The sequence below is a fragment of the Nocardia bhagyanarayanae genome (assembly GCF_006716565.1).
GTDB classification, from domain to species: Bacteria; Actinomycetota; Actinomycetes; order Mycobacteriales; family Mycobacteriaceae; genus Nocardia; species Nocardia bhagyanarayanae.
Genome location: NZ_VFPG01000001.1, coordinates 4,192,652 through 4,654,024, shown reverse-complemented (window position 1 = coordinate 4,654,024; position 461,373 = coordinate 4,192,652). Strand labels below are relative to the sequence as shown.

At 69.1% G+C, this 461,373-nt stretch carries 429 protein-coding genes and 2 pseudogenes (2 of these 431 only partly in view); 219 read left to right on the top strand and 212 right to left on the bottom strand.

Features of this window, described 5'->3' with window-relative positions; genetic code table 11:
• The 3 genes in view from FB390_RS20080 to FB390_RS20070 are tightly spaced (at most 57 nt apart) and all read right to left on the bottom strand, a layout consistent with a single transcriptional unit that may run on beyond the window.
• Positions 1-778, bottom strand: the 5' portion of a protein-coding gene (locus tag FB390_RS20080) for a helix-turn-helix domain-containing protein (protein ID WP_141810316.1). The gene continues 89 nt to the left of window position 1, outside the view; the window shows 778 of its 867 coding nt (coding positions 1-778); the start codon lies at positions 776-778; its stop codon lies beyond the left edge, outside the window.
• 57 nt (positions 779-835) lie between these two features.
• Positions 836-2,542: an aldehyde dehydrogenase family protein gene (locus FB390_RS20075; RefSeq protein ID WP_141810315.1), complete on the bottom strand. Its 1,707-nt coding sequence runs from the start codon at positions 2,540-2,542 to the stop codon at positions 836-838.
• The gene (locus FB390_RS20070) at positions 2,539-4,107 is read right to left on the bottom strand and encodes a GMC family oxidoreductase (RefSeq protein ID WP_141810314.1); all 1,569 of its coding nucleotides are present in this window, start codon (positions 4,105-4,107) and stop codon (positions 2,539-2,541) included. The genes FB390_RS20075 and FB390_RS20070 overlap by 4 nt, the downstream gene beginning before the upstream one ends.
• Positions 4,108-4,285: 178 nt before the next feature.
• Here FB390_RS20070 and FB390_RS20065 point away from each other — a divergent pair, with 178 nt between their 5' ends.
• Entirely contained in the window at positions 4,286-5,485 is a 1,200-nt protein-coding gene (locus tag FB390_RS20065) for a PucR family transcriptional regulator (RefSeq protein ID WP_141810313.1), read from the top strand.
• On the opposite strand, the gene FB390_RS20060 is transcribed toward FB390_RS20065, so the two are convergent.
• From FB390_RS20060 to FB390_RS20040, 5 genes are all read right to left on the bottom strand, one after another.
• Positions 5,482-6,192: an alpha/beta fold hydrolase gene (locus tag FB390_RS20060; RefSeq protein ID WP_185757098.1), complete on the bottom strand. Its 711-nt coding sequence runs from the start codon at positions 6,190-6,192 to the stop codon at positions 5,482-5,484. The genes FB390_RS20065 and FB390_RS20060 overlap by 4 nt on opposite strands.
• Before the next feature lie 124 nt (positions 6,193-6,316).
• Positions 6,317-7,132: an SGNH/GDSL hydrolase family protein gene (locus FB390_RS20055; protein ID WP_141810312.1), complete on the bottom strand. Its 816-nt coding sequence runs from the start codon at positions 7,130-7,132 to the stop codon at positions 6,317-6,319.
• A gap of 55 nt (positions 7,133-7,187) precedes the next feature.
• Entirely contained in the window at positions 7,188-8,324 is a 1,137-nt protein-coding gene (locus tag FB390_RS20050; RefSeq protein WP_141810311.1) for a 2Fe-2S iron-sulfur cluster-binding protein, read from the bottom strand.
• A gap of 13 nt (positions 8,325-8,337) precedes the next feature.
• Positions 8,338-9,825: a phytoene desaturase family protein gene (locus FB390_RS20045; protein WP_141810310.1), complete on the bottom strand. Its 1,488-nt coding sequence runs from the start codon at positions 9,823-9,825 to the stop codon at positions 8,338-8,340.
• Positions 9,822-10,238 (bottom strand): nuclear transport factor 2 family protein, encoded by a 417-nt coding sequence (locus tag FB390_RS20040; RefSeq protein WP_141810309.1) that lies wholly within the window; start codon positions 10,236-10,238, stop codon positions 9,822-9,824. Before FB390_RS20040 ends, FB390_RS20045 begins: the two co-directional genes overlap by 4 nt.
• A 125-nt stretch (positions 10,239-10,363) precedes the next feature.
• On the opposite strand from FB390_RS20040, the gene FB390_RS20035 reads away from it, so the two are divergent.
• From FB390_RS20035 to FB390_RS20010, 6 genes are all read left to right on the top strand, one after another.
• The gene (locus tag FB390_RS20035) at positions 10,364-10,927 is read left to right on the top strand and encodes a PadR family transcriptional regulator (protein WP_141810308.1); all 564 of its coding nucleotides are present in this window, start codon (positions 10,364-10,366) and stop codon (positions 10,925-10,927) included.
• Positions 10,928-11,015: 88 nt separating this feature from the next.
• Positions 11,016-11,954: a GlxA family transcriptional regulator gene (locus FB390_RS20030; RefSeq protein WP_221639319.1), complete on the top strand. Its 939-nt coding sequence runs from the start codon at positions 11,016-11,018 to the stop codon at positions 11,952-11,954.
• Between the two features lie 83 nt (positions 11,955-12,037).
• Positions 12,038-13,144, top strand: coding sequence for a DJ-1/PfpI family protein (locus FB390_RS20025; protein ID WP_185757097.1), 1,107 nt, complete (start codon positions 12,038-12,040; stop codon positions 13,142-13,144).
• A 48-nt stretch (positions 13,145-13,192) separates the two neighbouring features.
• Positions 13,193-13,663, top strand: a complete 471-nt coding sequence (locus tag FB390_RS20020) for a GNAT family N-acetyltransferase (RefSeq protein ID WP_246124114.1) — start codon at positions 13,193-13,195, stop codon at positions 13,661-13,663.
• A 120-nt stretch (positions 13,664-13,783) separates the two neighbouring features.
• On the top strand, positions 13,784-15,049 hold the full coding sequence (locus tag FB390_RS20015) for a hypothetical protein (protein WP_141810306.1): 1,266 nt from the start codon (positions 13,784-13,786) through the stop codon (positions 15,047-15,049).
• A 31-nt stretch (positions 15,050-15,080) separates the two neighbouring features.
• A complete protein-coding gene (locus tag FB390_RS20010; protein ID WP_141810305.1) occupies positions 15,081-15,851 on the top strand; it encodes an ATP-grasp domain-containing protein in 771 nt (256 codons plus the stop codon).
• A 218-nt stretch (positions 15,852-16,069) separates the two neighbouring features.
• Here FB390_RS20010 and FB390_RS20005 read toward each other — a convergent pair whose 3' ends face one another.
• Positions 16,070-16,408, bottom strand: coding sequence for a histone-like nucleoid-structuring protein Lsr2 (locus FB390_RS20005; protein ID WP_141810304.1), 339 nt, complete (start codon positions 16,406-16,408; stop codon positions 16,070-16,072).
• 295 nt (positions 16,409-16,703) lie between these two features.
• Between FB390_RS20005 and FB390_RS20000 the strand changes: the two genes are divergently transcribed.
• Entirely contained in the window at positions 16,704-17,687 is a 984-nt protein-coding gene (locus tag FB390_RS20000) for a GlxA family transcriptional regulator (protein WP_141810303.1), read from the top strand.
• 48 nt (positions 17,688-17,735) lie between these two features.
• Positions 17,736-18,341: a cysteine hydrolase family protein gene (locus FB390_RS19995; protein WP_141810302.1), complete on the top strand. Its 606-nt coding sequence runs from the start codon at positions 17,736-17,738 to the stop codon at positions 18,339-18,341.
• 56 nt (positions 18,342-18,397) lie between these two features.
• Here FB390_RS19995 and FB390_RS19990 read toward each other — a convergent pair whose 3' ends face one another.
• From FB390_RS19990 to FB390_RS19980, 3 genes are read right to left on the bottom strand one after another with little or no spacing between them, the layout of a single operon-like run.
• On the bottom strand, positions 18,398-19,336 hold the full coding sequence (locus tag FB390_RS19990; RefSeq protein ID WP_141810301.1) for an SMP-30/gluconolactonase/LRE family protein: 939 nt from the start codon (positions 19,334-19,336) through the stop codon (positions 18,398-18,400).
• Between the two features lie 14 nt (positions 19,337-19,350).
• Positions 19,351-19,983 carry an NAD(P)-dependent oxidoreductase gene (locus FB390_RS19985; RefSeq protein ID WP_141810300.1) on the bottom strand — a complete coding sequence of 211 codons (633 nt, stop codon included), beginning with the start codon at positions 19,981-19,983 and terminating at the stop codon, positions 19,351-19,353.
• Positions 19,980-20,897 carry an EamA family transporter gene (locus FB390_RS19980; protein ID WP_246124113.1) on the bottom strand — a complete coding sequence of 306 codons (918 nt, stop codon included), beginning with the start codon at positions 20,895-20,897 and terminating at the stop codon, positions 19,980-19,982. Before FB390_RS19980 ends, FB390_RS19985 begins: the two co-directional genes overlap by 4 nt.
• Positions 20,898-20,976: 79 nt before the next feature.
• On the opposite strand from FB390_RS19980, the gene FB390_RS19975 reads away from it, so the two are divergent.
• Both FB390_RS19975 and FB390_RS19970 read left to right on the top strand, forming a co-directional pair.
• Complete coding sequence (locus FB390_RS19975; protein ID WP_141810299.1) at positions 20,977-21,852, top strand: LysR family transcriptional regulator; 876 nt, start codon at positions 20,977-20,979, stop codon at positions 21,850-21,852.
• A gap of 432 nt (positions 21,853-22,284) precedes the next feature.
• Positions 22,285-22,638 (top strand): nucleotidyltransferase domain-containing protein, encoded by a 354-nt coding sequence (locus FB390_RS19970; RefSeq protein ID WP_221639313.1) that lies wholly within the window; start codon positions 22,285-22,287, stop codon positions 22,636-22,638.
• Here the strand turns inward: FB390_RS19970 and FB390_RS19965 are convergent.
• Positions 22,625-24,040: an MFS transporter gene (locus tag FB390_RS19965; RefSeq protein ID WP_141810298.1), complete on the bottom strand. Its 1,416-nt coding sequence runs from the start codon at positions 24,038-24,040 to the stop codon at positions 22,625-22,627. The genes FB390_RS19970 and FB390_RS19965 overlap by 14 nt on opposite strands.
• Before the next feature lie 121 nt (positions 24,041-24,161).
• Here FB390_RS19965 and FB390_RS19960 point away from each other — a divergent pair, with 121 nt between their 5' ends.
• Together FB390_RS19960 and FB390_RS19955 are read left to right on the top strand one after the other, a co-directional pair.
• Complete coding sequence (locus FB390_RS19960; protein WP_141810297.1) at positions 24,162-25,061, top strand: LysR family transcriptional regulator; 900 nt, start codon at positions 24,162-24,164, stop codon at positions 25,059-25,061.
• A gap of 76 nt (positions 25,062-25,137) precedes the next feature.
• Positions 25,138-25,737, top strand: a complete 600-nt coding sequence (locus tag FB390_RS19955; RefSeq protein ID WP_246124112.1) for a hypothetical protein — start codon at positions 25,138-25,140, stop codon at positions 25,735-25,737.
• A gap of 62 nt (positions 25,738-25,799) precedes the next feature.
• Here the strand turns inward: FB390_RS19955 and FB390_RS19950 are convergent.
• Positions 25,800-26,370: pseudogene (locus tag FB390_RS19950) on the bottom strand (TetR/AcrR family transcriptional regulator).
• Positions 26,371-26,436: 66 nt separating this feature from the next.
• Between FB390_RS19950 and FB390_RS19945 the strand changes: the two are divergent.
• Positions 26,437-26,886, top strand: coding sequence for a DUF6463 family protein (locus FB390_RS19945; protein ID WP_141810294.1), 450 nt, complete (start codon positions 26,437-26,439; stop codon positions 26,884-26,886).
• A gap of 46 nt (positions 26,887-26,932) precedes the next feature.
• Entirely contained in the window at positions 26,933-27,667 is a 735-nt protein-coding gene (locus tag FB390_RS19940; protein WP_221639311.1) for a hypothetical protein, read from the top strand.
• 17 nt (positions 27,668-27,684) lie between these two features.
• Here the strand turns inward: FB390_RS19940 and FB390_RS19935 are convergent, their stop codons facing one another.
• Positions 27,685-29,061, bottom strand: coding sequence for an aminotransferase-like domain-containing protein (locus FB390_RS19935; protein WP_246124111.1), 1,377 nt, complete (start codon positions 29,059-29,061; stop codon positions 27,685-27,687).
• Positions 29,062-29,166: 105 nt separating this feature from the next.
• Between FB390_RS19935 and FB390_RS19930 the strand changes: the two genes are divergently transcribed.
• The 13 genes from FB390_RS19930 to FB390_RS19870 all read left to right on the top strand — a co-directional run bounded on the left by FB390_RS19930 (position 29,167) and on the right by FB390_RS19870 (position 43,448).
• Entirely contained in the window at positions 29,167-30,015 is an 849-nt protein-coding gene (locus FB390_RS19930; RefSeq protein WP_141810292.1) for a nitrilase-related carbon-nitrogen hydrolase, read from the top strand.
• 13 nt (positions 30,016-30,028) lie between these two features.
• Positions 30,029-31,450, top strand: coding sequence for a dihydropyrimidinase (gene hydA, locus FB390_RS19925; RefSeq protein WP_141810291.1), 1,422 nt, complete (start codon positions 30,029-30,031; stop codon positions 31,448-31,450).
• A 9-nt stretch (positions 31,451-31,459) separates the two neighbouring features.
• Positions 31,460-32,485 (top strand): TIGR03842 family LLM class F420-dependent oxidoreductase, encoded by a 1,026-nt coding sequence (locus FB390_RS19920; RefSeq protein WP_141810290.1) that lies wholly within the window; start codon positions 31,460-31,462, stop codon positions 32,483-32,485.
• A complete protein-coding gene (locus FB390_RS19915) occupies positions 32,482-33,810 on the top strand; it encodes an aspartate aminotransferase family protein (protein ID WP_141810289.1) in 1,329 nt (442 codons plus the stop codon). Before FB390_RS19920 ends, FB390_RS19915 begins: the two co-directional genes overlap by 4 nt.
• Entirely contained in the window at positions 33,807-35,315 is a 1,509-nt protein-coding gene (locus tag FB390_RS19910; RefSeq protein WP_141810288.1) for a CoA-acylating methylmalonate-semialdehyde dehydrogenase, read from the top strand. Before FB390_RS19915 ends, FB390_RS19910 begins: the two co-directional genes overlap by 4 nt.
• Before the next feature lie 26 nt (positions 35,316-35,341).
• Positions 35,342-36,805: an NCS1 family nucleobase:cation symporter-1 gene (locus FB390_RS19905; protein ID WP_141810287.1), complete on the top strand. Its 1,464-nt coding sequence runs from the start codon at positions 35,342-35,344 to the stop codon at positions 36,803-36,805.
• Between the two features lie 178 nt (positions 36,806-36,983).
• Complete coding sequence (locus FB390_RS19900) at positions 36,984-37,490, top strand: GNAT family N-acetyltransferase (protein ID WP_141810286.1); 507 nt, start codon at positions 36,984-36,986, stop codon at positions 37,488-37,490.
• 86 nt (positions 37,491-37,576) lie between these two features.
• On the top strand, positions 37,577-38,539 hold the full coding sequence (locus FB390_RS19895) for an alpha/beta hydrolase (RefSeq protein ID WP_141810285.1): 963 nt from the start codon (positions 37,577-37,579) through the stop codon (positions 38,537-38,539).
• A gap of 206 nt (positions 38,540-38,745) precedes the next feature.
• Positions 38,746-39,852 (top strand): alpha/beta hydrolase, encoded by a 1,107-nt coding sequence (locus FB390_RS19890; protein WP_221639310.1) that lies wholly within the window; start codon positions 38,746-38,748, stop codon positions 39,850-39,852.
• 33 nt (positions 39,853-39,885) lie between these two features.
• Positions 39,886-40,536, top strand: a complete 651-nt coding sequence (locus FB390_RS19885; protein ID WP_141810284.1) for an ABC transporter permease — start codon at positions 39,886-39,888, stop codon at positions 40,534-40,536.
• A complete protein-coding gene (locus FB390_RS19880) occupies positions 40,529-41,716 on the top strand; it encodes an ABC transporter ATP-binding protein (protein ID WP_141810283.1) in 1,188 nt (395 codons plus the stop codon). Before FB390_RS19885 ends, FB390_RS19880 begins: the two co-directional genes overlap by 8 nt.
• Positions 41,713-42,486: an ABC transporter permease gene (locus FB390_RS19875; protein WP_141810282.1), complete on the top strand. Its 774-nt coding sequence runs from the start codon at positions 41,713-41,715 to the stop codon at positions 42,484-42,486. The genes FB390_RS19880 and FB390_RS19875 overlap by 4 nt, the downstream gene beginning before the upstream one ends.
• Complete coding sequence (locus FB390_RS19870) at positions 42,483-43,448, top strand: glycine betaine ABC transporter substrate-binding protein (RefSeq protein ID WP_141810281.1); 966 nt, start codon at positions 42,483-42,485, stop codon at positions 43,446-43,448. The genes FB390_RS19875 and FB390_RS19870 overlap by 4 nt, the downstream gene beginning before the upstream one ends.
• Positions 43,449-43,519: 71 nt before the next feature.
• On the opposite strand, the gene FB390_RS19865 is transcribed toward FB390_RS19870, so the two are convergent.
• Positions 43,520-44,086 (bottom strand): DUF6968 family protein, encoded by a 567-nt coding sequence (locus tag FB390_RS19865; RefSeq protein WP_141810280.1) that lies wholly within the window; start codon positions 44,084-44,086, stop codon positions 43,520-43,522.
• Between the two features lie 186 nt (positions 44,087-44,272).
• On the opposite strand from FB390_RS19865, the gene FB390_RS19860 reads away from it, so the two are divergent.
• The gene (locus tag FB390_RS19860) at positions 44,273-44,491 is read left to right on the top strand and encodes a hypothetical protein (RefSeq protein WP_141810279.1); all 219 of its coding nucleotides are present in this window, start codon (positions 44,273-44,275) and stop codon (positions 44,489-44,491) included.
• 646 nt (positions 44,492-45,137) lie between these two features.
• Here the strand turns inward: FB390_RS19860 and FB390_RS19855 are convergent.
• From FB390_RS19855 to FB390_RS19845, 3 genes are all read right to left on the bottom strand, one after another.
• On the bottom strand, positions 45,138-45,782 hold the full coding sequence (locus FB390_RS19855) for a DJ-1/PfpI family protein (RefSeq protein WP_246124110.1): 645 nt from the start codon (positions 45,780-45,782) through the stop codon (positions 45,138-45,140).
• Between the two features lie 488 nt (positions 45,783-46,270).
• A complete protein-coding gene (locus tag FB390_RS19850; protein ID WP_246124109.1) occupies positions 46,271-47,431 on the bottom strand; it encodes an alkane 1-monooxygenase in 1,161 nt (386 codons plus the stop codon).
• Between the two features lie 674 nt (positions 47,432-48,105).
• A complete protein-coding gene (locus FB390_RS19845) occupies positions 48,106-49,416 on the bottom strand; it encodes a lipase family protein (protein ID WP_185757095.1) in 1,311 nt (436 codons plus the stop codon).
• Between the two features lie 274 nt (positions 49,417-49,690).
• Here FB390_RS19845 and FB390_RS19840 point away from each other — a divergent pair, with 274 nt between their 5' ends.
• Positions 49,691-50,296, top strand: a complete 606-nt coding sequence (locus FB390_RS19840; protein ID WP_141810276.1) for a ClpP family protease — start codon at positions 49,691-49,693, stop codon at positions 50,294-50,296.
• On the top strand, positions 50,293-50,886 hold the full coding sequence (locus FB390_RS19835; RefSeq protein WP_141810275.1) for a ClpP family protease: 594 nt from the start codon (positions 50,293-50,295) through the stop codon (positions 50,884-50,886). Before FB390_RS19840 ends, FB390_RS19835 begins: the two co-directional genes overlap by 4 nt.
• Positions 50,887-50,891: 5 nt before the next feature.
• Here FB390_RS19835 and FB390_RS19830 read toward each other — a convergent pair whose 3' ends face one another.
• Positions 50,892-51,260 carry a helix-turn-helix domain-containing protein gene (locus FB390_RS19830; protein WP_141810274.1) on the bottom strand — a complete coding sequence of 123 codons (369 nt, stop codon included), beginning with the start codon at positions 51,258-51,260 and terminating at the stop codon, positions 50,892-50,894.
• 130 nt (positions 51,261-51,390) lie between these two features.
• Between FB390_RS19830 and FB390_RS19825 the strand changes: the two genes are divergently transcribed.
• The gene (locus FB390_RS19825; protein WP_141810273.1) at positions 51,391-52,050 is read left to right on the top strand and encodes a class I SAM-dependent methyltransferase; all 660 of its coding nucleotides are present in this window, start codon (positions 51,391-51,393) and stop codon (positions 52,048-52,050) included.
• Between the two features lie 3 nt (positions 52,051-52,053).
• On the opposite strand, the gene FB390_RS19820 is transcribed toward FB390_RS19825, so the two are convergent.
• Entirely contained in the window at positions 52,054-53,154 is a 1,101-nt protein-coding gene (locus FB390_RS19820) for an epoxyqueuosine reductase (protein WP_141810272.1), read from the bottom strand.
• A gap of 206 nt (positions 53,155-53,360) precedes the next feature.
• On the opposite strand from FB390_RS19820, the gene FB390_RS19815 reads away from it, so the two are divergent.
• Positions 53,361-56,693: a serine/threonine-protein kinase gene (locus FB390_RS19815; RefSeq protein ID WP_141810271.1), complete on the top strand. Its 3,333-nt coding sequence runs from the start codon at positions 53,361-53,363 to the stop codon at positions 56,691-56,693.
• Positions 56,694-56,706: 13 nt separating this feature from the next.
• On the opposite strand, the gene FB390_RS19810 is transcribed toward FB390_RS19815, so the two are convergent.
• Both FB390_RS19810 and FB390_RS19805 read right to left on the bottom strand, forming a co-directional pair.
• On the bottom strand, positions 56,707-57,291 hold the full coding sequence (locus tag FB390_RS19810; RefSeq protein WP_141810270.1) for an HdeD family acid-resistance protein: 585 nt from the start codon (positions 57,289-57,291) through the stop codon (positions 56,707-56,709).
• 57 nt (positions 57,292-57,348) lie between these two features.
• Entirely contained in the window at positions 57,349-57,762 is a 414-nt protein-coding gene (locus FB390_RS19805; protein ID WP_141810269.1) for a VOC family protein, read from the bottom strand.
• A gap of 196 nt (positions 57,763-57,958) precedes the next feature.
• Here FB390_RS19805 and FB390_RS19800 point away from each other — a divergent pair, with 196 nt between their 5' ends.
• A complete protein-coding gene (locus FB390_RS19800; RefSeq protein ID WP_141810268.1) occupies positions 57,959-58,933 on the top strand; it encodes a glycosyltransferase family 9 protein in 975 nt (324 codons plus the stop codon).
• 4 nt (positions 58,934-58,937) lie between these two features.
• On the opposite strand, the gene FB390_RS19795 is transcribed toward FB390_RS19800, so the two are convergent.
• A complete protein-coding gene (locus FB390_RS19795) occupies positions 58,938-59,255 on the bottom strand; it encodes an ArsR/SmtB family transcription factor (protein ID WP_141810267.1) in 318 nt (105 codons plus the stop codon).
• 183 nt (positions 59,256-59,438) lie between these two features.
• Here FB390_RS19795 and FB390_RS19790 point away from each other — a divergent pair, with 183 nt between their 5' ends.
• Both FB390_RS19790 and FB390_RS19785 read left to right on the top strand, forming a co-directional pair.
• The gene (locus FB390_RS19790; protein ID WP_141810266.1) at positions 59,439-60,146 is read left to right on the top strand and encodes a M23 family metallopeptidase; all 708 of its coding nucleotides are present in this window, start codon (positions 59,439-59,441) and stop codon (positions 60,144-60,146) included.
• 220 nt (positions 60,147-60,366) lie between these two features.
• Complete coding sequence (locus FB390_RS19785) at positions 60,367-61,383, top strand: hypothetical protein (RefSeq protein ID WP_221639308.1); 1,017 nt, start codon at positions 60,367-60,369, stop codon at positions 61,381-61,383.
• Positions 61,384-61,471: 88 nt separating this feature from the next.
• Here FB390_RS19785 and FB390_RS19780 read toward each other — a convergent pair whose 3' ends face one another.
• Positions 61,472-61,795: a hypothetical protein gene (locus tag FB390_RS19780; protein ID WP_141810265.1), complete on the bottom strand. Its 324-nt coding sequence runs from the start codon at positions 61,793-61,795 to the stop codon at positions 61,472-61,474.
• 262 nt (positions 61,796-62,057) lie between these two features.
• On the opposite strand from FB390_RS19780, the gene FB390_RS19775 reads away from it, so the two are divergent.
• Complete coding sequence (locus FB390_RS19775; RefSeq protein WP_067791875.1) at positions 62,058-62,393, top strand: RNA polymerase-binding protein RbpA; 336 nt, start codon at positions 62,058-62,060, stop codon at positions 62,391-62,393.
• A gap of 57 nt (positions 62,394-62,450) precedes the next feature.
• Here the strand turns inward: FB390_RS19775 and FB390_RS19770 are convergent, their stop codons facing one another.
• From FB390_RS19770 to FB390_RS19740, 7 genes are all read right to left on the bottom strand, one after another.
• Entirely contained in the window at positions 62,451-63,233 is a 783-nt protein-coding gene (locus FB390_RS19770; RefSeq protein WP_141811901.1) for an ABC transporter permease, read from the bottom strand.
• Positions 63,234-63,405: 172 nt separating this feature from the next.
• The gene (locus FB390_RS19765) at positions 63,406-64,398 is read right to left on the bottom strand and encodes an ATP-binding cassette domain-containing protein (protein WP_141810264.1); all 993 of its coding nucleotides are present in this window, start codon (positions 64,396-64,398) and stop codon (positions 63,406-63,408) included.
• Between the two features lie 13 nt (positions 64,399-64,411).
• Positions 64,412-78,064 (bottom strand): non-ribosomal peptide synthetase, encoded by a 13,653-nt coding sequence (locus FB390_RS19760; RefSeq protein WP_141810263.1) that lies wholly within the window; start codon positions 78,062-78,064, stop codon positions 64,412-64,414.
• 377 nt (positions 78,065-78,441) lie between these two features.
• Positions 78,442-80,172 (bottom strand): apolipoprotein N-acyltransferase, encoded by a 1,731-nt coding sequence (gene lnt, locus FB390_RS19755; protein ID WP_141810262.1) that lies wholly within the window; start codon positions 80,170-80,172, stop codon positions 78,442-78,444.
• Positions 80,169-81,767, bottom strand: a complete 1,599-nt coding sequence (locus FB390_RS19750; protein WP_185757094.1) for an amidohydrolase — start codon at positions 81,765-81,767, stop codon at positions 80,169-80,171. Before FB390_RS19750 ends, lnt begins: the two co-directional genes overlap by 4 nt.
• Before the next feature lie 53 nt (positions 81,768-81,820).
• Positions 81,821-82,303: an FxsA family protein gene (locus tag FB390_RS19745; RefSeq protein WP_141810261.1), complete on the bottom strand. Its 483-nt coding sequence runs from the start codon at positions 82,301-82,303 to the stop codon at positions 81,821-81,823.
• A gap of 83 nt (positions 82,304-82,386) precedes the next feature.
• Positions 82,387-83,046 (bottom strand): response regulator, encoded by a 660-nt coding sequence (locus tag FB390_RS19740; protein ID WP_067791887.1) that lies wholly within the window; start codon positions 83,044-83,046, stop codon positions 82,387-82,389.
• 118 nt (positions 83,047-83,164) lie between these two features.
• On the opposite strand from FB390_RS19740, the gene FB390_RS19735 reads away from it, so the two are divergent.
• Positions 83,165-83,866: a DUF4132 domain-containing protein gene (locus FB390_RS19735; protein WP_141810260.1), complete on the top strand. Its 702-nt coding sequence runs from the start codon at positions 83,165-83,167 to the stop codon at positions 83,864-83,866.
• Positions 83,867-83,878: 12 nt separating this feature from the next.
• Here FB390_RS19735 and FB390_RS19730 read toward each other — a convergent pair whose 3' ends face one another.
• Positions 83,879-85,057: a sensor histidine kinase gene (locus tag FB390_RS19730; protein WP_141810259.1), complete on the bottom strand. Its 1,179-nt coding sequence runs from the start codon at positions 85,055-85,057 to the stop codon at positions 83,879-83,881.
• 122 nt (positions 85,058-85,179) lie between these two features.
• Here FB390_RS19730 and FB390_RS19725 point away from each other — a divergent pair, with 122 nt between their 5' ends.
• Positions 85,180-85,947 carry a TSUP family transporter gene (locus tag FB390_RS19725; RefSeq protein WP_141810258.1) on the top strand — a complete coding sequence of 256 codons (768 nt, stop codon included), beginning with the start codon at positions 85,180-85,182 and terminating at the stop codon, positions 85,945-85,947.
• A gap of 7 nt (positions 85,948-85,954) precedes the next feature.
• On the opposite strand, the gene FB390_RS19720 is transcribed toward FB390_RS19725, so the two are convergent.
• A complete protein-coding gene (locus tag FB390_RS19720) occupies positions 85,955-86,611 on the bottom strand; it encodes a TetR/AcrR family transcriptional regulator (protein WP_246124107.1) in 657 nt (218 codons plus the stop codon).
• A gap of 187 nt (positions 86,612-86,798) precedes the next feature.
• Here FB390_RS19720 and FB390_RS19715 point away from each other — a divergent pair, with 187 nt between their 5' ends.
• Positions 86,799-88,343 carry a TldD/PmbA family protein gene (locus tag FB390_RS19715; RefSeq protein ID WP_141810257.1) on the top strand — a complete coding sequence of 515 codons (1,545 nt, stop codon included), beginning with the start codon at positions 86,799-86,801 and terminating at the stop codon, positions 88,341-88,343.
• Between the two features lie 95 nt (positions 88,344-88,438).
• Positions 88,439-89,755 (top strand): metallopeptidase TldD-related protein, encoded by a 1,317-nt coding sequence (locus FB390_RS19710; protein ID WP_185757263.1) that lies wholly within the window; start codon positions 88,439-88,441, stop codon positions 89,753-89,755.
• Between the two features lie 69 nt (positions 89,756-89,824).
• On the opposite strand, the gene FB390_RS19705 is transcribed toward FB390_RS19710, so the two are convergent.
• The 3 genes from FB390_RS19705 to FB390_RS19695 all read right to left on the bottom strand — a co-directional run bounded on the left by FB390_RS19705 (position 89,825) and on the right by FB390_RS19695 (position 91,450).
• Complete coding sequence (locus tag FB390_RS19705) at positions 89,825-90,325, bottom strand: DUF4333 domain-containing protein (RefSeq protein WP_141810256.1); 501 nt, start codon at positions 90,323-90,325, stop codon at positions 89,825-89,827.
• Between the two features lie 165 nt (positions 90,326-90,490).
• On the bottom strand, positions 90,491-90,877 hold the full coding sequence (locus FB390_RS19700; RefSeq protein WP_141810255.1) for a PPOX class F420-dependent oxidoreductase: 387 nt from the start codon (positions 90,875-90,877) through the stop codon (positions 90,491-90,493).
• A gap of 24 nt (positions 90,878-90,901) precedes the next feature.
• Positions 90,902-91,450, bottom strand: coding sequence for a PadR family transcriptional regulator (locus FB390_RS19695; RefSeq protein ID WP_141810254.1), 549 nt, complete (start codon positions 91,448-91,450; stop codon positions 90,902-90,904).
• A 123-nt stretch (positions 91,451-91,573) separates the two neighbouring features.
• Between FB390_RS19695 and FB390_RS19690 the strand changes: the two genes are divergently transcribed.
• Positions 91,574-92,293 (top strand): VOC family protein, encoded by a 720-nt coding sequence (locus FB390_RS19690; RefSeq protein ID WP_141810253.1) that lies wholly within the window; start codon positions 91,574-91,576, stop codon positions 92,291-92,293.
• A 16-nt stretch (positions 92,294-92,309) separates the two neighbouring features.
• Here the strand turns inward: FB390_RS19690 and map are convergent, their stop codons facing one another.
• Together map and FB390_RS33590 are read right to left on the bottom strand one after the other, a co-directional pair.
• Complete coding sequence (gene map, locus FB390_RS19685) at positions 92,310-93,077, bottom strand: type I methionyl aminopeptidase (RefSeq protein WP_141810252.1); 768 nt, start codon at positions 93,075-93,077, stop codon at positions 92,310-92,312.
• A 181-nt stretch (positions 93,078-93,258) separates the two neighbouring features.
• The gene (locus FB390_RS33590; RefSeq protein ID WP_185757093.1) at positions 93,259-93,405 is read right to left on the bottom strand and encodes a hypothetical protein; all 147 of its coding nucleotides are present in this window, start codon (positions 93,403-93,405) and stop codon (positions 93,259-93,261) included.
• Positions 93,406-93,842: 437 nt separating this feature from the next.
• On the opposite strand from FB390_RS33590, the gene FB390_RS19680 reads away from it, so the two are divergent.
• From FB390_RS19680 to FB390_RS19645, 8 genes are read left to right on the top strand one after another with little or no spacing between them, the layout of a single operon-like run.
• Entirely contained in the window at positions 93,843-95,618 is a 1,776-nt protein-coding gene (locus tag FB390_RS19680; protein ID WP_246124323.1) for a hypothetical protein, read from the top strand.
• Complete coding sequence (locus tag FB390_RS19675; protein ID WP_141810250.1) at positions 95,615-95,806, top strand: hypothetical protein; 192 nt, start codon at positions 95,615-95,617, stop codon at positions 95,804-95,806. Before FB390_RS19680 ends, FB390_RS19675 begins: the two co-directional genes overlap by 4 nt.
• Complete coding sequence (locus tag FB390_RS19670; RefSeq protein ID WP_141810249.1) at positions 95,803-96,192, top strand: hypothetical protein; 390 nt, start codon at positions 95,803-95,805, stop codon at positions 96,190-96,192. Before FB390_RS19675 ends, FB390_RS19670 begins: the two co-directional genes overlap by 4 nt.
• Positions 96,189-97,526, top strand: coding sequence for a hypothetical protein (locus FB390_RS19665; RefSeq protein WP_141810248.1), 1,338 nt, complete (start codon positions 96,189-96,191; stop codon positions 97,524-97,526). The genes FB390_RS19670 and FB390_RS19665 overlap by 4 nt, the downstream gene beginning before the upstream one ends.
• 44 nt (positions 97,527-97,570) lie before the next feature.
• Positions 97,571-97,834 (top strand): helix-turn-helix transcriptional regulator, encoded by a 264-nt coding sequence (locus FB390_RS19660; protein WP_141810247.1) that lies wholly within the window; start codon positions 97,571-97,573, stop codon positions 97,832-97,834.
• 50 nt (positions 97,835-97,884) lie between these two features.
• A complete protein-coding gene (locus FB390_RS19655) occupies positions 97,885-98,283 on the top strand; it encodes a TOBE domain-containing protein (RefSeq protein ID WP_141810246.1) in 399 nt (132 codons plus the stop codon).
• Positions 98,280-99,092, top strand: a complete 813-nt coding sequence (gene modB, locus FB390_RS19650; protein WP_141810245.1) for a molybdate ABC transporter permease subunit — start codon at positions 98,280-98,282, stop codon at positions 99,090-99,092. The genes FB390_RS19655 and modB overlap by 4 nt, the downstream gene beginning before the upstream one ends.
• Positions 99,089-100,138 carry an ABC transporter ATP-binding protein gene (locus FB390_RS19645; RefSeq protein ID WP_141810244.1) on the top strand — a complete coding sequence of 350 codons (1,050 nt, stop codon included), beginning with the start codon at positions 99,089-99,091 and terminating at the stop codon, positions 100,136-100,138. Before modB ends, FB390_RS19645 begins: the two co-directional genes overlap by 4 nt.
• Before the next feature lie 142 nt (positions 100,139-100,280).
• On the opposite strand, the gene FB390_RS19640 is transcribed toward FB390_RS19645, so the two are convergent.
• Positions 100,281-100,727: a nitroreductase/quinone reductase family protein gene (locus FB390_RS19640; RefSeq protein WP_141810243.1), complete on the bottom strand. Its 447-nt coding sequence runs from the start codon at positions 100,725-100,727 to the stop codon at positions 100,281-100,283.
• Between the two features lie 195 nt (positions 100,728-100,922).
• Here FB390_RS19640 and FB390_RS19635 point away from each other — a divergent pair, with 195 nt between their 5' ends.
• Genes FB390_RS19635 through FB390_RS19625 form a run of 3 tightly spaced genes read left to right on the top strand, consistent with a single transcriptional unit; the run spans position 100,923 to position 102,835 of the window.
• Positions 100,923-101,297: an ArsR/SmtB family transcription factor gene (locus FB390_RS19635; protein ID WP_141810242.1), complete on the top strand. Its 375-nt coding sequence runs from the start codon at positions 100,923-100,925 to the stop codon at positions 101,295-101,297.
• Complete coding sequence (gene arsB / locus FB390_RS19630; protein WP_141810241.1) at positions 101,294-102,382, top strand: ACR3 family arsenite efflux transporter; 1,089 nt, start codon at positions 101,294-101,296, stop codon at positions 102,380-102,382. Before FB390_RS19635 ends, arsB begins: the two co-directional genes overlap by 4 nt.
• Positions 102,383-102,415: 33 nt before the next feature.
• Positions 102,416-102,835, top strand: a complete 420-nt coding sequence (locus tag FB390_RS19625) for an arsenate reductase ArsC (protein WP_141810240.1) — start codon at positions 102,416-102,418, stop codon at positions 102,833-102,835.
• A 34-nt stretch (positions 102,836-102,869) separates the two neighbouring features.
• Here the strand turns inward: FB390_RS19625 and FB390_RS19620 are convergent, their stop codons facing one another.
• The 9 genes from FB390_RS19620 to FB390_RS19580 all read right to left on the bottom strand — a co-directional run bounded on the left by FB390_RS19620 (position 102,870) and on the right by FB390_RS19580 (position 111,193).
• Positions 102,870-103,496 carry a P-loop nucleotide/nucleoside kinase family protein gene (locus FB390_RS19620; RefSeq protein ID WP_141810239.1) on the bottom strand — a complete coding sequence of 209 codons (627 nt, stop codon included), beginning with the start codon at positions 103,494-103,496 and terminating at the stop codon, positions 102,870-102,872.
• An 88-nt stretch (positions 103,497-103,584) separates the two neighbouring features.
• A complete protein-coding gene (locus FB390_RS19615) occupies positions 103,585-104,529 on the bottom strand; it encodes an ABC transporter substrate-binding protein (protein WP_141810238.1) in 945 nt (314 codons plus the stop codon).
• Positions 104,530-104,553: 24 nt separating this feature from the next.
• Positions 104,554-105,261 carry a class II aldolase/adducin family protein gene (locus tag FB390_RS19610; RefSeq protein WP_141810237.1) on the bottom strand — a complete coding sequence of 236 codons (708 nt, stop codon included), beginning with the start codon at positions 105,259-105,261 and terminating at the stop codon, positions 104,554-104,556.
• Between the two features lie 13 nt (positions 105,262-105,274).
• A complete protein-coding gene (locus FB390_RS19605) occupies positions 105,275-106,444 on the bottom strand; it encodes an LLM class flavin-dependent oxidoreductase (protein WP_141810236.1) in 1,170 nt (389 codons plus the stop codon).
• Positions 106,441-107,541, bottom strand: a complete 1,101-nt coding sequence (locus FB390_RS19600; RefSeq protein ID WP_141810235.1) for an LLM class flavin-dependent oxidoreductase — start codon at positions 107,539-107,541, stop codon at positions 106,441-106,443. The genes FB390_RS19605 and FB390_RS19600 overlap by 4 nt, the downstream gene beginning before the upstream one ends.
• Complete coding sequence (locus FB390_RS19595) at positions 107,538-108,563, bottom strand: ABC transporter substrate-binding protein (protein ID WP_141810234.1); 1,026 nt, start codon at positions 108,561-108,563, stop codon at positions 107,538-107,540. Before FB390_RS19595 ends, FB390_RS19600 begins: the two co-directional genes overlap by 4 nt.
• Positions 108,560-109,309: an ABC transporter ATP-binding protein gene (locus FB390_RS19590; RefSeq protein WP_141810233.1), complete on the bottom strand. Its 750-nt coding sequence runs from the start codon at positions 109,307-109,309 to the stop codon at positions 108,560-108,562. Before FB390_RS19590 ends, FB390_RS19595 begins: the two co-directional genes overlap by 4 nt.
• Positions 109,306-110,154, bottom strand: a complete 849-nt coding sequence (locus tag FB390_RS19585; RefSeq protein ID WP_141810232.1) for an ABC transporter permease — start codon at positions 110,152-110,154, stop codon at positions 109,306-109,308. The genes FB390_RS19590 and FB390_RS19585 overlap by 4 nt, the downstream gene beginning before the upstream one ends.
• Before the next feature lies 1 nt (position 110,155).
• A complete protein-coding gene (locus tag FB390_RS19580; protein ID WP_141811897.1) occupies positions 110,156-111,193 on the bottom strand; it encodes an NrtA/SsuA/CpmA family ABC transporter substrate-binding protein in 1,038 nt (345 codons plus the stop codon).
• Positions 111,194-111,449: 256 nt separating this feature from the next.
• On the opposite strand from FB390_RS19580, the gene FB390_RS19575 reads away from it, so the two are divergent.
• Complete coding sequence (locus tag FB390_RS19575; RefSeq protein WP_141810231.1) at positions 111,450-112,196, top strand: IclR family transcriptional regulator; 747 nt, start codon at positions 111,450-111,452, stop codon at positions 112,194-112,196.
• Positions 112,197-112,235: 39 nt separating this feature from the next.
• Here FB390_RS19575 and FB390_RS19570 read toward each other — a convergent pair whose 3' ends face one another.
• Positions 112,236-112,637, bottom strand: coding sequence for a Dabb family protein (locus FB390_RS19570; RefSeq protein ID WP_141810230.1), 402 nt, complete (start codon positions 112,635-112,637; stop codon positions 112,236-112,238).
• Positions 112,638-112,744: 107 nt separating this feature from the next.
• Here FB390_RS19570 and FB390_RS19565 point away from each other — a divergent pair, with 107 nt between their 5' ends.
• Together FB390_RS19565 and FB390_RS19560 are read left to right on the top strand one after the other, a co-directional pair.
• Positions 112,745-113,395 carry a TetR/AcrR family transcriptional regulator gene (locus tag FB390_RS19565; RefSeq protein WP_141810229.1) on the top strand — a complete coding sequence of 217 codons (651 nt, stop codon included), beginning with the start codon at positions 112,745-112,747 and terminating at the stop codon, positions 113,393-113,395.
• A gap of 29 nt (positions 113,396-113,424) precedes the next feature.
• A complete protein-coding gene (locus FB390_RS19560) occupies positions 113,425-113,874 on the top strand; it encodes an SgcJ/EcaC family oxidoreductase (RefSeq protein WP_141810228.1) in 450 nt (149 codons plus the stop codon).
• A 563-nt stretch (positions 113,875-114,437) separates the two neighbouring features.
• On the opposite strand, the gene FB390_RS19555 is transcribed toward FB390_RS19560, so the two are convergent.
• The 3 genes from FB390_RS19555 to FB390_RS19545 form a co-directional block, all read right to left on the bottom strand.
• The gene (locus tag FB390_RS19555; RefSeq protein ID WP_246124106.1) at positions 114,438-114,947 is read right to left on the bottom strand and encodes a DUF8020 domain-containing protein; all 510 of its coding nucleotides are present in this window, start codon (positions 114,945-114,947) and stop codon (positions 114,438-114,440) included.
• Positions 114,948-115,270: 323 nt separating this feature from the next.
• A complete protein-coding gene (gene cobN / locus FB390_RS19550; protein ID WP_141810226.1) occupies positions 115,271-118,927 on the bottom strand; it encodes a cobaltochelatase subunit CobN in 3,657 nt (1,218 codons plus the stop codon).
• A 162-nt stretch (positions 118,928-119,089) separates the two neighbouring features.
• On the bottom strand, positions 119,090-119,527 hold the full coding sequence (locus tag FB390_RS19545) for a nuclear transport factor 2 family protein (RefSeq protein ID WP_141810225.1): 438 nt from the start codon (positions 119,525-119,527) through the stop codon (positions 119,090-119,092).
• Between the two features lie 98 nt (positions 119,528-119,625).
• Here FB390_RS19545 and cobG point away from each other — a divergent pair, with 98 nt between their 5' ends.
• Positions 119,626-120,801 (top strand): precorrin-3B synthase, encoded by a 1,176-nt coding sequence (cobG, locus tag FB390_RS19540; protein ID WP_141810224.1) that lies wholly within the window; start codon positions 119,626-119,628, stop codon positions 120,799-120,801.
• A gap of 28 nt (positions 120,802-120,829) precedes the next feature.
• On the opposite strand, the gene ddaH is transcribed toward cobG, so the two are convergent.
• Positions 120,830-121,672, bottom strand: a complete 843-nt coding sequence (ddaH, locus tag FB390_RS19535; RefSeq protein ID WP_185757092.1) for a dimethylargininase — start codon at positions 121,670-121,672, stop codon at positions 120,830-120,832.
• 136 nt (positions 121,673-121,808) lie between these two features.
• Between ddaH and FB390_RS19530 the strand changes: the two genes are divergently transcribed.
• The 5 genes from FB390_RS19530 to FB390_RS19510 all read left to right on the top strand — a co-directional run bounded on the left by FB390_RS19530 (position 121,809) and on the right by FB390_RS19510 (position 125,788).
• Positions 121,809-122,246 (top strand): Lrp/AsnC family transcriptional regulator, encoded by a 438-nt coding sequence (locus tag FB390_RS19530; RefSeq protein WP_141810223.1) that lies wholly within the window; start codon positions 121,809-121,811, stop codon positions 122,244-122,246.
• A 63-nt stretch (positions 122,247-122,309) separates the two neighbouring features.
• The gene (locus tag FB390_RS19525; protein WP_141810222.1) at positions 122,310-122,945 is read left to right on the top strand and encodes a precorrin-8X methylmutase; all 636 of its coding nucleotides are present in this window, start codon (positions 122,310-122,312) and stop codon (positions 122,943-122,945) included.
• On the top strand, positions 122,942-124,654 hold the full coding sequence (locus FB390_RS19520) for a precorrin-2 C(20)-methyltransferase (protein ID WP_141810221.1): 1,713 nt from the start codon (positions 122,942-122,944) through the stop codon (positions 124,652-124,654). The genes FB390_RS19525 and FB390_RS19520 overlap by 4 nt, the downstream gene beginning before the upstream one ends.
• Positions 124,655-124,776: 122 nt before the next feature.
• Positions 124,777-125,193 (top strand): hypothetical protein, encoded by a 417-nt coding sequence (locus tag FB390_RS19515; RefSeq protein ID WP_141810220.1) that lies wholly within the window; start codon positions 124,777-124,779, stop codon positions 125,191-125,193.
• Positions 125,194-125,263: 70 nt separating this feature from the next.
• A complete protein-coding gene (locus tag FB390_RS19510) occupies positions 125,264-125,788 on the top strand; it encodes a PadR family transcriptional regulator (RefSeq protein ID WP_141810219.1) in 525 nt (174 codons plus the stop codon).
• Here FB390_RS19510 and FB390_RS19505 read toward each other — a convergent pair whose 3' ends face one another.
• From FB390_RS19505 to dprE2, 4 genes are all read right to left on the bottom strand, one after another.
• Positions 125,789-126,538, bottom strand: coding sequence for a cobalt-precorrin-6A reductase (locus FB390_RS19505; protein WP_141811895.1), 750 nt, complete (start codon positions 126,536-126,538; stop codon positions 125,789-125,791).
• Positions 126,535-127,140 (bottom strand): DUF8020 domain-containing protein, encoded by a 606-nt coding sequence (locus FB390_RS19500; protein WP_141810218.1) that lies wholly within the window; start codon positions 127,138-127,140, stop codon positions 126,535-126,537. The genes FB390_RS19505 and FB390_RS19500 overlap by 4 nt, the downstream gene beginning before the upstream one ends.
• 96 nt (positions 127,141-127,236) lie before the next feature.
• Complete coding sequence (gene cbiE / locus FB390_RS19495) at positions 127,237-128,484, bottom strand: precorrin-6y C5,15-methyltransferase (decarboxylating) subunit CbiE (RefSeq protein WP_141810217.1); 1,248 nt, start codon at positions 128,482-128,484, stop codon at positions 127,237-127,239.
• Between the two features lie 7 nt (positions 128,485-128,491).
• Positions 128,492-129,247 carry a decaprenylphospho-beta-D-erythro-pentofuranosid-2-ulose 2-reductase gene (dprE2, locus tag FB390_RS19490; RefSeq protein WP_141810216.1) on the bottom strand — a complete coding sequence of 252 codons (756 nt, stop codon included), beginning with the start codon at positions 129,245-129,247 and terminating at the stop codon, positions 128,492-128,494.
• Between the two features lie 105 nt (positions 129,248-129,352).
• On the opposite strand from dprE2, the gene FB390_RS19485 reads away from it, so the two are divergent.
• On the top strand, positions 129,353-129,751 hold the full coding sequence (locus FB390_RS19485; protein ID WP_141810215.1) for a PPOX class F420-dependent oxidoreductase: 399 nt from the start codon (positions 129,353-129,355) through the stop codon (positions 129,749-129,751).
• A gap of 16 nt (positions 129,752-129,767) precedes the next feature.
• Here FB390_RS19485 and FB390_RS19480 read toward each other — a convergent pair whose 3' ends face one another.
• A complete protein-coding gene (locus tag FB390_RS19480) occupies positions 129,768-130,895 on the bottom strand; it encodes a M24 family metallopeptidase (protein ID WP_141810214.1) in 1,128 nt (375 codons plus the stop codon).
• Positions 130,896-131,006: 111 nt separating this feature from the next.
• Between FB390_RS19480 and FB390_RS19475 the strand changes: the two genes are divergently transcribed.
• Positions 131,007-131,972, top strand: a complete 966-nt coding sequence (locus tag FB390_RS19475; RefSeq protein ID WP_141810213.1) for a 5'-3' exonuclease — start codon at positions 131,007-131,009, stop codon at positions 131,970-131,972.
• A 220-nt stretch (positions 131,973-132,192) separates the two neighbouring features.
• Here FB390_RS19475 and FB390_RS19470 read toward each other — a convergent pair whose 3' ends face one another.
• The 7 genes from FB390_RS19470 to FB390_RS19440 form a co-directional block, all read right to left on the bottom strand.
• On the bottom strand, positions 132,193-132,909 hold the full coding sequence (locus FB390_RS19470) for a DUF4333 domain-containing protein (protein ID WP_141810212.1): 717 nt from the start codon (positions 132,907-132,909) through the stop codon (positions 132,193-132,195).
• A gap of 154 nt (positions 132,910-133,063) precedes the next feature.
• Positions 133,064-135,763, bottom strand: a complete 2,700-nt coding sequence (locus FB390_RS19465; RefSeq protein ID WP_141810211.1) for a DEAD/DEAH box helicase — start codon at positions 135,761-135,763, stop codon at positions 133,064-133,066.
• 3 nt (positions 135,764-135,766) lie between these two features.
• Positions 135,767-136,714, bottom strand: coding sequence for a twin-arginine translocase subunit TatC (tatC, locus tag FB390_RS19460; protein ID WP_141810210.1), 948 nt, complete (start codon positions 136,712-136,714; stop codon positions 135,767-135,769).
• A 147-nt stretch (positions 136,715-136,861) separates the two neighbouring features.
• The gene (tatA, locus tag FB390_RS19455) at positions 136,862-137,122 is read right to left on the bottom strand and encodes a Sec-independent protein translocase subunit TatA (RefSeq protein ID WP_141810209.1); all 261 of its coding nucleotides are present in this window, start codon (positions 137,120-137,122) and stop codon (positions 136,862-136,864) included.
• 102 nt (positions 137,123-137,224) lie between these two features.
• Positions 137,225-138,256, bottom strand: a complete 1,032-nt coding sequence (locus FB390_RS19450) for a 2-dehydropantoate 2-reductase (protein ID WP_141811894.1) — start codon at positions 138,254-138,256, stop codon at positions 137,225-137,227.
• 19 nt (positions 138,257-138,275) lie between these two features.
• Positions 138,276-139,211 (bottom strand): helix-turn-helix transcriptional regulator, encoded by a 936-nt coding sequence (locus tag FB390_RS19445; protein ID WP_141811893.1) that lies wholly within the window; start codon positions 139,209-139,211, stop codon positions 138,276-138,278.
• Between the two features lie 41 nt (positions 139,212-139,252).
• Complete coding sequence (locus FB390_RS19440; RefSeq protein WP_185757091.1) at positions 139,253-140,248, bottom strand: helix-turn-helix transcriptional regulator; 996 nt, start codon at positions 140,246-140,248, stop codon at positions 139,253-139,255.
• Positions 140,249-140,370: 122 nt separating this feature from the next.
• On the opposite strand from FB390_RS19440, the gene FB390_RS19435 reads away from it, so the two are divergent.
• Positions 140,371-140,667 carry an MTH1187 family thiamine-binding protein gene (locus FB390_RS19435; protein ID WP_067781213.1) on the top strand — a complete coding sequence of 99 codons (297 nt, stop codon included), beginning with the start codon at positions 140,371-140,373 and terminating at the stop codon, positions 140,665-140,667.
• Between the two features lie 36 nt (positions 140,668-140,703).
• Here FB390_RS19435 and FB390_RS19430 read toward each other — a convergent pair whose 3' ends face one another.
• The 6 genes from FB390_RS19430 to dop form a co-directional block, all read right to left on the bottom strand.
• Complete coding sequence (locus FB390_RS19430; RefSeq protein ID WP_141810208.1) at positions 140,704-141,084, bottom strand: nuclear transport factor 2 family protein; 381 nt, start codon at positions 141,082-141,084, stop codon at positions 140,704-140,706.
• A gap of 76 nt (positions 141,085-141,160) precedes the next feature.
• Positions 141,161-142,519 (bottom strand): Pup--protein ligase, encoded by a 1,359-nt coding sequence (gene pafA, locus FB390_RS19425; protein ID WP_185757090.1) that lies wholly within the window; start codon positions 142,517-142,519, stop codon positions 141,161-141,163.
• 337 nt (positions 142,520-142,856) lie between these two features.
• Positions 142,857-143,627, bottom strand: a complete 771-nt coding sequence (gene prcA, locus FB390_RS19420; RefSeq protein WP_141810207.1) for a proteasome subunit alpha — start codon at positions 143,625-143,627, stop codon at positions 142,857-142,859.
• On the bottom strand, positions 143,624-144,472 hold the full coding sequence (prcB, locus tag FB390_RS19415; RefSeq protein ID WP_141810206.1) for a proteasome subunit beta: 849 nt from the start codon (positions 144,470-144,472) through the stop codon (positions 143,624-143,626). The genes prcA and prcB overlap by 4 nt, the downstream gene beginning before the upstream one ends.
• A gap of 14 nt (positions 144,473-144,486) precedes the next feature.
• Positions 144,487-144,681, bottom strand: a complete 195-nt coding sequence (locus FB390_RS19410) for a ubiquitin-like protein Pup (RefSeq protein ID WP_067781199.1) — start codon at positions 144,679-144,681, stop codon at positions 144,487-144,489.
• 175 nt (positions 144,682-144,856) lie between these two features.
• A complete protein-coding gene (gene dop / locus FB390_RS19405; protein ID WP_141810205.1) occupies positions 144,857-146,356 on the bottom strand; it encodes a depupylase/deamidase Dop in 1,500 nt (499 codons plus the stop codon).
• A gap of 92 nt (positions 146,357-146,448) precedes the next feature.
• Between dop and FB390_RS19400 the strand changes: the two genes are divergently transcribed.
• From FB390_RS19400 to yidC, 9 genes are all read left to right on the top strand, one after another.
• A complete protein-coding gene (locus tag FB390_RS19400; RefSeq protein WP_141810204.1) occupies positions 146,449-147,651 on the top strand; it encodes a DUF418 domain-containing protein in 1,203 nt (400 codons plus the stop codon).
• Positions 147,652-147,787: 136 nt separating this feature from the next.
• Complete coding sequence (locus FB390_RS19395) at positions 147,788-148,501, top strand: hypothetical protein (protein ID WP_141810203.1); 714 nt, start codon at positions 147,788-147,790, stop codon at positions 148,499-148,501.
• A complete protein-coding gene (locus FB390_RS19390; RefSeq protein ID WP_221639305.1) occupies positions 148,498-149,034 on the top strand; it encodes an NUDIX domain-containing protein in 537 nt (178 codons plus the stop codon). The genes FB390_RS19395 and FB390_RS19390 overlap by 4 nt, the downstream gene beginning before the upstream one ends.
• 225 nt (positions 149,035-149,259) lie before the next feature.
• A complete protein-coding gene (locus FB390_RS19385) occupies positions 149,260-151,074 on the top strand; it encodes an AMP-dependent synthetase/ligase (protein ID WP_141810202.1) in 1,815 nt (604 codons plus the stop codon).
• A gap of 40 nt (positions 151,075-151,114) precedes the next feature.
• Positions 151,115-152,281, top strand: coding sequence for a PucR family transcriptional regulator (locus tag FB390_RS19380; protein ID WP_185757089.1), 1,167 nt, complete (start codon positions 151,115-151,117; stop codon positions 152,279-152,281).
• A 150-nt stretch (positions 152,282-152,431) separates the two neighbouring features.
• Complete coding sequence (locus FB390_RS19375; protein WP_141810200.1) at positions 152,432-154,489, top strand: CocE/NonD family hydrolase; 2,058 nt, start codon at positions 152,432-152,434, stop codon at positions 154,487-154,489.
• Positions 154,490-154,621: 132 nt separating this feature from the next.
• The gene (locus FB390_RS19370; protein ID WP_141810199.1) at positions 154,622-155,437 is read left to right on the top strand and encodes a helix-turn-helix transcriptional regulator; all 816 of its coding nucleotides are present in this window, start codon (positions 154,622-154,624) and stop codon (positions 155,435-155,437) included.
• 28 nt (positions 155,438-155,465) lie between these two features.
• On the top strand, positions 155,466-155,762 hold the full coding sequence (locus FB390_RS19365; protein WP_141810198.1) for a DUF6412 domain-containing protein: 297 nt from the start codon (positions 155,466-155,468) through the stop codon (positions 155,760-155,762).
• 100 nt (positions 155,763-155,862) lie between these two features.
• A complete protein-coding gene (gene yidC, locus FB390_RS19360) occupies positions 155,863-156,744 on the top strand; it encodes a membrane protein insertase YidC (RefSeq protein WP_141810197.1) in 882 nt (293 codons plus the stop codon).
• Between the two features lie 6 nt (positions 156,745-156,750).
• On the opposite strand, the gene FB390_RS19355 is transcribed toward yidC, so the two are convergent.
• On the bottom strand, positions 156,751-157,131 hold the full coding sequence (locus FB390_RS19355) for a nitroreductase family deazaflavin-dependent oxidoreductase (RefSeq protein ID WP_141810196.1): 381 nt from the start codon (positions 157,129-157,131) through the stop codon (positions 156,751-156,753).
• Between the two features lie 72 nt (positions 157,132-157,203).
• On the opposite strand from FB390_RS19355, the gene FB390_RS19350 reads away from it, so the two are divergent.
• Positions 157,204-157,713 (top strand): NUDIX hydrolase, encoded by a 510-nt coding sequence (locus FB390_RS19350; protein ID WP_141811890.1) that lies wholly within the window; start codon positions 157,204-157,206, stop codon positions 157,711-157,713.
• Between the two features lie 201 nt (positions 157,714-157,914).
• Here FB390_RS19350 and FB390_RS19345 read toward each other — a convergent pair whose 3' ends face one another.
• The 5 genes from FB390_RS19345 to FB390_RS19325 form a co-directional block, all read right to left on the bottom strand.
• Positions 157,915-158,595: a TIGR00266 family protein gene (locus tag FB390_RS19345; RefSeq protein ID WP_067847657.1), complete on the bottom strand. Its 681-nt coding sequence runs from the start codon at positions 158,593-158,595 to the stop codon at positions 157,915-157,917.
• Positions 158,596-158,673: 78 nt separating this feature from the next.
• Positions 158,674-159,042, bottom strand: a complete 369-nt coding sequence (locus FB390_RS19340; RefSeq protein WP_141810195.1) for an arsenate reductase family protein — start codon at positions 159,040-159,042, stop codon at positions 158,674-158,676.
• A gap of 22 nt (positions 159,043-159,064) precedes the next feature.
• Complete coding sequence (locus FB390_RS19335) at positions 159,065-160,600, bottom strand: glycosyltransferase family 39 protein (protein ID WP_141810194.1); 1,536 nt, start codon at positions 160,598-160,600, stop codon at positions 159,065-159,067.
• Between the two features lie 160 nt (positions 160,601-160,760).
• Positions 160,761-161,639: a bile acid:sodium symporter family protein gene (locus FB390_RS19330; RefSeq protein ID WP_141810193.1), complete on the bottom strand. Its 879-nt coding sequence runs from the start codon at positions 161,637-161,639 to the stop codon at positions 160,761-160,763.
• A gap of 84 nt (positions 161,640-161,723) precedes the next feature.
• On the bottom strand, positions 161,724-162,866 hold the full coding sequence (locus FB390_RS19325; RefSeq protein ID WP_141810192.1) for a PucR family transcriptional regulator: 1,143 nt from the start codon (positions 162,864-162,866) through the stop codon (positions 161,724-161,726).
• 142 nt (positions 162,867-163,008) lie between these two features.
• Here FB390_RS19325 and FB390_RS19320 point away from each other — a divergent pair, with 142 nt between their 5' ends.
• The gene (locus FB390_RS19320; RefSeq protein WP_141810191.1) at positions 163,009-164,553 is read left to right on the top strand and encodes an acyl-CoA synthetase; all 1,545 of its coding nucleotides are present in this window, start codon (positions 163,009-163,011) and stop codon (positions 164,551-164,553) included.
• 9 nt (positions 164,554-164,562) lie between these two features.
• Here the strand turns inward: FB390_RS19320 and FB390_RS19315 are convergent, their stop codons facing one another.
• From FB390_RS19315 to arc, 7 genes are all read right to left on the bottom strand, one after another.
• Positions 164,563-166,095: a serine/threonine-protein kinase gene (locus tag FB390_RS19315; protein ID WP_141810190.1), complete on the bottom strand. Its 1,533-nt coding sequence runs from the start codon at positions 166,093-166,095 to the stop codon at positions 164,563-164,565.
• Between the two features lie 4 nt (positions 166,096-166,099).
• On the bottom strand, positions 166,100-167,320 hold the full coding sequence (locus FB390_RS19310; protein WP_141810189.1) for a DUF7373 family lipoprotein: 1,221 nt from the start codon (positions 167,318-167,320) through the stop codon (positions 166,100-166,102).
• Between the two features lie 16 nt (positions 167,321-167,336).
• On the bottom strand, positions 167,337-168,482 hold the full coding sequence (locus FB390_RS19305; RefSeq protein WP_141810188.1) for a protein kinase family protein: 1,146 nt from the start codon (positions 168,480-168,482) through the stop codon (positions 167,337-167,339).
• A 15-nt stretch (positions 168,483-168,497) separates the two neighbouring features.
• Positions 168,498-170,009 (bottom strand): serine/threonine-protein kinase, encoded by a 1,512-nt coding sequence (locus FB390_RS19300; protein ID WP_141810187.1) that lies wholly within the window; start codon positions 170,007-170,009, stop codon positions 168,498-168,500.
• A 3-nt stretch (positions 170,010-170,012) separates the two neighbouring features.
• Complete coding sequence (locus FB390_RS19295) at positions 170,013-171,323, bottom strand: DUF7373 family lipoprotein (RefSeq protein WP_141810186.1); 1,311 nt, start codon at positions 171,321-171,323, stop codon at positions 170,013-170,015.
• Complete coding sequence (locus tag FB390_RS19290) at positions 171,310-172,794, bottom strand: serine/threonine-protein kinase (protein ID WP_246124105.1); 1,485 nt, start codon at positions 172,792-172,794, stop codon at positions 171,310-171,312. The genes FB390_RS19295 and FB390_RS19290 overlap by 14 nt, the downstream gene beginning before the upstream one ends.
• 818 nt (positions 172,795-173,612) lie before the next feature.
• The gene (gene arc / locus FB390_RS19285) at positions 173,613-175,373 is read right to left on the bottom strand and encodes a proteasome ATPase (protein WP_067781312.1); all 1,761 of its coding nucleotides are present in this window, start codon (positions 175,371-175,373) and stop codon (positions 173,613-173,615) included.
• Between the two features lie 181 nt (positions 175,374-175,554).
• Between arc and FB390_RS19280 the strand changes: the two genes are divergently transcribed.
• Positions 175,555-176,085, top strand: a complete 531-nt coding sequence (locus tag FB390_RS19280; protein WP_141810185.1) for a WKL family lipoprotein — start codon at positions 175,555-175,557, stop codon at positions 176,083-176,085.
• A 182-nt stretch (positions 176,086-176,267) separates the two neighbouring features.
• On the opposite strand, the gene FB390_RS19275 is transcribed toward FB390_RS19280, so the two are convergent.
• Positions 176,268-177,101, bottom strand: coding sequence for a tRNA (adenine-N1)-methyltransferase (locus FB390_RS19275; RefSeq protein ID WP_141810184.1), 834 nt, complete (start codon positions 177,099-177,101; stop codon positions 176,268-176,270).
• Between the two features lie 82 nt (positions 177,102-177,183).
• Between FB390_RS19275 and FB390_RS19270 the strand changes: the two genes are divergently transcribed.
• Entirely contained in the window at positions 177,184-178,092 is a 909-nt protein-coding gene (locus FB390_RS19270; RefSeq protein ID WP_141810183.1) for a RecB family exonuclease, read from the top strand.
• A 66-nt stretch (positions 178,093-178,158) separates the two neighbouring features.
• On the opposite strand, the gene FB390_RS19265 is transcribed toward FB390_RS19270, so the two are convergent.
• The 10 genes from FB390_RS19265 to metH form a co-directional block, all read right to left on the bottom strand.
• Positions 178,159-179,325, bottom strand: a complete 1,167-nt coding sequence (locus FB390_RS19265; protein ID WP_141810182.1) for a YeiH family protein — start codon at positions 179,323-179,325, stop codon at positions 178,159-178,161.
• On the bottom strand, positions 179,325-179,459 hold the full coding sequence (locus FB390_RS34645) for a hypothetical protein (RefSeq protein ID WP_281292372.1): 135 nt from the start codon (positions 179,457-179,459) through the stop codon (positions 179,325-179,327). The genes FB390_RS19265 and FB390_RS34645 overlap by 1 nt, the downstream gene beginning before the upstream one ends.
• Positions 179,460-179,607: 148 nt before the next feature.
• A complete protein-coding gene (gene hisG / locus FB390_RS19260; RefSeq protein ID WP_141810181.1) occupies positions 179,608-180,459 on the bottom strand; it encodes an ATP phosphoribosyltransferase in 852 nt (283 codons plus the stop codon).
• Positions 180,460-180,584: 125 nt separating this feature from the next.
• Complete coding sequence (locus FB390_RS19255) at positions 180,585-180,848, bottom strand: phosphoribosyl-ATP diphosphatase (RefSeq protein ID WP_067781149.1); 264 nt, start codon at positions 180,846-180,848, stop codon at positions 180,585-180,587.
• Positions 180,849-180,965: 117 nt separating this feature from the next.
• Positions 180,966-182,783, bottom strand: a complete 1,818-nt coding sequence (locus FB390_RS19250; RefSeq protein WP_141810180.1) for a choline/carnitine O-acyltransferase — start codon at positions 182,781-182,783, stop codon at positions 180,966-180,968.
• Positions 182,784-182,935: 152 nt separating this feature from the next.
• Positions 182,936-183,757, bottom strand: coding sequence for a class I SAM-dependent methyltransferase (locus FB390_RS19245; RefSeq protein WP_141810179.1), 822 nt, complete (start codon positions 183,755-183,757; stop codon positions 182,936-182,938).
• A gap of 29 nt (positions 183,758-183,786) precedes the next feature.
• Complete coding sequence (locus FB390_RS19240) at positions 183,787-184,647, bottom strand: HalD/BesD family halogenase (protein WP_141810178.1); 861 nt, start codon at positions 184,645-184,647, stop codon at positions 183,787-183,789.
• A 423-nt stretch (positions 184,648-185,070) separates the two neighbouring features.
• Entirely contained in the window at positions 185,071-185,736 is a 666-nt protein-coding gene (locus FB390_RS19235) for an HAD family hydrolase (RefSeq protein ID WP_281292369.1), read from the bottom strand.
• A gap of 11 nt (positions 185,737-185,747) precedes the next feature.
• Positions 185,748-187,439 carry a serine/threonine-protein kinase gene (locus tag FB390_RS19230; protein ID WP_141810176.1) on the bottom strand — a complete coding sequence of 564 codons (1,692 nt, stop codon included), beginning with the start codon at positions 187,437-187,439 and terminating at the stop codon, positions 185,748-185,750.
• Positions 187,440-187,908: 469 nt separating this feature from the next.
• On the bottom strand, positions 187,909-191,505 hold the full coding sequence (metH, locus tag FB390_RS19225; RefSeq protein ID WP_141810175.1) for a methionine synthase: 3,597 nt from the start codon (positions 191,503-191,505) through the stop codon (positions 187,909-187,911).
• Positions 191,506-191,868: 363 nt separating this feature from the next.
• Between metH and FB390_RS19220 the strand changes: the two genes are divergently transcribed.
• Positions 191,869-192,753, top strand: coding sequence for a PAC2 family protein (locus FB390_RS19220; protein WP_067781127.1), 885 nt, complete (start codon positions 191,869-191,871; stop codon positions 192,751-192,753).
• A 156-nt stretch (positions 192,754-192,909) separates the two neighbouring features.
• Here the strand turns inward: FB390_RS19220 and FB390_RS19215 are convergent, their stop codons facing one another.
• Positions 192,910-193,257, bottom strand: a complete 348-nt coding sequence (locus tag FB390_RS19215) for a hypothetical protein (protein ID WP_067781124.1) — start codon at positions 193,255-193,257, stop codon at positions 192,910-192,912.
• 324 nt (positions 193,258-193,581) lie between these two features.
• Here FB390_RS19215 and FB390_RS19210 point away from each other — a divergent pair, with 324 nt between their 5' ends.
• From FB390_RS19210 to FB390_RS19185, 6 genes are all read left to right on the top strand, one after another.
• Entirely contained in the window at positions 193,582-194,721 is a 1,140-nt protein-coding gene (locus tag FB390_RS19210; protein ID WP_141810174.1) for an NsdA family TPR-like regulatory protein, read from the top strand.
• 256 nt (positions 194,722-194,977) lie between these two features.
• The gene (locus tag FB390_RS19205; RefSeq protein ID WP_141811888.1) at positions 194,978-196,603 is read left to right on the top strand and encodes a TIGR02677 family protein; all 1,626 of its coding nucleotides are present in this window, start codon (positions 194,978-194,980) and stop codon (positions 196,601-196,603) included.
• Positions 196,603-198,000 carry a TIGR02678 family protein gene (locus FB390_RS19200; protein ID WP_141811887.1) on the top strand — a complete coding sequence of 466 codons (1,398 nt, stop codon included), beginning with the start codon at positions 196,603-196,605 and terminating at the stop codon, positions 197,998-198,000. Before FB390_RS19205 ends, FB390_RS19200 begins: the two co-directional genes overlap by 1 nt.
• A gap of 2 nt (positions 198,001-198,002) precedes the next feature.
• Positions 198,003-202,214: a TIGR02680 family protein gene (locus tag FB390_RS19195; RefSeq protein WP_141810173.1), complete on the top strand. Its 4,212-nt coding sequence runs from the start codon at positions 198,003-198,005 to the stop codon at positions 202,212-202,214.
• Positions 202,215-202,225: 11 nt separating this feature from the next.
• Complete coding sequence (locus tag FB390_RS19190) at positions 202,226-203,578, top strand: MFS transporter (RefSeq protein WP_281292365.1); 1,353 nt, start codon at positions 202,226-202,228, stop codon at positions 203,576-203,578.
• 50 nt (positions 203,579-203,628) lie between these two features.
• Complete coding sequence (locus FB390_RS19185) at positions 203,629-203,901, top strand: DUF2283 domain-containing protein (RefSeq protein ID WP_221639301.1); 273 nt, start codon at positions 203,629-203,631, stop codon at positions 203,899-203,901.
• Positions 203,902-204,143: 242 nt separating this feature from the next.
• On the opposite strand, the gene FB390_RS19180 is transcribed toward FB390_RS19185, so the two are convergent.
• From FB390_RS19180 to FB390_RS19170, 3 genes are all read right to left on the bottom strand, one after another.
• Entirely contained in the window at positions 204,144-204,656 is a 513-nt protein-coding gene (locus FB390_RS19180; protein WP_141810172.1) for a M15 family metallopeptidase, read from the bottom strand.
• Positions 204,657-205,454: 798 nt separating this feature from the next.
• On the bottom strand, positions 205,455-205,850 hold the full coding sequence (locus FB390_RS19175) for a hypothetical protein (RefSeq protein ID WP_141810171.1): 396 nt from the start codon (positions 205,848-205,850) through the stop codon (positions 205,455-205,457).
• 175 nt (positions 205,851-206,025) lie between these two features.
• Entirely contained in the window at positions 206,026-207,702 is a 1,677-nt protein-coding gene (locus FB390_RS19170; RefSeq protein ID WP_141810170.1) for a fumarate hydratase, read from the bottom strand.
• 326 nt (positions 207,703-208,028) lie between these two features.
• On the opposite strand from FB390_RS19170, the gene FB390_RS19165 reads away from it, so the two are divergent.
• On the top strand, positions 208,029-208,496 hold the full coding sequence (locus tag FB390_RS19165; RefSeq protein WP_141810169.1) for a MarR family winged helix-turn-helix transcriptional regulator: 468 nt from the start codon (positions 208,029-208,031) through the stop codon (positions 208,494-208,496).
• Between the two features lie 6 nt (positions 208,497-208,502).
• Here FB390_RS19165 and mftD read toward each other — a convergent pair whose 3' ends face one another.
• Both mftD and mftE read right to left on the bottom strand, forming a co-directional pair.
• A complete protein-coding gene (gene mftD, locus FB390_RS19160; protein WP_141810168.1) occupies positions 208,503-209,711 on the bottom strand; it encodes a pre-mycofactocin synthase MftD in 1,209 nt (402 codons plus the stop codon).
• Positions 209,708-210,415: a mycofactocin biosynthesis peptidyl-dipeptidase MftE gene (gene mftE, locus FB390_RS19155; RefSeq protein ID WP_141810167.1), complete on the bottom strand. Its 708-nt coding sequence runs from the start codon at positions 210,413-210,415 to the stop codon at positions 209,708-209,710. The genes mftD and mftE overlap by 4 nt, the downstream gene beginning before the upstream one ends.
• Before the next feature lie 86 nt (positions 210,416-210,501).
• Between mftE and mftR the strand changes: the two genes are divergently transcribed.
• The 6 genes from mftR (at position 210,502) to FB390_RS19125 (ending at position 215,902) form a co-directional block, all read left to right on the top strand.
• Complete coding sequence (gene mftR / locus FB390_RS19150) at positions 210,502-211,095, top strand: mycofactocin system transcriptional regulator (RefSeq protein ID WP_246124104.1); 594 nt, start codon at positions 210,502-210,504, stop codon at positions 211,093-211,095.
• 124 nt (positions 211,096-211,219) lie between these two features.
• Positions 211,220-212,125: an STAS domain-containing protein gene (locus FB390_RS19145; RefSeq protein ID WP_141810165.1), complete on the top strand. Its 906-nt coding sequence runs from the start codon at positions 211,220-211,222 to the stop codon at positions 212,123-212,125.
• Between the two features lie 12 nt (positions 212,126-212,137).
• Complete coding sequence (locus FB390_RS19140; protein ID WP_067781095.1) at positions 212,138-212,527, top strand: STAS domain-containing protein; 390 nt, start codon at positions 212,138-212,140, stop codon at positions 212,525-212,527.
• Entirely contained in the window at positions 212,517-212,930 is a 414-nt protein-coding gene (locus FB390_RS19135) for an anti-sigma regulatory factor (protein ID WP_141811885.1), read from the top strand. Before FB390_RS19140 ends, FB390_RS19135 begins: the two co-directional genes overlap by 11 nt.
• Positions 212,923-213,558, top strand: a complete 636-nt coding sequence (locus tag FB390_RS19130; RefSeq protein ID WP_141810164.1) for a SpoIIE family protein phosphatase — start codon at positions 212,923-212,925, stop codon at positions 213,556-213,558. The genes FB390_RS19135 and FB390_RS19130 overlap by 8 nt, the downstream gene beginning before the upstream one ends.
• 49 nt (positions 213,559-213,607) lie before the next feature.
• Positions 213,608-215,902: a SpoIIE family protein phosphatase gene (locus FB390_RS19125; protein ID WP_141810163.1), complete on the top strand. Its 2,295-nt coding sequence runs from the start codon at positions 213,608-213,610 to the stop codon at positions 215,900-215,902.
• A gap of 36 nt (positions 215,903-215,938) precedes the next feature.
• Here the strand turns inward: FB390_RS19125 and FB390_RS19120 are convergent, their stop codons facing one another.
• The gene (locus FB390_RS19120) at positions 215,939-217,264 is read right to left on the bottom strand and encodes a PucR family transcriptional regulator (RefSeq protein WP_141810162.1); all 1,326 of its coding nucleotides are present in this window, start codon (positions 217,262-217,264) and stop codon (positions 215,939-215,941) included.
• Between the two features lie 176 nt (positions 217,265-217,440).
• On the opposite strand from FB390_RS19120, the gene FB390_RS19115 reads away from it, so the two are divergent.
• From FB390_RS19115 to FB390_RS19100, 4 genes are all read left to right on the top strand, one after another.
• Positions 217,441-218,898 carry a class I adenylate-forming enzyme family protein gene (locus FB390_RS19115; protein WP_141810161.1) on the top strand — a complete coding sequence of 486 codons (1,458 nt, stop codon included), beginning with the start codon at positions 217,441-217,443 and terminating at the stop codon, positions 218,896-218,898.
• Positions 218,899-219,013: 115 nt separating this feature from the next.
• Entirely contained in the window at positions 219,014-220,834 is a 1,821-nt protein-coding gene (locus tag FB390_RS19110; RefSeq protein WP_141810160.1) for a DUF3556 domain-containing protein, read from the top strand.
• Positions 220,835-220,862: 28 nt separating this feature from the next.
• Positions 220,863-222,275, top strand: coding sequence for a phytoene desaturase family protein (locus FB390_RS19105; protein WP_141810159.1), 1,413 nt, complete (start codon positions 220,863-220,865; stop codon positions 222,273-222,275).
• Between the two features lie 151 nt (positions 222,276-222,426).
• Positions 222,427-223,260 carry an RNA polymerase sigma factor SigF gene (locus tag FB390_RS19100; protein ID WP_141810158.1) on the top strand — a complete coding sequence of 278 codons (834 nt, stop codon included), beginning with the start codon at positions 222,427-222,429 and terminating at the stop codon, positions 223,258-223,260.
• Positions 223,261-223,286: 26 nt separating this feature from the next.
• Here FB390_RS19100 and FB390_RS19095 read toward each other — a convergent pair whose 3' ends face one another.
• Positions 223,287-223,766: a GNAT family N-acetyltransferase gene (locus FB390_RS19095; protein ID WP_141810157.1), complete on the bottom strand. Its 480-nt coding sequence runs from the start codon at positions 223,764-223,766 to the stop codon at positions 223,287-223,289.
• Positions 223,767-223,953: 187 nt separating this feature from the next.
• Between FB390_RS19095 and FB390_RS19090 the strand changes: the two genes are divergently transcribed.
• The 5 genes from FB390_RS19090 (at position 223,954) to FB390_RS19070 (ending at position 227,252) form a co-directional block, all read left to right on the top strand.
• Positions 223,954-224,340 carry a hypothetical protein gene (locus FB390_RS19090; RefSeq protein WP_141810156.1) on the top strand — a complete coding sequence of 129 codons (387 nt, stop codon included), beginning with the start codon at positions 223,954-223,956 and terminating at the stop codon, positions 224,338-224,340.
• A 128-nt stretch (positions 224,341-224,468) separates the two neighbouring features.
• Positions 224,469-225,410 (top strand): LysR family transcriptional regulator, encoded by a 942-nt coding sequence (locus FB390_RS19085; RefSeq protein WP_221639300.1) that lies wholly within the window; start codon positions 224,469-224,471, stop codon positions 225,408-225,410.
• Between the two features lie 33 nt (positions 225,411-225,443).
• Positions 225,444-225,740 carry a DUF6506 family protein gene (locus tag FB390_RS19080; protein ID WP_141810155.1) on the top strand — a complete coding sequence of 99 codons (297 nt, stop codon included), beginning with the start codon at positions 225,444-225,446 and terminating at the stop codon, positions 225,738-225,740.
• A 108-nt stretch (positions 225,741-225,848) separates the two neighbouring features.
• On the top strand, positions 225,849-226,358 hold the full coding sequence (locus FB390_RS19075; RefSeq protein WP_141810154.1) for a metallophosphoesterase family protein: 510 nt from the start codon (positions 225,849-225,851) through the stop codon (positions 226,356-226,358).
• A 99-nt stretch (positions 226,359-226,457) separates the two neighbouring features.
• Complete coding sequence (locus FB390_RS19070; protein WP_141810153.1) at positions 226,458-227,252, top strand: aminoglycoside adenylyltransferase domain-containing protein; 795 nt, start codon at positions 226,458-226,460, stop codon at positions 227,250-227,252.
• Between the two features lie 22 nt (positions 227,253-227,274).
• Here FB390_RS19070 and FB390_RS19065 read toward each other — a convergent pair whose 3' ends face one another.
• Positions 227,275-228,294 carry a cytochrome d ubiquinol oxidase subunit II gene (locus FB390_RS19065; protein WP_141810152.1) on the bottom strand — a complete coding sequence of 340 codons (1,020 nt, stop codon included), beginning with the start codon at positions 228,292-228,294 and terminating at the stop codon, positions 227,275-227,277.
• Positions 228,295-228,297: 3 nt separating this feature from the next.
• On the bottom strand, positions 228,298-229,716 hold the full coding sequence (locus tag FB390_RS19060) for a cytochrome ubiquinol oxidase subunit I (protein ID WP_141810151.1): 1,419 nt from the start codon (positions 229,714-229,716) through the stop codon (positions 228,298-228,300).
• A 281-nt stretch (positions 229,717-229,997) separates the two neighbouring features.
• On the opposite strand from FB390_RS19060, the gene FB390_RS19055 reads away from it, so the two are divergent.
• Both FB390_RS19055 and FB390_RS19050 read left to right on the top strand, forming a co-directional pair.
• Positions 229,998-231,227 (top strand): NAD(P)/FAD-dependent oxidoreductase, encoded by a 1,230-nt coding sequence (locus FB390_RS19055; RefSeq protein WP_141810150.1) that lies wholly within the window; start codon positions 229,998-230,000, stop codon positions 231,225-231,227.
• A gap of 25 nt (positions 231,228-231,252) precedes the next feature.
• Positions 231,253-232,254, top strand: a complete 1,002-nt coding sequence (locus FB390_RS19050; RefSeq protein ID WP_141810149.1) for a dipeptidase — start codon at positions 231,253-231,255, stop codon at positions 232,252-232,254.
• Positions 232,255-232,292: 38 nt separating this feature from the next.
• Here the strand turns inward: FB390_RS19050 and helR are convergent, their stop codons facing one another.
• The gene (gene helR, locus FB390_RS19045; protein ID WP_185757259.1) at positions 232,293-234,488 is read right to left on the bottom strand and encodes an RNA polymerase recycling motor ATPase HelR; all 2,196 of its coding nucleotides are present in this window, start codon (positions 234,486-234,488) and stop codon (positions 232,293-232,295) included.
• 216 nt (positions 234,489-234,704) lie between these two features.
• Positions 234,705-235,349 carry a dihydrofolate reductase family protein gene (locus tag FB390_RS19040; RefSeq protein ID WP_141810148.1) on the bottom strand — a complete coding sequence of 215 codons (645 nt, stop codon included), beginning with the start codon at positions 235,347-235,349 and terminating at the stop codon, positions 234,705-234,707.
• 59 nt (positions 235,350-235,408) lie between these two features.
• On the opposite strand from FB390_RS19040, the gene FB390_RS19035 reads away from it, so the two are divergent.
• Positions 235,409-235,933, top strand: a complete 525-nt coding sequence (locus tag FB390_RS19035) for a winged helix-turn-helix transcriptional regulator (protein ID WP_246124103.1) — start codon at positions 235,409-235,411, stop codon at positions 235,931-235,933.
• Between the two features lie 270 nt (positions 235,934-236,203).
• On the opposite strand, the gene FB390_RS19030 is transcribed toward FB390_RS19035, so the two are convergent.
• From FB390_RS19030 to FB390_RS18990, 9 genes are all read right to left on the bottom strand, one after another.
• Entirely contained in the window at positions 236,204-236,938 is a 735-nt protein-coding gene (locus tag FB390_RS19030) for a hypothetical protein (RefSeq protein WP_185757088.1), read from the bottom strand.
• 171 nt (positions 236,939-237,109) lie between these two features.
• Positions 237,110-238,021: a WXG100 family type VII secretion target gene (locus FB390_RS19025; RefSeq protein WP_141810146.1), complete on the bottom strand. Its 912-nt coding sequence runs from the start codon at positions 238,019-238,021 to the stop codon at positions 237,110-237,112.
• Positions 238,022-238,033: 12 nt separating this feature from the next.
• Positions 238,034-238,360: a type VII secretion target gene (locus FB390_RS19020; RefSeq protein WP_141810145.1), complete on the bottom strand. Its 327-nt coding sequence runs from the start codon at positions 238,358-238,360 to the stop codon at positions 238,034-238,036.
• 252 nt (positions 238,361-238,612) lie between these two features.
• The gene (locus tag FB390_RS19015) at positions 238,613-239,908 is read right to left on the bottom strand and encodes an ABC1 kinase family protein (RefSeq protein ID WP_185757087.1); all 1,296 of its coding nucleotides are present in this window, start codon (positions 239,906-239,908) and stop codon (positions 238,613-238,615) included.
• A 19-nt stretch (positions 239,909-239,927) separates the two neighbouring features.
• The gene (locus FB390_RS19010; RefSeq protein WP_141810143.1) at positions 239,928-242,432 is read right to left on the bottom strand and encodes an ABC transporter permease; all 2,505 of its coding nucleotides are present in this window, start codon (positions 242,430-242,432) and stop codon (positions 239,928-239,930) included.
• The gene (locus FB390_RS19005; protein WP_246124102.1) at positions 242,429-243,133 is read right to left on the bottom strand and encodes an ABC transporter ATP-binding protein; all 705 of its coding nucleotides are present in this window, start codon (positions 243,131-243,133) and stop codon (positions 242,429-242,431) included. The genes FB390_RS19010 and FB390_RS19005 overlap by 4 nt, the downstream gene beginning before the upstream one ends.
• Positions 243,134-243,218: 85 nt before the next feature.
• Complete coding sequence (locus tag FB390_RS19000; RefSeq protein WP_141810142.1) at positions 243,219-244,130, bottom strand: hypothetical protein; 912 nt, start codon at positions 244,128-244,130, stop codon at positions 243,219-243,221.
• Entirely contained in the window at positions 244,127-244,540 is a 414-nt protein-coding gene (locus FB390_RS18995) for a hypothetical protein (protein ID WP_141810141.1), read from the bottom strand. The genes FB390_RS19000 and FB390_RS18995 overlap by 4 nt, the downstream gene beginning before the upstream one ends.
• Positions 244,537-247,644 (bottom strand): CHAT domain-containing protein, encoded by a 3,108-nt coding sequence (locus FB390_RS18990; protein WP_141810140.1) that lies wholly within the window; start codon positions 247,642-247,644, stop codon positions 244,537-244,539. Before FB390_RS18990 ends, FB390_RS18995 begins: the two co-directional genes overlap by 4 nt.
• A 247-nt stretch (positions 247,645-247,891) precedes the next feature.
• Here FB390_RS18990 and FB390_RS18985 point away from each other — a divergent pair, with 247 nt between their 5' ends.
• Together FB390_RS18985 and FB390_RS18980 are read left to right on the top strand one after the other, a co-directional pair.
• Complete coding sequence (locus FB390_RS18985) at positions 247,892-248,755, top strand: TolB family protein (RefSeq protein WP_141810139.1); 864 nt, start codon at positions 247,892-247,894, stop codon at positions 248,753-248,755.
• Positions 248,756-248,882: 127 nt separating this feature from the next.
• Positions 248,883-249,557: a hypothetical protein gene (locus FB390_RS18980; protein WP_141810138.1), complete on the top strand. Its 675-nt coding sequence runs from the start codon at positions 248,883-248,885 to the stop codon at positions 249,555-249,557.
• A 51-nt stretch (positions 249,558-249,608) separates the two neighbouring features.
• Here FB390_RS18980 and FB390_RS18975 read toward each other — a convergent pair whose 3' ends face one another.
• From FB390_RS18975 to FB390_RS18965, 3 genes are all read right to left on the bottom strand, one after another.
• Positions 249,609-249,932, bottom strand: a complete 324-nt coding sequence (locus FB390_RS18975; RefSeq protein ID WP_141810137.1) for a GYD domain-containing protein — start codon at positions 249,930-249,932, stop codon at positions 249,609-249,611.
• A gap of 152 nt (positions 249,933-250,084) precedes the next feature.
• Positions 250,085-251,164, bottom strand: coding sequence for an NAD(P)/FAD-dependent oxidoreductase (locus FB390_RS18970; RefSeq protein WP_141810136.1), 1,080 nt, complete (start codon positions 251,162-251,164; stop codon positions 250,085-250,087).
• A gap of 125 nt (positions 251,165-251,289) precedes the next feature.
• On the bottom strand, positions 251,290-251,796 hold the full coding sequence (locus FB390_RS18965; protein ID WP_141810135.1) for a DUF2231 domain-containing protein: 507 nt from the start codon (positions 251,794-251,796) through the stop codon (positions 251,290-251,292).
• 507 nt (positions 251,797-252,303) lie between these two features.
• Between FB390_RS18965 and FB390_RS18960 the strand changes: the two genes are divergently transcribed.
• The gene (locus FB390_RS18960; RefSeq protein WP_141810134.1) at positions 252,304-252,669 is read left to right on the top strand and encodes a cupin domain-containing protein; all 366 of its coding nucleotides are present in this window, start codon (positions 252,304-252,306) and stop codon (positions 252,667-252,669) included.
• A 15-nt stretch (positions 252,670-252,684) separates the two neighbouring features.
• Here FB390_RS18960 and FB390_RS34745 read toward each other — a convergent pair whose 3' ends face one another.
• Positions 252,685-253,338: a VldE C-terminal domain-containing protein gene (locus tag FB390_RS34745; protein WP_342780416.1), complete on the bottom strand. Its 654-nt coding sequence runs from the start codon at positions 253,336-253,338 to the stop codon at positions 252,685-252,687.
• Between the two features lie 301 nt (positions 253,339-253,639).
• Here FB390_RS34745 and FB390_RS18950 point away from each other — a divergent pair, with 301 nt between their 5' ends.
• Complete coding sequence (locus tag FB390_RS18950) at positions 253,640-253,978, top strand: STAS domain-containing protein (protein WP_141811879.1); 339 nt, start codon at positions 253,640-253,642, stop codon at positions 253,976-253,978.
• A gap of 82 nt (positions 253,979-254,060) precedes the next feature.
• Here FB390_RS18950 and FB390_RS18945 read toward each other — a convergent pair whose 3' ends face one another.
• Positions 254,061-255,098, bottom strand: coding sequence for an LLM class F420-dependent oxidoreductase (locus tag FB390_RS18945; RefSeq protein ID WP_141810133.1), 1,038 nt, complete (start codon positions 255,096-255,098; stop codon positions 254,061-254,063).
• A gap of 132 nt (positions 255,099-255,230) precedes the next feature.
• Here FB390_RS18945 and FB390_RS18940 point away from each other — a divergent pair, with 132 nt between their 5' ends.
• From FB390_RS18940 to FB390_RS18925, 4 genes are all read left to right on the top strand, one after another.
• Complete coding sequence (locus tag FB390_RS18940) at positions 255,231-255,890, top strand: cyclodeaminase/cyclohydrolase family protein (RefSeq protein WP_141810132.1); 660 nt, start codon at positions 255,231-255,233, stop codon at positions 255,888-255,890.
• Between the two features lie 145 nt (positions 255,891-256,035).
• Entirely contained in the window at positions 256,036-256,944 is a 909-nt protein-coding gene (locus FB390_RS18935; RefSeq protein WP_141810131.1) for a hypothetical protein, read from the top strand.
• A gap of 184 nt (positions 256,945-257,128) precedes the next feature.
• Complete coding sequence (locus FB390_RS18930) at positions 257,129-257,881, top strand: L,D-transpeptidase (RefSeq protein ID WP_141810130.1); 753 nt, start codon at positions 257,129-257,131, stop codon at positions 257,879-257,881.
• A 153-nt stretch (positions 257,882-258,034) separates the two neighbouring features.
• The gene (locus FB390_RS18925; protein WP_141810129.1) at positions 258,035-258,811 is read left to right on the top strand and encodes a DUF8176 domain-containing protein; all 777 of its coding nucleotides are present in this window, start codon (positions 258,035-258,037) and stop codon (positions 258,809-258,811) included.
• Between the two features lie 159 nt (positions 258,812-258,970).
• Here the strand turns inward: FB390_RS18925 and FB390_RS18920 are convergent, their stop codons facing one another.
• Positions 258,971-260,614, bottom strand: coding sequence for an AIPR family protein (locus FB390_RS18920; RefSeq protein ID WP_141810128.1), 1,644 nt, complete (start codon positions 260,612-260,614; stop codon positions 258,971-258,973).
• A gap of 309 nt (positions 260,615-260,923) precedes the next feature.
• Complete coding sequence (locus FB390_RS18915; protein WP_141810127.1) at positions 260,924-261,775, bottom strand: bifunctional 5,10-methylenetetrahydrofolate dehydrogenase/5,10-methenyltetrahydrofolate cyclohydrolase; 852 nt, start codon at positions 261,773-261,775, stop codon at positions 260,924-260,926.
• Between the two features lie 230 nt (positions 261,776-262,005).
• On the opposite strand from FB390_RS18915, the gene FB390_RS18910 reads away from it, so the two are divergent.
• Together FB390_RS18910 and FB390_RS18905 are read left to right on the top strand one after the other, a co-directional pair.
• Positions 262,006-262,878 (top strand): YdcF family protein, encoded by an 873-nt coding sequence (locus FB390_RS18910; RefSeq protein WP_141810126.1) that lies wholly within the window; start codon positions 262,006-262,008, stop codon positions 262,876-262,878.
• A 237-nt stretch (positions 262,879-263,115) separates the two neighbouring features.
• Positions 263,116-263,949 carry a putative protein N(5)-glutamine methyltransferase gene (locus FB390_RS18905; protein ID WP_246124101.1) on the top strand — a complete coding sequence of 278 codons (834 nt, stop codon included), beginning with the start codon at positions 263,116-263,118 and terminating at the stop codon, positions 263,947-263,949.
• Here the strand turns inward: FB390_RS18905 and FB390_RS18900 are convergent.
• On the bottom strand, positions 263,930-264,760 hold the full coding sequence (locus FB390_RS18900; RefSeq protein ID WP_141810124.1) for an SDR family oxidoreductase: 831 nt from the start codon (positions 264,758-264,760) through the stop codon (positions 263,930-263,932). The two genes, FB390_RS18905 and FB390_RS18900, sit on opposite strands and share 20 nt — an antisense overlap.
• Before the next feature lie 67 nt (positions 264,761-264,827).
• Positions 264,828-266,399, bottom strand: coding sequence for a succinic semialdehyde dehydrogenase (locus FB390_RS18895; RefSeq protein WP_141810123.1), 1,572 nt, complete (start codon positions 266,397-266,399; stop codon positions 264,828-264,830).
• Between the two features lie 149 nt (positions 266,400-266,548).
• On the opposite strand from FB390_RS18895, the gene FB390_RS18890 reads away from it, so the two are divergent.
• Both FB390_RS18890 and FB390_RS18885 read left to right on the top strand, forming a co-directional pair.
• Complete coding sequence (locus FB390_RS18890) at positions 266,549-267,238, top strand: TetR/AcrR family transcriptional regulator (protein WP_141810122.1); 690 nt, start codon at positions 266,549-266,551, stop codon at positions 267,236-267,238.
• A 61-nt stretch (positions 267,239-267,299) separates the two neighbouring features.
• The gene (locus FB390_RS18885; protein WP_141810121.1) at positions 267,300-267,956 is read left to right on the top strand and encodes a TetR/AcrR family transcriptional regulator; all 657 of its coding nucleotides are present in this window, start codon (positions 267,300-267,302) and stop codon (positions 267,954-267,956) included.
• Between the two features lie 294 nt (positions 267,957-268,250).
• Here the strand turns inward: FB390_RS18885 and FB390_RS18880 are convergent, their stop codons facing one another.
• On the bottom strand, positions 268,251-269,741 hold the full coding sequence (locus FB390_RS18880; protein WP_141810120.1) for a flavin-containing monooxygenase: 1,491 nt from the start codon (positions 269,739-269,741) through the stop codon (positions 268,251-268,253).
• 499 nt (positions 269,742-270,240) lie between these two features.
• On the opposite strand from FB390_RS18880, the gene FB390_RS18875 reads away from it, so the two are divergent.
• From FB390_RS18875 to FB390_RS18835, 9 genes are all read left to right on the top strand, one after another.
• Positions 270,241-271,290: a 3-oxoacyl-ACP synthase III family protein gene (locus FB390_RS18875; protein ID WP_141810119.1), complete on the top strand. Its 1,050-nt coding sequence runs from the start codon at positions 270,241-270,243 to the stop codon at positions 271,288-271,290.
• A gap of 9 nt (positions 271,291-271,299) precedes the next feature.
• A complete protein-coding gene (locus FB390_RS18870) occupies positions 271,300-272,214 on the top strand; it encodes a beta-ketoacyl-[acyl-carrier-protein] synthase family protein (protein ID WP_141810118.1) in 915 nt (304 codons plus the stop codon).
• A complete protein-coding gene (locus tag FB390_RS18865; RefSeq protein WP_141810117.1) occupies positions 272,211-273,890 on the top strand; it encodes a fatty acid CoA ligase family protein in 1,680 nt (559 codons plus the stop codon). The genes FB390_RS18870 and FB390_RS18865 overlap by 4 nt, the downstream gene beginning before the upstream one ends.
• The gene (locus FB390_RS18860; RefSeq protein ID WP_246124100.1) at positions 273,887-274,201 is read left to right on the top strand and encodes a hypothetical protein; all 315 of its coding nucleotides are present in this window, start codon (positions 273,887-273,889) and stop codon (positions 274,199-274,201) included. The genes FB390_RS18865 and FB390_RS18860 overlap by 4 nt, the downstream gene beginning before the upstream one ends.
• On the top strand, positions 274,198-275,241 hold the full coding sequence (locus tag FB390_RS18855) for an NAD-dependent epimerase/dehydratase family protein (RefSeq protein ID WP_141810116.1): 1,044 nt from the start codon (positions 274,198-274,200) through the stop codon (positions 275,239-275,241). Before FB390_RS18860 ends, FB390_RS18855 begins: the two co-directional genes overlap by 4 nt.
• A 21-nt stretch (positions 275,242-275,262) precedes the next feature.
• A complete protein-coding gene (locus FB390_RS18850; protein ID WP_141810115.1) occupies positions 275,263-276,456 on the top strand; it encodes a peptide synthetase in 1,194 nt (397 codons plus the stop codon).
• Between the two features lie 86 nt (positions 276,457-276,542).
• Positions 276,543-278,669 carry an MMPL family transporter gene (locus FB390_RS18845; RefSeq protein WP_141810114.1) on the top strand — a complete coding sequence of 709 codons (2,127 nt, stop codon included), beginning with the start codon at positions 276,543-276,545 and terminating at the stop codon, positions 278,667-278,669.
• A gap of 116 nt (positions 278,670-278,785) precedes the next feature.
• Entirely contained in the window at positions 278,786-279,670 is an 885-nt protein-coding gene (locus FB390_RS18840; RefSeq protein ID WP_141810113.1) for a universal stress protein, read from the top strand.
• A 105-nt stretch (positions 279,671-279,775) separates the two neighbouring features.
• The gene (locus FB390_RS18835; protein WP_141810112.1) at positions 279,776-280,165 is read left to right on the top strand and encodes a hypothetical protein; all 390 of its coding nucleotides are present in this window, start codon (positions 279,776-279,778) and stop codon (positions 280,163-280,165) included.
• Between the two features lie 350 nt (positions 280,166-280,515).
• On the opposite strand, the gene FB390_RS18825 is transcribed toward FB390_RS18835, so the two are convergent.
• The gene (locus FB390_RS18825) at positions 280,516-281,157 is read right to left on the bottom strand and encodes an NAD(P)-dependent oxidoreductase (RefSeq protein ID WP_141810111.1); all 642 of its coding nucleotides are present in this window, start codon (positions 281,155-281,157) and stop codon (positions 280,516-280,518) included.
• 259 nt (positions 281,158-281,416) lie between these two features.
• On the opposite strand from FB390_RS18825, the gene FB390_RS18820 reads away from it, so the two are divergent.
• The gene (locus FB390_RS18820) at positions 281,417-282,259 is read left to right on the top strand and encodes an MspA family porin (protein WP_185757086.1); all 843 of its coding nucleotides are present in this window, start codon (positions 281,417-281,419) and stop codon (positions 282,257-282,259) included.
• A 23-nt stretch (positions 282,260-282,282) separates the two neighbouring features.
• On the opposite strand, the gene msrA is transcribed toward FB390_RS18820, so the two are convergent.
• Positions 282,283-282,819, bottom strand: a complete 537-nt coding sequence (gene msrA / locus FB390_RS18815) for a peptide-methionine (S)-S-oxide reductase MsrA (RefSeq protein WP_141810109.1) — start codon at positions 282,817-282,819, stop codon at positions 282,283-282,285.
• A gap of 174 nt (positions 282,820-282,993) precedes the next feature.
• On the opposite strand from msrA, the gene FB390_RS18810 reads away from it, so the two are divergent.
• Positions 282,994-283,533: an AAA family ATPase gene (locus FB390_RS18810; protein ID WP_141810108.1), complete on the top strand. Its 540-nt coding sequence runs from the start codon at positions 282,994-282,996 to the stop codon at positions 283,531-283,533.
• Between the two features lie 70 nt (positions 283,534-283,603).
• Here FB390_RS18810 and FB390_RS18805 read toward each other — a convergent pair whose 3' ends face one another.
• The gene (locus FB390_RS18805; RefSeq protein WP_246124099.1) at positions 283,604-284,374 is read right to left on the bottom strand and encodes a hypothetical protein; all 771 of its coding nucleotides are present in this window, start codon (positions 284,372-284,374) and stop codon (positions 283,604-283,606) included.
• A gap of 295 nt (positions 284,375-284,669) precedes the next feature.
• Here FB390_RS18805 and FB390_RS18800 point away from each other — a divergent pair, with 295 nt between their 5' ends.
• Together FB390_RS18800 and FB390_RS18795 are read left to right on the top strand one after the other, a co-directional pair.
• A complete protein-coding gene (locus FB390_RS18800) occupies positions 284,670-285,611 on the top strand; it encodes an acyl-ACP desaturase (protein WP_141810106.1) in 942 nt (313 codons plus the stop codon).
• A 357-nt stretch (positions 285,612-285,968) separates the two neighbouring features.
• A complete protein-coding gene (locus tag FB390_RS18795) occupies positions 285,969-286,616 on the top strand; it encodes a hypothetical protein (protein WP_141810105.1) in 648 nt (215 codons plus the stop codon).
• Between the two features lie 40 nt (positions 286,617-286,656).
• Here the strand turns inward: FB390_RS18795 and meaB are convergent, their stop codons facing one another.
• From meaB to FB390_RS18780, 3 genes are read right to left on the bottom strand one after another with little or no spacing between them, the layout of a single operon-like run.
• Positions 286,657-287,706, bottom strand: a complete 1,050-nt coding sequence (gene meaB / locus FB390_RS18790) for a methylmalonyl Co-A mutase-associated GTPase MeaB (RefSeq protein ID WP_141810104.1) — start codon at positions 287,704-287,706, stop codon at positions 286,657-286,659.
• Positions 287,703-289,979, bottom strand: coding sequence for a methylmalonyl-CoA mutase (gene scpA / locus FB390_RS18785; RefSeq protein ID WP_141810103.1), 2,277 nt, complete (start codon positions 289,977-289,979; stop codon positions 287,703-287,705). The genes meaB and scpA overlap by 4 nt, the downstream gene beginning before the upstream one ends.
• Positions 289,979-291,868: a methylmalonyl-CoA mutase family protein gene (locus FB390_RS18780; RefSeq protein ID WP_141810102.1), complete on the bottom strand. Its 1,890-nt coding sequence runs from the start codon at positions 291,866-291,868 to the stop codon at positions 289,979-289,981. Before FB390_RS18780 ends, scpA begins: the two co-directional genes overlap by 1 nt.
• A gap of 182 nt (positions 291,869-292,050) precedes the next feature.
• On the opposite strand from FB390_RS18780, the gene FB390_RS18775 reads away from it, so the two are divergent.
• Positions 292,051-292,743 (top strand): TVP38/TMEM64 family protein, encoded by a 693-nt coding sequence (locus FB390_RS18775; protein ID WP_185757084.1) that lies wholly within the window; start codon positions 292,051-292,053, stop codon positions 292,741-292,743.
• Between the two features lie 3 nt (positions 292,744-292,746).
• On the opposite strand, the gene FB390_RS18770 is transcribed toward FB390_RS18775, so the two are convergent.
• Together FB390_RS18770 and FB390_RS18765 are read right to left on the bottom strand one after the other, a co-directional pair.
• Complete coding sequence (locus FB390_RS18770; protein WP_185757258.1) at positions 292,747-293,649, bottom strand: S1C family serine protease; 903 nt, start codon at positions 293,647-293,649, stop codon at positions 292,747-292,749.
• 239 nt (positions 293,650-293,888) lie between these two features.
• Positions 293,889-294,710, bottom strand: a complete 822-nt coding sequence (locus tag FB390_RS18765; protein ID WP_141810101.1) for a CorA family divalent cation transporter — start codon at positions 294,708-294,710, stop codon at positions 293,889-293,891.
• 261 nt (positions 294,711-294,971) lie between these two features.
• Here FB390_RS18765 and FB390_RS18760 point away from each other — a divergent pair, with 261 nt between their 5' ends.
• Entirely contained in the window at positions 294,972-295,931 is a 960-nt protein-coding gene (locus tag FB390_RS18760; RefSeq protein WP_141810100.1) for an AsnC family transcriptional regulator, read from the top strand.
• Here the strand turns inward: FB390_RS18760 and FB390_RS18755 are convergent.
• The 7 genes from FB390_RS18755 to FB390_RS18725 all read right to left on the bottom strand — a co-directional run bounded on the left by FB390_RS18755 (position 295,918) and on the right by FB390_RS18725 (position 304,192).
• Positions 295,918-296,793, bottom strand: coding sequence for a VOC family protein (locus FB390_RS18755; protein ID WP_141810099.1), 876 nt, complete (start codon positions 296,791-296,793; stop codon positions 295,918-295,920). The two genes, FB390_RS18760 and FB390_RS18755, sit on opposite strands and share 14 nt — an antisense overlap.
• A gap of 118 nt (positions 296,794-296,911) precedes the next feature.
• Positions 296,912-297,205: a hypothetical protein gene (locus tag FB390_RS18750; RefSeq protein ID WP_246124098.1), complete on the bottom strand. Its 294-nt coding sequence runs from the start codon at positions 297,203-297,205 to the stop codon at positions 296,912-296,914.
• Positions 297,206-297,562: 357 nt separating this feature from the next.
• Positions 297,563-299,227: a tetratricopeptide repeat protein gene (locus tag FB390_RS18745; RefSeq protein ID WP_141810098.1), complete on the bottom strand. Its 1,665-nt coding sequence runs from the start codon at positions 299,225-299,227 to the stop codon at positions 297,563-297,565.
• On the bottom strand, positions 299,224-301,029 hold the full coding sequence (locus FB390_RS18740; protein ID WP_141810097.1) for an ABC transporter permease family protein: 1,806 nt from the start codon (positions 301,027-301,029) through the stop codon (positions 299,224-299,226). The genes FB390_RS18745 and FB390_RS18740 overlap by 4 nt, the downstream gene beginning before the upstream one ends.
• A gap of 4 nt (positions 301,030-301,033) precedes the next feature.
• Positions 301,034-302,365 carry an ABC transporter substrate-binding protein gene (locus FB390_RS18735; RefSeq protein ID WP_246124097.1) on the bottom strand — a complete coding sequence of 444 codons (1,332 nt, stop codon included), beginning with the start codon at positions 302,363-302,365 and terminating at the stop codon, positions 301,034-301,036.
• A 133-nt stretch (positions 302,366-302,498) separates the two neighbouring features.
• Positions 302,499-303,761 (bottom strand): SPFH domain-containing protein, encoded by a 1,263-nt coding sequence (locus FB390_RS18730; RefSeq protein ID WP_141810096.1) that lies wholly within the window; start codon positions 303,759-303,761, stop codon positions 302,499-302,501.
• Positions 303,761-304,192, bottom strand: coding sequence for an NfeD family protein (locus FB390_RS18725; RefSeq protein WP_141810095.1), 432 nt, complete (start codon positions 304,190-304,192; stop codon positions 303,761-303,763). The genes FB390_RS18730 and FB390_RS18725 overlap by 1 nt, the downstream gene beginning before the upstream one ends.
• A 51-nt stretch (positions 304,193-304,243) precedes the next feature.
• Between FB390_RS18725 and FB390_RS18720 the strand changes: the two genes are divergently transcribed.
• From FB390_RS18720 to FB390_RS18705, 4 genes are all read left to right on the top strand, one after another.
• Positions 304,244-305,068 carry a DUF3097 domain-containing protein gene (locus tag FB390_RS18720; protein ID WP_141810094.1) on the top strand — a complete coding sequence of 275 codons (825 nt, stop codon included), beginning with the start codon at positions 304,244-304,246 and terminating at the stop codon, positions 305,066-305,068.
• Between the two features lie 129 nt (positions 305,069-305,197).
• Positions 305,198-306,013 (top strand): hypothetical protein, encoded by an 816-nt coding sequence (locus FB390_RS18715; RefSeq protein ID WP_141810093.1) that lies wholly within the window; start codon positions 305,198-305,200, stop codon positions 306,011-306,013.
• A 339-nt stretch (positions 306,014-306,352) separates the two neighbouring features.
• Positions 306,353-307,627 (top strand): cytochrome P450, encoded by a 1,275-nt coding sequence (locus FB390_RS18710; RefSeq protein ID WP_141810092.1) that lies wholly within the window; start codon positions 306,353-306,355, stop codon positions 307,625-307,627.
• 10 nt (positions 307,628-307,637) lie between these two features.
• Positions 307,638-308,864: a cytochrome P450 family protein gene (locus FB390_RS18705; protein ID WP_141810091.1), complete on the top strand. Its 1,227-nt coding sequence runs from the start codon at positions 307,638-307,640 to the stop codon at positions 308,862-308,864.
• A 59-nt stretch (positions 308,865-308,923) separates the two neighbouring features.
• Here FB390_RS18705 and FB390_RS33585 read toward each other — a convergent pair whose 3' ends face one another.
• From FB390_RS33585 to FB390_RS18660, 9 genes are all read right to left on the bottom strand, one after another.
• On the bottom strand, positions 308,924-309,364 hold the full coding sequence (locus FB390_RS33585; protein ID WP_185757083.1) for a hypothetical protein: 441 nt from the start codon (positions 309,362-309,364) through the stop codon (positions 308,924-308,926).
• 161 nt (positions 309,365-309,525) lie between these two features.
• On the bottom strand, positions 309,526-310,590 hold the full coding sequence (locus FB390_RS18695) for a ferrochelatase (RefSeq protein WP_141810090.1): 1,065 nt from the start codon (positions 310,588-310,590) through the stop codon (positions 309,526-309,528).
• A gap of 21 nt (positions 310,591-310,611) precedes the next feature.
• Entirely contained in the window at positions 310,612-311,448 is an 837-nt protein-coding gene (inhA, locus tag FB390_RS18690) for an NADH-dependent enoyl-ACP reductase InhA (protein WP_141810089.1), read from the bottom strand.
• Positions 311,449-311,562: 114 nt separating this feature from the next.
• A complete protein-coding gene (gene fabG1 / locus FB390_RS18685) occupies positions 311,563-312,285 on the bottom strand; it encodes a 3-oxoacyl-ACP reductase FabG1 (protein ID WP_141810088.1) in 723 nt (240 codons plus the stop codon).
• Between the two features lie 80 nt (positions 312,286-312,365).
• Positions 312,366-313,370 carry a VWA domain-containing protein gene (locus FB390_RS18680; RefSeq protein ID WP_097244339.1) on the bottom strand — a complete coding sequence of 335 codons (1,005 nt, stop codon included), beginning with the start codon at positions 313,368-313,370 and terminating at the stop codon, positions 312,366-312,368.
• A complete protein-coding gene (locus FB390_RS18675; protein WP_097244340.1) occupies positions 313,367-314,323 on the bottom strand; it encodes a DUF58 domain-containing protein in 957 nt (318 codons plus the stop codon). The genes FB390_RS18680 and FB390_RS18675 overlap by 4 nt, the downstream gene beginning before the upstream one ends.
• Positions 314,324-314,355: 32 nt before the next feature.
• Entirely contained in the window at positions 314,356-315,525 is a 1,170-nt protein-coding gene (locus tag FB390_RS18670; RefSeq protein WP_185757082.1) for an AAA family ATPase, read from the bottom strand.
• Positions 315,526-315,640: 115 nt separating this feature from the next.
• Positions 315,641-317,059: an NlpC/P60 family protein gene (locus FB390_RS18665; RefSeq protein WP_141810087.1), complete on the bottom strand. Its 1,419-nt coding sequence runs from the start codon at positions 317,057-317,059 to the stop codon at positions 315,641-315,643.
• 266 nt (positions 317,060-317,325) lie between these two features.
• Positions 317,326-317,901, bottom strand: a complete 576-nt coding sequence (locus FB390_RS18660; protein WP_141810086.1) for an Rv1476 family membrane protein — start codon at positions 317,899-317,901, stop codon at positions 317,326-317,328.
• Positions 317,902-318,191: 290 nt separating this feature from the next.
• Here FB390_RS18660 and FB390_RS18655 point away from each other — a divergent pair, with 290 nt between their 5' ends.
• Complete coding sequence (locus FB390_RS18655; RefSeq protein WP_141810085.1) at positions 318,192-320,993, top strand: aconitate hydratase; 2,802 nt, start codon at positions 318,192-318,194, stop codon at positions 320,991-320,993.
• A 209-nt stretch (positions 320,994-321,202) separates the two neighbouring features.
• The gene (locus FB390_RS18650; protein WP_011210017.1) at positions 321,203-321,769 is read left to right on the top strand and encodes a TetR/AcrR family transcriptional regulator; all 567 of its coding nucleotides are present in this window, start codon (positions 321,203-321,205) and stop codon (positions 321,767-321,769) included.
• 6 nt (positions 321,770-321,775) lie between these two features.
• Here the strand turns inward: FB390_RS18650 and FB390_RS18645 are convergent, their stop codons facing one another.
• Both FB390_RS18645 and FB390_RS18640 read right to left on the bottom strand, forming a co-directional pair.
• Entirely contained in the window at positions 321,776-322,567 is a 792-nt protein-coding gene (locus tag FB390_RS18645) for a hypothetical protein (RefSeq protein ID WP_141810084.1), read from the bottom strand.
• 126 nt (positions 322,568-322,693) lie between these two features.
• The gene (locus FB390_RS18640) at positions 322,694-323,200 is read right to left on the bottom strand and encodes a MarR family winged helix-turn-helix transcriptional regulator (RefSeq protein WP_141810083.1); all 507 of its coding nucleotides are present in this window, start codon (positions 323,198-323,200) and stop codon (positions 322,694-322,696) included.
• Positions 323,201-323,269: 69 nt separating this feature from the next.
• Here FB390_RS18640 and FB390_RS18635 point away from each other — a divergent pair, with 69 nt between their 5' ends.
• The 4 genes from FB390_RS18635 (at position 323,270) to FB390_RS18620 (ending at position 325,958) form a co-directional block, all read left to right on the top strand.
• Positions 323,270-323,773 carry a cupin domain-containing protein gene (locus FB390_RS18635; protein WP_141810082.1) on the top strand — a complete coding sequence of 168 codons (504 nt, stop codon included), beginning with the start codon at positions 323,270-323,272 and terminating at the stop codon, positions 323,771-323,773.
• A gap of 78 nt (positions 323,774-323,851) precedes the next feature.
• Positions 323,852-324,268, top strand: coding sequence for an acyl-CoA thioesterase (locus FB390_RS18630; RefSeq protein WP_141810081.1), 417 nt, complete (start codon positions 323,852-323,854; stop codon positions 324,266-324,268).
• Positions 324,269-324,527: 259 nt separating this feature from the next.
• On the top strand, positions 324,528-324,983 hold the full coding sequence (locus FB390_RS18625; RefSeq protein ID WP_141810080.1) for a hypothetical protein: 456 nt from the start codon (positions 324,528-324,530) through the stop codon (positions 324,981-324,983).
• Positions 324,984-325,028: 45 nt separating this feature from the next.
• Positions 325,029-325,958 carry an MvdC/MvdD family ATP grasp protein gene (locus tag FB390_RS18620; protein WP_246124096.1) on the top strand — a complete coding sequence of 310 codons (930 nt, stop codon included), beginning with the start codon at positions 325,029-325,031 and terminating at the stop codon, positions 325,956-325,958.
• 132 nt (positions 325,959-326,090) lie between these two features.
• Here FB390_RS18620 and FB390_RS18615 read toward each other — a convergent pair whose 3' ends face one another.
• Together FB390_RS18615 and FB390_RS18610 are read right to left on the bottom strand one after the other, a co-directional pair.
• Positions 326,091-326,330, bottom strand: a complete 240-nt coding sequence (locus FB390_RS18615) for a helix-turn-helix domain-containing protein (protein ID WP_067780848.1) — start codon at positions 326,328-326,330, stop codon at positions 326,091-326,093.
• An 83-nt stretch (positions 326,331-326,413) separates the two neighbouring features.
• Positions 326,414-328,045 (bottom strand): ABC-F family ATP-binding cassette domain-containing protein, encoded by a 1,632-nt coding sequence (locus FB390_RS18610; RefSeq protein ID WP_141810078.1) that lies wholly within the window; start codon positions 328,043-328,045, stop codon positions 326,414-326,416.
• Positions 328,046-328,231: 186 nt separating this feature from the next.
• On the opposite strand from FB390_RS18610, the gene FB390_RS18605 reads away from it, so the two are divergent.
• From FB390_RS18605 to FB390_RS18565, 9 genes are all read left to right on the top strand, one after another.
• Positions 328,232-328,996, top strand: coding sequence for an SDR family oxidoreductase (locus FB390_RS18605; protein ID WP_141810077.1), 765 nt, complete (start codon positions 328,232-328,234; stop codon positions 328,994-328,996).
• Positions 328,997-329,177: 181 nt separating this feature from the next.
• Entirely contained in the window at positions 329,178-330,284 is a 1,107-nt protein-coding gene (locus FB390_RS18600; RefSeq protein ID WP_246124095.1) for a lycopene cyclase family protein, read from the top strand.
• Positions 330,284-331,216, top strand: a complete 933-nt coding sequence (ku, locus tag FB390_RS18595) for a non-homologous end joining protein Ku (protein ID WP_141810076.1) — start codon at positions 330,284-330,286, stop codon at positions 331,214-331,216. The genes FB390_RS18600 and ku overlap by 1 nt, the downstream gene beginning before the upstream one ends.
• A gap of 121 nt (positions 331,217-331,337) precedes the next feature.
• Positions 331,338-331,757, top strand: coding sequence for a DUF4247 domain-containing protein (locus tag FB390_RS18590; RefSeq protein ID WP_141810075.1), 420 nt, complete (start codon positions 331,338-331,340; stop codon positions 331,755-331,757).
• A gap of 12 nt (positions 331,758-331,769) precedes the next feature.
• The gene (locus FB390_RS18585; protein ID WP_141810074.1) at positions 331,770-332,195 is read left to right on the top strand and encodes a DUF350 domain-containing protein; all 426 of its coding nucleotides are present in this window, start codon (positions 331,770-331,772) and stop codon (positions 332,193-332,195) included.
• 2 nt (positions 332,196-332,197) lie between these two features.
• The gene (locus FB390_RS18580) at positions 332,198-333,766 is read left to right on the top strand and encodes a polyamine aminopropyltransferase (RefSeq protein WP_141810073.1); all 1,569 of its coding nucleotides are present in this window, start codon (positions 332,198-332,200) and stop codon (positions 333,764-333,766) included.
• Positions 333,767-333,813: 47 nt separating this feature from the next.
• A complete protein-coding gene (locus tag FB390_RS18575; RefSeq protein ID WP_141810072.1) occupies positions 333,814-334,368 on the top strand; it encodes a GNAT family N-acetyltransferase in 555 nt (184 codons plus the stop codon).
• Positions 334,369-334,732: 364 nt separating this feature from the next.
• A complete protein-coding gene (locus tag FB390_RS18570) occupies positions 334,733-335,530 on the top strand; it encodes a response regulator transcription factor (protein ID WP_141810071.1) in 798 nt (265 codons plus the stop codon).
• A 160-nt stretch (positions 335,531-335,690) separates the two neighbouring features.
• Complete coding sequence (locus tag FB390_RS18565; RefSeq protein ID WP_141810070.1) at positions 335,691-336,329, top strand: MerR family transcriptional regulator; 639 nt, start codon at positions 335,691-335,693, stop codon at positions 336,327-336,329.
• Here the strand turns inward: FB390_RS18565 and FB390_RS18560 are convergent.
• Positions 336,299-336,973 carry an HAD family hydrolase gene (locus tag FB390_RS18560; protein ID WP_141810069.1) on the bottom strand — a complete coding sequence of 225 codons (675 nt, stop codon included), beginning with the start codon at positions 336,971-336,973 and terminating at the stop codon, positions 336,299-336,301. The two genes, FB390_RS18565 and FB390_RS18560, sit on opposite strands and share 31 nt — an antisense overlap.
• A 269-nt stretch (positions 336,974-337,242) precedes the next feature.
• Between FB390_RS18560 and FB390_RS18555 the strand changes: the two genes are divergently transcribed.
• The 11 genes from FB390_RS18555 to FB390_RS18505 all read left to right on the top strand — a co-directional run bounded on the left by FB390_RS18555 (position 337,243) and on the right by FB390_RS18505 (position 357,389).
• The gene (locus FB390_RS18555) at positions 337,243-338,970 is read left to right on the top strand and encodes a fatty acyl-AMP ligase (protein ID WP_141810068.1); all 1,728 of its coding nucleotides are present in this window, start codon (positions 337,243-337,245) and stop codon (positions 338,968-338,970) included.
• The gene (locus FB390_RS18550) at positions 338,967-344,570 is read left to right on the top strand and encodes a type I polyketide synthase (protein ID WP_141810067.1); all 5,604 of its coding nucleotides are present in this window, start codon (positions 338,967-338,969) and stop codon (positions 344,568-344,570) included. Before FB390_RS18555 ends, FB390_RS18550 begins: the two co-directional genes overlap by 4 nt.
• The gene (locus tag FB390_RS18545) at positions 344,567-347,635 is read left to right on the top strand and encodes a type I polyketide synthase (RefSeq protein WP_141810066.1); all 3,069 of its coding nucleotides are present in this window, start codon (positions 344,567-344,569) and stop codon (positions 347,633-347,635) included. The genes FB390_RS18550 and FB390_RS18545 overlap by 4 nt, the downstream gene beginning before the upstream one ends.
• Positions 347,632-348,411, top strand: coding sequence for a thioesterase II family protein (locus tag FB390_RS18540; RefSeq protein ID WP_342780415.1), 780 nt, complete (start codon positions 347,632-347,634; stop codon positions 348,409-348,411). The genes FB390_RS18545 and FB390_RS18540 overlap by 4 nt, the downstream gene beginning before the upstream one ends.
• Positions 348,408-349,421, top strand: a complete 1,014-nt coding sequence (locus FB390_RS18535) for an AfsA-related hotdog domain-containing protein (protein WP_185757080.1) — start codon at positions 348,408-348,410, stop codon at positions 349,419-349,421. Before FB390_RS18540 ends, FB390_RS18535 begins: the two co-directional genes overlap by 4 nt.
• Positions 349,418-351,064: an FAD-dependent monooxygenase gene (locus FB390_RS18530; RefSeq protein WP_185757079.1), complete on the top strand. Its 1,647-nt coding sequence runs from the start codon at positions 349,418-349,420 to the stop codon at positions 351,062-351,064. The genes FB390_RS18535 and FB390_RS18530 overlap by 4 nt, the downstream gene beginning before the upstream one ends.
• A 1-nt stretch (position 351,065) precedes the next feature.
• Entirely contained in the window at positions 351,066-352,265 is a 1,200-nt protein-coding gene (locus FB390_RS18525) for a cyclase family protein (RefSeq protein ID WP_141810062.1), read from the top strand.
• 98 nt (positions 352,266-352,363) lie between these two features.
• Positions 352,364-354,604, top strand: a complete 2,241-nt coding sequence (locus tag FB390_RS18520) for an MMPL family transporter (protein ID WP_221639296.1) — start codon at positions 352,364-352,366, stop codon at positions 354,602-354,604.
• Positions 354,605-354,672: 68 nt separating this feature from the next.
• Entirely contained in the window at positions 354,673-355,119 is a 447-nt protein-coding gene (locus FB390_RS18515) for a nitroreductase family deazaflavin-dependent oxidoreductase (protein WP_141810060.1), read from the top strand.
• Positions 355,116-356,690, top strand: a complete 1,575-nt coding sequence (locus FB390_RS18510) for an MFS transporter (protein WP_141810059.1) — start codon at positions 355,116-355,118, stop codon at positions 356,688-356,690. The genes FB390_RS18515 and FB390_RS18510 overlap by 4 nt, the downstream gene beginning before the upstream one ends.
• Positions 356,691-356,717: 27 nt before the next feature.
• Positions 356,718-357,389: an MspA family porin gene (locus FB390_RS18505; protein ID WP_141810058.1), complete on the top strand. Its 672-nt coding sequence runs from the start codon at positions 356,718-356,720 to the stop codon at positions 357,387-357,389.
• 188 nt (positions 357,390-357,577) lie between these two features.
• Here FB390_RS18505 and FB390_RS18500 read toward each other — a convergent pair whose 3' ends face one another.
• The gene (locus FB390_RS18500; RefSeq protein ID WP_141810057.1) at positions 357,578-358,759 is read right to left on the bottom strand and encodes a serine hydrolase domain-containing protein; all 1,182 of its coding nucleotides are present in this window, start codon (positions 358,757-358,759) and stop codon (positions 357,578-357,580) included.
• Positions 358,760-358,931: 172 nt separating this feature from the next.
• Positions 358,932-359,366, bottom strand: a complete 435-nt coding sequence (locus tag FB390_RS18495; protein WP_141810056.1) for a hypothetical protein — start codon at positions 359,364-359,366, stop codon at positions 358,932-358,934.
• 163 nt (positions 359,367-359,529) lie between these two features.
• Here FB390_RS18495 and FB390_RS18490 point away from each other — a divergent pair, with 163 nt between their 5' ends.
• The 7 genes from FB390_RS18490 (at position 359,530) to FB390_RS18460 (ending at position 366,961) form a co-directional block, all read left to right on the top strand.
• A complete protein-coding gene (locus FB390_RS18490; protein ID WP_185757078.1) occupies positions 359,530-359,880 on the top strand; it encodes a hypothetical protein in 351 nt (116 codons plus the stop codon).
• Between the two features lie 172 nt (positions 359,881-360,052).
• Positions 360,053-360,484 (top strand): DoxX family protein, encoded by a 432-nt coding sequence (locus FB390_RS18485; protein WP_141810055.1) that lies wholly within the window; start codon positions 360,053-360,055, stop codon positions 360,482-360,484.
• A 159-nt stretch (positions 360,485-360,643) separates the two neighbouring features.
• The gene (locus FB390_RS18480; RefSeq protein WP_246124094.1) at positions 360,644-361,588 is read left to right on the top strand and encodes a LysR family transcriptional regulator; all 945 of its coding nucleotides are present in this window, start codon (positions 360,644-360,646) and stop codon (positions 361,586-361,588) included.
• Between the two features lie 345 nt (positions 361,589-361,933).
• Positions 361,934-362,335 carry a hypothetical protein gene (locus FB390_RS18475; RefSeq protein ID WP_141810053.1) on the top strand — a complete coding sequence of 134 codons (402 nt, stop codon included), beginning with the start codon at positions 361,934-361,936 and terminating at the stop codon, positions 362,333-362,335.
• 38 nt (positions 362,336-362,373) lie between these two features.
• A complete protein-coding gene (locus FB390_RS18470; RefSeq protein ID WP_185757077.1) occupies positions 362,374-364,944 on the top strand; it encodes a tetratricopeptide repeat protein in 2,571 nt (856 codons plus the stop codon).
• Positions 364,926-366,173 (top strand): glycosyltransferase family 4 protein, encoded by a 1,248-nt coding sequence (locus FB390_RS18465; protein ID WP_141810051.1) that lies wholly within the window; start codon positions 364,926-364,928, stop codon positions 366,171-366,173. Before FB390_RS18470 ends, FB390_RS18465 begins: the two co-directional genes overlap by 19 nt.
• Positions 366,173-366,961 (top strand): class I SAM-dependent methyltransferase, encoded by a 789-nt coding sequence (locus tag FB390_RS18460; RefSeq protein WP_141810050.1) that lies wholly within the window; start codon positions 366,173-366,175, stop codon positions 366,959-366,961. The genes FB390_RS18465 and FB390_RS18460 overlap by 1 nt, the downstream gene beginning before the upstream one ends.
• Before the next feature lie 171 nt (positions 366,962-367,132).
• Here the strand turns inward: FB390_RS18460 and FB390_RS18455 are convergent, their stop codons facing one another.
• Complete coding sequence (locus FB390_RS18455) at positions 367,133-367,858, bottom strand: SDR family oxidoreductase (protein ID WP_141810049.1); 726 nt, start codon at positions 367,856-367,858, stop codon at positions 367,133-367,135.
• A 105-nt stretch (positions 367,859-367,963) separates the two neighbouring features.
• Here FB390_RS18455 and FB390_RS18450 point away from each other — a divergent pair, with 105 nt between their 5' ends.
• The gene (locus FB390_RS18450) at positions 367,964-368,803 is read left to right on the top strand and encodes a LysR family transcriptional regulator (protein WP_141810048.1); all 840 of its coding nucleotides are present in this window, start codon (positions 367,964-367,966) and stop codon (positions 368,801-368,803) included.
• A gap of 172 nt (positions 368,804-368,975) precedes the next feature.
• On the opposite strand, the gene FB390_RS18445 is transcribed toward FB390_RS18450, so the two are convergent.
• Together FB390_RS18445 and FB390_RS18440 are read right to left on the bottom strand one after the other, a co-directional pair.
• Positions 368,976-369,425 carry a TY-Chap domain-containing protein gene (locus FB390_RS18445; protein WP_141810047.1) on the bottom strand — a complete coding sequence of 150 codons (450 nt, stop codon included), beginning with the start codon at positions 369,423-369,425 and terminating at the stop codon, positions 368,976-368,978.
• Positions 369,426-369,442: 17 nt separating this feature from the next.
• The gene (locus FB390_RS18440) at positions 369,443-369,937 is read right to left on the bottom strand and encodes a DUF6301 family protein (protein ID WP_141810046.1); all 495 of its coding nucleotides are present in this window, start codon (positions 369,935-369,937) and stop codon (positions 369,443-369,445) included.
• 755 nt (positions 369,938-370,692) lie between these two features.
• On the opposite strand from FB390_RS18440, the gene FB390_RS18435 reads away from it, so the two are divergent.
• The 6 genes and pseudogenes from FB390_RS18435 (at position 370,693) to FB390_RS18410 (ending at position 377,915) form a co-directional block, all read left to right on the top strand.
• The gene (locus FB390_RS18435) at positions 370,693-371,532 is read left to right on the top strand and encodes an SDR family oxidoreductase (protein ID WP_141810045.1); all 840 of its coding nucleotides are present in this window, start codon (positions 370,693-370,695) and stop codon (positions 371,530-371,532) included.
• A gap of 11 nt (positions 371,533-371,543) precedes the next feature.
• A pseudogene (locus FB390_RS18430) lies at positions 371,544-372,164 on the top strand (carboxymuconolactone decarboxylase family protein); the annotation flags it as partial.
• Positions 372,055-372,864, top strand: coding sequence for an alpha/beta hydrolase (locus tag FB390_RS18425; RefSeq protein ID WP_281292339.1), 810 nt, complete (start codon positions 372,055-372,057; stop codon positions 372,862-372,864). The pseudogene FB390_RS18430 and the gene FB390_RS18425, both read left to right, overlap by 110 nt.
• A 269-nt stretch (positions 372,865-373,133) precedes the next feature.
• A complete protein-coding gene (locus FB390_RS18420) occupies positions 373,134-373,946 on the top strand; it encodes an alpha/beta fold hydrolase (RefSeq protein ID WP_221639293.1) in 813 nt (270 codons plus the stop codon).
• Between the two features lie 459 nt (positions 373,947-374,405).
• Positions 374,406-377,126, top strand: coding sequence for a helix-turn-helix transcriptional regulator (locus tag FB390_RS18415; RefSeq protein ID WP_141810041.1), 2,721 nt, complete (start codon positions 374,406-374,408; stop codon positions 377,124-377,126).
• 72 nt (positions 377,127-377,198) lie between these two features.
• Positions 377,199-377,915, top strand: coding sequence for a hypothetical protein (locus FB390_RS18410; protein ID WP_141810040.1), 717 nt, complete (start codon positions 377,199-377,201; stop codon positions 377,913-377,915).
• A gap of 174 nt (positions 377,916-378,089) precedes the next feature.
• Here FB390_RS18410 and FB390_RS18405 read toward each other — a convergent pair whose 3' ends face one another.
• The 4 genes from FB390_RS18405 to FB390_RS18395 form a co-directional block, all read right to left on the bottom strand.
• Positions 378,090-378,335 carry a hypothetical protein gene (locus FB390_RS18405; RefSeq protein ID WP_141810039.1) on the bottom strand — a complete coding sequence of 82 codons (246 nt, stop codon included), beginning with the start codon at positions 378,333-378,335 and terminating at the stop codon, positions 378,090-378,092.
• A 246-nt stretch (positions 378,336-378,581) separates the two neighbouring features.
• Complete coding sequence (locus FB390_RS33580) at positions 378,582-378,749, bottom strand: hypothetical protein (RefSeq protein WP_185757075.1); 168 nt, start codon at positions 378,747-378,749, stop codon at positions 378,582-378,584.
• On the bottom strand, positions 378,743-379,213 hold the full coding sequence (locus tag FB390_RS18400; RefSeq protein ID WP_141810038.1) for a hypothetical protein: 471 nt from the start codon (positions 379,211-379,213) through the stop codon (positions 378,743-378,745). Before FB390_RS18400 ends, FB390_RS33580 begins: the two co-directional genes overlap by 7 nt.
• 1,611 nt (positions 379,214-380,824) lie before the next feature.
• Complete coding sequence (locus FB390_RS18395; protein WP_221639401.1) at positions 380,825-381,262, bottom strand: winged helix-turn-helix transcriptional regulator; 438 nt, start codon at positions 381,260-381,262, stop codon at positions 380,825-380,827.
• Positions 381,263-381,394: 132 nt separating this feature from the next.
• Here FB390_RS18395 and FB390_RS18390 point away from each other — a divergent pair, with 132 nt between their 5' ends.
• A complete protein-coding gene (locus FB390_RS18390; protein WP_141810037.1) occupies positions 381,395-382,267 on the top strand; it encodes an aldo/keto reductase family oxidoreductase in 873 nt (290 codons plus the stop codon).
• Positions 382,268-382,514: 247 nt separating this feature from the next.
• Here the strand turns inward: FB390_RS18390 and FB390_RS18385 are convergent, their stop codons facing one another.
• Both FB390_RS18385 and FB390_RS18380 read right to left on the bottom strand, forming a co-directional pair.
• Positions 382,515-383,303: a GNAT family N-acetyltransferase gene (locus FB390_RS18385; RefSeq protein WP_141810036.1), complete on the bottom strand. Its 789-nt coding sequence runs from the start codon at positions 383,301-383,303 to the stop codon at positions 382,515-382,517.
• Positions 383,304-383,453: 150 nt separating this feature from the next.
• Positions 383,454-383,852, bottom strand: coding sequence for a VOC family protein (locus tag FB390_RS18380; protein ID WP_141811870.1), 399 nt, complete (start codon positions 383,850-383,852; stop codon positions 383,454-383,456).
• Between the two features lie 103 nt (positions 383,853-383,955).
• On the opposite strand from FB390_RS18380, the gene FB390_RS34315 reads away from it, so the two are divergent.
• Entirely contained in the window at positions 383,956-384,579 is a 624-nt protein-coding gene (locus tag FB390_RS34315; RefSeq protein WP_246124093.1) for a helix-turn-helix transcriptional regulator, read from the top strand.
• A 328-nt stretch (positions 384,580-384,907) separates the two neighbouring features.
• Here FB390_RS34315 and FB390_RS18370 read toward each other — a convergent pair whose 3' ends face one another.
• Positions 384,908-385,771, bottom strand: coding sequence for a sigma-70 family RNA polymerase sigma factor (locus FB390_RS18370; RefSeq protein ID WP_141810035.1), 864 nt, complete (start codon positions 385,769-385,771; stop codon positions 384,908-384,910).
• A 75-nt stretch (positions 385,772-385,846) separates the two neighbouring features.
• Here FB390_RS18370 and FB390_RS18365 point away from each other — a divergent pair, with 75 nt between their 5' ends.
• From FB390_RS18365 to FB390_RS18350, 5 genes are all read left to right on the top strand, one after another.
• Positions 385,847-386,227 (top strand): DoxX family protein, encoded by a 381-nt coding sequence (locus FB390_RS18365; RefSeq protein ID WP_141810034.1) that lies wholly within the window; start codon positions 385,847-385,849, stop codon positions 386,225-386,227.
• A 40-nt stretch (positions 386,228-386,267) separates the two neighbouring features.
• Positions 386,268-386,789 carry an SDR family NAD(P)-dependent oxidoreductase gene (locus FB390_RS34310; protein ID WP_246124092.1) on the top strand — a complete coding sequence of 174 codons (522 nt, stop codon included), beginning with the start codon at positions 386,268-386,270 and terminating at the stop codon, positions 386,787-386,789.
• Positions 386,790-386,791: 2 nt separating this feature from the next.
• Positions 386,792-387,049, top strand: coding sequence for a hypothetical protein (locus tag FB390_RS34305; RefSeq protein ID WP_246124091.1), 258 nt, complete (start codon positions 386,792-386,794; stop codon positions 387,047-387,049).
• 271 nt (positions 387,050-387,320) lie between these two features.
• Positions 387,321-387,665, top strand: a complete 345-nt coding sequence (locus FB390_RS34870) for an EndoU domain-containing protein (protein WP_141811869.1) — start codon at positions 387,321-387,323, stop codon at positions 387,663-387,665.
• Between the two features lie 16 nt (positions 387,666-387,681).
• Positions 387,682-388,041, top strand: a complete 360-nt coding sequence (locus tag FB390_RS18350; RefSeq protein WP_141810033.1) for a MafI family immunity protein — start codon at positions 387,682-387,684, stop codon at positions 388,039-388,041.
• Here FB390_RS18350 and FB390_RS33955 read toward each other — a convergent pair.
• From FB390_RS33955 to FB390_RS18335, 3 genes are all read right to left on the bottom strand, one after another.
• Positions 387,965-388,453, bottom strand: coding sequence for a helix-turn-helix domain-containing protein (locus tag FB390_RS33955; RefSeq protein ID WP_342780446.1), 489 nt, complete (start codon positions 388,451-388,453; stop codon positions 387,965-387,967). The genes FB390_RS18350 and FB390_RS33955 overlap by 77 nt on opposite strands.
• A gap of 532 nt (positions 388,454-388,985) precedes the next feature.
• Positions 388,986-389,498: a DUF4240 domain-containing protein gene (locus tag FB390_RS18340; RefSeq protein ID WP_141810032.1), complete on the bottom strand. Its 513-nt coding sequence runs from the start codon at positions 389,496-389,498 to the stop codon at positions 388,986-388,988.
• A gap of 204 nt (positions 389,499-389,702) precedes the next feature.
• Positions 389,703-390,176, bottom strand: coding sequence for a hypothetical protein (locus FB390_RS18335; protein WP_141810031.1), 474 nt, complete (start codon positions 390,174-390,176; stop codon positions 389,703-389,705).
• Positions 390,177-391,564: 1,388 nt separating this feature from the next.
• Between FB390_RS18335 and FB390_RS33570 the strand changes: the two genes are divergently transcribed.
• From FB390_RS33570 to FB390_RS18320, 3 genes are all read left to right on the top strand, one after another.
• Positions 391,565-391,783: an MmyB family transcriptional regulator gene (locus FB390_RS33570; RefSeq protein WP_425465912.1), complete on the top strand. Its 219-nt coding sequence runs from the start codon at positions 391,565-391,567 to the stop codon at positions 391,781-391,783.
• 216 nt (positions 391,784-391,999) lie between these two features.
• Complete coding sequence (locus FB390_RS33565) at positions 392,000-392,182, top strand: hypothetical protein (protein ID WP_185757074.1); 183 nt, start codon at positions 392,000-392,002, stop codon at positions 392,180-392,182.
• A gap of 64 nt (positions 392,183-392,246) precedes the next feature.
• Positions 392,247-392,723 carry a nucleoside deaminase gene (locus tag FB390_RS18320; protein WP_185757257.1) on the top strand — a complete coding sequence of 159 codons (477 nt, stop codon included), beginning with the start codon at positions 392,247-392,249 and terminating at the stop codon, positions 392,721-392,723.
• A gap of 16 nt (positions 392,724-392,739) precedes the next feature.
• On the opposite strand, the gene FB390_RS18315 is transcribed toward FB390_RS18320, so the two are convergent.
• Positions 392,740-393,498 carry a DUF1460 domain-containing protein gene (locus FB390_RS18315; protein WP_141811868.1) on the bottom strand — a complete coding sequence of 253 codons (759 nt, stop codon included), beginning with the start codon at positions 393,496-393,498 and terminating at the stop codon, positions 392,740-392,742.
• Between the two features lie 202 nt (positions 393,499-393,700).
• Between FB390_RS18315 and FB390_RS18310 the strand changes: the two genes are divergently transcribed.
• The 5 genes from FB390_RS18310 to FB390_RS18290 all read left to right on the top strand — a co-directional run bounded on the left by FB390_RS18310 (position 393,701) and on the right by FB390_RS18290 (position 399,236).
• Complete coding sequence (locus FB390_RS18310) at positions 393,701-394,198, top strand: MarR family winged helix-turn-helix transcriptional regulator (RefSeq protein ID WP_141810029.1); 498 nt, start codon at positions 393,701-393,703, stop codon at positions 394,196-394,198.
• Positions 394,191-395,822: an MDR family MFS transporter gene (locus tag FB390_RS18305; protein WP_246124089.1), complete on the top strand. Its 1,632-nt coding sequence runs from the start codon at positions 394,191-394,193 to the stop codon at positions 395,820-395,822. The genes FB390_RS18310 and FB390_RS18305 overlap by 8 nt, the downstream gene beginning before the upstream one ends.
• A 253-nt stretch (positions 395,823-396,075) precedes the next feature.
• The gene (locus FB390_RS18300) at positions 396,076-397,233 is read left to right on the top strand and encodes a hypothetical protein (RefSeq protein ID WP_141810028.1); all 1,158 of its coding nucleotides are present in this window, start codon (positions 396,076-396,078) and stop codon (positions 397,231-397,233) included.
• A 141-nt stretch (positions 397,234-397,374) separates the two neighbouring features.
• Positions 397,375-397,890 (top strand): OsmC family protein, encoded by a 516-nt coding sequence (locus tag FB390_RS18295; protein WP_141810027.1) that lies wholly within the window; start codon positions 397,375-397,377, stop codon positions 397,888-397,890.
• Positions 397,891-397,931: 41 nt separating this feature from the next.
• Positions 397,932-399,236, top strand: a complete 1,305-nt coding sequence (locus tag FB390_RS18290) for a bifunctional o-acetylhomoserine/o-acetylserine sulfhydrylase (protein WP_141810026.1) — start codon at positions 397,932-397,934, stop codon at positions 399,234-399,236.
• A gap of 151 nt (positions 399,237-399,387) precedes the next feature.
• Here the strand turns inward: FB390_RS18290 and FB390_RS18285 are convergent, their stop codons facing one another.
• Positions 399,388-399,774 carry a hypothetical protein gene (locus tag FB390_RS18285; protein WP_141810025.1) on the bottom strand — a complete coding sequence of 129 codons (387 nt, stop codon included), beginning with the start codon at positions 399,772-399,774 and terminating at the stop codon, positions 399,388-399,390.
• A gap of 222 nt (positions 399,775-399,996) precedes the next feature.
• Here FB390_RS18285 and FB390_RS18280 point away from each other — a divergent pair, with 222 nt between their 5' ends.
• Positions 399,997-400,938 (top strand): formylglycine-generating enzyme family protein, encoded by a 942-nt coding sequence (locus tag FB390_RS18280; RefSeq protein WP_141810024.1) that lies wholly within the window; start codon positions 399,997-399,999, stop codon positions 400,936-400,938.
• A gap of 18 nt (positions 400,939-400,956) precedes the next feature.
• Here FB390_RS18280 and FB390_RS18275 read toward each other — a convergent pair whose 3' ends face one another.
• Entirely contained in the window at positions 400,957-402,102 is a 1,146-nt protein-coding gene (locus FB390_RS18275) for an AI-2E family transporter (protein ID WP_141810023.1), read from the bottom strand.
• A gap of 166 nt (positions 402,103-402,268) precedes the next feature.
• Here FB390_RS18275 and FB390_RS18270 point away from each other — a divergent pair, with 166 nt between their 5' ends.
• Both FB390_RS18270 and FB390_RS18265 read left to right on the top strand, forming a co-directional pair.
• Positions 402,269-403,069: an LLM class flavin-dependent oxidoreductase gene (locus FB390_RS18270; protein ID WP_141810022.1), complete on the top strand. Its 801-nt coding sequence runs from the start codon at positions 402,269-402,271 to the stop codon at positions 403,067-403,069.
• A gap of 83 nt (positions 403,070-403,152) precedes the next feature.
• The gene (locus FB390_RS18265; RefSeq protein ID WP_185757073.1) at positions 403,153-404,445 is read left to right on the top strand and encodes an NtaA/DmoA family FMN-dependent monooxygenase; all 1,293 of its coding nucleotides are present in this window, start codon (positions 403,153-403,155) and stop codon (positions 404,443-404,445) included.
• A gap of 14 nt (positions 404,446-404,459) precedes the next feature.
• Here the strand turns inward: FB390_RS18265 and FB390_RS18260 are convergent, their stop codons facing one another.
• Together FB390_RS18260 and FB390_RS18255 are read right to left on the bottom strand one after the other, a co-directional pair.
• On the bottom strand, positions 404,460-405,737 hold the full coding sequence (locus FB390_RS18260) for an RNA polymerase sigma factor (protein ID WP_141810021.1): 1,278 nt from the start codon (positions 405,735-405,737) through the stop codon (positions 404,460-404,462).
• 15 nt (positions 405,738-405,752) lie between these two features.
• The gene (locus FB390_RS18255; protein ID WP_141810020.1) at positions 405,753-406,172 is read right to left on the bottom strand and encodes a YciI family protein; all 420 of its coding nucleotides are present in this window, start codon (positions 406,170-406,172) and stop codon (positions 405,753-405,755) included.
• On the opposite strand from FB390_RS18255, the gene FB390_RS18250 reads away from it, so the two are divergent.
• A complete protein-coding gene (locus tag FB390_RS18250; protein WP_141810019.1) occupies positions 406,153-406,659 on the top strand; it encodes a hypothetical protein in 507 nt (168 codons plus the stop codon). The two genes, FB390_RS18255 and FB390_RS18250, sit on opposite strands and share 20 nt — an antisense overlap.
• Here the strand turns inward: FB390_RS18250 and FB390_RS18245 are convergent.
• A complete protein-coding gene (locus tag FB390_RS18245) occupies positions 406,588-406,938 on the bottom strand; it encodes a hypothetical protein (protein ID WP_141810018.1) in 351 nt (116 codons plus the stop codon). The two genes, FB390_RS18250 and FB390_RS18245, sit on opposite strands and share 72 nt — an antisense overlap.
• A 335-nt stretch (positions 406,939-407,273) precedes the next feature.
• Here FB390_RS18245 and FB390_RS18240 point away from each other — a divergent pair, with 335 nt between their 5' ends.
• Genes FB390_RS18240 through FB390_RS18220 form a run of 5 tightly spaced genes read left to right on the top strand, consistent with a single transcriptional unit; the run spans position 407,274 to position 412,529 of the window.
• Entirely contained in the window at positions 407,274-408,620 is a 1,347-nt protein-coding gene (locus tag FB390_RS18240) for a cytochrome P450 (RefSeq protein WP_141810017.1), read from the top strand.
• Positions 408,617-409,525 (top strand): alpha/beta fold hydrolase, encoded by a 909-nt coding sequence (locus tag FB390_RS18235; RefSeq protein WP_141810016.1) that lies wholly within the window; start codon positions 408,617-408,619, stop codon positions 409,523-409,525. The genes FB390_RS18240 and FB390_RS18235 overlap by 4 nt, the downstream gene beginning before the upstream one ends.
• On the top strand, positions 409,509-410,393 hold the full coding sequence (locus FB390_RS18230; protein ID WP_141810015.1) for an SDR family NAD(P)-dependent oxidoreductase: 885 nt from the start codon (positions 409,509-409,511) through the stop codon (positions 410,391-410,393). Before FB390_RS18235 ends, FB390_RS18230 begins: the two co-directional genes overlap by 17 nt.
• Positions 410,390-411,883 carry a flavin-containing monooxygenase gene (locus FB390_RS18225; protein WP_141810014.1) on the top strand — a complete coding sequence of 498 codons (1,494 nt, stop codon included), beginning with the start codon at positions 410,390-410,392 and terminating at the stop codon, positions 411,881-411,883. Before FB390_RS18230 ends, FB390_RS18225 begins: the two co-directional genes overlap by 4 nt.
• A gap of 10 nt (positions 411,884-411,893) precedes the next feature.
• Entirely contained in the window at positions 411,894-412,529 is a 636-nt protein-coding gene (locus FB390_RS18220) for a TetR/AcrR family transcriptional regulator (RefSeq protein WP_246124087.1), read from the top strand.
• 247 nt (positions 412,530-412,776) lie between these two features.
• On the opposite strand, the gene FB390_RS18215 is transcribed toward FB390_RS18220, so the two are convergent.
• Both FB390_RS18215 and FB390_RS18210 read right to left on the bottom strand, forming a co-directional pair.
• The gene (locus FB390_RS18215; RefSeq protein ID WP_141810013.1) at positions 412,777-413,370 is read right to left on the bottom strand and encodes a hypothetical protein; all 594 of its coding nucleotides are present in this window, start codon (positions 413,368-413,370) and stop codon (positions 412,777-412,779) included.
• Between the two features lie 81 nt (positions 413,371-413,451).
• On the bottom strand, positions 413,452-414,597 hold the full coding sequence (locus FB390_RS18210; protein ID WP_141810012.1) for a pentapeptide repeat-containing protein: 1,146 nt from the start codon (positions 414,595-414,597) through the stop codon (positions 413,452-413,454).
• 259 nt (positions 414,598-414,856) lie between these two features.
• Here FB390_RS18210 and FB390_RS18205 point away from each other — a divergent pair, with 259 nt between their 5' ends.
• Together FB390_RS18205 and FB390_RS18200 are read left to right on the top strand one after the other, a co-directional pair.
• Positions 414,857-415,798 carry an alpha/beta hydrolase gene (locus FB390_RS18205; protein WP_246124086.1) on the top strand — a complete coding sequence of 314 codons (942 nt, stop codon included), beginning with the start codon at positions 414,857-414,859 and terminating at the stop codon, positions 415,796-415,798.
• Between the two features lie 96 nt (positions 415,799-415,894).
• On the top strand, positions 415,895-416,668 hold the full coding sequence (locus FB390_RS18200) for an SDR family NAD(P)-dependent oxidoreductase (RefSeq protein ID WP_141810010.1): 774 nt from the start codon (positions 415,895-415,897) through the stop codon (positions 416,666-416,668).
• A 64-nt stretch (positions 416,669-416,732) separates the two neighbouring features.
• Here FB390_RS18200 and FB390_RS18195 read toward each other — a convergent pair whose 3' ends face one another.
• The 6 genes from FB390_RS18195 to FB390_RS18170 form a co-directional block, all read right to left on the bottom strand.
• Entirely contained in the window at positions 416,733-417,581 is an 849-nt protein-coding gene (locus tag FB390_RS18195) for an LLM class flavin-dependent oxidoreductase (RefSeq protein ID WP_141810009.1), read from the bottom strand.
• Positions 417,582-417,740: 159 nt separating this feature from the next.
• Positions 417,741-418,307 carry a hypothetical protein gene (locus tag FB390_RS18190; protein ID WP_141810008.1) on the bottom strand — a complete coding sequence of 189 codons (567 nt, stop codon included), beginning with the start codon at positions 418,305-418,307 and terminating at the stop codon, positions 417,741-417,743.
• Between the two features lie 33 nt (positions 418,308-418,340).
• A complete protein-coding gene (locus FB390_RS18185) occupies positions 418,341-419,063 on the bottom strand; it encodes an esterase/lipase family protein (RefSeq protein WP_141810007.1) in 723 nt (240 codons plus the stop codon).
• 138 nt (positions 419,064-419,201) lie between these two features.
• The gene (locus tag FB390_RS18180; RefSeq protein ID WP_141810006.1) at positions 419,202-419,672 is read right to left on the bottom strand and encodes a DUF1360 domain-containing protein; all 471 of its coding nucleotides are present in this window, start codon (positions 419,670-419,672) and stop codon (positions 419,202-419,204) included.
• A 108-nt stretch (positions 419,673-419,780) separates the two neighbouring features.
• Positions 419,781-420,374, bottom strand: coding sequence for a GTP cyclohydrolase I FolE (gene folE / locus FB390_RS18175; RefSeq protein WP_141810005.1), 594 nt, complete (start codon positions 420,372-420,374; stop codon positions 419,781-419,783).
• A gap of 2 nt (positions 420,375-420,376) precedes the next feature.
• Positions 420,377-420,796 (bottom strand): hypothetical protein, encoded by a 420-nt coding sequence (locus FB390_RS18170; protein WP_141810004.1) that lies wholly within the window; start codon positions 420,794-420,796, stop codon positions 420,377-420,379.
• Between the two features lie 197 nt (positions 420,797-420,993).
• Between FB390_RS18170 and FB390_RS18165 the strand changes: the two genes are divergently transcribed.
• Complete coding sequence (locus FB390_RS18165; protein WP_141810003.1) at positions 420,994-421,689, top strand: helix-turn-helix transcriptional regulator; 696 nt, start codon at positions 420,994-420,996, stop codon at positions 421,687-421,689.
• A 329-nt stretch (positions 421,690-422,018) separates the two neighbouring features.
• Here FB390_RS18165 and FB390_RS18160 read toward each other — a convergent pair whose 3' ends face one another.
• The 4 genes from FB390_RS18160 to FB390_RS34865 form a co-directional block, all read right to left on the bottom strand.
• Positions 422,019-422,603: a TetR/AcrR family transcriptional regulator gene (locus FB390_RS18160; protein WP_141810002.1), complete on the bottom strand. Its 585-nt coding sequence runs from the start codon at positions 422,601-422,603 to the stop codon at positions 422,019-422,021.
• Between the two features lie 185 nt (positions 422,604-422,788).
• The gene (locus FB390_RS18155) at positions 422,789-423,103 is read right to left on the bottom strand and encodes a hypothetical protein (RefSeq protein WP_141810001.1); all 315 of its coding nucleotides are present in this window, start codon (positions 423,101-423,103) and stop codon (positions 422,789-422,791) included.
• A 99-nt stretch (positions 423,104-423,202) separates the two neighbouring features.
• Positions 423,203-423,748, bottom strand: a complete 546-nt coding sequence (locus tag FB390_RS18150) for a hypothetical protein (protein WP_221639291.1) — start codon at positions 423,746-423,748, stop codon at positions 423,203-423,205.
• Between the two features lie 163 nt (positions 423,749-423,911).
• Positions 423,912-424,421 carry a GlcG/HbpS family heme-binding protein gene (locus FB390_RS34865; RefSeq protein WP_141810000.1) on the bottom strand — a complete coding sequence of 170 codons (510 nt, stop codon included), beginning with the start codon at positions 424,419-424,421 and terminating at the stop codon, positions 423,912-423,914.
• Positions 424,422-424,513: 92 nt separating this feature from the next.
• Between FB390_RS34865 and FB390_RS34640 the strand changes: the two genes are divergently transcribed.
• The 3 genes from FB390_RS34640 to FB390_RS18130 all read left to right on the top strand — a co-directional run bounded on the left by FB390_RS34640 (position 424,514) and on the right by FB390_RS18130 (position 425,971).
• Complete coding sequence (locus FB390_RS34640; RefSeq protein ID WP_141809999.1) at positions 424,514-424,945, top strand: MarR family winged helix-turn-helix transcriptional regulator; 432 nt, start codon at positions 424,514-424,516, stop codon at positions 424,943-424,945.
• 163 nt (positions 424,946-425,108) lie between these two features.
• Positions 425,109-425,444 carry an ArsR/SmtB family transcription factor gene (locus tag FB390_RS18135; RefSeq protein WP_185757072.1) on the top strand — a complete coding sequence of 112 codons (336 nt, stop codon included), beginning with the start codon at positions 425,109-425,111 and terminating at the stop codon, positions 425,442-425,444.
• Positions 425,441-425,971 (top strand): SRPBCC family protein, encoded by a 531-nt coding sequence (locus FB390_RS18130; RefSeq protein WP_141809997.1) that lies wholly within the window; start codon positions 425,441-425,443, stop codon positions 425,969-425,971. Before FB390_RS18135 ends, FB390_RS18130 begins: the two co-directional genes overlap by 4 nt.
• Before the next feature lie 115 nt (positions 425,972-426,086).
• On the opposite strand, the gene FB390_RS18125 is transcribed toward FB390_RS18130, so the two are convergent.
• The 5 genes from FB390_RS18125 to FB390_RS18105 all read right to left on the bottom strand — a co-directional run bounded on the left by FB390_RS18125 (position 426,087) and on the right by FB390_RS18105 (position 432,693).
• Positions 426,087-428,033, bottom strand: a complete 1,947-nt coding sequence (locus FB390_RS18125; RefSeq protein WP_141809996.1) for an acyl-CoA dehydrogenase family protein — start codon at positions 428,031-428,033, stop codon at positions 426,087-426,089.
• Positions 428,034-428,076: 43 nt separating this feature from the next.
• Positions 428,077-429,426 carry a cytochrome P450 family protein gene (locus tag FB390_RS18120; protein ID WP_246124084.1) on the bottom strand — a complete coding sequence of 450 codons (1,350 nt, stop codon included), beginning with the start codon at positions 429,424-429,426 and terminating at the stop codon, positions 428,077-428,079.
• Entirely contained in the window at positions 429,348-430,514 is a 1,167-nt protein-coding gene (locus FB390_RS18115; RefSeq protein ID WP_141809995.1) for a cytochrome P450 family protein, read from the bottom strand. Before FB390_RS18115 ends, FB390_RS18120 begins: the two co-directional genes overlap by 79 nt.
• A gap of 519 nt (positions 430,515-431,033) precedes the next feature.
• Positions 431,034-432,275: an RNA polymerase sigma factor gene (locus tag FB390_RS18110; RefSeq protein ID WP_141809994.1), complete on the bottom strand. Its 1,242-nt coding sequence runs from the start codon at positions 432,273-432,275 to the stop codon at positions 431,034-431,036.
• A gap of 4 nt (positions 432,276-432,279) precedes the next feature.
• A complete protein-coding gene (locus FB390_RS18105) occupies positions 432,280-432,693 on the bottom strand; it encodes a YciI family protein (protein WP_141809993.1) in 414 nt (137 codons plus the stop codon).
• Positions 432,694-432,907: 214 nt separating this feature from the next.
• Between FB390_RS18105 and FB390_RS18100 the strand changes: the two genes are divergently transcribed.
• The 3 genes from FB390_RS18100 to FB390_RS18090 all read left to right on the top strand — a co-directional run bounded on the left by FB390_RS18100 (position 432,908) and on the right by FB390_RS18090 (position 435,311).
• On the top strand, positions 432,908-434,029 hold the full coding sequence (locus FB390_RS18100; RefSeq protein WP_141809992.1) for an NAD-dependent epimerase/dehydratase family protein: 1,122 nt from the start codon (positions 432,908-432,910) through the stop codon (positions 434,027-434,029).
• Between the two features lie 157 nt (positions 434,030-434,186).
• Positions 434,187-434,432: a hypothetical protein gene (locus FB390_RS18095; protein ID WP_141809991.1), complete on the top strand. Its 246-nt coding sequence runs from the start codon at positions 434,187-434,189 to the stop codon at positions 434,430-434,432.
• Between the two features lie 216 nt (positions 434,433-434,648).
• A complete protein-coding gene (locus FB390_RS18090; protein ID WP_141809990.1) occupies positions 434,649-435,311 on the top strand; it encodes a chymotrypsin family serine protease in 663 nt (220 codons plus the stop codon).
• A 72-nt stretch (positions 435,312-435,383) separates the two neighbouring features.
• On the opposite strand, the gene FB390_RS18085 is transcribed toward FB390_RS18090, so the two are convergent.
• The 3 genes from FB390_RS18085 to FB390_RS18075 form a co-directional block, all read right to left on the bottom strand.
• The gene (locus FB390_RS18085) at positions 435,384-436,073 is read right to left on the bottom strand and encodes an FHA domain-containing protein (protein ID WP_141809989.1); all 690 of its coding nucleotides are present in this window, start codon (positions 436,071-436,073) and stop codon (positions 435,384-435,386) included.
• A gap of 194 nt (positions 436,074-436,267) precedes the next feature.
• Positions 436,268-437,437: a zinc-dependent alcohol dehydrogenase gene (locus tag FB390_RS18080; protein ID WP_141809988.1), complete on the bottom strand. Its 1,170-nt coding sequence runs from the start codon at positions 437,435-437,437 to the stop codon at positions 436,268-436,270.
• Positions 437,438-437,450: 13 nt separating this feature from the next.
• Positions 437,451-437,960, bottom strand: a complete 510-nt coding sequence (locus tag FB390_RS18075; protein WP_141809987.1) for an SRPBCC family protein — start codon at positions 437,958-437,960, stop codon at positions 437,451-437,453.
• A 355-nt stretch (positions 437,961-438,315) separates the two neighbouring features.
• On the opposite strand from FB390_RS18075, the gene FB390_RS18070 reads away from it, so the two are divergent.
• The 3 genes from FB390_RS18070 to FB390_RS18060 are packed head-to-tail and all read left to right on the top strand — an operon-like array spanning position 438,316 to position 440,880.
• Positions 438,316-439,188, top strand: coding sequence for a MetQ/NlpA family ABC transporter substrate-binding protein (locus FB390_RS18070; RefSeq protein ID WP_141809986.1), 873 nt, complete (start codon positions 438,316-438,318; stop codon positions 439,186-439,188).
• Positions 439,185-440,210 carry a methionine ABC transporter ATP-binding protein gene (locus FB390_RS18065; RefSeq protein WP_141809985.1) on the top strand — a complete coding sequence of 342 codons (1,026 nt, stop codon included), beginning with the start codon at positions 439,185-439,187 and terminating at the stop codon, positions 440,208-440,210. The genes FB390_RS18070 and FB390_RS18065 overlap by 4 nt, the downstream gene beginning before the upstream one ends.
• Before the next feature lie 7 nt (positions 440,211-440,217).
• A complete protein-coding gene (locus tag FB390_RS18060) occupies positions 440,218-440,880 on the top strand; it encodes a methionine ABC transporter permease (protein ID WP_141809984.1) in 663 nt (220 codons plus the stop codon).
• Between the two features lie 5 nt (positions 440,881-440,885).
• On the opposite strand, the gene FB390_RS18055 is transcribed toward FB390_RS18060, so the two are convergent.
• The 11 genes from FB390_RS18055 to FB390_RS18005 all read right to left on the bottom strand — a co-directional run bounded on the left by FB390_RS18055 (position 440,886) and on the right by FB390_RS18005 (position 449,570).
• Positions 440,886-441,392: a GNAT family N-acetyltransferase gene (locus tag FB390_RS18055; RefSeq protein WP_246124083.1), complete on the bottom strand. Its 507-nt coding sequence runs from the start codon at positions 441,390-441,392 to the stop codon at positions 440,886-440,888.
• Positions 441,393-441,469: 77 nt separating this feature from the next.
• Positions 441,470-441,913, bottom strand: coding sequence for a DUF4189 domain-containing protein (locus FB390_RS18050; protein WP_141809983.1), 444 nt, complete (start codon positions 441,911-441,913; stop codon positions 441,470-441,472).
• A 175-nt stretch (positions 441,914-442,088) separates the two neighbouring features.
• Complete coding sequence (locus FB390_RS18045) at positions 442,089-442,508, bottom strand: DUF4189 domain-containing protein (RefSeq protein WP_246124082.1); 420 nt, start codon at positions 442,506-442,508, stop codon at positions 442,089-442,091.
• Positions 442,509-442,647: 139 nt separating this feature from the next.
• Complete coding sequence (locus tag FB390_RS18040) at positions 442,648-443,073, bottom strand: DUF4189 domain-containing protein (RefSeq protein ID WP_141809981.1); 426 nt, start codon at positions 443,071-443,073, stop codon at positions 442,648-442,650.
• Positions 443,074-443,220: 147 nt separating this feature from the next.
• Positions 443,221-443,592 (bottom strand): metal-sulfur cluster assembly factor, encoded by a 372-nt coding sequence (locus FB390_RS18035; protein WP_141809980.1) that lies wholly within the window; start codon positions 443,590-443,592, stop codon positions 443,221-443,223.
• Positions 443,585-444,082 (bottom strand): Fe-S cluster assembly sulfur transfer protein SufU, encoded by a 498-nt coding sequence (gene sufU, locus FB390_RS18030; protein ID WP_141809979.1) that lies wholly within the window; start codon positions 444,080-444,082, stop codon positions 443,585-443,587. The genes FB390_RS18035 and sufU overlap by 8 nt, the downstream gene beginning before the upstream one ends.
• Positions 444,083-444,085: 3 nt before the next feature.
• Entirely contained in the window at positions 444,086-445,339 is a 1,254-nt protein-coding gene (locus FB390_RS18025; protein ID WP_141809978.1) for a cysteine desulfurase, read from the bottom strand.
• A gap of 1 nt (position 445,340) precedes the next feature.
• A complete protein-coding gene (gene sufC, locus FB390_RS18020) occupies positions 445,341-446,117 on the bottom strand; it encodes a Fe-S cluster assembly ATPase SufC (protein ID WP_141809977.1) in 777 nt (258 codons plus the stop codon).
• 32 nt (positions 446,118-446,149) lie between these two features.
• Positions 446,150-447,328 (bottom strand): Fe-S cluster assembly protein SufD, encoded by a 1,179-nt coding sequence (sufD, locus tag FB390_RS18015; RefSeq protein ID WP_141809976.1) that lies wholly within the window; start codon positions 447,326-447,328, stop codon positions 446,150-446,152.
• Entirely contained in the window at positions 447,328-448,764 is a 1,437-nt protein-coding gene (gene sufB / locus FB390_RS18010) for a Fe-S cluster assembly protein SufB (protein WP_141809975.1), read from the bottom strand. The genes sufD and sufB overlap by 1 nt, the downstream gene beginning before the upstream one ends.
• Complete coding sequence (locus tag FB390_RS18005; RefSeq protein ID WP_141809974.1) at positions 448,761-449,570, bottom strand: helix-turn-helix transcriptional regulator; 810 nt, start codon at positions 449,568-449,570, stop codon at positions 448,761-448,763. The genes sufB and FB390_RS18005 overlap by 4 nt, the downstream gene beginning before the upstream one ends.
• A 487-nt stretch (positions 449,571-450,057) precedes the next feature.
• Here FB390_RS18005 and mptB point away from each other — a divergent pair, with 487 nt between their 5' ends.
• The 4 genes from mptB (at position 450,058) to FB390_RS17985 (ending at position 454,503) form a co-directional block, all read left to right on the top strand.
• Complete coding sequence (gene mptB / locus FB390_RS18000; RefSeq protein ID WP_141809973.1) at positions 450,058-451,740, top strand: polyprenol phosphomannose-dependent alpha 1,6 mannosyltransferase MptB; 1,683 nt, start codon at positions 450,058-450,060, stop codon at positions 451,738-451,740.
• Positions 451,737-452,669 carry an ABC transporter ATP-binding protein gene (locus FB390_RS17995; protein WP_097244418.1) on the top strand — a complete coding sequence of 311 codons (933 nt, stop codon included), beginning with the start codon at positions 451,737-451,739 and terminating at the stop codon, positions 452,667-452,669. The genes mptB and FB390_RS17995 overlap by 4 nt, the downstream gene beginning before the upstream one ends.
• Positions 452,666-453,457, top strand: coding sequence for an ABC transporter permease (locus FB390_RS17990; protein WP_141809972.1), 792 nt, complete (start codon positions 452,666-452,668; stop codon positions 453,455-453,457). The genes FB390_RS17995 and FB390_RS17990 overlap by 4 nt, the downstream gene beginning before the upstream one ends.
• A 71-nt stretch (positions 453,458-453,528) precedes the next feature.
• Entirely contained in the window at positions 453,529-454,503 is a 975-nt protein-coding gene (locus FB390_RS17985) for a COX15/CtaA family protein (protein ID WP_141809971.1), read from the top strand.
• A 45-nt stretch (positions 454,504-454,548) separates the two neighbouring features.
• Here FB390_RS17985 and FB390_RS17980 read toward each other — a convergent pair whose 3' ends face one another.
• On the bottom strand, positions 454,549-455,298 hold the full coding sequence (locus FB390_RS17980; protein ID WP_141809970.1) for a hypothetical protein: 750 nt from the start codon (positions 455,296-455,298) through the stop codon (positions 454,549-454,551).
• Between the two features lie 189 nt (positions 455,299-455,487).
• Between FB390_RS17980 and FB390_RS17975 the strand changes: the two genes are divergently transcribed.
• A complete protein-coding gene (locus FB390_RS17975) occupies positions 455,488-456,375 on the top strand; it encodes a universal stress protein (protein WP_141809969.1) in 888 nt (295 codons plus the stop codon).
• Between the two features lie 19 nt (positions 456,376-456,394).
• Here FB390_RS17975 and FB390_RS17970 read toward each other — a convergent pair whose 3' ends face one another.
• Positions 456,395-456,745, bottom strand: coding sequence for a hypothetical protein (locus FB390_RS17970; protein ID WP_141809968.1), 351 nt, complete (start codon positions 456,743-456,745; stop codon positions 456,395-456,397).
• A 62-nt stretch (positions 456,746-456,807) separates the two neighbouring features.
• Here FB390_RS17970 and FB390_RS17965 point away from each other — a divergent pair, with 62 nt between their 5' ends.
• Positions 456,808-457,773: a quinone oxidoreductase family protein gene (locus FB390_RS17965; protein ID WP_141809967.1), complete on the top strand. Its 966-nt coding sequence runs from the start codon at positions 456,808-456,810 to the stop codon at positions 457,771-457,773.
• Between the two features lie 23 nt (positions 457,774-457,796).
• Here FB390_RS17965 and FB390_RS17960 read toward each other — a convergent pair whose 3' ends face one another.
• Positions 457,797-458,399 carry a TetR/AcrR family transcriptional regulator gene (locus FB390_RS17960; RefSeq protein WP_141809966.1) on the bottom strand — a complete coding sequence of 201 codons (603 nt, stop codon included), beginning with the start codon at positions 458,397-458,399 and terminating at the stop codon, positions 457,797-457,799.
• A gap of 84 nt (positions 458,400-458,483) precedes the next feature.
• Here FB390_RS17960 and FB390_RS17955 point away from each other — a divergent pair, with 84 nt between their 5' ends.
• Positions 458,484-459,908, top strand: a complete 1,425-nt coding sequence (locus FB390_RS17955) for an FAD-dependent monooxygenase (protein WP_246124081.1) — start codon at positions 458,484-458,486, stop codon at positions 459,906-459,908.
• Between the two features lie 18 nt (positions 459,909-459,926).
• Here FB390_RS17955 and FB390_RS17950 read toward each other — a convergent pair whose 3' ends face one another.
• Positions 459,927-460,919 carry a heme o synthase gene (locus tag FB390_RS17950; protein WP_425465870.1) on the bottom strand — a complete coding sequence of 331 codons (993 nt, stop codon included), beginning with the start codon at positions 460,917-460,919 and terminating at the stop codon, positions 459,927-459,929.
• A 420-nt stretch (positions 460,920-461,339) separates the two neighbouring features.
• On the opposite strand from FB390_RS17950, the gene tkt reads away from it, so the two are divergent.
• On the top strand, positions 461,340-461,373 hold the 5' portion of the coding sequence (tkt, locus tag FB390_RS17945) for a transketolase (RefSeq protein WP_141809964.1). The gene runs 2,108 nt beyond the window's last position; the window shows 34 of its 2,142 coding nt (coding positions 1-34); it begins with the start codon at positions 461,340-461,342; its stop codon lies off the right edge, out of view.

The following is a 461,373-nucleotide window of genomic DNA, read 5'->3' as shown; positions in this document are numbered from 1 at the left end:
CGGCGGTGGGCGTCACCCCGGTGAAGGCCACGACGTCCCGGTGGAGGTGGGACTGGTCGACGTAACCGCTTTCCGCCGCCACCAGCGCGGCGCTGTGTCCCGCGGCGAGGCGGTGCACCGCGTGATCGAAGCGAACCAGCTGAGCGGCGCGCTTGGGCGTGAGACCGACCTGGGATCGGAACCGCGACCACAACCGCTTACGGCTCCATCCGATCTCGTCCGCCAGCCGCTCGACCCGAACCCCGCCTCGGCTCGATCGCATTTGCCGCCAGGCGAATTCGACCTGCGGGTCGACCGCCCGGCCCAGCCCGTGGCGCCGTCGGAGCGCGGCCTCCGCGATCGCGAACCGCTCGTCCCACGACCCGGCGGCGTGCAGTTGCTCCAGGATTCGTCCCGCGTCGGGGCCCCAGACCTCTTCGAGGCCGACCACCGTCCCGCTCAACTCCGACGTCGCGCCGAGCACCGCGTGCGCGACCGAAGGCGACAGCCGGATCTGGAGGCAGTCGATATCGCGCCCGCCCACTCGGACACTGCCGGGCGCGAGGCCGGTGACGATACCGCCGCGGAACCGACGGCCGCTGCCCTCGTCGACGAGCAGGCCGTCACCGAAGTCGATGGCCACGGTGAGCGACGGGTATGGGACCACCTGCATGTCGACAGGGCTCGTCGTCCGGCCCCGAAACCCGGCCATGCTGACCCCGGCGATGCGCCCGGGCCGTGCCGGAACCGCGATGTCCCACAAATCCGCGGCGCGGGGAACCGGATCGACAGGGCGCATGCCGCCATGTTACGAGGGCGGCGGGACGAGACCCGCTGGAACCTCCGGTCGGTCGCGTCAACCGCGCAACGCGGAAGCGAAGATGCCGGGCAGGGCGGAAACGCGGGGGTTTCTGGCGAAATCGGTCAACCGGCGCAGCGTCGTGGCGCCGGTGCGGTTCGTCACGAACCACGGTGGCTTCGGTGACAGCGTGAACTCACCGCGCAGCACCGAGCGCGGCGACGGCCGGAACGGTCCGCGGACCACCGTGCGTTCCGGGTCGGCGATGAGCAACGCGTTGTGCACCACGCCGATTCCGCTCTGCACGTCGTGGATGCTGTGCCCGGGGAAGGCGCCCCAGCTCGCGCGGGCCGTGAGATAGCCGAGGCCGGTCCAGGCGTTGATCGCCACGGTGCCGTAGCGCAGCGTCGCGACGGCGGTGTCGAAGTCGGCGCCCAACGACTTCATCGTCCGAGGATGGGCGATGATGTTGGCACCGAGCGTCCCCTCGAACTCGTCGTTGCACACCCGTACCGCCTCGGCGAGGAATTCCGCCGCGGCTCCGGGGATCTCGATGACGCCGAGTACGGGTGCGAAGTACTCGGTGTGCAGCGCGGGCTCCGATTTGATCGGCGCGAGACCCGTGACGAGCGTGCGCTCACCGTGCGCGCCGAGCTTTTGCGCTTCCGGGTATTCCGCCCGCGCCGCGGCCACCCGTTGCGCCGATCCGGGATAGTAGGCCGTGCGCGCGGGCGCCCGGTTCATGGCGGCTCGCAGTTCGTCGAGGAACTGCTGCTTCTGCGGCCAGTCCCCGCTGATGACCGCTACCTGGGCGGCTACGCAGTTGTAGCCGTTGTTGTGCAGCCGCTGGGTCGCCAGGTGCTCGGCCTGGAACCGCAGATCGGCGCGCGACCATCGGCCCGGCACCACGATGGACGGCGAGACGCCGCCGAGCTCGCTGGTGATGGGCTTGTCCAGCAACGGCTTTCGCGCGGCCTTGCGCCGGGCGCCGTCCGCCCCCGCGCCGAAGACGATCGCGTCGTGGGTCAGCGCGCTGCCGGTCATGTGCACCGACTCGACGTCGGGGTGGTGCACCAGTGCGGTGCCGATGTCGGCGCCGCCGGTGACGATCCGCACGAAGCCGCGGGCGATGGCCGGAGCGAAGATCTTCTCGAAGACGGGAAGCAAGGGGTCGGTGATCGGGTTCAGCTTGAGCACCACGACCCTGTTGTCCGCGTAGAGCTGGTACAGCACGTCCAGCGGCGCGATGGAGAAGATGTTGCCCGCGCCGAGAACCACCGCGATGCCGTCGGTCCGTTCGGGTGTGCGCTGCCCCAGCCCGGCGCGCGCCCGCACGGTGGCGGCGTCCACACCCGGCTTCGACCAGACCTGAGCGCTGAAACCGTTGAGCAGCAACCGGTCGAAGCCGCTCGCGGGGAAGACGTCGACCGCGGTGCGGTTACCGGGCGCCTCGCGCATCCGGTATCCGTCGACCGGACTGCCGCCGCCTTCGAGAGCGGCCAGCGATTCCGCCAGGGCCGCGGCGCCGGTCAGCAGCGAGTACGGGCCGCTGACCCATTCCTCACCGAGCAGCGGGGAGTCCGCGTCCAGGCCCTTGATCGCGGCGGCGGTCTCCACCCATTCCCGCGCGCATTCCGCTGTGGCGGTGTGGATCTGCTCCAGCAGCTCCCGGCGGCCGCGCAACGGTGTCCTGCTCCACTCGATCTCGCCGAGTCGCAGGGCCGCGATCGCCGAGTCGATCTCTTGTGCTGTCGTCGCCGTCATCGCACGGTTCCTTCCGATTCGAGTTCCTCGGCGATCATCGCGGCGGCCTTCTCGCCGATCATGATCGTCGGGGCGTTGGTGTTGCCGCGTACCACGCTGGGCATCACCGAGGCGTCGGCGACCCGCAGGCCGCGCAGGCCGAACACGCGCAGCCGTGGATCGACCACCGCCCCGATCGCGCAAGTCGAGGTCGGGTGGTAGAGCGTCTGTGCGGTGCGGCGGGCGAAGTCGAGCAGGTCGGCGTCGGAATCCGAGGCGGGAATGCTGAATTCGCCGGTGATGACCTCGCGCAGGGCGGGCTGGGCCGCCATCTCTAGGACGATCCGTAGACCGGCGACCATGCTGGCGCGGTCCTCTTCGGTGGTCAGATAGTTGTGCACGATCCGCGGCGCGCTGCCCGGCGAGGCCGAGCGCAGCGAAAGGCGCCCGCGACTGGTCGGTTTGATCACGCAGGCGCCCATGGCGAAGCCGTGCGTGACGGGCGCGCCCAAGCCCTCCTCGTGGAAGAGCACCGGCGCCTGGTGGAACTGCACGTCGGGGCCGGCCAAGCCGGCGCGAGTCTGGATGAATCCACCGGCCTCCCCCACGTTCGACGTCAACGGCCCGCGCCCGTGCTCTTGCAGCAGCGCGACGTTCTCGCCGGTGAGCGCGGTCATCAGGGATTCCCGGTCGGTGCGATAGTTGAGGAACACCGACGGGTGATCCTGCAGGTGTTCGCCAACGGGGAGGTCGCGGACCACGTCGATGCCGAACGCCGAAAGTTGTTCGGCGGGACCGACTCCCGACAGCAGCAACAGGTGCGCCGACCCATAGGCGCCCGCCGCGAGCACCACCTCGCGTCGCGCGTCGATCACGCGCTGCTCGCCGTCCTGGACGATCGCGACGCCGGTCGCCCGGTCGCCGTCGAACAGCACGCGCTGGGCGACGGCGCCGGTGATCACCGTGAGGTTCGGCCGTTCCAGCGCGGGATGCAGGAAGGCCACGGCCGTGCTACAGCGCATCCCGTTGCGCTGGGTCAGCTGGTAGCGGCCGACGCCCAGCTGGGTCACGCCGTTGAAGTCCTCGTTGCGCGAGTATCCGGCCTGCTCGGCGGCCGCGAGGTAGGCGTCGCACAGCGGGTGCAGGGAACGCCCGTCGCTCACCGACAGCGGACCGCCGACGCCGTGGTAGGCGTCCTTGCCGCGCTCGTTGTCCTCCGACTTCAAGAAGTACGGCAGCACCTCGTCGTAGCTCCACCCGTCCGCGCCGGCCGCCGCCCACTCGTCGTAGTCGGCCTTGGCGCCGCGGATGTAGATCATGGCGTTCATCGAGCTGGAGCCGCCGAGCACGCGCCCGCGGGGCAGGTAGGCGCGTCGACCGCCGAGCCCCGGCTCCGGCTCGCTGTCGAGATCCCAGTCGAGCGGACCCTTGAACAGCGCCGGGAACGCCACCGGGATATGGATCTCCTCGGCGGTGTCCCTCGGGCCCGCCTCGATCAACGCGACCTGGACGGCCGGGTCCTCGGACAGCCGCGCTGCCAGCGCGGATCCGGCGGACCCCGCGCCTACGACGACGTAGTCGTACACGATCGGCACCTCTCTCGATTCACCATCGACCCGGCCCGCGTATGGCCCAGGTCACTTCTCGAGGTCGATCCTGCAAGCGGTGCGAGGCGGTGCACCATGGGCCGCGGCCACCGATTCCGGACCGTCCGATGTGCTGCAGCACATCCACGGCGCTCAGGGCGGTACGTATCATCGGTGCATGACGACGGTGATCGGATCGGCGCCCGAGGGGTCCGAGCTACTCGCCCGCGATCTGCTCGATCAGCTCGACCACCTCACCGACGATCTGGTCGACCGGATCCGCGTCGGTGACCAGATCTATGCGGAATCGACATTGCTGACCGATCAGCAGCTGCGCGGCACGGTCCACGACAATCTCGCCGCGCTCCTCGGTCAGCTGTCCGGCACCGCGGCGCGGCGCCTGCATCCGGCGATCGACGCGGGCCGGATGAAAGCCGAGCTCGGCATACCGCTCGCGGCGGTGCTGCACGCGTACCGGCTCGCCGGCCGGCTGGTCTGGGAGCGCTCGTTGCGCGGCGCCGCGCCGAGCATGCAGGACTGTCTGCCCGCGCTGGGCTCGGAGATCTGGCGGCTCGTCGACGACTACTCCAGCGCTGCCGCCGACTCCTACGAGCACTACCTCGCCGACCGCGTGCACCGCGACAACCAACGGCGCAGGACCATGCTGCGCACTCTGCTCACGGGCACGGCCGACAACGCGACGCTGTGGGGTATCGGCCGTGCCCTGCACCTTCCGCAGTCCGGGTCCTTCGTCGTCGTGCACGCCGAAAGCGCCCCCGCCACGGAGGTACTGCCCGCCATCGAGGATCGGCTGCGCGCCGCATTCGTCAATTCGTTCTGGATCACCGAGCCCGACAAGCGGATCGGCCTGTTGAGCCTCGTCACGCCGCGCGGCCTGGATCAGGCGCTCCGGCTGCTGACCCTCGGCGCGACGACTCGCGTCGGAGTCAGCCGGCTGTTCACCCGTCCCATCGACGCCGCCGCGGCGCTGCGCGAGGCCGAGATCGCTTGTCGCTGTACGTCTCCGGGCGTGCCCGCCGTGACCAGCTATGGCGTCGAGCCCATTCCGCTGCTGCTGGCGCACGCGCCGCAGCCGAGCGGCGAGCTCGCCACCGAGATCCTCGGCCCGATCCTCGAACTGCCCGCCGCCGACCGGGACGAACTACTCGACACGCTCGACTTGTGGTTCGAATGCGCGGGCTCGAATCTCGAGGTCGCCCGCCGGCTCCACTTCCATCGCAACACGATTCACAACCGCCTGCGCCGCATCGAGAATCTCACCAACCGCCGCTGCGCCGACCCCAAGGCGGCCGCCGAGCTGTACATCGCCCTGCGCGCGGCCCGCCTCATGGACGCCGATCACACCGCGACCCCCTAGCGGAGAACCTGAGCGCCGCAGACTCTCGTGACGGCGTCGACCCACACGTGCGGATCGGTCGACCACAGGTTGTGCGCGACACCGGGCAGTTCCTCGAATCTGCCGCGCGGAACCAAGGCGGCGAGCTGCCGCAGCGGCCACGACGGTCGAATGTCGTGCTGCGCGGCGAGGAACGTCATGGCGACATCGGAGTCGGCCAGCCGGCGCAGCACATCGGGTTCGTGGATCCACTCCACGAACGACGCGCCCAACGCGGCGTGAACCTCTGGATTCCAGTCGATTTCGATGTCGGATTCCAGGTGCCGCGAGGACTCGTACACCTGAGACCACGTGCGGTCCTTGTGCAACCCGTGCCCCGCGACGCCGACCACGGCTCGAACCCGCTCGGGATGATCCAGCGCGTAACGCACCGCCAGATCCGAGCCCCACGAATGGCCCAGCACCACCCACCTGTCGACACCCGCGTCCCGCCGCACCGCTTCGATATCGGCGACCGCCTGAGCGAGATCGTGTGGACCGCCCTCGGAACGCCCAACGCCCCGGGGTTCCGGATACCACGCCCGCATCCCGCGCGGCGCCAGCGCGTCGTCCTCGAGGTAATGAACGCAACCCGGCCCACCGGACAGCACCACGACATCCGGCCCGTGTCCCGTGACACCGACATGCAGCAAGGCCCCGTCATCACCCGGCACGCTGATCGATCGCATCCCACCCCCTGCCAAAGGCATTGATCTCACCGCCTCGACCTTATCCCCCGGACTGGCCTCCGCTCCCGCGAAGCAGCGCCCGAACCTCGCCCAGTAGCGCTGATCGACCCGCCCCGGTTCCCGGTCACGGTCCGCCGGCCGCCCTTTCCGCGCCCGCGGTGTCCGCGCGGTCGCGAAGCGGCAGCAGGTCGGGCCGTTTGGCGGTGCGCCCCGCACCGGAGGACCGTCCAGTCAGCCGTCGCCCCAACCATGGACCGAGAAATGTTGTTGCCCAGCGTATTTCGCCGACCACGGTGGACAGCGCGCCGCGTGCGGGCAGCGGCGGTCGCAGGTCTTCGGTCCAACGATCGTCGGCGCCGGGCAGTCGCAAGGCGTGGGCGAGGGCATCGGCGATGCGCTGATGTCCGATCGGGCCCGCGTGCAGCCGGTCCGGACTCCAGAGGCGAGGATCGGTGACGACGGCGTAGTGGACCGTGTCGGCGACTATGACACCATGCCGCTGCGCGGCGCCGCGGATGCGCTGATTGAGCGCGGTGACCCGTCCGCTGATCGGACGCGCGAGCGGGGTGATGCGCGCGACGTCGGGGAAGGTCAGCGTGGCGACGACCGCGCCGCTGCCGGTGAGCGCCGCGAACATCATGTCCAGGTGTCCGGCGACCTCGTCGGCGTCGAATCCGGGCCGAAGCAGGTCGTTGAACCCGGCGACCACGGTGACCAGGTCGGGCCGCAGCGCCAATGCGGCCGTGAGCTGTTCGGCGTGCACCTCACTCGCGAGTTTGCCGCGTACGGCGAGGTTGGCGTACCGCAGGTCCGGTTCGATCGCGGCGAGCCGTTCGGCGAGACGGTCGGCCAGACCGCGCAATCCGATCCGGTCGTCGCCGTCGCCGACGCCCTCGGTCTGACTGTCACCCAGCGCGACATAGCGCGAATAGACGGTCATCAGAAGGCGTCCTCGCCGACATGCGGTAGTGATCCCCGACCGGGGTTGCTCGAGGTCACAGGTCGAGCTCTACATCGCTGATGGGATAGGCGACGCAGGAGTGGGTGTAGTCGAACTGCGCGTCGGACAGGCGGAGTTTGGCCTCCTCCGCGGTGTGCACCCGGCCTTTCACCACGCGCACCCGGCACAGACTGCATTCGCCCGAACGGCACGCCGCCTCGGGACGAAGGTCGTTGTCCTCCAATGCGTCCAGCAGCGGCCGGTTGCGGGGCGTACGGAAGGACACATCCCCGACGGTGACGGTGACCTCGCCTGTCGGATCCACCTCGGCGGGCCAATGCGGTTGCTCGGTGGGGTCGTTGGGAGCGCCGTTGGCCTCGAAACGGATGCGCTTGCGCGGCTGACCGAGCGCGGTCAGCTGGGTGAGGGCATACGGGTAGAGGGCTTGCGGGCCGCACACATAGACCATGCGGTTGTCGAGTGCGCCGGCGAGAGAGCGGATGGTGTCCGCGGTGAGAAACCCGGTGGCCCCGGTCCATTCGGCGTCGGGCTCGGCGATGACGTGGTCGACGTCGACACCGGGGTGCCCGGCGGCGAGCGCGTCGAGTTCGTCGCGGAAGATCACGTCGGCGGCATCACGAGAGCCGTAGATCAGGTGAAAGGTGCGGTCCAGGCCGAGTTCGACGATCTCTCGGATCATGCTCATGGCGGGCGCGACACCCGAACCGCCCGCGAGGAACACGACGTCCTCACCGTGGAAGAGCGGGTTGTGATGGAAGGTGCCCATCGGCCCGGTGGTGGTCAGCACCTGCCCGACCACCACGGCGTCGATGAGCAGATTGCTGACGCGGCCGCCGGGCACACGGCGCACGGTGAGGTCGTAGTGATCCAGTCGGGTGGGGCTGGAGGAGATGGCGTAGGGGCGGCTGGTGCCGTCGAAGAAGACGTTGACGTATTGACCGGCCAGGAACGGCGGCAGCGGGGCCTGATCGAGGCTCGCCAGCCGGAAGGTCTTGGTGGTCGGGGTCTCGTCGATGATCTCGGTGACCGCCAGCCGGAGCCGCTTAGGGTGATAGGCGTCGACGGTGGCGCGGGTTTCGGCGAGGTGATCGCGGGTGTCGGCGATGCGGGAGTCGATCTCGGCGAGAATCTCGCTCGCACCGTCGAATCGTTCGGCCAAGGGGTATGTCACGAGGATGCTCCGTTCAGGCGGCTTTGGTGCGCAGCAGGCGGCGGGCGACGCGGGCGCCTGCCTCGAGTGTGGGTTGGAAACCGCCGATACCGGCCCAGGAGCCGGCCAAATGCAGTCCGGGGACGTGGGTTCGGCGTTCGCTGTCGCGGAACAGCCAGCCTTCGGTGGCGTCCTGGTCGTAGCCGTAGATCGCGCCGCCTGGGTGGCCGAGGTAGCGCATCATCGTCAACGGCGTCGCGACGTCGACCTCCTCGATGGCGTCGCGGATGCCGGGGGTGACGGTCTCGCACAGGTCGAGCAGCGTCTCGGCGTAGGCGAACTTGGTGCGCGCGTACTCCGATGGGGCGACGTTCTTCCAGATGTCGGCGTATTGCAGCGTCATCAGGCTGACGTGGGTGGCGCCGGAGGGCGCGAAGCCGATCGGTGCGACATCGTAAGAGCTGACACAGATTCCACGCGCGGGTTCGAAGGACTTCCACGAGTCGTAGGTGCGGTCGTCGTCGCTGTCGCGGTTGACGAAGGTGGTGCTGGTGGTGAACCCGAGCTCGGCGGGTGTGGCGTCCAAGCCCATGTGCAGTACGAACCCGGAGACGCCGATTCGCCTGGTGGCCAGATCATCTCGCACGGCCGCGGGTACCTCGAGGCCCTCGAGCATTCCGTACGTGGTGGGCAGCGAGGCATTGGAGACCACATCCGGTGCGGTGACCTCGGTTCCGTCTTCCAGCCGGACACCCAAGACCCGGCCGCCCTCGGTGAGGATGGCCTCGACCCCGGTGTTGAACCGGACCTCCCCGCCCGCCTGCAGGAACGCGTCGAGGATGGCGGTGGACATGGCCTGGGAGCCGCCGCGCACGTGCCATGGCTTGAACTCGAAGTAGGCGAACAGCGTCAGCGCCAAGTCCTGGAAGCGCAGCTTCGACGGCGGCTGGCCGAGGTAGGTCCAGTACATGCCGAGCGCGACCTTGATGCGCTCGTCGTCGAAGTATTCGTCGAGCACGTCCTTCAGCGGACGCAGGCCGTAGGTGAACAGTGTCGGATCGATCTGCTCGACCGGCATGCCGCGCATGGCGGCTATCTGCCAGAAGGTCACCTGTTTGAGCAGTTCGAAGAACTTCGCCGCACGATCGCGATTGCCGGGGAACTCGGCCTCGATGGCGTCGATGGCGGCGTCCCAGTCGGCGGGCAGGGTCAGATCCAGCTGCCCTGGAATCACCGCTCGGTAGAGGTCGTGCTCCTGGACGAACTCCAGCTTGCCGGCGATGCCGAGTTGCTGGAACAGCCCCTCGCGCAACGAGATCGGCTGTCCCTCGACGCCGACGCCGGACAGCTGGTGCAGCGCCACCTCGAACTCGAACCGGCCGCGGCGGAACGAGGTGCCACACCCGCCGGGGATGTTGTGGCGTTCCAGCAGCAGGGTGCGCGCGCCCGCGCGTTGCAGCGTCGCCGCCGCGGTCAGGCCGGCATTGCCCGCGCCGATGACGATGGCGTCGTAGTCGGTCATGCGCCGGTCGCCTCTCGCTGGAGTTGCGCGGTGGCCTCGGCCTCGATGCGTTCGAACTGCTCCCCCATGCGCTTGGCCAGGGCCTGCGCGGCGGAGAGCGGGCGCACCATGACCATGAAGTCGTCGATCTTCCCGTCCTCGTCGAAGTGCAGGAAGTCGCAGCCGGTCAGCTGCTTGCCGTCGACCGTGGCCTCGAACACGAAGGCGTGGTCGCGTCCGTCGGCGTCGGCGATCTCGCGGACGTAGCGGAAGTCCTCGAAGACCCGGATCACCGCGCGCAGGATGGCCGCGGTGATCGCCTTGCCCGGGTACGGCTTGAACGCCACCGGACTGGTGAACACGACATCGTCGGCAAGCAGTGCCTCGATGGCGGCCTCGTCGCGGGCCTCCACGGCTGCCCGGAAGGGATGCATGTCCCCGCCTTTCATATGCAACTAATTGAGTAGTACCTCCATGGACAATAGTGCGATCGAGGAGGTCTGTCCATAGGGCAATAGTGAACTAGTTGCTTATTCATGTGTGCTGGTATCTTGGGCGCATGGCGCTACGAAACGCGGTACTCGCGGCCCTGCTGGAAGGCGAGGCCTCCGGCTACGACCTGGCCAAGGGCTTCGACGCCTCGGTGGCCAACTTCTGGATGGCGACGCCGCAGCAGCTGTACAAGGAACTCGAGCGCATGGCGGCCGACGGCCTCATCGAAACCCGGGTCGTGCAGCAGGAACGCCGTCCCAACAAGCGGCTGCACGCCATCACCCCCGCCGGACGAGCGGTCCTGCACGAGTTCATCGAGGCGCCCGCCAAACCCACCGCCATTCGCGACGAGATGATGGTGAAGGTACAGGGCATGGACGTCGAGGACGCCCCTGCCGTGCGCGCCGCGGTCCTGGACAAGCTGGAGTGGTCGAAAGCCAAGCTGGCCCGCTACGAGCGGCTGCGCACCCGCCTGCTGGCCGGCCGCAGCGAGCAGGCCTACCTCGAGGAGGCCGAGCGGGTCGGTCCCTATCTGACGCTGATGCGCGGAATCTCCTTCGAACAGGAGAACATTCGCTGGGGCGAGTTCGCGCTCTCCGTGATCGACAAGAGGATCGCCGCGCACGCGTGAGCGCGACCAGCCCGCGACTGCCCGATCCGTCCGCCGTTCGGCCGTCGCAGCCCTCGTCGTCGCAGGTCTTCTTGCTTACGTTGGGCCGGTGAGTGCAGCGCGCAGAGTGGTCGTCCTCGTCCTCCCCCAGGTGAATCTGCTCGACCTCGCCGGTCCGGTGCAGGTCTTCGACGCCGCGACGGCGCTGGGCGGCGCCTACCGGATCGAACACGTCGGTCTCGAATCGAACGTGCGATCCGCCCAGGATTTGATGCTGTCGGACCTCGCGCCGCTACCGACAACCGCGGCGGGCGATCTCGTTCTCGTTCCGGGGCCTCGTCTTCGAGGCGACCACCCGCGGGTGCGCCGCGAGGTGACCGACTGGTTGCGTGCGCAGGCCGAGCGCGGCGCGCGGTTCGCCTCGGTGTGCAGCGGCGCGATCGCGCTGGGCGACGCCGGACTGCTGAACGGGCGGCGGTGTACGACCCACTGGGAGCTGCTGGACGCGATGCGCGCGCGGTATCCCGCTGCGCGCGTGGCCGATTCGGTGCTCTACGTACACGACGGGCCGGTGAGCACGAGCGCCGGAATCGCTTCCGGGATCGATCTGGCACTGTCCCTGGTCGAACGTGATCACGGCTCGGCGCTGGCGGCCGCCGTGGCGCGCCAACTGGTGGTCTATCTCCGGCGCGACGGCCACCATGCCCAGCTCAGTCCGTTTCTGCGGGATCGGGCCCACCTGAACGAGGCGGTACACCGGGTACAGGATCATCTGGCCCAAAATCTCGACTCCAGCCACACCCTCGCCGAACTCGCTGCTATCGCGCATCTTTCGCCACGCGGGCTCAGCCGCGCGTTCAAGTCCACGATCGGGATCACGCCGTTGGAATATCGGCAGCGGCTGCGCCTGGAACTGGCCGCGAACCTGCTCGAGCAGACGGACCTGACGGTGCAAGCCGTTGCCGCGCGGTGCGGGTTCGGCGACGCGCGACACCTGCGTCGGTTGTATTCGGCCCGGTTCGGCACGACTCCGGCGGCGCGGCGATGAGGAAGGGGCTGATAGCAGCGCTCGGAATCGTACTCGCCGCAGCGACATTCGCAGGCGCGTGCGCTGTAGGCGTCTGGATCTCGATGTCCCGCAACTACACGATCGCTCCCGGTCGGATTCCACCGCCGCGTCCGCTCCCCGAGGGGCGGATCAACGTCGCGGTCGTTCTCGGACACCGCGGTTCCGTCGCGGCCGACGCGCTGGCGCCGTTCGAGGTGTTCGCGCGGTCTGCGGGGTTCGCCGTGTTCACCGTGGCGGCGCGGCGCACGCCGGTCGCGCTGTCCGGCGGGCTGACGATCGTGGCCGACCGGACATTCGACGACGCACCGCCTGCCGATGTCGTCGTCGTGCCCGCTGTCGTGGACCCCGAGGAAACCGCGGCGCGCCATTACATTTCGAGCCGATCCGGTCACGGCGCGCTGGTGTTGAGCGTCTGCGCGGGCGCGAAGCTCGCCGCCGCGAGCGGGGTGCTGCGCGATCGCACCGCGACCTCGTTCTGGGACGCGATCGACGGCCTCGCCGACGCGTACCCCGACACTCGGTGGGTGGCGGGGAAACGCTATGTCGAGGACGCGAACATCATCAGCACCGCGGGCGTCACCTCCGGCGTCGTCGGCGCGCTGAAGGTCGTCGAACGCCTCGCGGGCCGTCCGGAGGCCGCTCGGATCGGCGCCGAGGTGGCCTTTCCCGGCTGGACACCGGAGGGGACGACCGATATTCCGGCGCACGGCAGGCGACTGTCCGATCTGCCCTATCTCCTCGATGTGGCGTTCCCGTACTTCCAGCCGCGGATCGGGGTCCGGCTCGGCGACGGTGTCGGCGAACTGGACCTGGCGGCGGTGGTGGAGGTCTACGCGGGCAGCTCCTTCGCCGCGCACCTCGTCCCGGTGGGCGATACTTCGTACATCACCTCGCGCCACGGTCTCACCCTCTTCGCGCACACCGCCGCCCGGGTCGAGCGGGAGATCCGCCCAGGAAAGGATCGCCGCCCGGGCGAGTTCGCCTTCGACCCGCCGCTGCGGGATCTCGCGGCGCACACCGATCGCGCCACCGCTCGGGTCGCCGCGAAGTTCGCCGAGTATCCCGACGATCACCTACGGCTCGACGGCGCCGCATGGCCTTGGCGCCCAACTATCCTGGCGGCTCTGACGCTGACGGTCGCGATCGCTGTCGGCTTCGCGCCCGGGTGATACGCAAATTCCGTTGAACCCGCGTGCGTGGTCGGGTACGAAGAGCGGGTGAGCCCATCAGCCGTCGCCGAGCAAACCGTGGAACTGCGCAAAATCACCGCGGAGACCGTGTACGAAGTGTGCAAGCTCAGCGAGACACTCTCGCCGGAGCAACGGAAGATGGTGGCCGACAACGGCATATCGATCGCCGAGGCACACTTCGCGGATGCCGCATGGTTTCGCGGTATCTACTCCGGCGACGAGCCGGTCGGCTTCCTCATGCTCGACCTCGGTATGGACCCCGACGAACCCGGCGTATCCCTGTGGCGCTTCATGATCGCGGGCCCGCACCAGGGCAAAGGGTACGGCCGCCGTGCGATCGAGAGTCTGGTGGCGCACCTGAAAGCGCGTGGCACCAACACGCTCTACACCAGTTACGGACGCGGCCCCGGCAGCCCGGAAGGCTTCTACCGATCGCTCGGCTTCGAACCCACCGGCGAGTTGGTCGACGACGAGACCGAGGCCGTCCTGCGCTGGTGAACGCGATACCGGTGCGGGGCTGAATCACCGCTCCCCCGGCTTCGAATTCCCCTACTCGATTGCGACGCCGTTTGTCGGTGCGGGGCGGTAGCTTCTCTCCTGACTTTCGTGGGAGGAACAGTGGGATTCAAGGTCAACTGGGTCGCGGTGCGGGGACGGGACTCGGACGCGGTGTGCCGCGATATGGGGTTACGGCGCAGCGGCATTCGTTCGGACACACCGAAGCCGCAGTACTCGGGGGCCGAGCTTTCGGAAGATTGTTTTCTCCTCGTCGAGGACACTGCCGACGAGCTGGTGGAGGACACCTGGGACTTGGCTCGAATCTCGCGGGGATGCGAGGTGATCGGGTTCTCGGTGATCGAGAGTGTCGGGCACAGCGAGGTGGTCGGATGGCGCGACGGTCGGCGAGTGTGGGGTGTGGTGTGTGTGCCGGACGACGATCCCTGCCTGCTGGTTGAGGGTGAACTGCCGGTCGAGTTGCACCCCGCCCTCGCGGAATTGCGGGCGTACGAAGCGTCGGCCGACGATCCGGAAGACATCGACTATCAGTCGTTCCCGACCTACCTGGCCGAGCTGTTGGTGGGATACCGCTACGACCGGATACTCGGTGAGCGGGGCGAGGAACGCTTCGAGGTGCTCGACACAGAGGACACCGCGGAACAGCTGCCCCGGGTGTCCACCGGGATCGTGAACGCACTGGCGGAGATCGGATTTCGGCCACGCGTGCGGCCAGACGACTACGGTATGGCGTTCTCCGCCGCCGGTCCCGCGCCCGGCACGACTCGAACGGTAGTGGCATATATCGAGCGAGGACGTCACGGTGGTGTGCGAGTGTCCGGCCGGGCGCGGTTGACTTCGACGGTCGTCGACGAAGTGCTCGCGGCGATGCCGAAAGATGCGTGGCCGACTTCGGACAAGGAAGGTGACACTCGGGAATATGCCTTGGACAGCGTCGATTTCGGCGCCTTCGAGCAGTCGTTCTACATGACGCTGACGTACGGGGTCCGTGCGCAGGATGGCTCCGACGGGGTGAAGTGGTTCATGGACCGCCTCCGCGGCCCGGTCACCGACTGGTACGACCGCCGCGGCACCCTGGCCAAGATCGCCGAGCTCGCGAAGCAGCCGAACAAATGGGGCGCGGTGCTTCCGCACAAGGTCCGGACGGCCGTCGCCCTGGCCGCGGCGTGCGGCGACGCCGCGGCCGCCGCCGATCTCATGACCTGGTACCTCGACCGAGACGACTACGCACCGAAGGGCGCGTTCGGCGGCACCGATTCCCGCGAACGCGCAACAGCATTCGACCGCGCCCTCGCAGCCCGCTTCCCCGACTACGCCCGCCACCGCCCCCAACCCAACGACGTCGAATCAGTGCAATCGACACACTGAGGAACCAGCGCTGATCGAAGGCGGTCGAAAGATGACGTTCAGTGTCGCATTCCTGCAGTACGCCGGATCGGGCCCGATGCGGCACGAGGAGGAGCTGCTCGAGAAAGGGCTACGTCGGCGCGGTATCCCGATCCGGTACTACAGCGTCAAACGCATTCACCGCAGACAGTTGCCGTTGGGGCCGGAGACGTTCATCGCGGGCGATATGGACGCGATGCACGGCGCCATGAAGCAGCTGCGCATCCCGGTCCCGCAACCCGACGACTACCCGGAGAGCTTGCGGGAGTTTCTGCGCCGCAGGGTGTGGACGTCGACACTGGGCGAGATCGAGCACGCGGTCGAGAATGGGTCCGCCCCAGCGGTATTCGTGAAGCCGTCGGAGCGAAGAAAGAGCTTCACCGGAGCCTTGTGCTACTCCGAGCGAGACTTCGCCGCCTTCGGGAATGTCAGCCGACGGCAGCGGGTGTGGTGTTCCGAGGTCGTCACCTGGGTCGCGGAATACCGCGTCTACGTGATCGATGGCCGTGTCATCGGCGTGGACCGATACGACGGCGACGGATCGGTGCCACTGGACATGGACGTGGTCGAGTCCGCGATCGCGACATACCACCGTTCCGGGACGGCACCGAGCGCGTACGGCATCGACTTCGGCGTGCTGACCAACGGTGAGACGGCTCTTGTCGAGGCCAACGACGGCTACGCGCTCGGCGCGTACGACATTGCCGCGGACCAGTACACCGAGCTGGTGCTACGGCGGTGGCGCGAATTGGTCGACGGCGCGCGTCCGGGATCTACCGCGTGAACGGTTTGGTCATCCGTTGAGCGAGTTGGCTTGCGCTGTCCACCGTTACGCTCCTGTCGCGGTCATGGGAGCGGGCGTGGCCTCGGCCGTGATCGAGGACGACGACGGAGACGAAAACCTCGAGCCGGAGCCGGGCCCGATCATCGAGAATCGGCTGACGCGCCGTTGACGGGACCCGCCCTCCGCGACGAACCGCGGAGGGCGGACTCGCCTACGCGCTACGAAGCGGCCTTCTCGTACGCCGCGACGACCTCCGAGGGGACCCGGCCACGGCTGGGAACCTCGAAACCGTTCGCCCGGGCCCACTTCCGGACCACGCCCGCCTCCGGCTTGCGCGCACCGCTCGGCTCGACGGGCTTGCTGCGGCGACGTCCGACCCGGCCGACTTGCCTGCCGAACGGCGTCCACTCCGCGAACACCTCCCGCAAGCGGGCCGCGTTCTCCTCGGACAGGTCGATTTCGTAACCGACACCGTCCATACCGAACGACACCGTCTCCACCGCGGGCGAGCGACCGTCGTAATCATCGACAACCGTGACTACCACTTTGCGTGCCACCGAACATCCACTCCCAACTCATTGAACCGACCGACCGTCCCCTGACGAATCGGGAAAGCAACGCAAACCAGACAGGACGAAACCGCCGCTGTTCCGGAACCCCTCATCCAGACGCAGGATGGTACGCGCGTACTTGCGCTCGGCAGAATCGAGGCCGCATGTAGCGGTCGTCGTACCCGCGCGGAGACGAACCTCGGCGGGCGCGACCACGCCGTCGGCGACGTATCGAGCAATGGCCGGATCTGACAGAGATACGTCATTGCGGTCATCGTCGCGCACCCCGACGATAGGTGGCATGAACTCGAGCCACCGCGTCGTCGTCGCCGCTTTCCCCGATGTCGACTTGCTCGATGTCGCGGGACCCGCGGAGGTGTTCGCGCTGGCGAACCGCGAAGGCGGCGGGCGGGCGCGGTACGAGGTGCGGCTGGCGAGCCCGATCCGGGGCGAGGTGCGCACCTCCGCAGGCGTGCGCGTAGTCACCGATCTCGGTTTCGACGATGTCGGTAGCGCGATCGACACGTTGATCGTCCCGGGCGCCGTGGACACCCCGCCCGGCGGACCGGTCGCGCGGATCGATCGGGACGTGGTGGCGTGGATCGAGTCCGTCGCGCCGCACACGCGGCGGATCGCCTCGGTGTGTGTCGGCGCGCATTTGCTCGCGGCCGCGGGCTTGCTGGACGGCAAGATCGCCACCACCCATTGGTCGACCGCCGACCAACTCGCGGCGGATCACCCGCACGTCGTCGTGGATCCCGATCCGATCTTCATTCGCTCCGGGCGGATTTGGACCGGCGCCGGCATCAGCGCTTGCCTGGACCTGTCGCTGGCCTTGGTGGCCGAGGATCACGGCGAGGAGCTGGCACTGCGGGTCGCGCGACAGCTGGTGGTGTACCTCAAACGCCAAGGCGGACAGAGCCAATTCAGTGTGCCGCTGAGCCGTCCCGCGACGGCCCGCCGTGACATCGACGAATTGCGTTCGTTCATCACCGGGAATCTGGACGGCGATCTGTCCACCGCGGCACTCGCGGCCCGAATGCGCCTCAGCGAACGGCACTTCACGCGCGTCTTCCAGCAGGAAACCGGCACGAGCGCCGCGGTCTATGTCGAGGCGTGCCGGGTCGAAGCGGCGCGCCGCCTGCTGGAAACCACCGACCAGCCCCTCGAGCGGGTCGCCGCGACCGTCGGACTCGGATCGGTCGAAACCTTGCACCGCGCGTTTCGCAGGCAACTCTCCACCACCCCCGGCGACTACCGGAAGCGTTTCCGAATCGCTACGTGAACCAGCTCGAATATCCATTCCCTCCAGAGAAAGACGAAACGAATGTCGATGACCGCTGCCTCGAGCACCCTCCGAAACGTGATCGGCCTGGACGATCGGCTACCGCGACTGACGGACGCCACACTGATCATGATCGATTTCCAGAACACCTACCGCCGCGGAGTCATGGCCGTGGACGGCGCCGAGCAGGCACTCGCCGCCGGATCCCGATTGCTCGGAGCCGCAAGGGAATCGGGTCGACCGGTGGTGCATGTCGTCAACGACGGCGGCCCCGGCACGCCGTACGACATTCGCGCCGAAATCGGCGCGATCAGCGATTCGGTCGCACCACTCCCCGGCGAACCGGTGGTGATCAAGCGGTTTCCGAACGCGTTCCACGACACCGATCTCGAGCCGACTCTCCGCGAGCTCGGCGCGGGGCAGGAATTGGTGCTCGCCGGGTTCATGACCCACATGTGCGTGAGCTACACCGCACAGGGCGCGTTCAACCTCGGTTATACCCCGACCGTCGTCGCCGAAGCCACCGCGACCCGGTCTCTGCCCAGCCCGCTGGGTGACACCGTGCCCGCCGCCGCGCTGCAGGCCGCGGCCTTGACCACCATCGCCGACCTGTTCGGCGTCGTGGCCGCGACCGTCGACGACCTCGTGCGCTGATCGAAGCCACCGCGACGAATTGGTCTGCCCATCAGCGCATTCGAACGAACCGGCATTCATCGGGGTCGTTCGACGGCGACGGCGTTGTAGGGCGTGGCGGGGGAAGGCGGTGTCGTGAAGCGGGCGTTCGGCAGGTAGAGACGCCCGCCGTACGCCGCGACGGTGGTGGGTACGTCGAAGCGCGGGTCGGTGAGGCGCCGCTCGACGGCGCCCGTCGCGCTCGCGGGGTCGAGCGCGACGACCGCGATCGTGTGGAGCCGGTTCTGCACGACCACCAATGTGCTGCCGTGCAGCAGGAGTCCGTCACCGTTCGGCACCGCTTCGCCGCCGAGATCGATCTGCCGCGTCGCGCCGGTCGCCGGGTCGACGCGGAAGAGCTTGCCGGTCGCCGACTGCACGATGATCAACCCCGTACCGTCCGGGGTGCGCACGATGCCGTTGGCGTTGATCGCTCCAGGTACCTGAACGATGTCGCCGGTCAGCGGGCGGCGCAGCACGGCGGCGGGCGGCGGCAACGCGCCGTCGTCGCCGACGGGCAGGTGGTAGAGCACGGGCGCGCGCGAGTCGGTGAACCAAGCGCCGGTGGGCGTGAGGACCACGTCGTTGACGAACGTGTCCGGCGGTGTCGCGAGCCGGTAGCCGGCAAGCAGCGCGCCCGTGCGGGTGTCGATGACGCGGGCGTCGCCCGCGGTGCCGCCCGCGACGAACAGCCGCCCGCGGTCGTCCACCTCGAGCCCCAGCGACGGCGTCCCCGGGCCGGGGCTCAGGATGGCGCCCCGGCCACTCACCAAGCTCGCGGCGTAGATGGAACCGTCTGCGCGAGAACCGAAATAGGCCACCGGCAGCGACCCGATCGCGATGCCCTCCGGCTGGAATCCGGCGGGCAGGTCGATCGTGACGGGAAACGCCGGACCGCGGTCCGCCCGGTCCGCGGGTACCAGCACCGTCACGCCGAAACACGCCAGCGCGATCGAGATACCGAGCGCTCGCCTCATCGCACCATTTCCTCCTAGTAGCCGACGGTGAAATGTTCTTCGCCGACCGGGTTCTCGAGCTCGTCGAGGACGGCCACGGCGAAGTCCTCGGCCGAGATCCGGGATGTGCCGTCGGCGCCGACGAGGAGCGTCGTGGTGCCGCGCCGGTATTTCCCGGTGCGAGAACCGGGTTCGAGGAGACCGGGCGGACTGAGGTAGACCCAGTCGGCCGGGTGCGCTCGGCAGGCTTCCAGTTGCGCGACGCTCGCGGCCGCGATGGGGCGAATCGCTTCCGGTACGTACTCCGGACTGTCGATGACGAGCCGATCGGGGTGCTGTGGGAGGCGCAACGGGGCGGCGCCGCCCACGAAGAGGATCCGGGTCCCAGCTGTCGCGGCCGCGTCGAGAAGCGCGGTCGCGGTCTTCGCCGCGGTGTGCTCGTGTCCCTCGGCGGGACGGGTAGCGGCGACGATCGCGTCGGCGCCGTGGAACAGTCCGCTCATGCGGTCGGGGTCGTTCGCGTCGCCCTCGACGGCGATCACTCTCGGCGGCAAGGCGGTTGGCCGGCGGGACCGGAATACCGCGATCAGGTCGTGGCCCCGGCGGGCGGCTTCGTCGATGACGCGCGAGCCGACCATGCCGGTGGCTCCCACTACGGCGATCTTCATTCGGTTTTCCTTTCGGTGGTGGGTTCGGGCAGTTGTCCCGCGACGATCGCGGCGAGCGCGAGGCCGAATCCCACGAGCTGGATGGGGCCGAGCGTCTGGCCGAGCAGGATCGCGCCGAGCACCGCCGCGACCAGCGGCGAGAGCAGGACGAGAACCGCGACCGAGGTGACGGGCAAGGCGCCGAGGCCGCGGAACCACAGCACGTAGGCGATCAGACCGCCGACCAGACCCAGCCAGAGGTAGCCGAGCGCGGCGGTCGGGCCGATCGCCGGAGGCGGGCCCTCGACGAGAAAAGTGACGGGGAGCAGGAAAAGGCCCCCCGCGGCGAGTTGCCACCCGGCGAACGCGGTGGCGCCGACCTCGGCGGGGCGTCCCCAGCGCTTGGTGAGGGTCAGCCCGAACGCCATCGAGGCCGCGCTGCCCAGGCCCGCCACGACTCCGGTGAAGTCGAGCGCCGCGCTCGGACCGAGCACCACCAAACCGACGCCGAGGACGCCGGTCACTCCCCACGCGAGGCGCCAAACGGACGGGCGCTCGTGCAGCACGGCCACGGCCAGGACGGCGACGACCAGCGGCTGGGCCGCGGCCAAGGTGGCGGCAACGCCGCCAGGCAGGCGTTCGGCCGAGACGAACAGCAGCGCGTTGAGCAGGCCGATGTTCAGCACGCCGAGTACCGCGGCTTTCCACCACCACGTCCCACGCGGCAGCGTGCGGGTGATGGCCAGCGCGATCAGACCGGCGGGCAACGCGCGAAGGAGACCCGCGAACAGCGGATGTCCCGGTGGAAGAAGCTCGGTGGTGACGACGTACGTCGTGCCCCATGCCGCGGGGGCGAGCGCCGTCAGGGCGGTGCGCCGTAGATTCCCCGGTGGCGAACCGCCGAGGGAAACCTCCTGTACTGCTGGACTTTTCACGTTCGCAGTCTCGCCCGGCGGCGATCGATGAGTCCAACACATGTTTGTCACTTCATCGATCGTGATTCACGATTGATCCATGGAGCTTCAGCAGATGCGCTACGTGATCGCCGTCGCCGAGACGAGCAGCTTCACCCGCGCCGCCGAACGGTGCCTTGTCGTCCAGTCCGCGCTCAGTCACCAAATCGCCCGTCTGGAGCGGGAACTCGGCGCGCGGCTGTTCGAGCGCACCAGCCGCCGCGTGCGACTGACACCGGCGGGCGCCGCGTTCCTCCCGGCCGCGCGTCAGTGTCTCGACGCCGCCGAACGCGCGGCCGCCGAAGTCGCCGCCGCCGTCGGCGAGGTGCGCGGACGACTGGCCGTGGGACTGATACCCACCATCGCCGCGGTCGACATCCCCGCGGCGCTCCGTGAGTTCCGCGGGCGGTACCCGCACGTGCGGATCAGCCTGCGGGTGGGTGCGAGCGAGGAGCTGACCGAGCAGGTCGAGCGGGGCGCCATCGACGTGGCCTTCCTCGGGCTGCCGACGACGGCGCGACCGCGCGGCGTCGCCGCCCACGAGCTCGCCCGCGACCGCCTCGTCGCCGTGGTCGCGCCGGACCATCCGCTCGCCGGCGAACCGTCGGTCGACCTGCGCAGGCTGTCGTCCGAAGTGTTCGTCGATCTTCCGGCCGGGACAGCCGGACGCGCCCAATCCGACCAAGCCTTCGCCGCGGCCGGTCTCAGCCGCGACGTCGCCTTCGAAGTGAGCACCGCGGACTCGCTGATGTCGCGACTCGTCGAGCAGGGGCTCGGCATCGCCATGCTCGCCGCCTCCTACGCGCCACGACTCACCGGCGTCGTCACCCTCGAGATCACCGACGCCCCCGCCCGCGTCGAGTACGCCATCTGGGGCCAGACCACCCGCACCCCGGCGGCAACCGCGTTCCTCTCGGTTCTCGACATCCCACTCTGAGCCCGTCGGCCTGGCGCGCGAACCCGCCGATTGGCCAGCCGCGCCGCCCGACGCAAGGCAGGAGCGCTCTCGCGAGCGAGGCTCGGTCGTTCGGGGCGGCGTCGGCAGTAGATGCAATCGGGATCGCCACAGACACTTTCACGCCACTGGTCGCACACCGCGCACAGTGCCGCGTCGTATCGGTCGCAGTAATCGATTCGGGCGCCACACCGCGGGCACGATCCGTCGCCCGGACGGAGGGCGGAGGGCCGCCTACGAGGCATCCTCCTCTTCGAGGCTCAACATCTGCGCGACCACCATGGCGATTTCACGCTGCGTGCGGGCCGAGATCCCACAGACTGTCTGCCTGCTGCGCCCCGAGTGAGGCTTCCGCGGTCGGTTCACGCGGACCTGGCCTGGCCGTTTACGCGGCATAGGCCTTTCGTCGGTTCGATGTCACGAGCGTTATCCTCGCAGAAGACGTTGAGCCACGGCAATACTCGAAGCAACGGTGAGAAGGGGCCCGAAGTGATCGGACGTCCGCTCTCGGCCGAGGAGGCCGCCGGGCTGTGGGCGGCGTGGACTCCCGCCGAAGTCGCGGAGCGCATGGCGGGCGTCTCGGCGCCGTGGTACGTCGCGGCCGGGTGGGCGCTCGATCTGTTCACCGGAGGCGATGCCCGCGAACACAGCGATCTCGAAATCGGTATTCCGCGAGAGCGATTCGACGAGGTGGCCGCCGCTTTCCCCGGCTTCGAGTGGGATGTCGTCCCCGGGCACCCGTGGCTCGAACGAATCAGCGCGACATAGTCCGTGGCCTCCGCAGCACGAGAACCAATACCAGACCGGCACCGACCAGCAGCGCCGCGACCGCGAAAGTCCACTGCGTCCCCCGCGCTATCTCCGCCGGGGCACCCGTCGTGATATCCCCCGCGGCGCGCGCGAAGACCGCGCCCATGACCGACGCGCCGGTCATCAACCCGAGGTTGCGGGAGAGGTTCAGCATCCCGGAGACCAAGCCACGCTGGTGTGCGGCAACGTCTTTCATGACCGCGGTGTTGTTGGCCGCTTGAAATGTCGCATAGCTCGCGGTGCAGACGACCAACGGCAGCACGTAACCGAGAACGCCCGCCGCCACGGGCATCAACGACAGGGTCAGCGCGGCCGCGATGATGCCGACGAGCCCGACGATCACCATGGTTCCCGATCCGAAGCGGTCGGTGGCGCGCCCGGCAGGGACACCGGTGAGCGCCGACACCGCCGGGCCCGCCGACATCACGAGCCCCACCGCGGCGGTGCCGAGACCGAGCGCACCGCCCAGGTGGAACGGACCGACGACCAGGGTCGTCATCATGACGGCCGAGACCAGGGTGCTCGTCGTCAGCCCGACGGCGAGCACCGGATCGCGCAACATGCCGAGATCCAACAGCGGGAACGAGATCTTGCGCTCGGCGACGACGAACACTACGAGACCCGCACCGGCGACGCCGAGCAAGCCGAGGAAGAGCGGCCCGAAGGAGCCGACGGTCACGGCGAGCGCGTAAGCCCCCAGCGTCACGGCCAGCAGTACGGTGCCCAATGTGTCGAAACGCCGTGCCGAGGTTCCGCCCGCGGCGTCGGCAGGCAACCGGAGCGTGAGCGCCAGTGCCAGCATCCCAACCGGCACGACAGCCAAAAATATTGCTCGCCAATCGAATACATCGATCAACAGACCGCCTAGCGACGGCCCGAGCGCCGTACCGACGGCCGACATCGTGCCCAGCAACCCCATCGCGCTACCCGTGCGATGTTCGGGCACCACCGCGCCGACCGAGGCCATCGTCAGCGCCATCATGCACGCCGCGCCGACCCCTTGCAGCGCCCGCGCGGCGATCAGGAGCACCAGATTCGGGGCCAGACCGCACAGCAGCGTCGCGACCGTGAACACCGCGATGCCGAGCACCAGCAACCGACGGCGGCCGACCAGGTCGCCGAGCCGGCCGACGCCGACGATCAGCGTCGTGATGGCCAGCAGGTAGGCGATCACGATCCACTGTGCCGCGTGGAAGGACGCGCCCAGCGCCACCGCCATCGACGGCAGGCCCACGTTGGCGATGCTGATGCTCAGCGAGGGCAGCAGCATCGACAACGAGAGTGCGGTGAGCACCTCGGTCGAGGCGCGACGGCCCGCCGGCTCGTGCCCGAGAGCGGGAGGCGTTGCTGATCTGGACATGAAGGTCTTCCTCCTGGCTTCGACGGTGTCCCTCGAACGTAAGTTCCGTCCGGACCTGGCGGAAGACGCAAAGAAGTAAAGGCACCTGTGCACTGAACGCCAGGTGTGCGATCCTGTCCACATGGCACGGCCCGACCTGAACTTGCTCGTCACCCTGGACGTCCTGCTCGAGGAGGGCAGCGTGACGCGGGCGGGCGAACGGCTCGCGCTGAGTCCGTCCGCGATGAGTCGCGCGCTCGCCCGGCTCCGGCGCGCCACCGGTGACCCGCTGCTGGTGCGCGCGGGACGCGGCCTGGTCCCCACGCCCCGTGCCGTGGAATTGCGCGAACGTGTGCGCGGGCTCGTCCAGGAAGCGGAAGCGGTGTTGCGACCGGTCGAAAGTCTCGATTTGGCGACGCTGCAAAGGACTTTCGCGCTGCGCGGCAGCGATGGGTTCGTGGAGAGATTCGGGCCCGCGCTGGTGGCCGAGGTCGCCGAGGCGGCGCCGGGCGTGCGCTTGCGGTTCCTCCAGAAGACGAAGAAGGACCCAGCCCCCTTGCGCGAGGGCATCGTCGACCTGGAAACGGGCGTCGTCGAGAACACCTTGCCACCGGACGTGCTCAGCAAACCGCTGTTCACCGACCGCTTCATCGGAGTCGTCCGCGCCGAACACGCACTCGGCGCCGGGAAGGTGACCGCCGCACGGTACGCCGCCGCGCGCCACGTGCACGTCTCCCGTCGCGGACTGACCGCCGGACTCGTGGACGAGGCGCTGGAACCGACCGGCCACCGCCGCGACGTCGTCACCGTCGTGGACGGCTTCGGCGCGGCACTGGCGCTCGCGCGAGCCACCGACCTCGTCGCCACGGTGCCGCGGCGGCACACGGCGAACCTGCGTCAGGGACTGCGCTCCTTCGAATTGCCTTTCCGCGCTCCGGAAGTGACGGTCTCGCTGCTGTGGCACGTCCGGCTCGACGCGGACCCGGCGCACCGGTGGTTGCGTGGCCGCGTCTCCGCGGTGTGCCACTTCGAGGACGACTGACGCACCGATGTCGGCGCGACCTGCTACCTTCCGCGACATGGTGATCGACGGAAGCTCCGCGCACGGAGCGCCTCTGGTGGAGCGTGTGATCGAGGCGGTGCGGCGAGACCCGGGAGCTTCCGCGCTTCCCTACCAACACGTGCCGTGGGTGACGGGAGATCCGCGACCGATGGCGGCGGATGTGTTGGCCGAGAAGGTCTTTCCCTCCGGGCGCCCATTGCCGCCGAGCCTGCGTGCGTGGCTCGCCTTCGACGTCGGCCTGCTGGAGCGCTACGGCTGGTTCGGACCGGACGGCGGCTTCGCGGCCCGGCGACTCGACGAGCTGGTACGCGACGAGCTCGGTGAGCCATGGGCCGAGTGTTACGCCCCGCTCGCCGAGCGTTTCGAGGAGTGCTTCCTCCTCCCGGGCGGCTCGGATTCGCGCCGGATCCTCACCGTCGGCGCACCGGATTCGGAGGGGGAATATCCCGTCCTCGCCCTGGACGTCGACGACCTACCGTTCGTCGGTCTGATGTATCCCGGCTTCGATGTCTACCTGGCCGACACTGCGGGACTGATCCGTACCGAATTTCCCACCTACACAGCACTCTTCGATCACGCTGTCTACAGCAGGCGGATGCGTCAGCACGCCCGCTCGTGGTTCGCGGGAGAAGCCTACGCCGAGTTTCCGTTCTGAGTACGAAGCCCATGCCGGGCGGGGTGTGCCGTAGCGGCGCGGGCCCGGCCGGAACAGCGCCGCTACGGACGCAAAATGTACTCTCCGGCAAGCTGAATCGCCTCGAGCTTGGTGTACCCGGGATGGTCGGCGACGATGAAGTGACGGCCGATGGCCAGCGCGAAGGTCAGCATACACCGCGCCTCGATCTCGTCGGGATCGTCGAGGAAGGCGCCGAACATCTTGCGCAGGAATTCCATTCGCTGGTTGTCGATGCGCCGCAGCCGTGCGGCGACGGACTCGTCGCGATGGGCCCAAGCCCGGATCGCGAGATCGATCCGGTGCAGGTCCTCGGAGAAGGTCAACTGGCCGACGCGCCGGATGCGGTCGGCGGCATCGCCGCCCTCGGCGTCGGCCTGGGCGATGACCTCCGTGGTGCAGCGGCGTTCCCACTCGTCGAGCATCTCCGCCAGGAACGCGGCGCGGCCGTCGAAGTGCCCGTAGAAGCCGCCCTTCGTCACTCCGAGTGCGGCGGCGAGCGTTTCGACCCGGACCGCGTCGGGCCCTCCCTGGGCGAGCGCGTCGAGACCCGCCGTAATCCAGCGGGCGCGGGTAGTGCGGGCCACAGCGGGAATCGGGGTCACCTCCATTGATCGCTTCTCGTTTATACGGTACCGTACAAACGAACTGTACGGGGACGTATAAACGAGAGGCGAACCGATGACCGCCGGAAAGTCGTTGCTGCGCTGGGCGAGCGGGATCATGATCGTCCTCGGCGCCGGCCATCTCCTTCTGTTGGCGCTCTTCGCGTGGAGCGACATCACCGGCTGGGTGGATCGCGGAGTGTGGGCGGCCGTCCCGCTCGGGCTCACCGCCGAGGAGGAGACCGTCGCGTCCGCGCAGAACGCGGCGACCTTCTGGGCCGGTCCCGGCAGCTTCGCCGTGCCGTTGATCCTGTTGGGTTGCCTCACTTGGCATCTCGCGCGGCGCGGCGTGGCCGTGCCCGCCTGGGTCGGCTGGAGTCTGGCGGCGTGGTGCGTGGTGGGCGGCGTACTTCTCGTGCCCTCCCCGTACTTCGCCGGGACGGTCGCCGGAGCGCTGGTCGTCTTGGCGGCGCGACAGGGAGATCGGTCGGCCGCACAGCGAGAGCGGGCTATGGACCCGGCCTGACGTCACCCGGTAGCGTCACCGCTGGGGCGGTGGCGAGGAGGACCGGATGTCGATGCACCTGATCGAGGATCTCGTCGAAGGGTCGATACGGGTGTTGCACGACCACGCGCCGGTCGGCGATCGGCGCGTCCGGGACTGGATCGCGGCGCTGTACCGCTTCCACGACACCTACGACTGCTCGTTCACCCATTTCCGGGTGATGGACATCCTGCTGGAACGCGGGTATACCTTCCGCTTCCCGATCGACGAGCATCCCGAGTACGTCGAACGGCGCGAATTCTTCGACGGCCTGGCCGATTTCACCGCGTTGACGGACGGATCGGACGACCCGCCGGATTCCGAGGACCGGGACGATCTCGACGACTGGCTCGACCGAGGGTTTGTCGACCCGCCGTTCCTCTACTGCGACGCGGGTACGGCCTTGTGGCGACAGATGATCGAACTCGGGAAGCTCACCGGCGAGCACGCCGAACCCCTCGGCAACCCGCACTTGGCCGAAGTCGTCCACGAGGTGGTCGTCGCCGCCGAGGAAGCCGGAGACATCGAGCTGATCGCGCTGTGGCACGCGCTGGGCTTGCACTCCCTCCTGGGCGCCGCCTACATCGATGATCCGCGGGACATGCCCACCGTCCGCGCCATCCGCGCCATCGCCCTGCGGACCGACGCGATCAGCTTCGACCTCCCCGACGGCTACCGTCCACCACCGGACGCGTTCGAGGACGATCCGATCCAAACATGGTGGGCGGGCATGGATTCGGAAGAGGACAGCCTTCTGCGCTGACGGACCGACAGCGCCCGCTACCGACCGTCTCGCGATCCCGGATCGAGCGAGAAGTACTCCGACTGCCGCGGGCGGGCGGCCAAGGCCAGGGCACCGGCGACCTCATCGATGCCGCCCGACAACGGCGCGATGGTCACGCGCACCGCTTCCGGGTGACCACGATCGGCGACGAAGAACGGTCCGCCGGGTGCGACGCGGATTCCGTTGGCCGCCAAGTGGATCAGGGCGGTGCGCTCGTCGGCGACCGGCAACCAGGCGTTGAGGCCCTGCCCTTCGGCGAGCTGTGCGCCATGGTGCCGCAGTGCGTCGGCGAGGGCGCGGCGGCGGAGCTGATATTGCTCACGCGCGTGTTCGACGGTGCGGGTGACGGTGTCGTCGCGAAGCATCTCGTGCAGCAGGCGCTGCAGGATGCGCGGCGTCCAGCCAGGACCGAGGACGCGGGTGGCGACGATGCGGTCGATGATCTCCTCCGGGCCGGACAGCGCCGCGATCCGCAGGTCGGGACCGTGCGACTTGGAGTAGCTGCGCACGTGCAGCACGCGGTCGGGCAGCCAGCGGCCGAGGCTGATGTCGTCGGCGGGGACGACGGCGCCGGAGTGATCGTCCTCGATGATCATGCAGCGGTGCTCACCCCGGCGGAGGATCGCGACGAGTTCCTCCGCGCGCTCGATGCTCATCGACGCGCCGGTGGGGTTCTGCGCGCGCGGTTGCAAGACCGCCGCGGTCGCGCCGGTGGCCACCGCCCGCGCGAATTCGTCCGGCAGCACGCCTTCCGCGTCCATGCGCACCGGAACCAACTGCGCGCCAATGGATTCCAGATAGTCGAGGATGTGCGGGAAGGTGGGGTCCTCGACGATAACCCGATCACCGAATCGGACGACGGCCTGGAGGCTGCGGGCGACCGCGTCCATGGCGCCGTCGACGACGGTCAGCGCGCCGGAGCCGGTGGGCCAGTCCGCCTGCAACAAGCGCCCGAGTTCGGGAACCACCGGCGCCTGGTGGTAGTCGGTGGTCTCGGCGTTGAGGGCCAGCCGGGACAGGATCGACCCGATCTCGGGAAGCAGCGCCGGATCGGGCGTGCCGAGCGAGAGGTCCAGCCGGGCGGAGCTCGCGCCGCGGGTCATGCTGTCGGTCCGGGAGGACGCGGGCCTTGCCCCACCGTCGGCGACGAACGTCCCGCTCCGACCGCGGGACACCACCAGCCCGGCCTGCGCGAGCGCCCGCCAGCCGTGACTCACGGTCGCGGGACTGACCCCGAGGCGGCTCGACAGCTCCCGCACCGTGGGCAGCCGGTCACCGACGCGCAGCTCGCCGCTCGTGATCAGACGGGCGATGGCGCCCGCGATACCCGCGGGAGTCGGGTCATCGATCTGGATTCGGTCGTTCGTTTCCACGCCTCGATCACCTCGTGAGATTTACACTTTCGGCACCGACTGAAATATTCAGGAAATGTTTACCTTCGAAGATAACATAACCAACTTCGGTAGGGAGATCGACAGGTGACGACAATCAAGGCCGCCATCACCCAGGCGACGTGGACCGGCGACAAGAAGTCGATGCTGGCCAAGCACGAGGGTTTCGTCGAGCAGGCCGCCGCCGCGGGCGTGCAGATCATCTGCTTCCAAGAACTGTTCTACGGACCGTATTTCGGCAACGTGCAGGACAAGAAGTACTACGAGTACGCCGAATCCGTGCCGGGGCCGACGACGGAACGGTTCGCGGAGCTGGCCAAGGAGCACCGGATGGTGATCGTGCTTCCGTTGTACGAGGAAGACCAGCCCGGCGTGCTCTACAACACCGCCGCGGTGATCGACGCCGACGGCAGCTACCTGGGCAAATACCGCAAGCACCACATTCCGCAGCTGTCCGGCTTCTGGGAGAAGTTCTATTTCCGGCCGGGCAACCTCGGCTACCCCGTATTCGACACCGCCGTGGGCAGGGTCGGTGTCTACATCTGCTACGACCGCCACTTCCCGGAGGGCTGGCGCGCCTACGGATTGGCAGGCGCCGAACTCGTCTTCAACCCGTCGGCCACCAAACCTGGCCTGTCCGAACGTCTCTGGGAGCTGGAGCAGCCCGCCGCGGCGGCGGCGAACCAGTACTTCATCGGCGCGAACAACCGCATCGGTACGGAGACCGAGGAGTTCGGCGACGCCGCCGTGACCTTCTACGGCACTTCGTATTTCGTCGATCCGCGCGGCTGCTACGTCGGAGAGCGGGCCTCCGCCGACACCGACGAACTGGTGGTCCGCGAGCTCGATCTGGACCTGGTGCGCGAAGTCCGCGGCGACTGGCAGTTCTATCGCGACCGGCGACCGGATTCCTACGACGCCATCGTGGCGCCCTGAACCAGGAGGGAGCATGGGTACCACACTGATCACCGGAGGAACGGTCGTCTCGGCGACCGGACGCGGCGCGGCCGACATCCTGGTCGACGGCGAACGCATCGTCGCACTGCTGGAGCCGGGCACGACCGTGCTCGGCGCGAACCTGGCCGAAACGGTGGACACCGTTGTCGACGCGACCGGCAAGTACGTCATCCCTGGCGGCATCGACGCGCACACCCACATGTCGATGCCCTTCGGCGGCACAACGGCTTCCGACGATTTCGAGAGCGGCACCAGGGCCGCCGCGTGGGGCGGCACCACCACGATCATCGACTTCGCGGTCCAGAAGTTCGGTGAGCGCGTCCAGGATTCCTTGGACACCTGGCACAAGATGGCGTCGGGCCAGTGCGCGATCGACTACTCGTTCCACCAGATCATCGGCGACGTCAACGACGAATCGCTGACCGCGCTGCGCAGGCTGCCGGACGAGGGGATCACGAGCTTCAAGCTCTTCATGGCCTATCCGGGCGTCTTCTACAGCGATGACGCGCAGATCCTGCGCGCCATGCAGATCGGCGCGAACACCGGGCTGCTCACCATGATGCACGCCGAGAACGGCCCAGCCATCGACGTTCTCGTCGAGCAACTGCTCGCCGAGGGCAAGACCGATCCCTACTACCACGGCATCGCGCGCGCCTGGCAGCTGGAGGAGGAAGCGACGCACCGCGCGATCATGCTCGCCGATCTCACCGGCGCACCGCTGTACGTGGTGCACGTGTCGGCGAAACAGGCCGTCGCCCAGTTGGCCGCGGCCAGAGACCGGGGCCGCAACGTCTTCGGCGAGACCTGCCCGCAGTACCTGTACCTGTCCCTGGAGGACAACCTCGGCGCGCCCGGATTCGAAGGCGCGAAGTGGGTCTGCTCGACGCCGCTGCGCTCCCGGCGCGAAGAGCATCAGGCTCAGGTCTGGCAGGCGTTGCGCACCAACGATCTTCAAATGGTGTCCACCGACCACTGCCCCTTCTGCATGAAGGGACAGAAGGACATGGGGATCGGCGATTTCTCCAAGATTCCCAACGGCGTCGGCACGGTCGAGCACCGCATGGACCTGATGTACCAGGGCGTCGTCGAGGGCCGCATCACCCTGGAGCGCTGGGTGGAGATCACCTCGACCACCCCGGCCCGCATGTTCGGCCTCTACGGGCGCAAGGGCGTGCTCGCCCCGGGCGCGGACGCCGACATCGTGGTCTACGACCCGGACGGCCACACCTCCATCGGCCTCGGCAAGACCCACCACATGAACATGGACCACTCGGCGTGGGAGGGCTACGAGATCGACGGCCGCGTCGACACCGTGCTCTCGCGCGGCAAGGTCGTGGTCGCGGACGGCGAGTATCGCGGCCGCAAGGGTGACGGGCAGTTCGTGCGCCGTGATCCGTGCCAGTACTTGATCTGAGGAGACGCCATGCAATTCGGAGCGGTACTACAGTGCGATCCCCCGGCGGCGCGCACCGTTCAATTGGCGAAACTGGCCGAGGCGCACGGGTTCAGCCACCTGTGGACCTTCGACTCGCACCTGCTGTGGCAGGAGCCGTACGTGCTCTACAGCCAGATCCTGCACGAGACCAAGCGAATCATGGTCGGACCCATGGTGACCAACCCGGCGACCAGGGATTGGACGGTCACGGCGTCGCTGTACGCCACGCTCAACGAGGCGTACGGCAACCGGACCATCTGCGGTATCGGGCGCGGTGATTCGGCGGTGCGCGTCGGCGGCGGCAAACCGACCACGCTGCGCACACTGCGCGAATCGATCCACGTGATCAGGGAACTGGCCAACTCGCGGCCCGTCGAATACGGCGGGAGCACCGTGCAATTCCCGTGGAGCGTCGGCTCGAAGCTGGACGTCTGGGTGGCCGCCTACGGACCGAAGGCGCTGGCGCTGACCGGCGAGGTGGCCGACGGCTACATCCTGCAGCTCGCCGACCTCGACATCGCCGAGTGGATGATCGGCGCGGTGCGGAAGTCGGCGGAGGCGGCGGGCCGCGACCCGGCCTCGCTGAAGATCTGCGTGGCCGCACCGATGTACATCGGCACCGACCGCAAGCACATGCGCGACCAGTGCCGCTGGTTCGGCGGGATGGTGGGCAACCACGTCGCCGACATCGTCGCGCGCTACGGCGCCAGCGGTGCGGTGCCCGCCGCGTTCACCGAATACATCGCGGACCGAACGGGTTACGACTACAACCAGCACGGCCGGGCGGGAAACGTGCACGCCGACTTCGTCTCCGACGACATCGTCGAACGGTTCTGCGTGCTCGGCACCGCCGACGAGCACATCGCCAAACTGCGGCGGCTCGCCGACCTCGGCGTCGATCAGTTCGCGGGCTACCTGCAACACGACAACAAAGAGGAAACCATGCGCGTCTACGGTGAGACCGTCATTCCGCAACTGCGGCAGACCATTACGGCGACGAAGGTGACGGCATGACCGCCGTGCGCGTCGACTTGGACGCGCGCGCCTACGAACTCGACCGCAGCCATGTGTTCCACTCCTGGTCGGCGCAAGCCGCGCTGCACCCGGTGGTGCTGGCGGGCGGTCGCGGCTGCCGGGTATGGGACCACGCGGGCCGCGAATATCTGGATTTCGCCAGCCAGATGGTCAATGTGAACATCGGCCACCAGCATCCGGTGGTCACGGCCGCGATCGCCGACCAGGCCGCGCGCCTGGCCACCATCGGACCGGCCACGGCGAATCTGCAACGGGGCGAGGCGGCCCAGCGAATCACGGCGCTCGCGCCGGACGGCATGGACAAGGTGTTCTTCACCAACGGCGGCGCGGACGCCAACGAGAACGCCATCCGGATGGCGCGCCTGCACACCGGCCGCGACAAGGTGCTCTCCACCTACCGCTCCTACCACGGCAACACCGGCGCCGCCGTCGTCGCGACCGGCGACTGGCGGCGGATGCCGAACGAATACGCCCGCGGTCACGTGCATTTCTTCGGCCCCTACCTGTATCGCAGCGAGTTCTGGGCGAGCAGCCCCGAGGAGGAGAGCGAACGCGCGCTGCGGCACCTGGAGCGGGTCGTGCAGTGCGAGGGACCCTCGACCATCGCCGCGATCCTGCTGGAGACCGTGCCGGGCACCGCGGGCATCCTGGTGCCGCCGCCCGGCTACCTCGCGGGCGTCCGCGCCATCGCCGACCGGTACGGCATCGTGCTGATCCTCGACGAGGTGATGTGCGGATTCGGCCGCACCGGACGGTGGTTCGCGTTCGACGGCTACGACGTGCGGCCCGATCTGATCACCTTCGCCAAGGGCGTCAACTCCGGCTACGTCCCCGTGGGCGGCGTCGTCATCTCCGACGCGATCGCCCGCACCTTCGACGACACCGTCTTCCCCGGCGGCCTCACCTACAGCGGTCATCCGCTGGCCGCGGCGTCGATCGTGGCCGCCCTCGATGTGATGGCCGACGAAGGCATCGTCGCCCATGCCGAACGTATCGGCCGCACCGCGCTCGGCCCGGCGCTCGCGGAACTGGCCGGCGACTGCCCGGTGATCGGCGAGGTGCGCGGCGAAGGCGTGTTCTGGGCCGTCGAACTCGTCGCCGATCGCGCCACCCGTGAACCCGTGTCGGCGGCCACCATGGCGCGGGTGAAATCCGACCTGATCGCCCGGGGCTACCTGCCGTTCCTGGCCGACAACCGAATTCACGTCGCGCCGCCTTGCGTGGTCACCGAGGCGGAGGTCGCCGAGGGCGCCGCCATCCTGCGTGACGTACTGACCGCCCTGTCAGCCGAGGAGATCCGATGACGAATCCCGCGAGCACCGACATCGTCGACCACTGGGTCGACGGCAAGCCCTGGACCGGCGAATCCGACCGCACCGCACCGGTTTTCGATCCGGCGCTCGGCGTCGCGCAGCGCAGCGTCCGGATGGCCACCGCCGACGACGTCGGCGTCGCGGTCGCGGCCGCGGCGGCGGCGCTGCCCGGCTGGTCCGACTCCTCCATCGCCACCCGGCACCGGTTCCTGCTGAACTTCCGCGAACTGCTCAACGCACGCAAGGACGAACTGGCGAGCATCCTCACCGGCGAGCACGGCAAGGTGCTCGCCGACGCGGCGGGCGAGGTCGCCCGCGGGCTCGAAGTCGTCGAGTTCGCGCTGTCGATGCCGCACCTGCTCAAGGGCGAGTTCAGCCAGAACGCCTCGACCGGGATCGACGTGTACTCGGTGCGCGAACCGGTCGGCGTCGTCGGCATCATCAGCCCGTTCAACTTCCCGGCCATGGTGCCGCTGTGGTTCTTCCCGATCGCGATCGCCGCGGGAAACACGGTGGTGCTCAAGCCGAGCGAGAAGGATCCGTCGGCGGCGAACTGGCTCGCCGAACTCGCTGCCGACGCCGGTCTGCCCGCGGGCGTGCTCAATGTCGTGCACGGCGACAAGGAGGCGGTGGACGCGCTGCTCACCCATCCGCGAGTCGCGGCGATCTCGTTCGTCGGCTCCACCCCGATCGCCGACTACGTCTACCGGACGGCGAGCGCGCACGGCAAACGGGTCCAGGCGCTCGGCGGCGCCAAGAACCACATGCTCGTCCTGCCCGACGCCGACTTGGACCTGGCCGCCGACGCGGCGGTCAACGCGGGCTTCGGATCGGCGGGCGAACGGTGCATGGCGGTGAGCGTGGTGCTCGCGGTCGACACCATCGCCGACGACCTGGTGGCGCGTGTCGCGGCGCGGATGACCGGCCTGCGCACCGGTGACGGCCGCCGCGGCTGCGACATGGGGCCGCTGATCACCCGCGAGCACCGCGACCGCGTCGCCGCCTACCTCGACACCGCCGTCACCGATCAGGCGCGGGTGGTGGTCGACGGCCGCGACAGCGCCATCGACGGCGACCCCAACGGGTTCTGGCTCGGGCCGAGCCTGATCGACCGGGTGCCGGTGACCTCGGCGGTCTATCGCGACGAGATCTTCGGGCCCGTGCTCTCGGTGGTGCGGGTCGAGGGCTTCGAGCAGGGCGTCGAGATCGTCAACGCCTCGCCCTACGGCAACGGCGTCGCGATCTTCACCAACGACGGCGGCGCCGCGCGGCGCTTCCAGCGGCAGGTGAACGTCGGCATGATCGGGGTGAACGTGCCGATCCCGGTCCCGGTGGCCTACCACAGTTTCGGCGGCTGGAAGGCGTCGCTGTTCGGCGATGCGAAAGCCTACGGCCCCAACGGATTCGCGTTCTTCACCCGGGAGAAGGCGATCACCTCCCGCTGGCTCGACCCCAGCCACGGCGGCATAGACCTCGGTTTTCCGCGGAACAGTTAGCATCACCGAAGCACGAAGGACATCCGATGACAGACACTCGGGTACGGCCGCTGAACGGCGCGCCGGGCAGTTCCACGCTGGTCAACGACGACTTGGCCCCCACGACCGAGGCGACGGCGACCTGGCGTACCTGGGACATCTTCTGTCTCTGGATGACCTCGGCGCACAGCATCGCCAGCTACGGGTTCGCCGTCGGCATGCTCGCGCTCGGCATGACCGGGTGGCAGACCATGCTCGCCCTGTTCACCGGCGTGCTCGTGCTCTGGTTGGGCAGCAATCTCGTCGGCGTCGCGGGTCAGAAGGTCGGGGTCCCGTTCCCGGTCTTCGCCCGCGCCGCGTTCGGCGTGTTCGGCGCCAACGTCCCCGCGCTGCTGCGGGCGATCGTCGCGGTGTTCTGGTACGGCATCCAGACCTATCTGGCGTCGACCGCGCTGATGGTGCTGCTCCTGCGAGTGTCGCCGGGTTTGGCGTCGTGGACCGAATCCAGCTTCGTCGGCCTGTCCACGCTGGGCTGGATCGCGTTCCTCGTGCTGTGGACGGTGCAGCTGGCGATCATCAACTACGGCATGGAGGTCGTGCGCAAGGCCTCGGACTTCGCGGGTCCCGCGGTGTGGATCGGCATGATCGCGCTGGCGATCTGGATTCTCGGAAAGGCCGAGTGGAGCATCGACTTCAACGCCCGTGCCGGTGCGCCGCTGTCGGGCGGTGCGACGGTGGCCGCGTTCGTCGGCGTCGCCTTCCTGATGGTGTCGTTCATGGCGGGTCCGCTCGTCAACTACGCCGACTTCGCGCGGTTCTCGCCCAGTAGGAAGGCGGTGCTGCGCGGCAACGCGTGGGGCATTCCGTTCAACGAGACGGCGTTCGTGGTCCTGTCGATCGTCATCTCGCTGGCCACGCTGAAGGTGTACGGGAAGGTGCTGACCGACCCGGTGCAGCTGGTCGCCGACATCGACAGCGACGTCGTGGTTGTCGTGGCCGCGGTGCTGTTCGCGACGGCGACCGTCGGCATCAACGTGGTCCTCAACTTCGTGTCCCCCGCCTACGACATCTCCAATGCCGCACCGAGATACATCTCCTTCCGCACCGGCGGCATCATCACCGCCGTGCTGTCCATCCTGGTGATGCCGTGGAAGCTCTGGGAGAACCAGGATTTCATCATCTACTTCCTCGGTGGCGTCGGCGCGCTGATGGGCCCGGTGTTCGGCATCCTGATCGTCGACTACTACCTGGTGCGCAGGCAACGCACGGCGGTCGCCGAGCTGTACTCCGACACCGCGGAGGGCCGCTACTACTTCTCCCGCGGGTTCAACCCGAAAGCTCTGACGGCGCTGGCCATTTCGGGAACCATTGCCGTGATCGTCGCCCTGGCTCCGGATTCACAAGAGGTGACAGCGCTGTCGTGGCCCGTCGGCGCGGCCCTGGGCGCGGTGCTGATGTACGCGTTCGACGTCCTTCGCCCGTCCGTTCCCGCGGATGCGCACGGGGACTGATCACCTCCGCCAGATCTGCCGCGTTATGGCGACGAGGTTGTGCTTCGGGCAGTTTCCGAACCACGATGACGTCGGTTCGCTGCCCTCGCGGGTCGGTACGGCAGCGCAACCCGATGAGTGCGGCGGGTACGGCCGGAAACGACGTGACAGAGCGGGTGGCGTCGAGGATGCTGGCGGCATGTTGATCAGGAGCGGCGGCGCCGGGGACGCGGAGGCGATCGCGGAGCTGCACGCCGCGAGCTGGCGCTCGGCCTATGCGGGCATCATGCCGGACGACTACCTGAGTGGGCCGCTCGAGGCGGATCGGGCCGCGCTTTGGCGCGAACGGCTGACCGGTGCTGTGACGCCCGGATTGTTCGTCGCGGAGGATGCCGCGACGTTGCTCGGCTTCGTCTATCTCGTTCCCACGGCAGACGGCCGGGTGCTGCTGGACAACCTGCACGCCCGGCCCGAGCGTCGTGGGAACGGGATCGGCGGAAGCCTACTCGAGCGCGGTCTGGGGTGGGCGGCGGCCGAAATTCCCGGCCGCCCGGTCTATCTGGAGGTGTTGCGCGACAACACCGCCGCGATCAGCTTCTACGAGCGGCGCGGTGGGCGACGAACGGATGCGCGGATCGGACAGTTCGAGGCCGGGTTCGAGCTGCCGGAGTACGAGTACACCTGGGATCCGGCCGCCTCGGCGTGAAGATCCAGATCGACCGACGAACATCCACGCTGGCATACACTCCAACCCGAAGGTTAGCCGAAACATAGCTGAGTGAGGAGTTGGCCATGAGCGAGCGTCCGCGGTGGTATCGCGATCAACAGGCGTGGCGCGACCTACAGCAGTTCCTGCCCCAACGCCTCCGGCTGACCGGCGACACCGAGCCCGCCGAGGAGTACTGGGACTGGCGTGGCCATCACGTGCATCTCGACCGGTATCCCCTCCCCGGCGCTCCCGCCAAGATCGTGCTGCACCACGGGGTCGGCACCAACGGCAGGCAGATGAGCCTGGTCGCGGGCGCGACGCTGGCTCAGCGCGGCTTCGAGACCGTCGCTCTCGACAACCTCGGCTACGGCCTGACCCAGGTGGCCGACGGCACCGCCCCCGGCTACCACGACTGGATCCAGCTCACCACGGACTTCCTCGCGTACGAAAGCACCCGCGACGACCGTCCGATCGTGCTCTACGGCCTCAGCGCGGGCGGCATGCTCACCTACCACGTGGCGGCGCACGCACCGCGCGGCACGCTGCGCGGCATCATCGGCACGACCTTCCTCGACCCGCGCGACAAGACCGTCTGGCGGGCGGTCTCCCACGACCCCTTCCACGCCACCTTCGGCACCGCGGTGTTCAACTTCCTGGCCCGCACTCCGCTGCGCGGGGTCCGCTACCCGATGTCGGCGGCATCGAAGATGAGCGCGTTGTGCAACAACCCGGACGCGATGAAAGTCTTTCTGCGGGACAACACTTCGGCGGGCAGCTGGGTCTCGGCCAGGTTCTTCAGCGAGTTCGGAGCTTACGCACCCGATATCGAGCCCGCCGATTTCGACGTGTGCCCGGTCCTGCACACCCAGCCCGCCGAAGACCACTGGACTCCGCTCGAGCTCAGCAAGCCGGTGACCGGCGCGATCACCAAGGTGCCGGTCACCACCGTCGTGCTCGACAACGCCGGTCACTACCCGCTCGAAGAACCCGGTCTGACCCAAATGCACGACGCCATTACAGAATTCGTCACCAAGGACACGCGATGAACGATAGTGTTGGCCGGGCGGCGTAACACGCCGGCGTGATGCGGGACGGTCGCCGCACGCGGCGCGATTCACGGGCAATCGCCACCGTTCCGCGTTCCGAGTGGCAGCATCGATGAGGCAGGTCCTGAACCCTCGGGTCGACCAGCACCGGACCGCCGCGACGAGCCTGGCGCCCCGGACCAGAACCATGCGAAAGAGGTATCCCCGTGCCGGTCGATCCCGTCAACCCGGTACCCGCCGCGCCGCCAACCACGCGGATGGCCGCGGCGGCGGTCCGCGGCTTGCTCCGATTGCCGCACCGGACCAAGCGTGCGCTCGCCGGTCCGGCGATTCACCGCGACGGCAACGAACTCGACCTCGACGCGCAACTGCTCCTGCGGATCACCCGGACACTGCCGAGGCCCGAGCCCAAACCGGCGACCCTGCGGATCCAAGCGCGGCGGATGGCGGCGATCGGTGCGGGGCAGCGGGCGCCCGTCCGCGTCGACGACAGCACCGTCACGGGCGCCGCGGGACCGCTGCGGGCGCGGCTGTACGACCCCGGCGCGGCGGACGCCCTGCTCGCCTACTTCCACGGCGGCGGTTGGGTCATCGGCGATCTCGACACCCACGACGCGTTGTGCCGGACATTGGCGCACACGGCCGGAATACGAGTCCTCGCGGTCGATTACCGGCTGGCGCCCGAACATCCCTATCCCGCGGCGATCGACGACGCGGTAGCCGCGTTCCGCGACATCGTCGGCCGCGCAGAGGAATTCGGCGTCGCACCGCAACGCGTCGCGGTGGGCGGCGACAGCGCGGGCGGCCATCTGGCGGCGGTGCTGTGCCAACGGACGCGCCGTGACGGTGGGCCCGCTCCCCTGCTCCAGCTGCTGATCTACCCGCCCACCGACCTGACAGGAAAGGCCGAGTCCCGCAGGACATTCGCCGAAGGCTTCGCGCTCACCCGCACCGACATCGACTTCTTCGACCGCTGCTTCCTGCCACCCGACATCGACCGCACCCAACCGGATGTGTCACCCCTGCGCGCCGAAACCGCGGCCGGACTTCCCCGCGCCGTCGTGATCACGGCGGGTTTCGATCCGCTGCGCGACGAGGGCGAAGCGTACGCGGACCTACTGAGGACCGACGGTGTGCCCGTCGCACTGCGCCGATTCGACGGCTACATGCACGGTTTCGTCAACAACGCGCTCGCTTTCGGCCCCGCGGTGCACGAGATCGCCGCTCTTCTCGCCGACGCCCTTCCGGCGGCACGCGAGTCTTCGACCGATCCGGGAGCGGACAGCGGACGGAACCGGGCGGCCACGAGATAGACTCCGGCACAACGCTGCACGGGAGGTTCGGCCCTGGACGCACTGTGGACGTTCGTCGTCGATCGGCGACACCAGCTGCTTGTCGACTCGTATCTGCATGTCTCGGCGGTGCTTCAGTCGCTGCTCATCGCGGCGCTGATCGCCGTGATCGTCGGTGTGCTCGTCTACCGCAGCCCGTTCGGTTCGGCAGCGGCGACGGCCGCGGCGAGCGCGATCCTCACGGTGCCCTCGTTCGCGCTGCTCGGCTTGCTGATCCCGATTCTCGGGCTCGGCGTCGGTCCGACGGTCACCGCGCTCGTGCTCTACGCGCTGCTGCCCATCCTCCGCAACACCATCGTCGGCTTGGCCGCGGTGGATCCGTCGGTGGTCGACGCGGCACGTGGTGTCGGGATGAACCGGATGCGCGTTCTCGCCGCCATCGAACTACCGCTGGCCTGGCCTTCCATCCTGACCGGAATGCGGGTCAGCACGCAGCTGATCATGGGCATCCTCGCGCTCGCCGCGTACGCCAAAGGGCCCGGGCTCGGCAATCTGATCTTCTCCGGGCTGTCCCGGCTCGGCAGTCCCAACGCCGTGCCGCAGGCGTTGACCGGCACGGTGCTCATCGTCGTGCTCGCGCTGCTGCTGGACGGCCTCTTCGTCCTCGTGGGACGACTGACCACCTCGAGGGGGGTTCGTGACTGACACCGAGACCGGGGACACCGCGGTGTCCGGCGTGCAGATCGTGCTCGACGCGGTCACCAAACAGTATCCGGGACAACGTGATCCGGCCGTAGACGCGGTCTCGCTGACCATACCGGCCGGTGAGATCGTCGTCCTCGTCGGACCGTCGGGCTGCGGCAAGACCACGACCATGCGGATGATCAACCGGCTGATCGAACCGACCTCCGGCACCATCACCATCGGCGGACGCGACGCCGCGAAGATGAATCCCGATCAGCTGCGCCGCGGCATCGGGTACTCGATCCAACAAGCCGGGCTCTTCCCGCACATGACCGTGGCCAAGAACATCGCGACCGTGCCCGGGCTGCTCGGCTGGGACCGTGCGCGGATCGCCGCGCGAGTCGACGCGATGCTCGACCTGGTCGGCCTGGAGCCGGACACCTTCCGCGGGCGCTACCCCCGCCAGCTCTCCGGCGGGCAGCAACAGCGCGTCGGGGTGGCGCGCGCACTGGCCGCCGACCCGCCGGTGCTGCTCATGGACGAACCGTTCGGCGCGGTCGACCCGATCACCCGCGGGCTGCTGCAGGACGAATTGCTGCGTCTGCAGGCGGAACTCGGCAAGACCATCGTCTTCGTCACCCACGATTTCACCGAGGCGGTGAAGCTGGGCGACCGGATCGCGGTGCTCGGCGACCGGTCCCGGATTCTCCAGTACGACACCCCTGCCGCGATCCTCGCCGATCCCGCGGACGAGACCGTGGCGGGATTCGTCGGCGCCGACGCCTCGCTCAAGCAGTTGACCTTGACCCGGGTCGGCGACGTGGAACTGGGCGACTGCCCGACGGCCGGGCCGGACGAACCGGTCGAGACATTGCGCGCGGCACTGGCTGGTCGGGAGTGGCCGTGGGCGCTGATTCTCGACGGGCGCCGACGACCCGTGCGCTGGGTGTCGGCCGAGCAGCTGACGAACGCGCGGACGCTGGGCGAGGCAGGCAGCCCGATCGGTCAGGCGCTGTCGCTCCGATCGACCCTGCAGGAGGCGCTGGAGGCCCTGCTCGCCGAACAGACCGCGACCGCCGTGGTCACCGATGCGCGCGGCGAGTACGCGGGACTGATCACGATCGACACGCTGGTCGGGCACCTGTCCGCCCTGCGAGCGCGCCACAGCGGAGACCGGTCGGCGGCCGAGGCGACGCCGTGACCGCGACCCGCACCGCCGCGTCCACCCCCGCCACCGCACGCCGAGCCGAGCGGCTGCGCCTGCTCGTGCAGCCGGTGCTGGTCCTGGCGCTCACCGTCGGCGTGTTGGTGTGGGCGTTCCGCCGTGACCTCACCGCCACCCAGCGCGCGAGCATCAACGCGAGCAACATCGCCACCGTCACCTGGCAGCACGTGCTGCTCACCGCGACGGTGGTGCTGATCGTGGTAGTGGTAGCGGTGCCGCTCGGCACGCTGCTCACCCGGCCCGGATATCGCCTTCTCGCACCGGTTTTCGTCGGCATCGCCAACGTCGGCGCGGCGGCGCCCGCCATCGGGCTGATCGTGCTGTGCTATCTGGTGACGCGCACCACCGGATTCTGGATCGGGGTCGCGCCGATCGCCTTTTACACACTGCTTCCGGTGCTGCGCAACACGATCCTCGGCTATCAGCAGGTGGATCGGACGCTCGTCGACGCGGGACGCGGTCAGGGGATGTCGGCGGTGACGGTGTTGCGGCGCATCGAGTTTCCGTTGGCGGTGCCGTACATCCTTGCCGGGCTGCGCACTTCGCTCGTGTTGGCGGTCGGCACCGTCACGCTGTCGTTCTTGGTCAGCGCGGGCGGGTTGGGGATTCTGATCGACACCGGGTACAAGTTGCGCGACAACGTCACCCTGGTGGTCGGCGCGGTGCTCGCCGTGGCGTTGGCCCTGCTCGTCGACTGGCTCGGCGCGTTGGCCGAACGCTTTCTCGGACCGAGGGGCCTGCGATGAGGTGGCTGAGCGTGCTGGCGGTGGCGGTGCTGACGCTGGCCGGGTGCGGACTGGAGTCGGGTGGCGCCGTGCCGCTGCGCGTCGGGCCCGGCAGCATCCATCCGGTGCCGGAACTCGACGGGGTCACCATCACCGTCGGCTCCAAGGACTTCACCGAGCAGAACATCCTCGGCTATCTCATCGAATTCGCCATGACGGCGGCCGGCGCCAACGTGCGCGACCTGACCAATATCCAAGGCTCCAACAGCCTGCGCGACGCGCAATTGCACGGCCAAGTCGACGTGGCCTACGACTACACCGGCACCGGTTGGATCAATTACCTCGGTAACGAGACCCCGGTGCCGAGCGAACTCGGGCAGTTCGAGGCGGTCCGCGACGCCGACCGCGCGGAACACGGGATGGTGTGGACGGCGATGGCGCCGATGAACAACACCTACGCCCTGGTGACGAGCAGTCGCACCGCCGAGCAGACCGGAGTCCGGACGCTGTCGGACTACGCGCGGCTGATCGATGCCGATCCCGCCGCGGCCGCCACCTGCGTCGGCACCGAATTCAACGTCCGGCAGGACGGTTATCCGGGAATGGCGCGCAAATACGACATCGATGTCGGCAAGGTGCGCAAGAAGATCATGCAGGACGCCCTCGTCTACCAGGCCACGGCCGACGCGGGGCAGTGCCGCTTCGGCTCGGTCGCCGCGACGGACGGACGCATACCCGCGCTGAACCTCGTTCTCCTGCAAGATGATCGGGCGTTCTTTCCGAAGTACAACGCGGCGTTGGTGCTGCGCGCCGACTTCCACGAAGCGCATCCGCGGATCGCCGAGATCATGACTCCGATCTCCGCGTTGCTCACCAACGAGGTGATCACCGAGCTGAACCGGCAGGTCGACGTGGACGGTCGCGAACCGGCGGAAGTCGCTCGCGACTGGCTGGTCGGTCAGGGTTTCGTCACCGCCGAGTAGACGTTCGTATCGACGTGGATTTCGATGTGAAAGACGATGGCAAATCGCTGAGTCCGCGCGCCATCCGCGCGCTACAAGAGCCGGCTGATCGGCCAGTCGCCGGGTAGGTCGAGCCAGGCGGCGATCATACGGATCGCCGTGAGCAGCGCCTGGATTTCGTCGAGGCCGGAAGCTACGGCGTGGCGGCTGCCGTCGATGCGGAAGGGGCACACGTAGAACTGGCTGTCGGAGGAGGAGACCGGGCGGCCGATGGTGATGGTGTGCGGGCCGCCGGCGGCGATCAAGGTGCGGATCGCGAGCAAATCACCGAGCTCGTATTCCATTCCGGGGTCGTGCGCGATGTCGTCGCGGGTGGGTGGGGCGGGGAAGCCGAGCTCGGCGGGTCCCGCGACGGTGAATTGGGCGCCTGCCTCGTTCGCTTGCGTCAGCTGCGCGCCGATTTCCACCAGCGCGCGATACAACGCCGCCAACGCATCCACCCCGGTTGCCCTCGACTCGCCCCAACCCTGAATTCGGAAGCCGCACACGTCACCTCCGGCGCCCGCCGCCGGTCGCGGCCTGCCGACTTCGATCAGGACCGACCGATCCCCGTCGGCGACCATTCGTTTGGCAATCACCTCACCCAGGCGATCGATCACCGGTATACCTCCCGCCTTCCGGCCGATCCGCCGGACATGTTGCGCCCGTTCGTTCCACAGCGACGGTCCTCGTGATACCCACCCACCAGCGGGCTTAACCGGTCGCCACCCTTGTGATACCGAACTAGAAGCGCCAGTCACGTTTTGGTCACAGGCAGGACGGGTACCACAACCGGCATGACTCCGATGAACGATCGACCTGCACAGATCGTCGGCATCGAACGCGGAACCGCCGTGCTCGGCGGCATCATCGCGCTGGCTCTCGGCTGCGGAGTAGCGGTCATGACCGGGTCCCTATCCGCCGCCCTCGGCGCCTTCGCCGCCGTCTGCATCGGCATGATCGTGCTGGTGCCCCCCATCGGCCGCCCACCCCGCCGACCAACCAACCCGCTTCGCGTTTCGTAACTTTCGCCCGAGGTGCTGCGAGTTCCCGAAACTCCGCGGCCCACACCTCCACCTGACGGCACACACCGTCGCACCCCCGGCCGAAGCCGCGGCACGAAACCGAACCCGAACCCCCAACCACCATTTGACTACCGTCGATAGAGAAATGGATTCGACGGTAGTCAAATGGTGGTCCCGAGCACCCCAACAACCACCATTTCTCTCCCGTCGATTTCCGACCTACTCCATCCCGGGCCAACGCAACTCAGCCAATCCGGCTCGGCTGCCCCGGGCCCGCCCCGGCGCGGCGCAGCGAGCCCAAGCCCCACCCGGCCCGGCTTTGCTCGCCCGCGCCATCCCAGCACAGCTCGGCGCGGCTCGGTCCACCACCGTCGACACAACTCAGCCCGCCCAGGCCCACCCAACTCGCCTCGGCGCAACTCGCACCACCGTCAGCGCGATCATCCGATTTTCATTTGCCCCGACACGGTTTGCTTCCCCGAACCAGGACACTGCCCGTCCTAACCAAGCGCCGCGTAATCCGACCGAGTGTGCGCACGTCACAGAGCAGTTCATGACCGCCTGCGCGGGCGGCGACCCAACGCCCTCGAACCAGCTCCGGCTGAACCGATCCGGCATCAATCGAAGGCACCCTGCCGGTGATCGGTCATGCTAAGGAGCCTGGGCCAACCGCAGTGGAAGTCCATTCCGTACCAGCAGGAGGTTCTGGATCGTATTGAACGATCCGGCGGACCTGCCGCGCGCGTTCCGTCCCGGCCAGCCGCTGGACGAGTCGCAGTGACATATCGAGGCCAGCGGAAACCCCTGCGGCGGTGATGATATCGCCATCGTCGACGTAGCGATCGCCGGGACGGACCTCGATCGTCGGATCCACCGAAGCAAGTCGGTCGATTGAACGCCAATGGGTGGTCGCCGGCCGACCGGCGAGCAGCCCGGCGGCGGCGAGCACCAAGGCACCGGTACACACGCTGGCGATCAGCGGCGTAGTTGCGCGTTGTGCTCGCACCCAAGCCAGATGGTCGGAGTCCTGCATCATCGGGCGAGTGCCGCGCCCTCCGGGATAGACGAGCACATCCCGGGCGGGAGCGGCGGCAAGGCTGTGATGCGGAATGATGGTCATTCCCTTGGCGCACTCGACCGAGTCGCCGCGATCGGTGAAAGTGAAGACCTCGTACCCGTCGCCCGGAAAGTACTCGGTCCAGCACGACAAAATCTCCCACGGACCTATCGCGTCGAGCTCCTCGACGCCGGGAAACAGCAGAATCCCGATCCTCTTCAGTCGCTCGGTCACGAGTCGCACCCCCTGTCGACCAGGCAGGCCCCGCCTGCCGCCATCGAACAGCATCACATCAAGCCAGCACGCCAAGGTCAACGTTCAGCGATGTCACATGGGCAGGCCTCGAAGATGTCGCGCGACTCGGCACTGTCGGCGCGGCCAGCTCTCTCGGCTCGGCCGCGTCCGGCGACCAAGGTCCACTCGGCTAGGCACTGCTTGGGAGCGGCAGACCCGCCGACTCCTGGGGTCGACACCACCCGGACTGCACGCCGCCGACGGCCATTCAGAATCGGCGTCGTCCGACCCGGAAGCCCGCCCGGCTCCGCAGCGACCCGGTGCGGCGGACCCGCTCGGCTCCGCACCGTCCGGCGCGGGCCGCTCGGTGGTTCTTCGGCTCGGCGCCGCATCTCATCGCATGCGCCGGTCGAAAGCCCCGGGCTCGGTACGGGTTTGCACGGCATGCCCGGGTGAGGCCCGGTACGGCCCCCGACCGGGCCCCGCGGTCAGCGGGTGGCGTAGCCGCGGGGGCCCGGGGTGGGGGTGCGTTTGGGCGGGCGTTTGTGGTTGATGAGGGTCATGTCGCCGTTGTAGTGGGCGATGACGCGGTGGTCCATGACGGCGCGCCAGAGTGGGGGGATGGCGGCCAGGACGACCATGGTGGCGTAGCCAGCAGGTAGCTGGGGGGCCTGTTGCGAACTGCGCAGGGTTTGATAGCGGCGGCCCGGGTTCGCGTGGTGGTCGCTATGGCGCTGCAGGTGGAACAGGAAGATATTGGTGACCAGGCGGTCGCTGTTCCAGCTGTCGCGCGGCGAGCAACGCACGTAGTTGCCGTTCGGGCGGCGAGCGCGCAGGAGACCGTAGTGCTCGACGTAGTTCACCGTCTCCAGCAAGCCGGCGCCGATCAGCGCCTGCAGCGCGAGGAAGGGAATGACCTTCGGGCCGAAGAGCACGATCATCGAGCCGAAGAGCGCGATGCTCATCGCCCACGCCTGCAGCAGATGGTTCTCCAGGGTGAACCAGCGCTTGCCCTTGCGAGAGAGGCGTTCCCGCTCCAAGGCCAGCGCCGAGCGGAACCCGCCGAGCATGCTGCGCGGCAGGAACTCCCACAGTGTCTCGCCGAACCGGCCGCTCGCCGGGTCCTCCGGCGTCGCGACGCGCACGTGGTGGCCGCGGTTGTGCTCGACGAAGAAATGGCCGTAACCGGATTGCGCGAGCGCGATTTTCGCCAGCCACCGTTCCAGGTGCTCGACCCGGTGACCGAGCTCGTGCGCGGCGTTGATGCCGATACCGGACACCACGCCGAGGGTCACGGCGAGCCCGAGCTTGTCCGCGAGGCTCAATTCCGTTCTGGACCACAGATATCCCGCGATCATCAGACCGATGAACTGCATCGGCAGGAAAAGGAATGTGCACCAACGATAATAACGATCGTTGGACAATGCCTCGTAGTCCTCGTCACGTGGATTGCTACCGTCGTCACCCACCGCCCAGTCGAGCAGCGGAATGGCCACGAACACGATGATCGGACCGATCCACCAAAACAGTTCCAGCCCAGTATGAGCCACCAGTTGTGAGGGGAGTAGTGCGCACCCCGGTGCGATCAATCCGAATACCCAGAGGTACCGCTTGGGGTCGCGTGCTTGCGTATTTTTGAAGACCGTCATAGCCATCCCGCTGGTTGCAACAGAACAACACCCGTCTGAGTGTGCCGTCGATAACGGTTACGCTAGAACTCGTTGCTCTAGGATAACTGTTTGCTGGCAGTAATCCAGCAAACCGAGAAAATAGCCTCCTGACCGGGTGACTTCGCCCCGCGATATCGCACACCGGCGACCGGTCGACGCGGACGGACCGAACATAGGTGGGCCGGACGAAATCTCGCCCGCGAACCGCGTGAAGTGGTGCAATGCCCCTGTATACGGGCACCTCACCGCGAACGGGACCGGCGAGTTCACCATGAGCTCGAGCCTCCGTCCATGGCCACCGGCAGATGCCTACCGCGCGCGATTGTCGCGATATCGCAACGAAATGAACAATTCCCGTAGTACGCGATGTCCGTCTCCGCTCGAAAGTCTGGCAATCATGCCGCGAATGATTCTTCGCCCCGAACACTCACCCACGGCAGCCGGCTGGGCGGGGCCTTCATCGCCGGACTGCGACCCCCACGCCCCCAACAGGGTTCGAAAACGACCCGACCAACTCGGCGTCCGCGCCGAAGCACGACGTCCTCCAGCCGAGCGCCCCGGACAGCCCCATCACGAACGAATGCGCGGCACAATCGGGACATCGTCCACCCCACAGGGATACGCCCGACGCCCGAATGTGCCGCGCATCCGCGCTACGGCAGCGCCCCGCAGTTGGTCGGCGCAGGAACATCCGAGAGCCGATCCATCATCCACTGCTGGGAGGCGATCAGGGCCGGGAAGAACGCCAGCACGTGGGTGCCGATGATCCCCGCCATGCTGGGAATCTGACTGTTCGCGTCCAGCTGAACCGGCACGCCGCGGCTGCACCAGCTGGCCGCCATGGCGTGGATGGGCGGGAAGGGCGCGCCCTCGTCGTTGGCCGCCGAGGCGATCAGCACGGGCACCTCCGGGGTGAGTCCGCCGAGCCGCTGCTCGTCGAAGGCCTCCTTCAACGCCGGGGACTGGTCGATCACGGCCGTCAGCGGCTGCCCGCTCACGGTCCACTGGGACGTGTGCGCGTGCAGCTGGGCCAGGCCCATCGGGACGGCGCACTTGCCGAGCGATTCGTTCAGGATCGCCTTGCCGGTGTCGTTGAGTTCGGCGTCGAGCACCGGACGGACCGACGGGTAGTTGGCGGCCATGCCGTTGAGGATCCAGGCGTAGGTGGGCGCGATGTTGGACCGGCCGTCGTTGTGCCCGATGAAGTACTGGTCGTCCACGACAGGGCCGCCGACGTAGGCGCCGCGGACGTTCAGATCAGGCGCGTAGCTCGACAGCAGTTCGGCCGCGCCCGCGGAGGCCATGCCGCCCTGGGAGTATCCATAGAGGATGACCGGCGCGTTCGGGCCGAGGCCGCTGCCCGGCAGCTGCAGCGCCGCCCGCGCGGCGTCCAGCAAGGAGTGCGCTTGCGCCTTGCGGTTGAGGTAGTCGTGCACCGCGGGCGTGCCGAGGCCGTGGTAATCGGTGATCATCACCGACATGCCGCGCGACAGCAGCGAGCTGATCGCGAGCAGGTCGTATTCGAAGATCAAGTCGCCGGGCGGCTGATAGGAGACGACCTGCGACATCAGCTTCGAGGGCGCGCACTGATCGCCCTGGCCCTTGGTGCCGCCCGCGTACGCGACCAGCGGACGCTCGCCAGGACCGAGCCACGGCACGGCGGGCTCCAGATACGTGCCGACCACGGCGGTCGGCGCGTCTTGGGCATCGTTGCTGACGTACATCACTCGGGTCGCGCGCGCCGGGACCATTCCGGGTTGCCCGGGAGCCGACAGCGCCACCACCGACGGTTCCGCGCGCAGGATGTTGCCCGGCGCACCGCCGATCGGCGGCGGAACGTAGAAATCGGCGACGGCTTCCGTCGCCGGATCCGTCCATGTTGGTGCTGCGGAAACCGCCCCGCTGCCGACCACGGTGAGGGTTCCCGTCAAAACTGCGGCCAAGCTGAGTAATCGACTCCTCACGATTCGATCCTTCCTTCGATTGGGAAGAGCCATGGCAACTAGAATCGGATATCGAGATTATCCGGATTGCCGACATTAGGCAGCACAACGCGCACCGTATTTCCGGGAAAGGCGCTTCGGAGCGCCAATTTCCCCGCCTCTACAGCGACAATCCCGCCGAGAACACATGTTTGGCGGCGTCGTGCGAATACTCCGGCCGCCGCGCTGCTGTGAGCAGATCTGCCCAGGGCAGCATCGGCCCATTTCCCCGGTCCGGCTGCGGCACGGTGAAGGCATGGCTCACGACGACAAGACCCCGCTGTTCAGCTGGCGCGCCAGGGAGCAACTGCTCGGCCGCCGCGTCCTGGTGCTCGACGGACCCCTCGACGACGACAACGGGACGCTGCTTGCTACACAGTTGCTGACCCTCGCCGCCGAGAACGACGAAGCCGGCATCTCGCTCTGGATCCACTCGCCGGGCGGTTCGGTTCCCGCCATGCTCGCGATCCGCGACGTCATGCGGCTCGTACCGTGCGAGGTGTCCACGCTCGCTCTCGGATTGGCGTGTAGTGCAGGTCAATTCCTGCTCTCGGCGGGCAGCAGAGGCAAACGCTTCGCGCTGCCGCACGCCAGGATCCTGATGCACCAGGGTTCGGCGGGGATCGCGGGCACAGCCGTCGACGTGGAGGTCCAGGCCGACGACCTGCGCCACACCGTGGAAACCGTCCTCGGCCTCATCTCCGCCGACACCGGCCAGCCCTTCGAACGGATTTACGAGGACTCCCTGCACGACCGGTGGTTCACCGCGAAGCAGGCCAAGGAGTACGGATTCATCGACCACATCGTCGACAGCTTCGGACAGGTCGTCCCCCAACGCCAGCGAATCGGGATCTCGGCATGAGTACCTACACCATCCCCAACGTCATCGCTCAGCATCCGCGCGGCGGCGAGCGCATCACCGACATCTACTCGCACCTGCTCGCGGAACGCATCGTCTATCTGGGCACGCCGATCGACTCCGGCGTCGCCAACGCGCTGATCGCCCAGCTGCTGCACCTGGAATCGGAGAGTCCCGAACAGGAGATCCAGTTCTACATCAACTGCGAGGGCGGCGATCTGACCTCCATGCTCGCGATCTACGACACCATCCAGCACATCGGCGCGCCCGTGCACACCACGTGCGTCGGCCAGGCTATCGCCGTCGGGGCGGTGCTGCTCGCGGGCGGTGCGCCGGGGCACCGCGCGATGCTTCCGCACGCCAGGGTGGTGCTGCATCAACCCGCGGCGCGCGGCCAGGGCGCGATTCCGGACCTGATCCTGCAGGCCGACGAGCTCGTGCGGATGCGCGCGGAGATCGAGTCGATTCTGGCCCGGCACACCGGGCAGTCGGTGGAGCGGCTGCGCCACGACACCGACCGGGACCGCGTCTTCACCGCGCAGGCGGCCATCGACTACGGACTGGTCGACACCGTGCTGCAGCCGCGGGGCTGACCGGCTCAGGCCGCGCGGAGCAGCATGGTCGGCGCGGCCTTGGACCGCCGCTGGTAGGCGTGCCGCCGCCCGCGCAACTCCTCGGCGACCTGCTCGGTCAGCCCGCCGAGGGTGGTGCCGAGCGCACCGGCCAACGCCGCGATCATCTCGCTGGACGGCTCCTTGCGCCCGCGTTCGACCTCCGAGAGGTACTGCGGCGAGATGCCGGCCCGGCCCGCGGTTTCCACGAGCGTCTCGCGCTGTTCCTGCCGCAGCGCGCGCAACCGTTCGCCGAGCGCCTCGCGCCACAGCGGTTCCGGAGCGGACGGCTCGGGTCGCCGAGTTCGGTCGTCGCGGCCACCGGGGATCGAGTGCAGTCTCGGATGCTCGGTCATGGAGGAAGCGTACGTTCGGACCCACGGTGTTCGGCTAGTCATTACGCTGTGGGCGTACGGGACCGGCGCGGTAGCCGCCACCGCACCGGATCCTTGACCTGAACCCCGGTTGAGGGTGCACGCTGGAGCCATGACTCAGGCTCCGGAATTCTGGAACACCGTCTACGACAACGACACCGCCCCCTGGGTGATCGGGGAACCGCAACCGGCGATCCTCGCGCTCGAACGGGACGGCTGGATCAGCGGCCGGGTGCTCGATCCCGGCACGGGCGCGGGTGAGCACACCATCGCGCTGACGAAACTGGGCTACGACGTGCTCGGCGTGGATCTGTCTCCGAGCGCGGTCGCCTACGCCCGGCGCAACGCCGCGGACAAAGGTGTCCCGAATGCCCGGTTCGAGGTGGTCGACGTGCTCACGCTCGCCGACGCGGACGACGACCGGCTCGGCGTCTTCGACACCGTGGTCGACAGCGCCCTCTTCCATGTCTTCGGCACCGAACCCGAGGCGCGTGCCGCCTATGTGCGCGGGTTGTTCCGTGTGTGCAAGCCCGGCGGACTCGTGCACGTCCTCGCACTCTCGGACATCGAGGAAGGTTTCGGTCCGCGGATCAGCGATTCGCTGATCCGCGAATCGTTCGCGGGCGAGGGCTGGGAACTCGAAGAACTCGTTCCCTCCACCTATCGCGGGCGGGTCACCGAAGTGGTGGCCGAGGACGCGGCCCGCCACAACCTGCCCACCGAGGGCCCGGTCGACGTGGTCGCCTGGCTGGCGCGTATCCGGCGGATCTGAGCGTCAGTCCGGCGCGGTGCGCGGCCGTGGTCGCGGGCCGATCTGGTCGAGCAGATCGTTGACCTCGTCCGGGAATCCGTTGGTGACCGGCTTCGGTGTCTTGTTCGGGAACCGCCGCGTGACATGCTCCTCGGCGGCGGATCCCGGCAACACGTACACGGGTTCCTCCTTGTTCTGCAACGGACGGACGACCTCGTCGAGGTGGCCCTTCCGGTTGTCGAGGAAGCCGCCGATCACATCCTCACCCGCCGGGCAGACGGCCATGCAGTAGCCGGCCTTGTAGTTGGGTTTGAACGACAGGCTCTGCCACATCGAGAAGGACTCGCCGGTGGTCACCCGCTCGCGGTACTCGTCGCGGTCGGCGCTGTCGGCGACGGTTTCGGCCCAATCGGTGAAGCCGCCCATGAACTCTCGATAGTTGTGCGTGTAGCAGGCCTGGAAGTCGAAACCACCGTCGGTGGTGATGGCGCCGACCGGGCACGCGGACACGCACAGCTTGCACTCGAGGCACGGGTTGAATGCCAGCGGTGGCGTCGGCTCATCGATCACCGCGTCGGTGACCACCGTGCCGAGCAGGACGAAGTTGCCGAACTTCGGGTGAATGATGTTGCGGTGTATGCCCATAACGCCCAGACCGGCGGCCTCGGCCACCACCTTGTGCGCGATGACCCAGATCCGCCCGGGAAACCGATCGACCTCCATCGGATATCCCGGCGCGGGATAGACGGCGCGATAGCCGGCGTCCTGGAGTGCCCTGGTGATGCGACGTGATACCTCGTTGGTCTCGTCGTCGGCGTGGTTGAACTCGGTGTTGGCGAGGCTGCGCATCGGGCTGCGCAAGTTGTCTCGGTTCATTCGCACGCAGAAGGACACGAAAGTCTTTGCCGTGGGTAGGATTCCGCGCGCGTGCTCCAATTCCACGGCCACCCTCGGATCGTCCACCGAGACGAAGCCGACATCGTCGGCGCCTGCGGCCGAACAGATCTCGCGAAGGCGCGCGGTGTCGAGTACCGGATCGGGCGTCGTCCGCCCCCGCTCGGCGATCCGCTGCACGGTCGGATGCTCGGCCAGCCGCCCCGTTGGTTCCTGGTCTTGTGTCGACATCGGGCCCTCCTAACCCTCGGCGAGACCGACGCGGCCTCCTGAGGGTAGACGTGCCGGAGCGGCGAAACTCATCGCTCTTTCCCGCTCATGGGCGCATCGAGAGTTGCGGAGCCGTTGCCGAGCCCTCGATCGGAGTTATCCTCGGGAAGCAGGAACCGACCCGCAGGGCCGGGTCACCACGAGCACGCCTGGAATCGAGGCCGACGATGGCCGACATGCAGCCGACACAGCGCAGTCCGTCCTCCGGGGTCGTCGCGGATTTGAACGCCGAAGGGTTCGAGGAGGCGGAAGAGATCGGACGCGGCGGCTTCGGCGTCGTGTACCGCTGCAAGCAACCCGACCTGGACCGGATCGTGGCCGTCAAGGTGCTGACCTCGGATCTCGACGCGGAGAGCATGCAGCGGTTCATCCGGGAGCAGCAGGCCATGGGACGGCTGTCCGGACATCCGCACATCGCGGCCGTCTTCCAGGTCGGCACCACCAGCAGCGGGCACCCGTATCTGGTCATGCCGTACCACGCGCGCGGCTCGCTGGAGCAGCGGATCAGGAACTTCGGCCCGCTCGACTGGACCGCGACGCTACGGCTCGGCGTCAAGATGGCCGGGGCGCTGGAGGCCGCGCACCGGGTCGGCACCCTGCATCGCGACGTGAAACCCGGCAACATCCTGATCACCGACTACGGCGAACCGCAACTGACCGACTTCGGCATCGCCCGCACCGCGGGCGGTTTTCGGACGACAACCGGAATCATCACGGGCTCACCGGCTTTCACCGCGCCCGAGGTACTGCGTGGTGAGCCGTCGACGCCCGCGTCCGATGTATACGGCCTCGGTGCGACGCTGTTCTGCGCGCTCACCGGGCACGTCGCGTACGAGCGCCACACCGGCGAACAGGTGCTCGCCCACTTCCTCCGGGTCGCCGCGCAGCCGATCCCCGATCTGCGCGCGGAGGGCATGCCCGACGATGTCTGCACCGCCATCGAGCACGCCATGGCGGGCGACTCCGCGCAGCGGCCTGAGTCGGCGCTCGCCCTCGGCGAGGAGCTGCGCGCGGTGCAGGAGCACCGCGGGGTCCCGGTCGATGTCATGGTGTTGCCGATCGCGCCCGGCCCGCGGAAGCCCCCGCCCGCCGCGACGGTTCGCCGCCGCGAACGACCCACCGCTCCCCCGACCCCGGCGACGAAGTACCGTCCGCCGACTCCGGCGCGGACGCCCATCACCAGAAAGCGCCTGCTCGATCTGCTTCGCTCGGGCTCACGCAAGCGGTTGACGTTCATCCACGCGCCGAGCGGGTTCGGCAAGACCACCCTCGCGGCCCAATGGCGCGACGAGCTCGCGAACGCGGGCACGCCGGTCGCCTGGCTGACCGTCGACGAGGACGACAACAACGTCGCCTGGTTCCTCGCGCACCTGGTGGAGGCCATTCGCGGCCCGCGCCCCAACCTCGCCGACGAACTGGATCGCGTTCTGGAGGTCCATCCCGACGATGCCGAGCGGTACGTGCTCACCGCGCTGATCGACGATCTGCACTCGCACGACGACCGGGTCACCGTCGTGCTGGACGACTGGCAGCGGGTGACCGACGAATCCTCGCTGGCGGCAGTCCGTTTCCTGCTCGAGCACGGCTGCCACCACCTGCCGATCATCGTGACGAGCACGTCCCGCTCGGGACTTCCGCTGAGCCGGCTGCGCATCGACGGCGAGCTGGAGGAAATCGATTCGAGCGCGTTGCGTTTCGACGTCGACGAGGTGCGGCACTTCCTGGCGGAGGCGGGCGGGCTGCACTTGTCGGACGCCGATGTCGAAGCACTGACCGAGACCACGGACGGCTGGGCCGCGGCGCTGCAATTGGCGGTGTTGTCGTTGCGCGCGGGCGACGATCCGGCACACCTGGTCGACAGCCTGTCCGCACATGCCGACATCGGTGAGTTCCTCGCCGAGAACGTGCTGGACGCGCTGGAACCGGACATGCTCGAATTCCTCACGAAGACTTCGATATGCGGGCGAATCTGCGGTGCGCTCGCGTCCGCCGTCACGGGTGACGAGCATGCGCGCGCGATGTTGGAGGACATCGAGGACCGCGGGTTGTTCCTGCAACGCATCGACCCGAATCGCGAATGGTTCCGGTATCACCAGCTTTTCGCGGGATATCTGCGCCGCCGCCTGGAGCGGGACCGTTCCGAGGAGATCGAGGCGCTGCACTATCGGGCATCGGAGTGGTTCGCGCGGCACGAACTGCTCAATGACGCGGTCGATCACGCGTTGGCCGCCGGAAACCCCGACCGCGCGGTCGATCTCATCGAGCAAGGCGGCGGGTACCTGCTGGAGCGGTCCAAGATGACGACACTGGTGGGCATCGTGGCCAAGCTGCCCCCACAGTCGATCCAGTCGCGACCCCGTATCCAACTGTTCCTCTCCTGGGTGTACCTCGTCCTGCGCAGGCCGGAACCCGCCGCCGCGGCGCTCGCCCGCTTCACGGCCGCGCTCGACCAGGCCGAGCTGACGGACGCCGAACGCGCGGACCTCCGCGCCGAGGCCGATGTGCTCGCGGGCACCAGGGAGATGTTCGCCGATCGAATCGAGCAGGGAGACCGGCTGATTCGCGCCGTACTGTCGCGTCTCGACGACTTCTCCCCGCGGGTGGCGGGCGTGGCGGTCAACATCGCCGCGATCGCCGCGATCCATCGCTTCGATTTCGACGCCGCGCGCCGATGGCAGCAGCGGGCCGTGCCGTATCACGATGCGACGGGTCCCTTCCTTCGGGTGTACGGCCGCTGCTTCGCGGGCATCGCCGAGCGGGAGCAACTCCTGATCCCGGCGGCCGACGAGGCGTTCCGCGACGCGGTGGAGTTCGCGACGACGACCATGGGCCCGCACTCGCACGCGGCGCGGCTCGCGAGCGCGCTGCTCGGCGAATTGCGTTACGAGACAGGCGATGTGGACACCGCAGCGGAACTCCTCTTGGAGAGCCTGGGATTGGCGGAGGAAGGCGGCGGCGGCGTCGATTTCATGATCGCCACCTATGCGACGGGAGCGCGGGTCGAGGCCGTCAGGGGCGATCTCCGTGCGGCCGCGAAGCGGTTGAACGACGGCATGGCGAGTGCCGAACGGATGGCGCTGCCACGGCTCGCGGCCCGGTTGCGCAACGAGCGAATCCGGTTGGGTCTCGGTCTCGCACCCGACGAGATCGAGCGCCTCGTCGGTCGGCGAGAACTCCGGCACGACGACGGGATCGCCACGCTCATCGCCGAACTCGACGAAGACTCCGCGATCCGGCTGCTGCTCACGGCGTACCCGCCGGACCGGCACGACGAGGCATGCGAGCGGGCGCGCGCCCTGCTGACGAGCATCGAGTCCGCACCTCGCCCGCTGGCCGCCGTACGCGCCCGGCTGCTGCTCGGCACCGCTCTGCGCCGCGCGGGCCGGGCGGAGGACGCGGCGCGGGAGCTGGCTGCCGCGGTGGCGACGTGCGACGAGGCGGGACTGGTCCGTCTGCCGATCGATGCGATGCGTGACCTGCCCGGCCCCGACGCTCGCTGACTCGCCGAAGCGATCAGGCGACGGCTTCGGTCAGACGCCGGAAGTCCTTGCGGACGCCGAAGGCGGTGATGATCTCCATGATGCCGAGCACGATCAGCCAGATGCCCGCGACGAGGGTCAGGGTGGCCACGGAGCTGACCGGCCAGATGATCAGTACGACACCGGCGATCGCGGTGATCACGCCGAAGAAGCCTTGCCAGCCGCGTCCGGGCAGGTCGGGATCAGAGGCGGCAGCCACCAGCACGGCCACGCCGCGGAACAGCCAGCCGATACCGATCCACAGCCCGAGCAGCAGGATCGAGGCGAGCTCGTCGCGGAAGCAGAACACGCCGATGATGATCGACAGCACGCCGCTGAGGAAGTACAGCACCCGCATGCCCGCGCTCTTGGTCGCGCCGAACGCGGCCACCAGCTGCAGCACACCGGCGATCACCAGGTAGATGCCGAAGAGGATGCCCGCGACCAACAGGGTCTTGTCCGGCCACACCAGAATCACCACACCGAGGATCACCGAGAGGACACCGGTGACCAGAACGGTTTGCCAGGCGCTCTTCGCGAGCGCCTGAGCAGGTCCATCGACCACACTGTTTGTCGTCATGACCAGATGTTATGCCGGGCGGCGCTGGTTTTCTGGACATTTGCTACACGGCGCGGGTCAGCCCTCCGGCGAGACGATGTTGACCATCCAGGCGATGCCGAACTTGTCGCGGCACATCCCGAACTCGTCGCCCCACATCTGCTTCTCCAGCGGAACGGTGACCACGCCGCCCGCGCTCAGCTTGTCCCAGTAGCCGCGCAGTTCCTCGGCGTCGTCGCCGCTGAGGCTGATCGAGATGCTGCTGCCCGGCTGGTACTCCATGCCGGGCGGGGTGTCCGACGCCATCAGCGTGAACCCGCTCGGCGTCTCCAGTTGACCGTGCATGACCAGTTCGGCGCCGGGCGATTCCTTGTCGCCGAACTCGCCGAAGGTGTTCACGGCCAGGGTGCCGCCGAACACGTCGCGATAGAACTCGAGGGCCGGGCGCGCGTTGTCGCCGAAGCCGAGGTACGGGTTGAGCTTGGAGACCATGGAATGCTCCTTAGCTGTAGTTGCCGCCACGTGCGAGGGTACTGCCGCGCTGCGGAGAGTGGCGTGGATAACGCTCGACGGGCTCCACGTTTACCGCCGGAGCGCCATGGGAAGTCATCCGTAAGTGGCTCTCGTCGTTGAACACCTGCGGGGTGGGGGTCGCATTTCGTGAGTCTCGGGTTGCTAGGAGAAGAGGGTGGCGGTTGTACTCGTGCTACAGGCACGCGGACTCGGTGATCTGCTCACCGCGGTCCCGGCGCTCCGTGCGCTGCGACGAGCCAAGCCGAGCGACCAGATCGTCCTCGCCGCGCCGCACCGGCTCAAGCCGATCGTCGACCTGATCACCTCGGTGGACACCATGGTCCCCACCGCCGACGTGAGCGCGCTGCGCTGGGACGGACCGTCGCCGCAGCTGGCGGTGAATCTGCACGGGCCGAGCGCCGAGAGCGTCGTCGAGCTGGTCAAGACCGACCCGGCACGGATCCTGACCTACCGTAATCCGGCCTTCCCCGAGCTGCGGGGCCCGATCTGGCAACCGGATATGCACGAGGTGGAGCGGTGGTGTCACCTGCTCGAATCCGACGGCATCGTGGCCGACCGCCGCAACCTGGGCCTGGTGCCTCCCGTGTCCACCAACAGCCGCCGCGACTGCGTCGTCGTGCACGTCGGGGCGGGCGCTCCCGCGCGGCGCTGGCCGCCGGACCGGTTCGCCGCGGTCGTGCGGCACCTGCTGGTGCTCGGCCGCGAGGTGGTGCTCACCGGTGACGAGTTCGAGCGGGACATCGCGCTGAACGTCGCCGCGCGGGCCGGACTTCCCCAGGCGAACGTGCTCGCCGGCGACCAGAACCTCATCGACCTCGCCGCCACCGTCGCCGAGGCGGCGCTGGTGATCAGCGGCGATACGGGCGTCGCGCGGCTGGCCACGGCCTTCGGCACCCGCACCGTCCTGTTGTTCGGCCCGACGCCGCCGCGCTGGGGCGGACCGCCCCCGCATCTGCTCGCCAGGCACATCGTGCTGTGGGCGGGTCAGACGGGTGATCGATATGCCGATACGCCCGATCCCGGCCTGCTGCGCATCGGGGTCGGCGAGGTCGTCAGCGCGGTCGAGAAGCAACTGAACCAGCGCAACTCCGCCGCGGCGCGGCGCCCGGCCTACCGCAGGGTGGGCTGATTCCTCATCGCTCGGCGCGCGCCTCACTCAGCGCGGCCGCGTAGGCCGCCAGCGCGCTCGGCCAGAACTGTTCGAGGTAGTCGCGCGCGTCGCCGAGGCCGCGCGGATCGAGCGTGTACACCCGCCGAGTGCCTTCCGGACGCACCATGACCAGCCGCGCCGCCCGCAGCACCTTCAGGTGCTGGGAGACCGCCGAGCTGCTGACGCCGACCAGGTCGGCCAACTCCCCCACCGACTTCGGCGCGTGCGGCAGCGCCTCGAAAATCGCCCGCCTGGTCGGCTCGGCCAGCGCCTCCAGTGCCCGAACTCCGTTAGTCGCCACTTAAACATTGTGATCAACTAGCAATTAGCTGGTCAAGATCGCCTATTACCCAATTTCCCCAGGTCGGTAACACGGACCCGCTCTTCCGTTATCTCTTCGTGACACTCGAGCTGGGCTTTTACCGATCTGTGACTGTAGCCACAAGATAACAATTCGACTATCACGGTCCGTTAGCTTCGAGTCATGCCCGTGACCGATCTGTTATCTGCTCTTCGGCCCGGCGCGACTCGCTCTCGCCGGCACCGTGTCGCCACCCGTGCGGTGGCCGTCTCCGCCGCCGTAGGCGCCTCCCTCGGCGTCCTCGCTTTCGCCAACCCCGAGAACCCGGCTCCCGCACCCGCGGCCGCCGAAACCGCCACGAACTCGAGCGCCATCCAGTACGCCGCGTTCGACCCGGCTCCCCCCGCTCCCGAGGCCTGGGACCAGCACCGCGCAGCTCAGGAAGCCGCCCCGGCCCCCGCCCCGGAACCCGTCGCGGCGCCCGCCCGTCCGCATACCGTCCGTCCCGTCGCGGGCCGACTCACCTCCAACTTCGGCTCCCGCTGGGGCGCCATGCACAACGGCCTCGACTTCGGCGACCCGATCGGCGCCCCCATCTTCGCCGTCACCGACGGCGTCGTGATCGAGGCAGGCCCCGCCTCCGGCTTCGGCCTGTGGGTGCGCGTCCAGCAGGACGACGGCACCGTCGGAGTCTACGGACACGTCAACGACATCCTCGCGGAGGTCGGCCAGCCGGTCCTCGCGGGCGACGTGATCGCCACCGTCGGCAACCGTGGCCAGTCCACCGGACCGCACCTGCACTACGAAGTGCACGATCCCGCTCTCGGCCCGATCGACCCGATGCCGTGGCTCGCCGCCCGAGGCGTCCACGTGGGCTTCGCCGAGGAGTGATCCTCTCGGGTTCGCGAGCCCGATGAGGGGCTCGCGAATCCCCGCCGGTCGTCACTCCCGGCAGCCATGCCCGCGAACAGCGCCGTTCGCGGGCATGTGCGATCTCCCGCCGCTCCCCCGCCCCGGGGTGAGCGGCGGAGTCGTCCGATACTCCGGTACGAGACCCGAATAGCGCTGCGGCGGGACGTGTTCCGGCGTCCCTGATTCCTACGTTCGGGACATGTCGACGACCGAACTCGCCGCCGTCAGCGGAACCGATCAACCCGATCTCGCGCGAGATGCCCCGCGCCTGCACCGTCCTCTGCTCTGGTCGTCGGCCGCCATGGTCGCGCTCGTCGTGTTCTCGCTCGGCGGGATGATCGTCGACGACCGCACGCTGCTCGGGGAGTCCGTGTGGTTGAAGACCTTCAAGTTCGGGTTGGCGTTCGCGGTTTACGAGATCACGCTCGCCTGGCTGTTGTCCTTGCCGCACAAGGGATCTCGCGCGACCTGGTGGCTCGGCACGGTGTTCGCGGTGACCGGGGTGCTCGACGTGGGGTTCATCGTGCTCCAGGCCGCGCGCGGCACCTTCAGTCATTTCAACTCCTCCGACGACCCGGTCAACTCCATCGGCCAAATGGTGTTCGCCTCCGGCGTGCCGGGCCTGTTCTTCGCCAATCTGCTCATCGTGCTGGTCCTGTCCTGGCAGCGGCTGGTCGACAGGCCCACCGCCCGGGCCATCCACGCCGGACTGGCGCTGGCCGTGGCGGGCATGGCGCTGGGGTATCTGATGGGGTTCACCGGGGAACAGCTCGTCCGTGACGCGAACGGACAGGTCGTAGAGCTGGTCGCCGGACACACCGTGCTGCGGGAAGACTCGCCCGCCGCCGAACTCGCGATCCGCGACACCGCCGCGGGCATGCCGCTCACCCACTGGAGCACCATCGGCGGCGACCTCCGCGTCCCCCACTTCGTCGGCCTGCACGGCATCCAGATCCTGCTCCTGGCCGCCTTCCTGCTCACCCACCTGGCCCGCCGTCACCGCTGGCTCCGCGCCGAACCCACCCGCGCCGCCCTGATGGCCGTCCTCGCCCTCACCTACACCGGCGTGCTCGCCATCACTTTCTGGCAAGCCATGCGCGCCCAATCCCTCGTCCACCCCGACCCCCGGACCCTCACGGCCTACGCCTGCCTCCTCACCACCGCCACAGCCGCCACCCTCGTCCTCTACTACCGCGCCCGCCGTCTCGCGGAATAGGTAGCGCCGCACCGTCCGGTGCTGGAACTACGGGCGGCGCTCTGGGCCGCTACGAAGTGGGCGCCGCCGAGGCGGGTCGGAGTCGGCGTCAGCGCAGGCGTTCGGCTTCGCGGGCCAAGGTGACGAGGGTGGCGCTGAGGGAGGCGAGTTCGGCGGTGTCGGCGCCTTCGCCGATCGCGGTGGCGATGTCCTCGGCGGCGCAGCGGGCCGCGAACCAGCGGTCCGCGAGGTCGGCGGCCTCCTGGGCGCTGAGCACCACGGAGTCTTCCGGAATACCGGTGCCTTTGAGGCTGTTGCGGTGTTCGTAGGCCCGTTGGCGGCAGGACTGGCGGCAGTACCGGCGACGACGTCCGGCCTCCGACTCCACGATCTCCCGCCCACACCACAGGCAGGACAGCAAGCGGCGCGACATGAGGCAGAACACTAGTGTGTCGCCCGGCGAGTTCGCCCGCAGACCCCCCGCCGTCGCCGGACCGCAACACAAGAAACCGCAGGACGCCCGCGTCGCGAGGGACGGCATCGCCACCGACTACAATGGAACGGTTCACCGTCGCCGTGTCGGGAACTATTGACGCAGGCCCGTTCGTTGCACTAGAGGTCCAGCGAGCGCAGGACGCGTTCGCCGGGCACGGTCGCAGCGCAACAAGACTCGAGCACACAGGGAGAGGCACACCATGGCAGATCGCGTACTCCGGGGCAGTCGGCTCGGAGCGGTGAGCTACGAGACCGATCGCGACCACGACCTGGCCCCGCGTCGGATCGCCCGGTACCGCACCGACAACGGCGAAGAGTTCGACGTGCCCTTCGCCGACGACGCCGAGATCCCCCCGACCTGGCTGTGCCGCAACGGCCAGGAGGGCATCCTGGTCGAGGGCACCACGCAGGAGACCAAGAAGGTCAAGCCGCCGCGCACCCACTGGGACATGCTGCTGGAGCGCCGCAGCAAGGAAGAGCTCGAGGAGCTGCTCAAGGAGCGCCTCGAACTGCTCAAGACCCGCCGCCGCGCCTGACGCAGTCGACTGAAAAGGCCGCCTCCCGATCGGGAGGCGGCCTTTTGTCATGCCGGCTCAGTGGCTGGCGACCTTGCGGTAGCGCAGCAGCGCCAACGGCATCGCCACGACCAGGATCGCCACCGAGCAGATGATGGCGTACTCGATGCAGTGATCGGCCGCCCAGCCCGAGGGCGGCACGAACGAGGGCGGGGAATCGTTCTCGAACAACTTGCGCCCCGACGCCGAGACCGCGGTGATCGGATTCCACTCCGCGATGGTGCGCAGCGGCCCCGGCAGCGTCTCGGCGGAGATGAAGGCCGACGAGATGAAGCTGAGCGGGAACAACCAGATCAGGCCCGCGGACTGGGCGACCTCGACGGTCGGCGAGAACAGGCCGGTGACCGCGCCGACCCACGACATGGCGAACGCGAACAACAGGATGATCCCGAAGGCCAAGGCGGCGTCGGCGATTCCGCCGTTGATCCGCCAGCCGACGATGTAGCCGCAGACCACCATGACCACCAAGCTAAGGACGTTCACGGCCAGGTCCGAGAGCGTACGGCCCATGAGCACCGCGAGCCGCGACATCGGCAGCGTGCGCATCCGATCGATGATGCCCTTGTGCAGGTCGCCCGCCAGGCCGACGGTGGTGAACGCGGCATTGAAGGCGACCGTCTGGGCGAAGATTCCGGCCAGCAGGAACTCGCGGTACTGGCTGCCGCCCAGCGAGGCGCCGAAGATGTAGGCGAAGAGGAACACGAACATCAATGGCTGGATGGTCGCGGTGACCAGCAGCGTCGGTACCCGGAGAATGGTCAGCAGATTGCGGTAGGCGACGATCGCGCTGTCCCGGAAGATCCGCAGCTTCGGTTGCGTGATCTCTTGGGGCACTGGCTCTTTCGGTTTCGTATGCGCGGTCCCTTCGGTCTTGTCGAGCTCGTCGCGCACCGCGGTGGAGGCACTTGTCACCGGGCCACCTCGCTCACGCGGGACGGTGCCGCTGTAGTGGTCGTCGGTTCGCGTCGCTGACTCACGACATGATCTCCTCGGGTACGTCGTCGGTTTCCGATTCGGCGCTCGGCGTCGGCGCCGATGTGCCGGTGAGGGACAGGAATACGTCGTCGAGACTCGGCCTGTGCACGCTCGCGTCCACCACGCACACCCCGGCGTCGTCGAGCCTGCGCAACGCCTCGACCATGGTGCGCGAGCCGTCGCCGACCACCACCGTCACCTCATCGGTGCCGGTCTCGTGGCTCGGCTCGCCGACGCCGATCTGGGCGAGTACTGTCATCGCGGGCTTGGCTTCCTGGCCCGGCGCCAGGGTGACCGTGAGCCGGTCGCCGCCGATGGAGGTCTTCAGCTCGTCGGCCGAACCGCGCGCGATGACCCGCCCGCGATCGATGACGGTGATGCGGTCGGCGAGCAGATCGGCCTCTTCCAGGTACTGGGTGGTGAGCAGCACGGTGGTGCCGTCGTCGACGAGATCGCCGATGACCCGCCACATGTCGAGCCTGCCGCGGGGGTCCAGACCGGTGGTCGGCTCGTCGAGCACCACCACCGCGGGCCGGGCGACGAGCGCGCCCGCCAAGTCGAGGCGGCGCGCCATGCCGCCCGAGTAGGTGCCCGCGCGGCGGTGCGCGGCATGGTCGAGACCGAGCGCGCCGAGCAGTTCGGCGGCTCGGTTGGTGGCTTGGCGCGGTGTCATTCCGTAGAGCCGGGCCACCATGCGTAGGTTCTCGTAGCCCGAGAGGTTGGCGTCGACGGCCGCGTACTGACCGGAAAGGCCGATCCGCCGTCGCGCGTCCGCCGGGTCGCGGAGCACGTCGATTCCGGCCACCCGTACCGAGCCGGCGCACGGCTTCAGCAGGGTCGTGACGATCCGGACGGTGGTGGTCTTGCCCGCTCCGTTGGGCCCGAGCAGTCCCATCACCGTGCCCGCCGGAATCTCCAGGTCGATATCGTCGAGCACCCGGATTTTGCCGTAGTTCTTGACGAGACCGCGCACCTCCACCGCGAGAGTCATGACCGCACCTCACTCACTGGGCATCCTCCTTCGTTGTGCCCGCGCCGCCGTCGAGCTGCCGGTTCAGCACCGGTCCGATCACGGCGAGCGACTCGGGTGCGGTCATGGCCGAATGGCGGCAGAGCAGTTCGTGGTCGTGGACGGTGCCGGTGACGAACGGCTCCCATGCCGCCGCGCACCGGGCCGGGTCGGCCTGGTTGATCTCGTCGGCCGCGGCGGTGAAGAACAGCAGGTCGCCGTCGAAGGTGCGCGGCTGGAAGCCGTGCGCCAGCTCCGTTCCGTTGGTGTAGCCCGTGTACAGCCGCTCCAGGTGCTCGACGGTGAGCGCCGCGAACGCGCCGGGACGCGAGCGCAGCAGTTCCGCCGCGTCCAGCAGGCTCATCGCGGGATCGAGTTCGTCGTCGCCCAGGTCGCTGCCGAACTCGGCGATGATGTCGGCGACGCCCGGGATGGCGTGTTCGAGCAGTTCGTCGGAGAGCTGGTAGCTGTCCATCATCGCCAGCAGCGCCACCTCGTCGCCGGACTCCTGCAGCCGCACCGCGATCTCGTGCGCGATCAGACCGCCGAGCGACCAGCCGAGCAGGTGGTACGGACCTTCGGCCTGCACCGACTTGATGTGCGCCACGTAGTAATCCGCGGCCTCGCCGATGGTGGAGAAGCCCTCCTCCCCCGCGACGTGCGGTGATTGCAGCCCGTACAGCGGCCGGTCCGGCGAGAGGTGCGCGAGCAGACCCGAGTAGCACCAGGACAGCCCGATCGCCGGGTGGACACAGAACAGCGGAGCCTGGCGTCCTGGAGCGGTCGGCCGGATCGGCAGCACCGCACCGAGCGCACCGGCCATGGCGGACGCCGCGCCGTCGGAACCGGCCAGCCGCGCGGCGATGGCGGCGGGTGTGGCCTCGCCGAACATCACCTGCACCGGCAGGTCGATGCCCTCGGCCCGCACCTGCGCGACGACCTTCGTTGCCAGCAGCGAGTTGCCGCCGAGCTCGAAGAAGGCGTCGTCGGCGCCGACCCTTTCCGCCCCGAGCACCGACTCGAAGGCCGCGCACAGCACCGCCTCGACCGGGTTGCTCGGCGCCCGGTAGCCGCCGGACGCGCTGAACACCGGTTCCGGCAGCGCCTCGCGGTCGAGCTTGCCGACCGGGCTCAGCGGCACCTCATCGATGAGCATGATCGATTGCGGCACCATGTAATTCGGCACCAGCCCGGCCACGTGCTCGGTCAGCTCGGCGGCGCTGACCTCGGTTCCGTTGCGCGGCTTCACATACGACACCAGCGCCGTGCTGCCCGCGGGCGTGCGGTAGCCGATGGTGGTGGCGAACTCGACCGCGCGGTGGCGGGCCAGGGCGACGTCGATCTCGCCGAGTTCGATGCGGAAGCCGCGGATCTTGACCTGGTGGTCGGTGCGGCCCACGTACTCGATCTCGTGTTCGCCCTCCGCCGCGCCGGACCACCAGCGCACCAGGTCGCCGGTGCGGTACATGCGCTCGCCCGGCTTGCCGTACGGGTTCGCGACGAACCGCTGCGCGGTCAGTCCGGGCCGGCCCAGGTAGCCGCGGGCCAGCGCGCTGCCCGCCAAGTGCAGCTCCCCGGTGACGCCGACCGGCGCCGGATGCAGCCTGGCGTCCAGCACGGTGGCGGCGACGCCGCGGATCGGACCGCCGATGGTGATCGGGCCGCCGGGTTCCATGGGCTGGGAGATCACCGTGACGATGGTGGTCTCGGTGGGCCCGTACACGTTGTACAGGTTGCGACCCGGCGCCCACCGGGTGACCAGATCGGGCGGCAGCGCCTCGCCGCCGACCAGCACGTGCGCCAGATCGGTGACACCGGTCGGGTCGACCGTGCCCAGCGCGGAGGTCGTGATGAACGCGTGGGTGATCCGTTCCTCGATGAACACCTGCGCCAGCTCCGCGCCGCCGACCACTCCGGACGGGGTGATCACCAGCGTCGCCGCGCCGCCCAGCGCGAACAGCAGGTCCAGCATCGCGGCGTCGAAGCTCGGCGTCGCGAAATGCAGGACGCGGCAACCGGGATGGACGTCGAAGCGTTCCGCGGTCTCGGCGGCGAAGTTGGACAAGCCGCCGTGGGTGACCATCACGCCCTTCGGGGTGCCGGTCGAACCAGAGGTGTAGATCACGTACGCCGGGTTGTCGACCCGCAGCGGACGCACCCGCTCCCTTTGCATGATCGCCTTGTCCGACGCCGCGAGCACGCCCGCCCGGAACTCCGGATCGTCCAGCACGATCCACTCGATGCCGTCGGGCAGCTCGTCGCGGTACTCGGCGAGCGTGATACCCAGCGCCGCGCCGGAATCGCTCAGCATGTGGGAGATACGCCCGGCCGGGTACAGCGGGTCGACCGGCACGAACGCCGCGCCGGCCTTGGCGACAGCGAGCACCGAGGCGACCGACTCGACCGAACGCGGAATGCCCAGCGCCACCAGGGTTTCCGGGCCGACGCCGTGTCCGATGAGCACGCGGGCCAGCCGGTTGGTCCAGCGATCCAGCGCGTCGTAGGTCACGTGGGTGCCGTCCGAGGACAGCGCCACCGCGGTGCGGTCGACGTTCGCCGCGGCCTCGAACACCTCGGGGAAGACGATCGGGCGGTCGGCTTCGATGCCGCGCACCGGCGCCAGCCCGGTCCACTCGTCGGGGTCGAGCAGTTCCAGATCGCCGACGGCGGCGGTCGGCGTGGCCGCGATCGCGCCGAGCAGCCGCACCAGGCGCTTGCCGAGTCCGTACGCGGTCCGCTCGTCGAACAGATCGCTCGCGTAGTTCACCGCCAGGGAGATGCCGCCGGGCTCGCGCTGCGCGGTCTGTTCCTCGGTGAGGGTGAACTGCAGGTCGAACTTGGCGATGCCGGTGTCGCCGTCCTCGGCCTCGATGTGCAGACCCGGCAGTTCCAGGCTCCGCAGCGGCCGGTTCCGCACCGAGAGCATCACCTGGAACAGTGGGTGGTGCGCCTGCGAGCGGGCCGGGTTGAGCACCTCGACGAGGCGTTCGAACGGCAGGTCGGCGTGCGCGAACGCGTCCAGATCGGTGTCGCGCACGCTGTGCAGCAGGTCGGTGAACCGCGCGTCCGGATCGAGCCGGGTGCGCAGTACCAGCGTGTTGACGAACATGCCGATCATGCGGTCCAGCGCCGGGTGGCCGCGGCCTGCGATCGCCGTGCCGACCGCGATGTCGTCGGTGGCGGTCATCCGGTGCAGCAGCACCGCGAGCGCGGCGTGCAGCACCATGAACATGCTGACGTTGTTGGTGGTGGCCACCGCCTGCAGTTCCCGGTGGGTGACCGCGTCGATCGCGCATTCCACCGTGCCGCCACGATAGGAGGGCACCGGCGGCCGCGGCCGGTCCGCGGGCACGTTCAGCAGTTCGGGAACACCGTCGAGGGTCGTTCGCCAGTAGTCGAGCTGGTGGCGCAGCACCGAGTCGGGATCGTCCTCGGTGCCGAGCGTATCCCGCTGCCACAGTGTGTAATCCGCGTACTGCAGGGTCAGCTCGTCCCATTCCGGCTGCTGTCCGGCGCAGGCGGCGCGGTAGGCCACGGCCACGTCGGCGGCCAGCGGCTCCAGCGACCAACCGTCCATGGCGATGTGGTGCACCACGAGCACCAGGACGTTGTCGGTCGACGCGGCGGGCGGTGCCGTTCCGTCCGGATCGGGTTCGTCCGACACGGTGATCAGCGCCGCGCGCAGCGGCACGGACTCGCCGAGGTCGAAGCCGGGCGCGGCGAAACTGCGGACCGCGTCGTCGACGCCGTCGGGGGTGACCGTCGCGACGAACAGCGTCACCGCCGCGTCGTCGGGCTCCAGGACGACCTGGGCCGGTTCGCCGTCCACCTCCGGGAACACCGTGCGCAGCGACTCGTGCCTGGCCTGCACCTCGTGCAGCGCCCGCACTAGCGCGTCGACATCCAGCTCGCCTCGCATCCGCAGCACGACCGGGATGTTGTAAGCGCCCGCGCTGCGGTCCGGCGCGTCGGCGGCCGGGCCGACTTCGTTGAACCGGTTGAGGAACCACAGCCGCTGCTGCGCCGCGGACAGCGGAATCCGGTCGGGCCGCTCGCGGCGCACCGGTTCGGGGCGCGCGTCCGCGCGGGACGGTCCGGACTGGAGCATGGCGGCGAGCTCGGCGACGGTCGGCGCGGCGAACACGCTGCGCACCTCGAGCCGGGTGTTGGTCGCCGCCTCCAGTCGCGCGACGAGCTGGGTGGCCAGCAGCGAGTTTCCGCCGATGTCGAAGAAGCTGTCACCAGCGCCGACCGTCTCCGCGCCGACCAGCTCGGCCATCACGGAGGCGACCAGCTTCTCCAGCGCGGTCTCCGGCGCGCGACCGGCGGACACGGCGGCGAACTGCGGCTCGGGCAGCGCCGCGGTGTCCAGCTTGCCCACGGGGGTGAGCGGGATCCGGTCCAGCACCGTGATGCTCACCGGAACCATGTGCGCCGGAAGCTGTTCCGCGACATGCGCGCGCAAGGCCTCGGTATCCACGCCCGCGTGCGCATCGATCGGCTGGACGAAGGCGACGATCCGATCGGCGCCCGCGATGTGGCGGACATCGGTGTGCGCGAACCGCACGCTCGGGTGCCCGCCGAGCGCGGCGGTGATCTCGCCGAGCTCGATCCGGAACCCGCGCACCTTCACCTGGTGGTCGCTGCGGCCGAGGTAGACCAGCTCGTTCGCGGCGTTCCAGCGCACCACGTCGCCCGTGCGGTACATGCGGGCGCCCGCCGGTCCGAACGGGTCGGCGACGAACCGCGCGGCGGTCAGTCCGAGGCGGTCGAAATAGCCTCGCGCGACGCCGAATCCGCCGAGATACAGATCGCCGGGCACGCCGACGGGCACCGGCCGCAGCCGGTCGTCGAGCACCATGGCCCGCGCGCCGCGCACCAGCGTGCCTATGGTGATCGGCGCGCCGACGGTCACCTCGGCGGCCGTGGCGACGACGGTGGTCTCGGTCGGACCGTACCCGTTGAACATCAGTCGTCCCGGCGCCCAGCGGGCAGCCAGTTCCGGCCCCCACGCCTCGCCGCCGATCATGAGCGAACGCAGGTGCGGCAGCGGCCAGCGTTCGTTGTCGATGGTGGACAGCGCCGCGGGCGTCATGAACGTGTGGGTGACCCGCTCACGATCCATCAGCGCGGCCAGCTCGTCACCGCCGTAGATGTCCGGCGGGCAGATCACCATGGTTCCGCCCGAACCCACCGCGAGCAGCAGGTCGAACACGGCGGCGTCGAAGCTCGGCGAGGAGAAGTGCAGCGTCCGCGCGTCCGCGTCGACCCGCATCCGGTCGCGGATCTCGTCGGCGAAGTTGGACAGCCCGCTGTGGGTGACCGCGACGCCCTTCGGCTTACCGGTCGAGCCCGAGGTGTAGATGATGTAGGCCAGGTCGGCCAGCCGCACGGGCCGCGAGAGTTCCGCGTCCTCGATCGGCCCGTCGGCCAGCCCCTCCAGTTCGGCCACCATGGCCGAGTCGTCAAGTAGCAGCCAGTCGGTGGACGCTTCGTCGCCCGCCGAGCGCAGCCGCCCGGCGTATTCGGACACGGTGACGCCGAGCAGGCAGCCGGAGTCGGTGAGCATGTGCCGGACGCGATCGGCCGGGTAGTTCGGGTCGACCGGCACGAAGGCCGCGCCCGACTTGGCGACCGCGAGCACGGTGAGCACCGAGTCGATGGATCGGGTCAGGCCGAGCGCGACCCGGTCGCCGACACCGATACCGCGCCCGACGAGGGCACGGGCCAGGCGGTTCGAGCGCCGGTCGAGTTCGGCGTAGGTCATCGAGATGTCGGCGGACCGCACCGCGTCGCGTCGCGCGTTCCGCCGTGCCGTGGCGGTGAAGTACGCCGCCAAGGTGAGCTGCGGTGTGGTCTGCCCGCCCGTCGCCGGGCTGAGCAGCCTGCGCTCCTTCTCCGTGCGGGCGTCGATCTCGCGGACCAGCGCACCCGGATCGGCGGTGACCGCGGCCAGCACACGCAGGAACCGATCGGCCAGGGTCTCGACCGTCGCGGCGTCGAAAAGCTCCGCCGCGTAGACGAATTCGAAGTCACGGGCGCCGGTGTCGCGGGCCGCGACCCGCAGTTCCAGGTCGAACTTGGCGCGCGCGATGTCGAGTTCCTCGGCGCTCAGCGCCAGTTCCGGCAGCTCCAGGGCCGGCGTGGGGCCGTCCTGAACGGTCAGCGCCACCTGGAACAGCGGTCGGTTCGCCCCGACGCCCATGATCCGGCCCAGCTCCTCGACGACGCGCTCGAACGGCACGTCGGCGTTGGCCATGGCCGTCAGCTCGGTGTCGCGGTCGGCGCGCAACTGGGCGGTGAACGGTCGGTCCGGATCTACGTCGGAGCGCAGCATCATGGTGTTCACGAACATGCCGACCAGTTCGTCGAGCTTGGTGTCGGTGCGACCCGCGATCGGCGTACCGATCACGATGTCGCGCCCGCCGGTGACGAACCGCAGCAGCACCGCGAGCGCCGAGCGCAGCACCATGAACAGACTGACGCCCTGCTCGCGCGCGAGTTCGGCGAGCGCGCGCTGGACCGGCTCCGGCACGGCGAACCGCACGGTGCCCGCCCGCTGGGTCGGATCGAGCGGCCGCGGGCGGTCGTACGGCAGCGGCAGCTCGGCTGGCAGGTCGGCCAGCTCGGTGCGCCAGTAGGCCAGCTGCGCGCCTGCGACGCTGTTCGGATCGCTCTCGTCGCCGAGGCAGGCTCGCTGCCACAGCCCGAAGTCGGCGTACTGCACCGGAAGTGGCGTCCACACCGGCGCGCGGCCCTCGCGGCGCGCCGTGTAGGCCATCGCGAGGTCGCGGGTCAGCGGGCCGAGCGACCAGCCGTCGGCCGCGATGTGGTGCAGCACGATGCCGAGCTGGTATCGCTGAGAACCGGTCCGCAGCAACGCGATTCGCAGCGGGGTGTCCCTGGTCAGATCGAAGCCGCCGCGCGCGAGCACGCGCAGTGCGTCCTTCGCGCCCGCCTCGTCGATCGTGATCGGCTCCACCGAGGGCAGCGCCCGGCCGATCGGCAGCACCAGCTGCTGGGCGCCCGCGCTGTCCTCCGGGTACACGGTGCGAAGCACCTCGTGCCGCTCCACCAGATCGGTGAGCGCGGCGCGCAGCGCGGGCACATCCAGATCGCCGTCGATTCGAATGACGAAAGCGATGTTGTAGGCGCTGGATTCGGGCGAGAATCGATTGAGGAACCACAGTCGCTGCTGGGGCAGCGACAGCGGGATGCGTCCCGGACGCGGGTTGTGAACAGCCAGCGCCACCCGTTGCGTCCGGGGCGCTTCCGCCAACCGCTTGGCGACGGCGGCGACCGTCGGCTCCTCGAACAGCGTCCGCACCGGCAGATCCACGCCGAACTCGGCATGCAGCGCGGCCGCCAACCGGGTGGCGAGCAGCGAGGTGCCGCCGATGTCGAAGAAGCTGTCCTCGGCGCCCTCGACGGGATGTCCGAGCACGGCGCCGAACACGCCCGCCACCCGGATCTCGGTCTCGGTGCGCGGCGCGCGCGACGGACCGGCGGCCGCGAACACCGGTTGCGGCAAGGCCTTTCGGTCCAGCTTGCCGGACGGGGCGACGGGCAGCCGATCGAGCATCATCACCGAGGCGGGCACCATGTAGCCGGGCAGCCGCTGTCGCGCCGTCTCCAGGATCGCGGCGGGCGTCGGGGCCTCCGCGCCCTGTTCCGCCGTCACATACGACACCAGCCTCGGGTCGCCGTGATCGCCGCTGTGCACGATCGTCAGCGCGAAGCTCACGCCGGGGTGCGCGCGCAGCGCGTGGTCGATCTCGCTGAGCTCGACGCGGAAGCCGCGGATCTTGATCTGGTCGTCGGCCCTGCCGAGGAAGCGCAACCGCCCGGCCGGATCGGCGACCACCAGATCGCCGGTGCGGTACATCCTTTCGCCGCGCCTGCCGTGCGGATTCGCCGGGAAGCGTTGCGCCGTCAGGCTGTAACGACCGAGGTAGCCGCGGGCCAGGCCGGGGCCGGACAGGTACAGCTCGCCGGGCGTGCCGGGCGGCACCGGGTGCAGGCGCCGATCGAGGACGAACAGGCGCATGCCGCGCACCGGCATGCCGAGCGGCACCGGTTGTCCGGCCGCCATCGGTCCCGACGCCGTCGCGGCGACGGTGGCCTCGGACGGCCCGTACATGTTGTGCATGCGGTGCCGCGCCGACCAGGTCGCCACGAGCTCCTCGGAGCACGCCTCGCCGCCGACGATCACGGCCTCGAGATCGTCGAGACCCTCGTCCGGAACGGTGGCCAGCGCGGCGGGGGTGATGAACGCGTGCGTGACGTGTTCGGTGCGCAGCAGATCCGCGAGTTCCGTGCCGCCGTACATCCCGGCCGGAGCGATCACGATGGTCGCGCCCGCCGCGAAGCCGAGCAGCAGCTCGAGCACCGACGCGTCGAAGCTCGGCGACGAGAAGTGCAGCGTGCGTGCGGAGTCCGTGACGCCGAACTTGTGCATCTGCTCGCTTGCCAGCGACGCGATACCGGCGTGGGTCACCACGACGGCCTTCGGAATTCCGGTCGATCCCGAGGTATAGATCAGGTAGGCCGGGTGGCTGGTCCGCAGCGGGTAGTGCCGGTCGGCGTCGGTGACCGGCGCGATGGAGTGGTAATCGCATTCGGCGGCCAGTTCGGTCGACCCGAGCACCAGCCAGTCCACGTAGGACTTGCGGTGCCGCCCGCGAGGGGCGGGCCATTCGGGCATGGCGGCCAAGCACTCCGGAATGGTCAGGCCGAGAAACGCGCCGGAGTCGGCGATCATGTGGCTGATCCGCTCGGCCGGGTAGCCGGGATCGATCGGCACATACGCCGCACCGGTTTTCGCGACCGCCCAGACCGCGGCGATCGAGTCGAGGCTGCGCGGCAGCGCGATGGCTACCACGACCTCGGGCCCCGCGCCGTGCTCGATCAGTACGCGCGCCAAGCGGTTCGACATCTCGTCGAGCTCGCGGTAGGTGGTGTCCTGTCCGAGGTAGCGCACGGCGACGGCGTCGGGCAGCCGCTCGGCGGTGGCGCTGAGCAGGCGGGCCAGCGAGACCGACGGCTCGGCCGGCGCGGCCGCGATGGGCACCAGGTTCGCCGCTTCCTTGCGGTCGAGGATATCGATGTCGCCGACCGGCACCTCCGGCGCCGCGACCGCCGCGGTGAGCAGGGCGACGAAACGGCGCGCGAACGACTCGACGGTTCGCTCGTCGAAAACGTCCTCGGCGTAGCCGAATTCGGCGGTGAGCGGACCGTCGCCGAAGTTGTCGTGCACGTCGAGTTGCAGATCGAACTTGGCCACGTCGGCCGCGAGCGGCAACACCTGCGCCGTCACGTTCGGCAGCTCGACGCCGAGCTCCGGCGCGCGGTCGTAGGACAGCATCACCTGGAACAGCGGGTGCCTGGCGGCCGACCGCTCCGGGTTGACCGCCTCGACCAGCCGCTCGAACGGCACGTCGGCGTTGGCGAACGCGTTCAGGTCGGTTTCGCGGGCCACGTCGAGCATCCGGTCGAAGCCTGCCGCCGCGTCGACCTCGGTACGCAGCACCAGAGTATTGACGAACATGCCGACCAGGTCGTCGAGAGCCGGATCGGAGCGCCCGGCGATCGGGGTGCCGACCGCGATATCGGCGCTCGCGCACAGCCGGGCCAGCAGCGTGGCCAGTGCCGCGTGCAGCACCATGAACATGCTGACACCGCGGCTGGCGGCGAGTTCGGCTGCGGCACGGCGAGTTTCGGCCGAGATCGTGAACGGGACCCGGCCGCCGGAGGTGGAGCGGCGCATCGGGCGCGGGCGATCCAACGGCAGGTCGAGCTGATCGGGCAGGCCGGTCAGCGCCGTACGCCAGTAGGTCAGCTGGCGGCTCAGCGCGCTGGCCGGATCGTTCTCGTCGCCGAGCAGTTCGCGCTGCCAGAGGGCGAAGTCGGCGTACTGCACGGGCAGCGGCGTCCACTGCGGTGCGACACCCTCCGCCCGCGCGGCGACGGCCGTCATCAGATCCTTGGCCAGCGGCGTCACCGACCAGCCGTCACCGCAGATGTGGTGCAGCACGATCAGGAACACGTGCTGCTGCGGGCCGGTCTTCCACAGGGCGACCCGGATCGGCGCCTGACTGCGCAGATCGAAGCCGTACCCGGCGAACTCGGTGGCCAGCGCGGCGACGTCGGCGCCGACGGCGTCGATCGGATCCAGGGTCAGCGGGATCTCGGTGGCCGGGTGGATCAGCTGGTAGGGACCGTCGGCGGCCTCCGGGAAGGTGGTGCGCAGGCTCTCGTGACGATCGATCACGTCGACGAGACCGGCGCGCAACGCCGCGTGGTCGAGCGGTCCGTCGAGACGGACGGCCAGCGGCATGTTGTACGCGGCGGCGTGCTCGGCGAAACGGTTCAGGATCCACAACCGCTGCTGGGCCAGCGACAGCGGAATCCGTTCCGGCCGTTCGGCGGGCAGCAGCCGCGGCGAGGTGGTGTCGGGGGTGTGCGAGGCGAAGCGCTGGGTGAGGGCGGCCACCGTGGAGGCCTCGAACAGGTCTCGGATGGTCAGCGCGGTGCCCAGCGCGACGTTGATTCGCGCGACGGCGCGGGCGGCGATCAGCGAGTTGCCGCCGAGATCGAAGAAGCCGTCCTCGAGCCCGATCGCGTCGATGCCGAGCACCTCGCTGAAGATCGCCGCGAGCGCGTGCTCCACCTCGGTGCGCGGCGCGGCGGTCACCGGCATCGTCCTGGCGACCACCGTCGGCACCGGCAGGGCCTTGCGGTCGATCTTGCCGTTGGCGCTGAGCGGTAGTTCGTCGAGTTCGATGAGCGCCGAGGGGACCATGTAGGCGGGCAACGTCCGGCGCAGCGCGGCCAGCAGGGTCTGGGTGTCCATGCGCTCGCCGTCCGCGCCCGGTGCGGCGACCACGTAGGCCACCAGTTCGTCGCCGGTGCGTCCGGTGTGCGCCACGCAGACCGCCCTGGCGACGCGATCGTCGTCGAGCAGCGCGGCCTCGATCTCGCCGAGCTCGATGCGCAGGCCGCGGATCTTCACCTGGAAGTCGGTGCGGCCCAGGTATTCCAGCACGCCGCGGCCCTCGGCCGTCGGCTCGAGCTGCCAGCGGGCGAGATCGCCTGTGCGGTACATGCGCGCGCCGGGAGTGAACGGGTTGGCCACGAATCGGTCGGCGGTCAGCCGCGGCTGGCCGAGGTAGCCGCGGGCCAGCTGCACACCGGCCAGGTACAGCTCGCCCACGACGCCGGGCGGCACCGGGCGCAGCTGCTCGTCGAGCACGTAGGTCTGGGTGTTCCAGACCGGCGAGCCGATCGGCACGGTCTCCGGCGCGCTCGGGCACGGCCAGTAGGTGACGTCGACGGCCGCCTCGGTGGGCCCGTACAGGTTGTGCAGCTCGGTCCCGCGCAGCACCGCGTGGAAGTCGCGGACGGTGGCGGCAGGCAGCGCCTCACCGCTGCAGAAGACCCGGCGCAGGCCGACGCATCCGCGGACATCGGTGGCGGTGACGAACACCGACAGCATGGACGGCACGAAATGCGCCGTGGTGACGCGCTTCTCGGCGATGACGCGCGCGAGGTAGGCGGGATCGCGGTGGCCGTCGGGCGCCGCGACCACCAGCCGTGCGCCGATCTGCAAGGGCCAGAAGAACTCCCAGACCGAGACGTCGAAGGTGGCCGGGGTCTTCTGCAGGACCGCGTCGGTGTGGTCGAGCGGATACTCGTGCTGCATCCAGTGCAGCCGGTTCACGATGGCCTCGTGGGATACGCTCACACCCTTGGGTTTTCCGGTGGAGCCCGAGGTGAAGATGACGTAGGCGAGGTGCTCGGGACGCAGCGGCGCCCGCCGGTCGGCGTCGGTGATCGGCCCCGCGTCGTAGCCGGACGTATCCAAGGTGTCGAGCATCAGCACCGGGGTGCGCACCGGAAGCGCGAGCCCGTCGCGCTCGGCGCCGAGCAGGCACACCGGCGCGGCCTGGCCGAGGATGCCGTCGATGCGGTCGGCCGGGTGGTCGGGATCCAGCGGCAGGTAGGCCGCGCCCGCCTTGACGATCGCGTACATGCCGACGACCAGTTCGACGCTGCGCCGCAGGCAGAGGCCGACGACCGTGTCCGGGCCCGCGCCGCGCGCGATGAGCAGTCGCGCCAATCGGTTGGCCCGCTCGTCGAGCTCGCGGTAGGTCAGCGTGCGTCCCTCGAACTCGAGGGCGGTCGCCTCCGGGGACATCGCGACACGGTCGGCGAACAGCTCCGCCAGCGTGCCTTCCTGGACGGGGGCCTCGGTGGCGTTCCATTCGCGCAGCACCAAGTCACGCTCGGCGTCGGTGATCGCGCAGAGCGACTCCGCGGCGGTCTCCGGCTCGGACTCCAGGAACTTGCCGAGGAAGTCGAGGAAGCGGCCGTGGTGCGTGGCGACCTCGCGGTCGGCGTACAGCCTCGGGTTGGCCTCGAAGTCGACGTGGATGCGGTCCGCTTCGCCGTTGTAGAGGTTGATCGAGAGGTCTTCGACCGGTCCGGTCGCGAGCACGTGCAGCGAGCCGGTCAGGTCGCCGAACTTCAGCTCGTTGTGGAACAGCATGATGTTGACCATCGGCCCGAAGAACCCGCGCGCGTCCCTGGAGTAACCGCAGTCCCGCCGGATGTCGTCGTGCCGGTAGCGCTGGTGCCGCAGCGCGCCGGTGATCTGCAGTTCCGTCGAGCGCACCACGTCACCGACGGTGGTGTCGGCGTCGAAGCGAAGGCGAATCGGCACCACGTTCGACAGCACGCCCGCCGAACGGCGCAGCGCGACGGTGGTCCGCGCCGCGACGGGCAGGCTCAGCACCACGTCCGAGTCGCCGGTCACCGAGCGCACATAGCAGGCCAGAGCCGCCACGAACAGCGTCGAGTTGTTCGTGTCGAACGCCGCCATCGCCGCGGTCATGGCGGCGTCGGCGCGGTCGTCGAGCGTGCCCTTGGCCAGGTGCCTGCCCGGATCCGGGGTCGAGGAGGTGACCGCGACGGAGGACAGGCTGAGCGGCCCGCCCGCGCCCGAGAGCTGCTCGAGCCAGTACTCACGGTCGGTGCGGAACCGGCTGGTCTCGCGGTAGGCCGACTCGTCGGCATAGATCTGCGCGAGCCCGGTCGCGCGCGAGACCGACGGCTCCGTGTGGTTCTGCACCGCGGTGTAGATCTCGGCCGTGCGGGTCAGCGCGTTCATCGCGCCGTAGCCGTCGATCACGATGTGATGGCCGCGGGAGTACCAGAAGTATTCGGATTCGCCGACGCGCAGCACCACGTTGGTTGTGAGCGGATCACGTTCCAGATCGATGGGAGAGCTGGCGTGCTCGTTCATCCAGCGCAGAGCGGCGCCGCGCGGATCGGGTTCGGCGCGAAGGTCGATGCGGCCCCAGCCGGGGCGGCGGGACCAGTCGATCATCTGATGCGGAACACCGTCGATCTCCGCCATTCGGACGTGCCCGACCTCGGTCTCGCCACCGAAACGCTCGATCGCGTAGAGCAGGCACCCCACGTCGAGATCTCCGTGGATCTCGACGTATTGGGCGATCGTCAAGGGTACGTCGGGCCGAATCCGCTGGGCGTACCACAGGGCCGTCTGCGCTGGGGAGAGAGCGAACGGTTGTGCCGAAAATTCACCCGAAGTGCATTGGTCGACGCGATCGGTGGCCAATGAACTCATTCATCACTCCGTTCTGCCGCAACTGACGCAACTCCCCGACCCCCCTACGGCGGCCACGCACGCGCGAGCCGTAGGACGTGTGATCCACGCCCTATGATTCGGAGCACCCCAGATGCCGGATGGCCGACGTATTGGATTTGTTTCACATCGAACGACGTTGGCAGAACGCCCTTTTGGCCAGCTACATTTCCGCAAACTTTCGCGCCGAGCGGCATCTCGGACCGCAAACACCGAGGTCCGACGGCGGACGCCGCGGACGGGATCGACCTCGTGGCCCGCGTCAGCAAACAGCTGGCAACATCACGAAAAGGCTACGAAGGCCTCGCCCGTCCCGGAAGAGACCGGATGTTCGGTTGTCGAGGAGATCGTTATTCAGGTCAGCCGACCGATTGGTCGACCGAAAAGCCCTGGCCGGTCGCGCGAACAGATTGCGACCTCCGCCGGTGGGACAACGCAACGACGACGGCGGCAGCGGTCAGGATAGCCGAGACCCACTCGGGTGCGGCGCCAATTCGAGTAGCCAAAGTGATGCTGGTGCGCAACGGCAGGTCCGCGACGAGGGCCGCCGGCACGAACAGCTCGCTCTGCTGCGACACCGCTCCGTCGGCGGTGACGATCGCGCTGACACCCGAGGTGGCCGCCACGACCAGCGCCCTGCCGTGCTCCACCGCGCGCACCCGGGACATCGCCAGTTGCTGATAGGTCATCTCGCTGTCGCCGAAGGTCGCGTTGTTGGTCGGCACGGTGAGCAACTGCGCGCCGGCCCGCAGCGAATCGCGAAAAGCCCGGTCGAACGCGACCTCGTAACAGGTCGCCACACCGATGTCGACGCCGGCGGCGCGCACCGTGCCGTCGCCGTCGCCCGGCACGAAATAGCCTGCGCGGTCGGCGTATTCGGAGAAGAGCCGGAAGAAGGAACGCATCGGCAGGTATTCGCCGAACGGCTGGATGATCTTCTTGTCGTGCCGGTCCGCAGGCCCTTCCGCGCCGTTCCACACCATCACCGAATTGGTCGTGGTGCGATCGCCGTTCACCAGGACGGCGCCCACCAGGATCGGCGCCTGGATCGCCTCGGAGGCCCGCGTGATCAGCGCCGCCGCGTCGGCGTTGCGCAGCGGATCGATGTCGGAGGAATTCTCGGGCCAGATCACCACATCCGGCTTGGGCGCCCGGCCCGCGGCGACATCCTCGGCCAGCTGCTCGGTGCGGCGGACGTGGTTGTCCAGCACGGCGCGTCGCTGCGCGTTGAAGTCGAGACCGAGGCGCGGCACGCTGCCCTGAATCGCGGCGACAGTGATCGTCCGGTCACCCTCCTCCGGGGCGGGCAGCGCGGACCGGAGTATCACTCCGGCGATCGGCATGACAGCCAGAGTCGCTGCCGCGGTGACGATTCCGGCCCGCGACGCCGCGCCGACCCGAGGTTTCGCCGCGACCGCCGGGCCGCTCCCGGACAGCGCGTCCGCCGGGTTCGGCGTGCCCGCGGCGTCCGTCGACTCGTGGTCGGCTACGACGCCTCCCGGCGCGGCGGTCGCGCGCAGTATCGCCAGTCGTTCGATCAACGCCGCGAGGCCGGTGCCCGTCAACGCCACCGCGAACCCGATCAGCGGCGCGCCGCCCACCGCGGCCAGCGACAGGAACCAACCGTCCGCTTGGCCGAAAGCCAGTCGCCCCCAGGGGAAGCCGCCGAACGGGAAGCTCGACCGAAACCATTCGGTGGTCACCCAGGCCAACGCCACCCACAGCGGCCACCCGGGCAGCCGTCCGATCAGGTTGGCCAGCAGGCCGAACAGCCCGAGGTAGAGCGCGCACGTGGTGGAGAGCGCCAACCAGGGCAGCGGCCCCACGTAGATTCCGGTCCACGGCAGCAGCGGCACGAAAAAGCCCAGTCCCGCCAGCATTCCGTAGCCGAAGCCGCCGCGCAGGCCGCCCGCGCCGCGCACTGTCGCGGTGAGCACGGCGATGCCGACCGGCGCGAGGAACCAGAACGGCCGCGGCGGAAAGCTGCCGAACAGAAGCAGTCCCGCGACCAGCGCGGCCACCGAACGCGCCGCGACGCCGCGCAGCCGCTCCGGTGCGCGGGAGGTGCGCGCCGAGCCGGGCACCGTCATGCCTCGAACAGGGTGACGCCGCGGTGCACGGTGCGCAGGCACCGCGGCGGCGCCGAATCCGGTTCCAGCGGTGGCAGCCCCGGCACGCGGGACCGCGGATCGGTGGACCAGCGCTGTACCGAGTCGGCGGCCGCCGCGACGACGAGATCGCCTGCCTCCCATACGGCGTACGAGGCAGGCGCGCCGGGCACGAGGGTGCCCGCGATGCCGTCGCGCACGCCGCCCGCGCGCCAGGCCCCGCGCGTGGCGGCCGCGAACGCCGCGCGCGGTGAGATGCCGTGGCCCGGCGTCCGGTGATTCGCCGCGGCGCGCACGGCCAGCCACGGATTCAGTTCAGTGACCGGTGCGTCCGAGCCGATGGCCAGCGACACACCCGCGGCGGCCATGGCCGCGAACGGATTCAGCGCGGCGGCCCGCTCGGCGCCGAGCCGGGCGGCGTACATGCCGTCCGCGCCACCCCATGTCGCGTCGAAAACCGGTTGCACACTGGCGATCACGCCCCAGGCGGCGAGCTTGCCGATCTGCTCGGCGTCGAGCATCTCGGCGTGCTCGACGCGGTGTCCGCGGGCCGCGACGGCCGGACCGCCGAGCTCGTCGACGACCCGCTGGAAGCCCGCGACCACCGCGTCCATGGCGGCGTCGCCGATCACGTGGAAGCCGGCCTGGATGCCCGCCGCGGTGCACGCCCGCAGGTGCGCGGCGATGGCCTCGGCGTCCAGATATCCGTTTCCCGTCCCGGGCGTGTCGGCATAGGGTTCGCGCAGCCACGCGGTGTGCGAACCGAGCGAGCCGTCCACGAACAGGTCGCCGCCGAGTGCGTGCACACCGAGTTCGGCGACCAGGGCCTTGGCTTCTTCCGCGCTCGTCACGGCCTCGCCCCAGTAGGCGCGGACCTCGACGCCGTGTTCGAATTCCAGCAGTTCGCGCACGTCGTCGCGGCCCGCGATGTCGGGTCCCGAGCATTCGTGGACGGCCACGATGCCGTGGGCGGCGGCCGCGTCCAGTGCGGCGCGGCGCGCGTCGTCGCGCCTGGCGCGGTCCAGGCCGCCGAGCACCGCCGAACGCACGAGGTGGTGCGCCGCGGCGCGCAGCGGCTCTCCCCTGGTGAACCCCGCGGTCGAGGTCACCTCGGGTACGGCGTCGAGCAGCGCCGAGGACACCGCGGCCGAATGCGCGTCGACGCGGACCAGGTACACCTGACGGCCGGGGCCCGCCGCGGCGTCGATCTCCTCGACCGTCGGCGGGCGGCCCTCCGGCCAGCGCGTCTCGTCCCAGCCGTCGCCGAGGATCGCGCCCTGCGGCTGGGCCGCGGCGTGGTCGCGCAGCGCCGCGAGGCATTCGGCGAGCGAGCGGGTTCCGGACAGGTCGAGTCCGGTGAGCTTCAGGCCGAGCGCCGTCACGTGCACGTGCGGCTCGACGAAAGCGGGCGCAACGAACGCGCCGTCCAGGTCGATGATCTCGGCGTCCGGATGCAGCGCCCGGCCGGGTTGTTCGGCGCCGAGCCACACCACCGTGCCGTCGGTGACCGCCATCGCGGTCGCGTCCGGTGAACTAGAGCTGTAGAAGCGACCGCCGAGCAGCAACTGGGTACCCACGGGTCACCAGTCTGCCGTATCCCGGATCCGGTCGATCACCGTGGACGGGCCCGTCAGGCCTGGCCGACCGCGCGACGTGCGTTGCCCTGGCCGTCGTCGTACCACTGCTGAACGACCACGCCGTCGATCACCTCGTCGCCGTCGATGACGACGCCGCGGTACGGCGCGCTGCGCACCAGGCGGCCGAAGCGGCGCGCGGCCAGCGCGGTGACGACCGGACGCACCAGCGTCCTGGTCGGCGGCAACAGCAACAGCAGGCCGAACAGCGAGGTCACCAGGCCGGGCACGAACATGAGGACGCCGCCGGTCGCGACCAGCGCGCCGTCGGCGACGGCGGTGCCTGGCGCGATCTCACCGCGTCCGGCGCGACGGAACTGTTCGAACACCCGCCGCCCCTGCGAGCCGATCATCAGCATGCCCGCGGCGGAGCCCGCGATGAGCAGCAGGATGGTCGGCGCGACGCCGATCAGCTGACCGACGGCGAACAGCGCGGCGATCTCGACGACCACGTAGAGCACGAACAGCAGGGCGGGCATGGCGTTCCTTCCGGACGATCTACCCCTACCAACGCCCGCCCGCGGTGTTTTTCTCCCACGCGCGGCTGATAGCTCGCTGAGATTCAGCCGCCGGGCCGCACCAGTCCGGTCTCGTAGGCGAGCACCACGGCCTGCACCCGGTCGCGCAGACCGAGTTTGGTGAGCACCCGGCCGACGTGCGTCTTCACGGTGGCTTCGGAGAGGTAGAGCTGCTCGGCGATCTCGGCGTTGGAGCGGCCGGCGGCGATCTGCTCGAGCACCTCGCGCTCGCGCGCGGTGAGCACATCGAGCACCGAGGGGTCGCGCATGCCCGCGGGATCGTCGGCGATGAGCCGGTCGAGCAGCCGTTTGGTGACCTTCGGCGAGACCACCGCGTCGCCCGCTGCCACGCTGCGGATGGCCGAGACCAGGTCTTCGGGCGGGGTGTCCTTGAGCAGGAATCCGCTGGCGCCCGCGCGCAGGGCGCCGAGTGCGTGTTCGTCGAGATCGAAGGTGGTCATCACCAGGACGCGGCAGCCGTCGCCCGCCTCCACGATGCGGCCGGTCGCCGTGACGCCGTCGACGACGGGCATCCGGACGTCCATCAGCACCACGTCGGGGCGCAGTTCCTTGGCCTTGCCGACGGCGGCGGCTCCGTTCTCGGCTTCGCCGATCACCTCGATGTCGGGGTGCGCGCCGAGCACCATCTTCAGGCCCATGCGCATCAATTCTTGGTCGTCGACTACGAGAACGGTGATCGGCACCGCTCCAATCTAGCGGTGCACGGCGACGATTCGGTTACCCTCCCGCGCGTCTCACGGGATTGTCGGCGCGCGTCGTTATTCTCTTGCGTTCCCTGTAATCGACTCTCGTGGTGGAGAGATGTGCGAACAGATTCGGCTTCTGGAGAACGCGATGATCCAGCAGCGCACGTGGACCGGCGGCCAGCATCGGGTCGCGGTCCTGGACCATCCGTTTCTGCGCCACCTGGCGCAACGGCTGGTGTGGCTGGGCTTCGACGAGCGGGCCAACCCGGAGATTTCCTTTCGGGTCGGGGCGGACGGCACCGCCACCGACCGTGACGGGCGAACGATCGGCGTCGACTCGGCGCGCATCGCCGTCGCCCATCCGCTACAGCTCGCCGAGGAGCTACCGCGCTGGGTCAGCCAGTTCACCGATCACGAACTGCGCCAACCCTTTCCGCAACTCGCCAGGGAGGTGCACGCACTGACCGAGCGGGAGCGGACGGCGACCTCGCTGGAACGCTTCGCGCACCGCATGGTGCCCACGCACGCGCTGCTGCGGCTGGAGAGCTTCGGCTGGCGCCGCGGCGCTCCGGTCGAAGGTGTCCACGATCACTTCTACCGGCCGGTCGAGGGCGATCTCCAGGTGCTGCTGCACCTGGACGACGGCATCGCCGTCGAGGATCCCGCGCCGGAGGGCGAGCGGGTCATCGAGGCGGTCGAGCTGAGTTCGCCGCCCGTGTCGCCGTGGTGGCGTCGGTGCGGGGACACGGCCTTCGGCGCGCTGGACCCGATCACCGCGAGCGAGGTGCTTCGCGAGCTCGCGGCGGTCTTCGACTGACTCGGGCGTGGGTCAGCAGTCCGCCCCCTCGGGCTCGAGCGGGATGGTCGCGCGTACCCGCCAGGCGCCGTCGGCGGCGCGCCCGACGTCCAGGGTCCCGCCGAGCACCGCGATGCGTTCGCGCATGCCGACCAGCCCGAGGCCGCTGCCCTTGATGGGGTTGGCCTCGGGCCCGTGCACCGGGACGCCGCCGGAATCGGTGACCTCGACCAGGACGTCGGTGTCCCGGCGCTGCACCCGCACCCATGCCTTCGGGTGGGCGCCCGCGTGGCGCAGCGTGTTCGTCAGCGACTCCTGCACGATGCGGTGCACGCCGAGGCTCACCTCGGGGGCGACGTCGTCGATGTCGCCGGTCAGCTCGAGCTCGACGGCCAGGCCGGTGCCGCGCATCATCTCGACCACCTTGGCGATACCCGCGGTGCCGTGCTGCGGCAGCTGGTCCGGCGCGTGCTCGGTGCGCAGCAACGCGACGGTGCGCCGCAGCTCGCGCAGCGCTTCGCGGCCGGTGCCCGCGATGGTGGTGATGGCCTGTTCGGCGCTGTCCGGGTCACGGCGCAGCGCGTACTTCGCGCCGTCGGCCTGCACGATGATGACGCTGACCGCGTGCGCGACCACATCGTGCAGTTCGCGGGCGATGCGGGTGCGTTCCAGCGCGACCGCCTCGTGGGTGCGCCGCTCTCTGTCGTAGTCGGCGACCGCGAGCCGGGCCGCGACCTCGGCGTCGTAGGCGTGCCGCGCGCCGTTGAACTCCGCAAGCGTCCAGCACAGCGCGTAGTACAGCGCGATGAACGCGATCGTCGACCAGACCGGCTGATCGAGCAGCAGGGTGGACAGCGCGGTGTCGAGCACCAGACCGGCGAGCAGCAGCATGCCCTCGCGCCTGCCGACGTAGGCGACCAAGGTGTACAGCATGATCCCGAGTGCGAGCAGCGCCGGGTGCACGGCCTTGTCGTCGAGCACATAGCTCAGCAGGGTGGTGCCAAGGGCGAAGCCGAGCTGGGTGGCGGCCATGGCCCTCGGGTAGACCCGGCGGAACGCGACGGGGATCGGCAGCAGCCCGCCGACCACGAGGTACACGGCCTTCTGATCGGTGTCGCCGATGGCCGTGAGGTCCAGCAGGAGCAGCCCGAACGCCAGGATCGAATCCGCAACGAGGGGCTTGCCGCGAAGCCACAGACTGAACCGGCGCATGACGGCCAGACTAAGGCGTACCTCGCATTCGCCGCGGCCACGCGGGTGCCGGCGACTTCGTCGGGCTGTTCCGCACCGTCCCAGGCAGCGGGGAAACATGGGACGTCTGGTTGTCTTGCAGCGTGGATCTCGCAGATTGGGCGGCGCTGGTGGCGGCCGCGACCGCCGCCGGATGGGTCGACGCCGTGGTCGGTGGCGGCGGCCTGATCATCCTTCCGACGCTGTTCCTCGTGGCGCCGGGCATCGCGCCGCAGACCGCGCTGGGCACCAACAAGCTGGCGGCGGTCGCGGGGACCACCGCGTCGGTGCTGACGTTCGCCAAGAAGGTGCCGATGCAGTGGCGGGTGCTGCTGCCCGCGGCCTGCATCGCCGCCGTGGCCGCGGCGGTCGGCGCCGCGGCCGTCTCGCTGATCGACCGCGACCTGTTCATCCCGATCGTCATGGTGGTGCTGGTGTCGGTCGCGATCTTCGTGACGCTGCGCCCGTCCATCGGCGTCACCATGGCGACCCATCCGCCGAGCCGTCGCAAGGTGGTGCTGGTGGTGGCGCTGGCCGCCGGGCTGATCGGGCTCTACGACGGGTTGCTGGGTCCGGGTACCGGCACCTTCCTGATCATCACCTTCGCCACCCTGCTCGGCACCGAGTTCGTGCGGGCCGCCGCGATGGCGAAGGTGATCAACTGCGGATCCAACGTCGGCGCGCTGCTCTTCTTCGGCCTCACCGGGCACATCCTGTTCGCGCTCGGGGCGACCATGGCGGTGGCCAACGTCGCGGGCGCGATCGCGGGATCGCGGATGGCGCTGAGCCGCGGCGCGGAATTCGTCCGCATCGTCCTGCTCGTCGTCGTGGTGGCGATGGTGATTCGCCTGGGCTGGCAGCAGTTCGGCTGAACGGCGCTCAGCCGACCGGTTCAGCGTGGGCCGTGCAGGTCGAGGCGAGCCAGGGCCGCAAGACCTTGGAGGTGGTCTCGTGGATCTGCCGGTGCAGCCGCTCGCCGTCCTCGGGCCCCGAATGCGGCTGCTGGAACAGCACGGTGAGCGCGCCGGAGACCGCGCCGACCACCGCGCCGACCAGGGCCGCGGCGCCGACCTCGTCGAGTTCGTCCGGGAACGCGGCGTGCAGCTGCCTGCCGATCTCGCGCTGCGCCACCAGCTGGGCGTGCGCCGCGCGTCCGCTCACCGCGGGCACGGTCCGCGAGACCTGGGCGCGAACCGCGGCGATGCGGGCGCCGAGATCGTCGACGAGATGCTCGCCCGGGTTGTCGCCCGCCGCCCGCAGCGCGCGCAGCAGCACCTCGACCGGACGCTCGCCGACGCGGCGGCTGGCGATCGCGGCCACCGCGAGCCGGACCCGCTCGTCCGGCTCGGGGAAGAGCAGTTCTTCCTTGCTGGCGAAGTAGTTGAAGAAGGTGCGCGTGCCCACCTCCGCCGCGGCGGCGATGTCGGCCACCGTGGTGTCGTCGTAGCCTCTGGTCTCGAAGAGCTCGACGGCGGCCTCGAGCAGAGCGCGGCGGGTACGTTCACGTTTGCGGTCACGGAGGGCGGATGGCGGCACGCGGGCACAGTACGGCATTCCGCGGCGCCGATGCGGTAACCCGGGTCTCGCGCGTGCCGCGATCGCGCACGTCAGGCCGGGCATCGGACGGGATCTTCGCTGTGCCGCTGGGTATTTCGCGAGAGATCGCGCACCGCCGCGGAACGGCGCGCGGACCGCTCGGCGAGTACCCGGTAGCGTTGCCGTGGTGAGCATCGCGACTTCCGAGGACGCGTCGGGTTCGGCGATCGACGCCGAATTCCGTGCGCTACCACTGTCCGCGCTGACCGACGCCGCGCTCGCCGCGGCCACCGCGGCGGGCGCCGAACACGCCGACCTACGAGTGCACCGTTTGGTCACCCAGTCGATCCGGCTGCGCGACGGGCGGGTCGAGGCGATCAGCAACGCCACCGATCTCGGCTTCGCCGTCCGCGTGATCGTCGACGGCACCTGGGGTTTCGCCTCGCATGCCGCGCTCACCGCCGACACCGCCGCCGAGGTGGCGCGCCGCGCGGTCACCGTGGCCAAGGCGTTGCGCGAGCTGAACCGGGAGCGCGTCGAGCTGGCCGACGAGCCGGTCTACGCGGGCGCGCACTGGGTCTCGGCCTACGATCTCGACCCGTTCGCCGTGCCGACCGCCGAGAAGGTCGCGCTGCTGCAAGACTATTCGGGCAGGCTGGCCGCCGCCGACGGCGTCGACCACGTCACCGCCTCGGTGTTGCAGGTCAAGGAGCAGACGTACTACGCCGACACCGCGGGCTCGTCGATCACCCAGCAGCGGGTCCGGCTGCACCCGCAACTGGAGGCGATCACCGTCGACTCGGCCGCGGGCGTCTTCGAGACCATGCGCACCCTCGCCGCGCCGGCGGGGCGCGGCTGGGAGTACGTCACCGGCGCGGACGGAATCTGGGACTGGGACGACGAACTCGCACGGATCCCCGGCTGGCTCGCCGAGAAGGTGAAGGCGCCCAGCGTCACCGCGGGCCCGACCGATCTGGTCATCGATCCCAGCAATCTGTGGCTGACCATCCACGAATCCATCGGGCACGCCACCGAATACGATCGCGCCATCGGCTACGAATCCGCTTACGCGGGCACCTCGTTCGCGACACCGGACAAGCTCGGCACGTTGCGCTACGGCACGCCGATCATGCACGTCACCGGCGACCGCACCGAGCGCCACGGCTTGGCCACCGTCGGCTTCGACGACGAGGGCGTGGCCGGGCAGCGCTGGGATCTGGTGCGCGACGGCGTCCTCGTCGGCTACCAGCTGGACCGGGCATTCGCGCCGCGGCTCGGGTTGGCGCGCTCCAACGGCTGTTCCTACGCCGATTCCGCGCACCACGTGCCGATCCAGCGAATGGCCAACGTCTCGCTGCGTCCCGATCCGGACCGCGACACCAGCACCGAGGAGCTGATCTCGCGGGTCGAGGACGGGCTGTACATCGTCGGCGACAAATCGTGGTCGATCGACATGCAGCGCTACAACTTCCAGTTCACCGGGCAGCGCTTCTTCCGCATCCGCAACGGCGCGCTGGACGGTCAGGTGCGCGACGTCGCCTACCAGGCCACCACCACCGACTTCTGGGGCGCGATGGAGGCGGTCGGCGGCCCCTCGACCTGGCAGCTGGGCGGCGCGTTCAACTGCGGTAAGGCACAGCCCGGCCAGGTGGCCGCGGTCAGCCACGGCTGTCCGTCGATCCTGGTGCGCGGCATCAACGTTCTCAACACCAGGACGGAGGCGGGCCAGTGAGCGAGCCGGGCATCGACACGGTGAGCGCGCGCGGTGTGGCGCCCGCGGGCGAGGTCGTCGAGCGGGCGCTCGCGCTCTCCCGCGCCGACGAGGCGATGGTGATCGTCACCGACGCGCACGAGGCCTCGCTGCGCTGGGCGGGCAATTCGATGACCACGAACGGCTCCTCGGTGTCGCGGGACTGGGCCGTGATCTCGATCTTCCGCGACGGACCGCACGCGGCCCGGGTCGGCAGCGTCAGCTCGACCAGCGTCGACTCGTCCGAGATCGAGGCGATCGTGCGGGCCAGCGAGGCGGCGGCGCGCACCGCCGAACCCGCGAAAGACGCCATGCCACTGCTGGAATCGGACGCGCTCGCTCCGGACTGGGCGGACGCGCCCGGCAGCACGGGCATCGAGGTGTTCGCGGATCTGGCGCGTGACCTGTCGGCCGGTTTCGACGGCGCCGACCAGCTCTACGGCTTCGCCCACCACCAGATGCACACCACCTGGCTCGGCACCTCCACCGGCATCCGCCGCCGCTTCGTGCAGCCGACCGGTTCGGTGGAGATCAACGGCAAACGCGGCGCGGGCGCGGAGGTGGCCAGCGCGTGGGTCGGTGTCGGCACCGCGGATTTCACCGATGTCGACACACCGGGTCTGCTCGCCGAGCTGAATCGCCGTCTGGACTGGGCGGGCCGCCGCGTCGAGTTGCCCGCGGGCCGCTACGAGACGCTGCTGCCGCCCTCGGCGGTCGCCGACCTCATGATCTACCTGGCCTGGTCGATGGAGGGCCGCGGCGCGCAGGAAGGACACAATGCCTTCGCCCGCGCGGGCGGTACCCGAATCGGCGAGCGGCTCACCGACATTCCGCTCACGCTGTACTCCGATCCCACCGCCGCGGGTCTGGAGTATCGGCCCTTCGTCGCGACGCCCGCTTCGTCGGAGACGCTGTCGGTCTTCGACAACGGCCTGTCCGCCGAGCGGGTGGACTGGTTGCGCGAGGGCGTCGTGGAATCGCTCGTCTATCCGCGCGCCACGGCGGCGGAGTTCGACGTCCCCGCGACCGTGCCCGGCGAGAATCTTTTGCTCACCGGCGGTTCCGGCGCGAGCCTGGACGAGATGATCGCGCGCACCGAACGCGGTCTGCTGCTCACGACGCTCTGGTACATCCGCGAGGTGGATCCGGCCAGCCTGCTGCTGACCGGTCTCACCAGAGATGGCGTGTATCTGGTGGAGAACGGAGCGGTCACCGCGGCGGTGAACAACTTCCGTTTCAACGAGAGCCCGATCGATCTGTTGCGCAGGACCACCGAGGCGGGCGCGACGCAGACCGCGCTGCCCAGGGAGTGGAAGGACTGGTTCACCCGAACCGCCATGCCGCCGTTGCGGATTCCGGACTTCCACATGTCCTCGGTCAGCCAGGCCACCTGACACACGACGCCGGGCCGCCCGCGTTCTCGCGGCGGCCCGTGCGGGGTGGGATCGTTGCGGCGACCGGCCTCAGTGCGGGCGGCCGACCTCGTAGGTGCCGTCGGTGTCGGTGATGGTGACCGACACGGACTTCTGTGTGCTGCCGATCTTCACGAGGCAGTCGAAGCTCGCGTCGACCGTGACGGTCTGGCCCGCGGGGCAGCGGACGTCGCGGACGTCGTCCATGCCGTAGGAGTCGATGAGGACCAGTTGCACGCCGCGCTGGAGGTCCACCTGGTCCAACAGCTGGGGCGCGGGGTCGACGGCGCGAACCGGCGCGACGGGTGCCGGGGACTGTGCCATCGGCGCCGATGCGGCCGGTGTCCGCACGGGGTTGTCGGCCACCGCGCTCTCGCGGATGTTGACCACCACCAGTCCGGCGATGACACCGGCGATCGCGATGGCGACGGCGCCGATCAGGGCGGCGACGAGCACGGGAAGCCAGCCGCTGTCGGTGAATTCGCCGGTGTCCGGATGTTCGGCGACCGGGTAGGGCTGCGAGGCCCGCGGCGGCCGAGTCGGTGCTGTCATGAACGATCCCTCCCCCCGGGGCAGGGTCGAGACATCGTGTCCGCCTGGGGACTACCCCGGTATGCCCGACGAACAATAGCCGAGCCGCGATCGCCGCACCGCCGGTCCCCCGGAAACTCCGTGTCCGCCTTGCCTATTCCGGACTTTCCGGGCGTTCGGCCCGGGTTAGGCCTCCGGGGTGAACTCGATGCCGATCGTGCCCGCTTTGCCCCTGCGCAGGTTGCTGCCGAGGATGACGAGCGGCCCGAGCAGCCAGTACTTCTTGCGCAGCAATTTGCGCACGCGCTCGGTACCTTCGGCGTCCAGCACCCGGCCCGTGCCCGCGACGACGGCCCCGTGCAGCCGCTTGCCGCTGTAGTCACATGCCTGCACGGTGCACGCGGGATTCCGGCGCAGCCGCTTGACTTTCCAGCTGTCGGTGACCGTCCAGACATACAGCTTGCCGCCGTCGGCGACCGCCCACACCGGCGTGGCGACGGGCGTGCCGTCCTTGCGGTAGGTGGTCAGCTGCACATAGTCGGCGGAGCCTGCCGCACCGAGCGAGTTCGTCATGATCGCAGCGTATCCGCAACGCGGTCACTCGGGCATGTGGTACTCGCCCGACTCGAGCCGCTCCAGCAGACCGTCGGTCCACCGAGTCAAGTTGTCGAAGACGCCGCTCCAGAGCTCCAGCAGATCGGGCATGTGCGGCGCCTCGTAGCGGCCGGGAAAGGTCGGGATCATCGCGATCAGGTCGTCGCGAACGGCGGCCGCGTTGCGCCGCTGCTCCCCCAGTTTCGCGATGACGTGCGCGCGCGGCAGCGCGTCCATGAACGCGATGGCGGCGCCGAGCTCTTCCATGTCGATGCTGACCAGCGCGGCGTCCATGAGCCTGCGGAACTCGGCCTCGCCCGCCTCGGTGAGCTCGAACAGCGTCCGGCCGGGTCCTTGATCGCTGCTCTCGGTGCCGAGCGCGCGCAGTTTCCCTTCCTGCGCCAGCTGTTTGAGCGCGTGATAGATCGAGCCGGGCTTGACGTTCGTCCAGGTTTCGGCGCGCCAGGACAGCAACTCGCGCCGCACCGCGTAACCGTGGGCGGGTTGCCGCGTGCGGATGACCCCCAGGACGAGCAGACGGACGGCCGCCACGCGTTGCTCCCTTCTCCGTGCCGCGACGAACGACCCATGCTACTCAAATTTGACTTCCACCAGCGAACAGCCCTAGCCTGGCGGTACTCAAACTTGACTAGTGCGGTTGCGGAGGAACGACTCATGGACGACTTCCCGGTTCCGGTGCTGTGGACCGCGTCGCCGGCCACCACCCTCGACTTCTACCGGGCCATCGGCTACACGGTGACCCACGAACAGACCCGCCCCTACGTCTATCTCGCGCTCGAATTACACGGCTGCCCAGTACATTTCAACTCGCCGCCCAAGGACTTCGAGATACCGGCCGAGCGGGTCGGCTGCCTGGTGATGGTCGACGACGTGGCCGCCCGCCACCGCGAGTTCACCGCCGCATTGCGCGCCGCCTTCGGCAAGGTGGCCGCCAAGGGCCGTCCGCGCATCACCCGATTCCGTCCGGGACAGAGCCGGTTCACCCTCGTCGACCCCGACGGCAACACCCTGCTGTTCATCCAGCGCGACGAACCACGGAAGCTCGAGTACGGCGGTTCGCCCGAGCTGGCCGATCTGGCGAAGGTTCTCGACAACGCGCGGATCCTGCGCGATTTCAAGAACGACGACAGGGCAGCGGCGCGGGTGCTCGAGGTCGGGCTGGGCCGCTTCGCGGACACGGCCGCGCCGGTGGAAAGAGCGCGGGCGCTGGCCATGCTCGCCGAGATCGCCGTCGCCGCGGAAGATCCCGAGCGCGCCGCCCGGTACCGCGACGAGGTGCGCGCGCTGAATCTTTCGGCCGAGGATCGCGCCGCGGTGGCCGCCGAACTCGGCGCGAGCTCCGATCTGGAGCGGTGGCTGACCGAGACGCGGTGAGCCGGAACGCTCGTCGTCAGGCGGCTCGGGTGAGCACCTGCGGTCCGTCGGCGGTGATGGCGACGGTGTGCTCGGAGTGCGCGGTGCGCGAGCCGTCGGCGGAGCGGATGGTCCAGCCGTCGGCGTCGGTGTAGATGCGGTCGGTGGTGCGGGCGAACCACGGCTCGATGGCGAGGGTGAGCCCGGGCCGCAGCCGATACCCGCGACCGGCCCGGCCCGCGTTCGGCACGTGCGGGTCCTCGTGCATGGTGCGCCCGAGGCCGTGCCCGCCGAACTCGGTGTTGACCGGGAAGCCGTAGGAGCGGGCAACGTCCTCGATGGCCGCGGAGAGATCGCCGATGCGGTTGCCGGGCAGCGCGACCGCGATGGCGGCGGCGAGCGCTTCCTCGGTGGCGCGCACCAGCTTCCGGTCCGCCTCCGCCGCCGTGCCGACGATCACCGTGATGGCCGAATCGGCCACCCACCCGTCGACGCCGACCGCCAGGTCGATGCTCAGCACATCACCGTCGCGCAAGGCGTAGTCGAACGGAAGACCGTGCAGCACGGCGTCGTTCACCGAAAGGCACACCGTGTTGCGGAACGGGCCGCGCCCGAAGGACGGCGCGTAATCCCAATAGCACGACACCGCACCGCGTTCCTTGATGCGTTCGCGCACATAGGCTTCCAGGTCCAGCAGGTTGACCCCGACGCACGCCCTGGTGCGCAACTCGGTGAGCACGTCCGCGACGAACTCCCCTGCCACTCGCATCCGAGCGATCTCCGCGGGCGACTTCAACTCCACCATTCCCGACCTCCACTGCGCCGAATCCCACCGGCGAGCACCCACCCGACCGGTATTTTTATACCAGCCTAGCGTCGGCGGTATTTAAATACCAATCACGCGCGAGAACGCGCCGCGCCCGGCTTTCTCCGGACGCGGCGGCACTCGGAAGACACACACGCGCCGGATCGCTCCGGCGGCGGCGCTACTCCGCGTCGTCCTCGCCCTGCTCCTTGGCGCGCAGAGCCTCCGCCAGCTCGGCGCGCAGCCGCTCGGCCGCCTGGCGATCGTTGCAGTCCTCGGCCGTGGTGATGTCCTGACGAAGCTGGGCGATCGTGTCGCGGGAAACCATGAATCCTCCCTCTCGCTCTCGCGGCGTTGTCATTCCACTCGGGGGGTGTCCGGTTTCCCCGCGGGGAAACCCCGCCCCGCACGCGAGATTTCGGGGCACGACCGGGTAATCGACCCGTGAGCGGCGCCACACAGAATCGGTGAACAGTCGTACTCTGACAGTGGATGGACGGCGTCGCGCGCGGCACCCTCCCCACGCGCGCGACGCCCCGCTCCCGCACCGCCGGAATGGGCCCCGAGCTGCACACCGTCGAGGTATCGGCGCAAGCACACCACACCGTGGACAGTGTGTGCTACTTTACGTAACATTAATAGGCGACGAGTGTAAACTCAGCGGACTTGGAGGTTTTCGTGTCCGGCACGATCCACGAAGCGATAGGGCAAATCGCCGCGCAGGGCACCGAGGGCGGCGGCGCGGCACTCGACCAGGTGGCGATCATGACGGGCTCCGCGGGCCTGATCGCGTTGGCGCTGATGTGGGTCGGTTATCTGCACCGGACGCGGCGCATCACCTGGCTCGGCGCCACGGCCGACCGGATCGGCGCCGTCTTCAACCGGCCCGGCTGGGTGGCACTGCCCATCGTGATGTTCCTGGCCACCATCCTCACCGCGCTGCTCGGCTTCATCTGGGACGTCAGCCTGCACGTCGGCAACGGCCGCGACGAAGGCCCGCTCGCCAACCCGGCGCACTACTTCATCCTCGCCGGGCTGTTCTTCTTGTTCACGGCCGGAATGCTGGCGATCGTGCTGCCTTTGGACGACAAGCCGGGCGAGGCCGCGGTGCGCATCACCCGCAGCTGGTACGCGCCCGTCGGCGGCATCCTCATCGCCGGCGCGGGCCTCTACGCGCTCATCGGCTTTCCGCTCGACGACATCTGGCACCGGATGTTCGGCCAGGACGTCACGCTCTGGGGACCCACGCACCTGATGCTCATCGGCGGCGCGGGACTGTCCCTGGTCGGCGTGCTGCTGCTGGAATTCGAGGGCAGCCGCAATCGGCCCGATCCCGATCGGGCGGACGGCAGGTTGATCTGGACGCTGCGCGCGTTCGCGTTCGGCGGTCTGATCATCGGCCTCTCGGTGTTCCAGGTCGAGTTCGATTTCGGCGTCGAGCAGTTCCGGCTGGTCCTGCAACCGATGCTGATCGTCGCGGCGGCCACCGTCACGCTGGTCGCCGCGCGCGCGACGCTGGGCGCGTTCAGCACCTTCGTCGTGGTCGGGTTCGCGACGGTGGTGCGCGGTGTGGTGGCGTTCCTGGTCGGCGGCCCGCTCATCGACGCGCCGCGCAACGTCTTCCCGCTCTACCTCGGCGCCGCCGTGGTCGTCGAACTGCTGGCCCTGCTTCCGTTGGCGCGTAAGCCGCTGTGGTGGGGTGCGGTGGCCGGCTTCGCGGTGGCGACCGTCGGCGTCTGGCTCGAATCCCTCTGGGTCGAGGCGATGTTCGTCGATCCGTGGCCCTCGGGAATGTGGCCGGAGCTGCTGGCGATGACGGTGCCGACCGGCATCGCGGGCGGTGTCGTCGGCGCGCTGCTCGGCATGGTGCTGCGCGGGGAGCCGCTGCCGCGCCCGCCGGTGCGGCGGGCCATTGTCGTCGCCGCGGTGCTCGTCGTCGCCGCCACCACCGCCAACGGCCTGCTCATCCGCGTCCCGGACGAGGCGAGCGCGACCGTCGCGCTGCGCGATGCCGAGCCTGTCGATGGCGGCCGCATGGTGACCGCCGACGTGCGGCTCGAACCGGCCGATCTGGTCGGCTCCGATCCCGAATGGGTGCAGATCCTGGCCTGGCAGGGCGGCGTCGGGTCGGACAGCCCGGGTCGCGGCCTGGTCGTCGACCAGCTGCGGCGCGTCGGCGACGGCCACTACATCTCGACGAAACCCGTTCCGGCGCACGGCACCTGGAAGACCGTGCTGCGCCTGCAGGACGGCCGCATGCAGACCGCGCTGCCGATCTTCATGCCCGACGATCCCGGCATCGGCGCCGCTGAGGTCGCCGCGCCACCCGAGTTCACCCGCCCGTTCGTCGCCGAGATCACGGTGCTGCAGCGGGAGCGGTCGTTCGACCATCCGGCTTGGCTGTTCGGCGCGGCCTCACTGGTCGTGCTGGTGTGCAGCCTGATCCTGATCGGCGCCCTGTCCTGGGGCGCGGCGCGGATCAACGACCGCTACCCCACCACAGCGCGGACGGACGCGATCGAGCCCGTCGCGGCCGGATGACCGGCGGCGCCGACGGCGTGGACCTGCTGGCGGACCATTCCGTTCTGCTGGCGATCCCCGCCTTCCTTCCCGCGTTCGCCGTGGTGGGCATCATCGTGCTCATCGCGGTGCGCGACCGCCGCGCCGAGCGGCGCGAGAGCGAGCAGAGCGACCGATCCCCTTCGAACAGCGACGAGGAGACCCGATGACCCGCACCTGGCGCTGCGCCGCGCTCGTCTGCGCGGTGGCGGCCGCCGCGCTGGGTTGCGCCACCGAGGACGCCCCCAGCACGCCGCGGCCCGGCGCGAGTTCGCCCGCCGAAGCCGACGCCGTCGTCGTGCGGTTCCGCATCGCGAACGGGTCGGTGAGCCCCGTGAACGAGCGCAGGGAGGCCAAGATCGGGCAGCCGATCGAGCTGGTGGTCGACAGCGACGCCGAGGACGAGCTGCACGTGCACGCCACGCCGGAGCAGACCTTCGCGGTCCGCCCCGAGGCCGGTCAGCGCTTCCAGTTCACGGTGGCGGTGCCGGGACGGGTCGAGATCGAACTGCACCGCGTCCACAAGACCGTCGCCACGGTGGTCGTGCGCCCGTGACGGAGGTTCTCGCGCATGGGATCTCCGGTGCGACCGATCTGCCGATTCCGTTGTCCTACGCGCTGATCGGCGCCGCATGGGCCCTGACGTTCTCCTTCGCCGTGCTGGCCTTCGCGTGGCGCGAGCCGCGACTCGATCCGGACTCGCCGGGCGTCGCACTGCCCGCGTTCGCGCGCGCCGTGATCGATTCCACGGCGGTGCGGACGGTGCTCGCGGCGCTCGGGCTGCTCGGGGCGATCGCGGTCCTCGCGGTCGGCTTCTTCGGCGCGACCGAGCCTGCGGACAATCCGGTGCCGGGGATCGTCTACATCTATCTGTGGGTCGGGGTGATGGTGGCCTCGCTCGTGCTGGGGCCGGTGTGGAAGATCGTCTCCCCGGTGCGCGCGCTGCACCGTCTCGGCTGCCGGATCGCGGGGCGTGCGCCGGAGTGCGGGCTGCTGCCCTATCCGGAATCGTGGGGTTACCTACCCGCGGCGCTGGGGCTGTTCTCGTTCGTGTGGCTGGAATTGGCGTATCCCGAACCGGGTTCGGTGCTCGCGGTGACGCTGTGGTTTCTCGGCTATCTGGTCGTCAGTACGGTCGGGCTGGTGGTTTTCGGTACGGCGTGGGCCGAACACGGCGACCCCTTGGAGGTGTACAGCAGTCTGCTGGCACGTCTGAGTCCGTACGCGCGGCGCGATACCGGGATCCCGGTGCTGCGATGGCCGCTCGACAATCTCGCGGGCACGCCCGCGCTCGTCGGCTCGGTCGCGGTGGCGGCGACGCTGCTGGGATCGACTGCGTTCGACAGCTTTTCGATGTTCGCCAGTTGGCGTGACTTCCTCGACCGCGCGGGCGGTGACTCCACCCCGCTGGCCACCCTGCTGCGCACCGCGGGGTTGCTCGGCTTTATCGCCATTGTCGGCGGTGTCTTCCGGCTGGCCGCCCGCGCGACCGGCGGCGTCACCGAGGCGGAGCGTGCGCTGCTGCCGATCCGGCTCGCGCACAGCCTCACCCCGATCGTGGCCGGCTACCTGATCGCGCACTACCTCAGCTTCTTGGTCGAGAAGGGGCAGGCGACGCTGATCCTGTGCGCCGACCCGTTCCAGCGCGGCTGGAACATCCTGTGGCTGGCCGACTTCGACGTGCACTACATCCTGTCCACCCATCCCGCCGTGCTGGCCGGCCTCAAGGTCCTGGCCGTCCTCACCGGTCACATCCTCGGCGTCACCGCCGCACACGACCGCTGCCTACGCCTCCTCCCGCCCGCGCACCGGCTGACCGGCCAGTTGGCGCTGATGCTGACCATGGTCGGCTACACCTTCACCGGGCTGTACCTGTTGTTCGAGGCCTGACCGATGATTTGCGGTATTTAAATACCGACCCTACCCTGGGTCGCATGGTCCGCCTGCCGCTGACACCCGCCCAGATCGAGGCGGGTCGCCGCCTGGGCGCTCGACTGCGCGCGGCGCGTGGCGAGCGCGAACTCACCGAGGTCGCCACCGCCGCCGGGATCTCGCCGGAGACGCTGCGCAAGATCGAGACCGGCCGCCTGCCGTCGCCCGCCTTCGGCACGGTCGTGGCACTGAGCCAGGCGCTCGGCCTCCCGCTCCAGGAACTGGCCGACACCTGGCGCTCCGCCGGGCTCGCCGAATCCGCCTGACGCTACCGCCCGGGTTTCCTTCCCGCGGATACGTCAATAAACTCCAATTCGTGACGAATCTGCGGATCAGTGAAGCGGCCGCCCTGATGGGTGTCAGCGACGACACCGTGCGGCGGTGGATCGATCAGGGCAGGCTGCCCGCGATCCAGCTCGACAACGGCCGCAAGGGCGTCGACGGACGCGATCTGGCGCAGTTCCTGCGCGCCAACGCCGAGGCGCCCGCGCCGGGCGTGACGGTGGCGGCGTCCGCGCGCAACCGCATGCGCGGCATCGTGACGCGCATCGTCAAGGACACGGTGATGGCTCAGGTCGAGATGCAGGCCGGACCGTTCCGGCTGGTGTCGCTGCTGAGCCGCGAATCGGTGGACGAGCTCGGGCTCGAGGTCGGCAGTGTCGCCGTCGCGTCGGTGAAGTCCACGCACGTCGTCGTGGAAATTCCGGAAACGTGATCATCGCCGCGCGGCGACGGGCGGTGCGCGGGCGGCGACCGTTGATCCTCGTGCTGCCCGCGGTGTGCGGGTTGGTCTTCCTGGTCGCGCCGTTGGTCGGGCTCGCGGTGCGGGCGCCGTGGGCGACCATGCCGGAACGCCTGTTCAGCGCGGAAGTCGCCGAGGCGCTTCGCCTTTCGCTGGTGTGCGCGAGCCTGGCCACTCTGGTCTGCCTGGCGCTCGGCATTCCGCTGGCCTGGCTGCTGGCGCGCGGCGACGTGCCAGGCCGCGGCCTGATGCGGGCGCTGGTCACCGTGCCGCTGGTGTTGCCGCCGGTGGTCGGCGGTGTCGCGCTGCTACTGGTGCTGGGTCGGCGTGGGCTGGTCGGTCAGTACCTGTACGACTGGTTCGGCGTCTCGTTGCCGTTCACCACGGCGGGTGTGGTGGTGGCCGAGGCCTTCGTGGCGATGCCGTTCCTGGTCATCTCGGTGGAAGGCGCGCTGCGGGCCGCGGATCCGCGGTTCGAGGAGGCCGCCGCCACCCTCGGGGCCTCCCGCTGGTACGCCTTCCGCCGCGTCACCCTGCCGTCCGTGCTGCCCGGCGTCGTCGCGGGCGCGGTGCTCTGCTGGGCCCGCGCGCTCGGCGAGTTCGGAGCGACCATCACGTTCGCGGGCAACTTCCCCGGCGAGACCACCACCATGCCGCTAGCGGTGTATCTGGCGCTGGAGACGGATCCGGACGCCGCGATCGTGCTCAGCCTGGTGCTGCTGCTCGTCTCGGTGGCCGTGCTGGTCGCGTTGCGGGAGCGATGGATTCGGGGCGCGCTGTGACACTGGATGCCGAGATACGCGTCCCCCGAGGCCCATTCACCCTCGACCTTGCGCTGACGACCGAACCGGGCGAGGTGGTGGCGCTGCTCGGCCCGAACGGCGCGGGCAAGACCACCGCGTTGCGGGCGTTGGCGGGCCTGCTCGCGGTGACCGAGGGACGGGTGCGACTCGGCGAAGAGACCTGGGACGCACCGCCTTCGGTGTTCGTGCCCGCCGAGCACCGCGAGGTCGGCGTGGTCTTCCAGGACTATCTGCTCTTCGGGCACCTCTCCGCGTTGGACAACGTCGCCTTCGGGCTGCGCGCCCGCGGCCATCGGCGCGCCGTGGCCCGCGAGCGCGCCGCCGAATGGCTCGATCGGGTCGGTCTTTCCGAGCACGCGCACCGCAAACCCCGCGCGTTGTCCGGCGGGCAAGCCCAGCGCGTCGCGCTGGCCCGCGCGCTGGTCACCGAGCCGCGGCTGCTGCTGCTGGACGAACCTCTCGCCGCGCTCGACGCGAGCACCAGGCTTCAGGTGCGCTCCGATCTGGCCCATCACCTGCGCGACTATCCGGGCCACACGGTGCTCGTCACCCACGATCCGCTCGACGCGATGGTGCTCGCCGACCGGCTCGTCATCCTGGAACACGGCCGCGTCGTGCAGCAAGGCGCGCCCGCAGAGGTCGCCCGGCAACCCCGTTCGGACTACGTGGCGAACCTGGTGGGGCTCAACCTGTATCGCGGCGCCGCCCGCGGCGGCTTGGTCGACCTCGACGAGGGCGGCGTCCTCACCATCGCCGAGCCCGCCGACGGCCGGGTGCACGTCGCCTTTCCGCCGAACGCCGTCAGCCTGCATTTGGCGCACCCAGAAGGCAGCCCGCGCAACATGTGGCCGGTCACCATCACCGGCATCGAACAACACGCCCACACCACGCGCGTCCGCCTCGACGGCCGCCCGCCCGTGCTCGCCGACATCACCCCGGCCACGGTCGCCGAACTCCGTCTGCGGCCCGGGATGGAATTGTGGGCGGCGGTGAAGGCGACCGAGGTACGCAGCTATCCGGCCTGACCCGCGTGATGGTCGCCGCCTCGGACGCCGAACTTCGCCCGTAGCCCGAGCCGTGACCGTGGGCGGCGGTCGAATGCGAACGGGTCCGATCTATCCAAGTCGATCTCTGCGGGCGCGGGCGCTGACGATCGGCCGCGTCGAGCTAGTCCAGATCTATGCGGATCGTGAGCATCGGCCCGCCGCGGGCGAGTCGCCGGAGCAGGATTCCGTCGAGCCGGTAGAACGGCCGTCCCCGGCCCAGCCGACGGTGGCGGGCGGCCGCGTCGTCATCGTCGAGGAAGGTCGCGGTGCCGGTCCGCCACCGCAGCCGCACACCGTCGCGCAGCTTGGCGGGCCGAGCGCGGACTCGGACCCGGGGATTCGCCCGGATATTGCGCACGTACTGCGCCTCGTGACCCAATCCGGCGATCAGCCAGAAGACATCGCCGTCCAAACCGTTGGCCACCGGCACGCGACGGGGCTGCCCGGTCCGCCGGCCGACGGTCTCCACCAGCGCGTACGTGGGCGGTCCGAACCAATTGATCGTGGCCGCCATCAGGGGATTCCACAGCCGGATCAGAACCCGTTCGTATCGCTTCAGACCGCTCATCGAATCCCCACCGCCCTGGCTTTCGATTCACGGTACCCGTGAGCGCACGGCACGAGGAGAACACCGGCGTCCGGCATGCGCGCGGCCATGGCGGCTGGACCACATGAGCACCCGCGCTCATGGCGGGCGCGACGATCGACTCGTTCACCAGCTGTTTGCTTGCTTATCGGTATAGATGTCCATCAATATAGGCCTATGTCGAAGTCGGAACTCCCCTTGATGCCGGTGCAGCCCTGCTCGGCAGCGCCGATCGTTCGCGAGCCGCTGTCCGGCCAGGCGGCGGCCGAGTTGGCGGGCGTGTTCAAGGCGTTGTCGGATCCGATTCGGCTGCGGTTGCTCAGCGCCATCGCCGCCCGCGCGGGGCAGGAGGCGTGCGTCTGCGAGTTGTCCGAAGGCATCGATCTGACCCAGCCGACGATCTCCCATCACCTGAAGGTGCTGCGCGAGGCGGGGCTGCTCACCAGCGAACGCCGCGCCTCGTGGGTGTACTACCGTGTGGTTCCCGAAGCGCTGCAACGGCTTTCGCAGGTCCTGCTGGTCGAGAGTGGCGCGACCGGAGTGCTGGCGTGAGCGTCGAGACCGCCACCCGAGCCGGTGTCGCGGGCAAGCTGTCCACCCTGGACCGGTATCTGCCGGTGTGGATCGGTGTCGCGATGGCCGCCGGGCTGCTGCTCGGGCGAATGCTGCCGGGGCTCGGTGATGCGTTGGGCGCCGTACAGGTCGACGGCATCTCGCTGCCGATCGCGATCGGCTTGTTGATCATGATGTACCCGGTGCTCGCGAAGGTGCGCTACGACCGCCTCGACAGCGTCACCGGCGACCGCGGGCTGCTGCTCGGTTCGCTGGCATTGAACTGGGTACTCGGCCCGGCGTTGATGTTCGCCCTCGCGTGGCTGCTGCTTCCGGATCTCCCCGAGTATCGGACCGGTTTGATCATCGTCGGGTTGGCGCGCTGCATCGCGATGGTCGTCATCTGGAACGACCTCGCGTGCGGCGACCGCGAAGCGGCCGCGGTGCTCGTCGCGCTGAACTCGCTGTTCCAGGTGATCATGTTCGCGGCGCTGGGCTGGTTCTATCTGTCCGTGCTGCCGGGCTGGCTCGGCCTGGAACGAACGACCATCGAGACGTCTCCGTGGCAGATCGCGAAATCGGTGCTGATCTTCCTCGGCATTCCGCTGCTCGCGGGATACCTCACCCGCCGCCTCGGCGAACGCGCGAAAGGCCGCGACTACTACGAGTCGACGATGCTGCCGAGGATCGGGCCGTGGGCGCTGTACGGACTGCTGTTCACGATCGTGATCCTGTTCGCTCTGCAAGGCGCGCAGATCACCGCTCGGCCGCTCGACGTGGTGCGCATCGCGATTCCGCTGCTGGCCTACTTCGCGGTCATGTGGGGCGGCGGCTACCTGCTCGGCGCCGTGCTCGGCCTCGGCTACGAGCGCACCACCACCCTCGCTTTCACGGCCGCGGGCAACAACTTCGAACTCGCCATCGCCGTCGCGATCGCCACCTACGGCGCGAGCTCCGGGCAGGCCCTCGCGGGGGTCGTCGGCCCGCTGATCGAGGTTCCGGTGCTCGTCGGCCTCGTCTATGTGTCGCTGGCACTGCGCGACCGCTTCCCTTCCAGCACCGCGGCGCGCGACCCGCTCGCCTGAACCGCGTCATCGAAACGAAAGGCCCACTCCCCCATGGTTGCCAAGCCCAGCGTCCTGTTCGTCTGCGTGCACAACGCCGGACGCTCCCAGATGGCGGCCGGATTCTTGACGCACCTGGCCGGTGCCGACATCGAGGTCCGCTCCGCGGGCAGCGCGCCCGCCGAATCGATCAACCCCGCCGCCGTCGAGGCGATGGCCGAGCTCGGCATCGACATCTCCGACCAGCGGCCGAAGATACTCACGTTCGACGCGGTGGAGACCTCGACCGTGGTCGTCACCATGGGCTGCGGCGACACCTGCCCGGTGTTCCCCGGCGTGAGCTACCGCGACTGGATTCTCGACGACCCGGCGGGCATGGGCGTGGAGGCCGTGCGGCCCATCCGGGACGAAATTCGTAGGCGTGTCGAGGAACTCGTCGCGGAACTGCTGCCCACACGTTCTCGCTTCCACTGAGCGACATATCCGGAAAGCCTCGGCGGCCCGACGCTCAGCTGGGAACGATCAGATCGCACGCGTCGTAAGCCTTCTCGCGTGTCCCGGACTCGAGCACCGAGGACCGATAGACCTCCCACTCGGCGAGCTTGGACGCGTCACGATCGGCGCCGCGCGCGACCATCCGGGCCCGGATCCGCTCGGCGGGCGTATCCAGCCAGACCGTGACGATCGGGATCGACGGCGCCGACTCCGGGTAGGTGCGCATGTGCTCGCCCAGCGTGCGCCCCGCGGCGTGCGCGGCCCGGATGGTGGACAGGAACGGCGCGTCGAGCACGACCGGTGCCGCGGCGGCGACGGTCAATCCCGTACGGATGAGTCCTTCGTACAGGCCGGGGGCGATCAGCGCGCGATAGACGTCGGAATCGCGGTCGTTGCGATCGCCGGTCAACGCCTCGATCACCGCTTCCTCCAGACGCGGCACGAAGCGATCCTTGTCCAGCACGACGGCGCCGGTCAGCTCGCGCACATACGCCGCGGCCGTCGACTTCCCGGAGGCGGGAAAACCGCAGAGCAGCACCAGCCCGCGGGAGCCGAGCGCGTCGGCCACCCCGCGCAACCGTTCCCGCACGCCCGTCGCCACCCGATCCCGGTCCTCCAGCACCGCTCCAGTCCACCACATCCGCCGCACGTTCGACCCGCGCTCCAGCCCGCCGGTCGGCGGCGATCGGCTCGAAGACCCGTCCTCGGGGCCGATCGACCGCGACAATTCAGACCGCGGCGGCCGCGGTCCCGGCGACGACCTCCCCGATCCACGGCAGCACGGCGTCGCGCACCCGCACCGTGCGCGGCAGCAGCCCGTTGGCCGCGAGCAGGTCGGCCGCGCGCTGCTGTTCGTCGAGGAACGCGTCGGTGACCGGCCGTACCCCGAACGGCCTGCCGCGCAGCGCGGCCTCCCACGCGTCGAGGTCGGCGGACCCGCCGCGGGCGACCGCGTCGTCGACGAAGTACTGCGCCGCCGCGCGCGGGTTGGCGGTGATCCACGCGTCCGATTCCTGGAGTGCCGCGACGATGGATTCCAGTGCGGCCCGGTTGTTCTCGGCGAAGTCGCGGCGGGTGAACCACAGCGAGGGGTGGCTGAACAGCGGTTCGGTGTCGATCAGCGTATGCAGTTCGGTGGCGGCCTCCACGGCGGTGAGACCGGGATACGCGCCCACCCAGGCGTCGAGTGAGCCGTCGAGCAGCGCGGTTCCGCCGTCGCGGACGTCGGTATCGATCGGCTCGACATCCGACCAGCGCAGGCCCGCTCGATCCAGCGCGAACAGCAGCAGAGTGGTCTGCCAGGAGCCGTGCGCTATACCGACGCGTTTGCCCTTCAGATCGGTGGGCGTGCGAATGCCGCTGTCCGCCTTGGTCACCAGCCTGCCGTTCTCCACGCGCGGACCCGAGATACCGACGTAGACGAGGTCGCGCCCGTTGGCGAGCCCGGTGACGGGCGGGGTGAAGCCGGTGCCGATGAAGTCGTAGCCGCCCTCGGTGAAGAGCCAGTCCGAGTGCAGCGACGGCAGCCCGGTCTTCGGGTCGACGCGCTCGGGCTGCGGCAGGTCGCGCAGGTCCACCCATTCCACCTCGGGCACGCGACGTTCGAGTATGCCGCGGTGCCGCAGCACGAACAGGGAATTGTTGTGCGGAAAGTAGCCGACACGAATGGTCACTGGAGTACTCCTGGTCGGGGACGGTCAGATCAGGCCGCGGCGGCGGGCCTCGTCGGCCAGTCCGCTGCGACCCCACTGCACGGCGAGATTGGACGGATCGAATTCGACGGAGCCGCCGAGCGTTTCGGCGATCGCCTGGTACTGCGCGCCCTCCTCCAGCAGCACGACGAACTTGGCCAGCTCGAGCAGACCGGCGCGGCCGATGACATTGGCGCCGCCGTTGGCCTCGAAGATCGCGACCAGGTGCGGGTCGTCGACGAGACGTCGCAGGATGAACTCGCCCGCGCCGATGCTCCGGTCGATGTGCGGCGGGATCTCGCGCGAGAGGGTCAGCCGCTGCGAGGCCGCGTAGCGGATCGGCAGTGTGCGGTGGGTCTGGGCCCAGCCGCCGAGCCACGGGGTGTGGATGTGCACCACGGACGTGATCTCCGGGTGCTCGCGGAAGACCTTCGCGTAGCCGGTGACAAATCCCGCGGATCCGGTGCCGCTGAGCACCTCGCCGTCGAAAGTGGCCACGACCGGCGCGACGGCGCGGTCGTCGGCCCAGGGGCCGGGTTCGTTGAGCGCGACGGCGATCTCCTCGCCCGGCACCCGCTCCACGAAGTTGACGGTGCCGTTGCCGGTGACGGTGCCGGTCTCGCGGAAGACGCGGAACGCCTTCTCGGCGTCCCTGGTCGCGGCGGCGACGAACTCGGTGACGGTCTCGGACAGCCGAGTCTCGGTGGTGGTCATGGTTTCTCCTGTGTTATCGGACGACGGTGAGCGAGGCGGCCGGGGCGGGTGCGGTGAGCCGGGAACGGCCGAACCGCGGCAGCACCTCCTCGCCGACCCGGTAGGCCTCTTCGAGATGCGGGTTGCCCGCGAGGATGAAGGCGTCGACGCCGAGCTCGACGAGCTGGTCGAGGCGCTCGGCCACCTGCTCGTAGCTGCCGACCAGACCGAACGCGGGACCGCCCCGGATCAGGCTGAAGCCGCACCACACGTTCGGCTGCACCTCCAGATCGCGGTAGCCGGTGATGGTTTCGGGCACCCAGCCGGCGATCCGGGCCGCGCCGACCGAGTCGCCCTGCGCCGCCCGATCTGCCGCCGCGCGGTCGACGAATGCCCAGCCCCGCTCGATCTCGGCCCAGGCCGCCTCCTCGGTGTTCCGGGCGACGATATCGATGCGGACCGCGAATTTCGGTACCCGCCCGAGCTTTTCGGCATGCGCACGGACGCCTTCGAACTTGGCCCGCAAGTCCGCGAAGGGCTCGAGCCAGGACAGGTAGTAATCGGCGTGACGGCCCGCGGCCTGCACCGCGGCGCCGGAGGATCCGGAGAAGTAGACCTCGGGGAACGGCTGCCCGGCCAGACCGGGCGGCAGCGCCGCACCCGCCGTGCGGAAGAACCGGCCGTCGTGGTCGTAGGGCTCGCCGTCCCACACTCCGCGCAACACGTCGAGGAATTCGCTGGTGCGCGCGTAGCGATCGTCGTGGGCGACCTTGTCACCCCACCACAGCTGAGCGGGACCGCCACCGCCACTGATGATGTTGTAGACCAGTCGCCCGCCGGTGGCTCGTTGCAGGCTCGCCGACATCCTGGCCGCCTGCACCGGATGCAGGAAGCCGGGCTGGAAAGCCACCATGAACCGGTAGGTGGTGGTCTCACGGGCCAGCGCCGCCGACACCGCCCACGGATCGTCGGTCACCGGGAACGAGGGCAGCAGCCCGCCGAGGAAGCCCGCCGATTCCGAAGCGCGGGCCACCGCGGCCATGTGGTCGATGTAGCCGTAGTCGTCGAGTTCGCCGTGGCGCACGGCAGGGGCGATATTGCCCGGGCCGTAACCGTTGGCGTGGCCGCGGTTGTAGCGGCGTGGTGTGCGCAAGGAGGCATGATCGCCTTCCATGCCGATGCGCCAATAGACATCGATGGTCATGCCGTGACCTCCTGGGCGGCGAGCGTGCGTCCGGCCGGATCGGCGAGGTGCAGCAAGTGCTCGCCCGCGCGGTGCAGTTCCTCGATGTGCGGGTGCCCGGCGAGCACGACGGTGTCCACGCCGACGGCGATGTAGGTGGACAGCTGCCGTGCCACCTGTTCGTAGCTGCCGACGAGGCCGATCGGCTGCGGATAACCGAACGCGCCGAAGCCCGCCCACCGTCCGTCGCCGAGGTTCAGCGCCGTCGCCTCGTCGGCGGCACGGCCGGTCTCGGCCCATTGCCGCCGCACCCTGGCCCACGCCTCGTCCTCGGACTCCCTGGCGATCACCGGAATCTCCACGCCGATCCGCACCCTCCGGCCCGCGGCCGCCGCGCGGGCGCGCAGGTCCGCGATCGCGGTGGCGGGACCGTCGGGCGTTTCCGCGAAAACGTGCACGTCGCCGTGGCGGGCCGAGAGCTCCAGCGCCGCCGCGGAGGTGCCGGACAGGTGAACCGCCGGGAACGGCAGGCCGGACAGGATGCCGCGGAATCCGCCGTCGATCACGTCGTAGTACGCGCCGTCGAACTCGAATCCGGTGCCCGCGAATCCGGCGCCCGGCACCGTGTTCTCGTTCCAGGCGCCGCGTGCCACGGTCAGGAACTCCGCCGCTCGGGCGTACCGCTCGTCGCCGGTCACGCCGTCACCCCGCGCCGTGGCATCGGCCGCGTCGGTGTCCACGGCGATCCGCCACGCGAGCCTGCCGCGCGAAAGGCGTTGCAGCGTCGCCGACATCTTCGCGGCGTAGACGGGAGTGCCGAAGGCCGGCTGGAATTCGACGACGACCGTGGCGTACCTGGTGGCGCGCAACGCGCCCGCCGCGACGATCCAGGACTCCTCGCCGAGCGGATCGTAGGGCGCGAGCACCCCGTCCAGTCCGGCGAGTTCGGCGGCGTGCACGATCTGGGCCAGGTCGTCGAACGGGCCGTAGCGGCCGGGCCGCACGTCGGTCGCGGGGGTGGACGGCGGCGGACCGGCGAAGCCGCCGCGATTGCGCAGTTCGGGCAGCGCGCGCCGGCCGTCGCCGCGGGTCGGCAGCCGCCACAGGAACTCGGTCATGCGGCCGCCCGCTCGGCGGCGACGAGCTCGCGTGCCCGCTGCAACGGCTCCCTGGCCACCCACGACTCGAGGTCGAAATCGGCGGCGAGGAATCCGTGGGTGTAGAGGAACTGCTTTTGGATACCGAGCAATTCGACGCGTTCGTCCGACAGCGACGGGTGCAGGTCCTTGTGGAAGTCGGCGCCGTAGGCCGCGACGACCCCGTCGGGTCCGGACAGCGTTTCTCGCTGCAGTACCGCGCGGACGCCGTCCAAGTTGTCCTTGGCCCACTCGGCAGCGCGCAGGCTCTGCGCCAGGAATCCGACGACCACCTCGGGGCGCGACTCGAGCAGGTCCGCGTGCACCGTGATGGGCCGAGGAGTGCCGTTGTTGACACGCAGCCGCTTGCTCTCGGTGGCGTCCAGGTCCACCGCGACGCGCAATCCGTGCTCTCGTGCGACCTCTTGCGCCCTCGCGCCCTTGACGTAGATGGCGTCCACCTCGCCGCGCAGCAGCTCCTCGACGCCCCACGTGGTACCGCGCCGCTCGGCCTGAATCGCGGCGCGCACCTGCGGATCACGTTCGACACCGAGTTCGACGACGGTGACATCGGCGAGGCTCAGTCCGGCGAGTCGCAGGGCGCTGGCGAAGCCGTGCAGCGCCATGGCACGGGGAAAGCTGCGCGGCTGATCGGCGGCCCAGGCGGGGATGCCGACCCGCAGACCGGCCAGCCCGGCCGGACCGGCGACGGTCGAGTCGGGTCCGACGAGAACGGCCTGCGCCTCATCGATCCAGGTCAGGCCGATCAGCCGGGTGGGCGAGCCGCCGGCGCGCGCCGCGATCGCGGGCACATTGCCGCCTTCGCGCACCAGCCCGGACAGGTCGTGCTGGAAGTGGTGGCCCGCGAGTTCGGGTCCGGCGTCCTGGAGGACGCCGAACTCCAGGCCCGCCGCGGCGGCGGTCTCCCCGAGCCAGCCGAGACTGTGCGCGAGCCCGCTCGCGGTGGGCACGGGGCAGCGGGTGTACCAGAGGGTTTCGGTCATGAGGCACTCCTGATGGGGCGGCGGCCGGCGCCGCCGACGCCGAGCTCGGTGAGGAATTCGCTTTGATAACGCAGGGTTTCGGGATCCGAGCGCTCGCGCGGGCGCGGCAGGTCGATGTCGGTGTCGACCGCGAAGCGGCCGTTGTTCAGGATGAGGACGCGGTCGGCGAGCCGGATCGCCTCGTCGACGTCGTGGGTCACCATCAGCACCGCGGGCCGATGCTCGGCCACCAGGTCGCCGACCAAGTCCTGCATCTGCAAGCGGGTCAGCGCGTCGAGGGCGGCGAACGGCTCGTCGAGCAGCAGCAGTTCCGGTTCCCGCACCAGGGCCCTGGCCAGTGCGGCGCGCTGTGCTTCGCCACCGGAGAGGGTGGCGGGCCACTGCCCGGCCTTGCCGTCCAGGTGCACCTCGGCGAGGGCGCGCAGCCCCGCCTCGCGGTTCTGCCTGGTGCGGCGCTGGCCGACGATCACGTTGGCCAGCACCCGCTTCGACGGGATCAGCCGCGGCTCCTGGTACACCGTGGTCCGGCGGCCCGGCACCAGCACCTCACCCGCGTCGGGGATCTCGAGTCCGGTGAGCAGGCGCAGCAGCGTGGTCTTCCCGGTGCCGCTCGGCCCGAGCAGCACCACGAACTCGCCGCGGCGGATGGTCAGGTCGACGCCGTCGAGAACGACCTTGTCACCGAACGACTTTCGCAGACCGCTGATCGACACCGCGATCGGATCGCTCATGATTCGGTCGCTCATCGGATCGCCACCTGCTTGCGCCACGGCATCGCGAACCGCTCTACGATCCGCACGATGCCGTCGAAGATCAGCCCGAGCAGCGCGTAGAGCACGACGCACAGCACCATGTAGTCGGTGCGGTTGTATTCCTGCGCCAGCGTCACCAGGTAGCCGACGCCCTCGCGTGTCCCCACCTGTTCGGCCGCGATCAGGCCGGTGATGCTGATCGACAGGCAGACCCGCAGCGCCATCAACACGCCGGGCAGCGCCGACGGCAGTACCACCTCGAGCACCAGCCGCGGACCGGTGAGCCCGAAACCGCGTGCTGCCTCGACCATCTTGCGGTCCACGTTGCGCACGCCCAGGTAGGTGTACGCGTACATCGGCGCCACCGTCGCGATGGCGATGAGCAGCACCTTGTACAGCTCGTCGATGCCGAACCAGGCGATGAACAGCGGAACCAGCGCGAGGAACGGCACGGCGCGCAGGATCTGCATGGTCGAGTCGACCAGTTCCTCGCCGAGCGCCGAGAGCCCGGACAGCAAGCCGAGCACCAGGCCGACCGAGACGCCGAGGGCGACACCGAGCGCGGCACGGACGAACGAGGCCACGGCGAAATCGACCAGCTGTCCGGTCGACAGCAGCTCGGTGAAGGCGGTCCATACCGCGGGCGGTCCGGCGATCACCCGTTCGGAGATCGCACCGGACGCCGAGCCGAGCCACCATGCCGCGACGATGAGCGCGGGGACCAAGAACCGCAGTGGCACCGAAACCCAGGTGGGTCTGCGCCTTTCGACGCGGCCGCGGGGCGCGGTCAGCGCCGAGGCGGGCGCCGGCGCGGCGAGGGTCGGGGTGAGCAAGGCCATCTCAGCTGCCCGCCCGCACGGCCGCCAGCTGGTCCGGGGTCAGCTTCGACTTCAGGTCGTAGAAGATGTCGGCCGCGGTGATCCTGCGGCTGATCACGCCGTTGCCCGCGAAGACGTCGACCACGTCGGCCAGTGCCGCGGCGTCGGCTTCGTTCGGCAGATGTGGGACGGTGACCTCACCGCCGACGCGCAACGCGTCCGCCAGCCGCTGGCCCGAGAGCGCCCGCGGGCCGGTCTGCTCGAAGACGTTCTCGAACTCGGCGGGATTGGCGCGCTGCCGCGCGGTCAGCTCCTGCAGCACTTCGAGGTACTTCGCCGCGATGTCGGGGCGCTCCTCGAGCACCTCGGTGCGGAAGACGACCACCGAGTTGTCCTTGGAGCCGATGCTCTGCTCGGTGGCGATCTCGATGCCGCCGTTCGCCTTGGCCTCCTGATACGGGATCAGGAACGAGGCCCAAGCGTCGACTTTGCCGGTGGCGAAGGCCGACGCGGCCTCCTTCTGCTGCAAGGGCACCCGGGTCACCTTGTCGGCGGGGACGCCCGCCAGGGCCAGTGCCCGCAGCAGGATGTACTCGCCCTTGCCCGCGGGATTGACCGCGACGCGCTTGCCTACCAGATCCTGCACCGACCGAATGCCCGAACCCGGGGCGGCGATGATGCCGCTCTGATCCTTGCCCGCCGGGTCCTGCACCGCCACGATGCGCACGCCGACGTCCTTGGACAGCGCGCCGACGACGGGGCTGAAGGCGGCGCCGGACACATCCAGCTCCTTGGTGTTGAACAGCTTCAAGTTGGAGCTGAATCCCGGTGTGGTGCCGACCCATTCGATCTTCGCGCCCAGCGGAGCCAGCGCGGCGTCGAAGGTGCCGTCGCGCTTGCCGACCGCCAGCGGGCCGGAGTTGCCGGGGTCGGTGACCTTCAGCACGTAGGACGCGCCGGACCCCGCGTCGGTGCCGGAGTCGGAGCCACACGCCGCGACGAGAGCGACGACGGGGGCGATCGCGAATGCGATACGCAAGAGGGCGCGCCTGCGGGACATCGTGGGTGACTCCTGTTCGAAAGTGTCGATCACTGCACTCGCAGAGTAGGGAGTGGCGCGATTCGCGACGAGGTAATCCTTTCCAGGGATCGGAAAGCTTGACAACGGGGCCGCGATGGGCATCACCCCGAAATGACGAGAGGGTCCGCTTGTTCGGGCACCATCGAGGGTTCAGCAGTCAGACCTCTAGGTCTTCTTTTCCATATATCGGAAAGATCAGCGGTTATCCACAAGTCCGCTGTGCTACCGTCGCCTGGTGGAACCCTCCGGTGTACAGACCGTCACGCGCGCCCTGTCCGTACTGGACTGCTTCCGCGGCGGCGAGGAGCGCGGGGTCTCGGAGGTGGCGCGCACCCAGGGGCTGGCGGTCAGCACGACGCACCGGCTGCTCACCGCACTCGTGCAGGCTGGATTCCTGGAGAAGGACGCGGAATCCAGCCGCTACCGGATGGGCCGCGCGCTCGCCGAATACGGGCAGATCGCCTACCGCCAGCACCGGATCTACTTGGCCGAGCCGCATCTCGAGCAGCTCGCCAACACCACCGGCGCCAGCGCCTCGGTCGCCACCCGCCACGACATCCACGCGGTGCTGCTCGGCACCAGCCGGTGGCGGGAGTCCGAGGGCCACCGGCTACAGGGCGTGCGACTACCGCTGCACGCGAGCGCGCTCGGCAAGGCGCTGCTGGCATGGTCGGCGGTCACCGACGACGAATTGCGCGGGCTTCCTTACGAAGAGGGCACCGAACGGTCCGTCTCGAACCCCGCCGAACTGCGCGCCGAGCTGACCCGCACCCGGGACCGCGGCTACGCCTACAACGACGAGGAACTCGACCCCGGCTTCCGCACCATCGGCCTGCCGATCCTCGACCGCGACGGCGGCTGCCGCTTCGCGCTCGGCCTCCGCGGCCCGACGACGCTCATGATCCCGGAACGGGTGCCGTTCTTCGTCGAGCTCGCGAAGGTCACCGCGCAGGAGATCGCGGCCAAATTCGCCACGCCCTGAACAGTTTTCGGGACCGAATGGTTCGGCCCGCGCGGGCAGTCAGGCGACGCGCACTTCCGGGATCGTCTCCATCAGGCGAGCCCAGTCCGGGTACATCTCGAGCTTGCGTTCGTGCATGGCCATGATCTTGGCTCCGAGTTCCGGGTCCATATCGTCGGACACATCCGGGCCGATGGCGAGCTTCGCCAGGTGCGGGATGATGCCGGGATCCCCCGCCAGGTGCACCGGGTCGTGCATGTAGCGCTCCAGCGCCGCGAGGTCGGCGATGCCCACGCAATAGCCGTGCGTATACCCCGCCGCCGGGTCACCGAGGTGCTGCCCCACTGCCCCGAACGACACCGATTCCACCGCCGCCGTGCGTCGCATCGCGGCGAGAACTTCAGCCTTCTGCTCTTCGGACGTTTCGTCGCGGAAGGCGAAACGCAGCAGGTGAACGATCACAACAACCTCCTAGTTTGAACTGGCTAGTTCAAACTAGTGACCCAATGGGTAAGAACACAAGACCTGAACCGATGGGTTCATCGAACTGGTCGCGATAGGCTTCGAGGGTGACGCAAGCCAAGGCCGGGCGCGGCCGGATCGACAAGCGCGAGGCAATTCTGGACGCGGCCTTCACGGTTTTCGCGCGCCGCGGCTACAACCAGGCCTGTGTGCAGGAGATCGCCGACGAGGCCGATGTCGCCAAGCCCACCGTCTACAACCACCTCACCGACAAGGAGACACTCTTCCGCGAGGCCGTCGAAGCCGCCGCCGACGCGGTCGGCGCGCAGTGCCTGGACGCCATCGAGCGTTTGCGTGATCCGGGCGCGGATCTGCCTGCCGCGCTGACCGATTCGGCACGCCGCCTGTTGCGCGTGTGCGCGAGCGAGCACGCCAGAGCTCTCCGTTCGCTGACCTACGCGCAACTCGCCGCGTTTCCCGACCTGGTCGACTCCGTTCAGAGCCGGACCTCCCGCCGGGTGGCCGAGGCGCTCGGTGATCGCTTCGCCCGCCTCATGCTGGCCGGACGCCTCCGCACCACCGATCCGGCGGGGGCCGCCGAACAGTTCCTCGCACTCCTGACCGGCCCCTTGGAATCGCGCTCCCGTCTCGGCGCGCGAAAAGTCCCCGCCGCCGAACTGCGCGCGCTCGCCGACAGTGCGGTCGACACCTTCGTCCGCGCCTACGCGACCCCGGTCGGCGCGCCGGACTTGACCTGAACCTTTGTTCAGGTACCAAGCTGACGGCCATGGATACAACGACGAACGAAGCGCCGGTGGTCGAGGACACGACCGTGGACCACACCGAGGACATCGCAGCGATCAAGCGGTTGGTGGCCGACGTGGAGGAAGGCTTCAACAACAAGGACGCGGAGCTGATGGTCAGCGGCTTCACGGCCAACGCATCGGCGGGGAACGCGGTGGGCATGGTGATCACCGGCCGGGAGGCGCTGCTGGAGGCGGGCCGCAAGGGACTGGCGGGTTTCCTGAAGGACGAGTACGCGCGGTACGAGGTGACCGACATCGTCTTCCTGCGGCCGGATGTGGCCGTCGCGCACAAGGCGGCGCGGGCGATCACCGCGGAGGGCGATCTCATCGATGTGGATCCGGCGATGGTCGCGCTGTACGTCCTGGTGAAGGAGAACGGGCGCTGGTGGACGGCGGCGCGGCACAACACGCTCGTTCCGAAGGCCAATTGAGGCGTCGCCGCAGGTCGGACGGCCACAAAGGAAGAACTACCCCCGAACAGAACAGTCCCCGGTAGTCTCCATCGAATCCTTGGGTTTCAGTCGTCGCTGATAACCCTGGTCTTCGACTGGCTTGCCGGGGGCCTAGCCGGATCTTGGAAGAGTTACCAGTACTTTCTTTGGACGTCTCCGCCGATCGTGTGGCACTCTCCGGTGTTCCGGTGTACAGACTAGTGTCCTCGGTTTTCGCCGCTAGTCAATACCTGGAGACCCTCAATTTCGGAGTATTTTCCCTGCTCACCGCGCCGCTGGAACCCGGAAACGGGAACCGCGCGAACCCATGGCAGACGGCCCGCCGCAGCGGCGACCGCACATCCGGCACCCCGCAGTTCGCACGCCCGTCGAACCGTCGTCGCGCACGAGTGCGCACGCGAAAAATCCGAGAGATCGCAATTCGGAAAAAATTGAAATGCGCTGTGTCCGGAATTTCTCGGCGCACGAGTGCGGCCCGTCCGGTTGTTTTCCGGACGGGCCGCGGTTGTTCGCGGGGTGTGTTCACCCCTCGATTGCTCGCCTCAGGCGTTCGCGCCGATGATCCCGCCGATCACCGCTCCGATGATGCAGCCGGGAATGGCCGGGAGGATGAAGAAGATCGCGCCGATCAATGCGCCGATCACACAGCCGATCGCGATACCGGCGATCGTCGTTCCCGCATCGCCGATGAACGCCAGTTCCGGCTGCGCCGGAGCACTTACCGGAGTCAGCGTCAATTCCGTTGCGCTCGCGTCGATTACCGGCGCGACGCGCACCAGCTGACCCGTCACGGAGTGCAGGGTGGTCGGCACGCTGCCGATCACCGTGCCGTCGGGCGCGTGCACGAGCACCGCGTCCGGCGCGACCTCGAAGGTCCCGGACGCCAAGGTGAGCGTCGCTCCCGAGCGGTCCGGCGCCACCGAAGCGGTGTACTCGACACCACGGTCCACCCCCGCCACCACGCCGCCCGGCGACCCGGTGGCGGTCGCGGTGGCGATTCCGGTGGTCGCGGCAACGGTCAGCACCGCGGCCGCTATCAACTTTTTGATCATGATGAATTCCCATCATCCGGCCGATCCGAATAGTGTGTGCCCCGAGAATCGGCTTTCAGGACATCGATATGATGCGCCTTCCGCACTCTCGATGTCGACAGAATGGCGAAACCGAATCACGTTGCAAGATCAGCGAATCGGCCCAGGAATTGGGGGGTTGCCATTACCGGCCGGTGTATTCGCGCGGGCGCATCCGACAATCATGTGAAACGAAACAACATGCGGCGCAACAAAAACCGAGGCGTCGTTTTGCGGAGGCGTACCAATGGAATTGCGGACCGGGCGGACCCGTAGCACGACCGGGTCCGCCCGCGCGCCGGCTACTACTCGAGTTCCCCTTCGGTCTCCAGATACACCTGGCGCAACCGATCCAGCGTCTCGGCCTCGGGGGCGGACCACATGCCGCGCTCGGCCGCCTCCAGCAGCCGTTCGGTGATGCCGTGCAGCGCCCACGGGTTGGACTGCTCCATGAACTTGCGGTTCACGTCGTCGAAAACGTAACTCTCGGTGAGCTTCTCGTACATCCAGTCGGCGACCACGTCGGTGGTGGCGTCATAGCCGAACAGGTAGTCCACGGTGGCGGCCATCTCGAACGCGCCCTTGTAGCCGTGCCTGCGCATCGCCTCCAGCCAGCGCGGGTTCACCACGCGTGCGCGGAACACGCGAGAGGTCTCCTCGGAAAGGGTCCTGGTGCGCACCGCGTCGGGCCGGGTGCTGTCGCCGATGTAGGCCTCCGGATTCTTGCCGGTGAGCGCGCGTACGGTGGCGACCATGCCGCCGTGGTACTGGAAGTAGTCGTCGGAGTCGGCGATGTCGTGTTCGCGGGTGTCGGTGTTCTTGGCCGCCACCGCGATTCGGCGGTAGGCCGAGCGCATGTCGTCGGCGGCCGGCGCGCCGTCGAGATCACGGCCGTAGGCGTAACCGCCCCACGCGGTGTAGACCTGAGCGAGATCGTCGTCGGTGCGCCAGCTCTTGGAATCGATGAGCTGGAGCAGACCGGCGCCGTAGGTGCCCGGCTTGGAGCCGAAGATGCGGGTGGTGGCGCGGCGGGCGTCGCCGTGCTCGGCCAGATCAGATTCCACGTGCGCGCGAACGTAATTCGACTCCGCGGGCTCGTCCAGCTCGGCCACCAGCCGGACCGCGTCGTCGAGCAGTGCGAGCACGTGCGGGAAGGCGTCGCGGAAGAAACCGCTGATGCGCACCGTCACGTCGATGCGCGGCCTGCCGAGTTCGCCCAGCGGAATCACCTCGAGTGTGGTGACGCGGCGGCTGGCCTCGTCCCACACCGGCCGCACTCCGAGCAGCGCGAGGACCTCAGCGATGTCGTCGCCGGAGGTGCGCATCGCCGAGGTGCCCCACACCGAAAGGCCCACCGAGCGGGGGTATTCGCCGTGGTCGGCGCGATACCGCTCGACCAGCGACTCGGCCATCGCCTGACCGGTCTCCCAGGCCAGCCGCGACGGCACCGCCTTCGGGTCGACCGAGTAGAAGTTGCGGCCGGTCGGCAGGACGTTGATCAGGCCGCGCAGCGGCGAACCGCTCGGGCCCGCCGGGACGAACCCGCCGTCGAGCGCGTGCAGCACCCGCTCGATCTCGACGCCGGTCTGGCGCAGGCGCGGCACCACTTCGGTAGCGGCGAAACGCAAGACGGCCCGCACCGCGCCGGCCGTGCCGGGTTCCGCGCCGCCGACGGCCGCCGCGCCGGAGGGCACGAGGGTGTCGGCGAATTCCGCGACCAGCCCGTCGATCGCGTCCACCGACCAGTCGGCGGCCTGCAGCGCGCCGAGCAGCTCGCGCGCCCGGCCCTCGATCACGTCGACCCGCTCACGCGCCTCGCCGCCGGACTCGTTCAGCCCCAATGCCTCTCGCAGTCCCGGCACCGACACCTCGCCGCCCCACAGCTGCCGGGCGCGCAGCATCGCGAGCACCAGATCGAGTTCGCCGTCGCCCACGGGCGCTTGGCCGAGGACGTGCAGTCCGTCGCGGATCTGCACGTCCTTGATCTCACAGAGCCAGCCGTCGACGTGCAGCAGCATGTCGTCGAAGGACTCCTCGTCCGGGCGTTCGGTGAGTCCCAGGTCGTGGTCCATCTTGGCCGCGCGCATCAGCGTCCAGATCTGCTGGCGGATGGCGGGCAGCTTGGCCGGGTCGAGCGCGGAGATGTTGGCGTGCTCGTCGAGCAGTTGCTCCAATCGCGAGATGTCGCCGTAGCTTTCGGCCCGCGCCATCGGCGGGATCAGGTGATCGACCAGGGTGGCGTGCGCGCGGCGCTTGGCCTGGGTGCCCTCGCCGGGATCGTTGACGAGGAACGGGTAGATCAGCGGCAGGTCGCCCAGCGCCGCGTCGGTGCCGCACGAGGCCGACATGCCGAGCGTCTTGCCCGGCAGCCACTCCAGATTGCCGTGCTTGCCGAGATGCACCATGGCGTCGGCGCCGAAACCGCCCGCCGTCTCCGGCGCGGCCAGCCAGCGGTAGGCGGCCAGATAGTGGTGGCTGGGCGGCAGATCGGGGTCGTGGTAGATGGCGACGGGATTCTCGCCGAAGCCGCGCGGCGGCTGCACCATCAGCACCACGTTGCCGAAACGCAGTGCCGCGATGACGATCTCGCCCTTCGGGTCGGCCGAGCGGTCGACGTACAGCTCGCCGGGCGGCGGACCCCACGCCTCGACGACGGCTGCGCGCAGGTCTTCCGGGAGGGTGTCGAACCACGCGGTGTAGGTGGCGGCGCCGATGCGGATCGGGTTGCCCTCCAACTGTTCGGCGGTCAGCCAGTCCGGATCCTGGCCGCCCGCCGCGATGAGCGCGTGGATCAGGGCGTCGCCGTCCCGCTGGTCCAGGCCGGGAACCTCGCCGGAGTCGCCGAGATCGTAACCGGCGGCGCGCAATTCGGTGAGCAGCCGAATGGCGCTTGCGGGCGTGTCCAGGCCGACGGCGTTGCCGATGCGGGCGTGCTTGGTCGGATAGGCGGACAGCATCACGGCCAGTCGCTTCTCGGCGGCCGGGATGTGACGCAGCCGTGCGTAGCGCGTCGCGATGCCCGCGACCCGGGCGGCCCGCTCCGGATCGGGGACGTAGGTGGACAGGCCGTCGGCGTCGAACTCCTTGAACGAGAACGGCACCGTGATGATGCGGCCGTCGAACTCCGGCACCGCCACCTGGGTCGCCACGTCCAGCGGCGAGAGGCCGTCGTCGTTGTCCTCCCACTGGGCGCGGCCGCTGGTCAGGCACAGACCCTGCAGGATCGGCACGTCCAGTTCGGCGAGTGCGCCGACGTCCCACGCTTCGTCGTCGCCACCCGCCGACGCGGTGGCGGGCTTGGTGCCGCCCGCGGCGAGCACGGTGACGACGAGTGCGTCGGCCTGGCGCAGCGTGTTCAACAGCTCGGGTTCGGCAGTGCGCAGCGAGGCGCAGTACAGCGGCAGCGGTCGCGCGCCCGCGTCCTCGATCGCCGTGCACAGTGCGTCGACGTAGCCGGTGTTGCCCGCGAGATGCTGGGCGCGGTAGTAGATCACCGCGACGGTCGGAACGCCCGCGACGGGCGCCGGATGGCGGGCGTCGCGCTCGAGCTCGCCCCAGCTGGGCAGCTGCACCGGCGGCGCGAAGCCGTGGCCGGTGAGCAGGACCGTGTCGGACAGGAAGTTGTGCAGCTGCCGCAGGTTCTCCGGACCGCCCGCGGCCAGGTAGTTGTGCGCGTCGGCCGCGACGCCGCCGGGCACCGTCGAACATTCCATGAGCTCGGCGTCCGGCGCGATCTCGCCGCCGAGCGCGACCATCGGCACACCGCTGTCGCGGAGCGCGGCGAGCCCGTCCTCCCAGGCGCGCTTGCCGCCGAGGATGCGGACGACGACGAGATCGGCCCCGTCCAGCAGCCCGGGCAGGTCGTCGACCAGCAGGCGGGCGGGGTTGCCGAGCCGGTAGTCCGCGCCGCTGGCGCGCGCGCTGAGCAGATCGGTGTCGGACGTGGACAGCAGCAGGATCACGGGTGACCTTCCTCGGGTGACGCGCCCATCGGGTGTGGTGCTCGCCGGAGAGGGTCTGGCTGTTCACAGTGGCGCGACCGCACCGGAATTGCACCGGTTTCCTCGACGCCCGCCGAGCACGCCGATGCTACCCGGCGGGATGTGGCCCGTCGCACCCCCGGTTCAGGTCAGGTCGGCGTTGCCGTCCACGACCTTGAGCAGATAGTGGAACCGGCTGATGCGCCAGCCCGCCGGGGTGCGCTCGACGCCGAGGTCGTAGCTGCCGACGAAGGTGCGGGTCTTGCCGTTGGCCGCGTCGTTCTTCACGTGCACCGCGATGGAGTCCGCGTGCACGTCGGCCGTGTCGCCGTCGCGATCGATCAGGTAGTTGCCCGCCTGGTGGTGGACCGCGTCGAGGTCGCCGAGCCCCGCGCGCCAGTCGGCGACGATGTCCGCGGCCGGGCGCAGGGTGGCCGGTTCGCCGAAGCCGCCGTCGAAATCGACCGTCGGGGCGAACACGTCGAGCAGGTCGTCCCAGCGCTTCTGGTCGCAGTAGACGAACAGGCGGGTGGCAAGGTCGATGATCGCCGAACGATCTGCGACATCGGAGAAATCGGTCATGTCCGCCACCCTATCGATGGAGCGGGTCTCGGCGCTCGGCGAACTCCGGCGCCGCGCATGGGTTCGCGCCGAGCTCGCGCACGTAGGCTGAAGGAGCTATGACCCGAACCGCCCCCGATTCCTGCCCCGGCGTGCTGCGTCTGCATCAGGCCGCCGACGGACCGCTCGCGCGCATCCGGGTGCCGGGCGGACGGCTCACCTCGGACCAGGTGCTCGCCCTGGCGGCCGCGGCGAGCGAACTCGGTGACGGCGCGATCGAACTGACCTCCCGCGGCAATCTTCAGCTGCGGCAGGTGCGCGACGCCGTGGCGCTCACCGAGCGCTTGACCGCCGCGGGTCTGCTGCCGAGCCGGACCCACGAACGCGTGCGGAACATCGTCGCCTCGCCGCTGTCCGGACGGGTCGGCGGGCCGGCGGACGTGCGGGGGCTGGTGGGCGATCTCGACACCCGGCTGTGCGCGACGCCCCGGTTGGCGGACTTGCCGGGGCGGGTGCTGTTCACGCTCGACGACGGACGCGGCGATGTCAGCGGTCTGGACGGGGACATCGGCGTCCATGCCGTCGGTCCCGACGAGTTCGCGCTGCTGCTGGCCGGGGTCGATACCGGCGTTCGCGTCACCGGGGCCGAGGCGGTCGATGTCGTGCTGGCCGCTGCCGAGAGTTTTCTCGAGGTGAGTTCGGGACAATGGCGGCTGCACGAGGTCCCGGACGGTCCGGCCAGGATCGTGGCGTCGCTGGGCCTGACGCCCGGCACGAAGCGCGTGGAAATCGCTGCCGCCCAGGACGTTCCGATCGGCTGGCTGGATCAGGACGACGGCCTGGTCGCGCTCGGCGCGGGCGTCCGGCTCGGCGCGCTCGACGCGCGGCTCGCCGAGTTCGTCGCGGCGGTGGAACGCCCGGTGATCATCACGCCGTGGCGCGGCCTGGTCATCGCGGACCTCGCGGAGTGGGCCGCCGAGCAGGTGGTGCGCGTGCTCGCTCCGATGGGCTTGATCTTCGACGCCGCGTCACCGTGGCTGCACGTCAGCGCGTGCGCCGGTCAGCCGGGTTGCGCGAAGGCGCTGACCGACGTGCGCGCCGATGTGACCGCGGCCGTCGAATCCGGGCGCGTCCTGCCGGAGGGAGCGTCGGCCGAGACCGGGCACCTCGTTCCCGCCGAGGAAGTCACGGTCGGCGGACGTCAGCACTGGTCCGGCTGCGACCGCCGCTGTGGCAGACCCCGCGGCGAGGTCACCGACGTGGTGGCGACGCCCGACGGCTACCGCGTCGACTGAGCACGCGGCTACCGTCCGAAGCTCGGGATCAATGCAATTCGAGCGTGCAGCACTTGATCCCGCCGCCCGCCTTCAGCAACTCCGAGACGTCCACCGGAACCGGAAGGTAGCCGCGGGCGCGGAGGGCGGCGGCGAGGTCGGTCGCGTGCGGGCTGAGGAAGACGTGATACCCGTCGGACACCCCGTTCAAGCCGAGGACCGCGGCGTCGGCGTCGGTCGCCTCGACCGCGTCCGGGAACAGGCCGGCGAGGATGGTGCGGCTGGTCTCGTCGAAGGCGGGCGGGTAGTAGGCGATGGTGGTGTCGTCGAGGACCATCAAGACGGTGTCCAGGTGGTAGAACCGCGGGTCCACCAATTCCAGTGACACGACCGGGATTCCGAAGTGCAGCTCGACCTCGCGGTGGGCCGCCGCGGAACTGCGGAAGCCGGTGCCCGCCAGGAACCGGCCGCCGATCAACGCGAAATCGCCCTCGCCTTCGTTGAGTTCCGCGGCCGCGGCGACGTCGGCGCCTCGTCCGGCGAACCAGCGGTGGAAGGCGGGACCCTCGGCGGCGCGTTCGGGATGGGTGAAGCGCGCGGACATGATCCGGTCGCCGACGGCCAGTCCGCTGTTGGCGGCGAACACCATGTCGGGCAGACCGGGTTCGCCGGGCACTACGTCGACGCGGTGACCGTAGCGCTCGAAGGTCGCGCGCAGAGCGTCCCACTGGGCGAGCGCCAGCGCGCGGTTCACCGGCGCGTCCGGGTTCATCCACGGGTTGATCGAGTACCGGACGTCGAAGTGGTCGGGTCGACACATCACGAACCGGCGCGGCACGGGTCGGCGTGCGGGGGCGGGCTCGGTGGTCTGGAGGGTAGCTACTGAGGTCATCGTGGCTCCCGGAGTGAGGCGCGGTGAATACGGCTGCCACGAAGGTAATGGGCCTACCATTGCGTGGGAAATGCTGAATCGTTGCGCAGATCCACCGTGAAACGGCGAATCATTGCGTCACGTAGGAAGAGCTGTGATGGACGATACCGACCGCCAGATCCTCGGCCACCTGCTGCGCTCGGCGCGCGCCTCCTTCCAGGAGATCGGGTCCGCGGTGGGTCTCTCCGCGCCCGCGGTCAAGCGCCGGGTGGACCGCATGGTCGCCAGCGGTCAGATCACCGGCTTCACGGCATTGGTGAATCCGGCGGCGCTGGGCTGGACGACCGAGGCCTACGTCGAGGTGTACTACCGCGACAACATCACCCCGGCCGAACTGCGCCGAAGCCTGGAGCCGATCCCGCAGGTGGTCGGCGTGTGGACGATCGCGGGCGAGGCCGACGCGCTGGTGCACGTGATGGCCACCGACATGGCCGAGATCGAGTCGACCGTGGAGCGAATCAGGGAGAACGCGCGCGTCGGACGTACCCGCAGCGCGATCGTCATGTCCCGCATCCTCGAACGACCACGCACCTGAGTCCTCCCGGTCATCACGGGGCTGTGGGCGGCCTCTGCCCGGCCGCGCCTTAGGGTGGACGCCATGTCCGACGTGCGCACCAGCTACCTCACCGACGGGGCCGAGATCTATCGGCAGTCGTTCGCGACGATCCGAGCCGAGGCGGATCTGAGCGCCTTCCCGCCGGATGTGGCGCGGGTGGTGGTGCGCATGATCCACGGCTGCGGACAGGTGGATCTCACCGAGGACATCGCCTTCTCCCCCGGTGTCGTCGCGGCGGCCAGGGCGGCGTTGCACGCGGGCGCGCCGATCCTCTGCGACGCGCAGATGGTCGCCTCCGGCGTCACCCGCAAGCGACTGCCCGCCGACAACGAGGTGATCTGCACCCTTGCCGACCCGCGCGTGCCGGAACTTGCCGCGGCACTGGGCAATACGCGTTCGGCGGCGGCGCTGGAGCTGTGGCGTGACCGGCTGGACGGCGCGGTCGTCGCCATCGGCAACGCGCCGACCGCGCTGTTCCACCTGCTGGACATGCTCGACGCGGGCGCCCCGCGCCCGGCCGCGATCCTCGGCATCCCCGTCGGCTTCGTCGGCGCCGCCGAGTCCAAGGACGCCTTGGCGGCGTACGGCGGCGTCGAATACCTGACGGTGCGCGGCAGGCGCGGCGGCAGCGCCATCACCGCGTCGGCACTGAACGCGATTGCGAGCGAAGCGGAATGACGACACCGGGCAAACTCTGGGGTATCGGACTCGGGCCGGGCGATCCCGAACTGGTGACCGTCAAGGCGGCGCGGATCATCGCGGCCGCCGACGTGATCGCGTTTCACAGCGCGCGGCACGGGCGTAGCATCTCGCGCGGCATCGCCGCGCCGTACATGCGGCCGGGCCAGCTCGAGGAGCACCTGGTCTACCCGGTGACGACGGAGACCACCGACCATCCCGGCGGCTATCAGGGCGCGATCGACGAGTTCTACGAACAGGCCGCCGAGCGGCTGGCCGCGCACCTGGCGGCGGGCCGCTCCGTCGCCCTGCTCGCCGCCGGTGATCCGCTGTTCTACAGCTCGTACATGCATATGCACCGCAGGCTGGCGGACCGCTTCGAGGCCGAGATCGTGCCCGGCATCACCTCGGTGAGCGCGGCGTCGGCGGCGCTCGGCACCCCGCTGGTGGAGGGCGAGCAAGTGCTGACGGTGCTGCCCGGCACCATGCCGACGGAGGAACTGACCCGCCGCCTGCGCGACACCGACGCCGCCGCGATCATGAAGCTCGGCCGCACGTATCCAGGTGTGCGGCAGGCACTCTCGGACGCGGGACGGCTCGACGACGCCTACTACGTGGAGCGGGCGAGCACCGACCGCGAGCAGGTGCGTACCGCCGCCGAGGTGAACGACGCCGACGTACCGTACTTCTCGATCACGCTGGTGCCGGGTCCGCCGCCGACCACGCCGCTGCCGAGGAGTTCCGCCGCGACGGCAGAAGCGCGCTCCGCTCGAGTGACGACCGCCTCGACCGACGTATCGACTTCGGTGAGCGCCTCCCGCTCGGCCGCCGAGGACGCCGCTGCGCTTCGGGCTCGAGCGGATTCGATGCCGGAGGGCGAATCCTCCGGTGCTCGACCCGCGCAGGCGGATTCGATTTCGGCGAGCGCGCCCTCCGATGGTTCACCCGCGCAAGCGGATTCGATCGGCGAGGTCGTGGTCGTCGGTCTCGGCCCCGGCTCACCGGACTGGACCACCCCCGAGGTGCGGGAGGCGCTGAACGCCGCCACCGATCTCGTCGGCTACACCACCTACATCGACCGCGTACCGCCGCGCCCGGGACAACACAGACACGCCAGCGACAATCGCGTGGAGTCCGAACGCGCCGCCATGGCCCTGGATCTGGCCAAGCGCGGCGCCAGGGTCGTGGTGGTCTCCTCCGGCGACCCCGGGGTGTTCGCGATGGCGGCGGCGGTGCTGGAGGAATCCGCCGACCCGCAGTGGCAGGACGTGCCGGTGCGGGTGCTGCCCGGCCTCACCGCGGCCAACGCCGTGGCCAGCCGGGTCGGCGCGCCGCTCGGCCACGACTACGCCATGATCTCGCTCTCCGACCGGCTCAAGCCGTGGGAGGTAGTGGCGCAACGCCTTTCGGCCGTGGCCGCGGCCGACATGGCGATCGCCATCTACAACCCGGCGTCCTCGCAACGCACCTGGCAGGTCGGCGCGATGCGCGATCTGCTGCTGGAGCATCGCAAGCCGGACACCCCGGTGGTGCTCGGCCGCGACGTCGGCGGACCCACCGAGTCGGTCCGGGTGGTGTCGCTCGTCGATCTCGACCCGGCCGACGTGGACATGCGCACCCTGCTGATCATCGGCGCGTCCACCACCGCGGCGGTCGATACCCCGACCGGCACTCGCGTCTACACCTCGCGGCGCTACCACCGTCGCTGACTCGCGCAGCCCTACCATGAGGCTTCTTCGCGAGGACGAAAGGAGACCGTTGTGCCGCGGCTGGTGGACCACGAGCAGCGCAGGCGGGAGATCACCGACGCCGCGCGGCGGGTCATCGCGCGGTGAGCGCCGACGCGGGTGACCGCTTCGCCAGGCGGTTCGCCGCACTCGGCGACCAGGCCGCACCGCGCGACGTCGTCTACGCGATGCTCGAGGAACTGCTGCCGATGAACGAGCAGCGGCGCCAGGACACCGTGGTGCTCGGCGCCTTCCAGGCCGCCATGCTCGCCGGGTCGGGCCTGTCCGCGGACGAAACCCTCGGCGGCACACAGTGGTTGATCGCCGCGGTCGCCGACCAGCTGCGCCGGGCGGGCGGCTCGGCCGACGCCGACCTCGACGCCACCGTCATCGTGTTCGCCGCCGCCGCGCTCACGCAGAGTATGGTGGCCGGCGTTCACACCAACGAGGCGGCGACCGAACTGCTCGCGCACCTGCTCCGGCGTATACCCGGGCCGGACGCCGCGCGACGAAGCGATTGAGAACCCGAACGCGGACAGCGCGGTTGTTCCGCTAACATTCCACTATGGAACGTCGAGAAGGGAGCGGCCGATGGCGACGACCCGGCGCAAACCGCTGAATTCGACAGCCGCCTCGCTGCTCGGTTTCCTGCACGAGGGGCCGATGTCCGGCTGGGACCTGGTGGCGCTCGCCCAGGACCGGATCGGCGATTTCTGGACGATCACCCAGAGCCAGGTGTATCGCGAGCTGGCCGCGATGGACGCCGCCGGGCTGGTCGCCAAGGGCGAGACCGGGGCGCGCGAGCGCACGCCCTACCGGATCACCGACGCGGGCCGCGAGGCGTTCCTCGAATGGGTCACCCGCGATCCCGGCGCGGAGACGATCCGGGTGCCGCTGCTGCTCACCATGTCGTTCGGCGACCACGTCGACCCCGAGCACCTCGATCGGATCATCGCAGCCAACCGCGAGGTGCACCAGCGCCGCCTCGATCGCTACCTGAAGGACGAGTGCGACAGCCTGCGGCCGCACCAGCGGGCCACGCTGGAGTTCGGCATCGGCTACGAGCGCGCGGTGCTCGCCTGGTTCGATCGGCTGCCCGAGCTGCTCAGGCGCTGATCAGCGGACCCCGGATTCCTTGGCTCGCAACCATTCCCACGCCTCGGACACCGTTTCGACGACCTCCGCTCCGGCGGGCAGTGGCGGCCGGTCGACCATCAGCACGGGCAGATCGGCCGCCCGCGCGGCGGCCAGTTTGGCGTAGGTGCGGTCGCCGCCGCTGTCCTTGGTGACCAGCACATCGATGCGGTGCCGAGCCAGCAGCCGGGATTCCTCGTCCACGGTGAAAGGCCCGCGGGCGAGCAGCACTTCGTGATTCGGGGGCAGCTCGGTTTCCGGCGGGTCGATGGCGCGGATCAGGAACCACTGTTCGGTGAGTCCGGCGAACGCGCCGACGCCCTGCCTGCCGATGGTGAGGAATACTCGCTCGCCCAGTTCCGGGAGCGCGTGCGCCGCGGCCGCGAGATCGGGCACGCGAATCCATCGATCGCCCGGCGCCTCGGTCCAGCCCGGCCGCCGCACATGCACCAGCGGCACGCCCGAGCCCCGCACGGCCGCGGCGGCGTTCGCGGTGATCGTGCCCGCGAACGGGTGTGTGGCGTCGACGATGACGTCGATACCGTTGGCTCCCAGCCACTCACGCAAACCCGCGACGCCGCCGAAGCCGCCGATCCTGACCGATCCCTCCGGCAACCGAGGGTCGCGAACACGACCGGCGAGCGAGGAGACGATCTCGAATCCTCGCTCGCCGGAAGCGATGTGGGCCAGTTCCCGCGCTTCGGCGGTGCCGCCCAGGATCAGCGTTCTCAGGGCTGACCGCTGAAGTACGCGATGCCCGCGTTCAGCAGCGAGGGGCCGCCCGCGACGAGCAGGCCGATCACGCCGCCGATGATGGCGCCGGGAATGACGCCGACCACGAGACCGAGCAGACCGATCAGGCCGCCGATCACGGCGCCGACCGCCGCGCCGAGCGAGGCGCGCTGCAGTTCGGCGAAGAACCACTCCTGGGCGCCGATGTCCTGCACGGCGACCACGTCGGCCTTCGGGGTCAGGGTGAGCGACTTGCCGTCGGCGTCGATCGCGGCGGCGATCTCCACCGGCGCGCCGTTGCTGGCCTCCCGCGCGGCGAGCGGGATGGTCGTGACGACCTCGCCCGCGTCGTTCTTCAGCGTGACGGCCTTACCGTCCGCGTCCAGGGTGAACGCGCCGCCCGTCACGGTGGTGACGATGGACTTGCCCGCGTCGGCCAGCCGCGCGGTGTAGCCGACGCCCTGGTCCTCGCCCTGCGCCGCGAGCGCGGTCTGTTCCTGGGCGGCCGGGGGTTCGGCCGGTGCGGCGTAGGTGGTGCCCGCGGTGACACCGGTGGCGGCAACGGCCAGAAGAGCGGTGGCGGCGAACTTCTTGTACTTCATCTATCTCCCCATGGAATCGGTTTTCCGATAACGAGTGGATCTCGCGCCCGACCCTACCCGCTGACACGCGCGTGTTTCACCCTCACAGCGAGGATTTCAGGGTGAACCCTGATCCGATTTGACGACTGTCCACTGCGCGACGGGCAGCTGAGGACGCCACGCCGTGAAGCCGCCGAGCGGCTCGGCCCGATAGATCTGGAACTTTCGCAGCTCACCGCCCCGCGCGGCGGCCATGGCGACCAGCAGCGCTTCCGATTCGGCGGTGACGGCGTTCGCGACCAGCCTGCCGCCCTGGCGCAGATGGGCGAAGCATGTCTCGAGCAGGCCAGGCTGGGTCACCCCGCCGCCGACGAAAACAGCGTCGGGCGAAGGCATTTCGTGCTCGGCGGCCAGCTCGGTGAGCACCTCGCCGCGCACTCGAACGTGCGGCACACCGAGTGCGCTGGCGTTGGCGGTGATCTGCTCCCTGCGTCGCTCCAGCCGCTCGAAAGTCACCGCGCGACAGGCGGGATGCGTGCGGCACCATTCGATGGCGATGCTGCCCGAGCCGCCGCCGACGTCCCACAGCAATTCACCCGGTGCGGGGGCGAGCGCGGCCAGGGTCAACGCCCGCACCTCGGCCTTGGTCAGCTGGCCGTCACCGCCGTAGACGGTGTCGGGCAGACCGGGCAGGCGGGTGACGCGGGTGAAGTCCGGATCGGCGACGCAGTCGACGGCGACGACGTTCAGCGGGTCGCCCGCGTCGAGATCCCAGAATGCCGCGGTGGCGGTGCGCAGGCGTTCCGACGGCCCGCCGAGCTGCTCGAGCACCGTGAGGGTCGATCGACCGAATCCGTTGTCCGCCAAGAGTGTCGCGAGCCGCGCCGGTGTGGTTTCGTCAGCGCTGAGCACCAGCAGTCGCCTGCCGTCGACCAAGTCGGGCAGGACCACCGCCAGGGGGCGGCCCACCGCGCTGACGACCGGCGTCTCGGCCAGCGCCCAGCCGAGGCGCGCGCAGGCCAGCGACGCGGAGGACGGTTGCGGCAGCACCCGCAGGGACGCGGGCCCGAACAGCCTGGCCAGCGTGACGCCGATGCCGTAGAACATCGGGTCGCCGCTGGCGAGCACACAGATTCGGTGCGCGACGTGCTCGGCGAGCAACCCGGGCAGCGCGGGGAGCAGCGGCGAGGGCCACGTGCGCCGTCGGCCGCCGAGATCGCTTGGCAGAAGCGCCAATTGCCGCTCGGAACCGAAGATCACCTCGGCCGCGGCGACCGCTTCCCGCGCCGCGGCGCCGAGGCCGTCCCATCCGTCGGCTCCGATTCCGATCACCGCGATCGGGGAGCCTTGCCAGGCGCCGGTCACCGCGCGCTCATCGAGGCATCCGGCGCCAGAGGAATCCCGGAACCATGCGCGCCACGACAGCGGCCGGGCCGAGGGCGCGGGGCACCCAGATCTTGCCCGCTCGGCGGCGCAGGCCGCCGACGACGGCGTCCGCCACCTGGCCGGGAGTGCTCGACAGCGGCGCGGGGTCCATGCCCTCGGTCATCCTGCCGATGACGAAACCCGGGCGAACGAGCAGCAGATGGACGCCGCTGCCGTGCAGGGCGTCGGCGAGGCCGCTGGCGAATCCGTCCAACCCCGCCTTGGCCGAGCCGTACACGTAGTTGGCGCGGCGCACACGCGCGCCTGCGATGGAACTGAAGACGACGATCTGGCCGTGCCCTTGGGCGCGAAGCAGATTCGCGAGGGTGGTGAGCACGCTGACCTGAGCGACGTAGTCGGTGTGCACGACGGCGACGGCGTGCTCGGGCTCGCGCTCGGCGCGGGCCTGGTCGCCGAGGATGCCGAAGGCCAGTACGGCGACGCCGATGGGTCCGTGTTCGGCGGCGATCTTCTCCAGCAGTGCGGCGTGGCCGGCGGTGTCGTCGGCGTCGAACTCCACCGCGTGCACGGCCGACGCTCCCGCCTGTTCGACGGTCGCGATCTGCGCCGCCAAGTCCGCACTACGCCGCGCCGCGAGGATCACCACCCGGCCGGGCGCCAGGCGCTCGGCGATCTCGAGCCCCATTTCGCTGCGTCCGCCGAGTACCAGTACCGAACCCTCGGCGATCCCTCGCTTTCCCATGCGCTCAGTCTGTCATCCCGGTTCGCCACTGCTCCGATCCCCTCGCGCCGCGAAAACGCCCGCACCCTGGCGACCGCCGCCGAACGCAGGGTCTACGGTCGAGGGATGCCGACCACCACCGCGCCGCTCTCGCCCGCCGCCCTCGACTTCGTCGCCGAACGCCATCTCGCGACACTGACCACGTTGCGCGCCGACGGCACGCCGCACGTGGTCGCGGTGGGCTTCACCTGGGACGCGGAGGCGGGAATCGCGCGGATCATCACCAACGACGGGTCGGTGAAGGTGCGCAATGTGCGCCGATCCGGATACGCGGCGGTCAGCCAGGTGGACGGCATCCGGTGGCTGACACTGGAGGGACCCGCGAAGGTGCTCGACGACCCGGACAGCGTCGCCGACGCGGTCGAACGCTACGCGGGCCGCTACCGGGTGCCGCGGGAGAATCCGACGCGCGTGGTGATCGCGATCGAGGTGCGCCGCGTCCTCTCGTCGAGCACGCTGCGCTGACAACGCCTTTCGTCCGTCACAGCACGGTCAGGCCGTGCGGGCGGGCGTTCATGGACTCGCAACCCTCGGGCGTGACAACGACGATGTCCTCGATGCGGGCGCCCCACTCGCCGCGGAAGTAGATGCCCGGTTCGATGCTGAAGGCCATGCCCGGCTGCAGGACCAGGTCGTTGCCCGCGACGATGTAGGGCTCCTCGTGCACGGACAGGCCGATGCCGTGACCGGTCCGGTGCACGAACGCCTCGCCGAAACCCGCCTCCGTCAACAGGTTCCGCGCGGCGGCGTCGACCGAGGCGGCGGTGACGCCGGGACGGACGGCGGCGACGGCCGCGGCTTGGGCGCGTTCGAGCTCGGCGTAGCGCGCGGCGATCTCGGGGCTCGGCTCGCCGAGCACGTAGGTGCGGGTGCAGTCGGAGTAGTAACCGGGCTCGACGGGGCCGCCGATGTCGACGACCACCACGTCGCCCTGCTCGATCCGCCGGTCGGACACCCCGTGGTGCGGGTCGGCGCCGTGCGGTCCGCTGCCGACGATGACGAACGCGGCCTCGGTGTGGCCTTCCGCCACGATCGCCGCGGCGATGTCGGCGCCGACCTCGGCCTCGGTGCGTCCGGCCTGGAGGAACTCGCCCATCCTCGCGTGCACCCGGTCGATCGCGGCGCCCGCCCTGCGCAGCGCGTCGATCTCGGCGTCGTCCTTGCGCATGCGCAGTTCCCGCAGCACCGGCGTCGCCGAGACCGGCAGGCCACTGAACGAGACCGCGAGCGGCAGCAGGTGCAGCGCGGGCATCGCGTCGGCGACCGCGACCCGGGAACCGACGTGCAGCGTCGACTTCACCACCTGATACGGGTCGACGCCGTCGACCCAGTCCAGCACCTGCAGGCCCAGCTCCCCCGCCGCCGACCCGGCCAGCGAGGCGAGTTCCAGCTTGGGAATGATCACCGACGGCGTCGCGCCGTCGGCCGGGATCACCAGGCAGGTCAACCGCTCGAAGGATTCGGCCGCCGAACCGATCAGATAGCGCAGGTCCGGCCCCGGCGTGATGAGCAGGGCGTCGAGGTGCGCCGCGCGCATCGACTCCACCGCCCGCTCGAGCCGGTCTCCGTAGACATCCGCCGCGAACCTGGACTCCGTGTGCCCACTCATACCGATCGACGTTACCCGTCCTCGGCTCGGAGCGAACCCGAACACCTGGCGGTCCCAGGGCACGGCTCGGATCGGGGCCAGCCTGTCGGAGCGGGCGGGTAGCCTCAGCGCGTGACCTCTGCTGCGACATCAGGCCCGCTGCTGCTGCTCGACGGGGCCAGCCTGTGGTTCCGCGCGTTCTACGCGATTCCGGACAAGATCACCGCGCCGGACGGGCGTTCGGTGAACGCGCTGCGCGGCTTCACCGACATGGTCGCGTCGTTGATCACCAAGCACGCGCCGAGCAGGCTGGTCGTGTGCCTCGACCTGGACTGGCGACCGCGGTTCCGCGTCGACCTGGTGCCGTCCTACAAGACGCACCGGCTCGACACCTCGGCCGAGGCCGCGCCGGGCGCGGAGGAAGTGCCCGATCGGCTGACCCCGCAGGTCGAGATGATTCTCGAGCTTCTCGACGCGGCCGGGATCGCGACCGGCGGCGCGGCGGGTCTGGAGGCCGACGACGTGCTCGGCACGCTGGCGAGCCGGGAGCGCACCGACGAGGTGATCGTGGTCAGCGGCGATCGGGACCTGTTGCAGCTGGTTCGCGACGAGCCGGCGCCGACCGTGCGGGTGCTCTACGCCGGACGCGGGCTGGCCAAGGCCGAGCTCTTCGGTCCCGCCGAGGTGTCCGCGAAGTACGGCGTGCCGGTGCGCAACGCCGGACCCGCCTACGCCGACCTCGCCACGTTGCGCGGTGACGCCTCCGACGGCTTGCCGGGTGTCGCGGGCATCGGCGAGAAGTCCGCGGCGACGCTCATCTCCCGCTTCGGTTCGCTCGACGCGCTCGTCGCCGCCGTGGACGATCCGGATTCCGAGCTGGCCCCCGGCGTGCGCGGGAAACTGCGCGCGGCGGAGGACTACTTGAAGGCGGCCGCTCCCGTAGTGCGCGTCGTCTGCGACGCCGACGTCGACCTGTCGCGCCCGGACACGCTGCCCACCGCACCGGCCGACCCCGACCGCCTCCGAGAACTCGCGATCGCCTACAACGCGGAAAGCCCGGTCACCCGGCTCACCGCCGCGCTTGCCTCGCGTTCCTGAGCCCCCGCGACGGCATTCGGCGCGAATTTGCATCGACTGCAATCATGCAGCGTTCGCGTAGGTGCGCCTGCCGCAGAGGCGGACGCCGTCCACCAGCCATGGGGACGCCTCAGCGCTGAAACAGCAACGAGCCCACGAACATCCGTTCGTGGGCTCGGTTCGGTCCCCGCCCCGCCGGACGTCCGTGCCGTAGCACGGGCCGTCCGGCCCGGGATCACGCTCAGCTCGGGCGGCCGACCTCGTAGGTGCCGTCGTCCTTGGTGATCTTGATGTTGACCTTCTTCTGCTCGCCGCTCACCTTGAGGGTGCACTCGAAGGTGGCGTCCACCTCGACCTTCTGGCCCGACGGGCAGGAGACGTCGGTGACGTCCTGGATGCCGTAGGAATCCGTGAGCACCTTCTTGACGCCGTCCTGCACGGCGGCCTGGTCGAGCTTGTCCGTGGAGGTGAGCACCAGCACGAGCGCGACGACCGCGCCGATCACCAGCACGCCCAGCGCGGCGAGACCGATGATCAGACCCTTCTTGCCGCCACCACCGCCGCTCTGCTGCGGCTGCTGCTGACCCTGGCCCCACTGCTGCTGGGGCTGCTGACCCCACTGCTGCTGCGGCTGCTGTTGCTGGCCCCAATCCTGTTGCTGCGGCTGACCCCACTGCTGCTGCGGCTGACCGGGCGTCTGGCCCCACTGCTGCTGCGGCTGCTGGGGCTGTTGGGGCTGGCCCCACTGCTGCTGCGGCTGGCCGGGAGTCTGGCCCCACTGCTGCTGCGGCTGGTTCTGATCGCCCCAGTGCTGGGTGGGCTGCGCCTGCGACGGAGTCTGCTGGCCACCCCAGTGCTGGGTCGGTCCGGCGCCGCCGGGCGCCTGCTGTCCGCCCCACTGCTGGGTGGGATCGTTGCGTCCCTCCCCGGGGTCGTTCGGTCCGTACGGGCCGCTCATCTGCTTGCCTCCACTCGCATCGTTATTCACACGGTAGCCCCCCGCCGGCGACTCGTCGTACTCATTCCTCAGCCTCGCTAGCGCTCAGCTGAGGAACACGCGACTCCTCCGCCACGGTCGGTACGCGAAAGAAATCAAATCACAATCGAATCCGCTACGCGGCGTCCACTGCCACGACACCCCGCCGGATCGCCCGGACGGCCTTCGCCGCCGTCCCCGCGATCTCGGGGTCGTCGGCCGTGCCGTGGATCTGGTCGAGCAGGTCGATCACCTGTCTGCACCACCGGACGAAATCCCCCGCGGACAGCGGCGTGCCCTGGTCGCCGCTGGCCAGCAACGACTCGGCCAATCCATCGCCGCGCGCCCATTTGTAGACGCCGGTGACGAATCCCAGATCGGGTTCCCTGGTCGGCGGCAGCTTGTGCCGCGCCTCGTCGGAACGCAGCTCGCTCCACACGCCGATGGTCGAGGCGACCGCGCGCCGGATCGGCGCCGTGGGACCCGTCGCGCCGAGAATGCCGCCGCCCTCCTGGCGAGATTCGTAGACCAGCGTGGAGACCACGCCGGCCAGTTCGGCCGGACCGAGGCCGCGCCAGAGGCCGTGCCGCAGGCATTCGGCGACCAGCAGATCGCTTTCCGCGTAGATGCGAGCCAGCCTGCGCCCGTCCGCGGTGACCTCGCCGTCGCGCACGAACCCGCGCTCCTCCAGCAGACCCACGATGCGATCGAAGGTGCGCGCCAGCGAGTTGGTGGTGGCGGCAACCTTCTGGCGCATGCTCTCGGTCTCGCGAAGCAGCCGGTTGTAGCGCTCGCCGATCCGGCTCATCTGCTCGCGATCCTGCCTGGTGTGGGCGGGATGGGCGCGCAGGCTACGGCGCAGCGTGGCCAGTTCGCGGTCGTCGGCCGCCTCCGAGCGCTTGCCGCGGCGCGAACGACCGGGCGCGCTGATGCCGGTGCTGCGCAGCGCCGAGGCGAGGTCGCTGCGGGCGCGGGCGGTGCGATGGTCGACGCGCCGGGGCAGCCGCATGTGGCCGAGCGGCTCCGCGGGCACCGGGAAGTCGGCGACCGAGACACGGCCCGCCCACTTGTCCGCGGTGAGCACGAGCGGACGCGGATCGTTCGGGGTGGTGTCCGGTTCGAGAATGACCGCCAGACCAGCGCGGCGGCCGGACGGAATCGCCACCACGTCGCCGCGGCGCAGTGCCGTCAACGCGCTGACCGCCGCGCCGCGCCGGTCGGTGCGGCTCTGCTGAGCCAGCTGACGTTCCCGCTGCTTGATCCGCTCACGCAGCGAGATGTATTCCAGGAAGCCACTTTCCGCGCCGCCGAGCTGGTCGCGCAGCTTGCGCAGCGCGCCCTCGTTGCGCTCGATGCCGCGCACCAGCCCGACCACCGAGCGGTCGGCCTGGAACTGCGCGAAGGAACGCTCCAGCAGGGCGCGCGATTCGTCGGCGCCCATCCGATCGATCAGGTTGATCGACATGTTGTAGCCGGGCCGGAAGGAGCTGCGCAGCGGATAGGTGCGGGTGGACGCCAGACCCGCCACCGCGCTGGTGTCGACTTCCGGCTGCCAGAGCACCACCGCGTGGCCCTCGATGTCGATGCCGCGGCGGCCCGCGCGACCGGTCAGCTGCGTGTACTCACCGGGCGTCAGCTCGGCGTGCGTCTCGCCGTTGAACTTGACCAGACGCTCCAGCACCACGGTGCGCGCAGGCATGTTGATGCCGAGCGCGAGCGTTTCGGTGGCGAACACGGCCCGGACCAGCCCGCGCACGAACAGGTCTTCCACGGTGTGCCGGAACGCGGGCAGCATGCCCGCGTGGTGGGCGGCCAGCCCGCGGTGCAGCGCCTCGCGCCACTCCCAGTAGCCGAGCACCTCGAGATCGGGCTTCGGCAGATCGCCGGTGTGCTTCTCGATGATCGCGTCGATCTCGGCGGCCTCGCCCTCCCGGCTCAGATCCAGCCGCGAGCGCAGGCACTGGGCCAGCGCGCCGTCGCAGCCCGCGCGGCTGAAGATGAAGGTGATCGCGGGCAGCAGGCCCTCCTCGTCGAGGCGGGCGAGTACCTCGGGGCGGGGCAGCGGACGGAAGTCGCGGCGCATGCCGCCGCGTCCGCGCGGCACACCCCAGTTGTTCATCCGGTCCGCGGACTCGCGATGACGGATGTAGCGCACCAGGTCCTCGTCGACGAGCACCTTCTGCTCGCTGGACTTGGTGTCGAACAGGTCGAACATCCGCTTGCCCACCATGACGTGCTGCCACAGCGGCACCGGGCGCGTCTCGTCCACCACCACCGAGGTGTCGCCGCGCACGGTCTCCATCCAGGCGCCGAATTCCTCGGCATTGCTGACCGTGGCCGACAGGCTGACCAGCCGCACGTCGGAAGGCAGGTGCAGGATGACCTCCTCCCACACCGCGCCGCGGAACCGGTCGGCCAGGTAGTGCACCTCGTCCATCACCACGTACGACAGCCCGCGCAGCGCGTCCGAGGACGCGTAGAGCATGTTGCGCAGCACCTCGGTGGTCATCACCACCACGGGCGCGTCCGGGTTGATCGACTGGTCGCCGGTGAGCAGGCCGACGCTGTCGCGCCCGTATCGCTCGGTGAGGTCGGCGAACTTCTGGTTCGACAGCGCCTTGATCGGTGTGGTGTAGAAGCATTTGCCGCCGGACGCCAGCGCCAAGTGGACGGCGAACTCGCCGACCACGGTTTTGCCCGCGCCGGTCGGCGCGCACACCAGGACGCCGTGGCCCTCCTCGAGCGCATGGCAAGCATCACGCTGGAAGGGATCGAGGGTGAATTTCAGCTCGGCGGAGAACCTGGCCAGCTCGGTGCGGGACCGGTGATCTGTCACCGTTCAGAGGGTATCGGAGTAGTCCGACACCGGTCGCGTGGATTTCGCCGACGGATCCATGATCGACTCGGCCGCGCCGATCGGCTCCGGCGCGGCGATCGAGGAGGCCTCATCGTCGGCCAACGCGGCGAGCGCGTCCTTGCGCGCCTTGCGCTTGTCGTTGAGCCTGGCGATCTGCACGGCGAACTCGAAGAGCACCGTCAGCGCGCAGGCGAGCGCCAGCATCGAGAACGGGTCCTGCGGCGTGACGACGGCCGCGAAGACGAACAGGCCGAAGATGATCCCGCGCCGCCACGCCTTGAGCTTCTCGTAGGTGAGCACGCCCACCAGGTTCAGGCCGATGATCAGCAGCGGCGTCTCGAAGCTGACCCCGAAGATGATCAGCAACTGGATGATGAAGCCGAAGTATTGCGAACCGCTCAACGCGGTGATCTGCACGTTGTCGCCGATGGTGAGCAGGAAGCTCAACGCGTGCGCCACCACGACGTAGGCGAGCACGGCGCCGAGGGCGAACAGCACGGTGCCGGAGGTGACGAAGCCGACCGCGACCTTGCGTTCCTTCGCGTACAGGCCCGGGGTGATGAACGCCCAGATCTGGTAGAGCCAGATCGGCGCGGCCAGCACGACGCCCGCGGTGAAACCGACCTTCAACCGGAGCATGAACTGCTCGAACGGCGCGGTCGCCAGCAAGCGGCACGTCCCGTCGGGCGTCAGCGCGGCCCTGGATTCGGGCGGCAGCGAACAATACGGTCCGCGCAGGATCTCGCCGAGGCTCTCGAGGCCGAGGAACGAATGCGAGTACCAGAGGAAGCCGATCACGGTGGTCAGCAGCACCGCGAAGATCGACTTCAGCAACCGGCTGCGCAGTTCCTGCAGGTGCTCGACCAACGACATGGTGCCGTCGGGATTCGTCCTGCGCCTGCTGCGCCGGGGATCGAACGGGATTCGCATATCTGTGGTTGCCCCTGTGCTCGAGTGCCGCGCCTGGCGCGGCGGTATCGCGTCCGTGTGGTGTCAGGGACCGACGAACGCCTTCACGGACCGCCGAACAGCACTGACCGGGGTGAGACCGTACTCACCCCGGCGGGAACATTCGACTCAGACCGACTTCGTCTCGGTCTGTGGCGTGGTCGCCTGGTTCGAGGGCTGCGCGGGCGGCAGCTGCTGCGCCGGCTGTTGAGCGGGCGCGGCGCCCGCGGCGGGGCTCGCCTCGTTCTGCATCTGGCTGACCTCGCTCTTGAAGATGCGCAAGGACCGGCCGAGGCCGCGCGCGGCGTCCGGCAGCCGCTTCGCACCGAACAACACCACGAACAGCAGCGCGATGATCAGCAGGTGCGACCAGCTGAACGTGCCTGACATCTGTACCTCCCAAGACTGTGGTAGCTCCGATGCTACCGGACCTCACGACACCCGAACTCCCCCGACTTCGCCCGTTTGCCGTACGTTCAACCACTACTTTTGCTATACGGACGGTTCGGCCGCGGCCGCGGCGCGCAGTTGCGCGAGCAACTCCTGGCCCGTCCAGCTCCGCCGATCACCCTGCTCGGCGGCGACGATGAGCTCGATGAGCCGCTGGTTGACCGGCGTCGGCGCACCGACCATCGCGCCGAGCCCGACGATTTCGCCGCAGAGCCAAGAGATTTCGGTCTTGCGGCCGGCCGCGAGGTCGTCGGCCATCGAGGACCGCGCCACCGGGTCGATGGCGAGCACCTGACCCGCCACCCGGCGGAACACCGGGTCGGGCACGGTCAGCAGCCGGGTCATCAGCTCGGGCGGCAGCGGGGTGAGCCGGGCCGGGCGGATTCGCGCCTTGTTCATCGCGGCGAGCGCCTCGCGCTGGGCGAGCGCCAGGCAGCGGCGGTAGTCGCGGTCGGCGAGTTCCTCGCGCAACGGGCGGCCGGACAGCGCGTTGATCGGGTTGTTCAGATTGAGCAGCAGCTTGGCCCACTGCACGGGCCGCAGGTCCGAGTGGCGGCGCAGCGGCAGCCCGGCCCGCTCGAAGAGCGCGACGTAGTCGGCCAGCGCCGGGTCGTCCTGCACCGCGAGCCCGCCCTCGGTGCCCCGGTGGAAGCGACCTTCGGGGTGGTGCACGACGTTGAACATCACCATCCCGGCGAGCACAACGCAGGTGGGCAGGATCTCCCGGATCACCGTGTCGTTGCCGATACCGTTCTGCAAACTGAGCACTACCGTGCCCGGACGGATCTTGCCGGTGAGCTCGCGCACCGCGGCGGCGGTCGCACCGGATTTCACCGCGACGAGCACCAGATCGGCCGAGCCGACATCCTCCGGGCCGGTCGCGAGCGAGAGCCGGTCCGGGGAGACGAGCACCTCGCCGCCGTCGAGGTCGGTCAGGCGCAGGCCCGCGGCGCCGACCTCGTCGAGCAACCACTGCCTGCCGACGAAAGTGACGTCCGCACCAGCCGCCGCCAGCTTTCCGCCGACGAAGACGCCGATGCTGCCCGCGCCGAGCACCATGACTCGCCGCGGCATGTTGTCGAGCTCCGTCACCTCACTCCAATTCCTCTAGCCCCGCGTCGCGGTACGCGGCGAGCGCCGCGTTGGATCGCTCGCGCACCGCGGCGATCAACTCCGGCGGACCGAGCACCGTGACGCCCGATCCGAAGCCGAGCAGCAGCCGCGCCATCCAGTCCAGGGTGGCGAAACGCATGGTCGCCTCCAGGCTGCCGTCCGGGTGCACGGCCAGCCGGTGCATCGGGTACTGGTCGAGCACCCAGCCGTAGTCGCCGCGGATGCGCAGCCGCGCCAGCGGGACCGCGGGGTCGTCCTGGAACAGGTCGAGCGAGGCGGCCGCCTCGGTGGCGGCGTGGCTCGGCGGCCGGGCGGGTTCGGTGAGTTCGGTGGCGGCTTCGATCCGGTCGAAGCGGAACAGCCGCACGCCCTCGGCCTCCCGGCACCACGCCTGCAGGTAGCTGTTGTCGTCGACGAGCACGATCCGGATCGGATCGACGACACGCTCGGAGACCACGTCGCGGCTGGCCGAGTAGTAGATGATGCGCAACGCGTGCTGGCGGGCCAGGCCCGAACGCACGGTCGCCACCGCGGGCGCCTCCACCGGCGTCACCCGCGCGTCGTCGGCGGTCCGCGGCGCGCCGCCGGAGATGGCGGATTCGATCTTGGCGATGGCCGCGTGCGCGGCGGTGGGGTCCACCATGCCGGGCATGTCCACGATCGAGCGCAGGGCGACCAGCAGCGCGGTGGCCTCGGTGGAGGTCAGCCGCAGCGGCCGGTCGATGCCCGCGGAGAAGGTGACCTCGATGCTCTCCTCGGAGAACGACAGATCGATGAGATCGCCAGGCCCGTAGCCGGGCAGGCCGCACATCCACAGCTGGTTCAGGTCGCTCATCAGCTGTTTCGTCGTGACGCCGAGGTCGGCGGCGGCGTCCGCCGCGCTGATGCCGGGGTTGGCGATGAAGTACGGGATCATGTTGAGCAGCCGGGAAAGCCGCACGGAGAGGCGACTGGTCGTCACGCCCGCACCTCCGTCGTGTCGAACACCGAGCGCAGCCGGGCGACCACGTCGGCCCGCAGGTCGTCGGGGCCGAGCACGAGAGCGTCCGGGCCGAGGCCGGTGATGAGCCTCGCCAGCCAGTCGCGCGAGCGGATCGGTACCTCGACCACCATGCCGCCGCGCCTGCCGACGGCGCGTTCCTCGACGACCTGACCCAGCCTGCGGATCTCCTGGCCGCGACCGTCGGCGATCCACACCGTGGCCGAGCCGGTGACCGGCGCGCTGCTGGTGACCCGCGCGACGATCTCGCGCAGGTCGACGTCCTCGGGCTTGTGCACCGCGTTGACCGGGCCGTACGGCGTCACGTCGTCGCCGATGCGGGAGAGGCGGAAGCTGCGCACCGCGTCGCGGTCGCGGTCGTGGCCGACCAGGTACCAGCGCCCGTGGTGGGTCACCACGCCCCACGGTTCGACATCGCGCATGAGATAGGGCGCGTTGACCGCGCCGCGATGCTCGAAGCGCACGGCCTGCCCGGCGTCGACGGCCGCGAGCAGCTTGCCGAGCACCGGCTCCGAGCCTCGGGTGCGTGCGGGCACGGCGGGCACCGAGGCGACGGCCGAGTCCGTTTCGACATGGATGCCCGCGGCCCGCAGCTTCAGCAGGGCGCCTTCGGCAGCCGCCGCCAGCTCGGGGGACTCCCACATCTGCACCGCGACCGCGACCGCGGCGGCCTCCTCGTCGCTCAGATCGATGTCGGGCAGCTCGTAGGCGTCGCGGTTGATCCGGTACCCCTCCAGCGTCGAGTACCGGTTCACCGGCCCGACTTCCAGCGGAATTCCCAGGTCGCGAAGCTCGTTCTTGTCCCGCTCGAACATGCGACTGAACGCCTCGTCGCTGGCCGAGTCCTCGTAGCCCGCGACGCTTTCCCTGATCCGCTCCGCGCTCAAGAACTGCCGGGTCGACAGCAGCGCGATGACCAGATTCATCAGCCGCTCGACCTTGGATATCGCCACCCGTAAGAGGGTAATCGCCACCGCGGATTCATCGCGCGGCGGCGCGCGATTACTCAGCGCGGCGGCGCGCGTACTCAGCGCGGCGGCGCGCGACAACTCAGCGCGGCGGCGACAATGGTCCGGTGATCGTTGCCTTCTCCGTGACCCCGCTCGGCACGGGCGTCGATGTCGGCCCCGCGGTGGCCGAGGCGGTGCGCGTCGTCCGGGCCAGCGGACTGCCGAACCGCACCGACGCCATGTTCACCACGCTCGAGGGCGAATGGGACGAGGTGATGCGCGTGGTCAAGGACGCCACCGACGCGATCCTCGCCGTCGCCCCTCGCTGCAGTCTCGTGTTGAAAGCCGACATCCGCCCCGGCGTCACCGACGCGATGACCGCCAAGGTGGAGTCGGTCGAGCGCTACCTCGCCGAGAACTGACCGCCGCTCGAAGTCTTCGCGCCGGCGCGGCGCCGTTCACTCCTCCGGGAAGCGGGTCTGCTGGTAGCAGGTCATACGCCAGCCGTCCGAGGTGCGGGCGTAGACGCTGGACATGACGCCGCGGAAGGCGGGGTCGGTGCCCTCGCGGTAGGCGATGCCGACGTACACCAGTGCGGTGGCGTCGGAGCCGACGCGCACCAGGCGCGGATTCTGGATCTCGTAGGTCCGCCATGGTGGGGCGTGGCGCAGCGATTCGACGACGCCGTCGCGGTCGAGCACCATGCCGTTGGCCAGGATCATCAGCGCGTCGTCGGTCATGAGCGCGCCGTAGAAGTCGGCGCCGGTACTCGCGCACAGCGCGTCCCAGCCGCGGCTCTCGAGGTCGAGCAATTCGTCGAGCACATCCGTGTCGGTCATTGCTCCACAGTAGGCGCGGGATGGGCGGAGGAGGCCGAGCTGACGCGCGGCTTTCGTCCTGCCCATCCAGGCCCGGCTACATCGAGGCGATCAACCGGTCGACGCGCTCGTCGACCGAGCGGAACGGGTCCTTGCACAGCACGGTCCGCTGCGCCTGGTCGTTCAGCTTGAGGTGCACCCAGTCGACCGTGAAGTCGCGACCGGCCTCCTGAGCGGCGGTGATGAAATCGCCGCGCAGCTTGGCGCGAGTCGTCTGCGGCGGGGTGTCGACCGCAGCGTCCACCGCGTCGTCCTCGGTCACGCGCTTGGCCAGACCCTTGCGCTGCAGCAGGTCGAAGACGCCGCGGCCGCGCTTGATGTCGTGGTAGGCCAGGTCCAGCTGGGCGATCTTGGGATCGGACAGCTCCATGTTGTAGCGGTCCTGGTAGCGCTGGAACAGCTTGCGCTTGATCACCCAGTCGATCTCGGTGTCCACCTTGGCGAAGTCCTGCGCCTCGACCGCGTCCAGCGTCCGGCCCCAGAGGTCGACGACCTGGTCGATCTGCGGATCGCGGTCCCGGTTGCGCAGGTGCTCGACGGCGCGGGCGTAGTACTCGCGCTGGATGTCGAGCGCGCTGGCCTGCCGACCGCCGGCCAGCCGCACGGGACGGCGGCCGGTGAGATCGTGGCTGACCTCGCGGATGGCGCGGATCGGGTTGTCCAGCGCGAAATCGCGGAACGAGACGCCCGCCTCGATCATCTCCAGGACCAGCGCGGCCGTGCCGACCTTGAGCATGGTCGTGGTCTCGGACATGTTCGAGTCGCCGACGATCACGTGCAGGCGCCGGTACTTCTCGGCGTCGGCGTGCGGCTCGTCGCGGGTGTTGATGATCGGGCGCGACCGGGTGGTCGCCGAGGAGACGCCCTCCCAGATGTGCTCGGCCCGCTGCGACAGGCAGAAGGTGGCCGCCTTCGGCGTCTGCAGCACCTTGCCCGCTCCGCAGATCAGCTGCCTGGTCACCAGGAACGGCAGCAGCACGTCGGAAATACGGGAGAACTCGCCGGCGCGAACCACGAGGAAGTTCTCGTGACAGCCGTAGGAGTTGCCCGCGGAGTCGGTGTTGTTCTTGAACAGGTAGATGTCGCCGCCGATGCCCTCTTCGGCCAAGCGTTGCTCGGCATCGATCAGCAACTCCTCGAGCACCCGCTCGCCCGCCCTGTCATGGGTGACCAACTGGTGCAGACTGTCGCATTCGGCCGTGGCGTACTCCGGATGCGAGCCGACGTCGAGATACAGCCGAGCGCCGTTGCGAAGGAACACGTTAGAGCTACGGCCCCAGGACACCACCCGGCGGAACAGGTACCGGGCTACCTCGTCGGGGGACAGCCGACGGTGACCGTGGAAGGTGCATGTCACACCGAACTCGGTCTCGATCCCCATGATTCGTCGCTGCACACCATCGACATTACAGCCATGTCAGGTAGTCGCGTGGCGCTGCGGACAACACGGACGCATACGTCTTCACAACGATTCGGCACCGTATGCCCGGCGCACTCGGCCGGTCAGACGCGGATTTCGCGCCGACGGCCACGGCGAAACCCCTGCGCCGAGCGGACGGAGAGCGCACAGATTCGTCGGCTCGATCGCCGCGCCACGACAGATCTTTCGACGGGCCGCTACCGGAGGCCCGGCCGCTGGATCTTTGCGCGGCAGGATCGCGGCGCCCGGAAGCAAGCGAAAGGCCCGCGTGGGATCGCCGTCGAGGCGGTCCCACGCGGGCCCTGGTCTTCGACTACTCCGAGTCCGGCGATTCCTCGGGAAGCTCCACCACGGTGGTGGTCTTCGCCGCGCCCGCCGGCTGAAGCAGCTTCTCCAGCGCGGTGTCGGAGATCCGGCGGAACGCCCGCCGCGGCCGCGACTGCTCCAGCGTGGCGACCTCGAGGGAGCTCACGCCGAGCGCTCGCTTCTCCTTGTCGGCGCCCTCCGGAATCCCGGCCTGCAGCGCCTTGACCGCGACGTCGATCGCGGCGGCCAGGTCGAGACCCGGCCGGTAGGACCCCTTCAGCGCGGAGACAATGGGCTCGGTCGTGCCGCCCATCACCACGTATTCGCGCTCGTCCACGATCGAGCCGTCGAAGGTGATCCTGTACAGCACCGACTGCGGCGCCTGCTCCGGATACCCCACCTCCGCCACGCAGAGCTCCACCTCGTACGGCTTGAGCTGATCGGTGAAGATCGTGCCGAGTGCCTGGGCGTAGGCGTTGGCCAGCGCCCTGCCCGTCACGTCCCGCCGGTCGAACTGGTAGCCGCGCAGGTCGGCCTGCAGGATGCCGCCGCGGCGCAGGTTCTCGAACTCGTTGTACTTGCCGACGGCCGCGAACCCGACGCGGTCGTACAGCTCACTCACCTTGTGCAGCGTCGCGGAGGGGTTCTCCGCCACGAACAGCACACCCTTGTCGTACGCCAGAACGATGACACTGCGACCACGAGCGATGCCTTTGCGCGCGAGCTCGGTCTTGTCGCGCATGATCTGCTCGGCCGACGCGTAGTACGGCAGTGTCATGCGTTGGCGCTCCCTTCCTGTGCCGCCGCGCGGTCGGCGACGATGCCGCGGGCGATCTCCTCGACACGCTCCTCGGGCACCTCCACGGCACCGTCCTCATCGATCGTGACGATCGTCGGGTAGATGCCGCGCGCCAGATCCGGTCCGCCGGTCGCGGTGTCGTCGTCGGAGGCGTCGAACAGCGCCTCGACCGCGATGCGCAACGCCCGGTTCGCGTCGATTCCCTTGGCGTACAACTTCTTCAGCGACGTCTTGGCGAACATCGAACCGGAACCGACTGCGGTGTAACCGAATCGCTCCTCGCTGCGACCGCCGACCACGTCGTAGGACACGATGCGGCCGACCCGGTCCTCGTCGGTGGCCTGCTGGTCGTACCCGACCAGCACCGGCACCACCGCCAGACCCTGCAGCGCGGCGGGGAGGTTGTCGCGCACCATCTTCGACAGCTTGTTGGCCTTGCCGTCGAAGGTGAGCGGAACGCCTTCGATCTTCTCGTAGTACTCCAGCTCCACCGCGAAAAGGCGCACCATCTCGACGGCCATACCCGCGGTGCCCGCGATGCCCGCCGCCGAGTAGGTGTCGGTGATGTACACCTTCTCCATATCCCTGCTCGCCACCAGGTTTCCCTGGGTGGCGCGCCGGTCGCCGGCGATCAGCACGCCGCCGCGGTAGGTCACCGCGACGATGGTGGTGCCGTGCGGGGCGACGTCCTTCGCGACGGCGCCACCGGAGTTTCCGGTGGCGCCATCGATCGCGGCGAATCTGTTGCCGGGCAACAGCTCCGGTGCGTGTGCGCGCAGGTGTTCGGTGAACGAGGAGAGGGCGTACCCCGGGTGGAGACGCATGGGGTCACCTGCTGTCACTGGCCGCCCTTCTGCACATAGGCGCGGACGAAGTCTTCCGCGTTCTCCTCGAGCACGTCATCGATCTCGTCGAGCAGGTCGTCGGTATCCTCCGCCAGCTTCTCGCGACGCTCCTGACCGGCCGCGTCGACGCCGTCGGGACCCTCGTCCTCGTCGCCGCCCCCGGTGCGCTTGGTCTGCTCTTGTGCCATGGCAGCCGACCTCCTCTGTCCTCATCATGACCGGACCCAAAGTATGAGCACGGTTCCGATCATGAGCAATGTGCGTGCTCGTACAACAACACTACCCAGCCGAACCGACACGATGTCGGATCTGTGCCCAATTCGCCGCGCGGACAGCGCCCGAATCGGGACCCGACGACGCCGTTTACGTCGTGAGTTGCTGGACCAGTTCGGCGGCGGTGTCCACGCCGTCGAGCAGCTTGCCGACATGCGATTTGGTGCCGCGGCGCGGTTCCAGGGTCGGGATGCGCACCAGCGAATCGCCGCCCAGATCGAAGATCACCGAGTCCCAGCTCGCCGCGGCGATGTCCGCGCCGAAACGGCGCAGGCATTCGCCGCGGAAGTAGGCGCGGGTGTCGGTGGGCGGCTTGGTCATCGCGTCGAGCACCTGCTGTTCGGAGACCAGCCGCTTCATCGAGCCGCGCGCCACCAGCCGGTTGTACAGACCCTTGTCCAGGCGCACGTCGGAGTACTGCAGGTCCATCAGGTGCAGCTTCGGCGCGGCCCAGCTCAGGCCCTCGCGCTGGCGCATGCCCTCGAGCAGGCGCAGTTTGGCGGGCCAGTCGAGCAGGTTCGCGCATTCCATCGGGTCGCGCTCGAGCAGGTCGAGGACCATCGCCCAGTTGTCCAGGATGTCCTGCACGCGGGCGTCCTCGTTGCCCTCGCGGTCCATGAACTTGGCGACCCGCTCGTGGTAGAGCCGCTGTAGCGCCAAGCCGGTCAGCTCGCGGCCGTCGGCCAGCGCGACGGTGGCGCGCAGGCTCGGGTCGTGGCTGATCTGGTGCACGGCGGTGACCGGGCGGGCCAGCTGCAGATCGGACAGGTCCTCGCCGGCCTCGATCAGGTCGAGCACCAGCGCGGTGGTGCCGACCTTGAGGTAGGTCGACATCTCGGCCAGGTTCGCGTCGCCGATGATGACGTGCAGCCTGCGGTACTTGTCGGCGTCGGCGTGCGGCTCGTCGCGGGTGTTGATGATGCCGCGCTTGAGCGTGGTCTCCAGTCCGACCTCGACCTCGATGTAGTCGGAGCGCTGGGACAGCTGGAATCCCGGGTGGTCGCCGGACTGGCCGATGCCGACCCGGCCGGAACCGCAGATCACCTGGCGCGAGACGAAGAAGGGCGTCAGCCCGACGATGATCTGGTTGAACGGGGTGTCCCGGTTCATCAGGTAGTTCTCGTGGGTGCCGTACGAGGCGCCCTTGCCGTCGACGTTGTTCTTGTACAGCTGCAGCCGCGGTGCACCGGGCACGCTCGAGGCGTGCCGTGCGGCGGCCTCCATCACCCGCTCGCCCGCCTTGTCCCAGATCACCGCGTCCAGCGGGTCGGTGACCTCGGGCGCGGAGTACTCCGGGTGCGCGTGGTCGACGTAGAGCCGCGCGCCGTTGGTGAGGATCATGTTCGCCGCGCCGACCTCGTCGGCGTCGATCACCGGCGCCGGTCCGTTCATCCGGCTCAGGTCGAAACCGCGGGCGTCGCGCAGCGGCGACTCCACCTCGTAGTCCCAGCGCGTCCGCTTGGCCCGCGGCACGCCTTCGGCCGCCGCGTAGGCGAGGACCGCCTGGGTAGAGGTGAGGATCGGGTTGGCCGACGGCTCGGTGGGGGTGGAAATGCCGTATTCGACCTCGATACCGATGATGCGCTGCATACCTCGAGCCTAGGCGACACCGGCCAATGTCATACCGAGGGTGGTACTTCCGGAGGATCACGTTCCCCGCTCCCGGGCCGGATAGTCGACTCATGACCGAATCCATCGCCGAAACCGGGGCGGGAGCCTCCGAACGGGACCGCGCCGAGCGGCCCGAACGGCCCGCGCGGCTCGTCGCGCTCGACGTGCTGCGCGGCATCGCGATCCTCGGCACGCTCGGCACGAATGTCTGGATCCTGACCGACCCGGAGGGCCTGATCGGCTACATCGACGGACTGGGCTCCGCCACCGGCGGCGGCTGGATGTGGACCGAGCGGGTGCTGCAACAGCTGGCGCAGGGCAAGTTCCTCGGCCTGCTGACCATCATGTTCGGCATCGGCCTCGCCATCCAGCAGGCCTCGGCCGCGCGCCGCGGCGGCGCGTGGCCGGGCGGCTATCCGTGGCGTGCGGGGCTGCTGTTCCTGGACGGCGTGCTCAACTTCGTGTTGGTCGCCGAGTTCGACGTGCTGATGGGCTACGCGGTGACCGGCTTGGTGGTCGCCTTCGTGCTCGCCACGAGCGACCGTGCGCAGCGCCGCTGGCTGACGATCGCGGCGAGCGTCCACGTTGTCGTGCTGACGCTCATCGCCCTGGCTATGGCCTTCGCACCGCCGCAGGATTCGGCGCCGCGCGAGCCGCTGGACCCCAATCCCTACGCGGACGGCTCGTTCTGGGACCTCGTCGTGTTCCGCTTGGACAACGCGCTCGTGTTCCGTCTCGAGGCCGTCTTCGTCTTCGCCATGTCGGTCGCGCTGTTCCTGGCGGGCGCCCGGTTGTACCGCGCGGGCCTGTTCCGTCCGGAAGGCACGCGAATTCGCAAGCGGCTCATGGTGACCGGCGCGATCGCGGCGCCGATCGATTTGCTCGCCGGTGTGTTCGGCGGCGATCTGGTGTTGTTCACCCGGTACGGCAGCGCGCCGTTCGTCGCCTTCGGCATCCTGGCGCTGGTCGCCGAGTTCTATCTGCGCCGTCCGCGGCTCGGTTTCGCGGGCCGACGGCTCACCGAGGTCGGCCGCACCGCGCTGTCCTGCTACATCCTGCAGAACCTGGTCGCCTCGGCGCTCTGCTACGGCTGGGGTCTCGGCCTGGCAGCGCGGGTCTCCCCCGACGCGCGCGTTCCGTTCACGATCGCGATCTACCTGGTGGTCACGCTGATCATCGTCACGGCCGCGCACCTGTGGCTGCGGCGCTTCGAACGCGGGCCGGTCGAGTGGGCGTGGAACGCCTGCTACCGGGTGCTGGCCCGCGAGCGCTGACGGGCGCGGCCTCGGTCAGCGCCATCGCACAGAACCGCGGCGGCGAACACGAGTAGTGCGCTACTCGTGTTCGCCGCCGCTCCTCGTCCCATGCTGAAACGACACCTTTCCGCACTATCGACGAGGGGAATCGTCCATGAAGGCCGCGGTGCGCCGTGTCTGGCTGCCGTTCAACGAACCGCTGGAGGGCCGGGTGCCCTGGATGTACCTGGACTCCGAGGGCTTCGTGAGCACCGGTGTCGGCAACAAGCTCGACGACACCGGACGGGTGCGCGCCGCTCCGACGCCGGCCGAACGGGCCGCCTCGCTCATCGCCGCCCGCAGGCTGCCGTGGCGGCGTCCGGACGGCTCACCGGCCACCGGCGCGGAGATCAACGCGGCATGGGACGCGGTGAAGAGCCGGATGGATCTCGTGGCGGGCGGTTACCGCCGTTTCGCCGACGTCACCGAGCTGCGGCTGACCGACGAGCACATCGACCGCCTGGTCTTCGCAAGGCTCGACGAGCTGGAGACGCTGCTGCGCGGCCGGATGGTGCGGCACGGCACGGGCGCGGTGGTGATGCCCTTCGCCGCATTCGACTCCTGGCCCGCCGACGCGCAGCTCGGCATGCTCAGCATGTGCTGGGCCATGGGCCCGAAGTTCAGCTTCCCCACCTTCCAGGACGCCGCCTTCGCGCGCGACTGGCTGCGCTGCGCCGCCGCCTGCCGGGTCAATCCCGAGATCGGCACCGTGATCCGGCGCAACGATCGCGATCAGGACTTGTTCCGCAACGCTTTTCGTGTGGAGGACGAGGGCCTCGATCCGGAGGTGCTGTTGTTCCGGCTTCCTGAACTACCGTCGGGCGAGTGAGTTTCGCCGAGCGCTATCCGCTGCTGCACACCCCGGCCCGCTGGGAGTGGGGCGGTCTGGACGTCCGCTTTTCCACCGAGCTGCCTGCCGACGAGCTGGTGACCAACGTGCACGTCGTGTGTTTCGTCGGCGAGCGGATCGTGCTGTGCCGCGACGACCGCGACGTCTGGCTGCTGCCCGGCGGGACAAGGGAGGCGGGCGAATCGGTGGACGAGTGCCTGCGCCGCGAGCTGCGCGAGGAGGCGGGCGCGCGCCCGGTCGGCCCGGTGCGGTGGCTCGGCGCGCACCACGCGACCAGTGACGCGCCGGAACCGTACCGGCCGTGGCAGCCGCACCCGCACAAGGCGTGGCTGTGGTGCGCCGCCGACGTCGTCCTGGACGGCTCCCCCACCAATCCCGCCGACGCCGAGCAGATCCTCGAGGTCCGCGCCTTCGCCTTCGAGGACGCGCTCGAACACGCCGCCACCGACGGCGTGCACCTGCCCGAACTCCTCACGCTGGCAACGGAATTGCACCGACCCGCCAGGCCCTAGTGCGTCCGTCCCATGACGGCGGCGGCCGAGTCGTAGGCCGGACCACGCGGATGCGCTGGGCGTGCAGCCGTTTGGTCCGGTGCACAAATCCGGACGGCACAGTCTTGGCCTTTGCCCCTGGCGAGGGGTCTGCTCGATGCGCTGAGCTTGAACGGACGACGAGGTCGACGCCACCGCCGGTGACGGGGGGTCGCCTCGGCCACACTCCAGCAGAAGGTCTCGGTCTTGGTTCCCTCCACAACTCCGGCGGTCGAACGGGCGCGTCCGGACACCCTGTGCGCGGCGTTCCAGGCGAACGTGGCCCGCCACGCCGACGCGGTCGCGCTGCGCACCCTCGGCGGCGGGCAGACGATCACCTGGCGCGAGTACGGCGCGCGGGTCCGCGCCATCGCGACCGGTCTCGCCGCGCTCGGCGTGCGCCACGGCGACACCGTCGCGCTGATGCTGACCAACCGGCCGGAGTTCCACCTGTGCGACACCGCCGTGCTGCACGCGGGCGCCACGCCCTTCTCGGTGTACAACACCAATCCGGTCGAGCTGCTCGCCTATCAGTTCGGCAACGCACGGAATCGGGCGGTCATCTGCGAAAGCCAGTTCGCACCACGGATTCTGGATGCGGTCGCGGCGGCGGCCGAGCGGGGTCACCGCGTCGAGCACGTGATCGTGGTGGACGACGCGCCCGCGGGCACCGTGGCGCTCGGCGCGCTCGAATCCGACTCGGCGCCGGAGGGTTTCGATTTCGAGGCGACGTGGCGCGCGGTGCGTCCCGAGGACTTGCTCACCATCGTCTACACCTCGGGTACCACGGGCCCGCCGAAGGGCGTCGAACTCACGCACACCAACTTCATCGAGAACGCGCGCGTCATCGATGAATTCGGCGGCGGCGGACCGGATGACCGGGTCATCTCCTACCTGCCGGACGCGCACGCGGCCAACCGGTGGTTCGCGCACTACCTGACCATGCTGGAGGGCGGCCAGATCACCACGGTCGCCGATCTCGAGCAGGTGGCCGCCGCGCTGGCCGAGGTGCGGCCGACGGTGTTCCTCGGCGTGCCCCGCGTGTGGGTGAAAGTCAAAGGCGCGCTGGAGGAACGGTTCGCCGCGGAGCCGCCGCCGCGTCGCGCACTGGCCCGGTGGGCGGTCGGCGTGGGCCGCGATCGTGCGCGGGCCGCCTCCGACGGACGCGCGCTCGGGTTCTCCGGACGCGTCCAGCACGCCGTCGCCGAACGCCTGGTGCTCGGTCCGCTGCGCGCCAGGCTCGGCCTGGACCAGGTGCGCGTTGCCGTGACGGGGTCGGTAGCCATCCCGCCCGACGTGCACGAGTTCTTCCTCGGTCTCGGCCTGCCGTTGTGCGAGGGGTACGGCATGACCGAGTGCACCGCAGGCGCGACGCTGAACGGCCCGGCCCGGATCAAGATCGGCACGGTCGGCACGCCGCTGCCTGGCGCCGAGGTCCGCCTCGCGGCGGACGGCGAGGTGCTGATCCGGGGAAAGATGGTGATGCGCGGGTATCGCGACGACCCGGTCAAGACGACTGAGACAGTGGATGCCGACGGCTGGCTGCACACCGGCGACATCGGCTTCTTCGACGCCGACGGCTACCTGTCGATCGTGGGCCGCAAGAAAGAGCTCATCATCAACGCCGCGGGCAAGAACATGTCCCCGGCCAACATCGAGAACACGATCACCGAGAACTGCCCGCTGGCAGGCACGGTCGTGGTGATCGGCGAACAGCGCCCCTACAACACCGCGCTGATCTGTCTCGACCCCGATCTGGCCGCCGCCTTCGGCAAGCGGAACGGGCTCGCCGACACCTCGGTCGCCGACCTCGCCGCCAGCCCGGAGGTGCTCGCCGAGATCGAGCGCGGGGTGACGGCGGCGAACGGCAAACTCTCCCGCGTCGAGCAGATCAAGAAGTATCGCGTGCTCGGCGAGGTGTGGGAGCCGGGCGGCGACTGCCTGACGGCCACCGGCAAACTCCGCCGCGCGCCGATCGCGACCCGCTACACCGATACCATCGAGGCCCTGTACTCGGCCTGAGCCGGGGCGCAGGACGGCAATGCGGCACACGGAGGCGCCGATGAACGAACGATCCGCGCGGATCGACGGCCTGCACCGCACCGCGGCCTCGCTGCTGGAGGGGTTCTACGGCACGCTGCCGCCCTACGCACAGCTGCCCTTCTCACTGGTCGAAACCGATTTCGCCCGCGGCGCGAAGCTCAACGTCGATCTGTTCTTCCAGTACCTGCGCCGCGGCGTCGAGCCGTCCGAAGCCGACACCAGGGAGCTGGTGGAACTGGCGATGGACCGGCTGCGCGACGGCACGCCGCTGGCCGAGGTGCTGGAGCGGTATCGGCTCGGCGCGGCTTTCCTCTGGGAGCGGCTGCGCGATTCGGCGGGCGCCGACGAGGCCCTGCTGCTGGACGCCTCCCCCGCGCTGCTGAAGTACATCACGCTGGTCGGCTCGCGCATCGCGACGGCGGCCGTCCAGCGCGTCCACGATCCGCGATGGGAGCTGCTGGAGCGACGCCGCGGAATCGCCGAGGCGCTGCTCGCCGGGCGTGATCCGGTGGAGTGGGCCGACGACCCGGTCATCCCGGTGGCCGACGCCTTCCTGGTCGCGGTGTTCCGGCTGTGCGGGAGCAGCGGTGGACCCGCGGCAGCCCTGCGGCACCGGGTCGAGGCCATCCCCGGCGTCTTCCTGCGTTTGGACACCGGCGGCTGGACCGCGCTGGTCCCCTTGGCCTCCGGCGACGACGGTTCGGCCGCGCTGGCCGGGCTCACCGCGCGCCTGCCCGCGCACGCGCCAGGCCGGGTTCCCCCGTACTGGGTGGGCGTGGGAGCCGCGCCCACGAGGGCCGCGATCCCCGCGCTCGCCGCCGAGGCGCGGGTGCTCGCCGAACTCGGGCGCTGTCTCGCGCGACGCGAGATCATCTGTCGCCGAACGGATCTGCACTTCGAATACACGGTGGCGGTGAGCGACGCGGCCCGGCCGGGGCTGGCCGCGCTGCTCGCACCGCTGGACGCCCAGCCGATGCTCGCCGAGACGCTGGAGACGTTCGTGGACACCGGCTTCAATCAGCTCGCCACGGCGCGGCAGCTGATGGTGCACCGCAACACGGTGACCTATCGCCTCTCGCGCGTGCACGAACTCACCGGACTTGATCCGCACCGTCCCGCCGACGCCATGACGCTGTCCGCGGCGCGGCTGGCCAGACTGCTCGAAGCCGCCTCGTTCGCACCGTAGTTCCGCCGCTTTGGTCGGGCGCACAAATCGTCGCCTCGCGGTCTTGGGAACTGCCGGTGGTGCGGTACCCGGACTATGCGGTCTGCTGTATCAGACAGCGATGTCCCCGGTGTCGTCCGTCTCGGCACCGCGAGCAGAGAGTTCGAGTAGTTGACGATTTCGAGCCGGGCGCGGTTCCGCCGCCGCGCCGCCACGGTCGCCCTCGCGGCGATCACCGCCCTCGGGCCGACCGTTCAGCTCGCGCCCGGCGCGAGCGCCGTCCCCGCCGCGGGACCGGTGCCGTCCGCGCCGACGAACTTCGGGCTGCCCGCGGACTACGTGCCGACGCCGGAGCGGTACGGCATCGAATATCAACTGGGACAGGTGATTCCGCTCGCCGACGGCACCACATTGCAGGCCGAGGTCAGGTATCCGACCGACCCGGCGACCGGGCGACGGGCCGAGGGCGAGTTTCCGGTGGTCGTCAACTTCACCACCTACGGCGCGCTCTCGAGCGCGCTCACCGCCGCCGTCACCGGCGTCATCGATCAACTGCGCATCCCGCTGCCCGACCATCTGCGCGACGCGCGCCGCATCGTCAACCAGGCCACCAGCGCCCAGGACATGCTGGTGCGGCGCGGCTACATCGAGGTGATCGCCGACGTGCGCGGCACCGGCGGGTCCACCGGCGCCTGGAATCCGGCATCGAAACAGGACGGCCTCGACGGCGCGCAGGTGGTGGACTGGGCGGCCCGGCTGCCGGGTTCCAGCGGCGAGGTCGGCATGTACGGGTACTCGTTTCCGGCGCTGTCGGCCATGCGGACCGCCGAATCCGTCGGTCCAGGTTCGCCGTTGAAGGCGATCGTGCCGATGGCCATGCCCAACAACATCTTCAACGAGGTGCTCGGCCACGACGGATTGATGAGCCCGCTGCTGCTCACCGTCATCTCGCTGATGGTGCCGTATCTGAGTCTCATCGGCCCCTTCATGACGGCGGTGGTGACTCCGCAGACCTTCCTGCAGGCGCTCGGCGATCACCTCGCGGCGCTGGTGTCGACCGACAGCACCCTCGTCAAGCTGGTGGAGGCGTACGCGGGCGGCCCGCTGGCCTACGACGGCGCGTGGTGGCAGGAGCGCCGATTCGAGACCGAGCTGAAAGCGTTGGTGGACAACGACATCGCCATGTACCAGGTCGGCGGCCTGTGGGATCTGTACCAGGAAGGACCGTGGCGCAACTACTCTCAGCTCCAGAATCTGGCGGCGGGGCGCGACCAGTTCGCGCCGATGGCGCCCGGGCAGCCGACCGACGGGCGGTTCCAGCTGCTGATGGGTCCCTGGTACCACGTCGGCCTCGGCTTCGGGCCCGGCTCGCGGCTCGACACCGACATGATCACGCTGGCCTGGTTCGACCGCTTCCTCAAGGGCATCGACAACGGCGTCGACGAGACCGAGCGCACGCTGCACGTCATCGACGCGAACAACAACGCCGTCGCGACCTCGCGATATCCGTCCGAGCATGCCGAGATTCAGCGCCGCTACTTCGACGGTGACCGGCTCGTGGCCGAGCAGCCCACGATCGCGGAGGCCGCCGACCGGCTCGACTACAGCGGCGTGGACAACATCTGCAACCGGCAGACCTTGGGCCAGTACTCCGGCGGCCTGCTCGACTTCGTCTTCCGGGTCTTCAACGCCTACAACCCGTGTACCGAATGGGTGCAGAGCCCGACCGCGGGGCACGCGTACACGATGGACCCGGTGACCGAGCCGACGGTGCTGGCGGGTCCGAGCAGTCTCACCCTCTACGCCTCGTCGACCAGTACCGACGCCGCTTTTCAGGTGTGGCTCGACGATGTGGCACCGGACGGCACCTCGGTGAACATCACCGGCGGCTCGCAGCTGGCCAGCCTGCGCACCCTCGACGAGGAGAAGACCTGGCGGGCCGCGGACGGCGCCGTCTACGGGCCCGAGCACGTGGTGCGCAAGGAGGCCGAGCAACTGCTCGTCCCCGGCGAGGTGACGCGGATGGAGATCAAGCTGCGCCCGGCGTTCCATCGGCTCGAGCCGGGACACGCGCTGCGAGTACGGATCACCAGCGGCACCTTCCCCTCCACGATCCCGGTGCCCACCGATCTGCCGCGGCTGATCGGCTCCTCCCAGCGGATCCACCGGGACGCGAGCGGGCCGTCGAGCCTGGTTGTTCCGCTGGCTCCCGCCACCGCGTTCGACTAGATCGACCCACGACCGATCGTGGGTGAATTCCTGGCTCAGCTGACCGAAACGCTCACCGCCGCGGTGCGTCCCGGATAGTCTCGGCGATGGATCCGAAACCCGGATCCATGCGTCACCTGCCGGGAGCGTCCGATGGAGAAGGCTCTGGTCACCGACGGGGTGTCCGCGACACCCCCAGCCTCGGGCGGCGCCCGCACGCCCGACGAATCCCCTCGGCGGGCAACGGCTTTGCTGCGGCCGGGGATTCTCGCCTTCGGCGGCGCGATCCGCCCGACCGCGCTGCACGCCCACCACACCGTCCAATTGCTCGCCGCCCGTACGCCGATCACGGTGATGGACGCGGGCGGGGTGCGGCACCGCGGCACCAGGATCATCGTGCCCGCCGACGCGCCGCACCGGATCGAGACCGCCGCCGAAGGCGCCGCGCTCTACCTCGATCCGGAGACCGCGGCGGGCGCGGCCGCCGATCGCCGCGCGCACGCCGGCGGCTGGGCCGACGATCAGCCCGCGCTGCCCGCGACGCTGGCCGGTGCGCCGATCGCCGAGCAGGTGGCCGCCATCGTGCGCGAATTGCGTTGCGCTCCAACGGCCGCCAACGGCGCCCAGCGGCACGGCGCGGTGACCGAGGCGCTGCGGCTGCTGCCGAGCCTGGTGCCGGATCATTCGATCCGCGGGTCCGACGTGGCGAAACGGGTCGGGCTCTCCCCCGCCCGGCTCTCGCACCTGTTCGCCGAGCAGGTCGGAATGCCGTTGCGCCCGTACATGCTGTGGTTGCGGCTGCGGGTGGCGATCGGCCGGTTCCGTTCCGGCGACGATCTCGCCGCCGCCGCGCACGCCGCCGGTTTCGACGACAGCACCCAGCTCACCCGCACCTGCCGTCGCACCTTCGGACTGACGCCCGCCGCGCTGCACCGAGCCGATCAGTGGGATCTCGGCGACGGAGCGTGACACCGCCCCACCCGGTACGCTCGATCCCGTGTTCTCGCGGGTTCGGCTGACGGCATTCGCGGTATTCGCGTGCCTGGCTTCCGCGTTCGCGCTGCTGGCCACGCCCCTGCCCGAGCACGCCTCGCTGGCCGCGCTCGGCGTGCTCGCCGCCGCGATGTTCGCGATGGTGGCGCTGCGCGGCGCGGCGGTCACGCCGGTCGTCGTCCCGCATTGCGGACCGCCGCCGTCGGCGCAGCGCCGCAGGCGCGGTTCGTATCTGCGCCAGAGCAATCCCGACACGGCGGGCCGTCCGCGGCCGCGAGCTCCGGGACTGGTCACGGGCTGATCGACCTCCCGCGCCACAGCGCGGATGTGGTCGGCCCTTTGCCGTGACCTTTCCCGTTTCCGTGCGTGCGCGCACGTCTCACCGAATCAGGTGTTTCCCCATGCTCGATGTCGTCTACTACCCTGTCTCCGCCGTGCTCTGGCTCTGGCACACCGCCTTCGCCGCGCTGCTCGGGCCCGGCAGCGGTCTGGCCTGGGTGCCGGCCGTGGTGTTCCTCGTCGCCACCCTCCGCGCGGCCATGTATCCCCTGTTCCTGAAACAGGTCCGAACCCAGGCCGTCGTGCGGCGCCTGCAACCCCAGATCGAGGCGCTGCGCAAGCGCTACCCGGACGACCGGCAACGCCAGGCCGCCGAGATCCAGAAGCTGCACCGGCAACACGGTGTGCGCGTACTGGCCGGCTGCCTTCCGATGCTCGGCCAGGGATTGGTGTTCCTCGCGCTGTTCCACGTGCTGCGATCGTTCGACCGCACCGGCACGGCGAGCCATCTGCCCTTCCAGGCGACGCCGACGCCGATGACGCCCGAACAGAACGCGCAGACACCGAACTACGCCTTCGACGCCGCCGACGTGCAATCGTTCCTGCAGGCGAAACTGTTCGGGGCGCCGCTGTCGGCCACCCTGGCCGGGCAGCCGAGCGTCACGATCGCCGCGGTCGCGGGCACGCTGATGGTGCTGGCGGCCCTCGCGACACATGTCACGGCGCGGGCATCGATCGCCCGCCAGGACCCGGCCGCGACGCAGGTTCCGATGCTGAACACGTTGACGCTGTGGGTGTTTCCCGCGGGCGTGCTGATCGGCGGCGCGGTACTTCCCGTCGTGATCCTGCTGTACTGGGTGTCGAACAACGCGTGGACGCTGGCCCAGCAGCACTTCACGTACCGGTGGATCGACGCCGAAAGTCAGCCCGCCCCAACGGCTTCGGATACCTCCGGGACGACGAGCGCCCCACGACCGGGCGCGAAACCACGCCGCCGCCGCTGACCCACATCAGCCGACAGGACCGGCCTGCAGGTAGTACTTGGCGGCGATGCTCCGCAGCACCTGCCGGACACCGAACGGCGCCCAGCCCGCGGACCGGTCCTCGAGCACCACAGGATCCAGGAGTTCGACCGTGCGGCCCCTGGTCTCGAGCTCGAAACCGCCCGCGGCGACGACGTTCTTGACCCACTCCGCGTCGCGACCGTAGGTCAGCGCGATGCGGTAGACGCCGTCGTCCTCGAACACCCACACCGGAGTTCGATACGCGCGCCCGGATTTTCGCCCCTTGTGCACCACGACACCGAACGGCGGCACCGTGCTCGCGATCAACCCGGCCGCCGGATTGGTCACGTGCCGGTTGAATCTCGCCACTGCGCGCGGAAGCACCATCGGACGGTCCTCTCTCCAGGCGGCGTGCACCACTCAGGTTACCCTCGAGCGGTGTCAGCGCAGCCGAACGAGATGATCGCGGTCTACGACCGGCAGGGGCGAGAGGTCGGCGCGGCCGATCGCGCCGAGGTCTATCGCGAGGGACTGTGGCACGCCAGTTCGGGGGTGCTGGTGCGGTCGATGGACGGCGAGCGGGTCTACGTGCACCGCCGCACCGACACGAAGATGGTGTTCGCCGGGATGCACGACTGCCTCGCGGGCGGTGTCGTCGCGCCGGGCGAGGATCCGGCGCGCACCGCGATCCGGGAACTCGGCGAAGAGCTCGGCATCCTGCTCGGACCGGACGCGACGCCGCCGCTGCCGATGGCCGGCGCGTCCTGGGACGGGGAATGGGAGGGCAGGCCGATGCGCTGCCACCTGTTCGCCTACGAGCTGCGCTACGACGGCCCCATCCGTCATCAGCCCGAGGAGATCGCCGACGGCTGGTGGTGGACCGGCGCGGAACTGCGCGCCCACCTCGCCGACCCGGACTGGCCGTTCGTCCCGGACACCCGGGTGCTGGTCGGCGATCTCCTCACCTGAACCGACTACGCAGCGCTGCCGCTGCCCAGGGACAGGAACGTCTGGAAAATGTTGGCGACGACTTCGAGCAGCTCCATGGAATGTCATCCTTCGTGTAGTTCATCGAGTGGAGCGGCCAGCATCACGGACCCGGGTGTCCGGGAGGTTACCCGGACGTGACGGGCTCGGATGGAAATCCTCGCTTCGCGGTCCTCGCCTCGGTCAGCTCGACGAGGCGCCGGTGCTGGCCCAGGACAGGAACGCGCCCGGGTTCCGGGTCTGCAGCAGCACCCGCCCGGGACCGACGAAGTCGAAGACGAATCCTTCGCCCGACTTCAGCGACTGGATGGAGCGGCCGGAGACGGCGCGGCGGATGGTGAAGTTCATGGCCAGGTCGTAGGCGACCACGTGCCCGGTATCGATGGTGATCGGTTCGCCCGGCTGCAGGTCGATCACGTCGATCGCGCCGAAGACGCCGACCACGATCTCGCCTTCGCCGTGCGCGCGCAGACCGAAACCGCCCTCGCCGCCGAACAGATTCGCGAAGCCGCCCCACTTGCTCTCCACCTGCACGCCGTGCGAGTTGGCGATCCAGCCGCCTCGGCTGATGAAGAACGGCCGGTCCGGGGTGATCTGCAGGTTCAGCATGTCGCCGGGTAGCGCGGGCGCGACATCGACCCAACCGCCCTGCTGCGGCGCGGTGAACGTGGAGACGAAGAACGACTCCCCGGCGAGCACCGAGCGCTTGAGACCGGCCAGGATGCCGCCTTCGGCCTTGGCCTGCAACGTGATTCCCGCCGAATGGGCGACCATGGCGCCGCTCTCGACCCGCATCGGCTCACCGCCCGCGAGGAAGCACCGCGCGACGGTGGAGGCGGGATTGTGGCGCAGTTGAACCTTCATAGTGCCGACCCTACCGCCTGTGCGCCGCGGTAGGGATCGGCGAATACCGCCTGGGGAGCCGGGATTTCGCGCGCAGGCTCAGCCGAGCGTGCGCAAGGCGTCCTCGGTGCGGGCGACCACCGCGCCGCCGTTCGCCGTCAGCACGATGGGACGCTGGATCAACTGCGGGTTGGCGGCCAGCGCCTCGATCCACCGGTCGCGGTCGGCGGGCGTGCGGCCCCAGTCCGCCATGCCCAGATCCTTGGCGATCTGCTCGCCGGTGCGGGTGATGTCCCACGGTTGCGCGTCGAGCCGCCGCAGCACCTCGCGCAACTCGTCCGCGGTCGGCGGGTCGTCCAGGTAGCGCCGCACGGAGTAGGCCACGCCCGTCTCGTCCAGGTGCGCCGTCGCGGTGCGGCTCTTCGAGCACCGCGGGTTGTGCCAGATCTCGGTTTGCCCTGATGTCATGCCTTCAGATAACCACGTGCCGCTATAGATGCATCAAGTCCGGCCAGGTCTCGGCCCACGGGTGGCGCGACCCGGTGCAGGCCCACACGGTGACGTCCTGGGTGTTGCCGGGAAAGCCGAGCCTGCTGTCCACCTTGCCGACCGGTTCCACGCTGTCGAAGTTCCAGCGCAGGAAGCTCTCGGACACGCCGACCGCGAGCACGGTGCCGGTCTGCTCGTCCGGTCTGGCGAAGTAGCCGTAGCCGCGGCTCGGGCTGTAGATCGGCGGCAACTCGTCGCGCGCGAACTGGTCGAGTGCGCCGGCCTGCCAGTAGGTGTCGGTGACCACGACGGTGTTCGCGCGTTCGGCCGGTGCGAGCGCGGCATAGGCCTCGGTGACGGCGGCGGTCAGCTCGGGCCAGCCGAATTCGCCGTAGACGCCGATGTTGATCGCGGCCTCCGCGTCGTCGGCGGGCGGCGCGATGCGGTCGGGGTGCTGCCACGGCGTCGACCACAGGACCAGCGCCGTGGAACCCAGCACCACCGCCGCGCCGCCCGCGGTCGCCAGCCGACGCGGCGACGGGCGCAGTCCGGCGGTCAGCTCGACCAGCCCGACCGCGCCCGCGGCGAGCACCACGGCGTACATGCCCGCCATGTAGTAGATGCGTCCGCCCATCACCAGGAAGATCGCGACCAGCAACAGCAGCGTCGCGCCCAGGAAGCGGTACGGGCGCAGCGCGGGATTGCGCAGCAGCGCCCACACGCCGTACACGAGCACGACCGCGCCGAGCAGGCCCGCGGTCAGCAGCGCCAGCGGCACGAACATCAGCCGTCCGCCGAGGACGCCCTGCTCACCGCTGATCACCTCGCCCATGTGCAGCTGCGGCCAGCCGTTGCGCGCCTGCCAGACCAGCGTCGGCACCGTGGCGAGCACGACGATCGCGCCGCCGAGCCACAGCAGCGGGCGGCGCACCAGCTCGCGCGGGCCGAGGATCAGCGAGGTGACCGCGATCGCGATCCAGAAGAACGGAATCAGCCACTTCACCTGCATGTCCACCGCCGTCACGAGCGCGGCGCACAGCAGCAGCGCATCGCGGCGGGTGCGCACCCAGCGGACCACGAGCCAGGTGACGAGCACCCACAGCACGGTGTCGATCGCGTTGGTGGTGAGCATCTTGCCCTGCAACAGCAGGAACGGCGACGTCGCGTAGGCGATGGCCGCGAGCAGCTGAGCGCGGCGGTCGCCGCCGAACTCCCTGGCGAGCAGCGCGGTGAGCACCACGGCCAGCGTGGTCAGCGCGACCGCGGGCAGCCGGAGCACGAAGAAGGAGCCGGGCACGATGGTGTCCATCAGCCGGGCCAGCATCGGAAGCACCGGGCCCTGATCGGCGTACCCGAAGGACGGGTGGCGGCCCGCGGCGAGGAAGTACAGCTCGTCGCCGAAGTAGTCGTAGCGGCTCGCCGAGAACAGCAGCACCGCAAGGGAAATGCCCGCGACGACGGCGATGCCCGTGGACGCCACCGGAGGACGATCCGCCTCCGCGAGGTTCCGCTGCTGACGCTCTACGGTTTCGATCACGCCGCTCCTCGACGAATTCGGACTCCGACCGCGTCGAATCTAATGGGAAACGCCCGTTCGCCCATCCACCCTCGGGGCGAGTCGAGATCACCATTCAGGCGTAGTTCGAGGGGATCGGCATGAGCCCGACAGCGGACGACGTCGAGGGCCGGGTTCTCCGTTAAGCCGCGGCGGTGACCTTCGCGGATCGGTGGCGGCGCGCCAACAGATAGGCCGCGGCGGCGGCCGGGATGTTCATCAGCACCCCGTACACCGCGCCCGGCACGGCCATCGTGTCGTTGTGCAGGACGGAGACCGCGACGGCGATGGCGATCGCCCCGTTGTGGATGCCGATCTCCATCGCCGAGGCGACGGCCTGGTCCTCGTCGACGCCGAACACCCGCGGCGCCAGGTACCCGACCGTCAGGCTGAGCACCGCGAACACCAGGCACAGCGCGGCCAGCTCGCCGAGGTGCTCGGTGAGCGTGTCGAAGTTCTTCGCCACGGCGGCCGCGACCACCAGCGCGAGCACCACGATCGACGACACCTTGACCGCCCCGCGCATCCGCCGCGCCCAGTCGGTGAATCGCCGGTGTACCCACATCCCGACCGCGACCGGCACCAGCACGATCGCGAAGACCTGCGCGAACTTGTCCGGCCGCAACCCGATCGAGCCCTCCCCGTCCAGGAACACGGTGTAGGACAGCGCGACGACCAACGGCAACGTGAACACCGCGAGCACCGAATTCACCGCCGTGAGTGTGATGTTCAACGCGACGTGCCCACCGGCGATGTGGCTGAACAGGTTCGCCGACGGTCCGCCGGGCGAGGCCGCGAGCAACATCATGCCCACCGCGAGCGCGCCCTCCACGCCGAACAGCAGGATGAGCCCGAAGCACGCGGCGGGCAGCAGCACCATCTGGCAGACGAGCGCGATCGCCGCCGCCGCGGGATAGCGCAGCACCCTGGCGAAATCGTCGACGGTGAGTGTCAAGCCGAGCCCGAACATCACCAAGGCCAGCGCCAGCGGCAGAAAGACGGCGAAAGCCGTTGAACCCATGCGGATCTCCTCTCGAACCACCCTCCACCGAATCCGACCGTATCGGTGGAAAGGCACGGAAGGAAAGCCCGCGCGGCGAAAGTCTCACCCGCGCGGCGGGCGCCGCTCCCCGGCGTGCTGGGTCTTGCGGTATTGGATCGCCCACCAGACTCGCAGCGCCGTGTGCGCGGCGCGCAGGTCCGCGCCGGTGATTTCCTCGAAGCGGCTCAATCGATAGCGAACGGTGTTGGGGTGCACCACGAGTCGCTCGGCGGTGGCCTCGATGCGCAAACCCGTGTCGAGGTAGGCCTCGACGGTGTCGATGATCGTGCGAGCGGATTCGCCGCCGCCGAGGGACGCCAGATAGCGCCGGACGAGTTCCGCGCCGAGGTCGGTGTCGGCGGCGATCGCGGGCAGCACGCCGACGCTGTCCAGGTCGATGGTTCCGGTGCGGCCGAACAGTCGCGCGGTGGTCAGTACCCGACCAGCCAAACGGAACGAGCGCGCCAGATCCTCCAGCCGGGTCGGCGGACCGACCCCGACGACGCCGCCCACTCCCGGGCTTCTGGACTTTTCCACAAACCCGGCGACATCGCCGTCCACCGTGGTCACGAACCCGCTCGCGGGGAGCGGAGCGGTGGAATCGGGCGCGTTTTCCGTCCCGGCGCGGTACGCGCGGTACTCGGCTTCGGGATCGACGCCGAGTTGCTGCGCGCGAATCCGCAGGTCACCGGGACCGAGCGTGCCGAGGAGCACGGCCCTGGTGAACTCGGCGCGGAACTGCTCGTCGTGCCGGGCGGCGGCGATCTCCACGTCGCGGTGCCCGCCGCTGTACGGAACGACGGCGGCGTCGACGAGGTCGAGCAGGGCCGTGATCAACTGGAGCAGCGTGCGATCGGCGACACCGCTCGCGGCGGCCGCCTCGGTCAGTTCGGCCAAGATCTCGCGGACCGCGATGCGCCATCCGTTCTGGATGTCGGCCAGCGAGATGTCTTGGCGGGCACGGGTTTCGCCGAACTCGCGCAGCGCGGCGAGATCTCCGGGGCTGAGCGGATGGCCGTCGTGCAGCGCGTCGAGCAAGCGGTCGACGACCGAGGCGGTGGACGCGGCGATCGTCGCGGCGGGCAGCGCGGCGTAGGCGGGCATCTCCGCCCTGGCTCGCGCTACGACGCGGTCGACGACCGCGGGTGCGCGGCGCCGCACGCGCGACACCACCAAACGTTCGGCGGCGGTCGGGCGTCTGCTCATGGTGGGGCGAGCGTACGGGCGGGCGCTTGGAGAAATCAACAAACCCGCGACTGATAGTTCGACACGCTTTCCATGGCGCAGGTCACACTCCGCGCCGAATACTCGTCGGGACCGATCACCGCCGCTCGACGAGGACTCGACGATGTATCTGACTCAGGGCCTGCACCGCGCCGCCCAGCACAACCCCGACGGCCTGATGACCATCTGCGGTTCCCGCACCCGAACCAACCGGGAGGTGCTCGACCGGGTCGCCCGGCTGGCGGGCGGGCTGCGCGCCCTCGGCGTCGGCGCGAACGACCGGGTGGCGATGCTGTCGCTGAACTCCGACCGCTACCACGAGTACCTGCTCGCGGTGCCGTGGGCCGACGCCGTCCTCAATCCGGTGAACATCCGGTGGAGTCCGGCCGAAATCGCCTACTCGCTAGCCGATTCCGACAGCCGCGTGCTCTTCGTCGACGATGCCTTCGCCCCGATGGTTCCGGCGCTGCGGGCGCAGTATCCCGAACTTCGCGCGGTGATCCACTGCGGCGACGGCCCGGCCCCCGAAGGCGCGCTCGACTACGAGCTCGTTCTCGCGGACGCCACACCGATCCCGGACGCGCGCCGCGGCGGCGACGCGCCGGCGGGCATCTTCTACACCGGCGGCACCACCGGATTCCCCAAGGGCGTGGTGCTGAGCCACGCCAACCTGCTGACCTCCGCGCTCGGCGGCGTCGCCACCGGATATCTGATGGCCCCCGGCGCGGTCTTCCTGCACGCGGCGCCGATGTTCCACCTCGCCGATCTGGCCGGATGGCAGGGCGTGCTGATGCTGGGCGGCACCCACGTGATGATCCCGGCGTTCGACCCGGTGGCCACCCTGACGGCGATCCAGCAGCACAAAGTGAGTTCCTCCGTGCTGGTGCCGGTGATGATCCAGATGCTCGTCGACCATCCGCGCGCGGCCGAGTTCGACCTGTCCAGCGTCGAGCACATCATGTACGGCGCCTCGCCGATCTCGCAGGCGGTGCTCGAGCGCGCGATGGCCGCCTTCGGCAACGCCGGTTTCACCCAGGCCTACGGCATGACCGAGGTCGCGCCGATCGCCACCTTGCTCGGTCCGGCGGATCACCTGGCGGGTCGGCTGCGCTCGGCGGGACGGGCCGCGCCGCACAGCGAGATCCGGATCGTGGATTCCGACGGCGCCGAGGTGCCGCGCGGCACGGTCGGCGAGGTGGTGGTGCGCGGCGGCAACGTGATGCTCGGCTACTGGAACAAGCCCGCCGAGACCGCGGACGCCGTGCGGGACGGCTGGATGCACACCGGGGACGGCGGCTACATGGACGAGGACGGCTACGTCTACATCGTCGACCGGATCAAGGACATGATCGTGTCCGGCGGCGAGAACGTGTACTCCGCCGAAGTGGAGAACGCCGTCGCCGCGCACCCGGCGGTGGCCGCGGTCGCGGTCATCGGCGTGCCGGACGCCGAATGGGGCGAGCGGGTGCATGCGGTCATCGTCTGCAAGCCGGGACAGCAGGTGACCTCGGAGGAGATCCGCGGTCACGCCAAGGAACTGATCGCCGGATACAAGGCGCCGCGCAGTATCGAGATCGTGGACGCGCTGCCGGTGTCGGGCGCCGGGAAGATCCTGAAACGCGATCTGCGGCAGAAGTATTGGGACGCCGACGCGCGACAGGTCAACTGAGCCCTCCACTCAGATCGGGGCGTCGCGCCACCAGCGGTCGAACAGGTCCCGGCCGGAGTCGCCGCCGAAGGCGAGCACCTCGCAGAACCCGCGGCCGATGTCGTCGAAGACGATCGACAGCATCCCGGCGGGCGCGCCCGAGGGACCGGTGACGTCGCCGCGCACGATCCGGCCGGTGCCGGACACGCGCTCCCACCGCTCGTCGCCGGTGACTGTCTCGTCCGCGGTGACGGTGGGCCGGTCGCGCGGGCTCCGATCCGAATTGCACAGCACCACCAGCACATACAGCGGATTCTTGTCGCCGTTGCAGGAGATCCGGTTCTCCCCCTCCGCCGGGGCGTTCAGGTCCACCGGCCGTCGCTTCGCGTCGACCGCGGCACAACGGATGCCCTGGTAACCGGTCCCGCCCGGGGTCTCGGGCAGCAGACCGGGGAAGGCGCTCGCCAGATACGAATGACTGCCCCAGTTGGTGACGGCGGCGGTGGTGGTGGACGGCGGCACGGTCGTGCCGGTGGTTGTGGTCGTCGCCGTCGTGCCGGTCGTATCACGGTCGAAGGCAACGGCTCCCGCGACACCGAGGGCGGTGACCACCGCGACCGCGCCGACGGCGAGCGCCGCCCGTCGCGGAAACCGGCGTGCGGGCGGCGTGGCGTGGTCCCGCAGCACGGCAACGTCAGGCGGCACATCGATCGGGCCCACTCCGGTCAGCGCCGCCTCGGCCGCGGCCGCCAGCGCCCCGCAGGTTTCGAAACGGTGCGCCGGATCCTTGGCCATGGCGCGCGCGATCACGGCGTCGAACGCCTGCGGCAGCGCGGGATTCGCGAGGGTGGGCCGGGGTGGCGGATCCTGTAGGTGCGCGTGAACGACCGCGGCGGCGGTGGGTCTGGGGAACGGCTTGGCGCCGGTGAGCAGTTCGTACAGGGTGCCGCCGAGCGCGTAGACGTCGGCGCGATGGTCCACCCGGTAGGCCATCAGCTGTTCCGGCGCGGCGTAGGCGAGCGTCGCCAAGACCGCGCCCTCTTCGGTCAGCGCGGTCGAACCGGTTGTGGCCCTGCCGATTCCGAAGTCCGTGACCAGCACTCGGTCGGGACGGCCGTCGGCGGAGGCGACGAGGATGTTGGCCGGTTTGACGTCGCGGTGCACCATGCCCGCGCGGTGCGCTTCGTCGAGACCACGCGCCGCCTGCGCGACGATGTGCACGGCGCGCCGCGCGTCGGCGGCCGCGCCGTTGCGCACGATCGCGGCGGCGTCGCTCCCCTCGACGAACTGCATCGCGATCCACAGCCGCCCGTCCTCGACGCCGCGATCGTGCACCGCGACGACGTTCGGGTGGTTGATCCTCGCCGTGAGCTCGGCTTCGCGCAGGAACCTCGCACGGAACTCGGCATCCATGCTGTGCTCGGCGGAAAGCACCTTGAGCGCGTCGCGGCGCGGCAGCCGGGGGTGCTTGGCGAGGTACACCGTGCCCATGCCGCCACCGCCGAGGACGCGTTCGACGAGGTAACCGGCGAACACGGTGCCGGGCCGCGGATCTGCCGCCATGCGGTTACTCGCTCCGCACCAGCAGCACGTACTGCGCCGCCGCCTTCTGCTGGGCGTCTTTCACCGTGCGGCCGTAGACGATTCCCTCGTAGGCGCGGTACAGCACCCGGCAGGCGAAGCGCAGACCGTAGCGCGGCCCGGACAGCGATTCCACGCAGCGGGAGTCCGGCAGGCCGAACGGCGCGGGCGCGGCACGATGCCCGGGATCCGTCGCGTCCGAGGCGGTCTCGTCGAAGGCGCGCCGGGCCACCGCCACGTTCGGGTGCCTGACCAGATAGTGGGCGCCGTTGATCGCCAGCAGCGTCCCGTCGGCATCGGCGTCCTTTTCCCAGCTGCCCCAGCGGTGCGCGGCGCGCGGACCGTAGACGACGCCGGACACCTTGAAGTGAGTGCGCCACCCCGCGTTCTGATCGTTGCGGTCGACGATCACCGCCGGATACGGCCACACCCCTGGCGCCTCCGGCAGCACGCGCGCCAGCATCTCGTCCCGATCGAACGGCAGGGCCGCGAACCGATCCCGCGGCGTCGGCTCGAAGTCGCGCAGCCGCGCGATCTGGGCGGTGAACGCCGCGCGCGCCAGCGCGGTGAGCGCTGCCAGATCCGGCGCGGTGTGCCCGGCGAGCACGCTGACGACGAACGGTCCGTGCGCGAGCGTGGCGGCGAGGGTCGGCACGGCGGGACGCCAATGAGCATGCGCGCCAGCGTGATCCGGTACCGGGACGGCGACGTTCTCGGTGCTGACGGCGAAATCGACGGCGTCGATGTCGGCGGCCGCCCGCCGCGCCGACTCGTCGTCGGGGAATCGCAGCAGCATGACGGTCAGCAGCCGCGCCCTGCCCACCGCCACGTCTGCGGACAGCTCGCGGTCCATGCCGCCGACCGAGAACCCGGCGAGCATGCCGTGCCGTTCGAGCACCGCGCGCACCGGCTGGGCGAGGAAGCCCGCCTTCGCCGGGGTGGGGATCGGCACCGAGGCGGTCGCGCCGAGGCCGAAGGTCAGCGACGCGTCGGCCTCGATCGGGTCGATCACCGCCTCGCCCATCCGTACCGATTCCAGCACCCGGCCGTAGGCTTCGTTGTCGTTGCTCGGTGCCGTCGCGGGTTCGGCACGGTAGGGACCGACATCCAGCTTCGCCGGATCCGTCTGCACGGCAACGGGTTTCCCGGCAACCGTACAGCCTCCGAGCACCGCGAGCACCGCGACGACGGCGAGAACGCGCGTCACGCGGGCGAATCCACTGTCAGAGCGGCGCATCGGCCCACCACCGATCGTGCAGTTCGGCGCCCGTTCCGGTGCCGTTGACGCGCAGCGAGCAGTGGCTGCGCTGCGGACTGTCGAAGAAGACCTCGAGCCGCCCGCGGACCTCGCCCGCGGTGTTGGTGAACTCGCCCCAGCGCAGCGTTCCCGCGCCCGACGGCCTGGTCCAGCGTTCCTCCCCCGTGATCCGCCAGGTGGGCGGTTCGGGGGCCATCCGCGTCCGGTCGGCGTTGCAGGCGACGACGACGCCCATCACCGGCTCGTAGTCACCGACGCACAGCACCCGCCCGACCCGCGGCGGCTCGTAGAGCGAGACCGCGCCGAGCCGCTCGTCGACCGGCGTGCAGTTGACCAGCTCGTGGTATCCGATGCCGTCCACCGAGACCGGAAGCAGTTCGGGGAACGCGTCGGCGAGGTAGGCGTAGGAGCCCCAGAGCGCGGCCTTCAGTTCCGGTGAGCGGGTGGTGCTCGTCGCCGCGGCGCTCGGCGGTGCGGCCGACCGGTCACGACCGGCCACGATCGCCACCGTGACCGCGACGACCACCGCGAGCACCGAAGCCAGGACGGCGATCACCAGCCGCCGCTTCGAGCGCGGCGTGACCGCGCCGTCCCGGCGAACCGTCGTGGCCGCCGCGGCGGCGGCCGCCTCGGCCAGCTCCGCGCAGCCCGCATAGCGCTGGGTGGGGTCCGCCGCCAAGGCTTTGGCGAGTACGGCGTCGAATGCCGGCGGCACCCACGGGTTCACCTCGGTCGGCGCGGGCGCCAGCACGGTCGTCGCCGCTCGGCCCTCGGGGAACGGTTCCCGGCCGGTGAGCATCTGATACAGCACGCGGCCCAGCGCGTACACGTCCGTCCGCGCGTCCACCCGTCCGCCCGCCAGCTGCTCGGGTGCGAGCATGCGCGGCACGGTCTCGGCAACGCGGCGTTCGTCCAGTCGCACGTCGTCCGGCGCGCCGGGTCGCTCGATCACGAGAATCTCGGTGACGTCCACGTCGCCGGCCGGATGGCCGGCCGCGCGGCGTTCGTCCAGTGCGCGCGCCGCCTCGGTCACGATGCGCACGGTGCGCGCGATGTCCAGCGACCCGCGCGGGATCATCTCGGCGACGGTCGCCTGGTCGGGTCCGGTCACCGCTCCTCCCCTCGGTCACAGCGGCGCATCGCGCCACCACCGGTCGACAAGTTCTCGTCCCGTCGCCCCGCCCGACACAACGAGCTGGCAGAAATTCCGTGCGGGGTCGTCGAATTGGATCTGCAACGATCCGCTCGGGCGACCGTCCGGCGGTCTGCTGTCGCCCCACACCAGGCGTCCGCGTCCGGACGGGCGTTCCCATCGCTCGTCGCCCACGAGCGCGATATCGGAGAACGGGCGCAGCTGCGCCGGATTGAGATTCGCGTTGCACACCGCGGTCAACGTGTCCAGCGGGTCCTGGTTGCCCTGACAGGACAGGCGCAGCACCGCTTCGGGACGCGCGGCCAGGTCGATCTGGCGCAGGTCCCGGTCGACCGGCACGCAGCGCATGCCCTGGTGTCCGCCCGAGATCGGCGTCGCGGGCAGCAGCGCGGGGAACGCGGAGACGATCACGCCGTACGGTCCCCACGAGATCGGTCCCGAGTTCGCCTGTGTGCTCGGCGCTTTCGTAGTACTCGCGGTGGTGGACGGGCCTGTCGCCGCGCTGTCACCGGTCTCCCTGTTCCAGCCGAGGGCGGCGAGGCTCGCGACGACGAGCGCGAGAACCACCACGGCCCCCACGATCACGGCTCCGCGCCGTCGCCGCGGCGCACCGCCGGTCGATGCCGGAAGCGGCGGCGCGTCGGCCGCGAGCGCCGCCGACGCGGCCTGCGCCAGCGCACCGCAGGACGGGTAGCGCAGCGCCGGGTCCTTGGCCATCGCGCGGGCGATCACCTCGTCGACGGCGGGCGGCAGCGGACGCAGCGCCGTCACCCTGGGCGGCGGCTCGTGCAGGTGCGCGTGCATCACCGCGACGGCGTTGTCCCGCACGAAGGGTTTCGTCCCGGTGAGCAGCTCGTACAAGGTGCAGCCGAGCGCGTAGACGTCCACCCGGTGGTCGAGAGCGGCGGCCGAGATCTGTTCCGGCGCGGCGTAAGCGAGCGTCGCCAGCACCGCGCCCACCTCGGTCAGCGCCGTGGTGTCCGCGACCGCCCGCGCGATGCCGAAGTCGGTCACGTAGACCCGGTCCGGCTCGCCGGGCCGCGGCTCGAGCAGGATGTTGGCGGGTTTGACGTCGCGGTGCAGCAGTCCGGCGCGATGCGCCTCGTCCAAGCCGCGCGCGGTCTCGGTGAGGATGTGCAGCGCCACACCGGGTTCGACGCCGCCCGGGTTGCGCCGCAGCAGTTCCGCGACATCGATCCCGTCGACGAATTGCATGGCGAGCCAGAGGAATCCGCGCTCGGCGCCGCGATCGCGGACGGCGACGATGTTCGGGTGGTCGAGGCGGGCGACGAGGTCGGCCTCCCGGACGAACCTGGCGCGGAACTCCGGATCCCCGCCGTGTTCCTCGGCGAGCACCTTCAGCGCGTCGTACCGGGGCAGGCGCGGATGTGCGGCGAGGTAGACGGTGCCCATCCCGCCACCGCCGAGCGTGCGCTCGATGCGGTATCCGGCGACCACTGTGCCCGGCGGCCATGTCTCGGTCATCGGCTACCCGCCGTTCACCAGCAGGCCGTACTGGGCCGCCGCCTTCTGCCGCGCGCTGCCGAGTTCGCGCGCGGCGATGGCGGCGTAGTAGCGGCCGTACAGGACGCGGCAGATGAACCTGGTCATGCCGAGGGCGTCGGGCTCCGGGTTCTCCGCGCAGCGCACGTCGTCGAGCCGGTCGGGTCCGGGGATCGGCCGCAAACCGTTGTCGGCGTCCTGGCGGGTCGCGATGGTGAACGCGTCCCGCGCGGCGGCCGGATCCGGGTAGCGCGCGAGCAGGTTGAAGCCGCTGTAGCCGATCGCCTCGGCGGTGCCGGGCCGCTTGCGCGAACCCCACAGGTAGGCGGCGCGCGGTCCGTAGACCACGCCGGTGGCGTGCAGCGCGGCGTCCCAGCCCGCGTTCCGCTGCTTGCTCGTCGAGGTCACCGCGGGGTACTCCCACCGCCCTGGCGCCTGCGGCACCATCCGGCTGATCATGCCCTCCGGATCGAGGGGCAGTTCGGCGAACCGGTCGCGCGGCGTCGGCGCGAACTCGCGCAACCTCGCCAGCTGCCGGTCGAACGCGGCGCCGGCCAGCGTGGTCAGCGCGCCGAGGTCGGGCGCGGTATGCCCGGCGAGCAGGCTCACCACGAAGGACTCGTGCGCGACGGAAGCGGCGAGAGTGGGCACACCGGGACGCCAATGCGCGTGCGCCGTCGAGTGATTCGGGATCGGGACCGGCGCGTTGTCCGGGCTGACCGCCGCGTCGACCGCATCGATCTCGCGGGCCGCCCGCGTCGCCGCGTCGGCGTCCGGGAAGCGCAACACGATCACCGTCAGCACCCGTGCGGATCCGACGGCCGGGCCGCCCACGCCCGCTTGCCGGTCGCTGCCGCCGACCGCCGCGCCCGCCAGCATGCCGTGGCGTTCCAGCGCAGCCCGCACGGGCGCGGCGAGCAGGGTCGTGGCCTTCGCGGGCGTGGGCAGCGGTGTCATCGCGGCGCCGCCGATCGGCACGCGCAGCGCTGGATCGGCCTCGACGGGGTCGATCAGCGCCTCGGTCATCCGCGCCGATTCCAGGACCCGGCCGTGCCGCGCGCTGTCGCCGCGCGGCACGTCGAGCGGTTCGACGCTGTACGCGCCGACGTCCAGTGACGCCGGATCCACCCACTGCGCGGCGGGGCTACCGGTCACCGTGCAGCCCGCGGCGAGCGCGGAGACGGTCATGGCGGCCGTCAGCGCGGCGGCGATCCGCCCACCGAGCGCCGAGACGGTGCGCTCGCCCGGACGCACCGCGGCGATCCGCGCGCCGGGCGCGCGATCACAACGGCGCATCGGACCACCACCGATCGCGCAGCCCCGCTCCGCTCGGTCCGGCGCCGACCACCCGCAGCTTGCAGAAGTTGCGGCTCGGATCGTCGAAGTACACCTCGAGGACGCCCCAGGTCTGTCCGTCCAGGAAGGTGCCGGTGCCCGAGTAGAGCTCGCTGCCCCAGAAGATGTGCCCGGTCCCGGAGGGGCGGGACCAGTGTTCGTCGCCCTCGACGCGCGCGAACGAGCGGCTCGGTCCGATGGGCGACCGGTCGGCGTTGCAAGTCACCTGGACCGATTCCACCGGATCGCCGTCGCCGAGGCAGAACAGCCGCGCCACCGGGACGGACGCGTCGAGCGAGCGGTTCTCGCCCCGCTCGTCCAGCGGCGCGCAGGTCGACACGTCCTGGTATCCGGCGCCGAACGGCCACGACGGCAGCAGCTCGGGAAAGGTCTGGGCGATGTAGGCGTACGCGCCCCACTGCGCGGGCTCCACGCTCGCGGCCACCGGGCGGTGGTCGTCGTTCGCGGTGGAAGCCGCGCCGTCGCCGCCGGTCCCGAACCACACGGCCGGCACGCCGACCGCGAGCACGGCCAGCGCGGCGGCTGCCACCAGCGCCGCTCGGCGGTTCCGGCGCCGCGACGAGCCGGCCGGGGTGCTCAACGCCGACCGCGCCGCCGCCGCGAGTTCGCCGCAACTGTCGTAGCGGTCGTCGGGGAGCTTCGCCATCGCATTGGCGATCACGTCGTCGAAAGCCTTGGGCAGCCGGGGATTTCGCAGCGAGGGCCGGGGCGCGGGCTCGTGCAGGTGCGCGTACAGGACCGAGCCCGGGCTGTGCCGCGGGAACGGGACGCTGCCGGTGAGCATCTGGTAGAGCGTGCAGCCCAGCGCGTAGACGTCGGCGCGCCGGTCGACCGCGCCGCCGCCGAGCTGCTCGGGCGCCGCGTAGGCGAGGGTGGCGGCGAACGAGCCGGAACCGGTCAGCGTCGCGGCGTCGTCGGCACCGCGCGCGATGCCGAAGTCGGTGACCAGTACCCGGTCGGGGCCGTCCGGTCGCTCGGCGACGAGGATGTTGGCGGGCTTCACGTCGCGGTGCAGCAGCCCGGCCCGATGGATCTCGTCGAGCCCCTGGGCCGCCTGAGCGAGGATGCGCACCGCCCTGGCCGGATCGAGCACGGCGGGCCCGCGCCGGATCAGCTCGGTGAGGTCCACTCCCTCGACGTACTGCATCGCGATCCACAGCCTGCCCTCGTGCTCGCCGCGGTCACGGACGGCGACGAGATTCGGGTGCTGCAAGCGCGCCGCGAGTTCGGCCTCGCGCAGGAACCGCGCGCGGAACTCCGGGTCGTCGGCGCGCGCGTCCGACAGGACCTTGAGCGCGTCCGTCCGCGGCAGCCGCGGATGCGCCGCGGCGTACACCGTGCCCATACCGCCGCTGCCGAGGCGGCGCTCGATCCGGTAGCCGGCGAAGGTCGTGCCCTCGACGACGTTCAAAACGGGCCTCCCCTCCCGATTCTCGACAAAGCAACGGCATACCGTAGCGCACGTCGAAAGTGCCGCGCCAGCTTAGATTTCCGCGCACGAACGAAAGGGCCGAGCCACCAGGGTGGCTCGGCCCTTCGCGCGGAGGTTCGCTCAGCTCGCGCTGCCCGAACCCAGCAGCTGCTGGATGGTCTTGAACAGAACTTCGGCCAGGAAATCCGACGCGGATCCGGACATGGGGTGCTCCTCATCTCGATGCGGCGCGCACGGTCGGCGCTCCGTTAATCTGAAGCATGAATGATTCAGATGCTTGCCGGAGGCGTTTTCACCCGACAAACCCCGGCGAGGTGCCGCGCGCATGCCGGAAACAGGTCCTCTAGCTGGCCTTATCTTCCCAGCCAAGCATCCAGTGGGTTGGGTCACATTCCACTGAGCAGGAACCGGAATCCGTTCACCGGACACGACACGGGCCGCGCCCCCGAAGGAGACGCGGCCCGCGAACACCCACCGAACTACAGGTACCGACCCGTGTTCGAGTCGGTGTCGATCGCACGGCTGGCGCTGGCGTTCTTGCCGGTGCATCGAGCGCAGCCGGATGTAGACGATGCGCTCGCCCGACACGACACGGGCCGCGCCCCCAAAGGAGACGCGGCCCGCGAACACCCACCGAACTACAGGTACTGACCCGTGTTCGACTCCGTGTCGATCGCACGGCTGGCGCTGGCGTTCTTGCCGGTGCATCGAGCGCAGCCGGATGTAGACGATGCGCTCGCCCGACACGACACAGGCCGCGCCCCCAAAGGAGACGCGGCCCGCGAACACCCACCGAACTACAGGTACTGACCCGTGTTCGACTCCGTGTCGATCGCACGGCTGGCGCTGGCGTTCTTGCCGGTAACCAGGGTGCGGATGTAGACGATGCGCTCGCCCTTCTTGCCCGAGATGCGTGCCCAGTCATCGGGATTCGTGGTGTTGGGCAGGTCCTCGTTCTCGGAGAACTCGTCCACGATCGAATCGTAGAGATGCTGGATGCGCAGACCCGGGTTGCCGGTGTCGAGCACCGCCTTGATGGCGTACTTCTTGGAGCGGTCCACGATGTTCTGGATCATGGCGCCGGAGTTGAAGTCCTTGAAGTACAGGACTTCCTTGTCACCGTTGGCGTAGGTGACCTCCAGGAAGCGGTTGTCCTCGCTCTCGGCGTACATCCGGTCGACGACCCGTTCGATCATCGCGCGGATGCAGGCGCCCTTGTCGCCGCCGAACTCTTCGAGATCGTCGGCGTGCAGCGGCAGTTCCTCGGTCAGGTACTTGGAGAAGATGTCCTGCGCCGATTCGGCGTCCGGCCGCTCGATCTTGATCTTCACGTCCAGGCGGCCGGGCCGCAGGATCGCGGGGTCGATCATGTCCTCGCGGTTGGAGGCGCCGATGACGATGACGTTCTCCAGGCCCTCGACACCGTCGATCTCCGAAAGCAACTGCGGCACAACGGTTGTCTCCACATCGGAGGAGACGCCCGAACCGCGGGTGCGGAAGATCGAGTCCATCTCGTCGAAGAACACGATCACCGGCGTGCCCTCGGAGGCCTTCTCGCGCGCCCGCTGGAAGATGATCCGGATGTGGCGCTCGGTCTCGCCGACGAACTTGTTGAGCAGCTCGGGGCCCTTGATGTTCAGGAAGAACGACTTGGCTTCCTTGGCGTCCTCGCCGCGCGCCTCGGCGATCTTCTTGGCCAGCGAGTTGGCCACGGCCTTGGCGATCAGCGTCTTACCGCAGCCGGGCGGACCGTAGAGCAGCACACCCTTGGGCGGACGCAGCGCGTACTCGCGGAACAGATCCTTGTGCAGGAACGGCAGTTCCACCGCGTCGCGGATCTGCTCGATCTGGCGTCCGAGACCGCCGATGTCGTTGTAGTCGACGTCCGGGACTTCCTCGAGCACGAGATCTTCCACCTCGGCCTTGGGGATGCGCTCGAAGGCGAAGCCCGCCTTGGTGTCGACCAGCAGCGAATCACCGGGCCGGAGTTTGCGAATGGGCGCATCCGGATCGTCCAGATCGTCGACCTCGGCGACCTTGGCCAGCGGGCCGGCCAGCCAGACCACCCGCTCCTCGTCGGCGTGGCCGACGACCAGCGCGCGGCGACCGTCGTCGAGGATCTCGCGCAAGGTGCCGATCTCACCGACCGAGTCGAAGGAGCTCGCCTCGACCACCGTCAGCGCCTCGTTGAGGCGCACGGTCTGGCCGTACTCCAGAGTCGAGGTGTCGATGTTCGGTGAACACGTCAACCGCATCTTGCGACCCGAAGTGAACACGTCGACCGTCTGATCGTCGTACACGCCGATCAGAACGCCGTATCCGCTCGGCGGCTGACCCAGTCGATCGACCTCCTCGCGCAGCGCGACCAGCTGCTGGCGCGCCTCCTTGAGTGTGTCCATCAGCTTCGTGTTGCGAATGGTCAGCGAATCGATGCGGGCTTCCAATTCCCGTGTGCGATCCGGCGAATCGGCGAGTTGCCTTCGGAGTGCAGCCGCCTCGGCGCGTATCGCCTCGAGCTCTCTCCAGGCCGCCGAATCCGAATTCTCGATGGGGCTCATGTGCTGCTCCTCCCAGTCCCGGTCTATCAACGCTACCGGGCGCGAACCGTTCTCGCTTTCCGACATGGTTTCGTCGTGATCACATCTGTGCTGCGATCGGCGGCCGAGCAACCATGTTAGCCTGCCCTAACCCGACATGGCGCGAGGTCCCTCGACGCCCGAGCCGAAAGGTTGCTAGAGAATGCTCCTTCCCGCCAAGACCCTCCGTCTTTCCGTGGCTACCGCCGCGGCCGCCCTCGCCGTTACGGTCGGGCTGACCGCCTGCGGCTCGGACGACTCGTCCGAGACCGCCGCGACCACCACCGCGGCGGCCGCCACCACCACGGCCGCCACCACCGGCGCGGCGGGCGGCCACGACCACGCGGGCGAGGATGCGCCCAAGGCCGAGGAACTCCAGGCGACCCTTGCCCTGGTCGCTGACCCGAGCAAGCCGACGGCCGAGAAGACCGCCGTCATCGTTGACGGCGAGAAGCGCACCGCCAACATCGACCAGATGAACCAGCTGCTCGCGGGGTACGGCCAGCTCACCTTCGCGGTCACCGACGTCAAGACCGAGGGCGAGACCGCGACCGCGCAGGTCGTCATCACCTCGCCGCACGGCTCGGCGCCCGCGATGCCGATGACCTGGCAGCACGTCGACGGCAAGTGGAAGCTCTCGGACGCCACCGCGTGCACCCTGCTCGGCTTCGCGCAGGCGCCCTGCACGCCCTGACCGTGCCTCCGCCTTCGCTGCGGCAACGCGCGGTCTTTCGAAGGACTGCGTCCGGCAGCCCCGATCAGGTTCCCGCACGTCGATCGCCACACCTTCCCGGTTACCGCGCCGGTCGGCGGCGCGCCCGTGCGGGGTTTCCCCGTCATCCGACGGCCGAAACCTCGCACGGGCGGCTTGGGGCCTCAGCCCTTCGAGGGGCGGCGCTGCGGCTTGGGGGTCACCACACCCTCGGCCAGCCTGCGCGCGCTCACCAGGAACGCCGTGTGGCCCTGCATACGGTGTTCGGGGCGCACGGCGAGGCCGACGACGTGCCAGCCGCGGATCATCGACTCCCAGGAGCGCGGTTCGGTCCAGCATTCCTGCTCGCGCAGCGCCTCGACCACCTTGGACAGCTGGGTGACGGTCGCGACGTACACGATGAGGACGCCGCCGGGCACCAGCGCCTTGGACACCGCGGGCAGCGCGTCCCACGGGGCGAGCATGTCCAGCACCACCCGGTCCACCGGGTCGCCGGTGTAGCCGGCGACGTCGCCGACGGTCAGACTCCAGTTAGCTGGACGTTCGCCGAAGAACCGTTCGACGTTGCGGACGGCATGCTCGGCGTGGTCCTCGCGGATCTCGTAGGACACGACTTCGCCCTCCGGGCCAACGGCGCGCAACAGCGAACACGTCAGCGCGCCGGAGCCCGCACCGGCCTCGAGAACGCGCGCGCCGGGGAACACATCGCCCTCGTGCACGATCTGCGCGGCGTCCTTCGGGTAGATGACGGCGGCGCCGCGCGGCATGGACAGCACGTAGTCGACGAGCAGCGGCCGCAGCGCGAGGTACGGGGTGCCGTTGGTGGAGTGCACGAGGCTGCCTTCGTCGGCGCCGATCAGATCGTCGTGCTTGATCCCGCCACGATGGGTGTGGAACTCCTTGCCCGGCTCCAAGATCACCGTGTAGAGGCGTCCCTTGGCATCGGTCAGCTGCACCCGGTCCCCGGTGGTGAATGGCCCGGTCCGTCTGGCCGTCATGAATCTCCGTTCGCTGCTCGTCGTCGCGCTGTCGTCGCGGTTCGGCACCGGCGTGTCGGTGCCGCCGGATAGCCTGCCAGGTATGCCAGCGCCCGTGTCCACGCCCCCTGCCGACGCCGCATGCGCCGGGCCGCCCGCGTCCGCCGAAGCACGCCGCAGGCCCGCGCTGTCGCCTTCGCGGGCAATGGATTTCAAGCAGTGCCCGCTGAAGTACCGTTTCCGCGCGATCGACCGGATCCCGGAGCCGCCCTCCCGCCACGCGGTGCGCGGCACGGTGGTGCACGCGGTGCTCGAGGACCTGTACGGACTGCCCGCCGCGGAGCGCAGACCCGAGCGGGCCGAGGCGCTGGTGGAACCGGCCTGGGCGCGGGTGCTCGCGGCGCAGCCGGAGGTGGCGGAGCTGATCGCGGCCGACGGGCTCGAGCCGTTCCTCGGCGAGGTCCGCGCGCTGGTCGAGAGCTACTACCAGCTGGAGGACCCGACCCGGTTCGAACCGGAGTCCCGCGAGGCGCGGGTCGAGGTCGAGCTGGAGGACGGCGTGCTGCTGCGCGGATACGTCGACCGGATCGACGTGGCCCCGACCGGTGAGCTGCGGGTTGTCGACTACAAGACCGGCCGCGCGCCCGGTCTCGCGCAGGAGACCAAGGCGCTGTTCCAGCTGAAGTTCTACGCGCTGGTGGTGCTGCGCACCCGCGGCGTGCTGCCCGCCCAGCTGCGCCTGATCTACCTGGCCGACCGGCAGATCCTCACCTACGCGCCCGACGCCGAGGAGCTCGGCCGGTTCGAACGCACCCTGTCCGCGCTGTGGACGGCCGTGCGCGAGGCGGGCCGCACCGGGGAGTTCCCGCCGACCACCAGCTGGCTGTGCGGCTACTGCGACTACAAACCGCTGTGCCCGGAGTTCGGCGGCACCCCGCCGCCGTACCCCGGCTGGCCGGAGGACGACGGCGAGTCGCCGGACGAGACGCTGGCCGAGGCCGTCGCCGACTGACGGCCCGCCCGATCCGCCACCGTGCGAAAGGACGCCCCGCATAGTGACGCGCGGGCCGCGCGCGGGTCAGACCGTGAAGTCGCGGAACAACAGTACCGAGAGCCCAAGGCCCACAACCAGATTCACCGCGACGGCGGAGCCGAAGACGGCGATCGGACGCCATCCCGCCTCCCGGAGCCCGCGCGAGGAGAACTCCAGGCCGATCGAGACGAACGCGAGGATCAGAAACCAGGTGCGCAGATCGTTGACGATCGCGATGTGCGCCGAGCCCGTCTTCTTGTCCACCGAGGCGAGATAGATCGTGCCGATCGCCGACGCCGCGACGAAACCGAGCACGAACTTCGGGAACCGGTCCCAGAACTGCCGCGCCGACGGCCGCGCCGCGCCCGGCGTCCGCTCGACGCGCAGGGTGAAGTACGCGGTCAGCGCGATGGCGACCAGCCCGATGAGGGCGTTCTGGGTGGTCTTGACGATCGTGGCGATCTGCAGCGTCTGCTCACCGGCGATGGCGCCCGACGCGGCGACGGCCGCCGTGGTGTCGATATTTCCGCCGATCCAGGCGCCCGCCACCGCGTCGGAGAGCCCGAGCGCGCCGGCCAGCCAGGGCAGCAGGAAGATCGAGGGCAGGGCGAAGATGATGACCAGCGAGGCCGCGTAGGCGATCTGCTCGCGCCGGGCCTGTACCGCGCCCGCCGCCGCGATCGCCGCGCTGACGCCGCAGATCGACACCGCCGAGGAGAGCAGCGCCCGCAGCTTGTCGTCGAGGCCGAGCCGCCCGCCGAACCACCAGGTGAAGCCGAACACGGCGGTGATCAGCAGCAGCGCCTGCAGGATCGCCGGGCCCGCCGCGGTCGCGAGGATCCTCAGGTTGATCGACGCGCCGAGCAGCACCACGCCGGTCTTGATGAAGAACTCGGTGCGAAATCCGGTCGAAAGTCGTTCGCGCAGATCCAGTTTCGCCAGGATCACATTGCCGAGCAGGCCGAGCGCGATGGCGTAGACCGGGTATTCGATCGATTTGGCCACCCGCTGGAACGGGGTGTCCACCGCCCACCGCGGCACGTGCGTCTCGAAAAACCTGGTGAGCGCGCCGAGGACGAGCACGACGGCGATGCCTGCCGCGATCTGGGCCGCAGTGGGACGCGGGATCGCTTGCAGCGCCGCCGTTTCCGAGCGCACCGGCGGATCGGCGGGCGGCGCGGCATCGACCTTGGGTGTATCGGTGTCCGACATCAGGGCACCAGCCAATCCGGGATCGCCCCGAGCAGGACGAGCGCGATCAGCGCCAGCCCGACGATGGCCGCGAGCCAGTCCTCGTTCCAGGGGAAGGTGCTGCCCGGACGTTCTTCGGGCGGTATCTGCGACACGGTGGTGCTCCTTGCGTTCCTCATCGAGAGGCCGCACCGTAGCAACGCGCCGCCACCGGTCGCAGCGGTTGGATTCCGCGTGAATCGATCGGTGGGAACGGACGGCCCGGGCGGATACACTCCGGTATCCGCCCGACGTCCGGCATGGTCAGAAGGCCCGGCAGGAGCGGATGTCGGTGGCCAGGATGGCCTTGGCGCCGAGATCGGCCAGCTCGTCCATCACCGCGTTGCCCTTGCCGCGCGGCACCAGCGCCCGCACCGCGACCCAGCCGGCGTCGGCGAGCGGGGACACGGTCGGCGATTCCAGGCCCGGCGTGATCCGCACGGCCTGCTCGAGCAGATCTTTGGGGCAGTCGTAGTCCAGCATCAGATACTGCTGGGCGAACACCACACCCTGGATGCGGGCGATGAGCTGATTGCGGGCCCGGTCGTTCTGATCCGAGCCGACCGCCTCGATGAGCACGCCCTCCGAATCGCAGAGCGTCTCGCCGAAGGCGACCAGGTTGTGCTGGCGCAGCGTGCGCCCGGAGCCGACCACGTCGGCGATGGCGTCGGCGACACCGAGCTGGATGGAGATCTCGACCGCGCCGTCGAGGCGGATCACCTCGGCCTCGATGCCGCGGCGCCGCAGATCCGTGAGCACCAGGTTCGGGTAGGAGGTGGCGATGCGCTTGTCGTGCAGGTCCTCGACCTTCCACTCCCGGCCCGCGGGGGCGGCGTAGCGGAAAGTGGAGCGGCCGAAACCGAGCGCGATCCGCTCCCGCACCGGCGCGCCGGAGTCCAGCGCGAGATCGCGGCCGGTGATGCCGAGGTCGAGTTCGCCGGAGCCGACGTAGACCGCGATGTCTTTGGGACGCAGGAAGTAGAACTCGACCTGGTTCGCGGGATCGAGCACGCTCAGGTCGCGGGAATCGGTGCGCTTGCGGTACCCGGCCTCGGCCAGAATGGAGGTCGCGGATTCGGAGAGGGCGCCTTTGTTGGGGACTGCGACGCGCAGCATGGGGGTGGATGTCCTTTCGGTGTTCGACTTGGCCTGAGCGGGGGCCCTCCGTGGTCACGCTTCGTTGCCGCCTCCGGGCCTGACCCGCTCACGCAGGGAACGAAACTACGGAATGGGCGCGACCGTCACAGATGTCGGTACACGTCGTCGAGCTTCAGTCCCCGGCCCACCATGAGCACCTGGACCCAGTAGAGCAGCTGCGAGATCTCCTCGGCCAGCGATTCGTCGCTCTCGTGTTCGGCGGCGAGCCAGACCTCGCCCGCCTCCTCGAGCACCTTCTTACCCTGGGCATGCACACCGGCGTCCAGCGCGGCCACGGTGCCGGAACCCTCGGGGCGGGTGATGGCACGATCCTGCAGCTCGGCGAACAGGGTTTCGAAAGTCTTCACGGCTGGTCATTCTCTCAGACGCGCATTCCCAGCTACCGTCCCGGTCCACCACGGGACCGGGACGGCCCGCGCGCTCATCGCGCGGACGCTGGGCTCAGCGCGGCCGGTCGACGCCGGTCACTCCCCCGACGCCAACAGCTCCGCCAGTTCGCGCACCGCCTCGCGGAGGTGATCGGCGAACGCGTACATCTGATCGGCCACCGCCTTGGGTGTCGCCAGATAGAGGTTCCAGCGGTCGGGCAGCAGCACGTAGGCGACGCCGATGCAGCGCGGGCTGGTCGAGCCGAAGCCGAAGTACTGGATGTTGACCGAGGGCGCGGAGCTGGTGCTGAGGTAGTCGTCGCGCATGATCACCCAGCCCGGGCTGGTGTAGAGCGAAATCGGCTCGGTGACACCGAGTTCCGCGCCGCGACGGCGCTGGATCCACTCCAGCTCCCACAGGTGCTGCTCCGGCGCGTCGCCGGACTGGCACTGCTTGGCCCGTTCGACGTGCTTGGCCGCGGCGGTGCGCGCGGCCGCGAGGCGGGCGGCGGTGTCGGCGGCCGGGTCCAGCATGGTGTCGACGAAGGCGATCATCTCCGGCGTCACCACCCGCATGGCCTCGGTGCGGCCGTTGCGGTACTGGCGGGTCGCGATGGATTCGTAGGTCGCGCCGGTGATGCCCTTGCTGCGCCGGTGCGCGAGCTGGTAGCTCAACTGGGCGAAGGCGTCCGGCGAGATACCGAGCTGCTTGGCCCGCGCGGTGCCGAAGTCCTCGAAAGAGACCGTCTGCGTGGCGTTTTCGGCCGCATAGGTCGCGAAAGCCGCGCCCGCCGCCGCGATGTCGGTGCGCAGTGCGGCGTCGAGGGTGAACTCGATCGGCTCCACGGCGGGCAGTCCCTGCGCCTGGGCGCCCGAACGCCGCGCGTGTTCGGCGGCGGGCGTTTCCAGCAGGGTGTCGACGAACGACAGGATGGTGGTGCCGTCCAACCCGCAGTGCTCGACGTTGATGCCCGCCTGGCCGTCGCCGAAGACGATGAAGGAGACCGCCTTGTCGAACCAGCGGTTGGCGCTGTCGCCGTGCAGCAGCTGGTCGCAGGCGTGCAGGGTGTCGCGCGGGGTGAAGTCCTCCAGGCACAGACAGAACAGCGCCGTCTCGATGGTGTCGAGCGCAGCGACATTGGCGGGTTCGGCGCGCAGCGCGGCCCGGCTCGCCGCCCATTCGGCGCGCGGCTTGGTGGTGAGGTGACCGACGGCGGTATCGGTGCGCGCCGAGCGCGATCCGGCCTTGAGCACCGCGCGCAGTCCGTCGGCGAGGTCGTCGAGGGAGTACGGCGCGCCGCCGGCGCCGATCACGTCCATCCGGAACATGCTGCCGCGGTAGAAGACCACGATGTGTCGCTCCCGCGAGGGGCCGGGCCACTCGGGGCTGTAGGGCACCCGGACGGTGTCCTGCTGCTCGCCCGGGATCCTGGTCTCGGAGAACAGGTACTTGTTCTGCCACATGGACAGTTGCTGCCCGCGCTGGGTGACCGGCGGGATGGCCTCCTCGTCGAGGGCGAGCTTGTAGTCCACGGCCGCCGAGACGATGGCCGCGGCCCGCTCCACCTGGTCCGCTGCGGTGGACGTGGCCAGCGGCGTGTCGTCACGGAAGAGGAAGAAGAAGTTGGCGTTCAACGCGATTCGGTCGCGCCTGCCGAGGTAGCGCGACGGCCAGAACAGGTCGAGCCAGCTGCCGACACCGGGGGTGGCGTCGTACTCCGCCAGCGCCGCGTGCAGCGTCCGGCCCGGGCCGTCCGGCCGGAGCAGGTCGGCGACCGCCGCCTCGGTGGTGGCGAGTTCGTCGTCGCTGAGCAGCGGGGTGCACCATTCCAGGAACCTGGCGCAGCTGTCCTCCAATGTCGGCAGCGGTACCCGGGGCAGGTGGTCTTCGGCGGCGAAGGTGCGGTCGGTCAAGTCGGAGTCCTCGAGGTTCGGGTGCGATGGGTGAGTAGCGCACGGCGAGACAGCGTCCGTGCGTGCGGGTGTGGAGTGCGTCGCTCCACTACAGATCCTCGGCGACGAAGCCGAGTTTCGACAAGAGGCTGCCGGTGTTTCGGGCGAAACCTTCAGGCACGACCCTTGGGGCCCGGCCGCGACAGGTAGAGATGCGCGTACAGCCAGCCGTCGGCTTCCCGGTCTCGGGTGTCGATGCCCTTGTCGGACAACGTGTTCAGCACGCGCTGCTGTTCGTCGGCGGAGGCGAACCTGCGCTGCTGGAACAGGCCTGGCGCACGTTCGGTGCGGTAGCCGAGCGCGGCGAGTTCCTCGGCCATCGGGTCGAAGTCGAACATCCGCAGCACGAAGTGCGCCATCCACGGCCTGCGCCGCGGGTGCGCGGTGGCGATCCGCAGCAGGGTCTTCTCGGTGACGTACCCGATACACCCGGTCGACAGGACGATGTCGGCGGCGGCGAGCACCTCGCGCTGTTCGTCGGTGGGATCGGCGGATTCGAGGTCGGCGTGCACGGTGTCGTGCAGCAAGCCCGCGGCCCGCGCGTAGTCGAGCGCGGGGCGGGCCGCGTCGATGCCGACGAAGCGCACGTCGGGGTGGTGATCGCGTTCGGCGAGGCGGGCGAGATCGCGGGCGATGAGGCCGTCGCGGTCGGCGTCGGCGGCCTCGCGGTAGTGCTCGGCGAGCTCGGTGACGCCGGTGTCGAAGCGCAGCAGCGCCGCGTTCACGCCGTAGGAGCAGCCGATGTCCAGCACGGTCGGCGTCGCGACGCGGGCCGAGGCGCGATACTCCCGGATCTGCTGCTCGAAGAACGGCTTCGCCAGTTCGGGTATGCGGTAGTCCAGCTCGGACATCCGTGCGTAGTACTCGCGAGGATCGGGACGGTCGTAGATGTCGTCGAAGGAGGCTTTCCCGGTCGTGTCTAAGGGTACTGGCACGTGTTCGTTCCTCTCGGGTCGAGCTGAGCTCAGTCGAGTAGTCGGTCGCCGCGGACCAGGCGGTCCTCGGCGACGTGTTCGGGCAGGACGCGACCGAACAGCTGGCGGGTCCGCTCCACGGTGCCGATGACACCTGGCCGGTCGGTATAGGCGAAGATCGCCGAATGTCGTTGCCTGCCACCGGAAACCGGCGACACGCGGTGCAGCGAGAAGCGGCCCTGGAACAGTTGCAGGTCGCCCGGGCGCAGCTCGAGCCTGCGGACCAGGCGTTCGCCGGAACCGGTCAGCACATCACGAACGTCGCGGAGGTTCTCGGCCTGCGGCGAGCGAATGCCGGGGCAGTATTCGAAGATCCCGCCCGCTTCGGGCAGCTGGGTGAGCATGCTGACGGTGAACTCGTTGGTGTCGAAGTGCCACGGGTGCGACATACCGGGGGCGACCACGTTCAGGCACAGTCCGGCCAGCGGGTCGGCGTACTCGTGCAGCTCGGGCAGGTCGAAGCAGTCCGCGACGAAGCGCTGGAACGCGGCGCTGGTGTAGAGCCGGTGGATCAGCGCGTCGGCGGGGATACGGTCGCGCGGCACGAACGCGTTGCCGCGTTCCAGCACGATGCGGCCCGGATGATCTTGGGGCAGTTCGGTATCCAGCGGAATGTTGTAGGCGTTGACGCGCTCCACCTCGTAGTGCGCGTGCGGCGCCATGTCCTCGCCTTGCGCGCGCAGCGTCTCGGCGAGCTCGGGACGGATGAACTCGCGCAGCACCGTGCAACCGCTGTCGGCCAGGTCGGCCCGCGCCGCGTCGACCGCCGTCCGCCACCCCGCCGAGCCCGGTGATTCGAGCGGATACCTTGCGGTGTCGACGATTTCGTCCAACACACCCGTCGCAGCCATGGCGTCATTTTGGTGCAGCGCCCGACGACACGCCCGGGGATTCGGAAAAGTTGCCGGTGAGTACCGTCACACTTACTATCTGCGCGCATTTGCGTTGCGGCACAGTAACTCCCGCGCATTTCCCGGTGCTCAGCACACAATCGAACCGACCAGTCTTGTGCCCGGCGACAACCTCGAAATGAGGGTCTCGCCGCACCTCTCGCACTGCCGCGCAGAACGATCCACTGCGCCCGACGATATTCGACGAACGCCAACGATCGAAGCCTGCAGCCGGATCGCCTTCCTTTGCCCACGACGGCGGCACCCGGCCGACGGTGGCAGCGGACGCGCACGAAACGTCAGGCGCGGAGCGTTTGTTGCCCGCGGCGGCAGCGCCCGACAGCCGATGGCGGCGGACGTACCGCGGTGGATGCGTGCGGGACGTCAGGCGCGGAGCGTCTGTTCCAGATCGGTGAGGGTGAGGCCTACCAGTGTGTCGCGGAAGACCAGGCCGGGGGCGCGCGGCACCGGGATCTCGCACGGGACGACGAGAACCGCGCAGCCTGCGGCCGCGGCGGCACGGGCGCCGGTGGGCGAGTCCTCGATCGCCACGCAGTCGCGCGGGTGCACGCCGAGCAGGTCGGCGGCGCGCAGGTAGACGTCGGGCTCGGGTTTGCCCTCGGCCACCTCGTCGCCGCAGACGGAGACGTCGAAGAAGTCACGGCCCAGGGTGTCCAGGCCGTATTCGGTCAGCGAGCGCTTGGTGTTGGTGACGAGCGCCGAGGCCAAGCCCGCGTCGCGGACCAGGCCGAGCGCGTCCTTGGCGCCGGGTCGCCACGGAATGGGGCCGGTCATCAGATCGGTGACGCGCCGCTCCAGGAAGCCCGCGGCGTCGCGCAGCGCCTCCGGCGTCGGATCGAGTCCGAGGCCGTTGAACAGGATGCGCAGGGCGTTCGGGCCGGACGCGCCGATGAGCGCGTGCCGGATCTCGTCGGTCATCGCGCTGCCGAGGCGCACCGCCAGCTCGCGGACCGCGATGTCCCAGAGTTTCTCCGAGTCCAGCAGCGTCCCGTCCATGTCCCACAGCACCGCGGCGAGCGGCGCTGTCACGTGATCCCGGCTCATACGCCGGAGCCGGTGATGACCATCCGGCCGCCGTCCTGGCGGACCTGGATCCAGCGGTTCTCCCTATCCACCGCGCCGTTGGTCTTCACGTAGGTCAGGGACACCGTGGCGCCGTCGTTGCCCCTCGGCGTGACGCCGTTGACCTGGACCGAGCGGATGGTGGACCAGAAAGAGGCGTAGGAGTTGTAGCCGCCGGTCTGTGCCTGGTAGCCGGGCGAGAGCTGCGACCACGCGCCGGACACATTGCCGGGCAGCATGCCGTAGTAGCCCTGGATGAACTGGGCGATCCGGTCCGGCGTCGGCGGCCCGAACGGCGTCGTGGTGATCGTGGTCGTCGGCGGCCGCGTGGTGCTGCTCGGGCTGGTCGACGGTGCTGCGCTACCGGTTGGCGTGGTGGGCGCGACCGTCGGGGTCTCGGTGTTCTGCGGCGCGGCGGTGGGTACTTGGGCCTGGGGTTCCTCGGTCTGATCCCCGCCCGTGCCTTGCGGCGGCTGCAACGCCTCGCTCGTTCCCGGCTGCGGGGCCGCGGTGGGGTCGTCCGATCCGCCTCCGTCCCCGCCGGGAAACAGCACGAACGCCACCACGACGACCAGCACGACGGCCACGGCGGCGGCCAGCAAGGCGAGGGCCGGTTTGTTCGGTCCGGCGCCGCCAGCGGTCGCACCGGGCAGCGTGCCGCCGCCGGACGGGCCGATGGGCGGCGCCGACGACGGCGCGGCGGCGAGCGCCGCGCTCGGCACGAATTCGGTGGCGTCGGAGGCGTTGCCGGTACTCGCGGTGGCGGCGGACGTGGCGAGCACGGCGGTCGCGTCGGCCCCGGGCGCCGGCAGCACCTTGGTCACCACCGGTGCGGCCGCCAGTGCCGGAACCCGGCCCGCCGCAACGGCTTCCAGCGCCTCCTTCGCCTCGCGCATGCTCGGGCGCGCGTCGATGCTCGCGGCGAGCAGGTGCATCAGCACCGGCGCGAGCCCGTCGGCGCGCCGCGGCTCGGGCACGTCGGCCCGCGCGACGGCGTGCAGCACCGCCAGCGCGTTGTCGCCCTCACCGAACGGCGGCGCGCCCTCCACCGCGGCGTACAGCGTGGAACCGAGCGCGAACACATCGGACGCCGGTTCCGGGTTCTCGCCGCGCGCCACCTCCGGCGCGAGATAGGCGGGGGTGCCCGCGAGGAATCCGGTCGCGGTGACGGTCACGTCGCCGACCGCGCGGGAGATGCCGAAGTCGGTGATCTTCACGGTGCCGTCGTCGGCGACGAGCAGGTTGGCCGGTTTCACGTCGCGGTGCATGATGCCCGCGTCGTGCGCGGCGGCCAGCGCGGCGGCGGCCTGCGCGCCGATCTTGGCCACCTCGATCGGCGACAGGGTGCGATGCCCGGACAGCCTGGTGGCCAGGCTGGGCGCGTTCATGTACTCCATGACGAGCCACGGCTGACCGTCCTCTTCGGCGACGTCGAAGACGGTGATCGCGTTCGGATGGTGCAACCGCGCCGCGATCCGTCCCTCGCGCATCGCGCGCAGCTTCGACTCCAGCGCCTGCTCCCGGGTGAGCCCGGGACCGAGCAGCAGCTGTTTCACCGCGACGGTGCGGCGCAGTCGCACGTCGGTCGCCCGCCACACCACACCCATCGCGCCGGTGCCGATCGGATCCGTCAGCCGATACCGTCCAGCGATCAACCGGTCCGCCGTCATGTGGTCGTGCCCCTCCTGCTGTGCGCCGAGCCGTCGAGCACTCCGGCGCGCCCAGCGGGTTTCCGGCGAAATCCCTACGCGCCGAAGTGCTTTGCACCCGTCAGCAGCGAGACGAACGGCATCCGCCGACTGCTCCGGATGCAGTTGCAACTATTCGACAATGGCATACCCACCCGACAGACTCCAGCCGCGTCGACCCGCTGCCGCGGACCGGACGGTCGAATACCGGGGTGGCCTCGAACCTTAGAGCGTACCCGCCGGTACCGGATATTTGCGCCACGACTGTCAGGCGACCGATTGCTCCGCGCTTATCCGCAGGTCAGTGGCAGGAAAAAGGTGCCGAGCCCGCCGACGAGCACTCCCCCACGACCCCGGTGAGCACCATCACATCGCCCGGGTTCCGGCAGCGCCGCGCGCAACGGAAACGGCGGCGCCGCGGTGCGCGGCGCGGCCGTCCTCGCCGGACGAATCAGGCGTTGAAGTACTTCGCCTCGGGGTGCAGCAGGACGAAGGCGTCGGTGGACTGTTCGGGATGCAGCTGGAGCTCCTCGGAGAGCACGACACCGATGCGATCGGCCTCGAGCAGGTCGACGAGCTTGGCGCGGTCTTCGAGGTCGGGGCAGGCGCCGTAGCCGAAGGAGTAGCGCGCGCCGCGGTAGCCGAGCTTGAAGTAGTCCTGCACGTCGTCGGGGTCGGATTCGGCTACCGAGTGCCCTTCCAGCACGAGCTCTTCGCGGATTCGGCGGTGCCAGTACTCGGCGAGCGCCTCGGTGAGCTGGACGCCGATGCCGTGCACCTCGAGGTAGTCGCGGTAGTTGTCGGCGGCGAAGAGTTCGTTGGCGAAATCGGCGATGGGCTGGCCCATGGTCACCAACTGGAACGGCAGCACGTCGACCTGACCGGTGGCTTCGGCCTGTTCGCGCGAGCGCAGGAAGTCGGCGATGCACAGGAACCGGTCGCGCTGCTGGCGCGGGAAACGGAATCGGTACCGTTCCGGCGCGGCGGGATCGGGTTCGGTCAGCACCACGACCTCGTCGCCTTCCGACACCGCCGGGAAGTAGCCGTAGACCACCGCCGCGTGCTGCAGCACGCCCTCGGTGGACAGCCGATCCAGCCAGGCCCGCAGCCGGGGGCGGCCTTCGGTCTCCACCAGTTCCTCGTAGGAGGGTCCATCACCGCCGCGCTGGCCGCGCAGACCCCACTGGCCCAGGAACAGCGCCCGCTCGTCGAGCAGGCCCGAGTAATCGTGCAGCGACAGGCCTTTGATCACCCGCGTGCCCCAGAACGGCGGCACCGGCACCGGCAGGTCGGCGGCGACGTCCGAACGCTCGGGCACCACCACGGGGGTCTCGGCGGCCTTGCGCTGGGCGGCGATGCGCTTGGACCGTTCGTGGCGGGCCTTGCGTTCGGCGGCCTTCTCTCGCTCGGCCACGGCCTCGGGGCTGTCGGGGTCCGGACCGCCGCCGCGCTTGCGGGTCATGATGTCGTCCATCAACCGCAGACCCTCGAACGCGTCGCGGGCGTAGTGCACGTCGCCCTCGTAGACCTCGGTCAGGTCGTTCTCGACATAGGCGCGGGTCAGCGCGGCCCCGCCCAGCAGCACCGGGAACTGATCGGCCACACCGCGGGCGTTGAGCTCCTCGAGGTTCTCCTTCATCACCACGGTCGACTTCACCAGCAGCCCGGACATGCCGATGACGTCGGCCTTCTTGTCCACCGCGGCGTCGAGGATGGTCGCGATCGGCTGCTTGATACCGAGATTGACCACCTCGTAGCCGTTGTTGGACAGGATGATGTCGACCAGGTTCTTGCCGATGTCGTGCACATCGCCCTTGACGGTGGCCAGCACGATGCGGCCCTTGCCCGAGTCGTCGGTGGCCTCCATGTGCGGCTCCAGGTAGGCGACCGCGGCCTTCATCACCTCGGCGGACTGCAGTACGAACGGCAGCTGCATCTGCCCCGAACCGAACAGCTCACCGACGGTCTTCATGCCCGCGAGCAGCGTCTCGTTGATGATCTGCAGCGGCGGCACCTCGGTCATCGCCGCGTCGAGGTCGGCCTCCATCCCGGCCTTCTCGCCGTCGACGATGCGCCGCTCGAGCCGCTCGAACAGCGGCAAAGCCGCCAGTTCCTCGGCGCGCGAAGCCTTCGACGACGACGCGGAGACGCCCTCGAACAGCGCCATCAACTTCTGCAGCGGGTCGTAGTCCTCGGTGCGCCGGTCGTAGACCAGGTCGAGCGCGGTCTCGCGCTGCTCGTCCGGGATCCGGCTCATCGGCAGGATCTTGGAGGCGTGCACGATCGCCGAATCCAGACCCGCCTGGACGCACTCGTGCATGAACACCGAGTTCAGCACCTGCCGCGCGGCCGGGTTCAAACCGAAGGAGATGTTCGACAGACCCAGGGTCGTCTGCACCTCCGGGTGGCGGCGCTTGAGTTCACGGATCGCCTCGATGGTCTCCAGGCCGTCGCGGCGCGACTCCTCCTGGCCGGTGCCCAGGGTGAAGGTCAGGGTGTCGATGATGATGTCGGACTCGGCCAGACCCCAGTTGCCGGTGATGTCGGCGATCAGGCGCTCGGCGATCTCGACCTTCTTCTCGGCGGTGCGAGCTTGACCCTCTTCATCGATGGTCAGCGCGACCACCGCGGCGCCGTGCTCGGCGACCAACCGCATGGTCTGCTGGAAGCGGGACTCCGGTCCGTCACCGTCCTCGTAGTTCACCGAGTTGACCGCGCACCGGCCGCCCAGGTGCTCGAGCCCCGCTTGCAGCACCGGCGTTTCGGTGGAGTCGAGCATGATCGGCAGGGTCGACGCGGTCGCCAGTCGCGAAGCCAGCGCCTCCATGTCCTTGCTGCCGTCGCGGCCGACATAGTCGACGCACAGATCCAGCATGTGCGCGCCGTCACGGGTCTGGTCCTTGGCGATGTCGAGGCACTTCTGCCAATCCTCGGCCAGCATCGCCTCACGGAAAGCCTTGGAGCCGTTGGCATTCGTGCGCTCACCGATCATCATCACCGAGGCGTCCTGTTCGAACGGCACCGCGGTGTACATGCTCGACACGCTCGGCTCGTGCACCGGCGAGCGGCGCTGCGCGATCGGCGCCAGCGTCGGCTCGACCTCGCGCACCGCCTCGCGCACCTGACGGATGTGCTCGGGCGTGGTGCCGCAGCACCCGCCGACCAGAGCCAGGCCGAACTCACTGACGAACTGGCGCATGGAAACGGCCAGCTCCTCCGGCGTCAACGGATACTCGGCGCCCTTGGCGCCGAGCACCGGCAGACCCGCGTTGGGCATCACCGATACCGGCACCTTCGCGTGCCGCGACAGGTGCCGCAGGTGCTCGCTCATCTCGTCGGGGCCGGTCGCGCAGTTCAGCCCGATCATGTCGATGCCCAGTGGCTCGAGCGCGGTCAACGCCGCGCCGATCTCGCTGCCGACCAGCATGGTGCCGGTCGTCTCCACCGTCACGTGGGTGATGATCGGGATCCGGCGGCCCGCGCGCTCCATCGCCCGCTTGCTGCCCGTCACCGCCGCCTTCACCTGCAACAGGTCCTGGCAGGTCTCGATCAGGATCGCGTCCGCGCCGCCCTCCAGCATGCCCAGCGCCGCCTCGACGTAGGCGTCGCGCAGCACCGTGTACGGCGCGTGCCCCAGCGTCGGCAACTTCGTGCCAGGACCCATCGAACCCAGCACGTACCGCGGCGTGCCGTCCTCGCTCGGGCCCATCTCGTCGGCCACCTCGCGCGCCAGCCGGGTACCGCGCTCGGACAGATCGCGAATCCGGTCGGCGATGTCGTAGTCGGCCAGGTTCGGCAGGTTGCAACCGAAGGTGTTGGTCTCGACCGCGTCCGCGCCCGCCTCGAAGTACGCGCGATGGATGTCGCGCAGCACGTCGGGCCGGGTCTCGTTGAGGATCTCGTTGCAGCCTTCGAGCCCACGGAAATCGTCCAGGGTCAGATCCGCCGCCTGCAACATCGTGCCCATCGCGCCGTCACCGATGACGACACGCCGGCTGAGCGTGTCGAGAAGCGTGGTATCGAACCCGGCGGAATTGGACACAGACATGGGTACAAGCGTAAAGGCCGGGTACGACCGGTAACGAACAGCCTGCGGATCTCCTCGGTGAGCGTGAGCGGCGCCACACCCGACCGAGGACCGTCCGCGAGCGCTTGCCGCATCGGGGCGTCCGCCACTACGAACCGGCGCACAACACGACCCGACGCACCATCTCCCACCTCTCCAGCCACCCCGGGGGCGAGTCTTACGAGCCCGTTCCCGGCCCGTCTCGCGTCCGAGACCGCGAGGCGCATGCGACGCAGTCGGGAGACTCGCGGTCTCGGACGCGAGACACCAGGGGGCCGGGAACACGCGCGCGCCAGCGCGCCGATAGACACAGCACCGGGCGAGCGCACACCGTAGGCTGACCGGGTGAACCCCAGTGAAACTTCCGATTCGGAACTGCCGACGTTGCGGGATCCGGTGCTGGTTGCCGCCTTCGAGGGCTGGAACGACGCCGGTGACGCGGCGAGCGGCGCCGTGGAGCATCTGGAACTGATCTGGGACGCCGAGCCGCTGGCCGAACTCGATTCCGAGGACTACTACGACTATCAGGTGAATCGGCCGACGGTGCGTCAGGTCGACGGCGTGACCAGGGAGATCCAGTGGCCCGCCACCATGCTTTCGGTGTGTTCCCCGCCGGGCAGCGACCGGGATGTGGTGTTGCTGCGCGGGATCGAGCCGAACATGCGGTGGCGCAGCTTCTGCGCGGATCTGCTCGAGTTCATCGAGCAGCTGGGCGTGCAGACCGTGGTGATCCTGGGCGCGCTGCTCGCCGACACTCCGCACACCAGGCCCGTCCCGGTCACCGGTTCCGCGTACAGCAAGGAAGCGGCCGAGCGTTTCAGCTTGGAGCAGACCCGTTACGAGGGCCCGACCGGCATCACCGGCGTCCTGCAGGATCAGTGCGTCAAGGCCGGGGTGCCCGCCGTGTCGTTCTGGGCGGCGGTGCCGCACTACGTGTCGCAGCCGCCGAATCCGAAGGCGACGATCGCGTTGCTGCACCGGGTCGAGGACGTGCTCGACATCGAGGTGCCGCTCGGCGAGTTGCCCAAGCAGGCCGAGGAGTGGGAGGCCGCGGTCAACGAGATGACGGTGGGCGACGAGGAGATCACCGAGTACGTGCGCTCGCTGGAGGAGCGTGGTGACGCGGCCGTCGATCTGAACGACGCGATGGCCAAGATCGATGGCGACGCGATCGCGGCGGAGTTCGAAAAGTACTTGCGCAGAAGGGGTCCCGGTAGTTTCGGGTTGTGATCGGCCGGCTCGCCCGTATTCCCGCACGCGCGAAGGCGGCTGGATCCCCGTGTGAGCACGACATCGGCTCTTCCGCCGAGCGAGCGATACGACGATTCTGTCCCCCGTGCGAGCAACACCGTCAGGTGTTGCTCGCATCCTTCGGATCCGGGTTGCTCATGAGACGGTCGGTGGCGGGGCCGCGACGCTCGTCGCCCGCACCTCCTCGACGGTCCAGACCTGGGCCGCCGCGTCCTGGGCCAGCTTCGCGATCAGAATGTCGCGCGGAATCGTCTGGCCGGCAAAGTGATCGAGTGACGGCACCACCACGTGGTGTGCGTCGGCGCGCTTGAGTTCCTGCGTCAGCTCGGCGAACGCCGTGCCGTCACCCGCTGTCGATTCATGGAATGTTGCGGCGAAGCAAAGCCCTTCGGCTTGGGCGAGCGTGCTCATCGCCCGCTCGAGCTCTTCGCTGTGGCCGTCGGCCAGATCGTCACGCAAGTATCCATAGATCAACGCTTCCACCCGAACCTCCGTTGGATTGGGCCGCTGTTCTCTCGTTTGGATCTTCCCGTGCAGGGTACTGCCGGTGGGGCGGTCTTGGCCTTGCATCTGTTCTTACATTTGCGAATCGGGCAATCCGACCGCTCCTTCTCCAGGATCGCTGACGCAAAACTGCGAATGCAGGTGTCAACCCACTGACATCTAGATGCCCTATCCGGGCCACCGCGCGTTAACTGGTGCGATACTACAACCGTGGCCGCTGGAGACGATCGACCCGTCTGGGCAGTCCGGATGCGTTCCGAGCGCGATGCGAGGGGGTGGTCACAGGCCGACGCAGTCCGCGTGATGCGTGCGAAGTCTTCGCACAATCTGCCGACCGACAGCACGCTGCTACGCAATTGGCGGCGTTGGGAGTCGGGCGAGTCGCGGCCCGACGATTTCTACGCGCCCATCATCGCCGCCGCTTTCGACACCGTCACCGCGGCATTCTTTCCCAAGGCCAGGCCGAACCGGGACGACGAATTGCTTTCGGCCACCGGCATGGACACGCTGGAGTTCATCGGCAGGCTGCGCATGTCCGATGTCTCCGCCTCGACCCTGGACGCCGTTCGGATCACCGCCGAGCGCCTGTGCTGCGAGTATCCCTACGCCGATCCGCACGAACTGCACGCCGAGGGCACGGCCTGGCTGCGCCGTATCACCTCGCTGCTGGACGGGCGGCTGACGCTGGCCCAGCACCGGGAGATCCTGGTGCTCGCGGGCTGGGTCGCACTGCTGGTCGGCTGCGTGGACTACGACCTCGGCCGCCGCACTTCGGCGGAGGCGACCCGGCGCGCGGCGTGGTCGCTCGGCAACGAGGCCGGGCATCGCGAGATCACCGGCTGGGCAGCGGAAATGGCGGCCTGGTTCGCGCTCACCCAAGGTAACTACCGTGGCGCGGTGGAAGCGGTGGACGGCGCGTTGGAGGACAGTCGCGAGTTCGGCGTCGGCGTGCAACTCGCCGCGCAACGCGCCAAGGCGTGGGCCCGGCTCGGCGACCGCGGCGAGGTGGAACGGGCGCTCGGCATCGGCCGGGCGATCCTGGAGCGACTCGACCATCCGGCGAACCTGGACAACCACTTCGTGGTGGATCCGCAGAAGTTCGACTTCTACGCGATGGACTGCTGCCGCGTGGCGGGCGAGGATCGGCTCGCGGAAGCCTTTGCCCGCGAGGTCATCCGGAACTCCACCCGCGCCGACGGCACCATCCGCAATCCGATGCGCGTCTCCGAGGCGCACCTGACGCTGGCCGTCGTCGCCGTGCGCAATCGGGACCTCGAACTCGCCGTGGCCGAGGGCATGCGCGCCTTCGCGGGCAAACGCCGCTCGCTGCCCTCGCTGATGTGGATAGCCGGCGAGGTGGCGCGCGAGATCATCGAACGCTATCCCGGCGATCCGCGCACACGCTGTTATCTCGAGCAACTGCGCGCGCTGTCCGTCGAGTGAACGGGGCGCGGCGGACGGCGGGCGAACGACGGCGCGGCGGACACAGCCACGCCGAACGGGGGTCGGTCTTGGCGGCGGCGACCGGCCCGCTACTACCCTGTTGCCGGTGACCGACTCCGACGACGGCCCGCCCTTCGGCGACCAGCCCGGCCCAGCCACGCTGGGTGACCAGCCCGGCTCGGCCGTGCTCGGTGATCCGCGGGGCTCGGCCGTACCGGGTGACCAGCCCGGCTCGGCCCTGCTGTGGGACGAGCGGCTGCGACTGTTCTCCTTCGCGACCGCGGAGAAGCGGGCCGAATACCTCTGGGTGTTGCGGGCATTCGACAGTGCGCGCGCCGCGTATGTGGTGCTGCTGCACGCCGACGACGTGGCGGACTGGATTCGCCGCAACGGTGGACGGGCGCGGGTCGCGGAAAGCGGACCGTCGCAGGACACGGACGAAATCGGCACTGCCGAGGCGCAGCCCGGCCTCTTCCGGCGCGCCGACGCCGCGCCGCTGAGCGCCGCGGAGATCGGACCGCTGCTCGACCAGCTGCACCAGTGGGGCGTGCTGGAGCGCAGCTACGACGGCACCAGGGCCGCGACGCTGGCCGAATACCGCAACCGGCACTACGTCTATCAGTTCTCCCAGGCCGGGTTCCAGGCCTATCGCGCGGTGGCGGGCGTGCTGGAGGCGCGGCTGGACGAGGCGTCGCTGTCCCGGCTCGTGCTGCCCGAACTGCTCGCCGACCTGCACACCCTCGCCGAGGCGAATCGGGCGGGCGACGCCGAGCGCGTCTACCGCATCCTGCGCAGGCTGGACGCGGCGCTGTCCGACATGGCCGCGCGCGCCGCGCATTTCTACCTGTCGCTCGGCGATCTGGTGCGCACCACCGAGATCACCCCCGAATCGTTTCTCGCGCACAAGGACGCGCTGCTCGCGCACATGCGCGAGTTCAGCATGGATCTGGCGCGTTTCGTGCCGCGCCTGGCCGCCGCCATCGGCGAGATCGAGGAGACCGGCGTCGACGAGCTCATCGCGCGCGCCGCGAGTTGCGACGAGCGGGTGCTGCTGAGCGCCGCGGAACGCGAGGCGGACTGGCGCGCCCGCTGGCATGGTCTGCGCACCTGGTTCGTCACCTCGGGCGGCGACGGCGAGTCCACCGAGGCGGACCGGCTGCGCGAGGCCACCATGAGCGCGATCGCGGCCGTGCTGTCGCTGCTGCGACGAGTCACCGAGACGCGGCGCGGCGGGGTGAGCCGGGAATCGGCGCTGCGGCACCTGGCGGGCTGGTTCACCGCGGCGCCGACCGCGGACAGCGCGCACGCGCTCTTCGACGCGGTGTTCGGGCTCGGCAGGCCGCGCCACCTGGCCATGGAGCATCCCGACGCCGACATCGTGCCCGCGACGCGGTCCTGGTGGGAGGCGCCGCCGCTGGAGATCTCGCGCACGCTGGCCGAGACCGGACGGCCGCCCTCGGCGGGCGCGCCGGGCCGAATCCAGCGCAACGACGCGGGGATTCGCCGTTTGCGCGAGGCCCAGCTGGCCGCGCAGCGGGCCAGGGCGGAGGCGGCGCAGTCGTTGGCGGCCGCCGACGTTCACGAACGGGTGCTCGACGAACGTGAGACCGAGGTCCTGCTGCGGCTGCTCGACGCCGCCTCGACCGCCTGGGTGCCGGTCAGCGGCCGGGTCGCGGGAACCACCGGCTCGGACAGCGGCGTGACGCTCACTGTCTCCGAACACCCGGAACCGACCGTGGTGCGGACCTCGCGCGGACTGCTGCACCTGAACAACCGCAAGCTCGACGTCCGCGCGACGAAGTCCCGCGGCGGGCATCCGGAGCGCGGACGCGGGAAGGACACTGTCGCCTCCGACACCGGAACCACAGGGGGCGCGGCATGATTCACGCGCGCCGCATCGACGCGCTCGCGCTGGACAACTATCAGCGCGCCGCGCGGGTGATCCTGGCCAACCACCTGGTGACCCGCACCTATCCCGATCGGATCGCGCTCCCGCTGATCCGCCGGTGGGCCACCGAACTGCGCGAAGACCTCGCCGAACTCTTCGGCTACCGGCTCGAGGTCACCGAGACCACCGCGCGCGTCTACCCGGTGATCGACCGGCTGGACGGCGGCAAACCCGCGCGCACGGTGAACGACCGCGTCTTCGACCGCCGCCGCTACGCCTATCTCGCGCTGGCGCTGGCGGCGCTAGGCCGCGCGGGCGATCAGATCACGCTCTCCGAACTGGCCGATCAGGTCGCGGCGTACACGGCGCGGATCGAGGGGCTCGAGCTCGCGCCGGATCGCGCGGCGGATCGCGACGCCTTCGTGGACGCGGTCGGCTGGCTGGCCGCGCGCGGCGCGCTCGCCCTCGCCGACGGTGACGCGGGCGGCTGGGCGGCCGATCCCGAGGCGGGCGAGGCGCTCTACGACATAGACCGGCCGGTGGTGTTCGCGCTGTTCCGCCCGCCGCGGGCGCTCCAGCATCTGCACAGCGTCCGCGGCCTGCTCGCCGAGGATCCCGCCGTCACAGCGGGTCAGCCCGCCGCGCAGTCCGGCGAACTCGCCCGCCGGGTGCGCCGGGCGCTGGTGGAGCGGCCGGTGGTGTACGCCGCGGATCTGGCCCCCGAGGAACGCCCGGTGCTAGCGCAGGAGCGCACCGTCGCCGACGTCGAGTTGTTCACCGGTCTGCGCGCCGAACGCCGTGCCGAGGGCGTCGCCCTCATCGACACCTCCGGGCGGCTGTCCGATGTCCGCTTCCCGGGCACCGGCACGCTCGCCCAAGTGGCGCTGCTGCTGGTCGGCGAGATCGCGGACGTGGTCCTCGACATCGACCACCCGCTCCCCCACCGCCCGCGCCGGGCCGAGCCGGGCGAGACGCTGGCCGACGAGCTGGACGACGCCATCCCCGAATCCACGCTGTTCGCCCCGATGGCCGACTTTCCGTTCGACACCGAAGCGGGCGAGGCGGATTCGACGGTGGACGAACCCGAGGCGACCTACCCGTTCGTCGCGGCCGACTGGGTGCGCGACACTGTGCGCGCGCTCACCGACCGCTACGGCGTCACCTTCGCCGCGCAATGGCAGGCCGACGTGCCAGGGCTCACCGCGCAGGTCACCGCGCTGCTGGCGCGGCTGCGCCTGATCCAGGTGGTCGAGGACGGGCTGCTCGTGCTGCCCGCGCTGGCCCGCTATCGCGGGGCGGTGGTCACCGTGCGCACGAAGCGGGCCGCGGAACTGTTCGTCACCGCCGCCGACACGGTCGGGGCCTCGAGCACCGGTACGGAAGGGATCTGATCATGTCGGTCATTCACGGCGGAGTGCGTTTCATCCCGACCCGCGCCGGAATCGTCAATCTGTGGGACTACCGGGATCAGGAGTTCTGCTTCGCCGACGGCAGGCTGGTGCTGCGCGGACCCAACGGTTCGGGCAAGACCAAGGCGCTCGAGGTGCTGTTCCCCTTCGTGCTCGACGGGCGCATCGAGCCGCGCAGGCTCAACCCGTTCGCGGGCGAAGAGCGCACGATGAAGTCGAATCTGCTGTACCGCAAGCAGGAATCGGCCTACTCCTATGTCTGGATGGAGTTCGCGCGCGGCAAGTGGGACGACCCCGAGGTGGTCACCGTCGGCATCGGCATGCGGGCCACCCGCTCCTCGGACAAGGTCACACGCTGGTATTTCGTCGCCGACGGCCGGGTGGGCGTCGACTTCTCGCTCATCGGGCCCGACGACCGTCCGTTCACCCGCAAGCAGCTGGCCGAACAGATCGGCACCGACTCCATCGTGGACCGGCCGGTCGAATACCGGGCCGCCATCGACGCCCGCATGTTCGGGCTCGGCCAGCAGCGCTACGACCAGCTCATCAATCTCATTCTGACGCTGCGCCGTCCGCAGCTGGCCAAGAACCTGGACCCGCGTGGGCTGTCCCAGGCGCTCACCGACGGTTTGCGGCCGCTGGACGAACAGCTGATCCTGGACGCGGCGCGTTCTTTCAGCGATATGGAGGAGGTCGGCCGCACGCTCGAGGGCTTGGTGCACGCCGACACCGCCACCCGCGCGTTCGTCGGCGTGTACCGGAAATACCTCGCGGTACAGGCGAAGACCGATGTCGATCAGGTGCGCGCGCGGCTGGACGCGGTCACCCACGCCAGCACCGCCCTGTTCGCCGCGACCGCGCTGCGCGAGCGCCGCGAAGCCGAGCGCACCGCCGCGGAGGCCCGCGCCGACGACGCCGACCGCGCCTACGAGCAGGCCCTCACCGATCGCGAGACCCTGCAACGCTCCAGCGCCTACGAGGGCAAACAGCAGCTCGACGACCTCGCCGACGCGGTGCGCAGGCTGGAGACGTCGGCGGCGGTGCACCGCGACAAGGCGCTCAAGGCGCGCCAGACCCTGGACCAGCGAGCCGAGGAGGCCGAGCGGGCGCGCGCCGCGGTAGAGCGGGCCGCCGCCGCGCTGTCCCGTGGCGAGGACGAGCTACGCGCCGCCGCCGAGGAGGCGGGCATCGCGTGGACCGCGCTGTCGGACGACGCGCGCGGCGATCAGCTCACCGCGACCGTGCGGGCGCGCGCCGAGGAGCGCGACGCCGACGTGCGCGCGGTGCGTAAAGCGTTGGTGCTCATGGATTCCGCGGCCGCCGAGCGGACAAGGGCGGAACGACTGGCCGAGCGCGCGATCCAGGCGCGCGAGGCGGCCGCCGCCGAGGTGGCGCACGCCGAGGCCGCGGTGACCTTGGCCCGCACCGAAGCCGCCGCGGCACTGCGCGCCTGGTGGGACGCGCACCGGGAGTGCTACCTCCCGCTCGGCGGCGGTCTGTTCGACGCCCTCGACGCGGCGCTGGCGAAGGTCGGCTCCGACGACGCGGCCGGCGTGGCGGAGGTGCTTGCCGAACGCGCCGAACCGCTGCTCGACGAGTTGCGCGACCGCCGGGTGGCGGCCAAGGCGCGGGCCGCGGCGGCGACCGAACAGATCGCCGAGCTCACCGCCGAGCGCGACCGGGTCGGCGCGCAGCGCGACGACGCGCCGCGAAACCCCATGGCGCGCACCGACGACCGGGCGGGTCGTCCCGGCGCTCCGCTGTGGCGGCTGGTCCGCTTCGCCGACGACGTGCCGCCCGAGACCGCCGCCGGTATCGAGGCCGCGCTGCACGCCGCCGGTCTGCTGGACGCCTGGGTGTGCCCCGAGGAGGAACTGCCCGAGGACTATCGCAGCGATCAGTTCCTCGTCCCGCTGCCCCCGCAGGGGCGACCCGCCGGACGCACGCTGGCGGACGTGCTCGTGGTGGAGGACGACGCCGACGGCCTGACCGTGCCGCGGCGGGTCGTCGCCGACGTGCTCGCCTCGGTCGCCCTGCTCGACGACCTCGGTGCCGCCGCGGGCGTGGCGCTCAGCGCTGCGGGTGGGTTCCGGCAGGGCGTGCAGGTGGGCAGGCACCACAAGCCCGACGCCGAGTTCATCGGCGCGACGGCGCGTGCGCGCCGCCGCGAACTCCGGCTCGCCGAGTTGGCCCACGCGCTGGACGCGGCCGTCGAGGCGCAGCGCGTCGCACGCGAGGAAGCGGAAGCCGCGGCCGCGGAACTGGCCCGAATCACCGCGGCCGCCAAGGCGCTTCCGCGCCCCGCCGCGGTCACCGCCGCGCTGCGGGCGGTGTCGGAGAGCGCGGGCGTCATGCGTTCCCGCTCGGAGGCCGCGGCTCAGGCCGAGAAGGATTTGGACCAAGCGGTCACCGAGGTCGCGGCCATCGAGAAGAAGCTGCGGGCCGCCGCCGTCGCGCACCGCGCGCCCCGCGAACCGCGCGAACTCGACGCGCTCGCCGCCGCCATCCGGCATTTCGAGAACACCGGCACCGGACTGCTCCGCCTGCGCGCCGACCACGAGCGGGAGCGCGAACGCGAACGCGAGGGCGCCGACCGATACGACGAGGCGCGCGACCTCGCCGAGGCCTTCGCCGAAGAGGCCGAGGCCGCCCAGACCGGCTATCAGGAGCAGCTGCGCAAACTGGAGACGCTGCGCGAGGCGCTCGGCGCGGGCGCGGCCGACATCGACCGCGAACTCGACCAGGCCAGGCAGCGCATCGAGGCGACGAGGGCCGAACAGAAGTCCGCGCGCAAGGCCGCCAACGCGGCCATCGAGGCGGTCGGCGACGCGGAGGCCGCCTACCGGACCGCGCACGAGTCGCTGGGCACCGCGCTCACCGAGGTGCTCGCCGAGGTGAAAAGCCTTGCCCCCTATGCCCAGCCGGATCTGCTGTCGCTGCTGGGCGCCGCGCCCGACTGCCGCTGGCCGAGCAGCGACGCGGCGTGGTCGACGCCCGAACAGCTGCTCTATCGCATCACCCAGGCGGGTCCGGAACACGAACCGCAGGTGCTGCCCGACGAGGTGGCCGAGCTCTTCGAAAGCCTCGCCGCGGCCACCGCGTCGGTGCGCGCGGGCGAGGCGGCGCGCAAGTCCACCCGCAGCGCGGTGACCTCGGCGCTGCAGGAGTTCGACGCCGCGCTGGCCGCCTCCGGCCGCGACTACCGCTTGCAGTGGGACGCGGCCGACGGGCTGACCGTGGTGCAGGTGCAGGACGAGCACGGCGTCGCCGCGCTCGCCGACTTCGCCGGACGCATCGACCAGGCGCGCCACGACCAGGAATTGCTGCTCACCGACGCCGAGCGCCGCATACTGGAGGACGCGCTGCTCACCGGGCTCGCCCAGCAGATCCACGAGCGCACCAGCGACGCACGCGAACTCATCGCCAAGATGGGCGCGGAGATGAAGCAGCGGCGGATGTCCTCGGGCAACACCATCGGCGTGCACTGGGTGCTCGCCGACAATCTCTCCGACGCCGCGCGGGCGATGTGCAAGCTGCTCGATCGCGACGCCACCACCCTGAGCTCCGACGATCTCGCAGCGATCCGCGCGCACTTCGCCGCCGAGATCCGCGCCGCCCGCGCCGCGCACCCGGAACGCTCCTACCCCGAGATCCTCGCCGCCACCCTGGATTACCGCATGTGGCGGGTGTTCTCGTTCACGCTGATCTCCGGCGACGGCAGCGAGGACAAGCTCACCGTCGCCAGGCACAGCGCGCTGTCCGGCGGCGAGCAGTCGGTGTCGCTGCACCTGCCGTTGTTCGCGGCGGCGCACGTCATGCTCGACTCCGCCGATCCGCAGGCGCCGCGCCTGCTCGCGCTGGACGAGGCGTTCGCGGGCGTCGACGACAACGGCCGCAGCGAATTGCTGGGCCTGAGTGTGCAATTCGACCTCGACCTGTTCATGACCGGCTACGACCTGTGGATCACCTATCCGCACGTGCCGGGCTGCGCGCACTACGACCTGGCGCATTCCACCGCCGAGAGCACGGTGAGCGCGACGCTGCTGGTGTGGGACAGCGGCGACCTGCTCGCCGAACACGACGGCAGCGACCTGACCACCGCACTCGGCTCCCCCAACCGCCGCCGGGTGCCCACCACCATCGAGGGCGGACTCACCCTCGACGACATGCCGGGCGCCCCCGCGCCCGTCGGCTGAAACGGATCGCAGTGACCTCTGTTCCACCCCGCTCCACCGCCGTGTCCGCACCGCGCCGGGTCGCCGCGGCGACCCTGGTCGGAACCACGCTCGAGTGGTACGACTTCATGCTGTACGGCACGGCGTCGGCGCTGATCTTCGGCAAGCAGTTCTTTCCCTCGCTGAGCCCGGCCGCGGGCACCCTCGCGGCGTTCAGCACATTCGCCGTCGGTTTCGGCGCGCGTCCGATCGGCGGACTGCTGTTCGGGCACTTCGGCGACCGGTTCGGGCGGCGCACCACGCTGGTGGTGTCGCTGATCCTGATGGGCGTGAGCTCGACACTGATCGGCCTGCTGCCCACCTACGCGAGCATCGGTTTCTGGGCGCCCGTGCTGCTGGTCGTGCTGCGGCTGGCGCAGGGCGTCGGTCTTGGCGGCGAGGGCGCGGGCGCGACCGTGCTGTCCATCGAGCACGCGCCGCCGGGGCGGCTCAACAGGTACGCGAGCTTCCCGCAGATGGGAACGCCCGCAGGGCTGATCCTGGCCAACGCGATGTTCCTCGGCACGAGCGCGCTGCTGCCGGAGGCGGCGTTCCTGTCCTGGGGCTGGCGGATTCCGTTCCTGCTGAGCGTGCTGCTCGTGGTGGTCGGGCTGGTGGTGCGGCTGCGGGTCACCGAGTCCGAGGAGTACGCGGGGCTGGTGCGGCGCGGCGAGGTGTCGGCGTTTCCGCTGCGCGACGCGCTGCGCGTCGGCTTGCCGCGCCTGACGCTGATCCTGTTGGCGGCGGTGGCGACCTCGGCCGTGGTGTACATCTTCATGGTCTTCACGCTCACCTACGGCACCAAGACGCTGGGATTCAGCAGGGACTTCCTGCTGGCGGGCGTCATCGTGGCCGCGGTCGTCTGGTGCGCCACCATGCCGCTGTGGGGCGCGCTCGGCGATCGGATCGGCACCGCGCGGGTCTTCCTCGCGGGCACCGCGGCGCTGCTCGCGTGGTGCGCGGTCTACTTCCCGCTGCTGAACACCGGCGATCGGGTCGTGGTCTTCCTCGCGCTGCTCGGGATGGGCGTGGTCCTGCCGATCAGCCACAGCGTGGGCGGCATCATCATCGCCGACCTGTTCCCCGCCGCGGTGCGGTACTCGGGGACCTCGCTGATCGTTCAGATCTCCGTGATTCTCGGCGGCGGGCTCGCGCCGCTCATCGCGACGGCGCTGTGGACGGCGGGCGCCGGGTCCGGTGCGGTCGCCTGGTATGTCGTCGCCGTCTGCGCGATCAGCCTGACCAGCACATTCGCTCTGTTCTGGGTGTTGCCGCGGCGCGTGAGCCGCACCGGTGGAGGGCCGTTGCCGAGCGAACCCGAGGGCGAACCCGCGCCGGTGCGCTGACCACCGAGCTACGACTCGGGACTCGGCGGCCCGGCCCTATCGGAGTTACCGTGAAGTTCTCAGGACCGAACGGCGACGCGACGGAGGACCCGGACATGCACATGACCTACGACCCGGCTGCCGACGCCGCCTATTTCACCATCGCCGACGAGGTGGCCCCCGGTGAGGCGACCCGTCAGATCGTCACCCCGGTCGAGGGCGGAACCGTGGTGCTCGACTTCAGCGCTTCCGGCACCCTGCTCGGCTTCGAGGTTCTCGGCGCGCAGCGCATCGTGCCGACCGAAGTCCTCGGCCGGGCGCCGACACCGCCGACGCACTCCTGAGGTGACCGAGCTCCGCCCGTGGCGCGACGCACCTCACATCGGCGGAGGGAAATAGTTCCGCGCGGCGGCCCGTTGAAGCTCACTGTCGGCGTCCGGACAGCCCCGGGCCGCACCCCTTTCAGTCGCTTCGAGCGACCACTCGCCGAGAGGCGCTTGTGGGACGTCGGCACCCCGATCGTGGCACCGCTCTTCGGTGCCGCGGGACCGAGCGCCGCCGGGTGATCCTGGCGGCGCTTCGCGTTCTAGCGTTCGCTGGCGTCCGCGCGCGGAGCCGGGCAGGCGCCGCCGGGAACGGTGGCGATTTCGAAGTGCCACCATTCGTTCGAGTACGTGCGACAGAGCCCCCAGCGGTATCCGTGCTCTTCGAGCCACTGTGCGCCCTCCTGCGGACCGACGTCGACGGCCCGGCCCGCGACGTGGGTCGACTCCTCGGGCGGCAGCACCCAGCGGCGCGCCTCCTCGGGGCTGCCGTAGGTGGCGATGCCGTCCTCCCACATGGCCTGCTGCTCGGCGTAGCTGCGGTGGCCGGAGTTGATCCAGAGCGGAACCTCTTCGGCGTGCGCGGCGTTCTCGGCGAGGGTGTAGGCCACCGCGAGCACCGGATCGAGTCCCTCGGTGCCGGCGGCGGAACCGACGACCTGCCATTCTCCGGCCGGCGCCGCAAGCGCCTGCGGTGCGGCAGCGCCCCCGATCGCGGCCGCCGCCAATACGCCGACCGCCAAACCCTTTCCGATGCCCTCGCTCGTCCGCGACATGGGCGCCATAGTAGCGGCGCGCGACCACCCGCTCCCACGATCGGAACCAATCGGGCAATCCACACCACACCGGACGTGGAAGCCGACACGGCACTTCGCAAACCGGTCCCGTTCGGCCCAACACCACACCGTGCCAACCGGTCTCCATGTCGGCGTGCCATCCGGGATCGGCCTCCACTCGTCACCGACCACGGACGCCGCAGCCGGTCACCGCTGATCGACGGGAGAGAAATGGTTGCCCAACAAGGTCTTTCGGCCACCATTTCTCTACCCTCGAAACCACTTCTCTCCACTCGATAGCGAAATGGCGGTTGAGCTGGCGACCGGCCGATACTGGACGGTCCTTTCGAGCGCCCCACGAATCGGCACCGATGCCGCGCCACCATCACCGGGGGAAACCAGCAGTCCGTGTCAACTCGCGGCTCGCACCGGCGATTTCGTGTGCATTACCTGTGGAGAGAAGCCCGGCGAGCAGTCGCCCCACCCCTCGAATCCACAGGTGTGTGGATAACCAGCGGTGATAGCGGGCGGCTACATCCCGGCCCCAGATCGCCCCATCCGATCCCAAACCGTTTGCCTGCCAACCCCACTATCCACAGGAAAGATCGCTGTCCACATAGTTATCCAGTGCTGTGGATCACATCCGGGCGGGCACTGCTACCAATCCCCCACCGGCCCCGGACGACCCGCGATTTGTCCGAATCATCCGAGCCGCAAGCCCTTTTCGCCCCTCCACACAAAAAAGCGCCGAGGCCGACGAACGGCCTCGGCGCAGCGACCAACCGGTCGGCTTTCCGGCTAGATCGGCTCGCCCCGCTGAATTGCTTCGGCGGCTTGACGATTGCGACCGATCCTCGCACCGATCTCCATCCCGTATTCCCGCGCGTACGCGAGCGCGGTACGAATCTTCCTGGATTGCAGATCGGATTGTCCGCTCAGCACGGTGATCCGTTGCTCGACCGGTCCCTCCAGCTCGAGCAGCCGGGCGACCACCTCCCAGATTTCCGGCCCCGCGGCCAGCGCGGCGCGCCGGTCGTGGATCGGCCCACGGAACAGGATCCCCGGGTGCTCCAACTGGTCGACCCCCTCCCGGATCAACCTGTTCAGCAGTGCGGTCGAACTGGTTCCTTCCTGCGCGGCGCGTGCGACAAGCCGTCGCCCGGCCGATTCCGAGACGCGAAACGACGTACTCATTGCCCTCCTCGCTCGAAATTCCTCGACCTACCCCGCTAAGGGTGCCTCGGGAGGGCGGCGATGCCACACCGGTGATCATGGTGACATCGCCGTGTCCGCACGTCCCGCCCGGACGGTGCGCGACGAGGTCCGCCGACCGCCGGACACCGCCGGTGAACAGGCGAACTCGCGAGTCTCAGACCCGTTCCTTGGACCGCGTGCGCACCCGCAGCGCGATGGGCTTCTGAGTCTCGGCGAAGAAGTCGTTGCCCTTGTCGTCGACGACGATGAACGCCGGGAAGTCCTCGACCTCGATCTTCCAGACGGCCTCCATACCCAGCTCGGGGTATTCCAGTACCTCGACCGACTTGATGCAGTCCAAGGCCAGCCGGGCCGCCGGGCCGCCGATGGAGCCGAGGTAGAAGCCGCCGTGCTCCTTGCACGCCTTGGTCACCTGCGCCGAACGGTTGCCCTTCGCCAGCATGACGAACGAACCGCCCGCGGCCTGGAACTGGTCGACGTAGGAGTCCATCCGGCCGGCGGTGGTCGGACCGAAAGAGCCGGACGCGTACCCGTCCGGGGTCTTGGCCGGCCCCGCGTAGTACACGGCCATGTCGCGCAGGTACTCGGGCATCGGCTCGCCCGCGTCCAGCCGCTCCTTGATCTTCGCGTGCGCGATGTCGCGGGCGACGACCAGCGGACCGGTCAGCGAAAGCCGAGTCTTGACAGGGTATTTCGACAGTTCCGCGCGAATCTCCGACATCGGCCGGTTGAGGTCGATCTGCACGACGTCGCCCCCGAGGATCTCGTCGGTCTGCTCCGGCAGGTACTGCGCGGGCTCGCGCTCGAGCTGCTCCAGGAACACGCCTTCGGGGGTGATCTTGGCCAGCGCCTGCCGGTCGGCCGAGCAGGACACCGCGATCGCGACGGGGCAGCTGGCGCCGTGCCTCGGCAGCCGCACCACGCGCACGTCGTGGCAGAAGTACTTGCCGCCGAACTGCGCGCCGATGCCGAACTCCTGGGTGAGCTTGAAGACCTCTTCCTCGAGCTCCAGGTCGCGGAAGGCGTGCGCGGCGAGCGAGCCCTCGGTGGGCAGGTTGTCCAGGTAGTGCGCCGAGGCGTACTTGGCGGTCTTGAGCGCGAATTCGGCGCTGGTGCCGCCGATCACGACCGCGAGATGGTAGGGCGGGCAGGCCGCGGTACCCAGCGAGCGGATCTTCTCGTCCAGGAACTCCAGCATCCGCGTGGGGTTCAGGATGGCCTTGGTCTCCTGGTAGAGGAAGGACTTGTTGGCCGAACCGCCGCCCTTGGCCATGAACAGGAACTTGTACGACGGGTGCGCGGGATCGCCCTGGGTGGAGTACAACTCGATCTGCGCGGGCAGGTTCGAGCCGGTGTTCTTCTCGTCCCACATGGTGATCGGGGCCAGCTGCGAGTAGCGCAGGTTCAGCTTGGTGTAGGCGTCGTACACGCCGCGGCTGATCCATTCGGCGTCGTCCACGCCGGTCAGCACGCCCTCGGACTTCTTGCCCATGACGATCGCGGTGCCGGTGTCCTGGCACATCGGCAGGATGCCGCCCGCGGAGATGTTGACGTTCTTGAGCAGGTCCAGCGCGACGAAGCGGTCGTTGCCCGAGGCCTCCGGGTCATCGATGATCTTGCGCAGCTGGCCGAGGTGCGCGGGGCGCAGGTAGTGGCTGATGTCGTGCATCGCCTCGGCGGTCAGCAGGCGCAGCGCCTCGGGGTCGACCTGCAGGAACGTGCGTCCGTTGTGCTCGAAGGTGCTGACGCCCTCGGTGGTCAGCAGCCGGTACGGCGTGTCGTCCGCGCCGGTCGGCAGCAGATCTGAATAGCGGAACTCCGGGGCGGTCACGGATCGCACTCCTTCGGGTGAGGCTGGGGCTCGAGCGGACCAGCGGCCACAGGCGGCCTGAGCCGGGCTGGTCACAAGCACAGGGAGCCTATCCACGGGCCGCGACCGACTCCGGGTTAGGCAAACCTAATAGTGCTGGCGGACACAGTGACCCACGCCCGGCTCCCCGGCACCGGGCGTGCGGTCGCCGTTCACCCATTGGTAAGCAGCACAAAAGGTTGCACGTTCAACCCCGGTGGTGCTACCTGTCGGATTCGACAGTTTGTCACGCTCGACACGACCACAGCGGGGCAATGTAGATGACACGTCAGAGTTTGGAGGCTGTCGTGACCGATCCGCAGTGGCTCGACGATGTGGAAATGCGAGCCTGGCTGGGATTCGTGCGCACGCGCGACCTCATCGCGGCCGCCGTGGGGCGCGACTCCTCCCGGGAGTCGAACCTCACCTACGTCGAGTACTCGGTGCTGGCCAATCTCGCGGGCTCCGACGACCACCGGCTCACCTTCGCCGATCTGGCCGAGGCGCTGGAGTGGTCGCAGAGCAGGCTCTCCCACCAGATCACCCGGATGGAGAAGCGCGGACTGGTGGTGCGCGAGCCGATTCCCGACGACGCCCGCCGCACGGCCGCGCGACTCACCCCGCGCGGCGCCGACGTGCTCGGCACCGCCGCGCCCGCGCACGTGCGCAGCGTGCGCAAACACATGATCAACGCGCTGGACCGCGAGCAACTCAGCGCGCTGGCCGACATCTACGACACGCTGCTCGCGCACCACCGGCGGCAACCGCCGAGCTGAGCGGCCTCAGGCCGAGGCGGGCACCACCTTCGCCGTCGAACGCGCCGGGACACCGAGCGCCCGTTCGAAACCGTTGGGCACCACCAGGTCGTCACGGTCCAGGTCGGTGACCGCCGTCTTGCGCAGGCCGAGCAGCGCCGAGTCGATGCCGCCGCGCAGGATGTCGAGCACGTTCTCCACGCCCGCCTGCCCGTTGGCGGCGAGGCCCCACAGGTAGGCGCGGCCGATCATCACCGCGCGTGCGCCCAGCGCCACCGCCTTGACCACGTCGCTGCCGCGGCGGATGCCGCCGTCGAGCACGACTTCGATCTGGCCGCCGACGGCGTCCGCGATGACCGGCAGCGCGCGGATGGCGGCCGGGGTGCCGTCGAGGTTGTTGCCGCCGTGGTTCGAGACGGAGATGGCGGTGACACCCGCGTCGACCGCGCGCTGCGCGTCGTCGACCCGCATCACGCCCTTGAGCATCACCGGACCGTCCCACTGCTCGACGATCCAGCGCACGTCGTCCCAATCCGGCGCGGGCGTGCCCATCCACTCGCCGTAGGCGCCGAAGAAGCCGGGGGCCGGGCCGTCGCCCACCGCCATGTTGGGCGCGGTCAGATCGGGGATGTGCCCGGAACGGACGTAGGTCGCCAGCCAGCGCGGCCGGGCCAGGGTCTGCGGCGCGAACTTCAGCATGGTGCGCAGATCCAGCTTCTCCGGGATCACCGGGCTACCCCAGTCTCGGCCGTGCGAGAACGACCAGTCCAGCGTCAGGATGAGCCCGACCGCGCCCGCCGCCTTCGCCCTCGCCATGCGCTGCAGGATCTCGTCCTTGCCGCCGCACCAGTAGAGCTGGAAGAAGGTGGCCGGATTCGCCGCGATCACTTCCTCGATCGGCTTGCTGGCGAAGGAGCTGAGCCCCATGGCGATACCGCGTGCGGCGGCGGCCCGCGCCACCGCCACCTCACCGTCGGGGTGCACGGCCTGCACGCCGGTCGGCGAGATCAGCACCGGCATCGACAGCTGCTGGCCGAGCACCGAGGTCGACTGGTCGCGTTCGCCGATCGGACCGGCGCAGTGCGGCGCGAAACCGAGTTCGGTGAAGGCCTGCTGGTTCTCGTCGATGGTCTGACCGCGCTCCGAACCGGCGATCAGCGCGCCGTACACCGATTTCGGCAGCCGCTTCTTCGCGCGACGCTGCGCCTCGGCCACAGTCTCGAACCAGGGATTCATGAGCAAAGTCCTTTCGGGGCGGCCACCGGCCACCAGTGCCGGGTTCTCTCGATCAGGTCGTCGGTCAGCTGGGCGAGCAGTGCGCGTCCCTCCTCGGCGTGCGCGCCCGCGGGATCGCCGAGCACGCCGTTCGGGCTCACCGCGCGCACTCCCCCGGCGCGCAGCAGCGGCAGCAGTTCGGCGAGCGAGCGGGTATCGCCCTTCGCCGCGCGGTCCGCGCGCACCAGGTCGGGACGCAGCGCCAGCTGCAGCGCGGTCTCGGCGCGGCCCGCGTGCAGACCGCCCGGATAGCTGGGCAGATGGACCCGGACGTCGCGCGATTCGCGGCGCAGCAGCTCCTCGGCGCGGCGCAGCGGTTCCAGGTTGCCGCCGTGCCCGCTCACCACGAGGACGCGGTCGAAGGTGTCGGTAGCCGAGCGGCACAGCTCCACGATCAGCAGCTCCAGTGCGGCCTGCCCGATGGACAGGGTGCCCGCGAAGCCGGCGTGCTCGCCGCTGGATCCGTACGGAATCGCGGGCGCGACAAGCACATCCGCGCGGACGGCGGCCAACCGCGCGCAGAGCGCGGCGGCGATGTCGGTGTCGGTGGACAGCGGCAGGTGCGGCCCGTGCTGCTCGGTCGCGCCGACGGGCACGGCGAGGATCGCACCGGCGGCGGCGCGTTCGCCCGCCTCCGGCCATGTGAGATCCGCCATGGTGCCCATGTCGGCGAGATTAACGTCACACGATGACAAAATCAATACTTTCAGTGACTGACAAAATTCGGCCCCGCGGCGGACATAATGACTGCGTGACGACGCGGACCACCCGGGGCCGACCCCGCGGCACCACCAAGCGCGAGCTCGAGGTCATCGCCATGCGCCTGTTCACCGAGCAGGGCTTCGACGACACCACCGTCGACCAGATCGCCGCCGCCGCGGGCATCAGCGGGCGCACCTTCTTCCGCTACTTCCCCACCAAGGCCGAGGTGCTCTGGCACCAGTTCGACGACGAGGTCGCCGCGCTGCGCGCCGACTTCGCGACGGTGCCCGACGACGTGCCGATGATGACCGCGGTGCGCCGAGTCGTGGTGAACGCCAACCGATATCGCGCCGAAGACGTGCCCGAGTTGCGCAATCGCATGCACCTGGTGGCCACCGTGCCCGCGCTGGCCGCCACGGCGGGCGCGCACTACGACGCCTGGGAGCGCGCGGTGAGCGCCTTCGCCGGGCGACGACTCGGCGAACCCGAGGACGCGCTGATCCCGATGGCCGTCGGCCGCGCCACCCTCGCGGCGGCGCGCGCGGCGTTCGACGCCTGGTTGCGCCGGGCGGACGCCGATCTCACCGTGTACCTGGACGAAGCCCTGCTCGCGCTGGAACGCGGATTCGTGACGCGCACGTGAATTGCGCACGAGCAACCCGTAGGTTTCGGCGGCGATCGGGATGGGGTATGACTAGGCTCGGACTCGGCCACGGCCGAGCGCACGACGATTACCGACCTACCCGTCGAAAGGGGCTGGAATTTCCATGTCCGAGGTGTCCATGAGCCTTTCGGCGGATTCGCTGGCCGCGGGACCGGTCGACAACCTGCTTCCGCAGCTGGTCGAGCACCTGCGCCAGAACCGCACCGCGCTGCGCGAGGAGTGGGCGCGCCGCATCACCGACGCCCAGCTGCTCACCGCGATGACCCCGGAGGAGATCTTCTCCGAGGCCACCTCCATCTACGACAACTACGTCGAGGTGCTCGAGACCGGTAGCGTCGAAGCGCTGCAGGCCTACGCGCGCGATCTGTCCGAGCGCATCATCCCGAGAGGAGTCGAGACCGACGAGGTCCTCGGCATCGTGCTCTTGCTGCGAGATGTGCTGGCCCGCTCGCTGTTCGAGAAGTACCAGTCCAACTTCGAGCTGCTCAACCACGCGCTCGACGCCTACGAACCGGCCGCCAACCGCATCGCGAGCACCGTGGCCATCTCGTTCGTGCAGGAGCGCGAGCGCGTCATCCGCCAGCAGCAGGAAGCCATCCGCGAGCTGTCCACCCCGGTGCTCCAGGTGCGCGAGCAACTGCTGATCCTGCCGATCATCGGCGTGCTGGACAGCCAGCGCGCCCGCCAGCTCACCGAACAGCTGCTACGCGCGATCCGGCACAACCGCGCCAAGGTCGTCGTCATCGACATCACCGGTGTGCCGACGATCGACTCCACCGTCGCCAACCACCTGGTGCAGACCGTCGACGCCTCCGGCCTGATGGGCGCCAGCGTGATCATCACCGGCCTGTCCTCGGAGATCGCGCTCACCCTGGTCACCATCGGCCTGGACCTGTCGAAGATGAACGCGGTCGGCGACCTCCAGGGCGGTATCGAGGAGGCCGAACGCCTGCTCGGCTACGAGGTGACCCGGGTGACCGACCGGGTTTCCGAACGCGACGGACGCTGATCGAGCGGTCCGATGCCGGTACCGATTCTCAAGCAGGGCACCTATCTCATCGCGTCGGTTCAGTCCGCACTTACCGACGCCGATACCGAGCGCCTGCAGGACGACCTGATGAAACAGGTGAGCAGATACCGCGCGCACGGCATCATCGTCGACGTGACGGCGATCGACGTGATGGACTCCTTCGCCGCGAGATCGCTGCGCACCATCGCGCACATGACCCAGTTGCGCGGGGCGGAGACCGTCATCGTCGGACTGCAACCCGAGGTCGCGTTCGCCATGGTGCAGCTCGGACTCACCTTCGAGGACATGCACACCGCCCTCGACCTCGAAGAAGGGCTGGCATGGCTGGACCGAAAGTCTTCCGTACGCCGCCAGCGAGACGGTCGTGACAGTGGCCGCTGAGAACGTGGTGATCGCGGTCAAGCTGTCCAGCGACATCGTGACAGCACGACAAGCAGGACGGGAATTGGCAGCGAAGCTCGGCTTCTCCCTGACCGACTGCACCATGATCTCTACGGCCATCTCCGAAATCGCCCGCAACATCACCAGTTACGCGGGTACCGGCGAAATCCGCCTGTCCGTCGACGATCGCGAGGGCCGCCAGGCTCTCGTGGTCCAAGCGCGGGACCAAGGGCCCGGCATCCGCGACATTCCCCGCGCGCTGGAGGACGGCTATTCGACCGGCCGCGGCCTCGGCCTCGGATTACCCGGCGCGCGACGGCTGATGGATCGGCTCACGATCGACTCCGCACCCGGTCGCGGCACGTTGGTGGAAATGTGGAAGTGGGTACCCAACGGTGCATGAAGACGGGTTCATCGGCCGAATCGAGTGGGCGGTGGCCGGTCGCGCCTTACCGGGCCAGCACATCTCCGGTGATCGCTGTGTCGTCCTGGACGCGGGCGGCGGCACGGTGCTGTTCGCGGTGCTCGACGGGCTCGGCCACGGCGCCGCCGCCGCGGACGCGGCCGACCGCGCCGCGCAGGTGCTCGCCGAGAATCGTTCCGAGCCGTTGGACGTGCTGATGGTGCTGTGTCATCGGGCCATGGCCGACACCCGCGGCGCGGCGGTGTCGCTGGCGCTGTTCGACGACACCGACATCATCCGCTGGCTCGGCGTGGGCAATGTCGATTGCCGGGTGCTCTCCGCGAGCCCGGCCGGGCTGACCGTGCGCGCTGCGGTCCTGCTGACGGGAGGGATCGTGGGCTATCGGTTACCGCAGAACCTGCAACCGCAGACAGTGCAGGTGCGCGCGGGCGACCTGCTGTTGATGACTACCGACGGCATCGTCACCGAATCCGCCGAGGGCATCGACCTTTCCAGGTCCACGGCGGAGATCACCTCCGAGATACTGTCCCGGCACGCCAAGGACACCGACGACGCCCTGGTGCTGGCCGCCCGGCACCGCGGCGGAACGACGAACGGGGCGTCATGACCGATGCAGCGGGGTGCAGGCGAGGCGGGGTCGTGATCGGCGGTCGCCGATGAGCACCGTGCTCGCCGAATTCCTGGACGCCTACGCGGACGCCCTACGCCGCCACCTGGCCGCCCCGAGCCAGGACAGCCTTTCCGAGGGCTACGACCTCGGCAGGCGCGCGCTGGTCGAGTCCATCAGCCTGCTCGATCTCACCGAGAACCACTTCCGGCTGGCCACCGAGGCCGAACAAGCCCAGCCGCGAATCGACCCCGCGCCGCAGCCGCGAATCGCCGAGACCGCACTCGAATTCCTCCTCCAGACCCTCGCCGCGCTGGACATCGCCACCCGCGGCTACCTCGACGGCACGCGCCGCTACGAGCAACAGCGTTCGCGCGCGGACGATCTCGCGGGCCGCGACGCCTTCCGCACCGCGCTGGTCGAATCGCTGCAGGACGGATTCTTCGTCGCCGACGCGCGCGGCACCATCGTCGAGGTCAACTCCGCTTTCGGCGCGCTCACCGGCTACGGCCCCGCCGACGTGCCGTACCCGGTGCCGCATCCGTGGTCGCTACCCGCCGGGCCGCGCTATCCCGATCTGGGCACCGAGGCGCTGCGTTTCGTGCTGCCGATCCGGCACCGCGACGGGCGGCAACTGTGGTTGGCGGTGAGCACCAGCGCGCTGGTCAAGCCGGAGAACAACGAGCTGATCTACGTCGGCACCATCCGCGACGTCACCGCCGAGCACGACGCGCAGGCGCGCGACCAGGCCGCCTCCCGGCTGGCCACCGCGGTGGGCGCGGCGACCAGCGTGGTCGAGGTGCTCGCGGTCGGCCTCGACGAACTGCGGCGCACGGTCGGCGCCGAGTCGGCGGTGGTCACCGTGTGGCCGAGCCGCAATGCCGATCCCGAGGTCTATGTCTCGGGGTCGGTCGAGCAGCCGAGCGGTACGGGTGTCGAGACCGACCCCGCCGCGCTGGACCACTCCGCGCGCGCCCTGCTAGAACGCGCCCGGCGCAGGCCGCCGCGCAGCCTGTTCGCGATTCCGGAGGGTGCGGAGAGCTCCGAGGGAATCGTCGCCCCGCTCGGCGAAACCGGCGACGCCGCACTGTGGTTGCGCTTCGCCGCGCCGCGCGCGATCAGCGCCGCGGACTGGACGCTGTTCTCGCTGCTGATCGGGCACCTGAGCCTGGCGGTGCAGCGGGCGCGCAACTTCGATCAGGCCCGCGCCACCTCGCTCACCTTGCAGCGCGCCATGCTCGGTCCCATCGAACTGCCGCCCCGGTTCTCGGTGCACTACGAACCGGCGCTGCCGCCGCTGGAGATCGGCGGCGACTGGTACGACGTGGTGCCGCTGCGCGACGGCACCATCGGCGTCGTGGTCGGCGACTGCGTCGGCCGCGGGCTGTCGGCGGCCGTGGTGATGGGCCAATTGCGCTCGGCGGGAAGGGCTTTGCTGCTGCGCGGCGCCGGTCCCGCGCAGCTGCTAGCCGAACTCGACACCGTGGCGGGCCGCATTCCCGGCGCGATGTGCACCACGGTGTGCGCGGCCGTGCTCGATCCGGTGCGCGGAGTGGTCCGCTACAGCAGCGCGGGCCACATGCCGCCCATCCTCGCCGACGTCGACAAGCCGGGCAGGCTGCTGGAGGGCGGCCGCTCGGTGCCGCTGGCCACCTTCGACATGCCGCGCCGCCCGGAGGCCACGACCGCGCTGACGCCGGGCTCGACCCTGGTGCTGTTCACCGACGGGCTGGTCGAGCAGCGCGGCGTCGACATCGACGACAGCTTCGCCAAGATCGCGGCCGTGCTCGCCGACACCGCGGGCAAGCTGCCGCGCGAGGTGGCCGACGCGGTGCTGTCCCGGTTGCGTCCGGCCGCGGGCTACGACGACGACGTCGCGATGGTGGTGTACCGGCAGCCGCCCGCGCCGCTGCGCTTGGACGTGCCCGCCGACGCCGACGAACTCTCCGGCATGCGCCGCAAGCTCAAGGCCTGGTTCGCCGCCGCGGCGGTGCCGCACGATCTGGCCTCCGACCTGGTCGCCGCGGCGAACGAGGCGTGCAGCAACAGCATCGAGCACGCCTACCGCAACGGCGCGGCCGCGACCGAACGGGTCCTGTTGAGCGCGGAATGCGACACCGAGCGGGTGGTCATCGAGGTCACCGACACCGGCACGTGGAAGCCGCGCTCGGCCGATCCCGGTAACCGCGGCCGCGGCATCGACATGATGCGCGCGCTCACCGAGGAATTGGAGATCGACCACAACGGACCGGGCACCCGAGTCCGCATGTCCATCACTCTGCCCGCGATCAAGTCGCCCGTGGCGAACCCGCTGCGCGGCACCAACCGACGCGTCGCGGGGTAACGCGAACGCCGCGCCCAGCATTGCGGCGCGCGTGGATCATCGCGGCGTGCCCGAGTGGCCGGAAGCCGGTGCGGCGAGACCGAACTGCGCGCACACCATGAGCGCGATCTCGACGTCGAGCCGGTTGGTGCCGAGCGGATGACCCAGCAGCTCTTCGGCTTTACGGATCCGGTAGTGCACGGTGTTCTTGTGGACGTGCATGCGGGCGGCCGCGTCGGTGAGACTTCCGCGCGCGTCCAGGTAGACCTGGGCGGTCTCGCGTAGCCGGGCCGTCGATTCGTCGTCGCGCATCAGGTCGCCGAGCACCCGCCGCGCCCACACCCGCACGTCCGGGAGGCTGTCCTTCAGCAGACCGGCGACGGCGACCCGCGGATAGAGGGTGAGCTGCCGCATCGTGGCTGCGGCGACCGCCACGGCCCGCGCGCATTGCGCGTCGTGGAACGTCTGCCGGAATCCGGCGAGCCCGGCCCCCCGATCCCCGACCGCCATCCGCAGCGACGGTTGCTTGCGCAGCTCGGCTTCGAGCACGGCCGCGTCGAGCGACGGCCTGCCCGCGGACGAGATCCAAGCCCAGCAATTGTGTTCGTCGACGAGGATGGTCAGCGGCTGCTTGCCGGTCGCGGAGGCGAGCATGCCCACGCCGGTGCGCAGCACGTCGTAGGAGGCCGCGGAGCCCGGCGGTGTCCAGATGACCGCCGCAAGATGCCAGCCGCGCAGCGATGTCCCCAGCATCTGCTCCGCCGAGGCCAGATCCAGCTCCTCCCCCTCGAGGACCGCTTTGACCTGCGCGGCGCGCGTCGCGTCCGTGCGGGCGTCCCAGCGCCGCCGTTCGTTCTCGTAGATGTCGATGACGCCTTCGATGACCCGGTCGATGTAGCGGTTGATCTGCGCCGCGATCCGGCTGGTGGTCGACAGGGCCAGATCGGCCGAGGGGTCGAGCGTCCGCAGCACGGTCATCGCCGTCTGGGCGAACATGTGCTCGCCGAGCCGGTACGCGCGCAGCAGAGCCTCCAACGACATCCCGTGCTGGGCGAACCGGCGGGCGTACTCGGCGGCGGCGGGCGGCACCGTGAGGTCGTCGAAGGAGATGCCCAGCGTCAGTACGTCGAGGATCGCGGCGAGGTTCGCGGCCGTGCTGGCTTCCATCAGCCGCCGCACCTCGTCGTCGTGCCGGAACTCCTCGATCATGTCGGCGAACATCGCGGTCATCTCCGCCAGCAGCCGCGGCAGGTCGGCTTTGATGCGTTCGGCCACCTCGCGGACGACCGACTCGACGTCGTCGTTCCTGCCCGCGTTCGCGTCGCCATTCGGTGCGGCGTGCGGCTCGGCCCCGCCGGTCGTTCGGTCATCGGGTTCGCTCATTTGTTCCGGACGATACGCCAGGTCAGCGGCCTCGGCGGGCGCTTACGGCAACCTTTTGTGCCACCGGCACAACCCGCGTCGGAAACTCTGGGACGCGGGCCCGTAGCTCCGCCGAGGCCGCGTACCTACCTTGGAAATGTAATCCCCGTCACGTACGCATTCATGGTGAGGAAATAGTGCACAACATAGCCGAAATACCGCACGTGCGGGCCCTCTGGAATCCGACCGGACCGTGCCTCGCGGACGATCGAGAAGAACTCGACAACGAGAATTTCGCGCGCCGCGTCCGCGCCGCCGCGACCATTCTGTACGCGCACGGAGTCCGGCGCGGCGACGTGGTCGCGGTGATGCTGCCGAACCGCCTGGAATTGGTGATCATCCTTTTCGCGGCCTGGCATCTCGGCGCCGCCGTCACGCCGATCAAGCCGGATTCGACATTCGACGAAGCGCACTATCAGATTTCCGACTGCGCCGCGAAAGTCGTGATCACCGAAGGCGGACGCGGCCTCGACGCGCTGGACGTGGCCGACGTGGCGGGACCCGCCGTCGCGATCGGCGCGCCCGTGCCCGCGGTGGCGATCGAGGACGACGCGACCGCACTGATCATCTACACCAGCGGCACCACGGGACAGCCGAAGGGCGTCGTGCTCGATCACGCCAACATCGCCGCGATGTGCGCCATGCTCATCGAGACGCTCGGCCTGGACGGGAGCGATCACAGCCTGCTGATCCTGCCGCTGTTCCACGTCAACGGGATCGTGGTCAGCGTGCTGTCGCCGCTGCTGGCGGGCGGCCGGGCCACCATCGCCGGACGCTTCTCCGCGTCCACTTTCTTCGACGTGGTCGAACGCGTGCGGCCGACCTACTTCTCCGCGGTGCCCGCCATCTACGCCATGCTGGTGGCCCAGGCCGCGGAGCGGACACCGGACACCTCGTCGTTGCGGCTGGTGGTCTGCGGCGCCGCACCGATGCCCGCCGAACTCATCGCGCGCTTCGAAACCCGTTTCCGTGTACCGATAGTCGAGGGTTACGGCCTGTCCGAGGGCACCTGCGCGTCGACGGTGAACCCGCCGGGCGGACCGCGCAAGCCGGGCACGGTCGGGGTGCCGCTGCCCGGTCAGACGGTGGCGGTCATGGATCCGGACGGCGACCTGCTCGGCGCGGGCGAGCGCGGCGAAGTGGTGATCAAGGGCGCGAACGTGATGCGCGGCTACCTCGGCAGGCCCGAAGCGACCGCGCGGACCATCGTCGACGGCTGGCTGCACACCGGCGACGTCGGCTACTTCGATCAGGACGGCTACCTGGTGCTGGTCGATCGCATCAAGGACATGATCATCCGCGGCGGCGAGAACATCTACCCCAAGGAGATCGAGAACGTCCTGCACGCGCACCCGTCCGTGCTGGAGGCCGCCGTGGTCGGCGCGCCGCACGACGTGCTCGGCGAGGTGCCGGTCGCGCACGTGGTCGCCATGCCGGGAGCCGAGCTCATCCCGGCGACGCTGCTCGAGCACTGCGGCGTCTCGCTGGCTCGAGTAAAACTGCCGGTCGCCATTCACCTCACCGAATCGCTGCCGCGCAATCCGGTGGGCAAGATCGACAAAAGGAAACTGCGCGCCATGGCGGCGCCCGCCTGAGCCGCGGAGTAATTCGGCTCCCGAAAAACTGAACCGGCTACCGTCCGACGCCGTCGATGAGCGAACGGATGTCGGTGCCGCGCACCCGAAAACGATCGCAAGAAAGGCTCGAACAATGGGATTCAAAACGGGAGATTTCCCACCCGTCGACGTGGACACATTTCTCGACGAACCGTTACGCGAGCGCGTCCGAGCCCTGGCGCTGCACTGGGTGAATTACGGCTTCGGCAGTCCGCGCATGATTCACACCATCTATATCGCCAAACTGCTCGTCCTCTACATCGTCGGCGGCGCCGCGCTGGCGACCTGGACCTCCGGCGTGGGGCCGTTCTGGGCGATCGGCGAGTGGTGGAACGAACCGATCGTCTACCAGAAGCTGGTGCTCTGGACCGTCTTGCTCGAAGCCATCGGCCTGGCCGGATCCTGGGGTCCGCTCGCGGGCAAGTTCAAGCCCATGACCGGCGGCATCCTGTTCTGGGCTCGGCCCGGCACGATTCGCCTGCGGCCGTGGCGGCACGTGCCGTTCACGAACGGCGACACCCGCACGATCGTCGACGTCGGTCTGTACCTGGCCTTTCTCGGCACACTGCTGTTCGCGATCGTCCGCCCCGGCATCCCGAGCGCGTCGCTGAGCGCCGCGCTGCCGGACAACACCTCCGGGTTGGTGAATCCGGCGCTGCTGATCGCGCCGATCGTGCTGTATGTGCTGTGCGGTCTGCGGGACAAGACGATCTTCCTCGCGGCGCGCGGTGAGCAGTACCTGCCCGCCCTGATCTTCTTCGCGGCGCTGCCGTTCGTCGACATGATCATCGCGGCGAAGCTGCTGATCTGCGCCGTCTGGATCGGTGCGGGCGTGTCCAAGTTCGGCGACCACTTCTCGAACGTGGTTCCGCCGATGATGTCCAACAGCCCCGCCGTGCCGTTCCGGTGGCTCAAGCGCCTGCACTACCGGGACTTCCCGCGCGATCTGCGCCCGTCCAAGGTCGCCTCGTTCATGGCGCACGTCGGCGGGACCACGGTCGAGATCGTCACGCCGCTGGTGCTGCTGTTCTCGACCAACCACTGGCTGACCCTGGCCGGCGTGGTGATGATGGTGGTGTTCCACTTCTTCATCACCTCCACCTTCCCGCTGGCGGTGCCGCTGGAGTGGAACATCCTGTTCGCCTACCTGACGGTGTTCCTGTTCCTCGGCTACCCCGCGGCCGACGGCTACGCCGTGACCGACATGTCCTCGCCGTGGCTGACCCTCGGCATCGTCGCCGCGCTGGTGTTCTTCCCGGTCGTCGGCAACCTGCGCCCGGATCTGGTGTCGTTCCTGCCGTCGATGCGGCAGTACGCGGGCAACTGGGCCTCGGCGCTGTGGGCCTTCGCGCCCGGCGCGGAGGAGAAACTGAACACCATGCCGCACCGGCCCGCCAAGAACCAGATCGACCAGTTGCAGGCCATGGGCTACCCGAAGGCGATCGCCGAGATCACCATGCAGCAGACCATCGCGTGGCGGTCCATGCACAGCCAGGGCCGCGGTCTGTTCTCGCTGCTGTACAAGCACATTCCGGATCTCGACCGGTGGACGGTGCGCGAGGCCGAGTTCGGCTGCAACTCGCTGATCGGCTTCAACTTCGGCGACGGGCACCTGCACAACATCGATCTGATCGACGCGGTGCAGTCGCGCGTCCGGTTCGCGCCCGGCGAGTGGATCATCGTGTGGGTGGAGTCCCAGCCGATCCACCGCGGCGTCCAGCGGTACCAGGTCATCGACGCGGCGCTCGGGGTCGTGGAGCGCGGAGAATGGCGGGTGCGCGACGCGGTGCAAACGCAGCCGTGGCTGCCCGACGGCCCGATCCCGCACGAAGTGACCTGGCGGCGCGAGGGGTACGAGGTGGCGACGCTGCCCGTCGCGCCGGTCCGCGAACCCGAGCCGTCGCGCGTCGGCTGACCCCGTGACCACCGGAACGGAGAGCGATATGAGCACAGCGGTCGTGGTCGGCAGCGGCCCCAACGGTCTCGCGGCGGCGATCGTGCTCGCCGAGGCGGGCCTTCAGGTCACCGTGCTGGAGGCCGCCGACGAGATCGGTGGCGGCGCGCGGACCAGGGAAGCGATCGTGCCCGGTCTGCTGCACGACCAGTGCTCGGCCATCCACCCGATGGCCGTCGGCTCTCCGTTCCTGCGGTCGCTCGACCTGGCCCGCTACGGGCTGACCTGGGCGTGGCCGGAGATCGACTGCGTCCATCCGCTCGACGACGGCAGCGCCGGTGTGCTGCACCGCTCGGTCGCCGACACGGCCGCCGGTCTCGGCGCCGACGGTCGTGCGTGGCGGCTGCTGTTCGAACGCCCCGTCCGGCGCTACGACCGGATGAGCACCGACATCATGCGGCCGCTGCTGCGCGTGCCACGCCATCCATTGAGCGTGGCGCGCTTCGGCATTCCCGCGCTGGCCTCGGCCGACCTGCTCGCGTCGGTCTTCCGCGATCCGCGGGCGCGCGGCCTGTTCGGCGGCGTCGCCGCGCACGCCTTCCACCCGCTGAACCGGCCGCTCAGCGCGAGCATCGGCCTCGGCATCCTCACCGCGGGCCACGCCTACGGCTGGGCCGTCGCGGCGAGCGGTTCGCAGCGCATCACCGATGCGATGGCGGCGCGGCTCGGCGATCTCGGCGGCAAGATCGAGACCGGGACTTCGGTCAGGACCGTCGGCGATCTGCCCGCGGCGGACATCGTGATGTGGGACCTGGCGCCCACCGCCGTCGCCGACATCCTCGGTGACCGGCTCCCGGCGCGAATCGGCAAGGCGTTCCGCCGTTTCCGCTACGGACCCGGCGCCTTCAAGGTCGACTTCGCCGTCCAGGGCGGCATTCCGTGGACGGCGGCGGCCGCCCGGCGAGCGGGAACCGTGCACCTCGGCGGAACCTACGCGGAGGTCGCCGCGACCGAGCGCGACATCCACGCCGGACGCATGCCCGAGCGGCCGTTCGTGCTCGTCGGTCAGCAGTACCTGGCCGACCCGGGGCGCTCGGTCGGCGACATCCACCCGATCTGGGCGTACGCGCACGTCCCGCACGGCTATTCCGGTGACGCCACCGCAGCGATAATCGCCCAGATCGAACGCTTCGCACCCGGTTTCCGCGACCGCGTCCTCGGCGTCGACGTCCGCACCACCGCCGAGTTCGCCGACTACAACCCGAACTACGTCGGCGGCAACATCATGACCGGCGCCAAGGACATCCCGCAGCTCGTCTTCGGCCCGCGAAAGACCTTGCAGCCCTACGACCTCGGCCTCCCCGGCCACTACCTCTGCTCCGCCGCCACCCCGCCCGGCCCCGGCGCGCACGGCATGTGCGGCGCCAACGCCGCCGACCGCGCCCTGCGCCGCCTCCGTTGATGGGCGACGTCATGCGACGATCTCGGCAGCATTCACATCGGTCGTGTCGAATCACTTTCCGTGGACTCGCGGATCCGGTCCGACGGACGTTTGTGGGCGGCGGGCGCGGGTATCTGACCGACGTCGAATTCGGTTGGGAGCGAGGTATTCCATGAGCAACTCGGCATCGGAGAGCAGGTCGGGCGCCAAGAAGTCCGTCGACAGCTACGACGACATCGAACCCTGGTTCGAGAAGCTGGCCGCGCTCGACGCCGACGACCCGCAGCGCCGCGCGCTGCGGGAGGAGATCGTGCACCGGTGTCTGCCGCTGGCGGGCAACATCGCCCGCCGCTTCGCCAACCGCGGCCAGGATCTCGACGACCTACAGCAGATCGCGCTGCTCGGCTTGGTTCAAGCGGTGGACCGCTTCGACGTCTCCCACGGCAAGCCGTTCCTCGCCTTCGCCGTGCCGACGATCATGGGCGAGGTGCGCCGTCACTTCCGGGATCACACGTGGGCCGTCCGGGTGCCGCGCGGCATCAAGGAACTGCACCAGCGCCTCGGACCCGCCACCGACGCGCTGACCCACCGGCTCGGGCGCATGCCCACCGCGCGCGAACTGGCCGCCGAACTCGGCGTCGAACTGACCGAGGTCACGCAGGCGCTCGTCGCCCGCAACGCCTACACCGCCGACTCGCTGGACACCCCCGAACGCGGCGAGGAGGAAGGCGGGACGCCGTCCATCCGGGAAACCCTCGGCGCCGTCGAACCGTGCTATCGCCTGCTCGAGGACGCCATGGCGGTGCGGCCGCTCATCGCGGCGCTGCCCGAGCGCGAACGCCGAGTGCTGATCATGCGGTTCTACGAGAACCGGACCCAGGCCGAGATCGGACGCCTGATCGGGTGCTCGCAGATGCAGGTCTCCAGGATCCTCACCAACACGCTCGACAGTCTGCGCGAACAGGCACTCGCGGAACCGCCCGCCCGCGCGACCACCGCGGCCTGAGTCCCAATGGCTTCGGCCCTCGGCGCTCATCCGGTCAGTGGCAGCTCGAAGACCGCCCGTGCCTTGCCGGGGCCCTTGAAGTCGGAGACGACCGAGACGCCGTCGACGGTCCGGTCGCCGGGCACGTTCCGGAAACCGAGCGCTTCCCAGGTGCGGTGGGCCGCGTGATTGCCCGGCATCGAGGTCAGGTAGATCCGGCGGCAGCCCATCGTCTCCGCGGTCGCGCGCAGGTGCTCCATCAGGGCGCGGGTGACGCCGCGGCGGCGGAAGTCGGGATGGACCATCAGGTCCTGGGCGTACACGTCGGCCGGTTCGTCCTGGCTGCGAAAGGCGACGAGTGCGCCCGCGATCCGGCCGTCGACGGTCGCCACCGGGCAGGTCGAGGAGAACAGGTTCGCGTAGAGCCAGTAGTCGGAGTAGGTGCGCGCGGTGATGTAGGGCATTCCCAGCTCCATCAGCGCGATCACCTCGGGAATCGCGCGCTGGCGCAACGGCTCGATGATCATCCGACCAGTTTGCCCCGCCCGGGGTGGCCGAAGCCCCGAACGGCTCGGCGGTGGGCGCGCGGTCGGGTCCGCGCCCACGGATTTCCGGCCGTCTAGCTGCGGCAGCGGCGCGGCGAGCAACAGCCGGTGGTCTGGGTTTCGATGGGGTGGGTAGTCCCTCATTCCCAGGATCAGTGAGAGGAGGGCCATGAAGATCATCGTCTTGTTGCTGCTGGCTCCGTTCCTGTGGCCTTTCTACCTCGTCGTCTGGTGCTTCCAGAACCCGGACAAGACCAAGCAAGCTTTCGGTAGCGTGCGGGAGTCGATGCGCCGGCACCCCGGCGCGTGGACGTGGGCGGTCGCGGCACTCGGCCTGCTCATCGGTATCGGCAATCTCTTCGACGCCGAGCTCGGTGGCGCCGCCGCTGGCTTCGCGCTCGTCGCGGGCTGCATGGGCGTGCTCCTCAAATTGCGCCGTAGCGCCGCCGCCGACGTGGCCGCCGCCGTCCGCGCCCGCGCCGACGCCCAGCACCTCGCGTATCTGCGCGGCGACGAATGGGGCATCTACGGAACCAGAAACCGACCGGCCCTCTGACGGAACCACCGGCGCCGCGATCCCGTGCGTGTCGAACCGCGCGGTCGCAGTCGCGACGCGGCCCCGCACGGGTCGAACCGGACCGTCGCCGGGGAGGTGCGCGGGCGTTGGTTCGTTAGCGTGGCGGAGTGGAACTGCGACAGTTGCGGTATTTCCTCGCGGTCGCCGAGGAGCGGAACCTGACCCGCGCCGCGGATGCGGTCGGGATCAGACCGACATCGTTGAGCCAGCAGATCATTGCGCTCGAACGTGACCTCGGTACGGCGTTGTTCGTGCGGGGTTCCGCCGGCATGACGCCGACTCGGGCGGGCGCGCGGCTCGCCGAACATGCTCGTGCCGTGTTGGATTCGGCACGTCGAGCACGAGAGTCCGTGCGGGAACAGCGGACTCCGCGCGTCGCCGTGACACCCGGTGCGCCGCCGTGGTCGGCCTCGGCGCTGTGGCGCGGGATCGCCGAGCCGACCCTGGAGTTCCTCGACATGCAGACCGCCGAGCAGCTGCCCGCCCTGCGCGAAGGTTCGCTCGACATGGGCATTCTGCTCTTGCCCACGGATCTGTCCGGACTGGATCATGTCGTGATCGCCGAGGCGGAGCTCGGCGTGCTCGTCGCCGCCGGTCATCGGCTGGCCGAGCGAAACGCGGTGCGGTGGGCCGATCTGGACGGTAGCGCGCTGTTGTGGTTCGCACGTTCCGCGGCGCCTGGCTATCACGACGCGATCCGCGAGTCATGGACCCGAGCGGGCTGGCAGCCCGCGGCGATCCGAGCGAGCGCGCCCCGACGAGCGCTGTTCGTGGCCGAGCTCGCGCACGGCGGGGATGTCGTCGCGCTGCGACCGGCGTGGGACGTTCGGCCTGGCGACGGGTTGGTCTGGCTGCCGTTCGTCGAAGACTCGCCGTCCATCCGCTACGCACTGGCATGGAATCCGGCCGATCCGGCGGCCGCGCGCCGGCTACGGATGGTCGCCGACCTGGTGCGTGCGGAAAGGCCGCACGCCTCTGCGGTTCTACCTCGTGGACAGCGCCACCCGGCATCGGCTTCGCTGGGCTCCGATCGGGTCGCGCCTCGATAGGTCTGCGGCCGAAGCTCTAGGAGAGGCACGCGCATGGCGCTGACCGCATGGGGATTCATCTACACCGCGACAGGAAGCGATCCCCGAAACGAAACCGTCGTCGAAACGGCCGCTTGCCGGTCGGTGTTCGTCGGCGTCGATCACCCGGAGCAGGCCGTCGAGGTGGCTCGCCGTTTGGTCGACGGAGGCGCCCAGCTGATCGAACTGTGCGGCGGGTTCGGCCCGGTATGGACGGCCCGGGTGATCGAGGCGGTGCACGGTGCGGTTCCGGTGGGCGCGGTGGCCTACGGCGCCGAGGCCGTCGACCAGGTGCACGCGATCTTCTCGTGACGGGTGTCGATGCCGCGGATGCCCGATCGAACCGCTGGTCGGCCGCTCGCAGTGGGGATTCGGCGGCTTCGGCTCGAAGTGCCTCCCGCGGGTGGTAGACCGGACACCGTGCGGTTGCTGATCATTTCCGACACCCACATCCCGAAACGCGCGCGCGACCTGCCGGAAGCCGTCTGGCGGGCGGTGGACGCCGCCGATGTCGTCGTGCACGCGGGCGACTGGGTGGAGGTGGCGCTGCTGGATCGGCTCGAAGCGCGCAGCAAGCGACTCGTCGCCGTCTACGGCAACAACGACGGGCCCGAGTTGCGCGCCCGCCTGCCCGAGATCGCCCGCGCCGACCTCGACGGCCTGCGGCTGGCGGTCGTGCACGAGACCGGCCCGGCCACCGGTCGAGACGCACGCTGCGCCCGCGACTTCGCCGATACCGACGTCCTGGTGTTCGGCCACAGCCACATCCCGTGGGACACCGTCGCCCCCACCGGCCTGCGCCTGCTCAACCCCGGCTCCCCCACCGACAAACGCCGCCAACCCCACCACACTTTCCTGACGGCCACCGTCACCTCGGGTGAGCTCACCGAAGTCGAGTTGCACACGATCCCACCCGCCAGCCGCGTTTAACCCTGCCCAGGACGGTTTCACCGAGTCCTGCGCGCATCGGTTTCGACTACGAGCACGTGTCCGAGGGCCTCCATCCGACCCTGGGCCGATACTGGTCGCATGACCTCCACGCTCGTGGATCCGGAATCGCTGCCGGTCGAGGTGCGGCCCTACCTGGAAGAGCTCGTGCGGCGCACCCGCGCCGTGTGCGAACCGCATCTCGTCAGCGTGTTCGCGGTGGGGTCCATCGCGCTCGCGGACTATCGGCACGGGCGCAGCGACGTCGACGTCACGGTGGTGGTCGGCCCGGCTCTTCCCGGACGGGCGGTGCGCGAGATGGCGAAAGTGCTCGCTCACCCCACGTTGCCCTGCCCCGCCGCGGGGCTGGAGTTGGTGATCTACGACTCCGAGTTCGCGAAGCGACCGTCCGTAGCGGCGGGGTATTCGCTGAACCTCAACACCGGTCCCCTGCTGCCGAGCCGCGCCGACTTCGACCCGACGCGGTCCCCGGCGTTCTGGTACGTCATCGATCGATCCATCGCCCACCAGTCTGGGCGGCTGCTCTACGGGAGTCCGGTACGCCAGGTCGTCGCGGCGCCGCACGACCGCGACCTCTACGCCGCGATCCTGGCCTCGGTCCGCGAACACGCGGACGGGGTAGGTCACCTGAGCGACAACCAGGTCCTCAACGGCTGCCGTTCGGTCGCGTTCTGCCGCACCGGCCGCTGGCAGGCGAAACGGACGGCGGCGCGGCTGATAGCGCAGACCGAGGAAGCGTTCCGCCCGCTCATCGAAGCCGCGCTGCACAGCTTCCAGCGCCCCCGCTCGGCGGCGGTCCCGCTACCCGCCGCCGACGTGCACGCCTTCCTGTCCTGGGTCGCCGACCGCATCGAAGACGAGGCGATAGCCCGCTGAGACAGCCTGGCGCGCAAGGCGATCAACCGGTGCGCGCTGTCTCGTCGCGCGCCCATTCGTCGGTCTGGGTGAGCCAGAACAGGTAACCCAGCGCGGGCAGCACGGTGACCGCGGCGACCGCGACGACCACCAGCAACGCGATGAGAGTCGACCGCGCCCCCGCCGCGTCGGCTATGAGCATCTCGTCGACCAGAATCCACGGCGTCTGCGCCACCGCCCACCCGATGACGATCGCCGCGACCGCCACCAGCGCCGAGACCCGCGCCCACCCGAACCGGCGGCGGTACACCAGAACCAGCGTGATCACCCCGGCGGCGGCCGACACCACGATCAACGGCAACGCCCGTCCGAGCAGGCCGTCACCGAGGGTGGGCGCGTCACGGCGGATCGGTGCGATCGCCGCGATGGCGAGCGCACCGGTGACCACGCCGACGGCGAGAGTTCGGGGCCGCAGGTATTCCGCGAGCGCGGGATCGCCGGAACGCGCGGCGTCGGCGGTGAGGAAGACCCCGGCCAGGAAGGAGCACGTGCCCACGGCGAGGATGCCGCCGATGAACGAGGTGGGGTTCACCCACGACTCCACCAGATCGCCGTATCCGGCGGCGGGCACCCGTCCCGAGGCGATCGCACCGACGACCGTGCCGAAGAAGAACGGCGTGATCAGCGACGCCCCCGCGAACAGCGCACCGAACAGCCGGGCTTGGGCGATCGTCGCCGAGTACTTGCGGAACGCGAAGTCCGCTCCCCGCAACACGATTCCAAGCAGGGCCAGACTCATCGGTATGAACAGGGTGGTCATGATGGCGGCGAACGCCGAGGGGTAGGCGGTCCACAGGAACACCAGGATGTAGATCAGCCACACATGGTTGGCTTCCCACACCGGCCCGATGCTGTGATCGATCAGTACGCGCAAGCGGCCGCCGCGCCGCGCTCCGCCCGCGGTGAGATCCCAGAATCCGGATCCGAAGTCCGCGCCGCCGAACAGTCCGTACAGCACCACGCCGGTGAACATCGCCGTGGCGACCACGTCCGACAGGTCCATCGGTCACCCCCTTTCGCCGACGGCGCGCTGCGCCTCGTCGACGGGACCGGCGCCGGGCCCGTACGGGCTGGCGATGGACTTCGCCCCCGCGCGCCAGCGGCGGGTCATCGAGCGCAGGACGACGATCGCGCCCACGGTCATCCCGAGGTAGACCAGCAGCACCCCGGTGTAGCTCCACCACAGGCCGGTGCTCGTGCTCGCCGCGTCGGCGGTGCGCAGCACCCGCCACACTGTCCACGGCTGGCGGCCGACCTCGGTGGCGATCCAGCCGCATTCCAGCGCGAGCACCGCCAAGGGCCCGGCGACGACGGCCACACGCAGGAACCAGCGATTGGCCAGCGGATCATGGCGCAGCCACCGCGCCAACCAGAACACGACCACCAGCAGCGCGAGCAGGGTGCCGATGCCGACCATGGTCTGGAAGGCGAGGTGGGTGATGTTGACCGGCGGCCGGTCCGCCGGTGGGACGGTGTCGAGTCCGGGAATGGGCGCGGTCAGCGAGTTGCGGGCGATGATCGAGCCGAGCCGCGGGATCTCCAGCGCTCCCACGACCTCGCCGTCGACGAGCAGCCCGCCCATGCGCAGCGGCGCGGGACCTTCGGTGTGGGTCGCCAATTCGAACGCCGCCAGTTTCGACGGTTGCGTGTCGTGTACCCGCATGCCGAGCACGTGCCCGATGAGCGGTTGCGCGATCGCGGCGACGGTGGCGAAGACGAACGGCACGGTGAAACCCAGCCGGTGGTGCTCGTCGCGGCGACCGCGCAACAGTCCGGCGGCGTAGACACCCGACACCACGAAGCCGACGACCATGAACGCGCCGACCCACATGTGCGCGAACTGCAAGAAGGCGCCGTCGTTGAACATCGCCCGCCACGGGTCGACATCGGTGACCTCGCCGTCGACCAGCCGGAATCCGGTCGGATTGTTCATCCACGCGTTGACGCTCACCACGCAGAACGTGCCGACCACACCGGCCACCGCCATCGGGACGAGCATCGCGAGATGGCGCCGCGGCGGCATCCGGCCCCACCCGTAGAGGTAGATGCCGAGGAAAATGGCTTCGATGAAGAACGAAAGCCCTTCGAAGGCGAACGGCAAGCCGAGCACGTCGCCGTAGCGTCCCATCAGACCCGGCCACAGCAGCCCCATCTCTAAACTGAGCACCGTTCCGGAGACCGCGCCGATGGCGAACAGGATCGCCGACACCGTCGCCCACCGCTTGGCCAGGCCGAGAGCGACCGGATCGTCGCGGACGATGCCGCGGCGGTGCACGACATAGATCATCGCGGGAAACGCGACGCCGAAGCAGGCCAGCACGATATGCCAACCGAGGGAGAACGCCATCTGCTGGCGCGCGGGCAGCAGACCGGGCGGACCCTCGCCCGACGCCAGGTAGAGCTCGGCGAACGCGCTGAACACCATCACAGCCCCTTCCGACGTGCATGGTCAGTCGTCAGCCGGTCCGATCAGCCCAAGGGCGCGTCGACTCAGTCATCGAAGGCGGACTTTCGTGCGCGCGAAGACGAAGCACGAGTCGAACTCGGCCAAATCTACCGGTCATCGGCCGGCGAGCGGGCATAGACTGCCACTGTCGGCAATGTTCTGGCAATCCAGCGAGGACCGCGCCTGGCGGTCGGTCGTCGACATGCTTCTGACGTTCGAATCGAAGGGCGCACAATGCCGCGTTACGTCAGTTCCGGCATATGAGCACACCGCGAACCGCGCTTGTCGTCGGCGCGGGCATCGCCGGGCTCAATGTCGCCCACCAGCTCGCGCACCGCGGCGTCGAGGTGACGGTGCTGGAAGCCGAGCGCGTCGGCGCGGGCGCCTCGCACGGCAACGCCGGATGGGTGAACCCCGCGCAAACCGGTCCCTTCCCCGAGCCCGGACTGATGCGCGACGGGCTCCGGCATCTGCGCTCGCCCGAGTCGGCATCGCGGATCGCCGCCCGCGACTACCCACGGCTGTTGCCTTGGCTGGCGTCCTTGGCCCGCCATTCCACCACCCGTCACTACCAGCGCGGCGTAGCGGCGCTGGCCGAGCTGGGCAAACGCTGCTTCCCGCTGCTGGATGAACTCGCCGACGAAGGCGTCGAATTCCGGCGCGTCGACGCCGGTCTGCTGGCCGTGGCCCGCCAGATCGATGCCGTGCGGGCATTCCGCCGCACCCGCGAACCGTTCCGGGCCGCCGGATTCTCGCTGCCGGAGACCATCCTGGACGCCGACGCGCTCCACGAGCTGGAGCCCGCGCTGTCGACGCTGGTCCGCTACGGCGTCGAACTGCGCGATCACGTTCAGATCGATCCAGGCGCGTTCGTCGCCGCTCTGGCCACGCATCTCCGCGGCATCGGGGTGCGCATCGAGGAAGGAGTCACCGCCACCCGCTTGACTACCCGCACCGGGGTCGCGACCAGCGCGGGCCTCCACCACGCCGATGTGGTGATCGTCGCGACCGGAGCCAGTACCGCCTTGATCGGCAGACGATTCCCGGTCATCGGCGGTCGCGGCTACAGCTTCGACGTCCCCGCCACCACCGCGCTGCGCCGATCGGTGCTGCTCTTGGACGACCACATCGCCTGCGCGCCGCTCGGCGACCGGCTGCGCATCGCCGCGGGCATGGACTTCGGGCCCTCGGCGCGGCTCAGCGCTCGGCGGCTCGACCCCATCGCCCGCTGCGCGTCGGTCATGCTCGACGGCATCGATTGGACCGACCGGCGACACGAGTGGACCGGGCAACGACCACTGACGCCGGACGGACTTCCGATCATCGACCTACTGCCCGGTCACACCGAAACCTTCCTCGTCACAGGGTTTTCCATGCTCGGCATGACGCTGGCCGCGCCCGCCGCCGAAGCCCTCACGCGCTACGTCCTCGACGGCGTCCGCCCGCCGGTTCTGACACCGTTTCGCGCCGACCGATTCCGCCGGCGCTGACCGTCCTTCTCACCTGGAGGTACGCATGCCCGTCTCGGTCGAAGCCCAGCAGGTGCACGACAGCGCCATCGTCATCGACCTGCACGCCGACACTCCGAAACTGATATCCCGCGGCTACGACTTCACCGTCCGGCACCGGCCGCGCTGGCCGATCAGCCGGTACGTCGGGCACGTCGACCTGCCCCGGATGCGTGAGGGCGGTCTCGCCGCACAGTGGTTCGGCATGTGGACGGCCCCCTACCCGCGCCGCGGCACCGCCGCCGACATCCACCGCCAACTCGACGCACTCGACGACACCGCCCGCGCCCATCCCGGCAGTTTCCGGCTGGCGACCACCGGCGACGACATCCGCCGGGCACGCGCCGAAGGAGTCAGCGCCGGGCTGCGCGGCATCGAGGGCGGCCAGGCGCTCGAAGGCGACCTCGGCAACCTGGTCGCCTTCGCGCGGCGCGGCGTGCGTTACCTGGGCTTGCTGCACTTCAGTCGCAGCGAGATCGGTTGTCCCGCAATGGGTATCGGACGGAGCCGGGACGACGGGTTGACCGGCTTCGGGTGCGAGGTCGTCGACGCGTGCGCCGAACTCGGCGTGCTGGTCGACCTCGCCCACATCAACCGTCCCGGCTTCTTCGACGCCATCGCCCGCGCCCATGGACCGGTCATCGTCTCGCACACCGGCGTGGCCGGAGTCCGGCCCATGTGGCGCAACATCGACGACGAACAAATCCGCGCCATCGCCGACACCGGCGGCGTCGTCGGGGTCATCTTCTCCCCCGCCTACCTCGGCGGCGAACTCGACGCCGTCGTCGATCACCTGCTGCACATCATCGATGTCGGCGGCCGCGAGACCGTCGCCCTCGGCTCGGACTGGGACGGATTCATCAGACCTGCCCGCGGACTGGAAAGTCCCGCCCAGCTACCACTGCTCACCGACGCGCTGCTGCGCCGCGGCCTGGCCGCCGAGACCATCCACATGCTTCTCGGCGGCAACGTGCTACGCGTGCTCGACGCCATCTCCCCCAGCCGCTGACGAATGCCGATCCGAGCCCGTCAGCGAAAACCGTTCGCCTACTGCGGCATTCCCGCCGCGATGGGTGGCGCGGTTTCGGTGAGGCCGGTCATGGACCGCGGTAGGGGGCCTCGGTGGAGGACGCCGAGGCGTTGGGTGGCCCGGGTGAGCGCGACGTAGAGTTCGGCCGCGCCACGTGGGCCGTCGGCGAGGATCCGTTCGGGTTCCACGACGAGGACGGCGTCGTATTCCAGGCCCTTCGTCTCCGAGGCGGGCACCGTGCCCGGCACGCCGGACGGCCCGATCACGATGCTGGTCCCTTCGCGACCGGCTTCGTCACGGACGAATTCCTCGATGGCGGTGGGCAGTTCGTCTGCGGTGACCTGCCTGGACCACGGCTGGACGCCGCAGGCGCGGACCGATTCCGGCGGCTCGACCCCGGGTGCGAACTCGGCGAGCACCGCGGCGGCGACGGCCATGATCTCCGCCGGGGTGCGGTAGTTCACCGACAGCGACCGGTAGACCCACCGGCCCGGCACGTACGGCTCCAGCATCGCGTCCCACGACGTCGCTCCGGCGGCCGACCGGCGTTGGGCGAGATCGCCGACCACTGTGAAGGATCGGCCGGGGCAGCGCCGCATCAGCACTCGCCAGTCCATTTCGGACAGCTCTTGGGCCTCGTCGACCACGATGTGCCGGTAGGTCCAATCCCGGTCCGCCGCAGCGCGTTCGGCGACCTCACGGGTGTCGCGTTCGAGGAATCGATCCGCGAGGTCCTCGGCGTAGAGCATGTCCTGGGCGAGCAGATGGTCCTCGTCGTCCATCAGGTCCTCGCGGCTGATCATCAGGTCCAGCACGCCCGCGGCGTACGCGGCCTCGTCCTTGCGTTGCCGCTCGGCGTCCGCGTCCGCCGACTTGTCGCGACCGAGCAGGTCGACGAGTTCGTCGAGCAGCGGCACGTCCGACACCGTCCAGGCGTCGCCGTCGGCGCGCCACAGCGCCTGGTCGGCGCCTGCCGCGCGCAACCGTTCGGGAGACGAATACAGCTCCGCCAGTATCGTTTCCGGCGTCAAAACAGGCCAGAGTTCGTCGAGTGCCGCGGTGAACTTCTCGTCGTCGGCGAGTTCCGCGAGAAGGTCCGCCCGCAGCTGCTCCCAGGCCTCGCGGTCGTCGCGGGTCAACCAGCCCCGGCCGATCCTGGCGATCGCCCGCTCGGTGAGGACGTACGTGACGATCTCGCTGAACACCGCACGAGCCTCGTTGTGCGGCAACCCACTCGCCCGCGCCTCCTCCCTGGCCCACTCGGCGGTCGGTGCGTCGATCCGCACCGTGACGTCCTTCAATTCGATGGGCAACGGATGCTCCGGCAGCCGCTGGCGATCGGCGACCGCCGCCGCGAGCACGTCCAGGATCTTCAGCGAGCCCTTGAGCCGTGCGGCTTCCGGCGCGTCCTCGGCGGTGACGTGCAGATCCGGCACGAGATCGCCGGTGGTCGTGAACACCACGTTTGATTCGCCGAGCGACGGCAGGACGCGGCCGATGTGCGTCAAGAACGCCGGATTGGGCCCGACCACGAGCACACCGTGCCGCTCCATCCGCTCGCGCTGGGTGTAGAGCAGATACGCCACGCGGTGCAGCGCCACCACCGTCTTGCCGGTGCCCGGCCCGCCCTCGATCACCAGCACACCGGGGTGATCGAGCCGGATGATCCGGTCCTGTTCGGCCTGGATCGTCGCCACGATGTCGCGCATCCCGGCACCGCGCGGCGCGTTGACGGCCGCGAGCAATGCCGCGTCACCGCGCTCGCCACCGTCGGGACGACCGAGCACCTCGTCCGTGAAATCGACCAATCGCCTACCACGCGTGTGGAATTGGCGGCGGCGGCGCATGTTCTCCGGATGCGCGGCGGTGGCGGTGTAGAACGCGCGCGACGCGGGCGCTCGCCAATCGAGCAACAGCGGTTCGAACTCGTTCTCCTCGTCGAACAGACCGATTCGGCCGATGTACAGACGTTCGCCCGACAGAGAGTCCAACCGGCCGAAACACAACCCGTTGTCGGCCACGTCCAGCCGCCGCACCTCTTTGCCCAGCGCGCGCACCTCGAAATCCCGTTCCATCGCTGACACGCCGTTTCCCCGCAACGCCGCGCTGTAGCGACTCTTCACTCGCGCGCGCTCGGCGTCGAGCCGCGCGTAGAGCCCGTCCACATAGCTCCGCTCGGACCGCACTTCGTCTTCGTACCGCTGGGTCGGCACTCGCACTTCGCGACACCTCGTTTCCGCTGGTTCCGGCTTCGGCGGGCAATTGTGCGTGACGACCGGGGCCTTGCCGCAAGCCCCCCTGTGCGCTATATGTTGAAAGTGGAAAGGAGCGGGGGACGCTTTCCATTCATCGTCCGACGCGGTCGGGCAACCTCCTCACCAAGCCGGGCGAGTGCTCCGAACGGGTGCTGATTTCGGCCCTCGACCAGGTCATTTCCGCCAGAAGAAGTGGTGCACGATACCGCTCGGGCGCGGGACCCGCTCCAGATGGAAACGGTCGACGAGTTCGTCAGGGCTCGTCCACAGTCGTTCGCCGCGACCGAGTTCGACCGGCGCGACAGCGAAGTGCATTTGGTCGATCAGATCGGCGTCGAGGAACTCCCGGACCGTGGCGACACCGCCGCCGATCCGCACGTCCTTGCCCTCAGCGGCCTCGAGCGCCCGCGCGAGCGCGTCCTTCGGCGTCGCGTCCAGGAAATGGAATGTGGTTTCCCCCAGGGTGATCGACGGCCGCTCGTAGTGGGTGAGGACGAATACCGGTGTGCGGAAGGGAGGCTCGTCGCCCCACCAGCCCTGCCAGTCGTAGTTCTCCCACGGTCCCCGCTGCGGACCGAACTTGTTGCGCCCCATGATCTCCGCGCCGATGTTGTTGCGGTAGTCGCGAGTGATGTAGTCGTCGAGGCCGTAGGTTCCGCCCGGCTCGGTCCGGGTGGGCCAGTGCGCGGTGGCGCCCGCCCAGGAGAAGAACGCACTCGGATCGGCGTGACCGAACGGACGCTCGAAGCTCTGCCCCTCCCCCGTGCCGTATCCGTCGGCGGACACCATGAAGTTCTGCACGCGGACCATCTGTGTCATCGGAACTCCCTTTCTGGTTGCAAGATGCAATCGGTTAGAACCTAACCTAGACTGATCCCGTGTCGCAACCAGTTGCCCATGACAAGCTGCCGGTGTCCCCGGGGAAGTCGGGCTGCCCGATCAACATGACGGTCGAGCTGCTCGGCGACCGATGGAGCTTGATCGTCTTGCGCGACATCATGTTCGGCGGCAACACCCACTTCCGCGAGCTGCTCACCGCGTCTATCGAGGGCATCGCGTCGAACATCCTCGCCAATCGCCTCGCCAAACTCGTCGACGCCGGACTGCTCACCCGCCACGACGACCCGAGCCACCGCCAGAAGGTCGAATACCGTCTCACCGAGGCGGCGATCCAACTCGTCCCGGTCATGGCGCAGCTCGGCGCGTGGGGCGCGCGCTGGCTGGACACGACGCCGGAACTGACCGTGCGCGCCGAGCTGCTGGCCGCGGGCGGCCCTCCTCTCTGGGACCGATTCATGGCCGAACTCCGGGCCACCCACCTCGAGGGAGCGCCGGCACCCTCCGATGGGGTGCTCGCGGAACTGACCGCCGCCTATCAAGAAGCGGCCGCCGAGGCGGGCTGACCGTGGTCGCGGGCGCGCGTCGAGTTCGAGGCGCCGCGCCGCGATCAGTCGCCCTTATCCCGCCGACATCCGTTCGGCCGCCCGGGGCCGATCGCATCGATCAGCACCGACCAGTTGCCGAATATCGTTGATCAGCGTTCCGTGCAGCTCGGAGCCAGGCGCGACGCTTCCGGCCGGTCGGACGCGAGACGGCCGCGAACGGGCTCGTAAGACTCGTCCTGAGAGCGGTCAGGAAGGAGCGACCGGGCCTGGAAGTCGGCGGGACTGGCGTCAAGGGCGCGGACTTCCGTCGAGGAAGGCAGGCGGCTGTTCCGGTGCGTATCCGCCGCGCCGGAAGCGATCCAACCCCTGTTCGGTCCCGAGTTCGGATCGCAGCCCCGGATTGCGCACGTAGAACACGAACAGGTGATAGACCCGGGTCGGATCGGTCTCGAGGTCCTTGTGGCCGATGTCGATGGTTCCGTAGCCGGTGTCGGCATCGCCGGTGACGAGCGTGATCACGTTGGTTCCGCTGCCTGCTTTGAACCCTTCTCGACGGCTGCGGGCGCCAACGGCAGAGATGTCCTGCCAGGCAACCTTTTCCGGTCCCTTGCCGTAGTCGATCGAGACGTGATGTGCCGTGAGCAGGATGCCGACGTCGTCGAGGACCCTGCGAGGACGGTATGTGCCGAGACCGATCAAGATCGCGACCAGGCCGGGCAGGGAGATCAGGAAGAAGAACGCGGCTCCCATCGACCAGTCGTCGTCCAGCGAAGCGATGAATCGCCACAGCCCGGCCACGAGCAAGCCCACCCCGACCGCCGTGCACACCACACTTCCGATCGAGGAAGGGCGCGAGACCGGCAGCACGAGCGCGGATCCGGCATCGGTGGCGCGAATATCGGCGGCCACCGGGGCGGTTCGGGGAAGTTCCGACCAGCCCCACCCGGTGAAGGAGGCGGCGAGGGGACCCAACAGCACGAACCCGAGGAGTGCCGCCCACCGATCCTCGCCCTGACCCGTCACACCTCCCCAGATCACGCCGGCAACGAGGGGCCACAAGACCAACGCGCACGCGAACGGCAGCACCGTATACCGGTATGCCCCGAACGCCTTTCGCTCCCAATCCGCCGGTAGCGGCAAGCTGGACGTACTCCGATATCTCCCCACGACGTCTCCTATGCCGATCTCGCCGCCTTACGCGTTCGCCGATCTGATGGAAGCCTCGGACGCACCCTGCACGATCTGAATCAGTTTCGGCACCATTCCGACGATCGTCGACGCTTCTTTCGCAAGCTGCAGCAGGATATTCGACAACTTCGTGCCCGCGCCCGCGATGCTCGTGCTGGCGCGGGCGACCGCCGCGAAAGACGCCGTTCCCCCGGTGCAGATGATGATCGCGGCAGCCTCGACCAGCACACCGGCCAGCCAGTTGAGGAGTTCGGTCACGACACCGCGGACACCCTCGACCAGGTCACCGAGCGCGGCATTCACTTTGCTCAGCGAGGTGGCGAGGGAGGCCTGAGCCTCGATGTCCGCCATGAACGCGTCCGCCTTGGTTTTGTAGGCCGTACTGGCGGCACCTGCCCATTCACTGACATCTTTGTCGAGTTCGGCGTTCCATGTCGCGGCGGCCTCGGTCAGCGCACCGGAGATGTTCTCCCAGGACTTGGAATACGCCTTGACCATGTCCGGGTTGCCGGTGACCCAGTCGAGCGCCTTGCGCAGCGGCTCGACATTCTCCAGCATCCAGCCCATCAGCAGGGCGCCCACGATATTGAACGGATCGAACTTCGCCAGCGGAACCCCCGCGGCCATGCGGCTCCGGTACTCCAGCACATCCGCCGCGGCGACGGCGACCGAAGAAGCTTTGAGAGCCGCGCTGTACAGGTTCTTGACCGGGTCTTCTCCGTTCAAGGCTTCCTTGACCAGCCCGCCGGCTTCCCACGTATCTCCCAGCGGCGTACCTTTCAGCAGCCCTGGTTCGGCGCCATCGCTGTTGATCCTCGGAAGCAGCGCCTTCTGGTCGAAACCATAAGCCTCGTCGTCGTCGACCTTCCCGTCGATCAGGTCATTGCCCGCAGGCGGCGCAGCATCGTTGAACGGCACGAGTCCCTCCCCCTATTCGATCTGGTTCTGTTGACGCTCGATCTCGGCTTTGCGTCCGGCATCGAGGTTTTCGAAGGTGTCCGCGCAGTACCGTAGCGTCTTCGGCAGCGTCTCGGTCGTTTCGACGATCTTCTGCAGGCTGTCGGTGATCCGATCGTGCAGCGAGCCCACCATCAGATCCGCGTACCACCCGACGAAAACCCCGTAACCGTCGTCCAACTTGGCCACGTAGTCGGCGGCCTGCTTGGCTTTGCTGACGTTCCCGAGGGTCGATTCGACCGCGCTGGCATGCGCGCGTACTTTCTCCGGATCGACGACGATGTCGTCAGGGTTCCACATCTATGTCCTCACTCCAGCCGCAACTTCCTGCCTGCGGCAGGGTCCCATGCTCATCACGCAGCTCGCATAGCAGTCCTTCGGTTCCGTCCTCTGTGTTGGACGCGCTGTCGACCCGTTCGGTTCCATCGAATGTCGAGCCCCCGACCACCATTTGGCTACCGTCGATAGAGAAACGGATTCGACGGTAGTCATATGGTGGCTTTCGAAGATCGAATAGCCACCATATGACTACCGTCGATTTTCGCCGGGCGGTCAGGAGGTGGCGCGCATGGATTCCATGAGCACGCCCGCGAAGAAGCGGCTCAAAGCCTTGTCGGACACCGGGTTCCAGCCCGGCGCGACCTGCTTCATGTAGCGCTCCAGGTAGACGACCTGCTTGCCGGCCAGGACCAGGTTGCGCGGGATCGTCATGCCGTGCTCGTCGGCGAGCGCGCGCAGTTCGGTGCCGACGTCGCCGAGCCGCAGCATGCCGACCGGCGCGTCGGCGTGCATGGCGGCCGCGCGGATGCGCTCGGCCAACTGCTCGACCGGTGCGGAGGGACTGAGCACACCCAGGCGCACCAGCGCGCGGGCCGCCGCGGTGAAGTCGCCCAGGAGCAACAGCGCGGCGATGCAGTGTTTGATCTGTAGCCGCGTCGGCTCGTCGAGCTCGCCGACGATGCCGAAATCGATCAGTACGACCCAGCCGTCCCGGTCGATCAGGATGTTGCCCGCGTGCAGATCCCCGTGGAAGAAGCCGCCTTTGAGTGCGGTGTGGAACAGCGAGAGGGTAAGCCTGCTCATGATCGACTCGCCGTCGAACGCCTCGGACTCTCCCGGCGCGGGCTCGATGATCGTCGTCCCCTCGATCAATTCCATGGTGAGCACCGAGCGCGAGGACCACTCGGGATGCACCTCGGGCACCCGAACCTGCCCGGTGAAACCAGCGGCCGCCAGTTCCGCGGCCCACCGCCGCATCGCGTCCGCCTCCGCCGTGAGGTCCAGTTCCCGCGGCAGCAGCGAGGTGAACTCCTCGATCACGCCGGACAAGTTCCATCGGCGTCCCTCGTCGGTCCAGCCGAGCACGACGCCAGCGCAACGCAGCAGCGTCACGTCGGCGGCGACGGTGTGCTCGATGCCCGGCCGGACGACCTTCACCGCGACGGAACGACCCGAGCTGGTCACCGCGCGGTGCACCTGCGCGATGGACCCGGACGCCAGCGGCTCGTCGTCGAATTCGGCGAACAACCGGCCCACCTCGACGCCCAGGCTCGCCTCGATCTGCCGCCGGATCAGCGCCGCGTCCACCGGCGCGACCCGTTCGAGCAGCGGAGCGAACTCCCGCGCCGCCGCTGGACCGAACACGCTCGGCGAGGACGCGACGAACTGACCGAACTTCACGAAGATCGGCCCGAGCGCCACGAACGCGCCGGGCAGCTCCGCGACAAGCACCGACCGGCGACCGGTGCACCGCCGCACCAGATCTCGCGCCAGCACGGGCGCGAGCACCCGGACGATGACCAGAACGCGGGCGGCGCCGCGTGCGACCGCCGTTATCCGAGTGAACACCAAGGGCCCCTTTCCGAAACTATCGCTCCGCCAATGCTTCCGATACCGTCGATCGCCCTGCGCCGATCGCCGGGAAGAGCGCGCCGACCAGACAGATCACCACCGCCGAGCCCGCCATCAGCACGGCGACCGGCTCCGGCTCGAATGCGACCGGAAATCCGGTCAGCACGCCGAGCACCCGGCAGCTGACATATTGCAGCGCGAGGCCCGCCACGAAGCCGATAGCGCCGCCGACCGCGCCCACCGCGCACGCTTCCGCGACGATCATCCCGGTGGTATGCCGCCGAAGCGCGCCGACGGCCCGCAGCACGCCGATCTCCCTGCGCCGTTCGAGCACCGCCAGGGTGAAGGTGTTCAGCAGGCCGATGGCCGCGACCGCCGCGATGGTCCATTGCAGCGCGACGGCGATGACGCCGGCCTGCGCGAGGGCGGCCGTCGTCCCGTGCAACGCTTCCGCTCCGGAGTAGACGTACATCACCGACGGCAGATCCGCCCGGATCCGTTCCATCACGTCGTCGACCGCCGCTCCGGGGCGGAGCTCGAGCTCGTAGTACGTCGCGCCCGGTCGTGCGTACCACTCCTGGAGATGCGGAAGACTCATGGCGAGAGTGCCGCCCGCCACGCTGACCGTAGAGATCACCTCTTCGACCCGCACCTCTTTCGGGCCGGACGGTGTGGTCAGCCGCAGAGTGTCGCCGACCTCGTAGCCGCGCGTGTCCGCGAGCTGCCGCGACACCGCGACCCCGGCTCCCGCAAGCACCCGCTCGCGGGCGTCGGGCGACATCGCCGCCGACGTCACGGCATTGCTGCCCGGCAAGAGCCCCTGGATGGTGACGAGCGCGCCGCCCACATCCGCGTACGCCCACTGGCCGGGCACCACGCGGGTGACATCGGGAAGCTCACGCAACCGGTCACCGATCGAGGGGTCGATGAGCGCACCCGCGGGCAGCACGTCGGCGGGCGTCCGCGTCACGTACACGTCCGTATTCACGAGAGACGCATAGGATTTCGTCGTCGAATCGGCCATGCTGGTGAGCGCGCCGGAGACGGCGGTGGCGACGGTGATCGTGACGACGACCGTCGCGACGTTGGTCCAGGTGCGCCGGGGGACCCGCGCCAAGGTGGCCGCCGCGAGCAACCCCACCGAGCCGAACGGCCGTGCGAGGCCGATGCACAGCCCGACGAGCGGCCGGGTCGCGGCGAACAGGGTGGCCAGCAGGCCGAGGGGAAAGGTCACGGTCGCCAGCAGCGCCGCCTGCCCGTCGGCCGCCATCGCCAGGTAGCCGGTCGCCGCCAGCAGCGCCACCCCGCAGACGCCCGCCGCGATGCTCGCGGGCGACACCGTCCGCACTGGACGGGCGAGACCGCCGAGCGCCTCCACCGGCGACATGCGAAACACCTGGAGCCCCGCGCCCGCCGCCGCGATCAGGCACGACACCAGCGCGGCCAGCACCGCGAGGACCGGGGCGTACCAGCCGACGCCGTAGGAGATCTCGGCCGTGATCGCCTGGATCGCGAAAGCGGGCAGGTGCCCGATCGTGTTGCGCCCGAGCAAGATGCCGGCCACGATGCCGAGGACCGCACCGACCAGTCCGTACACCGCGCCCTCGACGAGCAGATGCGCGTAGATGAGCCGGGGATCGGCGCCGACCGCGCGCAGGATCGAGATCGAGGTCCTGCGCTGGCTCACCGCCATGTGCATCGTGTTGAACATGAGGAACACCGCGACGACGAAGGCGACCAGCGCGACGAGCAGCGCCGAGGTGCTGAGCAGCCGGGTCGACTGCGCCGCCTGGTCCACCTCGTAGCCGGGGCTGGACACGAGATAGGCGTCGCCCGCGGCCGCGACGAGCCCGTCACGCACCACCGCCGGGTCGGCGTTCTCGGCGAGCACGATGTGCACCGCGCCGACCTGGTCCGGCCTACCGCTCACCTGCTTGGCGAGCCCAAGCGGCGCGAGAACGAAGTCGCCGCGGTTGAGTTCCGGTGCGTCGACCGTGCCGACGACGAACAGTGGCGTGCCGCCGATCTCGACGCGCTCCCCCGCCGCCAACCCCGAGTTCCGCCCGGCGACGATCGCGTTCTGGGTCGTCAGGATCTCGGTGTTCCGAAGCACCGCGGGCAGGATCGCGTCGGTCAGCGGGGAACGCAGCGCGGCGATCGAGCTGTCGGCGCCCATCAGCAGCGTCGTCGCGCGCTCGCCGTTCGCGCCGAACTCCACCTGCTGCTGCACCACCGGCACCGCGGCGCGCACACCGGGCACCCGGGCCAGCACCGCGGTCATGTCGGCGCCGACGCCGGCGTCGGTCGCGCCGTGCACGGTGAACGCCGCGTCGCCCGCGATCGCCTCCGACAGCCGCGCCACCGAGGCCGTGATGGACCCGTAGGTGGTCAGTACGGAGACCAGCAGCGCCGACGAGACGCCGACGATCGCCACGATGATCGCGGTGCGCTTCCAATGGATCAGGCTGTCCCGCAGGGCCAGCAGCCGGAAGCGGGCCGCGACGGTCCCGATCGGGCTCATCGCAGTTCCCGGTCGGACTGGTCGGAACGAATCCGTCCGTCCAGCAACGCGATTCGCCGGGTAGCGGCCTCGGCAGCGCGGGGATCGTGCGTGGCCATCAGCACGGCGCGCCCGTCGCCGTCCTCGGTGATCTCACCGAGCAGGCGCACGATGTCGCGGCCGGACTGGGAGTCGAGATTGCCCGTCGGCTCGTCCGCGATCAGCAGCGGCGGATTCATCGACAGCGCCCGGGCCACCGCCACCCGCTGGATCTGCCCGCCGGACAGTTCGGCGGGCCGGTGCTCGGCGCGCGCACCGAGACCCACCCGCTCGAGCAGGCGCACCGCGTCTCGCTTGGCGTCCTTGTAGGAGCGACCGTCCAGCAGCTGCGGCACCGCGACGTTCTCGGCCGCCGACAGCGTGGGAACGAGATTGAAGGACTGGAATACGAATCCGATGCTGCGCCGCCGGAACAGCGCCTGCCGCCGATCGTCGAACCGCTCGATGTTCTCGCCGCGGAACAGCACCGCACCGGAACTGGGCCGGTCGAGCGCGCCGACGACGTTCAGCAGCGTCGTCTTGCCCGAGCCCGAGGGCGCCTCGAGCACAACCGTTTCCCCGACGGTCACCGTCAGCGTCACGTCGACGAGGGCGGGCACCTCCTGGGTGCCGCGAACATAGGATTTGCTCACCGACCGCAGCTCGAGCAGGGGCGCGTCCACAGCGGTCACCTTAGCCTTCCCGCCCCGCGCGCGGGCCCAGCTGAACCGCTTCTCGACTCCGTCGACATCCGCCCGCCGACGGCCATCAGCCGTGGTGGTAGTCGATGTTCAACGGCCAGCCCTGGCGTAGGTGGAGCGATACGGCTTGAAACAGCTTGTGCTCCGATTCGGCGTTGTCGGGCAATTGCAGGTGGAGCGCTTGCACGAGATCGAAGCGGTGCAGTGCCACAACGGTGTTCACAAGTTCTCCGTATGTACTGGCGGCGGCGATGGTCGACCTATAGGCCAGCACGGTGAGGATGGCGGTCGCGAGCGCGACGGTGACCAGCCACCAGCCGGAAAGCAGGAAAGCGGACACGACGCCGAGCGAAGCGAACGCGACAGTGAAGCGGCAAGCAAAGTCCAGTTGATCGCGGGCGTCATCTGTGGTCGCGGCTGCGCGTTCCGGCAGCAGACTGTGCAGAAGTGGCCAGGCGGCAACGATATCGAGGCCGTAACGATCGGCCGGACGGTCTTCGGCGGCTCGGAGCGTATTGCCGAGCCGGGTGGGCAAGAGGCGTTCTCTGCTCGGCAGCCTGCTCAGCGCCGCAGCAGCGGCGAGTACCTTGCTGTTGTCGGCACTGTCCGGGTCGCGGGTTTGCTGCCGTGCGTTCAGGTGGTTCCAGCGGAATGTCCAGAGGGCCCGCATCGGCAGACCGATGATTTTCAGCGGGCCTCGGAGCAGCGGATATCCTTCGAGCGCGCGGACCAGGGCGACCTGAAACGGCTGAAGCACCAGCACAGCGACCAGGACAGTCACCGCGATCACCGTCCACTCGGTGGCGCTGAGCCCCTCGAGTGTCTTGACCAGTCGCTGACGGCTCGGCGGATGACTCGGCGCGCCGGCGGCAAGTTGCACGGCGACGCCCAGCACAACGACAAGTGCCGGGAGTGCCCCGACAACGGTGAGCCGGCGACCCAGATTCTGGCCGAGGCCAGGCAAACTCGCGGCCGTCATCGGATCTCGGCCACCATCGCATCCGAGTGAACCGGGCACCGGGGTAGCTCTGGCGCGTACAAGACGAGGCCGAGCCGCTGGGTACAGCCGGGCTGAGGACAGCGCAATGCGACAACTTCCCAGCGAGGCCGGCCTGGTAGCACCGCACGTCCCGCCAGATCGGCATCGCGCCGCAGATACTGCGGTGGGGGCGGCAACGTGTACGCCGCTGTGCGGGACAGGACACCGAGAACCTCGCCCCTGTGCAGAACGAGAACCGACGTACGATCATCGTCGTCGTCGAAGTACGTCAATGCCGAAGCCACCGCGGGATCGGCGTCGGCATCGACGTCGACGACGATGGTCGGCACGTGTTCGCTGGGTTCGGCCATACGGTCGAGTTGCGCCGTCAGCGCTGCCAGCGTGATCATCGAGGCTCCTCTGTCTGCAATACAGATCCCATGCCGCCCTGGCACACGAACGCAGCCCAATACGCCGGGTGAGGGTAGCGTCGGCGCAACGCCTTGCGTGCGTTGTCGAGCGCGATCGGTGGCGGTTCGCCTGTCCGCAACCGGGTGTAGAAATCGATCATCAGCTCGGTGGACTGCCGGTCAGGAACCTTCCACAGTGCCATTACCAGGCACCTGGCACCGGCGAGCGTCACAGCGCGGCGCAGTCCGAACACTCCTTCCCCCACGTGTGAATCGCCATGAGCTGTATCGCAGGCGGACAACACAACCAGCTTGGTCCCGGTGAGGTCCATATCCGCCAAGTCCGCTGCGGTGAGGACGCCGTTTCCGGCGGCCGGCGGAAGGTCCTGGCCCACCAGCCAAGAGTTTGCTCCCGCCAGGGCCAGACCTGACCGCAGCATCGGATCATCCACTCCCTCACCGGACAGTCGCTTGAAGTCGTCCTTCGGGCTTACCTCGACGAACTCGATCGGAGTGGACAAGACGCCGTCGAGGCTGACGAGCTGACGTTGCGCATCCGCCGCAGCGATCGTCATGCCCTCGGCGAACTGTTCGGGGCGCAGCACAGGTGGCCGCACGGCACTCGCGAAGAAGCCGTGAGTGGCGAGGTGAAGCACCAGCGGACTGCGGGCGCTGAGCACCTCCGTTTTGACCGCGTGCGCCCCTGTCACCGACGTGACTTCGAGTAACGCGGCGACCTCCTCGCCCTCGATGTACGCCCCCGGAAGCGGGGCGAATGGCCCAGTCGCGCCGGATGACGCCACCAGATCGAAATCAGGGGCGGCTATCACCATCGGCTCGGTGTGCGATGACGAAGCTGTGCCACGCGTCAAGTCCTGACTCGCGGAGACATAGGACACCAGCCAGCGATCCATCACGTGCCCGCCGTCGTCCAACGGCAGTGCCTCGAACGGCAGGCGGGTCAGTTCGCCATCCGGGGAGAGCATCAGATGCTCGACACCGTCCAGATGTGGCACCAGCGGTTCGATCAGTGCGCGGCGCAAGTCGGCAGAACTGTCCGTCTCTGCCTGCTGACCACTGAGCTCCCGCACGGAGGTGTCGACGAGGCGGTCGATCAGATCACCGTCGGCCAGATCGAGCATCACGGCATTGGTTCGATCGCGCAAGATGATCGCCGCATAGCGCGTCCCGCGCCGCATGCCTGCCTCGCTGCGGTCCTCCGAGTGGAAGTCGTAGGCGGTGAAACGGCGGAACTCGACGAGCGCGGCCTGTGACGGTATCGCAGAGACGAGCTCGCCGAGCGGCCTACCGAATAGGTCCGAATCGCTCACACGATGGGTCCGAGTAGCGATCTCCGCCTCCATGGCGTCCAGCTGTCGGCGACCGGCGAAAAGCCGATCCTCGTGCTCCTTCTCCTGCCCAGGTGCAGGCCCTGCCAGCCGCCACGCTCCGATCATCGCGCGCAATTCAGCTGCTTTCTGGGCGAGCGTGGATACCAACGGGTCGGCGTCGGACATGCGTGCGGCACGATCGATCAATGATCTTGCCGCGCGCGTGGTGAGGCCTTTGCGTCGCAGTGCCGCGCTGGCGACGATGGCAGCCGCCGCCGGATCGCCCGACAGCTCGGCGAACACCAGGGACAGCATCTGGTCCACCCGGAACTGAGACGCGCTCGCCGCCGCCAACCACTGGCGCTGTGACCCACGGCTGAACACTTCGATCAGCCAGCGATCGTCGAGGGCGAGAGCCTCGTCGAAGGTCGTGAGCGCCTTGACGGCACGACCGGTCGAGGCGAACAGCTCGGCGAGATTGGCAAGCAATTTGCTCAGTCTGTCTGCGTTGTCGGGCAACGGACGCAGCAGAGCGATGGCCTCCGTGAGCCGTTGCTCGCAGTCTCGGTCCCTCCGCATACGAAAGTCCAGCCGGGCAAGGCTGTTCAGGACCGTGACGCGTTCGGAAGGACCTGCGTCGGCCGGCTGTGCCGCTACGACCTCGCGGAGAGCAGCCGTCGCTTCCTCGTACCGGCCGCCCATTTCGTAGAGCGCACCCAACGAGGTCAGCACAGGTACGCACTGCTCCGGTGACGCCGCCGAACCGCGGAATACCTTCAGCGCGTGCTGATAGTTGCGTTCCGCGTGGTCGAAGTGCCCCATCGAGTGGTAGACCTGCCCGATCATGTGCACAGCATGGGCAACGCCAGAGCGGTCGCCGGTGTGGACGAACAAGTCCATTGCGGACTGCAGCACGTGCTCGGCCTCACGCAGGTCCTGGGCGCGGATCAGCCGAATACCTAGATGCAACAGCTCATTGGCCGCGGCCGTCGCACTCGCTTCCTCGCTCAACCAGACAGGTTCGCTGGACGCTTCCATGTGCTCGCGCACCAAGCCGTGGACTCGTACCAGAGGCTCTGTCGCCCCTGCGAGATCTCCGAAACACTGCATCAGGTGACCGATGCCCAGCAGTGCACCGATCTGCAGCGGGCGCCCTACCTCCGGCGAGAGCTGCGATGCGTAGTGCACAGTCCGCTGCCAGTGTTCTTCGGCCTTGTCGCCGGACTGGAAATAGGCGGCCAGCTTTCCTGCCAGCAAGTGACTTTGTGCGCGTAGCCACGCGTCCGCCGTGGGATCTGGCTCGCCCGGTCCCGTGCTTGTGGCCAGCTCGGTGTACAGCTCGAGAGCTCGCTCGAACTCGCCGGCATCGGCCGCCACGCTGGCCGCGTCGAACAGCGCCTGCAGTAGATCCGGATGACGAGGCGGCACCAACTCGCGCCAGCCTCGCACGATGTAGTCCGCGAAGGCCGCGGCCCGCTCGTTGTCGCCCATTTTCTGGGCGACAAGCAGCACGGTGGTCGCCCGTTCGAGCACAACCTCGTCATCGCCTCGGATCGTTCTGGTGATCTCCCATCCGGTCGTGGCTAGCATCAATGCGGCGGCGAACTCATCCTTGCCTAGGCATTCGCGTAGCAGCTCGTCATTCGCGCGCAGGAGATCGACGTGCAGTGCTTCCATGCATGCTTTCCGCAGAACCTCGGCGGCCGCACTGTAAGCACCTTGCGCTCGAAGGTTCGCCGCTTCCAGTAACGCTGCCGTACGGATCTCGTCCAACCCTGCCAATCTCCTCGTCCCCTGGCGCGAGTCGCGGCTAGTACTGGGGGGACATTATCTCAGTAGTACCGTTCGCGTCGTTGGAGGTGCCGATACGGTCGCCAGGCACGCGGCGGTTCACCTGCTCGGATCGTTGGAGACCGGTCCCCCGACGAAGGGATGGTGACGACCGACGGCGGCGAGGCGCGGGTGCGACAGCGCGAGGCGATCGACTGGCGGGAGCCCCAGCCTGCGTAGTTCGGTCGGCATGCTGAGCAGCGTCGCGCTTCGAAACCTCACGGCCGCCGTCATGTTGGCGGGTGTGCTCGTCGGCTGTGGCAGCTCCGGTCCGGAAGCGCCGAAGCCGCGCGTGCCGAAGATCGCCTTCAACGACGGATGGCAGTCGGTGTTCGTCATGAATCTCGATGGCAGCGAGGTCGTTCGGATCGGTGCGGGCAGCGATCCGGCTTTCGCTCCCGACGGATCCAAGATCGTGGTCGGCGGGCGGGCCATCGCGACAATGGATCCCGACGGCGGCAATGTCGTCGAGCTCGCCGTCGACGGGTACGGACCCACGTTCTCACCCGACGGAACTCGGATCGCCTTCGCGCGCCGGGGCGCCATCCACGTGATGAACAGCGACGGCAGCGAGCCGAAGCAACTCACCGCGACGCCCGACCCGACGGGCCCTGGCCAAGCCAGCTCACAGTCTCCGGCGTTCTCGCCCGACGGTTCCACGATCGCCTTCACCAGAAACGGGGGCATCTGGCTGATGGAAGCGGATGGATCCAACCCGCGACCGCTGCTGGCCGACCCGCACTGGAACTCCGACCCGACCTTCACCCCGGACGGGACCGGGATCGTGTTCAGCAGCAACCGCGGCGGAAAAGACCGCTCCGAGATCTACCACATGAACGTCGACGGCACCGGCGTGCGACCACTCACCGACGACTGGACCGTACATCCCACGTTCTCCCCCGACGGCACGAAGATCCTCTTCACCCGCAATCCCGCACCCGAACCCGGGGCCGAGATCTGGGTGATGAACAGCGACGGCACTGCCGCGCAACGGATTTCCGATCCGCGGCAGACCGCGCAGCATCCCGGTTGGGGAGCCGTCGCGGCGAACTAGCCGACGATGTAACCGGTGTAGACGCCATTGGGCCCCGGAGCTTCGCAGCGCGTCCATGGACTACCGGAATCGCGGCGGCGAAGCGGGGTGCGCTGCCGTGTCGGGGCTCGTCGCTAATCTGCCTGACATGGTCAGCCCCGATACGGCGGTACGTCGCCTGCTGCACGAGATAGGAAAAGCGCTGGAGCCGTATGGGTTTCACGGCAATGAACCGACTTGGACCCGAGTCGCGCCGGGTGGCGTCGCTTCCGTCGGTCGCAGCCGCGTCTCCCGCACGTGGACCGACGGACAGCAGGTTCTCGGATTCGGCTTGACCATGAACGCCACGCCTACCGCTTGGTGGGAGTACTGCAACTGGCGCAACCTCCGCCTGGGCCTGCCGCCCATCCCTGTGGAAGCGGCCACCGGCCCCGATCTGATCGGTACCGAATCCCTACCCGACGAACTGACCGAGCCGTGGACCCTGCGGCTCGACCCGGCACAAGCCGGCCGCCACGCGCTGCAATCCGACATCGACACCATCCGCGCCGAACTCCCCCGCCGCGTCCATGCCTACGCGCGCAGAGCATTACGGCTACTGGAACCGGACACCTACCTCGACGAACTATTGGCCCGACCCGACCGGCAGACCACGGCCTGGGCGGCGATCGTCGTCCTGCTCGCCGACCACGGCCCGGGACCGCGACTCGACGACGCCATAGGCCAACTCCGCCAGTGCGTCTCGGACCAAGACGGGTCGGCCTACGCGGAGGATGTCATCACCTACGCGCGAACTCGCGTCGACCAGCGTCCGGTCGCCTAGCGGACGCGGGTGGCCGGTCCGCCGCACCACGAGATGCGGCGGACCGCAACCTCAGGACGCTTCCGGCGGTTGATAAGTGACCTCTCGCGCGACGGCTTCGTCCACCTGTTCCGGGGTCAGTAGCGTCACGGTGTGCGAGATCGCCGCACCGGAGGCCGCGGTGCGGATGGCGAGCGCCGCGGCCGAAACCTCGTCCGGAGCGTCACCGATGACGAACAGATCGTCCTCGCCGAAAGCGAAATAGCAGACCTCCACATGGCCGCCCACGCTCTCGACCATTTCCGTGATGGCCGCTCGGCGGGCGGTGCCGCCCTGCGCGAGCAGGCCGCGTGCCCCATCCTCGGAGTAGCTGACCCGCCACAGGTACTTCGGCATTTCGTGTCGCCTCCTTCTCGCGGAACGATCTCGGGCAGACCCGACCCTACGGTCTCACGCGACACCCGGCGGGCACTCTCGAAACGACGTCGCGGCAATGATGCGGCACCGTGACAGTGGCGATATTGCTTCTCGCTGTCCCTCAGTTCTGGTCAGAGAGCGGAGCGTCCAGCGCGGGCGCTGGAAAACGCGCTGCTGCTCGCCATTTCCTTGAGCACGACAGCGGCCCGTCCGCCGAAGAACGCCTCGCGGACGGTGTCGTCGGCATGGGTCAACTGGGTGACCGCGTCCTTGCGTCCGAGGCAGACGCCACGCGCCCAGTAGGGGAAGGAGTGTGGCTTGGGCTTGCGGCCTCGGACCAGGCGAGCGAAGTTGTCGGCCGCGTGGATGGCCTGCGGGAGAGCGGTGTAGCAGGCGAAACGCGCTCCCGGCACGGCCGCGCAGTCGCCGACGGCGAAGATGCGTTCGTCTCCGACGCTGCGCAGGAACTCGTCGACGATCACGCGACCACGGGCATCGACCGCCAGACCGCTGAGCGCCGCGAGGGGCGGGACGTCGGCCACGATCGCCCAGAGAGTCAGGTCGGAGGACAGGTCCCACCCCGAGCGCAGGCGTACGACGTCATCGAATTCCCCTGTACCCGCTACGATTTCGACGACATCGTCATCGATGATGTCGACCGTCAGCCGCTCGAGCCCGGCGCGCACCCGCCGAGACGCCCCCTCGGACAGACCACCGGCCACCGACGAACCGATCAGCCGCACCCGCACATCCGGTCGTGCTTCGGCTATCTCGGCCGCCGTCTCGATCCCCGTCGGACCGCCCCCGATCACGGCTACCTGGCTGCCCGCGGGAAGCGCCGCCAGCGCCGTGCGCGCCTGTTGCGCGCCTTCCCAGGTGCCAACGGCGACCGCTCCAGGCATCGGCGCCACCGTGCTGCCCACCGCCAGGAAGGCGTGGTCGAAGTCGATTCGCTCGCCGTCGGCGAGAGCGACGGTGCCATCCCCGATCTTCTCGACAGAGCCCACCCGCACCGTGATCCCGTCACGCAGCATGTCCACCAGCGGGGTCGCCGCCGAGCGTGTCCCCGCGATCTGCTGGTGCAGCCGCACCCGCTCCACGAAGTCCGGTCGCGGGTTGATCACCGTGACTTCGGCGTCCTCGACCTTCTTGGCCACCCGGTTCGCCACGAGCGTGCCCGCGTAGCCGCTGCCCACTACGACAATTCTCATGTCCGCCTCCTGTTCGGGTAACTGGACGAACAAGAGACGCCTGCGGCCGGATCCCTGTGACAGGGCGGCACTGTGACCTGCGCCACCGAGGTGCGCGTGACTGGTCAGGGCCTGTCGTGTGCCGGTCAGTGTTCGAATCCGGCGGCTTGCGTGGCTTCGTCGGCCACCCGGACGCCGTAGTGGTAGGCGAGCTTTCCGCCGAGCCAGCCGGAGACCCCGAGAGCGGCCAGACTCACCACGGACAGCACCAGCGGACCGGCCGACACGGCTCCCGTCGGATCGGATCCTCGCCACAGGAAATTGATCGCGAAGGCGACCGTCACGGCGAGGTTCAGACCCATGTGCACCAAGCCCGTGCGAAAAGCGGCGGTGCCGGTGGGAATCGCCAGCAGATCCAGCAAGCCGATCGTGGCGGCGGCCAAGGCGCCGAGCACGCCGATGGCGATCAGCCAGCGTGCTCCCTCGGCCAGGAACTCGGGGTCGTCGACGAAGCGGGAGCCGATGTCGAAGATCAGGCTCGCCACCCACGCCCCGATGGGGACCGTGACGAGAATCGGATGGAACGGATGCCCGTACGGCCCCGCGAGGGCCGAGCTGACAGGTTGTTTGGCCTGTTGTGGATCACCGCGCACGACAACCTCCCACACCGTTGTAGTTGGACCAAGCGCGCCACAGCACCGATCGCCGATGCTCGGAATCGCCCGATAACACCGCCCGGCTGCACACCGGGTCTTTCGCCGGTGTGCAGCACTGGGCGGATGCGTTACCGGTTCGGCCCTCCATCAGGATCGAGAACGTCGGCCGAAATCCAGCCCGACAGCGCACCCGTTACCCGCTTACCCACTCTCGAGAGAAAACCCATCGAACGCCGAATCGACCCGGTCCGCGTATCGCGAAGCCACTGGTTTGCCATGCGCAGCGCGAATTAGGCGTTGCGCGACAGCCACACGGTCGGCCGTGCACGCGATGGCCTGCGAGCATTCACCGGAGTGGACGTGTGACGTTTGCCCTCGGTCGCGAGTGCTACTCGGTAACTGCGATTTGCCGACCGTTTCGAGGAGCGATCTACCGCAGCCGTCGCTCCGACCGAATCGAGAACCACAACCACGCATCGTCGGGGCCGTCGAAGGAGAGCAACCATGGCTGGTCTAGTGCGCCAGAGTTTCGAATCCCCGGAGGAGACTCGTCCTTTCGAGCAGAACAAAGGCAGGGTCGACCTCGTCAACATGGACCGAGGGCCGGTGGGCCGGGCGATCTTCGAACCCGGATGGCGGTGGTCCGAGCACGTCAAGCCGATAGCCCAGACCGACAGCTGCCAGTCGGCCCACGTCGGCTACTGCCTCTCGGGTCGCATGGTGGTGGCCATGGACAGCGGCGAGCAGCAGGAATACGGCCCGGGCGACTTCATGATCGTCCCACCCGGCCACGACGCGTGGACCGTGGGCGACGAACCCTGCGTCATGCTCGACTGGCAGGGCTTCGCCGACTACGCGAAGCGACCGTAGCGGCGAGCCGAAACTTCAGCAGGAGACGTCCACGTGGGCGGCCCTGTTGAACGACACATGCACATGGTCGTAGTGGTTCGCCGTCGGGCTCCCGCGGTTCTCCATGTACGACCAGCCGTTGCCGTCGTTGTACCGCTGGCGCCAGATCACGTATTTCACGCCGAGACGCTGCCGGTTCGCCAGCACGAATTCGGCGATCGCGTCGCCGTGTGCCGCATCGGATGTCATCAGATCGAGTGCCAGGCCCGCGCCGTGATCGCCGTCGCCACGGCCGACCGCGCCACCGATGTCGGTGACGCCGAACGTCTTCTTGAGCATGTGGCCCACCTGTGCCACATGTGGCTGCGTGCCAACGAGTTCCGTCGGGCATGGGATGAAGGGAGGCGGGTGCTGTACGGCCATCTTCTCCGTCAGGAGTGGCGGCTCGGCTGCCATCGCGGCAGGCGCAAGCAGAGCCGTCGGCGGCACGGTGGCCGGGGCCGAGGCGGTGGTTTCGACGGCGGACGACGGTGGTGCATCGACCGCGGCGGCAGTCTGCGCAACCGGGCTCAGCCGGATCCCCACCCCGAGCACAACGGCGACAGTTGCCACGCTGCCACACACAGCCGGAGGGGTCAGCTTCCAGGCTGCGGTCCGTTTTCGATGTTGACCAGGCATGATGTCGATCACCGGCTAGCGTGTCGGGGACAAGATCACCGATAGATTACGAAACGGTCGCGGAAAAGTCACGTCGAGCGAAGGAAGGCTGGGCGACGTCGGCACGTCGCCGCCGGGTCTGGCAGCGCTCCGCGGCTGATCGAGCACGGCGCCGTTACGGTAGGGTCGACCCGTACGAGAGCGCCCGCGGTGCACCCACCGAGCGGCGCGAACCGTCGGAATCTGCGGGACGATGCGGCAGGATCGGGCGGTTCATGGCAGATTGTTTTGCGTGACCAACACTTCCGGAGACGCGTATCCCATGGCGGACACGATGACCACCTCCGTCGCAGTGCGTGACGGTGCGACCGTGCTCACGGTGGCCGGCGAGGTCGATCTTGCGACCGCGCCCGCACTGGAGACCGCGATCGAGGGCATCCTGGCGAGCAAGCCGACGGCATTGATCATCGACCTGACCGCGGTCAGCTTCCTCGCCTCGGCGGGGATGGCGGCGCTGGTCGCGGCGCATCAGCGGGCCGGTGAGGCGACGACCATCGCGGTGGTCGCCGACGGACCGGCCACCAGCCGTCAGCTGAAGATGACCAGCCTGGATCAGGTCTTCGCGCTGCACTCGACGCTCGAGGCGGCGCTGTCCTCGCTGCGACCCAACTGAGCCGCGCCGCAACCGAGCCGCGACTCCACCAGACCCGAACGCGACGGCGTCCCGGCATGTGAGCCGGGACGCCGTCGTGTTGTCAGACCAGCTCGCGCAGCTGCTCGATCAGCTTGACTCGCTCGGCGGGCGTGGCGGCCATCGGCACGACGTTCAGCGCGGTGACGCCCGCCTCGCGGAAGGCGGCGACGCGTTCCTTGACGAACCCGGCCGGACCGACCAGCGAGATGTCGCGGACCAGCTCGTCCGGCACCACCTTGGCCGCCTCTTCCTTGCGGCCCGCCAGGTACAGCTCCTGGATGCGGTCCGCCTCGGCGCCGTAGCCGTACTTGGTGGCGAGGGTGTGGTAGAAGTTCTTGCCCTTGGCGCCCATGCCGCCGATGTAGAGGGCCAGGTGCGGCTTGACGAACTCCAGCAGCGGCGTCACGTTCTCGCCGATGGCCAGCGCCGGACCGGCGAACACCTCGAGCTCGCCGAGGGCCGGATCGCGCTTGGCCAGACCCGCGTCCAGCGACGCGCCCCAGATGTCCTTGGCCCGCTCCGGCAGGAAGAAGATCGGCTGCCAGCCTTCGGCGATCTCGGCGGCCAGCTCGACGTTCTTCGGGCCGAGCGCCGCGAGCAGCACCGGAATGCGTTCGCGCACCGGGTGATTGATCAGCTTGAGCGGCTTGCCGAGACCGGTGCCCTCGCCCTCGGGCAGCGGGATCCGGTAGTGCTTGCCCTGGTACTCGAGCCGTTCCCGCCGCCACACCTTGCGGCAGATCTCCACCAGTTCCCTCGTGCGCCCGATCGGCGCGTCGTAGGGCACGCCGTGGAAGCCCTCGATCACCTGCGGGCCCGACGCGCCGAGGCCGAGCAGGAACCGGCCCTCGGAGACGAAGTCCAGGCCCGCGGCGGTCATCGCCGTGAGGCTCGGGGTGCGGGTGTAGATCTGCAGGATGCCGGAGGCCAACTGCACCCGCTCGGTCTTGGCGGCCAGGTACCCCAGCGCGCTGACCGCGTCGAAGGAGTAGGCCTCGGGCACGAAGACCGTGTCGAGTCCGGCCCGTTCCAGGTCGGCCACTTCCGCCGCCGCTTCCTTGAAGCCGCCCGAGTAGTTGATGCCCAATCCGATCCGCATGTGCTCAACATAACCGCAGGTATGCGCGGGCTGTGCACCGGCCGTCCGACGCGGCGGTCCGGGCAGGGTGCGCGAGGCGGCAAGCGGTAGCGTGATCATCAGTTCACGCCGCCGAAGAACGAAAGGCCACCCGTGTCGCAGCCGAGCACGTCGTCCCAGGAAACCGCGTCTTCCTTCGGTGAGGTCACCCTCGCGCGGTACCTGACCGATCTGGCCGCCAAGATCCCCGCCCCGGGTGGCGGTGCGGTGGCCGCGCTGCACGCCGCGCAAGGCGCCGCGCTCATCGCCATGGTGGCCCGCTACACGACCCGCGCCAAGGACGCCGAGCACCGGCCGATCGTGGACCGGATCATCGAGGCCGCCGACGCCGCCCGTGATCGCGCGCTGGCCCTCGCCGACGCCGACGCGGCCGCGTTCACCGCCGTCGGCGCCGCGTACAAGCTGCCCAAGGGCACCGACGAGGAGACCGCGGCACGCACCGAGGCGATCAACGCCGCCTTGATGGAGGCCGCGCGGGTCCCCGCCGCGGTGGTGGATGAGGCCGACGAGGTGCTGTCCCTGGCCGCGGAACTGCTGCCGATCGGCAACCCGAACGTCGTCACCGATATCGGCGCCGCGGCCGACGCCGCCCGCGCCGCCGCGACCAGCTCGCAGCTCAACATCGAGATCAACGTGGCCTCCCTGCCCGCCGCGCTGGGCGACAAGTTCGCGCGCACGTTGCTGCGCATCGAGGAGATCACCGCGCGCGCCGACGCCCTGCACGCCGAGGTCGTGCACGTCGTCCGCAGCTGAATCGACGTCAGCGACACGCCGATAGGTAGACACGCCGACAAATTGCCGGTGTGGCGGGCCTGACCAGCGGCGTGTCGGCGGATGCGCGAACCTTCGTACCGAAGGGTCTCCCGGGTGACCATGGCCGGATCTACGGTTGATGGTCATGAGTGACGCTCCCCCGTCCTCCGAGACGCCCGGCGACCCGGCGCTGCAGGTGCGCGAGCGACGCGCGCAAGCCTGGAGCAACTACCGGGCCGCTCGCATCGCGCTCGCGGATCTGCGCATCCGTACCAACCTCCGGGGCAAGCCCGAGTGGCTCGGCCGGTTGCCGGGGGCACCGTACGAGCGCGCGGAACGGCGGCTCGACCGGCTCCGTCGCGAACTCGGCAAGCACGGCGTCGGCGCCGACGAGCACTCCTGGGGCGTGCTCTCGGGCGGGGAGACCGCCACGCTGAGCGGCGTGGTCGGAATCGAGGCGACGATCGCCGCCGTCGCGCCGCGTTTCGCGATGATCGCGCCGCAGTGGGTGCGCCAGTTGCGCTCCCTCGCCCGCGACTGCCCCTACGTGCGCGAGCAGGCCGCCGAGGGCGACCGCACGGCCGTCGACCAACTCACCTATCGACTCGCGGAGGTCGTGCGACTCGCGCCGTCCGAGGCGGCGCGGCAGCGGCTCGTCGATCACCTGCCCGGCGAACTGCGCCCGATCCCCTCCGATGTCATGCGATTACGCAGGAGCGGGTCGGGACCGATCGAGATCGAATTCGAGATCCACACCAGCACAATCGAACTCGACGGCATCACGGTGACGCCCGCGCTGCGCGGCATGGGCCTCGGCACCGCGGGCCTCGTGCACCTGTGCCGCACGGCCGACGCGCACCGCCTGCACATCGCCGGTCAACTGCTGCCCACCTTCAGCGCCGACGAGACCGCGCTCGCCGCCCTGGCCCGCTGGTGCCGCGCGCACGGTTTCACGGTGCAGGAACGGCTGGGCGGGCGCATGTCCCGCCCCCCGGCCACACCCAAGCCGGAATCCCGGCCGATCCGTCCGCTGGGCGGCACACCGCCGTCCTGATGGGTCCGTGAGCGAACCTCGAGCGAGAAGGCCTTTCGCACCGGCCCTCCAGGCTGCGGTAAAAACCGACCGGTTTCATGGTTATTCCCCCGGAATCCTGCCTCACATGATTGGCAAGCCGGGTTGATCATGAAGGCGTAGAATGGTTTTCCGCCTACCACACCATCTCGGAAGGGGTGGAGCCATGCGGAGCGTACTTCGCCACCTGTTCCTCGCGATCGTGGTCGTCGCTCTGGCCGCGTTCGGCTCCGGTGCGGCGGCGGCGACGCTGATCGGTCCGGCGACCGTCGACAGGATCACGGCGATCACACCGACGGCCGGACAAGAGGTCGGTATAGCGCATCCGGTCACCATCCAGTTCGCCGCACCCGTGACGAATCGCGCTCGCGCCGAGCGCCTCGTGAGCATCAGCTCGGCCGGTCCGCTCGACGGCACGTTCGCCTGGACGAACGACCGCGAGCTCACCTGGACGCCGACGGGCTTCCTGCCCGCGCGCTCCGACATCACGGTGCGCTTCGCCGACGCTCGTACCGAATTCCGCACGAACGAAGGCGTTTACGCCGAAGCCGACATGTCCGCGCACACGTTCACCGTGAGCATCGGCGGCCAAGTCGTGCGAAGCATGCCCGCGTCCATGGGCAAGCCCGGATTCGAAACACCAACGGGCACATACCCGGTGCTGGAGAAGTTCCGCTCGGTCGTCTTCGACTCCCGGACCATCGGCATCCCGCTGAGTTCGCCGGAGGGCTACCTGATCAACGGCGAATACGCCGAACGTCTCACGTGGGGAGGCGTTTTCGTGCACTCGGCGCCATGGTCGGTGGACTCCCAGGGCTACGCCAACGTCAGCCACGGCTGCATCAATCTCGGGCCCGACGACGCCGCTTGGTATTACGAGACGGTCGGCATCGGCGACCCGGTGAACGTGCACTGGTGAGGCCGCGTTCGGAGGTCCTTCTCTCCTCGCGACGCGCCCCGGACGTTTCGCGGAAGCCGGTTTCCTGGCAGTATCGTGCCGGGGAGCTGGTTTCGATGTGGGATGCACCCGACGGCGTGACCTGATGAAGGCGGGGAGATGGAACGACCGGACATGACGACACGACCCGGACAGGGCATGATGCCGCGGCCCGCCGCGCCCGGGACGCCGCCGTGGCCCGGTGCACAGAACTATCACGGCGAACCCGGCTATCGCGGCGAATGGGCTGACTGGGTGCCGCGGCGGCCGTACGATTCGGCGCCCGAGCCGGAGTGGGAACCCGAGGCCGAATTCGTCCCGGGGCCCGCGCATTTCCCCGAAGAGGACGTCTTCGCCGCGATGATCGACCGATCTCCCAAGCGCCCGCCCATCCGGCGCTGGGCCCCCGCGCTCGTCGCTTCCGTCGCCGCGCTGGCGATGACGGCCGCGGCGTTCCTGTACTTCCGCGGGGATCCCGCTCCCCAGCCGACCGCCGCCAACGGCCCCGTCCCGACGGCCGAGCCGGTGGCTCCCGCCGCCCGTTGCCCCGCGGAGCGCGTCGGCAACAAGATCCAGGGAAACGGCGACGGCGGTACCGATTCCGGGCCGGACGCGATCTTCGCCTTCCAGTACGCGTACTACGTGACGCGCTCCGCCGAACATGCGCGCACCGTGGTCGCGCCGAACGCCTCGGTGCCGACGGTGGAGGCCATCCAGCACGGCATCGACAGCATTCCGGCGGGCACCACGCACTGCGTCGCGATCACGCCGGGCGCCTTCGCGGGCCAGTACCGGGTGGTGATCACCGAGAACCGGCCGGGCCGCGACCCGATGACCTACAACGCCCAGCTGGTCAGCGTGGCGCGGGCGGGCGACCGCACCCTGATCACGGGCATCGCCGCCGCGGGCTGAACCCCGACCCTCACCAGAGGCGTTCTCAGCCGTTCGTTGGGCCGCCGGACGCCACGTGATCCGTGACCTCGGCGGCCCCAAGCCGACCTGCCTGCATTCGGCTGACCTGCGGAGCCCGGTTGACGACCGCAGATAGTCGGATCGAGTGTTCAACTCCCTCTACGCACTGCCTCCTCTGAGTGGGACAGTGCCAAGCTGCGCGTTAATGTCGTCCAGGAACGGTCGTGCCTTGGCATAGTCTCTGGAAAGGTCTTCGATCTGCACGACCTTGTCGACGACTTGCGTCGCGTCGCTGAATGCTTTAAGCGCCTTCGCACCGTCCCAAAGTGATTCACATATGGTCTGCGAGTATTTCTCCGCTTTGCGTGTCGTCAAATCCGGAATCGCAGGCCCAGCAACCTGACTTCTAACGATCATCAAAAGATGAAACCGCGCTGGCTTGTAAACAGAGTCGATCGCACCATTTCGAAAAAAGAATTCCAGCTTGTAATGCGCGTAAGCGGCGGTGTAGTACGGCTCCAACTTATGCAAGTCGTTGAATATTTTAGAACCTACCCATGGATCTAGTTCTCCGGAGTATCCGAGCGCCCGATGGGGCTCGTTCAAAAACATACCTGCGAATGCCTTGATCAGTTGGGGCTTGGTAACAATCCTAACCTTTTCGATACCTTGAACGGCCGCATACTGCCGAGATCGCCTCTCCAGATACAACCGCTCCTTGTCGTCATGGGCAACAAAGTAGCTTTCCAATTTTTTGGCAAACCCAAGGCGAGCATGCAGGTCGTCGGTCGTTACCTGAGTTTGCCGATTAGTGGCAGTGACGATACGATTGACTACATCCTCGTTCTGTGTGGCGATGACTTTAACAGGTACATGCACGGTTTCGTCAACGTATTCTTTCGCCTCGAACAGTACATGACTCGTTTGGCAGCCATTGACGATCTGATAGTCGGATATAATCACTTTGTCGCGAGTGGTAGAAAGAGAGCGCGCGACGATCGTGATGCCATTGTTCAGCACGACGAACCGCCCGCGGTCGTTTTTGCTCTCGATTGTGCTGTAAATTTCGGTATTCACCGGATTGTAGGACTGAAAGTCGCGCACATTGTCTGTGAAGAGCGACTTCCTGACGCCCCCCACGCCATCCTCGATGATCTTCAAGTACTCCGTCGCCGAGATCCAACCGAAGTACGCCTCATCTACACCGTCAATGGGCGGAAGCAGCACCTTGTTTGCGAAGGCAAATTCTGCAGTAACGCTATTTTTACTACGCTGATAGGCTTCCTGTAGCTCATCCGCACCCATCGGCACGAATTGCACGTCAGAAAAGAGGTTCGTGGAGCGAAGCACGTCGACGCTCTTCTCCACCTTGGCGATCAGATATGGATCATCCGTCCAACGCCCTGTTGTCGCATAACACACCCGACACACAGGTTTACTCTTTTTGAATTTGGAGCTATTGGCATATACTTCTTCCATTATCAAACGCAGCGACACCACGCGATCATTCATCGGCAGTCTCGGATTCTCCGAGAAGAATTCATCGACACCGTCCAAGAAATTCGCTATCGATTCACCGCTGAATGAACTCGAACTTTTCGCCTGGACGAACATGAACATCACGTCCACATGTCCGCTTGAGTCCATTTGGCCTTGGACCTCTTCGACCGAATTTATTGGAGTACCGTTCAGAATTATGGCGATACCATCAATTCCGAGATCCGCTCCACCACCGATATGGAAATCGGTGATGTCGACGGAATCGTGGTGAACCTCGGATAATGCGCAATAGGTTGCAAACATTTCGAAGACTTTAGATTCCTCACTGGAAGCGAGACCCTCAGACTCTTGAAACTCACCGAGAAACGCTTTTGTAATCCTATCCACTGAACCTCCCCTTTTATAGCGCTCGACGCTTGCCAATCCGAGAGATGATAACCCGTTGCGCGATGCTACAACATGCAGATCACTGGATTCGTGGCTACCTGCCGAAACACCTACTGAAGAAATGGTCCAGTTTCTAGTCGCGAACTGCTCTCGGCATCGCGGATCGCGAGAGGCCGACGCAGGTGACGGGAGCCCAACAGCGTCGAACTGTTGGCAAGGCTTTTCTCAGCCGCGCAGCTTCTCGGCGGCCGCGACCACGTGCCGCATGAGCAGCGCGGTGGTCACCGGGCCGACGCCGCCGGGGACCGGGCTGAGGCCGGCGGCCTTGCCGCGCACCGACTCCGCGTCCACGTCGCCGACGATGCCGCCGTCGGGCGCCTCGTTGGTGCCGACATCGATGACGACCGCGCCCTCGCGCACGTGCTTGCCGGTGACCAGCCCGGCCCGGCCCGCGGCGGCGACCACCACATCGGCGGCCGCGGTCACGGCCGCGAGGTCGGCTGTGCGCGAATGGCACACGGTGACGGTGGCGTCCTCGGCCAGCAGCAGTTGCGCGAGCGGCTTGCCGACGATGTTCGAGCGACCGACCACCGCGACCAGTTTGCCGCGCAGCGGGATCTCGTGGTGCTTCAGCAGTTCCACCACGGCCTCGGAGGTGGCGGGCACGAAACCGTCCAGGCCCGCGGCGAGCAGGCCGAGCGAGAGCGGGCTGACGCCGTCGACGTCCTTGTCGGCGGAGATCGCCGAGCTCACGTCGTTCAGCGAGACGCCCGCGGGCAGCGGGGTCTGCAACATGATCGCGTCGTAGGAGGTGTCGGCGCTGCGCGCGGTGAGTTCCTCGCGAATCTGTTCCGCGGTGGCGTCGGCGCCCAGATCGATGCGCTCGCAGGCGATTCCGAGCCGCTCGGCGGCCTTGCGCAGCGAGTTGACATACCAGGCGCTGGCCGGATCGTCATTGGCCACGATCAGGGCCAGCCGCGGGGCGTGCATGCCCGCGGCGAGCGCGGCGGTGCGCTCCTTGGTGTCGGCGTTGATGGCGGCGGCGAGTTCCTTGCCGGTCAGCGAAAGGGTGTCCACGGGGTGACAGCTTAGTGGGCGCGGCCGCACGCATTCCGTCAGCAACCCGCGGACGGCCGAGTCGAGCCCGGACGGCCGCCCGATTCGGTGAATCGACCGGGCGATTCGGCCCCGCAATTACCGGGCTGTACCGGGGTCCGGCCGTATCGTGGGGAGAGCTTCGCCCACGGCCAACTGTCAGCTGACGTACCGAAAACCCCCGTTTCACGCGTGGAAAGGTGTCGACTGTAGTGAAGATCTCGAGGCATTGGAGAATCCTGGTCGCGACATCGTTCGCGGCGATCACCCTCACCGGCTTGGCGGGCGCGCCCGCCCAGGCATCCCCCGAAACCGACGCCCTCTACAACTCCGCCCAGCGCCACTTCGTCGACGGCAACGAGGGCGCGGGTCTCGCCGATCTGCGGGCACTGATCGGCGCCGATCCCCATGATGCCGAAGCCCTTTCGCTGCAGGCGATCTGGTCGCACTACGCCAACGACCTGCCCGCGTTCGCCGACGCCATGGGACGGCTGCAGATCGCCGATCCCGCCCTGGCCGCGGGCACCGGCCACGTGCTCCACGCGATCGGTGCCGCGGTCGGCACGCTGCCGAATCCGCTGCCCGCGCTGATCGGCCCGCAGACCGGGATCGTCGTGCTTGGTTACGGTCTGCTGCCAGACGGCGCGCTGCGCCCCGAGCTGGTGAACCGGTTGACCGCGGCGTGGATCCAGGCCGTCGCGTCGCCGTTCTCGCCGATCGTGGTGACCGGCGGCAATCCGCAGAACGGGGTCACCGAGGCCGAGGCCATGCGCAACTGGCTTGTCGAGCGCGGCATCCCGGCCTCGCGCGTGCACGTCGAGAACCGCGCGACTTCGACGGTGCAGAACGCGCTGTACGGCAGCAAGCTGTTGCGCGAGGTCGGCGCCACCAGCGCGGTCGTGGTGACCTCGCCCAACCACATTCGCCGCGCGGTCGCGGACTTCATCGTCGCGGGCACCCACGTCGTCGGCGCCATGACGTCGCTCGAGCAGCTGGTCTCCCAGCTTCCCCCGCCCGCTCGCCACGCCCAGCGCGGCATCTACCTCGACGCCACCCGGACCTTCCAACTGGACGCGTCCCGCTAGCCACGCGCGTTCCCGCGGCCCGATCGAGACGTTCTCGGTCGGGCCGCGGCGCGTTCGGCACCTCCGCGCCCACGCAGGTCTCACTCGCGGCGAGCGCCGCGGATGGCGATCCTCGCCATCGTGCAGCAGCGCGCGGACGCGGCTCAGCGGGTGACCGTGCCCGCGCGATGGCGGTGCGCCGCATGGTCGCGGAGTATCCGTTGGCTGCGGGCGGGCCCGGTGGTGCAGGATGGCCCGGTGTCTGGAGTGGAGGTCGCCGAGGTGGCGGCGCGGTTGCGGGCGGCGGGGTGCGTGTTCGCCGAGGAGGAGGCGCGGCTGTTGATCGACGCCGCCGACGAGGCCGGGGCCGATCTGAACGGTCTTGTAGCGGAACGCGTTTCGGGAACACCCCTGGAACACCTGCTGGGATGGGCGGAGTTCCGCGAGTTGCGTATCGCGGTCGGGCCAGGGGTGTTCGTGCCGAGGCAGCGCACGGTTTTCCTGGTCGAGGAGGCACTCGCGCTCGCGAGCGCGATCGAGTCGACGCCCGTGGTGGTCGACCTGTGCTGCGGCTCCGGCGCCTTGGGCATGGCGCTGGCCACCACGCTGGTCGCCGAGGGGCGGACAGTCGAACTGTCGGCCGCCGATATCGAACCCGCCGCGGTCGAGTGCGCCCGCCGCAATCTCGCTCCGCTCGGCGCGGCCGTGTACGAGGGCGACCTGTTCGCGCCGCTCCCGGACGACCTGCGCGGCCGGATCGACATCCTGCTCGCCAACACCCCGTACGTGCCCTCGGATCACATCGCGGACATGCCCCCGGAGGCGCGCGATCACGAGCCGCGCACCGCCCTGGACGGCGGCGCCGACGGTCTGGACGTCTTCCGTCGCGTCGTCGCCGACGCGCCCGAATGGCTGGCGCCCGGCGGGCGTCTGCTCGTCGAATCGAGCCCGGAACAAGCGATCGTGGCCACCGAGATTCTGGCCGATCGCGGCCTCCTCGCCCGCGTCGCGGAGTCCGAGGAGCACTACGCGACCGTCGTCATCGGCACGCGTCCCCGTTGGTCGGACCCGTCTACTTCTTGCGTCCGGTGAACTCGTCCATCGAGTGGTAGACGCCCACCGTGTCGAGGAACAGGTCGCGCAGCTTCAGCGGCAGGATGCCGGACAGCGCCCGGTTGAGGCGCGAGGTCCAGGGCAGCACGACCAGCGCGTTGCCCGCCTTCATCTCCTTCCAGGAGGTGTCGACGACCGTGTCCTGCTCGAGGATCGGGGTGAGCCAGAATCCCTTGGCGCCGTCGAACATTCCGGTGTTGATGTAGGTCGGGCAGATGGTGGTGACCTTGACGTGGTCGTGGCCCGCCTGCTCGAGTTCCAGGCGCACCGAGTCGGACCAGCCGAGGGCCGCCCACTTGGACGCGGCGTAGACGGACATCCGGGGGTTGGACACCAGGCCGGCGGAGGAGGCGATGTTCAGCACCCGCGCCTGGCCGGTGCCGCGCACCATGGCGGGCAGGAATTCGAGGGTGATGTACATCGGCGCGAGCGAGTTGATCGCCATCGTCTTGTCGATGTCGGCGCGGTTCTCGGTCTCCCAGAAGTAGGTGTTGCCGCGCACGATGCCCGCGTTGTTCACCAGGATGTCGATGTCGCCGACCGTCTCGCGAACCGCGGTGGCGGTCTCGGCGATGGCGTCCCGGTCGGACACGTCGACCACGTAGTGGTGGATCTCCGAGCCGCGGCCCGCGAGCTCCGCGGCGGTGCCCTTCAGCGCGACCTCGTTGATGTCCCACAGCACCACCGCGGCGGCGCCCTCGCGCACCGCGCGCTCGGCGAACAACTTGCCAAGCCCCATGGCAGCGCCCGTGACCAGGACCTTCTTGCCCGCGACCGTGTCCAGCTTCATCCGTTCCCTATCCCTGCGTTCGTTTCCGGTGACGTCGCCCGCGACGACGGCTGTTTCTCCGCGCCGCCTACTTCTGTCGCAGCGTCTTCATGACGTTGAAGTAGAGCGTCATGGTCTTGGCCCACAGCTCCTCCGACATCCCGGGCAGCGGCGCGATCGGCAGCACGCGCTGCACCGCGATGGTCTGGGTGTCGATGTACTTGAGCAGTCCCTCGGGGCCGTGCCGCCGTCCGGTGCCGGAGATACCGAGCCCGCCGGACGGGGCGTCGGCGCTGCCCCACGCGGCGATGAAGCCCTCGTTGACGTTCACCGATCCCGCGTTGATGCGAGCGGCCACCGCGCGGCCGCGAGCCGCGTCCTTGGTCCATACGCTCGCGTTCAAGCCGTAGGCGGTGTCGTTGGCCGCCGCGATGGCCTCTTCGTCGCTGCCGACGCGGTAGACCGAGACCACCGGGCCGAAGGTCTCCTCGCGGTAGACCGTCATGCCGGGTCGCACGTCGGCGAGCACGGTCGGCTCGTAGAAGAAGGGACCGAGATCGGGGCGCGCGCGGCCGCCCGCGAGCACCGTCGCGCCCTTGGCCACCGCGTCCTCGACGTGCGCGCGCACGGTGTCCAGCTGACGCTGGAAGGTCAGCGAACCCATGTCGCTGTCGTAGTTCAGTTCCGCCCCCAGCTCGATCGAGCGCACGTTGGCGACGAATTCGGTGACGAACCGGTCGTAGACCGCCTCGTGCACGTAGATGCGCTCCATGGATTCGCACAGCTGTCCCGCCGAGGAGAAGCAGGCGCGGACGGCGACCTTGGCGGCGCGGGAGACGTCGGCGTCGGCCAGCACCAGCAGCGGGTTCTTGCCGCCCAGTTCCAGCGAGTAACCGATCAGCCGCTCCCCTGCCTGTTGCGCGATGGTGCGGCCGGTGGCGCTGGAGCCGGTGTAGTCGACATAGTCGGCGCGCGCGATGACCTCGCCGCCGATCACCGAGCCGCGCCCCAGCACCGCCTGCCACAGGCCGCGCGGCAGCCCGGCGCGCACGGCGGCGTCGATGGCCCACAGCGCGGTCAGCGCGGTCTGATTGTCCGGCCGCGCGACCACGGCGTTGCCCGCGACGAGGGCGGGCAGGGCGTCGGAGGCGGCCAGCGCGAGCGGGTAGTTCCACGGCGAGATCACCGCGACGACGCCCTTGGGCCGGTTCCGGACATCGACCTGGGTGAGGACGGGCAGCACGCCGCGCGGCTTGCGGGTCGCCAGCAGTTTCTCGGCGACCGAGGCGTAGTACCTGGCGTTGACCGCGACGTCGCCGACTTCGTCGAAGGCGTGCGCGCGGGACTTGCCGGTCTCGGTCTGCACGATGTCGAGGATCGCGTCCTGCTCGGCGAGCACGATGTCGTGGAAACGGCGCAGCACGGCGGCGCGCTCGCGCACCGGACGCTCGGCCCATTCGCGCTGCGCGGCCCGCGCCGTGGCGAAGGCGCGCTCGATGTCGTCGGTGGCGGACTGCGGCAGCTCGGTGACGAACCGCCCGGTCGCGGGCGCGAAGACCTCGACCGCGGGTGCGCCGCCCGCGACGGCGTGCTCGAGCAGCGGCCGCACCAGGTCGGCGGGGAGTGCGGCCGATTCGGCCAGCTTCGGGGCGGTCGTCATTGTCGGCCCTCTCGTGGGACGGAGTCGGATGCGCGCGTCCAGAGCATTTACTGAACAGTGGTGTTAGATTAATCCTTGTGACGTGTCCCGTGTCAAGCTCTCCGTCGTGCAGCACAGACATGCCCGACCTCAGGCTGTGAGGCCTCACGATGCCGACTGACGCGCCGACCCGCCGCGGCCGCCCGCCGCAGACCAGAGAGCAGGCCGAGGAGGTCAAGGCCAGGATCGTGCTCGCGACCGCGGAAGTGTTCACTCGCAACGGTTCTCGCGGCCTGAGCGTCGCGCAGATCATCGAGCAGGCCGGATTGGCGCGGCCGACCTTCTACCGATACTTCGGCAACGCCGCCGAACCGCTGCACGTGTTGCTGGCCGCCTCCAACGAGGGCCTGGTCGGGGGAATCCGCGCCGCGCTAACCGGCACCGACGAGCCCGTCGAACTCGGTATCCGGCTCATCGACGCCTACCTGGACTGGGCCCGCGGCCACGGCGCCATGCTGCGCCCGCTGTTCGCCGAACTGCACGATCCGGCCTCGCCGGTCTCCGCCTATCGCGAGCGCGCCCTCGACGACATCCGCGCGACCGTCCGCGAGACGTTCACCGAACTGGGCAGACCGGTGCCCGCCCCGCTCGATCTGGACGCCGCGCTGCACGTCTGCGAATACGTCGTCTACCGCATCTCCTCGGGCACCGCGCCCGGCGCCGAACCCGACGCCGAGACGGTCGACGCCGCGCGGCTCACCATGATCCGCGTCCTGCTGACCACCCTCGGCACCCGCGCCGACATCGAATACGCACTCGACATCCCGAACCTCTTCCCCGAAGCACCGACGTCTTCCTGACCGGGCCGAGGCCGGAAGTCGACCCCCTCCGTGGCCGATTCGGGCATGAGAGGATCGAAGGATGGTCGCCGATTCCGACGAATCCTTCGCCCGTATGCGTAACTGGCGTGGTCTGGCCCCCGCCGAGCGAATCGCCACGCGCAGAACACAACTCGTGGAGGCCGCCACCGAGTTGATGGCGACCGCCGGCGCGTCCGAGATCTCCATGCGCGGGGTGTGCAGGCAGGCCGGTCTGACCGAGCGCTACTTCTACGAGAGCTTTCCGAATCTGGACACGCTGCTCACCACCGTGCTGGAAACGGTGGTCGTCGGCGCGCGGGACCACCTGCTCGACGCGCTGACCGAGGCGCCGATCGAACGCGAGGCGATGTTCCGCCACGTCGTCGCCGCCTTCACCGACTATCTGACCGAGGATCGGCGCCGCGGCCGGATCATGTTCGTCGAGTCGCAATCCACCCCGGTGCTCGCGCAGCGCGGCGACGAACTGATCGAACTGTTCACCGCGCCCATCGCCATGACCATCGGCGCGGGCGACTACCGCGAACCCGGTCCGGACCACCTCGACAGCGTGCTCAACGCGAACGCGATCTTCGGCGCTCTCGCCTACCTGTACCGGCCGTGGCTGGACGGCACGATCGACGTCCCGCGCGAGCGGTTCGACGAGCACGCCGCCCGCCTGCTCACCGCCATCGCGCCGATCAGGTCGTCCGACGCCTAGGGCCGCTTCCAGAATGGTCGGCGCGGTAACCGACCGAAGGCCACCTTCACCCCGCAAGACCGACCGAACGTCACCTTCAGTCACCCGGCCTGTCTACCGGGTGAACCGACCGAAGGTGACATTCATCGCGATGGGCCGACCGAAGGTGACATTTGGTCGGATCGCGTGTCCAACCTTTGCGGACGCGGCACTAGACGTAGTTCCGCGTCCGCTCGAGCCGTGCGCGGTCACTCGGCGGACCTTCGCACCCGGGGCCGGGCGCGGTTCGTGGACGGGCTCGGTCGAGCAGCGCCGTTACTCGGCGGCCACCGGGTCCCGCTGCGCGGCGCGCTCGAATCGCATGGCGCCGTCGGTGATCGCACCGTGGCGCAACGTGATCAGATCGCGCACGTAGTTCATCCGCAGCGCCCACGGCGCGCGATCGCCCTGCATCGGGAACATGGTCGCGGCGCGCAGCACGTAGCCGGGCATGAAGTTGGTGAACAGCGGCGCTTTGCCGACCGAGGGATCGCGCACCGGCATGCAGCGGGCGTAGCCGTGCGCGTCCATGTGCCGCAGCAGCCGTACCACGTATTCGCTGACCAGGTCCGCCTTGAGCGTCCACGACGCGTTGGTGTAGCCGATCACGAAGGCGAAGTTCGGCACCTCGGACAGCATCATCGCCTTGTAGGCGAGGTGATCGGCCATGTCGACCGGCGTCCCGTCCACCACCAGCTCCATGCCGCCGAAGGCGAGCAGGTTCAAACCCGTTGCGGTGATGACGATGTCGGCGTCGAGATGGTTTCCGGAGGCCAGCGCCAGCCCGCGCTCGGTGAAGGTCTCCACGCGATCGGTGACGATGTCGAGCCGCCCCTTGCGGATGGCGCGGAAGAAGTCGCCGTTCGGCGCGAGACACAGGCGCTGGTCCCACGGGTTGTACTTCGGCGTGAAGTGGGTGTCGATGTCGAAGCCCGGCGGCAGCCAGCGCTGCTGCCAGCCGCGGATCCTGGCCCGCATGCGGTCCGGGTAGCGCTGGCTCAGCTGGTAGATCGCGGTCGCGATGGCCACGTTCTTGGCGCGCGCCACCGCGTAGGCCGCCTTGGCGGGCAACCATTTTCGCGCCCGATGGGCCAGGCCGTCGCGCTCCGGCGCGGAGATGATGTAGCTCGGCGAGCGCTGCAGCATGGTGACGTGCGCGCCCTGCTCGGTCAGCGCGGGGCCGAGGGTCACCGCGGTGGCGCCGCTGCCGATGAGCACGACGTGCTTGTCCGCCACGTCCAGCTCGTCCGGCCAGTGCTGCGGATGGACGATCGGACCCGCGAAGCGCTCGGTGCCCGGGAAGTCCGGTGTGTAGCCCTCGTCGTAGCGGTAGTAGCCCGAGCAGCACCACAGGAAACCGGTGGTCAGCGTGACCACCTCGCCCGTGTCGGTGCGCTCGGCGCGCACGGTCCAGCGGTTGTCGGCCGAGGACCACTCGGCGCGCACGACGCGGTGGTGGTAGCGGATGTGTTCGTCGATGCCGTTCTCGCGCGCGGTGTCACGCAGGTAGTCGAGGATCGTGTGGCCGTCGGCGATCGCCTTCTCTCCCAGCCAGGGACGGAAGCGGTAGCCGAGGGTGTACATGTCCGAGTCGGAGCGAATTCCGGGGTAGCGGAACAGATCCCAGGTGCCGCCGAGGGCGGCGCGGCTCTCCAGGACGGCGAAGCTACGCCCGGGAAACGCCTGCCGCACGTGGTACGCCGCACCGATGCCGGACAGTCCGGCCCCGACGATGAGTACATCGACGTGCTCGGTCTCGGTCGTCATCACACAGCTCCTCCGATCTCCTGCGGACGGGTGCGGCGCCGCATCCGCGATACGTCGAGCGTAGTCGGCGCCGTCCGGCGCATCGGCCGACGGTTCCCGCGCACGAGCGCGGGCGCCGCCGAGTGAACTCACTCACATGGGCCCGCGCAGCGGCTTGCGCATGACCCGTCCAGCTACTCCGAACCGCGGTTAGCGAATTGTTCGCCGTCACAATGGGCCCGCGGCACGCCGCCGTTCGACGCGCTCACGCGGCACGCCCGGAAAACTGGTGTCAGAACGGTGCAGCGCCCCCTACCGGCCACCATAGCGAGCCGCCATAGCCGGACGGTGTCCAGTTAGTGATACCACACGATACATATATCTCGAACGGCCAACTGTCCCAGAAGGATTCGTGATTTCGGGCCGTATCCATTTCTAGTTACTGTCCGGTAGTGTTCCGACGCACCGACGATCAGAGAAGATCCGGAACCGTATCTGTCAACGATTCCCAGGAGCTCACGTGTCGCATTCTCGTTTCGAATCCATCGGCGCATATCTGCCCTCGAAAATCGTCACCACCGAGGAGCTGATCGGGCGGCTGAAAGTGCCGCCGTCGTTCGATCTCGAGCGAATCACAGGAATCAAGGAACGCCGGGTGCACGATACGCGTCCGGAAAGTTACGAGGATTCCTTCGCGCTCGCCATCAAGGCCGCCGAGGACTGTCTTTCCAGGTCACGGTATTCCGCCGGCGATCTCGACGTGATCATCTCCAGTTCGATCACGCGCAGCAAGCACGGCACCCGGGTGTACATGGAGCCGTCTTTCGCCTCCTCGATCGCCAAGCACGTCGGCGCTCGAAAGGCGATCACTTTCGATATTTCGAACGCCTGCGCCGGAATGCTCTCCGGTACCTACATCCTCGATCGGATGATCCGTGCCGGCATCGTCCGAAACGGCATGGTGGTCAGCGGTGAGGCAATTACGCCGATCTCCGAAACCGCGGTGAACGAGATTTCCGAGAAATACGATCTGCAGTTCGCCTCGCTGTCGGTCGGCGATTCCGGATGCGCGCTCGTGCTGGACGAGGCGGTCGACGACGCCGACAAGATCCACTACATCGAGATGACGACGGCCTCGGAGCACTCGCACCTGTGCCTCGGCATGCCCAGCGGCCGGACCCCGGGCGTCGCGCTCTACACCGACAACCGCAAGATGCACAACGAGGCCCGGTTCATGCTCTGGCCGAACACCCAGGGCAGCTACCTGGAGAAGCAGGGCAAAACCTTCGCCGACGAGCAGTTCGACTACATCATCCACCACCAGTTCGGCGCCGCGGCGGTCCCGTACGCCAACGCCATCGCCGCGCGCGAACTCGGCACGCCGATGCCGCCGGACCTCAATGTCATCCACAAGTACGGAAACACTTCCACCACTTCGCATTTCATCGTGCTGCACGATCAGCTCAGCGATCAGAACATCCCGGCGGGATCGAAACTGCTGATGATTCCGGCCGCCTCGGGCGTCGTGACCGGCTTCCTGTCCACCACCATCTCCTCCCTGAAGGTCTGAGGTATCGACATGGGCGTGCGTATCAAGTCCACCGGAGTCAGCCGAACAGGCGACACCCACAGCATCATCACGCACAGTGGTCGCGCCGCGAAGCGCGCGATGGAGCGGGCGGGCATCCAGCCCGAGCAGGTCGGCGTGATGATCAACGCGGGCGTGCACCGCGATTCGAACATCGTGGAACCGGCGGTGTCCGCGCTGATCCAGAAGGCGGCGGGCATCGGCCTGGAGTACGAGAAGGACGATCCGACCTCGTTCTCCTTCGATCTGATGAACGGCGCGATCGGCGTGCTCAACGCGGTGCAGGTGGCCACCTCGATCCTGGAGACCGGCAGCGCCGAACACGTGCTGATCGTCTCCGGCGATACCCACCCGTCGCTCACCCGCGCGGTTGCCGACGACGAATTCCCCTACGCCACAGCGGGTGCCGCTCTGTTGCTGGAGCGCACCGACGAGCCCGAGGGCTTCGGCCGCGTACACACCGCGACCGCCGAGGGCACCCCGGCCATCGAGGCCTACGTCGACACCGCCACCATGGGCACCGTCGGCCGCGGCCTGATGACCGTCGAGCGCGAGCCCGGCTTCGAGGACCGCTTGCTCGAGATCGCGCTGGAGACCGCGCGGGCGGCGCTCGCCGAGGACGGTGCCGCCGACCTGTCGGGGACGGTGCTCATCGCCTCCACGCCGAGCGCGGAATTCCCGCTGCGGCTGGCGGATTCGCTCGGCATCGCCCGTGATTCGGTGCGTACGCCGGACCTGTCCTACGGTGACCCGCACACCGCCGCGCTGACGATCGCCTACGACCGCGCCGTGGCGCAGGAGTCGCTCGGCTCGCACACGCGGGTGCTGTTCGTCGCGGCGGGCGCGGGTCCGTCGGCCGCGGCGGTGCTGTACCAGCTGCCGGCCCTCGTCGGGGCGCCCGCGTGACCGAAGGGAACTACTGGCAGGCCATCGACCGGTTCCGTGCGTTCGCGCGCACGGAGCCGGACCGCCAAGCGGTGATCTACCCCGAGGGGAAGAATCCCGATGGCCTGCCGGCCTACCGGCACCTCGGCTATCGCGAACTCGACGAGTGGTCGGACGCGATCGCCGAGCGGCTCACCGCCTCGGGCGTCGGCACCGGCACCCGCACCGTCGTGCTGGTGCTGCCGAGTCCCGAGCTCTACGCGATCATGTTCGCGTTGTTGAAGATCGGCGCCGTGCCGGTGGTCATCGACCCGGGCATGGGCGTACGCAAGATGCTGCGCTGCCTGCGCGCGGTGGACGCCGAGGCGTTCATCGGCATCCCGCAGGCGCACGCGCTGCGCGTCCTGTTCCGCCACAGCTTCCGCAGCGTGCGCATCGCGGTCACCGTCGGCAAGCAGTGGTTCTGGCGCGGCGAGCGGTTGGCGGACTGGGGCCGCCGACCGCGGGGTCCGCTGCCGCAGCGCGCACCGGCCGACCCGGACAGTCTGCTGCTCATCGCCTTCACCACCGGAAGCACCGGGCCGGCCAAGGCGGTTCAACTCACCCACGGCAACCTCGCCGCCATGGTGGAGCAGGTCGACACCGCGCGCGACCACGTCCCGCCGGACACCTCCTTGATCACGCTGCCGCTGGTCGGCGTGCTCGATCTACTGCTCGGTGCGCGCTGCGTACTGCCGCCACTGATTCCCAGCAAGGTCGGTTCGACCGATCCGGCGCACGTGGTCGACGCCATCGCCAAGTTCGGCGTGCGGACCATGTTCGCCTCCCCGGCGGTGCTGATACCGATGCTGCGCCACCTCGAGCAGCACCCGACGGCGCTGCCCACGCTCGGCAGCATCTACTCCGGCGGCGCGCCGGTGCCGGACTGGTGCATCGCCGGTCTGCGCGAGGTGCTCGCCGAGGACGTGCGGATCTTCGCGGGCTACGGCTCCACCGAGGCGCTGCCCATGTCCACCATCGAATCACGGGAGCTCCTCGGTGGTTTGGTGACGAGGGCGCACCAGGGCGATGGCATCTGCATCGGGCGGCCGTCGGACCGGGTCGAGGCGCGCCTGGTGGCCATCACCGACGCGCCGATCCCCACCTGGGCGCGCGCCGAGGAACTGGCGGGCGAGCTCGAGCAGACCGGAGGCGTCGGCGAACTCGTCGTCTCGGGTCCGAACGTCAGCACCGAGTACTACTGGCCCGAGGAGGCCAACCGCCAAGGCAAGATCGTCGACGGCGCGCGGATCTGGCACCGCACCGGCGACTTGGCCTGGATCGATGAGCAGGGCCGGATCTGGTTCTGCGGTCGCAAGAGTCAGCGGGTGGTGACCACGGACGGACCGATGTTCACCGTGCAGGTCGAGCAGATCTTCAACACGGTGCCCGGCGTGGCCCGCACGGCGCTGGTCGGCGTCGGTGAGCGGGGTGCGCAACGGGCCGTGCTGTGCGTCGAGCTGAAGCCGGGCGCGGACCGCACCGCCGTCGAGATGAAATTGCGCACCCGCGCCACCGAATTCGAACTCACCAAGCCGATCACCGATGTGCTCGTACATCCGAAGTTCCCGGTGGACATCCGGCACAACGCCAAGATCGGCCGCGAACAGCTCGCGGTATGGGCGGACAAGCAGTTGAAAGCCGAGGGGCGACGATGAAAACTACCGCGCTACGGGCGATTCCGATTCTCGGCTGGCTCTACCTGGCCGCCGGTCTGATCGTGGCGCGTACCGGGCAGGCGCCGCGCAACCGGTGGCTGCGCGCCGCGTGGTGGATCGACGCGTTTCTCAGCGTGGTGGTGCACGCGGCGCAGATTCCGGTCGCGCTGCGCGCCACCCGCGGCACCGGGCAGTCCCCGTGGAAGACCGCGGTGCTGACCCAAATCTTCGGCCTGACCTGGTACGGCGCGAGCCTGAGCGCCGGGGCGGGCGACGGATTATCCAGCGATCATCGAGAGGACGAGCGATGAAGATTCTCGTGACCGGGGCGTCGGGTTTCCTCGGCGGCGCACTCGTGCGGCGGCTGGTGGCCGACGGAGCGCACGACGTGCGAATCCTGGTGCGCCGCACCAGTAATCTGAACGATCTCGGCGACGCGCGAGAGCGTGTGGAGATCGTCTACGGCGATCTCACCGACGCGCCGTCGCTGGTGGAGGCGACCGGCGGCATCGATGCGGTCGTGCACAGCGCGGCGCGCGTCGACGAACGCGGCACCCGCGAACAGTTCTGGGAGGAGAACGTCCGCGCCACCCAGCGGCTGCTCGACGCGGCCAAGCGGGGCGGGGCGTCGCGGTTCGTGTTCATCTCCAGCCCGAGCGCGATGATGGACTACCACGGCGGCGACCTGCTCGACGTCGACGAGTCCCTCCCCTACCCGCGCCGCTACCTGAATCTCTACTCCGAGACCAAGGCCGCGGCCGAACGCGCCGTACTCGCCGCGAACGCACCGGGTTTCACCACCTGCGCGCTGCGACCGAGGGCGATCTGGGGCGCGGGCGACCGGTCGGGGCCGATCGTGCGGCTGCTCGGGCGCACCGCCGAAGGCAGGCTGCCCGACCTGTCGTTCGGGCGTGAGGTGTACGCCTCGCTGTGCCACGTCGACAACATCGTCGAGGCCGTCGTGCTGGCGCTTGCCACCGAGAACGTCGGCGGCAAGCCGTATTTCATCGCCGACGCCGAGAAGACGAACGTGTGGCAGTTCCTCGGGCAGGTCGCCACCGAGCTCGGCTACCAGCCGCCGACCAGGCAGCCGAACCGCCGGGTGCTCGACGCGGTGGTGGCCGTGATCGAGGCGGTCTGGCGGATTCCCGCGGTGTCCACTCGCTGGTCGCCGCCGCTGTCCCGCTACGCGGTGGCGCTGATGACCCGCTCGGCGACCTACGACACCGGCGCGGCCACCCGCGATTTCGGCTACCGCCCGATCGTGGATCGGGCGACGGGGCTGGCGAGCTTCCTCGCCTGGCTCGACACTCAGGGGGGCGTCCGCGAACTGACCAGACATTTGCGCTGACCCGCGATCCCGGAGGCAATCATGAGCAGCGAGACCACCTTTCGCCGTCGCATCACCCCGACCGAGCGCCTGTACTTCGCCACGAGGGAACTGGCTCCGCCGTTCCTGATGCAGCTGGCGGTGCACGGGCAGGGCACGCTGGACCCCGCCGACCTGCAGCGCGCGGTCGACGTGGCCTCGGCGGCCAACCCCGGCTCCCGGCTGGTCCGCGACGGAGCCGAGTGGGTGGACACCGGCGTCGCGGCCACCGTGCGGGTCGTCGCGGGTCACTCGCTGACCTATCCCGGACTGGAGAACGACCCCGTCCTCAACAGCCCGATCGGTCCGACGCCCGACCGCACGTGCGAGGTCCTGCTGCTCACCGCGGATCCGGTGACCATCGTCTTCCGCGTGTTCCACGGCGTGATGGACGGCATGGGTGTGCGCATGTGGGTGGACGACGTCTTCCGCGCGCTGCGCGGCGTCGAGCCGTTCGGCGCGCCCGACCCGGTCGCGGACGCGGAACTGGTCGCGCGCATCGGCGCACCCGGCAAGCCCTCGGTCCTGCTGCCGATCTATCCCTCGGCGGCCGGGCGGGGTGCACAGGATCCCGGCGAGTCGCCCTGGTTGCTGCGGCACCGTACCGTCGCGGCGACCGGTAGGGGCATCGTCGCGCGGGTCGCCGCCGTGCTGGCCGACGCGGCGCAAGCCAAGTCGCGCTTCATGATTCCGGTCGATCTGCGCAGGCACGACCCCGCACTGCGGTCCACCGCCAATCTGGCGCTTCCGCTGTTCCTCGACGTCACCCCCGGCGACACCTGGGAATCGGTGAACGACCAGTTGCGCGCGGGCTTGAAGGAGAACCGCGAACTGAACCAGATGGACAACGGCGGGCTCACCGCGTTCCCGCCCGCGGTGGTCCGCGCGGTGCTGCGCGCGGGCAACTGGGTCGGCGCGCGGCTCGGCCGGAACTTGGTGTCCGCCACCGTGTCCCACTTGGGCGTCTTCGATTTGACCGAGATGGCGGTGCCCGGCTTCACACCGGTGAGCATTCGGGTGCTTCCGCAGCACAGCGGGATGATGCCGCTGCTGTTCGGCATCGTCGAATCGGCGGGACGGCTGGAGATCACGGTGTCGTGCCGCAACGGCGCGGGGGTCGAGCCACGGCTCGAGGCGCTGCTGGATCGCCTCGTGTCGACGTTGGAACGCGAGCTCGCCGCGTCCGCCGCGCGCTGACCCGGTCTTCACGGCACAACCACTGCGGCACAGGAGATTCCGATGATCGATCCGACCACGGGGGACGACCGTTCGGCCGGTCCGCGATGATCGCGTGGGCCAGGTTCGTGATGGCGCGGCCGCGCACGGTGCTCGCCGTCGCGGTGGTAGTCATGGGTTTGTGCGGGTTGTTCGGGGCGGGCGCGGCCGAGCAGCTCAGCGCGGGCGGGTTCATCGACCCGAACAGCGAGTCCGCGCTGGTCGACCGGCTCGTCACCGAGCACTTCGGCCCGCAGAATCCCGACGTGGTGGCGATCTACACGGCCCCGGAGGGCCAGACGCTCGCCGACATCGGGCCGCGGGTGCGCGCGGCGATCGCCGCCATCGATCCCGCGCTGCTGGCGCGGCCGGTCGAAAGCTATTGGAACAGCGTCCCGCCGCGCACCACCTTCCTGCGTTCCCCCGACGAACGGCAGGCGCTCGCGGTGGTGTTCACCGCGGGCGACGACACCGAGCGGGTCGCCGCCTATCCGAAACTCGAAGCGGCGCTGCGTGTTCCCGGCATCGAGACCGAGCTGTCCGGCTACAGCGCGGTGTCGACCGGGATCACCGCCCAGTCGCAGCGGGATCTGCTGGTGGCGGAGTCGATCTCGCTGCCGGTGACGCTGCTCGTGCTGGTGCTGGTGTTCGGCGGGGTCGCGGCGGCCTCGCTGCCCGTCGTGGTCGGCATGCTCGCGGTCGCCGGCGCGATGGGCGCGATCCGGGTGCTGAGCGAGCTGACCGAGGTGAGCACCTTCGCGGTCAACATCGCCTCGCTGCTCGGGCTCGGCATGGCGATCGACTACGGGCTGTTCCTGGTCAATCGGTTCCGCGAGGAGATGGCCGACGGAGGCGACGTGCCGAGGGCGATCGAACGCACGTGCGCGACAGCGGGCCGCACCGTCGCGTTCTCCGCGCTACTGCTGATCTGCGCCTTCGCGGGAACCTTCGTCTTCCCGCAGGCGGTGTTGCGCTCCTTGGGTTTCGGCGCCATCGCGGCCGTCGCGCTGGCCGCCGCGCTCTCGCTGACCGTGCTGCCCGCGATGCTCGCCCTGTTCGGTCCCCGCATTGGTCGCGCGCGGACATCCGAACGCACCGAACGGTTCTGGGGTCGCGTCGTCGGCGCCGTGCTGCGCAGGCCCGGTGTGGTCACGATCGCGGTGGGCGCGGTATTGCTCGCGCTGGCCGCGCCGCTCAGCGGCATCCGGCTCGGCGACATCGATCACCGGGCACTGCCCGAAGGCCACGCGATGCGCGAGACGGTCGAACGGCTCACCGCCGAATTCCCCGCCGCGAGCAGCGGTGTCACCGCGGTGCTGCGCGGGGTGGACGGCTCGGTCCCCAACGCGGCCGCGGTCGACGAGACGCTGCGCGCGCTCGGCGCGGTGCCCGGCGTGCGCTCGGTGTTGCAGGTCGGGCGTGCCGAGGATTTCGTGGTGCTGCACGTCTTCCTGACCGCCACCGACCGCAGCGAGGCCGCCACGGCGACGGTGCTCGACATCCGCGCGCTGGAACCCCCGCCGGACACCGTGATCCGGGTCGGCGGCGACACCGCCGCCACCCGCGACAGCGTCGACTCCATCGTGGCGCGGATGCCGCTGATGGTGCTCGCCATGGTGTTGGCGACCATGTGCCTGTTGCTCGCCGCCTTCCGATCGATCATGTTGCCGCTCAAGGCCATCGGTATGGCGTTCCTCAGTCTCGCCGCCACCTTCGGCGTGCTCACCTGGATCTTCGCCGACGGCCACCTCGCCGGTCCGCTCGGCGTCAGCGTCGGGCCGATCGCCGCGGGCATGCTGGTGCTGATCATCGCGGTGGTCTTCGGGTTGTCCACCGACTACGAGGTGTTCCTGCTCTCGCGGATGGTCGAGGCGCACAACGCGGGCGCGGACACCGCCGAGGCGGTGCGCGTCGGCACGGTCAAGACCGCGCGCGTCATCACGGCGGCCGCCGTGCTGCTCGTCCTGGTCACCGGCGCGTTCACGCTCTCGCCGCTGACGCCGATGCGGTTCCTCGGTCTCGGCATGATCGTCGCCCTCGTCATCGACGCGACCCTGGTGCGGATGCTGCTCGTTCCCGCGCTCGTGCAGCTGATGGGCGAGGCCAACTGGTGGGTGCCGGGCGGCAAGCGTCCGCGCCGCCACGTCGCCACCGTGGTGGAGAAGACCGGGGAGCCCGCGGCCACGACCTCCTGAGCGCGCTCTCGGCACCGGAATTCCGACCATCGCAAACGGTATCGTCGCGGGAGGTGGACCGATCCACCGGAGCTTTCTCGAGGGCAGGCAAGCGCGGCACGCGAGAGGAGACGGTCATGGCGAGTCCGGCGGTCCTGGTGGGCGTTGACGGTTCCGCGGGGTCGACGGCGGCGGTGATCTGGGCGGCGCAGACGGCCGCGCGTCATCGAGCGCCGGTGCACCTGCTGCACATCGTCGACGTGGTCGCCGACTACGGTCCCGGCGCGACGGAGCCGCTCACCGCGGTCGATTACGCGCGGCTCACCGAGCACGGCCGCACGCTGCTCGATACCGCGGCCAAGGAGGCCGAGACGGCGGCGGCGGAATTCGGCGGTGTCGAGGTGCGCACCGAGCTGGTGCAGGCGGTCACCACGCCGAGCCTGCTCGAACGCACGGAAGGCGCGCGGATGGTCGTCGTCGGCACCAGGGCGCGCGGGACCCTGCGGCGGGCGCTGCTCGGTTCGGTCAGCTCGGCGCTGGCTCGGCGCGCGCACTGCCCCGTCGCGGTCGTGCGCGAGGGCATCGAGCTCTCACCGCGGCTGCGCGCGCGGCCGGTGATCGTGGGCGTGGACGGCACCGAGGTGAGCGAGCCCGCGATCGGCATCGCGCTGGCCGAGGCGGCGGCGCGGGAGGTCGACCTCGTCGCGCTGCACGTCTGGACCGGGGTCGAGCTGCCGGAACGCTACGGCGTCGAACCGGACGCGACCGCCGCCGACTTGCACTACGTGTTGGCCGAGAGCCTGGCGGGTTGGCAGGAGCGCTATCCCGGCGTCGGCATCCACCGGGAGGTGGTCAAGGATCGGCCGGAGCGGGTGCTGCGCGAACGTTCCGAGGAGGCGCAGTTGCTCGTGGTCGGCACCAGGGGACGCGGCGGATTCGCCAGTATGGTGTTCGGCTCGACCAGTCAGTCGCTGGTGCTCTCCGCGAACTGCCCGCTGATCATCGCTCACGACACCGACTGACCCGCTGTTTTCCGTATCGCCGAGGCGGATCCATGTTTCGATGGAACCGGTTCCGTTGCCCGCGCGTCTGAATCATCGACGGAATCAGTGGAAGGGGCGACCGCTATGGCCGTGGCAAGCCCGTTCGGGGCATTCATCGACGCCGCCGAAGCCGGTGCGCTACACGTGCGTCTGGAACCAGAGGTCTTCCTCGACCTGGACCGCGCGTGCCGGGAGCTGGTCGACGCGCTGACGACCGCGCAGCACGACGCACGGGCGCTCGGCGAACTCGGCGGCTGGGGGCTCGGCGAGGACAATCCTCGGCTCTGGTCGGCGATCGAGCTGGTGGAGTTGTTCCGGGAGAAGGCTTTCGGCGGACCGGGCAGCGCCTACGACACTCTCGGCGAGTACATCGCGGTGGTCGGCGAGATCCAAGCGTTGTTCGGCGTCATCCGCCAGACCTTCGAGCGCACCGACGCCGAGTTCGCCGCGCGGATCCGTGAGCTCACGGGATAGTCTCCGGCGCGATCACCGCCGCCCCGGCCGCGGCCGAACCGGTGACCCACCCGCTGCCTGCGGCGCACTTCGACCACGACCCGTCGCACCCGGGCAACGGCTGCCCGCCGCCCCCGCTGGGTGCGGATGACAAGCCGCTGCCCCCGCCGCTGAGCGCGGACGGCAAGCCGCTGCCACCACCGCTCGATGCCAACAGCAGCCCGTGCCCGCGCCGCTCGGCCCCGACGGCAAGCCGCTGCCCCGGCCCGGTCACCACTGAGGCGCAGGCGAATTCGGTGCCGAGGTCGTTCTGGCCCGGCACCGCTTATACGGCTTTCGGTGCCGGGCGGTCGGGGCCTCGGCACCGCTTCTCACGCCGCGGCGACGGTGAACCTGGCGCCGCCGTGCGCCGGGCGCTCCGCCTCGTCCAGCAGCGCGACGGCGAAGTCCTCCATGGAGATTCGGGAGATGCCGTCCGGATCGCTGAGCAGTTCGTCACCGCCGACGCGGTAGTCGCCGGTCCGCTCGCCGGGCAGCAGCTCCGCGGGCGGGCTCAGGTAGGTCCAGTTCGCGGTCGGCGCCGCACGGCACACGGCGAGCTGCTCCGCGCAAGCCTGCGCGATCGGACGCAATTCCGCTGGGAAGTCCGGCAACTCCTGCAAGGTCATCCCCTCGGCGCCGGGAACGAGCAGCGTCGCCGCGCCGCCGACCACCAGCAGCCGCGCCCCGGTCCGCGCCACGCCCGCGAGGATGGCCGCCGTCGTCTCCGGCAGCTCGGTTTCCCGGCCGGGTGCGGGCCGCGTGGCTGTGATCACCAAATCCTGTCCCGCACTGAGGGATTCGACATCGCTCACGTTCGCGGCGTCACCCGTGCGGACCTCGACTCCGGCCGGTAGACCCGTCGCCCGTTCGGGGTTGCGCACCACCGCCGTCACCTCGTGCCCGCGGGCGAGCGCCTCGGCAACGACCCGGCGGCCGACCTCCCCCGCCGCACCGAACACCGTTATCCGCATGGCGAAACCTCCTCATCCACAGATACCTCAACGCTAAGAAATTTATCTCAACGCTAAGAGATCCGCAAAGGGGCAAGGGACGGCATCCCAGCTCGCGTGTTGCGACCGTAGAGATAGCTCACCGCTAACTACGATCCACACCATGTTGCGACTCATCCGGAAAGTGAGCTTGATCGCTTCACTGCTGGCTGTGCTGCCCACACCGGCCGCGCACGGGGATATCGTCCAACTTCCGCCGCACGAGAAGACCTTCGACTCGGTGTTCGGCCGTTTCATGGTCGGCGCCCGCGATGAAGTCGTCAATCGCATCGCACCGTTGAACATGGTCGGGACCACCCGGGAGGCCCTGGTCAGCGTTGTCGCCTACGGCCGGATCGACGGGCCGGCCGGGGGCCTGCTGACGACCGGTTACGCCGTCGGCTGCGGGGTGGAGATCGACGAGGGAGCGGTTGGTGTCGAATCCTCCCTGGAAGTCGGGTTCGAGGGGCCCCGGCCGAAGTACGGGTGGGAGCAGGAGCAGGCCAATACCTTGGAACAGTCGCAGTCGCGAACGCAGGAACAGTCGCAGTCGCGCACGCAGGAACAGTCGCGGTCACGCACACAGGAACAGTCGCAGTCGCGCACACAGGAACAGTCGCAGTCGCGCACACAGGAACAATCGAGTTCGGGGGAGTCCGCGCAGGCGCAGACCCAGCAGTCCGGCCAAGCACGAACCCAGCAGTCCGGCCAAGCACAAACCCAGGAATCCGGCCAAGCGCAAACCCAGGAATCCGGCCAAGCACAAACCCAGCAGTCCGGCCAAGCACAAACCCAGCAGTCGAGGCAGTGGCAGGAGCTGGAAGGGGTGAATCCGCAGGTTGCGGTGGACCCCGGTCCGGTGCTCATCCTCACCCTGAGTCCCGGTGAAGTGAAAGACGTCTTGATCGGGGAGCCGAAAGAAATCATTCCCGACACGACAGTGCAGATCATCACCCGCGACTACCACATCGCGGTCAACAACTGCGCCGGCCCGGTGACCATCAGGCAGTTCACCTACGTGTACGCCAGAAGCCCGGAGGTCGACGACAGCGGAGCAGTGTTCGGCGACCCCATCTCCCTTTAGCAGTCGCCGAACACCTCACCGGCTCACTGCGCCGTGGTCTGTCGCTTCGGCAGCTTCCAGCCCGGACGCGGGAAGTGGCAGGTGTACCCGTCCGGGTACCGCTCCAGGTAGTCCTGGTGCTCGGGCTCGGCCTCCCAGAACTCGCTCGCCTGGGTCACCTCGGTGACGACCTTGCCCGGCCACAGCCCGGAGTCGTCGACATCGAGGATGGTCTCGAGCGCCGTCCGCTTCTGCTCCTCGTCCAGATAGAAGATCGCCGACCGGTAGCTGGTGCCGATGTCGTTGCCCTGCCGATCCTTCGTCGAAGGATCGTGGATCTGGAAGAAGAACTCCAGCAGCGTCCGATAGTCGGTCCGCTCCGGGTCGTAGACGATCTCCACGGCCTCCGCGTGCCCCGGATGATTCCGGTACGTGGGGTGATCGTTGCGCCCACCGGTGTAGCCGACCAGCGTCGACAGCACGCCCGGCTGCTTACGAATCAGATCCTGCATGCCCCAGAAGCATCCGCCGGCCAGAATCGCCTTTCGCGTGTCGGTCACGCGTCCTCCTTCGCAGCTCATACTTCCCGGAAGCCATCACCGGCCCCACGTATACAACCCATACCCGTGCGGGAAAGTTCCATCTCGCCGACAGCACGCCCGCCGCCCGAGAGCGCCGGCGACGAACGGCCGGCCGAAGCCGGACGAAAACAAAAGACTGGTTCTCCCGAAATCCCCCGACTAACTTGCGTGACCGTGAACGGTGAAGTGATCATCCTGACCGGCCCGCCCGCCGCGGGAAAGACGACTGTCGCCGGACTGCTCGCCTCCGACGCCGACGTTCCGACGGTCCACCTGACGACCGACCTGTTCTATCGCTCGATCCGCACCGGCTTCGTGCTGCCGTTCCTGCCCGAGGCACAGCGGCAGAACGAGGTCGTCGTCGAGGCGATCGTCGGGACCGTCGCGACGTTCGCGCGCGGCGGATACGACGTCGTGGTCGACGGCATCGTCGGACCGTGGTTCCTGCCGCCGTTCCGCGCGGCGTCGGAGCGCGACGGCCTGACGATGTCCTACGTCGTCCTGCGCCCCGATCTGGACACCACGCTGTCGCGGGCGAAGCAGCGCGTCGGCGACGACCTGAAGGACGTCGAGGCGATCACCGGCCTGCACACCGCGTTCGCGCGACTCGGCGACCTCGAGCACCACGCGATCGACACCGCGCATCTCGACGCGCAGCAGACGGCCGAGAAAGTCCGGAATGTCCTCGCGTCGGGCGACTATCGATTGACGTGAACGCGGGCGGCGGGACTCGCGCTCGCCGGCTCACCAGTCGCTCTTGCCGCGAATGCGACACCGCGGCGATCTAGGCGAGTTGCGAACCCACCGCGCCACCGATGAGCCCGCCGACCGCGGCGGCGGGGATGCCGAGGGCGGCCGCGCCGACCGCGGCACCGACCGCGCCGCCCGCGGCCGTCCCCACGCCGCATGCCGCGAAGCCGACACCGGCGCCGATCAGCCCGCCGCCGACCCCGCCGACCACCGCCGCCGGGACGCCCGCGATCGCCGCGCCGACCAGCGCGCCCCCGGCGATGTTGCCCGCTCGACGCGCATCGACGCCGAAGCCCTGCGACGCCGCCGCCACCTGGGCCTCGAACTGCGCGACACCGTGGTTCACTCCGGCGAGCACGTCGGCGGGCACCTCGTGCGGAACCGGTGCGCTGAACGAGCCGACACGGAGCGTGGGCTGCGGCGCGACCGCGGGCGCGGCCGGTTCCTGCGGCGCTTCCGGCTCCACCGGCGCGCTCTGCGGGACAGGCGCGGGCTCCTCGACCGGGTCGGCGTAATCGAGTCCGGGATCGACCTCCGGCGCGGGAGACGGCTGCTCCGGCGCGGGCGGCACGACCGGCTGGACCGGTTCGGTGGTGACACCGGGCTGAATGGGCGTCCCCGGCGCGACCGCGGGCTGCACCGGCTGCTCGGATTGGGTGATTCCCGGCGAGGCCGGCGTGCCGGTCGGGTCCGCGGTCGCCGTTCCCGCGCAGACCACGGCTAGAGCGATCGGCACCGCGCCGACCATCGGTCGGACGGCGTTGCGCGCGCCGGAGTTCTGTACCCGTCGATGCCGACCTGCCACGGCAAATACTCCCACTGCTCGAGGTGAATCACTCGGAGAGCACTGTCGACCGCTGTCGCGGTGAACGCTGTTCCCGGCCAGTAAGTTACAGCACAAACGGTCCGGCGGACATACCGCAGGAAAGACACCCGGTACCCGCGGCAAAATGCCAGGTCGCCACCCCCTGGCGACCAACGTCGCGGCCGTGACGGGGAACTGGTCTAGGGTGTGGGTGCGCGGCGAGGCCCGCACAGTCAGTGATGCGTGAACAGCGGTACGTTCCGTGGTTTTTCTCCACCGAATCGAAAGGCGCTGCATGGCAAGGAACTTGACGCAACTCGAACTTCTGATGGAACTGGAACCGGTCGTCGCGGCCAATATCGACCGGCATCTGGCGACGGCCAAGGAATGGTGTCCGCACGACTACGTTCCGTGGGACGAGGGCCGCAACTTCGCGGCCATGGGCGGCGAGGATTGGGATCCCGGGCAGTCACGGCTCTCGGAGGTCGCCAAGGTCGCGATGATCACGAATCTGCTCACCGAAGACAATCTGCCCTCCTACCACCGCGTGATCTCCGAGAACTTCGCGCGCGACGGGGCGTGGGGCACCTGGATCGGCCGCTGGACCGCCGAGGAGAACCGGCACGCCATCGCCATGCGCGACTACCTCGTCTGCACCCGCGCTGTCGATCCCGTCGCGTTGGAGAACGACCGGATGGTGCATCTGACCCGCGGCGTGCACACGCCGCCGGGCTTCGGCGGTGTGTGCGATCAGATCGCTTACGTGACGTTGCAGGAGTTGGCCACTCGGGTCAGCCATCGCACCACCGGACAAGTCTGCGACGACCCCGTCGCCGACCGGATGTTGCAGCGCATCGCGGCCGACGAGAACTTGCACATGATGTTCTATCGCAACGTCGCCGGTGCCGCGTTCGACATCGACCCCGACCAGGCGATGGAATCGGTGACCATGGTCGTGAAGAACTTCGTCATGCCGGGCACCGGCATGCCGAACTGGCGACGCAACGGTGTGTTGATGGTCAAGCACGGGATATACGACCTGCGCCAGCACCTGGACGAGGTCGTGATGCCGGTCCTGCGCATCTGGAAGATCTTCAAGCGCAACGACTTCACCGCACGCGGCGAACGCAGCCGCGAAGAACTCGGCGAGTACCTCGACAAACTTGCCCGCGACGTCGTCCGGTTCGAAGAACAACGCGAGCGGATCCTCGCCCGCGAAGCGGCGCGGGTCGGTTAGCGCAGTCAGACGAAACCCGTCGTCAGCCCGCGCATGGCCGGAGCGAAAGGCGGAGGTACGCCTGACGCCAACGGATTTCGCCTCAGCGCGTCCGCGCCCTTCCCAGCCGGGCGACAACCGCGCCGAACGCGAGATCCATCGCGGGCACGGGGCAGCCTCGGCGGCGGCGAGGAGCCCCCGACAGCTCGAGTGCGGCCCGGCGCGCGGCGATACCCGCCGCGTCGTCGGTGCCGTGGTCGGCCCCGCTGGACGCCGCCGAAACCCGGACTTGTTGCCGGCATCCCGCGCATGCTTCGGTTACACGTCTGCGATTTCGCAGGCGTTCGCCGTATGGCGCGGATGAGGAGTACAGGATCGATGGTTCGCTCGGGCGATCGGATGCACGCCTATCTCATCGACCAGGTCAACATGATGCTGCGGCGGGTCCAGATGTACGGCGGTGAGCCCGCGCTCTGGACGACCTTCGATCACCTGTTCTTCCTCGAGGACGAGGATCGCGGACAGGCGGACCTGTGGCAGTCCTGGCGCGAGCGCAACGCCTTCACACCCACGGGCGCGAAAGGCGCTCTGCAACGCCACCTTCCAGGCGACGACCTCGCGGACGCGCTGGCATCGATGTACGCGGAGGCCGCACGGAACAGAGGGTGGCTTCGTTTGGATCGGACGTTGACATCCGATGAGTACGTCGAGATGCGCGGAGCCGTAGCTTCGTTCACCGCCCAGGACCGCACCTACAGCGAGGTGAGCGCCACCTTCGGTGAGCCGAGCGTTCTGTTCGGTAGCTCGAATCGCTTGTACGGCAAGACGCTCGCCTACGCGACCGCCGACCCCGCCGACCCGATGGTGGTCTTCCATCTCTGGAACGGCGTCGACGAGGGCGCGGAGCAACGCTGGCCGCCCAAGTATCCGGAGCCAATCCTCGTGGCAATCCGTTGCGGCACAGGCTCGTTTCCCGCCACCTTCTCCTTCACCCCCGAAGGTCGACGACTGCGGCCGCAATCCTGAACTACCACGCAGCCGAACGGCTCACCGCAGCGGACCAGAACTAGTCCCCCGCGGTGTCGAAGGCGTCGAGGATCTCTTCGGCGGCCAACGCCGCGGTGAGAGTTCCCTCGCGCACCTGCTTTTCCACTTGGGCGCGAATGGCTTTCACGTTCGGGTTGTCGGCCAACCTGCGCAGCAGCTGGTCGTGGACCATGGTCCAGGTCCAGTCGACCTGCTGGCGGCGGCGCTTCTCGTCGAACTCGCCCGCGTCGGTGAGCACCCGCCGGTGCTTCAGCACGGTGTCCCAGAACTTGTCCAGGCCGATGCCTTCCAGTCCGCTCATGGTGAGCACCGGAGGCCGCCACAGCGCGTCGTGCGGGTGGATGAGGCGCAGCGCCCCGGCCAGCTCGCGCGCTGCCGCCTTGGCCTCTACCTCGTGCTTGCCGTCGGCCTTGTTCACCGCGACGAGGTCGGCGAGCTCGAGCACGCCTTTCTTGATGCCCTGCAACTGATCTCCGGTGCGGGCCAGCGTCAGGAAGCAGAACACGTCGACCATGTTGGCGACCGTCACCTCGGACTGGCCGACGCCGACGGTCTCCACCAGGATCACGTCGTAGCCCGCCGCTTCCAGCAGCACGATGGTCTCGCGGGTCGCCTTGGCGACGCCGCCGAGTGTGCCCGCCGTGGGCGAGGGCCGGATATAGGCGTCGCGCTCCACCGAGAGCCGCGCCATCCGCGTCTTGTCGCCGAGGATGGAACCGCCGGTGCGGGTCGAGGACGGGTCGACGGCGAGCACCGCGACCCGATGCCCCTTGCCGATCAGGTACATGCCGAGCGCGTCGATGAACGTCGACTTGCCGACGCCGGGAACGCCGGTGATGCCTACTCGATTCGACAGCACCGCACTCGCGGAGCCGTGTGTCTCCGGTGTCAGCTTCAGCAACAGCTGCTGAGCCAGCGCCCGGTGGTCGGCCCTTGTCGACTCGACCAGGGTGATGGCCCGCGCCAGGGCGGCCCGCTCGTTGTTGCGGACCGCCGTGGCGAGTGCGTCGACATCGATGGTGCGGCGCGCGGCTCCCCCACGCGGAGAAGCCGAACCTGCTTCGTTCATTCCGCGGCGGACTCCGCGGCGCCGGTGCCGATTTCGTGACCGAGCTCGGCGGCGAGCTTCTTCAGCAGATCGATCGCCGCGTCGGCGATGACGGTGCCGGGCGGGAAGATCGCGGCGGCGCCCGCCTGGTAAAGCTCGTCGAAGTCACCGGGCGGGATGACACCGCCGACGATGACCATGATGTCGGGTCGCCCGACATCTGCCAGCGCCTGCCGCAGGGCGGGCACCAGCGTGAGGTGGCCTGCCGCCAGCGAGGACACACCGACGACGTGCACGTCGTTGTCGGCCGCCTGCTGCGCCACCTCTTCCGGGGTCTGGAACAGCGGGCCCACGTCGACGTCGAAACCGAGGTCGGCGAAGGCGGTGGCGATCACCTTCTGACCTCGGTCGTGCCCGTCCTGACCCATCTTCGCGACGAGGATGCGCGGCCGACGGCCTTCGGCCTCGGCGAATTCCTCGACGAGTTCGCTAGCCGTGGTGATGTTGGTGACCTTCCCTGCCTCGTCGCGGTAAACGCCGGAGAGCGTGCGGATCTCGGCCTGGTGCCGGCCGTACACCTTCTCCAGCGCGTCGGAGATCTCGCCGACGGTGGCCTTGGCGCGCGCCGCGTCGATGGCCAGCGCGAGCAAGTTGTTCTCCATGCCGCCCTCGGAAGACGCTGCGGCACGGGTCAATTCGTTCAGCGCCCGCTCGACGGCCGCGGGGTCGCGGTCGGCGCGCAGCTGCCGCAGCTTCTCGATCTGCTCGGCGCGCACCCGCGAGTTCTCGACCTTGAGGACCTCGACCTCGTGGTCCTCCTCCACCTGGTACTTGTTGACGCCGATCACCGGCTGCTGGCCGGTGTCGATGCGCGCCTGGGTGCGGGCGGCTGCCTCTTCGATGCGCAGCTTCGGGATGCCCTCCGAAATCGCCTGCGCCATACCGCCGTGCGTCTCCACCTCGGCGATGTGCGCGCGGGCGCGGTTGGCCAGCTGGTGGGTCAGCCACTCGACGTAGTACGAGCCGCCCCACGGGTCGATCGGCCGGGTGGTGTTGGACTCCTGCTGGATCAGCAGCTGGGTGTTGCGGGCGATGCGGGCGGAGAAGTCCGTCGGCAGCGCCAGCGCCTCGTCGAGGGCGTTGGTGTGCAGCGACTGGGTGTGGCCCTGGGTCGCGGCCATCGCCTCGATGCAGGTGCGCGCCACGTTGTTGTAGGCGTCCTGCGCGGTCAGCGACCAGCCCGAGGTCTGCGAATGAGTGCGCAGCGACAGCGATTTCGCGCTCTTCGGCTCGAACTTCGCGACCAGCTCGCTCCAGAGCAGGCGACCCGCACGGAGTTTCGCGACCTCCATGAAGAAGTTCATGCCGATGGCCCAGAAGAACGACAGCCGCGGCGCGAACTTGTCGACCTCCATGCCCGCGTCGATGCCCGCCCGGATGTACTCCACGCCATCGGCGAGGGTGTAGGCGAGCTCCAGATCGGCCGTGGCTCCGGCCTCCTGGATGTGGTAGCCGGAGATGGAGATCGAGTTGAACTTCGGCATCTTCGCGCTGGTGTAGGCGAAGATGTCGGAGATGATCCGCATCGAGGGCTTGGGCGGATAGATGTAGGTGTTGCGGACCATGAACTCCTTCAGAATGTCGTTCTGAATGGTTCCGGCCAGCTGCTCGGGCGCGACGCCCTGCTCCTCCGCCGCGACGACGTAGAGCGCCAGGATCGGCAGTACCGCGCCGTTCATCGTCATCGACACACTCACCTGATCGAGGGGAATGTGGTCGAAGAGCTGGCGCATGTCCAGGATGGAATCGATGGCGACGCCCGCCATGCCGACATCGCCCTGCACGCGCGGGTGATCGGAGTCGTAGCCGCGGTGCGTCGCGAGGTCGAACGCGACCGACAGACCCTTCTGGCCCGCCTGCAGGTTGCGGCGGTAGAAGGCGTTCGAGTCGGCGGCGGTGGAGAAGCCCGCGTACTGACGGATGGTCCACGGCTGGTTGACGTACATGGTCGGGTACGGGCCGCGCACGAACGGCGCGACGCCCGGCACGCTGTCGAGCGGATAACCCGCCGCGGCGACGGCGTCCCGATCGGCCTTGGTGAACACCGGCGGCACGTCGATGCCCTCCGGGGTCGACCACACCAGTTGCTCGGGCGTGTGGTTGTTGGCCGCCGCCGCGCCCGCCACGTACGCCTCGACCTGGGCGGCGTCGACCGCGGCAGGTTCGGGCGCGTGCTCGTCGAGCGGCACCTCGGCGAAATTGCCGATCACGTGCTTGATCTCACGCGTAGTCATCAGGCTCCCACCTTCTCCAGCAGGCCGGACAGCGCCGCCACCGCGTCGATCTTCGCGGCGAGGAATCCGTCCGGGCGCTGCGTGCCGCTCAGCTCGGCGACGGCCTTCGCCGCGCCCGCGAGCAGCACCGTTTCCACACCCGCCGCGCGCAGCGCCTCGACCGCCGCGCCTGCCTCCGCGCCGTAGCGCGCGTCCGAACCGCAGAGGACCGCGATCCGGGCGTCGGCTTCTTGTGCGGCGGAAGCTATTCCGGCCACGTCCAGGGGGCCGGGGTTGATCGATTCGATACCGCCGGAGGCCAGCAGGTTCGCGATGAAGGTGACCCGCACATTGTGCTCGGCCACTGTGCCGAGCGGCACGAGCAGCGCCTTCGGCCGGGCCCCGTTGGCCGCCAGATACACATCGGAGCGGTCGCGCAGCGCTTCGAAGGCCGCGCCGTAGCGGGCGACCCGGCTCGGCGTGCGGGCGGCGTCGGAGAGCGGCCGCTCGGCCAGGTTCGGGAATTCGTTGACACCCGTCACGGCGGTCTTGCGGTGCGCGACATCGGAATCGCGGGCGGCCTTGGTGGCGGCGATGCGCTCGGCGAGCAGACCCGACTCCAGCGCGGCGACGTAACCGCCCGCGGCCTCCAGCTCCTGCATGAAAGCCCAAGCCTTGGCGGCCAATTCGGCGGTCAGGTCCTCGACATACCAGGAGCCGGCGCCCGGATCCTGGACGTGACCGAGGTGCGACTCCTCCAGCAGCAGCAGTTGGGTGTTGCGGGCCATGCGATCCGCGAACGACTTGGACACGCCCAGCTCACCGGCGGGCAGCGCCGAGTCGAACGGCAGCACCGTGACGGTGTCCGCGCCGCCGACGCCCGCGCCGAAGGCCGCGAGCGTGGTGCGCAGCATGTTCACCCAGGGGTCGCGCTGGCTCATCATGGCCGCGGACGTGACCGCGTGCTGCGGTGCGCCGCCGAAGTCCGGGGCGCCGCAGGCGTGCGCGACGCGGGCCCAGAGCTTGCGCGCGGCACGGAATTTCGCGATCGTCGCGAACTGGTCGTCGGTGGCGGCGAATCGGAATTCCAGCTGGCCGAGCGCGTCCGCGATGTCCTGGCCCTCGGTGAGCGCGCGCAGGTACTCCAGGCCCGCGGCCACCGCGGCGCCGAGCTCCTGCGCGTCCGAGGCGCCCGCGTCGTGGAAGACGGTGCCGTCCACGGTGATCGCGCGCACCGTCTCCGCACGGGCGATCGACTGTGCGGCCAGCGCGACGGTCTCCGACAGCTCCGCGTCGGCGACGCCCGCGAAACGGCTGGTGAGCGGCGCCGCGCCGAGGGAGAGCTGGATATCTGCGCGCTCCGGCGCCGCATAGGAGTCGAGCACCTCGAAAAGCGTTGCGGCGGCGGAGGACACCTGCGCGCCTGCGTCGAGGGTCAGCGGCGCCAGCTCGAAGAGCAGGCCGTCCAGCGCCGCGGGCAGCTCGGCCAGGGGAACGCCGCGCTCGCCGACGCCGAGCCAGATCGCGCTGATGCCGTTCTCCAGTCCGGCCAGGATCTCGCGCTTGGCCGCCGCGCCGTCGCCGGGACCGACGAAGGCGCTGACGTACCAGCCGCGATGCACGTCGCGCGCGGCGTCGCGGCCGCGCACGAAGGGGAAGGCGCCGGGCAACGGCAGTTCCGGCCGCTCGTCGCGCCGGGTGTAGAGCGGGGCGACGGTGAGCCCGTCGTAGGTGGTCTGCGCGAGCAGCTGCTCCGGCTCGTCCGGCAACTCGGCGATGTCGACCCTGCGCGCCTTGGCGAGCACACCCGCGACGCCTTTGCGCCACGCACCGTACTGGGGAACCGGATCCGTGCCCTCCGGACGCTCCGCGAGCCCGGCGCCCGGAGACGGATCTGAAGCAATCGGCATAGCTGCTGTTCCTCTTCCACTCGACCACGGGGCGCACCCGAGGTGTGCGCCCGAACCGTCGCATTCGCCCAGCTCAGCGAGCACTTCGGTTAACGAGTATTCGTCCCGTTTCCATTGATGCTAGCGGCAGCGGCAGCGTCGGTTGACCCTGGCCGCCACTACCAACCGGTAACCTGTCGCGGGTGACCAGGCTGCTCCGTAACCCGCGTATCCTCGCCCTGCTCGTCGGTGTGGGTGCGCTGTTCGTCGCGGCGCTGCTCGTCCCGCTACCCGGTCCGACACAGATCCAGCAGTGGGCGGACTCGGTCGGCCCGTGGTTCCCACTGCTGTTCTTCGGGGTCTACTCGATTCTCGCAGTGGCGCCGCTGCCGCGCACGGTACTGACCGTCAGCTGCGGTGTGCTTTTCGGATCATTGCTCGGCACGGCGATCGCACTCTCGGCCACCGTCGTCGCCGCCGGGATGGCGCTCGTTCTGGTGCGCGCGCTGGATCGCAACAAGGTCGCGTCGCGGCTCACCCATCCCGCCGTGCGCGCCATCGACGAGCGGCTGGAGCGGCGCGGCTGGCTGGCCGTCGGTTCGCTGCGGCTGATCTCGTTCGCGCCGTTCTCGGTGGTCAACTACTGCTGCGGGCTTTCCTCTATTCGCTTCTGGCCGTATCTCGCCGCCACCTTCGTCGGTTCCGCGCCGGGCACCATCGCCACCGTGGTCCTCGCCGACGCGCTGACCGGCGGCTCCCATCCCGCGATGCTGGTGGTCTCGGGCGTGTGTCTGGCCATCGGGCTGCTCGGGCTCGTCGTCGACGCCCGCTGGCGGCCCGAGACCCGGGACGCCGAGATCGAGCGTTCCGACGAACTCCTGGTCGCGCGCGACTGACCGTCAGTCGACGGTCAGCTCGCTCGGCAGGGCGATCACGTCGACCATCGCCCCGTTGCGCAGCACGGTGACCGGAACTGGCCTGCCGATGGCGTCTGCGAACAACTGACGCTGGATGCCCTGGGCGTCGCGGACTTCGGCGCGCGCGACGCTGAGCACCAAATCGCCACGGCGCAATCCGGCGGCCTCGGCGGGTGCGCCGCGCACCACCTCCACGATGCGCACACCCGCCCGCTGACCGGTCCGCTCTGCCACGTCGGACGGCAGCGGCGCCGGGACGCCGACCAGCCCGAGGTAGGCGCGGCGGACGCGCCCCTCGGCGCGCAGGGTTGCGATGATGCGGCGGGTGGTGGCGTTGATCGGAATGGCAAGTCCCAGACCGATTCCCGCGACGGCGGTGTTGATGCCCACCACCCGTCCCGCCGAATCGGCCAGCGCGCCACCGGAATTGCCGGGATTCAGCGCCGCGTCGGTCTGGATGACGTCCTCGATCACCCGTCCCGCGCGGCGCGAGGCGACCGGCACCGCGCGGCCGAGCGCGCTCACCACGCCCGCGGTCACCGACCCCGCCAGACCGAGCGGGCTACCGACCGCGACCACGAGCTGCCCGACGACGAGCTTGTCCGCGTCACCGAGCACCGCCGCGCCCGGGCCGCCGCCGCGGGCGCGCAGCACCGCGAGATCGGAGAGCGGGTCGACGCCGACCATGTCGAACCGGGACTCCACGCCGTCGGCGAACACCACCTCCCCGTGCGACGCCGCGCCGATGACGTGCGCGTTGGTCAGCAGAGATCCGTCGTCGGTGAACACGACCGCCGAACCGGTCCCCCGCCGCGTCCGCACGCTTGCCACGTGCGGCGTGACCGATTCGGCCACCGACACCACCGTTCGCGAGTACGCGTCCATCGCATCGTCCACCTCGACCACCTTCTCGCCGTCGGCAACAGCCCCTCCCAGGATGCCCTTGCCGGACGCGGCGCGCACCGTCTTCGTGGCGAGCGCGCGCCGCGACCGAAGCGCACCCGCTCGGTCTCCCGGAAATCCGGATCGAGTTCGTAGAACACCGACAAGATCCATGATCGCCAACCGGGTGCAGCCGTTCGGCTGCGAGCGTGGGTTTTTCGCGGCGGGTGTCGGCGGACCGGTCAGGCGAGGGTCGCGAAGTAGCAGAGCGCGAGCAGGGCGATGGACAGGAGCGCGGCGGAAAGGGCGAGGATCTTGACGGTTCGGGCTTGCTGCAACTCGAGGCGGATGAGCAGCGAGTGCTGGAGGTAGCGGGCGCGGTCGTGTTCGGCGACCGCGCGCTGGCGCACGTCCTCGATGTCGGCGAGCAGGTGGCCGATCGCGCCGCTCAGTTCCCCGGCGCGGTCACCGTGTTCGGCGAGCAGGCGGCGGGTCGCGCGGGCGAGATCGCGCTGGGTGTCCCGGACCATGGTGACGGCGTCCTCCGCGGCGTCCAGGTCGGCGACCGCGGCGCGCAGTTCGGCGACCTCGCGGATCCGGTCGCCGCCGTCGACGGCGGCGTCCATCTCGCGAGCGAGCGCGGCCAGCCCCGACCGTGCGCGTCCGAGCACGCCTTCGGCGGCCTCGTTCAGCGAGCGGAGCAGGGCGTAGAGCACCCCGTGCGGCGAACCGGCGAGGGCGGGTCTGCGGCCCATCTCGGCGACGGCGCGGTCGAAGGGCGCGAACGGTTCCGCCGATTGCGAGGTGACCACGAAATCGCCGCCGAGCGCGAAGACGATCGTCTCGCGCCGAACCGTGTCGCCGCGCAGGTAGGTCGCCGCGACCGGTAGGTAGACGAAATCGCCTGTCTCCCAAATCCGGTCGTGACTGCGGGAGAAGTCGATGCCGAGGCGTTCGCGCAACACGGCCGCGGTGTCCTCGTCGGACGCCGACAGCGGAATCCAGTGCAGACCGAGCACTTCGGTGTCGAAGCGGTCGGTGGGCGTGCCGAGCGAGCTGGTCATCTCGGACTCTCGATCGGCGTTCCGATAGTGGCATCCGGCATCCGCCGCTCACCCCGCTTCGCTCGTCAGGCTGTTGTGTGGCGCGAGACGCGCCACCGTTCATTAGTAACCCGCGTCTCGGGCCCCGTCAATCGAGGCGACTGTGCGGTTCCCCACGCTTCGAACGCGTATTCGCCGGGGCCGCATCTATTTTCGGATTGCGAGATAGTCGCCGTGGCCCGCACTCGACGGAAATCCGCGGCGCGGCCCTATTCTTGGCCCATGAAGACGGAGGCGCTCGACGCGGTCGACCTCGGACTGCTGCACGCCCTCCAGGTGGACGGAAGGGCGCCGTTCAGCAGGATCGCGGAGGTCCTGTCCGTCTCCGATCGGACTATCGCGCGGCGATTCGCGCGCCTGGCCGCCGCCGGGACGGTCCGGGTGACCGGCGTTGCCGACAGCGGACGCACCGGAACGGCGGAATGGGTGGTGCGCCTGCGGATTCGGCCACACCGCGCCGACGACCTCGCGCACGCGCTGGCCGCGCGACCGGACACCGCCTGGGTGACGGTGCTGTCCAGCGGCGCCGAGATCGTCTGCGTCTTCCGCACCGCCGCCGCCGAGCCGGCGCCGCTGCCCGCGCTGGCCAGGCATTCCGACGTCCTCGGCGTCGACGCGCAGCGGCTGGTCCGCCATCTCACGCGCAGACGCTGGCACGGCCGCACGTCCGCGCTGGACGCCGATCAGGTCTCCGTGCTGCGCGCCGAGCTGCCGGTTGCCGGCGGGCCGATCGCGCTGACCGACCTGGACCGGCGCATGCTGCCCCGATTGGCCGCCGACGGGCGGGCGAGCTATCCGGGTCTGGCCGGCGCGCTCGGCTGGTCGGAATCCGCGGTGCGGCGCAGGCTGGACGAATTGCGGCGGGCGCGCGTGCTCCGGTTCGACGTCGAGGTGGACGCCGCGCTGCTCGGCTACGCGTTCCAGTGTGTGCTGTGGCTGACGGTGACGCCCCGGCACCTCGCCGCGGTCGGCGCGGCGCTGACCGAGGACCCGGAGATCGCGTTCGCGGGCGCCACCACCGGACCGCACAACATCATCGCCGTGGCGATCTGCCGCGACGCGGATGCGGTGTTCGACTACGTCGTCGAGCGGGTGGGCGCGCTGCCCGGCGTGGAACGATTGGACACCGCTCCGGTCACCCGGTACGCCAAGCGCGCGGCGCCCGCGCTCACCGCGCGGTGAAGAACAGCCCGGCTCCGTACGCGTCACGGCCGGACACGAAGAACCCGCCCGCCGTGGTGCGGGTGGGGATGTCGCCGCGCTCCACCAACTCGCGCGCCGCGGCCACGTCGTCGACGCGGATCGTCATCGCGGCCAGATAGGAAGGGGCCGGGGCGGATTCGCCGGGCAGCACGTCGGGGGCGTCGGCGGCGCGCACCAGTTCCAGGCGCACGTCCTTGTGCTCGAGGACCGAGAGCGGGCGCTCGTCGGTCCAGCCGGCGCCGAGCAGGTCGGCGTATCGCCTTGCGATGCCGTCGAATTCGTCGCCGTCGGCCACGATCAGCACCGCGGCGATGCCGCGGGCGCCGTTCGGATGCGACAGGTATCGCGGCTGGTGCACGTACTCGCGGGTGAGGTGTTGGGCGAGGCCGAGATAGCCCTCGGGCGTGGTGCGCGGGTCGAGGTGGACGGCGCGAGCCCGGACCGTGCGCGCTCCCTCGACGGTGTCGACGTCGCGCTCGAGGTCGAGCACGCCCGAGGTCCGCATGCCCAGCGCCGCGAGCCGCGCGTGCGTGGCGGCCGCGTCGTCGGTGTCGAGGTTCAGGATGCGGAAGCCTTCGTACTGATCCGCCATCGCCGTGGTGTGCCAGGGATCCGGCGCGGATTCGTCGACGATGCCGAGCAATTCGATGTAGGACCCGCCGAACAGGGCGCACAGATTCGCGGTGCATCCCGCTTGCGGTGTCGCACCGGGCCGCGCGCTCAGCAGGTGCCGCGATCGCGGGCTGAGGGTGAACCCCAGGGCGCGGTAGACGCGTTCGAGGCCGTCAAGGTCGCGGGTGAGGATGCCGGTGTGGTGAATGGCGGTGATGTCGTCGGTCATGGGTCCAGCGTGCGGATCCGCACCGCCGAGCGCTCGTGGGCCGCGGCGGCACGCCGGAATCCGACGCGGATTCGGCGGACGTGGACGGATTCCGGCACCCGGCCGGAGCCCGCGACGGTCACCGATCCGGATCGAGCAGAGCGCGCAGCGCCTCGGTGTGCACGGCCGCACCGTCGAGGAACTGCGCCTCGGTCAGCTCCAGCCTGCCGGTGACCAGATCCATGGCCATGCGCAGGACTTCGCGCTCGGTCGGCGCGACGACCTGCGACTGCTCGAGCCGCGTGCCCCGCTCGACTCGAACGCGGCAGCGCCATCCGGCACGGCCGGGAAACTGCACCGGGCGGCCGATCACCACCGACACCCGCACGCCGTCCCGGTCGAACTCCTTAGTCGCGAGATCGTCGGCACACACTACGGGCAATGACTCAGCTACAGGCCGGTTCTGCATTCCGATCTCCCGGTAACAGCTCGTATCTATCCATGGAATCGCGCGAACGACTGGCTGAACCGTAACCGGGCGAATGCGCTGCCGCAACTTTTCAGCAAACATGAGCAGCCGCCATCGTCCACCGATTCCACGACGACGACGACAAACTCGTGGTCCTCGCCGACGATGCCGCCCCGCCCGACGACGCCGCGATCCTCGCCGCCGTCGCCTTCCAGGAGACACCGGGCGAGCACGCGATCATCCGGAGCTGACACCGAAAACTCTGCCCCGGCACGTCTTTCGCGTTGTTCCGATGGCGACCAGCTCGGGCAACGCGACGCCTCATGGGCGCGGCACGTTCTCCTCGAGCGGCAGGGGCCACCGATCGATGGCGGAGCGCGGGGTGATGCCGAACCGCGTGATCGCCTCGGTGCGATAGTGGTCCGCGGTCAGCGCGGCGGGGTACAGGGCTGTGGCCTCGGCCAGCCAGCCGGTGGCCTGGTCGACCGCGCGGTCGGGTGGGCGGGTCGGGTCCGGGCCGAGCACGTCGTCGGCGCAGCACGGGTCCGCGATCACCGCGGCGGCGAGATGCTGGAGGCAGCGCGCGATTCCGTGATCGTCACGCAGCGCGCGGTACGCGGTGAGCGAAAGCCGCCAGCAGCGCAGCGCCCTGGCGCCCTCGCCGCGGGCCCACCAGACGTGGCCGAGGATCTCGTGCATGTGGGCGCGACCGTCCGGGTCGCGGCCCTGTCTGGTCAGCGCCTCGGCCAGTTCCAGCCGGTCCTGCGCGTCGTCGAGCAGACCTTGGCGCAGCAGCACCACGCCGAGGTTGATCAAGGCGCAGACCTCCCCGGGGATGTCCTCGCGCGGCAGCAACCACCAGACCCGCTCCAGCTGGACGCGCGCCCGCTCGAGGTCCGCCGCAGCGGTCTGCGACGGATTCGCCAGCAGTCTCAACGCTTGCGCGTGCTCGTAGCGCGCGGTCAGGTCGGCGTAGCGGCCACGGTCGCCGCCGCGGCGCGGCAGGCCGGCGTCCGGATCCGCGCGCAGCCGGACTTGGGCGGCGTGCGCGCCGAGCGCGTCCAGATCGGGCAGCCGGCACAGTTTTTCCGCGAGGTCGGCGTCTTGCCGTCCGGTGCGCGCGTACCAGACGTCGAGGGCATCGGCGATCCGGATCAGGCTGGGCACCGCGGTCCTCGGCAGCGCGGCGCGCAGGGACGCGCACTCGGTCACCAACCGCCGCAGGAACGGTTCCTCGGCCTCGAACCAGCCCCGCCCTGCCGCGGCGAAGCGCGGCGTGCCGAGACCGATCGCCCAGCGTTCGGCGCGATCCGCGTGATGCCGGGCGAGCGCCGTGATCGCGGCGCTCCACCGCGATCCGCCACGCACGTCGGCCGCGGCGGGTCTGTCGGGCACCGCGACGACCCAGTACTGCTGCACGCCCGCGCCGCGCACGAATCCCCCCGCCACCAGTTCGGTCAGCAGCAGCGGCGCGGTGGTCCGCGGCGGGGCGCCGTCGGACGGGTCGCGCGCGGGCGCATCCAAGATGGCCGTGAGCACGGCGAGCAGCGCGGCCGCGCTGTATTCGCGCACCGGCAGCCCACCGAGTACCGCCGCCTCCGTGTGCGTGGCGCCGTCCGACCTCGTCAGCTGCGGCGCGTCCGCGCTCGGGTTGGCGCCGATCGGGGTCTCGGCGTCGACGAAATCGCTGAGCAACTCCAGTTCCCTTGCCGTGTGCGGGCTTTCGCGCAGCCTGCGCCGTTCGGCCCGCAGCCAGCGGCTGACCAGCACCACCACGGCGAACATCGCGATCACCAGCAGACCCACCGAGAGCAGCACGCCGACGCCGCGCTCCAGGAAGAGGCTGGACACGATATTGATGACCAGCCCGAGCAGCACTGCCGCGGCCAGCGCGCCGCCACCGAAACGGAAACGCACGAGTGCCGGTGGCGCCGCGGCGATTCCGGGTGACGGCGGCGGGGCGACCGAGCCCTCCTGCCCGCTCATCGCAGCACTCCCCCGGTCAGCCCTGGCACGAGGAATCTGCGCCAAGTCGCCAGCAGCAGGACGACCGGGACGATGGCGAAGACCAGCGCACCGGCGGCCAGCTGCGGCAGGTTCTCCTCGTACTGGCGGGCCTCGCCCCACAGCAGCAGCGACCACGGGCTCGCGCCCGCACCGCTGATCATCAGGCTGACGAAGAAGTCGTTCCACACCAGGATGAACTCCAGCACCGCCGCGGTGATCACGGCGCGCCCCGCGCCGTCCCACAGCCGCCGCGCCACCGCACCGGGCCGGGCCAGCCCGTGCAGCGCGGCCGAACTCGGGTTCTCCTCGGCCGCCCGCATCGCGCCGCGCAGGATCAGCACGCTGACCGGAAGTCCGGCCGCACCGTGGACCAGCATCAGCGGGTACTGCGTCCCCGCGAGGCCCAGCGCTTCGCTCACCTCGTCGATCGGCCCGAGATACATCTGCGCGGGCAGCACGGCGAGCACCACCAGCGCGGCCATCGCCAGCCGGACGGACCACGTGTCCGACGGCGTCGCCGACAGCCACCGCGCCACCGGCAGCGCGGCCGAGACCGCCAGCACGGTGGCGACGGTCGCCACCAGGGCGGTCACCCCCAGCGTCGACGGCAGGCCAGCCTCCCAGACCCGGCCGAGCGCGGGCCAGCCCAGCCCGTCCGGCCGCCGCATCGAGACCCACGCCAGCATCAGCAGCGGCGCGAGGGAGACCACGCCCATGACCACCGCGAAGCCGGTGGCGAGCCGACCGGCGCGGCGCACCGCCTGCGGTTCGTGCGAACGCGGGCGCAGCGGCAACCGAAGTTCCCGCGCCCCACCGGTTTTGCCCAGCGCGAACGCGCAGGCCCCCACCAGCACCGCCAGCGGCACCGAGTAGATCGCGACCTCGGCCGCGGCGCTGTCGGTGGTGGCCAACCGCCACCACCGCACCGTCGCGCTGTCGCTGCCGTACTGGTAGGCGGCGGGGATGCCGATGAGGATGACGTCGAAGACCCTGGCTGCCGCGACGACGGCGGCGATCCCGGCGATCAGCACCACCGGGTGCACCAGCCGCACCCCGCGCCACGCCACGAACGCGAACCGGAAGGGCCCGGTCGGCGCGTTGAGGTAGCCCCAGCGGACCGGATCGGACTCGATCGCCCGAAGGCCCGCCGAGAACATCCCCGTGAGGAACCCGAACCAGGTCCACCAGAACGCCATCAGCGGCATCCACCGGTATCCGGACTGGAACGTCGCGACATCGCCCTCGGGCACCGCCGCCTCGAACATCACCCGGAACGCCAGGCCCGAGACGAAGGCCGCGACGCCGAACGGCAGCACCAGCGGCAGCCACAGCCACCGCACGCCGCGACTCCACCACGCGGTGCACAGCGCCACCGCCATCAGGCCGAACCCGGCGAGCACGAACAGCAGCGTCCGCCCGTAGACCTCCAGCGTGTCCGCGCTCGCGTCGGCCACGAACAGCAGCGGTCCCGCCAGCAACAGACCGACGGCGACGCCCACCGCGACGAGCCGCGGCTTGCCGTTCGTGAACAGCAGCGCCGCCACGAGCACCGCCGCGCCGCCGAGGACCAGCGTCAGCGGCACCGCGAGCCGCGTTCCCTCGGTCACCACCGTCCAGCCCGAGGCCAGGACCAACAGCGCCGCGAGCAGCCACGCGGGCACGACCCGCGCCCAGCCCCAGCCGCGCCACGGATTGCGTCCGCCGATCAACGCGCCGCGCATCCGCCGGGTGGCGAGTTCGAGATACAGTCCGTTGCTGTGGAATCCGGGTGGCGTCGTCATCGGCTCACCACCGCGCCAAGGCCAGGACCGCGTCGTTCACGGCGGGACCGATGCCGGACCGGTCACCGTCGACGGCGATCAGGAACTCGGTGAGTATCCGCCACAACCCGTTTCGCCCGCCGAGCGCTCCGATCTGGTCCGACAGGTCGAACACCACCTCGTCGCGCGGACCGAAAACCGCTGAGTCGCGCAGTCGTTCGGCCGACGGACGCAGGAACGGCGAATAGGCGGCGTCGGTCTGCTCGTTCGGCGCGAGGAACCCGTGGAACCGGTTGATCCACGGCAGCGGCGCCGCGGGGGCGGCCAGCGCGGCGAGCACCCGCTCCGCGCGGTCGTCCGCCGACGGAGTGAGCACCAGGACGTCGCCGCCGACGATGCGCGGGCGCGGGCCCGCGGGCGCGAGACCGGGAAAGTCCATCACGCCGACGACCTCGGCGGGGTTGCGTCCCGATTCGGCGACGGCCTTGCGCACGATGGGCTCGGCGAAATCGGGCGCGACCACCATCACCGCCCGCCTTCGCTGGAACACCTCCCGCACCGCGTCGGAGAACTGCATGGTCAGGGCGGTGCCGACCCCGCCGGCGAAAGCGGCGGGGTTCGCCGCCCACGAGCCGAGCAGGTGCAGGGCGGCACGCACCGCGTCCTTCTCCCAGCTCGCCGACTCCCCGCCGGCGGCAAGCGCCGCGTAGGTTTCCGGGTCCTGCGCGTAGAGCAGATTCTCGAACAGGTCGGTCAGCGCCCACCCGTCCGCCGCGGCCAGCGCCAGCAGCCGCCGGTCCGTTCCGGCGAGGAACTCGATGCGGTCGAGCCAGAAGTCCAGCGTCCACAGCGCGGGGGTCCCGACCCCGGACTCGAGCGCCGATTGCCGGTCGAACCACACCATCGACTTGTCGGCCGCCTTGAACGGCACACCGTACGGGCGTTCGTCGTGGTAGAGCAGTTCCGCCCAGACACCCGGGTAGCAAGGCTTCTCCAGCTCGTCGAGCCACAGCGATTCGGGAACGTCGCGCAGCGCGCCGCCCTCGGCCAGCTCGCGCACCCGACCGGCCTGCGGCAGCATGACCAGTTCCGGCGCGGACCGTCCGCCGGTCAACGCCGTCTCGATCTCGTCGCCGAGCGGGATCACGTCGACCGAACCGGACAGGTCCAGCGCGTCGAGCACCGCGCGGAACGCGGCTAGCTCGGAACCGCTCCAGGACACGGCGATTCGCACCGCGCCCGGCGTGCCGAGCACACCCGTGCCGCAGCCCGCCAGCGGTGCGATCGACGCCGCCCGCAGCAGCGCCCTCCGCGTCAGCATGTTCTCCCGGATGTCCGTCCCCACACGAGCACGCACCGATTATCCGTGGCGCGGAACGTTTTCGGCTGGAGACGCCGAAAACGCGCTGCCCCCGATTCCTTGGGCGACAACCCGCCACGCGAACCGCCCCGCCGCTCGGAGGTGAGCGACGGGGCGGCGCGGGAAAGAGCTACTGCCGGTAGTTCTCCGGCGGCTGCCACGGGCGGCCGTGCGGGTCGTCCGGGCGGTAGGCCAGGGGTTGCGGCGGCTCCTGTTGCGCAGGAGCGGACTCGGTCGGCGAAACGACCTGCTGGTGCGGCGAGGGCTCGGGCGAACGCTGCGGCGGGGTGGGCATCAGGCCCTCGACCGGCTGGCGTGCGGTGGCCTCCGCCGCGCGAACGGCGCGTTCGATGGTCGGATCCGAGGCGGTGTCGAACCAGTCGGCGACATCGGAATCGTCCTCGACCTTGACCGGCGCCGAGTCGTCGGCGGGCGGCTCGTAGCGGAAGACGCCGTCCTCGCCCTGCGAGCCGAAGCTCTTGGCGAAGCCTTCCAGCGCCTTGCCGAAATCGCTCGGCACCAGCCACACCTTGTTCGCGTCGCCGCGGGCCACCATCGGCAGCGTCTGCATGTACTGGTAGGCAAGCAGTTCCGGCGTCGGCTTGCCGGATTTGATTGCGGCGAAGACCTTTTCGATGGCCTTCGCCTGGCCCTGGGCTTGCAGGTAGGCGGCGGCGCGCTCACCTTGGGCACGCAGAATGCGGCTCTGCCGTTCACCTTCCGCGCCGAGGATGGCGGACTGCTTGGCGCCCTCGGCGGCAAGGATCTGCGCCTGCTTGGCGCCCTCGGCCGTCTTGATCTGCGACTCCCGGGTGCCTTCCGCGGTGAGGATCATCGCGCGCTTCTCGCGGTCGGCCTTCATCTGCTTCTCCATCGACTCCTGGATCGACGGCGGCGGATCGATGGCCTTGAGCTCGACGCGCGCCACGCGCAGGCCCCAGCGTCCGGTGGCCTCGTCGAGCACACCGCGCAGCTGGTTGTTGATCTGGTCGCGGGAGGTCAGCGTCTCCTCCAGCGTCATGCCGCCGACCACGTTGCGCAGCGTGGTGACGGTGAGCTGCTCGACCGCGGCGATGTAGTTGCTGATCTCGTAGACCGCGGACTGCGGGCTCGTGACCTGGAAATACACCACCGAGTCGATCTGCAACGTCAGGTTGTCCTGGGTGATCACCGGCTGCGGTGGAAAGGACACCACCCGCTCGCGCAGGTCCACCTTGGCCCGGATCCGGTCGGCGAACGGCACCAGGAACGTCAGCTGGCCGGACACCGTCCGCGAGTACCTGCCGAGCCGTTCGATGACCGCCGCCTCCGCCTGCGGCACCAGCGCGATCGATTTGAACACCACCACCACGACCAAGAGGACGAGCACGGCGGCGACGATCAATACAGCCATTACGGCCCCTTCCAGACGACGGCCGTCGCGCCGTCGATCTTCATGACGTACACGGTCGCGCCCGGCTCGTACACCTCGTCCGGGTTCATCGGCCGCGCGGTCCACACCTCGCCGCCCAGCTTCACCCGGCCGGAATGGGCGGCGACTTCCTCCAGCACCAGGGCCGACTTCCCCGGCAGCGCATCGACATTCGTCGGAATCGGCGGCGGCGTACCGAACTTGCGGCGCAGCATCGGCCGCACCCCGAGCATGAGCACCGCGGTGATCACCGCGAAGACCACCGCGTCGATCACCAGGGAGGTGTCCGCCGCCGCGCTCACCCCCGCCGTCCCGAGGGCCGCGATGCCGATCATCAGCAGCGTGAGGTCCCCGGTGAGCATCTCTGCGGCCGCGAGCAGGATGCCCGCGACCAGCCAAGCTATTGCGGCCACGCAACCCACTCTAACCGCAAGATCGCTGCGCCACCGGGTAGTTTCGGGCGGGTGGGTACGCGCGACAGGTATGGCGACATCTTCGCCGGACACGAGAGAACCAAGAAGCGGGCGGTGCCGAAGGTGACCGCCGAACGCGACCTCGTGGTGGAGGACGCGGCCAGCGGATTCTGCGGCGCCGTGGTCGGATTCGATCGCAGCTACGACGGCGATTTCGTGAAGCTGGAGGACGCGCGCGGTGCGGTGCGGCTGTTCGCGATGCGGGAGGCGGCCTTCCTGATCGACGGCGAGCCGGTCACCCTGGTGCGCCCAGCCGTCGCCGCGCCGAAGCAGCCGACCAGGTCCGCGTCCGGCTCCACCCGGGTGGCGGGCTTGCGCGCTCGAGTCGCCAAGGCCAGCCGGATCTGGGTGGAGGGTGTGCACGACGCCGCCTTGGTCGAGCGGGTGTGGGGCCACGATCTGCGGGTCGAGGGCGTGGTGGTCGAGCACCTGGAAGGGCTGGACAATCTGGCCGCGCGGCTGGCCGAGTTCGAGCCCGGTCCCGGCCGCCGGGTCGGCGTGCTCGTCGACCACCTGGTCACCGGCTCCAAGGAAACCCAGCTCACCACCGGTCTCGGCCCGCACGTGCTGGTGACCGGGCACCCGTTCATCGATGTATGGCAGGCCGTGCGGCCCGCGACGCTGCGCATCGACGCCTGGCCCGAGGTGCCGCGCGGGGAGGATTGGAAGACCGGTGTCTGCCGGCGTCTCGGCTGGGGCACCCCGCAGGACGGGTGGCGGCGGGTCTACGACGCGGTCGAGTCCTTCCGCGATCTGGAGGCGCCGCTCATCGGCGCGGTCGAACGCCTGATCGACTTCGTCACCGAACCGGAGTAGCCGGGCACGCGCCGCGCGACCGGTGGATGCGGTGCCGTCCCGCGGCGCCGAATCGGCGGGTGCGCGCAGCTCACGAAGGCTCGTGCGCCGATGCCCGCCGGTAGCCCGAAGCGTTTATGCTCGATAATTATGTGCTCTCCTAGTGCCACGCTGACGGTGTGGGCCGGCTCTTGGCTGGCCGGGTGCAGTGCGCCCGACGACGTCTTGGAGGCGCTGCACGCGTGGGCGCCGCGGCACACCATCGCCGCGGGCGACCCGATGACCGGCGCCCGCACCGACCTGCCGTGGTCCTCGCGCACCACGCTGCCGGGATCCGGTGTCATGGCGTTGCTCAAGGTCATTCGCGAAGCCATGGCCCAGCCCGGCGCGCAGCTGCGCCTGGTGCTTCCGGTCCCCGGCGACGTGCGCGGGCTGCCGCCGGGCACCGTGTTCAGCGCCGACGCCATCGAGGCCGAGGAGGGCTTGCTCGTCGGTGTGCCCGGCACCGAGGGCACCGGGCTGATCCCCCGGTGGCCCGACGACGACACCCTCCAGTGGACGCTCTACAGCACCCCGATCCCGCCCGCCCCCGGCCCGGACATGTCGCTCGGCGAAGCCGAATACGCCATGCGGGAGGCCGTCCGCGACGCCGCCGACGCGCTGATGCAGCTGCACACGACCGCGGTCGGCGCCGCCGATTCCGATCCGCGCGAACTCATCGAGGCCGAGCTCGCCGACTACGCCAGGCACGACTACCCGAACTCGATCCCACTGCGCGCCAAGCGCATTCTCGACACCGCCGATCACGTGGCCGCGATACTGACGGTGGCGCAACGCGAACCGGCGTCCGCGCCGACCTCGGCCAGCGCCATCGGCGCGCAGGAGACGCTGCTGCGCCCGCTCTGGGACGCGATCCGCGCGGCCCGGCTCGTCGCGGTGCACGCGGCCGCGCGCGGCGGTAACTAGTCGGCTCGAAGCCCGCGGCGTCAGGCGAAACATCGCCCATCGCAGCATCTTTCACTCCGCCGCCGACAACCCGTGTGAACAGGCCTTTTCGGTCTCGCGTTGCTTTCATGTGCTAACAAATTTTCGCCACATCGTGGGATGACCTCTCGCATTGCTGATAGCGTGGGCGAGTTGTCGAGTTCTGGACGCTTGGATCAGCGCTTGTTCGGATCGACGGTGGTCGCAGCCCAGATCGCCTGTCCGGCAGGCACTGTGCGGTGACCTCACGGATCACCGTGCGCCGCATCCTTGTTCCAGCCTCGACGCGGAGCTCATGTCCCTCGTCTGGAGTACCGTCTTTTGACCACGTCACAGTCCGCGGTCACCGCGCCGCACGCCACCGCACCCGGAGTCTGCCCGGTCCAGCACGGATCCCCGATCGGCGCCGACGGCCCCCGGATCCCGCTGCACGTCCCGGAATTCGCCGCCGACCCGCACGGCGCCTACGACGACATGCGCCGCCAGTACGGTTCGGTGGTCCCCATCGAACTGGCGCCGAACATCCCCGCGACGCTGATCATCGGGTACAGCACCGCGCTGCGCATCCTCAACGACCCGGACCACTTCCCCGCCGACCCGCGGATGTGGCAGAAGGACATCCCGGACGACTGCCCCGTCAAACCGATGATGGAGTGGTACCCGAACGCGCTGCGCAACGCCGGCGCGGTGCACGCGCGCTACCGGCAGGCCTACGTCGCGAGCATCGACGGCATCGACCTACACGCGCTGCACGCCACCATCGAGCAGATCGCCATCCCGCTGATCAACAGCTTCTGCGAGGCGGGCTCGGCCGATCTGGTCACCCAGTACGCCTTCCCGCTCGTCTTCGAGGTCTTGAACCAGATGGTCGGCTGCTCGGCCGAGCTGGGTCAGCGCGTGGCGACCGGCATGGCGATGCTCTTCGACACCGTCGAGGCCGCGCGCGGCATGGAGATGCTCAGCGCCGCGCTGATGGAGCTGATCACGCTGCGGCGCGCGGAGCCGGGCGACGACGTCACCTCGCGACTCGCGCACCACCCCGCGAAGCTGGACGACGAGGAGATGCTCTGCCAGCTGATCAGCTTCTACGGCGCGGGGATCGAACCGCAGCAGAACCTGATCACCAACACCCTGCTGCTGATGCTCACCGACGACCGGTTCGGCGGACATGTGCTCGGCGGCAGCCTCTCCACCCGGGACGCGCTCGACGAGGTGCTGTTCAACGACCCGCCGATGGCGAACTTCTCCATCACCTATCCGCGCCAGCCGATCCTGATCGACAACACCTGGCTGCCCGCGCACCAGCCGGTCCTGATCAGCCTCGCCGGGAGCAACAACGATCCCGCCGTGCGCGGCGGCGACCGCACCGGCAACCGCTCGCACCTGGCGTGGGGCGCCGGACCGCACGCCTGCCCGGCCCGGTCGGTGGCGTACCTGGTGGTGCAGGACGCCATCGATCAGCTGCTCGACGCGCTGCCCGAGCTGGAGCTCGCCGTGCCCGCCGCCGAATTGAGCTGGCGTCCAGGGCCTTTCCACCGCGCCATGGCGGCGCTACCGGTCGTCTTTCCCCCATCCCCTCCGTTGAATCTGGTGTAAGGAGCCACCGATGGAGTACGAACCGATAGTCCTGGATCTGACCGGCGCCGATATCCAGGGCGAGTCCGCACGGATCCGCGAGCGCGGGCCCGCCGCGCTGGTGGAGCTGCCCGGCGGCGTGCCCGCGTGGTCGGTGACCGACGCCGCCGTGCTCAAGAGCCTGCTGGCCGACCCGCGCGTCTCGAAGGACGCGCGGCAGCACTGGTCGGCGTTCATGAACGGCGAGATCACCGAGGCGTGGCCGCTGCACCCGTGGGTCGCCGTCGACAACATGTTCACCGCCTACGGCGCCGAGCACCGCCGTCTGCGCAAACTGGTCGCGCCCGCGTTCACTCATCGGCGCAGCGCGGCGCTGCGACCGCGCATCGAGGAGATCACCACCCAGCTGCTCGACGCGCTCGCGGCCACGCCGCCCGGCGAAACGGCCGACCTGCGTGAGGGTTTCGCCTACCCCGTGCCGATCCAGGTGATCACCGAGCTGCTCGGGGTGCCGGAGTTCCTGGGGCCCGGCCTGCGCAAGTGTGTCGACGGATTCTTCGACACCTCGCTCGGTCCCGAGGAAGGTGTGGCGAACTACCTGGAGATGTACGGGCTCGTCAGCCAGCTGGTGGCCCACCGGAGGGACAACCCCGGTGACGACGTCACCAGCGTGCTGATCGCCACCCGCGACGAGGACGGCTCCCAGCTGACCGAGAAGGAGCTCGTCGACACCCTGATGCTGGTGATCAACGCCGGGCACGAGACCACGGTCAATCTGCTCGACCAGGCAATCTTCGCGCTGCTCACGCACGAGAACCAGCGCGCGGACGTCCTCGCGGGCCGGGTGCCGTGGTCGGACGTCGTGGAAGAGACGCTGCGCTACGAGTCGCCCGTCGCGCACCTGCCGCTGCGTTACGCGGTGGAGGACATCGAGATCGGCGACATCCGCATCCCGAAGGGCGAGGCGATCCTGGCGTCCTACGCCGCGGCGAGCCGCGACCCGAAGGTGCACGGCGCGACCACGAACGAGTTCGACGTGCACCGCGCGAACAAGGAACACGTCGCGTTCGGCCACGGCGCGCACCACTGCCTCGGCGCGCCCCTGGCCCGGCTGGAAGCGGAGATCGCGCTGCCCGCGATCTTCCAGCGCTTCCCGGATATGCGGCTGGCCGTCGACCCGTCGGAGCTCCTTCCGGTGGGCAGCTTCGTCTCCAACGGGCACCGCACGCTGCCGGTGTATCTCGAAGCAGCGCAGTAGATTCCGGCTGAGCTCGGGTGGATTCTCGTCCACCCGAGCACCCGCCGTGCGGGACGTGGTCAGTAGTGCGGCGGGTACTGCTGTGGATACGGCTGCTGCTGGTACTGCGGCGGGTAGGGCTGCTGCGGGTACGGCGGCGGATACTGCGGCTGCTGGGGGTAGGCCGCCTGCTGGTACTGGTGCGCGTACGGGTCCTGCCCGTAGGGCGGCTGCTGCCCGTACTGCTGCTGCGGATACGGGGGCGGCAGCTGGCTCGGCTGCTGCGGCGGCGGCGCGCCGTTGCTGCCCTTCTTGCTGAAGTACCAGATGAGCAGGGCGATCGCGACGACCACCACGATCAGGCATACGAGACCCCCGACGTAGTCGGAGAACTCGACGTCGCCGTCGCCGCCGCTGGAACCGCCGCCTCCGCCCCGCCGGGCTTCATAGGAATCCAGCGCCGTGGTCCAGACAGCGCTCTCCGCCATCAGATCGGTCGCGGCGAGCAGCTCTAGGTACATCGAAGGGCCTCCCCGTCAAAGAGTTGTGGTCGGCCCTCCTCCCGAAGGCCGGCCACGATGCTATCGCAGGGGCAGGCGCGCATCGAAACCAGTGCGAGCCAAGGCGATTCAGAGCGGAGTGCTATCGATCGCCGGTGCGGCGAGCGGTTCGCGATTCGGGCTCAGTTCCGCGCGGGCCGACCGCCACGCGCCGGTGCGCAGCAGCCCACCGCGCACGGCTCCCCGTTGCGGGTGCAGCCGTAACCCGGCACCGCACCGAGGCGACGCGGTTCGACGCCGCCGATGTGCTCACCGATCAGCTCCACCACCAGCCGCGCGAATCGCGGGTCGGTGCCGGGCGTCGCGGCGCGGGCGAAGGCCATGCCGAGTTCGGCGGCCTTGTCCTTGGCTTCGTTGTCGAGATCCCAGATGACCTCGAGGTGATCGGACACGAAACCGACGGGACAGACCACCACCGCGGCTACGCCCTTGCCGGACAGCTCCTCGAGGTGGTCCACGATGTCGGGCTCCAGCCACGGCACCTGCGGCGGACCCGAGCGCGACTGCCAGACCAGGTCGTAGTCGCCGAATCCGGTGGCGGCCGCGCACAACCGGGCCGCCTCCGCGACCTGGCGGCTGTACAGACCGCCGCCCTCGGCGGGCGGGCCCGCGGTGGCGTCGGCGGACACCGGGATCGAATGGGCGGTGAACACCAGGCGGATCTCGGCGCGGCGCTCGGCGGGGATTTCGGCCACCGCGGAGCGGATCGCGTCGGCGAATGCCTCGATCAGCAGCGGGTGGTCGAAGTATTGGCGCAGCTTCACCAGTTGCGGCGCGCCGTCGCCGAAAGCCGTTCGGGCCCTGACGATGTCCTCGTGGTACTGGAGACAGCCGGAGTAGCCGCCCCACGCGGAGGTCGGGAACACCAGTGCGGTGCGGACACCGTCGGCGGCCATCCGCGCGACGGTGTCCTCGACCATGGGATGCCAGTTGCGGTTGCCGAAGTACACCGGCAGTTCCGTTCCGGCGGCGGCCAATTCGCGCTCGACCGCGGCGATGATGTCGCGGTTGAGCGCGTTGATCGGAGACACCCCGCCGAAGTGCAGGTAGTGCTGCGCGACCTCTTCGAGTCGCTCGCGCGGCACCCCGCGGCCCCGAGTGACGTTCTCCAGGAACGGCATCACGTCCTCGGGACGCTCCGGGCCGCCGAAGGACAGCAGCAGCAGTGCGTCGACGGCCGGTGCCACGGCATCTCCTCCGTTACGAAATCAGTTGGCCGACCAGTTCTCCGGGAACCAGGTGTTGTGGCTGGCGCCGCCGTCGACGTAGATGATCGAGCCGGTGGTGCCGGGCAGCCAATCGGAGAGCAGCGCGACGATCGACTTGGCGACCACGGTCGGGTCGTCGACGTCCCAGCCGATCGGCGACGCGCCGTCCCAGTAGGTGTTGAGCTGGTTCAGCTTGGCCGCGTCGTCGGTGGCGGTGCCAGCGATGGCCTTGGCGGCCAGGGTCTTGATCGGACCCGCGGCGATCAGGTTGGAGCGGACCCGCTTGGCGACGCCGACCTCACGGGCGACGTAGCGGTTCACCGACTCCAGCGCCGCCTTGGCCACGCCCATCCAGTTGTAGTACGGCATCGCCGTGCGCGGGTCGAAGTCCATGCCGACGATGGAGCCGCCCTCGTTCATGACGGGCAGCACCGCGCGGGCCAGCGAGGCGTAGCTCCACGCCGAGATCTCGAACGCCTTGGCGGCGTCGGGGCCGGGGCCGTCCAGGAACGGGCGGGCCTCCGGGCCCATCAGGGTGCGCGGCGCGAACGCGATCGAGTGCAGGACGCCGTCGATGCCCTCCGGCGCCAGCTCGCGCAGCTTGTCGGCCAGCCCGGCCAGATCCTCTTCGCTGGTGACGTCGAGGCCGATGGCGGGCGGAACTTCCTGGGGCAGCCGCTTCGCGATCCGGTCGATCAGCCGCAGCCGCTCCGGAATGCCGGTGATGACGACCTTCGCGCCCTGCTCCTGCGCGACCGCGGCCGCGTGGAACGCGATCGACGCGTCGGTGATGATGCCGGTGACCAGGATGGTCTTGCCTTCGAGCAGTCCGCCCATGAGTTCTCGGTTCTCCTGAAGTTGAAAGTCGAGTTGTCGCCCCGCCGCGCGCGGGACATCGTCCCGGCGCGCGGCGCCGCGGTGTTCGGGGCAGCGTGCCCGGGAACGAAAGTACTAGTGGCCCATGCCCATGCCGCCGTCGACCGGGATGACCGCGCCGTTGATGTAGGAGGCGTCGTCGGAGGCGAGGAAGCTGATCGCCGCCGCTACCTCTTCGGGCTGGCCGGGGCGTCCCGCGGGCACGCCGTACTTCAGCACGACCTCGCGCATCTCCTCGGTGACTTCCTCGCGCGTCATGTCGGTCTCGATGAAACCGGGAGCGACCACGTTGGAGGTGATGTTGCGCGAACCGATCTCACGGGTGATCGAACGCGCCATGCCGATCAGGCCCGACTTGGAGGCCGCGTAGTTGACCTGTCCGGGGCCGCCGCCGAGACCGACCACCGAACCGAGGAAGATGATCCGGCCGAACTTGGCCCGCAGCATGGCGCGGTTGGCGCGCTTGGCGCAGCGCCACGCGCCGGTCAGGTTGGCGTCGATGACGCGGGTGAACTGGTCCTCGCTCATCCGCATGAGCAGCGTGTTGTCGACGATGCCCGCGTTGGCGACGAGCACCTCGACGGCGCCCTGGTGCGCCTCCACCTCGGCGAACGCGGCGTCGACCGACTCGGTGTCGGTGACATCGCACTTCACGCCGAACAGTCCGTCCGGCGCCCCCGATCCGCGATGAGTGACGGCCACCTTGTGGCCGTCGGCTGCCAGACGCTGCGCGACAGCGAGTCCGATGCCACGGTTGCCACCGGTCACCAGGACCGACCGGGATGTGATGTTCGACATAAGCATCAACCTATCTGTTCGGGTTCGTGCGCCGGGCTCGGGGCACCGCAACCTTGTGCGATGCCACAGCGAGCGCGGCGCTACGGCAGGCGTTGACGATAGAGCAAGCCGGTAACGATGCCCGCGGCGACGACCAGCATGCCGAGCAGCAGCCACGGCCTGCTCGCGTCGCCGCGGGTCGTCTCGTAGCCGATCTGCTCTTCGAGGGTGTCGTACACGGCGGTGAGTTCTTCGAGGCTGGAGGCGGTGTAGAACTCGCCGCCGGACAGCTGGGCGATCTCACGCAACGAGTCGTTGTCGACGGGCACCTTGACCCGCTGCGAGCCCTGACCGTCCTGATCCGGGATCTCCACCGAACCCCATTCGGTGCCGAAGGAGATCGTCGACACCGGAATGCCCTTGTTCTTGGCGAGGCGGGCGGCGGTGAACGCGTGCCTCGGGTTGTCGACGTCCTTGTCGTCCGGCACGGTCTGCTTGCCGTCGGACATCAGCACGACCCGCGCGGGCGGCGGGGTCTCCGCTCCGCCGAGCACGGTGGCCAGGGTGTCGATGGATTGCAGGGCCGTCAGGATGCCCTCGCCCGTCGCGGTGCGCTCGGCCAGCTTGATGTTGTCGATGGCGGCCTTGACCGATTCCCGGTTGGTCGTCGGGGACACCATGACCGAGGCCGTGCCCGCGAAGGTGACGAAGCCGAGGTTGATGCCCTGGGTGAGGCCGTCGACGAACTCCTTGCCCGCTTCCTGGGCCACCTGGAGTCTGGTCGGCGGCACGTCGGTGGCCTCCATGGACAGCGAAACGTCCATCACCAGAACGACGGTCGCGCGGTTGCGCGGGACCTTCTTGACCGCCGTCGGCCCGGCCGCGGCGACGGTCAGGAACATCAGGCCGACCAGCATCAGCGCGATAGGCACGTGCCGGATCGGACTCGGCCGCGCGGGCGCGACCTTCTCCAGCAGTTCCATATTGGTGAAGCGCAGCATCTGACGGTGCCTGCTGCGCTGCACCAGCACGTAGCCGAGCGCGATCAGCACGACGACCGCGAGGAAACCGAGCCAGATCAGTGCGGTGAAATGCGAAATACTCACTGGCGCGGCACCCGCCCGGTCGGGGCGCCGAAGCTGTGACGCCGGGTGGAAACGAACCGGACCACGTCGGCGATCCAGTCCCGATCGGTCCGCAGCGTGAGCACCGGCGCGCCGCAGCTGCGCAGCGCCTGCTCGACCTGCTCGCGGTGCCGTTGGGCGGCGGCCGCGAAATCGGTACGCAGCGTTGGCGTCACGCTGAACTCGCGGGTGCGGCCGGTCTCCGGATCGTGCAGCACCACGTCGCCGACATCGGGCAGCTCGAGATCGCGCGGGTCGAGCACCTCGACCGCGAGCAGATCGTGTCGCGCGGAGATGGCGCGCAGCGAACGCTGCCAATCGATCTCGCCGAGGAAGTCGGAGATGATCACGGCGAGACCGCGTTTGCGCTGCGGGCGGCGCAGCGACTCGATGGCGCCGCGCAGATCGCCGCGCACACCGTCGCGCGCGTGCGGGGTGGTGGCGACGCCGCGCAGCAGCGACTGGGCGTGAATCCGCCCGCTGCGCGCGGGAATTCGCACCAGTTGCTCGCCGGTGGCGACGACCGCGCCGATCCGGTTGCCGCCGCCGCTGGTGAGGTGGGTGATCGCCGCGGCGGCCGCGATCGCCAGATCGCGTTTCTGGCAGGCCGCCGTGCCGAAGTCGAGGCTGGCCGAGAGGTCGACGACCATCCAGGTCTCCAGCTCGCGATCGGCGATCATCTGGCGCACGTGCGGGTGCGTGGTGCGGGCGGTGACCGACCAATCCATCTGGCGCACATCGTCACCCGGCTGATACATCCGGGACTCACCGGGCTCGGAGCCCGGTCCGGGGATGAGGCCGAGGTGATCGCCGTGCAGCACGCCGTCCAGGCGCCTGCGCACGGTCAGCTCCAGGGTTCTCAGCGCCGCCGAGAGCCGCGGGTCGGTCAGTTCTCCGGCCCGGAACGACGGCGGTGCGTGCGATGACGTTGTCACTCGGGAAACCTCGGGCGCGGCCGACGCGGCCGTCACTTGGTCTGGTGGTTGCCGGCGGCCGGGGCCATCTGCGGCTGGCCCTGCTGCGGCGGCTGCGGAATCTGCTGCTGGCTCGGCGGCTGCGGCGCGGCGGGCGCGGGCTGGCCGCCGGAGTGCACCGCCTGCGGCGCGACCTGCGGCAGACCGACGGTCTGCAGCACCCGCTTGATGACGTCCTCCGGGCTGATCTCGTCGGCCAGCGCGTCGTAGGACAGCACGAGGCGGTGGCGCAGCACGTCCGGGATCACCTCGACCACGTCCTGCGGCACCACGTAGTCGCGGCCGCGGATCAGCGCGACCGCGCGGGCCGCGGCGATGATGCCGAGGCTGGCGCGCGGCGAGGCGCCGTAGGCGATCCAGTTCGCCACGTCGGCCATGCCGAAGTCGAGCGGCTTGCGGGTCGCCGCGATCACCCGGACCACGTAGTCGACCAGCGCGTGGTGCACGAAGGTGTTGGCCGCGACCTTCTGCAGCCGGATCAGGTCCTCCGGGCCGAGGACCTGCCTGGCCTCCGGCGGCGTGACGCCCATCCGGTAGATGATCTCGCGCTCCTCCTCGACGGAGGGGTAGTCGACGACGACCTTGAACAGGAAGCGGTCGCGCTGCGCCTCGGGCAGCGGGTAGACGCCCTCGCTCTCGATCGGGTTCTGAGTCGCCATGACCAGGAACGGGTCCGGCATCGGGTAGGTCTTGCCGCCGATCGACACGTGCCGCTCGGCCATCACCTCGAGCAGCGCGGACTGCACCTTGGCGGGCGCGCGGTTGATCTCGTCGGCGAGCACGAAATTGGCCACGACCGGGCCGAGTTCGGTGTCGAACTCCTCGCGGCCCTGACGGTAGATGCGGGTACCGATCAGGTCGGTCGGCACCAGGTCGGGGGTGAACTGGACGCGGGCGAAGGAACCGCCGACCACCTTGGCGAAGGTCTCCACGGCCAGGGTCTTCGCGATGCCCGGCACGCCCTCGAGCAGCACGTGGCCGCGCGCGAGGACACCGACGAGCAGCCGTTCGACGAGCCGGTCCTGGCCCACGATGACCCGCTTGACCTCGTAGATCGCCTTCTCCAGGGTCTGAACGTCACGCTCCAGGGTGCCCGACGCGGGCTCCGGCGCACCTTTCGCCAGATCCGCCCCGCTCACGCTGTCCGTCGAAGTCACCAACATCCCCGCTTTCGCCTTGGTCTCGTGCGTGCTCGCCCCAACTATTCCAGGTATTCGCGCAGCATGCCGCAACCGGCTCCGGTATCAGTGCAATTCGCGCCGGATCGATGGCCGATTCTCAGGAGACGATGCGCACCGCATAGGGCATGATGCCGCTTTCCCGCACCGGCGAAACCTTCACCACGTCGCCGGATTGCGGCGCTTCGACCATCTTCCCGTTGCCCAGGTAGAGCGCCACGTGCTGGCTGCCGCTCGGCCCCCAGAACAGCATGTCGCCGCGGGCTCGCTCGTCCACCGGAACGCGGGTGCCCGCGTTGTATTGATATCCGCTGTAGTGCGGCAGCGAGACGCCGATGCCCGCGAAGGCGTAGATCATCAAGCCCGAGCAGTCGAAGCCGACTTTGTTGTAATCGCCGTGGCTGTCGGCCACGCCGCCGTCGCGAATGCCGAGCGTCGGGCCGTTCTCGTCGCCGCCGCCCCAGGCGTACTGCACGCCCAATTGCGAAAGCGCCCGGTCCACCACGATTTCCACCGCCTGCGAGCCGCGCGCCGCCGGTCCGCTGGGGCGGGGCGTGCTCTGCTTCGGGGCGGGAGCGTTCTCGAGCTGGGTGTGCGGGCGCCGACCGTCGCCCGCCTGGGCGGCACGATCGCGCGCGGCCTGGTCGGCGGCGGCGCGGGCGGCGGCGGCCGACGCGGCGGCGCGGATCGCGGCCTCTTCGGCGCGGCGCTGTTCGTCCCAGGCCAGGAAGGCCTCGCGCTGGCCCTGCAGACCGGTGACGTTGGCGCGGGCGATGTCGAGCCTGCCCTGCGCGGCGTCGCGCTCGCGCAGCAAGGTGTCGCGCCGCACGGTCTGCTGGTCGAGTTCGGCCTTGGCCGCGGCGACCGCGTGCTCGGCGTCGTTCTTCTTCTGCTCGGCCACCGCGGCGGCCGCGTCGGCCTCCGATTTGGCTTGGCGCGCGGTGGAATTCCGGTTGCCCTGCTCGATCTGCGCGCGGCGCAGCGCGTCGAGCACCTGCTGCTGGTTCTTCGTGACCAGGCCGAGCACCTGGGAGCGGTCGATCGCGCCGCCGGGCGACGAGGCCGCCAGGTAGGTGACCATCGAGCCCGAGGAGGGTCTGGTGTAGGCCTGGGTGGCGAACTCGTCGAAATTGCGCCGCGCCTGCGCGACCTTGGTTCCCGCGTCGGAGAGGTCGGTCTGGGTCCGTACGACAGCGGCGGCGGCCGCGTCGGCCGCCTCCCGCGCGCTCTGCAGATCGACCAGCGCTTTGTTGACTTCCTCGCGCTTGCGCGCCACCGCGTCGTCGAGTTCCCGCAGCTGCTGATTCACCGTGCCGACCTGGTTGATCAGCGCGCCGACCTCGGTGACGCCCGCATCGACGCGGGCGCCCGCCGCGGCGATCTCACCGTCGCTCGGATTGGGCGGCGCGGGCGGCACAGCGGTGGTCGGTCCCGCGGTCAGCACCACGGCGACGGAGACGAGCAACCCCAGAGCGACCGATAGGCCCTGCGACCGACCGGTCGGACCTTTTTTGTGCATGGCACCTCCCAAGGACTCGAACGCGGCTTCGCCTCACGAGCCCCAACCGCACCATCAAGCTCATTGGGCGGCGGGTAACCCTCTACGAAACTTGTTCCCCATCGGTAACCACATGAACCGTACGACACTTCTTTCACCAAGAAAACATCAGCAACATAATGACATGCACGTAATTTGCGCATTGCCAAGAATTAGCCGGATTGCCGATCGGTGTTAGGGGGAGAAAACCAACCGATCGTTATGAAAAGGGGTGAAAGAGAGACCGCTTATCGAGCGGGAGTGCCGAGGTCGTCGCGCTCGGTGGCCGCGACGGCGGCGGATTCGGCCGTGGAACGCCGGGACTTCACCCAGTACAGGCCGGCGACGACGATCGCGGTACCGGCCAGCAACACGCTGGTGATCGCGGTCCACGAGAAGGTTTCCGGCTCTTCGAGGCGGCCGACGAAGATCCGCGCGGCCTCGACCGAGTTGCCCTGCTTGCTCTTGGCGGCATCCTCGGCCCACTCCAGCTTCACCCGGCTGATGGAGTCGCTGTAGGTGCCGACCCAGTCGTCGCTGAGCACCACGACGGTGCCGTGTTCGGTCTTGCCGATCTCGGTGGCCAGGTCCCGTAGATTGGAGTCGTGACCGGGATTGCCGGGAATCACCACGATGCTGAGCGGGATCCCGTTGGATCGCGCCTCCGCCACGATCGCCTCGAGTCCCGCCTGATCCTTCCCCTTCGGCGTCGCCACGTGATTGTCGGCGACGTCGGCCTTGATGGTCCGCAACGCGCTGTCGTTGATGGTGGGCGGCAGCTCCGCGGCCATGGGGGAGAACACCGAGGTGTACGAGGGGGCCATCTTCCATCCGGTCTGTCGAGCCGCGTCAGCGAGCGCTGCGACGGGCATCCAACACTGCAGGGTGAGCTAACTACAACCCCGGCTAGCTCGAAAGCACAGTACGCGACCCGATGTTCGGACAGTGCCACCCGCCACGCCGACCGGCCCCCGCGTGTTTCACAGGACAAGCGTACTGTTAGAGTCGTGGCGCGAGGAACCGGCGCTCTCCCAGGCGCAGGAGCCCCTCCAAAGACTCGAGTCGCCGGCACAGCCCCGCCGGTGGCCAACCCTCACAGACGAGTGGAGCTGACGTGACGACAAGTATCGATACTTTCGGCGCCAAGGGCACCCTCGAGGTCGGAAGCAACTCCTACGAGATCTTCCGTCTCTCGGCCGTGCCCGGCACCGAAAAACTCCCCTACGCACTGAAGGTCCTCGCGGAGAACCTGCTCCGCACCGAGGACGGCGCGAACATCACCGCCGACCACATCCGCGCCATCGCGAACTGGGATCCGTCGGCCGAGCCCGACACCGAGATCCAGTTCACCCCGGCCCGCGTGATCATGCAGGACTTCACCGGCGTGCCCTGTGTCGTCGACCTGGCCACCATGCGTGAGGCCGTCACCGCCCTCGGCGGCGACCCGAACAAGGTCAACCCGCTCTCCCCCGCCGACATGGTCATCGACCACTCGGTCATCCTCGACGTGTTCGGCCGCGCCGACGCGCTGGAGCGCAACGTCGAGCTCGAGTACGAGCGCAACGGCGAGCGCTACCAGTTCCTGCGCTGGGGCCAGGGCGCCTTCGACGACTTCCGCGTCGTCCCGCCGGGCATGGGCATCGTGCACCAGGTCAACATCGAGTACCTGGCGCCCACCGTCATGGTCCGCAACGGCCAGGCCTACCCCGACACCTGCGTCGGCACCGACTCGCACACCACCATGGTCAACGGCCTGGGCGTGCTCGGCTGGGGCGTCGGCGGCATCGAGGCCGAGGCGGCCATGCTGGGCCAGCCGGTCTCCATGCTCATCCCGCGCGTCGTCGGCTTCAAGCTGACCGGTGAGATCCAGCCCGGCGTGACCGCGACCGACGTCGTGCTCACCGTCACCGACATGCTGCGCAAGCACGGTGTGGTCGGCAAGTTCGTCGAGTTCTACGGCAAGGGCGTCGCCGAGGTGCCGCTGGCCAACCGCGCCACCCTCGGCAACATGAGCCCCGAGTTCGGCTCCACCGCGGCGATCTTCCCGATCGACGCCGAGACCATCAACTACCTGCGCCTCACCGGCCGCACCGACGAGCAGCTCGCGCTCGTCGAGGCGTACGCCAAGGAGCAGGGCATGTGGCACGACGCCGACCGCGAGCCCGCCTACTCGGAGTACCTGGAGCTGGACCTGAGCACCGTGGTGCCGTCCATCGCAGGCCCGAAGCGCCCGCAGGACCGAATCCTGCTGTCGGAGAGCAAGATCGCCTTCCGCAAGGACATCTGCAACTACGTCACCGAGGGTGAAGGCGCGCCGCACACCCAGCTGGACGAGGCCGTCGAGGAGTCCTTCCCGGCCAGCGATCCGGCCGTGCTGTCCTTCGCCGAGGACGACGCCGTGCTGCCCACCGCCGCCAACGGCTCCGAAGGCCGCCCGACCAAGCCGGTCAAGGTCTCCGATCCCGAGCGTGGCGACTTCGTGCTCGATCACGGCGCCGTGGTCGTCGCGGGTATCACCTCCTGCACCAACACCTCCAACCCGTCGGTCATGCTCGGCGCCGCCCTGCTGGCCCGCAACGCGGTGGAGAAGGGCCTGTCCTCCAAGCCGTGGGTCAAGACCAACATGGCCCCGGGCTCGCAGGTCGTCGCCGACTACTACGAGAAGGCCGGCCTGTGGCCGTACCTGGAGAAGCTCGGCTTCTACGTGGGCGGTTTCGGCTGCACCACCTGCATCGGCAACACCGGCCCGCTGCCGGACGAGATCTCCAAGGCGATCAACGACAACGACCTCTCGGTCACCGCGGTGCTGTCCGGCAACCGCAACTTCGAGGGTCGTATCTCGCCCGACGTGAAGATGAACTACCTGGCCTCGCCGCCGCTGGTCATCGCCTACGCGCTCGCGGGCACCATGGACTTCGACTTCGAGACCGACGCGCTCGGCAAGGACACCGAGGGCAACGACGTCTACCTGCGCGACATCTGGCCGTCCCCGCAGGAGATCGACGACACCATCAAGTCGGCGATCAACCGCGACATGTTCACCAAGTCCTACGCCGACGTCTTCAAGGGCGACGAGCGCTGGCAGAACCTGTCCACCCCCGAGGGCGACACCTTCGCGTGGGACGAGAACTCGACCTACGTCCGCAAGGCGCCGTACTTCGACGGCATGGAGCTGGAGCCGTCGCCGGTCACCGACATCAAGGGCGCTCGCGTCCTCGCGCTGCTCGGCGACTCGGTCACCACCGACCACATCAGCCCGGCCGGTCCGATCAAGCCCGGCACCCCGGCCGCGCAGTACCTCGACTCGCACGGCGTGGAGCGCAAGGACTACAACTCCCTCGGCTCGCGTCGCGGTAACCACGAGGTGATGATCCGCGGCACCTTCGCCAACATCCGGCTGCGCAACCAGCTGCTCGACGACGTCTCGGGCGGTTACACCCGCGACTTCACCCAGGAGGGCGGCCCGCAGGCCTTCATCTACGACGCCTCGCAGAACTACCAGGCCGCGGGCATCCCGCTGGTCGTGCTGGGCGGCAAGGAGTACGGCTCGGGTTCGTCGCGCGACTGGGCGGCCAAGGGCACCCGCCTGCTCGGCGTGAAGGCGGTCATCACCGAGTCGTTCGAGCGCATCCACCGCTCCAACCTCATCGGTATGGGCGTGATCCCGCTGCAGTTCCCGGCCGGTGAGAGCGCCAAGTCGCTGGGCCTGGACGGCACCGAGGTCTTCGACATCGAGGGCATCACCAAGCTGAACGAGGGTGTGACTCCGAAGACCCTGAAGGTGACCGCCACCAAGGAGAGCGGTGAGAAGATCACCTTCGACGCGGTGGTCCGGATCGACACCCCCGGTGAGGCCGACTACTACCGCAACGGCGGCATCCTGCAGTACGTGCTGCGGAACATGATTCGCGGCTGATCTCGATTTGCTCAGCCCGGTCCCCGCGCACGCGGGGATGATCCCATGATCCGCGGCTGAAACTCCCCGCGCACGCGGGGATGATCCCGTGATTCGCGGCCGAGTCGGTTATCCGGCTCGCCGCCCGTGTGGAAGGTCCGCGCATCGCCCCGGCGGTGCGCGGACCTCTCCGCATCCCGCAGCGTCACTCTTTCGGAGGAGCCACGCCCATGCCCAAGGTCAGCGATGACCACCTCGCCGCCCGGCGCAGCCAGATCCTCGACGGGGCGCGACGCTGCTTTGCCGAATACGGCTACGACGGCGCCACCGTGCGCCGCCTGGAAGAGGCCATCGGACTGTCTCGCGGCGCCATCTTCCACCACTTCCGCGACAAGGACGCGCTGTTCCTCGCGCTCGCGCAGGAGGACGCCGAGCGCATGGCAGACGTCGCGGCCAACCAGGGCATCGTGCAGGTGATGCGCGATATGCTCGCCCACCCCGAGCAATTCAATTGGCTCGGCACCCGTTTGGAGATCGCGCGCAGGCTGCGCACCGATCCCGAGTTCCGCGCGGGTTGGACCCAGCGCTCCGCCGAGCTGACCGCGGCCACCCTGGCCCGCCTGGAGCGGCGCAAGGCCGCGGGCGCGCTGCGTGACGATGTCCCGACCGACGTCCTGCTCGGCTATCTCGACTTGGTCCTCGACGGTCTCATCGCCAGGATCGCCTCCGGCCACACCAACGAGAACCTCTCCGCGGTGCTGGATCTCGTCGAAGCGTCGGTCCGCCGCAAGGACTGACCCGGCTCAGTAGGTGGCGTTGAGGTAGTCGGCCGCGTGGGTGGTCCAGAGGACGTTCGTGCCGGGCATGTTGCGGCCGGAATACAGGACGTGCTGGCCGTCGGGCCACGGGGTGAGGTAGCCGATGACGCCCTGCACGGCCTTGCTGTAGCGGTCCAGATTCGCCAGCGGGTTCTGCAACAGGAAGCGCAGGAGTTCCTCGAAGATCAGCGGGGTCACGTTGCCGAAGCGCGCGCCCTCGACGAACGAGAACGGGGAGATGCCCACATCGATCACGCGCAGCGGGGAATCCGGCGGCGAGGAGGTGATGATGTCGCCGGGGTTGGCGTATTCCCGGACGTCGAGGCCGGGCCACGCGCCGCGCTGGCCGTGCAGTCCGTAGGTGGACGGCGGGCACAGATTCCCCACGGACTGACCGGCTTTGCGCATCGGATTGGCGATGTTCACCACGAACGCGATCTCCAGCGGCGAACCGTCGAAGTTCTTGTACTTGCCCGACCGCACACCCTCCAGTATCCGGCTCGCGCAGATGCCGCCGAGCGAATAACTCAGCAGCCCACAGACATTCGGCGAATCCTGAATGGCGCGCACCCCGGCCGCGACGCCGAGCCGGACCGAGGTCTCCAGCGAGGGACCCCACACGTCCGGCGTCGGCCCGACCGAGGCGGGCCAGTTCGGCTCGAACGCGGTGAACTTCTCCGGGTCGAGCAGTTTGGTGACGTCGCGCAGCATGCCCGCGGGCGCGCCGTCCGGGTTGCGGGGCTCGCCGGTGCCCCGGAGGGTGATGATGTCGATCATCGTTTCTCCTTGACCGCCTGAAGGTCTGAAAGCAGAGCCACACGGTACTTCGGCGCGCCGCCCGGCACACGAGTAGCGCACTACTCGATTTCGCGCGACGGTTCCCCCGACGCGCCCGGCCGAATGTCAGTCGTCGCCTTCGAGACTGGCGAGCAGACGCCGCGCGATGCGGTCCAGGTCCTTGCGGTCCTGCGCGGAGAGCACCGAGAGGATGCGGGTCTCGTTGCGGGTGTGCTCCGTTACCACGGTGTCGACCAGTTGCCTGCCCTCGTCGGTGAGCGCCACCCGAACGGCGCGCCGATCGGCCGCGTCGGCGATGCGGCGCACCAGCCCCGCCGATTCCAGCCGATCCAGGCGGCCGGTCATGCCCGCGCGCGAGAGCATCAGCGTGTCGGCGAGCACCGACGGGTTCAGCTGGAACGGTTCGCCCGAACGCCGCAGGGCGGCAAGCACATCGAATTCGCCGCGCTGCAATCCGTGTGCGACGAAGACGGCTTCGATCGCCTGCTGCGCCACGACCATGAGCCGCCCGAGCCGCCCCACGATCGCCATCGCCTCCAGATCGAGATCGGGCCGCTCGCGCCGCCACTGCTCGGCGATGGCGTCCACCGCGTCCGGTTTCACTTCGGTCATGGACGGGATTCTATTCGCCGGTATATAGTTCGGTAGCGAATTATCAAGCACCGAACTACAGGAGTCGTCATGACCGCCGCCCTTCCCCACCGCGACCTCGCCGTCCGTCAGCCGCAGGACGCGGAGACCTTGCGGACCGACACCGTCCGGATGCGTCTGCTGATCGACGCCAACGAGACCGGCGGGTCGGTCAGCAGCTTGGAGGTCACCCTGGCCGAGGGCGCCGACGGCGCCGCGCCGCACTACCACACCAAATCCGACGAGCTGTTCTACGTGGCCGAGGGCGAACTCCAGGTGCTGGCAGGCGATCGGATCGTCACCGTGGGCGCGGGCGGCGCGCTGGTGGTGCCCAAGTTCATGCCGCACGCGTTCGGCGCGGCGCCCGGCAGCGCGGCCCGGCTGCTGATCGCGCTCATGCCCGGCGTCGAGCGTTTCGAGTACTTCCGCCTGCTCGACCGCATCGGCAAGGGCGAGGCGACGCTCGCCGATCTCGCTGCGACACAAGAGGAATTCGACAACCACTTCGTGGACGCCCCGCGGTGGTGGGCCGAGCGAACCGCCAACCGGCGGTGATGCGCGCGGCCAGCGGAGTGTGGCGCAGACGTCAGCGAACGCGGGAACAACAACGGACTGCGACGAGTTCGCTTTTACATGACCTTTTCCGTCCCCGTCGTCGTCCGCGGTTACGAGCTCGACACCCAGGGCCACCTGAATCAGGCGGTGTACCTCCAATACGCCGAGCACGCCCGCTGGGAGCTGCTGCGCGCCGCCGGGCTCGGCCAGGAAAAGCTCATCGAATCCGGCGTCGGGCCGGTGGTCCTGGAGACGAACATCAAGTATTTGCGTGAGTTGCGCGGCGGCGACGAGGTGACGATCAGCTGCGAATTCGCTTGGACCGAAGGCAAGATCTTCCGGATGCGCCAGCAGATCCGCAAGCTCGACGGCACGGTGTCGGCCGAGGTCGCCGTCGTCGGAGGCCTGCTCGATCTGGCCGAGCGCAAGCTGGTCGCCGATCCGGGCGAGCGTTTCCGAGCTCTCGCCGAGCGACCGGATCTGCTCGGCCTGTAGCGCGGCGCGGCGGTCGACATGGCCGCCAATCTTGGGCAATACTCGTCCGCTACCCCCAATCGGAATTAGCTAGAAGATTGCGGTAGGGCCATTTTCGGACTGCCGAAAATCTTTCGGCGCTAGCGCCTTCCGTGTCCGGATCCGGTTTGCCAACGGCCGTGAAATCTTTCGATCCGGGCCGGGGCCGCCCCCTTCCGCGTTATGATCCAGTTCACGCTCGGGGGTCCTGGCAAATCGCGAGCAGATCGGAGAGCAGACCATGGCCGACGCAATCCACCGACCCGGTGTCACGTCGACGGAAGACCGCGCACCCGCACTGCAGGGCCTTTTGGTGGCCGAGTCGGAACGCGAGATCTCCGTCCGCGTCGCCGAGGGCACGTGGACCTTCCGCCGTGACGATGTGCTCCGCATGCTCGACAACGTCGGCGACGACCAAGCGAGCGACGGCCGGCCGGTTCTGGTGGACATCCGCCCCGGCGCCACCGCCGACTTCACCCAGCGACTGCGCATCGACCTCGTCGACCGGCCGATGACCATCGCCGCCGCGCCCTCGGAAGCGCTGGGTGACGAACTGCTGCAACAACTCACGGCCACCTGGGCCGACCGCCTGCGGCTCGTGGACTATCCGGCGGGCACCGGCGCGACCTATACCTATTGCCAGACGAAATCCTTCGCGACGAGTGACGACGGCATCAACTGCGACAGCCTCGACTGAGCGGACCTGCCCATGGTGAGCCGGCTCCCAGGCTCGGTCCTGATCGTGTCCGAAACCGATGATCTGCACGCCACCGCGATGGCGGCGACATTGCGAGAACACCACGGGCTCAGTCCGATACACCTCGACCTGCGCGACTTCCCGCGCGAGTCGGGCAGTTTCCGGCTGGACCGGCTCGGCACCACGCGCTCGCTCTCGCACGTCATCGGGCTCGACACCGTCCGTTCGGTGTGGTGGCGGCGGCCGCACCCGTGCCAGGTGCCCGGCGGCGTGCGCGCCTCCGACGACGCCTACCGCCAGGCCGAGTGCGACGGCTTCATCCAGGGCCTGCTGTGGTCGATCCCGGCGTTCTGGATCAACGATCCCGGCGCCGACCGCACCGCGGCGCGCAAGATCGTCCAACTGGAGACGGCACAGCGCGCCGGGTTCGCGATCCCGGAGACGCTGATCACCAACGATCCGGACGAGGCGCGCAGCTTCGTCGAATCACGGCCCGGCGCAGTGGTTTACAAGCGCACCGGCACGGGACGCGCGGAATTCGCCGAGACCAGGATCATCACGGCCGCCGATTTCGGCAAGCTGGCCGGCATCCGGTCGGCGCCGACCACCTTCCAGGACTACATCCAAGCCGAGTGCGACCTGCGGGTGGTGTGGGTGGACGGCATCGCCTGGACGGTGCGCATCGACTCCCAGGCGGGCGTCGGCCGGGTCGATTCCCGGCTGGACACCTCCGTCGAGTTCACCCGCGACCAGCTGCCCGCCTCGGTGAGCAAATCCCTGGCCACGCTCATGGGCGCGCTCGGGCTCAGCTTCGGGGTCCTCGACCTGCGCCTGGGCTTGGACGGCGAGTACTACTTCCTGGAGGTCAACCCCCAGGGACAGTTCGCCTACCTGGAGATCAAGACCGGCCTGCCGATCTTCCAGAGCCTGTCCAACCTGCTCGTGCACAGCGACGGCATGGTTCCCGGATACTGACCGCCGGCACGCGTCTCCCGCTCCTCCTCTCGTCGGCGCCGTCCCGGCGAAGGGACGACGCCGACGCGAAGAACTTCCCGCGGTGGCTGCCAAAGACTTTGCGCTGCCACCGATTCGAGCGGGCGCGGGGCGTTACTTTCCGGGGCTCTTACGCCGGTTCGCGCCACCCCTGCTGCGGAGCTGCACGTGCGACTCCACCAGCACGTTGTGGATGAAACCGTAGGAGCGTCCGGTCGACCGCGCCAGCGAACGAATGCTGGCGCCCGCCTCGTATTGCTTCTTCAGCTGCGATTGCAGACGGTCACGCGATTTCCCCGTGACGCGTGTGCCCTTACCCAATGTGGCCTTGCTTTGTGTGGCCCTGTCGCTCATGGCTTCCTCCGAGTCGCCGAGCAGCGCGTCTTTCCAGGCTAAGCACTGAGCAGGCCGTGATCAACGGGTTCGTGTGATGAAACTCACGCGAGCTGAATCAGTTCCAAATATTCCGCGGACCAGTGGTCCTCGGTGCCATCGGGGAGGAGAATGACCCGCTCCGGCGACAAAGCCTCCGCGGCGCCCGGATCGTGGGTCACCAGAACGACCGCCCCCGCGTAGGTGCGCAGCGCGTCGAGCACCTGCTCACGGGACACCGGGTCCAGGTTGTTGGTCGGCTCGTCGAGCAGCAGCACATTGGCCGCCGAGGACACCAGACCGGCCAGCGCCAAGCGGGTCTTCTCGCCGCCGGAGAGGGTGCCCGCGGGCTGGTCGAGCTGCGGACCGGTGAACATGAACGCGCCGAGCAGGCCGCGCAGGTCCTGTTCGCCCGCGTCCGGCGCCGCGTGCCGGATGTTCTCCCACACCGTGGCGTCGTCGTCGAGGGTGTCGTGCTCCTGGGCGAAGTAACCGATCTTCAGACCGTGCCCCGGCACCAGCCCACCCGCCGTCGGCTGCTCCACCCCGGCGAGCAGGCGCAGCAGCGTCGTCTTGCCCGCGCCGTTGAGGCCGAGCACCACGACCCGGCTGCCGCGGTCGATCGCCAGGTCCACGCCGGTGAAGATCTCCAGCGAGCCGTACATCTTGGTCAGATTCTCGGCCATCAGCGGCGTCTTGCCGCAGGCGGCGGGCTCGGGGAACTTGATCCTGGCCACCTTGTCGGCGACGCGCACGTCGTCCAGCTCGTTGAGCAGCCGCTCGGCGCGCTTGACCATGTTCTGTGCCGCAACGGCTTTCGTCGCCTTGGCGCCGAGCTTGGCGGCCTGCGCCTTGAGCGCGGACGCCTTCTTCTCGGCGTTGGCGCGCTCGCGGCGGCGGCGCTGTTCGTCGGTGGCGCGGGCGTCGAGGTACTTCTTCCAGCCCATGTTGTAGACGTCGGCCTCGCCGCGCACGGCGTCGAGGAACCACACCTTGTTGACCACCGCGTCGAGCAGTTCGACGTCGTGGCTGATCACGATCAGGCCGCCCTCGTGGCTCTGCAGGAATCCGCGCAGCCAGGTGATCGAGTCGGCGTCGAGGTGGTTGGTCGGCTCGTCGAGCAGCAGGATGCGATCCGAGCGTCCGCCGCTGCCGTCGGAGGCGGAGAACAGGATGCGCGCCAGTTCGATTCGGCGGCGCTGACCGCCGGAGAGCGTGCGCAGCGGCTGGCCGAGCACCCGGTCGGGCAGGCCGAGGCTGTGGCAGATCCGCGCGGCCTCGCTCTCGGCGACATAGCCGCCCAGCGCCGAGAACCGTTCCTCGAGCCTGCCGTACTTGCGGACCGCCTTCTCGCGCTCCTTCTCGTCGGCCACCTCGGCCATCAGCGCCTGCTGCTTCTCCATGTCGCGGATCAGCGTGTCCAGGCCGCGCGCGGAGAGCACCCGGTCGCGCGCGAGCACGTCCAGGTTGCCTTCCTTGGGATCCTGCGGCAGATAGCCGATCTCGCTGGAGCGCAGGATCTTTCCGGCGTACGGCTCGCCCTCGCCCGCGAGGATGCGCAGCGTGGTCGTCTTGCCCGCGCCGTTGCGCCCGACCAGTCCGATGCGGTCACCGGCCTGCACCCGCAGCGCGGGACCGGGCGCCGACAGCAGGGTCCGGACTCCGGCCCGAACCTCGAGGTCGGTCGCGGTGATCACAGATGGGCTCCTCACGGATGGTGGTGGTCGTGGCACGGCGGGGCCGGGCAGTCGCTGCTCGATTGTGCGCCCCTCGATGCACAAGAACCACCGATTTTACCCGGGCCCGCGACGGGCCCCGCAGCCGAGGAAGCCGGTGTGACCGCGATAACTGCCGTCGGTCCGGCTTCGGTAGCGTGCGATGCCATGAGTACCGATCTGTTGGGCAAGAGCGCGCTGGTCAGCGGGGCCAGCCGGGGCATCGGCAAGGCCGTGGCGGCCGAGCTGCTGCGCCGCGGCGCGAACGTGGTGATCACCGCGCGGAAACCGGAACCGCTGGAGGAGGCGGCCGCCGAGCTGCGTGCCTTGGGCCACCAGGGCCAAGTCGTCGCGCTGGCGGGCAACTCCGGTGACGCGGAGAGCCGCGCCGCGGCGGTCGAGCGCGCGGTCTCGGAGTTCGGCTCGCTCGACATCCTGATCAACAACACCGGCATCAACCCGATCTACGGCGCGCTGATGGACGCGGACCTGGACGCGGTGCGCAAGATCTTCGACGTCAACGTGGTCGCCGCGCTCGGCTACATCCAGGAGGCGTACAAGGCCTGGATGCGCGACAACGGCGGCGCGATCGTGAACGTCGCCAGCGTCGCCGGCATCCGGTCCAGCGGCGTGATCGCCGCCTACGGCGCCTCCAAGGCCGCGCTGATCCACCTCACCGACGAGCTGGCCTGGCAGCTCGGCCCGAAGATCCGGGTGAACGCGGTGGCGCCCGGCGTGGTCAAGACCAAGTTCGCCGACGCGCTCTACTCCGCCGACGAGGAGCGGGCCGCGGCCGTGTACCCGATGAAGCGGCTCGGCGTGCCCGAGGACGTCGCGCGGCTGATCGCGTTCCTGGTGTCCGACGAGGCCGCGTGGATCACCGGCGAGACCGTGCGCGTCGACGGCGGCCTGCTGTCCACCGGCGGCATCTGATCGACGGCGAGCCACGGCCGGTCGGCGCCGGACTACGGCGGCCGATCGTCAGCGAGCGGCGACGGCCGACCGGCACCGCACGACGGCGGCCGATCATCGTCGAGCGGCGGCGAGCGACCGCACGGCAGCAGCCGACCGAAACTACACGGCGGCTGATCGGGCCCGAAGGTCGGAGAGCGTCGTGACCGACATCGTCATCTGCGGTCTCGGCCCCGCCGGGCGGGCGCTGGCGCACCGCTGCCTGGCCCGCGGCATGTCGGTCACCGCGGTCGACCCCGCCCCCGCGCGGCCGTGGACCGCCACCTACGCCGCCTGGGCGGACGAACTGCCCGGCTGGCTCGATCCGGCGGTCACGGCGGCGACGGTGGCCCGCCCCACCGCGTGGGGCGCGCGCCGCCACGAACTGGACCGTGCGTACGTCGTGCTCGACACGGGGCGGTTGCGGGACGCGCTGGACCTGACGGGCGCGGAGATCGTCGCCGACCGCGCCGTGCGGCTCGAACGGCACGGCGTGACGCTGGCCTCGGGCCGGACGCTGACCGCCGAGCGAGTGATCGACGCGCGCGGTATCGCCCGCTCCCCCGCCCGCGCCGAGCAGACCGCCTACGGCGTGCTCGTCGACGAGACGGTCGCCGCGGGAATCGAGCCGCTGTTCATGGACTGGCGCGCCGACAACGGCGCGCATCCGGCCGCGCCGCGCTCGTTCCTGTACGCGGTGCCGCTCGGCGGCGGCGCGATGCTGCTCGAGGAGACCTGCCTGGCCGGGCGGCCCGCGCTGGACACCGGCGAACTGCGCACTCGCCTTCGGCGCCGGTTGCGCGCACGTGGCATCGCGCTCGGCGGCGACGAGCCCGTCGAGCGGGTTCGCTTCCCGGTGCAGGGTGGCCGACCGGGCGCACGCTCGTTCGGCGCGGCGGGCGGATTCACCCATCCCGCAACGGGATACAGCGTGGCGTCGGCACTCGCCGCGGCGGACGCGGCGGCGGCGGGAGCCGACCTGTGGCCGCCGTCGGCCCGCGCGGTGCGGGCCCTGCGCGCGGCCGGGCTGCGCGCGCTGCTCGCGCTGCCGCCCGCCGAGCTCCCCGCGTTCTTCGACGCCTTCTTCGACCTGCCGGCGCCGCTGCAACGCGCCTACCTGTCCGGCCGCACCGACCTCGGCGGCACCGTCGCGGCCATGCGCGCGCTGTTCGCGGCGCTGCCCGCCGGATCGCGCATCCGAATCGCCGCCGCGACCTCGGGGATTCCGGTTCGCTCGCGCGGGCGGGGTGGTTCGGCCATCATGGAGTGATGGCACGAGCTATCTGGAAGGGCTCGATTGCATTCGGGCTGGTAAACGTCCCGGTCAAGGTGTACACCGCCACCGAGGACCACGACATCAAATTCCACCAGGTGCACGCCAAGGACGGCGGCAGGATCAAATACCAGCGCGTCTGCACCGTCGACAACAAACCGGTGGAGTACGTCGACATCGCCAAGGCGTACGAGTCGCCCGACGGCGACCGGGTGATCCTCTCCGACGAGGATTTCGCCCGTCTGCCCGCCGCGGAGAAACACGAGATCCCGGTGTTGCAGTTCGTGCCGTCCGAGCAGATCGACCCGATCCTGTTCGACAAGAGCTACTACCTCGAGCCGGACTCCACGACGCCGAAGGCCTACGTGCTGCTGGCCACCACGCTGGAGCGCATCGACCGGACCGCGCTGGTCCACTTCACCCTGCGCCAGAAGACCAGGCTCGCCGCGCTGCGGGTGCGTGAGGGCATGCTCGTGCTCCAGACGCTGCTGTGGCCCGACGAGGTGCGCGCGGTCGAGTTCGAGTCCTTGCAGGACGCCTCGGAGCCGCGGCCGCAGGAGATCAAGATGGCCGAGACGCTCGTCGAGTCCATGTCCGACGATTTCGATCCGAGTCAGTACACCGACGAGTACCAGATCGAACTGCAGAAGATCCTGGACGAGGCGATCGCCAGCGGCAGCGACCGGGTCACCACCAAGCCCGAGGCCGTGCCCGCCGAGATGGACGCCGAAGTGGTCGATCTGGTCGCCGCCCTGCAACGCAGCCTCGAGGCCAGCGGCAGGCGCGCGGCCGGTTCCGGCGGCGCCGCGCAGAAGAAGACCGCGAAGAAGGCCGCGCCCGCGAAGAAGACCGCCAAGGCGACCAAGAAGACGGCCGAGAAGCCCGCCAAGAAGGCAGCGAAGAAGACCCCCGCCCGCAAGGGCGCGTAGAACGCCTCGGAGAACTGGACGCGGGCGGCCGCGTCGGTGATACAGTGCCCGACGAGTTTTCGACAGAGAGGACTCGACGTATCACCTACCGGGCACGGCCCGGCGCTCTACGGGGGGACGCATGCACCACCTCGGCAGGACGGTCATCGGTTTCGTCGCGGTGGCCGCGCTGCTGTTCTCGGTCGTCGGCTGTGGCGACGACATCGAGAGCGCGCGCGATTTCGTCGCCGCCAAGTATTCCCGGGCCACCTCGCTGGACCAGGCGAACGACGGCCGCGCCTATACCGCCGCCCTCGCGCCCGCCGCCGTCGGCAGCGCCATCGCCGCCGCCTCGCAGCCGCTGGACAACCGCCGCGTCGGCGACCGCACCTATCTGCAGTATCGCAACGACATCATCACCGTCGCCCCGCACGGGACCGGCTCGATGATCCTCGTCGACCAGTACGGCAACGGCTACCGGCGCCACCAGCCGACGGTGTCGGGTTTCGGCTGGCCGAGCCAGCCGCCGGGCAGCGAATACCGCGGCCAGAGCGGCAAATAGAAGGAGAAACACATGCTGGCAGACCTCGCGGCCGACGCGGGCGCGGCGCTCGCCTACACCGGCGTGGGCATCGCGTTGATGGCGCTCGGTTTCGTGCTGGTGGATGTCATCACGCCGGGCAACCTGCGCGAGCAGATCTGGATCGAGCGCAACCGCAACGCGTCGCTGCTCGTGGCGTCGAACCTGCTCGGCGTCGGAATCATCGTGGCGATGGCGATCTGGACCTCCCAGGGCGCGATCGGCGAGGCGCTGCTGGCCAGCGCGGTGTACGGCGTGATCGGTCTCGGCGCGATGGCGCTGTCGTTCCTGCTGCTGGACCTGCTCACTCCCGGCCAGTTCCGAGACGTGGTGGCGGACGGCGCGATTCACCCGGCCGTCTGGGTTACCGCGGCACTGCACCTCGCGGTGTCCTTCGTGGTGGCCGCGGGTCTGTCCTGAGCATGGGGGCGGGCACCGAGACCGCACCGCTACCGCCGCGGCTGCGGCGCCGCCCGGCCCGGATCGCGCTGCTCGTCACCGCGTTCGTCTGCGCGGCCTGCGGCCTGGTCTACGAACTGTCGCTGGTGACGCTGGGCAGCTACCTGCTCGGCGACACCGCGGCGCAGGCCTCGATCACGTTGAGCGTCATGGTTTTCGCCATGGGCATCGGCGCGCTGGCCGCGAAACCGCTGCGGCGGCACGCGGCGGCGACGTTCGTGGCGGTGGAGCTGATCCTCGCGTTGCTCGGCGGGCTTTCGGTGCTGATGCTCTACGCCGCCTACGCCTGGCTGAACATCTACACCACGGCGCTGATCGCCATCGCGAGCGTTCTCGGCATTCTGGTCGGCGCCGAAATCCCGTTACTGATGGAGCTTTTGCAGCGGATTCGCCGGCAGGAGCCGGGCAGCGCGGTGGCCGACCTGTTCGCCGCGGACTACGTGGGCGCGCTGCTCGGCGGGTTGGCTTTCCCGTTCCTGCTGTTGCCCGTCTTCGGCCAGATCCGCGGCAGCCTGATCGTCGGCGTGGTCAACGCCGCGGCGGGACTCGCGCTGGTGTTCCTGTTGTTCCGCACCGAACTCCGGCCGCGGGCGCGGTGGGGCTTCGGCGCGCTGACCGCGCTCGTCGCGGCGACGCTGTTGGGCAGCTACCTCTACGCCGACCGGTTCGAGGCGACCGCGCAGCAGGCGCTGTTCGCCCACCCGATCGTGCTGCACGAGCGGACCAGGTACCAGAACATCGTTCTCACGGAGTCGATCTCGCCGTTCGGCACCCCCGACACCCGGTTGTTCCTCAACGGCGATCTGCAGTTCTCCTCGGTGGACGAGTACCGGTACCACGAGGCGCTGGTGCATCCCACCCTCGCCGGCCCGCGCCGCGACGTGCTCGTCCTCGGCGGCGGCGACGGTCTGGCGCTGCGCGAGATCCTGCGCTACCCCGACGTCCAGACGATCACCCTGGTGGAGCTCGACCCGGAGATGATCCGGCTCGCCCGCACCGACGCGCGGCTGACGACGTTGAACCGCAACGCTTTCGACGATCCGCGGGTGCGGGTCGTCAACGCCGACGCGTTCTCCTGGCTGCGCGGCTCCCCCGGCGCGTACGACGCGGTGCTCGTCGACCTGCCCGATCCCGACCAGACCTCGATCGCCAAGTTGTACTCCAAGGAGTTCTACGCGATGGCCGCCCACGTGCTCGCTCCCGGCGGCACGCTCGCGGTCCAGTCCGGTTCGCCGTTCTTCGCACCGCGCTCGTACTGGTGCATCGCGAACACGATCCGTGCCGCGGGCCTGCGCACGCTGCCGTACCACGTGGACGTGCCCAGCTTCGGCGACTGGGGCTTCGTGCTGGCGACCAGGGACGCGGATCCCCGCCTGCGCCTCGACCCGCCCGCGCCGCTGCGCTCGCTCGACGAGGCGACGCTGGCCGCCGCGGCGGTGTTCGCGCCCGACCGCCGTGACACCGGCGCGCCCGTCTCCACCCTGATGCATCCGGTGATCGTCGACTTGGAACTGCGGGAATGGCGGCGCTGAGTCCCGCCTGAGCGCCATAGCGGTTGGCTACTGGCAAACTGTGCGCCATGGACACCGCCACCGTGATCGTCCCCATGGGCCTCGGCCATCTGCGCCAAGTGCTCGATCTCGGCCATCAGGTCTTCGACACCGGCACCAAGCCCTACACCTCGTGGTCGCTGACCAGCGTTGCCGAGCACCTCGACAGCCAGGACAACGCGTGCTGGGTCGCGCTGGATTCCGATCGAGTCGTCGGATTCGTGCTCGGCTCGATGGAATTCGAGCTGCGCGACGACTGGGGCTATCTGGAATGGATCGCGGTGGCCCCCGACATGCAAGGGCACGGCATCGCGCGCAGGCTGGTCGACGCGTGCTCTACGGCGCTGTTCGCACGCGGCGCGCGGCGCATCGTCACCGACGTGGAGAACAACAACACCGCCTCGGCGACGCTGATGACCCGCAGCGGTTTCCGTCCCGCCGCGGCCGTCACACTGTTCGTGCGGCCCAACCCCGACGAACCGGCGGCCGACGCCGACGCGGCGCTGCCGCCGATCGCCCCCGGAACCAAACGCGATCTGATCCGCCGCGGCAGGCTCGCGGGCGAGGGCCGCGGCGGTCGCTGAGTACGCTCAACTTTCCGCGAATCGCATTGCATGCCCCCAGTTTTCGCGGCTTGACCACCATTTACCGTACCGGCTTCTCACAACCACGTTTCCGATCCTTGCGGTAAGTGTTAACGGATCGGGAACATTCGAAGCCTAATTGTGCGCTGCGGAACAACCGGGTTGTGGAGCGCACCGTTAGCGGATAGGGTCACTTCCTATAACCGGTCGCAGGTTCCAAAAGCCAAGTGTCGGTAGTCCTTTCGATACCGATCCGGGGCGGGGCCGGTTTTCTGGTTCATCGTCGAACGAAATCCAGCGGGTTGATGCCGCGTGCTGTCGTGGCATCGGCCGACGGGTCGGTCACACGCCGGATGTCGTCCTCGTGACGACCGCCGGGTCCGACTCAGCAACCCCGAGGTGGATGGTAGAAAAAATGAGCGGAACCGCCCGAATGAGACGCACGGCAGACGTGGAAAGCGCGATAACGGACGCCGTTTCGGAATGCTCCGCTCCACGCCTCGTCTCGGTGATACCGACAAACGGTCTGCCGCAGCGCGTAGTCCACATTCAGATTGTCACAGACAACTTCCTCACGCGCGAGATGCTCTGCGGTTTCTTGAATTCCGAACAGGATTTCACGGTTGTCGGCGACGTGTCCTGGAACGAGGCCAGCTATCTCGCCGCCGCCGTGCATCCGGACGTCATCGTGCTGGACAACGACGAAATCGGCAGTGCCACCGTGCGCATGGTGCGCGCGCTGACCCGCGCCTGCCCGTCCGCGGCCGTCGCGGTGCTCAGCTCGACGGGCACCGAGACCCTGCTCTACGACATGCTCGACGCGGGCGTGCGCTGCTTCCTGCACAAGAAGATCTCGCGCAGCGAGCTGGTCAGCGCGATTCGCGGGATCGCCTCGGTGGAGGACCAGATCACCGTCAGCGTGCCGCGGGATTTTCTCACCGGCGCCGGAGCGAACAGAGGCAGGCTCTCGGCGCGTGAGGAACAGGTGCTGCGCCTGGTGTCGGAGGCGATGACGAATCGGCAGATCGCCAATGCGTTGTCCATCACCGAGGGCACCGTGAAACGGCATCTGCGTAGTATTTTCGACAAGCTCGGCGCGGTCTCCCGAATCGACGCGGTGAATCGGTATCGCGCCCACATCGGCCAGCAGGATTCCGCGTGACGGCGCCTTCGGACGCGATCCCTCCGAAGCCCGCGCACGGCCGTAGCTAGCGGGAAAGGACGTCCTGGCGGCCGGAGCATTCGAACAGCTACCGGAACTGGCCGCTATCCGCCTGACCTACACTTGGGCGACCAGTAGTAGCCGCGGACGGGAGGCGGATATGCGCATCGCCGAATTGAGCAAGGTCTCGGGCGTGCCTGCACCCACCATCAAGTACTACATGCGCGAGGGGCTGCTCTTTCCCGGTGAACGTACCAGCCCCAACCAGATGCAGTACGACGACTCACATGTGCGGCGGCTCAAGCTGGTTCGGGCCTTGATCGAGGTCGGCGGACTGTCGGTGGCGGCGACCAGGGAAGTCCTCGACAAGATGCGGACGCCGGGGATGACGGTGCTGGAGTCCGCGGGCAAGGCGCAGTTCGCGATGAGCAAGCCGCCCACCGCGGAGCCGGACGACGCGCAGCTGGCCGCCGCGGATCAGGTCCGCGACCTCATCGCCCGCCGCGGCTGGCAGGTCCGCGAGACGAACCCGGCGCGCGGCACCCTCGCCGCGGTGCTCGCCACCCTCGGCAGGCTGGGCCAGCAGCACTGGAACCTGCTCGACGACTACGCCGAGCTGGCCGAACGGATCGCGGCCAAGGAGATCGACACGCTGCTGCGCCAGCCGAACGCGGAGAGCATGGCCGAGGCGCTCGTCGTCTGGACGGCGCTCGGCGACGCGATGTTCAGCGCTCTGCGCCGGCTGGCGCACGAGGACGCGGCCTCGGCCTACATCGCGACACCCTCGGCGACGAGCTGACGCAGCTCGGCGTCCACCTCGGCGGTCGCGGTCGCGGCGTCACGGAACAGCACCGCGCGCCACCCGGCTGACCTCGCGCCCGCGCAGTTCTGCGGCAGGTCGTCGATCAAGACGCAGCGGTTCGGTTCGACGCCGGCGCGCGCGGCCGCCAGTTCGAAGATCTCGGGGTCGGGCTTGCGGCAGCCGACCTGCGCCGAGTTCACGATCTCCTCGAACAACTCCTCCGCGACGACCATCCGCCGCCAGTGCGGTTCCCAGGCGGGCGGCATGTTCGACAGCATGCCGACGAAGTGCCCGGCGTCCCGGTAGCGCCGGAGCGCGTCGTCCCACTGCGCGTTGGCCTTCCGGCCGTCGAACCAGGTCTCGGCGAGGCTGGGCACCTCCGTGTGCACGCCCTGCCTGCGCAACGCCGCGCGCACCAGATCCAGCCACTCGTCCTCGCCGATCAACGGCGTGTCCAAGGGCAGCATCATGTCCTCGGTGCCGAACGTCGCGGTGACTTCCGCGATCGCGCGGCGCAATGGATCCGGCGCCAATCCCGTCTTCGCGCAGAATGCCGCGAATGTTTCGGCTACCGGCGGCGTGAGCACTCCCCCGAAATCCGACCAAATGGCGATGCGCTCCCGCGCTGTGCTGCTCGTCACAGTTCTACTCCGCTCTGTGTTCGGCAATTCTTCGGTGCAGCGGGACCGTATCTGCGAGACTGCGTCGGTCGCCATGACACCAAGGTGACAATCCCTCCGGACTATTCCTTCCGAGAGTTTTCCGTCCGAAAGTGATATGTCTTCCGATCGCGCGCGCGTTGCCCTTCGGACCACGTTCTCAGCCTGTCCATTTCGCCGCCTGCGCCCGTAATGTCCCTGTTCTGTCGGCACCGTCGTGATGGTTGCCGGCTGATCGAGGAGGGATTGCGATGGAAACCGAACTCCGGGCTCGAACGCTCGCCGAGGCAATTTCGCAGCGCGCCGCCGACGCTGCCGACAGAATCGCGTACACCTTTTTGCCGGACGGCGAAAAAGAATCGCATTCCTGGACTTTCGCGGAACTGGAGCAACTGACCCGCGCACTGGCCGCGCGTATTTCGCGGGAGGTCGCGCCCGGCGACCGGGCGCTGATCGTGGCGCCGGATTCGGCGGATTTCGTGCTCGCGTTCCTCGCCTGCCAGTTCGCGGGCGTGATCGCGGTGCCGGTGTACCCGCCGTTCCCGGTGACCTCGCCGCGCCGGGTGGAGACCCTGCGCACCATCGCCGCGGACTGCGGCGCCGCCGCGGTGCTGTGCGCCGCGCCGGAGCAGACCCGCGGCCTGCTGGTCGAGGCCGCCCCGGAACTGGACCGTCTGCGCTGGATCGGCATCGTCGCCGATGCGGACGGCGCGGCGGGTTTCGAGCCGGTGCCGGTGACCGGCGCGGACGTGTCGTTCCTGCAGTACACCTCGGGATCGACCTCCGCGCCGAAGGGTGTGGTCGTCACCCATGACGCGCTCATGCACAACCAGGAATTGCTGTGCCGGACAATGGGTTACAGCGCCGAATCGCGCATCGTCGGCTGGCTCCCGCTGTTCCACGACATGGGCCTGATGGGCATCGTGGTGCCCGCCGTCTACGCGGGCAGCCGCACGGTGCTGATGCCGCCGCTGACCTTCGTGCAGCGCCCGGTCCGCTGGCTGCGGGCGGTGACCCGCTACCGGGCCACCATCACCGGCGGTCCCAATTTCGCCTACGAGCTGTGCTGCCGCCGCATCCCCGCCGCCGATCGGGTGGGCATCGACCTCAGCTCGCTCGAGGTCGCGTTCAACGGCGCCGAGCCCATCCGCGCGGAGACCCTCGCCAAGTTCGCCGCCGAATTCGCCGGGCACGGCTTCGATTCCACCAGCTACTACCCCTGCTACGGGCTGGCCGAGTCCACGCTCATGACCACCGGTTCGCGCCGCGGCGCGGGCGCGGTCACGCTGACGGTGAGCCGCGAGGAACTGGCCGAGGGCCGCGTCACGCCGGGCACTGATCAGACCCTGGTCGGTTCCGGCCGCGCGTCGCTGCACCGCGAGCTGCTGATCGTCGATCCGGACACCAGGATCCCCCTCCCCGACGGACAGGTCGGCGAGATCTGGATCGGCGGCCCGGACGCGGCGCTGGCCTACTGGGAGAACGAGGACGCCACGCGGGAGACGTTCCGCGCGGAAACCGTTGCGCCGCAGTCGGGTCCGTATCTGCGCAGCGGTGACCTCGGCGCGCTGGTCGACGGAGAGCTGTACGTGGTCGGCAGGCGCAAGGACTTGGTCATCATCGGCGGGCGCAACTACTACCCGCAGGACATCGAGCACACCGTGGAGAACGCCGACCCACGGATCCGGCGCGGCTGCACCGCCGCGTTCGCGGTCGACCGCGAAGGCGGTGAGGAGCTGATCGTGGTGGCCGAGGTCAAGGCGGACGCCGATCCCGACATCGCCGCGCTCACCGCGTCGTTGCGCGCGGCGGTCAGCGTCGACCACTCGATCACCCCCGCGCGGGTCGTCCTGGTGCGGGCGGGCACGGTGCCCAAGACCTCCAGCGGCAAGTTGCAGCGGCGCGCCACCCGGGCGGCGTTCGAGGCGGGCACGCTCGACGAGATCACCGCCGCCGCGACCGAGGCGGTGCAGCTATGAGGTCGGCGGCGGACATCGAAGCCTGGCTCGTCGCCAGGATCGCCGAGCTGCTCGGCGCCGATCCGGCCGGTCTCCCGGTCGACGTGCCGTTCGCGGCGCTCGGCCTGTCCTCCCTGCAGGCGGTGGAGCTGTCCGACGATCTCCAGCGCTGGGCCGAAACGAGTTTGTCGCCGACCTTCGCCTACGACCACCCCAGCGTGGCCGCCGCGGCCGCCGCGCTGGCCGCCGCACTGAGCGGCGCGGGCGAGACGGCGGAACAGGCGGCGATCGCCGCCGATCCCGACGACGCCGTCGCCATCGTCGGGATCGGCTGCCGATTTCCCGGCGCCGACGGCCCACGGGAGTACTGGGACCTGCTGCGCGCGGGCGTGGACGCCATCACGGAGGTCCCCGCGGATCGCTGGGACGCCGCGGCGCTGTACGACCCCGACCCGGACGCGCCGGGCCGGATGACCACCAAGTGGGGCGGATTCCTCGACGACGTCGAGCATTTCGACGCGGAGTTCTTCGGCATCGCGGCCAAGGAGGCCACCAGGATGGACCCGCAGCAGCGGCTGCTGCTCGAGGTCGCCTGGCACGCGATCGAGGACGCGGGCATCGGCCCGAGCAGGCTGGCGGGCACCTCGACCGGAGTCTTCCTCGGCGCGTCGTCCTACGACCACGGTGTGGCCGTGCTCGCGCCAGGCACCGAGGTGTCGGCGCAGGACGGCACCGGCTCGGCGCTGAGCATCGTCGCCAACCGGCTGTCCTACTGCCTGAATCTGGCGGGCGCGAGCATGGTGGTGGACACCGCCTGCTCGTCCTCGCTGGTCGCGGTGCACCTGGCCTGCCAGTCGCTGCGCGCGGGCGAGTCGGAGGTGGCGCTCGCCGGCGGGGTGAACGTCATCGCGGCGCCGCGGGTCGCGCTGAGCTTCAGCAAGGGCCGGTTGATGGCGCCGGACGGGCGCTGCAAGCCGTTCGACGAGCGCGCCAACGGCTACGTCCGCAGTGAGGGGGCGGGCGTGGTGGTGCTCAAGACGCTCGCGCGGGCTCGCCGCGACGGCGACCGCGTCTACGCCGTGATCCGCGGCGGTGCAGTCAACCAGGACGGCCGGACGAACGGGCTCATCGCCCCGAGCCGTCCCGCGCAGGAGCGGGTGTTGCGCGCGGCCTACCGCGCCGCGGGCGTGGACCCGGCCCGGGTCGCCTACGTGGAGGCGCACGGCACCGGAACCGCGGTCGGCGATCCGATCGAGGTGGGCGCGCTCGCGGCGGTGCTGGGCCAGGGCCGCGATCCCGGGAACCCGCTGCGCGTGGGCTCGGCGAAATCGAACCTCGGCCACCTGGAGGCCGCGGCCGGTGTCGCCGGAATCATCAAAACCGCACTCTCCCTGCATCATCGGGAGCTGCCGCCGACCATCCACTACCGGCGGCCCAACCCGCTGCTCGAGCTGGACCGGGTGCCGGTGGCGGTGCAGGCGCTGGTCGAGGCGCTGCCCGTCGACGCCGACGGCGCCGCGATCGCCGGGACGAGCTCGTTCGGATTCGGCGGGACCAACGCGCACGTCGTGCTGTCCACCGCACCGGCGACCGAGCACGACGAGGACTCCGGCGTAACGGATTTCGTGCTGTTCCCGGTGACCGCCCGCTCCGCGGCGGGGTTGCGGCGACGGGCCCGCGGCTGGGCGCGCGCCGCCGAGCGGAACCGCGACGATTCGACCTGGCTCGCCCGCGCGGCCGCCACCGCCGCGTTGCGCGGCGACCACGACGGTCACCGCGCCGCGGTGGTGGCCCGCGACCTCGAGGAATTGATCGACGGCCTGACCGCGCTGGCCGACGGGGAACTGGTGCGCGGGGTCTGCGAGCCGCAGTCGCCGAGCCGTCGCGAGCGGCGGACGGCGCTGGTCTTCCCCGGCCAGGGCTCACAGTGGGACGGCATGGGCCGCGCGCTGGCCGCGTCGGTGCCCGCGTTCGCCGAGGCGATGCGGCGCTGCGCCGCCGAGCTGGAGCGCCTGCTCGGGGTGTCGCTGTGGTCGGCCGAGCGCGGCATCGTCGCGCACGGCACCGCGCAGGTGCCGCCCGCGCTGTTCGCCATGCAGGTCGCGCTCGCCGAGACCTGGCGGTCCTTCGGCATCGAACCCGCCGCGGTCTGCGGGCACAGCATGGGCGAGATCGCGGCGGCGCACGTCAGCGGCGCGCTGTCGCTGGCCGATGCCGCCCGCATCGTGTGCGTGCGCAGTGCGCTGCTCACCGAGATCTCCGGTCGCGGCGGTCTCGCGCTGCTGGAACTCGATGCGGCGCAGGTGGATTCGGCGCTCACCGAGTACCGCGACCGAGTGTCGGTCGCGGCGGTGAACGGTCCGCGCGCGACCGTCATCTCCGGCGAGCCGCAAGCGCTGGACGAGATCGTGGCGCGGCTGGAGGCCGACGGGGTTTTCGCCCGGCGCATCGCGGTCGATTTCGCGGCGCACAGCCCCGCCGTCGAGCCGCTGCGGCCACGGCTGCGCGAGGCCGTGCGCGACATCTCGGTGCGCGAGCCCAGCGTGCCGCTGTACTCGACGGTCACCGGCGGCCCGCTGACCGACACGCTCGTCGACCCGGACTACTGGGCGCGCAACCTGCGCGAGCCGGTGCTGTTCGACACGGCGATCACCGCTCTGCTCACCGCCGAGCACGACACGTTCGTCGAGATCGCGCCGCATCCCGTACTGGCCCGCTCGCTCACCGAGATCGCGGCCGAGAACGCGCCCGGCGCGGACGTGGTCGCGGTGTCCTCGGCCCGGCGTGACGAGGACGAGGTCTTCTCCTTCCTGCACGCGCTCGGTGTGCTCTACACCCGCGGCGCGGACCTGGACTGGACGCGGCTCTACCGGTCTGGCACGCCGGTGCCGATTCCCTCGCAGGGCTGGAACGCGCAGCGGTTCCCGCTGATTCGCGCCGAGAGCGCGGCGGCCGCCGTCGCTCCGGTCGGCGGCTGGCTCGGTCCGCGGGTGCGGATCGCCACCCGCCCCGAGCTCGGCGTGTGGCCGCTGCAAACGGACGCCGCTCCCGAACTCGCCGATCACGTGGTGGACGAGGTGCCGGTGGTTCCCGGCGCGTACTGGCTCGGCGCGGCGGCGCAGGCCGCGCGCGATCTGGCCGGTGGTGGCACGCCGACCGTGGTGCTGACCAACGTCACCTTCGAAGCGCCGCACGTCCTGCTGCCCGGTACGGTTCCGTCGCTCCAGCTGGTCGTCGAATCGGCCGGCGGCCGTTCGGAATTCGTGATCGTGTCCGATTCGCAGGGCGCTCCGGTCACGCACGCGCGGGGCCGGCTCGACCAAGCGCCTGCCCCGCTCACCGATCGACCCGCACCGGAGATCGGGGAACTGCTGGCCCGGTGCGCCGAGCCGGTGCCGATCGAGGAGTTCTACGAGCGCCTCGCGGGGAACGGGCTGCACTACGGACCGGCCTTCCGCGCGCTGACCCAGCTCTCCCGCGGCGGCGACGAAGCCGTCGGAAAGCTCACGTTGCCGATCCAGCTCACGGCGGACGCGGGGCTGCATCCCGCGCTGCTCGACGCCTGTCTGCACACCGTCGCCGCGGCGGCCGGACCCCGGCTGACCGACGCGCTCGCCCTGCCCGCGGGCGCCACCCGCGTGCAGTTCGCCACCCCGGCCGCCCCCGTCACCGACGTCTGGTGCCACGCGCGCATCGTGGAATACGGGGAACGGGATCTCGTCGCCGACCTCGTCGTGCTCGGCGCCGACGGCCGAGTCCTGTGCTCGGCCATGGACTTCCGCGTCACCACCGCCGAAACCGCCACCGCCGAGCGCGGCAGGCTGTACCGGCTCGCCTGGCAGCCGTGGGAATCCCAGGGCGGGCGACCGCCGCGCGGCGGCTGGCTGATCCTCGGCGGTGCGCATCCGGCGCTGGACGCGCTGGCCGAACGCCTCACCGCCCGGGGCGACCGCGTCGTGCGCACCGCGGCGCACGAGGCGGCCGACTACGAGACCGCCGCGGTCGAACTGACGGAAACCATCGAAGGATTGCGCGGGGTCATCGACGCACGGGCCTATTCGAGCGCGGGCGAGGACCCCGTCGAGTCGGCCGCCTACACGGCGGACTCGGTGGAGCTGGCCAAGTTCCTGATCGGCCGCACCTGGCGGGAGACGCCGCGACTGTGGCTGCTCACCCCGGACACCCAGCGCGCGGTGCGTCCGTCGCGGTTGTCCACGGCGAGCCTGTGGGGCGTGAGCCGGGTGATCGCCACCGAGCATCCCGAAACGGCCTGCGGCGTCCTCGACCTGCCCGCCGCTCCCAGCGGCGCCGACATCGATCGGCTGGTGACGATCCTGCGGGATCCGCAAGCGCCGCAGCAGGTTTCGATCGACCGAGCGATCCTGGCTCCCCGGCTGGTTCCGGTGCCGCGGGCCCGCACCTCGGTGTCCGTCGATCCGGAACTGTGCCAGGTCGTCACCGGCGGTCTCGGCGCGCTCGGCTTACGTGTCGCCGATTGGCTGAGTGCGCGTGGCGCGCGGAATCTGCTGCTGCTCGGTCGTTCCGCGCCGGACGCCGCGGCCGAACAGGCGATCGCCGACCTGCGGGCGCGCGACGTGCGAGTCACCGTGGCGGCGGTCGACGTGGCCGACAGTGCCGCGCTCGCCGCGGTGCTGGCCGACGCCGGACGGATCGGCGGTGTCTTCCACCTCGCCGGTGTGCTCGAGGACGCGGTCGTCGCGGATCTCGACGAGGCAAGGCTGGCCCGCGCGCTGGCCGGTAAGGCGCGCGGCGCCTGGCACCTGCACAATCTCACCCTCGAGCAGCCGCTCGCGCATTTCGTGCTGTTCTCCTCGCTGGCGGGGCTTTTCGGCTCGCCGGGCCAGGGCGCCTACGCGGCGGCCAACACCTACCTGGACGCGCTCGCCGCCGCGCGCGCCGCGCAGGGGCGGCCCGCGCTCAGCATCGCCTGGGGCCCCTGGGCGGCGATCGGCTTGGCCGCCGCGGTGGGCAGCGAACGCCGCCTCGCCGCCATGGGCGTGCCCGCGCTGGAGACCGAGGCGGCGATGGACCTGCTGGAGGCGGCACTGGCCGACCCCTGGCCGGTCCTGGCGGCGGCGGCCTTCGACCTGCCGACGCTGGCCGGTCCCGGCACGCCACCGGCCGCGCGCGAGCTGCTGGCGAACCTGCTGCCCGACGAGCAGAACCCCGGCGCCGCCGCCGAACAGGCGCTGGCGCTGCACGAGATCGATGATCCCGGCGAACGACTGGAGCTGGTGCGCGGCTTCGTGCTCGGCCAGGTCGCGACGATCGTCGGAACCTCGCGGCCGGTCGACCCGACCATGCCCTTCCGCGATCTCGGCTTCGACTCGCTGATGGCGGTCGATTTGCGCAATCGACTGGAAACCGGCCTGGGCCAACGGATTCCGGCCAGTCTCATCTTCGCCCACCCCACCGTCGACCAGCTCGTCGAGGAGCTGGCGCAGCGGATGCTCCCGCCGCGGGAGCCCGCGCCCGATACGCCGCCACAGCGGCACGCCCGGCCCGAAATCGATGCGGACCTGGACCAGGCCACCGATGACGAACTCGCCGATCTGCTATCGGCGGAACTGGATCTTTCCACCGAAGGGGACACCCGATGACGACCGAAACCACCGACGATCGGCGCGCGCTACTACGCAAGGCGCTGAGCGAGATCCGTCACCTGCGAGCCGAAGTCGACCGCCGCACCGAGCCGGTGGCGATCCTCGGCGCGGCGGTGCGGATGCCCTCGGGCATCGAAAATCTCGACGACTACTGGTCCGCGCTGCGCGACGGCCACGACGCCATCACGCCGCTGGTCGACAGCGAGGACGGCCGCCGCACCGGCCATGCCGCGGGCACGGGCCGCTACGCGGGACTGCTCGCCGAGGTCGACGGCTTCGACGCGGAGTTCTTCGGCATCTCGGCCGCCGAGGCCGAGCGGATGGATCCGCAGCAGCGGCTGGTGCTCGAAGTGGCCTGGGAAGCCATGGAGGACGCGGGACTCACGCCCGCCCAGCTGCGCGCCGCGACGACGGGCGTCTTCCTCGGGGTGTACAGCAGCGACTACCTGATGATGCAGTTCGCCGACCCGTCCGGCATCAACGCCTACACCGCGCCGGGCGGCGCGCACAGCATCGTCGCCAACCGGCTGTCCTACCTGCTCGACCTGTCCGGCCCCAGCCTGGCGGTGGACACGGCGTGCTCCTCCTCGCTGATGGCGGTGCACCTGGCGGTGCGGGCGCTGCGCAACGGAGACTGCGACATCGCGCTGGTCGGCGGCGTCAACACGATCCTGTCGCCGCTGTCCACCACCGTCACCGAGAAGGTGCTGCCGCTGGCGCCCGGCGGGCGCTGCCGCACTTTCGACGCGGGCGCGGAAGGCATCGCGCGCGCCGAGGGCTGCGGCATGGTGGTGCTCACCAGGGAGTCGCTGGCCGAGGCGGAGGGCAGGCCGGTGCGCGCGTTCATTCGCGGCACCGCCGCCAACCACGACGGGCGCACCAACGGCCTCACCGCGCCGAGCCCGCGGGCGCAGACCGAGCTACTGCGCCGCGCGCTGCGCGATGCCGCCGCCGACCCCACCGAGGTCGTCTACATCGAGGCGCACGGCACCGGAACCCCGCTCGGCGACCCGATCGAGTTCGACGCGCTGCGCGCGGTGTACGGCGCGGGTGCGGAGCCGTGCCCTGTCGGCGCGGTCAAGACGAACTTCGGGCATCAGGAAGCCGCCGCCGGCATCGCGGGACTGGTCAAAGCGATGCTGGTGCTCGAACACGACGAGGTCCCGCCGAACCTGCACCTGGAGCGGCCCAACCCGGAGCTCGATCTCACCGGAACCCGGCTGCGTCTCCCGACGGAGCGCACTCCGCTCGGTGGCGGGACCGGACCGAAGCTGGCCGCCATCAGCTCGTTCGGCTTCGGCGGCGCGAACGTGCACGCCGTGCTCGCCGCCGCGCCGCGCGAGGAGGTCGATCCGCACGCCGAAGGCGCTCTGGTGCTTCCCATTTCGGCGCGCAGCGCGGCCTCCGCGCGGGTACTCGCCGGGCGCTACGCCGATCTGCTGGCGGCCGCCGACCATTCGACCGCGGCCGAGATCTGCGCGGCCGCGGCCACCCGGCGCGCGCACCTTCCGGTACGGCTGTGCCTCACCGCTGACACGGTCGACGCGCTGGTGGACCGCGCGCGAACCGCCAAGGCGGCCAGGCACATCGGCGCCGCGGCGCGGCACCGGACGCTGTTCGTGTTCAGCGGGCAGGGTTCGCAGTGGCCGGAGATGGGCCGTCTGCTCGCCGACGAACCCGCGGCGAGAGCCGAGCTCGACGCCTGCGACGCGCTCGTGCGGCGGCTGGCGGGCTGGTCGCTGTGGGAGGAGCTGCTGGCGCCCGAGCCCGACAGCAGGCTGCACCGCACCGATGTCGCGCAGGTGTGCATCGCCGCGGTGGAGCTGGCGCTGGCCGCGCTGTGGCAGTCCTGGGGCGTGCGGCCCGCCGCCGTGGTCGGCCACAGCATGGGTGAGATCGTGGCCGCGACCGTCGCCGGAATGATCAGCAGGGAGCAGGCTTTCGAGATCCTGGTGCGCCGGGCGGCGCTCACCGAGCGGCACGCCCGCGGTGGCGCGATGTGCAGCATCGCACTGCCCGCCGCGGCGGTGACCGAGCTGCTGGCCGGACAGTCCGAAGTCACGATCGGAGCCGTCAACGGCCCGCGCTCGACCGTGATCACCGGCCCGGCGGACGGCGTGCGCCGCATCGCGGCGGAGGCGAGCACCCGCGGCGCGTCGGTCAAGGACCTGCCGGTCGAGTACGGCTTCCACAGCACGCTGCTCGCCGCGTGCGCGCCGGAATTCGCCGCGCACGCCGACGCGGTGCGCGCCACGCCGGGATCGATCCCGATGTATTCGACCGTCACCGGCAAGCGCGTCACCGCCGACCATCTCACCGGCGCGCACTGGGCCGCCAACCTCGCCGACGCCGTGCTGTTCGCGCCCGCGCTCCAGGCGGCGCTGGCCGACGACCACACGCTGACCACCGTGCTGGAAGTCGGCCCGCACCCGGTGCTGATCCGCGATATCGCCTCGGCGGCGGGCGAACTCGACCGTTCGGTCATCCTGGCGGCGAGCCTGCGCCGCGGCCAGTCCAGGTCCGCGTCCCTGGATCACAGCGTCGCCGAGCTCTACCTCGGCGGCCACGAGCTGGACTGGTCCGCCGTGCTCGGCACGCCGAGCGGGCGGCCGCCGCTGCCGCACTACCCCTGGAACCGCAGCAGGCACTGGCTGCCGGAACGACGGGTCGTCGAGGAGCAGCACGTGCACGCCACCGTCCGCCCCGCGACGGCCAAGCGCAGGGCGTCCGGCCCCGTGGCGCTGGCGCGCGTCCACCACGTCGACCGGCCGACCAGGCTCGACGCGCTCACCGGATTCGTCAGGGAACGGATCGCGCGTGCGCTGCGCAAACCCATCACCGAGATCGACGAGGCGACGCCGATCCGCGATTACGGGCTGGAATCGCTGGTGGTGGTCGAGATGAAGAACGAGATCGAGGCCGAGTCCGGCACCGTCGTGCCGCTGGCCCAGCTGCTCGAGACCCTCGAACAGGGCAGCGCGCGGGACCTGGCCAAGGTGATCGTCGAGGCCGAATCCGCCGCGGCGGTGACGGGCGACGAAGTCGGAAGCGGGCCGCTGTGAAGGCGGCGCCGCTGCCGACCGGGCACCGCGGCGTGCTGAACTGTCCACGCCCGCAACCGAACCCGGCGGTCCGGTTGGTGTGCTTCGCCCACTCCGGCGGGAATCCCCGGATGTATCAGCGGTGGGTCGATCAGCTCGCCCCCGAGATCGAGCTGTGGTGGGTCACCCTGCCCGGGCGCGGGCCGCGGTGGCGCGAACCGCACGCCAGGGCATGGGACCCGCTGGTCGCCGACATCGCCGAGGCGATCGTGGCGCACGTGCCGCGTCCCGTCGCGCTGTTCGGGCACAGCCTCGGCGCGTTGCTCGCCTTCGATGTCGCGCTGCGCCTCACCGAGGCCGACCTGCCGCCGCGGCATCTGTTCGTGTCCGCCCGCGCGCACCCGCGCAGGCAGTTCACCCTCGACCTGCCCGAGGACGACACGGAACTGCTTCGGCTGGTCGACCGGGTCTACCGCGGCGTGCCGGAGGCGATCCTGGACTCGCCCGAACTGGCCGAGCATTTCGCGCCGACGCTGCGCGCCGACCTGATGCTGGGCGCCGACTACCGCTATCGCGGCGCGGGCACCCTGTCGGTCCCCATCACCGCGCTCGGCGGCGTGGACGACCCGATGACACCGACCGAAGAGCTGGCCGCCTGGCAGGACCGCACCACCGCGACGGCGCGATGGCGTCAGTTCCCCGGCGGCCACTTCTACCTCGACGAGTCCGAAGCGGGCGTGCTCCGGACGATCCGCCGCGCGCTCGACGCACCGATGGGCAAAGGAGCAGAACGATGACAGAGACCGAAATCCGTTTCCCCACAGCGCCTTCCGCACTGAGTTTCGATCGCACCGTACCGCGGGCGGAGGCGCACCGCCGCGCGCTCGGTGAGGTGTTCGTCGCCGACTCGGTCGCCGACGGCGACTCCACCTTCTACACGGCGTTGCAGATCCCGCGCGCGCACAGCCTCTGGTACGACAGGACCACCGTCTACCACGACCCGTTCGCGATGGCCGAGGCCGCGCGGCAGGGCTCGTTCGTGATCCTGCACCGGCACGTCGGCGTCCCCGTCGGGCTGCCGTTCAGCATGCAGCGCTACGACTTCGCGGTCACCGACCGGGAGGCCTTCCGCGACGACGAGAAGTCGCCGCTGGAGGGCATCCTGCGCTACGAGATCGTCTCGCGGGTCGATCGCAGCACCGATTTCAGCGACCTGACGCTGGCGGGCGAACTCGTCATCGGGGGCCGCGCCGCCATGGAATTGAGCGCCGACGTGGTCTTCCTGGCCCGCGCCGACTACGAGGCGCTGCGCGCCTACCAGCTCGGGCGGGTCGCCGCGGGCGGACCCGACTACACGGCGGCGCCGCTGCCCGCCGCGGCCGTCGGGCGACGGGACTCGCGCAACGTGGTGATCGGCGCGCCGGTCGCGGTCGGGCCCGCCTGGGACTATCCGCTGCTGCCGGACCGCCGCCACCCGGCGCTGTTCGACCACGACTACGACCACGTACCGGGCCCGTTCATCATCGAGGCGTTCCGGCAGGCCGCGCTGGACACCGCGGTCCGCGAGGGCATGCTCGGCACGCCGAACGCCACGGTCGTGTCCTGCTCGTCCCGCTTCACCCAGTTCGCCGAGTTCGGCGCGCCGATCGAATGCCGTTGCACGCCACTGGATCCGACCCGGCCGGGCACGGCCCGCATCGATCTGGAACTGCGCCAGTTCGACCGGGTGCTCACCGTCGGCACGCTGGAGCTCGCCGAGCTGACCGGCGCCGAGGACAGCTACCTGAACCGGACGGAGCGGTCATGACCGACACACTGCACGTGCTCGTGGTCGGCGCGGGACCGACCGGACTCGCACTGGCCACCGAACTGCGCAGGCACGGACTGACCTGCCGGATCATCGATCGCGCCGTCGACCGTCCCGCCAATCAGGCTCGCGCGCTGACGATGTGGGACGGCGCGCTGGATGTGCTCGACCGCCACGGCACCGGCGACGCGGTGCGGGCGCGGGGTCTTCCGATGACCGCCGCCCGCTACTTCTCCGGCGGACGCCCGGTCGCGCAGGTGCGTTTCGGACCGGAGACGGGCAACGACGCCGAACCGCTGATCATCACCCAGCCGTCGGTGGAATCCGTTCTCGCGCAGAACCTCCGGACGCTCGGGGTCCCGGTGGAGTGGCGCACCGAGCTGGTGGAGCTGACCGATCGGGGCGAGCACGTCGAGGTACTGCTGCGCCACGACGACGCCGACGAACGACTCACCGCCCAGTGGGTGGTGGGCTGCGACGGTGCGCACAGCGCGGTGCGCGCCCTGAGCGGCATCACCTTCGAGGGCAGCACCTATCCGCAGTCCTACACGCTCGGCGACGGCGTCATCACGGCGCCGGTGCCGCCGGGCGAGGCGCACTATCACCTGCACCCGGACGGCGTGCTGGTGGTCGTGCCGCTGCCGGACGGTCAGGTGCGGGTCTTCGCCGACGCCAGCGGCATCGGCGGCGATCCGGACGCCGCGCCCACCGTCGACGACCTGCAACAGCTGGCCGACAAGCGCGCGCCCTATCCCATCCGCATCCACGAACTGCGGTGGGCCACCAGGTTTCTGGTGCACATGCGGCACTCGGCCGCCTTCCGCAAGGGCCGCTGCGTGCTGGCGGGCGACGCCGCGCACGTGCACAGCCCGGCGGGCGGCCAAGGCCTCAACACCGGCATCCAGGACGCGGCCAATCTCGGCGGAAAGCTGGCGGCGATCATCAGCGGCGGCGCCGACGCCGAGGTGCTGCTCGCCGGTTACGAGTCCGAGCGGATGCCGATCGCGCGCGAGGTGATCCAGGCCGCCGACCGGCAGACCAAACTGTGGACCGTGGGTTCGCGTCCGGGGCGCGCGGTGCGCGATCTGGTGCTCGGCACCCTGAGCCGCAGCGGGCTGTTGGAGAAGCGGCTGGTGCCCTCGCTGGCCCAGTACGAGCTCGACTACCGGCACAGCCCCGCCGTCGGCAAGCGCGGCGGACGGCGGGCGCTCGGGCGCGCGATTCCCGAGGCGGCGGTCGTCGGACCGGACGGCGCGGCGACCGGGCTGCGCCAGTTGCTCTCCGGGCCGGGGCACGTGCTGCTCGCGGTGCTCGACGCGACGCCGTCGGCGGACGACGCCGGTCGGGTGTCGATGCTGCGCGCCCAAATCACGGAGTCGGGCTTGCCTTTCCGGTTGCACGTGATCGTGCCCGGTGATCCGTCGGCCGAGACCGCGCCGGACCTCGGCGAGGTGTTCTACGCCCCGCCCGGCTTCGCGCCCAAACACGAACTCGCGGGCTGCAGGCTGATCGTGATCCGGCCGGACGGCTACGTCGCCGACGCCTCCCCCACGCTCGACCTCGACGAACTGCTCGGCAAGCTGCCCGGCTTCCGCGCACCGCACGGTGTCGCGCCCACCCCGCTCGGACGGAAGGTCTCCTGACATGTGCTCCCCGCAGATCCTCGCCGCCGCCCTGGCCGAGGCGCCGCCGCACGACGACCTGTGCACCGGGCACGGACACCACGCAGGCGCGCACCACGAGCACGACGAGGGCGCGCGCCACGACCACGGTGTCCCACCGCACAACGCGCGCAGCACCGCCGCACACCATGGCCACAGCGCCGCGGACAGCCACAGCGTTGCCGCGGACCACCGGCACAGCGCGACCGCGCACAACGGACACGGCGCCGCCACGTACAACGGGCACGACGCCGTCGATCACCACGGATACCACGCTGCCGCGCACAACGGACGCGGTGCGCGAGCCCCGCGTGAACTCGGCGCTAGGGCGACGCACGAGCACGGCCATGGCGCGATCGCCGCCGAGGGCATCGGCCGTCGCCGCGCGCTGCGCACCGCACTGGGCGCGGCGCTCGGCATCGCGGGCGCGTCGGCCGCCGCCGGGGTGGTCGGCGCACCGCGCGCCCAGGCACAACCGCTGAACCTGAGCGGTTTCACCGTGCGCGACCTGACCCACGCGGTGGGGCCGGACTTCCCGGTGTTCAACCTGTATGTGCGCCGGCCGGTGCAGCGTCAGGTGATGTTCGAGGAGATCATCGGCTTCAACACCGCCGAATGGACCATGAACGAGCACACCGGAACTCACATCGACGTGCCCGCGCATTCCCAGCGCGGCCTGGCGCGCGCCGACGCGATCCCGGTGGAGAACCTGGTCGCGCCGCTGTGCGTAGTCCGCATCGCCGAGCGAGCGGCCCAGGACAACACGACCGAACTGCACGTGGAGGACCTGCTCGACTGGGAGCGGCGCAACGGCCGCATCCCCGACGGCGCGTTCGTCGCGATGGACACCGGCTGGTACCACCGCGTCCACGATCCCGCCGCCTATCTGCCCTTCGACCCGCTGCGGCTGGCCCTGCTGATTCCCGGCATCGGCCCCGACGCCGCCGAATTCCTGCTCACCGAACGCTCCATCGTCGGCTTCGGCACCGACACAAGCAGCCTGGATGTCGGTACCCGATTCGAGCCGATGGTGCACCGGATGCTGCTGCGCTCCGGCCGGTACGGCATCGAGAATCTGGCGGCGCTGGACACGGTCCCGGAAAGCGGCGCGACCCTCGTGGTCGGCGCCGCGAAGCTGCGCGGCGGCTTCGGCGCGCCGGTGCGGGCGCTGGCCTTCGTCTGATTGCTGTTGCCGCGCTTGGCAACCGGCCGTAGCATTCCAGAAATAGATAGCAGCACTACCTGTAGTGGATAGTACGACTCTATATAGGTGGAGGAATCGTGTTCGAGAAACTCGGCAGGTGGTCCGCCGCCCATCGCAGATGGGTGGTGGTAGGCACCGTTCTGTTCATCCTGCTCGGCGGTCTCTGGGGCTCCGGTGCGGGAAACCTGCTCGGCGGCGGCGCCGGACTGGACGATCCGACCAGTGAGTCGTCCCACGCGGACGAGATCCTGGAAACCACCCTCGGCAGGCACGTCGCCGACGTAGTGGTCATGTACGAGAGCGCGGAGATGACCGTCGACGATCCGCGCTTCCGCGCGCAGGTCGAGGACGCGGTCGCCAAGGTCCCGCGCAGCTCCTACACCTGGCTGGAGACGTTCTGGACCACCGGCTCGCCGGACTTCGTCTCCGCCGACCGGCACAAGACCTACATCTCCATGCAGTTGCCCGGCCAGATCGAGGAAGACCGGGTCGTGGTGTGGCGCGAGATCGAGCACCTCTTCGACCAGCCCGGCCTCGAGGTCCGCTTCGGCGGCCTCGTCGCGGTGAACGATCAGTTCAACGACATCACCGAGGAAGACCTCGCCCGCGCCGAGCTGATCTCGTTCCCGCTGCTGCTGATCCTGCTGATCATCATCTTCCGCAGCGCGATCGCCGCGGCGCTGCCGCTCGCGGTCGGCGTGGTGGTCTCGGTCGGCTCGCTCGCGGTGCTGCGGGTGGTCGGCACGTTCACCGACCTGTCCACCTTCTCGATCAACCTGGTCGTCCTGCTCGGCCTCGGCCTCGCCATCGACTACGCGCTGCTCATCGTCAACCGATTCCGTGACGAGCTGGCCGCGGGCCGCACGGTCGACGACGCCATCGGCACCACCATGGCCACCGCGGGTCGCACCGTCGCCGTCTCCGGCATCACCGTCGCGGTCACCCTCGGCGGCCTGGTGATCTTCCCGTCGCGGTTCCTCACCTCGCTCGGCTACTCCGGCGTCAGCGTGGTGCTGTTCGCGGTGCTCGGCGCGCTCATCGTGATGCCCGCCCTGCTGCGCTTCGCCGGCCTGCGCATCAACTCCTTGCGGATCCCGCTGCCGTCGTTCGGCAAGCGCGGCGGCGAGCCGGGCGCGCGCTGGTACAAGGTCGCGCACGCGGTCATGCGCCGTCCGGTGCTCGCCGCGGGCAGCATCGGCCTGGTGCTGGTATTGCTCGGTCTGCCGCTGCTGGGTGCGACCTGGTCGCGGCCCGCCGACTGGGCGTTGCCCGCGGGCACCGACAGCCGGGTCGTCTCCGAGGAGCTCGATCGCGACTTCCCGCTCGATCCGACCAAGGTGATCACCGCGGTGGTCGACATGCCCGGCGATGCCGCGAGTCCGCAAGCCCAGCAAGCGCTTTCGGGCTATCTCGACCGCCTGCGCGCGGTGCAGGGCGTGGACAGCGCCGCCGTCACGGGAACGGCGGGCGACCTGGCCCGCGTCACGCTCGGCTACTCGCTGGACTCGATGGACGCGCCGATCCGCGACGTGGTGCGCCAACTGCGGGCCGTCGAGCCGCCCGCCGAGGCGACCGCGTCGTTCACCAACCGCCCGGCGGCGGTGGCCGACCTGCTCGACATGCTCGCCGAGCGGCTGCCGTGGATGCTGCTGATCGTCACGGTGGTGTCGTTCGCGGTGCTGTTCCTCGCCTTCGGCTCGGTGCTGCTTCCGCTGAAGTCGGTGCTGATGAACCTGCTCTCGCTGTTCGCCACCTTCGGCATCGTCGCGCTCATCTTCCAGTACGGGTTCCTTTCCGGCCCACTGAATTTCGTTCCAGCGGGATTCATGGACGCGAACATGCCGATGATGATCATGGCGATCGCCTTCGGTCTGGCCATGGACTACGAGGTGTTCCTGCTGGCGCGCATTCGCGAGCACTACCTGCGCAGCGGCGATCCGGTGGAGTCGGTGGCCTTCGGCGTGCGGCACACAGCGCGACTGATCACCAGCGCCGCGCTGCTGCTCGCGGTGGTGCTCGGCGCGTTCGTGTTCTCCGGCATCACCATCGTGAAGATGATCGGCGTCGGCCTGGTGCTCGCCATCTTCCTGGACGCCACCATCGTGCGCGGTCTGCTGGTGCCCGCCACGATGCGGCTGCTCGGCGACAAGGCCTGGTGGGCGCCCAAGCCGCTGGCCGCCTGGTGGCAGAAGTACGGAATTCCCGAACCTGGAGCCGACGCGGCTCCGGAGCCCGGCGGTGCCGGCCGGCCGAGTGGCATCGAACCGGCAGATGCGCTCGGCGCCACGGCGGCGACCTCGACAGCGCTGTCGCGGTGATCGCCGGTTTCGTGGCGGGCCCGGTCGACTCCTCTGGCCGGGCCCGCCGCCCCGGAAGGACATAGCTCATGGCAGCGAAGTACCAAGCCGGTCCGGTCCGTAAGGTCCTCAACCGCGCCGTGATGGCGTTGGCCGCGCGCGGCGCGGGACCGGACGGCATGTACATCCTGGAGACCATCGGAAGGCGCAGCGGCCTCGCGCGCCGAAATCCGGTCCGCATCATCGAATTCGACGGACAGCGGTGGCTCGTCTCCCCTTACGGGGAGGTGGGCTGGGTGCACAACGTGCGCGCACGCGACGTCGTTCTGTTGCGCCGCGGCCACGACGAACAGCGGGTGTGGGCGGAGGCCGTGCACGGCGACCGCGCGGGGCAGGTGCTGCACCAGTACGTCAAGAGGGCGCCGGTGACGATCCCGTACTTCGACGCCTCGCCGCGCTCGGCGCCCGCCGTGTTCGCCGCCGAGGCGCACAAACACCCCGTCTTCCTACTGCACGGCTGGAGCGAGACCCCATGACCACCACACGCCCCGTCACCACGGCGAGTTCGGCGGCGCTCGAACCGGTGCGCGATCCGAGCCGGTGGTGGGTGCTCGCCACCGTCTGCGTCTCCACCTTCATGCTCACCCTGGACATCACCGTGGTGAACGTGTCGCTGCCCGCCATCCAGGCCGACCTGTCGGCCAGCTTCGGCGCGCTGCAATGGGTGGTGGACGCCTACGCGCTCGGCATGGCCGCGTGCCTGCTGACCAGCGGCTCGCTGGCGGACCGGGTCGGCAGGCGCAGCCTGTTCGCCGCCGGCCTCGTGGTGTTCACCGCGGCGTCGGTGGCATGCGGTGTCGCGGGAAGTCCGCTCCTGCTCAATCTTTCGCGCGGCGTCCAGGGCGTCGGCGCGGCCATCCTCTACGCGGTCGGCCCCGCGATGCTCGCCGCGGCCTTCACCGGCAAGGAGCGCGGTACCGCGTTCGGCCTGTTCGGCATGACGACCGGAGTCTCGGTCGCCGCCGGACCGCTGGTCGGCGGCGCGCTCACCGAGATCGATTGGCGCTGGGTGTTCTACCTGAACGTGCCGACCGGGCTGGTGGCGTTGCTCGTGGTGCTGGCGAAGGTGCCCGAGAGCGCACGCCGGGGCGGCAGGCCGGTGGATCGGGCCGGACTCGTGCTGTTCTCGTCCGCGCTGTTCCTGTTGGTTTACGGGATCATTCGCGGTCCGGTGACCGGGTGGACGGCGGGTTCGACCATCCTGTGCTTCACCGGCTGCGTCGTACTGGTCGCCGCGTTCGTACTGGTGCAGCGCCGCGGCAGGCATCCCATGCTCGATCTCGGGCTGTTCGCCAACCGCACCTTCGACGCGCTGTCGGCGGCGACGTTCGTCCTGAATTTCGCTGTCATCCCGGTGATCCTGTTCGGCGTGCTGTGGATGCAGGGCGTGCTCGGCCACTCCGCCATCGAGACCGGGCTGCGCTTCCTGCCGCTCACCGCGATGCTGCTGGTGGCGGGCGTGCTCGGCGGCGTGCTGAGCGTGCGGGTCGCGACCAACCGGTTGATCGGCGCGGCGCTGATCCTCACCGGTATCGGGTTCCTGCTGCTCAACGCCATCGGCCCGGAGGACGATTGGACCGCCGCCCTGGTGCCGTTCCTGGTCGCGGGCATCGGCATGGGGTTGTTCAATCCGCCGCGGGCCAACGCCTCGGTCGCCATCGTCGCACCGGAGGACTCCGGCATGGGCTCCGGCGTGAACGAGACCTTCCAGCAAGTGGGTTCGGCACTGGGCGTCGCGGTGCTCGGCGCGGTCGCGCACGCGCGGATCGCCGACAGTCTGTCCGGGCAGCCGGTGCCCGCCGCCGCGGTGGACGCGGTCGCGGCCGGATCCATCGACCGGCTGACGACCGAGACCTCGGCCGCGCACGCGGCCGAGTTGACCGACGCCGCGCACCGAGCGTTCGTGTCCGGTCTGCACGCCGTGGCGACCATCGGCGGGCTGGCCAGCGTGATCGTCGGCGCCGCCGCGCTCTTCCTGATCCGCCGCCGGGATTTCGTCCAGGATCCGGCGGCGCCCGAACACGACGACGCACCCGCCCCGTCCTGACGGGCGGGCCGAGATCGAAGGGTAATCATGAACTGTCGCAAGCAGATCGGACGAGCCACAGCGGTGGTGGCGACGGGTGTCGCCGCACTCGCCTGCGGCACCGCGGGCGCCGACGTGGTGGTGCCGCTACCCGGCGCCCACCAAGTGCAGACGCTCATGGACGGGACAGTGGTCACCGTGCGCCTGACCGGCGAATCGGTGACCATCAACCCCTCCCTCGGCGGAACGCCGCTGCACCGCAACGTCTGGGTGTCCGGCAGCGCGCACGTCGAGGTGACCGGCGCGGGCGACCGGCCGGGCGGCAAGCTCATCCCCGGCTACACCGTCGGCTGCCAGGTGGACATCTCCGGCGGCGGGGTGGAGGGGGGCGTGGAAGGCGGGCTCAGCTGGCGAGACGGGCAGAACGTCCGCCCGAACGCCGGCGCGGAGTCCGGCGGCGCGCTCTCGCTCGGGCCCGGCCAGACCCGCTCGTTCTACCTGCTGGACGTCGAGGTTCCCGACGACTTCGGCAACGAAGATCACAAGCCCGTCAACCGTTTTCGCGGCAACACCGCCTCGGTCACCTGGGCCGACTCCACCATCGCGCTGACCGGCTGCGCGGGCTACGCCCAAGCCCGAGCCTTCATCCGCGTCGAAATCGAAACCGCGAACGTCGCCTCCCATCTCACCGTCTGGGGCGCGCCGTTCAGCCTCGGCTAGGGCTGCCGGATCGTCCCCTCGCGCCGGTACTGCGGCCCGGCGATCAGCAGCTCCGCCGTCCCGTGCGGGGAGTTCCCGGTCTCCCGGTACGTCGCCTCGTCATTCACCGTCGCGGATCGGCGCACAGCGGTTTCGCGGCATCGTCGGCTTGTCGACCGGAGATTCGGCCGGGCTCGTCCCACCGGCGCTCACCGGGCGAGGTCGCACAGGACCATGTCGATCACGTCCTGCACTCCCCCGTGCGGAGCCAGCGAGGAGATGAGGCTGGGGAGCTGATTCATCGCGATGGTGACCGCGTGCCGTTCGGTGGCCGCACCCACCACGCTGCTGCCCGCGATCGAGCCGCCGTGGCCCCACGTCTCGATGCCGCACCGATTCACCCTGCGGAACAGCCCGAGCCCGATCTCCTGGTCGAGCAACGGCACCCCGCTGGGAATCGTCGTGCGCATCTGCTCGAGTTGCGCGGGCGCGACCACCCGGCCCGTGATCAGTGCCATGAAGAAGCGGTTCAAGTCCCGTCCGCTGGCGACGATCGCGCCGTCGGCGAGGCCCCAGTTCGGATCGATGTCGGTGATATCGACGCGTTCCGCTCCGACGACGAGGTAGTTGCGAGGATGCGGTCCCCGCACCACCTGCTCCAGCGGATACAGCGGCCAGTAGGTCTCCTGCAGTCCGAGCGGCAGGATGATCCGCCGCGTCACCTCGACGCCGACCGGCAGGCCGGTCAGCTGTTCGATCATCGAGCCGATGATCAGATAGTTCGTGTTGGAGTAACCCCATCGGGCGCCCGGCTCGAACTCGGCAGGCCGGTCCAGCGCGGTCTCGATCAACTCGGACGCCGGACGGTAGCGCTGCATGCCCGCCACGCTGTCGAGGTCCACCTCGGTCAGGTAATCGGGGATGCCGCTGGTGTGCTGGAGCAGATTGCGCACGGTGATGCGGCGCCCGTCGCCACCCGGCCCGGTCACCACACCCGGCAGGTAGGCCTCGATCGGCGAGTCCAGCTCGACGCGCCGCTCGCCGACCAGCTGCAAGGCGACGGCGGCCACGAACGACTTCGTGTTGCTCGCGATGCGCACCCGCGCGTCGTCGGGGAACGGGGCGCCGGTGCCGACATCGCCCACCCCGCTGTTGAGCCGCATCTCGCCCGAGTCGCCGCTCACCACCAGCTGCGCGCCCGGCACCCCGGAGGCGAGCACGACCCGATCGAGCTCCGATTGCCAGTTCGCGCCGACCGCGGGTTCCGCGCCGACGGAACTCGGCACGGGCCACACCATCGACACGACCAGAAGGAACGCCGCCGCGAACCAGCGCATGATCTCCCCTCTCCCCCAACCCACCGCGATCGCAGGCTCGAGTCCGGCGATCATGGGGATCGGATACAGAGCGAACAGTCTCGAACGTCTGTTTGCACATTCGATTCGAACAACCGTATGGACGGTCTACCGCTTCGGACTCGTCCGACATCCCATCCCCCAGCCTCCCTCATGTCGAGCGCTCGAGATAGCCCCCTCCGGTCGGCGATTTACGACCCGCCGAACGCTATGCCGCGGCGTTCGCGAGCCGCCGATAGAGCCGCGCCAGCTTCGTGGCGTCCTTGCGATCGAATCCGATCCCCTCAGCGATCTCGCGGGACAGCAGCTCGAACCAGTCCGCGATCGCCGCGTGCTGTGCGGGGCGGAGGCCGCGCAGGGTCGTCTCGCCGTCGCGCCGCGCACTCCCCAGAAAGCTGCTGAGATGGATCCACAGCTCGAAGTCGTACGGTTGGATCAGCATCAGCTTCAGCACCGCCGGGAGGTAGTACTCGACCGCCTGCGCGGTCATGTATGTGAAGTCTTCCATGTGCAGGCCGGGCAGAAAGCTCGAGCGGTCGATGTCCGCGCGCGACCGGCCGTGAAAATGCTCGATGACATACGGCGCGTCGATGCTCGGCGGTGTGAGTTCGTCCTCGGTGAGTGGCAGCGAGCCCGCGAACACCTGATCGATTCGGTCCATGACCTCATCGCGACTCCTCATAGCCGCCACAACCTACCGCACCATCGCTCGCAAGCGCTGCCGCGCAATCTCTCCGTTGTAACGACTCACCGTTGGAAATCGATGGCCAAGCGACAGTGCAGCAATGTGGCAGAAGGGATTTCGCATGAGAACGACGACAGCTGTAGTTGCCGCCGCCGTGATTTCCGGTTTCGCCACGGTGCTCGGATCCGGTGCGGCTCATGCCGCGCCGCAGGATTGTGTTGTCACGCGGGACCTGGTCGGCGCGACGGCGAAGTGCCACGACGACGGACCCGCTGGGCGGGAATACGCCCTGGTCGTCGAGTGCTTCGGCCTGCACGGCGTGCCCAACGCCTTTCCGCTCATGGCCATCGGCCCCTACCAGGGTTCGTGGAGTGGTTCCTTCGGCCCGTCCGGCCAGGGTACGGCCTCGTGCTTGGGCCCGATGAGTATCGGGACCGCGACGAACGCCTATGTAACGATCTACCGGGACTGATCCATCGCGCGGCGTCGAGCGCGAAATCGGCGCGTCCCGCGTCGGCCGACACCATCGCTCCAGCCGATCCCGTCCGAAAACTTTCGCGGACAGCGATGAATCCTCCGACGGTGCTCCGTCCTATTGGTTGAACGCGCTACCAACCCGGCGCGACCGACCAGAAGGACCAGAAATGACCACCGCCACCGCCACGTTCGCCAACCACCTCACCTACCGTCCCGGCAAGATCCGCAACCGCGTCCTGTGGACCCTGCAGATCCTGCTCGGCCTGTTCTTCATCATCGCCTCCGGCGGACCCAAGCTCGTGATACCGAACACCCTGGCGGACAACGCCCCCGAGAATCTGACCATCCCCCTCGGTCTGCTCATCTTCATCGGCCTCGCCGAGGTCGCCGGCGGCATCGGCCTGATGGTGCCCCGCCTCAGCGCCCTCGCCGCCGCGGGCCTGTCCGTTCTCACCGTGCTCGCCGCCGCAACCCAGGCCTTCATCGCCGACAAGCCCTCGATGGCGATCTTCCCCCTGGTCCTCGCCGCGATCTTCGCCTGGATCGCCCACGAGCGCCGCACCACCCTCACCGACCTGCGCAACTCGCTGTCGCGATGAAAACTCCCTGAGCACGACCGGCGATCGGTGGCCCACCCACCGATCGCCGCTCGCGCGTCCCCGGAACGATCGCCCGTCGGGTTGGCGGCGATCGATCCAGCGGCCGTCTGCCGAACTACCCTTCCAGCGAAGCGACCGTGATTGTCGGAGGAGGGTGCGGTGGATCTCGATCTCGCGGCGGTGCGCGCCTTCGTCGCGGTGGCCGACGAGGGACAGTTCAGTTACGCCGCGGACGTTCTCGGCATCAGCCAGCAGGCGGTGTCGAAACGCATCGCGAAGCTCGAAACACAGCTCGGTGCAACGTTGTTCGAGCGCGGACACGGAAGCACCGTGCGGACCGCGGCGGGCGCGCGACTGCTGCCGCACGCGCGCACGCTCCTCGCGGCCTCGCACGCCGCGGTGCGCGCGGTGCGGGAGGAGGTGCGGCCGTTGCGGGTGGCGGTGCTCGGCAAGCGCATGGCCGCCACCGAGCTGATGGATTTCTATCTCGCGCAGCACCCGCACATCGACACCGAGATCGTCGTCTCCAACGCGATAACAACCTCGCGAGATGCCCTGCGCGGCGGACACGTCGACGCGGCATTCGCCCGCGCCCACGGCGGTCCCGTCCCGCTCGGGTCCGACATCACTTCTGCCCCAGCATATTTGGAACCACTGCACCTGCTGGTCGGCAAGGATCACCCGTTCGCGGGCCGCACCTCGGTGACATTATGTGAGGCCGCCGAGTATCCGGCTTGGGTGCCGGGGGCAGCGGTGCCGTCGGAATGGGCCGATTTCTACCGAGATCTCTCCGCCTACAGCGGAATTCGCATCGACACCGGCGGGCGGTTGGAGGGCCTTACCGAGATCGTCGAACGCATCGCGGAATCACCGTCGTTGATGACCTTCACCGGCGACGGCGGCCGCACACCCTGGCATCCCCACATCCGCCGCGTCACCATCCTCGACCCGACGCCCGCCTATCCCCTGGCGCTCCTGTGGTCCGCCCGCAACCCGCACCCCGGACTTCCCCACCTCGTCGAGCACGTCGCGAGAAACTACAACCGCGACACCGCGGCGGAGAGCTGGATCCCGGACGCGGACCGCGCACTGTTCATGTTCTGAACACAAAGGCGAGCGCGAGGTGGAGCCGCACCGAGGCGAGGCCCCACCGCATCACGGGTCGATCATCATGCTCGTCCCCTCCGCGCGCCGATGTCCAATGGTCGATCGTCTTCGCGCGCAGGCCCGTTACTAGCCCGATAGACGAGACCGAAACGTTCCGGGGAGCAACGCACCCCCGGAACCCGTGGCGTCCGCTCTGCTGAACCGGGGCTGCCGGGCCGAAAACGCCTGAGGGCCACGCTTTCGATGGATATGCTTGTTCGGCGTCGCCCATGGGGTATGGGGCAGCGAAACTTGTTCTGGGCCAGAGGCCATCGAGTGTGCACATTCGGAGAGGGGTGTCCGATGGACCCCGTAACGCTCATTGCCACAGCGCTGGCCGCAGGAGCCGCTGCCAGCCTCCAAGAGTCGGCGACGGATGCGGTCCGAAGCCTGTACGCCGGGCTGAAGGCGCAGGTCGCCCGGTTGTTCGCGCGTCGACCGGGTGGTGAACTCATTCTGGCTCGACACGAAGAGCAACCCGACGTTTGGCGCGGGCCGTTGGAAGCGGAGCTCACAGCCGCCGACGCCGCCAAGGATGTCGAACTCGTCCGCAAGGCTCGAGAATTGATGACGCTGCTCCTCCCTGAGGAGGCCGAGGCCGGAAGATTCCAGATCGCCGTCGCGGGCGATGTGCAAGGACTGGTCCAGGGAAATAGCAATCAGGTGTCCATGACGTTCGGTCAGCAGCCTCCGTCTGGAAGCTGAGTTCCATGGCGACTTCGGCTGGGCGGCCCAATCAGGTCGTGGCGGAGACAGTGCAGGGAGTCGTCCAGGGAAACAACAACACAGTCACCCTCGTTTTCGACAACGGTCGATCGACCGTCCCGTACCTGGCACCGCCCATGGCGGAGAATTCGCTTGTCGGGCGTGATGGCGATTTCACGACCCTCCGTGAACGTTTGCTGTCGGGTGCGAATCTGCCGATTTCCGCGGTGAACGGATTGCCGGGTGTCGGGAAGACCGCCGTTGCCATCGCGCTGGCGCACGATCCGGTGGTGCTCGGCAGATTTTCCGATGGCGTCCTCTGGCACGGGTTGGGGCGCGAACCGGACCTGCGCGCGGCGCTGGCAGCCTGGTCGTCAGCACTGGGATTGGCACAACAAGCCGGCGAGCAGGTGGCGCTGACCAGCCGCGCCGCCCAAATCCGCGATGCGATCGGACTCCGGCGCATGCTCATCGTGATCGATGACGCGTGGCATATCGAGGACGCGCTCACGCTGCGCATCGGCGGGCCGAACTGCGCGCATCTGCTGACGACTCGGATTCCAGAGGTTGCGCTCCGATTCGGTGACGGCGAACTGTGCACACTGAGGGAGCTGAGCGATACCGATTCGAGAGAGATGCTGCGTCGGCTGGCCCCCATCGCAGTCGCCACCGAACCCGACGCAGTAGGCGATCTGATCCGGCTTTCCGGGGGATTGCCGCTCGCGCTGTCTCTGATCGGTAGGCAGTTGCGGGTGGCCGAGCACACCGGACAGCCACGGCGAATCCGAACCGCGGTTCGCCGACTGAGCCAGGATCACGGCGATCTGCTGCGGCTGACTGCGCCGATCGGCATCCTGAGCCGGCATCCCGGCCTCGGCGAAGGCACACCACTGTCGCTGCAGTCGATCATCCAGCTCAGCGTCGACGCTCTCACCGAGCCGGCTCGGCGCTTACTGGGCGATCTCGGTGTCTTCCCGCCGAAGCCGGTCAGCATCGGTGAGGATGCGGTGATCGCCGTCGGCGGTACGACGGAGGCGGAGCTGGATGAGCTCACCGACTCGGGCCTACTGGAGCCTATCGGTCCTGGGAGATACACACTGCACCAAACGATCAGCGATTACGCACGGGCGGCTCTGACACCACATCCCGAGGTGAACATCCGGATGATCAACTACTTCGTCGAGTACGTCGAATCCCATCGGGACGATTTCGAGGATTTGGAACGCGAGCTGCCCGTGATCCTCGAGGCGTTCCGCACGGCCAGTGAGCAGCGGGAGAACGATCTGGTCAAGCGCGGCGTCCTGGCGCTGTTCGACTTCTTGGACGCACGCGGGCTGTACACGCTCGCTGGTGAGCAGCTCGAGCGAGTACTTCCCACATTCGACCAGCTGGGGCCCGACGACGCGCGACTCGTGTACTTCCTCGGTCGCGTGCACGACAAACGCGGCGATCTCGCCGAGTCGAACCGGTATCTCACGCAGGCGATGCGGCTGGCGCGGCCCCATAGTCAACTGTCGATCGACATCCGAATCGGTCTGGGCTGGGTGACCGCCATGCAGGGTCGGATCCCGGAAGCAATCGATCACTTCGAGCAGGCGAAGAGCACTGCGGAGCAGATCGGTTCAGTACGGTCCGAGGCACTGGCGCTGCATGGACTCGGCTGGTCGCTGGGTGTGAGTGGTCGGCTCGAGACATCATTGGCGACCCTGGACCGAGGCGTTGAAGTCGCGCGCTCGGTGGGCGAGCCCGCGGTCGCGGCGGACTTGTTGCAGGTGCGCGGCTGGATGCAGGTCACGGCCGAAGATGTGGGGGCGGCCGAGGAAAGCTTCCGCGAATGCCTGGCACTCGCTCGGGCCGAAGGTCGTGCCGACCGGATGATCGACGGTTTACAGGGACTGGCGGTAGTGGCGCGCCGGCGGTGCCAATACGGTGAGTCGATCGAGTTCTGCCGTGAGGCGATCGTGCTCGCCGAGCGCACAGGCCACCGGGAGCGAATGTCGCTTGCGGCGAATCTCGGCCACGCGCTGCGCGACGCCGGACAGACTGATGAGGCCGAGCAGCAGTTCCGGTATGGACTCGAACTCGCGCGCCGTTTCGGTCACGAGGAGAAGATGAGCCGATGCCTCGGCGCTTTGGCCGACATCGAGATCGATGCGAAAAGGCCGGAGGCTGTCGAGCACCTGGAACAAGCGGAGAACATCGCACGGAAGGGCGCGATGTCGGAGCCACTGCTCGACGCCTTGGAATACCGCGCGCGGATGTACCGGCTGGCCGGACGGTTCCCGGAGGCATTGGCTTCTCTGCGGGAGGGACGGGAGCGGGCAGCACGGGAACCGGGCGGGATTCACACGGCGCTGATAGAACTCGAGTTCGGCGAGGTCTTTCTGTCGACGGGCGATGTCACGGACGCTCGAACCGCATTCGAGCAGGCCAGACGCATCGCGGAGCAGCGTGAACGCCGAGACCTGCTGGGGCTCGCATTGTTCGGGCTCGCACGGGCCGGAACAGGCGAACAGGGACGCCGCTTCGGGGAGGAGGCGCAGATGATTCTGGGCGAAATCGGACACCGCAGGGCTGCGAGCGTGGCGGAATGGCTGACGGCGCGATGAAGGAAGCCCTTCGGATAACTGTCGTCACCAGCCATCTGCCCCATGTGGCTACCAGCGGCGGACGACGCCGCGAACTGGAGCTGATGGAGCGTATAGCTGACCAGCATCACGTCGAAATGATCTGTGTGACAAAGACGTTCGACGAGGATCGCCAGTTGGTGAGGCGCCTGCGCTCTCGGTGTCACGGAATAAGATTGGTGCCGACTGATATTCAAGCCCCCGAAGTGCCACCGATCGGCGGCGATGCACGACCATGGCACGTTGCGCGTCACGCGTCGGCATCCGCATCGGCGGAGATAGCACGTGGTCTGCGTCGGCACAGGCCCGACGTCGTCCACGTCGAAGGCTACTACCTCATGCAGCATCTGCCCGGCGGTTGGCCCGGGCCGATCCTGCTCGGAACTCAGAATGTCGAGCATGCGCTCTTACTACAGCGAGCAGAGTTGACGATTGATCGCATGCGCCGAAAGATGTTGCTGGAGCAGGTGCTTCGGACCAGGACTTTCGAGCGGGAGGCGTGGCGGCGCGCCGAATCCGTTGTCGCTGTCAGTCCGGAGGATCGATTACGGATGCTGACCGACGAGGCGAACCTCGATGTCCACGTGGTGGGCAATGGCGCCGATCACGAGCCGACGCTACCGCGAGGGGTGGGCACTGAAGGCGCGCCGGTGAGCACGACCGGACCGCCTCTGATCGCCTATGTCGCCAATTTCGACTACTGGCCCAGCCGTGACGGAGCGGAATGGTTTCTCGACGAGATCTTGCCGCGGTTGCGTTCGGGAACAACGGATATCGACGTCGCGTTCGTCGGGAATACGAGCTCGCGGACATTGGCTGATCGCGCTGCTGCCGCCGGTGTGCGAGTAGTCGGGCTCGTGCCGAATCTCGACGCGCTCTACCGCTCGGCTCATGTCGTGGTATGCCCGATCCGGGTAGGTGGCGGCGTGAAAGTCAAAGTGCTCGAGGCACTTCGAGCAGGCGCGGCGATTGTCACCACCAGTGTAGGCGCCGAGGGTCTCGCCTCGGCACAGCGAGAAGTCCTGAATATCGCCGACGATGCGGCGGAGTTCGCCGACGCGGTCAAAGCCCTGGTGTCGGTGCCGCGGCAGCAGCGTGGTAGCGGTGGGCCGCTCCCGACTTGGGGCGCGGCCGCACAGGAGTTGGAGCGTTGTTATCAGATGATGATCGACCGTGCGGGCGCGTCCCGTTCGAGCACGAGCAGGTCGTAATGCTGGCCCGACGTGCGCTGCCGGACAGCTACCGCCGATGGAATCTCCAGTGGGGCGCGCCCTTCGGTTTCGGCAGCGAACGGCTGCGATTCGACCGCGTCGTGTCGCGCGATGACGCTCTGTCCGCAGGCTGTTTCGCAGCACAGCGCAACAGTACGACCCGATCCGTGGAGTATCCGTGGGCATTTCACGCCCGGCCGGTGCAACCAGGGCTGAACGTAGTGGAGGTCGGCGGCGCGTTATCCGGTTTCCAATTCGTCCTCGCGCAGTGCGGCGCTTCCGTTCTCAATGTCGACCCGTTTCTGCCATTCGGTGCGCCGGAAGCTCCGATAACGGATCCCATTGCGGCACATCGGCAAATGAACCAGTGGTTCGGCACCCAAGTAAGGCTGCACCTTGGAACACTGCGGGACGCCCGCATCGCGGCGGACTCGGTCGACCTGGTCTACTGCCTGTCGACCATAGAACACCTGGCGCTCGATGAAATCGTTGCGGTTCTCACCGAAGTAGGTCGTATTCTGCGGCCCGGTGGGGCATTCGTGGTGTCTGTGGATCTGTTTCTGAACCTCGAGCCGTTCACTCTCAGGCGCCGCAATGAGTGGGGAACGAACGTGTCGGTGCGGTGGCTTGTCGAGCAATCCGGTCTGACACTCTGCCATGGCGTACCCGCCGAGTTGGTCGGGTTCGAAGATTTCGACGCACAGGCGGTGTTGTCGAACCTGGAGCGATATGCCATCAACAACAGCTACCCGCAGTTGGCGCAGATGTTCGTGCTGAACAGGATCTGATCCCTCATCGGCCGGTCGCTGGAGAGTGAGGTGGTCGACGACGACCAGGACCAACTCGGCCTGGGCGGCCCGCTTCTCGGAGAACCCGATCACCTCGTCGCCGATCGAGAATCGGTCGACTCCGACGCCGACCCCGGCGGGATCGCTACCTTGCCGGCACCGGTGTGCCCGTCACCAGGGCACCGTTCCGGCGTCGTCGAAGAATCCGCCGGTCGGTCCGCCATCGGGCAGGGTCGCGAGGTGAATCGCGATGGCCGCGCCCTGTTGCGGTGTGCGGACGCCGCGAAAGCCGTTGAGGTCGGTGGCGGTGAAACCGGGACAGCCGGAGTTGATCAAGATGTTGGTATCGCCCAGTTCCTTGGCGTATTGGATGGTGAGGGCGTTGAGGAAGGTCTTCGAGGCCAAGTAGGCGGCGGGAACCTGGCCCATGTCGATGCCGGGTGTGGTTTGCAGGGCGAGCGAGCCGACGCTGCTGGACATGTTGACGATCCGCGGTGCGGACGAAGCGCGCAGCATCGGCAGCATCGCGTTGGTGACCCGGATGACCCCGATCACGTTGGTTTCCACGACAGCTCGCACGGTCGCGGGACCGACCGTGGTCGGTGTCTGCGGCATACCGCCGGTGATCGCGGCGTTGTTGACCAGAACATCGAGCCCTCCGGCATGGCCGGCGATCAATTCGGCCGCTGCGGCCACACTCGCGTCGTCGGTCACGTCGAGCGGCACACCGAACGCATCGGTGCCGGCCGCGCGCAGCTTCTCCACCGCGGTGTCGCGGCGTTGCCGATCGCGCGCGCCCACACCGATTCGCCAGCCGAGAGCGCCCAGGCCGGCGGCGATTTCGTATCCGATTCCCTTGTTCGCGCCGGTCACCAGCGCGATCGTCTGTTCACTCACACCGCCGATCCTGCTGCGGCTGCGGGTGCGGCGTCCAAGACCGATCGGGTGGGCGGCGATACCGCACGGGTATCGGTCGTGGTCAGCGCCGAATACCATGACGTGGTGGAGACGCGGGAGATGCGATACTTCGTCGCCGTCGCCGAGGAGTTGCACTTCGGGCGGGCGGCACAACGGCTCTCGATGGCGCAACCACCACTGTCGCGAGCCATCCAGCAGCTCGAACGGCGGCTCGGAGTCGTCCTGCTACACCGCACCGCTCGCGCCATCACTTTGACCGAGGCCGGGGCGGTGCTGCTGCGGGAGGCCCGGACCGCGCTCGACGCGGTCGAAGCCGCCGAGCGGCGAACCCGCCGTGCCGCGGCCGACCAGCCCGGTGTGGTGCTGGCAACCAAGGCCGGAGCGTCCAGCGAACTGTTGTCGAAGCTGCTGCACGCCTACGCCGCCGAACCGGGCGCCGTGGCAGTCGAGGTGATGCTCTGCGGGCCAGGCCAGCCGGAAAGTCTGCTACGCAACGGACGTGCCGACGTTGCTCTGCTCCACCGGCCTTACGACACGACAGCCGGATTCGACACCGAGGATCTGCACACCGAACAGCAGGTCGTGGTCCTGCCAGCGGGACATCCCCTCGCCGACCGGGGCCATGTGCGGTTGTCCGAGGTCGACACCTTGACGGACCTGCCCCTGCCGCGCTGGCCTGCACGGGATGGCAGCTATCCGGACGGCCCCGGCCCGCAGGTGCGCGACCACACCCAACTATTCCAACTGATCGCACTCGGACTGGCCTGCGCGGTCGTGCCCGAGTCACTGCGAACCCAGCTACGCGACGATCACGCCGTCGTGCCCGTGCCGGACGCACCGGCCGTCACGACCGTCATCGCTTGGCCGCCACACAGCAGATCCAAAGCCGTTGCCGACCTCGTCCACACCGCGACACACCTCTAACCGACACCACTGTTCGCCGACCGTATCTCGCCCTCGCCGTCCCCTTTCTTGCGCAAGATGAGATCGAGGAGGCAGAGCCCCTGGTACCGCCGCGCCGCCGATGCGGGCAACGCCAAGGCGATGTACGCACTCGGGCTGGTGGCATCTCGCGGTCTGGTTGCGGCTGTCGTGGTCAATTCTCTACGACAGCCGTCAAGGCCGCGATATTGAAGGTCTCGTTCGAGCCCTTGATCCAGGCATCGATGTCGAACTCGGTCGGATCGGCCACCTTTAGACCCTGACTCAGCGCTACCGATACATGGTCGGCGACCATTTCGTAGGCACGGAAAGGCACGGGCCAGGCGACCAAGCGATGCCAGTTGACCGACTCCCCGTCAACCGGCCCGGCCCAACCTTGTTCCTGCAGAAGTGCTTCGACTCGCTTCGGCATCCGCCGTTCTTCGGCGAGTTGGTCATTGTGAACGATCTCGCACCACAACACGGGCGTACTCACATAGAAGCGGGCATACCGGCCATCAGAGGCGTTGAGCACCAAGTACGCCTCGGCGGGCATACACGACAAGGCCAACGCCAACCCCGCGGAGAACTCCCGCCACGCGGTATCGAGGCTCATCGCGTTCATGTCGGCACCCCGAATGCTCACCAGTCACCGGCCTCGTATCTTGCTTCAGCATCTGCTGTCGCTTGCCATTCCTGACTGATGAGGTTCAAGTTGACGGTGTTGTACACAACTTTCAGCTCGATCCATACGCGCGGATGTTCCCAACTCATCATCGCGTCTTCGCCCGGCGCCAATCGGGTGGGACTACCCATGACTGGAAACAGTCCGTCACCAAGGGCCGCGAAGCCATCGACCAGAGATCGCTGCCTTTGTGCCCATGAAGCAGAAGAGGCGATCTCGTCGCTGACGAGCACTGACATCTCGTCGAACATTCGTTTCCGTCGAGTGACCGACGCATGGGGCCGTTGCAGCCGCAGATTCGTATGCAGGGTCGTGCGGTACTCGGTGGATTCGCCGAGGCTCCACCCCGCGACATCGCAAAATCCGGGAAGATCCTTGTCGAGGTACCAAGTCCAGCCGAACTCGGCGGCCATGCGCGCGGTTCGAACCGCGCCTTCGATGTCGACGTGCAATGAAAGCTTCCTTCAGAGCTGGACTGGTCGAGCCCCGTACCGACCCGACCGGTACGAACAACCGGCTCGGGACAACACGGATGCCATGCGCGGGAAGGTATCTGATCTCCCCGACACAGCACATTCTCATGCCGCTGAGCGCTCGGCCACGCTACCGGGCCCCGCGTCGGGCTGAGACGCCCCCTCATGCCGGGTGAGCGCGCCCCGTCGTCAGTTGCTTGGCACCGAGAAGTAAAGGCGCCGTTCACAAGTCGGAGTCGACCTGGTCTGTTCCCGTCGATTACCTCGTCCAGCGCCGCACGGCTTCACTGGTGAATCCCAGCGCGGTTTGCTGACGAATCTCCGCCGACCTGGCGTGTCGGGCAGGTCGATACTGGTGAATCTCCGCATAGTCTCTGCCTGGTCGGGGTGAGCATGGTGGGCACGATCCGACTCGACGAGCGTGTCCATGGCGGCGGGTTTCGAAGGTCGAGTTGTTCGCGGCGGTCCTACGACCGAGCAGGGGGGCACAGCCTCGTCCAGGAGTTCTATCGGTGTGTGACCCGGCGGGCGGACGCGGTGTTCGAGCTGGTGGATGCGGTGTTGTGCGGACGGCGAGAATCCCGCACCGAAAATGGCGCCGACAACCGCGCGCACTGCCGGGAGGCAGGCACCCTCCTCACGACGGGCACGCGTCACCTCACCGATGCGAGCCCGGACACAGACCAGTCATTCGACGGACGCGACCGGCACCGCGGTCGTCGTAGCGTTCGGCTATGGCAAAACGATCCGAACCCCGCTCAGCGACCGTCCTGGTGACCGGTGCCTCCACCGGTATCGGGCGGGCCACCGCGCTGCTGTTGGCCAAGGAGGGCTTCACCGTCTACGCCGGCGTGCGGAAGGTGCCCGACGGGCAGGCGCTCGGCGATACCGTCACCCCGATCCAGTTCGATATCACCGATCCGGACCGGATCGCCGAGGTCGCCGAACGCTTGGGCCGCCTCGACGCGCTGGTCAACAACGCCGGAATCGGTGTGACTGGACCGGTCGAGTTCGTTCCGCTGGCCGAGTGGCGCAGGCAGTACGAGGTCAATGTGTTCGGCCAGGTCACCGTCACCCAGGCTATGCTGCCGATGCTGCGCGCCGCACACGGCCGACTGGTCACCATCGGCTCTGTGGGCAGTTGGATCACCCTACCCTTCGGCGGTCCGCTCTGCTCCTCCAAGCACGCCATCCGCTCGATCAACGACGCACTGCGCATGGAGCTGAAACCCTTTGGCGTGCGAGCGGTTCTCATCGAACCCGGCTCGATCCACACCGAGGCTGTGGACAAGCTCGAGGATGAGGTCGAACCCCGCTTGGCCTCCCTCGGGCCCGAGGGCAGACGGCTGTACGGCAACGACTACCGGACAATGGTCAGCAGCGGGCTCGACGAGGAACGTTCGGGGTCGAGCCCGGACGTGGTCGCTCGCGCCGTGCTGCACGCGCTGACCGCACGCAGGCCGCGTTCCCGCTATCCGGTCGGCAAGAAGTCGCGGTTGATGGGCACGCTCGGCCGCATCGTCCCGCAGTACACCCTCGATGCCCTGCGCCGCCGCGGGCTGGGCCTGTCCTGAACGGAGCACCCATGACCCAGCTCGCCGGAGCCGACGCACTGACCGCCCTCGACCCTGTCTTCGCCCAGCTCGCCGTCGGTGCGGGGCAGAACCTGTGGGGTCTGCCGCATTTGACGATGCGCGAGAAAGCCTTCGTCTGTTTGACTTCCGACCTGTGCCACCCGCACCTGGACCTGCCCCTGGCCATGCACGTGCGGATGGCCCTCGCCAATGGCGTCGAACCCGAGGGCATCCGGGAGCTCTACCGTCACCTGGCCCCCTACGTGGGCTACCCCATCCTGGTTCCCGCCTTGCAGCGCTTGCGCGAACTCGGCCTGCCCGAAGCGCAGGACGTCGAGCCGGTGGAGCCGGTGCCGCTGACCGGTGCGCTGGCCCGCGCGGTCCGCGTACTGGAGGATGTGGATCCCGGTCTGGCCGCCTTCACCGAGGACCAATTGGCTCAGCGTTGGGCTCGCCCGCATCTCAGCGTCCGGGAACGGGCGATCGCGTGCCTGACCGTGGATGTCTTCTATCAGACGCTGGGTGAATCGATGCGCCTGCACGCCGAGCTGGCCAGGGCAGCCGGGGCCACCGAGGAGACCTTCCGCGACCTGCTACGCGGCCTGGCCGAGTTTGGGCTCGCCCGGGCCTGGGCCGCCGCACGGGAACTCCTTTCCTGAACGAGGCCCATCAGCGTTTTCCGACAGTCGGTCCGATATCGCCGCCGCCGTTGCCTTCGCTCGGGAACATGAACGCATCGACCCCGGCAGGGTGCTGCTGTGGGGCAACTCGCTGGGCGGCGCACACGTAATCACCGTGGCCGCAAGCGATCCCCGGATCGCCGCCGTGGTGGCGCAGATCCCGTTCAACGGATTCCCGAAGAAGGTCGAGGGACGCTCGACCGGTGACACGCTGAAGCTGCTGGGTGCGATCCTCTGGGACGCACTACGAGGCAGGCTGGGCGTGCGACCGTACTACATCCCCATGGTGGGCCACCCCGGAGAACTCGCCGTGACCGCGAGTCCCGAGGCCGAACAGCACATCCAGGCTCTCACCGGCGGCCAGAACACCTTGTGGCGCAAAACCGTAGCCCCCAGGGGCCTGCTTCGGATGATGCGCTACCACCCCGCCGAATCCGCCGCCCGCCTGTCCTGCCCCCTGCTGGTCTGCGTCGCCGCCGAGGACCGGGAAACACCCCTGGAGAACAGCCGCGAACTGGCAGACCGCGCCCCCCACGGCGAACTCGTCGTCCATCCCGGCACCCACTTCACCTTCTACACCAACCCCGAGTTCCGGGACCGAGTGGTCGCCGACCAGATCGACTTCTACCGCCGCACATCCGCATCGGTGTGATGCGCGACGGCTCACCGTGAGACGGTGCCGATCCGGCTTCGGCACCTCGGACTCGACGTGACCTACCCCATATCCCGTCACATCGGGGGATGCCGTCCCGTCTGTCGAGTAACTGTCCCGATGATCAGAAAGTTCTCCTCATGCGATCCAGAGTGTTGTTCAAACGACTCGCAGTGGCCGCGGCCGTGCTGCTCGGCTCACTCACTGCCATCTCCTTTCCCGTGGCATATGCCGGGGATCCTCCGAGCTCGCCCTATCAATCGCAGTATTTGTCTCGCGTCGAGTCCTGGTACGCCGAGACCGACCTCGCTCGATTCCACTACACCCGCACCGGGGCGGGCTCGCCCGTCGTGCTCATCGCGGGGGGCGGGCTGTGGGGGTACTCCTGGCGGGACGTCGTCCCGGCGCTGGCGACCGAACACACTGTCTATGCCGTCGATCTGCCCAGCCAGGGATTCACCGAACTGCACCGCGACGACTTCGCCTATGACCTGCCCGCGATGTCGGAGGCCATCGCGACCTTCCTCGACGCCGTCGGACTACAACGGCCGGCTATCGTCGGTCACTCGTGGGGCGGGGCTTGGAGCCTGTACTTCGCCGAACAGCATCCCGACCGCGTCGAGCGACTCGTCCTGCTCGACGCTCCCGGACTCGACGCCGAAAAGGCCCCTGTCACACCGCTGTTCACCACACCCCTGCTGGGTGAACTGGCCACCGACCTCACCACCCGGTCCTTCTACGCCGACAGCATCCGCGGCACCTTCCACAACGATCACCTGGTCACCGAAGAGGTGATCGATGAGCTCTACGCACCGTTCTCCCGACCAGCGAATCGTGCCGGCTTCCTGTCGCTGTGGCGGAACCTGGACTATCGGCTCACCGACGCCGGCCTCGCTGGGGTCACTACGCCCACGCTCGTGGTGTGGGGTGCGGAGGACACCTGGCTCCCTGCCTCCCAAGCTGGTGAACTGGCCGCGCGAATCCCGAACGCCACGGCCACCACTCTCCCGGGCTGCGGGCACACCGTCCACGAAGACTGCCCAGCGCAAACCAACCCACTCATCACCGCATTCCTGCGCTGATCTGCGGGAATCCCAGTGAATCTGTGGAATAGGGAGTGGCTCATGACGATCGACATCTGGGCGCGCTGGATGGCGGAGTCCCCGGTCCAGACCCCGGCGGACTGGGAGCAGGAGTGAATCCGCTCGATCCGCTGCTGCGTGCGCACGTTGTGGACAGTTTCGAACGGCAGGCGTTCATGTCGCATCCCGACCTGACCGCTGAACCAGACCGCTGCGATCGATGCTGCGGTCAGGGAGTGACCGAAGATCGCACGCGGCCTGGGCCGACGACGGTCGCGAAGTGGCCGAATGCAAGGCGGCACTGGATAATTGGACACACTGGATAATTGGACCTGGCCCACGGTCCTGTCCCGGCCGCACGGAGCCGACCGCTTCGATTCGACACCGAGAAGACCGGACAACATCACGCTAATCTGATCCGTGCCGTGTTTCGTACGGCACGAGGGATAGGCGTGCTGGATGGGTTCCATACTGTTCGGGCGGCAAGCGGAGCAGTCCGTCATAGACGAGTTGCTGAAGGGCGGGTCCGGCGCGCTGGTCGTACGCGGCGAGGCGGGCGTCGGCAAGTCGGCTCTGCTGGAGTACGCGGGCGCGGCGGCGCGGGCACGGGTGTTGCGGGTCGCCGGTGTCGAGTCCGAGGCCGATCTTCCGTTCGCCGCGCTGCACCGGCTGCTGCGCCCAGTGCTCGATGAGGTGGAGGCGTTGCCACAGCAGCAGGCGAACGCGTTGCGCGCCGCACTCGGTATGGGTGACGTCGTGCACGGCGACCGGTTCCTGGTCGGGCTGGCGACGCTCGGCCTGCTGGTGGAGCTGTCGGCGGCGAACCCGGTGGTGTGCCTGGTCGACGACACGCAATGGCTGGACGGTGAATCTTCCGACGCCCTGCAGTTCGCCGCCCGCCGCCTGCATGCCGAGCCTGTCATCATGCTGTTCGCCTCGAGGAGCGGGTGGTGCTCGGGGGACGATTGCCCCGCATGGGATTTGCCCGAGTTGCGGCCGGGTTGCCTTGACGACGAGGCTGCCCGCACGCTCCTCCACGATCAGGCCTCGGACCTGCCGCCCGCCGTCCGGGACCAGATCGTCGCCGAGGCGATGGGCAATCCGCTCGCCCTGATCGAGCTGCCCCGCATGCTCACCGCCGAGCAACGCAGAGGCGCACTGGTCCTGCCGCCCTTTTCTCCGGGTGCCGCACAGCCTGTGACGGACAGGGTGCTGATGGGGTTCCGCGCGCGGATCGCAGCGCTTCCGGAGGGCACTCGTTCCTGCTTGCTGGTGTCGGCGTTGGAGCACATCGACGAGTTGGATGTGCTCGCGCACGCGATCGGCTTGCTCGGCGCTTCGCTGGAGGACTTCGCTGTGGCCGAGCGGGCGGGCTTGGTCGGGGTGAGCCCGGACGGTGTCGCCTTCCGGCATCCGCTGGTGCGTACCGCGGTGCTGCTGGCTTGCGACATCGCCGCCCGGATGGACGCGCACCGGGCGTTGGCCGCGGCGGTAGACGCCGACCGACGCGCTTGGCATCTCGCTGCCGTCGCCCTCGGGCCCGATGGGGAATTGGCCGAGCAGCTCGAAACTGTGGCGCTGCGTGCGCGGCAACGCGGTGGGCAGGCGGCGGTGTCGGCAACCTACGCTCGCGCGGCCGAGCTGTCCACCGAACCCGGTGCGGCTGTTCGCCGGTGGACGGCCGCGGCCGAGGCCGCGACCGAAGCGGGCCTGTGGCAACGCGCGGGTGAACTGGTGGACCGGGCACGACGCCAGGCCGAGGCGGCGACACCGACGGGCGATGTCTTGGCACAGCTCGCCTACGTACGCGCGAAATTGGAACTCCGGTCGGATCGGCCCTTGGCGGCCGTGCGGCTCATGCACGAGGGGGCCGAGGCCGCGGACGACATGCTAGCCAGGCTGTCGCTGGTCGCGCTGGCGGGCTACTACACCTGGGCCAGCGCCGCCCATCCGGATCAGCTCGCGCTGGCTCGCCGCTCCGAGGAGATGTGCCCGGAGGGTGAAGGACTGCCCACCACGGTGCGCGCGGCCAACCGCGCGTTGCGCATCCTCGTCGAGGGCACGCCCGCGACCGCGGCCGATTTCGTGATTCCGGCCGATCACCTACCACCGGAGTTGCGTTACCTCATCGCGTTTCAGGACCTGGCCCGCGCAGGCGCACACAGCATGCTCGAGCGCGCGACCGGACTCGTCGAGGAATGCCGGGCCGAAGGACGACTTGGACGCATGCCTCAGGCCATGACGCTCCTCGCCATCGCCCAGCTGTTCAACGGCCGACACCAATCCGCGCGGGCGACGGCAACCACGGGCATGGCCTTGGCATCCGATGTCGGCCAGCCGATGTGGCGCGGTTACCTGGCGGGCCTGCACGCCTGGCTGTCCGCGGTCAGTCGGGCGGAGGCCGAGTGTATCTCCTTGACGGAACAGGCGATTCGGGGCGCGGACCACCGGGCTTGGATGCCGGCCGCCTGCTGGGCCGAGTACTCGCGGGTGATCCTCGATCTCGGGCGGGGTCGCTACGACTCGGTGCTCGATCGAGTGGACCAGGCGATGACCGGTCCCACCCGCCACGCCTTCCTGTGGTGGTATTCGTGGCCGGACTACATCGAAGCCGCTGTCCGGCTGGGCGATTCGCAACGGGGCCACGATCGGCTGAAGCCCCTCGCGGACTGGGTCGAGAGCACCGGCCAAGCGGCGGCGCTCGCCATCCTGCACCGGGCCCGTGCGCTGCTGGCCCCCGACAGCGCCGCGGAGGAGCTTTTCGAGCGATCCCTGGCGCTGCACGCCGAACACCGGCAACCCTACGACGAGGCACGTACCCGCCTGGTGTACGGAGAGTGGTTGCGCCGCAACAGGCGTCGCGTCGATGCACGCCCGCAACTGCAAGCCGCCATGGAGACCTTCGACCGGCTCGGCGCGGCCGTCTGGTCGGACCGCGCCGCCGCCGAACTGCGCGCGACCGGACATTCCGTGCCCAACCATTCCCGCGTGAGCGATCCGCTGATCGTGCTGACGCCGCAGGAACTTCAGGTAGTCCGGCTGGCCGTCACAGGCGCATCCAACCGCCAAATCGGCGCGCAGCTGTTTCTCAGCCCGCGCACCGTCGCCTATCACCTGTACAAGGCATTCCCCAAGCTGGGCATCACCTCACGCGCGGAGCTGGCCAGGCTGGTGTCGTGACCCCCGAACAGCACCTCACCGCCAGTCGGATGACGGAAGCGATCCCGAACGCCTCTGGCTAGCGTCGGCGTCATGAAGCTGATCAATGACCACGCGGCGATCAAGGCCCGCGCACTGCCCCCGACCGACGACGGATTTATCATGCTGGCCGGCGAGGTCGGCTCCTGGCGTGGCCCCTTCGCGTCTGCTCCGATCCAGCTGGCCGCCCGCCTCGCGGCGCTCACCGCGGGCATAGAGGCGCGCGAGGTAAACGTGTTCCGCGCGGTCCTGCGGCCACCGGGCGAGGGCGACGAGGTGCTGGCCGCCAAGGGCCTCCAGCCCGCGCGCTTCGACCTCGTCGTGCTGATCCGCACCGCGTCCGTGGAGGCCGCGCTGGAGCTGCGCGAGAGCGCCGCCTACAAGGAACTTGTCGAGACTCTCAGCGCGGCCGCCCGCCGGACCCACCAGATCGTCGCCGACAACGCCGGGCTGCTCGGCGACGTGGACCACAGCCGAGACCACTGCTTCCTGTTCAACTACTTCTACGCCAACGACCGCGAGACCCTGCTGAAGGTGTGGGAGTACACCGCAGGGTGGTTCCAGGCCAAGACCGCGCTGCCCAACTCCGCACTGATGCGGCCAGTGGAGGGGGAGCCCGCAGACTACGGGCTCGTCAACCACGCCAGCTGGCCGAACTGGCGGACCTTCCTACCCAGCCTGATCTTCCGGCCCACCTTCCGCAGCTTCGTACTGGCCAACTTCAAAGCCAACGGCATCGCCGCGCAGCCGATTATCTATCGCCGGTTTTGACCTGTTCATCGCCGCATCAGCCACATCGGATACGGGGCCGTATGGGACGGTCTGCTCTGCCATCGCCGCGCAGCCCCTTCGCTCTGGAATCCACCGAGATCCGTTGTGCCACTGCCGGTGTGAACCCAGCCAACAGCGTGCGGAGGGCGACATCGCGGCGTGAACCTCAGCAAGTCACCGGTCGACTACCGTGCTGACGGTGATCACCTCTTGGCCGCCGGTCCGGGAGACAGTGATCGACAGCTCCCACTCGCCACCCATGACGAACACCTCCTCCGCAGCGACGAAGTGGCCGGGCTCGGCTTGGACGGTGTCGACCGGCGGCAGCGCGTGACCCATGCTCGGCATGACCGCCGCCATCGTGACCGTGTCGGCGTCACCGGAAGTCACCCGCACCTCGAGCGGATCGACAGGCAGCACGCTGACGCGTGTATCGCGTGCCCGCCGCCGCCACGTACTCGGGGGCGCGGCCGAACCAATTCGTCGCGACGGCGAACAGCACACCCGACAGGAGAAGACAAGCGGCCAGCAGGAAATACGTGCGCTTCACCGGTTCACCTCCACGGTGAAGGGCCGGGTCACGAGTCGGCCTTCGGCGGCGTAGTGGGCCCAGTCACCGGACTTCCGGCCGTCGGCGTGGCCGGGGTGAGGCGGGGTTCGGCAGGGTCATGGACTGGGGGCGTCCGGCTGGGCGGCACCGGAGACCTCGAAGGCACCGGAGACCAGTTGCCCGCCCGACTCCTGCCGCTCGAACTCGGCGTAGGCGAGGTAGCGGCCCGGCTGCGGGACGCGCCACCTCTCCTCGGTGAGCAGAGAAAGCCGAATCGCTACCACCAGGGCGGCTCCAATTGATTTCTCGGGGCATCGGCAACGCCCGAACCTGCCTTCATGTTCTGGTCCAATCGAGCGTTGGCCACCATGCCCTCGAGTCGACTCGGCGACTGGCCGATCAGGCCAGCCTTCGACCGACCGGCTGACCACACAATGGCGATCAGCATCGTCAGAACAGGGAACACTACCCAGAGCACCAACACCGTCAGCACGATCTCGGACGGATGCGCCGACTCACCCTCGCTGAGGGAGTTCGCTGGTTGGTCATGGAGCATTGAATCCCAGGCGAGCAGAAGAACGAAATCCACGATGAACAGCAAGCAGCCGCCGATGATCATCGCGGCTCGCGCCGTAATCGCGCCGACGAACAGCGCTATGGCCGCCGCCCCGACAATGATTGCTTTGCTCGAGAAGACGCCGTTCTGTCCAGCCGGAACCTCCTCGTCGGGCATGCCGGCGATCAACATCACCACACCGTAGAGCAGGACCAGTATGGCGGCGACGCAACTGCCCAAGCCCGCAAGAGTCCTCGCCCCCACCTCTACCGATTTCACGAGATGAGTACAGCAAAGCGATGTGGGGATTCGGTGAGGAACTCGGTCAGAGATGGAGCCGGCGCACAGCCACCCCAACACCTCTGGGCCCGGTCGACCTGGCGGCAACACCAACCCCGCCTCAGCCAACTACCCGGCGCTGCGGCCCACCCGCTCACCTGACTGCCGTTGCAGTATTGAGTAGCCGCTGATCGCGCGGGCTGTTACGGGCCTTAGGAGTGCAGAGTCGGCCCTGCTCGCCGGGGTGAGATGTCGGTTACACACTCCTCGAATGCCCGCATACGGAGAGGGAGACGACGATGTCACCTCTCCGTACTCCCTACAGCAGCCCCATGATTCGACGCGGCGAGAACGCGGATCGTGGTTGATCGGGTAGGCAGTGGTCGAACCGCCACTACCGGTCCGCGGACCCGGGACACGGGTTCCGGCGCGGACGGATGTCCCCAGATCGGTCTTCGACCACATCGCTACCACCGAACTCGGCGGTCCCCTCAGGGAACCTGCCCATGAAGCTCGCAGCATGGCTTCGACAAGTAATCATCGGGCGCCGGTGCGACCGACTGCAACAGGCTCCAATCGAAGTACGCCCAGTAGGTGAGCCTTTTCCGGAGTCTGGATCGCTGGCGACGAAGGCGTAAACATCGCCCACAGCGCCGAAACCGTCAACATTCTCGAGTGGACCGAAGACGCTGCGGTCGAACTCTCCGACGGTGCATGACCACGGTGCCAGGTCTTCCAGGGACTCGAGCCGAGGCGATGGCACCTCCCGGCGGCGAACGAACCGTCTGAATATGACTGTGGTGGGCCAGACCTGGGTCAGCTCGATTTGCAGGCCGGGCCAGAACGCCAGATCCCACCGTGCGTAGCGCATCTGGCGGCCCTCTTGAGGTTCGTCGGCAGCTTCCCAATCCGGCACACCGCAAGCTGTTTTGTATTCGTCGAGAGTGGTGGGGATTGCCCATCGACGCCGGTCCGCGGCGACCTCGGCATCGGCGCGCGACGCATCGACTGCATCGAGCACTGCCTGCGGCTGAGCCGGGGCACTTTCACACATCGGAGCCAGCATCGCCAACTGATACTCGCGAAAAGCCAGCGCGGCCTCTTCCATCGATTTACCCCCTGCAAGCCAGCAACGATAGCGACGAACGTAGCAGCCGTCGGCCCAGCTGAGGTCATACGTAGTAGGCCACGCGGTCAGCCGAACGCACCATCATGCCGATTCCAGGACGCTCAGCCCGACGCCTTGCGGGCGCGCTATCAGCCGTGAGCGACGACCGCCCGAACCGCGGACTGGTGGATTGGCGCTCGCCCTTTGAACTGTACCGAGATCGAGAACTTGTCGGGTCGCTTGTCAGCTACTGGTCCGGAAGGCCCTGGGCACCTGACGTCGTCGAGGACGGCGATCCCGGCCAGGCTGAACCCTCGGACGAAATGCCTTGGGCTACTGGCGTAGTCGAAGATGACGATCATGACCGGCGCTTCACAATCGAGGGTGTGGTGGTATCCGACGGTTCGAGGTGTTGGTTACGAGACGCGAGCGTCATAAGTGGCGCGGTAAAAGAGGACCTCGTCCATATGGCTCTGCGCCCATGATCTGAGTCCGCGGGTCAGGTGGTGGAGGGAGAGGCCCAGGTCGGTCACCTTGTAGGAGACGGTGACGGGGACGGTTGGCGTCACGGTGCGGGTGATCAGGCCATCACGTTCCAGCGACCGCAATGTCTGGGTCAACATCTTCTGGCTGACTCCCGCCAGCAGGCGCGAAATCTCGGAGTAGCGCATCGCCCTCGCATCGCTCACCACAGCGGGCTGGTCGGAAGCGTCGCCCCCGAGCGCGCATAGAACGAGCACAACCCACTTGTCCGAGATCCGGTCGAGCAGTTGGCGACTGGGGCATGCCGCCATGAACGCGTTGTATTCCACCTTGGCCTGCGCTCGTCGCTGAGCGGCGTTTGTCGTCCCCAACCTGATCACACCTATTCCTGAGAGTGAGTTACGCACCTTGAAGTGCCTACTTCCCGATAGGAAGTAACTCCCCAATGATGGTCCGTGGTGGCGAGACGCGCCACCTCGGATCAGAGAGCAGAACGAAGCACGATGAACGCATCCCCCACCTCACTTCCCGGCGGCACCTGGAATCTGGACGATTCGCCCGTCACCCGCTTCGGCTACGGCGCGATGCAGCTCGCGGGCCCGTGGGTCATGGGCCCGCCCGCCGACCACAACGGTGCCCTGGCGGTACTGCGCGAGGCAGTCGAGGCCGGGATCACCCACATCGACACCAGTGTCGCTTACGGCCCGCAGGTCACCAACGAGCTGATCCGCGAAGCCCTGCACCCCTATCCTCGGTCGTTGTTCATCGCCACCAAGGTAGGGGCGAACCGCGACGCGCAGGGCGGGTGGCCCACAGCCCGGCGGCCCGAAGACCTGCGCAAGCAGGTCCACGAGACCTTGCAGTCCCTCGGTCTCGAGGTACTCGACCTGGTCAACATGCGGATGGGCAATGCCGAAGGCCCCCAGCCCGGCTCGCTCGCAGAGGCGTTCGGGACGCTCGTCGACCTCCAGCAGGAAGGTCTGATCCGCCACCTCGGCGTCAGCAACGTCACCACCGAGCAGGTCGCCGAGGCGCAGCGCATCGGACAGATCGTATGCGTGCAGAACATGTACAACCTCGCCCACCGCCACGACGACGACCTCATCGACCGGCTCGCCGCCGCCGACATCGCCTACGTACCGTTCTTCCCCCTCGGGGGTTTCACGCCGCTACAGTCCGCGGCGCTGTCGGGAGTCGCCGACCGGCTGGGGGCAGCACCGATGTCCGTCGCGCTGGCCTGGCTACTGCAGCGCTCCCCGAACATCCTGCTGATCCCGGGCACGTCATCGACTGCGCATCTGCGCGAGAACATCGCCGGCGCCGGGCTCGCCCTCTCCGGCGAGGACGTGGCCGAACTGGACAGCATCGGCCGCTGACCAGTCAACGGGAAGCGTCGGGAAGCAGCGTCCGACGTGAACGACGCTAGTCCTGGTCGGGGTCTCTCCCGCGTGACCTGACCACTTTCTGTCGACTGGACGAGCTCGGGCTCGAATTCACCGGCCAGCTGCCAGCTCGACGTCGCTACTCGCCGTCTCTCTACCCCATACAACCATCGACGCGAAGATCTGCCGGACCCACCGCGGGCTGTCGTGGGCCCATTCACATCTGGGAGAGAGCACCTGATCACGTGGGTTCTGTGACCACACGTTGATGTTCATACCAGATTCCAGGGACAGTCGATCCGTTCGGCAACGGCTGCGGTCGCCGGTCCACTACCGTTGCGCCGATCTTGTCGCAGATGCGCTGTACCGCGAGATTCGACTCGTTCGTGCCGATCTCGACGCCGGTATATCCGGCGTCGTGAATCGCGTCGACGAGTGCCGCCACCGCTTCGCTCGCATAACCGGCTCCCCGGTGACTGGGGCCGATCCACCAACCGATGGAACGCGACGACGTCTCGTCGCCGGTGGGGTGCACAGTTGCGCCACCGATCACGCTTGCGTCCGACCGCGACTCGAACACGAGAAGCCCTGGAGTCGGGTGGCCGCCGCCGATCGCCTTGATCAGTGCCCGGCCATGTCGTTCTGTCCAGCCGTTGCCGGCGAGCATCGCATCGTCGATCGTGGCTTCGAGCGAGACTGCGTCCTTCGGCGCCGGTCGGCGCAGGGTGAGCCGCGAGGTTTCGATGTCCCGCAGCACGTCGTAGCGCGCACTGTTTTCCTTCTTGGCGACTTCGCTGACGCGCCACGCCCAGAGCCAGCCCGCGACGAGGACGGTGGCCACCATGAGCAGCAGCCAGACTACAACGATCAGTTCGGTTGCGGTGGAGGGTAATCCGGCCCTCACTGCAACTCCGATGAGTGCTGCGGGAAACCCGACGAGTGCGATCGATTTCGCCAGCCCAAGGGTGGCATGCCGGGGCCAGCGCTGAAAGGTCGCTTTGGCAGAGGCGATTCGCCAGGTGGGGAACATGCGCGAACGATATTCGATTCCGTCGTACCCGTCACGGATCCGAACATCGCGTTCTCGTTCGGCCTGGATTCCCGGCTGAGGAGTGGCTGACCTGAATCCGAGCTCGCAGCAGTTGACGCAACATAATGCCGACGAGCGGATGAGCGGCTGTCAACCGGCGAATTTCGCGATGGCCTGGGCGGTTACCGGGGTGAAGAGGTTGATCAGGTTGCCGTCGGGGTCGCGAAACAGCAAAGACCGGTTCCCCCACGGCATCGTCGTGGGCTCGTTGACGAAATCCTCGACCGTATCTCGCAACCGCCGGTAATCGGCATCGACGTCGGGGACCAAGAATTCGATGATCGCCGTGTGATTGTCGGCTGGGTGCGCGCTGCCCGCGGCGAACAGCGCCACGGTGCGGGTGCTTCCGATCGCGAGGGTGCCAGCCGGTGTGACGATTTCGGCGAAATCCGGTGTAGCCCAGTTTGCTTCGACGCCGGTCACGTGGTGATAGAAACTGACCAGCCGCTGGATGTCGTTGGTGATCAGACGGATCGAGACGAGCTTCATTGTGTGCTCCTGCTGTCGGATGAGGCGGAGGTTCCACCGCCGCACGCCACGGTAGAGCCGATACCGGACAGTTTCCGCCCGGTATGGATGCGAGAATTTCCCGATGACGCGCCCCACCGCCCGAGTGCTGGCCCTGCTCGAGCTGTTGCAGACCGGCGGTACTCATACCGTCGGCGAACTCGCCGGACGGCTCGGCGTCGATGAACGCACCGTCAGGCGATACGTCACACATCTCACCGACCTGGATATCCCGGTCCGATCGGTGCGGGGCCGCTACGGGGGATACCGGCTCGCTCCCGGATACCGAATGCCACCGCTGATGCTGACCGACGACGAGGCGGTGGCCGTGTTACTCGGACTCCTCACCAGCCGGTCGACAACTGCCACCTTCGCAGCCGACAGCGCGACGGCCAAACTCCGCCGCGTCCTACCCCCACGTCTGACGGCCCGGCTGGACGCACTGATCAACACCGTCGAATTCACCGCCGACGCCCGCCCGGACGTCGCTGTCGAGACCGCCGTCCTCCTCCTGCTCGCCGAAGCCACCCGCGAACACCGATCGGTCGCAATGGATTACACCGACCGCGACGGCCGGCCCAGCGAGCGCACCGTGCACCCGTACGGGCTCGTCGAGCACTCCGGCCGGTGGTACCTGACGGGACAGGACAGCAGCAGTGACGAACTACGCCAGTTCCGGCTCGACCGCATCACCGCGGTGACCACATGACCCGGAACATTCACTCCGCCCGCCGGATTCGAGCCGACCGCACATCTGCTATCAGCACTTGCCACTGCACCCTATCGGCACGATGTGTCGGTCCGAGTCCAGGGCACACTCACCGAGATCCGCCTGCTGCTGCCCGCCGCAATCGCGACCGTGCAGGAGATCGACTCACCACCCTCTGACACCGACCCATGGGTCCGGGCCCGAATCCGGGCCGAACAACTCGACTGGATTCCCCCACTCCTCGCCGGCATGAACCGCCCGTTCGTCATCGGGGGTCCGGCGCGAAGGGCGTCGGGCATGACCATTCGCGGGCAGGTTCGTGCTCGAGCTATGGCACCGTGAGTTCCATTCTCGACAATCGGTCGTCATCTGCGACCGCGTCGATCCTGGCGATGCGCTCGCCCACGAATCGCATGGTCATTACCAGCATCAGCGTGCCGCGCGGTGCCAGCACCATGCCCGGCTCGCCGTCGAGCATGATCGCGCGGGCAGGCTGCGCCCTACCGCAGAACGCTTCGGCGAGGACTCGGCCACCGTCGATGTCGGTCCCCGCTCCCAGCAGGCGTGCGGCCTCGTCCGTGCGGTAGGTCGCGTCCGGGTCGAGCATCGCCAGCAGCGCTTCGAACTCGCCGTTTTGTGCGGCGCGCAGGAACACCTCGACGGCTCGGTATCGCCGCATCCGGTTGTCGCTGCCCGACCCGGGGTTGCCTCGCACCCGCCCGCGCGCCCGGCTGGCGATCCGCTGCGTCGTCTCGGGACTGCGGTCGACGATCGCGGCGATGTCGGCGAACGGTACGGCGAACAGGTCATGCAGGACGAAGGCGATCCGTTCGGTCGGTGAGAGTTTGTCCAACACCACCAGCAGCGCCAGGCCGACGGAGTCCGCCAGCAGGGCCTCCTCCTCGGGATCGGCCCGAAGCCGCGGGACGAGGCCTGCGCCGTGTTCGTCGAGGGAGTCCTCGCGGCGCGATTCGCGGGACCTGAGCATGTCCAGGCAGACCCGGCCCACCACGGTCGTCAGCCAGCCGGCCAGGTTCGCGACGCCGCTGGTGTCGGCGCCGGCGGCCTTGAGCCAGGTCACTTGGATGGCGTCGTCGGCCTCGCTGAGCGACCCCAGCATCCGGTAGGCCACTGCCCGCAGGTGGCTCCGGTGTTCTTCGAAGCGCTTCGCGAGCAGTTCGTTTCCGTTCATGTGTCTGGTTTCCTCGCCGTCACCCGTCAGAGCAGCAGGAAGCCATTCCGACATGAATAGTGGAGGCAGTCAATCATGAACGTCGCTTTGTGGATCGTCGCCGGAGTGCTGGCGGCCGTGCTCCTTGCCAGCAGCGCCAAGCTGGTGATCCCCAAGGAGAAGATTCTGGCCGCCGGTAAATATGCCGCGTGGGCCGAGGATTTCAGCCCGGCTGCTCTGAAAGCTCTTGGCGTCGTGGACCTTATGGGGGCAGTGGGGCTGATCCTGCCCGCCGTGCTCGACATCGCACCGATCCTGGTGCCGGTGGCGGCGACCGGCACGGCCCTGCTTTTCGGCGGGGCGATCATCGTGCGGATCCGGCGCGGATTATGGGCCACGGCCGTCGCCGAGGTGCTCTACCTGGCCATGGCCGTCTTCGTGGCCTGGGGCCGTTTCAGCCTCGAACCCTTCGCCTGACTCGGCTGGCCGCCGGAACCACCATCAAAGGAGAAACCACATGACCACGACTCCACAATCAACCTCGACACTGATCACCGGAGGCAACAAAGGACTTGGTTTGGAGACCGCCCGCCGACTCGGAGAACAAGGCTGGACGATCTTTCTCGGCTCACGTGACCCTGGACGAGGACGAACAGCCGCCGACCAACTGAGCGCCCGCGGCGTCAACGTGACCATGGTCCCGTTGGACGTGACCTCGGACCAGTCCATGGCCGACGCTGTAGGCCTCGTCCGACAGCACACGGACCGGCTGGACGTACTCGTCGACAACGCGGGCGCCGCAGGCAACATCGTTACCCCCGAGGAGGTAACGGTCGCGGAGGTTCACTCCGTATACAACACCAACGTTTATGGGCCGATCAGGGTCACCAAAGCGTTCCTCCCCTTGCTACGAGTGGCCGACAACCCACGAGTCGTGATGGTGTCCAGCGCCATTGGATCCATGACGATCGCGACCGACCCCACGCACCCCCTGCGACATTCCACGAGCTCGCCTACAGCTCCTCCAAAGCAGCACTGAACATGATCACCATCAGGTACGCCCAAGCCCTCCCGGAGATCAAGTTCAACGTTCTCACACCCGGAGAGATCGCCAACCGCAAATGCACCGCCATCGACATCAACAACCACACCGGCCAACTGACCGTCACCGAAGGCACCGACCCGATCATCGAACTCGCGACCATCGACACCGACGGACCGACCGCAACCTTCATCGACCGCCTCGGCCCCCTTTCCAGCCACACCCGCACGGTAACCCGGTGGGACGCAAGCCATTAGCGAGCCACGCCAATACTGCTGGCGGGCAGCCGCTTAGAGAGCCTCCCACCGGGTACCTGGGACTGATCCTGGCCGGGACCAAGTCCTACCACCAGTCTTAAGTAGCCGCCTATCGAGCGGTCGGACAGCCTGTCTGGCACTCGAAACGCTTCCTGGGCGCTGACTGAATCGGCCGACCCGGTTGGTGGTGGAACCGAGAGAGGAATTCTGAGCCGTTCTTCGCGCTGCTCAGGCGAAATGGAGTAAGGTTACGGGGCCTGTTCCGAGCAGTATCTCTATCACCGAGTTCAGGAAGATTCATATCCTCGACGGAGACGGGAGCGACGACGTTAACAGCGGAGGGCATGCGCCTGGGACAGGCATACCAGGTAAGACCGAATTCCCGGACAATAAGACTTGGACGGACGACCACATTATCAATAGCATTCAAGATGTTGCTAAGAATCCCGATCAGGTTCCTGTTCTTCAGAAGCACGGAACTTGGTTGGTCACTGGTACGCGGGATGGTGTTGTCATAGAGGTCGTCGTCGACACGTCGGGCAACATCATCACGGGCTATCCGGTCAGTGGTCCGGGCGTGTATAAGAACGACGCAAATGGCAACCCGATCAAATAGAACTTAGGTGACACTGATGGATTCTGATGATAGGCCCAGCATTCGGCGCAAAAGGCGACAGTTCACTCCGGAGCAGAAGGCTAAATTAGCCAAGCTGAACAACGATTCCCGGGAACTTCTAGAACGGTTCTCGGACCGCCTTCGGCCCGAAGCGCTAGCTCAGTACCGGACTTTCAATGAGGTCGGCGAGTGGACGTTGTTGATCGATAACCTTTGCGCCACTCTGGTGAAAGATCAAATTTTGGTCAGCGCGGCCGAGCGTGATGCCTTAGCTGATCTCCTGCCATTGTTTGGAAACCCTAGAGAAAATTCCTCCATGTTTTATATAGAGAGTTATGAGCGGGTGCTTGCGGAGTTGAATGTGGGCCACGAATAGAGCTGGATGGCGAAAGCCGCTGATTCGAGGGTGAGCAGGTGGGCGCGACCGGGCAGGATGAGGTCATGGACGCGGACAAGGCCAAGCAACTGCACGAGACCTGGGAAGCGATGAAGCGCAAGCTCGACGAGACAATGGACACCCACGGCCAGGAGCTCACCGAGGCGCTGCACCGGCTTGACGGCGACGACAAGCTGGTCAATGACCTTCGGATGAGAGGGGCCGAGTCCACGGTGCGGATGCACAGCCTCGCCGACCACGTGGTCTTCGCCGGCCTGCCCCCGCTCCATTTTGGGTCCAGCGCCTCGAATCCATGCGCGTTGAAGTCGTGAATCACTTGCCGCACATAAGCTTCCGAGACCTGCATCAACTTCGCGATCGCCCCGACCGGTTGATGCTGGGCCGAGGCCATCACCACCACCGTCCGCCGCATCCGCACCGGCACCTTGCTACGCCGGGCGATCTGGGCCAGCTTGCGACCCTCCCTCCGGAGTCACCGCTCTGCCGAACACATCCGGCTTGCGAGCCACCGGCATCACCTCCACCGGCAGCATCGCCGGTCAAGGCCTCCGGTTCAACCCGCCACCCCGGCGATTACCGCATCAACCTTCCCGGACAAGGCACTAGCCCGCCAGCTGCCACGCTGGCGTGCTCGTTGCAGGCCAGCGGTTTCGGCCACGAATCCCCGAACTCGTGTCAGCCGCTGGGCGATTCCGCACGGTCCGAAGCGGCCAGCGCTGGGCTATGGAAGATCCACTGGCCCTACTCCTCTTGGTCGGCCAAACGCACCATATTGCCGATGATCGTGCATGTTCTTCGGCCGTTTTGGGACAGCTGGCAACCCTTGGCGGATGGATCCGGATGTCCCTGTAACGATCGAACTGTCGCCGGACGGCCAATAGCTCTGGTGTGGCTACGCACGACCGCGTCGTCGAGCCGCCGCTTCAGCCTTCGGCCCAGCCTTCGGCGTTGGAGAAGCTTTCCCGGGTGATTCCGGAGCCGGTGTCGGGGAAGTCCCCGAATCGTTCGTTATGGATGTGGGCGAAGAGGTAGCACATAGTCTCGCACTCCGCGTCGGGCACGGCCATCCCGGAATCCGCGACAACCGCGTCGTAGTAGTCCCGGCCCATCGCCACGATGAACCCGCGGCAGTAGAGGAACCCGTCGTCTGAGCCGTCGGTGATCTCGTGGATATCGGCCCGGTCGATGTCGTAGAGCTTGCGTTCGACCACCCGGTCCAACGCGGTCAGTTCCGCGGCCGACATCTCGCGCCCGAGTGTGCGCAAGCCCTCGAGAAATGCGCCCTGATGCTCGTGCAGCGCATAGGCTGCCTCATCGTTATCATTGTCCAGCAATGCTTTCCGCAGCTCGGCAGGCTCGCTGCCGACCAGCCCCCAAGCCGACTCGACAAGGCTCCAGAACTTCGCCTCGTCAGCGGCGGTCGGGAATTCACTCATTGCGCGGATGCTACGCGAGCATGCGATTCGATCTGATCCGATGCCGCCCTCAGCCGAGGGTCGCCAGCGGCCCTCTCTCTGTATCCAGGCTCTGAGCACTCGCCTCGAAGGCGAACTTGCTGCGACGAGGCCCTGCTGGTACGCACTGATCTGCCGATTATGGCCTTGATCGACGCGCCAGCCCGAACAAGATCATCGGTCTTATCAGTGACGCCTCGCGTTGGATTGGGCCTCGACAAGCGCCTGAAGTGCGGCATGGGGGAAGGGCCTACACCACTCCTTCAGGTAGCCGTCGTCGCCGTGTTGCCGTGCTACTTCCTCGAACGCTCCGATCACAGTGCACACGAGATGATCAAGAGTCTGGTTGGTGGACCACAGCTCTGTTACGGCGGAGTCCGGGTCGTCACTGTACTCCCGTCCCACCAGGCGGATATGTACCTTTGAGTCCGTGCTGTCGAACAGCCAGATGTAGGCATTCGGCTCGGCTTCGAAAAACACTTGGGCAGTAGCGTCCCCGCTCCGGAGGCTGGCCACAGCGTTGAGCATGTCTTCCGGGGCTTCGGTGAGATAAGACGCGATAGCTTCGGCCTCGTTGCCGTTGCCGTTGCCGTTGTCGGAAACGTGAACACGAACCCAGCCTGTGCCAGCGAGCTCCCAGGTCATGGTCATGTCTGCCATCTGCACTCCTTAACGCATCTCCGTCCCGGCTATTCGCGGTCGAGGAGGTGATTCTTCCGCAGAATGTCCGGAAATGCCGCTGGGCGGGCGATCTGAGGAGTGAGATCCACTGCGGTGCAGACCGTCCGATGATGCCGCGGGACGCGCGTATCCCTGGTGAGAGACCCGACCTCATGTCGCGTGGACGACAGAATCGCATCTCTGGATCGGCTCGGTGGGCCAACTGAACTGCATCCTGTCCGCCTTCACGGCCTCAGCCACATGACATCTCAACCATCCGCACATGCCGAGGTTCGTGCGTTTCACGCGGCCGCGGTACCGAAAGGCATCGAATACTGTTCGGTATCCGTCATGCTGTTGCGGCTGGGCATGATCCCGACTGGGCGAGCAGGTTGGTTGAAAAGTGGCGGCTTCGTGAGGGGTATGCGTGCAAGCTGATCAAATGGGTCACAAAACCGATTCTGAGGCGCGGCTCGCAGTGGTCGAAGAATGGCTCGCGTCACTTCGCCAGGGCCTGGTCATCGGCGACTTGACGTGGGAGGCCGTAGCAACACGGCAGCGGACCAGGAGAGCGAGTTGAAGGGTGAGCTGAAGAAGCGCGGCGAAGCTCTCGGGTGGGGGAAACGTGTGTCCCCGCCTGCGGACTGGGTCGCGGAGCGAACCGGCAGAGGGCCGCTCTATCGCTATCTTCACAGCGCTACGAGTAGGTCGCTGCATTTTTCGATGGGCGAAGCCATGAGGAACGGATGGGGTGAGCCCGGGGGGATACTCGCCACCATCAAGCCCGAGTTCCGGAGTAACCGAGCTGATTTCGCCCTCTATCAGCTTCCCCGACTGTTCCAGGACACACTGGTTACGTGCGACTCGCTGCATGAAGCGGCTGGGATCGAATTCGAGGTCGAAGATGAGGGGCAAGCGAAACGAATTCTCACCGCGAGTGAGAGCCTCGCAGCGTGCTGCGCTATACCGCTCATACACGCTCACGAGTGGAATCTGGGTCCTGACGGTCCGGTCGGATCTCGGGTCGAGATTGATGCCCCACTTCAAGGAGATTGACCGGACGGACGCGCCGTATGTCTGCGCTGTTCGTGCGGCCCGGAACTGCTGGTAAGACCCAATACCCAGCGCCCAGCGGAACATCCGCTACTGCCGCCTATCGCGCGGTCGGACAGCCTGTCTGGCACTCGAAATGCCTCCTGGGGCTGACTGAATCGGCCGACCCGGTTGGTGGTGGAACTGAGAGAGGAATTCTGAGCCGTTCTTCGCGCTGCTCAGGCGACATAGAGTACGTAGTGCGCACATCTGGCCGGGGTCAGCGCGGACTACTTCACCCGCCTCGAACAAGGCCGGGAACGCAGGCCGCCGAGGCGCTGGCCGCCGCGCTATAGCTGGACGAGGACGCGCGCGGGCACCTGTTCCGGCTTGCAGGACTCGGCCCGCGAGCGCGGGCGGTTTCCGACGACCGCGTCGATCCGAGCCTGCTCGAGCTGGTCGCCGCCTGGCCACATAAGCCAGCGGTCGTCTACAACCGCGCCTACGACGTCCTGGCCGCCAACGCCATAGCCGACGCGCTGTTCGCCGGTTGGCGCCATTTCCGCAATCTATAGATAGATGCGCATATCCAGATAGTGAAATGACGATCGCTCCACGCGCGCGTCGCCGAGGCGCGGCGACCTCGATGCTTACTTCCCGGTTAGTCCCAGACCGGAAAGCAACCTCTTGTCGCCTCTCGAGATGACGTGCGAATGTCTCTGCGGGTCACAGTGATTCACGATCGAAAGGCTGAAGTGACGACAGGCGCTGCGAGTGTCATCCGGACACCGGTGACGGTTATCGGGCTCGGGCTCATGGGGCAGGCGCGAGACGCCGCGGCGTGGTCCGGCGAGCACGGCGCGCACCTGCTGCACGAGAGCGCGGTACAAGGCGTCGACATGGAGCGGGCGATCGCCGCCGGGCACGGCACGAACTCCTACGCGGCGATGCTCGAGCTGTTTCGGAAGCCGTGAGGCCTGCTGCCGAAACGACGACTCCGACGTTCAGCTCGCCGCGGGCGCATAGGCTCGGAACATGGTGGATGATGCCGATCTCCGGTACCTGCGGCGTTGCGTGGACCTCGCGCGGGAGGCGCTCGACGGCGGGAACGCGCCGTTCGGGTCCCTGCTCGTCAGCAAGGGCCGGGTCGTGGCGGAGGAGCGGAACGAGGAAGGCGGTGGGGATCCGACGCGGCATCCGGAGCTCGCACTGGTCTATTGGGCCGTCGCCAACCTCGAACCCGCCGAACGCGCGGCCGCGACCGTCTACACCTCGGGCGAGCACTGCCCGATGTGTTCGGCCGCGCACGCCTGGGCAGGTCTGGGCCGGATCGTCTACGCCAGCTCGGCGGCACAGTTGACCGAGTGGCTCGGCGACCTCGGGGTTCCGCCCGCGCCGGTGCGGTCGCTGCCGATCAACGAGGTCGCACCGGGCGTCCCCACCGACGGTCCCGCACCCCAACTGGCGGGTGCGATGCGCGAACTACACCGACTCCACCGCACACCCCGGGGCTGAAACCCGATCGGACGCGCTACTGCGGCCGAAGCACCACGATCCCCGGCGTAGACCGCACGTAGTCGAGCAACGGCGAATCCACCACCTGGTTGTGCGCGGCGAGCGAGGACGCGTTCCGGAACACCGGACCGTTGGGCGTCATCACGAAGATGCCGACGTGAGTGACGTCCAGACCGGGCTGGTCGGCGTACGCCCCGATGTAGTCGCCGGTCCGCAGCTGGCCGATGATCTGCTGGTCGACCGTGGCGCTCGGAACGTAGGTGATGTCGCGGGCTACCACCGGCAACCCGGGAAGATACGTCCCCCCATCCCCTTTCGCATTGAGCTGCTTGGCGACGGTGACCGCGGCGGCGCTCAGCGACGCGGTGATGTCGGTCGCGGCGGTTCTCGGCGCGTGCGCCCAATCGGTGAAGAAGTGCTTGCGGTTGCGGAAGTCGACCTGACCGCCCGCGTAGCGGGTCTCGATCAGGTTCGCCACGAACTGATCGCGATCGGCGGATCTGGTCAGCGCCTCGACGTAGTCGAGATAGGTGAAGCAGTCGACCCGACGCAGATCGACGACAAGCTGCTCCGGCTGCGTCGCGGAGCCGACCAACATGTTCGCCTGGTACGGCGTGCCGAGGAAGCGGCTCGACAGCAACTCGATCAGCTCCCCCTTGGTCGCACCGGGAGCGCCTGCGCGCAAGGCCAGCAGCTCGTCGATCTTGCGCGCGCTGGCGTCGTCGATGGTCGCCGCGTTCGGCGCTCCCACCGCCGCGGGCAGCGTCGGCGCCATGCCGCATACGACGGCGAGCAGAACGAGCAGTACGCGGGCGATGGTGCGCAAGACGCCTCCCGAGAGTCGATCGGTGCACGAGTGCGGTAACCACCGTAGCCCGCTCCCCCGCCGGTTCGAAGCCGAGAATTTAGTTGCTTAGCTCAAGCAATTGAAATATAGTTGCTGACTGCAAGCAATTGATCTCGTGCGGGGAGCGGATATGCCGGTGTCACCCGATACGGCGCAAAGCCTGATCAAGGAGCTCTACCTGATCGGCAGAGCCATCCGGATCGCCCTTCTGCATCCGGAGGAAGGACAACTACTGCCCGGCGGCATCGGCGTGCTCGGCACGCTCGAATCCAAGGGGCCGTGCCGCCAGGTCGACCTGGCCGTCGACCTGTGCATCAGCGCGTCCGCGCTGAGCAGGCACGTCACCGAACTGGTCGGCGCGGGCTACATCAGCCGCCACGCCGACCCGAGCGACGGCAGGGCCACCCTCATCCGGGTCACCGACGAAGGCCGCGACCTGCTCGGCCGGGTCCGAGCCTCGCGAGCGCGCGGCCTGCAAACCGCCCTCGCCGACTGGAGCGAGGACGAGGCCGAGCAGGCCTGCGAGTCGGTACGCAAGCTCAGGAATTCGCTCGCCACGCACGCGCAGCACGCGGGAACGGCGCACCCCCAGCCGGTTTCGAAGGAGAGTCAGGGAGCAGATGTCTAGTTCAGTCGAGACGCCCACGCGGCGCGATCCGGCCGCGATGACCCATCGCGAGGTACTCGAGGCGATGACCGGTCTGCTGGCCGCGCTGTTCACCGCCCTGTTGAGCACCACGATCGTCGCCACCGCGCTGCCCACGATCATCGGCGATCTCGAGGGATCCCAGACCGCGTACGCGTGGGTCATCACCACGGCCCTGCTGGCCAACGCGGCGTCCACCCCGATCTGGGGCAAGTTCGCCGACCTGTTCAACAAGAAGCTGCTCGTGCAGTCGGCGATCGTCATCTTCGTGATCGGCTCGATCGTCGCCGGGTTCGCCCACAATGTGGCACTGCTGCTGGTCGCCAGGGTGATCCAGGGCGTCGGCATGGGTGGGTTGACCGCGCTCGCGGTCGCGATCATCGGCACCATCGTCGCGCCGCGCGAACGCGGCAGGTATTCCGGCTACATGGGCGCGGTGATGGCGGTATCGATGTCGGGCGGCCCGATTCTCGGCGGCGTCATCGTCGACAGCCCGCTCGGGTGGCGCTGGTGCTTCTTCGTCTGCGTGCCGCTGGCCGTGATCGCGCTGGCGCTGCTGCACCGGACCCTGCGGCTGCCCACCGAACGCAAGACGGGCGTCTCCATCGACTGGCTCGGCGCCGCGCTGCTCACCGCGGGCGTCTCTGTGCTGCTGATCTGGGTGTCGTTCGCGGGCAAGGCGGGCTACTACGAGTGGGTCTCGCGGGAGTCGGCGCTGTATGTGGGCGCGGGCGTGCTGCTGCTCGTGGCGACCGTGTGGGTGGAGGCGCGCGCCAAGTCGCCGATCATCCCGCTGCCGATCGTCACCGAACGCACGACCGGCCTGGCGATCATCGCCTCGATCGCCGTCGGCGTCGGCATGTTCGGCGCGACCACCTTCCTCGGCCAGTACTTCCAGACGGCGCGCGGCTATTCCCCGACCGCGGCGGGCGTGCTCAGCATCCCGCTGGTCGTCGGCATGCTCATCGCCTCGGTCGGCTCGGGGCAGCTGATCACCCGCTTCGGCAAGTGGAAGCGGTTCGTGGTCGCGGGCGGCGCGCTGCTCGTGGTCGGGTTCGCACTACTGTCGACCATCGATCACGCGACGAACCTGTGGCTGGTCGGCGGGTACACCGTCATCGTCGGTCTCGGCGTCGGCATGATGATGCAGAATCTCGTTCTCGCCGTGCAGAACACGGTGAGCGTGCACAACATCGGCGCGGCGTCCAGCAGCGTCGCGTTCTTCCGCACCTTCGGCGGCGCGATCGGCGTCTCGGTGCTCGGTTCGGTGCTAGCCACCCGGGTGAGCGAGCTGTCCACGGAGGGATTCGCCAAGCTGGGCATCCACACCGGCGCCTCCGGCGGCAGCAACCTGAATCTCGACGCGCTGCCCGGACCCGTCGCGGCGATCGTGCGCACCTCCTACGGCGACGCGACCGGCCGCATCTTCCTCATCGCCGCGCTGGCGACGTTCGTCGCGCTGATCGCCACCGCGCTGCTGCCGAATCGTCCGCTGCGCAACACGATCGACATCGATCCGGCGATGGATCCGATGCGTGCGAACGCCGAGGGCACTCCCCCGGCCGTCGAATCGACCGGCGACAAGGTTCGGGTACTCCAGAACTGAGCGACCAAGGGGCGGCTCCGAAAGAGTCGCCCTTCTCGCCGCGAGGCAGCCACTCGGTTCCGCACGGCAGGGGCGGCGCGGACGTCGTCATCGACAGTTGGCGCCCGCTCTGGAAGCCCCGTGCCTGCACGCCGAGCCGCGTTCTGTCACCTCCGCGACCGGGCACGAAAACCACAGAGTTCTCTCACGAGTTCTCGGAGCCAGAGCGCGACCCGGCCCAGTAGCATCCGCGGAATACGAGAGGAGATCGCGCATGGCTGGTGGGCGCAACGGATTCCTGCTGCTCGGCGGTGTGGCATCGGTCGGGGCGGGTGCGTTGCACCTGTTCGCCGCAGGACTGCACACCGAGCACGCCACCCTCGCCCGGCTGATGGTCGTGCTGGCGGCGGCACAGTGCGCGGCCGGGCTGCTGGCGTCGGTGAGTGCGCGAAAGGCCGTGCCTGCCACGGTGATAGGGGTGAACCTCGTCGCGGTGGCGATCTGGGGGTACACCCGTTTCGCGGGGCTGCCGTGGCCCGACGGTCTCGGCACGGCGGAGGCCCCGCAACTCCTCGACAGCACGTGCGCGGTGCTGGGGATGCTCGCGATCGCCGGTGCGGCCGTCGCCCTGGTGCGCCCCGGCGCGACCCTGCCCACGGCACCGACCGCGGTCGCCGCCGGTCTGGCCGGGATTCTCGCCGTCGCGGCGATGCTCGGCGGCGCCGGACATGTGCACAGCCACGGCGACGACCACGCCCATGCCGCCGGCGGGGATCACACCGATCACGACCACGGGACCGGCGCCGCGTGGCCGCGGCCATGGGATCCGGCGACGCCGATCGACCTGTCCGGCGTGCCCGGTGTGACCGCCGCGCAGGAGCAGCGCGCGACCGCCTTGGTTCGCAGCACCCTCGACCAGCTGCCCGCGTTCGCCGACGTCGGTTCCATCGGCGCACTGGGCTTCCGCTCCATCGGCGACTCGGCCACCGGCTACGAGCACTTCGTCAACACCGGCTACATCCGCGACGACCGATTCCTCGACGCCGCCTATCCGGAGTCGCTGGTCTACCGGGTCGACGGCGCGAATCGAACCCTGGTCTCGGCCATGTACATCGCCAAGGGCAAGAAGATCGACGACCCCGAGCTGGTGGACTACGGCGGGCCGCTGATGCAGTGGCACGTCCACGACAACCTCTGCTGGAAGGCCGGCGACAACGGTCCCCAGGTCGCCGGGGTCACCGACGCCCAGGGCAACTGCCCGCCCAACTCGGTCAACCCCGGCGCGGGCAATCCGATGGTCCACGTCTGGATCACCGCCCACCAGTGCGGACCGTTCGCCGCCCTGGAAGGTCATGGCGCGGGGCAGGCGGCCACCGGCGCCGACGGCCGTCGCACCGACACCTGTTCACACGATCACGGCGGGCACCGCTGAGCGCTGCGGCAAAGCGCCTGGCTCGCAAGGCAACTCGCCGACGACGTGCGCAAGGCGCGGCGAAGGGTCGGCAGCTACCTTTCAGCTCACGGGGAATGTAACTCTCGCCACGACGCGTGCCGGTTCCTACCGTCGGTAGCCGTGACAGCGAATGTGAGCACGTCGTTGAACGACATCACGGAAGCCACCGCGCGGGCGGTCGCGCAGGATCCCGCCAACGCGCGAGTGGTCTTCCGTGCGTCGGGTGTGCCGGAAGGCACGGTCGGCAGCGCGATCGCCTTGGGCGACTACACGATTCGGGTGGACGAGCCGCCCGCGCTCGGCGGTGCGGGCAGCGCGCCGAACCCGGTCGAGGTCTACTTGGCGTCGCTGATCGCCTGCCAGGTCGTCACCTACCGGTTCTGGGCGCAACGACTCGGCATCACCGTCGACGACATTCGAGTGGCGGCAGAGGGCGATCTCGACGTCCGTGGCTTCTTCGGCATCGACGACACCGTCCGCCCCGGCTTCCAAGCCGTGCGCGTCACGGTCCGCATCACCGGGCCGGAGACCGCCGAACGCTACGCCGAACTCCAGCGAGCCGTGGACGCGCACTGCCCGGTCCTGGATCTCTCGACCGCGCCGACGCCGGTCGAGACCACGCTGATCACCGCCTGACCTTCCGTCCGCCTTCGGGCCCTCTCGCACTGGAGCACTCGATGACCGAATCCCCGCAGCCCGCCGACCCCACCCAGGCGTGGAGCTTCGAAACCAAGCAGATCCACGTCGGCCAAGTGCCGGACGGCACGACCAACGCGCGGGCGCTGCCGATCTACCAGACCACCTCCTACACGTTCCGCGACACCGAGCACGCGGCCGCGCTGTTCGGACTGACCGAAGCGGGCAACATCTACACCCGCATCATGAACCCGACCCAGGACGCCGTGGAGCAGCGCATCGCGGCGTTGGAAGGCGGTGTCGCCGCGCTGCTGCTGGCCTCCGGGCAGGCCGCGGAGACGTTCGCGATCCTCAACCTCGCGTCGGCGGGCGACCACATCGTGTCCAGCCCGCGCCTGTACGGCGGCACGTACAACCTCTTCCGGTACTCGTTGCCCAAGCTCGGCATCGAGGTCTCCTTCGTGGACGATCCGGACGACCTCGACCAGTGGCGCGCGGCGATCCGGCCGAACACCAAGGCGCTCTACGGCGAGACGATCTCCAACCCGCAGAACCACATCCTCGACATCCCCGGCATCGCGGCGGTCGCGCACGACGCGGGCATCCCGTTGAGCGTGGACAACACGGTCGCGACGCCGTACCTGATCCAGCCGCTCGCCCACGGCGCCGACATCGTCGTGCACTCGGCTACCAAGTACCTCGGCGGTCACGGCACCGCCATCGGCGGCGTGATCGTGGACGGCGGCACGTTCGACTGGACCGGCGGCCGGTTCCCCGGCTTCACCGAACCCGACCCCAGCTACCACGGCGTCCGCTACGCCGACCTCGGCGCGCCCGCCTACGCGCTCAAGGCTCGGGTGCAGCTGCTGCGCGATCTCGGCGCGGCCATCTCGCCGTTCAACGCGTTCCTCATCAGCCAGGGCCTGGAAACGCTGAGCCTGCGCGTCGAACGGCACGTCCAAAATGCCCAAGCTGTAGCGGAATTCGTGGTGGCGCGCCCCGAGGTCACCTCGGTGTCCTACGCGGGTCTGCCCTCCTCGCCGTGGTACGAGCGCGGCCGCGCCCTCGCGCCCAAGGGCGTCGGCGCCGTGGTCGGCTTCGAACTCGCGGGCGGAGTGGACGCGGGCAAGCGCTTCGTCGAAGCCCTGACGTTGCACAGCCACGTCGCCAACATCGGCGACGTGCGCTCCCTCGTGATCCACCCGGCCTCGACCACCCACTCCCAACTCACCCCCGAGGAGCAGTTGTCCGCGGGCGTCACCCCGGGCCTGGTCCGCCTCGCCGTCGGCATCGAGCACATCGACGACATCCTCGCCGACTTGCGCACCGGTTTCGCCGCCGTCTGACCGAGTCCTGCCTGTCACGGCGGTCGCCCATGAACGTGACGGGCGGGTGTCCGGGCATGGCCCGAAGATCACAGCCGGGTCGCTCGAACAGCGCCGGGTAGGGAGCGGAACGCCCCGGGATAACTATCCCGGGGCGTATCCGGCCGAACACTCAGTCTCGCGACATCGCCGCTTCGTAGTGCGCTTCGACGTCTACGTAGGCGTCGTCGGCCACGTCGAAGATCACCTTCTCGATTTCACCGCCGGTGAATGCGAATTTGCCGCGGTAGTGGCCGGTTACGGTGTCACCGCCGTCGTAGCCGATGCACAGTCCTTCGCCGCAGAGTGCGAAATTCCCGGTCAGGGTGCGGATTTCCGCGTCGGCTACCGCCTTGTCGTCGATGTGGAGGGTCGCGGTGCCCCAGAACTCGCCGTGGTCACCGGGGCGTTCCTTCTGGAAGTCCACGCCGATGTTGCGACCGGTCAGGAAGGTCGATCGAGTCGGCGAGCACAGAGCGCTGGGGTGCCCTCGCGATTGGACCACTCCCCCGGCGGCCACGCGTCATCCGCAGTGGTGAGATCCGCTTCGTGCGCGAATACCAGCCGACATTCGGACATGAGGCATCCGGCGAACTGCGAGCTACTATCCTGACGACGTTGCTGTTTCGACGGGATTCACCTGATTCCGCCCGGTGTGGACCGGCCTTCCATGGCTCGGCCGCCGACCCGCGACAGTCGTGACGGGACGGCCTGGTCCGCGGAGAAGCGGGAGAGGACGGCCATGGAACATCGCTCCGAGAACCAGACCGCAGGTTGCTGCGCACCGACCGCTCGACGGTCGACCGAGACCATCGCACCCACCGCGCGAGAAGGCGGCGGCCGTCCTCCCGGTTCGCTCGCGCCGCTCCCCGGCGGAACGTTCCTCATGGGCGACGAAAGCCCATGGGCCTATCCGGGCGACGGTGAAGGGCCATGCCACGAGGTGACCGTCGACTCGTTCGCCATCGACAAATACGCCGTCACCAACGCCGGTTTCGCGGCGTTCGCCGACGCCACCGGCTACCGCACCGACGCCGAACGCTACGGCTGGTCGTTCGTCTTCGCGGGCCTGCTCCCGAAGGACACGCCGCCGACGAGGAGCGTCGTCGGCGCGCCGTGGTGGCGGCAGGTGGAGGGCGCGGACTGGCGTCACCCGTTCGGGCCGGATTCGGGCGTCGACGACATTCTCGACCACCCGGTGGTTCACGTGTCCTGGGACGACGCCCAGGCCTTCTGCGCGTGGTCGGGCACACGCCTGCCGACCGAAGCCGAGTGGGAGTACGCCGCGCGCGCCGGATCCACCGATCCGTTTCCCTGGGGACCGGACCTCGACCCCGGCGGGGAGCACAGGATGAACGTCTTCCACGGCCGCTTCCCGCGCACCGAGCCCGGAGCGCACCTGGGCACCATGCCGGTCGACGCCTTCGCCGCCAACGACTTCGGCCTGCACAACGTCACCGGCAACGTCTGGGAGTGGTGCGCCGACTGGTTCTCTCCCGGCTACTACCGGCACAGCCCGAGCCGGAACCCGGCCGGGCCCACCAGGGGAGCCGGGCGCGTCATGCGCGGCGGTTCTTACCTCTGCCACCTCTCCTACTGCCGCCGGTACCGCGTCTCCGCGCGCCAGGGCAGCGAACCGGTCTCCTCGACGGGCAATCTCGGCTTCCGCGTCGCGAAGGATTGAGCTGCGCCAACAGCGCGCTCACGTCTTCCCCTGCTCGGTGTCGTCCACCTCGGCGACGTCCGGCGCCTTCTCGGCGATCAGCACGTTCGCCCAGCGCGTGGCGGGGTCGATGTCGAGCAGGGCGGCCTTGGCCAGCAGGGTGAGCGGGATGGCGAGCAGCGCGCCGAGCGGGCCGAGCACCCAGGACCAGAACACGAGCGACAGGAACGTCACCGTCACGCTCAATCCCACGGCGTCGCCGACGAACTTCGGCTGGATCACCGACTGGATGACGAAGTTGATCACGGAGTACAGCACGATCACCCAGATCATCAGCCCGACACCGCCGTCGAGCAGGGCGAGCAGCGCGGGCGGCACCAGGCCGACGATGAATCCTATGTTCGGGATGTAGTTCGTGATGAACGACAGCAGCGCCCACAGAACCGGCAGCGGCACGCCGAGCAACCACAGCCCGATGCCGTCGAACACGGCGACGATGAGACCGAAGACCGTCGAGACGATCAGATACTTCCTCGTTCCCTGCGCGAAGGCCTCGATGGCGAAGGCGATCTCGGGCCGGACGCGTTCGACGACCGCCATCTTCGCGCCGATGGCCATGCCGTCCAGCGTCATGAACACCAGCAGCGCGAGCACGAAGAACAGATTGGAGAAGACGGCGAGCAGACCGCGCAGGGCCGATTCGAGCAGGTCGACGAGTTTGCCGATGTCGATCGAGCTCAGCACGTTCTGAATCTCCTCGGCGTTCACCCCGGCGTCGGCCAGCGCGCGGCGCACACCGTCCAGCAGCTCGTCGACCCGGTCGGCGTAGTTGGGCAGTTCGGTGGCCAGCTGCGCTGCCGACACCACCAACGCGCCGATGAGCACGATCAGGATCGACCAGACGGCGATCAGGGCAACGACCATGCCGACCCAGGGCCGCCAGCCACGCCGCCGCGCCCAGGACTGGAGGGGCTGGACGGCGATGGTCAGCATCAGCGCGAGGAAGACCGGGGCGAGGATGCTCGCGAAGATCTTGATGCCCGCGATGGCGCCCACGGAGCTAGCCGCGGCCAGCAGCACGATGAGGCCGCGCGGGATCGCCCAGGCTCCCGCGGTCGTGGCCGGTGGTTCGCCGTTCCGTGCCTGCCCGGTCCCGGGCGATCGCTCTGGCCCGCTTTCGGTCAACTCGAGACGACCTCGCGCGTCCTGGCGATCGCGGTCGGGTGTCCAGCCATGCGTGCTCCTCCGCTCTTCGGTGCGCCGCCGTGGTCGACGCTAAGTCCGCCGGCGCGGCGGCGCTTCACACGTTTCGGGTGAGATCGGCGCGATCGCCGGTGCCTATGCTGGCGCCATGAGCCTTCGGCACGGGGTCTATCTGCCGCCGTTCGGTGAGCTCGCCGACCCGCGGGTGTTGGCCGATCTCGCGGCGGAGGCGGAACAGGCCGGGTTCGACGGCGTCTTCGTCTGGGATCACGTGGTGCGTCCACACCGGCCGGGGCTCGCGGTGTGCGACGCGTGGATCGCGCTGGCCGCCATGGCTTTGGCGACCCGCCGTGTGACTATCGGGCCACGGGTCACGCCGTTGTCGCGGCGGCGTCCGCACGACGTCGCGCGGCAGGCCGTGGCGCTCGATCAACTCAGCGACGCCCGGTTCGTGCTCGGCGTCGGCTCGGGTGCGGACGCCGGTGGTGAGCTGAGCAAACTGGGTGAGGCCGCCGAGCCGCGCGAGCGGGCCCGGCTGCTCGACGAAGGCCTGCACGTGATCACCGCGCTGTGGAGCGGCGACCAGGTCCGGCACGACGGTCCCCGCTACCGCGTCGACGACCTGTGTTTCCTGCCCCGCCCGGTGCGGCGCCCCCGCATTCCGATCTGGGTGGCGGCGCAGTCCGTGCGCGGCGCGCCCTTGCGCCGGGCCGCGCGTTACGACGGTCTGTGCCCGGAAGCGTCGCCCGGCGAACTCACCCAGATGCTCGCGGTGATCGCGGACTACCGCACCGATCTCACCGGCTACGAGGTATCCGTCGCCGTCCCGCCGGAGCGCGACGAGGAACGGGACGCCTACGAGCGGGCCGGAGCCACCTGGTGGCTGCGCCAGCTGCCCGAGATCTGCACCCGCGCCGAAGCGTTCGCGCTCATCGACAGAGGCCCGTAGTGAACCGATTGCGTTGCGGTGGTTGAGATCTAGATGATCCGAAACCGTGCCCGCGCGGGTATGCGGCAATAGCGTCGGAAACCATGAGCGTGCGCGGGCGACGGCCTTTGAAACTCGTCACGGGGGTCAGTGGCTCGCCCGAGGTGTACGCCGCGGCGGTGGATCCGCGACGGTCCACCCTGGCGCAGGCGGTCGAGATCGCGAGAATCGCGGAGGCCGAGAAGTTCGACGCGCTGTTCGCAGCGGACCTGCTCAGCTTCGGCGCGCAAGGCGCGATCGGCGCGCAGGAGCCGCTGGTCTTCGTGTCCGCGCTGGCGGCGGTGACCTCGCACGTCGGGCTCATCGCGACGGTGACGACCACCTTCCACCACCCGTACAACCTGGCCCGCCTGTTCGGCACCCTCGACCACGTCAGCAACGGGCGCGCCGCGTGGAACGCGGTGACCTCGTCGGTGGGCGAGGAGAACTACGGCGCCCAGGAGCTGCCGAGCCCGGAGGAACGATACGCGCGGGCCGCCGAATCGCTCGCGGTGGTCAACGCGCTGTTCGACAGCTGGGCGCCGGGAGCGCTGACTCCCGACGGCCGCGGCGGCGCGGTGCTGCGGCCCGAGCTGGTGCGACCGATCGACCACGCGGGCGGGTACTTCACCGTGCGCGGTCCGCTGAACATCCCACCGCTGCCGCAGCGACGGCCGGTGCAGTTCCAGGCCGGTCAATCCGAGGGCGGCATCGAGCTCGGCGCGCGCTTCGCCGAGGTGGTGTTCACCTCGCTGCCCACCCTGGAAGACGCCGTCACCTACACCAAGCGAATCCGCGCCCGCGCCGCCGAACTCGGTCGCGCGGACGGGCTTCCGCTCATCATGAGCTCGTTCCACGCCACCTACGGCGCCACCGAGGCCGAGGCGCGCGCCGCGGTCCGGGAGCGCGAAGAGGCGACCGACTTCGAGGCCGGGCGAAACGCCTTGGCCGACATGCTCGGCGGCGGTATCGACCTGTCCGAGCTTCCGCTCGACGAACCGATTCCCGAGCGGCTGCTGCCCGACATCGGCGCGGTGCGCCGCCGGCGCGGACGCGTCGAGATCTTCACCAACTTCGCCCGATCGGGAAAGACGTTGCGGCAGTTGATCATCGCCGCCAAGGACACCGGCCACTGGGCCGCGGCGGGCACCCCGGAGCAGCTCGCCGACGCCATTGCGGAACGCTACGACGCGGGCGTCCTCGACGTCATCGCCCTCGGCGGCCTGGACGATCCGCGCACCGGCGACTTCCTCCGCAACGGACTGCTGCCCGAACTGCGCCGCCGCGGCATCGTCGGCACCGACTACGTCGGTGACACGTTCCGCGCGAATCTGGAACTGCCGCCGCTGCCGAGATGAACCCAGCCGCGCCCTCAACCGAGGGCGGCGAGTTTGTCTTCCAACACCGACCGTTCCCGTTCGTTGGCGCACGATCGCACCGCGCGCTTCAGTTCGTCGCGGGCCTCGTCCGTGCGGCCGAGCCGGGTGAGCAGTTCACCGCGCACGCTCGGCAGCAGGTGCGAATTCGCCAGCGCCCCAGCGGATACCAGTTCGTCCACGATCGGCAGCGCCGCAGCGGGTCCCTGCGCCATGGCGACCGCGACCGCCCGGTTGAGGTCGACCACCGGGGACGGCGCGAGTCTGCCGAGTGCCTCGTAGATAAGAACGATACGCTCCCAATCGGTTTCGTCCACCGACGGCGCGACGGCATGGCATTCCGCGATCGCCGCCTGCAAGCCGTAGGCGCCGAGACCGCGGCCGAGCTGCTCCGCACGGGCGAGGGCGGCGCGGCCGCGCCGGATCGCGCCGCGGTCCCAGCGGCGGCGGTCTTGCTGCTCGAGCAGCACCGGCTGCCCGTCGGGGCCGGTACGGGCGGGGAACCGCGCCGCGGTCAGTTCGAGCAGCGCGAGCAGGCCGTGCGTCTCGGGTTCGCTGGGCACCAGCCTGGCGAGCACCCGCGCGAGGCGCTGCGCCTCGCTCGCCAGGTCGAGCCGGATCAGATCGTCACCGGAGCTGGCCGTCGACCCTTCGGTGAAGATCACGTAGATCACGCTGAGCACCGATCCGAGCCGCGCGCGCCGCTCCTCGGCCGAGGGCAGCGCGAACGGCACCCGCGCCGCGGCCAGCGTCTTCTTCGCCCTGGTGATCCTGGCCTGCACGGTCGCGGTCGGCACGAGGAACGCCTTGGCGATCTCGTCGCTGGTGAGACCGCCGACCACCCGCAGGGTGAGCGCTATGCGCGCCTCCCTCGGCAGCACCTCGTGACACGAGATGAACATCAGCGCCAGCACGTCGTCATCGATCTGGTCCGGGTCCCAGAGCACATCCCCGGCCGGATCGGCCGGCTCGCCACCGGAGGCGGCACCGCCCTCGCCCAGCGCACCGGCGAGGGCGGCGTACCTCTCGTCGAGGGCGGAGCGCCTGCGAAACGCGTCGATGGCGCGACGCTTGCCGACGGTGAGCAGCCATCCCGCGGGCTTGCGCGGCACGCCCTCCCGCGGCCAGGTCACCAGCGCTTCGGCCAGCGCCTCCTGGGCGAGATCCTCGGCCAGCGCGAAATCGCCGGTGTAGCGCGCGAGCGCACCGACGATCCGCGCGGACTCGATCCGCCAGACGGCGGCGACGGCCTCACGGCCGGAGTGGTCGGCCATCGCCGGTCCGCCCGCTCAGAGCTGGCCGGTGGCTTCGCGCCACGCCCGCTCTTTCTGGATCCACACGTTGTCCTGCGGGAACTCGTCGATCGTCGGGACGCGGCGGATCTCGGTCTTGAAGCCGGAACCGAGGATCGGCATCCGCTTGGCCCACTCGATCGCCTCTTCCTTCGACGCCACGTTGAGGATGTAGAAGCCGCCGAACAGCTCCTTGGTCTCGCCGTAGGGACCGTCGGTGACCACGGGCGTCTCCGAGGAGTGGTCGACGACAACGCCTTCGGCGGCGTCCTCGAGGCCCTCCGCGGCCAGCAGCACGCCCGCCCGGATCAGCTCGTCGTTGAACCGCCCCATGGTCTCGAGCATCTTGTCGAAGTCGATCTCGCCCATCGCCGCGTAGGCCTCGTCGGTGGCGCGCATGATCAGCATGTACTTCATGGTTTGTCTCCCTGTGCTGTGCGGGTCCCTCGCGGACCCTCTCGCCCATAGGTCGAACGGGGATCGCCACGGATCGACACCGGCGCCGAACTTTTTTCCGGCGATCGCGGGCAGCATATGTCGCGCTGTCGATGAACGCGGTTCGGTCGGCGCTCATCGGCCCGCCGCGCGCACTGCCCGCGACGCCGACGAACTGGAAGCCGCCATCGGCCTGCCCGCAGAGGCGGCGCGGGAGGCGGCGCTGCGGACGCTCGACGTCCTCGCCGACGCAGTCGACCTCTCCGCGGCGCTGGGCACCTGGGTCCGTCGCGACCTTCCGCTGCACGACGAGTGGCTGAGCGCGCTGCCGGTCGGGATGCTCCGGAACCGAATTGGGAGCCGTGCCGGTTCCTCGACTCGCGCGGTGATCGGCACGTCAGCGGACGTCGCGCCGCTGGTCACGCAGGCGGCGCGCCCGCGCGGTGATCGTCGCCGACACCGTCCGTAGTTCCCCGGACAGGAGGAACGCCTGCACCAAACCCTCGACCTCGTCGAGGACCGTGCCGTCCGGCCCGCACACCAGGCAGTGATACCAGCATCGGCCCCGGTGCAGGCCGCCCGCGCCCGGCCCGAGCAGATCGCGGTAGATCCGCGTCGCCAACTCCGACAGCGCCGCCGCCGTCTGCGCGGGCGTGCCGGAGTTGCTGACCCGCCACCACCGTTCCTCCAACCGGCCAGGTAGCGAGATCTCGACCACGTAAGTCAGCTCCGACCTCGGATCTCCCATACCAGCAATGGTGCCCAGCGGAGCCCGTCCTATTCGTCAACGACGCGCCGGGGCCGAGTCGGCGACGACGCCGACACCGGCCCGGCCGCGAGCCCGACCACCTTGATCACGACTCCTGCCATGCGGGATTCCCGCGAGCCAGGGGTCGGTCGAGACGGCCTCGATCTCGGAGGCGCTGCGGACCGCGGCCGACGCCGTGGCGAACGGCCGCGTCGTACCGGCGCTGTCCGCGGCATCGGCCAGGGCCGATCGCGAGAATGTGACCCTTGCCACAGCCTGGTACATACGTGTACCGTGCGAATGGTACATAGATGTACCACGCTGGGAGATGGCGCATGAGCACCGTGACACTGCCCGAAGGACCATCCACGCCACCGCTCGTCCAGAGCCTCGCGATCGTGGCAGGCCGGACCCGCGCCTGGCGGCACTGGCGCCGCAAATACGGCTCCGCGTTCACGGTCTACATGCCCAGATTCGGTCGCACCGTGGTGATCTCGGATCCCGCCGAGGTCAAGGCGCTGTTCACCGCGGGCAGCGACGTCGCGGACAACCTGGACGTCAACCTCGGCCAATTCCTCGGTCCCGGTTCGCTTTTCGCGCTGAGCGGGGCCGAACACCGCAAGCAGCGCAAGCTGCTCACCCCGCCCTTCCACGGCAAACGACTCGCGGTGTACGAGGCGCTCATCGAAGAGGAAACCGAACGGGAGCTGGCGACCTGGCCCTCGGGCGTCGAGTTCGCGACGATGGACTCGATGATGCGGATCACCCTGAACGTGATCCTGCGCGCGGTGTTCGGCGCGGAAGGCCGGGAGTTCGAGGAGTTGCGCGATCTGCTCCCCCGGCTGGTTCTCGTCGGATCCGCGCTGGCGGCCTTGCCCGTACCGCGGAAGTTCCTCGGCCGCTACGGGCCGTGGGCCCGATTCGCCGCGCACCGCAAGAACTACGACGAGATCGTCGCGCGACTCATCGCCCGCGCCGCCGCCGATCCCGAGCTCGGCAATCGCGACGACGTGCTGTCGATGATGTTGCAAGCCCGCTACGACGACGGCTCCGCGATGACACACGGGGAGATCGCCGACGAACTGCTCACCTTGCTGACCGCCGGACACGAGACCACCGCGACGACGTTGGCCTGGACCGTCGAACGGTTGCGCAGGCATCCGGATATCTTGCGGCGCTTGGTCGCCGAGGTCGACGCGGGCGGCTCGGAGCTGCGGGAGGCGACACTGCTCGAGGTGCAGCGCGTGCGGCCGGTGATCGACGCGACCGCGCGCAAGGTGCGCGCCGAGTCGATGACATTGGGACGCTGGACGCTGCCCAAAGGCCAGAACGTGCTGGTGAGCATTCGGCTCGTGCACGACAACGAGGAGCTCTTCCCGAGGGCGCGCACCTTCGACCCCGACCGGTTCGTCGGGGTGCGACCGGGCACTTTCACCTGGATCCCGTTCGGCGGCGGTTCGCGCCGTTGCATCGGCGCTGCCTTCGCCACGATGGAGATGAACGTCGTCTTGCGCACGCTGCTCCGGGATTTCACGCTGGAGACCAGCACCGCGCCGGACGAGCGCGCGCACTTCCGCGGCGTGGCGCTGGTGCCCGCCAAGAAGGGCCGGGCGGTCGTGCGCAGGCGACCGCCACGCCCAGCGGTCGCGGCCGACACGCGCGCCGCCGAGGTGACGGCATGATCGACGGCCGCGCCGACGTCGGTCGCGGCGTCCACCTCGCCTACCAGCGTCTCGGCGGCTCGGAAGGGACGCCGATCGTCCTGATCGCCGGACTCGGCCAGCAGCTGCACGCGTGGCCCGACGGCCTGTGCCGCCTGCTCACCGAACGCGGTCATCCGGTGCTGCGCTTCGACAATCGCGATGTCGGCGAGTCGACGCATTTCACCTTCCCGCCGCCGGGCCCGCTCGACTTCCTGCGCAAGCGCTGGCATCCCGATCAGTACGAGCTGGGCGATCTGGCCACGGACACCGTCGGTTTGCTCGACGCGCTCGATCTCGGCTCCGTGCACCTGGTCGGCATGTCGATGGGCGGCATGATCGCGCAGACCGTCGCCGCGCGCCATCCCGAGCGGGTCGCCTCGCTGATCTCCGTCATGTCCACGACCGGTGCGCCGCGCGTCGGCCGCCCGGCGCTCTCGACCTGGCGCCGCATGTTCGGAAAACCACCGCGCACCCGCGCCGAGCACGTGGACGCCGCCGTCCGCATGTACCGGCACATCGCGTCCGCGGGCTATCCGTTCGACGAGGCGGCGGTGCGCGCGGCGGCGGCGCTCGTGTGGGATCGCGACCCGCTGCCCGCCGCGGGCGTCGGCCGCCAGCTCGCGGGAATCCTGAAGTCCGGCGACCGGACTCGCGAACTCCGCGCGGTGACCGCGCCGACACTGGTGCTGCACGGCGATCGCGACCTCATGGTGGCGCCGACCGGCGGCGCCGTCACCGCCCGCGCCATCGCGGGCGCGCGCCTGCACACACTGACCGGCCTGGGTCACGATCTGCCCGAGGGCGTTTGGCCGACGCTCGCCGAACTCATCGACGATCACATCCGCACCGCAGCCACCAGGAGCACCGATGCCCCGAACCGCTAAGCCCCTGTCCGGTCACCCGGCGATGATCACCGGCGCCGCCTCCGGCATCGGACGCGCACTCGCCCAGCATCTTTCCCGCCGCGGGTCGCCGGTGGCCATCGCCGACATCGACGCGGCGGGACTGAAGGAGACCGCCGCCTCGCTCGCCGGTCCTGTGCTGACCCGGGTGCTCGACATCCGCGACGCGGCCGATCAGCGCGCGTTCGCCGACGAGGTGCGGGACTGGCTGACCGCGCCCTTGGCCGCGGTGTTCAACAACGCGGGGGTCGCGGTCTCCGCGTCGGTGCTCGACGCGAACGCCGAGGACGACGAGTGGTTGCGCCAGATCAACTTCGACGGTGTGGTCAACGGGACGCGCGCCTTCCTGCCGCTGCTCGTCGAGCAGGACAGCGGCGTGATCGTCAATACGTCGAGTGTGTTCGGATTGGTCGGCATGCCGAACCAAAGCGCCTACTGCGCGGCGAAATTCGCGGTGCGCGGCTTCACCGACGCACTGCGCCAGGAACTTCGGGGCACCGGCGTCTCGGCGGTGAACGTGCACCCCGGCGGCATCACCACGAACATCGCGCGAAATGCCAGGGTGCGCAAGGATCCCGAGGGCCTCGGGCGCAGCAAGGAGCAGATGGCGGCCGATTTCGAAGCGGTCACCCTGACCTCGCCAGAGAAGGCGGCCGACATCATCATCCGGGGCGTCGAACAGGGCAAGGCGCGCATCCTCGTCGGGCCGGACGCCTACCTCTTCGACGCGCTGGCGCGGATCACGCCCACCCACTACTACGCCGTGATCGCGGCGCTGGAACGTCGCCTACGGGCCAGGGGTCGCGCCGCACGCAGGCCGGAGCCGAGCGCCAGTGAGGCGCAAGCATGAGCGAACATCTCGACGTGGTGATCGTCGGCGCCGGCCTCTCCGGCATCGGCGCCGCCCACCACTTGCAGACGGCTCTCCCCGACCGGACCTACCTCGTGCTGGAGGCGCGCGAGACGATCGGTGGCACCTGGGATCTGTTCCGCTATCCGGGCGTTCGATCGGATTCGGACATGCACACCCTCGGCTACCGGTTCCGTCCGTGGACCGACGCCAAGGCGATCGCCGATGGACCGGCCATACTCGACTACGTGCGCGCGACGGCGACCGAGGCGGGCATCGACCGGCGAATCCGCTTCGGGCACAAGGTCGTCGACGCGTCCTGGGACAGCGGGACGGCGCGCTGGACGCTCACCGTCGAGCACGCGGCCGCGACGGTCACCATGACGTGCTCGTATCTCTACGTCTGCGGCGGCTACTACCACTACGACCGCGGCTATACCCCCGAGTTCGACGGTATCGAGGACTTCGGCGGCCGCGTGGTGCACCCGCAGCACTGGCCCGACGATCTCGATCACGCGGGTCGGCGCGTCGTCGTGATCGGGAGCGGCGCGACGGCGGTGACGCTGGTCCCCGCCCTGGCGCGCGACGCGGCCCACGTCACCATGCTGCAGCGTTCGCCCACCTATATCCTGTCCGCCCCGACCGTGGACGCCGTGGCCACCCGCTTGCGCGCGCTCCTCGGGCCGCGCCGCGCCTACGCCGTCACCCGATGGAAGAACGTGCTCATCAGCACGCTCATCTACCAGCTCAGCCAGCGGCGGCCCGCGATGATGCGCAAGTTCATCCGCGAGCAGACGATCAAGCAGTTGCCCGAGGGCTACGAGGTGGACGTCCACTTCAACCCGGCCTACGGCCCGTGGGATCAACGGCTGTGCCTGGTGCCGGACGCCGATCTGTTCCGGGCGATCGGCGACGGCAGCGCGTCGGTGGTCACCGACCGGATCGACCGGTTCACCGAACGCGGGCTGCGGCTGGCCTCCGGCGCCGAGATCGAGGCCGACATCGTGGTGACCGCGACGGGTCTGCGATTGCTCGCGCTCGGGGGCATCCGGCTGGCCGTCGACGGGCGGGAGGTCCCGCTGCCGGAGACGATGGCCTACAAGGGCATGATGCTCGGCGGGGTGCCGAATTTCGCGTTCACCATCGGCTACACGAACGCCTCGTGGACGTTGAAGGCCGATCTGGTCGCCGAATACGTCTGCCGGCTGTTGCGGCACATGGACGCGCACAGCTACGACTACTGCGTTCCAGTGCCCGACCCGGCGATCGACGCCAGGCCGTTGCTGGACTTCCAGGCCGGTTACGTCCTGCGTTCGCTGGACCGGTTCCCGAAGGCGGGATCGCGAGCGCCGTGGCGGCTCGGCATGAACTACGCCCAGGACGTGCTCACCCTGCGGCACGGCCGGATCGACGACGGCACCCTCCGCTTCGCCCGAGCGACGCGGCACCGCGCCGGATCCGACGTGCTCGCGGAGCCGGGCGGTCACTAACCTGGTCGATGTGACCCGCGCCGAGCCCGCCACCACGACCGCCGCCGAGACCGCGCCGGAATCCGGTTTCCGCCGCAGGCTGCTCGACGCGATGGCGGAGGCGATTCGCGAGCGCGGGTACCGCGACGCCACGGTGGCCGACGTGGTCCGGGCCGCGCGCACCTCGCGGCGCACCTTCTACGAGCACTTCACCAGCAAGCAGGACTGCTTCATCGCGCTGCTGACCGAACGGAACAACGAGACGATCCAGCGGATCTACGACGCCGTCGATCCGCGGGCGCCGTGGCGAACACAGGTCCGCCAGGCCATCGAGGCATGGATCGACGCGTCGAAGACCGACCGGACGATCACCCTCGCCTGGATCCGCGACACACCGGCGCTGGGCGAGGACGCGCGGCGACTGCACCGCGAGGCCGCCGACGCGTTCGTCGGCCTGATCCAAAACCTCACCGCCACACCGGAGTTCGGAGCGCCCGGCGTGCACCGAGCGACCCGCCGGACCGCCACCATCCTGTATGGGGGCTACCGCGAACTCATCGCCTCCGCCGTGGAGGACGGCGAGGACGTCTCCGACCTCGTCGAGGTGGCCGTGGAGACCGCCATCGCCCTCCTCGGTCCGCGCTACGAACCCGAGGGCCGCGAGTAGGTTTGTCCCGAAGTCGCTAGTGGGTGGCGCCGCCACCTCGCCGAACACCCCGGCACAGCGCGGGCCAGCCCGCTGGTCGACTGTTCGGCCGCCATCGCCACCGAGGTGAACAGCCTTACCATCCCGCCTCGATGCCCTCGATGAGACGGGTCGACGTGAATGCGTGACATCGACCTCGGCCGCACCCGTCTGTTCGTGGCCGAGACCGTCACCCAAACCCGCGGACCGGCTCGGGCGCGCCGCCCACCTACATGACGGTCGCTACGGGGCCGGCGTCCAGGCGCTGCGCCCGCTGGGACGGGTGGGGAGTGAGAAAATTCAAAGCGGCGCCGACGAGACCCGGGCGGCTGTCCCGCATCCGGTGGTCGAAGTCGAGCATCATGCCTATAAGCGGTTGCCCCATCACCTCGACCATCCGGCGGTCCACCCGGTAGGCGAAGCGTCGGAGCCTCGCCATATGCGCTGCGACATAGCAGACCGCCCACACGACCAACGGCACTGGGATCGCCAGCCACGCCGGTGCGCCGCTCGCTATCGCGCCGCCACTGATGAACCCGAGCGGCAGTGCCACGGAAAGCGAAACGGTGTACGCGAACAGGAGCCGCCTCCTCATGGCGTAGTCCATGATCAGCATGGCACTTGCGAGAATGTAGTCCTGCTCAGCCCGCAAGTGATTGTCGAAGGCTGCACCGATCACCAGAACCGGCCGACCTTTGCGAACCAGTACCCGCGCACCTTCTGGCAGCGCCTTCGGCACCTTCCCCAGTTCGACTTCAAGAGGCTGCACACCGAACCTGCTCGCGAGGTCACTGATGCGTGTTCTGATTTGAGCAAGATCCACCCGCACATATTCTCGTACGCTTGCGCAGGATCCGGCCGGGGGGCGCAGGCGACGCTCGGGCCGAGCGCTACCCCGCTTTGATCAGCGGCGGTCAAGACGCTGCCATACTCGATCCAATCGACCGAAAGCAAACGGCGGTCTACCAACTGTCGTTTCGGTCGAGCTAGGGGAACTGCTGGTGCTGTCCGGCGGAGGACGAAACCCGTCGGGCCACCGAGTGTCCGCGGAGTAGATCACTCCAGTGAGGTCGGCACTTCGCAGATCTGCTCCGGACAAATCCGCTCTCGTCAGATCTGCGCCAGTCAACTTGGCCGCCAGCAGAGCCGCAGTACTCAATCGAGCTTCAGTCAGATTGGCACCTGAGAGATCTGCCTCCGACAGGTACGCACCACTCAGATCGGTCTTCTCGAAATTCGCCCCAGCCGCCGCAGCGTTTCGAAGGTCGGCTCCCTGCAGATTCACTTTTGTGAGATCCGCCCGTTCCAGTCGAGCACTGCGCAATATCGCTGCGGATAGATCTGCACCAGCCAAACTTGCCTCGGTAAGAACAGCTCCGGTGAGCTGCCATCCAGGCATCTTGCAGTCCTGCAGGGCGCACCCCGGGAGAATCGACCTCCAAAACGTTGTCTTGATCGACGACCATGACCGATCGTCACCCTGAGCGAGCTGTCGGCGGTAGGAGATCGACCGCACAATCGATTGACGCACTTCGCGTTCTCCCGCACCGCTGAGGCCGTCCGGCGCATCGACCGGTTCGGGCATCGGAACCCGTATGTAAGCACGGAGCAAATCGACGCAGACCCGACGCTCCTGATCATTTCCGAACGCATGCCAATCATCGGACAGCGCAACGAGGGCGTACACACCCGCCATGCGGACGGCGGGACTGTTGTCGGCAAGCTGGCCCGCGATCGATGTATAGCGATCCCGTAACGCGATCTCTCCTTCGCGTGCAGCCGTCTCGCGATGATGCTTGTCTTCCTGCCTGCGAACCAGATGGCCATTGAACAAGATGAGACAGGCGGCAGTAACCGCACCGGCGCCGGTGAACACGGTTGCGAGCGGTTGCGCCGCAATAGTCCAGAACGCGCGGGTGCTATAGGTCACCGACACCACCGTGACAGCAGCGGCGCCGCCCATCAACAGGATGCTCGCCGCTGCCACAATGATCAACCGCAGCTTCTGAACCCTTTGCGGCTTCAGCCTTTTCCCGCCACGCATGGACATCGTCTACCACGCCGATCGTGGGTCTGCCCAGCGAACGGCATCAACAACTCGACGGCACCACCACCCCGGCCACACCGATCAGCGAACCCGACACCGTTCCCCAGGTCCTGCCCTCGCCCCGCTGCACGACGGCCGGGCGTGCCGAGCGCCAGAGGAATTCGCGTCTGGTAAGTGTTCACGGTTTCACGAACACTGCTATTCGCAGAACCGGGTACTCGACTACCTTCCTCTGCGACAGCTCGTACCGAAAGGATCCACTGTGTCCGGACCGATCCGAATCGCGCTCGCGATCGTCAGCGTATTGGCTGGTGTCGCATTGACTTTCGTCCCTCGAACGCCCGCAGACGCGGCGGGCATCGTGCGCTGGGAGGCGCGGGTCAGCGACCGCGTCCTCGACATCGGCATCTCCTCGCCCAACCTGGAAGACCCCGACTGGTCGGTCAAGGTCGTCCGATTACTGCTGCCACCAGGCTGGTCCAAGGACGCGAACCGCACCTGGCCCACGGTGTGGGTACTGCACGGCGGCTTCGACGACCACAAGTCCTGGACCGACAAGGGCGACCTCGAAGCGCTCACCAAGGACGCGAACGCCATCTTCGTGCTGCCCGAAACCAGTTGGTGCAGTGCCTATTCCGACTGGTACAACAACGGCGCATGGGGCGCGCCCGCCTGGGAGAAGTACTTGCTGGAAGACGTGCGCACCATCCTGGAATCCACCTACAAGGCCAACACCACCCGCGCCATCGCGGGCAACTCCATGGGTGGCCTCGGCGCGATGAAGTTCGCGGCCGAGTACCAGGGCATGTTCCGCTCCGCGGCCTCCTTCAGCGGCAACGTCGACCCGCTGCACGCCTCCGGCGCCCCCGGCGACCCGGACAAGCCGGGCCAGGGCTGCGCCGCCGACTGGAAGCGCGTCTGGGGTGACTACAACATCCCCGCCCAGCGGGCGATCTGGGAGCAGAACAACCCCTACAGCCAGGCCGCGAAACTCACCGGCAAGCCCCTGTTCGTCTCCTACGGTCGCAGCGGCGCCGTCGAAGAGGCGGTCTACCAACAGAATTACCGCTTCGTCGACCGCCTCCAGCAGCTCGGCGCCACCGTCGACGAGCGCTACGTCGAGGGCCACGGCCATGACTGGCCCGCCTGGCGCGCCCAGATGCAGAACGCCCTCGGCATGCTGCTGACATCGGTAGGCGCCTGACCGACCGCACGGCCCCGGCGCCCGCCGGGGCCGTCGCGCTCGATCGCCCCCGGTACCGTCGAGCGCAGGCAGTGTCGCCGACGGAAGGACCTATTCATGACCGACGTCTCCCCCTTCGATCTCGGCGGCCACGTCGCCGTCGTCACCGGCGGCAACTCCGGCATCGGGCTCGGTTTCGCCCGCGGCCTGGCGCGTGCGGGGGCCGACGTCTGCATCGTCGGTCGCAATGCCGAGCGCAACGCCGCGGCCGCCGCCGAGTTGAGCGAGTTCGGCGGCCGTGTGCTTCCCCTCGTCTGCGACGTCGCCGAAGAGCAGCAGATCGTGGACACCGTCGCGCGCGCCGCCGCCGAACTCGGGCGCATCGACTCCTGCTTCGTCAATGCCGGTGTGGCACAGGGAATGACGCCATTCCTGGACACCGACTTGGCGGAGTTCCGCCGCGTCACCTCGGTCAACCTCGACGGCGCCTTCGTCACCCTGCGCGAGGCCGCGAAGGTGATGGTGGCACAGGGCGCGGGCGGCAGCCTCGTCGCCACCGCCAGCCTGGCGGCCAGGCAAGGTGTGCCGCGCGGCCAGTCCTACGCCGCGAGCAAGGCGGGCATCATCGCGGTGATCAACTCGATCGCCGTCGAACTCGGCAAGCACGGCATCCGCGCCAACGCCGTGCTCCCAGGCTGGATCGACACCCCGATGACCGAGCACATCTTCGCCTGGCACCGCTTCAGGGAACGCGTTCAGCCGCGAATCCCCGTGCGGCGCTGGGGATCACCCGGCGACTTCGAGGCGGTCGCGGTCTATCTCGCGAGCCCGGCCAGCGCCTACCACACCGGCGACACCCTGCTGATCGACGGCGGCTACAGCATGTTCTGACAGGCGGCCCCACCGCCCTAGGACGGGCCCGTCGGCACGACCGCCGACGGGCCCGGATGCTCGATCAGCCGATCACATCGGCGATGCGGTCGACCTGGCCGGGATCGGCGCCGTAGCAGTAGAGCATCACCTCGTCGGCGCCGAGATCGGCGAATTGCGTTACGGTCGCGCGGATCTCGTCGGGAGTGGTGCGCAGGCCCGCCACCATGTTGTCGGCCCAGCCGGTGAACTCGTAGTAGGCGCCGATCGCCGCGCGGGCTTCGTCGACCACGGGTTGTGGGCCGAGGGCGACATTGACCTGCGCGACGAGCCGGGGCTCACCATCGCGTCCGTGGTCGTGCCAGGACTTGCGGACGGAGTCGAACAACCCGCCCGCCCAGTTCGGCGGAACCGCGGAGAGGAAACCGTCGCCCCAGCGCGCGACGCGTTCCAGGGCGGCGGGCTTGAAGCCACCGAACAGGATCGGCGGACCTCCAGGACGCACCGGATTCGGGCCGATCGGACCGCACTCCGCGCCGAACGGCTCTCCCGACCACAGGCTGCGCAGGTGCGCGAGTTGCTCGTTCATCCGGCGGCCGCGCGTGCGCAGCTCGACGCCGGTGGCGAGATGGTCGTCGGCGCGTCCACCGACGCCGAGCCCGAGCACCAGCCTGCCGCCGGACATACGATCCAGTGTCGCAACCTGTTTGGCTAGCAGTGCCGTCTCCCGCAGCGGGGCGAGCAACACCTCGGTTTGCACCTTGACGCGACTGGTCGCTCCCGCGATGACCGACAGCGCGACCAATGGCTCGGGATTGTCGTAGACGAGGCGGTCGAGCAAGCCGAGCGTCGAGAACGGTCCCGCGTCGGCACGGCGCGCCCAATCGAGCAGAACAGTGGGGTCGGAGACCGGCAATCCGAGTCCGATATGCATGGATTCCTCCAGAAAAATGGGTGGGCAAACAACACCGCCCACTCCATCGCCTGGATCATCGAGGCGTGGTCTCCCATTCTGCGGCTGTACTTCTGGGGAGCACCAATCGGATTACGGCCACTATAGATTCGCCGCGCCACGCCACGCAAACGGGCACAGCTACTTCATGTACTGCAACAGGCCGAGGTTCGGTTCGAGTGCGCCGTCCTGACCGAGGGCCACGAAGTCCGCTTCCACGGCCGAGCGCTCGAGCTTCCCCGCGCGGACGGCCCGGTAGCGCACGAACGACCAGAGGAAGACGTCGAGGTTGTCGAAGCGGGTGCCGCCTTCGAGCACCTCCTCCTCGTGAAACCACACGGCCACTTGACCGTTGGTGAGCACGACGTACAGATTGCCGCCGCCGTCGGCGCCGATCGAGTAGACGTCGTCATCGGTGAGTTCCGTGGTGTAGTCGGAATCCAGCAACCCGCAGCCGTTTTCGCCGAAGTCGAAACCGTAGGACCAGGAGAAGATGTCCAGGAACTGCGGCAGGCGGCCCGAGCGCACCCGGCGGTCGAGCGCGGCCAGCGCCGCGGCGTCCGCGGGAGCGAGGCGCGCGAGAAACGGTGTCACCGGCCGGGTTTCCTCCGGTACCTGGACGGGAGTCGCATCGGAGAACCACCGCGCCAGGTCGGCGTCGAGGTCGCGATCGGTGTAGCCGACGAGGTCGGCGAGAGTGAGGGTCACGCGCGGATTGTAGAAGCAGCCTCGGACATACGATCAGGGGCAACCGGTGGCCAGGGGCCCGCCGCGCAGCGCGCTGTCGATCAACTCCTGGAAAGCGCCGTCGATCGGTTCGTCGGCGTGCGACACCCGGCGGCCCGGGCAGAACGATTGCACGCTCGCGTTGTTCGCGCCGGGCAGCGGTTCGCGCTCCTCGCCCGCGTCCTCGGAGAACAGGTGGTAGGCGGGCAGATCAGGGGGAATCGCCGGTGCGGTGTTGAGCGCGGTGAGGAACGGCGAACCCGGGCTCAGGTCGCGGCAGCCCGGATAGAAGGGGGAGCACAGCAAGGCCAGAACCACGCCGTTCTCCGGTGTGCCGAAATCGACGTAGGTGTCCACCGACTCTCGCCCATCGAGAAACTTCACGTAGTGGCGCTGGGCCAGACCGCCCATCGAGTGACCGACGAGATCCACTCGCGCCGAACGGGTTTCGCGGCGGATCTCGGCGACCTCGGCCGCGACGGCCGCCGCCGACTCGACCAGCGGTGCCGTCGCGGCGGGCGTGCCCGGCAGCACCATCGCGTACGCGGTGTAGCCGCGCGATTCCAGCCACGCCCGCAACGTCTCGAGCTTGCCGACGTTCGCGTCGAACCCGCCGATCACCAGGACCGGGTTCCGCGCGGAACCGGGAACCGGCTCGGCGGCGGCGGACCCGACCACGACGCCGAGAACGAGCACGACCGAAACCAGACGGGCGAGCAGCTTCCGCAGGGTATCCATCGACCTGCTTCCTCGAAGAGGCGAAATGTCGGTGGGGACAGTAGTGGACGCGCGCCGGTCACCCGCGGACGGCCCGCCCGAGCATCGGCTCCACGCCACAGCGCTCGTGCGGGGACAGCGGGCGGCCTCCGGCGAGGTCTACTTCTCGGCGATCCGCTGGGCGGTCGCGTACGCCAGGTGCAGGAAGTCGGCACCGGCCAGCACGGCCAAGGACTCCCCGATCATTCGGGTGGTGCGCGGCGCGAAGACGTGGCCGACGGTGAAGCCGGTGACCACCCACACGTCGAAGCAGAACGGGCAGGTCAGCAGCTGACCGATGCTGTGTGCGACGCCGTCGTCGGCTTTCGGCCGCTCCATCACCTCGCCGGGGCCACCGTCGCCCGCGGGCCGCGTGAACGGGGCCCGGAGCGGTGCGACCACAGCGTCTTTGGTGACGGTACGGGAGAGCTTGTGCGCCGCGAACGCGGTCGTCACCAAATCCTGCACGCACATGGCCTCCGGAAGCTTCCGGTGGGTGAGCCTGCCGAGGACAGCCACCGCGACCACGGTGATCGCGTAGATCACCAGGGTCGCGAGATAACCACTCCGCGATCGGTTGTCCTCCGTCATGAACGCACCATCCCGCAGCTCGTCGGATTCACACCGCCTCTATGGCCTACAGCCATGCTAAGCGCACAACCGGTCCCGATATCCGACGTTCGCCCCGTTGGTCTCCGGTCAGGGCGCGATGCCGGTGAGGGCGAAGAACTCCTGACGCGAGCGGGGATCTTCGCGCAAGCTGCCCAGCAGGGTGGAGGTGACCGTCGTGGCGCCGGCCGCTTGCACGCCGCGCAATGTCATGCAGGTGTGCTCGGCTTCGATGACGACCCCGACGCCCTTGGGTTGCAGGTGCTCGGCGAGCCAGTCGGCGATCTGTTTGGTGAGTCGTTCCTGGACCTGCGGGCGGCGGGAGAAGTGCTCGACGATGCGGGCGAGCTTGGACAGCCCGAGGATGCGCTGGCCGGGTAGATACCCGACGTGGGCGATACCGACGAACGGCAGCAGGTGGTGCTCACACACCGACCGCAACGGGATTCGGCGGGCGAGGACGAGCTCGTCGTAGCCCTCGTCGTTGGGGAAGGTGGTCAGGTCGAACGGGCGAGAGGTGAACAGCTCGGCGTAGGCGCGAGCCATGCGACCGGGGGTGGCGTGCAGGTGATCGGCGTCGAGATCGACGCCGAGCGCGAGCAGGAAATCCCGGGCGGCGAGTTCGGCCGCGTCCAGATCGAGGGTGGTGTGGTCGTGAACGACGCGGAGGGCGGCGCGGGTCATGTCTAGTCGGCTCCGATGCCCAGGGCGGTGAGCAGGACCAGGACCACCGTGGTGACGGCCAGGACGCCGTGCGCGCCGACGATCGCGACCGGGAAGTGCCGTTCCGGCGGAGCGGAGTCGCCGGCATTGGCCGTGCGGGCGCGGTAGACCGGCAGCCAGCGCAGGAGCATGGCGAATCCGAGGGCGGCGACGGGGACCAACAGGGCGAACGCGATCCAAGCCAGCGCCGTGGCGTCCGCTACCAGGTAGACGATCCAGACGACGAGTCCTGCCGCGGCGAGCAGGAAGTGACCGAAGACGACCGGTGGCGGCAGGTGGCTGGCGGTTGGTTGTCGCGCGCCGCCTTTGGCGATCCAGGTGGCGAGCAGGACCGAGCCGCCGCCCGCGGTCAACAGCCAGGTGATCAGTGCTGCGATGCCCATGATGTGCTCCTGCGGATGAGGTGGGAAGGCGATATCAGCGTGGGAATCCGGCGGCTCGAGCGGTGTCGTCGACCATCCGGGCTCCCGTTCGTAGTTTCGCCAACGATTATTGGCGTTATTCGTGACGGAGGTCAAGCACCTGGATCATCGTGCTGCCTGCCCCATAAAAACTGCTCGAATTGGCGTATCGTGGTCGCGTGACCACTGAATCGGCCATCGGCGCGGTCGCCGTACTCGACGATGAGCTGCGGCGGCGCATGTATTGGTTCATCCGGCGGGCCCACCATCCGGTGACCCGCGACGAGGCCGCCGCCGAAGTCGGGATCTCGCGGAAGCTGGCCGCGTTCCATCTGGACAAGCTCGTCGACGCCGGATTGTTGCGCGCACACTACGAGGCGGTCGGCGGCGTTCGACGTGTCGGGCGCGCCCCCAAGGTCTACGAGCCCACCGACGTCGACGTTCGGGTGAGCATCCCGGAGCGCCGCTACGAAGTGCTCGCCGAGATCCTGATGGACGCCGTTCTCGGTGAAGGCGCCGACGAGACGGCCCGAGACGCCGCGATGCGGGTCGCCGGCCGTCGCGGTGCGGACATCGGGCGCGCCGAGCGGGATCGCGTCAAACCCGGTCGGTTGAGTACCGAGCGTGCGCTCACCCTCGTGCACAGCCTGCTCGGTGAGTACGGCTTCGAACCGAGCCGGGAATCCCCGTCCTGCGTCCGGCTGCGCAATTGCCCGTTCCATCCACTGGCGCAGACCGCGCCGGAATTGGTGTGCGGTCTCAACCATGCCTTCCTCTCCGGTGTCTTGACCGGGCTGGAGGCCGCGAGCGTGCGAGCCGCACTGGTGCCGCGCGCGGGCGAATGCTGCGTCGAATTGCACTCCACCACGGATTGACGGCCGTTCGGGCAACGACCTCCAGGGTGCTGATTCGCCCTGGAGGCCGATTCTTTCCAGTGATCACATCATCATCGGCATGCCGGGAAGCATGTTGAGCAGACCCATGAACATGTCCATCATCTGCATGCACATACCGGGCATCATCATCGCGATCACCTCCTCGGGTCCCGCGAATCGTCGATCAGATGCCGCCTACCCATGATCGCCGCGAATATGCGGCAAATTTCGGCGCCGAACTACCGGCTCGGGACTCCCGCAGTCAGTCGATTGGTGGGATGTTTGCGAGATGCGGCTCGAGGGATACGGCGGCTCCGATCCGGCGTGGGCTAACCGAACAGAAACGCCGCTACCATTTCGCTGGCGTCGCGCAGGCGGGTGGCGGCGTTGGGCGTGCGCTCGAAGACCCAGACGCCCTGGAGGAAGACCAGCAGGAACCGGGCCAGCGCACGTGGGTCGCGGTCGGCCGCCAGTTCGCCCTGCGCCTGGGCGCGCTCGAACGCCGAAGCGAAAATGGTTTCCCAGCTTGCCCAGCCGGATTCGACCAGTGCGGCGATCTCGGGGTCTCGGGCGGCGAGCTCGACGGCGGTATTGGACACCAGGCAGCCCAGGTAGCGGTGTTCGTCGCAGGCTTCGGAGACGAAACGGCCGAGGAGCGCTCGGATGGCGGGTACGGCCGGGCCCGGTTGGGAGAGCGCGCCGGTGATCCGCTCGTCGGCGAGTTGCAGATAGCGTTGCAGCGCCTTGCTGAACAGTTCGTGTTTGCAACCGAAAGCGGCGTAGATGCTGGCCTTGCCTATGCCGAGATGCTCGACCAGATCGGACATCGAAGTCGCTTCGAACCCGCGCTCCCAGAACAGATCCATGGCGAGCTCCAAGACGACATCTGGGTCGAATTCCTTGGTGCGCGCCATGTTTCGACATTCCTCCCTATTGCGACCGATCGGTCGATCATGTGCGCCTCGGCCGTCACGCCCAACCGTTGACATGTAAACCTACAGAACAGGCACTTCGTATCAGAAGTTCACTATCGGCCGTGCTCGTCGGACCGACCGGTTCGGCTACGACCCTGTTCGCGAAGGGTCCATGTCGGCGGCGCTCAGACCCTCGGGCCGCCGCCACCGTAACCGTGGTTCCCACTGCCCGCCGGACCACCCCCGCCGGGTCCACCCGGCCCCGGCGGGTGCGCGCCACCGTAGCCCGGACCCGGCCCGCCCGGCGCCCGACGGTTGGACCGGCGCGTCACCAGGACGACGATCAGCGGAATACCGATCACGACCACCGCGACCACGCCGATGATGGCGAACCAGATCAGATATCGGACGAGTTGCAAGGATTTGCCCGACTCGGGCGGCGGCTCCGGTGCGGGGTTGCCGACTTGCGCCAGAACGTCGAGGGCTGTCGCGAGAATCATTGTGGTGCTACCGATCTGCTCAGCGGGTCCTCGGCGAATCGTACGGCGTCCAGGAACGGTGTGGATGTCGTTCGGCCGTGGAGCTGAATCGAGCGGGGGTCAGGAGAGGAACGGCTTGGCCCAGTCGGCGAACCGCTCCCCCAGCTCCGCCTGTGCCGCCGCGAGTACAGCTGCCGGGTCGCCCGCCGGCGACAGGCCGAAGTTCTCGTCGAGCCAAGCGACGAACTCGTCGTGGCAGTCGCTGTGCGCCTCGTCCTCTCCGCGATAGAAATACACCTCTTCCCAGTCCACTCGGATCTCCGAGTCGAAGCCGAGGAGCTGGAACAACTCCCGCACGTGGCGGGCGACGACGTACTCCCCGCCTTCGTCCCCGAAGACGACGACGGGCAGCGTCGCCAGGTCGGCCCGGTCGTCGAGACGCCACAGCGCGTAGAACGAACCGGAACCGTTGGCCTGCGCGAAGGGAATCAGCCGGTCGGTGAACTCCGAGTCCTTGGACCAGCCCGCGACCAAGCCGGAGATGTCCCCGAAGTCCGTCAGACCGAATCCGTCGGCGTAATTCTCGTAGCCGAGCCTGTCCTGCAAACCCATCAGCAGGTTGAGCTCCTCGACAGGCGAGTACGGGCTGTTCAATGCGTTCTCCAAGCAGACACGTCGGGCAATGTCGTTGCGGCTCGCGGGGTTTCGATGCCGAGCGATCGCCCGTGGACCACGCTCCAAGATCCTAATCTCACTTGGTCCGGGACCAGCAGCGACGACCGGCCCGTGCGGAATGACGCTCCTCCCAACAAACGCATTCATGACAACGTCATTGACTGACGTCGCGACCACGGACATCACCACGACCGCCGTCGCGGTCGATAGCGCCACCGCGGGGACCATTCCGCTGTACTCGACCCGCAGCGGACGGCGCGGACGAACAGATGCCGAGCCCGACATCGGCACACTCGTCGTCCTGCTCCGGCTTCCCACCGCTGACCGCGATCGCACCGACAACGACATCGCCACGCCGGATCAAGCGAGAGCCCGCGCCCGCCACGATCGGCGTGCCCGCCAGGTGATCCATCTGCGCGAACAGCGCGGGCCATGCCTGCTGCAACCGCACCAGCTCGCTGCCGTCGCGGTGAAACAGCGCCACGCTCGACGCCTTCGCCGGGGCGATACGAGCCGACAACGGCGGCGCACCGTCCATGCGATCGAGGACCTGAAGGTGCCCGCCGTCGTCGACGATCGCGACGGTGATCCGCGCACCCAGTTCTGCGGCACGTTCGCGCACACGGGCGCTGACGACTCGGGCTTCGTCGAGAGTGAGTGACATCGATTCCGCTTTTCCTTGGTTCGACCAAACTTGGGCGGACCAAGAATACTTGGATTCCTTGGGAGAACCAAGGGAATGCCTACACTGCCTGCATGGCGATCGACGAAACACCCGCACGGCTACGAACCAAGCCGAGCTGGCTGATCAGCAAAGTGTCGGCTCGGGCGCATCGGCTCATCGCAGAAGCGATGGCCGATGCGGGCGGTCGCGCCTACCACTTCGCGATCCTCGCCGCGCTCGACGAATTCGGTCCCGGCAGCCAGGCGCAGATCGGCCAGCGGTGCGCGATCGACCAGAGCGACATGCACACCATGGTCAGCGAGCTGGCAGAACAAGGTCACGTCGAGCGGTTACCAGACCCCAGCGATCGACGCCGCAATCTGATCACCCTCACACCCGGGGGACGACGCCGACTCGACGAACTCGACACGGCCCTCTCGGCAGTACAGGCCGAACTCTTCCACGCGCTGTCGGCCGCCGAACGCGACCATCTCACTCTCCTGCTCGCCCGCGCCCTCGATTAGCACTCCACCGGTGCGGTTGTTCACCCAGCGCCGGCAATCGATCTCAGGCGCTCGTACCACCGCCCGTACGGCAGTCGGCTCGGACGTGTCCGCAGCGACCACTGGCGAATTAATTCAACCAAGTGGTTGACCATCAGACCTTGCGGGGCGCATACTCAACCATGTGGTTGAACAAGAATCCGAGCGGCTGGACGCGCTGTTTCACGCGCTGTCGCACCCCACCCGGCGGGCCATGCTGCGCAGGCTCGCCGAGGGGGCGCACAGTGTGGGCGAGTTGGCCGAGCCGTACGCGATGACACTGGCCGGGGCGTCCAAGCACATTCAGGTGCTCGAGCGCGCGGGGTTGGTGCGGCGGACGGTGCGCGGCCGGGTTCATGTCTGCCGCCTCGACGCGCGGCCTATCCGGGACGGCGCCGAGTGGATGCGCTTCTACGAGCGCTTCTGGACCGAGCGGCTCGACAGGCTCGAAGAACTACTCCGAACCGAGGATGAATCATGACGGCACAACAGATTTCCGGCTACGGCACGGTGACCGAACCCGGCGCGGTGCGCATGGAGCGACTGCTGCCCGGCCCCATCGAGCGGGTGTGGCGATACCTGACCGACGCCGAGCTGCGGCGCACCTGGCTGGCGGGCGGCGAGATGGCGGAGGCGGCGGGCGGCGAGGTCGAACTGATCTTCCGCAACTCCGAACTCACCGGCGCCGACGATCCGGCGCCGCCGCAGTACTCGAACGAGCACCGGATGCGGGGCGAGGTCCTGGCCTGGGACCCGCCGCGGCTGCTGTCGTTCACCTGGGGTGACGGGTCCGAGGTCACCTTCACGCTGGAGCAGGTCGGCGAACAGGTCCGCCTGGAACTCGACCACCGCAAGCTCCCCGACCGCGGCGCCCTGCTCAGCGTCTCCGGCGGCTGGCACAGCCACCTCGACCTGTTGGTCACCCGGCTCTCGGGCAGCACTCCGGAACCGTTCTGGCCCAAGCTCGCTCGGCTCGAGGCGGAGTACGCCGAGCGCATCCCGGAGTAGCGGGTCCGCGTTTCGCGCTCGAACGGACGCGCGCCGAGGTCGGCGACCTGTCGGCCCGGACCGATACCGCGGTCGCGACAACCGGTCACGACCGCGGCTCGGTGTGCTGATCGGGCTAGGACCAGCGACCGGTCCACCCGGCGTACTCCATCCACCGTTCGACGTAGGCGGCCGGTCGGTCGCTGGTCTTCGCCGGCCCACCGGTGTTGTCGGGCGCGAAGATCGGGCCGGGCAGGGCCGGAATGGCGAATGCGTCCACCATGCCCGGCAAATGGCCCGCCAGCTCGGCGTAGTGCCGTTGCAACTGGGTCTCGACTCGCGCGGCGCGCTCCGACGGCAGCAAGCCGCGGGCGGTGTACCACGCGCCGTGGGCGTCGACGCGTCCGAGCGCGTACGCCGTGGCGGTCGACTCGATCAGTCTCCTGGCGGCCGGATCGACCGTTCGGGCGGCGGCGATGACCAGGGCGGTCGTCGCGAGCCGATCTCCGGTAGCGGTGGCCAGCTCGATCGCCGCCGAGTCCCGGCCGAGGACGACGCCTGCCGATTGATAGCGGCCGTCTTCCATCGCGGCGGCGAGCGTGCGTTCACGATCGACGAGCAGATCGAGGTACCACGGCAGCTGTGCGGGCGTGTTCGGTAGTCGAAGTGCGGTCAGGCTCCGGGATAGCCCGGCCATGACCAGCAGGATCTGATTCTCACCCTCGGCGGTGATGATCGCTTCCAGATTGCCGAGCCAGTCCACCAGGTGGTTGACGCGTAAGGCGCCCTGCGCCGCGGCGCGCTGCCGGCAGATCCGGAGCACGTTGTCGGCGGTGTGGGACAGCAAGGGTTTGGCCAGCGCCGACCACAGCCTCTGGTCGGGATCGTCGGCGGTCGCGCGCATGTCCCGGATCTGTTGCCCCAGTGCGCTGGTCGCGTACACCGACACCAAGGCCGACACCAGGTCCCGTCGCACCGCGTCGCGGTCGGACATCCTCGTGCCGGATCCTGGACGTCGCTGGCGGCTGTAGTTCACCAGTCCGGCCAAGCCCGCGCGGGCACTGGCGATGGCCGCGGTCGCCAGGTCCAGGCGTCCGTTGTCGAGAACCGCGATCGCGCGATGGAAACGGCGGCGCGGCGGCAGCGCACACTCGAACCGGCCGTCCTCGCCGAACCGCGCCCACTCACCCCCCAACAGCGCCTCACGCGGCAGCCATACCCGATCGAACCGGAGCATCGCGTGATCCATCGGCGCGGATGTCTTGTCCGGCAGCGTGACCACCTCCACGCCGGCCGCGAGCCCGTCGGCTGTGCGCATCCGCAAAAGGAACGGCAGGACGCCCTCGTCGCGGCCGTCGATGACCAGCCGGGCGGTGATCACGACGATCTTCGGCACCCCGTCGCAACCGACATTCGGCATGAACTTCGCGGCTTCCGGTGACGGCGTGGTCAGCCAGAACCCCCTGGAGACGGGGTCCCACTCGGCGAGGGTCTGTTGGTCCGCTCCGTTCGTGCCGCCCAGTTCGGTCAGCGCCAGCACCCCCATCGCCGCGCCGGAGTCCAAGTCCGCCAGACACGCCTGTTGGTAGGGCGAGCCGTTGCCGTGGGCGAGGATCGCGCCGATCGCGAGGTCGAAGTGGCCGGTCAGCACCAGCAGCAACCGGGGTGCGGCGACCTGAGCCCAGTCGCACAGCGCGCCGCGCAACTGCGTGTCGGTCGCGATGTCGCGGGCGGGGCGGCCCAGAGCCGCGATGACCGCGCGCAGCAGATCGGGCGCGGCCTGGGTCTGCTGGGTGAAGGTGAGATCGGACCGCGCGACATCACCGAGGCCGGCGACGATGTCACGGACTCGCAGGTGCAGCTCGGTATGCGCGCCGAAGATCACCTCCCGCAACGCTCGGACGGTCGAGCCAGGATCATTCAGCTCCAGCAGGGATTCGGAGGATAGGTCGACGGGAAGTTCAGCTCTGGTCATTGCGCTCACCCTTGTACTGCCTGCCACCCGCGCGGTTGTCCACGACGTCGAGCGCGGACGCGCAGTCGCGGGCGGAACGAAAATGGAAACACCGGCCGGGCTGAGCACCGCGCTCAGCCCGGATCATCTGGTCGGCCTCAGTTCATACGCCTCACCCGACATTCAGTGGCGGCATCTTGGGGAAGGCGACCGGCAGTGCCGCCAGCGCTCGATGGAACGGGCCCGGACGCCACACCAGGTCGTCGGCCGGGATCGCCAACCGCAATTCCGGAAGCGCGTCCAACAGTTGGTCGATGGCGTCCTGGGCTATCTGGAACGCGGATGCCTGCGCCTGCCGGGGGCATTGGTGCGGGCTGGGACCGCCCCAACCCAGACTCCACGCCGCTCCGTGGCCGAAGTATTGGCCGTTGTTCATCGCCGGATCGTTGCTGCACGCCGCCATGCTGATGATGACCGGTTCGTTCGCGGGCAGCGATGCCCCCGCGATCATGACGGGGTTGGGCGGATAGGTGATGCAGTAGTTGGCCAATGGCGGGTCGGTGGCCAGGATCTCTTCCAGCGCCGCACGTGTCAGCGGCGCCGAACCGAGATTGTCCGTCTCCCAACGCCTGTCGGTGAGCATCAACCGCAACGTATTGCTGATCAGGTTCTGCTGCGGTTCGATGCCCGCCGCGTAACAGGTGACCAGCGCGTTGATCAGTTCCTTGTCGTCGAGGTCGGCCGGATGCTGGACGAGCCGGGTGGCGACGTCCTCGGCGGGATGGGCGCGTTTGAGATCGACGAGCTCGAGCAAAGCGTCGTCGAGCATCGCGTTGACCGTGGCCGTGTCCACGCCCTCGAACATCGCCGCCGACGCCGCGGCCACCCGCTCGCCGATCTCGGGCGGGCACCCGAGGATGTGGTTGAGCACGGAGAACACCAGCGGTTGCACGTACTGGCTGATGAGATCGGCCTCGCCCGCGCGGCAGAACGAGTTGATCAGCTGAACCGCGATCCGCTCGACGACCGCGTGCAGCGAATGCAGATCCACACCGGCCAGCGCATCGTTGGTCGCCGTCCGGTAGCGAATGCGCGTCGCACCGACATTGCGCAGGGCGTTGGGCCGCCACTCCACCATCGGCAGGATCGGCGAATCCGGATCGATGGTCTTCTGCCAGGCCCGCGGGTCGGCCGGAAAACGCGTTTCGTCGCCGAGGATCTTGACCGCCGTCGAGTAGCCGATGACAAGGGTCGCCGGAATGCCGGGGTCGATCTCGACCGGCACCAGCGGTCCGTAGCGGCGACGCATTTCTTCGTAGGCGCGGTGCGGATCGTGAGCGAACTCGGGGCTGTAGAGCGAGATTCGTGGCCCGATCAACTCGATGGGGCGTGGTTCGGCGCCCTCACGAAGTGGCGCCTGCTGCGGCTGCACGCGGCTTCTCCTTATAGATTCAGGGGTGGGGTTTTGGGAAAGGTCACCGGTAGAGCTGTCAACGCACGGTGGAACGCGCCGCGCCGCCATTGCGGCTGCTCGGCGAGCTCGATCTCGGGTAGGACGTCGAGTAGTTGTTCGACGGCCTCGGTGGCGATCACCATGGCCACCGCCTGAGCCTTGTCCGGGCACGTATGCGGTCCGGCTCCCCACGCCAGATGCGATCGGTTGCCGGTGCGATCGCCGCCGCTCGTCGTCGGATCGTTGTTGGATGCCGCCATGCTGGTGATCACCGGCTGATTCGGCGGGAGCATCGTGGCGCCGATGATCTGTGGCTGGCGCGGATAGCTGACGCAGCCGTTGGGCACCGGCGGGTCACCGAACAGCACGTCGTCGATCGCGTCTCTCGTCGAGAGGGATCCGCCGAGGAGGACATCGCGGAACGACACGTCCTTGGTCATCTCGAGCAATGTGTTGGCGATCAAGTTCCACGTGGGCTCGGCGCCGCCCTCGTACATCATGCCGACGGTCCGGGTGATCTCCGCGTCGCTGAACCGGCTGGGGTGCGTCAGCAGGGCCGACATCACATCCGAGCCGGGTCGCGCCCGCTTGTCCGCCAGAGTTTTTCGGACGACCGCGGCCAACTGCTCGGCAGCCGTCTCCGCCGCTGCCGCGTCGGCGGCGTCGCGCATGTGCGTCAACGCGGCGAACGCGGCGTCGTCCGCTTCCGGCGGGAAGCCCAGCAAGGCGTTGATCACCCGCACGGTCAGCGGTACGGCGTACTCGTTGAGCAGATCGGCGGCGCCTTCACCACAGAACGAGTTGATCAGTGGTACCGCGTTGGCGATGACGTCGGAGCGCAACGCGTGCAGATCGACCCGAGCCAGGCAGTCGTTGTAGGCCTCCCGGTGCCGGTTGGGGTCCTCGCCTCGGGCGGCGCTCGGCCGCCACTGCGACAGCGGAAGCGCAGGCCAGCCTGCGTCCGATGGAAGATCCGTTGGATCGGTCGGGAAACGCGCTGGATCGCTGAGGATCTGCAGCGCCTCGCGGTAGCCGAGCACCAGTGTCGCGGAGACCCCGTCGGCCAGCTCCACGGGGGCCAGCGGACCGTGTTCCTTACGGAGCGCGGAATACGCACCGTGCGGATCGGCGGCGAACGCCTCCGAATCCAGCCTCACTCGGTTCGGCCTTGGCCGTCGACCCGGGCTGCGGCATCCGCAGCCGCAGGCAGGGTCGGATTTCTCAGTGTAGACGTCACAGCAAAACCCCCTACAAATCGAATACTTCGATGAAAGCGACGTACTCACAACCGTTTTCAGGTTGCCTAGGTGAAGCGGTCGCGTGTCGACGCGTCCCGGTGGAGCGGAGTCGGCAATCCACTGGCGACCCCAAAACCCCGGTCGCCTTGTGCCGCAACGAACTCAGCCGCTGCGTAGACCCGCCGATCCCAGTTCGGTCCAGCGCCACGCTCGCCGCTCAGCAAACTTGCGGCAGTTGAAAAGTGTTCGACCAAAACAGGTTTCGATCACATCGGGGCATCATACCTATCGGAACCATCGCTCGCAGCCCAAGTGCCGGACAGGCAACTTCGGTCCACACAGCCGGAAAACGGCGCGGCACGGCCGATTCCGGTTCGGATCGGCCCCGGCCTGCCCTCGGCGCGGCACGCCGAGCGCGATTTCGGGGCAGCGGCCCGCTCAGCCGGCGGGCAGGGCGGCGGCGCGGGCGTACAGGTAGCGCTGGGTGGGGAGGCTGGTGGTCTGCCGGGCCGCGCGCAGGTAGGACTCGCGCGCGGCCGCGCCGTCGCCGAGCAGTTCCAGCAGGTGGGCGCGCACGGCGGGCACCCGGTGGTCGGTCCGCAGGCGCTCGTCGGCGGCGAGCTCGTCCAGCAGCCGCAGACCGGCTCGCGGCCCGGCCGCCATGGCGACGGCGACGGCGTGGTTCAGCGCGATGATCGGATTGTCGACCAGCCGCAGCAGCCACTCGTAGAGCAGCGTGATCTGCGGCCAGTCGGTCTCGGCGTAGGTCGGGGCCTCGTCGTGCACGGCCGCGATCGCCGCCTGCAACTGATACGGACCCGGCGCCCCCTTCGGCAGCGCCGCGGTGATCAAAGCGACGCCCTCCTCGATCATCGCACGGTCCCAGCGGGATCGGTCCTGCTCGGCCATCGGGACGAGTTCGCCGCCGGGACCGGTCCGGGCGGGCCTGCGGGCGTCGGTCAACAGCATGAGGGCGAGCAAGCCGGTCACCTCACGATCGTCCGGCAGCAGCCGGTGCACGAGGCGGGTCAGGCGGATGGCCTCGGCGGAGAGCTCGACCCGATGCAGATCCGGACCGGAGGTCGGCGCGTATCCCTCGGTGAACACCAGGTACAAGACGTGCAGCACGGCCGCCAGCCGGGCGTCGCGCTCGGTGGCCGAGGGCGGGGCGAACGTGGCGCCGGTGGCCTTGATCGCCTGCTTGGCGCGGCCGATGCGCTTGGTCATGGTCGCCTCGGAAACCAGGAAGGCGCGGGCGATTTCGGCAGTGTCGAGGCCGCCGACGGCGCGCAGCGTCAACGCCACCTGCGCGGTCGGCGACAGCGCCGGATGGCAGCACAGGAACAGCAGGACGAGGGTGTCGTCGGAATCGGCCGGGCGGCGATCGGCGGGCGGCGCGACCCACTCGCGCGGCGGCGACCAGCGCGCGACGGTCTCCTCCCGGCGCCTGCGGGCCTGCTCGTTGCGCAGCAGGTCGGTCAGCCTGCGGGCGGCCACCGTGATCAGCCACGCCCGCGGATCGTCGGGCACGCCGTCGGCGGGCCATTTGGTCGCCGCCGCGAGCATGGCCTCCTGCACGGCGTCCTCGGCGGTGTCGAAGTGGCCGTAGCGGCGAACCAGCGCGGCGAGGACCTGCGGCGCCGACCGGCGCAGCAGGTCCGCTACCTGGGAATCGGTCACCGGATCAGCCGAACTCGGCCGCGGACTCCATGATCGGCCGCACGTCGGCGTAGGCCGAGGCCAGGATGTGCGGCGGGGCCGGGCAGTTGTTCAGTTCCGCGGCGATCTCGGTCGCCCTGTCGAAACTCTCGCACTCCACGACCCAGTAACCGGCCAGTACCTCCTGCGTCTCGGCGTACGGTCCGTCGGTCACGAACGGCACGCCGTCCTTGGCCGAGACGCGCCGGGTGTGCACCGGCTCGGCGAGCCCGCGGGTCTCCACCAGCTCCCCGGACTCCTCCAGCTTCTTGGTGAACTCGCCCATGAACGCGACCATCGCCGCCACGTCCTCCGGCGACCAGGCCGGTTGCCCGGTCTCCTTGCCGACCATGCCGTCGTAGTCCACCTGCGAGCCGTAGCTCAGGATCATGTACTTCATGACAACTCCTGTGGTCCGTCGGCCCCTCGATGGCGCCGCTCATCCGAGACGTCGAAGCCACGACCCATTCTCGGACACCCGCCGCGAAAAAAGTTCCGGGTGATGCCGAGCCGCTGCCTTGCCCCTGGGGCGTGACACCATCGTGTGACTGCGGCGGTTCTGGGTATGGCGTGGGCATGTCTTACGCCGGGCAGAGCCTCGGAGGGGGCGGCTGGTGAAGGCTGTCGTCACCGGGGCCAGTGGGAATGTGGGGACCGCGCTGTTGCGGGCGCTGCGCGCCGAGGACTGGGAGGTGGTCGGGGTCGTTCGCCGGCCGCCCGCGGAGCGCGGGCCGTACGCGCGGGCCCGTTGGGTGCGGTGCGATGTCGGTGCGCCGGGGGCCGTCGGGGCGCTGTGCGAGGCGTTCGCGGGCGCGGACGCGGTGGTGCACCTGGCGTGGGCGATTCATCCGCGCGGCGGGGAGCCGCTGATGGAACGGACGAATCTGGCGGGTAGCGCGAATGTGCTGCGGGCCGTGGCGGACTGCGGCGTACCGCATCTGACGTGCGCGTCCTCGGTCGCGGCGTACGCGCCCGCCCCGCGCTGGCGGCGGGTCGACGAGGCGTGGTCGTCGAGCGGGGTTCCCGGCAGCGCCTACAGCCGGGGCAAGGCGGTGCTCGAGGCGCTGCTCGACAGTTTCGCGGCGGAACACCCCGACGTGCGGATCGCGCGGATCCGGCCGTGCGGCATCACGCAGGCCGACGCCGCCGCCGAACTCGCCGACTGGGCGCTGAGTCCGTGGCTGCCGCGCACGCTGATCGGCCGCCGCTGGCTGCCGGTCCCGCTCTGGAAGGACCTGCGGTTGCAGCTCGTGCACAGCGAAGACGTCGCCGCGGCCATCCGCCTGATCCTGACGCGGCAGGCGAGCGGTCCGTACAACCTGGCCGCGGAGCCGGTGCTGACAACCGCCGAACTGGCCGCGACCTTCGGCGGATTCCGTATCCCGGCCCCGCTGCCCGCGCTCACAGCAGCCGCGTGGGCGAGCTGGCGGCTCGGCGTCCAACCCCTGCATCCGGGCTGGCTCGAACTCGCCGACCGCGCGTGCCTGATCGACACCGCGCGGGCGCGCGGCGAACTCGGCTGGTCACCGCGCCATCGGGCCGACGCGGTCGCCGCCGAACTCGCCGCGGGACTTCGCACGGGTCGGACCGGAGACAGCCCGCCGCTCGCACCCGCCCGCGCACGATTCCGACTCGGGCAACCCACCCATCAGACCCAGGCGTTCCCCTCCCCCGCTCCCGCGCACAGCCGAAAAACCGTGCGCGCGCAACCGTCTCGCTCGTCCTCGAACCAGTAGCCGCTTCGGACAGCGGCGCACACCGGTCCAACCCGAGGTCTGAGTATTTCCAACCCGCAGGTGGAAGATCTTTCGCGGGCTCTGCGAGAAGAGTTGGGAGTGTCATCCGGGACGCCTTGCGGGGTGTCCCGAAAAGCGCTCAGTTGAAGGAAAGATCATGAAATCAACCAAAATGCGCGCAGCCGTCGCAGCGGTAGCGATCGCACCTATGATCGCCCTCGGCTCAGGCGTTGCAACCTCGGCCCCGGCCGTCGAACCTCCTGTGCCCGTTCAGGTGGCGCCCGCCTCCGATCAAGTTCCCGATCAGGTCGAGCCCGCCCTTCTGTGGTGGAATCCATTCCTGTGGTGGGTCTGCTTCGTCCCGCCGATCTTCCCGTTCGGGACGGGCATCTGCCTCGTCTGACCTAGGCGTATGCCGAAACCGCCGCGCGTCACACACCTGTTGGTGTGGTGACCTGTAGTAAAAGTGCTATCAACACAGCACGACCGACCGGACTCGATGCCAGAGCGAACACAACGACAAGGCCTGAAGCCGTCGCGCCGATAGGCCTTGCGCAATAGATGTGCCGACGTCATTCACGCCGCACGGGAGCGTCGCGGCTCCAGCGAGGGGATGGACATGTTCAGGAAGCTCGCAGTGGCCGTCTTCGCACTCGCGGCAGGCGTGCTGCCGGCCGGGGCGCAAGGCGGCATCGCGCATGCCGCTGCCCCGGCGGTGCTCGGCGGCGGCTCCGGCATCGTCGTCGGCGACCAGGGCGTCTGCACGCTCACCACGATCGGGCACGATGCCGCTGGTCGGCTGGTCGGTCTCACCGCGGGTCACTGCAGTGTCGCGGGTACCACGATCGGCGCCGAGGCCAACCGTGACGCCGGCGTCGTCGGCTCGTTCGCCTACACGAACGATGAGATGGACTACGCCGTCCTCGAGTTCGATCCGACCAAAGTCGTCCCCGTGAATCGCGTGGGGAACACGACGATCACCGCGTTGGGCGGTCCGGCGCGGTTCCCCGACATCGCGTGCAAGCAGGGCTACACCACGGGCCACACCTGCGGTCTGGCATACGGCGATGTGTTCCAGACCAACAATTGGGCTTGGACCCAGATCTGCGTCCTTCCCGGCGATTCCGGCGGACCTGTCGTGGTCGGGACAACGCTGGTCGGCATGGTCAACGGCTACCTGTACGTGCCGTGCCTCGGACCGCAGCTGGGCGGGAACATGGCCGCCATCATCGAGGACATCGACGCACGCGGTGGCATCGGCGCGGGCTTCCGCCCGATCTGACCTCCACCGCATCGAAAGGAGTCGCCGCGGCGCCGGGGCCGCGCACAGAGATCGACGAAACGGCCTGGAGCCCTACCGATCGTGATAGTCGATCACGCCGCTCTCCATGGCACGTTCGACCAGGAATACGCGTTTCTGATTCGGCGGCAGGGCCTCCACGTCGAAAATCTTGAACAGTGCTCGCATGTGAGTTTTGACCGTGGCGACGCTCAGGCACAGATCGTGGGCGATCTGCCAGTTCGACGCGGGGTAGGTGAACGCGGCCTCGGAGTCGTACGGGCGACACAGCGCCTCCAGAATCGAATACTGGGCGTCGGTCAGCGAATTCCGGGTCGGCAGCCCCGCCTGCATCATCGTTTTCTCGTCTTCGGACGGGCGGCCGTCGGTGAAGACGAACACCGATTTTCCGAGGCGCACCGTATCGCCGGACTCGAGCTTCCGAAATCCGCCGATGCGCTCGCCGTTGACGAAGGTCCCGTTCATCGACAGACCGTTGTCGATGACGACCCAGCAGCCGCCCACTCGCTCGATGATCGCGTGCAGACGCGAAACCGTCGCGTCGGCACTCACGACGATGTCCGCCGCGTGCGACCGCCCGATCGTCATACGGGTCGCGCCGTGATCGAGTGGAATCTCGCGCAAGCCCCCGTGGCGGTCCCGGTGGGACAGAGTGGCACAACCGTCCGACCGGTGCCGCGCACGATCGTATTCTGCCGAGTACGATCCGTTACCCAGCGCCTTCTGTCCGTATGGCGTGGACATGATGCGTAGTTCCCGTTCCGAAGTACGTCATGACTACGAGCACCCGACCCTTAACACAGAATGCGCTCTTTCGCGTCCGATTGCACGCGGCAAGCCGCTGACCTGCGACATTCGGGGGGAGACACCCTGCCGAAGGCCCGATTCCTACCCTCTGGCCGGACCGCGGGTGTGACGATCGTGCCGTCGTGCCGAACTCACGGACGGAAAACGGCTCGGACACAGCCGTCCCGCTTGTTCTTGAACAGGTCGTAGCCGGTCACCGCGTCCTCGAGCGGCATGTCGTGAGTGATGAGATACGTCGGGTCGAGTTCGCCGCGCTGGACGTAGTCGAGCAACCGCGGCACGTACCGCTGCCCGTGCTGCTGCGCGGTGCGGATGGTCAGGTTCTTGTTGGTCACCGCGCCCATCGGGAACTTGTCGGTGAGCCCGTAGACGCCGAGCACGGCGACGGTGCCGCCCTTGCGGCAGGCGAGGATCGCCTCGCGCAGCGGCGTCGCGCGATCGGTCTCCATGCGCAGCAGCTGCTTGGCGCGGTCGTAGATCTGTTGCAGACCCGTGCCGTGCCCCTCCATCCCGACGGCGTCGATGCAGGCGTCGGGTCCGCGGCCGCCGGTGCCTTCGCGCAGCGCGTCGAGCACGCTGTCCACCGCCGTGTAGTCGATGGTCTCCGCGCCGATATTCGCGCGCGCGAGGGAAAGTCGCTCGGGTAGCCGATCGATGACGATGACGCGTTCCGCACCGAGCAGCCGGGCGCTGTGCGCGGCCATCAGCCCGACGCCGCCGCTTCCCCAGACCGCGACCGTGTCGCCGGACTCGATGTCGCAGAAGTCGGCGCCCATGAACCCGGTCGGCACCGCGTCGGACAGGAACAGCGCCTGCTCGTCGGTCACCCCTTCGGGGACGGTGAAACAGTTGACGTCGGCGAACGGCACCCGGATGAACTGCGCGTGCGAGCCTTGATAGCCGCCGAACGGATGGGTGTACCCGTAGATGCCGCCGGTCGGATACCCGAGGATCGGCTGTTGCAGCTCGGCGTTCGGGTTCGTCGTGTCGCACAGCGAGTACAGGTCGTTGTCGCAGTACCAGCACGAGCCGCAGCCGATGAAGGACGGGACGACGACCCGGTCACCGACCGAACGCGCGGCGACCTCCTTGCCGACCTCCACGATCTCGCCCATGAACTCGTGACCGAACACATCGCCCTCGCGCATGCCCGGCAGGTAGCCGTCGATGAAATGCAGGTCCGAACCGCAGGTGGTGGTCAGCTGGACCCGCACGATGGCGTCGTGCGGATTGACCAGCCTCGGCTCGTCGACGGTCTCCACCGCCAGATCGTTGACGCCGTTCCAGCAGAGTGCGCGCATGTCGTCTCCTCGGTCAGCGGGCGCTCGGGTTGTGTTCGAGGGTGGGCAGCTCCCCGGTCTGCAGCAGTGCCCGCGCACGGTAGAGCGCCTTGAACGCCGCGGGTCCGATCAGGAAACCGGGGACCGGCGCCGACGCGCGCATCGTCACCTCGGTGCCGAGACCGTGCGGCGCGTCGGCGAAGGACAAGCCGATCTGCGGACCACCCTCACGAGCGGAGCCGTCATCGGCGACGCCCACGAAACGCAGGCCGTCCGCCTCGGTCACCAGCGTGGTCTGCCAGGTCAGCGCCTCGTCGTCACCGCGAAGCAGTGTCCATTCGTAGTCGGCGGGACCGGTCGCGCAGACGTCGCCGAGATCGCCGAGCACCCGGGACAGGTTGTCGGCGTCGCGCCAGAACCGTTCGACCTCGGCTCGCGGCCGGGCGATCGTCACGGTCCGGCTCGGTCCGGTCCGGCTGGCGGATTCGAGGAATTTCTCGACGAGATCGATCAGTTGCTCTTTGGCCGTGTCGACGTAGTGCATGGGACGTCCCTTCGAGCGGTCTGCGGGGCCACGGAAATCAGAATCCCGGGTGCGCTTCCCCGACCGCCTACCCGACGAGCCCTCGGGCAAACACCGCACGCCACCGTCCCCGGTCGTCTCCCGCGGCCGATGCGGACCGCCCCCTCACGGCGGTCCGCCGCCCGCCGCCGACGCGCGGAGTTCGGTTGACAGTCAAATTAGACGACTGTCCAACTTTGCGCGAGGGTTCCGCTCACCACTATCGAAATCCTTGTCGGCCCCCGCGCCGCACCGCTTGGATTGCCGGGTTCAGAAAAGGCGGGACGGCGGCAACGCGTCGGCCCGCCACCCTCGCGACGAGCATTCGGGAGCACGAGTGAAATTCCATCGGGTACTGGCGATCCCGGTCCTGGTAGCAACCGCGGCCCTCACCCTGACGGCGTGCGGCACCGACGACGCGTCCTCGGACAAAGTGGTGCGCATCGGCACCACCGACCGCGATCAGGTCTGGGACGTCTTCGAGCGCAAGGCGAAAGACCAGGGCATCACCCTGCGGATCACCAACTTCTCCGACTACCAGCAGCCGAATCTCGCGCTCGCACAGGGACAGATCGATGTCAACCTGTTCCAGCACCTGCAATTCCTCGGCCAGTACAACGTGTCCAACAACGACACGCTGACCCCGATCGGATCCACCTACATCGTGCCGCTCGGGCTGTATTCGAAGAAGCACCGGTCGCTGGCCGACATCCCGCAGGGCGGCCAGATCGCCATCCCGAACGACCCGACCAATCAGGCGCGGGCGCTGTTCGTGCTGCAGGCCGCGGGACTGCTGAAGCTGTCCGGCGACAGCCGCCAACCCTCCCCCGCCGACATCGACAAGGCCGCCTCCAAGGTCACCGTGACACCGGTCGACGCGGCGCAGACGGCGCTGTCGCTGGCCTCGACCGACGGCTCGATCATCAACAACACCTTCCTGGAACGCTCCGGCATCGACCCGAATTCGGCGCTGTACAAGGACGATCCGAAGAACCCGGCCGCCGAGCCGTACATCAACGTCATCGTCACCAGGGCCGCGGACAAGGACAACCCGCTCTACAAGCAGGTGGTCGACGTCTGGAAGGACCCGGAAGTGCAGGCGGCGCACGCGGAGTCGACGAAGAACACAGCGGTCGAGGTGACCCGCCCGGCGGCGGAGCTGGAGCAGATCCTGCAGCGGGTGCAGCAGACCATCCGCGACGGCAAGTGAGTTCGGCGACCGAGCCGGACGAGCGCGCGCCCGCGGTCGAATTCCGCGGGGTCACCAAGGTTTTCGGTAAAGGAGCCGACCGCCACGTCGCGCTCGACGGCATCGATCTGCGGATCGAACGCGGTGAGATCTTCGGCGTCATCGGCTATTCCGGCGCGGGCAAGAGCACGCTGGTACGCCTGATCAACGCGCTGGAGAAGCCGACGAGCGGCGCGGTCCTAGTCTCCGGCACGCCGATCACCGGAGTGCCCGAGACCGAAGTGCGGCGTATTCGCCGCGATATCGGCATGGTGTTCCAGCAGTTCAACCTGTTCCGCTCGCGCACGGTCGCGGGCAACGTCGAGTACCCGCTGAAAGTCGCCGGGTGGCGGCGGGCCGAGCGCAAGGCGCGGGTGGCCGAACTGCTCGATTTCGTCGGCCTCTCGGACAAGGCGCGGAGCTATCCGGATCAACTGTCGGGCGGGCAGAAGCAGCGGGTCGGCATCGCGCGGGCGCTGGCGACCTCGCCCGCGCTGCTGCTGGCCGACGAGGCCACCTCGGCGCTGGACCCGGAGACCACCGGCGAGGTGCTGCGGCTGCTGAAGAAGGTCAATCGCGAACTCGGCGTCACCATCGTGGTGATCACCCACGAGATGGATGTCATCCGCGCGGTGGCCGACCGGGTCGCGGTGCTCGCCGAGGGCCGGATCGTCGAATTGGCCGAGACCTTCGAGGTCTTCGCGGCGCCGCGCGCGACGCCGACCAAGTCGTTCGTCGGCACCGTGCTGCACAACCGGCCGGATGCCGGCGAACTGGCCCGGCTGCGCGAACGCCACGGCGGCACCCTGGTCACCGTCGACGTCGACGACGAGCGCGGGCTCGGCGCGGCGCTGGCCGGCGCGGCGCACGCCGACGTGCGGTTCGAGGTGGTGTACGGCGGGGTGAGCACGCTGCAGGACAAGACCTTCGGCAGCGTCACGCTGGCCCTGCACGGGCCGGACGACGCGGTGGCGAAGGTGATCGACGAACTGGAACGGAGGTGAGCGGACCGTGCACACGGATTGGGAGAGACTGCGGCCGGTGCTGACCGAGGCGATCGGCACCACCGTCTACCTCGTGCTGATCACCTTCGTGGTGGGCGGCCTGATCGGGCTCTTTCTCGGCACCGCCCTGTACACCACGCGCAAGGGCGGGCTGCTGGCCAACGCACCGGTCAACGTGCTGCTCAACGTGCTGGTCAACATCGTGCGGCCGATTCCGTTCATCATCCTGCTCGCCGCGCTGGGCCCGGTGACGCTGGAGGTGGTCGGCACCACGATCGGCACCGAAGCGGCCGCCTTCGTGATGATCGTGGCGGCCTCGTTCGGGATCGCCCGGATCGTGGAACAGAACCTGATCACCGTCGATCCCGGCGTGATCGAGGCGGCGCGGGCGGTCGGTGCGGGACCGTTGCGGATCATTCTGACGCTGCTCGTCCCGGAGGCGCTCGGTCCGCTGATTCTCGGCTACACCTTCGTGGTGATCGCGATCGTCGACATGTCCGCCATGGCGGGCATCGTGGGCGGCGGCGGACTGGGCGATTTCGCCCTGGTGTACGGGTACCAGCGCTTCGACTGGCAGGTCACCTTGGTCGCCACTCTGATCATCATCGCGGGCGTGCAGGGCATCCAGTTCCTCGGCAACTGGCTCGCGCGCAAGGTGCTGCGCAGGTAGCCGGGTCAGAGGGCCTGGATGTACCAGTCGAGCGGACCGACGCCGGGTTCGTCGCTGCTGCGCAGGTAGTGGAACCTGGCCCGCCGGGCCACGCCCACCGAGGCGGCGTGCGTGGGATCGATCCGCAGCACGACCTCGTCGGCCAGGCCCGTGCGGGCGAGGTACCGGCAACCGAGAATGACAGCCCTGGTGGCCAGGCGCCTGCCACGCCAGGCCGGGTAGATGTCGAAGAAAAGATCGGCCTGGCCCGGAGCGAGGAAGATCCGATCGGTCCGGATCTCCAGGGTGCCGACCAGGGCCGCACCGTCCTCGGCCGTGATCGCGAACATCCGCTCGGGTCCCTCCGCGGCCCAGTCCGCCACGCACTTCTCGAAGTGGGCGGTCACGCTCTCGAGCGTGCCCGGACCGCCGTCGAGCCCGCGCACCCGCTCGGGGTCCGCGGCGGCCAGATGCGCCTCGGCATCGGCCACCGCGATCGGTCGCAGCGCGATCACGCCGTCGGATAGCTGCACAGCACCATAATCGTCAACAAGATCACGATTCGGCAACCGACATCCCGAAGATTTCGCCACAAATCGGGCGGCGGGCCTCAGCCGGCGTTGGACGTGCAGGCCGAGAGCACCGTGCTCGCCGGTCGCGGCGAGGCACTGCCGAGGTCTGGGAACGGCGGCGCGCTGAGGCCGAGCACCTGGATCGCGGCGCGCTCGGCGCCGCCCTTGGTGGTGTCCCACGCCCAGCCGACGCGTCCGTCGGCGCCCTGCGCCACCGCTCCGCACGCGTTGCGGAAGTGCACGACGACCTGGCAGTCGTACGCGCCGCACTCATCGATCGCGTTGGCGTCGGCCGCCGCGAGGCTGTTGTAGTTCACCGCGTACGAGACGGCACCGGTGCTGCGCGAAATGGCCATGGCGCCGTAGAGATCACCGATCCGGGTCTCCCACGGCTCGGCCTGCTCGGCGACCGCGGGCCCCGCACCGGCGACCACCGCGCCCACGGCGATCGCGCCCACGAAGATACTGCGCGACAACGACATTGAATTTCCTCCCCGTTTCAGAAACGATTCGGGTCAGATCATCGTCCACGAATTACGAAATGTCCAAATCGGCCGCGAAACACGATCGTGGCGTTGCTTGGCTCCGAATTCCGCCCTCGCTCTGCAAATTTCGATTCGAGTTTGTTCCAGGCCGGGCGAACGATGTTCGCCGGTCTCACCCGACGTTCTTCGTGCAGGCCGACACGGCGACCTGCGCGGCGCGCGGGGACGCGCTGCCGAGATCCGGGAAGGGCGGAGCGCTCTCGCCGAGGGAGGCGATCGCGATCTGTTCGGCCTCCTCGCGGGAACCCGCTGCGGCCCAGCCGAATCGGCCGTCGGCGCCGCGGGCGATGGCGCCGCAGCCGTCGACGACGTTCAGCACCAGATCGCAGTCGTAGACGTTGCACTCGCGGATGGCCGCGGCGTCGGCCTGCACGCGGCTGGGGTGGTCCATCGCGGCCACCACCCGGCCGGTGCTCGGCGAGAACGCGAGCGTGCCGTAGAGCTTGGGCGCCGCGTCGGCCGCACCGGCGGCGACGACCCCGAGGGCGGCGGTGGAGGACATGGCGACGGCAAGGACCGACTTGCGCAGCACAGACAACAGGATCTCCCCGTTTTCAGAAGCGATAACGGGGAGATCCTTGCCGAGCGTGCCCGGATTGTCCAGATATTCAGTGGATCGCGAACGTCAACGGCTCCAGGGGATCTGAACGTGCGGGACGATCACGGGCGAATCAGCGCGCGTTGGCCGTGCAGACGACCTCGACGATACGCACGCCGCTCAGGTTGGCGGAGCCGACGTTGGCCAGCAGCGCCGTCGGAGTGACCTCCGCGATCCGCTGGTAACCGGCGCGCTCGGCATCCGCCCTGGTCGGGCCGGACGCCACGACGGCGGCGTCGTTGCTCTCCATCAGCACGCCGCAGCCGTTCGCCCACGAGGCAGCCACCGCGCAACCGTTCGTACCGCAGTCGGCGATCGCCGCGGCGTCGGCATCGGCGGTGCTCGCCTGGTTGACGCTCACCCCGTACACCAAACTTTCGGGGTTCACCGCGATCGCCGCGTGCAGGCTGGCCGCGTTCGCGGAACCGGCACCCAGCACCGACCCCATCGCAAGGCTGCTCACCGCGACGGCGAAGCCGACCTTACCCATCAATCTCATCGAATTATCTTCCTGTTCGGATCGGCCCCGGAATCGGAGCCACCGCAATCATTGCCGACGGCATCGAAGTTCGGAAGTCGACCCTTCTCGGGGCAAGAAAAGAATCGGGCCCGGATCGTCGTGATCCGGGCCCGATATCGAACAGCGTTATACGGTGAAGCCGAGCGCGCGCAGCTGCTCGCGACCGTCCTCGGTGATCTTGTCCGGCCCCCACGGCGGCATCCACACCCAGTTGATCTCGAGATCCTCGACCAGACCGCTGCGGACCAGCGCGTTGCGGGACTGGTCCTCGATGACATCGGTGAGCGGGCACGCCGCCGAGGTCAGCGTCATGTCCAGCTTGGCGATCTCGTTCTCGACCTTGATGCCGTAGACCAGGCCGAGATCGACGACGTTGATGCCCAGCTCGGGGTCTACGACGTCGCGCATGGCCTCCTCGATGTCCTCGAGGTGCTTGATCTCCTCGGCCGAGAGCTCGACCTGCTCGGCCGATTCCGTCGTCGGCGTCGATTCACTCATGACGTTCCCCATTCTTCGGCAGTGCGCTGCCCATCGTGCGCTTGGTCTCTTCCGCGGAGGTTATCCGGACCACGGCGTCCTTGAACGCCATCCAGCCCAGCAGCGCGCATTTGACCCGCGCCGGGTACTTGGAAACACCGGCCAGCGCGATGCCGTCGCCGATCATGTCCTCGTCGCCCTCGACCGTGCCGCGGCTGGAGATCATCTCGTTGTAGGCGTCGACGACCTTCAGCGCCTGCTGCACGGGCAGCCCGATCACCTGATCGGTGAGGATCGAGGTGGCGGCCTGGCTGATCGAACAGCCCTGACCGTCGTAGGAGACATCGGCGACGTCGCCGTTGCCGTCCAGCTGGACGCGCAGGGTCACCTCGTCACCGCAGGTCGGGTTCACGTGGTGCACTTCGGCGCCGTACGGTTCCCGCAGCCCGCGGTGGTGCGGGTGCTTGTAGTGGTCCAGGATCACTTCCTGGTACATCTGCTCCATGCGCATGTCTTATGCAACTCCGAAGAAGCTCTGAGCCTTCCGCACCGCGGCGACCAGCGCGTCGACCTCGTCGAGCGTGTTGTACACCGCGAACGAGGCCCGCGCGGTGGCGGGAATGCCCATCCTGCGCATCAGCGGCCAGGCGCAGTGGTGGCCGACCCGGATCGCGACGCCTTCGTCGTCCAGGATCTGTCCGACGTCGTGAGCGTGGATGCCCTCGACGACGAACGACACCGCGCCGCCGCGATCCACGTTCTCGGTCGGGCCGACGATGCGCACGCCGTCGATCGTGCCCAGCCCTTCCAGGGTGGCGCCGACCAGCGTGTGCTCGTGGGCCGCAACGGCATCCATGCCGATCTCGTCGAGATACCGCACCGCCGCGCCCAATCCGACCACCTGCGAGGTCATCGGCACGCCCGCCTCGAACCGCTGCGGCGGCGGGGCGTAGGTGGTGACCTCCATGGTGACCGTCTCGATCATCGATCCGCCGGTGATGAACGGCGGGGTCTCCGCGAGCAGCTCGCGACGGCCGTAGAGCACGCCGACGCCGGACGGGCCGAGCATCTTGTGCCCGGAGAACGCGGCGAAGTCGACGCCGAGTTCGCGGAAGTTCACCGGCATGTGCGGCACCGACTGGCAGGCGTCCAGCACCACCAGGGCGCCGACTTCCTTTGCCCGGCGCACCATTTCCGTCACGTCGGCGACCGCGCCCGTGACGTTCGACTGGTGCGTGAACGCCACGACCTTGGTGGCGGGCGACAAGTCGAGCGAATCGAGATCGATCCGTCCGTACGCGGTGATGCCGTACCACTTCAGCGTCGCGCCGGTGCGCCGCGCGAGCTCCTGCCACGGAACGAGATTCGCGTGGTGCTCCAGCTCGGTGATGACGATCTCGTCGCCGGGGCCGACGTGGTACGGGAACCGGTCGTCGGCGAACGAGTAGGTCACCAGGTTCAGCGATTCGGTGGCGTTCTTGGTGAACACGATCTCGTCGGCATCGACGCCGACGAACCGTCCGATGTCGGCCCTGGCGCCCTCGTAGGCGTCGGTCGCCTCCTCGGCAAGCTGGTGCGCGCCGCGGTGCACCGCCGAGTTGCTCTCGGTCAGGAATCGCCGTTCCGCGTCGAGTACCGCGAGGGGCCGCTGCGAGGTCGCGCCGGAGTCCAAGTACACCAACGGTTTCCCGTCCCGAACCGTGCGGCTCAGGATCGGGAAGTCGGCCCGGATGCGGGCGACGTCGAGGGTGCGGACCGTAGCGGTCATATCAGGCTCCAGCGGTAGCGGCGGTCGTGAAGCGGACGTAGCCGTTGGCGTCGAGTTCCTCGGCCAGCTCGGGGCCGCCTTCGGCGACGATGCGACCGCCGACGAAGACGTGCACGAACTGCGGCTGGATGTAGCGCAGGATGCGGGTGTAGTGCGTGATCAGCAGGACGCCGCCGTTCTCGCGCTCCTTGTAGCGGTTGACGCCCTCGGAGACGATGCGCAGCGCGTCGACGTCCAGGCCGGAGTCGGTCTCGTCGAGGATGGCGATCTTCGGCTTGAGCAGGCCCAGCTGCAGGATCTCGTGGCGCTTCTTCTCACCACCGGAGAAGCCCTCGTTCACGCTGCGGTCGGCGAAGGCGGCGTCGATCTCGAGCTCGTTCATCGACTCCTTCACCTCCTTGACCCAGGTGCGCAGCTTGGGGGCCTCGCCGCGGACCGCGGTGGCGGCGGTGCGCAGGAAGTTCGACATCGAGACGCCGGGCACCTCGACCGGGTACTGCATGGCCAGGAACAGGCCCGCACGCGCGCGCTCGTCGACCGACATCTCGAGCACGTCCTCGCCGTCGAGGGTGATCGAGCCGGAGGTCACCGTGTACTTCGGGTGGCCGGCGATCGCGTAGGACAGGGTCGACTTGCCCGAGCCGTTGGGGCCCATGATCGCGTGCGTCTCGCCCGACTTCACGGTCAGGTTCACGCCCTTGAGGATCTTGATGGGCTCGCCGGTCTCGTCGGGGTTGGCGACCTCGACGTGCAGGTCCTTGATTTCCAGGGTGGTCATGGAGTTCCTTTGCGGGGTAAGAGTTTCGGTGATCAGGCGCCGATCGCGGCGAGCTCGGCCTCGATGGCCGTCTCGAGCCGCTCCCGGACCTCGGGGACCGCGATCTTCTGGATGATCTCGTGGAAGAAGCCGCGCACCACCAGGCGGCGGGCGGCGTCCTCGGGGATGCCGCGGGCGCGCAGGTAGAACAGCTGCTCGTCGTCGAAACGGCCGGTGGCCGAGGCGTGTCCGGCCCCGAGGATCTCACCGGTCTCGATCTCCAGGTTCGGCACCGAGTCGGCGCGCGCGCCGTCGGTGAGCACCAGGTTGCGGTTCACCTCGAAGGTGTCGGTGCCCTCGGCGGCCGCGCGGATCAGCACGTCGCCGACCCAGACCGTGCGGGCGTCGCCCTTGGGCGAGTGGGGATCGCCTTGCAGCGCGCCCTTGTACAGCACGTTCGACTTGCAGTGCGGCACGGCGTGATCGACGAGCAGGCGCTGCTCGAAGTGCTGGCCCGCGTCGGCGAAGTAGAGGCCGAGCAGTTCGGCGTCGCCGCCGGGGCCGTCGTACTTCACGGTGCCGGTCAGGCGCACCAGATCGCCGCCCAGGGTCACCGCGGTGTGCCGCAGGGTGGCGTCGCGGCCCAGCGTGGCGTGGTGGGCGGTGGCGTGCACGGCGTCGTCGGCCCAGTCCTGGACCGCGACGACGACCAGCTTGGCGCTGTCGCCGAGCACGAATTCCACGTTCTCCGCGTAGGTTCCGCTGCCGCGCTGGTCGATGACGACGGTGGCGACGGCGAAGTTCCCGAGGCGAATCTGCAGGTGACCGAACGCCGTCTTGCCCTCGCCGGGACCGGTGATGGTGACGGTGATCGGCTCGGCCACTTCGGTTTCCGAGCCGACCGACACGATGGTGGCCTGTTCGAAACCGGAGTACGCCTGCGCCGCGACGCGATCGGCGGGGACACCGCCCTGGCCGAGGCGGGCGTCGGCGCGGTCCACCGTCTCGACGGTGACGCCCTCGACCGGCGCGACCTCGACCTGCGCCTTGCCGTCACGGGTGGCGGTGCCGTCGTGCAGGCCGCGCAGGCGGCGCAGCGGGGTGAACCGCCACGCCTCGTCCTTCGCGTGCGGAACTTCGAAAGCGTTCACGTCGAACGAAGTGAAGACCTCGCCCTTGTTGATCGCTGGAGTACGAGCCTCAGCGGCTTCGGCAACGTTCTCGACGGCCATCAGCCGACGGCTCCTTCCATCTGCAGTTCGATCAGGCGGTTGAGTTCCAGCGCGTACTCCATCGGGAGTTCCTTGGCGATCGGCTCGACGAAGCCGCGCACCACCATCGCCATCGCCTCGTCCTCGGTGAGGCCGCGGCTCATCAGGTAGAACAGCTGATCCTCGGAGACCTTCGAGACGGTCGCCTCGTGGCCCATGGTCACGTCGTCCTCGCGGATGTCGACGTAGGGGTAGGTGTCCGAGCGGCTGATCGTGTCGACCAGCAGCGCGTCGCACTTCACGGTCGACTTCGAGCCGTGCGCGCCCTTGTTGACCTGGACAAGGCCGCGGTAGGACGCCCGGCCGCCGCCGCGCGCCACCGACTTCGACACGATGGTCGAGGAGGTGTGCGGCGCCAGGTGCAGCATCTTCGCGCCGGTGTCCTGGTGCTGGCCCTCGCCCGCGAACGCGACCGAGAGGACCTCGCCCTTGGCGTACTCGCCGGTCATCCAGACCGCCGGGTACTTCATGGTGACCTTGGAGCCGATGTTGCCGTCGATCCACTCCATGGTCGCGCCCGCCTCGGCCTTGGCCCGCTTGGTGACCAGGTTGTAGACGTTGTTCGACCAGTTCTGGATGGTGGTGTAGCGGCAGCGGCCGCCCTTCTTCACGATGATCTCGACGACCGCGGAGTGCAGCGAGTCGGACTTGTAGATCGGCGCGGTGCAGCCCTCGACGTAGTGCACGTAGGCGCCCTCGTCGACGATGATCAGGGTCCGCTCGAACTGGCCCATGTTCTCGGTGTTGATGCGGAAGTAGGCCTGCAGCGGGATGTCGACGTGCACGCCGGGCGGCACGTAGATGAACGAGCCACCCGACCACACGGCGGTGTTCAGCGCGGAGAACTTGTTGTCGCCGGCGGGGATCACCGAGCCGAAGTACTCCTGGAAGATCTCCGGGTGCTCGCGCAGACCGGTGTCGGTGTCCAGGAAGATCACGCCCTGGGCCTCCAGGTCCTCGCGGATCTGGTGGTAGACGACCTCGGACTCGTACTGCGCGGCGACACCGGCGACCAGCCGCTGCTTCTCCGCCTCCGGGATACCGAGCTTGTCGTAGGTGTTCTTGATGTCCTCGGGCAGGTCTTCCCAGCTCTCGGCCTGCTTCTCGGTCGAGCGCACGAAGTACTTGATGTTGTCGAAGTCGATGTCGCCGAGGTTGGAGCCCCAGTTCGGCATCGGCTTACGGTCGAAGATGCGCAGCGCCTTCAGCCGCTGTTCGAGCATCCACGGCTGTTCGTTCTTCTTGGCCGAGATGTCGCGGACGACAGCCTCGGACAGGCCTCGTTGCGCGCTGGCACCGGCCACATCCGAATCGGCCCAGCCGTAACCGTATTTGCCCAGCGAAGCGATGGTCTCTTCCTGGGTGAGCGGTTGCACCTGGTCGGTGGTCGTCGTCATTCGGCACTCCTTCCGGAGTCGTTCGTTCGTACCGTCGCGGGCTGTGCGGCGGCTGGGTGTGAAGCTTTGGAATTGGTAATCGGTAATACGAGCGGCACGTGCGTGGTGCACGCGCAGTCGCCGTTGGCGATCGTCGCGAGCCGCTGCACGTGGGTGCCCAGCAGATCGCGGAACGCCTCGAGTTCGGCCTCGCACAGCTGCGGGAATTCCTCGGCGACGTGCGCGACCGGGCAGTGATGCTGGCAGATCTGCACGCCCGCGCCCACTTTGCGGGTGGACGCGGCGAACCCGGCGTCGGTGAACGCCTCGGCGATCTCCTCGGCCTTGGCCTCGGTGGTCTCCGGGGTGTGCTCCCCCACGGGTTCGATCCCGGCCACGATAGTGCGTGCCCGTTTGCGAGCGAACTCGGCGATGGCCTGGTCGCCGCCGATCTCGCCGAGCTGGCGGATCGCCGCGCCCGCGAGGTCGTCGTACGCGTGCCCGAGCTTGCCTCGACCGGCCGCAGTCAGCTGATACTGCTTGGCCGGACGGCCGCGCCCCTTCTGCTGCCACGGCGCGGACCGGCTGGCCCTGGCCTGCCCCGAATCGATGAGGGCGTCCAGGTGGCGGCGCACGCCTGCCGGGGCGAGCCCCAGCCTGTTGCCGATCGCCGTCGCGGTGATCGGCCCCTCCTCCAGCAGCAACTGGACGATGGCGGCGCGGGTGTGATGTCCTTCGGCCCCGACCGTGGCGATGGCAGCGGACGGCGCGGCACCGGTCTTGCGACCGGACCTCTCGTCGTTCTTCCGCAAACCCACGGTTTTCACAACATCAGTGTGGCGGAATTCGTTCCCGAAATCTAATAAGGGTGCCCTGAGTGGAACAGGGCTCGACCTGCGTCGAGGGACGACCGGCAACGCCTCTTCCCGCACGAGACAAGAGTCGCGATTCAGCAAACCCGACGCCGCCGCGCCGCCGCCCCGGGGGCTCGAATCGCCTCGACCTGGCACTTCCCGCTGAGACCTGCGTCTACATCCGTCGGCCCGGCGGCGAGGACATCGCGCTCCCATGCCGCCGCACCGGCGCTTCGATGCGAGGACCGGCCCGGCTGCGACATTGGCCACACTCGCTTCGGGCACCTGGGAATTACGTACATACGGCTTTCGAGGCCGAGGTCAGCCTTCGCTCCGGCCGTGCGCGGACTATTGACGGACTGCCTCCGGCAGCGCCCACTAGGCGTACCTCCGCCTTCGCTCCGGCCATGCGCGGACTATTGACGGACTCCGTCCGGCAGTGCCCACTAGGCTGCGTCTCGTGGCGGTACTGGAGGGCGCGCGGCGCAAGGCAGTGGTATTCGGGCGCCGGGCACTCGGTCTCGATGTGCCCGCGGCCGATCACACCATCGCGGTGTTGCACCGCGACGAATCCGAGGTGCCCGAACTCGACCGCAGAGAGCTGGTCCAGCTCGACCGCATCCGGCTCATGGGCGCGACCGGCACGGTGCTGATGGCGATCAGCGCGCTGGGCATCGGCGCGCAGCCGGTGCAGCAGAATCCCACCTCCGGCATGCGGGTGCTCGGTATCTTCGCCAGGGCGCACACCGGATCGCTGGCGATGTGCATGATCGGCGCCGTCGTCGTGGTGCTCGCGTGGCTGCTGCTCGGCCGTTTCGCGGTCGGCGGCATCGGCGGCTCCCCGCGGCACCGGCTGACCCGCTCCCAGCTCGACCGCACCCTGCTGCTGTGGATCGTCCCGCTCAGCGTCGCACCGCCGCTGTTCAGCAACGACGTGTACTCGTACTTGGCGCAGAGCGAGATCGCGGCGCGCGGCATCGATCCCTACAAAGAGGGGCCGGTCGCCGGTCTCGGGATCGACAACGTCCTCACCAACAACGTCCCGACCATCTGGCGGGACACGCCCGCCCCGTACGGGCCGCTGTTCCTCTGGATCGGCCGCGGCATCGCCGAATTGACCGGGGACAACATCATTCTCGGCGTCTGGGTGCACCGGGTGCTCGCGCTGGCGGGTGTGGCCCTGATCGTCTGGGCGCTGCCGCGGCTGTCCGTCCGCTGCGGCGTCGCCGGGGTGAGCGCGCTGTGGCTCGGCGCGGCGAATCCGCTGGTGCTGTTCCACCTGGTGGGCGGCGTGCACAACGACGCGCTGATGATCGGCCTGATGCTGGCGGGACTGGAGTTCGCGCTGCGGGCGATCGAGGACACCCACCCGTTCGACGGCCGGGCCTACGCGCTGCTCATCGCGGGTGCGCTGCTCATCTCGCTGTCGTCGACGATCAAGATCACCTCGATCATCGCGATGGGCTTCGTGGGGATGGCGCTCGCCCGACGCTGGGGTGGCGGCTGGCGACCCGTGCTGGCGGCGGCCGCGATGCTCGGCGCGATAGCCCTCGGCACCACGCTCGTGATCAGTTCGGCGAGCGGTCTCGGCTTCGGGTGGATCCACACCCTCAACACCGCGAGCGCCGTGCGCAGCTGGATGTCGTTGCCCACCGCCCTCGGCATCATCACCGGCTTCGGCGGCGTGCTGCTCGGCCTCGGCGATCACACCACCGCGCTGCTCAGCATCACCCGCCCCATCGCCGCCGCGGCCGCGGCGTTCGTGACGCTACGCATGCTCGTCGCCACCGGCACCGGACGGCTGCATCCGGTCGGCGCGCTCGGCGTCTCCCTCGGCGCCATCGTGCTGCTGTTCCCAGTCGTGCAGCCCTGGTATCTGCTGTGGGCGATCGTGCCGCTCGCGGCGTGGGCGACCCGGCCCGTGTTCCGTGTGCCTGCGGTGGCGTTCTCCGCCGTGGTCAGCGTGCTGCAGATGCCGCGCGGCGCCGATCTAGAGGTGTTCCAGATCGTGGGCGCCGCCATCGCCACCGTCATCGTCGGCGTGCTGTTCATCGTGATCACGCGTAACTCGCTGCCGTGGCGCGCTCAGCCGGGGGTGTCGGCTCCGTCACAGCAGCCGACGTCTTACGGTGTCTCTTCGTGACCGCTGCCTCCGGACCCGCCGTTAGCGTCGACGGCGTCGTCAAGCGTTATGGCGAGACCACCGCGGTCGACGGCCTGACCTTCGATGTCGAACGGGCGCAGGTGCTCGCGCTGCTCGGGCCAAACGGCGCCGGGAAGACGACGACCGTCGAGATGTGCGAGGGTTTCGTGCGCCCCGACGCGGGCGCGGTGCGGGTGCTCGGACTCGATCCGATCGCCGATTCGGACCGGCTGCGTTCCCGCATCGGCGTCATGCTGCAGGGCGGCGGCTCCTATCCCGGCGCGCGGGCGGGCGAGATGCTCGACCTGGTCGCCGCGTACTCCGCCGACCCGCTCGACCCGCAGTGGCTGCTGCGCACCCTCGGGCTCCAGGACAATCGCCGCACACCGTACCGGCGGCTCTCCGGCGGCCAGCAGCAGCGCTTGGCGCTGGCCTGCGCGCTGGTCGGCCGGCCGGAGATCGTGTTCCTCGACGAACCCACCGCGGGCCTGGACGCGCAGGCGCGGCTGATCGTGTGGGAGCTGATCGACGCGCTGCGCCGCGACGGCGTCACCGTGGTGCTCACCACGCACATGATGGACGAGGCCGAGCAGCTCGCGGATCAGCTCGTCATCATCGATCACGGACGCATCGTCGCCTCCGGCACGCCCGCCGAGGTGACCGCGCACGGCGCCGCCGGGCAGTTGCGCTTCACCGCGCCGCCCAAACTGGACCTGAAACTGTTGAAAACCGCGCTCCCCGAGGGTTTCTCGCCGCGGGAGACGTCGCCGGGCTCGTACCTGGTGGAGGGCGAGATCGACCCGCAGGTGCTGGCCACCGTGACCGCGTGGTGCGCGCGGCTGAACGTGCTTGCCACCGACATCCGGATCGACCAGCGCCGCCTCGAGGACGTCTTCCTGGAACTGACCGGACGGGACCTACGCGGATGACTCAGCCAGAACCGACCGCCAACCGCTTCGCGCCGGGCACCTTCGCGCCCGATCCGCGTCCCACCACCCGCACCGCCATGCTCGCCGCGCAGACCCGGCTCGAGCTGATCCTGTTGCTGCGCAACGGCGAACAGCTGCTGCTGACCATGTTCATCCCGATCACGCTCCTCGTCGGGTTGACGCTGCTGCCGTTCGGCGGTCTCGGTCAGGACCGGGTGGACAAGATCGTGCCCGCCGTGATGATGGTGGCGGTCATGTCCACCGCCTTCACGGGGCAGGCCATCGCCGTCGGTTTCGACCGCCGCTACGGCGCGCTCAAACGCCTCGGCGCCACCGCGCTGCCGCGGTGGGGCATCATCGCGGGCAAGAGCGCCGCGGTGCTGATCGTCGTTGTCCTGCAGGCGATCCTGTTGGGCGCCATCGGTTTCGCGCTCGGCTGGCGGCCGGGTCCGGCCGGGCTGCTGCTCGGCGCGGCGGTGATCGCGCTCGGCACCGCCACGTTCGCCGCGATGGGCCTGCTGCTCGGCGGCACGCTGAAGGCCGAGATCGTGCTGGCGCTGGCCAACATCCTGTGGTTCGTCATGCTCGGCATCGCCAGCGTGGTGTTCGCCTCCGACGACCTGCCGACCGCCGTGAACGTGCTCGCCAGGCTGGTGCCCTCCGGCGCGCTCGCGGTCACCCTGGAACACGCGCTGCGCAGCAGCGTCGACTGGTTCGGCCTCGCGGTGCTCGCGGGGTGGGGCGTGGTCTCGGGCGTACTGGCCGCGCGCTGGTTCCGATTCGAGTGAGCGTCGGTACAAACGACGGTATGTAGTAGTCCGGGTGCGGTGGCCCGATCGCCGGTCGCTACCATCGTTGCGTGCTGTATCGCGCATTCCTGCGACTCGTCGACAAGCTCCCGCTCCCCTCGCTGCGGGCGCAGCGGCTGATCGCGCTCGCGGTCGTGCTCACCCAGGCGGGCATCGCGGTCACCGGCTCGGTCGTCCGGGTCACCGCCTCCGGCCTCGGCTGCCCGACCTGGCCGCAGTGCTTCCCCGGCAGCTTCACCCCGATCGGCGTGTCCGAGGTGGCGGTCGTGCACCAGGCCGTCGAATTCGGCAACCGGCTGCTGACCTTCGTGGTCTCGCTGTTCGCCGGGCTGATCGTGCTCGCGGTGACGCGCGCGCGGCGCAGGAACGAAGTGCTGCTCTATGCCTGGCTGATGCCGGGCGGCACCGTGGTGCAGGCGATCATCGGCGGCATCACCGTCCGTACCGGTCTGCTGTGGTGGACGGTCGCGGTGCATCTGCTGGCGTCGATGCTGATGGTGTGGCTGGCCACGGTGCTCTACGCGCGCATCTGCGAGCCGGACGACGGCGTCCAGACCATCCAGGCGCCCGCGCCGCTGCGTTGGCTGACCGCGTTGAGCGGTGTCGCGCTGGCCGGTGTCCTGATCGCGGGCACCCTGGTCACCGCCGCCGGACCGCACGCGGGAGACAAGAGCATCGAACGACCGGTCGAGCGGTTGCAGATCGAGATCGTCACGCTGGTGCACCTGCACTCGCAGCTGCTGATCGGTTACCTGGCGCTGCTGGTCGGCCTCGGTTTCGGACTGTTCGCCGTCGGCATCTCCCGCACGGTGCGCACCCGCCTGTTCGTGCTGCTCGGCGTGGTCTGCGCGCAGGCGCTGGTCGGCGTCGTCCAGTACTTCACCGACGTTCCCGCCGCGCTGGTCGTCACCCACGTGGCCGGGGCCGCCGCGTGCACCGCGGCGACCGCCGCCCTGTGGGCCGCGCTGCGCACCCGCGAACCGGTGCCCGCCGTCGCGCCCGACCCGGCGATTCAGTCCGCCTGATCCCGTGCGGTTCCCGACGGAACCGCACGGAAACGGCGTGGGTGATCAGATCACCGACGGCCGCGTCAAGCTGGACCAGAGCGGATCGCCTTGGGCGGCGAGCCGATTCGCGATCTCGGCGCGCGCGTCGGTGACGCCGCTGGTGCCCGAGACGCAGAACGCGGTCTCGGCGACGGTGAGCAGCTTGATGTTGACCATGCGGATCCCCGACAGCGGACCCGCGACGGCGTCCGGGAAACCTTCGTCTGTCAGGCCCAGTAGCACGGTGACCAGCCCGTTCTCGTCGACGTAGCTTCCCGCGGCCTCCGGAGGAAAATCCAAGCCGGGTAGCGAGATCGACAGCGTCCCATAGTGTTCCAGGTTGCTGGTGAAGCGGAATCCGTGCTGGGAGGCGGTGTGCGCGACCGCCGTCACCACCTGCCCGAGCCAGGAACCCATCACGTCGGCGAACGGCGCGTCCGCCGGAATGCCGGTGGCTGCCGCGTAGACCTCGACCTCGATGCCGTTGGTGGGCTCGGCGTCCGACCAGGTGGTGGGGAACGACAAGCCCATGCTGGTCACCACCAGCCCGTACTGGCGGCGCACCACCCGGTAGCTGGGGTGATCGATGCTGGGCGGCTCCGGCTCCTGCACGCCCATCTGGGCCCAGATCTCGGCCGGGATGAATCTCGATTGGTAGCGCGGGGCCGACACCTCCGGATCGAGTCGCCCCCACGCGTTCCAGACATCGTCGTGCAGCGCCCACATCTGGGCCTCGTACCGCTCGTGGATGTCCGGTTCGTCCATTTCAGTCACGCCGCGACGCTACCGACGCCCCCGGACACGGGGCAAAACCGCGCGGCGCGCCTCGATGGGCGACTCGGCTGCCACGATGGAGGAGCGGAGCGGACACAGCCGAGACGACCACCGACGGAAGCCCAGCGCCTGAAGAAAGACACCGCGTCCTGAAAAAGACCAGCGTCGATACCACCGGAGGGCAGCGAGATGACCAGGTTCGCCTATCAGCAGTCCATCGTCGTCGGCGTCGACGGCAGCCGATCGGCCCTGGCGGCCGCGCGCTGGGCGGGCGCCGTAGCCGCGCGCGAGGGCGTGCGGCTGGTCGTCCTGAGCATCGTGCCGACCATCGACTACCGGATCACGGCCGCGATCGTCGCCGACGCCGACATCCTGCCGACGCTGCGGTTCGTGGCGAAGAAGCACGCCGCGGCCGCGGTCGACGCGGTGCGCGCCGATCAGCCCGACTTGGAGATCACCCAGACGGTGGTGGAGGGCGTGCCGGGCGACGAACTCGTCGAGGCGAGCGCGACCGCGCTACTGCTGGTGGTGGCCGCCACCGCCGACGACCGGATCACCACCCTGCTGCTCGGTTCGACGGCGCTGCGGGTCGCCAACAAGGCGCATTGTCCGGTGGTGGTGTGGCGCGGCGACGTGGACAAGCCGCTGCCCGACGACCGCCCGGTGCTGGTGGGCGTGGACGGCAGCCCCGGCGGCGAGGCCGCGGTCGGACGGGCCTTCGAGATGGCCGCACTGCTCGGCGTGCGGGTCGTCGCGCTGCACGCCTGGAACGACCCGGATCTGTTGCAGTGGACGCCGGTGCCCGACGCCTGGGAGGTCCTGGCGCAGCAGGAGCAGAAGCTGTTGAGCGAGCGGCTCGCCGGATGGTCGAGCCAGTTCCCCGACCTCCAGGTCGAGAAGCTGGTGTTGCAGAGCCCGGCGACCCGCGCGCTGCTCGAGCACGGCGCGGACGCTCAGCTCGTCGTCACCGGAAGTCAGGGCCGCAACCGGCTCACCGGCCTATTGCTCGGCTCGACGAGCCAGAACCTGCTGCATCACGCACCGTGCCCGGTACTGGTGGCCCGCGCCGCGTCCTGAGACGGGCCGGGCCGCCGCGTCACTTCTCGTTGCGCGCCTTGGGGAAGCGGGTCTGGCGGGCGACCCAGCCCGCCATCTGCGCCCAGTGGCTCTTGCGCGGGGTGACGACGGAGGTGAGCTCGCGGTCCCACTCGTCGGCTTCGGTCAGGCCGTCGACGACCTCGACCAGTCGCTTGGCGGTGGGCAGGTCGGCGACGACGCGGTCGCCGAGGATGCCGTCGGCGCCGACCAGGGTGACGCGCACGCCGATGCGGCCGATCGGCTGCAGGACGGCCGTGGCCGAGCCACCGTGATCGGCGAGGAATCCCTTCACCGAGTCGACGAGGGAACTCGACACCTTCACGGGGGCCGGGGCGGTCTCAACGCTCATGCGTGCGAGTTTACCGACCGGTAGGACGCCGTCCAGACGCGGCGGGTGTAGAACTGAATGTCATGCGCGCCATTCAGGTTTCCGAACACGGTGGTCCCGAGGTCCTGCGGTACACGGAGGTCGAGGAGCCGAGCATCGGGCCGGATCAGCTGCTGGTGACCACCGAGGCGATCGGCGTCAACTACATCGATACCTACATTCGCACGGGCACCTATCCGCAGCCGGTCCCCTACGTGCCCGGCTCCGAGGGCACCGGCGTCGTGTCGGCGATCGGCTCCGGCGTCACCGAGTTCGCGGTGGGTGATCGGATCGCGTGGGCGGCCGCGCCCGGCAGCTACGCCGAGCGGGTCGTGGTCCCCGCCGCCGTCGCGATCCCGGTGCCGGACGGCGTCGATCCCCCGGTCGCCGCGTCGGCGCTGCTCCAGGGCATGACGGCGCACTACCTGATCGAGTCGATCTACCAGCCGGAACCCGGTGAGACGGTGCTGGTGCACGCGGGCGCGGGTGGTGTCGGCCTGATCCTGACCCAGTTGGCCGCGGCCCGGGGCGCGCGGGTCATCACGACCGTGTCCTCCGACGAGAAGGAGACGCTCTCCCGCGAAGCGGGCGCGGCGGAGGTGCTTCGCTACGGCGACGACCTCGCCGATCAGGTCCGCAAGCTGACCGACGGTGTCGGTGTGGCGGCGGTCTACGACGGTGTCGGCAAGTCCACCTTCGACGCGAGCCTCGCCTCGTTGCGCGTGCGCGGCACGCTGGCGCTGTTCGGCGCCGCCAGCGGCCCGGTCCCGCCGTTCGACCCGCAGCGCTTGAACGCCGGTGGCTCACTGTTCCTGACCCGTCCGTCACTGGCGCACTACACCCGCGATCGCGCCGAATTGCTGTGGCGCGCGGGCGATGTTCTCGCGGCGCTGGCGAACGGCACGCTGCGCATCCGGGTCGGCGCGACCTATCCGCTCGCGGAAGCCGAACGGGCGCACCGTGATCTGGAGGGACGCAAGACCACGGGCTCGATCGTCCTGCTGCCCTGAGTCGCCCGCCGAGACTTCCGGGCTCAGTAGTCCCGGCCGGTCAGCCCGCGGTAGACGAAGCGGGTCAACCCTTCCACGGCTTCGTCGTCGTCCAGCTCGACGTTGCCGTCCTCGACCGCACCGAGCAGCGCCTGGGTGAGCAGGAACATCATGGCGAGACTCGCGTCCGGCGTGCTCGGCAGCCGTAACCCCGCCGCGGCGATACCGTCCAGATGGTCGGCTATGTCGGCGCGCTGATCCTTCGCGAACTGCCCTGCGCTGCGGCCGAATTCGGCGTCGACGAGGGCCGCCTGCTCGACCGCGCGCAGCACCGCGACGTGCTCGCGCGCGAAACGCCAGTACCCCTCGATGTGATACCGGACCGCCTCGGGACGGCTGAAATCCGGTTCGTGGCCCTCCGCTTCGGCGCGCTCGTCGCCTGCCTCCGCCATATCGCGCAACAGCGCCGTGAGCAGGTCTTCCTTGCTCGCGAAGTGGTTGTAGAAGGAACCCGCCGCCCGTCCGGCGGCGGCGGTGATGTCGGTGATCTTGGTGTTCAGATATCCGCGTTCGGCGAAGACCCGCAGCGCGGCCGCCTTGAGCGCCTGCTCCGTCTCGGCCGACCTCTCTTTGCGGCTCGTCGCCACCGTGCCACCTCCTTGACAGCACAACGTACCAACACCAATACTGAATACCGATTCAGTGAATTTCAATTCAGTTATGGAGCCATCGTGCACGTACTCATCGCGGGAGCCGGACCGACCGGCCTCACCCTCGCCATCGACCTGGCCCGCCGCGGCGTGCCGGTGCGCATCGTCGACCAAGCCGCCGAATTCTTCGCGGGGTCCCGCGGCGACGGCATCCAGCCGCGCACGCTGGAGGTGTTCGACGATCTCGGCGTGCTCGACGCCGTACTCGCTGCGGGCGCGCCCATGCCGGTGCTGCGCGCCTACCTCGGCGGCGAGTTCGCCGGGGAACGCCGGATGGCCGAACCCGTCGCTCCGACGCCGGCTGTCCCCTACCCGAACGGGTGGACGCTCGGACAATCACGAACCGAGGCGATCCTGCGCGACCGGCTCGCCGAGTTCGGGGTACGCGTGGAGACCGGCACCCCCCTGGTGTCGTTCGAGCAGGACGACGACGGCGTCACCGCGCTCCTGGACCGCGACGGCGCGCGGGAGACCGTGCGTGCGGCGTACCTCGTCGGCGCCGACGGCGGCCGCAGCACGGTGCGCAAGCGATCGGGCATCGCGTTCGAGGGCAGCACCGACGACTCCCTCCGCATGCTGCTCGGCGACGTGCGCGCCGACGCCCTCGACCACGCGTACGGCTACTGGTTCGCCGCCGACGCCGAGCGTCCGATGGAGGGCATCGTGCTGTCGCCGCTGCCCGGCGGCGCGCACTTCCAGGTCGCCGCGCCACTGACCGAGAACGCCGAGCCGACGCTCGCGCTGCTCCAGCGCTACGTCGACCACCACAGCGGCCGCACCGATATCGTGCTCACCGACTTGGCCTGGGTGACCGTCTGGCGACCGAACATCCGGCTGGCCCAGTGCTTTCGGGACCGGAGGGTGTTTCTCGCCGGCGACGCCGCGCACACGCACCCGCCCACCGGCGGCCAGGGCATGAACACCGGCATCCAGGACGCCTACAACCTCGGCTGGAAGCTCGCCGCCGCACTCGACGGCGACGAATCCGCGCTCGACAGCTACGAATCCGAACGTCGGGCGGTGGCGGCGCGGGTGCTCGGTCTCAGCACCGCGCTACTGGACAAGCTGACCGAGGGCGACGACGACGCGCTCGAGCGCGGCGAGGAGACGCGGCAGCTGGACATCAGCTACCGCGCGCCCGGCGATCACCGGGCATTGGCGGTGGGCGACCGCGCGCCCGACGCGCCGGTGAAGGACGCCGACGGACACCAGGTGCGGCTGTTCGATCTGTTCCGCGGACCGCACGCGACGCTGCTCTGCTTCGGCGCGACCGGCCCGCTGCCCATCGAGCCGGGCGCGCGGAGTTACGCCGTGCTGCGCCCCGGCGCCACGACCGCCGAACCGCACGTGGTCGATGTCGACGGGCACGCGTTCTCCGCGTACGCGGCCCTCGACGGCGAGCGCGTCCTCGTGCGTCCCGACGGATATCTCGGCCGCCGCGACTGAGCGCACGAGTCCGGGCGCTTACCCGAAGAAGCTTCCGATGGTCTCCCAGCCGAGCACCGAGTCCACCGCCAGACCGCAGAACACCACGGCCAGGTAGTTGTTCGACTGGAGGAACAGCCGCAGCGGCTTGACCGATTCCCCGCGCCGCACGCCCGCGTACAGCTGGTGCGCCATGAGCAGGAACCACGCGCCCGCCACCAGCGCCACCGCGGCGTAGAGCACGCCGGTGGCCGGCACCAGCGCCAGCGTGGTGAGCACGGTGAGCCAGGTGTAGACGACGATCTGCTTGGTCACCGTGCGCTCGGTGGCGACCACCGGCAGCATCGGCACGCCGGCCGCGCGGTAGTCCTCCTTGTAGCGCATGGCCAGCGCCCAGGTGTGCGGCGGCGTCCAGAAGAAGATGACGCCGAACAGCGCGATCGCGGGCCAGCCGATGCCGCCGGTGACCGCCGACCAGCCGACCAGAGCGGGCATGCAGCCCGCCGCGCCGCCCCAGACGACGTTCTGCGAGGTGCGCCGCTTCAGGCCGAGGGTGTAGACGAAGACGTAGAACAGGATGGTGACGACGACGAGCGCGCCTGCCAGCAGGTTCGCCTGCCACCACAGCCAGGCGAAGGAGCCGATGCCCAGCGCGACGCCGAAGACGAACGCGTTGCGGGTCGGCACCGCCTCCCTGGCCAGCGGGCGCTTGGCGGTGCGCTTCATCACCTTGTCGATGTCCGCGTCGGCCACGCAGTTGAGCGTGTTGGCGCTTGCGGCGCCCATCCAGCCACCGAACAGGGTGGCCAGGATCAACGGCATGTTCACGTCGCTGCCGCGATCGGCGAGCAGCATCGTCGGAATCGTGGCGACGAGCAGCAGCTCGATGACGCGCGGCTTGGTCAACGCGATGTAGGCGAGCACCCGTCGCATCAGCCGGGACGGTAGGCCGGGACCAGTGAAACGGTCGGCAAGCACCGTCGCGGAGGAGCCGTGTGCGCCATTGCCACCCGGCTGTTGCCCAATCCGCACTGTCTCTCCTCGCACGCTGTGCATCGCATCCGGCAATGGAACGAGCAGCTCGCTCGAACCCGCTGTCACGGATGCGCGAGCGCCGGACGTCCGTCCGCCTCGGCGCCCTACAGCCGAATGCGGCGCGGCTACTACTACAGAGGATGGTAGACCCCCGCCGACATCGCTCCGCCGCGAGCCCCGCCCGGCGCGAGGCCCCGGCGCCCCGTCGGTGCGCCAGGACACAGTCCGCTATCAGCCCGCGCACTGCCGCGGCCGAGTCCTGGATGCGCCGTTAAAGCGGGTTCCCGGCATGGCGCCCAGCGGGCACATCTAGGGTGGTTGGATACACAACCGGTATGCATGCCACAGCTGCCGTGCGTTCCCACCGCCGCTACCAACACCGCCGTCGACGAGACCAATGTCAGGAGAACCTCGGTCGTGTCAGTCACAGACGACATCCGCGCCCTCACTC

Coding starts and splice junctions, on each gene's coding strand:
- FB390_RS20075 (WP_141810315.1), bottom strand. CDS start 2,542: ATGACGGCGACGACAGCACAAGAGATCGACTCGGCGATCGCGGCCCTG.
- FB390_RS20065 (WP_141810313.1), top strand. CDS start 4,286: ATGACGACGGTGATCGGATCGGCGCCCGAGGGGTCCGAGCTACTCGCC.
- FB390_RS20060 (WP_185757098.1), bottom strand. CDS start 6,192: ATGCGATCGATCAGCGTGCCGGGTGATGACGGGGCCTTGCTGCATGTC.
- FB390_RS20055 (WP_141810312.1), bottom strand. CDS start 7,132: ATGACCGTCTATTCGCGCTATGTCGCGCTGGGTGACAGTCAGACCGAG.
- FB390_RS20045 (WP_141810310.1), bottom strand. CDS start 9,825: ATGACCGACTACGACGCCATCGTCATCGGCGCGGGCAATGCCGGCCTG.
- FB390_RS20040 (WP_141810309.1), bottom strand. CDS start 10,238: ATGCATCCCTTCCGGGCAGCCGTGGAGGCCCGCGACGAGGCCGCCATC.
- FB390_RS20035 (WP_141810308.1), top strand. CDS start 10,364: ATGGCGCTACGAAACGCGGTACTCGCGGCCCTGCTGGAAGGCGAGGCC.
- FB390_RS20025 (WP_185757097.1), top strand. CDS start 12,038: ATGTCCCGCAACTACACGATCGCTCCCGGTCGGATTCCACCGCCGCGT.
- FB390_RS20010 (WP_141810305.1), top strand. CDS start 15,081: ATGACGTTCAGTGTCGCATTCCTGCAGTACGCCGGATCGGGCCCGATG.
- FB390_RS20000 (WP_141810303.1), top strand. CDS start 16,704: ATGAACTCGAGCCACCGCGTCGTCGTCGCCGCTTTCCCCGATGTCGAC.
- FB390_RS19995 (WP_141810302.1), top strand. CDS start 17,736: ATGACCGCTGCCTCGAGCACCCTCCGAAACGTGATCGGCCTGGACGAT.
- FB390_RS19990 (WP_141810301.1), bottom strand. CDS start 19,336: ATGAGGCGAGCGCTCGGTATCTCGATCGCGCTGGCGTGTTTCGGCGTG.
- FB390_RS19985 (WP_141810300.1), bottom strand. CDS start 19,983: ATGAAGATCGCCGTAGTGGGAGCCACCGGCATGGTCGGCTCGCGCGTC.
- FB390_RS19975 (WP_141810299.1), top strand. CDS start 20,977: ATGGAGCTTCAGCAGATGCGCTACGTGATCGCCGTCGCCGAGACGAGC.
- FB390_RS19970 (WP_221639313.1), top strand. CDS start 22,285: ATGTCACGAGCGTTATCCTCGCAGAAGACGTTGAGCCACGGCAATACT.
- FB390_RS19965 (WP_141810298.1), bottom strand. CDS start 24,040: ATGTCCAGATCAGCAACGCCTCCCGCTCTCGGGCACGAGCCGGCGGGC.
- FB390_RS19960 (WP_141810297.1), top strand. CDS start 24,162: ATGGCACGGCCCGACCTGAACTTGCTCGTCACCCTGGACGTCCTGCTC.
- FB390_RS19945 (WP_141810294.1), top strand. CDS start 26,437: ATGACCGCCGGAAAGTCGTTGCTGCGCTGGGCGAGCGGGATCATGATC.
- FB390_RS19940 (WP_221639311.1), top strand. CDS start 26,933: ATGTCGATGCACCTGATCGAGGATCTCGTCGAAGGGTCGATACGGGTG.
- hydA (WP_141810291.1), top strand. CDS start 30,029: ATGGGTACCACACTGATCACCGGAGGAACGGTCGTCTCGGCGACCGGA.
- FB390_RS19920 (WP_141810290.1), top strand. CDS start 31,460: ATGCAATTCGGAGCGGTACTACAGTGCGATCCCCCGGCGGCGCGCACC.
- FB390_RS19915 (WP_141810289.1), top strand. CDS start 32,482: ATGACCGCCGTGCGCGTCGACTTGGACGCGCGCGCCTACGAACTCGAC.
- FB390_RS19910 (WP_141810288.1), top strand. CDS start 33,807: ATGACGAATCCCGCGAGCACCGACATCGTCGACCACTGGGTCGACGGC.
- FB390_RS19905 (WP_141810287.1), top strand. CDS start 35,342: ATGACAGACACTCGGGTACGGCCGCTGAACGGCGCGCCGGGCAGTTCC.
- FB390_RS19900 (WP_141810286.1), top strand. CDS start 36,984: ATGTTGATCAGGAGCGGCGGCGCCGGGGACGCGGAGGCGATCGCGGAG.
- FB390_RS19895 (WP_141810285.1), top strand. CDS start 37,577: ATGAGCGAGCGTCCGCGGTGGTATCGCGATCAACAGGCGTGGCGCGAC.
- FB390_RS19870 (WP_141810281.1), top strand. CDS start 42,483: ATGAGGTGGCTGAGCGTGCTGGCGGTGGCGGTGCTGACGCTGGCCGGG.
- FB390_RS19860 (WP_141810279.1), top strand. CDS start 44,273: ATGAACGATCGACCTGCACAGATCGTCGGCATCGAACGCGGAACCGCC.
- FB390_RS19850 (WP_246124109.1), bottom strand. CDS start 47,431: ATGACGGTCTTCAAAAATACGCAAGCACGCGACCCCAAGCGGTACCTC.
- FB390_RS19840 (WP_141810276.1), top strand. CDS start 49,691: ATGGCTCACGACGACAAGACCCCGCTGTTCAGCTGGCGCGCCAGGGAG.
- FB390_RS19835 (WP_141810275.1), top strand. CDS start 50,293: ATGAGTACCTACACCATCCCCAACGTCATCGCTCAGCATCCGCGCGGC.
- FB390_RS19830 (WP_141810274.1), bottom strand. CDS start 51,260: ATGACCGAGCATCCGAGACTGCACTCGATCCCCGGTGGCCGCGACGAC.
- FB390_RS19825 (WP_141810273.1), top strand. CDS start 51,391: ATGACTCAGGCTCCGGAATTCTGGAACACCGTCTACGACAACGACACC.
- FB390_RS19820 (WP_141810272.1), bottom strand. CDS start 53,154: ATGTCGACACAAGACCAGGAACCAACGGGGCGGCTGGCCGAGCATCCG.
- FB390_RS19815 (WP_141810271.1), top strand. CDS start 53,361: ATGGCCGACATGCAGCCGACACAGCGCAGTCCGTCCTCCGGGGTCGTC.
- FB390_RS19810 (WP_141810270.1), bottom strand. CDS start 57,291: ATGACGACAAACAGTGTGGTCGATGGACCTGCTCAGGCGCTCGCGAAG.
- FB390_RS19805 (WP_141810269.1), bottom strand. CDS start 57,762: ATGGTCTCCAAGCTCAACCCGTACCTCGGCTTCGGCGACAACGCGCGC.
- FB390_RS19790 (WP_141810266.1), top strand. CDS start 59,439: ATGCCCGTGACCGATCTGTTATCTGCTCTTCGGCCCGGCGCGACTCGC.
- FB390_RS19785 (WP_221639308.1), top strand. CDS start 60,367: ATGTCGACGACCGAACTCGCCGCCGTCAGCGGAACCGATCAACCCGAT.
- FB390_RS19780 (WP_141810265.1), bottom strand. CDS start 61,795: ATGTCGCGCCGCTTGCTGTCCTGCCTGTGGTGTGGGCGGGAGATCGTG.
- FB390_RS19775 (WP_067791875.1), top strand. CDS start 62,058: ATGGCAGATCGCGTACTCCGGGGCAGTCGGCTCGGAGCGGTGAGCTAC.
- FB390_RS19765 (WP_141810264.1), bottom strand. CDS start 64,398: ATGACTCTCGCGGTGGAGGTGCGCGGTCTCGTCAAGAACTACGGCAAA.
- FB390_RS19760 (WP_141810263.1), bottom strand. CDS start 78,064: ATGAGTTCATTGGCCACCGATCGCGTCGACCAATGCACTTCGGGTGAA.
- lnt (WP_141810262.1), bottom strand. CDS start 80,172: ATGACGGTGCCCGGCTCGGCGCGCACCTCCCGCGCACCGGAGCGGCTG.
- FB390_RS19745 (WP_141810261.1), bottom strand. CDS start 82,303: ATGCCCGCCCTGCTGTTCGTGCTCTACGTGGTCGTCGAGATCGCCGCG.
- FB390_RS19735 (WP_141810260.1), top strand. CDS start 83,165: ATGTGCGAACAGATTCGGCTTCTGGAGAACGCGATGATCCAGCAGCGC.
- FB390_RS19730 (WP_141810259.1), bottom strand. CDS start 85,057: ATGCGCCGGTTCAGTCTGTGGCTTCGCGGCAAGCCCCTCGTTGCGGAT.
- FB390_RS19710 (WP_185757263.1), top strand. CDS start 88,439: ATGGTGATCGTCACCGACGCGCACGAGGCCTCGCTGCGCTGGGCGGGC.
- FB390_RS19705 (WP_141810256.1), bottom strand. CDS start 90,325: ATGACAGCACCGACTCGGCCGCCGCGGGCCTCGCAGCCCTACCCGGTC.
- FB390_RS19700 (WP_141810255.1), bottom strand. CDS start 90,877: ATGACGAACTCGCTCGGTGCGGCAGGCTCCGCCGACTATGTGCAGCTG.
- FB390_RS19690 (WP_141810253.1), top strand. CDS start 91,574: ATGGACGACTTCCCGGTTCCGGTGCTGTGGACCGCGTCGCCGGCCACC.
- map (WP_141810252.1), bottom strand. CDS start 93,077: ATGGTGGAGTTGAAGTCGCCCGCGGAGATCGCTCGGATGCGAGTGGCA.
- FB390_RS33590 (WP_185757093.1), bottom strand. CDS start 93,405: ATGGTTTCCCGCGACACGATCGCCCAGCTTCGTCAGGACATCACCACG.
- FB390_RS19680 (WP_246124323.1), top strand. CDS start 93,843: ATGACGGGCTCCGCGGGCCTGATCGCGTTGGCGCTGATGTGGGTCGGT.
- FB390_RS19675 (WP_141810250.1), top strand. CDS start 95,615: ATGACCGGCGGCGCCGACGGCGTGGACCTGCTGGCGGACCATTCCGTT.
- FB390_RS19670 (WP_141810249.1), top strand. CDS start 95,803: ATGACCCGCACCTGGCGCTGCGCCGCGCTCGTCTGCGCGGTGGCGGCC.
- FB390_RS19660 (WP_141810247.1), top strand. CDS start 97,571: ATGGTCCGCCTGCCGCTGACACCCGCCCAGATCGAGGCGGGTCGCCGC.
- FB390_RS19640 (WP_141810243.1), bottom strand. CDS start 100,727: ATGAGCGGTCTGAAGCGATACGAACGGGTTCTGATCCGGCTGTGGAAT.
- FB390_RS19635 (WP_141810242.1), top strand. CDS start 100,923: ATGTCGAAGTCGGAACTCCCCTTGATGCCGGTGCAGCCCTGCTCGGCA.
- FB390_RS19625 (WP_141810240.1), top strand. CDS start 102,416: ATGGTTGCCAAGCCCAGCGTCCTGTTCGTCTGCGTGCACAACGCCGGA.
- FB390_RS19620 (WP_141810239.1), bottom strand. CDS start 103,496: ATGTGGTGGACTGGAGCGGTGCTGGAGGACCGGGATCGGGTGGCGACG.
- FB390_RS19610 (WP_141810237.1), bottom strand. CDS start 105,261: ATGACCACCACCGAGACTCGGCTGTCCGAGACCGTCACCGAGTTCGTC.
- FB390_RS19605 (WP_141810236.1), bottom strand. CDS start 106,444: ATGACCATCGATGTCTATTGGCGCATCGGCATGGAAGGCGATCATGCC.
- FB390_RS19600 (WP_141810235.1), bottom strand. CDS start 107,541: ATGACCGAGTTCCTGTGGCGGCTGCCGACCCGCGGCGACGGCCGGCGC.
- FB390_RS19595 (WP_141810234.1), bottom strand. CDS start 108,563: ATGACCGAAACCCTCTGGTACACCCGCTGCCCCGTGCCCACCGCGAGC.
- FB390_RS19590 (WP_141810233.1), bottom strand. CDS start 109,309: ATGAGCGACCGAATCATGAGCGATCCGATCGCGGTGTCGATCAGCGGT.
- FB390_RS19585 (WP_141810232.1), bottom strand. CDS start 110,154: ATGGCCTTGCTCACCCCGACCCTCGCCGCGCCGGCGCCCGCCTCGGCG.
- FB390_RS19580 (WP_141811897.1), bottom strand. CDS start 111,193: ATGTCCCGCAGGCGCGCCCTCTTGCGTATCGCATTCGCGATCGCCCCC.
- FB390_RS19560 (WP_141810228.1), top strand. CDS start 113,425: ATGGATACAACGACGAACGAAGCGCCGGTGGTCGAGGACACGACCGTG.
- FB390_RS19555 (WP_246124106.1), bottom strand. CDS start 114,947: ATGATCAAAAAGTTGATAGCGGCCGCGGTGCTGACCGTTGCCGCGACC.
- FB390_RS19545 (WP_141810225.1), bottom strand. CDS start 119,527: ATGACCGATTTCTCCGATGTCGCAGATCGTTCGGCGATCATCGACCTT.
- cobG (WP_141810224.1), top strand. CDS start 119,626: ATGACCCGAACCGCCCCCGATTCCTGCCCCGGCGTGCTGCGTCTGCAT.
- ddaH (WP_185757092.1), bottom strand. CDS start 121,672: ATGACCTCAGTAGCTACCCTCCAGACCACCGAGCCCGCCCCCGCACGC.
- FB390_RS19530 (WP_141810223.1), top strand. CDS start 121,809: ATGGACGATACCGACCGCCAGATCCTCGGCCACCTGCTGCGCTCGGCG.
- FB390_RS19525 (WP_141810222.1), top strand. CDS start 122,310: ATGTCCGACGTGCGCACCAGCTACCTCACCGACGGGGCCGAGATCTAT.
- FB390_RS19520 (WP_141810221.1), top strand. CDS start 122,942: ATGACGACACCGGGCAAACTCTGGGGTATCGGACTCGGGCCGGGCGAT.
- FB390_RS19510 (WP_141810219.1), top strand. CDS start 125,264: ATGGCGACGACCCGGCGCAAACCGCTGAATTCGACAGCCGCCTCGCTG.
- FB390_RS19500 (WP_141810218.1), bottom strand. CDS start 127,140: ATGAAGTACAAGAAGTTCGCCGCCACCGCTCTTCTGGCCGTTGCCGCC.
- dprE2 (WP_141810216.1), bottom strand. CDS start 129,247: ATGGGAAAGCGAGGGATCGCCGAGGGTTCGGTACTGGTACTCGGCGGA.
- FB390_RS19485 (WP_141810215.1), top strand. CDS start 129,353: ATGCCGACCACCACCGCGCCGCTCTCGCCCGCCGCCCTCGACTTCGTC.
- FB390_RS19480 (WP_141810214.1), bottom strand. CDS start 130,895: ATGAGTGGGCACACGGAGTCCAGGTTCGCGGCGGATGTCTACGGAGAC.
- FB390_RS19470 (WP_141810212.1), bottom strand. CDS start 132,909: ATGAGCGGCCCGTACGGACCGAACGACCCCGGGGAGGGACGCAACGAT.
- tatC (WP_141810210.1), bottom strand. CDS start 136,714: ATGCGAATCCCGTTCGATCCCCGGCGCAGCAGGCGCAGGACGAATCCC.
- tatA (WP_141810209.1), bottom strand. CDS start 137,122: ATGTCAGGCACGTTCAGCTGGTCGCACCTGCTGATCATCGCGCTGCTG.
- FB390_RS19450 (WP_141811894.1), bottom strand. CDS start 138,256: ATGCCGCGGCGAGTCATGGTGCTCGGCGCGGGCAGCATCGGCGTCTTC.
- FB390_RS19445 (WP_141811893.1), bottom strand. CDS start 139,211: ATGATCCCGTACTTCATCGCCAACCCCGGCATCAGCGCGGCGGACGCC.
- FB390_RS19430 (WP_141810208.1), bottom strand. CDS start 141,084: ATGACCGACACGGATGTGCTCGACGAATTGCTCGACCTCGAGAGCCGC.
- prcA (WP_141810207.1), bottom strand. CDS start 143,627: ATGACACTGCCGTACTACGCGTCGGCCGAGCAGATCATGCGCGACAAG.
- prcB (WP_141810206.1), bottom strand. CDS start 144,472: ATGCGTCTCCACCCGGGGTACGCCCTCTCCTCGTTCACCGAACACCTG.
- FB390_RS19410 (WP_067781199.1), bottom strand. CDS start 144,681: ATGGCACAAGAGCAGACCAAGCGCACCGGGGGCGGCGACGAGGACGAG.
- dop (WP_141810205.1), bottom strand. CDS start 146,356: ATGCAGCGCATCATCGGTATCGAGGTCGAATACGGCATTTCCACCCCC.
- FB390_RS19400 (WP_141810204.1), top strand. CDS start 146,449: ATGACCGAATCCATCGCCGAAACCGGGGCGGGAGCCTCCGAACGGGAC.
- FB390_RS19395 (WP_141810203.1), top strand. CDS start 147,788: ATGAAGGCCGCGGTGCGCCGTGTCTGGCTGCCGTTCAACGAACCGCTG.
- FB390_RS19380 (WP_185757089.1), top strand. CDS start 151,115: ATGAACGAACGATCCGCGCGGATCGACGGCCTGCACCGCACCGCGGCC.
- FB390_RS19370 (WP_141810199.1), top strand. CDS start 154,622: ATGGAGAAGGCTCTGGTCACCGACGGGGTGTCCGCGACACCCCCAGCC.
- yidC (WP_141810197.1), top strand. CDS start 155,863: ATGCTCGATGTCGTCTACTACCCTGTCTCCGCCGTGCTCTGGCTCTGG.
- FB390_RS19355 (WP_141810196.1), bottom strand. CDS start 157,131: ATGGTGCTTCCGCGCGCAGTGGCGAGATTCAACCGGCACGTGACCAAT.
- FB390_RS19350 (WP_141811890.1), top strand. CDS start 157,204: ATGATCGCGGTCTACGACCGGCAGGGGCGAGAGGTCGGCGCGGCCGAT.
- FB390_RS19345 (WP_067847657.1), bottom strand. CDS start 158,595: ATGAAGGTTCAACTGCGCCACAATCCCGCCTCCACCGTCGCGCGGTGC.
- FB390_RS19340 (WP_141810195.1), bottom strand. CDS start 159,042: ATGACATCAGGGCAAACCGAGATCTGGCACAACCCGCGGTGCTCGAAG.
- FB390_RS19330 (WP_141810193.1), bottom strand. CDS start 161,639: ATGGGTTCAACGGCTTTCGCCGTCTTTCTGCCGCTGGCGCTGGCCTTG.
- FB390_RS19325 (WP_141810192.1), bottom strand. CDS start 162,866: ATGAGCAGACGCCCGACCGCCGCCGAACGTTTGGTGGTGTCGCGCGTG.
- FB390_RS19320 (WP_141810191.1), top strand. CDS start 163,009: ATGTATCTGACTCAGGGCCTGCACCGCGCCGCCCAGCACAACCCCGAC.
- FB390_RS19315 (WP_141810190.1), bottom strand. CDS start 166,095: ATGGCGGCAGATCCGCGGCCCGGCACCGTGTTCGCCGGTTACCTCGTC.
- FB390_RS19300 (WP_141810187.1), bottom strand. CDS start 170,009: ATGACCGAGACATGGCCGCCGGGCACAGTGGTCGCCGGATACCGCATC.
- FB390_RS19295 (WP_141810186.1), bottom strand. CDS start 171,323: ATGCGCCGTTGTGATCGCGCGCCCGGCGCGCGGATCGCCGCGGTGCGT.
- arc (WP_067781312.1), bottom strand. CDS start 175,373: ATGAGCCCCATCGAGAATTCGGATTCGGCGGCCTGGAGAGAGCTCGAG.
- FB390_RS19280 (WP_141810185.1), top strand. CDS start 175,555: ATGCTCCTTCCCGCCAAGACCCTCCGTCTTTCCGTGGCTACCGCCGCG.
- FB390_RS19275 (WP_141810184.1), bottom strand. CDS start 177,101: ATGACGGCCAGACGGACCGGGCCATTCACCACCGGGGACCGGGTGCAG.
- FB390_RS19270 (WP_141810183.1), top strand. CDS start 177,184: ATGCCAGCGCCCGTGTCCACGCCCCCTGCCGACGCCGCATGCGCCGGG.
- FB390_RS19265 (WP_141810182.1), bottom strand. CDS start 179,325: ATGTCGGACACCGATACACCCAAGGTCGATGCCGCGCCGCCCGCCGAT.
- hisG (WP_141810181.1), bottom strand. CDS start 180,459: ATGCTGCGCGTCGCAGTCCCCAACAAAGGCGCCCTCTCCGAATCCGCG.
- FB390_RS19240 (WP_141810178.1), bottom strand. CDS start 184,647: ATGGCTGCGACGGGTGTGTTGGACGAAATCGTCGACACCGCAAGGTAT.
- FB390_RS19230 (WP_141810176.1), bottom strand. CDS start 187,439: ATGACGGCGGACCGGTTGATCGCTGGACGGTATCGGCTGACGGATCCG.
- metH (WP_141810175.1), bottom strand. CDS start 191,505: ATGTCTGTGTCCAATTCCGCCGGGTTCGATACCACGCTTCTCGACACG.
- FB390_RS19210 (WP_141810174.1), top strand. CDS start 193,582: ATGCGTGCGAAGTCTTCGCACAATCTGCCGACCGACAGCACGCTGCTA.
- FB390_RS19195 (WP_141810173.1), top strand. CDS start 198,003: ATGTCGGTCATTCACGGCGGAGTGCGTTTCATCCCGACCCGCGCCGGA.
- FB390_RS19180 (WP_141810172.1), bottom strand. CDS start 204,656: ATGTCGCGGACGAGCGAGGGCATCGGAAAGGGTTTGGCGGTCGGCGTA.
- FB390_RS19175 (WP_141810171.1), bottom strand. CDS start 205,850: ATGAGTACGTCGTTTCGCGTCTCGGAATCGGCCGGGCGACGGCTTGTC.
- mftD (WP_141810168.1), bottom strand. CDS start 209,711: ATGAATCCCTGGTTCGAGACTGTGGCCGAGGCGCAGCGTCGCGCGAAG.
- mftE (WP_141810167.1), bottom strand. CDS start 210,415: ATGGGCACCATGGCGGATCTCACATGGCCGGAGGCGGGCGAACGCGCC.
- FB390_RS19145 (WP_141810165.1), top strand. CDS start 211,220: ATGTCCGAGGTGTCCATGAGCCTTTCGGCGGATTCGCTGGCCGCGGGA.
- FB390_RS19140 (WP_067781095.1), top strand. CDS start 212,138: ATGCCGGTACCGATTCTCAAGCAGGGCACCTATCTCATCGCGTCGGTT.
- FB390_RS19125 (WP_141810163.1), top strand. CDS start 213,608: ATGAGCACCGTGCTCGCCGAATTCCTGGACGCCTACGCGGACGCCCTA.
- FB390_RS19120 (WP_141810162.1), bottom strand. CDS start 217,264: ATGAGCGAACCCGATGACCGAACGACCGGCGGGGCCGAGCCGCACGCC.
- FB390_RS19110 (WP_141810160.1), top strand. CDS start 219,014: ATGGGATTCAAAACGGGAGATTTCCCACCCGTCGACGTGGACACATTT.
- FB390_RS19105 (WP_141810159.1), top strand. CDS start 220,863: ATGAGCACAGCGGTCGTGGTCGGCAGCGGCCCCAACGGTCTCGCGGCG.
- FB390_RS19100 (WP_141810158.1), top strand. CDS start 222,427: ATGAGCAACTCGGCATCGGAGAGCAGGTCGGGCGCCAAGAAGTCCGTC.
- FB390_RS19095 (WP_141810157.1), bottom strand. CDS start 223,766: ATGATCATCGAGCCGTTGCGCCAGCGCGCGATTCCCGAGGTGATCGCG.
- FB390_RS19090 (WP_141810156.1), top strand. CDS start 223,954: ATGAAGATCATCGTCTTGTTGCTGCTGGCTCCGTTCCTGTGGCCTTTC.
- FB390_RS19080 (WP_141810155.1), top strand. CDS start 225,444: ATGGCGCTGACCGCATGGGGATTCATCTACACCGCGACAGGAAGCGAT.
- FB390_RS19070 (WP_141810153.1), top strand. CDS start 226,458: ATGACCTCCACGCTCGTGGATCCGGAATCGCTGCCGGTCGAGGTGCGG.
- FB390_RS19065 (WP_141810152.1), bottom strand. CDS start 228,294: ATGGACCTGTCGGACGTGGTCGCCACGGCGATGTTCACCGGCGTGGTG.
- FB390_RS19060 (WP_141810151.1), bottom strand. CDS start 229,716: ATGGTGTTCAGCGCGTTCGCCGAGCTCTACCTGGCGTCGGGCGAGGGT.
- FB390_RS19055 (WP_141810150.1), top strand. CDS start 229,998: ATGAGCACACCGCGAACCGCGCTTGTCGTCGGCGCGGGCATCGCCGGG.
- FB390_RS19050 (WP_141810149.1), top strand. CDS start 231,253: ATGCCCGTCTCGGTCGAAGCCCAGCAGGTGCACGACAGCGCCATCGTC.
- FB390_RS19040 (WP_141810148.1), bottom strand. CDS start 235,349: ATGACACAGATGGTCCGCGTGCAGAACTTCATGGTGTCCGCCGACGGA.
- FB390_RS19020 (WP_141810145.1), bottom strand. CDS start 238,360: ATGTGGAACCCTGACGACATCGTCGTCGATCCGGAGAAAGTACGCGCG.
- FB390_RS19010 (WP_141810143.1), bottom strand. CDS start 242,432: ATGAGCCCGATCGGGACCGTCGCGGCCCGCTTCCGGCTGCTGGCCCTG.
- FB390_RS19000 (WP_141810142.1), bottom strand. CDS start 244,130: ATGACGGCCGCGAGTTTGCCTGGCCTCGGCCAGAATCTGGGTCGCCGG.
- FB390_RS18995 (WP_141810141.1), bottom strand. CDS start 244,540: ATGATCACGCTGGCAGCGCTGACGGCGCAACTCGACCGTATGGCCGAA.
- FB390_RS18985 (WP_141810139.1), top strand. CDS start 247,892: ATGCTGAGCAGCGTCGCGCTTCGAAACCTCACGGCCGCCGTCATGTTG.
- FB390_RS18980 (WP_141810138.1), top strand. CDS start 248,883: ATGGTCAGCCCCGATACGGCGGTACGTCGCCTGCTGCACGAGATAGGA.
- FB390_RS18975 (WP_141810137.1), bottom strand. CDS start 249,932: ATGCCGAAGTACCTGTGGCGGGTCAGCTACTCCGAGGATGGGGCACGC.
- FB390_RS18970 (WP_141810136.1), bottom strand. CDS start 251,164: ATGAGAATTGTCGTAGTGGGCAGCGGCTACGCGGGCACGCTCGTGGCG.
- FB390_RS18960 (WP_141810134.1), top strand. CDS start 252,304: ATGGCTGGTCTAGTGCGCCAGAGTTTCGAATCCCCGGAGGAGACTCGT.
- FB390_RS18950 (WP_141811879.1), top strand. CDS start 253,640: ATGACCACCTCCGTCGCAGTGCGTGACGGTGCGACCGTGCTCACGGTG.
- FB390_RS18945 (WP_141810133.1), bottom strand. CDS start 255,098: ATGCGGATCGGATTGGGCATCAACTACTCGGGCGGCTTCAAGGAAGCG.
- FB390_RS18935 (WP_141810131.1), top strand. CDS start 256,036: ATGAGTGACGCTCCCCCGTCCTCCGAGACGCCCGGCGACCCGGCGCTG.
- FB390_RS18930 (WP_141810130.1), top strand. CDS start 257,129: ATGCGGAGCGTACTTCGCCACCTGTTCCTCGCGATCGTGGTCGTCGCT.
- FB390_RS18925 (WP_141810129.1), top strand. CDS start 258,035: ATGACGACACGACCCGGACAGGGCATGATGCCGCGGCCCGCCGCGCCC.
- FB390_RS18920 (WP_141810128.1), bottom strand. CDS start 260,614: ATGTTTGCAACCTATTGCGCATTATCCGAGGTTCACCACGATTCCGTC.
- FB390_RS18900 (WP_141810124.1), bottom strand. CDS start 264,760: ATGAAGCTGGACACGGTCGCGGGCAAGAAGGTCCTGGTCACGGGCGCT.
- FB390_RS18895 (WP_141810123.1), bottom strand. CDS start 266,399: ATGACGACCGCCCCGAAGCTGGCCGAATCGGCCGCACTCCCCGCCGAC.
- FB390_RS18890 (WP_141810122.1), top strand. CDS start 266,549: ATGCCGACTGACGCGCCGACCCGCCGCGGCCGCCCGCCGCAGACCAGA.
- FB390_RS18885 (WP_141810121.1), top strand. CDS start 267,300: ATGGTCGCCGATTCCGACGAATCCTTCGCCCGTATGCGTAACTGGCGT.
- FB390_RS18880 (WP_141810120.1), bottom strand. CDS start 269,741: ATGACGACCGAGACCGAGCACGTCGATGTACTCATCGTCGGGGCCGGA.
- FB390_RS18870 (WP_141810118.1), top strand. CDS start 271,300: ATGGGCGTGCGTATCAAGTCCACCGGAGTCAGCCGAACAGGCGACACC.
- FB390_RS18860 (WP_246124100.1), top strand. CDS start 273,887: ATGAAAACTACCGCGCTACGGGCGATTCCGATTCTCGGCTGGCTCTAC.
- FB390_RS18855 (WP_141810116.1), top strand. CDS start 274,198: ATGAAGATTCTCGTGACCGGGGCGTCGGGTTTCCTCGGCGGCGCACTC.
- FB390_RS18850 (WP_141810115.1), top strand. CDS start 275,263: ATGAGCAGCGAGACCACCTTTCGCCGTCGCATCACCCCGACCGAGCGC.
- FB390_RS18845 (WP_141810114.1), top strand. CDS start 276,543: ATGATCGCGTGGGCCAGGTTCGTGATGGCGCGGCCGCGCACGGTGCTC.
- FB390_RS18840 (WP_141810113.1), top strand. CDS start 278,786: ATGGCGAGTCCGGCGGTCCTGGTGGGCGTTGACGGTTCCGCGGGGTCG.
- FB390_RS18835 (WP_141810112.1), top strand. CDS start 279,776: ATGGCCGTGGCAAGCCCGTTCGGGGCATTCATCGACGCCGCCGAAGCC.
- FB390_RS18825 (WP_141810111.1), bottom strand. CDS start 281,157: ATGCGGATAACGGTGTTCGGTGCGGCGGGGGAGGTCGGCCGCCGGGTC.
- msrA (WP_141810109.1), bottom strand. CDS start 282,819: ATGAGCTGCGAAGGAGGACGCGTGACCGACACGCGAAAGGCGATTCTG.
- FB390_RS18800 (WP_141810106.1), top strand. CDS start 284,670: ATGGCAAGGAACTTGACGCAACTCGAACTTCTGATGGAACTGGAACCG.
- FB390_RS18795 (WP_141810105.1), top strand. CDS start 285,969: ATGGTTCGCTCGGGCGATCGGATGCACGCCTATCTCATCGACCAGGTC.
- meaB (WP_141810104.1), bottom strand. CDS start 287,706: ATGAACGAAGCAGGTTCGGCTTCTCCGCGTGGGGGAGCCGCGCGCCGC.
- scpA (WP_141810103.1), bottom strand. CDS start 289,979: ATGACTACGCGTGAGATCAAGCACGTGATCGGCAATTTCGCCGAGGTG.
- FB390_RS18780 (WP_141810102.1), bottom strand. CDS start 291,868: ATGCCGATTGCTTCAGATCCGTCTCCGGGCGCCGGGCTCGCGGAGCGT.
- FB390_RS18770 (WP_185757258.1), bottom strand. CDS start 293,649: ATGGACGCGTACTCGCGAACGGTGGTGTCGGTGGCCGAATCGGTCACG.
- FB390_RS18765 (WP_141810101.1), bottom strand. CDS start 294,710: ATGACCAGCTCGCTCGGCACGCCCACCGACCGCTTCGACACCGAAGTG.
- FB390_RS18760 (WP_141810100.1), top strand. CDS start 294,972: ATGAAGACGGAGGCGCTCGACGCGGTCGACCTCGGACTGCTGCACGCC.
- FB390_RS18755 (WP_141810099.1), bottom strand. CDS start 296,793: ATGACCGACGACATCACCGCCATTCACCACACCGGCATCCTCACCCGC.
- FB390_RS18745 (WP_141810098.1), bottom strand. CDS start 299,227: ATGAGCGGGCAGGAGGGCTCGGTCGCCCCGCCGCCGTCACCCGGAATC.
- FB390_RS18740 (WP_141810097.1), bottom strand. CDS start 301,029: ATGACGACGCCACCCGGATTCCACAGCAACGGACTGTATCTCGAACTC.
- FB390_RS18730 (WP_141810096.1), bottom strand. CDS start 303,761: ATGGCTGTATTGATCGTCGCCGCCGTGCTCGTCCTCTTGGTCGTGGTG.
- FB390_RS18715 (WP_141810093.1), top strand. CDS start 305,198: ATGTGCTCTCCTAGTGCCACGCTGACGGTGTGGGCCGGCTCTTGGCTG.
- FB390_RS18705 (WP_141810091.1), top strand. CDS start 307,638: ATGGAGTACGAACCGATAGTCCTGGATCTGACCGGCGCCGATATCCAG.
- FB390_RS33585 (WP_185757083.1), bottom strand. CDS start 309,364: ATGTACCTAGAGCTGCTCGCCGCGACCGATCTGATGGCGGAGAGCGCT.
- inhA (WP_141810089.1), bottom strand. CDS start 311,448: ATGGGCGGACTGCTCGAAGGCAAGACCATCCTGGTCACCGGCATCATC.
- fabG1 (WP_141810088.1), bottom strand. CDS start 312,285: ATGTCGAACATCACATCCCGGTCGGTCCTGGTGACCGGTGGCAACCGT.
- FB390_RS18670 (WP_185757082.1), bottom strand. CDS start 315,525: ATGTTGGTGACTTCGACGGACAGCGTGAGCGGGGCGGATCTGGCGAAA.
- FB390_RS18665 (WP_141810087.1), bottom strand. CDS start 317,059: ATGCACAAAAAAGGTCCGACCGGTCGGTCGCAGGGCCTATCGGTCGCT.
- FB390_RS18660 (WP_141810086.1), bottom strand. CDS start 317,901: ATGGCCCCCTCGTACACCTCGGTGTTCTCCCCCATGGCCGCGGAGCTG.
- FB390_RS18650 (WP_011210017.1), top strand. CDS start 321,203: ATGCCCAAGGTCAGCGATGACCACCTCGCCGCCCGGCGCAGCCAGATC.
- FB390_RS18645 (WP_141810084.1), bottom strand. CDS start 322,567: ATGATCGACATCATCACCCTCCGGGGCACCGGCGAGCCCCGCAACCCG.
- FB390_RS18640 (WP_141810083.1), bottom strand. CDS start 323,200: ATGACCGAAGTGAAACCGGACGCGGTGGACGCCATCGCCGAGCAGTGG.
- FB390_RS18635 (WP_141810082.1), top strand. CDS start 323,270: ATGACCGCCGCCCTTCCCCACCGCGACCTCGCCGTCCGTCAGCCGCAG.
- FB390_RS18630 (WP_141810081.1), top strand. CDS start 323,852: ATGACCTTTTCCGTCCCCGTCGTCGTCCGCGGTTACGAGCTCGACACC.
- FB390_RS18625 (WP_141810080.1), top strand. CDS start 324,528: ATGGCCGACGCAATCCACCGACCCGGTGTCACGTCGACGGAAGACCGC.
- FB390_RS18615 (WP_067780848.1), bottom strand. CDS start 326,330: ATGAGCGACAGGGCCACACAAAGCAAGGCCACATTGGGTAAGGGCACA.
- FB390_RS18605 (WP_141810077.1), top strand. CDS start 328,232: ATGAGTACCGATCTGTTGGGCAAGAGCGCGCTGGTCAGCGGGGCCAGC.
- ku (WP_141810076.1), top strand. CDS start 330,284: ATGGCACGAGCTATCTGGAAGGGCTCGATTGCATTCGGGCTGGTAAAC.
- FB390_RS18590 (WP_141810075.1), top strand. CDS start 331,338: ATGCACCACCTCGGCAGGACGGTCATCGGTTTCGTCGCGGTGGCCGCG.
- FB390_RS18585 (WP_141810074.1), top strand. CDS start 331,770: ATGCTGGCAGACCTCGCGGCCGACGCGGGCGCGGCGCTCGCCTACACC.
- FB390_RS18580 (WP_141810073.1), top strand. CDS start 332,198: ATGGGGGCGGGCACCGAGACCGCACCGCTACCGCCGCGGCTGCGGCGC.
- FB390_RS18575 (WP_141810072.1), top strand. CDS start 333,814: ATGGACACCGCCACCGTGATCGTCCCCATGGGCCTCGGCCATCTGCGC.
- FB390_RS18565 (WP_141810070.1), top strand. CDS start 335,691: ATGCGCATCGCCGAATTGAGCAAGGTCTCGGGCGTGCCTGCACCCACC.
- FB390_RS18555 (WP_141810068.1), top strand. CDS start 337,243: ATGGAAACCGAACTCCGGGCTCGAACGCTCGCCGAGGCAATTTCGCAG.
- FB390_RS18550 (WP_141810067.1), top strand. CDS start 338,967: ATGAGGTCGGCGGCGGACATCGAAGCCTGGCTCGTCGCCAGGATCGCC.
- FB390_RS18545 (WP_141810066.1), top strand. CDS start 344,567: ATGACGACCGAAACCACCGACGATCGGCGCGCGCTACTACGCAAGGCG.
- FB390_RS18535 (WP_185757080.1), top strand. CDS start 348,408: ATGACAGAGACCGAAATCCGTTTCCCCACAGCGCCTTCCGCACTGAGT.
- FB390_RS18530 (WP_185757079.1), top strand. CDS start 349,418: ATGACCGACACACTGCACGTGCTCGTGGTCGGCGCGGGACCGACCGGA.
- FB390_RS18525 (WP_141810062.1), top strand. CDS start 351,066: ATGTGCTCCCCGCAGATCCTCGCCGCCGCCCTGGCCGAGGCGCCGCCG.
- FB390_RS18515 (WP_141810060.1), top strand. CDS start 354,673: ATGGCAGCGAAGTACCAAGCCGGTCCGGTCCGTAAGGTCCTCAACCGC.
- FB390_RS18510 (WP_141810059.1), top strand. CDS start 355,116: ATGACCACCACACGCCCCGTCACCACGGCGAGTTCGGCGGCGCTCGAA.
- FB390_RS18505 (WP_141810058.1), top strand. CDS start 356,718: ATGAACTGTCGCAAGCAGATCGGACGAGCCACAGCGGTGGTGGCGACG.
- FB390_RS18500 (WP_141810057.1), bottom strand. CDS start 358,759: ATGATCGCCGGACTCGAGCCTGCGATCGCGGTGGGTTGGGGGAGAGGG.
- FB390_RS18490 (WP_185757078.1), top strand. CDS start 359,530: ATGAGAACGACGACAGCTGTAGTTGCCGCCGCCGTGATTTCCGGTTTC.
- FB390_RS18485 (WP_141810055.1), top strand. CDS start 360,053: ATGACCACCGCCACCGCCACGTTCGCCAACCACCTCACCTACCGTCCC.
- FB390_RS18475 (WP_141810053.1), top strand. CDS start 361,934: ATGGACCCCGTAACGCTCATTGCCACAGCGCTGGCCGCAGGAGCCGCT.
- FB390_RS18465 (WP_141810051.1), top strand. CDS start 364,926: ATGGCTGACGGCGCGATGAAGGAAGCCCTTCGGATAACTGTCGTCACC.
- FB390_RS18460 (WP_141810050.1), top strand. CDS start 366,173: ATGCTGGCCCGACGTGCGCTGCCGGACAGCTACCGCCGATGGAATCTC.
- FB390_RS18445 (WP_141810047.1), bottom strand. CDS start 369,425: ATGAACGCGATGAGCCTCGATACCGCGTGGCGGGAGTTCTCCGCGGGG.
- FB390_RS18435 (WP_141810045.1), top strand. CDS start 370,693: ATGGCAAAACGATCCGAACCCCGCTCAGCGACCGTCCTGGTGACCGGT.
- FB390_RS18415 (WP_141810041.1), top strand. CDS start 374,406: ATGGGTTCCATACTGTTCGGGCGGCAAGCGGAGCAGTCCGTCATAGAC.
- FB390_RS18410 (WP_141810040.1), top strand. CDS start 377,199: ATGAAGCTGATCAATGACCACGCGGCGATCAAGGCCCGCGCACTGCCC.
- FB390_RS18400 (WP_141810038.1), bottom strand. CDS start 379,213: ATGTTGATCGCCGGCATGCCCGACGAGGAGGTTCCGGCTGGACAGAAC.
- FB390_RS18390 (WP_141810037.1), top strand. CDS start 381,395: ATGAACGCATCCCCCACCTCACTTCCCGGCGGCACCTGGAATCTGGAC.
- FB390_RS18385 (WP_141810036.1), bottom strand. CDS start 383,303: ATGTTCCCCACCTGGCGAATCGCCTCTGCCAAAGCGACCTTTCAGCGC.
- FB390_RS18380 (WP_141811870.1), bottom strand. CDS start 383,852: ATGAAGCTCGTCTCGATCCGTCTGATCACCAACGACATCCAGCGGCTG.
- FB390_RS34315 (WP_246124093.1), top strand. CDS start 383,956: ATGACGCGCCCCACCGCCCGAGTGCTGGCCCTGCTCGAGCTGTTGCAG.
- FB390_RS18370 (WP_141810035.1), bottom strand. CDS start 385,771: ATGAACGGAAACGAACTGCTCGCGAAGCGCTTCGAAGAACACCGGAGC.
- FB390_RS18365 (WP_141810034.1), top strand. CDS start 385,847: ATGAACGTCGCTTTGTGGATCGTCGCCGGAGTGCTGGCGGCCGTGCTC.
- FB390_RS34310 (WP_246124092.1), top strand. CDS start 386,268: ATGACCACGACTCCACAATCAACCTCGACACTGATCACCGGAGGCAAC.
- FB390_RS34305 (WP_246124091.1), top strand. CDS start 386,792: ATGATCACCATCAGGTACGCCCAAGCCCTCCCGGAGATCAAGTTCAAC.
- FB390_RS18350 (WP_141810033.1), top strand. CDS start 387,682: ATGGATTCTGATGATAGGCCCAGCATTCGGCGCAAAAGGCGACAGTTC.
- FB390_RS33955 (WP_342780446.1), bottom strand. CDS start 388,453: ATGGCCTCGGCCCAGCATCAACCGGTCGGGGCGATCGCGAAGTTGATG.
- FB390_RS18340 (WP_141810032.1), bottom strand. CDS start 389,498: ATGAGTGAATTCCCGACCGCCGCTGACGAGGCGAAGTTCTGGAGCCTT.
- FB390_RS18335 (WP_141810031.1), bottom strand. CDS start 390,176: ATGGCAGACATGACCATGACCTGGGAGCTCGCTGGCACAGGCTGGGTT.
- FB390_RS18315 (WP_141811868.1), bottom strand. CDS start 393,498: ATGGCGCCGACGCTGCCCGCGGCGGTGGGAGCGCCGAACGCGGCGACC.
- FB390_RS18310 (WP_141810029.1), top strand. CDS start 393,701: ATGCCGGTGTCACCCGATACGGCGCAAAGCCTGATCAAGGAGCTCTAC.
- FB390_RS18305 (WP_246124089.1), top strand. CDS start 394,191: ATGTCTAGTTCAGTCGAGACGCCCACGCGGCGCGATCCGGCCGCGATG.
- FB390_RS18300 (WP_141810028.1), top strand. CDS start 396,076: ATGGCTGGTGGGCGCAACGGATTCCTGCTGCTCGGCGGTGTGGCATCG.
- FB390_RS18290 (WP_141810026.1), top strand. CDS start 397,932: ATGACCGAATCCCCGCAGCCCGCCGACCCCACCCAGGCGTGGAGCTTC.
- FB390_RS18280 (WP_141810024.1), top strand. CDS start 399,997: ATGGAACATCGCTCCGAGAACCAGACCGCAGGTTGCTGCGCACCGACC.
- FB390_RS18270 (WP_141810022.1), top strand. CDS start 402,269: ATGAGCCTTCGGCACGGGGTCTATCTGCCGCCGTTCGGTGAGCTCGCC.
- FB390_RS18265 (WP_185757073.1), top strand. CDS start 403,153: ATGAGCGTGCGCGGGCGACGGCCTTTGAAACTCGTCACGGGGGTCAGT.
- FB390_RS18260 (WP_141810021.1), bottom strand. CDS start 405,737: ATGGCCGACCACTCCGGCCGTGAGGCCGTCGCCGCCGTCTGGCGGATC.
- FB390_RS18250 (WP_141810019.1), top strand. CDS start 406,153: ATGATCAGCATGTACTTCATGGTTTGTCTCCCTGTGCTGTGCGGGTCC.
- FB390_RS18255 (WP_141810020.1), bottom strand. CDS start 406,172: ATGAAGTACATGCTGATCATGCGCGCCACCGACGAGGCCTACGCGGCG.
- FB390_RS18245 (WP_141810018.1), bottom strand. CDS start 406,938: ATGGGAGATCCGAGGTCGGAGCTGACTTACGTGGTCGAGATCTCGCTA.
- FB390_RS18240 (WP_141810017.1), top strand. CDS start 407,274: ATGAGCACCGTGACACTGCCCGAAGGACCATCCACGCCACCGCTCGTC.
- FB390_RS18235 (WP_141810016.1), top strand. CDS start 408,617: ATGATCGACGGCCGCGCCGACGTCGGTCGCGGCGTCCACCTCGCCTAC.
- FB390_RS18230 (WP_141810015.1), top strand. CDS start 409,509: ATGCCCCGAACCGCTAAGCCCCTGTCCGGTCACCCGGCGATGATCACC.
- FB390_RS18225 (WP_141810014.1), top strand. CDS start 410,390: ATGAGCGAACATCTCGACGTGGTGATCGTCGGCGCCGGCCTCTCCGGC.
- FB390_RS18210 (WP_141810012.1), bottom strand. CDS start 414,597: ATGTCCATGCGTGGCGGGAAAAGGCTGAAGCCGCAAAGGGTTCAGAAG.
- FB390_RS18200 (WP_141810010.1), top strand. CDS start 415,895: ATGACCGACGTCTCCCCCTTCGATCTCGGCGGCCACGTCGCCGTCGTC.
- FB390_RS18195 (WP_141810009.1), bottom strand. CDS start 417,581: ATGCATATCGGACTCGGATTGCCGGTCTCCGACCCCACTGTTCTGCTC.
- FB390_RS18185 (WP_141810007.1), bottom strand. CDS start 419,063: ATGGATACCCTGCGGAAGCTGCTCGCCCGTCTGGTTTCGGTCGTGCTC.
- FB390_RS18180 (WP_141810006.1), bottom strand. CDS start 419,672: ATGACGGAGGACAACCGATCGCGGAGTGGTTATCTCGCGACCCTGGTG.
- folE (WP_141810005.1), bottom strand. CDS start 420,374: ATGACCCGCGCCGCCCTCCGCGTCGTTCACGACCACACCACCCTCGAT.
- FB390_RS18170 (WP_141810004.1), bottom strand. CDS start 420,796: ATGGGCATCGCAGCACTGATCACCTGGCTGTTGACCGCGGGCGGCGGC.
- FB390_RS18160 (WP_141810002.1), bottom strand. CDS start 422,603: ATGGCGCGCACCAAGGAATTCGACCCAGATGTCGTCTTGGAGCTCGCC.
- FB390_RS18155 (WP_141810001.1), bottom strand. CDS start 423,103: ATGATTCTCGCGACAGCCCTCGACGTTCTGGCGCAAGTCGGCAACCCC.
- FB390_RS34865 (WP_141810000.1), bottom strand. CDS start 424,421: ATGTCACTCACTCTCGACGAAGCCCGAGTCGTCAGCGCCCGTGTGCGC.
- FB390_RS34640 (WP_141809999.1), top strand. CDS start 424,514: ATGGCGATCGACGAAACACCCGCACGGCTACGAACCAAGCCGAGCTGG.
- FB390_RS18130 (WP_141809997.1), top strand. CDS start 425,441: ATGACGGCACAACAGATTTCCGGCTACGGCACGGTGACCGAACCCGGC.
- FB390_RS18120 (WP_246124084.1), bottom strand. CDS start 429,426: ATGGCGGCGCGGCGCGTTCCACCGTGCGTTGACAGCTCTACCGGTGAC.
- FB390_RS18105 (WP_141809993.1), bottom strand. CDS start 432,693: ATGAAGTACATGATCCTGAGCTACGGCTCGCAGGTGGACTACGACGGC.
- FB390_RS18095 (WP_141809991.1), top strand. CDS start 434,187: ATGAAATCAACCAAAATGCGCGCAGCCGTCGCAGCGGTAGCGATCGCA.
- FB390_RS18090 (WP_141809990.1), top strand. CDS start 434,649: ATGTTCAGGAAGCTCGCAGTGGCCGTCTTCGCACTCGCGGCAGGCGTG.
- FB390_RS18085 (WP_141809989.1), bottom strand. CDS start 436,073: ATGTCCACGCCATACGGACAGAAGGCGCTGGGTAACGGATCGTACTCG.
- FB390_RS18080 (WP_141809988.1), bottom strand. CDS start 437,437: ATGCGCGCACTCTGCTGGAACGGCGTCAACGATCTGGCGGTGGAGACC.
- FB390_RS18075 (WP_141809987.1), bottom strand. CDS start 437,960: ATGCACTACGTCGACACGGCCAAAGAGCAACTGATCGATCTCGTCGAG.
- FB390_RS18050 (WP_141809983.1), bottom strand. CDS start 441,913: ATGTCGTTGTCGCGCAGTATCTTCGTGGGCGCGATCGCCGTGGGCGCG.
- FB390_RS18040 (WP_141809981.1), bottom strand. CDS start 443,073: ATGAGATTGATGGGTAAGGTCGGCTTCGCCGTCGCGGTGAGCAGCCTT.
- FB390_RS18035 (WP_141809980.1), bottom strand. CDS start 443,592: ATGAGTGAATCGACGCCGACGACGGAATCGGCCGAGCAGGTCGAGCTC.
- sufU (WP_141809979.1), bottom strand. CDS start 444,082: ATGCGCATGGAGCAGATGTACCAGGAAGTGATCCTGGACCACTACAAG.
- FB390_RS18025 (WP_141809978.1), bottom strand. CDS start 445,339: ATGACCGCTACGGTCCGCACCCTCGACGTCGCCCGCATCCGGGCCGAC.
- sufC (WP_141809977.1), bottom strand. CDS start 446,117: ATGACCACCCTGGAAATCAAGGACCTGCACGTCGAGGTCGCCAACCCC.
- sufD (WP_141809976.1), bottom strand. CDS start 447,328: ATGGCCGTCGAGAACGTTGCCGAAGCCGCTGAGGCTCGTACTCCAGCG.
- sufB (WP_141809975.1), bottom strand. CDS start 448,764: ATGACGACGACCACCGACCAGGTGCAACCGCTCACCCAGGAAGAGACC.
- FB390_RS17990 (WP_141809972.1), top strand. CDS start 452,666: ATGACTCAGCCAGAACCGACCGCCAACCGCTTCGCGCCGGGCACCTTC.
- FB390_RS17975 (WP_141809969.1), top strand. CDS start 455,488: ATGACCAGGTTCGCCTATCAGCAGTCCATCGTCGTCGGCGTCGACGGC.
- FB390_RS17970 (WP_141809968.1), bottom strand. CDS start 456,745: ATGAGCGTTGAGACCGCCCCGGCCCCCGTGAAGGTGTCGAGTTCCCTC.
- FB390_RS17965 (WP_141809967.1), top strand. CDS start 456,808: ATGCGCGCCATTCAGGTTTCCGAACACGGTGGTCCCGAGGTCCTGCGG.